This is a genomic window from Salibacterium sp. K-3 (assembly GCF_054052005.1).
Map to the genome: position 1 here is coordinate 1 of NZ_JBSVZE010000003.1, position 461,373 is coordinate 461,373.

At 47.6% G+C, this 461,373-nt stretch carries 424 protein-coding genes, 14 tRNA genes, 3 pseudogenes and 3 riboswitches (1 of these 444 only partly in view); of the genes and pseudogenes, 120 read left to right on the forward strand and 321 right to left on the reverse strand.

The features are described 5' to 3' along the window. Positions 1–160: 160 nt before the first annotated feature. The 13 genes from ACW9JV_RS15565 to ACW9JV_RS15625 form a co-directional block, all read right to left on the reverse strand. A tRNA-Ile gene (locus ACW9JV_RS15565) sits at positions 161–237 on the reverse strand. A 62-nt stretch (positions 238–299) separates the two neighbouring features. Then, a tRNA-Gly gene (locus ACW9JV_RS15570) sits at positions 300–373 on the reverse strand. A gap of 7 nt (positions 374–380) precedes the next feature. Further along, positions 381–457 (reverse strand) — tRNA-Pro (locus ACW9JV_RS15575). 114 nt (positions 458–571) lie between these two features. Further along, positions 572–648, reverse strand: a tRNA-Arg gene (locus tag ACW9JV_RS15580). A gap of 3 nt (positions 649–651) precedes the next feature. Further along, a tRNA-Leu gene (locus ACW9JV_RS15585) sits at positions 652–738 on the reverse strand. 16 nt (positions 739–754) lie between these two features. After that, positions 755–838, reverse strand: a tRNA-Leu gene (locus ACW9JV_RS15590). 6 nt (positions 839–844) lie between these two features. Further along, positions 845–919: transfer RNA gene (locus ACW9JV_RS15595), tRNA-Gln, on the reverse strand. Positions 920–942: 23 nt separating this feature from the next. Further along, positions 943–1,018, reverse strand: a tRNA-Asp gene (locus ACW9JV_RS15600). A 173-nt stretch (positions 1,019–1,191) separates the two neighbouring features. After that, positions 1,192–1,267 (reverse strand) — tRNA-Val (locus ACW9JV_RS15605). Between the two features lies 1 nt (position 1,268). Further along, positions 1,269–1,343 (reverse strand) — tRNA-Glu (locus tag ACW9JV_RS15610). An 8-nt stretch (positions 1,344–1,351) separates the two neighbouring features. After that, positions 1,352–1,442: transfer RNA gene (locus ACW9JV_RS15615), tRNA-Ser, on the reverse strand. A gap of 1 nt (position 1,443) precedes the next feature. After that, positions 1,444–1,518 (reverse strand) — tRNA-Asn (locus ACW9JV_RS15620). 150 nt (positions 1,519–1,668) lie between these two features. Then, on the reverse strand, positions 1,669–2,139 hold the full coding sequence (locus tag ACW9JV_RS15625) for a SprT family protein (RefSeq protein WP_457336101.1): 471 nt from the start codon (positions 2,137–2,139) through the stop codon (positions 1,669–1,671). Between the two features lie 100 nt (positions 2,140–2,239). On the opposite strand from ACW9JV_RS15625, the gene cmpA reads away from it, so the two are divergent. Then, entirely contained in the window at positions 2,240–2,377 is a 138-nt protein-coding gene (gene cmpA / locus ACW9JV_RS15630) for a cortex morphogenetic protein CmpA (RefSeq protein ID WP_457336103.1), read from the forward strand. 22 nt (positions 2,378–2,399) lie between these two features. On the opposite strand, the gene ACW9JV_RS15635 is transcribed toward cmpA, so the two are convergent. From ACW9JV_RS15635 to acpS, 14 genes are all read right to left on the reverse strand, one after another. Beyond that, positions 2,400–4,589 (reverse strand): Tex family protein, encoded by a 2,190-nt coding sequence (locus ACW9JV_RS15635; RefSeq protein WP_457336105.1) that lies wholly within the window; start codon positions 4,587–4,589, stop codon positions 2,400–2,402. A gap of 99 nt (positions 4,590–4,688) precedes the next feature. Beyond that, positions 4,689–5,291, reverse strand: a complete 603-nt coding sequence (locus ACW9JV_RS15640; protein WP_457336107.1) for a PP2C family serine/threonine-protein phosphatase — start codon at positions 5,289–5,291, stop codon at positions 4,689–4,691. After that, positions 5,291–6,094 carry an RNA polymerase sigma factor SigB gene (gene sigB, locus ACW9JV_RS15645; RefSeq protein ID WP_457336109.1) on the reverse strand — a complete coding sequence of 268 codons (804 nt, stop codon included), beginning with the start codon at positions 6,092–6,094 and terminating at the stop codon, positions 5,291–5,293. The genes ACW9JV_RS15640 and sigB overlap by 1 nt, the downstream gene beginning before the upstream one ends. Next, the gene (gene rsbW / locus ACW9JV_RS15650) at positions 6,051–6,542 is read right to left on the reverse strand and encodes an anti-sigma B factor RsbW (protein WP_457337215.1); all 492 of its coding nucleotides are present in this window, start codon (positions 6,540–6,542) and stop codon (positions 6,051–6,053) included. The genes sigB and rsbW overlap by 44 nt, the downstream gene beginning before the upstream one ends. Next, on the reverse strand, positions 6,542–6,868 hold the full coding sequence (locus tag ACW9JV_RS15655) for an STAS domain-containing protein (protein ID WP_457336111.1): 327 nt from the start codon (positions 6,866–6,868) through the stop codon (positions 6,542–6,544). Before ACW9JV_RS15655 ends, rsbW begins: the two co-directional genes overlap by 1 nt. A gap of 117 nt (positions 6,869–6,985) precedes the next feature. Beyond that, positions 6,986–7,999, reverse strand: coding sequence for a PP2C family protein-serine/threonine phosphatase (locus ACW9JV_RS15660; protein ID WP_457336113.1), 1,014 nt, complete (start codon positions 7,997–7,999; stop codon positions 6,986–6,988). A 19-nt stretch (positions 8,000–8,018) separates the two neighbouring features. Next, positions 8,019–8,432, reverse strand: a complete 414-nt coding sequence (locus ACW9JV_RS15665; RefSeq protein ID WP_457336115.1) for an anti-sigma regulatory factor — start codon at positions 8,430–8,432, stop codon at positions 8,019–8,021. A gap of 2 nt (positions 8,433–8,434) precedes the next feature. After that, positions 8,435–8,791, reverse strand: coding sequence for an STAS domain-containing protein (locus ACW9JV_RS15670; protein WP_457336117.1), 357 nt, complete (start codon positions 8,789–8,791; stop codon positions 8,435–8,437). Positions 8,792–8,836: 45 nt separating this feature from the next. After that, positions 8,837–9,658 (reverse strand): STAS domain-containing protein, encoded by an 822-nt coding sequence (locus ACW9JV_RS15675; RefSeq protein WP_457336119.1) that lies wholly within the window; start codon positions 9,656–9,658, stop codon positions 8,837–8,839. A gap of 269 nt (positions 9,659–9,927) precedes the next feature. Beyond that, on the reverse strand, positions 9,928–10,209 hold the full coding sequence (locus tag ACW9JV_RS15680) for a ribbon-helix-helix protein, CopG family (protein WP_457336121.1): 282 nt from the start codon (positions 10,207–10,209) through the stop codon (positions 9,928–9,930). Positions 10,210–10,324: 115 nt separating this feature from the next. Next, the gene (gene alr / locus ACW9JV_RS15685) at positions 10,325–11,470 is read right to left on the reverse strand and encodes an alanine racemase (protein ID WP_457336123.1); all 1,146 of its coding nucleotides are present in this window, start codon (positions 11,468–11,470) and stop codon (positions 10,325–10,327) included. A 187-nt stretch (positions 11,471–11,657) separates the two neighbouring features. Then, the gene (locus tag ACW9JV_RS15690; protein ID WP_457336125.1) at positions 11,658–12,707 is read right to left on the reverse strand and encodes a LolA family protein; all 1,050 of its coding nucleotides are present in this window, start codon (positions 12,705–12,707) and stop codon (positions 11,658–11,660) included. Positions 12,708–12,754: 47 nt separating this feature from the next. Next, positions 12,755–14,296: an NAD(P)H-hydrate dehydratase gene (locus tag ACW9JV_RS15695; protein ID WP_457336127.1), complete on the reverse strand. Its 1,542-nt coding sequence runs from the start codon at positions 14,294–14,296 to the stop codon at positions 12,755–12,757. A gap of 49 nt (positions 14,297–14,345) precedes the next feature. Continuing rightward, positions 14,346–14,714, reverse strand: a complete 369-nt coding sequence (gene acpS / locus ACW9JV_RS15700) for a holo-ACP synthase (RefSeq protein WP_457336129.1) — start codon at positions 14,712–14,714, stop codon at positions 14,346–14,348. Positions 14,715–14,813: 99 nt separating this feature from the next. Between acpS and ACW9JV_RS15705 the strand changes: the two genes are divergently transcribed. Then, positions 14,814–15,599 carry a rhomboid family intramembrane serine protease gene (locus ACW9JV_RS15705; protein ID WP_457336131.1) on the forward strand — a complete coding sequence of 262 codons (786 nt, stop codon included), beginning with the start codon at positions 14,814–14,816 and terminating at the stop codon, positions 15,597–15,599. Between the two features lie 369 nt (positions 15,600–15,968). Here ACW9JV_RS15705 and ACW9JV_RS15710 read toward each other — a convergent pair whose 3' ends face one another. After that, positions 15,969–17,261, reverse strand: coding sequence for a GerMN domain-containing protein (locus tag ACW9JV_RS15710; protein ID WP_457336133.1), 1,293 nt, complete (start codon positions 17,259–17,261; stop codon positions 15,969–15,971). Beyond that, a complete protein-coding gene (locus ACW9JV_RS15715) occupies positions 17,258–17,797 on the reverse strand; it encodes an RNA polymerase sigma factor SigX (RefSeq protein ID WP_457336135.1) in 540 nt (179 codons plus the stop codon). The genes ACW9JV_RS15710 and ACW9JV_RS15715 overlap by 4 nt, the downstream gene beginning before the upstream one ends. Positions 17,798–18,187: 390 nt before the next feature. Between ACW9JV_RS15715 and ACW9JV_RS15720 the strand changes: the two genes are divergently transcribed. Next, positions 18,188–18,877, forward strand: a complete 690-nt coding sequence (locus tag ACW9JV_RS15720) for a GerMN domain-containing protein (protein ID WP_457336137.1) — start codon at positions 18,188–18,190, stop codon at positions 18,875–18,877. A 152-nt stretch (positions 18,878–19,029) separates the two neighbouring features. Beyond that, positions 19,030–19,614 (forward strand): cell wall hydrolase, encoded by a 585-nt coding sequence (locus ACW9JV_RS15725; protein ID WP_457336139.1) that lies wholly within the window; start codon positions 19,030–19,032, stop codon positions 19,612–19,614. A gap of 36 nt (positions 19,615–19,650) precedes the next feature. Here the strand turns inward: ACW9JV_RS15725 and wrbA are convergent, their stop codons facing one another. Further along, positions 19,651–20,268, reverse strand: a complete 618-nt coding sequence (gene wrbA, locus ACW9JV_RS15730) for an NAD(P)H:quinone oxidoreductase (protein ID WP_457336141.1) — start codon at positions 20,266–20,268, stop codon at positions 19,651–19,653. A 130-nt stretch (positions 20,269–20,398) separates the two neighbouring features. Here wrbA and trhA point away from each other — a divergent pair, with 130 nt between their 5' ends. Beyond that, positions 20,399–21,046 (forward strand): PAQR family membrane homeostasis protein TrhA, encoded by a 648-nt coding sequence (gene trhA, locus ACW9JV_RS15735; RefSeq protein ID WP_457336143.1) that lies wholly within the window; start codon positions 20,399–20,401, stop codon positions 21,044–21,046. Between the two features lie 50 nt (positions 21,047–21,096). Here the strand turns inward: trhA and ACW9JV_RS15740 are convergent, their stop codons facing one another. Then, entirely contained in the window at positions 21,097–21,885 is a 789-nt protein-coding gene (locus ACW9JV_RS15740; protein WP_457336145.1) for a CAP domain-containing protein, read from the reverse strand. Between the two features lie 483 nt (positions 21,886–22,368). Next, a complete protein-coding gene (locus tag ACW9JV_RS15745) occupies positions 22,369–22,521 on the reverse strand; it encodes a hypothetical protein (RefSeq protein ID WP_457336147.1) in 153 nt (50 codons plus the stop codon). A 258-nt stretch (positions 22,522–22,779) separates the two neighbouring features. Here ACW9JV_RS15745 and ACW9JV_RS15750 point away from each other — a divergent pair, with 258 nt between their 5' ends. After that, the gene (locus ACW9JV_RS15750; protein ID WP_457336149.1) at positions 22,780–23,628 is read left to right on the forward strand and encodes an STAS domain-containing protein; all 849 of its coding nucleotides are present in this window, start codon (positions 22,780–22,782) and stop codon (positions 23,626–23,628) included. Between the two features lie 118 nt (positions 23,629–23,746). Further along, entirely contained in the window at positions 23,747–25,330 is a 1,584-nt protein-coding gene (locus ACW9JV_RS15755) for a peptide chain release factor 3 (protein WP_457336151.1), read from the forward strand. 214 nt (positions 25,331–25,544) lie between these two features. Here ACW9JV_RS15755 and ACW9JV_RS15760 read toward each other — a convergent pair whose 3' ends face one another. After that, positions 25,545–25,832: a hypothetical protein gene (locus tag ACW9JV_RS15760; RefSeq protein ID WP_457336153.1), complete on the reverse strand. Its 288-nt coding sequence runs from the start codon at positions 25,830–25,832 to the stop codon at positions 25,545–25,547. 53 nt (positions 25,833–25,885) lie between these two features. Continuing rightward, a complete protein-coding gene (locus tag ACW9JV_RS15765; RefSeq protein WP_457336155.1) occupies positions 25,886–27,148 on the reverse strand; it encodes an NCS2 family permease in 1,263 nt (420 codons plus the stop codon). A 44-nt stretch (positions 27,149–27,192) separates the two neighbouring features. Beyond that, a riboswitch (purine riboswitch) is annotated at positions 27,193–27,292 on the reverse strand. A gap of 139 nt (positions 27,293–27,431) precedes the next feature. Here ACW9JV_RS15765 and ACW9JV_RS15770 point away from each other — a divergent pair. From ACW9JV_RS15770 to ACW9JV_RS15780, 3 genes are all read left to right on the forward strand, one after another. Further along, positions 27,432–28,319 carry an HAD family hydrolase gene (locus ACW9JV_RS15770; RefSeq protein WP_457336157.1) on the forward strand — a complete coding sequence of 296 codons (888 nt, stop codon included), beginning with the start codon at positions 27,432–27,434 and terminating at the stop codon, positions 28,317–28,319. Between the two features lie 148 nt (positions 28,320–28,467). Next, positions 28,468–30,042: a Na+/H+ antiporter NhaC family protein gene (locus ACW9JV_RS15775; RefSeq protein WP_457336158.1), complete on the forward strand. Its 1,575-nt coding sequence runs from the start codon at positions 28,468–28,470 to the stop codon at positions 30,040–30,042. 107 nt (positions 30,043–30,149) lie between these two features. Beyond that, on the forward strand, positions 30,150–30,401 hold the full coding sequence (locus ACW9JV_RS15780) for a hypothetical protein (RefSeq protein ID WP_457336160.1): 252 nt from the start codon (positions 30,150–30,152) through the stop codon (positions 30,399–30,401). A 55-nt stretch (positions 30,402–30,456) separates the two neighbouring features. Here ACW9JV_RS15780 and ACW9JV_RS15785 read toward each other — a convergent pair whose 3' ends face one another. Continuing rightward, complete coding sequence (locus tag ACW9JV_RS15785) at positions 30,457–31,665, reverse strand: iron-containing alcohol dehydrogenase (protein WP_457336162.1); 1,209 nt, start codon at positions 31,663–31,665, stop codon at positions 30,457–30,459. A gap of 54 nt (positions 31,666–31,719) precedes the next feature. Continuing rightward, the gene (betB, locus tag ACW9JV_RS15790; RefSeq protein ID WP_457337217.1) at positions 31,720–33,177 is read right to left on the reverse strand and encodes a betaine-aldehyde dehydrogenase; all 1,458 of its coding nucleotides are present in this window, start codon (positions 33,175–33,177) and stop codon (positions 31,720–31,722) included. Between the two features lie 282 nt (positions 33,178–33,459). Between betB and cudC the strand changes: the two genes are divergently transcribed. Then, positions 33,460–34,026 (forward strand): choline uptake/conversion transcriptional regulator CudC, encoded by a 567-nt coding sequence (gene cudC, locus ACW9JV_RS15795; RefSeq protein ID WP_457336164.1) that lies wholly within the window; start codon positions 33,460–33,462, stop codon positions 34,024–34,026. A 44-nt stretch (positions 34,027–34,070) separates the two neighbouring features. Here cudC and ACW9JV_RS15800 read toward each other — a convergent pair whose 3' ends face one another. The 3 genes from ACW9JV_RS15800 to ACW9JV_RS15810 form a co-directional block, all read right to left on the reverse strand. Next, positions 34,071–34,490 (reverse strand): universal stress protein, encoded by a 420-nt coding sequence (locus ACW9JV_RS15800; RefSeq protein WP_457336166.1) that lies wholly within the window; start codon positions 34,488–34,490, stop codon positions 34,071–34,073. Between the two features lie 84 nt (positions 34,491–34,574). After that, positions 34,575–36,029: a SulP family inorganic anion transporter gene (locus ACW9JV_RS15805; RefSeq protein WP_457336168.1), complete on the reverse strand. Its 1,455-nt coding sequence runs from the start codon at positions 36,027–36,029 to the stop codon at positions 34,575–34,577. 207 nt (positions 36,030–36,236) lie between these two features. Then, complete coding sequence (locus ACW9JV_RS15810) at positions 36,237–36,857, reverse strand: HD domain-containing protein (protein WP_457336170.1); 621 nt, start codon at positions 36,855–36,857, stop codon at positions 36,237–36,239. 148 nt (positions 36,858–37,005) lie between these two features. On the opposite strand from ACW9JV_RS15810, the gene ACW9JV_RS15815 reads away from it, so the two are divergent. The 5 genes from ACW9JV_RS15815 (at position 37,006) to nirD (ending at position 45,795) form a co-directional block, all read left to right on the forward strand. Further along, positions 37,006–40,254: a DEAD/DEAH box helicase gene (locus ACW9JV_RS15815; RefSeq protein ID WP_457336172.1), complete on the forward strand. Its 3,249-nt coding sequence runs from the start codon at positions 37,006–37,008 to the stop codon at positions 40,252–40,254. 72 nt (positions 40,255–40,326) lie between these two features. Further along, entirely contained in the window at positions 40,327–41,637 is a 1,311-nt protein-coding gene (locus tag ACW9JV_RS15820; protein WP_457336174.1) for a hemolysin family protein, read from the forward strand. 185 nt (positions 41,638–41,822) lie between these two features. Continuing rightward, positions 41,823–42,989: a uroporphyrinogen-III C-methyltransferase gene (gene cobA, locus ACW9JV_RS15825; protein WP_457336176.1), complete on the forward strand. Its 1,167-nt coding sequence runs from the start codon at positions 41,823–41,825 to the stop codon at positions 42,987–42,989. Positions 42,990–43,022: 33 nt separating this feature from the next. Then, on the forward strand, positions 43,023–45,458 hold the full coding sequence (nirB, locus tag ACW9JV_RS15830) for a nitrite reductase large subunit NirB (RefSeq protein WP_457336178.1): 2,436 nt from the start codon (positions 43,023–43,025) through the stop codon (positions 45,456–45,458). A 16-nt stretch (positions 45,459–45,474) separates the two neighbouring features. Further along, complete coding sequence (nirD, locus tag ACW9JV_RS15835) at positions 45,475–45,795, forward strand: nitrite reductase small subunit NirD (RefSeq protein WP_457336180.1); 321 nt, start codon at positions 45,475–45,477, stop codon at positions 45,793–45,795. Between the two features lie 189 nt (positions 45,796–45,984). Here the strand turns inward: nirD and thiE are convergent, their stop codons facing one another. The 5 genes from thiE to coaW form a co-directional block, all read right to left on the reverse strand. Continuing rightward, entirely contained in the window at positions 45,985–46,617 is a 633-nt protein-coding gene (thiE, locus tag ACW9JV_RS15840) for a thiamine phosphate synthase (RefSeq protein WP_457336181.1), read from the reverse strand. Then, on the reverse strand, positions 46,610–47,440 hold the full coding sequence (thiM, locus tag ACW9JV_RS15845) for a hydroxyethylthiazole kinase (protein ID WP_457336183.1): 831 nt from the start codon (positions 47,438–47,440) through the stop codon (positions 46,610–46,612). The genes thiE and thiM overlap by 8 nt, the downstream gene beginning before the upstream one ends. A gap of 3 nt (positions 47,441–47,443) precedes the next feature. After that, complete coding sequence (gene thiD, locus ACW9JV_RS15850; protein WP_457336185.1) at positions 47,444–48,268, reverse strand: bifunctional hydroxymethylpyrimidine kinase/phosphomethylpyrimidine kinase; 825 nt, start codon at positions 48,266–48,268, stop codon at positions 47,444–47,446. A 74-nt stretch (positions 48,269–48,342) separates the two neighbouring features. Then, positions 48,343–48,452: riboswitch (TPP riboswitch) on the reverse strand. A 53-nt stretch (positions 48,453–48,505) separates the two neighbouring features. Continuing rightward, positions 48,506–48,964: a MarR family winged helix-turn-helix transcriptional regulator gene (locus ACW9JV_RS15855; RefSeq protein ID WP_457336187.1), complete on the reverse strand. Its 459-nt coding sequence runs from the start codon at positions 48,962–48,964 to the stop codon at positions 48,506–48,508. Positions 48,965–48,992: 28 nt separating this feature from the next. After that, on the reverse strand, positions 48,993–49,835 hold the full coding sequence (gene coaW, locus ACW9JV_RS15860) for a type II pantothenate kinase (protein ID WP_457336189.1): 843 nt from the start codon (positions 49,833–49,835) through the stop codon (positions 48,993–48,995). Positions 49,836–50,015: 180 nt separating this feature from the next. On the opposite strand from coaW, the gene cls reads away from it, so the two are divergent. Next, positions 50,016–51,464, forward strand: coding sequence for a cardiolipin synthase (cls, locus tag ACW9JV_RS15865; protein ID WP_457336191.1), 1,449 nt, complete (start codon positions 50,016–50,018; stop codon positions 51,462–51,464). Positions 51,465–51,526: 62 nt separating this feature from the next. Here the strand turns inward: cls and ACW9JV_RS15870 are convergent, their stop codons facing one another. The 13 genes from ACW9JV_RS15870 to ACW9JV_RS15930 all read right to left on the reverse strand — a co-directional run bounded on the left by ACW9JV_RS15870 (position 51,527) and on the right by ACW9JV_RS15930 (position 63,681). Further along, positions 51,527–52,672 (reverse strand): glycerate kinase, encoded by a 1,146-nt coding sequence (locus ACW9JV_RS15870; RefSeq protein WP_457336193.1) that lies wholly within the window; start codon positions 52,670–52,672, stop codon positions 51,527–51,529. Positions 52,673–52,702: 30 nt separating this feature from the next. Beyond that, positions 52,703–53,173 (reverse strand): hypothetical protein, encoded by a 471-nt coding sequence (locus ACW9JV_RS15875; RefSeq protein WP_457336195.1) that lies wholly within the window; start codon positions 53,171–53,173, stop codon positions 52,703–52,705. 173 nt (positions 53,174–53,346) lie between these two features. Continuing rightward, the gene (locus ACW9JV_RS15880) at positions 53,347–53,802 is read right to left on the reverse strand and encodes a GtrA family protein (protein WP_457336197.1); all 456 of its coding nucleotides are present in this window, start codon (positions 53,800–53,802) and stop codon (positions 53,347–53,349) included. Positions 53,803–53,843: 41 nt separating this feature from the next. Next, positions 53,844–54,986 (reverse strand): glycosyltransferase family 4 protein, encoded by a 1,143-nt coding sequence (locus ACW9JV_RS15885; protein WP_457336199.1) that lies wholly within the window; start codon positions 54,984–54,986, stop codon positions 53,844–53,846. 20 nt (positions 54,987–55,006) lie between these two features. Next, positions 55,007–56,155: an NAD-dependent epimerase/dehydratase family protein gene (locus tag ACW9JV_RS15890; RefSeq protein ID WP_457336201.1), complete on the reverse strand. Its 1,149-nt coding sequence runs from the start codon at positions 56,153–56,155 to the stop codon at positions 55,007–55,009. A gap of 292 nt (positions 56,156–56,447) precedes the next feature. Continuing rightward, entirely contained in the window at positions 56,448–57,461 is a 1,014-nt protein-coding gene (locus ACW9JV_RS15895) for a ThiF family adenylyltransferase (protein ID WP_457337219.1), read from the reverse strand. Beyond that, a complete protein-coding gene (locus tag ACW9JV_RS15900) occupies positions 57,461–58,228 on the reverse strand; it encodes a thiazole synthase (RefSeq protein WP_457336203.1) in 768 nt (255 codons plus the stop codon). The genes ACW9JV_RS15895 and ACW9JV_RS15900 overlap by 1 nt, the downstream gene beginning before the upstream one ends. Positions 58,229–58,232: 4 nt before the next feature. Then, positions 58,233–58,436: a sulfur carrier protein ThiS gene (gene thiS / locus ACW9JV_RS15905; protein WP_457336205.1), complete on the reverse strand. Its 204-nt coding sequence runs from the start codon at positions 58,434–58,436 to the stop codon at positions 58,233–58,235. Next, positions 58,420–59,568: a glycine oxidase ThiO gene (thiO, locus tag ACW9JV_RS15910; protein ID WP_457336207.1), complete on the reverse strand. Its 1,149-nt coding sequence runs from the start codon at positions 59,566–59,568 to the stop codon at positions 58,420–58,422. The genes thiS and thiO overlap by 17 nt, the downstream gene beginning before the upstream one ends. Then, positions 59,565–60,161 carry a thiamine phosphate synthase gene (locus ACW9JV_RS15915; RefSeq protein ID WP_457336209.1) on the reverse strand — a complete coding sequence of 199 codons (597 nt, stop codon included), beginning with the start codon at positions 60,159–60,161 and terminating at the stop codon, positions 59,565–59,567. Before ACW9JV_RS15915 ends, thiO begins: the two co-directional genes overlap by 4 nt. Before the next feature lie 85 nt (positions 60,162–60,246). Next, positions 60,247–60,355, reverse strand: a riboswitch (TPP riboswitch). Between the two features lie 92 nt (positions 60,356–60,447). Further along, positions 60,448–61,200, reverse strand: coding sequence for a FixH family protein (locus tag ACW9JV_RS15920; protein WP_457336211.1), 753 nt, complete (start codon positions 61,198–61,200; stop codon positions 60,448–60,450). 74 nt (positions 61,201–61,274) lie between these two features. Next, a complete protein-coding gene (locus ACW9JV_RS15925) occupies positions 61,275–62,174 on the reverse strand; it encodes an AEC family transporter (protein ID WP_457336213.1) in 900 nt (299 codons plus the stop codon). Positions 62,175–62,214: 40 nt separating this feature from the next. Continuing rightward, on the reverse strand, positions 62,215–63,681 hold the full coding sequence (locus tag ACW9JV_RS15930) for a potassium/proton antiporter (RefSeq protein ID WP_457336215.1): 1,467 nt from the start codon (positions 63,679–63,681) through the stop codon (positions 62,215–62,217). 86 nt (positions 63,682–63,767) lie between these two features. Between ACW9JV_RS15930 and moaC the strand changes: the two genes are divergently transcribed. Further along, positions 63,768–64,265 (forward strand): cyclic pyranopterin monophosphate synthase MoaC, encoded by a 498-nt coding sequence (moaC, locus tag ACW9JV_RS15935; RefSeq protein WP_457336217.1) that lies wholly within the window; start codon positions 63,768–63,770, stop codon positions 64,263–64,265. A gap of 44 nt (positions 64,266–64,309) precedes the next feature. Here moaC and ACW9JV_RS15940 read toward each other — a convergent pair whose 3' ends face one another. From ACW9JV_RS15940 to ACW9JV_RS15950, 3 genes are all read right to left on the reverse strand, one after another. Further along, complete coding sequence (locus ACW9JV_RS15940) at positions 64,310–64,642, reverse strand: DUF1516 family protein (protein WP_457336219.1); 333 nt, start codon at positions 64,640–64,642, stop codon at positions 64,310–64,312. Between the two features lie 93 nt (positions 64,643–64,735). Then, the gene (locus tag ACW9JV_RS15945; protein ID WP_457336222.1) at positions 64,736–65,050 is read right to left on the reverse strand and encodes a DMT family transporter; all 315 of its coding nucleotides are present in this window, start codon (positions 65,048–65,050) and stop codon (positions 64,736–64,738) included. After that, complete coding sequence (locus ACW9JV_RS15950; RefSeq protein WP_457336224.1) at positions 65,050–65,388, reverse strand: DMT family transporter; 339 nt, start codon at positions 65,386–65,388, stop codon at positions 65,050–65,052. Before ACW9JV_RS15950 ends, ACW9JV_RS15945 begins: the two co-directional genes overlap by 1 nt. 210 nt (positions 65,389–65,598) lie before the next feature. On the opposite strand from ACW9JV_RS15950, the gene ACW9JV_RS15955 reads away from it, so the two are divergent. Continuing rightward, on the forward strand, positions 65,599–66,111 hold the full coding sequence (locus ACW9JV_RS15955) for a DUF3231 family protein (RefSeq protein WP_457336226.1): 513 nt from the start codon (positions 65,599–65,601) through the stop codon (positions 66,109–66,111). Positions 66,112–66,295: 184 nt separating this feature from the next. Here the strand turns inward: ACW9JV_RS15955 and ACW9JV_RS15960 are convergent, their stop codons facing one another. The 3 genes and pseudogenes from ACW9JV_RS15960 to ACW9JV_RS15970 all read right to left on the reverse strand — a co-directional run bounded on the left by ACW9JV_RS15960 (position 66,296) and on the right by ACW9JV_RS15970 (position 67,538). Further along, complete coding sequence (locus ACW9JV_RS15960; RefSeq protein ID WP_457337265.1) at positions 66,296–66,859, reverse strand: hypothetical protein; 564 nt, start codon at positions 66,857–66,859, stop codon at positions 66,296–66,298. A gap of 21 nt (positions 66,860–66,880) precedes the next feature. Continuing rightward, a pseudogene (locus tag ACW9JV_RS15965) lies at positions 66,881–66,979 on the reverse strand (hypothetical protein); the annotation flags it as partial. Continuing rightward, positions 66,969–67,538, reverse strand: a complete 570-nt coding sequence (locus ACW9JV_RS15970; RefSeq protein WP_457336228.1) for an RNA polymerase sigma factor — start codon at positions 67,536–67,538, stop codon at positions 66,969–66,971. The gene ACW9JV_RS15970 and the pseudogene ACW9JV_RS15965, both read right to left, overlap by 11 nt. 144 nt (positions 67,539–67,682) lie before the next feature. On the opposite strand from ACW9JV_RS15970, the gene ACW9JV_RS15975 reads away from it, so the two are divergent. The 3 genes from ACW9JV_RS15975 to ACW9JV_RS15985 are packed head-to-tail and all read left to right on the forward strand — an operon-like array spanning position 67,683 to position 70,738. Then, the gene (locus ACW9JV_RS15975; protein ID WP_457336229.1) at positions 67,683–68,840 is read left to right on the forward strand and encodes a COG1470 family protein; all 1,158 of its coding nucleotides are present in this window, start codon (positions 67,683–67,685) and stop codon (positions 68,838–68,840) included. A 2-nt stretch (positions 68,841–68,842) separates the two neighbouring features. Next, complete coding sequence (locus ACW9JV_RS15980) at positions 68,843–69,784, forward strand: ABC transporter ATP-binding protein (protein WP_457336231.1); 942 nt, start codon at positions 68,843–68,845, stop codon at positions 69,782–69,784. After that, complete coding sequence (locus tag ACW9JV_RS15985; RefSeq protein ID WP_457336233.1) at positions 69,785–70,738, forward strand: ABC transporter permease; 954 nt, start codon at positions 69,785–69,787, stop codon at positions 70,736–70,738. It abuts the gene before it with no gap. A gap of 53 nt (positions 70,739–70,791) precedes the next feature. Here the strand turns inward: ACW9JV_RS15985 and ACW9JV_RS15990 are convergent, their stop codons facing one another. After that, positions 70,792–72,948, reverse strand: a complete 2,157-nt coding sequence (locus tag ACW9JV_RS15990) for a DNA topoisomerase 3 (protein WP_457336235.1) — start codon at positions 72,946–72,948, stop codon at positions 70,792–70,794. Positions 72,949–73,094: 146 nt separating this feature from the next. On the opposite strand from ACW9JV_RS15990, the gene ACW9JV_RS15995 reads away from it, so the two are divergent. Continuing rightward, complete coding sequence (locus ACW9JV_RS15995; protein WP_457336237.1) at positions 73,095–73,901, forward strand: 2OG-Fe dioxygenase family protein; 807 nt, start codon at positions 73,095–73,097, stop codon at positions 73,899–73,901. A 15-nt stretch (positions 73,902–73,916) separates the two neighbouring features. Here ACW9JV_RS15995 and ACW9JV_RS16000 read toward each other — a convergent pair whose 3' ends face one another. From ACW9JV_RS16000 to ACW9JV_RS16015, 4 genes are all read right to left on the reverse strand, one after another. Next, positions 73,917–74,159 carry a DUF2584 family protein gene (locus ACW9JV_RS16000; RefSeq protein WP_457336241.1) on the reverse strand — a complete coding sequence of 81 codons (243 nt, stop codon included), beginning with the start codon at positions 74,157–74,159 and terminating at the stop codon, positions 73,917–73,919. A 473-nt stretch (positions 74,160–74,632) separates the two neighbouring features. Continuing rightward, complete coding sequence (gene ltrA, locus ACW9JV_RS16005; protein WP_457336243.1) at positions 74,633–75,868, reverse strand: group II intron reverse transcriptase/maturase; 1,236 nt, start codon at positions 75,866–75,868, stop codon at positions 74,633–74,635. Between the two features lie 648 nt (positions 75,869–76,516). Further along, positions 76,517–77,155, reverse strand: coding sequence for an SDR family oxidoreductase (locus tag ACW9JV_RS16010; protein WP_457336245.1), 639 nt, complete (start codon positions 77,153–77,155; stop codon positions 76,517–76,519). Positions 77,156–77,213: 58 nt separating this feature from the next. Further along, complete coding sequence (locus ACW9JV_RS16015) at positions 77,214–78,146, reverse strand: DMT family transporter (RefSeq protein ID WP_457336247.1); 933 nt, start codon at positions 78,144–78,146, stop codon at positions 77,214–77,216. Between the two features lie 228 nt (positions 78,147–78,374). Between ACW9JV_RS16015 and ACW9JV_RS16020 the strand changes: the two genes are divergently transcribed. Next, a complete protein-coding gene (locus ACW9JV_RS16020; protein ID WP_457336250.1) occupies positions 78,375–79,757 on the forward strand; it encodes an MATE family efflux transporter in 1,383 nt (460 codons plus the stop codon). Here the strand turns inward: ACW9JV_RS16020 and ACW9JV_RS16025 are convergent. The 4 genes from ACW9JV_RS16025 to ACW9JV_RS16040 form a co-directional block, all read right to left on the reverse strand. Then, positions 79,684–81,348, reverse strand: a complete 1,665-nt coding sequence (locus ACW9JV_RS16025) for a YndJ family protein (RefSeq protein ID WP_457336252.1) — start codon at positions 81,346–81,348, stop codon at positions 79,684–79,686. The two genes, ACW9JV_RS16020 and ACW9JV_RS16025, sit on opposite strands and share 74 nt — an antisense overlap. After that, entirely contained in the window at positions 81,341–81,835 is a 495-nt protein-coding gene (locus ACW9JV_RS16030; protein WP_457336254.1) for a GNAT family N-acetyltransferase, read from the reverse strand. Before ACW9JV_RS16030 ends, ACW9JV_RS16025 begins: the two co-directional genes overlap by 8 nt. A 144-nt stretch (positions 81,836–81,979) precedes the next feature. After that, a complete protein-coding gene (locus ACW9JV_RS16035) occupies positions 81,980–84,061 on the reverse strand; it encodes a methyl-accepting chemotaxis protein (protein WP_457336256.1) in 2,082 nt (693 codons plus the stop codon). A gap of 203 nt (positions 84,062–84,264) precedes the next feature. After that, entirely contained in the window at positions 84,265–84,720 is a 456-nt protein-coding gene (locus ACW9JV_RS16040; RefSeq protein ID WP_457336258.1) for a hypothetical protein, read from the reverse strand. Positions 84,721–85,018: 298 nt separating this feature from the next. Here ACW9JV_RS16040 and ACW9JV_RS16045 point away from each other — a divergent pair, with 298 nt between their 5' ends. Both ACW9JV_RS16045 and ACW9JV_RS16050 read left to right on the forward strand, forming a co-directional pair. Next, positions 85,019–85,786, forward strand: a complete 768-nt coding sequence (locus ACW9JV_RS16045; protein ID WP_457336260.1) for a class I SAM-dependent methyltransferase — start codon at positions 85,019–85,021, stop codon at positions 85,784–85,786. Positions 85,787–86,335: 549 nt separating this feature from the next. Continuing rightward, positions 86,336–87,493 (forward strand): acyl-CoA dehydrogenase family protein, encoded by a 1,158-nt coding sequence (locus tag ACW9JV_RS16050; RefSeq protein ID WP_457336262.1) that lies wholly within the window; start codon positions 86,336–86,338, stop codon positions 87,491–87,493. 21 nt (positions 87,494–87,514) lie between these two features. Here ACW9JV_RS16050 and ACW9JV_RS16055 read toward each other — a convergent pair whose 3' ends face one another. Beyond that, positions 87,515–87,682, reverse strand: a complete 168-nt coding sequence (locus tag ACW9JV_RS16055) for a hypothetical protein (protein ID WP_457336264.1) — start codon at positions 87,680–87,682, stop codon at positions 87,515–87,517. Positions 87,683–87,874: 192 nt separating this feature from the next. Here ACW9JV_RS16055 and ACW9JV_RS16060 point away from each other — a divergent pair, with 192 nt between their 5' ends. Continuing rightward, positions 87,875–88,744 carry an SDR family oxidoreductase gene (locus ACW9JV_RS16060; RefSeq protein WP_457336266.1) on the forward strand — a complete coding sequence of 290 codons (870 nt, stop codon included), beginning with the start codon at positions 87,875–87,877 and terminating at the stop codon, positions 88,742–88,744. On the opposite strand, the gene ACW9JV_RS16065 is transcribed toward ACW9JV_RS16060, so the two are convergent. Continuing rightward, a complete protein-coding gene (locus tag ACW9JV_RS16065; protein WP_457336268.1) occupies positions 88,731–89,630 on the reverse strand; it encodes a DMT family transporter in 900 nt (299 codons plus the stop codon). The two genes, ACW9JV_RS16060 and ACW9JV_RS16065, sit on opposite strands and share 14 nt — an antisense overlap. A 149-nt stretch (positions 89,631–89,779) precedes the next feature. On the opposite strand from ACW9JV_RS16065, the gene ACW9JV_RS16070 reads away from it, so the two are divergent. The 4 genes from ACW9JV_RS16070 to ACW9JV_RS16085 all read left to right on the forward strand — a co-directional run bounded on the left by ACW9JV_RS16070 (position 89,780) and on the right by ACW9JV_RS16085 (position 93,263). After that, positions 89,780–91,087, forward strand: coding sequence for a protoglobin domain-containing protein (locus tag ACW9JV_RS16070; RefSeq protein ID WP_457336270.1), 1,308 nt, complete (start codon positions 89,780–89,782; stop codon positions 91,085–91,087). A 105-nt stretch (positions 91,088–91,192) separates the two neighbouring features. After that, positions 91,193–91,663, forward strand: coding sequence for a MarR family winged helix-turn-helix transcriptional regulator (locus ACW9JV_RS16075; protein WP_457336272.1), 471 nt, complete (start codon positions 91,193–91,195; stop codon positions 91,661–91,663). Positions 91,664–91,666: 3 nt separating this feature from the next. After that, positions 91,667–92,644 (forward strand): ring-cleaving dioxygenase, encoded by a 978-nt coding sequence (locus tag ACW9JV_RS16080; RefSeq protein ID WP_457336274.1) that lies wholly within the window; start codon positions 91,667–91,669, stop codon positions 92,642–92,644. 13 nt (positions 92,645–92,657) lie between these two features. Continuing rightward, on the forward strand, positions 92,658–93,263 hold the full coding sequence (locus ACW9JV_RS16085; protein ID WP_457336276.1) for an alpha/beta hydrolase: 606 nt from the start codon (positions 92,658–92,660) through the stop codon (positions 93,261–93,263). Positions 93,264–93,520: 257 nt separating this feature from the next. Here ACW9JV_RS16085 and ACW9JV_RS16090 read toward each other — a convergent pair whose 3' ends face one another. The 5 genes from ACW9JV_RS16090 to ACW9JV_RS16110 form a co-directional block, all read right to left on the reverse strand. Then, complete coding sequence (locus tag ACW9JV_RS16090; protein ID WP_457336278.1) at positions 93,521–94,987, reverse strand: hypothetical protein; 1,467 nt, start codon at positions 94,985–94,987, stop codon at positions 93,521–93,523. A gap of 17 nt (positions 94,988–95,004) precedes the next feature. Next, on the reverse strand, positions 95,005–95,220 hold the full coding sequence (locus tag ACW9JV_RS16095) for a hypothetical protein (RefSeq protein WP_457336280.1): 216 nt from the start codon (positions 95,218–95,220) through the stop codon (positions 95,005–95,007). Between the two features lie 29 nt (positions 95,221–95,249). After that, the gene (locus ACW9JV_RS16100) at positions 95,250–95,375 is read right to left on the reverse strand and encodes a hypothetical protein (protein ID WP_457336282.1); all 126 of its coding nucleotides are present in this window, start codon (positions 95,373–95,375) and stop codon (positions 95,250–95,252) included. Between the two features lie 18 nt (positions 95,376–95,393). Further along, positions 95,394–95,516 carry a hypothetical protein gene (locus tag ACW9JV_RS16105; protein WP_457336284.1) on the reverse strand — a complete coding sequence of 41 codons (123 nt, stop codon included), beginning with the start codon at positions 95,514–95,516 and terminating at the stop codon, positions 95,394–95,396. Between the two features lie 459 nt (positions 95,517–95,975). Next, positions 95,976–96,254, reverse strand: a complete 279-nt coding sequence (locus ACW9JV_RS16110) for a GNAT family N-acetyltransferase (RefSeq protein WP_457336286.1) — start codon at positions 96,252–96,254, stop codon at positions 95,976–95,978. A gap of 147 nt (positions 96,255–96,401) precedes the next feature. Between ACW9JV_RS16110 and ACW9JV_RS16115 the strand changes: the two genes are divergently transcribed. Beyond that, a complete protein-coding gene (locus ACW9JV_RS16115; RefSeq protein WP_457336288.1) occupies positions 96,402–97,046 on the forward strand; it encodes an ABC transporter ATP-binding protein in 645 nt (214 codons plus the stop codon). Further along, a complete protein-coding gene (locus tag ACW9JV_RS16120) occupies positions 97,036–97,818 on the forward strand; it encodes an ABC transporter permease (protein ID WP_457336290.1) in 783 nt (260 codons plus the stop codon). Before ACW9JV_RS16115 ends, ACW9JV_RS16120 begins: the two co-directional genes overlap by 11 nt. Here ACW9JV_RS16120 and ACW9JV_RS16125 read toward each other — a convergent pair. Beyond that, a complete protein-coding gene (locus tag ACW9JV_RS16125; RefSeq protein ID WP_457336292.1) occupies positions 97,815–98,894 on the reverse strand; it encodes an AbrB family transcriptional regulator in 1,080 nt (359 codons plus the stop codon). The two genes, ACW9JV_RS16120 and ACW9JV_RS16125, sit on opposite strands and share 4 nt — an antisense overlap. Before the next feature lie 222 nt (positions 98,895–99,116). Here ACW9JV_RS16125 and ACW9JV_RS16130 point away from each other — a divergent pair, with 222 nt between their 5' ends. The 4 genes from ACW9JV_RS16130 to ACW9JV_RS16145 all read left to right on the forward strand — a co-directional run bounded on the left by ACW9JV_RS16130 (position 99,117) and on the right by ACW9JV_RS16145 (position 103,454). Beyond that, complete coding sequence (locus ACW9JV_RS16130) at positions 99,117–99,947, forward strand: 6-phosphofructokinase (RefSeq protein ID WP_457336294.1); 831 nt, start codon at positions 99,117–99,119, stop codon at positions 99,945–99,947. A 35-nt stretch (positions 99,948–99,982) separates the two neighbouring features. Next, positions 99,983–101,989 carry a transketolase gene (gene tkt, locus ACW9JV_RS16135; protein ID WP_457336296.1) on the forward strand — a complete coding sequence of 669 codons (2,007 nt, stop codon included), beginning with the start codon at positions 99,983–99,985 and terminating at the stop codon, positions 101,987–101,989. A 105-nt stretch (positions 101,990–102,094) separates the two neighbouring features. Further along, positions 102,095–103,024 (forward strand): sugar-binding transcriptional regulator, encoded by a 930-nt coding sequence (locus ACW9JV_RS16140; protein ID WP_457336298.1) that lies wholly within the window; start codon positions 102,095–102,097, stop codon positions 103,022–103,024. Between the two features lie 139 nt (positions 103,025–103,163). Next, a complete protein-coding gene (locus tag ACW9JV_RS16145) occupies positions 103,164–103,454 on the forward strand; it encodes a hypothetical protein (RefSeq protein WP_457336300.1) in 291 nt (96 codons plus the stop codon). Positions 103,455–103,490: 36 nt separating this feature from the next. On the opposite strand, the gene qoxD is transcribed toward ACW9JV_RS16145, so the two are convergent. The 7 genes from qoxD to htpX form a co-directional block, all read right to left on the reverse strand. Next, entirely contained in the window at positions 103,491–103,847 is a 357-nt protein-coding gene (gene qoxD / locus ACW9JV_RS16150) for a cytochrome aa3 quinol oxidase subunit IV (protein WP_457336302.1), read from the reverse strand. Next, positions 103,848–104,456 (reverse strand): cytochrome aa3 quinol oxidase subunit III, encoded by a 609-nt coding sequence (qoxC, locus tag ACW9JV_RS16155; protein ID WP_457336304.1) that lies wholly within the window; start codon positions 104,454–104,456, stop codon positions 103,848–103,850. After that, positions 104,453–106,342 carry a cytochrome aa3 quinol oxidase subunit I gene (gene qoxB / locus ACW9JV_RS16160; RefSeq protein ID WP_457337221.1) on the reverse strand — a complete coding sequence of 630 codons (1,890 nt, stop codon included), beginning with the start codon at positions 106,340–106,342 and terminating at the stop codon, positions 104,453–104,455. Before qoxB ends, qoxC begins: the two co-directional genes overlap by 4 nt. Positions 106,343–106,432: 90 nt before the next feature. Then, positions 106,433–107,332 (reverse strand): cytochrome aa3 quinol oxidase subunit II, encoded by a 900-nt coding sequence (gene qoxA / locus ACW9JV_RS16165; protein ID WP_457337223.1) that lies wholly within the window; start codon positions 107,330–107,332, stop codon positions 106,433–106,435. Positions 107,333–108,112: 780 nt separating this feature from the next. Next, complete coding sequence (gene rarD / locus ACW9JV_RS16170; protein WP_457336306.1) at positions 108,113–109,033, reverse strand: EamA family transporter RarD; 921 nt, start codon at positions 109,031–109,033, stop codon at positions 108,113–108,115. A gap of 104 nt (positions 109,034–109,137) precedes the next feature. Next, positions 109,138–109,938 (reverse strand): DUF2935 domain-containing protein, encoded by an 801-nt coding sequence (locus tag ACW9JV_RS16175; protein ID WP_457336308.1) that lies wholly within the window; start codon positions 109,936–109,938, stop codon positions 109,138–109,140. Positions 109,939–110,077: 139 nt separating this feature from the next. Beyond that, on the reverse strand, positions 110,078–110,977 hold the full coding sequence (gene htpX, locus ACW9JV_RS16180) for a protease HtpX (RefSeq protein ID WP_457336310.1): 900 nt from the start codon (positions 110,975–110,977) through the stop codon (positions 110,078–110,080). Between the two features lie 188 nt (positions 110,978–111,165). Here htpX and ACW9JV_RS16185 point away from each other — a divergent pair, with 188 nt between their 5' ends. Both ACW9JV_RS16185 and ACW9JV_RS16190 read left to right on the forward strand, forming a co-directional pair. Further along, the gene (locus ACW9JV_RS16185) at positions 111,166–113,109 is read left to right on the forward strand and encodes an aconitate hydratase (protein WP_457336312.1); all 1,944 of its coding nucleotides are present in this window, start codon (positions 111,166–111,168) and stop codon (positions 113,107–113,109) included. A 33-nt stretch (positions 113,110–113,142) separates the two neighbouring features. Then, positions 113,143–113,319 (forward strand): hypothetical protein, encoded by a 177-nt coding sequence (locus ACW9JV_RS16190; RefSeq protein ID WP_457336314.1) that lies wholly within the window; start codon positions 113,143–113,145, stop codon positions 113,317–113,319. A 43-nt stretch (positions 113,320–113,362) separates the two neighbouring features. Here ACW9JV_RS16190 and ACW9JV_RS16195 read toward each other — a convergent pair whose 3' ends face one another. Both ACW9JV_RS16195 and ku read right to left on the reverse strand, forming a co-directional pair. Continuing rightward, positions 113,363–113,824 carry a flavin reductase family protein gene (locus tag ACW9JV_RS16195; protein ID WP_457336316.1) on the reverse strand — a complete coding sequence of 154 codons (462 nt, stop codon included), beginning with the start codon at positions 113,822–113,824 and terminating at the stop codon, positions 113,363–113,365. Between the two features lie 110 nt (positions 113,825–113,934). Next, positions 113,935–114,771 carry a non-homologous end joining protein Ku gene (gene ku / locus ACW9JV_RS16200; protein ID WP_457336318.1) on the reverse strand — a complete coding sequence of 279 codons (837 nt, stop codon included), beginning with the start codon at positions 114,769–114,771 and terminating at the stop codon, positions 113,935–113,937. 93 nt (positions 114,772–114,864) lie between these two features. Here ku and ligD point away from each other — a divergent pair, with 93 nt between their 5' ends. Then, on the forward strand, positions 114,865–116,682 hold the full coding sequence (gene ligD, locus ACW9JV_RS16205) for a DNA ligase D (protein ID WP_457336320.1): 1,818 nt from the start codon (positions 114,865–114,867) through the stop codon (positions 116,680–116,682). Positions 116,683–116,696: 14 nt separating this feature from the next. Next, positions 116,697–117,320, forward strand: a complete 624-nt coding sequence (locus ACW9JV_RS16210; protein WP_457336322.1) for a uracil-DNA glycosylase — start codon at positions 116,697–116,699, stop codon at positions 117,318–117,320. Between the two features lie 207 nt (positions 117,321–117,527). On the opposite strand, the gene ACW9JV_RS16215 is transcribed toward ACW9JV_RS16210, so the two are convergent. After that, the gene (locus ACW9JV_RS16215; protein WP_457336324.1) at positions 117,528–119,105 is read right to left on the reverse strand and encodes a flotillin family protein; all 1,578 of its coding nucleotides are present in this window, start codon (positions 119,103–119,105) and stop codon (positions 117,528–117,530) included. 156 nt (positions 119,106–119,261) lie between these two features. On the opposite strand from ACW9JV_RS16215, the gene ACW9JV_RS16220 reads away from it, so the two are divergent. Then, positions 119,262–120,143 (forward strand): Cof-type HAD-IIB family hydrolase, encoded by an 882-nt coding sequence (locus tag ACW9JV_RS16220; RefSeq protein WP_457336326.1) that lies wholly within the window; start codon positions 119,262–119,264, stop codon positions 120,141–120,143. 20 nt (positions 120,144–120,163) lie between these two features. Here ACW9JV_RS16220 and tlp read toward each other — a convergent pair whose 3' ends face one another. Next, a complete protein-coding gene (tlp, locus tag ACW9JV_RS16225; RefSeq protein WP_457336328.1) occupies positions 120,164–120,385 on the reverse strand; it encodes a small acid-soluble spore protein Tlp in 222 nt (73 codons plus the stop codon). Positions 120,386–120,559: 174 nt separating this feature from the next. Between tlp and ACW9JV_RS16230 the strand changes: the two genes are divergently transcribed. Continuing rightward, positions 120,560–121,996: an alanine/glycine:cation symporter family protein gene (locus tag ACW9JV_RS16230; protein WP_457337225.1), complete on the forward strand. Its 1,437-nt coding sequence runs from the start codon at positions 120,560–120,562 to the stop codon at positions 121,994–121,996. 207 nt (positions 121,997–122,203) lie between these two features. Beyond that, positions 122,204–123,874: an N-acetylmuramoyl-L-alanine amidase gene (locus ACW9JV_RS16235; protein WP_457336330.1), complete on the forward strand. Its 1,671-nt coding sequence runs from the start codon at positions 122,204–122,206 to the stop codon at positions 123,872–123,874. A gap of 23 nt (positions 123,875–123,897) precedes the next feature. Here ACW9JV_RS16235 and ACW9JV_RS16240 read toward each other — a convergent pair whose 3' ends face one another. Beyond that, entirely contained in the window at positions 123,898–124,959 is a 1,062-nt protein-coding gene (locus ACW9JV_RS16240; protein ID WP_457336332.1) for an FUSC family protein, read from the reverse strand. A 149-nt stretch (positions 124,960–125,108) separates the two neighbouring features. Here ACW9JV_RS16240 and ACW9JV_RS16245 point away from each other — a divergent pair, with 149 nt between their 5' ends. After that, positions 125,109–125,870, forward strand: a complete 762-nt coding sequence (locus ACW9JV_RS16245) for a YwaF family protein (RefSeq protein WP_457336334.1) — start codon at positions 125,109–125,111, stop codon at positions 125,868–125,870. On the opposite strand, the gene ACW9JV_RS16250 is transcribed toward ACW9JV_RS16245, so the two are convergent. The 14 genes from ACW9JV_RS16250 to ACW9JV_RS16315 all read right to left on the reverse strand — a co-directional run bounded on the left by ACW9JV_RS16250 (position 125,817) and on the right by ACW9JV_RS16315 (position 139,233). Then, positions 125,817–126,551: a sulfite exporter TauE/SafE family protein gene (locus tag ACW9JV_RS16250; RefSeq protein ID WP_457336336.1), complete on the reverse strand. Its 735-nt coding sequence runs from the start codon at positions 126,549–126,551 to the stop codon at positions 125,817–125,819. The two genes, ACW9JV_RS16245 and ACW9JV_RS16250, sit on opposite strands and share 54 nt — an antisense overlap. A 131-nt stretch (positions 126,552–126,682) precedes the next feature. Further along, positions 126,683–127,831, reverse strand: a complete 1,149-nt coding sequence (gene dgoD, locus ACW9JV_RS16255; protein WP_457336338.1) for a galactonate dehydratase — start codon at positions 127,829–127,831, stop codon at positions 126,683–126,685. 78 nt (positions 127,832–127,909) lie between these two features. Continuing rightward, a complete protein-coding gene (gene crcB / locus ACW9JV_RS16260) occupies positions 127,910–128,287 on the reverse strand; it encodes a fluoride efflux transporter CrcB (RefSeq protein ID WP_457336340.1) in 378 nt (125 codons plus the stop codon). Beyond that, the gene (locus ACW9JV_RS16265; protein WP_457336342.1) at positions 128,284–128,658 is read right to left on the reverse strand and encodes a fluoride efflux transporter FluC; all 375 of its coding nucleotides are present in this window, start codon (positions 128,656–128,658) and stop codon (positions 128,284–128,286) included. Before ACW9JV_RS16265 ends, crcB begins: the two co-directional genes overlap by 4 nt. Positions 128,659–128,712: 54 nt before the next feature. Continuing rightward, positions 128,713–128,907, reverse strand: a complete 195-nt coding sequence (locus tag ACW9JV_RS16270) for a DUF4083 family protein (protein ID WP_457336344.1) — start codon at positions 128,905–128,907, stop codon at positions 128,713–128,715. 75 nt (positions 128,908–128,982) lie between these two features. After that, positions 128,983–130,656: a ribulokinase gene (locus tag ACW9JV_RS16275; RefSeq protein WP_457336346.1), complete on the reverse strand. Its 1,674-nt coding sequence runs from the start codon at positions 130,654–130,656 to the stop codon at positions 128,983–128,985. A 162-nt stretch (positions 130,657–130,818) separates the two neighbouring features. Next, positions 130,819–131,820 (reverse strand): sugar phosphate isomerase/epimerase family protein, encoded by a 1,002-nt coding sequence (locus ACW9JV_RS16280; protein ID WP_457336348.1) that lies wholly within the window; start codon positions 131,818–131,820, stop codon positions 130,819–130,821. A 28-nt stretch (positions 131,821–131,848) separates the two neighbouring features. After that, positions 131,849–132,946: an autoinducer 2 ABC transporter substrate-binding protein gene (locus ACW9JV_RS16285; protein ID WP_457336350.1), complete on the reverse strand. Its 1,098-nt coding sequence runs from the start codon at positions 132,944–132,946 to the stop codon at positions 131,849–131,851. Between the two features lie 77 nt (positions 132,947–133,023). Beyond that, positions 133,024–133,992 (reverse strand): ABC transporter permease, encoded by a 969-nt coding sequence (locus tag ACW9JV_RS16290; protein WP_457336352.1) that lies wholly within the window; start codon positions 133,990–133,992, stop codon positions 133,024–133,026. Between the two features lies 1 nt (position 133,993). After that, complete coding sequence (locus tag ACW9JV_RS16295) at positions 133,994–134,983, reverse strand: ABC transporter permease (protein ID WP_457336355.1); 990 nt, start codon at positions 134,981–134,983, stop codon at positions 133,994–133,996. 2 nt (positions 134,984–134,985) lie between these two features. After that, positions 134,986–136,542, reverse strand: a complete 1,557-nt coding sequence (locus ACW9JV_RS16300; protein ID WP_457336357.1) for a sugar ABC transporter ATP-binding protein — start codon at positions 136,540–136,542, stop codon at positions 134,986–134,988. Next, positions 136,539–137,507: a ribokinase gene (rbsK, locus tag ACW9JV_RS16305; RefSeq protein WP_457336359.1), complete on the reverse strand. Its 969-nt coding sequence runs from the start codon at positions 137,505–137,507 to the stop codon at positions 136,539–136,541. The genes ACW9JV_RS16300 and rbsK overlap by 4 nt, the downstream gene beginning before the upstream one ends. A gap of 24 nt (positions 137,508–137,531) precedes the next feature. Further along, entirely contained in the window at positions 137,532–138,209 is a 678-nt protein-coding gene (rpe, locus tag ACW9JV_RS16310) for a ribulose-phosphate 3-epimerase (protein WP_457336362.1), read from the reverse strand. Between the two features lie 235 nt (positions 138,210–138,444). Continuing rightward, a complete protein-coding gene (locus ACW9JV_RS16315; RefSeq protein WP_457336364.1) occupies positions 138,445–139,233 on the reverse strand; it encodes a DeoR/GlpR family DNA-binding transcription regulator in 789 nt (262 codons plus the stop codon). Between the two features lie 294 nt (positions 139,234–139,527). On the opposite strand from ACW9JV_RS16315, the gene ACW9JV_RS16320 reads away from it, so the two are divergent. After that, a complete protein-coding gene (locus ACW9JV_RS16320; RefSeq protein WP_457336366.1) occupies positions 139,528–140,220 on the forward strand; it encodes an L-ribulose-5-phosphate 4-epimerase in 693 nt (230 codons plus the stop codon). 153 nt (positions 140,221–140,373) lie between these two features. Beyond that, positions 140,374–141,759, forward strand: coding sequence for an alkaline phosphatase (locus tag ACW9JV_RS16325; RefSeq protein ID WP_457336368.1), 1,386 nt, complete (start codon positions 140,374–140,376; stop codon positions 141,757–141,759). 72 nt (positions 141,760–141,831) lie between these two features. Here the strand turns inward: ACW9JV_RS16325 and araA (ACW9JV_RS16330) are convergent, their stop codons facing one another. Next, on the reverse strand, positions 141,832–143,325 hold the full coding sequence (gene araA / locus ACW9JV_RS16330) for an L-arabinose isomerase (protein WP_457336370.1): 1,494 nt from the start codon (positions 143,323–143,325) through the stop codon (positions 141,832–141,834). 246 nt (positions 143,326–143,571) lie between these two features. Between araA (ACW9JV_RS16330) and ACW9JV_RS16335 the strand changes: the two genes are divergently transcribed. Then, positions 143,572–144,945 carry a sugar porter family MFS transporter gene (locus ACW9JV_RS16335; RefSeq protein ID WP_457336372.1) on the forward strand — a complete coding sequence of 458 codons (1,374 nt, stop codon included), beginning with the start codon at positions 143,572–143,574 and terminating at the stop codon, positions 144,943–144,945. Between the two features lie 112 nt (positions 144,946–145,057). On the opposite strand, the gene mmsB is transcribed toward ACW9JV_RS16335, so the two are convergent. The 10 genes from mmsB to ACW9JV_RS16385 form a co-directional block, all read right to left on the reverse strand. Beyond that, positions 145,058–146,221 carry a multiple monosaccharide ABC transporter permease gene (gene mmsB, locus ACW9JV_RS16340; protein WP_457336374.1) on the reverse strand — a complete coding sequence of 388 codons (1,164 nt, stop codon included), beginning with the start codon at positions 146,219–146,221 and terminating at the stop codon, positions 145,058–145,060. Position 146,222: 1 nt separating this feature from the next. Next, on the reverse strand, positions 146,223–147,758 hold the full coding sequence (gene mmsA, locus ACW9JV_RS16345; protein ID WP_457336376.1) for a multiple monosaccharide ABC transporter ATP-binding protein: 1,536 nt from the start codon (positions 147,756–147,758) through the stop codon (positions 146,223–146,225). A 78-nt stretch (positions 147,759–147,836) separates the two neighbouring features. Further along, positions 147,837–148,913, reverse strand: a complete 1,077-nt coding sequence (chvE, locus tag ACW9JV_RS16350; protein WP_457336378.1) for a multiple monosaccharide ABC transporter substrate-binding protein — start codon at positions 148,911–148,913, stop codon at positions 147,837–147,839. Between the two features lie 105 nt (positions 148,914–149,018). Then, positions 149,019–150,515, reverse strand: coding sequence for an L-arabinose isomerase (araA, locus tag ACW9JV_RS16355; protein WP_457336380.1), 1,497 nt, complete (start codon positions 150,513–150,515; stop codon positions 149,019–149,021). 25 nt (positions 150,516–150,540) lie between these two features. After that, on the reverse strand, positions 150,541–152,058 hold the full coding sequence (gene arfA, locus ACW9JV_RS16360; RefSeq protein WP_457336382.1) for an arabinosylfuranosidase ArfA: 1,518 nt from the start codon (positions 152,056–152,058) through the stop codon (positions 150,541–150,543). A gap of 51 nt (positions 152,059–152,109) precedes the next feature. Continuing rightward, positions 152,110–153,069, reverse strand: coding sequence for a glycoside hydrolase family 43 protein (locus tag ACW9JV_RS16365; RefSeq protein WP_457336384.1), 960 nt, complete (start codon positions 153,067–153,069; stop codon positions 152,110–152,112). Between the two features lie 25 nt (positions 153,070–153,094). Beyond that, positions 153,095–153,739, reverse strand: a complete 645-nt coding sequence (locus ACW9JV_RS16370) for a YesL family protein (protein WP_457336386.1) — start codon at positions 153,737–153,739, stop codon at positions 153,095–153,097. Positions 153,740–153,760: 21 nt separating this feature from the next. Continuing rightward, positions 153,761–154,603: a carbohydrate ABC transporter permease gene (locus ACW9JV_RS16375; RefSeq protein WP_457337227.1), complete on the reverse strand. Its 843-nt coding sequence runs from the start codon at positions 154,601–154,603 to the stop codon at positions 153,761–153,763. 8 nt (positions 154,604–154,611) lie between these two features. After that, the gene (locus ACW9JV_RS16380) at positions 154,612–155,547 is read right to left on the reverse strand and encodes a carbohydrate ABC transporter permease (protein WP_457336388.1); all 936 of its coding nucleotides are present in this window, start codon (positions 155,545–155,547) and stop codon (positions 154,612–154,614) included. Between the two features lie 75 nt (positions 155,548–155,622). Continuing rightward, positions 155,623–156,969, reverse strand: coding sequence for an ABC transporter substrate-binding protein (locus ACW9JV_RS16385; RefSeq protein ID WP_457336390.1), 1,347 nt, complete (start codon positions 156,967–156,969; stop codon positions 155,623–155,625). A 266-nt stretch (positions 156,970–157,235) separates the two neighbouring features. Between ACW9JV_RS16385 and ACW9JV_RS16390 the strand changes: the two genes are divergently transcribed. After that, positions 157,236–158,339: a substrate-binding domain-containing protein gene (locus ACW9JV_RS16390; RefSeq protein ID WP_457336392.1), complete on the forward strand. Its 1,104-nt coding sequence runs from the start codon at positions 157,236–157,238 to the stop codon at positions 158,337–158,339. Positions 158,340–158,400: 61 nt separating this feature from the next. Here ACW9JV_RS16390 and ACW9JV_RS16395 read toward each other — a convergent pair whose 3' ends face one another. The 3 genes from ACW9JV_RS16395 to ACW9JV_RS16405 are packed head-to-tail and all read right to left on the reverse strand — an operon-like array spanning position 158,401 to position 160,617. After that, a complete protein-coding gene (locus ACW9JV_RS16395; protein WP_457336394.1) occupies positions 158,401–159,603 on the reverse strand; it encodes a sn-glycerol-1-phosphate dehydrogenase in 1,203 nt (400 codons plus the stop codon). 25 nt (positions 159,604–159,628) lie between these two features. Then, a complete protein-coding gene (locus ACW9JV_RS16400) occupies positions 159,629–160,159 on the reverse strand; it encodes a macro domain-containing protein (RefSeq protein ID WP_457336397.1) in 531 nt (176 codons plus the stop codon). Positions 160,160–160,161: 2 nt separating this feature from the next. Continuing rightward, a complete protein-coding gene (locus ACW9JV_RS16405; protein WP_457336398.1) occupies positions 160,162–160,617 on the reverse strand; it encodes a MarR family winged helix-turn-helix transcriptional regulator in 456 nt (151 codons plus the stop codon). Between the two features lie 112 nt (positions 160,618–160,729). Between ACW9JV_RS16405 and ACW9JV_RS16410 the strand changes: the two genes are divergently transcribed. Together ACW9JV_RS16410 and ACW9JV_RS16415 are read left to right on the forward strand one after the other, a co-directional pair. Continuing rightward, entirely contained in the window at positions 160,730–161,662 is a 933-nt protein-coding gene (locus tag ACW9JV_RS16410; protein WP_457336400.1) for an ATP-binding cassette domain-containing protein, read from the forward strand. Between the two features lie 16 nt (positions 161,663–161,678). Next, a complete protein-coding gene (locus tag ACW9JV_RS16415) occupies positions 161,679–162,503 on the forward strand; it encodes an ABC transporter permease (RefSeq protein WP_457336403.1) in 825 nt (274 codons plus the stop codon). Between the two features lie 14 nt (positions 162,504–162,517). Here the strand turns inward: ACW9JV_RS16415 and ACW9JV_RS16420 are convergent, their stop codons facing one another. Together ACW9JV_RS16420 and ACW9JV_RS16425 are read right to left on the reverse strand one after the other, a co-directional pair. Next, complete coding sequence (locus ACW9JV_RS16420) at positions 162,518–163,957, reverse strand: phospholipase D family protein (RefSeq protein ID WP_457336405.1); 1,440 nt, start codon at positions 163,955–163,957, stop codon at positions 162,518–162,520. A gap of 206 nt (positions 163,958–164,163) precedes the next feature. Next, positions 164,164–165,582, reverse strand: a complete 1,419-nt coding sequence (locus ACW9JV_RS16425) for an S-layer homology domain-containing protein (protein ID WP_457336407.1) — start codon at positions 165,580–165,582, stop codon at positions 164,164–164,166. A gap of 252 nt (positions 165,583–165,834) precedes the next feature. Here ACW9JV_RS16425 and ACW9JV_RS16430 point away from each other — a divergent pair. From ACW9JV_RS16430 to ACW9JV_RS16440, 3 genes are all read left to right on the forward strand, one after another. Continuing rightward, a tRNA-Arg gene (locus ACW9JV_RS16430) sits at positions 165,835–165,909 on the forward strand. A 452-nt stretch (positions 165,910–166,361) separates the two neighbouring features. Further along, positions 166,362–166,454 carry a YjcZ family sporulation protein gene (locus ACW9JV_RS16435; protein ID WP_457336409.1) on the forward strand — a complete coding sequence of 31 codons (93 nt, stop codon included), beginning with the start codon at positions 166,362–166,364 and terminating at the stop codon, positions 166,452–166,454. 242 nt (positions 166,455–166,696) lie between these two features. Then, positions 166,697–167,335, forward strand: coding sequence for a YczE/YyaS/YitT family protein (locus tag ACW9JV_RS16440; protein ID WP_457336411.1), 639 nt, complete (start codon positions 166,697–166,699; stop codon positions 167,333–167,335). Positions 167,336–167,606: 271 nt separating this feature from the next. On the opposite strand, the gene ACW9JV_RS16445 is transcribed toward ACW9JV_RS16440, so the two are convergent. From ACW9JV_RS16445 to ACW9JV_RS16465, 5 genes are read right to left on the reverse strand one after another with little or no spacing between them, the layout of a single operon-like run. Further along, on the reverse strand, positions 167,607–168,362 hold the full coding sequence (locus ACW9JV_RS16445; protein ID WP_457337229.1) for a DeoR/GlpR family DNA-binding transcription regulator: 756 nt from the start codon (positions 168,360–168,362) through the stop codon (positions 167,607–167,609). Positions 168,363–168,381: 19 nt separating this feature from the next. Then, entirely contained in the window at positions 168,382–169,872 is a 1,491-nt protein-coding gene (locus ACW9JV_RS16450) for a rhamnulokinase (protein ID WP_457336413.1), read from the reverse strand. Then, positions 169,869–171,092 carry an L-rhamnose isomerase gene (gene rhaI, locus ACW9JV_RS16455; RefSeq protein WP_457336415.1) on the reverse strand — a complete coding sequence of 408 codons (1,224 nt, stop codon included), beginning with the start codon at positions 171,090–171,092 and terminating at the stop codon, positions 169,869–169,871. Before rhaI ends, ACW9JV_RS16450 begins: the two co-directional genes overlap by 4 nt. A gap of 19 nt (positions 171,093–171,111) precedes the next feature. Continuing rightward, on the reverse strand, positions 171,112–171,489 hold the full coding sequence (locus ACW9JV_RS16460; protein WP_457336417.1) for a sensory rhodopsin transducer: 378 nt from the start codon (positions 171,487–171,489) through the stop codon (positions 171,112–171,114). Between the two features lie 12 nt (positions 171,490–171,501). After that, the gene (locus ACW9JV_RS16465) at positions 171,502–173,601 is read right to left on the reverse strand and encodes a bifunctional aldolase/short-chain dehydrogenase (protein ID WP_457337231.1); all 2,100 of its coding nucleotides are present in this window, start codon (positions 173,599–173,601) and stop codon (positions 171,502–171,504) included. 206 nt (positions 173,602–173,807) lie between these two features. On the opposite strand from ACW9JV_RS16465, the gene ACW9JV_RS16470 reads away from it, so the two are divergent. Together ACW9JV_RS16470 and ACW9JV_RS16475 are read left to right on the forward strand one after the other, a co-directional pair. Next, on the forward strand, positions 173,808–174,854 hold the full coding sequence (locus tag ACW9JV_RS16470; RefSeq protein ID WP_457336419.1) for a zinc-binding alcohol dehydrogenase family protein: 1,047 nt from the start codon (positions 173,808–173,810) through the stop codon (positions 174,852–174,854). Beyond that, a pseudogene (locus tag ACW9JV_RS16475) lies at positions 174,847–175,625 on the forward strand (SDR family oxidoreductase). The gene ACW9JV_RS16470 and the pseudogene ACW9JV_RS16475 overlap by 8 nt, the downstream one beginning before the upstream one ends. Positions 175,626–175,669: 44 nt before the next feature. On the opposite strand, the gene ACW9JV_RS16480 reads toward ACW9JV_RS16475, so the two are convergent. From ACW9JV_RS16480 to ACW9JV_RS16510, 7 genes are all read right to left on the reverse strand, one after another. Beyond that, complete coding sequence (locus ACW9JV_RS16480; protein WP_457336421.1) at positions 175,670–177,292, reverse strand: response regulator transcription factor; 1,623 nt, start codon at positions 177,290–177,292, stop codon at positions 175,670–175,672. Continuing rightward, a complete protein-coding gene (locus tag ACW9JV_RS16485) occupies positions 177,270–179,075 on the reverse strand; it encodes a sensor histidine kinase (RefSeq protein WP_457336423.1) in 1,806 nt (601 codons plus the stop codon). Before ACW9JV_RS16485 ends, ACW9JV_RS16480 begins: the two co-directional genes overlap by 23 nt. A gap of 31 nt (positions 179,076–179,106) precedes the next feature. Further along, positions 179,107–179,739: a YesL family protein gene (locus tag ACW9JV_RS16490; RefSeq protein WP_457336425.1), complete on the reverse strand. Its 633-nt coding sequence runs from the start codon at positions 179,737–179,739 to the stop codon at positions 179,107–179,109. An 18-nt stretch (positions 179,740–179,757) separates the two neighbouring features. After that, positions 179,758–180,600 carry a carbohydrate ABC transporter permease gene (locus tag ACW9JV_RS16495; RefSeq protein WP_457336427.1) on the reverse strand — a complete coding sequence of 281 codons (843 nt, stop codon included), beginning with the start codon at positions 180,598–180,600 and terminating at the stop codon, positions 179,758–179,760. An 18-nt stretch (positions 180,601–180,618) separates the two neighbouring features. Next, positions 180,619–181,557, reverse strand: coding sequence for a carbohydrate ABC transporter permease (locus ACW9JV_RS16500; protein ID WP_457336428.1), 939 nt, complete (start codon positions 181,555–181,557; stop codon positions 180,619–180,621). Between the two features lie 95 nt (positions 181,558–181,652). Further along, complete coding sequence (locus ACW9JV_RS16505; RefSeq protein ID WP_457336430.1) at positions 181,653–182,975, reverse strand: ABC transporter substrate-binding protein; 1,323 nt, start codon at positions 182,973–182,975, stop codon at positions 181,653–181,655. Positions 182,976–183,094: 119 nt separating this feature from the next. Beyond that, entirely contained in the window at positions 183,095–185,128 is a 2,034-nt protein-coding gene (locus ACW9JV_RS16510) for a beta-galactosidase (protein WP_457336432.1), read from the reverse strand. A 180-nt stretch (positions 185,129–185,308) separates the two neighbouring features. Between ACW9JV_RS16510 and ACW9JV_RS16515 the strand changes: the two genes are divergently transcribed. Next, positions 185,309–185,938, forward strand: a complete 630-nt coding sequence (locus tag ACW9JV_RS16515) for an SGNH/GDSL hydrolase family protein (protein WP_457336434.1) — start codon at positions 185,309–185,311, stop codon at positions 185,936–185,938. A 51-nt stretch (positions 185,939–185,989) separates the two neighbouring features. On the opposite strand, the gene ACW9JV_RS16520 is transcribed toward ACW9JV_RS16515, so the two are convergent. The 23 genes from ACW9JV_RS16520 to ACW9JV_RS16630 all read right to left on the reverse strand — a co-directional run bounded on the left by ACW9JV_RS16520 (position 185,990) and on the right by ACW9JV_RS16630 (position 210,816). Further along, a complete protein-coding gene (locus ACW9JV_RS16520; RefSeq protein ID WP_457336436.1) occupies positions 185,990–187,297 on the reverse strand; it encodes a TRAP transporter large permease in 1,308 nt (435 codons plus the stop codon). Next, complete coding sequence (locus ACW9JV_RS16525) at positions 187,294–187,776, reverse strand: TRAP transporter small permease (RefSeq protein ID WP_457336438.1); 483 nt, start codon at positions 187,774–187,776, stop codon at positions 187,294–187,296. Before ACW9JV_RS16525 ends, ACW9JV_RS16520 begins: the two co-directional genes overlap by 4 nt. Positions 187,777–187,800: 24 nt before the next feature. Continuing rightward, positions 187,801–188,841 (reverse strand): TRAP transporter substrate-binding protein, encoded by a 1,041-nt coding sequence (locus ACW9JV_RS16530; RefSeq protein ID WP_457336440.1) that lies wholly within the window; start codon positions 188,839–188,841, stop codon positions 187,801–187,803. A gap of 265 nt (positions 188,842–189,106) precedes the next feature. Continuing rightward, complete coding sequence (locus ACW9JV_RS16535; RefSeq protein ID WP_457336442.1) at positions 189,107–190,309, reverse strand: NAD(P)-dependent malic enzyme; 1,203 nt, start codon at positions 190,307–190,309, stop codon at positions 189,107–189,109. 220 nt (positions 190,310–190,529) lie between these two features. Continuing rightward, positions 190,530–191,351, reverse strand: a complete 822-nt coding sequence (locus ACW9JV_RS16540) for a sugar phosphate isomerase/epimerase family protein (protein WP_457336444.1) — start codon at positions 191,349–191,351, stop codon at positions 190,530–190,532. Then, the gene (locus tag ACW9JV_RS16545) at positions 191,348–192,532 is read right to left on the reverse strand and encodes a dihydrodipicolinate synthase family protein (protein WP_457336446.1); all 1,185 of its coding nucleotides are present in this window, start codon (positions 192,530–192,532) and stop codon (positions 191,348–191,350) included. Before ACW9JV_RS16545 ends, ACW9JV_RS16540 begins: the two co-directional genes overlap by 4 nt. A 15-nt stretch (positions 192,533–192,547) precedes the next feature. After that, positions 192,548–193,699, reverse strand: coding sequence for a Gfo/Idh/MocA family protein (locus ACW9JV_RS16550; protein ID WP_457336448.1), 1,152 nt, complete (start codon positions 193,697–193,699; stop codon positions 192,548–192,550). Positions 193,700–193,823: 124 nt separating this feature from the next. Beyond that, positions 193,824–194,654 carry an AraC family transcriptional regulator gene (locus ACW9JV_RS16555; protein ID WP_457336451.1) on the reverse strand — a complete coding sequence of 277 codons (831 nt, stop codon included), beginning with the start codon at positions 194,652–194,654 and terminating at the stop codon, positions 193,824–193,826. 170 nt (positions 194,655–194,824) lie between these two features. Beyond that, positions 194,825–195,751, reverse strand: a complete 927-nt coding sequence (locus tag ACW9JV_RS16560) for a glycine betaine ABC transporter substrate-binding protein (protein ID WP_457336453.1) — start codon at positions 195,749–195,751, stop codon at positions 194,825–194,827. Between the two features lie 25 nt (positions 195,752–195,776). Then, on the reverse strand, positions 195,777–196,604 hold the full coding sequence (locus tag ACW9JV_RS16565; RefSeq protein ID WP_457336455.1) for an ABC transporter permease: 828 nt from the start codon (positions 196,602–196,604) through the stop codon (positions 195,777–195,779). Continuing rightward, positions 196,601–197,794, reverse strand: a complete 1,194-nt coding sequence (locus ACW9JV_RS16570; RefSeq protein ID WP_457336458.1) for a quaternary amine ABC transporter ATP-binding protein — start codon at positions 197,792–197,794, stop codon at positions 196,601–196,603. The genes ACW9JV_RS16565 and ACW9JV_RS16570 overlap by 4 nt, the downstream gene beginning before the upstream one ends. Positions 197,795–197,821: 27 nt before the next feature. Further along, positions 197,822–198,295 (reverse strand): thioesterase family protein, encoded by a 474-nt coding sequence (locus tag ACW9JV_RS16575; protein ID WP_457336460.1) that lies wholly within the window; start codon positions 198,293–198,295, stop codon positions 197,822–197,824. Then, positions 198,288–199,283 carry a 3-hydroxyacyl-CoA dehydrogenase NAD-binding domain-containing protein gene (locus ACW9JV_RS16580; RefSeq protein ID WP_457337233.1) on the reverse strand — a complete coding sequence of 332 codons (996 nt, stop codon included), beginning with the start codon at positions 199,281–199,283 and terminating at the stop codon, positions 198,288–198,290. The genes ACW9JV_RS16575 and ACW9JV_RS16580 overlap by 8 nt, the downstream gene beginning before the upstream one ends. A 30-nt stretch (positions 199,284–199,313) precedes the next feature. Next, positions 199,314–200,192, reverse strand: coding sequence for a 3-keto-5-aminohexanoate cleavage protein (locus ACW9JV_RS16585; RefSeq protein ID WP_457336462.1), 879 nt, complete (start codon positions 200,190–200,192; stop codon positions 199,314–199,316). Next, on the reverse strand, positions 200,185–200,754 hold the full coding sequence (locus ACW9JV_RS16590) for a GbsR/MarR family transcriptional regulator (protein WP_457336464.1): 570 nt from the start codon (positions 200,752–200,754) through the stop codon (positions 200,185–200,187). The genes ACW9JV_RS16585 and ACW9JV_RS16590 overlap by 8 nt, the downstream gene beginning before the upstream one ends. A gap of 246 nt (positions 200,755–201,000) precedes the next feature. After that, positions 201,001–202,131: a mannitol-1-phosphate 5-dehydrogenase gene (locus ACW9JV_RS16595; protein WP_457336466.1), complete on the reverse strand. Its 1,131-nt coding sequence runs from the start codon at positions 202,129–202,131 to the stop codon at positions 201,001–201,003. After that, a complete protein-coding gene (locus tag ACW9JV_RS16600; RefSeq protein ID WP_457336468.1) occupies positions 202,132–202,566 on the reverse strand; it encodes a PTS sugar transporter subunit IIA in 435 nt (144 codons plus the stop codon). A gap of 21 nt (positions 202,567–202,587) precedes the next feature. Then, positions 202,588–204,705: a BglG family transcription antiterminator gene (locus ACW9JV_RS16605; protein ID WP_457336470.1), complete on the reverse strand. Its 2,118-nt coding sequence runs from the start codon at positions 204,703–204,705 to the stop codon at positions 202,588–202,590. 30 nt (positions 204,706–204,735) lie between these two features. Next, positions 204,736–206,178 carry a PTS mannitol transporter subunit IICB gene (locus tag ACW9JV_RS16610; protein ID WP_457336472.1) on the reverse strand — a complete coding sequence of 481 codons (1,443 nt, stop codon included), beginning with the start codon at positions 206,176–206,178 and terminating at the stop codon, positions 204,736–204,738. A 250-nt stretch (positions 206,179–206,428) separates the two neighbouring features. After that, positions 206,429–206,884: a PTS sugar transporter subunit IIA gene (locus ACW9JV_RS16615; RefSeq protein ID WP_457336474.1), complete on the reverse strand. Its 456-nt coding sequence runs from the start codon at positions 206,882–206,884 to the stop codon at positions 206,429–206,431. Further along, positions 206,881–208,302 (reverse strand): PTS fructose transporter subunit IIC, encoded by a 1,422-nt coding sequence (locus ACW9JV_RS16620; RefSeq protein WP_457336476.1) that lies wholly within the window; start codon positions 208,300–208,302, stop codon positions 206,881–206,883. Before ACW9JV_RS16620 ends, ACW9JV_RS16615 begins: the two co-directional genes overlap by 4 nt. Further along, positions 208,302–210,206, reverse strand: a complete 1,905-nt coding sequence (locus ACW9JV_RS16625; RefSeq protein WP_457336478.1) for a BglG family transcription antiterminator — start codon at positions 210,204–210,206, stop codon at positions 208,302–208,304. Before ACW9JV_RS16625 ends, ACW9JV_RS16620 begins: the two co-directional genes overlap by 1 nt. Before the next feature lie 103 nt (positions 210,207–210,309). Then, positions 210,310–210,816: an N-acetyltransferase family protein gene (locus ACW9JV_RS16630; protein WP_457336480.1), complete on the reverse strand. Its 507-nt coding sequence runs from the start codon at positions 210,814–210,816 to the stop codon at positions 210,310–210,312. Between the two features lie 138 nt (positions 210,817–210,954). Between ACW9JV_RS16630 and ACW9JV_RS16635 the strand changes: the two genes are divergently transcribed. After that, on the forward strand, positions 210,955–212,241 hold the full coding sequence (locus ACW9JV_RS16635; RefSeq protein ID WP_457336482.1) for a TolB family protein: 1,287 nt from the start codon (positions 210,955–210,957) through the stop codon (positions 212,239–212,241). 233 nt (positions 212,242–212,474) lie between these two features. Here the strand turns inward: ACW9JV_RS16635 and ACW9JV_RS16640 are convergent, their stop codons facing one another. The 10 genes from ACW9JV_RS16640 to ACW9JV_RS16685 form a co-directional block, all read right to left on the reverse strand. Then, the gene (locus tag ACW9JV_RS16640) at positions 212,475–213,185 is read right to left on the reverse strand and encodes a FadR/GntR family transcriptional regulator (protein ID WP_457336484.1); all 711 of its coding nucleotides are present in this window, start codon (positions 213,183–213,185) and stop codon (positions 212,475–212,477) included. 61 nt (positions 213,186–213,246) lie between these two features. Then, entirely contained in the window at positions 213,247–213,951 is a 705-nt protein-coding gene (locus ACW9JV_RS16645) for a LutC/YkgG family protein (RefSeq protein WP_457336486.1), read from the reverse strand. Next, positions 213,951–215,381, reverse strand: a complete 1,431-nt coding sequence (locus ACW9JV_RS16650) for a LutB/LldF family L-lactate oxidation iron-sulfur protein (RefSeq protein WP_457336488.1) — start codon at positions 215,379–215,381, stop codon at positions 213,951–213,953. The genes ACW9JV_RS16645 and ACW9JV_RS16650 overlap by 1 nt, the downstream gene beginning before the upstream one ends. Continuing rightward, positions 215,347–216,114: a (Fe-S)-binding protein gene (locus ACW9JV_RS16655; RefSeq protein ID WP_457336490.1), complete on the reverse strand. Its 768-nt coding sequence runs from the start codon at positions 216,112–216,114 to the stop codon at positions 215,347–215,349. Before ACW9JV_RS16655 ends, ACW9JV_RS16650 begins: the two co-directional genes overlap by 35 nt. 409 nt (positions 216,115–216,523) lie before the next feature. Then, positions 216,524–217,180 (reverse strand): NAD(P)-dependent oxidoreductase, encoded by a 657-nt coding sequence (locus ACW9JV_RS16660; RefSeq protein ID WP_457336492.1) that lies wholly within the window; start codon positions 217,178–217,180, stop codon positions 216,524–216,526. A gap of 310 nt (positions 217,181–217,490) precedes the next feature. Continuing rightward, positions 217,491–218,612: an oxidoreductase gene (locus ACW9JV_RS16665; protein WP_457336494.1), complete on the reverse strand. Its 1,122-nt coding sequence runs from the start codon at positions 218,610–218,612 to the stop codon at positions 217,491–217,493. A 37-nt stretch (positions 218,613–218,649) separates the two neighbouring features. Further along, positions 218,650–219,639 carry a zinc-binding dehydrogenase gene (locus ACW9JV_RS16670; RefSeq protein ID WP_457336496.1) on the reverse strand — a complete coding sequence of 330 codons (990 nt, stop codon included), beginning with the start codon at positions 219,637–219,639 and terminating at the stop codon, positions 218,650–218,652. A 68-nt stretch (positions 219,640–219,707) separates the two neighbouring features. Further along, positions 219,708–221,369 (reverse strand): glycerol-3-phosphate dehydrogenase/oxidase, encoded by a 1,662-nt coding sequence (locus ACW9JV_RS16675; protein WP_457336498.1) that lies wholly within the window; start codon positions 221,367–221,369, stop codon positions 219,708–219,710. Between the two features lie 164 nt (positions 221,370–221,533). Then, on the reverse strand, positions 221,534–223,024 hold the full coding sequence (gene glpK, locus ACW9JV_RS16680) for a glycerol kinase GlpK (protein WP_457336500.1): 1,491 nt from the start codon (positions 223,022–223,024) through the stop codon (positions 221,534–221,536). Between the two features lie 42 nt (positions 223,025–223,066). Further along, positions 223,067–223,927: an MIP/aquaporin family protein gene (locus tag ACW9JV_RS16685; RefSeq protein ID WP_457336502.1), complete on the reverse strand. Its 861-nt coding sequence runs from the start codon at positions 223,925–223,927 to the stop codon at positions 223,067–223,069. 310 nt (positions 223,928–224,237) lie between these two features. Here ACW9JV_RS16685 and lhgO point away from each other — a divergent pair, with 310 nt between their 5' ends. Further along, a complete protein-coding gene (lhgO, locus tag ACW9JV_RS16690; RefSeq protein WP_457336504.1) occupies positions 224,238–225,419 on the forward strand; it encodes an L-2-hydroxyglutarate oxidase in 1,182 nt (393 codons plus the stop codon). Here the strand turns inward: lhgO and ACW9JV_RS16695 are convergent. Beyond that, a complete protein-coding gene (locus ACW9JV_RS16695; protein ID WP_457336506.1) occupies positions 225,416–226,717 on the reverse strand; it encodes a (Fe-S)-binding protein in 1,302 nt (433 codons plus the stop codon). The two genes, lhgO and ACW9JV_RS16695, sit on opposite strands and share 4 nt — an antisense overlap. After that, a complete protein-coding gene (locus ACW9JV_RS16700) occupies positions 226,710–228,116 on the reverse strand; it encodes an FAD-binding oxidoreductase (protein ID WP_457336508.1) in 1,407 nt (468 codons plus the stop codon). The genes ACW9JV_RS16695 and ACW9JV_RS16700 overlap by 8 nt, the downstream gene beginning before the upstream one ends. A 194-nt stretch (positions 228,117–228,310) precedes the next feature. Here ACW9JV_RS16700 and trhO point away from each other — a divergent pair, with 194 nt between their 5' ends. Beyond that, positions 228,311–229,276, forward strand: coding sequence for an oxygen-dependent tRNA uridine(34) hydroxylase TrhO (gene trhO, locus ACW9JV_RS16705; RefSeq protein WP_457336510.1), 966 nt, complete (start codon positions 228,311–228,313; stop codon positions 229,274–229,276). A 208-nt stretch (positions 229,277–229,484) separates the two neighbouring features. On the opposite strand, the gene ACW9JV_RS16710 is transcribed toward trhO, so the two are convergent. The 5 genes from ACW9JV_RS16710 to ACW9JV_RS16730 form a co-directional block, all read right to left on the reverse strand. Continuing rightward, entirely contained in the window at positions 229,485–230,771 is a 1,287-nt protein-coding gene (locus ACW9JV_RS16710) for a TRAP transporter large permease (protein ID WP_457336512.1), read from the reverse strand. Beyond that, positions 230,768–231,295, reverse strand: coding sequence for a TRAP transporter small permease (locus ACW9JV_RS16715; RefSeq protein ID WP_457336514.1), 528 nt, complete (start codon positions 231,293–231,295; stop codon positions 230,768–230,770). Before ACW9JV_RS16715 ends, ACW9JV_RS16710 begins: the two co-directional genes overlap by 4 nt. Positions 231,296–231,364: 69 nt before the next feature. Beyond that, complete coding sequence (locus ACW9JV_RS16720; protein WP_457336516.1) at positions 231,365–232,510, reverse strand: TRAP transporter substrate-binding protein; 1,146 nt, start codon at positions 232,508–232,510, stop codon at positions 231,365–231,367. Positions 232,511–232,554: 44 nt separating this feature from the next. Continuing rightward, on the reverse strand, positions 232,555–234,177 hold the full coding sequence (locus ACW9JV_RS16725) for an arylsulfatase (protein WP_457336518.1): 1,623 nt from the start codon (positions 234,175–234,177) through the stop codon (positions 232,555–232,557). A gap of 163 nt (positions 234,178–234,340) precedes the next feature. Further along, on the reverse strand, positions 234,341–235,108 hold the full coding sequence (locus ACW9JV_RS16730; protein ID WP_457336520.1) for a GntR family transcriptional regulator: 768 nt from the start codon (positions 235,106–235,108) through the stop codon (positions 234,341–234,343). 153 nt (positions 235,109–235,261) lie between these two features. Between ACW9JV_RS16730 and ACW9JV_RS16735 the strand changes: the two genes are divergently transcribed. The 3 genes from ACW9JV_RS16735 to ACW9JV_RS16745 all read left to right on the forward strand — a co-directional run bounded on the left by ACW9JV_RS16735 (position 235,262) and on the right by ACW9JV_RS16745 (position 237,409). Beyond that, complete coding sequence (locus tag ACW9JV_RS16735; RefSeq protein WP_457336522.1) at positions 235,262–236,200, forward strand: formylglycine-generating enzyme family protein; 939 nt, start codon at positions 235,262–235,264, stop codon at positions 236,198–236,200. Between the two features lie 93 nt (positions 236,201–236,293). Beyond that, positions 236,294–236,704 carry an Rrf2 family transcriptional regulator gene (locus ACW9JV_RS16740; RefSeq protein WP_457336524.1) on the forward strand — a complete coding sequence of 137 codons (411 nt, stop codon included), beginning with the start codon at positions 236,294–236,296 and terminating at the stop codon, positions 236,702–236,704. A gap of 69 nt (positions 236,705–236,773) precedes the next feature. After that, positions 236,774–237,409, forward strand: coding sequence for an NAD(P)-dependent oxidoreductase (locus ACW9JV_RS16745; RefSeq protein ID WP_457336526.1), 636 nt, complete (start codon positions 236,774–236,776; stop codon positions 237,407–237,409). Positions 237,410–237,470: 61 nt separating this feature from the next. Here the strand turns inward: ACW9JV_RS16745 and ACW9JV_RS16750 are convergent, their stop codons facing one another. The 10 genes from ACW9JV_RS16750 to ACW9JV_RS16795 all read right to left on the reverse strand — a co-directional run bounded on the left by ACW9JV_RS16750 (position 237,471) and on the right by ACW9JV_RS16795 (position 246,429). Further along, entirely contained in the window at positions 237,471–239,072 is a 1,602-nt protein-coding gene (locus ACW9JV_RS16750; RefSeq protein WP_457336528.1) for a sodium:solute symporter family protein, read from the reverse strand. Between the two features lie 2 nt (positions 239,073–239,074). Beyond that, positions 239,075–239,188 carry a symporter small accessory protein gene (locus tag ACW9JV_RS16755; RefSeq protein ID WP_457336530.1) on the reverse strand — a complete coding sequence of 38 codons (114 nt, stop codon included), beginning with the start codon at positions 239,186–239,188 and terminating at the stop codon, positions 239,075–239,077. Positions 239,189–239,284: 96 nt separating this feature from the next. Beyond that, the gene (gene hpaI, locus ACW9JV_RS16760; RefSeq protein WP_457336532.1) at positions 239,285–240,205 is read right to left on the reverse strand and encodes a 2,4-dihydroxyhept-2-ene-1,7-dioic acid aldolase; all 921 of its coding nucleotides are present in this window, start codon (positions 240,203–240,205) and stop codon (positions 239,285–239,287) included. Between the two features lie 134 nt (positions 240,206–240,339). After that, on the reverse strand, positions 240,340–241,647 hold the full coding sequence (locus ACW9JV_RS16765) for a TRAP transporter large permease (RefSeq protein WP_457336534.1): 1,308 nt from the start codon (positions 241,645–241,647) through the stop codon (positions 240,340–240,342). After that, a complete protein-coding gene (locus ACW9JV_RS16770) occupies positions 241,637–242,203 on the reverse strand; it encodes a TRAP transporter small permease subunit (RefSeq protein WP_457336536.1) in 567 nt (188 codons plus the stop codon). Before ACW9JV_RS16770 ends, ACW9JV_RS16765 begins: the two co-directional genes overlap by 11 nt. After that, positions 242,196–243,332, reverse strand: coding sequence for a TRAP transporter substrate-binding protein (locus ACW9JV_RS16775; RefSeq protein ID WP_457336537.1), 1,137 nt, complete (start codon positions 243,330–243,332; stop codon positions 242,196–242,198). Before ACW9JV_RS16775 ends, ACW9JV_RS16770 begins: the two co-directional genes overlap by 8 nt. 29 nt (positions 243,333–243,361) lie before the next feature. After that, positions 243,362–243,664, reverse strand: a complete 303-nt coding sequence (locus tag ACW9JV_RS16780) for an EthD family reductase (RefSeq protein WP_457336539.1) — start codon at positions 243,662–243,664, stop codon at positions 243,362–243,364. Between the two features lie 17 nt (positions 243,665–243,681). Then, complete coding sequence (locus ACW9JV_RS16785; RefSeq protein WP_457336541.1) at positions 243,682–244,554, reverse strand: NAD(P)-dependent oxidoreductase; 873 nt, start codon at positions 244,552–244,554, stop codon at positions 243,682–243,684. Continuing rightward, the gene (locus tag ACW9JV_RS16790) at positions 244,551–244,940 is read right to left on the reverse strand and encodes a carboxymuconolactone decarboxylase family protein (RefSeq protein WP_457336543.1); all 390 of its coding nucleotides are present in this window, start codon (positions 244,938–244,940) and stop codon (positions 244,551–244,553) included. The genes ACW9JV_RS16785 and ACW9JV_RS16790 overlap by 4 nt, the downstream gene beginning before the upstream one ends. A 19-nt stretch (positions 244,941–244,959) precedes the next feature. Continuing rightward, positions 244,960–246,429: an aldehyde dehydrogenase family protein gene (locus tag ACW9JV_RS16795; RefSeq protein WP_457336546.1), complete on the reverse strand. Its 1,470-nt coding sequence runs from the start codon at positions 246,427–246,429 to the stop codon at positions 244,960–244,962. A gap of 343 nt (positions 246,430–246,772) precedes the next feature. On the opposite strand from ACW9JV_RS16795, the gene ACW9JV_RS16800 reads away from it, so the two are divergent. The 5 genes from ACW9JV_RS16800 to ACW9JV_RS16820 all read left to right on the forward strand — a co-directional run bounded on the left by ACW9JV_RS16800 (position 246,773) and on the right by ACW9JV_RS16820 (position 253,571). After that, a complete protein-coding gene (locus ACW9JV_RS16800; RefSeq protein ID WP_457336548.1) occupies positions 246,773–248,542 on the forward strand; it encodes a sigma-54-dependent Fis family transcriptional regulator in 1,770 nt (589 codons plus the stop codon). A 729-nt stretch (positions 248,543–249,271) separates the two neighbouring features. After that, on the forward strand, positions 249,272–250,216 hold the full coding sequence (locus tag ACW9JV_RS16805; protein ID WP_457336550.1) for a polyprenyl synthetase family protein: 945 nt from the start codon (positions 249,272–249,274) through the stop codon (positions 250,214–250,216). A 27-nt stretch (positions 250,217–250,243) separates the two neighbouring features. After that, positions 250,244–250,417, forward strand: a complete 174-nt coding sequence (gene comX, locus ACW9JV_RS16810) for a competence pheromone ComX (RefSeq protein WP_457336552.1) — start codon at positions 250,244–250,246, stop codon at positions 250,415–250,417. Positions 250,418–250,840: 423 nt separating this feature from the next. Next, on the forward strand, positions 250,841–252,895 hold the full coding sequence (locus tag ACW9JV_RS16815) for a sensor histidine kinase (RefSeq protein WP_457337235.1): 2,055 nt from the start codon (positions 250,841–250,843) through the stop codon (positions 252,893–252,895). Positions 252,896–252,908: 13 nt separating this feature from the next. Then, the gene (locus tag ACW9JV_RS16820; protein WP_457336554.1) at positions 252,909–253,571 is read left to right on the forward strand and encodes a response regulator; all 663 of its coding nucleotides are present in this window, start codon (positions 252,909–252,911) and stop codon (positions 253,569–253,571) included. Between the two features lie 65 nt (positions 253,572–253,636). Here ACW9JV_RS16820 and ACW9JV_RS16825 read toward each other — a convergent pair whose 3' ends face one another. Beyond that, positions 253,637–255,325, reverse strand: a complete 1,689-nt coding sequence (locus tag ACW9JV_RS16825; RefSeq protein WP_457336555.1) for a hypothetical protein — start codon at positions 255,323–255,325, stop codon at positions 253,637–253,639. Positions 255,326–255,693: 368 nt separating this feature from the next. On the opposite strand from ACW9JV_RS16825, the gene ACW9JV_RS16830 reads away from it, so the two are divergent. From ACW9JV_RS16830 to ACW9JV_RS16870, 9 genes are read left to right on the forward strand one after another with little or no spacing between them, the layout of a single operon-like run. After that, positions 255,694–257,838 (forward strand): hypothetical protein, encoded by a 2,145-nt coding sequence (locus tag ACW9JV_RS16830; protein ID WP_457336557.1) that lies wholly within the window; start codon positions 255,694–255,696, stop codon positions 257,836–257,838. A gap of 16 nt (positions 257,839–257,854) precedes the next feature. Continuing rightward, positions 257,855–259,021: a HEAT repeat domain-containing protein gene (locus tag ACW9JV_RS16835; RefSeq protein WP_457336559.1), complete on the forward strand. Its 1,167-nt coding sequence runs from the start codon at positions 257,855–257,857 to the stop codon at positions 259,019–259,021. 15 nt (positions 259,022–259,036) lie between these two features. After that, positions 259,037–260,467 (forward strand): glycosyltransferase family 2 protein, encoded by a 1,431-nt coding sequence (locus ACW9JV_RS16840; protein ID WP_457336561.1) that lies wholly within the window; start codon positions 259,037–259,039, stop codon positions 260,465–260,467. 21 nt (positions 260,468–260,488) lie between these two features. Next, the gene (locus ACW9JV_RS16845; RefSeq protein ID WP_457336563.1) at positions 260,489–261,307 is read left to right on the forward strand and encodes a response regulator transcription factor; all 819 of its coding nucleotides are present in this window, start codon (positions 260,489–260,491) and stop codon (positions 261,305–261,307) included. 46 nt (positions 261,308–261,353) lie between these two features. Beyond that, positions 261,354–262,712, forward strand: coding sequence for a nucleotide sugar dehydrogenase (locus ACW9JV_RS16850; protein ID WP_457336565.1), 1,359 nt, complete (start codon positions 261,354–261,356; stop codon positions 262,710–262,712). A gap of 29 nt (positions 262,713–262,741) precedes the next feature. Next, positions 262,742–264,574: a glutamine--fructose-6-phosphate transaminase (isomerizing) gene (glmS, locus tag ACW9JV_RS16855; RefSeq protein ID WP_457336567.1), complete on the forward strand. Its 1,833-nt coding sequence runs from the start codon at positions 262,742–262,744 to the stop codon at positions 264,572–264,574. A 12-nt stretch (positions 264,575–264,586) separates the two neighbouring features. After that, positions 264,587–264,769 carry a hypothetical protein gene (locus ACW9JV_RS16860; RefSeq protein ID WP_457336568.1) on the forward strand — a complete coding sequence of 61 codons (183 nt, stop codon included), beginning with the start codon at positions 264,587–264,589 and terminating at the stop codon, positions 264,767–264,769. 11 nt (positions 264,770–264,780) lie between these two features. After that, complete coding sequence (locus ACW9JV_RS16865) at positions 264,781–265,764, forward strand: sugar phosphate nucleotidyltransferase (protein ID WP_457336570.1); 984 nt, start codon at positions 264,781–264,783, stop codon at positions 265,762–265,764. Then, a complete protein-coding gene (locus tag ACW9JV_RS16870; RefSeq protein WP_457336572.1) occupies positions 265,742–266,680 on the forward strand; it encodes a hypothetical protein in 939 nt (312 codons plus the stop codon). The genes ACW9JV_RS16865 and ACW9JV_RS16870 overlap by 23 nt, the downstream gene beginning before the upstream one ends. A gap of 251 nt (positions 266,681–266,931) precedes the next feature. Here ACW9JV_RS16870 and ACW9JV_RS16875 read toward each other — a convergent pair whose 3' ends face one another. Continuing rightward, the gene (locus ACW9JV_RS16875; protein ID WP_457336574.1) at positions 266,932–267,714 is read right to left on the reverse strand and encodes a helix-turn-helix domain-containing protein; all 783 of its coding nucleotides are present in this window, start codon (positions 267,712–267,714) and stop codon (positions 266,932–266,934) included. A gap of 91 nt (positions 267,715–267,805) precedes the next feature. Here ACW9JV_RS16875 and ACW9JV_RS16880 point away from each other — a divergent pair, with 91 nt between their 5' ends. Together ACW9JV_RS16880 and ACW9JV_RS16885 are read left to right on the forward strand one after the other, a co-directional pair. After that, positions 267,806–269,740: a primary-amine oxidase gene (locus tag ACW9JV_RS16880; protein WP_457336576.1), complete on the forward strand. Its 1,935-nt coding sequence runs from the start codon at positions 267,806–267,808 to the stop codon at positions 269,738–269,740. A gap of 20 nt (positions 269,741–269,760) precedes the next feature. After that, on the forward strand, positions 269,761–270,222 hold the full coding sequence (locus tag ACW9JV_RS16885; RefSeq protein ID WP_457336578.1) for a hypothetical protein: 462 nt from the start codon (positions 269,761–269,763) through the stop codon (positions 270,220–270,222). A 37-nt stretch (positions 270,223–270,259) separates the two neighbouring features. Here the strand turns inward: ACW9JV_RS16885 and ACW9JV_RS16890 are convergent, their stop codons facing one another. The 8 genes from ACW9JV_RS16890 to ACW9JV_RS16925 form a co-directional block, all read right to left on the reverse strand. Continuing rightward, positions 270,260–271,987: a methyl-accepting chemotaxis protein gene (locus ACW9JV_RS16890; protein ID WP_457336580.1), complete on the reverse strand. Its 1,728-nt coding sequence runs from the start codon at positions 271,985–271,987 to the stop codon at positions 270,260–270,262. Positions 271,988–272,127: 140 nt separating this feature from the next. Further along, on the reverse strand, positions 272,128–272,925 hold the full coding sequence (locus tag ACW9JV_RS16895; protein ID WP_457336582.1) for a MoaF C-terminal domain-containing protein: 798 nt from the start codon (positions 272,923–272,925) through the stop codon (positions 272,128–272,130). Between the two features lie 39 nt (positions 272,926–272,964). Further along, positions 272,965–273,903, reverse strand: a complete 939-nt coding sequence (locus ACW9JV_RS16900; protein ID WP_457336584.1) for a DMT family transporter — start codon at positions 273,901–273,903, stop codon at positions 272,965–272,967. A 28-nt stretch (positions 273,904–273,931) separates the two neighbouring features. Then, entirely contained in the window at positions 273,932–274,270 is a 339-nt protein-coding gene (locus ACW9JV_RS16905; RefSeq protein WP_457336586.1) for a cupin domain-containing protein, read from the reverse strand. Between the two features lie 2 nt (positions 274,271–274,272). Further along, a complete protein-coding gene (locus ACW9JV_RS16910) occupies positions 274,273–275,592 on the reverse strand; it encodes a flavin monoamine oxidase family protein (protein WP_457336588.1) in 1,320 nt (439 codons plus the stop codon). Positions 275,593–275,792: 200 nt separating this feature from the next. Further along, positions 275,793–276,095 carry an EthD family reductase gene (locus ACW9JV_RS16915; protein ID WP_457336590.1) on the reverse strand — a complete coding sequence of 101 codons (303 nt, stop codon included), beginning with the start codon at positions 276,093–276,095 and terminating at the stop codon, positions 275,793–275,795. Between the two features lie 18 nt (positions 276,096–276,113). Continuing rightward, positions 276,114–277,385 carry a styrene monooxygenase/indole monooxygenase family protein gene (locus ACW9JV_RS16920; protein ID WP_457336592.1) on the reverse strand — a complete coding sequence of 424 codons (1,272 nt, stop codon included), beginning with the start codon at positions 277,383–277,385 and terminating at the stop codon, positions 276,114–276,116. Positions 277,386–277,508: 123 nt separating this feature from the next. Further along, positions 277,509–278,981 (reverse strand): aldehyde dehydrogenase family protein, encoded by a 1,473-nt coding sequence (locus ACW9JV_RS16925; protein WP_457336594.1) that lies wholly within the window; start codon positions 278,979–278,981, stop codon positions 277,509–277,511. Positions 278,982–279,217: 236 nt separating this feature from the next. On the opposite strand from ACW9JV_RS16925, the gene ACW9JV_RS16930 reads away from it, so the two are divergent. Further along, positions 279,218–280,984, forward strand: a complete 1,767-nt coding sequence (locus tag ACW9JV_RS16930) for a sigma-54-dependent Fis family transcriptional regulator (RefSeq protein WP_457336596.1) — start codon at positions 279,218–279,220, stop codon at positions 280,982–280,984. A 306-nt stretch (positions 280,985–281,290) separates the two neighbouring features. Here ACW9JV_RS16930 and hpaD (ACW9JV_RS16935) read toward each other — a convergent pair whose 3' ends face one another. The 3 genes from hpaD (ACW9JV_RS16935) to ACW9JV_RS16945 all read right to left on the reverse strand — a co-directional run bounded on the left by hpaD (ACW9JV_RS16935) (position 281,291) and on the right by ACW9JV_RS16945 (position 284,957). Next, positions 281,291–282,271 (reverse strand): 3,4-dihydroxyphenylacetate 2,3-dioxygenase, encoded by a 981-nt coding sequence (gene hpaD / locus ACW9JV_RS16935; RefSeq protein ID WP_457336598.1) that lies wholly within the window; start codon positions 282,269–282,271, stop codon positions 281,291–281,293. A gap of 21 nt (positions 282,272–282,292) precedes the next feature. Then, on the reverse strand, positions 282,293–283,801 hold the full coding sequence (gene hpaE, locus ACW9JV_RS16940) for a 5-carboxymethyl-2-hydroxymuconate semialdehyde dehydrogenase (protein WP_457336600.1): 1,509 nt from the start codon (positions 283,799–283,801) through the stop codon (positions 282,293–282,295). A gap of 127 nt (positions 283,802–283,928) precedes the next feature. After that, entirely contained in the window at positions 283,929–284,957 is a 1,029-nt protein-coding gene (locus tag ACW9JV_RS16945; RefSeq protein ID WP_457336602.1) for an NAD(P)/FAD-dependent oxidoreductase, read from the reverse strand. A gap of 87 nt (positions 284,958–285,044) precedes the next feature. Here ACW9JV_RS16945 and ACW9JV_RS16950 point away from each other — a divergent pair, with 87 nt between their 5' ends. After that, positions 285,045–285,941, forward strand: a complete 897-nt coding sequence (locus ACW9JV_RS16950; RefSeq protein ID WP_457336604.1) for an AraC family transcriptional regulator — start codon at positions 285,045–285,047, stop codon at positions 285,939–285,941. A gap of 8 nt (positions 285,942–285,949) precedes the next feature. Here ACW9JV_RS16950 and ACW9JV_RS16955 read toward each other — a convergent pair whose 3' ends face one another. Both ACW9JV_RS16955 and ACW9JV_RS16960 read right to left on the reverse strand, forming a co-directional pair. Next, on the reverse strand, positions 285,950–286,450 hold the full coding sequence (locus tag ACW9JV_RS16955) for a 3-phenylpropionate/cinnamic acid dioxygenase subunit beta (protein WP_457336606.1): 501 nt from the start codon (positions 286,448–286,450) through the stop codon (positions 285,950–285,952). Next, the gene (locus ACW9JV_RS16960) at positions 286,447–287,778 is read right to left on the reverse strand and encodes an aromatic ring-hydroxylating oxygenase subunit alpha (RefSeq protein WP_457336608.1); all 1,332 of its coding nucleotides are present in this window, start codon (positions 287,776–287,778) and stop codon (positions 286,447–286,449) included. The genes ACW9JV_RS16955 and ACW9JV_RS16960 overlap by 4 nt, the downstream gene beginning before the upstream one ends. A gap of 214 nt (positions 287,779–287,992) precedes the next feature. Between ACW9JV_RS16960 and ACW9JV_RS16965 the strand changes: the two genes are divergently transcribed. Continuing rightward, a complete protein-coding gene (locus ACW9JV_RS16965) occupies positions 287,993–289,177 on the forward strand; it encodes an MFS transporter (RefSeq protein ID WP_457336610.1) in 1,185 nt (394 codons plus the stop codon). A gap of 292 nt (positions 289,178–289,469) precedes the next feature. Here ACW9JV_RS16965 and ACW9JV_RS16970 read toward each other — a convergent pair whose 3' ends face one another. The 23 genes from ACW9JV_RS16970 to hpaE (ACW9JV_RS17080) all read right to left on the reverse strand — a co-directional run bounded on the left by ACW9JV_RS16970 (position 289,470) and on the right by hpaE (ACW9JV_RS17080) (position 319,555). Next, positions 289,470–291,443 carry a TRAP transporter permease gene (locus tag ACW9JV_RS16970; protein WP_457336612.1) on the reverse strand — a complete coding sequence of 658 codons (1,974 nt, stop codon included), beginning with the start codon at positions 291,441–291,443 and terminating at the stop codon, positions 289,470–289,472. Between the two features lie 71 nt (positions 291,444–291,514). After that, positions 291,515–292,654, reverse strand: a complete 1,140-nt coding sequence (locus tag ACW9JV_RS16975) for a TAXI family TRAP transporter solute-binding subunit (RefSeq protein WP_457336614.1) — start codon at positions 292,652–292,654, stop codon at positions 291,515–291,517. A 23-nt stretch (positions 292,655–292,677) separates the two neighbouring features. Further along, the gene (locus tag ACW9JV_RS16980) at positions 292,678–293,541 is read right to left on the reverse strand and encodes an MBL fold metallo-hydrolase (protein WP_457336616.1); all 864 of its coding nucleotides are present in this window, start codon (positions 293,539–293,541) and stop codon (positions 292,678–292,680) included. A 60-nt stretch (positions 293,542–293,601) separates the two neighbouring features. After that, positions 293,602–294,822, reverse strand: a complete 1,221-nt coding sequence (locus ACW9JV_RS16985; protein WP_457336618.1) for an ROK family transcriptional regulator — start codon at positions 294,820–294,822, stop codon at positions 293,602–293,604. Between the two features lie 235 nt (positions 294,823–295,057). Beyond that, positions 295,058–295,897 (reverse strand): MBL fold metallo-hydrolase, encoded by an 840-nt coding sequence (locus ACW9JV_RS16990; protein ID WP_457336620.1) that lies wholly within the window; start codon positions 295,895–295,897, stop codon positions 295,058–295,060. 15 nt (positions 295,898–295,912) lie between these two features. Beyond that, positions 295,913–297,214, reverse strand: a complete 1,302-nt coding sequence (locus tag ACW9JV_RS16995; RefSeq protein WP_457336622.1) for a flavin monoamine oxidase family protein — start codon at positions 297,212–297,214, stop codon at positions 295,913–295,915. 44 nt (positions 297,215–297,258) lie between these two features. After that, positions 297,259–298,347, reverse strand: a complete 1,089-nt coding sequence (locus ACW9JV_RS17000) for a TAXI family TRAP transporter solute-binding subunit (protein WP_457336624.1) — start codon at positions 298,345–298,347, stop codon at positions 297,259–297,261. 17 nt (positions 298,348–298,364) lie between these two features. Next, positions 298,365–300,329, reverse strand: coding sequence for a TRAP transporter permease (locus ACW9JV_RS17005; RefSeq protein ID WP_457336626.1), 1,965 nt, complete (start codon positions 300,327–300,329; stop codon positions 298,365–298,367). Positions 300,330–300,347: 18 nt separating this feature from the next. Further along, entirely contained in the window at positions 300,348–301,730 is a 1,383-nt protein-coding gene (locus tag ACW9JV_RS17010) for an aminotransferase family protein (RefSeq protein WP_457336628.1), read from the reverse strand. A gap of 2 nt (positions 301,731–301,732) precedes the next feature. Then, positions 301,733–303,205, reverse strand: a complete 1,473-nt coding sequence (locus ACW9JV_RS17015) for an NAD-dependent succinate-semialdehyde dehydrogenase (RefSeq protein WP_457336630.1) — start codon at positions 303,203–303,205, stop codon at positions 301,733–301,735. Positions 303,206–303,275: 70 nt separating this feature from the next. Next, positions 303,276–304,043 (reverse strand): SDR family NAD(P)-dependent oxidoreductase, encoded by a 768-nt coding sequence (locus ACW9JV_RS17020; protein ID WP_457336632.1) that lies wholly within the window; start codon positions 304,041–304,043, stop codon positions 303,276–303,278. A gap of 18 nt (positions 304,044–304,061) precedes the next feature. Continuing rightward, entirely contained in the window at positions 304,062–304,919 is an 858-nt protein-coding gene (locus ACW9JV_RS17025; RefSeq protein WP_457336634.1) for an SDR family oxidoreductase, read from the reverse strand. A gap of 19 nt (positions 304,920–304,938) precedes the next feature. After that, a complete protein-coding gene (locus ACW9JV_RS17030) occupies positions 304,939–306,297 on the reverse strand; it encodes an aspartate aminotransferase family protein (protein WP_457336636.1) in 1,359 nt (452 codons plus the stop codon). A gap of 39 nt (positions 306,298–306,336) precedes the next feature. Next, a complete protein-coding gene (locus ACW9JV_RS17035; protein WP_457336638.1) occupies positions 306,337–308,307 on the reverse strand; it encodes a TRAP transporter permease in 1,971 nt (656 codons plus the stop codon). Positions 308,308–308,378: 71 nt separating this feature from the next. Next, a complete protein-coding gene (locus ACW9JV_RS17040) occupies positions 308,379–309,452 on the reverse strand; it encodes a TAXI family TRAP transporter solute-binding subunit (RefSeq protein ID WP_457336640.1) in 1,074 nt (357 codons plus the stop codon). Positions 309,453–309,507: 55 nt separating this feature from the next. Next, positions 309,508–311,160 carry an amidohydrolase gene (locus ACW9JV_RS17045; protein ID WP_457336642.1) on the reverse strand — a complete coding sequence of 551 codons (1,653 nt, stop codon included), beginning with the start codon at positions 311,158–311,160 and terminating at the stop codon, positions 309,508–309,510. 178 nt (positions 311,161–311,338) lie between these two features. Beyond that, positions 311,339–312,556, reverse strand: a complete 1,218-nt coding sequence (locus tag ACW9JV_RS17050) for an ROK family transcriptional regulator (RefSeq protein ID WP_457336644.1) — start codon at positions 312,554–312,556, stop codon at positions 311,339–311,341. A 126-nt stretch (positions 312,557–312,682) separates the two neighbouring features. Continuing rightward, the gene (locus ACW9JV_RS17055; protein WP_457336646.1) at positions 312,683–313,558 is read right to left on the reverse strand and encodes an adenylyltransferase/cytidyltransferase family protein; all 876 of its coding nucleotides are present in this window, start codon (positions 313,556–313,558) and stop codon (positions 312,683–312,685) included. 15 nt (positions 313,559–313,573) lie between these two features. Then, the gene (locus ACW9JV_RS17060; RefSeq protein WP_457336648.1) at positions 313,574–314,050 is read right to left on the reverse strand and encodes a flavin reductase family protein; all 477 of its coding nucleotides are present in this window, start codon (positions 314,048–314,050) and stop codon (positions 313,574–313,576) included. Between the two features lie 12 nt (positions 314,051–314,062). Continuing rightward, positions 314,063–315,508, reverse strand: coding sequence for an aldehyde dehydrogenase family protein (locus tag ACW9JV_RS17065; protein WP_457336650.1), 1,446 nt, complete (start codon positions 315,506–315,508; stop codon positions 314,063–314,065). Between the two features lie 27 nt (positions 315,509–315,535). Then, positions 315,536–316,516, reverse strand: a complete 981-nt coding sequence (gene hpaD / locus ACW9JV_RS17070) for a 3,4-dihydroxyphenylacetate 2,3-dioxygenase (protein WP_457336652.1) — start codon at positions 316,514–316,516, stop codon at positions 315,536–315,538. Positions 316,517–316,529: 13 nt separating this feature from the next. Then, on the reverse strand, positions 316,530–318,005 hold the full coding sequence (hpaB, locus tag ACW9JV_RS17075) for a 4-hydroxyphenylacetate 3-monooxygenase, oxygenase component (protein WP_457336654.1): 1,476 nt from the start codon (positions 318,003–318,005) through the stop codon (positions 316,530–316,532). A 29-nt stretch (positions 318,006–318,034) separates the two neighbouring features. Continuing rightward, positions 318,035–319,555 (reverse strand): 5-carboxymethyl-2-hydroxymuconate semialdehyde dehydrogenase, encoded by a 1,521-nt coding sequence (gene hpaE, locus ACW9JV_RS17080; protein WP_457336656.1) that lies wholly within the window; start codon positions 319,553–319,555, stop codon positions 318,035–318,037. Positions 319,556–319,720: 165 nt separating this feature from the next. On the opposite strand from hpaE (ACW9JV_RS17080), the gene ACW9JV_RS17085 reads away from it, so the two are divergent. The 5 genes from ACW9JV_RS17085 to ACW9JV_RS17105 all read left to right on the forward strand — a co-directional run bounded on the left by ACW9JV_RS17085 (position 319,721) and on the right by ACW9JV_RS17105 (position 323,513). After that, entirely contained in the window at positions 319,721–320,641 is a 921-nt protein-coding gene (locus ACW9JV_RS17085; RefSeq protein WP_457336658.1) for a LysR family transcriptional regulator, read from the forward strand. A gap of 49 nt (positions 320,642–320,690) precedes the next feature. After that, positions 320,691–321,323 carry a GntR family transcriptional regulator gene (locus tag ACW9JV_RS17090; protein WP_457336660.1) on the forward strand — a complete coding sequence of 211 codons (633 nt, stop codon included), beginning with the start codon at positions 320,691–320,693 and terminating at the stop codon, positions 321,321–321,323. A gap of 284 nt (positions 321,324–321,607) precedes the next feature. Next, on the forward strand, positions 321,608–322,354 hold the full coding sequence (locus tag ACW9JV_RS17095; RefSeq protein ID WP_457336662.1) for a fumarylacetoacetate hydrolase family protein: 747 nt from the start codon (positions 321,608–321,610) through the stop codon (positions 322,352–322,354). A 17-nt stretch (positions 322,355–322,371) separates the two neighbouring features. Further along, positions 322,372–323,112 carry a fumarylacetoacetate hydrolase family protein gene (locus ACW9JV_RS17100; RefSeq protein ID WP_457336664.1) on the forward strand — a complete coding sequence of 247 codons (741 nt, stop codon included), beginning with the start codon at positions 322,372–322,374 and terminating at the stop codon, positions 323,110–323,112. A gap of 14 nt (positions 323,113–323,126) precedes the next feature. Continuing rightward, positions 323,127–323,513, forward strand: a complete 387-nt coding sequence (locus ACW9JV_RS17105; protein WP_457336666.1) for a 5-carboxymethyl-2-hydroxymuconate Delta-isomerase — start codon at positions 323,127–323,129, stop codon at positions 323,511–323,513. A gap of 93 nt (positions 323,514–323,606) precedes the next feature. Here ACW9JV_RS17105 and ACW9JV_RS17110 read toward each other — a convergent pair whose 3' ends face one another. Genes ACW9JV_RS17110 through ACW9JV_RS17120 form a run of 3 tightly spaced genes read right to left on the reverse strand, consistent with a single transcriptional unit; the run spans position 323,607 to position 326,183 of the window. Beyond that, a complete protein-coding gene (locus ACW9JV_RS17110; RefSeq protein WP_457336668.1) occupies positions 323,607–324,722 on the reverse strand; it encodes a cupin domain-containing protein in 1,116 nt (371 codons plus the stop codon). A gap of 15 nt (positions 324,723–324,737) precedes the next feature. After that, positions 324,738–325,232, reverse strand: coding sequence for a DinB family protein (locus tag ACW9JV_RS17115; RefSeq protein WP_457336670.1), 495 nt, complete (start codon positions 325,230–325,232; stop codon positions 324,738–324,740). 12 nt (positions 325,233–325,244) lie between these two features. After that, positions 325,245–326,183, reverse strand: a complete 939-nt coding sequence (locus tag ACW9JV_RS17120; protein ID WP_457336672.1) for a fumarylacetoacetate hydrolase family protein — start codon at positions 326,181–326,183, stop codon at positions 325,245–325,247. A 293-nt stretch (positions 326,184–326,476) separates the two neighbouring features. On the opposite strand from ACW9JV_RS17120, the gene ACW9JV_RS17125 reads away from it, so the two are divergent. Further along, a complete protein-coding gene (locus tag ACW9JV_RS17125; protein WP_457336674.1) occupies positions 326,477–327,259 on the forward strand; it encodes an IclR family transcriptional regulator in 783 nt (260 codons plus the stop codon). Continuing rightward, positions 327,256–328,041 carry an IclR family transcriptional regulator gene (locus ACW9JV_RS17130; protein WP_457336676.1) on the forward strand — a complete coding sequence of 262 codons (786 nt, stop codon included), beginning with the start codon at positions 327,256–327,258 and terminating at the stop codon, positions 328,039–328,041. The genes ACW9JV_RS17125 and ACW9JV_RS17130 overlap by 4 nt, the downstream gene beginning before the upstream one ends. 170 nt (positions 328,042–328,211) lie before the next feature. Here the strand turns inward: ACW9JV_RS17130 and ACW9JV_RS17135 are convergent, their stop codons facing one another. The 17 genes from ACW9JV_RS17135 to ACW9JV_RS17215 all read right to left on the reverse strand — a co-directional run bounded on the left by ACW9JV_RS17135 (position 328,212) and on the right by ACW9JV_RS17215 (position 347,298). Further along, entirely contained in the window at positions 328,212–328,787 is a 576-nt protein-coding gene (locus ACW9JV_RS17135; RefSeq protein WP_457336678.1) for a hypothetical protein, read from the reverse strand. Between the two features lie 26 nt (positions 328,788–328,813). Further along, positions 328,814–330,046 (reverse strand): FAD-dependent monooxygenase, encoded by a 1,233-nt coding sequence (locus ACW9JV_RS17140; RefSeq protein WP_457336680.1) that lies wholly within the window; start codon positions 330,044–330,046, stop codon positions 328,814–328,816. Between the two features lie 152 nt (positions 330,047–330,198). Beyond that, positions 330,199–330,597, reverse strand: a complete 399-nt coding sequence (locus ACW9JV_RS17145) for an acyl-CoA thioesterase (protein ID WP_457337237.1) — start codon at positions 330,595–330,597, stop codon at positions 330,199–330,201. Positions 330,598–330,602: 5 nt separating this feature from the next. Then, positions 330,603–331,466 (reverse strand): fumarylacetoacetate hydrolase family protein, encoded by an 864-nt coding sequence (locus tag ACW9JV_RS17150; RefSeq protein WP_457336682.1) that lies wholly within the window; start codon positions 331,464–331,466, stop codon positions 330,603–330,605. 37 nt (positions 331,467–331,503) lie between these two features. Then, positions 331,504–332,622, reverse strand: a complete 1,119-nt coding sequence (locus tag ACW9JV_RS17155) for a cupin domain-containing protein (protein ID WP_457336684.1) — start codon at positions 332,620–332,622, stop codon at positions 331,504–331,506. Between the two features lie 32 nt (positions 332,623–332,654). Beyond that, the gene (gene phnC, locus ACW9JV_RS17160; protein ID WP_457336687.1) at positions 332,655–333,431 is read right to left on the reverse strand and encodes a phosphonate ABC transporter ATP-binding protein; all 777 of its coding nucleotides are present in this window, start codon (positions 333,429–333,431) and stop codon (positions 332,655–332,657) included. A gap of 17 nt (positions 333,432–333,448) precedes the next feature. Then, the gene (locus tag ACW9JV_RS17165) at positions 333,449–334,264 is read right to left on the reverse strand and encodes a PhnE/PtxC family ABC transporter permease (protein ID WP_457336689.1); all 816 of its coding nucleotides are present in this window, start codon (positions 334,262–334,264) and stop codon (positions 333,449–333,451) included. Further along, complete coding sequence (phnE, locus tag ACW9JV_RS17170) at positions 334,265–335,056, reverse strand: phosphonate ABC transporter, permease protein PhnE (protein ID WP_457336691.1); 792 nt, start codon at positions 335,054–335,056, stop codon at positions 334,265–334,267. A 26-nt stretch (positions 335,057–335,082) separates the two neighbouring features. After that, positions 335,083–336,003: a phosphate/phosphite/phosphonate ABC transporter substrate-binding protein gene (locus ACW9JV_RS17175; RefSeq protein WP_457336693.1), complete on the reverse strand. Its 921-nt coding sequence runs from the start codon at positions 336,001–336,003 to the stop codon at positions 335,083–335,085. 56 nt (positions 336,004–336,059) lie between these two features. Continuing rightward, the gene (locus ACW9JV_RS17180; RefSeq protein ID WP_457336695.1) at positions 336,060–337,259 is read right to left on the reverse strand and encodes a cytochrome P450; all 1,200 of its coding nucleotides are present in this window, start codon (positions 337,257–337,259) and stop codon (positions 336,060–336,062) included. Continuing rightward, positions 337,252–338,973, reverse strand: coding sequence for an acyl-CoA dehydrogenase family protein (locus ACW9JV_RS17185; protein WP_457336697.1), 1,722 nt, complete (start codon positions 338,971–338,973; stop codon positions 337,252–337,254). The genes ACW9JV_RS17180 and ACW9JV_RS17185 overlap by 8 nt, the downstream gene beginning before the upstream one ends. Before the next feature lie 33 nt (positions 338,974–339,006). Further along, positions 339,007–340,377 (reverse strand): solute carrier family 23 protein, encoded by a 1,371-nt coding sequence (locus ACW9JV_RS17190; protein WP_457336699.1) that lies wholly within the window; start codon positions 340,375–340,377, stop codon positions 339,007–339,009. A gap of 82 nt (positions 340,378–340,459) precedes the next feature. Further along, positions 340,460–342,019 (reverse strand): class I adenylate-forming enzyme family protein, encoded by a 1,560-nt coding sequence (locus tag ACW9JV_RS17195; RefSeq protein WP_457336701.1) that lies wholly within the window; start codon positions 342,017–342,019, stop codon positions 340,460–340,462. Positions 342,020–342,108: 89 nt separating this feature from the next. Further along, entirely contained in the window at positions 342,109–343,293 is a 1,185-nt protein-coding gene (locus ACW9JV_RS17200) for an acetyl-CoA C-acetyltransferase (protein ID WP_457336703.1), read from the reverse strand. 17 nt (positions 343,294–343,310) lie between these two features. Continuing rightward, complete coding sequence (locus ACW9JV_RS17205) at positions 343,311–344,090, reverse strand: enoyl-CoA hydratase-related protein (RefSeq protein WP_457336705.1); 780 nt, start codon at positions 344,088–344,090, stop codon at positions 343,311–343,313. A 23-nt stretch (positions 344,091–344,113) separates the two neighbouring features. After that, complete coding sequence (locus ACW9JV_RS17210; RefSeq protein ID WP_457336707.1) at positions 344,114–344,971, reverse strand: 3-hydroxyacyl-CoA dehydrogenase family protein; 858 nt, start codon at positions 344,969–344,971, stop codon at positions 344,114–344,116. 137 nt (positions 344,972–345,108) lie between these two features. Further along, on the reverse strand, positions 345,109–347,298 hold the full coding sequence (locus ACW9JV_RS17215; protein ID WP_457336709.1) for a helix-turn-helix domain-containing protein: 2,190 nt from the start codon (positions 347,296–347,298) through the stop codon (positions 345,109–345,111). Between the two features lie 37 nt (positions 347,299–347,335). Here ACW9JV_RS17215 and ACW9JV_RS17220 point away from each other — a divergent pair, with 37 nt between their 5' ends. Together ACW9JV_RS17220 and ACW9JV_RS17225 are read left to right on the forward strand one after the other, a co-directional pair. Next, complete coding sequence (locus ACW9JV_RS17220; protein WP_457336711.1) at positions 347,336–347,773, forward strand: tripartite tricarboxylate transporter substrate-binding protein; 438 nt, start codon at positions 347,336–347,338, stop codon at positions 347,771–347,773. Positions 347,774–347,799: 26 nt separating this feature from the next. Then, entirely contained in the window at positions 347,800–347,967 is a 168-nt protein-coding gene (locus tag ACW9JV_RS17225; protein ID WP_457337239.1) for a substrate-binding domain-containing protein, read from the forward strand. A 379-nt stretch (positions 347,968–348,346) separates the two neighbouring features. Here the strand turns inward: ACW9JV_RS17225 and ACW9JV_RS17230 are convergent, their stop codons facing one another. The 8 genes from ACW9JV_RS17230 to nhaC (ACW9JV_RS17265) all read right to left on the reverse strand — a co-directional run bounded on the left by ACW9JV_RS17230 (position 348,347) and on the right by nhaC (ACW9JV_RS17265) (position 357,339). After that, complete coding sequence (locus tag ACW9JV_RS17230; protein ID WP_457336713.1) at positions 348,347–349,240, reverse strand: alpha/beta hydrolase family esterase; 894 nt, start codon at positions 349,238–349,240, stop codon at positions 348,347–348,349. A gap of 11 nt (positions 349,241–349,251) precedes the next feature. Beyond that, a complete protein-coding gene (locus ACW9JV_RS17235) occupies positions 349,252–350,373 on the reverse strand; it encodes a biotin/lipoyl-containing protein (RefSeq protein ID WP_457336715.1) in 1,122 nt (373 codons plus the stop codon). Between the two features lie 18 nt (positions 350,374–350,391). Then, positions 350,392–351,390, reverse strand: a complete 999-nt coding sequence (locus tag ACW9JV_RS17240; protein ID WP_457336717.1) for an alpha-ketoacid dehydrogenase subunit beta — start codon at positions 351,388–351,390, stop codon at positions 350,392–350,394. After that, entirely contained in the window at positions 351,390–352,454 is a 1,065-nt protein-coding gene (gene pdhA / locus ACW9JV_RS17245; RefSeq protein ID WP_457337241.1) for a pyruvate dehydrogenase (acetyl-transferring) E1 component subunit alpha, read from the reverse strand. The genes ACW9JV_RS17240 and pdhA overlap by 1 nt, the downstream gene beginning before the upstream one ends. Before the next feature lie 24 nt (positions 352,455–352,478). Beyond that, positions 352,479–352,997, reverse strand: a complete 519-nt coding sequence (locus ACW9JV_RS17250; RefSeq protein WP_457336719.1) for an N-acetyltransferase family protein — start codon at positions 352,995–352,997, stop codon at positions 352,479–352,481. 6 nt (positions 352,998–353,003) lie between these two features. Continuing rightward, positions 353,004–354,449, reverse strand: a complete 1,446-nt coding sequence (gene nhaC, locus ACW9JV_RS17255) for a Na+/H+ antiporter NhaC (protein WP_457336721.1) — start codon at positions 354,447–354,449, stop codon at positions 353,004–353,006. A 63-nt stretch (positions 354,450–354,512) separates the two neighbouring features. Then, entirely contained in the window at positions 354,513–355,610 is a 1,098-nt protein-coding gene (hisC, locus tag ACW9JV_RS17260; protein ID WP_457336723.1) for a histidinol-phosphate transaminase, read from the reverse strand. A gap of 304 nt (positions 355,611–355,914) precedes the next feature. Then, positions 355,915–357,339 carry a Na+/H+ antiporter NhaC gene (gene nhaC, locus ACW9JV_RS17265; protein WP_457336725.1) on the reverse strand — a complete coding sequence of 475 codons (1,425 nt, stop codon included), beginning with the start codon at positions 357,337–357,339 and terminating at the stop codon, positions 355,915–355,917. A 188-nt stretch (positions 357,340–357,527) separates the two neighbouring features. Between nhaC (ACW9JV_RS17265) and ACW9JV_RS17270 the strand changes: the two genes are divergently transcribed. Then, complete coding sequence (locus ACW9JV_RS17270; RefSeq protein WP_457336727.1) at positions 357,528–358,154, forward strand: LysE family translocator; 627 nt, start codon at positions 357,528–357,530, stop codon at positions 358,152–358,154. Positions 358,155–358,234: 80 nt separating this feature from the next. On the opposite strand, the gene ACW9JV_RS17275 is transcribed toward ACW9JV_RS17270, so the two are convergent. From ACW9JV_RS17275 to ACW9JV_RS17330, 12 genes are all read right to left on the reverse strand, one after another. Then, complete coding sequence (locus ACW9JV_RS17275) at positions 358,235–358,987, reverse strand: SIMPL domain-containing protein (protein WP_457336730.1); 753 nt, start codon at positions 358,985–358,987, stop codon at positions 358,235–358,237. Positions 358,988–359,099: 112 nt separating this feature from the next. Further along, positions 359,100–359,375, reverse strand: coding sequence for a gamma-glutamylcyclotransferase (locus ACW9JV_RS17280; RefSeq protein WP_457336732.1), 276 nt, complete (start codon positions 359,373–359,375; stop codon positions 359,100–359,102). Next, on the reverse strand, positions 359,359–359,547 hold the full coding sequence (locus ACW9JV_RS17285; RefSeq protein WP_457336734.1) for a gamma-glutamylcyclotransferase: 189 nt from the start codon (positions 359,545–359,547) through the stop codon (positions 359,359–359,361). The genes ACW9JV_RS17280 and ACW9JV_RS17285 overlap by 17 nt, the downstream gene beginning before the upstream one ends. A gap of 107 nt (positions 359,548–359,654) precedes the next feature. Continuing rightward, positions 359,655–361,124 (reverse strand): catalase, encoded by a 1,470-nt coding sequence (locus ACW9JV_RS17290; RefSeq protein ID WP_457336736.1) that lies wholly within the window; start codon positions 361,122–361,124, stop codon positions 359,655–359,657. Between the two features lie 346 nt (positions 361,125–361,470). Beyond that, positions 361,471–361,746, reverse strand: a complete 276-nt coding sequence (locus tag ACW9JV_RS17295) for an HU family DNA-binding protein (protein ID WP_457336738.1) — start codon at positions 361,744–361,746, stop codon at positions 361,471–361,473. A gap of 83 nt (positions 361,747–361,829) precedes the next feature. Continuing rightward, positions 361,830–362,654: an aldo/keto reductase gene (locus ACW9JV_RS17300; protein ID WP_457336740.1), complete on the reverse strand. Its 825-nt coding sequence runs from the start codon at positions 362,652–362,654 to the stop codon at positions 361,830–361,832. An 83-nt stretch (positions 362,655–362,737) separates the two neighbouring features. Continuing rightward, positions 362,738–363,730, reverse strand: a complete 993-nt coding sequence (locus ACW9JV_RS17305; RefSeq protein WP_457336742.1) for an alpha/beta hydrolase family protein — start codon at positions 363,728–363,730, stop codon at positions 362,738–362,740. 259 nt (positions 363,731–363,989) lie between these two features. After that, positions 363,990–364,511 (reverse strand): M15 family metallopeptidase, encoded by a 522-nt coding sequence (locus ACW9JV_RS17310; RefSeq protein ID WP_457336744.1) that lies wholly within the window; start codon positions 364,509–364,511, stop codon positions 363,990–363,992. Between the two features lie 78 nt (positions 364,512–364,589). Continuing rightward, a complete protein-coding gene (locus ACW9JV_RS17315; protein WP_457336746.1) occupies positions 364,590–365,282 on the reverse strand; it encodes a TetR/AcrR family transcriptional regulator in 693 nt (230 codons plus the stop codon). Between the two features lie 49 nt (positions 365,283–365,331). Beyond that, entirely contained in the window at positions 365,332–366,843 is a 1,512-nt protein-coding gene (locus ACW9JV_RS17320) for a BCCT family transporter (protein ID WP_457336748.1), read from the reverse strand. A 23-nt stretch (positions 366,844–366,866) separates the two neighbouring features. Next, the gene (locus ACW9JV_RS17325) at positions 366,867–368,024 is read right to left on the reverse strand and encodes a M24 family metallopeptidase (protein WP_457336750.1); all 1,158 of its coding nucleotides are present in this window, start codon (positions 368,022–368,024) and stop codon (positions 366,867–366,869) included. A 203-nt stretch (positions 368,025–368,227) separates the two neighbouring features. Then, the gene (locus ACW9JV_RS17330) at positions 368,228–370,312 is read right to left on the reverse strand and encodes an ATP-binding protein (protein WP_457336752.1); all 2,085 of its coding nucleotides are present in this window, start codon (positions 370,310–370,312) and stop codon (positions 368,228–368,230) included. A 287-nt stretch (positions 370,313–370,599) separates the two neighbouring features. Here ACW9JV_RS17330 and ACW9JV_RS17335 point away from each other — a divergent pair, with 287 nt between their 5' ends. After that, positions 370,600–373,128 carry a rhamnogalacturonan lyase gene (locus ACW9JV_RS17335; RefSeq protein ID WP_457336754.1) on the forward strand — a complete coding sequence of 843 codons (2,529 nt, stop codon included), beginning with the start codon at positions 370,600–370,602 and terminating at the stop codon, positions 373,126–373,128. A 48-nt stretch (positions 373,129–373,176) separates the two neighbouring features. Here ACW9JV_RS17335 and ACW9JV_RS17340 read toward each other — a convergent pair whose 3' ends face one another. The 10 genes from ACW9JV_RS17340 to ACW9JV_RS17385 form a co-directional block, all read right to left on the reverse strand. Further along, positions 373,177–374,673 (reverse strand): MDR family MFS transporter, encoded by a 1,497-nt coding sequence (locus ACW9JV_RS17340; RefSeq protein WP_457336756.1) that lies wholly within the window; start codon positions 374,671–374,673, stop codon positions 373,177–373,179. Beyond that, positions 374,654–375,547, reverse strand: coding sequence for a TetR/AcrR family transcriptional regulator (locus tag ACW9JV_RS17345; protein ID WP_457336758.1), 894 nt, complete (start codon positions 375,545–375,547; stop codon positions 374,654–374,656). Before ACW9JV_RS17345 ends, ACW9JV_RS17340 begins: the two co-directional genes overlap by 20 nt. Positions 375,548–375,691: 144 nt before the next feature. Next, positions 375,692–376,558: an SDR family oxidoreductase gene (locus ACW9JV_RS17350; RefSeq protein ID WP_457336760.1), complete on the reverse strand. Its 867-nt coding sequence runs from the start codon at positions 376,556–376,558 to the stop codon at positions 375,692–375,694. 514 nt (positions 376,559–377,072) lie between these two features. Next, positions 377,073–377,819 (reverse strand): SDR family oxidoreductase, encoded by a 747-nt coding sequence (locus tag ACW9JV_RS17355; protein ID WP_457336762.1) that lies wholly within the window; start codon positions 377,817–377,819, stop codon positions 377,073–377,075. Positions 377,820–377,905: 86 nt separating this feature from the next. Continuing rightward, a complete protein-coding gene (locus ACW9JV_RS17360; RefSeq protein ID WP_457336764.1) occupies positions 377,906–379,249 on the reverse strand; it encodes a GH1 family beta-glucosidase in 1,344 nt (447 codons plus the stop codon). A gap of 21 nt (positions 379,250–379,270) precedes the next feature. Beyond that, positions 379,271–380,284, reverse strand: a complete 1,014-nt coding sequence (locus tag ACW9JV_RS17365; RefSeq protein WP_457336766.1) for a LacI family DNA-binding transcriptional regulator — start codon at positions 380,282–380,284, stop codon at positions 379,271–379,273. A gap of 73 nt (positions 380,285–380,357) precedes the next feature. Then, positions 380,358–381,197: a carbohydrate ABC transporter permease gene (locus ACW9JV_RS17370; RefSeq protein ID WP_457336768.1), complete on the reverse strand. Its 840-nt coding sequence runs from the start codon at positions 381,195–381,197 to the stop codon at positions 380,358–380,360. Next, positions 381,194–382,135 carry a carbohydrate ABC transporter permease gene (locus ACW9JV_RS17375; protein WP_457336770.1) on the reverse strand — a complete coding sequence of 314 codons (942 nt, stop codon included), beginning with the start codon at positions 382,133–382,135 and terminating at the stop codon, positions 381,194–381,196. Before ACW9JV_RS17375 ends, ACW9JV_RS17370 begins: the two co-directional genes overlap by 4 nt. An 87-nt stretch (positions 382,136–382,222) precedes the next feature. Continuing rightward, positions 382,223–383,536, reverse strand: a complete 1,314-nt coding sequence (locus tag ACW9JV_RS17380; RefSeq protein ID WP_457336772.1) for an ABC transporter substrate-binding protein — start codon at positions 383,534–383,536, stop codon at positions 382,223–382,225. 274 nt (positions 383,537–383,810) lie between these two features. Further along, positions 383,811–385,361, reverse strand: coding sequence for a diguanylate cyclase domain-containing protein (locus ACW9JV_RS17385; protein ID WP_457336774.1), 1,551 nt, complete (start codon positions 385,359–385,361; stop codon positions 383,811–383,813). A gap of 161 nt (positions 385,362–385,522) precedes the next feature. On the opposite strand from ACW9JV_RS17385, the gene ACW9JV_RS17390 reads away from it, so the two are divergent. Further along, the gene (locus tag ACW9JV_RS17390) at positions 385,523–386,035 is read left to right on the forward strand and encodes a MogA/MoaB family molybdenum cofactor biosynthesis protein (RefSeq protein WP_457336776.1); all 513 of its coding nucleotides are present in this window, start codon (positions 385,523–385,525) and stop codon (positions 386,033–386,035) included. 181 nt (positions 386,036–386,216) lie between these two features. Here ACW9JV_RS17390 and ACW9JV_RS17395 read toward each other — a convergent pair whose 3' ends face one another. After that, complete coding sequence (locus ACW9JV_RS17395) at positions 386,217–386,366, reverse strand: hypothetical protein (RefSeq protein WP_457336778.1); 150 nt, start codon at positions 386,364–386,366, stop codon at positions 386,217–386,219. A 195-nt stretch (positions 386,367–386,561) separates the two neighbouring features. On the opposite strand from ACW9JV_RS17395, the gene ACW9JV_RS17400 reads away from it, so the two are divergent. From ACW9JV_RS17400 to ACW9JV_RS17415, 4 genes are all read left to right on the forward strand, one after another. After that, positions 386,562–386,993, forward strand: coding sequence for an alpha/beta hydrolase (locus tag ACW9JV_RS17400; RefSeq protein WP_457336780.1), 432 nt, complete (start codon positions 386,562–386,564; stop codon positions 386,991–386,993). 187 nt (positions 386,994–387,180) lie between these two features. Next, positions 387,181–389,289, forward strand: a complete 2,109-nt coding sequence (locus ACW9JV_RS17405; protein ID WP_457336782.1) for a BglG family transcription antiterminator — start codon at positions 387,181–387,183, stop codon at positions 389,287–389,289. A 1-nt stretch (position 389,290) separates the two neighbouring features. Continuing rightward, positions 389,291–389,557 carry a PTS sugar transporter subunit IIB gene (locus ACW9JV_RS17410; RefSeq protein WP_457336785.1) on the forward strand — a complete coding sequence of 89 codons (267 nt, stop codon included), beginning with the start codon at positions 389,291–389,293 and terminating at the stop codon, positions 389,555–389,557. A gap of 33 nt (positions 389,558–389,590) precedes the next feature. Continuing rightward, positions 389,591–390,949 carry a PTS ascorbate transporter subunit IIC gene (locus ACW9JV_RS17415; RefSeq protein WP_457336787.1) on the forward strand — a complete coding sequence of 453 codons (1,359 nt, stop codon included), beginning with the start codon at positions 389,591–389,593 and terminating at the stop codon, positions 390,947–390,949. 224 nt (positions 390,950–391,173) lie between these two features. On the opposite strand, the gene ACW9JV_RS17420 is transcribed toward ACW9JV_RS17415, so the two are convergent. The 27 genes from ACW9JV_RS17420 to ACW9JV_RS17550 all read right to left on the reverse strand — a co-directional run bounded on the left by ACW9JV_RS17420 (position 391,174) and on the right by ACW9JV_RS17550 (position 425,267). After that, positions 391,174–392,010: a 1,4-dihydroxy-6-naphthoate synthase gene (locus ACW9JV_RS17420; protein WP_457336789.1), complete on the reverse strand. Its 837-nt coding sequence runs from the start codon at positions 392,008–392,010 to the stop codon at positions 391,174–391,176. Position 392,011: 1 nt separating this feature from the next. Next, positions 392,012–392,659 carry a futalosine hydrolase gene (locus ACW9JV_RS17425; protein WP_457336791.1) on the reverse strand — a complete coding sequence of 216 codons (648 nt, stop codon included), beginning with the start codon at positions 392,657–392,659 and terminating at the stop codon, positions 392,012–392,014. Positions 392,660–392,826: 167 nt separating this feature from the next. Beyond that, entirely contained in the window at positions 392,827–394,008 is a 1,182-nt protein-coding gene (locus tag ACW9JV_RS17430) for a Gfo/Idh/MocA family protein (RefSeq protein ID WP_457336793.1), read from the reverse strand. A 16-nt stretch (positions 394,009–394,024) separates the two neighbouring features. Then, on the reverse strand, positions 394,025–395,098 hold the full coding sequence (locus ACW9JV_RS17435; protein ID WP_457336796.1) for a Gfo/Idh/MocA family protein: 1,074 nt from the start codon (positions 395,096–395,098) through the stop codon (positions 394,025–394,027). A 110-nt stretch (positions 395,099–395,208) separates the two neighbouring features. Continuing rightward, positions 395,209–396,762, reverse strand: coding sequence for a response regulator (locus ACW9JV_RS17440; RefSeq protein ID WP_457336798.1), 1,554 nt, complete (start codon positions 396,760–396,762; stop codon positions 395,209–395,211). After that, complete coding sequence (locus tag ACW9JV_RS17445; protein ID WP_457336800.1) at positions 396,755–398,542, reverse strand: cache domain-containing sensor histidine kinase; 1,788 nt, start codon at positions 398,540–398,542, stop codon at positions 396,755–396,757. Before ACW9JV_RS17445 ends, ACW9JV_RS17440 begins: the two co-directional genes overlap by 8 nt. A 21-nt stretch (positions 398,543–398,563) precedes the next feature. After that, positions 398,564–399,877, reverse strand: coding sequence for a multi antimicrobial extrusion protein MatE (locus tag ACW9JV_RS17450; protein ID WP_457336802.1), 1,314 nt, complete (start codon positions 399,875–399,877; stop codon positions 398,564–398,566). 15 nt (positions 399,878–399,892) lie between these two features. Beyond that, positions 399,893–400,867 carry a bile acid:sodium symporter family protein gene (locus ACW9JV_RS17455; RefSeq protein ID WP_457336804.1) on the reverse strand — a complete coding sequence of 325 codons (975 nt, stop codon included), beginning with the start codon at positions 400,865–400,867 and terminating at the stop codon, positions 399,893–399,895. A gap of 78 nt (positions 400,868–400,945) precedes the next feature. Beyond that, positions 400,946–401,593: a YesL family protein gene (locus tag ACW9JV_RS17460; RefSeq protein ID WP_457336806.1), complete on the reverse strand. Its 648-nt coding sequence runs from the start codon at positions 401,591–401,593 to the stop codon at positions 400,946–400,948. Between the two features lie 13 nt (positions 401,594–401,606). After that, positions 401,607–402,899 (reverse strand): Gfo/Idh/MocA family protein, encoded by a 1,293-nt coding sequence (locus tag ACW9JV_RS17465; protein ID WP_457336808.1) that lies wholly within the window; start codon positions 402,897–402,899, stop codon positions 401,607–401,609. A 40-nt stretch (positions 402,900–402,939) separates the two neighbouring features. Continuing rightward, positions 402,940–403,788 (reverse strand): carbohydrate ABC transporter permease, encoded by an 849-nt coding sequence (locus ACW9JV_RS17470; RefSeq protein ID WP_457336810.1) that lies wholly within the window; start codon positions 403,786–403,788, stop codon positions 402,940–402,942. 18 nt (positions 403,789–403,806) lie between these two features. Further along, complete coding sequence (locus ACW9JV_RS17475) at positions 403,807–404,658, reverse strand: carbohydrate ABC transporter permease (RefSeq protein ID WP_457337243.1); 852 nt, start codon at positions 404,656–404,658, stop codon at positions 403,807–403,809. A 181-nt stretch (positions 404,659–404,839) separates the two neighbouring features. Next, on the reverse strand, positions 404,840–406,210 hold the full coding sequence (locus tag ACW9JV_RS17480; RefSeq protein ID WP_457336812.1) for an ABC transporter substrate-binding protein: 1,371 nt from the start codon (positions 406,208–406,210) through the stop codon (positions 404,840–404,842). A gap of 411 nt (positions 406,211–406,621) precedes the next feature. Continuing rightward, complete coding sequence (locus tag ACW9JV_RS17485) at positions 406,622–407,899, reverse strand: mandelate racemase/muconate lactonizing enzyme family protein (RefSeq protein WP_457336813.1); 1,278 nt, start codon at positions 407,897–407,899, stop codon at positions 406,622–406,624. A gap of 128 nt (positions 407,900–408,027) precedes the next feature. Continuing rightward, a complete protein-coding gene (locus ACW9JV_RS17490; protein WP_457336815.1) occupies positions 408,028–412,122 on the reverse strand; it encodes a bacterial Ig-like domain-containing protein in 4,095 nt (1,364 codons plus the stop codon). Positions 412,123–412,476: 354 nt separating this feature from the next. Then, positions 412,477–414,315, reverse strand: coding sequence for an adenine deaminase (locus ACW9JV_RS17495; RefSeq protein ID WP_457336817.1), 1,839 nt, complete (start codon positions 414,313–414,315; stop codon positions 412,477–412,479). A gap of 84 nt (positions 414,316–414,399) precedes the next feature. After that, a complete protein-coding gene (locus ACW9JV_RS17500) occupies positions 414,400–416,109 on the reverse strand; it encodes a DUF6044 family protein (RefSeq protein ID WP_457337245.1) in 1,710 nt (569 codons plus the stop codon). Further along, entirely contained in the window at positions 416,109–417,236 is a 1,128-nt protein-coding gene (rffA, locus tag ACW9JV_RS17505; protein WP_457336819.1) for a dTDP-4-amino-4,6-dideoxygalactose transaminase, read from the reverse strand. Before rffA ends, ACW9JV_RS17500 begins: the two co-directional genes overlap by 1 nt. 18 nt (positions 417,237–417,254) lie before the next feature. Then, positions 417,255–417,620, reverse strand: a complete 366-nt coding sequence (locus ACW9JV_RS17510) for an EamA family transporter (protein ID WP_457336822.1) — start codon at positions 417,618–417,620, stop codon at positions 417,255–417,257. Positions 417,621–417,641: 21 nt separating this feature from the next. Next, positions 417,642–418,313 (reverse strand): GNAT family N-acetyltransferase, encoded by a 672-nt coding sequence (locus tag ACW9JV_RS17515; RefSeq protein WP_457336824.1) that lies wholly within the window; start codon positions 418,311–418,313, stop codon positions 417,642–417,644. 12 nt (positions 418,314–418,325) lie between these two features. Next, positions 418,326–419,312, reverse strand: coding sequence for a glycosyltransferase family 2 protein (locus ACW9JV_RS17520; protein ID WP_457336826.1), 987 nt, complete (start codon positions 419,310–419,312; stop codon positions 418,326–418,328). Next, positions 419,299–420,333: a dTDP-glucose 4,6-dehydratase gene (gene rfbB, locus ACW9JV_RS17525; RefSeq protein ID WP_457336828.1), complete on the reverse strand. Its 1,035-nt coding sequence runs from the start codon at positions 420,331–420,333 to the stop codon at positions 419,299–419,301. Before rfbB ends, ACW9JV_RS17520 begins: the two co-directional genes overlap by 14 nt. Further along, positions 420,333–421,259, reverse strand: coding sequence for a glucose-1-phosphate thymidylyltransferase RfbA (rfbA, locus tag ACW9JV_RS17530; protein WP_457336830.1), 927 nt, complete (start codon positions 421,257–421,259; stop codon positions 420,333–420,335). Before rfbA ends, rfbB begins: the two co-directional genes overlap by 1 nt. A 552-nt stretch (positions 421,260–421,811) precedes the next feature. Beyond that, entirely contained in the window at positions 421,812–422,699 is an 888-nt protein-coding gene (locus tag ACW9JV_RS17535; RefSeq protein ID WP_457336832.1) for an aldo/keto reductase, read from the reverse strand. Positions 422,700–422,766: 67 nt separating this feature from the next. Beyond that, positions 422,767–424,056, reverse strand: coding sequence for a S1C family serine protease (locus tag ACW9JV_RS17540; protein ID WP_457336834.1), 1,290 nt, complete (start codon positions 424,054–424,056; stop codon positions 422,767–422,769). 169 nt (positions 424,057–424,225) lie between these two features. After that, positions 424,226–425,059, reverse strand: coding sequence for an SDR family NAD(P)-dependent oxidoreductase (locus ACW9JV_RS17545; protein ID WP_457336836.1), 834 nt, complete (start codon positions 425,057–425,059; stop codon positions 424,226–424,228). Between the two features lie 25 nt (positions 425,060–425,084). Beyond that, positions 425,085–425,267: a hypothetical protein gene (locus tag ACW9JV_RS17550; RefSeq protein WP_457336838.1), complete on the reverse strand. Its 183-nt coding sequence runs from the start codon at positions 425,265–425,267 to the stop codon at positions 425,085–425,087. A gap of 78 nt (positions 425,268–425,345) precedes the next feature. Between ACW9JV_RS17550 and ACW9JV_RS17555 the strand changes: the two genes are divergently transcribed. Beyond that, positions 425,346–425,543 (forward strand): hypothetical protein, encoded by a 198-nt coding sequence (locus ACW9JV_RS17555; RefSeq protein WP_457336840.1) that lies wholly within the window; start codon positions 425,346–425,348, stop codon positions 425,541–425,543. Beyond that, the gene (locus ACW9JV_RS17560) at positions 425,506–425,715 is read left to right on the forward strand and encodes a hypothetical protein (RefSeq protein ID WP_457336842.1); all 210 of its coding nucleotides are present in this window, start codon (positions 425,506–425,508) and stop codon (positions 425,713–425,715) included. Before ACW9JV_RS17555 ends, ACW9JV_RS17560 begins: the two co-directional genes overlap by 38 nt. Here ACW9JV_RS17560 and ACW9JV_RS17565 read toward each other — a convergent pair whose 3' ends face one another. The 4 genes from ACW9JV_RS17565 to ACW9JV_RS17580 all read right to left on the reverse strand — a co-directional run bounded on the left by ACW9JV_RS17565 (position 425,716) and on the right by ACW9JV_RS17580 (position 430,531). After that, positions 425,716–426,297, reverse strand: a complete 582-nt coding sequence (locus tag ACW9JV_RS17565; RefSeq protein WP_457336843.1) for an LOG family protein — start codon at positions 426,295–426,297, stop codon at positions 425,716–425,718. Positions 426,298–426,479: 182 nt separating this feature from the next. Continuing rightward, positions 426,480–427,808, reverse strand: a complete 1,329-nt coding sequence (locus ACW9JV_RS17570) for a 6-phospho-beta-glucosidase (protein WP_457336845.1) — start codon at positions 427,806–427,808, stop codon at positions 426,480–426,482. A gap of 116 nt (positions 427,809–427,924) precedes the next feature. Further along, on the reverse strand, positions 427,925–429,748 hold the full coding sequence (locus tag ACW9JV_RS17575; protein WP_457336847.1) for an FtsX-like permease family protein: 1,824 nt from the start codon (positions 429,746–429,748) through the stop codon (positions 427,925–427,927). A 21-nt stretch (positions 429,749–429,769) separates the two neighbouring features. After that, positions 429,770–430,531 carry an ABC transporter ATP-binding protein gene (locus ACW9JV_RS17580; RefSeq protein WP_457336849.1) on the reverse strand — a complete coding sequence of 254 codons (762 nt, stop codon included), beginning with the start codon at positions 430,529–430,531 and terminating at the stop codon, positions 429,770–429,772. 142 nt (positions 430,532–430,673) lie between these two features. Between ACW9JV_RS17580 and ACW9JV_RS17585 the strand changes: the two genes are divergently transcribed. Together ACW9JV_RS17585 and ACW9JV_RS17590 are read left to right on the forward strand one after the other, a co-directional pair. Then, entirely contained in the window at positions 430,674–431,411 is a 738-nt protein-coding gene (locus tag ACW9JV_RS17585) for a MurR/RpiR family transcriptional regulator (protein ID WP_457336850.1), read from the forward strand. A gap of 158 nt (positions 431,412–431,569) precedes the next feature. After that, positions 431,570–432,862, forward strand: coding sequence for a glycosyl hydrolase family 18 protein (locus ACW9JV_RS17590; protein WP_457336852.1), 1,293 nt, complete (start codon positions 431,570–431,572; stop codon positions 432,860–432,862). A gap of 259 nt (positions 432,863–433,121) precedes the next feature. On the opposite strand, the gene ACW9JV_RS17595 is transcribed toward ACW9JV_RS17590, so the two are convergent. Next, positions 433,122–433,382, reverse strand: a complete 261-nt coding sequence (locus tag ACW9JV_RS17595; RefSeq protein WP_457336854.1) for a NifU N-terminal domain-containing protein — start codon at positions 433,380–433,382, stop codon at positions 433,122–433,124. 322 nt (positions 433,383–433,704) lie between these two features. Between ACW9JV_RS17595 and ACW9JV_RS17600 the strand changes: the two genes are divergently transcribed. From ACW9JV_RS17600 to ACW9JV_RS17610, 3 genes are all read left to right on the forward strand, one after another. Further along, positions 433,705–435,060 carry an MFS transporter gene (locus tag ACW9JV_RS17600; protein ID WP_457336856.1) on the forward strand — a complete coding sequence of 452 codons (1,356 nt, stop codon included), beginning with the start codon at positions 433,705–433,707 and terminating at the stop codon, positions 435,058–435,060. 101 nt (positions 435,061–435,161) lie between these two features. After that, on the forward strand, positions 435,162–436,118 hold the full coding sequence (gene uvsE, locus ACW9JV_RS17605; RefSeq protein WP_457336858.1) for a UV DNA damage repair endonuclease UvsE: 957 nt from the start codon (positions 435,162–435,164) through the stop codon (positions 436,116–436,118). Positions 436,119–437,530: 1,412 nt separating this feature from the next. Further along, positions 437,531–437,848, forward strand: a complete 318-nt coding sequence (locus ACW9JV_RS17610) for a hypothetical protein (RefSeq protein WP_457336860.1) — start codon at positions 437,531–437,533, stop codon at positions 437,846–437,848. Between the two features lie 57 nt (positions 437,849–437,905). Here ACW9JV_RS17610 and ACW9JV_RS17615 read toward each other — a convergent pair. From ACW9JV_RS17615 to ACW9JV_RS17630, 4 genes and pseudogenes are all read right to left on the reverse strand, one after another. Further along, a pseudogene (locus tag ACW9JV_RS17615) lies at positions 437,906–438,112 on the reverse strand (IS30 family transposase); the annotation flags it as partial. Positions 438,113–438,230: 118 nt separating this feature from the next. Beyond that, the gene (locus ACW9JV_RS17620; RefSeq protein WP_457336862.1) at positions 438,231–438,893 is read right to left on the reverse strand and encodes a hypothetical protein; all 663 of its coding nucleotides are present in this window, start codon (positions 438,891–438,893) and stop codon (positions 438,231–438,233) included. Between the two features lie 105 nt (positions 438,894–438,998). Continuing rightward, positions 438,999–439,072 (reverse strand) — tRNA-Cys (locus ACW9JV_RS17625). A 58-nt stretch (positions 439,073–439,130) separates the two neighbouring features. Further along, the gene (locus ACW9JV_RS17630; protein WP_457336864.1) at positions 439,131–439,382 is read right to left on the reverse strand and encodes a glutaredoxin family protein; all 252 of its coding nucleotides are present in this window, start codon (positions 439,380–439,382) and stop codon (positions 439,131–439,133) included. 191 nt (positions 439,383–439,573) lie between these two features. Here ACW9JV_RS17630 and ACW9JV_RS17635 point away from each other — a divergent pair, with 191 nt between their 5' ends. From ACW9JV_RS17635 to ACW9JV_RS17655, 5 genes are all read left to right on the forward strand, one after another. After that, positions 439,574–440,110, forward strand: coding sequence for a sigma factor-like helix-turn-helix DNA-binding protein (locus tag ACW9JV_RS17635; protein ID WP_457336866.1), 537 nt, complete (start codon positions 439,574–439,576; stop codon positions 440,108–440,110). Next, a complete protein-coding gene (locus ACW9JV_RS17640; protein WP_457336868.1) occupies positions 440,103–440,351 on the forward strand; it encodes a hypothetical protein in 249 nt (82 codons plus the stop codon). Before ACW9JV_RS17635 ends, ACW9JV_RS17640 begins: the two co-directional genes overlap by 8 nt. A 37-nt stretch (positions 440,352–440,388) precedes the next feature. Then, on the forward strand, positions 440,389–440,577 hold the full coding sequence (locus ACW9JV_RS17645; protein ID WP_457336870.1) for a hypothetical protein: 189 nt from the start codon (positions 440,389–440,391) through the stop codon (positions 440,575–440,577). Next, the gene (locus tag ACW9JV_RS17650) at positions 440,577–440,750 is read left to right on the forward strand and encodes a YvrJ family protein (protein WP_457337247.1); all 174 of its coding nucleotides are present in this window, start codon (positions 440,577–440,579) and stop codon (positions 440,748–440,750) included. The genes ACW9JV_RS17645 and ACW9JV_RS17650 overlap by 1 nt, the downstream gene beginning before the upstream one ends. 120 nt (positions 440,751–440,870) lie before the next feature. Further along, the gene (locus ACW9JV_RS17655) at positions 440,871–441,185 is read left to right on the forward strand and encodes a hypothetical protein (RefSeq protein WP_457336872.1); all 315 of its coding nucleotides are present in this window, start codon (positions 440,871–440,873) and stop codon (positions 441,183–441,185) included. A 13-nt stretch (positions 441,186–441,198) separates the two neighbouring features. Here the strand turns inward: ACW9JV_RS17655 and ACW9JV_RS17660 are convergent, their stop codons facing one another. After that, entirely contained in the window at positions 441,199–441,402 is a 204-nt protein-coding gene (locus tag ACW9JV_RS17660) for a hypothetical protein (RefSeq protein ID WP_457336874.1), read from the reverse strand. Between the two features lie 122 nt (positions 441,403–441,524). Here ACW9JV_RS17660 and ACW9JV_RS17665 point away from each other — a divergent pair, with 122 nt between their 5' ends. Both ACW9JV_RS17665 and ACW9JV_RS17670 read left to right on the forward strand, forming a co-directional pair. Then, a complete protein-coding gene (locus ACW9JV_RS17665) occupies positions 441,525–441,899 on the forward strand; it encodes a hypothetical protein (protein ID WP_457336876.1) in 375 nt (124 codons plus the stop codon). Positions 441,900–442,008: 109 nt separating this feature from the next. Continuing rightward, positions 442,009–443,268 (forward strand): L-lactate MFS transporter, encoded by a 1,260-nt coding sequence (locus tag ACW9JV_RS17670; RefSeq protein ID WP_457336878.1) that lies wholly within the window; start codon positions 442,009–442,011, stop codon positions 443,266–443,268. A 311-nt stretch (positions 443,269–443,579) separates the two neighbouring features. Here the strand turns inward: ACW9JV_RS17670 and ACW9JV_RS17675 are convergent, their stop codons facing one another. The 3 genes from ACW9JV_RS17675 to fdhF are packed head-to-tail and all read right to left on the reverse strand — an operon-like array spanning position 443,580 to position 447,280. Next, positions 443,580–443,816 (reverse strand): hypothetical protein, encoded by a 237-nt coding sequence (locus ACW9JV_RS17675; RefSeq protein WP_457336879.1) that lies wholly within the window; start codon positions 443,814–443,816, stop codon positions 443,580–443,582. A 4-nt stretch (positions 443,817–443,820) separates the two neighbouring features. Further along, entirely contained in the window at positions 443,821–444,315 is a 495-nt protein-coding gene (locus ACW9JV_RS17680; protein WP_457336881.1) for a DUF1641 domain-containing protein, read from the reverse strand. Then, a complete protein-coding gene (gene fdhF, locus ACW9JV_RS17685; protein WP_457336883.1) occupies positions 444,290–447,280 on the reverse strand; it encodes a formate dehydrogenase subunit alpha in 2,991 nt (996 codons plus the stop codon). Before fdhF ends, ACW9JV_RS17680 begins: the two co-directional genes overlap by 26 nt. 138 nt (positions 447,281–447,418) lie before the next feature. Here fdhF and ACW9JV_RS17690 point away from each other — a divergent pair, with 138 nt between their 5' ends. Beyond that, complete coding sequence (locus tag ACW9JV_RS17690) at positions 447,419–448,675, forward strand: cytochrome P450 (protein WP_457336885.1); 1,257 nt, start codon at positions 447,419–447,421, stop codon at positions 448,673–448,675. Between the two features lie 121 nt (positions 448,676–448,796). On the opposite strand, the gene ACW9JV_RS17695 is transcribed toward ACW9JV_RS17690, so the two are convergent. The 6 genes from ACW9JV_RS17695 to ACW9JV_RS17720 all read right to left on the reverse strand — a co-directional run bounded on the left by ACW9JV_RS17695 (position 448,797) and on the right by ACW9JV_RS17720 (position 453,867). Further along, positions 448,797–449,330 (reverse strand): hypothetical protein, encoded by a 534-nt coding sequence (locus ACW9JV_RS17695; protein WP_457336887.1) that lies wholly within the window; start codon positions 449,328–449,330, stop codon positions 448,797–448,799. Positions 449,331–449,449: 119 nt separating this feature from the next. After that, positions 449,450–450,124, reverse strand: a complete 675-nt coding sequence (locus ACW9JV_RS17700; protein ID WP_457336889.1) for an O-methyltransferase — start codon at positions 450,122–450,124, stop codon at positions 449,450–449,452. Between the two features lie 474 nt (positions 450,125–450,598). Next, positions 450,599–450,778, reverse strand: a complete 180-nt coding sequence (locus ACW9JV_RS17705) for a Mas-related G-protein coupled receptor member D (RefSeq protein ID WP_457336891.1) — start codon at positions 450,776–450,778, stop codon at positions 450,599–450,601. A gap of 135 nt (positions 450,779–450,913) precedes the next feature. Beyond that, entirely contained in the window at positions 450,914–452,251 is a 1,338-nt protein-coding gene (locus tag ACW9JV_RS17710; protein ID WP_457336893.1) for an ATP-binding protein, read from the reverse strand. Continuing rightward, a complete protein-coding gene (locus tag ACW9JV_RS17715; protein ID WP_457336895.1) occupies positions 452,248–452,922 on the reverse strand; it encodes a response regulator transcription factor in 675 nt (224 codons plus the stop codon). Before ACW9JV_RS17715 ends, ACW9JV_RS17710 begins: the two co-directional genes overlap by 4 nt. Positions 452,923–453,027: 105 nt before the next feature. Then, positions 453,028–453,867: an alpha/beta hydrolase family protein gene (locus ACW9JV_RS17720; RefSeq protein ID WP_457336897.1), complete on the reverse strand. Its 840-nt coding sequence runs from the start codon at positions 453,865–453,867 to the stop codon at positions 453,028–453,030. A gap of 86 nt (positions 453,868–453,953) precedes the next feature. Here ACW9JV_RS17720 and ACW9JV_RS17725 point away from each other — a divergent pair, with 86 nt between their 5' ends. Further along, the gene (locus ACW9JV_RS17725) at positions 453,954–454,130 is read left to right on the forward strand and encodes a hypothetical protein (RefSeq protein ID WP_457336899.1); all 177 of its coding nucleotides are present in this window, start codon (positions 453,954–453,956) and stop codon (positions 454,128–454,130) included. 235 nt (positions 454,131–454,365) lie between these two features. Here the strand turns inward: ACW9JV_RS17725 and gucD are convergent, their stop codons facing one another. After that, positions 454,366–455,814 carry an alpha-ketoglutaric semialdehyde dehydrogenase GucD gene (gene gucD, locus ACW9JV_RS17730; RefSeq protein ID WP_457336901.1) on the reverse strand — a complete coding sequence of 483 codons (1,449 nt, stop codon included), beginning with the start codon at positions 455,812–455,814 and terminating at the stop codon, positions 454,366–454,368. Between the two features lie 32 nt (positions 455,815–455,846). Further along, positions 455,847–456,725, reverse strand: a complete 879-nt coding sequence (locus ACW9JV_RS17735) for a fumarylacetoacetate hydrolase family protein (protein ID WP_457336903.1) — start codon at positions 456,723–456,725, stop codon at positions 455,847–455,849. Positions 456,726–456,875: 150 nt separating this feature from the next. Between ACW9JV_RS17735 and ACW9JV_RS17740 the strand changes: the two genes are divergently transcribed. From ACW9JV_RS17740 to ACW9JV_RS17765, 6 genes are all read left to right on the forward strand, one after another. Beyond that, complete coding sequence (locus ACW9JV_RS17740; RefSeq protein ID WP_457336905.1) at positions 456,876–457,268, forward strand: hypothetical protein; 393 nt, start codon at positions 456,876–456,878, stop codon at positions 457,266–457,268. A 381-nt stretch (positions 457,269–457,649) separates the two neighbouring features. After that, entirely contained in the window at positions 457,650–458,513 is an 864-nt protein-coding gene (locus ACW9JV_RS17745; protein ID WP_457336907.1) for an RNA polymerase sigma-70 factor, read from the forward strand. Between the two features lie 84 nt (positions 458,514–458,597). Continuing rightward, positions 458,598–459,062, forward strand: coding sequence for a carboxymuconolactone decarboxylase family protein (locus tag ACW9JV_RS17750; RefSeq protein ID WP_457336909.1), 465 nt, complete (start codon positions 458,598–458,600; stop codon positions 459,060–459,062). A 109-nt stretch (positions 459,063–459,171) separates the two neighbouring features. Further along, positions 459,172–459,930 carry an arylamine N-acetyltransferase family protein gene (locus tag ACW9JV_RS17755; RefSeq protein ID WP_457336911.1) on the forward strand — a complete coding sequence of 253 codons (759 nt, stop codon included), beginning with the start codon at positions 459,172–459,174 and terminating at the stop codon, positions 459,928–459,930. 127 nt (positions 459,931–460,057) lie between these two features. After that, complete coding sequence (locus ACW9JV_RS17760) at positions 460,058–460,996, forward strand: alpha/beta hydrolase (RefSeq protein ID WP_457336913.1); 939 nt, start codon at positions 460,058–460,060, stop codon at positions 460,994–460,996. Between the two features lie 320 nt (positions 460,997–461,316). Continuing rightward, positions 461,317–461,373, forward strand: partial view of a YjhG/YagF family D-xylonate dehydratase gene (locus ACW9JV_RS17765; RefSeq protein WP_457337249.1) — the 5' portion only. It continues 1,920 nt past the right edge of the window; 57 of the gene's 1,977 nt are visible here — the first part of the coding sequence; the start codon lies at positions 461,317–461,319; its stop codon lies beyond the right edge, outside the window.

Sequence of the window (461,373 nt, forward strand, 5' to 3'; positions counted from 1 at the left end):
TGCTTCTTATCTGTATGGTTCGTTGAACCATTTGAATTGACAGACGCTTGACTTTCATTCAATTTTCAAAGAGCAATGTGTATGCCGCCTTTCAAAGCGACAATTTCTATAGTACCAACTCATTTAATCAGAGTCAACACTTTTTTTAAATTCTTTTTAATGGTGGGCCTGAGTGGACTTGAACCACCGACCTCACGCTTATCAGGCGTGCGCTCTGACCAACTGAGCTACAGGCCCCGGTGATTTCTTCCGGGCATAAAAAAAGACATGTGTTTCTTTATTCAGTTGAAGAAATATAATGGAGCGGGTGATGGGAATCGAACCCACGACATCAGCTTGGAAGGCTGAGGTTTTACCACTAAACTACACCCGCAAAAAGGTGGTCGGGAAGACAGGATTCGAACCTGCGACCCCTTGGTCCCAAACCAAGTGCTCTGCCAAGCTGAGCTACTTCCCGTTCTTTGAAAGAATAAACTGCGAATCTCTTCGTCAACTGCGTTCGTGTCGTCGGGTCACGTACTGAGGTACGTTCCCTCCTTCACTTTTTCAAAACAGTTATGTTCAATAAAAATGGTGCGCCCGAGAGGAGTCGAACCCCTAACCTTCTGATCCGTAGTCAGACGCTCTATCCAATTGAGCTACGGGCGCATATGGTGCGGTCGAGAGGACTTGAACCTCCACGGGATTAACTCCCACTAGGCCCTCAACCTAGCGCGTCTGCCATTCCGCCACGACCGCGAAACTTTATGAAAAATGGTGCGGGCGGAGGGACTTGAACCCTCACGTCAAAGACACTAGATCCTAAATCTAGCGCGTCTGCCGATTCCGCCACACCCGCAAAAAATGGCTGGGGTAGCTGGATTCGAACCAGCGCATCACGGAATCAAAATCCGATGCCTTACCGCTTGGCTATACCCCATCATATGTTTTATGTTTTTTAAATGGCGGGCCTGACGGGAATCGAACCCGCGATCTCCTGCGTGACAGGCAGGCATGTTAACCGCTACACCACAGGCCCTTTTTTGAAAGAATAAACGGCGAATCTCTGCGTCAGCTACGTTCATGTCGTCAGGTCATGTACAGTCGTACATTCCCTCCTCCATTCTCTTGCTTCCCTGCCCTTCCTGTTTCTTCTTTCAAAAAGGCAAGGTGGACAATCTCTGCATCAGCTGCGTTTTGTATCGTTTAAAATGGTGGAGGGTGACGGGATCGAACCGCCGACCTCCTGCTTGTAAGGCAGATGCTCTCCCAGCTGAGCTAACCCTCCGTGGTGACCCGTACGGGATTCGAACCCGTGTTACCGCCGTGAAAGGGCGGTGTCTTAACCTCTTGACCAACGGGCCGTTTGAAATGGCGGAGAAGGAGGGATTTGAACCCTCGCGCCGCTTTCGCGACCTGCACCCTTAGCAGGGGTGTCCCTTCAGCCACTTGGGTACTTCTCCATGGCTCCACAGGCAGGATTCGAACCTGCGACCGATCGGTTAACAGCCGATAGCTCTACCACTGAGCTACTGTGGAATATGTGAAAAAGTGCTGTTTTCAGCGACAAAACTTATTGTATCGAATCCGCTATGTAATGTCAATGCGTTCTTTTTAATCGATTTTTTATCTCTTTTCACTGATATATGCCTTCTGTGCGAAGCGACTTTTATAATGTAACACAGGCTTTTAAAGCTGGTCAAGGGGAGCGTCTATTTTTTTTAACGTTCCACTGCACCTTCCGCATACGTATCTGGCTGTATTGACTCTCCGTTTTCTTTCAAAGGCAGTGCCGCAGGAGGAACACCTGTAATAATGTATGGTACGGGACTGGTTTTTCTGATCTGGCATCGTGCGGCAGTGCCTCGCACCTCCCACTTTTTCAAGCAGCACCTTAAAGTCTTTATCCTTGTGCCGGTATCCTCTTCCTTCAAGGTGAAGGTGGTAATGGCACAGTTCGTGTTTGATGATGGAGAGTAATTCGTCCTTTCCGAACCGCTCATAGTGTTTGGGATTTAATTCGATATGGTGGCTGTGGAGCATATAACGCCCGCCGGTTGTCCGCAGTCTGTTATTAAACACGGCACGATGCCGGAATGGTCTATGGAAAAACGTTTGGGAAATGTCCTCCGTCAGCTTCTGTAATTCGGATTCATCCATTTTCCTTCCTCCTTCTTGTCAACGTTGACAAACCCTTCCTCATATAATAAAAGACCAGCCACACTGCTCTTATTTTACGTGCCGGAGGAGGAGGTCCGCAATGCCTGCCTGGTTTATGAAACAAATGAAAAAAGCTTTTTTCGAAAAAAACCGATATGAGATCCGCATCTTAAATCAATGCTGGTTTGATTATCAATGGAAAAAGAAAAACACGGCGGGAGACGATACATCTTTCTAACCTTCCCCCGCCGTAATCTATTTTAAGATTCTGTCTGTCTTTCCGGCTGTATCATGGTGAGTGCGATCCGGCCTTTTTTCTGATCGACATCCTCCACCCAGACCGTCACTACGTCCCCGACGGAAACTTCTTCCATCGGGTGTTTTATGAATCGTGAAGCAAGTTTTGATACGTGGACCAGGCCGTCCTGCTTCACTCCAATGTCCACAAATGCCCCAAAATCTACGACATTCCGTACCGTTCCCTGCAGTTCCATGCCTTTAGCCAGATCTTCCATGCTCATGACACCTTTTTTCAGAATCGGCGCCGGTAGTTGATCCCGTGGATCCCGGTTGGGCCGTTTCAGGTCTTCCATTATATCGCGGAGTGTAGGAACCCCCGTTTCCAGACTTTCTGCCGTTTCATGAACATCCAGACTGTCGAGTTTTTCCTTGATGGCGGCGGATCCGGCCTGACCGGCATCTGCCTCTACCTGCTCCAGCAGCTTCCATGCGGTGCTGTAGCTTTCCGGGTGAATGGCAGTACGGTCCAGCGGTTCCGCTCCATCCGGAATGCGGAGGAAACCCGCTGCCTGTTCAAACGTTTTCGCCCCAAGCCGCGGAACACTCTGAAGTTCTTTCCGGTTGGAAAAGGATCCTTTTTCATCCCGCAGGCGGACGACATTATCAGCTACTGGCTTCGACAATCCGGAGACATACTGCAGCAGGCTGGACGAAGCACTGTTCACATCCACGCCGACTTGGTTGACCGTCGTTTCCACCACAAATTTAAGGGATTCCTGCAGTCTGCTTTGGGAAACATCGTGCTGGTATTGTCCAACGCCGACAGACTGCGGATCAATCTTTACCAGCTCGGCAAGCGGATCCTGCACCCGTCTTGCAATCGACATGGCACTGCGCTCTTCCACCTCCAGTTCCGGAAATTCCTCCCGGCCAAGCGGTGAAGCTGAGTACACACTGGCTCCGGCTTCACTGACAATCAGGTAGGACACATCGGCTTCCAGTTCCGGAATGACATCTGCTACAAACTGTTCCGTTTCCCGGGAAGCTGTCCCGTTTCCTACAACGATGATTTCAACCCCGTAGCGCTTGACCAGGTCCTGTACTTTCGCTTTGGCCTTCTGCACTTCATTTTTCGGAGGTACCGGATAGATGACACCCACTTCCATCATTTTTCCGGTCTCATTCACCACCGCAAGTTTGCAGCCGGTTCTGTATGCCGGATCCACTCCAAGAATGACTTTTCCTTTCACCGGAGGCTGCAGCAGCAGATTTTTCAGGTTTTCTGAAAAAATATGAATCGCCTGTTCTTCGGCTTTTTCAGTCAATTCTTTGCGGAGCTCCCGTTCGATCGCCGGAGCGATCAGACGCTTATATGCATCTTCATAGGCTTCTTTCAGATAAGGCACGGCAGGTGAGCCGAAACGCTGGATCACATGCTTTTCCAGAAAGGAAAGTACCGGCTCTTCTGCCATCTCGAGCGATACTTTCAGTACATCTTCTTTCTCCCCTCGGTTCATGGCAAGGACACGGTGGGAAGGGACATGGCGGACCGGCTCTTCATACTCGTAATACATTTCATAAATACCCTGGCTGTCTTCCGCCTTTGATTTCTTCGATGCGGTGATCCGCCCCTGACGTGACGTAAGGTCCCGGATTTTACTGCGTACTTCCGCCTGATCCGATACCCACTCAGCGATAATATCCCGTGCTCCCTGAAGCGCTTCGTCGGCGGACGGAACTTCCTGTTCTTCTGAAACAAAGCGGGAAGCCTCGGCTTCTATATCTCCTTCTCTGGGCTGTGAGTATATGTATTCCGCAAGAGGCTCAAGACCTTTCTCCTTCGCTTTGACCGCCCTGGTTCTTCGTTTCTGGCGGTAAGGGCGGTAAAGGTCCTCCACTTCCTGAAGTTTCACCGCAGCTTCGATGGACCTCTGCAGTTCTTCTGTTAATTTCCCCTGTTCCTGAATCAGCCGCAGCACTTCCTGTTTGCGGTCATTTAACTGCTTGCCGTACTGCCACGCTTCCTGAACATCACGGATCTGTATTTCATCGGCTCCGCCGCTCTGCTCTTTCCGGTAACGGGCAATAAACGGCACCGTATTGCCTTCTTCAAGAAGCTGGATAATGTGCTGTACTGCGTTCTTGTTGAGCTTTACATCTTTCGTTATATGATCCAGCAGCACCTGCTGCGTTTTCTCCGACATTGTCATCTTAAGGGGGCTCCTTTCCGTTCAGGCAATTCCTTTTCTTTCTGTATTATCATAACATGAAAGACAAATAAAAAAAGAGCCGCTCCAGGCGGGCTCTCTTCATGTAATAGTTCCTACGACTACGGTAATATCATCATTCTGCTTCTGAGCTTTCTCCGCAAAATACTGGATGGAGGTGCGCGGGCATCTTGAATGCTTCACATTCTCCTGATCCGATCTGGTGAATTTGATGCCGTCGGAATGCATGACAAAATGGCTTCCCTGCTTTATCGGATACCGTTGCAGCTGGAACTTAAAATTCCGTCCGGAAAGGTAGCCGAGAGCGGGAACCGGCCGTTTCATATCGCCGTCTTCAGAAAATAAATACGTTTCCACGTTGCCGATATTTCCGTACACGATTTCGCTGGCGTCAAAATCCACTTTCAAAATCGTGATCACCACCCCGCGCTCATGAAGAAGAGCCCGATTACACTGCTGAAGGACCGTTTCGATGTCCTCGTCATGATATGCCCTGATTATATCCATGGCAATGCTGGCGGACCGGTACGCCGGCTCTCCGCTTCCAAGGCCGTCGGCAAGGGCGCAGAGAAAGTATGATTCCGCCTCAATCGTCACATAATCGTCTCCGCAGCACCTTGAACCTTCTTTTTCCTGCTGAAACGCAGAGATTTCCACTTTTGCATGGGTTTTGTTTTCAATCATTACAGACACTCCGATGGTTCAACTCGTATTGAATCTCTCAGTTTCTGCAAGGCTCTGCGCTGCAGGCGGGATACATGCATCTGTGATATGCCCAGCTGTTCTCCTGTTTCCTTCTGACTCAAATTGTCAAAATAAGTACATTGGAGAATTTCTTTTTCCCGGTCGGTAAGTACCGAAAAAGCTTTTTCCAGAAGTAGATGCTGATCCGTCTTCTCATACCCTTCCTCGGTCGACCCGACAAGATCCAGAAGGGTGACCGCACTTCCTTCCTGATCCGCTTCAATCGAACGATCCACCGAAAGAGCCTGGTAACTTTTCCCCATCTCCATTGTTTCGAGCACTTCTTCTTCACTTACATCAAGATACCGGGCGATTTCCTCGACCTGCGGAGAGCGCTGCAGGTCACTCGTCAGCTCTTCCACCGCTTTCTTTATCCGCGGGCCGAGCTCTTTTATCCTCCGCGGAACATGGACACTCCACGTTTTGTCCCGGATAAAACGTTTGATTTCCCCTACAATGGTAGGCACCGCAAAAGATTCAAAACTGCGGTTGTAGGAATTATCAAAACGACGGAGTGCAGCGAGAAGCCCGATCATTCCCACCTGGTACAAGTCATCGTCATGATCCTGTCCGCGGGAAAACTTCCGCGCAAGGGACTGCACGAGCTGGTCAAAATGTTCTACGAGCCTGGTCTGAACCTCTTCGTCTGGGTCTTCCTGAAACTGCCGGATCCATTCGTATACCTCTTCATTATCCTTATCACTGTTGTTTTTGCGCGTCTGCTGCTGGGATTCCATTGACATTCTGTTCCCTCCCATCTCTTTGCAGGAACTTCGTCATTACAATGGCGACTCCTTTTTCTCCGTTGATTTCAACTCTGTCCATCAAGGAATCTATCAGAAAGAGCCCCAGACCTCCTTCCTTCATATCTTCGATCGGTTTGGCTGCATCGACGGGACCAAGCGCTTTTTTCATATCTTCAAAATCAAAACTCTGCCCGCGGTCGGCAACGACAATTTCTATTTTGTCCTGATAAATGTCACACATCATCCGGATAAAACCGTCTTCTTCGTACGCATGATCGACAACATTCGTGCAGGCTTCAGCCACCGCCACCTTCAGATCTTCGATGTCATCATAGGAATAGCCGGCGCGGCTGGCCACCCCTGATACGGTGAGCCTGGCAACTCCCACATACTCCGCCCGTGCCGGGATTTTCATTTCAATATGATCCAATACGTTTTTATCCATCACTGGGCTTCCTCCTCTTCTTCGATGTCCATGACCTCATCTAAACCAGTAATAGAAAACAACCGTTTCACCCGATCGTTCAATCCCGTTAACCTCAGCGTACTGCCGCAGCTGTTTGCTGACTTCAACGCCCCGATAAAGATGCCGAGCCCGGTACTGTCTATATAGTTTACATTTGTCAGATCGACCACCACTTCCACTCCCTCTTTTTCAGTCAGCGGAAGCAGCGCTTCACGAAGCTGCGAAGCCGTATAGGCATCAATTTCTCCTCCGACAAAAAGCACTGTTTCTTCATCCAGCTCTTCGGTATGGATATCAAGGTTCATAAAGGTACCTCCTATAATCAAACAACATGATGACATTTTTATATTTAAATACTTTGCAATAAACAGAGGGGGAATTCTGTGCACTCTAGCCCATGACTTTCCCCCGTCTATTTATATTTAAACCTGTCTTCTCAAAATGATCAGCGAAAAATCGTCACGCAGGCGGAATCCCTGTAGTTTTTCCAGCCGGTAAAACACATTGTTGACAATTTCCTGCGCGGAGAGATGACTGTATTCCCGGATAAGCCGGGTGAGTTCTTCTCTTTCGATAAATCCTTCGTCCGTCCGGCATTCGGTGACACCATCAGAGAGCAGCACGATGAAATCGCCCGGCTCCACTTTCTTATGGTATTCACGGAACTGGGTGTCTCTATTCACCCCTAGCACAAGCCCTTTAGCATAGAGTTCTTCAAACTGATCTGCTGCACAGTTGTAGAACAATCCCGGTTCATGCCCGGCGCCGGAATAATAAAAATGATGTACACGCGGATCATAAGATCCATACATCATCGTAATAAACATATTGGAAGCAACGTTCCGCTCCACTACTCTGTTAAGATTTTCCAGCAACGCACCCGGCTGAAGCCGCTGTTCCGGGAGACTGTCCATGCCGTACTTAATCATCGACATACAGAGTGCTGCCGGCACTCCTTTCCCGATAATATCGGCGATGGCCACCCCGATACAGTCATTGTCATCTTTGACAAAGTGGTAATAGTCCCCGCTCATTTTCGAAGCAGGTACGCTGATCACACCAATATCAAGGTCGTCCGCTTCAGGAATGTCATCCGGCAGAAACGTCTGCTGCATGTTAGCAGCAACATTGATTTCAGACTCCAGCTCTTTCTGCTTATCTCTCAGTATCTGATGTTCCCGGTACGCCATCCCGTATCCCATCATAATCTCAATTAAAAAATCGAACGAATCCCGGGCCCCCTGTGGAAGATCCGGGTAAAACTGTTCCAGGGCTTCAATATGGAGACTGACTACTTCTTCCGGGGAAATCTGGTTTTCCAGCACCTTTTTGCTGAACTGCTGTGCCTGGTACAATCCTACTTCATTTTTTTCCTGCAAATAAGTCCGCAATATATTCACATACTGTTCCTGCATAATACGATACGCGTCAGCCAAAACCTAATTCCCCCCTACGTTAACGAAGCCATTTCACCGCTGTAATCTCTGTTCCTTCCCCCGTAACAGAGTCAATGTCAAATTCATCCATCAGCCGCTTGACTCCCGGCAGTCCCGCACCCAGTCCGCCCGATGTGGTATAGCCGTCTTCCATGACCTCGCGGATACTTTTAATACCGGGTCCCTGGTCTTTTGCGACGATTTTAAGCCCACACTGCACTCCGTCGGCTTCTTTTACTTCGATGCCTTCAAGCACAATCTCGCCTTTTTCGGCATAAAGGTATATGTTCCGTGCGAGTTCCGAGATGGCAGTCGTAATTCTTGCCTGATCCACGCCCCCGAACCCCAGTTCTTTGGCTAAATTCCGCCCTGCCTGCCTGGCGGAAACAATGCCCCATTCGCTGTGTACTTCAACGTTGGATTGAACACTCATATTCATGCCTCCAATTCCTGTTGAAGTTTTTCCAGACCCTGCTCCAGATCCAGTGCCGTTGGAACTTCTTCAAGCATGATACCCATGTCGATCAGTGTAATCGCAACCCCAGGCTGAATACCTGTAAGCACTACTTTAGCTCCCATTAAGTTGGACATTTCCACAACATCGCCAAGCACTTTTGCAATAAAGGAATCAATCATCTCGACCGATGTCAGATCGATGACAACTCCTGCCGAACCTTCCTGATGAATTTTATTCAAAAGATCTTCCTGGAATTGAAGAGCGGTCTGGTCATCCAGGTCGACCTGGACGGAAATCAATAAGTATCTGTTCAGTTTTAAAATGGGTATGCGCAAAAACTTCAACCCCCGATCTACATCTCCTCGTATTTTATAAATCCATTACACATGCACAATCTGCCTGTTTGTCCGTTCCAGACCGGATTCAATACCTTTGCGGAGCGTGCTTTTCGTCGGGAATTTCCCAAGATCTATACCGAGATTGACAATCGTCTGGGCAATTTCCGGACGAATCCCCACAAGGATACATTCCGCTCCGACAAGCCGGACAGCTTCAGCTGCCTGAATAATGTGATGAGCCACCATCGTATCCACAACCGGCACTCCGGTAATATCGATTAACACCACCTGAGAGCGGTGTTCAATGATGCCCTCGAGCAGATTTTCCATGATCAGTTTTGACCGTTCCGTATCAATAGTCCCGATCAGCGGCATAACGCTGATGTGCTCAAAAACCGGAATTAATGGAGCAGATAATTCATTTAAAGCCAGTTTCTGCAGCTGCAGTGTATTTTCCCAGGAACCGGAATATTCATCTACGAGCTGGTTGATGATACCGTCCATCCAGTTTTCGATTTCGTGAAAGGTTTCAAAAACTTTCCGGGAAGGTATAGTGTCATTAGATGTTATTAATTCCAGCAGGACACGCCGGAACAACTGAAGTCCCTTCGTGAAATAACGCAGCGGCCAGCCGATGTGAATCAGGCGTTCCACAAAAGAACGCAGCCGCTCGCGGGCTTCTTCCTGCTCCAGTTCCAGCGTCTCCATGATCAGCCCGGCAAACTCATCATTGATTTGAGTGACCACCGTCTGAGCGGTATTACGTGAAAACTCTTCCTCCTGGATGTTTATCATTTCATTTTTCCATTGTTCTATCACTTCATGACGGTGGGTGAACAACATTTCAATGACAGATGGCTGCATAAACAAACTCCTCCACAATCCATTTCCACTGCAATTGACACACAGGACATCGGTATCTTTTTCAACACATACTTGTTTCTCTATTATTTCATGACTTGCGCCCGGGAGCAAACAAATCCTTCTATTTTTCGACGAAATATTTTCAACATCAAACAGAGTGACACCAGAAATAAAAAAAAGCTGTCCGCCCTCCGTCAGGCGAAACAGCTTTCTCTTTTTCTGATTAAAGAATAAAGAAATAATGCCGGGAAAAATGGATGTTCTCCACGTTATACCCCGCTTACAAGCCTGTTGTCCAGAGAATTCTCCGCTTCTTCTTCAGCAAGAAAGGATTCCGAGGCGATATGAAGATTGATGTTGGCCATTTCAAGATACCCCTGCTGCATCGATTCCCGATTTCTGCGTTTCCGGCGCTCCTTGAGATAAAATTCCGCAGCTTGATAGATAAAATCATGACGATTCATGTTGTCTTCCTCCACAATTCTATCCAGTTCGCGCAGCAGATACTCAGGGAGACTGACTTTGATTTGCTTCGTGCTACTCTGATGCACGCCACATACACCTCCAGCTTACGCCTTACTTCTCTTTTCAGCTAAATTTATGATAGCATTTCACTCTCCCGTTTGCAAAGGACTTTTAGCATCCGGGTTTTATCCCGAGACCGGATTATTCTCTTCCTGGATAACAGCGGGGCACCCGGCTGCTGATCATACAAGGAATTTCATACGTAATCGTTCCCAGTCGTTCCGCCGTCTCCAGTACACTGATGTGTTCGTCCTCCTGGTGTCCTATCAGCGTCACTTTCGTTCCGGCCGGCACGTATTCCGGAAGCCGGACCATCATTTGATCCATACAGATTCTTCCGACAATGGGCACCCGTTCTCCGTTGACAAGAACTTCTCCGCCTTCAGAAGAATGGTACCGGTACCAGCCGTCCGCATATCCGATTGGAACCGTAGCTATCCATTCGTCGGAACTTGTCGTATACGTCGCACCGTAACTGATGCTTTCCCCGGGACCGCATTGTTTCACCTGGACAATACGGCTGTGCAGAGAAAATGCTTCTTTCAGTGGAAACGGCAGTTCTTCCACGATTTCAGCCGAAGGTGTCAGGCCGTACATCGATATGCCAAAACGTACCATATTAAAACAATGGTCCGGAAAACGAAGGGTGGTGGCGCTGTTTCCGCAGTGAACATAAGGAAGAGGGCCGATGCCTGCATTCAGCAGCCCGAGAATTTGCAGAAAACGCCGGTACTGCGCTTCCCAGTACGCTGTATCCAATTCATCCGCCGTCGCAAAATGGGTGAACACCCCTTCTGCCTGGATACACGGGATTTCATTCAGCACCTTGATAAAAGACAAAATCTCCTCCTCGTCTTTCATGCCGATACGCCCCATGCCGGTATCTACTTTCATATGAATCTGCAGCGGCGGCAGATCGTATGACAGGCAGCCTTCTGCTTCTTTCAGCCAGTCATTCTGAAACGCGGTTAAGCGGATATGATGCTGCTGCGCCGTGCCGGCATCTTCCGGATTAATGCGTCCCAGAACAAGAATCGGAACATCGATTCCTGCTTCCCGCAGCTCCAGTGCTTCTTCCAGCAGGGCCACCCCCAGAAAACCGGCTCCTGCTTCGAGTGCGGCTTCTGCACTCTCCACCGCTCCATGCCCGTACCCGTCCGCTTTCACAACGGCCATAACATTCACCGGCTGCTGAAATAAACGTTTGGCTTTTCTCACATTATATTTTATATTCTCCAGGTTAATTTCCACCCACGTATCGCGGTAGGATGTTTTTTTAAATGCCATAGTGTGATCGTCCCTTGTTATGTGTCTTGCCTGTGACGTCTATTATGATTATTATAGCGATCTGCCAATCTGTCAATTCATCAAAACACACGGGACAAAATCAAGGGACTGACCTGATAAGGACAGCCCCTTTTCTATGCAGGTAGGATTATCGGGATGCCACCGGAAAATAGATGACCCATCTCTCTTATTTCACTTCCCCGGCGGGTTCTGTCATGGAACGCGCCACCGCCGCCATTTCTTCGCCGGTTAAGTGATTGGACGCAATCAGAAATTCCACCCCGCCGCTGCTCCAGGTGAGCGAGTCCTCCGTCCGGGCGCCTACAGCACCTTCGAGGTTTACCGGTTCCCCGTTCCCCATATCGATATCAGCGGTTACTGCTTCTGCTTCTGCGGGTGTTTCCACGATCGTGAAAGGTTTATCGCCGCCATAGGACAGCACGACTTTTTGGCCTTCTTCTGTCATCGTTTCTTCCGTGTCTTTCAGCTCTGCTCCCTGCGGCTCAAACGTTGGATAGATAACATCAAACGTTTCGTTACGGTTCTGTTCACTGCTCTCTTCTTCTTCGTTTTCAGCTGAAGCCGGAATTTCCATATTCGCCGCAGTCATATTCCGTTCCGTGTCAAAATCACTCTCTTCAAATTCTGTGCTTTCTTCAAACTCCGAAAACTCCACCGTAACGAGTTCTTTATAATCTGCATCATAAATTTTCACCGAGCGGGGAGCCAGGGATTTTGTATCCAGAGCGATCTCCTGATGATGCAGGTTTTTATTCTGATAATTCGTCTTCGTTTCAAATACATACGTGTCTTCATGGATGGCAAACGTTCGTTCCGCGTCCATCAGGATATCAGAAATCAACGATTCATATAGATAGACCTGGCTGTTGTTATTCGGCCAGTCGCTTTGAAAGCGGAAACTTTTGTTCAACGATGGAGTGAGCACAAACACGCCGTCATCGTTACGGATAATCATCTGATTCTGTTCTTCATTTTCATTCTGGAGATCCACTTTATAATACTTGTTCTGTTCATTCTGCATGTACCAGACGCCGACATCATACGTTCTCGGTTCATCTCCGGTTTCCAGTGTCATAGATGCCGTTCCCTTATACCCTTCCATATCCTGCAGCTTCTGATCAAGATCCTGTACCACCTCGTCCTGGGATTTTTCCCCGCAGGCGGCAAGCAGGACAATCAAGAGCAGCATGGTGCCTGCGTAAATGAATCTCTGCACGATAGCATGTCTCCTTTGTCTGTGGAGTAACGACAAAGGAGGGAACCTTACAACGAAGAAAGAATAGAGCGAAATGCAGATGGCAGATAGGAAATGATATCTGTCGATGCCATGGCATAGGAATCAAAATCATGTTCTACAGCAAGATCAGCCGCCAGCCCATGCAGATACACTGCGTTACTTACAGCAGGCTGCATGTCCTGTTGCTGCATCAACATGCCGAGGATTATTCCCGTGAGAATATCTCCGGTGCCTCCACGGGCCAGTGCTTCATTGCCCGTCGTATTGACAAACTGTCTGCCGTCCGGCATCGTAACGATCGTATGAGGACCTTTCAGGACAATACAGCTGTTGTAAAGGGCGGCTGTTTCTCTGGAAAGGCTGAACCGCCTCCGGCTCACTTCCTGCACGGAAACGCCGGCCAGACGGGCCATTTCTCCCGGGTGGGGTGTCAACACTACCGGGGAGCGCCGCTGCTGCAATGCATGAACAAGCTCCGGAAGAAAATACAGGGCATCCGCATCAAGCAGGAGCGGAACCTTCGTCTGTTCAACCAGCTGCTTTACTATTTTTCCGGCTCCGCTCCCACGTCCCATGCCGGGACCGGCGGCAGCGGTGTCAAAAGCATCCGGATCGAGGTCGTCCACCTGGATTTTCGGGGAAACATACCCATCTTCGTCCGGCAGCGGCAGCATCATCAATTCCGGAGGTGCTCCTGCCGGAATGGCGGCTGCAGAAGCAGGAAAAGCAGCTGTCAAAAGTCCGGCTCCGCTGTACAGACAAGCTTTCGAAGCCATCCGGAGCGCCCCCGGCATCGTCGTTGATCCGCCGAGGAGAAGTCCTTTTCCGTGGCTCCCCTTATGAGCGTCTGATTCCCGCTTTTCCAGTGTTTGGGCCGCATCCTGCCGGCGCCACAGCTGCTTTCTGCCTTCCTGCACATCCAACGCCAGGCCCGGCAGTCCAATATCGACGATCTCAACCGTTCCGTAAAAGCGGGCGGCCGGATGCAGATAGGCACTGATTTTTGGACACTGGAGCGTTATCGTGACATCCGCCTGTACGACTGGTTCCGGCACGGATTCTTCCCCGGACGGAACACCGCTTGGGATGTCGACAGCAGCCACCGTGGCTTCCGATTCTCTGAGCGCTTCGGCCGCCTCTTTAAATGGAGATCGTAATCCGCCTTTTACGCCGGTGCCGAGCATAGCATCCACAATCAGGTCGTATCCGCTTTGAATCCGGCTTATTTCCCCTTCGTTCCAGTATTTCCATTGAAACCCGGACCGTTCAAACACGTCCTTGTGGTAACAAGCGGCCCCCTGAAAAGCCTCGGCATCGGAGAGAAGCAGCGTCTCTATCTTCCACCCTCTTTCCTGCAGCACCCTTGCAATAACAAACCCGTCTCCGCCGTTATTTCCTTTGCCGATAAGGACAGCTGTTTTTCTTCCGGCGGACGCACTGTATTTCTTTTCAAGGGCGTGTGCCACAGCCCGTCCGGCATTTTCCATCAACAGCTCTTCTTTCATCCCCAAGTCCTGCATGGTATAACGATCCATCTCTCTCATTTCGTTTCCTGTAACCACCTGCATGTCAGGTCCCTCCCAACCGCACTTTATTTCTATGAGACGAACTTCCGCGTTATGCAAACAAGCCGTCTCTTCCTTCAAGAATGACCTGGGCGGCAGCATAGCCCGTGCTGTGCGTAATCGATACATGAACAATGTCGTCCAGCTCTGCCTTCAGACACGGCCTGCCCCGTTCATCCGGAAGTATTTCTATATCCTGAAAACTGAAGTGCTGTGAAATGCCGGTCCCGGCAGCTTTCACAAATGCTTCCTTCGCAGCAAAACGACCCGCCGTAAACTCAACTCTCCGCCAGCCTGCACAGCAATCGAGCCGCTCTCGTTCAGCCGGTGTGAGGATCCGCATTTCAAATCGTTTATTTTTTGCCATCAGCCGCTCGATCCGCGGCAGTTCCACAATATCCATCCCAATTCCCTGTATCATTCTTCCTCCTCCATCCTCAGACCGGCGGCATTCGCCCCGTTCCTCTCTCATATGCTAAAATAAAAAAACAGAGCTTTGTTCATAAAAAGGAGAGGCCGTATGTTCATCCGAAATGAAACCTTCTATTCTTTCCGTAAAAATTACCCCATCGTTACATGGTTGACAGTGATACATCTTGTACTGTTTCTTTGGATCAACCTTTCCATCCTGACCGGGGGATTGATCCCGTTCGGGAAATTCATCCTCCGGGCCGGTGCCGGTAATACAGGAGCCATTGAGTATTACGGAGAATACTGGCGGCTTCTCACCCCGATTTTTCTGCACCAGGGTGTCCAGCACGTAATGTTCAACTCGATTTCCCTGATTCTGTTCGGACCGGCTCTGGAAAAAATGCTCGGCACGGTCAAATTTCCCGCCGTCTATTTTACGGCCGGCATCCTTGCCAATGTCGGGACCTTCTATATGACTCTGAACAATCCTATGTATTCGCACATCGGAGCGTCGGGAGCCATCTTCGGTCTGTTTGGCGTCTACCTCTATATGGTATTGTACCGAAAAGATTTAATTGATGCCATGAACGCCCGGATTATCACTATCATTGTCATTCTCGGGGTTATCATGACTTTCTTGACTCCCAACATTAACATTCTCGGCCATCTGTTCGGCCTCATCGCCGGTGCCGCACTCGCCCCGCCGGCCCTGAAAAATGCCCGGCCGTTTCAAATGATGCAGGTCAGGCCCAGGGTGTTTCATGATAATGAAGTCAGCTTCAACCCCAACCGCTGGAACAAGCGTAGATTCTTCAATGGAAGAAAAGCAGGACGGTTTGTCGGATGGGCTTTCGTGATCCTCGTCATTATCGGCATCCTCAGCACCCTGTTTTAAGCATACAGAAAGGGGCTGAGACAAAACTCTAAAGCGAATGAAAAATTCCGAACGATTATGAAGCAAATCGTTTGGAATTTTTGTTTTACATTCTACATCGCTTCGTCTAAATACTTCGCTTTCCGCGGCAAACTTACGCCCGGATTCAGCCGGTAACCCCGGATGTTTGGCTGGTAAGGCCTTCTTGTCAGCTCTTCATCCGCTGCCGTTCAAACAGCAGGTTAGCAGGACGACGCACACTTCATCCCGGCAGCACCGCAGATAGACAAAAAATCCGAAGGACGGAACAGAATGCTTGAAGCACAGCACTCCATTCCATCGTTCGGATCATAAACGGACCTGCATTCTTTTGTCCCGCCCTCTTTCTGCCTATTCGATCAGATTCGGCGCGGCCGGAATATCCACAGGCTCTTCTACCGGATACCCGCCGCTTGTATCGGGGGATATTCCTTCGAATCTCACCTGTTCATACCCAAAGTCTGCTGCCGTAAACAGAATCGCCTCCATCATCCAGCGCAGGCTTCCATCTCCTTCAAGACCCGTCTCTTCAGAAAACACAATTTCAGCCATCCCGTTTTCTCCGCCTGCCGACTCAATGGAAACCTCTTCCGGTATGGACGGAGCAGCAGCGCTGTTCTCAGGGACGGATTTCATTTGTTCCAGCGTTTCGGCCAGTGTAAACAGTTTTCCGTCCTCTCCACTGTTTTCCAGGTCAGCAGCCTGCTGGCTGACGAGGAACTGATCATTCGTTTCACTCGTATACATATAATAGCCCCGGTTGTCCTCCTGCTCCCTGTAGTTCTCCGTCATGCCGTAACCGCCGAGGTCCACACCTGCTTCGCCGTCATTGGTTAAAAGCACCTGACTTTCTTCGGTATAGCGGAGCATTTCCTGCATGCTTTTCACCATCATATCACTCTGCGCACTACTCACCGGCGTTTCAGCATCTGAAAAATCAGCTTCAAGGAAGCTGTTCTCTCCCCCGTCGACCCAGTTGACTTCATGAAGCGGAGCATTGCCCAGTCCGAATTCCGCTGCATTCCATCCGCTTTCTTTTTCATCCATCAGTGCCGCTTTATTTTCGGAGGAAGCAGTGAATGTAACAGGAACCACAATAGAAGCATCTGGATCCTGTACAGCGATCGTGGCGACGGTTTCAGAAGCGCCGCGCTCTTCTTCCGGCAGTGCCGGAACGTAGTTGTTATAGGTTAAGGCTGTTTCTTCGGTGTTGACCTCCGGTTCCTTTTCCACCTCCGTCTCTTCTGTCTGCTCCCGCGATTGTGTGGATGCATCGCTGTCAGCATTACCGCCGGACCCGGATTCATCCCGGGAAGCTTCCCGGGATGCTTCCTCCTGGTCTTTCGAGCCTTCCATAACGTTCATGTCCGCCTCTTCTTCAGGCTGACTGCTGCTCTCCCCGGAGGAACCCGACTGATTGTTCATCGTTATCATATTGGGAATCAGCACCAAAAGAAGGATAAGCGCGGCTGCTGCAGAAAAGGCAGGCATCGCCCATTTTTTCACCGGTTTCTGTTTCGCGCGCTGCGGGTGCTTCACTATATGATGATAAATATCTTCTTTAGGCCGTTTATCTTTTACCTGTGGCAGCTGTTCCAGCGACTGTTTAATCCTTTCTTCCGAAGCACGGTCGTCTCTCTTCACTGTCCCGCCCTCCTTTCTGTCATCCGGTCTGTGCGGCCGAGCACATCCTGGAGTTTTTTTATAGCGCGGTGCTGGGTGGTTTTCACCTTGCTCTCCGACCAGCCCAGTACTTCCGCGGTTTCTTTTATGGAAAGAGAATCCATATAGCGAAGCACCAAAACCTGGCGCTGATCCGGCGTACAGTGCTCCATCCCGTCGAACACTTCGCGGGCATCTTCCCGGGCCGATACGACTTCTTCGGGAAGAGGCGCGGGGTCCCGCACTTCCTCTTTGGACAGCGGCCCCAGCACACCGAGCCATTTGCGTTTTTTGCGGTTCTGCTTTCGTATCCAGTCAATACCTACATGTCGGGCGATGGAATACAGCCATGTCTTTTCACTGCTCTTGCCTTCAAACGAATCGAAGGAATGGAACACTTTAATATAGACTTCCTGCACCAGTTCCTCCGCCGTTTCCTTATCCCGGACCATGTAGAATAAATATTGAAAGAGAGAGTGGTGATAGGTTTCATATAACCGTTCAAATTCCTCTTTCACGAGTAACACTCCCATATCTTTAGTCGTTCATTATATCTTCCGGGTTACAAAAAATATCATATTGTAACCGCTGCTGTTTTTGGTATGTCATCTTACAGGAGGACAAACGTCCAATAAATCACTGCGTATAACAGGATAAAAGCAAGAATCGCTCCTGCCACCTGTTTGTTTGATTTCCTGCGCACATTATCACCTGCCGTTCAAACGTAACACGCCTCATTATATCACGTTTTATTACAACGGTAGATTCCAAAACCATGAAAAAATATGGAACAGGAGGAAAGGCCTTTGACATTCTTTTCTACTTTTTCTACACTTTCTGTAACTGTTTCTTTGTACATAGCGACTATGAAGTAGACAGACATACAAAGAGAAAGGAATGGTGCATGCATGAACCGCCTGCTATTATTGTTTATTACCACTGCACTGACTTTGGGCGTTCTCGCGGCCTGCGGACAGGGCGGAGAGAACGGGCAGAGTGGAACGGAAGGTACTTCTGACGATACCGCACAGAGTGAAGAAGAAACGCAGGAGGATGATTCCGGCGGAAGCACTTCTGAAGAGACAACGGAAGAGAATGAAAATGAAGGGGATACAAATACAGAGGTAGAGCAGGAAGAGACGGTGGAAACCAGCGATTCTGAAGAGACAGTGACAGAAACGGTTACACTCTATTTTTCGGATGACCAGCTGCTTGAAAAATACACAGAAGAGCAGGAAGTAGAAGCATCAACCGAAGGTGAACTGCCGGCAGCCGCACTCCAGGCCTGGATTGACGGCCCTGAACACGAGGACCTCGTGTCGCATTTTCCGGAAGATACAGACGTTGAGGTACAGTCTGTGGAAGGTTCGGACGGCACAGCAGAAGTATCGTTCTCCAGCGCGTTTCTTGACCTCAGCGCCGGCTCCAGTGCCGAAATGGCGATCACTGAGCAGATTGCTTTAATCATGGAGCAGTTCGGCTATGATCAGACAAAAATACTAATTGAAGGGGAAGAAGAAGATTCCCTGTTCGGTCATATGGACGCCTCTGAACCTTTTTCGGCAGAGAACGCCGACGAATATGAACCCATTGAATAGAAAAACCGTGCCCCTTTCCCTGTTAGCAGGCGGAAAGGGGCTCTTTCTGTCTTGATCTGAAATTGGCTGTAATTCCCTGCTGCTTTGCTTTTCCTCCTCCTGATACACTGACGCTGTGTTTTTGATAACCATACACAGGAGGTACAGCATTCATGAAAAAACACATTACTGCCATCCTGGCTGCAGCCTGTATTTCACTGGGAGGTACAGCAGCTCAGGCAGCAGAAACCCATACAGTCAAAGAAGGGCAGACGCTTTGGGAGATTGCCATGAATCACGGCACTTCCGTCATTGATATTAAAGCGGCGAACGATAAATCATCCGGTCACGTCGACAGCGGAGAAACGCTCACCATTCCCTCCGGCGTAAGCGGCGCCGAGCAGGAATTGATGGCCCGCCTTGTCCATGCTGAGGCCAAAGGAGAATCCTACATCGGTAAAGTGGCGGTAGCGACAGTTGTTTTAAACCGGGTGGAGAGTTCTTCTTTTCCGGACAGCATCCGGGGCGTCATTTATGACGTCTCCGCCACCGGCTATCCGTCGTTTTCGCCTGTCGGAAACGGACAGATTCACCAGCCGGCCGGTGATGAATCAAGAAAGGCAGTCATGGAAGCCATTGCCTATCAGGGGCAGGGTGCCGGCTCTCTCTATTTCTACAATCCCGATACAGCCTCCAACCACTGGATTGCAACCAGAGAAACGACCACCGTCATCGGCAACCACGTTTTCGCTCGATAAAAAAAGTCCCGCCGGAGCTCCGGCGGGATTTCTTTATTATTTATTCAATTGTTCTGCCACATGGGCGACGCGTCCGCCTAACCGACGAGCCATTGTTAATTCCCTTTCTTCCGGCTGATTGGAGCCGTCAACCCCGGCCACCGTCGATGCTGCATACGGGGAACCCCCGATGCCGTCGGTTGTCAGCATTTCCTGGTTCTGTCCGTATGGCAGACCGACATAGATCAGTCCGAAATGAAGCAGCGGCACCAGCGTGGTAATAGCCGTTGTTTCCTGACCGCCGTGGATAGAGCCTGTGCTCGTAAAGACAGATGTTGCTTTGCCTTCCAGTTCACCGTTCATCCAGAGCGCACCGGCGGAATCCAGAAACTGTTTGATCTGAGCCGGCATGTTTCCGTAGCGGGTCGGCACACCCCAGATGATGCCGTCCGCCCATTTCAGGTCGTCATGGGAGGCCGTTGGAATATCTTTCTGTGCCTCCTGTGCCTGAGCATAAGCATCGTCGCCGGCCATGGCCTGGCGTACCTCTTCAAATTCCGGAACTTTTGCCAGCTTCACTTCCGCGCCGGCCTGTTCTGCTCCTTTTGCGATTTCCCGGGCCATCTGATAGACGTGGCCGTATGTGCTGTAATATGGTACAACAATCTTCGCCATTTCGTTTCACCTCTATTTGTATTGATTTCTTCCACCTCCCGTTTTCCCCATGTGTGCATTCGAGTAAACGTGCAGGGTATGATAGAATGTAGAAAGATAAAAACGAAGAAGGAAGGGGCGGTCCATCCGAATGACAGATGTCCACACGTTTTCACGCAAAGAAGAAATCGCCAATGCCGCCACTCACGCAGTCGGAATCGCCTTGAGTCTTGCCGCCACAACGATCCTTATCGTTTTTGCTGCACTCGAGGCTACCGCTTTTCATATCACCAGCGTTTCCATTTACGGAGCCACCATGGTTCTGCTGTACGTCTCGTCCACTCTTCTGCACAGCTTCCGGCAGGGCAGAACGAAAGATATCTTCGAAATATTTGACCATGCTTCCATCTATCTGTTTATAGCCGGTACCTACACCCCGTTTTTGTTTCATGTGCTCGAAGGCGCACTGAGCTGGACGCTGTTCGGCATCGTGTGGGGGCTTGCGCTGTCCGGGGCTGGATTTAAGGCTTTTTTTGTCAAAAAATTCATGGTGCTCTCCACCCTGCTTTATATAGTAATGGGCTGGATCATTATCGTTGCCTGGCAGCCGCTCACCGAAACACTCGCCCCTGGAGGAACTGCTTTTCTCGTAGCCGGCGGCCTGTTGTACACCGTCGGAACCATCTTTTACGTGTGGAGGCATTTTCCTTATCACCACGCCGTCTGGCATATATTTGTCCTCGGGGGCACGGTGCTCCACTTTTTTGCCGTCCTCCTCTACGTCCTGCCGCTTTCATAGACATATAAAAAAGGGGATGCCCGTCTTTTTAAGGCATCCCCTTTTATGATTTATTTTGTTACAAACATCTGCGTCCAGTAATGGCCGTGGCTGCCGCCTTCGGCATGGCCGACACCAATGTGGGTGAAGTCTTCGTTCATAATGTTTTCGCGGTGGCCTTCAGAATTCATCCAGCCTTCCACGACCTGTTCCGGTGTGCGTTGCCCGGCAGCGATATTTTCACCCGCGCCACGGTAATCAATACCGTAAGAGTCCATCATGTCAAACGGACTGCCGTAATTCGGACTGTTATGGGAGAAATACCCGGCATCCCGCATGTCCTCCGATTTATCGCGTGCCACATCCGACAGTTCACTGTATGGCTGAAGCGGCTCCAGTCCGGCTGCTTCTCTTTCCTGGTTGGTCAGCTCAATAACCTGCTGCTCGAATTCACTTTCTGTTTCCACATCAGCTGTATCCTGCTGTCCGGACGGCTCTTCCGAAGCACTTTCTTCCGAAGCGGCTTCATTGGACGGCTCATTAGCAGCGTTGTCTTCAGGGGCACTGCTGTTGTTCCCGCCGTTTGATTCACGTTCCTGCTGCGCCTCTTCAGGAGCTTCCTGTGTCTGTTCCTGCTCGTTTTCCTGTGTCTGTTTCTGCTCGCTATCCTGTGTCTCCTGCTGCGGCCAATCAAAACGGAACTGCCCGTTATTCTCCTTCACGAATTGTTCCAGGGATACGTTCAGCTCCTCGGATTGTTGTGACCATGTATCTCCCTTTTCCGCCGTTATGCAGTTTTGTGCCTGTGCAGCTGCCGGAAACATAAGTATGACAGCCGAAGCAATGATGATTTTTTTCATGTTGAACACCTCCATTTGTCATTATGCCATATCTCTCTTTCTGTGAAAGGGGGGCGGAACTTACTGGAAACCCGTGCACTGTATTTCCGAAAGCCTTTTGTCCTTCCCTGTTTCTATAAAGTGGATACATATATAAGCCTTTTGTCCTTTTCATTGCTTGCATCAAACGAAAGACTCTCCCATCTCCGGCATTATGCAGGGACGATATTCCTTCTATTTCTTATACAATCGTAAACTGGTGTAATTAAAATGATATTAAAAAAACGGAGATTGGAAAAAACACCCTGGCTCTGTCCTTTTCCCATACTTACGTTTTAGATGCCCTTTCGCCTCCTTCCATACGTATGAAGTAGAAAAGCGTAAAGGAGGGTGCGCCGAATGGATCTGTCTCTTGCAGGCCTTCGAACCAGAGCTGGATCTCGCAAACGCCCAAATGGTAAAAAAAAAGCGCCGCCGGGTTGGCGACGCGCTCTGTCGTGATTGTTATTCTTCCATGTTTTCTTCCGTAGCAGGTTCTTCTTCCGTCGCAGGCTCTTCTTCCATCTCCGGGTTTTCTCCGTCTGTTCCTCCGCAGGCTCCCAAAACACTTGCTGTCAATACACCGGTAAATAAAGCATACATCATTTTTCTGCTCATGTTAGAACCTCCCTTGTATTTATGCAGTGCAGGAACACCTCTTGCTCTCTCCTGCTTGCTTATAAGATACCACATTTTTCCCTCTCCTATATCAAAACAGATATCCTTTGATATTTTTATAGAGATGCACACGATTCTGCGTCATTTTTTTATGTTTCATTTTCTTAAAATAATGTTTTGGAATGAGAGAAAAAGGGTAATATTGATGCGGCATCGTTGTAAGCATACATAACTTTTGCAGAACAGGGGTTAGATAGAATGGAGAACCAGGAAGAAATATTCAAGAAAATCGGAGCGGACATCTCCGAGCATACCGAGGCATTAAAGCAGCAGATGCAGGCGCTGCAGCAGTCGGATGAACGGTTTGATTTCGCGCGGAACAATGAGTATTTTCTGACGCTGAACGAAGAACTGTTTCAGACGATGGGAGAAGGGATTATCGACGATCACCCCGACTCTCCCGCCCTGAAAGAAAACATCCGGTCCTGGGGGAAGAAAGCAGCGGATTACTGCCTGAAAAAAGAAATCACGCTCGGAACTGCTTTAACGCTTATTCCCCAGATCAGAGAAGTACTGACAACCACGATTGAACGAAAATGCGTGGAGTTTGAATTATCCCTGCATGATTCCTTTGTGATTTACAACTCGTTCGAATCACTGCTTGATAATGCTGCTCATGCGTTCAGCCATTCATTTGTTAATCATCACATCGAGGCGCTTGAACGGGCAAAACAGGAGATGCAGGAAATCTCTGTCCCGGTGGTTCCGATCACGCAGGGAACAGCTGTCCTGCCGCTTATCGGTGACATGGACGATGAACGCTCCGAATTTCTGCAGGAGCGGACACTGGAGCGTGCTACAGAACTGGAGCTGTCTTATCTTATTATCGATCTTTCCGGTATCAATACCATTAATACCTGGTTTGCCCAGCACCTAAACCATTTAATTGAAGCCCTTCAGCTTCTCGGTATTGATACGAGCATTTCCGGCATGCGTCCGGAACTTTCCCAGACCATTGTACAGCTTGGCATCAACTTCAAACAGGTGGCTAAATATTTAACACTCGAGCAGGCCCTCCAGCAGCATACCGCATACTCCAGCCTGTAATCCGGCGCTCCCTGTCCAGGACAGGGAGTGTTTTTCGTGTGCAGGAAAGCTGTTGTTTCGGTGCAGGGAATCATTTATGATGGAATGGTTGAAGGTACTACGTAGAAAGGATTATGCTATGAGCACATTACACGAGGAAATTACCTCCCGCAAAACGTTTGCGATCATTTCCCACCCGGACGCCGGTAAGACCACCCTAACCGAAAAACTGCTGTATTTCGGAGGCGCCATCCGGGAAGCCGGTTCCGTCAAGGGAAAGAAAAATACCAAGCAGGCAACCAGTGACTGGATGGAAATCGAAAGGCAGCGCGGCATTTCCGTCACCAGCTCTGTCATGGAATTTCAATATGAAGGCCATCACATTAACATTCTCGATACTCCGGGACACGAAGACTTCAGTGAAGATACGTACCGCACGCTGACGGCAGCCGACTCCGCCACCATGCTGATCGATGCCGCCAAAGGGGTCGAGGCCCAGACCGAGAAGCTTTTCAAAGTCTGCAGTATGCGGGGTATCCCGATTTTCACATTCATCAATAAAATGGACCGGGAAGTCCGCGATCCATTTGAATTAATGGAAGAGATGGAAGATATTCTCGGCATCCGTTCCTATCCGATGAACTGGCCGATCGGTATGGGCCAGAATTTTTACGGCATTTATGACCGCCATTCCAAAAAAGTAGAACTGTTTAATACGGAAAACCCTTCTCATGTGGAAGTGAAACAGACAACCGGTCCGGATGATCCGATCCTCGATGAGCTGATCGCTCCAACATTTCTCTCCCAGTTCCGTGAAGAGATGGAGCTGCTGGATGTGGCCGGAGATCCTTATGAGGAAGATAAAATACTGCGCGGCGAGCTTACGCCTGTCTTTTTCGGCAGTGCCGTCTCCAACTTCGGGGTGCAGAACTTTCTGGAGCATTTTCTCTATTTTGCCCCATCGCCGGTGGGAAGGGAAAGCGACCAGGGATTTGTCGAGCCGGTTCAGGAGAATTTCTCCGGATTTATTTTTAAAATTCAGGCGAACATGAACCCGAAGCACCGGGACCGTATTGCTTTTATGCGGATTACGTCCGGAAAGTACACCCAGGGCATGACGGTAAATCATGTGCGCCTGAACAAAACAATGCGGCTCGCCCAGCCGACCCAGTTTCTCGCACAGGACCGAAGTATCGTTCAGGAAGCCTACGCCGGGGACATCATCGGTTTGTTTGATCCAGGCACGTTCCGGATCGGCGATACCCTCGCGGAAAAAGGAAACTTTCAGTTTGCAGAAATGCCGCACTTTTCACCGGAACAATTCGCTGCCATATCTGTCAAAGACGCGATGAAGCATAAATCGTTCGAAAAAGGTATCCAGCAGTTGACGGAAGAAGGGGCGATTCAGCTGTTTCAGACGTACAACCGCTACCCGGAACAACAGATCATCGGCGTCGTCGGCGGGCTGCAGTTTGAAGTGCTTGAGCACCGGCTGAAAAACGAATATAATTCCGATATCCGGCTCGAACATCTTCCGCTTTCGATTGCACGCTGGATCAGCGGGGACGAAAAAGAACTCGAGACCTTCCGGAAAAAACAGCGGAACCTTGCCGTCGACCGGGACAACAAACTCGTGGCACTCTTCGAAAACGAATTCCAGATGAACATGGCTAAAGATAAATACCCGAACCTCGTCTTTCACGAAAACTCTTTTACAGACTAAAGCGAGGCTGGGAAAACGAAACCGTTTGTTCTAAAAGACGGAGTTTGGGAACATGATCCCGCTCCGTCTTTTCTTATGCAATGCTTTGGTAAGCGTCACAGGGACAGATCGGGGTTGGGGGTTCCAAGAAACAGAAGAAGCAGAAGAACGGCTGCTATCAGGCCTTGATTAATTGACAGTTCCTTATCCAATGCAGCTTCCTCCTTTCTTACGTTTAGAGACGGAGTCGGAGCGCTTCGAGGATGTCTTCCACGGTCATGTCGTCGTTTTCCTCGAGAAACGATGCCAGGGCTTCGGCCTTCGAGGAAGCCTTCTGCTTATATTCCCCTATTAATGTAACCAGTACTGCCGGCTCTCCTCTATACAGTTCCACGGAATTGACTCTCAAGCGGCCGCTCAACAGCAGAACAGCAGCGATTACATCCAGATGTTCTCCCTGCAGTAGATCAGACAGCGTATAGGGGGGCAGGGCGCTATGGCTGCACTCTTTTTTGTCTTTCACCGCATCCCCCCCTTTGCTGTCAGCCTATGCGGATGAAAAAAGACCGTGCGGACCTATAAACCCGCCAGCAGCACATAATTCAACAGAAAAAGGCTGGAAATCACATACATAATGGGCGACACGGCTTTTGGACGGCCCAGGGCGAGTTTTAGCAGCGGGTAAGCAATGAAACCAAACGCAATGCCATCCGCAATCGATGATGTAAGCGGGATCAGACCGATAATCAGATAGGCAGGAAACCATTCCGACATATCCTGAAATGTAATATGACGGATTTCCTGCACCATTAATCCGCCAACAATAATCAATACAGGCGCAATCGCTGCTTCCGGGATACTGGTGAACAATGGAGCAAACAACAGCGACAAGGCAAACAGCACTCCGACAATAACCGCTGTCACTCCGGTCCGTCCTCCTTCTGCTATGCCGGACGCACTTTCAACAGTCGGGATCGTCGGGGACGTTCCCATAAAACCAGCGGACAACGCCGAAACAGCGGAGGCCTGGTACGACCGTGAAAATTTCTGTTGGTCAGGCAGCATGCCCTGCAGAAGCCCCATGCTCTCAAACATAATGATAATCGTTAATGAAAAGACCGATACCCAGAAGGGAAGTTGGAGCGCACCGCCAAAATCCAGGGAATGCCAGACTGATTCGTACCCGGAAAACGAAAGAGAAGTGCCTGCACGCTCCCCTTCCATGCCAGCCATCCATCCAGCTGCTGCCGTAATTCCCATGCCGAGCAGAAAACTTCCCTTTACCCCGCGTACAAATAATGCCAGCGTCAGCAGCAGGCCGAAGATGGTCAGCAGGGAGCCCGGCGAAGAAAGCGTCCCGAGTGTCACAAACGTTTCTTCATCGGCAGCAATTAATCCGCCTTTCTGCAGGCCGATAAACGATAGAAAAATACCGATTCCGACCGTAATACCTATTTTCAGGGACTGCGGGACCGCCGCTGTCAATTTACCGGCAAGCGGTGTGAAAGCAGCGATAACAAACAGAAATCCTGCCGCGGCTGCCGCAGCCAGCCCCTCCTGCCATGTGAGACCAAACCCCTGCACGATCGTATACGTAAAAAAGGCGTTAATCCCCATTCCCGGCGTCAACACGATCGGGGCGTCCGCCCACAGGCCGATCAGTATACACCCCAGCACCGTCACCAGTACAGTACCGAGAAGGGCATAGGAATAAGGCATCCCGGTGTCTGCAAGAATCGCCGGATTCACCACCAGAATATAGGCAATCGTGAAAAAGGACGTGAGACCGGCTGTCAGTTCCTTTTTCCACGTTGTTCCCTGCCTCTCGAAAGAAAACATAGCTATCTCCCCCTCTAAAAAACATAAAAAAAGCTACAAGTCTCTTCAGTACCCAAGAGACTCGTAGCCGGAAATTTATCGGTTTCCTGTAGAAACCCCGGACCCTGTCGTCCGGGATATACGAGTAATCGTTCTGTTGTTCCCTGCTAGATTATAGCCGATCCTTTATTTTCCGTCAATGCCCGGAAACCGGAGGCAGTGAAGAGAAAATACGGGCTGGCTCTCTGCTGATATGGTAAAATGTGATTCGAACGATACGTTTTTAATGAGAAGGTGACCACGCATGAAAGTAATGGCAATTGATATGGACGGTACCCTGCTGCACAGTGACGGATATGTTTCCAGACGGAATGCAGATGCCCTCGAGCGCCTGCAGCAGGAGGGACATAAGCTCGTCATCGCCACCGGCCGGGGCATTTCGGACGTGAAACGCCTCCTCGGCGGTGCCGGCCTTATTCCCGACGGCATCGTATCGCTGAACGGTGGCTTTGTCACATGGCAGGATGAACCGGTGAAAGAAACCTATATGCATGCCGGAGACGCCGTCCGGCTTGCTGAATGGCTGAATCATCACCAGTACTATTATCACATAAATACGGCGGAAGGCATTTTCAGCCCTCCCCGGGCCCGCGAATTTTTTCTGCATGACCTCGATATCTATTCCCAGGATAAAGAAAAGGGAGAAGAAATCAAAGAAGCTGTACGCCGCCGTGCCGACGGTCACCGGAAACAGTATGAAATAAAGGAGCTGTCTTCTCCTTCCCTGATAACGGAACAACAGCTGACTGTCTATAAGTTTCTTATCCTGTCGATGCTGGAACCTAAACTCGAGCGTTGTGTGGAGTACTGGAACGGCACTCAAAACATTGCAATCACCTCTTCCGGAAGAGATAATCTCGAAATTATGCATCCGGAAACCGAAAAAGGAAAAGGACTGCTCCATCTCCTTTCATTTGCCGGTCTCGACAACGCTTCTACGTACGCCATCGGGGATAATTTTAACGACCTTTCCATGTTTCATGCCGCCTCCACGAGTATCGCCATGGAAAATGCAGAGGCCCATGTGAAAGAAGCTGCAGATGTTACAACAGCTTCCCACGATGATGACGGGGTGGCTCAGGCGGTGGAAACCTACATTCTTGATTCTTCCGTCTCCCGTTTCACCAGATGAATTCATGTCTTTATATTGCCCGACAGACACGATACTGGTATAATCTTCGTGATTCCTATGACACGTCATTCACATGAAAAACCGCCTGACTGGCGTGCTGCCAGCCAGGTTTTTTCTGTGTTCACAACTGCAGAAAGGAGCACACACCATGGAAGAAGCAACCGCATTGTCTTTACTTCCGCCCGGGCTGGCGCTCGCAATGATCATCGCCACCCGCAGAGTACTGCCTTCCCTGGGGGCGGGAATTGTTATCGGAGCCCTGCTGTTGAACGACTGGGCTATCCTTTCAACCATCTCTCATATCTGGGATACATTTACTGTCATTTTCGTCACCGACGGAGCTTTGAACGAATGGGAATTATTTATCATTCTTTTTCTGCTGCTTCTCGGCATGACGGCCTCACTGATCAGTTTTTCCGGAGGAAGCAGAGCGTTTGGAACGTGGGCGCTGCGTAAGATCAAAACTAGAATCGGAGCCCAGCTTGCCACTTTCGTATTCGGTATTCTGATTTTCATTGATGATTACTTCAACAGCCTGACTGTCGGGCAGGTGAGCCGTCCCGTGACGGACCGGCACCGGATATCCCGGGCTAAACTGGCTTACATCGTGGATTCGGCGGCTGCACCGATCTGTGTACTTGCTCCCTTATCCAGCTGGGGTGCCTACATCATTACACTGCTGGACGATATCACGGGAAGTTACAGCGCGGTGACAATAGGCGGATTTCAGGCCTTTCTCGCTATGCTGCCGATGAATTTCTATGCGCTGTCGGCGATTGTCTTCCTGTTTTTCGTTATCATATGGAAGCTGGACATCGGCCCCATGCGCAAGCATGAAGAAAGGGCACTGCTGCACCACGAACTGCTTGATCCATCCCGCACCGGTATTCCCGGACAGGCGGGATCCGCATTGGATGAACACCACGGCCGTGTCAGGGATCTTGTTTTCCCTATTGCTGCGTTGATTATCGGCACCGTGTTTTTCATGGTTTATTCCGGCATTCGTGCCGCAGACGAAGTCACCCCGCTAAGCGTCTTTGCCGCGACAGACGTATCTCTCTCCCTTGTGCTGGGCGGCAGTATTGGACTGGCCGTTTCTCTGCTTTTTACGTTCGGAAAACGTCCGGCCCCTGCAGCACTGGGCAGAACGATCTGGAACGGGATCCGCTCGATGCTGCCGGCTATTTATATTTTGATCCTGGCCTGGATGATTGTATCTATTATTGAAGAGCTCCAGACAGGGGAATACCTGGCCCGTCAACTGGACGGATCGATCCCGGCTGTTCTGCTGCCTGCGCTGCTGTTTTTAACAGCCGGTCTGGCCGCTTTTTCAACCGGTACTTCCTGGGGAACATTTACGCTTCTCCTTCCGATTGCCGGAGAAATTGCCTCAGTGATTGACATCACCATGCTGCTTCCGTTTCTGGCGGCTGTGATTGCCGGGGCCATTCTGGGCGATCACTGCTCTCCGATTTCGGACACGACCATCTTATCGTCGACAGGAGCCGGAAGCCATCACATCGACCATGTGATGACACAGCTGCCGTATGCGATGATAGCAGCTGCTGTGTCATTTATCGGGTTTCTCGTTCTGGGGCTCACCGGAAGTGTTACAGCCGGCCTTGCTGCCGTTCTCGCTATGCTTCTGCTAATGGCTCTCTATTTAAAAAACACGATCCGGACTCTGCATGATGACAAGGGAGCTTTATCCCAACCGGATTAATCCACCCGCTTCGTTGAACCATAAAACATGCTTCCTGTTTAAAGAAGAGCGGAAAAGGAAAAAAGAAAGATAAGACGTACGCTTGGAAAAAGGAAAGGGTGTTGGGAATGGAAGTACTTTTTATTATTATTGTCGTTATCATCGTCGCGGTGTATTTTTCCCCGTTTTTTCTCGAGAGCCTGCAGGCTTCGTTCCCTTATTTCAACTCGTTCATGCGAGTCCGGTATGCGATCATTTTCGGGGGTATCGGACTGCTTTACGGATTAACGGAGGGACAGATGGACATTCAGGATCTGTTTCTCGGTATGATTGCCGGCAGCTTTGTTGATTTTCAGCTTCGCAGCACACAGCGTTATTAGAACCAATAAAACCGCCCGTCTCCTTGAACTGGAGGCGGGCGGTTTTGTTTCGTTCTTATACCGTTTTCGGAACCTGGTTAAAACAGCGGCGGTAAATCCATTCGTAATCCGGTATGCTGAGATCGCGTGGATTCCCTTCCGTCTGCGGATCTTCCATGGCTGCCCGGGCAAGGCTCTCTGTCCATTCCGGATCAACGCCCTGTGATTTAAGGCTCGGAATGGCGAGATCCTCGACAAGGTCATACATCCAGTTCACGGCAGCTCTGGCTGCTTCTTCGGCAGTCATTCCGGAAGTATCGATGCCGAACGCCTGAGCCACGCGGGCAAAGCGTTCCGGCGTTCCTTTCCAGTTATATTCCATAACCGGTCCCATCATAGCCGCCACACATTGGCCGTGAGCCACTGGAATGAGTCCGCCGAGTGTCTGGCTCATGGCGTGTGCTGCTCCTGCTGATTCACTGCCATAGGCAAGTCCTGCAAGCATGGCACTTTGCGCCATCCCGTACCGGGCTTCCAGATCTGTGCCGTCAGCATAGGCACGCCGGATATATTTGGCCCCGTACTCCATGGCCAGCAGTGCAACGGCATCCGTTACAGGCTGGGCAACCTTCATCGTATAGCATTCCACAGCATGGGATATAGCGTCAATGCCCGTCATCGCAGTTACATGCGGAGGCATGGAAACGTGCAGTTCAGGATCAATGATCGTCAGGTGCGGTGCAATCAACGGACCGCCGGTGTTAAACTTTATCCTGCGCTCTTCATCCGTGATCACCGCCCACTGTGTTACTTCCGACCCGGTGCCGGCAGTTGTAGGAACCGTGACAAGCGGTGGAATACGGTGTTCAAGCGGCTTTTTTCCTTCTGCATCTTCATAGTCCGCCACGCCGCCTTCATGCGTCACTTCCACTCCAATGGCTTTCGCTGTATCCATAGGGCTTCCGCCGCCGAGAGCTACCAGACCATTACATCCTTCCTGGTCATACACGCCGGCGCCTTTTTCGATCACACGGATCGGAGGATTCGGTTCTATATCGCTGAAAACGACGACGTCCACGCCGGCTTTCTCCAGAATCTCTATAACTGGATCCGCCGCTCCTGCTTTATAAAGACCGGGACCCGCCACGAGAAGTACTTTATCGGGACCGAGGTTCTGCACTTCTTCCCCGATATGCTTAACAGCGCCGATTCCATGCTTCATAGCAGTCGGAATCTCAAAGGAGTGGTATCCAAGCATGTGCTCGACTTTCATATTAAGACTCATCATCATACCTCCCGCCGTTCATCAACATAGTGACGTAATTCCCGGTTCGTACTTTTATTTAAACCAATGGATTGGTTCCGGCTTTTTGTTGCGGAAAATGTGTTTCGTTTCCGTATACTCCTCAAGACCCGGTTTGCCCAGCTCCCGTCCGATGCCGGACTGCTTGAATCCGCCCCACGGCGCCTGGGCAAAGTACGGATGGAAATCGTTGATCCAGACCGTGCCGAGACGAAGGGCTGCTGCAACTTCTTCCGCCTTGGCGGCATCGGTTGTAAAGACAGCGCCTGCCAGGCCGTAAATGGTATCATTGGCTTTGGATACGGCGTCTTCCCGGCTGCTGAATTTCTCCACGGTAAGAACGGGACCAAATATTTCCTCCTGCACTATCGTCATATCCGAGGTGCAGTTGCTGAATACGGTCGGCAGATAGAAGAAGCCGTCCTGCAGCTCAGGATCGTCCGGACGTCTGCCGCCGGTTTCCAGTTTCGCGCCTTCTTTCTGCCCGATTTCCACATATTTTTCCACTTTGTCCCGGTGTTCTGCCGAAATGACCGGACCGGACTGGGTTGTCTCGTCAAACCCGTTTCCGAGCTTTATATTACCGGCACGTTTCACGAGTTCTTCAACAAATTCATCATGGATACTCTCTTCCACCAAGAGCCTTGCTCCTGCTGAACATACCTGGCCGGCATGGAAGAAAGCTGCATTTAAGGCCTGATCGACAGCCAGTTCAAAGTCAGCATCAGCAAACACAATGTTCGGATTTTTGCCGCCAAGCTCCAGCGCAATCTTCTTTACATTGACACTGGCAGACTGCATGATTTTCTTTCCGGTCACAATGCCGCCTGTGAAGGAAATCAAATCCACATCCGTATTCTCGGACAGTTCTGCCCCGACATCTGTTCCTTTTCCGAGGACAAGATTGGCAACGCCTTTCGGTGTACCGGCTTCTTCAATCAGTTCAAATACTTTCACTGTTGTTAGCGGAGTGATTTCACTCGGCTTCATGATAATCGTATTTCCTGCCGCCAGAGCTGGAGCGATCTTCCAGGCTGCCTGAAGAAGCGGATAGTTCCAGGGTGTAATCTGGCCGCAGACGCCGACCGGTTCATGAACGACTTTACTGTCCGAATCCGGAATCGGCGAAGCAATCACTTCGCCGCCGTCTTTATCGGCAAGACCGGCAAAATAGTGGAAGACACCGGCGATATCCTCCATATCGACACGACTTTCTTCGATTGTCTTGCCAGTATCAAGTGTTTCAAGCTCTGCAAGTTCTTCTTTATCGCGCAGGATAAAATCTGCGATTTTCTGTACGATGGCTCCTCTTTCAGCGGCAGGAGCGGCTGCCCACTCTCCTTTGTCAAAAGCGGTGCGTGCTGCCTGTACAGCTGCTTTCGCGTCCTCTCGGTTTCCTTCGGCAGCCTCGGCCGCCTTTTCCTGATTGTATGGATTGATAATGGTCCTGGTCTCTTTTGAAGCTGCTTCCACCCAAGAACCATCAATATACATTTTTTTCAGTTCCAAATCGGTCCCTCCTCACTGATGATGACGAAAATTTAATTTGTTTTAAAAAAATTTAACGTTTCGAATGTTATTAAGTTATCATCTTGTTTTTTTATTGTCAAACGGATCAGGGGAAAGTGACCGCTTTTCAGTTTCTATCCTTGATTATTATCCCATTTCTGATTTTGTTATTGAATTTTTTCTTTGATATCTTACCGATATACGTTAAGATATTAAAGTAAACAACAAATTTAATAAGTTTAACAGCCGATATAAAGGAGGATGGGTATGGGTCATTCTTCAGATCAGGAAGCTCGCGCGTCCCTCGATCATGCCAAAGAAATTGTGGTGGATTCCATCGCAGAAACGATGGATCTTTACGGCGTCACCCGCAGTGCCGGCACGTTGTACGGTACCATGTACCTTGAAGGGGACATGACACTTGATGAGATGCGCGAAAAGCTTGGAATGAGCAAACCGAGCATGAGCACCGGGGTTAAAAAACTGCAGGAATTCAATGTTGTAAAAAAGACCTTCCGAAAAGGGAAACGTAAACAGACATATGTACCTGAAAAAGATTTCTTTCAGTTTTTCTCCAATTTTTTCACCCAGAAATGGGAAAGAGAAGCCAAAGTCAACCTTCATTCCATTAAGGAAGCTCAGGATATAATGGAAGAGATTATGCAGGATGAGAACGTCTCCGACGCTTTGAAATCAGAAGCGGAAGAAACGTATCAGGTGATGGAAAATTCCAAAACGTACTATATGTGGCTGCATAAACTGGTTGAAACGATTGAGACCGGTGAAATATTTGATTTGATCCCGGTGGATAGAGATCCAAGCGAAGACAGATGATGAAAGAGAGAGCGTACCGGAATACGGAAGACGCTCTCTTTGTTTTATTTAATAATCAGCACCGGGCATTCCACACGCTTGGCGACTTTATGGCTGACGCTGCCGAGCACCATCGTCTGGAGCTGGTTCAGCCCTCTGCTGCCCAGAACGACACAATCATAATTGCCTTCATTGGCAAATTTAACAATGGAGGGCCCCGGCTCCCCGTGTTTTAAATGGATCGTATAAGGAACATTTTCCTCGTTCAATACATCTTCAACCGGAGTCAGTTTTTCTTTCCGTTTTGTCTGAATGACATCCGTGTTTCCGTAATGCAGGACATCCGCCTTCGATTTATCGCCGTCCACGACGTATACAATATCAATGTGCGGAGACTCCTCCCCTTTCACAAGCCCGATAGCATGCCGGACCGCGCGGAGGGAATGATCAGATCCGTCTGCGGCCAGTAAAATGTTTTGATACATGTTTCTTCCCTCTCTTTTCATCCTTTTCTATCATGTTACCTTCTATAACGTCCGAAAAAAAGTGCGCTTTCACAGCGCACTTCTTTAATGTCCGGAAGAAAGTCCGTCCAGCTTCTGCATCAGCCTGGAACTTTCCTGATTGACTCCGGTGAGCACCACCTGGGTCCCTTTCTGCCGGAACTTTGCCTTCACCTTTTCCAACGCCTGCACGGCGGAATCGTCCCATAAATGTGCGTGGGAGAAATCCAGTTCTACGGTTTCAGCCTGCTTTTCATAATCAAAACTGTTTGTAAAGTCCGTAACGGAAGCAAAAAACAGCTGTCCTTCCACCCGGAACAATCTGTGGGACACCGTGCTTTCGGATGCTTCTCTCACTTTCACCCGGGAAATCTTTGCGGCGAAAAAGATGGCACTTAATACTACTCCAACGGCCACTCCTTTGGAAAGATCGTGGGTCACGACGACCGTGCCAACGGTGGCAAGCATAACGGTCGAATCGCTTTTCGGGAGTTTTGGCAGCATCCGCAGCGAATTCCAGTCAAAGGTGCTGATCGAGACCATGATCATCACACCGGCTAATGCAGCGATCGGGATCTGCACGACAAGATCGCCGAGCACAAGGATGAGAAACATCAAAAACACTCCGGCAGTCAGGGATGAAAGACGGCCGCTGCCGCCGGATTTCATATTAATCACAGACTGCCCGATCATCGCACATCCTGCCATCCCTCCGAAAAATCCTGTTACTACATTGGCATATCCCTGCCCGCGCGATTCTTTATCTTTATCGCTTTCGGTATCTGTCATGTCATCCACAATGGAAGCCGTCAACAGCGATTCCAGTAGACCGACGACCGACAGAGCCAGCGCGTAAGGGAAAATAATCCGCAAGGTTTCAAAATTCAGCGGGATCTCCGGAATTAAAAAGACCGGAAGGGTCTCGGGAAGCGTCCCCATATCTCCTACGGTTTTCACGTTTACCCCGAGAGAAACGGCGAGAACCGTTACTGCAATAATAGCTATCAGTGTCGAAGGAACAACCTTTGAAATCTTTGGAAATAAATAAATAATGACAAGTGTTATACCGGCCAAGGCGTACATCATCCAGCCGGCCCCTTCAAAATGTTCAACCTGTGATAGAAAAATTAGAATGGCTAGCGCATTGACGAAGCCGACCATCACCGAGCGCGGTACAAATTTCATAAGGCGGGACAGCTTACTCCAGCCGAAGAAAATCTGGAGTATTCCTGTCAATATCGTTGCCGCAAGCAGATACTCCAGTCCGTATTCAGCCACCAGTGTCACCATCAAGAGCGCCATCGCTCCGGTTGCAGCTGATATCATCCCGGGACGGCCTCCGACGATCGCGATAACGACCGCAATGCTGAAGGAAGCATAAAGCCCCGTCATGGGATCGAGACCCGCCACGAGCGAAAAAGCGATCGCTTCCGGAATCAAGGCCAGGGCGACGACCATACCGGAAAGTACGTCCCCGCGGACGTTCCCGAACCACTCTTGTTTCCATTTTGTTAGATTCAAAATCTCCTGTCTCCTTTGTCATATATTGGGCAGTAACCCGTTATTCTGCTTTTGTCCTGTACAAAAGCCACCGTTGTGAATAAACGAATTCTACCATATACAAAGACAGGTCCCAATCTCCATGTAAGCGTTCATCATTGACATTTTTCTTCCGCAGGCCTCATATTTACGCCTTCATCCTCCCATTTTCATGGATTTTCATAAATATTATGCTTTTCCTTCCCATTCACTGTAGAACTGTTCCAGATAACTGATCATAAATTTCTGGCGTTTGGCGGCCATTTCTGCTGCTGTTCCGGTATTCATTAAAGACTTCAGCCGTAGCAGTTTATTGTAGAAATGACCGACAGCGGTGTGATGCTTTTCCGCCCCCGGCAGATCTGGACGGTGCAGCGTTTCTCCTATTTCTCCCGCGTAGGCGAAGGTTCTCGCAATACCTACCGCTCCGATGGCATCCAGACGGTCGGCGTCCTGGACAACCTGCCCTTCCATAGACTCCATCACGGCCTTCTCCCCGTTCCGGAATGACATCGTTTCGATGATACCGGCCACGAGGTCTGCGATCGTTTTGTCATCCACATGGGCCTGGAGCCACTGCTTCACCCGTTTAAGACCGGCTTCCTCCGATTCATTTAATTTCGCGTCCGCTATGTCATGCAGCCATGCTGCCAATTCACAGACAAACACATCTGCTCCTTCCTTCTCCGCAAGCAGAACAGCCTGGGAAACCACCCGCGAGGTATGCCAATAATCGTGTGCGGGTCCTGTCTGTTCAAAGAACGATGCGGCCTCCTGCTGGGCCTGTTCGAGAATCCACGATGTATCCATGTCATCACCTCCGCCTGTTTCCTTCTATTTTTAACGAGACAACACCGCTTGTAAAGATTTCTTTTCTCCTTCTCCTGCTCGGCCCTTTCCTCGCTATGAATATGTTATAATGATGGGTACTGTTTTTTTACGAGAAGGAGGAAGAAGGGTGCGTTTTTCGACGAAGACTACCATCCGGAAACTTGCCGGAACAACGATATACAACCGAGGGTTGGCCTATTGGAAGGACAACCGGGTGACACCCGTCAATGAAAATACGGCGGGGTCTTTCACGAAAATAAAAGCAGTTGTTGCCGGTACTTATAATTATACTGTCCATCTTCTGTTTCATGAAGACGGAGAACTTCAGGAATACGACTGCAGCTGTCCGGCTCATGACGAGGGCATGGACATATGTAAACATATTGCCGCTGTGCTTCTTTTTTATGCCGCACCGGAAGAGCCCGCTCCCAGATCTCCGGCACCAAAACAACAAAGAGCTCCCCAGCGGCCTGAAGAATCAGAAGAGGAAGCCACCGCTTCCCTGAAAAAGCTGTTCGTTGATTATTTTGCCGGACGGATGCAGTCTGTGGAATCGGTCGGCGAAGCCCTTCATACCGAATTCGTTCTCACCTTTCATAAAGACAGAATGTATCCGCAGGAACAGCATTTTTCAGTACAGATGAGGATAGGCACGGATAAGCTTTACGTCGTCAAAGATATAGAGGCCCTTCTGTCTGCCATGCGGCAGCGGTCCCTGCTTCCGTTCACAAAGAAATTTACATTTGATCCAACCTATCATTATTTTGAAGAAACAGACCTTACCGTCATACAGAAACTCCAGGAAATCATCCGCAACCAGAAGTGGGCCGACCGGCAGACCAGTTTCCTAAACGGTGAAACGTCCGGGCGCGCCGAGGTCGCTATTCCCCCGGTAGCCGCAGCCGGCATCATAGAAGCCCTGCTGGAATGCAGCAATGTTCTCATCCGCCCTTCCGTCGGTTCGCTGGTTCCGCTTACTGTAAAACAGCAGTGGCCGGGAACATTTCAGCTGCATCAGGATAAGGAGCATTATTATCTATCGTATTCATCGTTTGAACATCCGCCGCGCAAAGTCAGTCTGACTCCTTACTACATCTGGAACGACAGACTCTACGAAATGAAGGAAGAGAACGATCATCACACCGAGCTGTTATTTCATATGCTTATGGACACACCAGCCGGGAGGCTTCCCCTGGATCATCGTGAACTGGAACAGGTGTATGCTTCTGTTGCTTCCTCCCTGCAGGAGCAGAACCGGTTAACCGTGGATACGGACGTGGAAGAGGCGGTGGAAGCCCACCCCCTCCGGGCAAAAATTTATCTGGATGCCGACGATGGTGCGGTACATGCGGATCCGCTGTTCTGCTATGGCCCGCATTCGCTTCATGCGGTCACCGAAACAAGAGATGCCGATGCGGAATCATCTCTCTTGATCCGGGATTCCCAAAAAGAAGAAGAAATCCTGCAGGGCATAGAATCCGCCGGCTTTCATTGGAACGGTCAGACCTTAACGCTCGCCGAAGAGACGTCGATCTATCATTTTCTGACCAGTCTGCTGCCTGATCTCAAAGATAAGGCGGACATTTTCATGAGCCGTGAGGTAGAGAGAATGCTCATCCCTCCGGAACATTTTTCTGTCGATTCAGCTCTGGATGAATCGCTCGGATGGCTCGATATTTCGTTTCAGACCGACGATCTTAATGAAGAAGAACTGTATGAACTCATGCACGGACTAAAAGAAAAACGCACCTACCATAAAACAGCAGACGGAAGGTACGTGCCGCTCGATCATGAGCTGCTGCAGGGCGTAAAGGATTTTCTGGATGAAACCGGAACTTCCCCTGAAGACTGGAAAGATGGGACACTGCGGCTTCCCGCCTACCGGGCCTTTCAGGCAGATAAACATTTCAACACCGGAGGACACTGGCAGAAAAGCAGCAGCGTCGACAAACTGCTTCACGATATCCAGACGCCGGAACAATTCAAATATCCGTTTCCGGAAGGCATTCCGGCAGAAGCCCGGGACTACCAGATAAACGGATTCCAGTGGCTGAAAGCCTTATCCACCTATGGTTTCGGCGGGATTCTCGCCGACGATATGGGACTTGGCAAGACGCTTCAGACGTTGAGCTACATTCTTTCGGAACGTCGCGAACGTCCGGAAGCACCGCCTTTTCTTGTCGCGGCACCTTCCTCCCTCGTCTACAATTGGAAAAACGAAGCGTCGACGTTTACACCGGAGCTCACCGTGCGTCTCGTGGAAGGAAGTAAAGCTGCGCGCCGAAAACAGCTCTATGCAGCCGAAGAAGCCGACATACTGATTACGTCGTATCCGCTGCTGCGCCGCGATATTGATTTGTATGAGGAACGAATATGGCACGGGCTGATTCTCGACGAAGCGCAGGCGCTCAAGAATCATACCTCCAAAACGTTCCGTGCTGTGCGGCGGATCCGGACAGAAAAAGCCTTTGCTTTAAGCGGTACACCCATCGAGAACAAAATCGATGAGTTGTGGTCCCTGTTTGCCATTCTGATGCCCGGCCTGTTTCCGGATATCCAGACGTTTAAAAGCATGGAAATGGAAACGATACGGCAGCGTGTGTCTCCGTTTATCCTGAGACGTACCAAATCGGAGGTACTCACCGAACTTCCGGACAAAATAGAAACAACACTGCACTGTGAGCTGACAAAAACACAGCGGGAAACCTATGTGGCCTACCTGAACCGGATCAAGGAAGAAACAGCCGGACAGCTGCAGCAAGGCAGTTTTCAGGAGAACCGGATGAACATTCTGGCCAACCTGACAAGGCTGCGCCAGCTCTGCTGCCATCCCGGCATGTTTCTTGAAGAATACTACGGTGGTTCCGGTAAGCTGGAAGAATTAATGGATGTGATGGAAAATGCCCGTGAAAATGGCAGCCGGGTTCTCGTTTTTTCCCAGTTTACATCCATGCTGTCCTTCATCAGCAGCGCCTTTGACGAAAAAGGATACTCCTACTTTTATCTCGACGGTAAAACTCCGGGACAGAACCGGGTTCAGATGACAGAGGATTTCAATAACGGGGCCGGGGAAGCCTTTCTAATTTCGCTGAAGGCCGGTGGAACCGGGTTGAACCTCACGGGGGCGGACACAGTAATCCTGTTTGACCTGTGGTGGAACCCCGCTGTGGAAACCCAGGCCGCCGACCGTGCGCACCGGATCGGCCAGAAACAGGCCGTCCAGGTTATCAAACTGATTTCACAGGGTACCATCGAAGAAAAAATCCAGCAGCTGCAGGATAGGAAAAAAAAGTTGTTTGACCAGGTCATTCAGTCCGGTGAAACCAATTTGTCCTCGCTTTCCGAAGAGGATGTACGGGAGCTGCTGAATTTATAATATCTATTCAGTGAGTAAAAATCATAAAATGAGCCACGCTAGAAACAAGACGTTTACAGCGGAGGACGGCTCATGCTTTATATTAATATCATTCTGTTAATACTACTTATACTGCTTACCGCTTTTTTTGTCGCAACCGAGTTTGCCATTGTCAAAGCGCGCAGTTCCAGAATCGAAAACCTTAAAGCCGAAGGTATCTCAAGAGCTGAATCGGCAGAAAAAGTCATGGACGGACTGGATGAATACCTCTCCGCCTGCCAGCTCGGCATCACCATTACGGCACTGGGGCTTGGCTGGCTCGGGGAACCCACCGTTGAACGGATTCTGCATCCGCTTCTCGCGTATCTTCCCCTGCCTGAAGCAGCAGCGTCCATTATCAGTTTTGTTCTGGCTTTTATTCTTGTCACTTACCTTCACGTTGTCATGGGGGAACTCGCACCGAAAACGTTTGCCATTCAAAAAGCAGAAGCCATCGCATTAGCCTTTTCCAAGCCCATCATCTGGTTTTACAAAATCATGTATCCGTTTATCTGGCTGTTGAACGGATCCGCCCAGATGCTGACACGGCTGTTCGGAATCCGGCCGGCCTCTGAACACCAGACGGCTCATTCCGAAGAAGAGCTTCGCATTATTCTTTCAAAGAGCCTGGAAAAAGGGGAAATCAACAAATCCGAGTACGATTTTATGAACCGTATTTTTGCGTTTGATAACCGTTCTGCCGGGGACATCATGATTCCCCGCACGGAAATGGTGACTGTATCTCTCACGGATTCCGCCGATCACACGATGGAAATCATTTCGGGAGAACCTTATACCAGATATCCGGTGATTCGTGAGGATAAAGATGACATCGCCGGTTTGATCCATGCCAAAGAAGTGCTGGGAGCGTTCGCTTCCACACCCGGCAGACCTTTGGATCTTTCCGCCTACCTGCGTCCGATGGTACAGATGATTGAAACGACTCCCCTCACGGAATTGCTCGTACACATGCGCAGAGAAGAAACACACATGGCAGTGCTGCTTGATGAATACGGCGGTACCGCGGGTATCATTACGGTCGAAGATATTCTGGAAGAGATTGTCGGCGAAATGCGGGATGAACTCGACGACCATGAACAGGATTTTATTCAGCCGCTGAATGAACAGAATTCCCGCTTTTTAATGGACGGAAAGGTTCTTCTCGAGGAAGTGAACGAAAAACTGGGTCTTGATATTGAAGAAAAGCCGGTGGACACACTTGGAGGATGGCTTTTGTCCGTGAAACACAATATTAAGGAAGGGGAAGGCATCACCCATAACAACTGGACGTTTATCCCCAGAAAACTGACAGGCCGTCAGATTAAATCCATCGAAGCTGTGCAGAAAGAAAGCCCTTCTCCTTAAAGGGCTTCCTTTTTTTGTTCGAAGGTTTGACCCGGCAGAACACGTTCGTTTCTCTTATCAATGATTGAAAAAGTATGTTAGATTTCCTTTCGTTTTCCACCAAAATACCTCCCGGATACTATACACTCAAAATACATATTAAAAATGAAAAACCAAGTACGGAAGAGAAAGGGGGATCTCTGGATATGGAAGAATCGTATGGAACCATCCACATCGTCGGAGCGGGGCCCGGCTCCCCCGACCTGATCACTCTCCGCGGCGCAGAATGTCTGAGAATTGCCGACGTTGTTCTATATGACCGTCTTGCGCATCCCGCCCTTTTACTGCACGCTCCGGCGGATGCCAAGCTGATCTACTGCGGCAAAAAACCCTGTGACCATACATTAAGACAGGAAGATATCCAGCATGAAATGATCGTGCAGGCCCGGCGCGGAAAAAAGGTGGTGCGGTTGAAAGGTGGAGATCCCGGCATTTTCGGACGGCTGGCAGAGGAACTGGAAGAACTGAAACAGCGTCGTATCCCCTACGAAATAGTGCCCGGCATCACCGCCGGCAGTGCTGCTGCTTCATATGCCGGCGTTTCGCTCACCCACCGCCGGGAGGCACACGGCTACCGTGTCATGACCGGACATGGGCATGAGACGTCCGGCCAGGAAGACATGGACTGGGAAAACCTAGCCGCAACGACTGATACACTCATCTGGTATATGAGTGTGAAACGCCTCCCCATGATAGCAGATCAGCTGTTGGGACATGGAAAAGATCCCGCCACCCCTGTATTAATGGTAGAATGGGCAGCTCACAACCGTCAGCGCACAGTCAGCGGTTCGTTAGATACCATAGAAACTCTGGCAGACGAACAGAATATAACAAATCCTTCTATTATCCTTATCGGGAAAGCAGCCGGACAACACGGGGATCACCAATGGTTCCGTCCTTCAGAAACGGGAGGTATCCTCGCTTTTCCGCAGAACCGGCTTGAACAGCATGTGTTTGAACAGTTAAAAACAGAAGGGCAGGATGTATATATACACCCTCTCTTATCAGAAGATTCTCATTACTCCGAAAATACAGAGGAGATCATGAATCGGCTGCTTGAAGAAGGATTTATCCGCCATGCTGTTTTCCCTTCCTCCGAGGCAGGGCAACAGTTATATGAAACACTGCTGCAGAGGAAGAAAGAGCCGGAACATCTTCTCACTTTCTGGATGACTGTGGATCAAGCAGAACCCGGCATCCTCACTTCCCTCCTGCCTGTTTTACCGCTCGAAACCCCGGAAGAATGGCAGGGCCGCTTTCTTGCAGAGGAACATCAGCCGTCCACAGATACAATCAGTAAAGCCATGGTGTAGAAACCTTTTCATTTTACTCAAGGAGGAATATCTATGACAGCAGGCAGCAGAGAACAATTAGTCGTTATCGGAAACGGTATGGCCGGTGTACGAACGGTAGAGGAAATACTGAAAAAAGATCCGGAGCGCTATGACATCACCATCTTCGGAAAAGAACCACACCCCAACTACAACCGTATTTCATTATCCTCCGTGCTGCAGGGGGATACGGAATTGGATGATATTATTCTAAATACCTACGAATGGTACGAACAAAACAATATCGCCCTCTATACCGGGGATCCTGTCGCGGATATTGATACAGAGAAAAAGACCGTTACGAGCGAAAAGAACGTCACCCTTCCATACGACCGCCTGATTCTGGCCACCGGCTCCAATCCGTTTATGCTTCCGCTGCCGGGAGCCGACAAAGAAGGTGTCATTGCCTTCCGCGACATCGAAGACTGCGAAACCATGATTAACGCTTCATCGCAGTATAAGCGGGCTGCCGTTATCGGCGGAGGTCTTCTCGGCCTTGAAGCCGCCCGCGGACTACTCAATCTAAACATGGAAACGGACGTGATTCATCTCGAAGATTCTCTCATGGAACGGCAGCTGGACAGCACGGCCGGACAGATGCTCAGAGAAGAACTCGAACAGCAGGGCATGCGTTTTCATATGAAGAAGCAAACCGAACAGATTGTCGGCAGGGACCGGGTGGAAGGCCTGTATTTCAAAGACGGCACGAAATTATACGCCGATCTTGTCGTCATGGCTGTCGGCATTAAACCAAATGTTGCGCTCGCACAGAAGGCGGGAATTGAAACGAACCGTGCCGTTGTCGTCAATGACTACATGGAAGCAGATATCCCCAACGTGTATGCCGTCGGCGAATGTGCCGAACACAACGGCATCGCCTACGGGCTCGTCGCTCCGCTGTATGAACAGGCAAAAGTATTGGCCGACCGGCTCTGTGACGAGTCCTCCACAGCCGCTTATACTGGATCCCTTATGTATACACAGTTGAAAGTTTCCGGGGTGGATGTCTTTTCCGCCGGAGATTTCATGGACGGAGAGGACAAAAAAGCTGTACGGGTTCACGACGAATTCGAAGGCGTGTATAAAAAAGTAACCGTCCAGGACGATAAAGTCGTCGGATCCGTGCTTTTCGGGGATACCTCCGATTCGCCGCGGCTGCTGGATATGATGAAAAAGCAGGAGGACATCAGCGGCATGAGCAAAGCGGTACTGCTGCCGTCGGAAAACGCTGAAGCGTCAGAAAGTCCGGTTCTTTCCATGGCTCCAGAAGAAACGATCTGCGGTTGTAACGGAGTGTCCAAAGAAGCGATCGTCCAGGCCATAGAACAGGATGGTCTTACATCGGTGGAGGAAATCAAGAAGCACACGAACGCTTCCCGTTCCTGCGGCGGCTGTAAACCGCTCGTTTCCGATCTTCTTCAGGCAGTGCTCGGCGATGAAGTCACCGAAGCGCAGGTGGAACCGATGTGCGGATGCACGACCATGTCCCATGAGCAGGTGCAGGACGCGATCCGCACCCGGCAGCTCACTCATCCGCGCGAAGTCATGAATGTACTCGGCTGGGAACATGAAGAAGGCTGCACCAAATGCCGTCCGGCCATTAACTACTACCTCGGTGTCGTTCACCCCCAAACGTATGAAGACGATGACCGCTCCCGTTTCGTAAACGAACGGATGCACGCCAATATCCAAAATGACGGTACTTATTCCGTTGTTCCAAGAATGTACGGCGGCGTGACCAATTCGGATCAGCTCCGCACCATCGCCAACGTTGCCGATAAATATGACGTTCCGATGCTGAAACTAACGGGCGGCCAGCGCATTGATATGCTCGGTGTTAACAAAGAAGATCTGCCGGATATCTGGTCCGATCTTGATATGCCGTCCGGGCATGCCTACGGAAAAGCCATCCGTACCGTCAAAACATGCGTCGGCGAGGATTTCTGCCGGTTCGGCACTCAGGATTCCATCGGCATGGGTATTGCCATTGAGAAAAAATTCGAACGGCTCAACACCCCGCACAAAGTGAAGATGGCCGTTTCCGCCTGCCCGCGGAACTGTGCGGAGTCCGGCATTAAGGACATCGGTATCGTCGGGGTGGAAGGCGCATGGGAAATGTATGTCGGAGGAAACGGCGGAGTCGACCTCCGTGGCGGCGACATGCTTGTGAAAGTCGAGTCCGGTGACGAGCTTCTCGATATTATGAGTGCTTTCCTGCAGTACTACCGGGAAGACGCCCATTACCTGGAGCGTACCTCCCACTGGGTGGAACGCGTCGGCCTCGACCATATCCGTCAAACCATTATTGAGGATCCGGACACCCGGCAGTTCTATAAGGAACGCATGGATCACGCCCTTGAAAACAAGCCGGAAGATCCGTGGGCCAGCCTGACCCATAATGAAAACAAGCGGAAAGAACTATTCGAGCGTAAAGCTGTAGAACTTGTCTAAAAAAGGAGTGAAACACATGGATACTCTTCAGGGGAAGAAGCTTTATATTCTGGATTATGATGAACTCGAACCACATCTTGCGAAAGAAGTGATCGTTGGTGAACAGTCCATCGCCGTTTTTTTGACCGACGGGGAGGTTCACGCGGTGGAAAACAGCTGCCCCCACCGCGGCGGCCCTCTTTCCCAGGGCCTTGTGAGCGGCAGATACGTCTTCTGTCCGCTGCACGACTGGAAAATCGATGTAACCGACGGCGTCGTTCAAGGCGCTGATGAAGGCTGCGTCAAAACATTTGAAACCAGCGTGGAAGACGGTGCCGTTTATCTGCTGTACGAATAATTTCATATAAAAAAAAACTGTCCGCTATATCTGTTTAGTGGCCAGTTTTTTCGTTATGGAATGCTGTATTGACCAGTATCGGTGTTTTCTAGACATTTTCGAAGCCGTCATCAATCATTGTGGGTTCTACACGGAAATACCAGCCATTCCGCGGCTGAAGATGTCCGTAAATGGAATCGAAATGTCTTTTCAGCGCAGTGCCTCCCTCAGCGACTGCGCGGCCTGCCTGATATCCTCCGCGCGGCTGATAGCCGATATCACAGACACCCCGTCTGCCCCGGATGCCGTGACGGCTTTGGCATTTCCGGAATCAATACCGCCGATCCCGACCACCGGGACCGTGATTCCGGACTCGCGAAGTTGACGAACAGCCTCCGGTCCGATCGGAGCTTCGGCGTCTTCTTTTGTCGTTGTGCCAAACATCGGTCCGACGCCGAGGTAATCCGCACCTTCCTGTACCGCTTTTGCCGCCTCTTCTGTCGTTTTAGCGGAAACGCCGACTGTCATGGAGGATGGGCACTGCCTTTTAATGTCGCGAAGCGGTGTGTCTTCCTGTCCGGCATGAATGCCGTCCGCTTCCAACTCCAGCGCAAGCTCCACGTCATCATTGACGATAAACGGAATTCCGGCCTCCCGGCATATCAGCTGCAGACGCTGTGCCAGCTTTTTTCTTTCTCCGCCGGTGCGGGCTCCTGTTCCTTTTTCCCGGAACTGAAAGCAGGTAATACCGCCTTCCACTGCTTCCCGCAGCGCTTCTTCCGGATCTCTGTTCGTGTTGTTGCTTCCCATAATAAAATATAGAAGATACTGATCCCTATTCATGATCCTGTTTCACCTGTTTCACCTGTTTCATATGAAGACTCTGACGGAGATCAAGTTCCCCGACGTGATACAGCGCATTCAACAGTTCAATCTGGAAGGTCCCCGGACCTTGATTGGCCGCAAAGCCTTCCGCCCGTTCTGCTGCTGTGCCGTAAAACCCGAGAGCCGCCGCCGCTCCTTTGACGACGTCTTCCGATGCCGTTAAAAAGGAGGCCGCCACTGCACTGGCAAGGCAGCCGCTTCCGGTTATTCTTGCCATCATGGAATGTCCGTTGTAGATATGATACGTATCCCTGCCGTTGGATACCGCATCCACCGGCCCGGTGACGGCCGCCGGAAGGCCGAGGGTATCAGCTGCATATTCTGCAATGACAGCCGTATCCTTATTGGTGCCGGATACGTCTACTCCTTTCATCTCACTATCCAGTCCAGCGATGGCAGAAATCTCCCCAACGTTGCCGCGGAGCAGCGTCACATCCAGCTGCCGCAGCAGATCGCGGGCAGTGTTGGTCCGGTACGGCGTCGCTCCTGCTCCGACAGGATCCAGCACAACCGGAATGCCTTTTTGGGAAGCCGCTCTGCCGGCAGTATACATACTTTCCACCTGTTCCGGATGAAGGGTTCCGATATTCAGCACAAGGGCATCCGCTGCAGCCGCCATATCGGCTGCTTCGTCCGGGGCGTCCGCCATCACCGGGGATGCGCCGACAGCCAGCAGGCCGTTGGCGTTAAAACCAGCCACTACCTTGTTCGTAATATTGTAAATCAGTGGTTTTTGGTTTCTTACCTGGTCTAAAAAAGCTCCGACTTCTTTTGCTTTCATTTTTTACCTCCTTCCTTCGTGCAGCAGGTCCTCCCGGGAAAATCTCGATCCCCAGTGATTGACCGGACCGTTTCCTTTCCCGATACCGAGCGTTTGTGATACTGCATGGGTAATAAAGGTCTTACTGTTACGGATCGCCTCTTTCACTTCCTGCCCGCGGGCAAGATGAGCCGCGATCGCTGCAGAAAAGGTGCATCCGGTGCCATGGGTGTGATGTGTCTTTGTTCTGGGCACGCTTACGACATCCACTTCTCCATTGTAGTAGATAATATCCTCGGCATCTCCTGCCTTATGACCGCCTTTTATTACGGCTGCGGAGACCCCCATATCTTCGACAAGCATCTTTGCTGCTTTTTCAACATCTTCCCGGGTCTGAATGTCCATGCCGGTAAGCAGCCTGGCTTCATCCATATTCGGCGTGGCGACTGCAGCCAGTGGAAACAGTTTGTTTTTCATGATGGACGTGGATTCGTCCTCCATCAATGAATCTCCGCTGGTGGCCACCATCACAGGATCAATGACGAGGGGAATATCTGCGTTCTCCAGCAGCTTTGCCGTCTTTTCGATCATCTCCGGGGTGGCAATCATGCCTGTTTTAATAACGTCAGGCCTGATATCTTCAAGGACGGCCATAATCTGTTCTTCCAGTGCATCAATCGGCAGATGCCATACGTTCTGCACTCCTTCGGTATTCTGGGCGATGACTGACGTCACCACTGCCATGCCGTAGACTTTACACTCCTGAAATGTTTTCAGATCCGCATGAATACCAGCACCGCCGCTTGGATCAGTGCCGGCAATAGACAGGACACTCGGAATATCATTCATATTTTTTTCCTCCTTCAATAAGAAAAGCCGCTCTTCTTCAGGAAGAGCGGCTGCACATTCATCGTTTATCCATCTGTGCGTTCGCTCCACTTTCCTCCGATGGTACTAGCCATATCAGGTTCTGAGGGACCGATGCCCGAAAAAAGCATCATCTCAGCTGTGTTCAGCGCCCCTAGTGGATAGTTGTATCAATACGTCTTTATATATATCCTACTGGACAGGAATCAAACCTGTCAATCAGCTGCTGCTGTTCTTCTCTCCTTCTTTAATAATGGCTTCGAACTTCCTGAAGGTGCTGAGCATTTGTTTCAGCTCCTCCAGTTCAAGCTGAGTCAAATAATCCTGGACGATAGACGTTTCGAACATGTCAAATTCTTTTTTCAGCTGTTTCCCGGTTTCTCCGAGACTCATCGTTACTTCCCTGCGGTTGTTTTCATTGATGAAACGGATCAACAGATCTTCATTTTCGAGTTTATTTACGGATTGGGTGACCGCGCTTTTTGAAATACCGAGCCGCTCCGCCATTTCCCCAAGCGTCATCCCTTCGTGCCGGATAAACAATATCATCATGGATTCCTGGCGGGATGTGAGCTGCAGTTTACTCAGGATCGGCAGTTTCGGCTGCAGGTATTTCACTATATTTTCCAGTGAATCGATGGATTCCAAATAGATTCGTCTATATTCCTGTGTATTCATGATTGATTATCCCCTTTTCTCTTCCCCGTTACAGGACAGCATTGATCCGTCCGTTGTGCAGCAGCGCTCCGACCGCTCCGCTGTACTCTCCCTGCGGCAGGAAGTAAGGTTCTTTTCCCCGTAATTGTGTGTAGCCTTTTATTATCTCTTTTAGTGTATCATGGCCCGCGAATGTCGAACCAATATAAACAACAGCATTCGTATCCAGACGTTCCGCAGCCTGCACACTCATGGTCGTAATCGTTTCGCCGATCATTCTTACAATCGCTGCAATATAATCTTCGTTGGAAAATGTCGATTCTTTCATATTAGCTGTATTTCCAAAATTACTGGCAGTGAGTTCTCCGGGAATCGGTGGTGTCTCGTGGGAGTAAATGTCAGCCACGGTCATATTCAACGATGGTCCGTCCCCTTCCCGGCCCATTTTTAAAATGGTTTCAAAGTCATCTTCACCTGTAAGCAGATAAGACAGGCCGAGGAGGGTTCCGCCTCCCATACCGCTTCCTCCGATACGTTCATACCTTTCCCCGGAAACATAATGTATCGAAGTTCCTGTTCCAACGTTGGTTACAAGAAACCGGCTTCCGACAGCGGAGTCCAGACCCTGCTGTTCAAGCAGCCGGCGCACTCCTGCACAGGTCGCCTCAAATTCATTGACTTTGATAATCCGTTCCGGAAATGCTGCAGCCAGCACCCCCGCCTTCCCACCTGTTATATGTATTTCCGGCTCTGAAAAGCGGTTATGTATCCAATCAATGATCTCATCGATCTGGTCGGTTCTCATTTTCTTATATTGTATCCTGTCGTTTTTCGTATATACGATCTTCGCAAGTGTTCCGCCGGCATCAATACCTACATACTGCCTGTTCATCGGCTCTGCCTTCCCCTTTCTGTCTCTCCTCCCGTGACTTTACGATATCTTCGTATATTTTATACCAAAACCCTTGCCGAATGATAGAATATTTTATCCGATGGCGGTTCTTCCACAGACGAAGGGCGTTTTTTTTGTTATACTATGGAAATCAGTGCACACAGTTAGGCAGGGAAACTTATGGGTGTTTATTCCATTTTAATCAGTCTTGTATTTCTTCTGAATTTTATTTTTGCTGTTATCATTATCTTTCTGGAACGAAAAGATGCCACGTCAACGTGGGCCTGGCTGATGGTTCTCTTGTTCGTCCCGTTTCTTGGATTCATTCTTTATCTGGTATTCGGACAGAACATGAGCCGGAAACGGCTGTTTGACTGGGATGATATCAAAAAAATCGGGATCGAGGATTTGATTCAGGAACAAATTCAGTCGCTCCGGGAGCAGCGCTTTCACTTTTCCGATCCGGATGCCAGAGATTACAGAGACCTGATTTACATGCATCTTGTGAATAATGATGCCCTTTTGACAGAAAACAATAATGTCGACATTTTCACCGACGGCCGGGAAAAATTTGACCAGCTGATCGAGGATATTAACGATGCCGAGGATCATATTCATCTGCAGTACTACATTTTCCGGAATGATGAGCTCGGCACAAGGCTGCTGGAGGCGTTAACGAGAAAAGCGCGGGAAGGTATAAGGGTCCGCATCCTGTATGATGAAATGGGCTCCAGAAAGCTTCCGAAACACGCCTTTCACGCGTTGAAAAAGGCCGGCGGTGAAGTCGAAATCTTTTTCCCGCGGCGGATTCCTTTCATCAACCTGCGTCTGAATTACCGCAACCACCGGAAAGTGGTGGTGATCGACGGCAGGACCGGGTATCTCGGCGGTTTTAATGTCGGGGACGAATACCTGGGGCTGAATCCGAGATTCGGATATTGGCGCGATACCCACCTGCGCATGAGCGGGCAGGTCGTTAAAGCCCTTCAGACCCGTTTTATCCTGGACTGGAACCAGGCCACGCACCGGCATTACATCCATTATGAAGAACGGCTTTTTCCTGAACTGGAAGCCACCGGCGATATGGCCGCCCAGATTATTTCAAGCGGTCCCGACTCGGAATGGGAACAGATTAAAAACGGGTACATGAAAATGATTATGGCTGCCAAGGATTCCATTTACATTCAGACACCCTATTTCATTCCCGATCAGAGTTTGATGGATACGCTGCGGATCGCTGCCTTATCGGGAAAAGACGTGCGGATTATGATTCCGGATAAACCGGATCATCCCTTTGTCTATTGGGCGACCTATTCCCACGTCGGGGAGCTGTTAAAGGCAGGAGCAAAAGTATTTGTCTATGAGAATGGATTTATCCACGCCAAAACGATTGTCGTGGACGGAAAGGTCTGCTCGGTCGGTACGGCCAATATTGACGTAAGAAGCTTCCGCCTTAATTTCGAGGTGAATGCTTTCCTATACCACCGTCCAACCGCGCAGCGCATGGCCTTAACGTTTGAAACAGACATGACATACTGCCGCGAACTTACGCTGGAAGATTACAAAAAACGGTCCCTGTGGATCCGGTTCAAGGAATCCATCTCCCATTTATTGTCTCCGATCCTGTAGAAACAAAGAGCTGTCCCGCTCGTGAGGGACAGCTCTTTACTTATGGGCCGTGGTTATATCTTTCAGTCCGCCTGCCCTGCTTTCCAGACAGCGGCTGTATTTCTCGCCAGGTGCTCTATGTAGGTTTCGCCGTTCTTCATCGCGGCCTCCACGGTTCCAGGTCCGGGCATTAAACTGAATGCCGCGGTAATGCCGCGCGAAAAGACCGCTTCGTATCCTTCTCCCAGCTGTCCGCAGAATGCCAGCACCGGCACCTTTTTCACCGCCCGCGCCGCTTCTGCTACTCCCACCGGTGTCTTCCCAAATACTGTCTGATGATCCAGTTTCCCTTCCCCGGTGATAACCAGATCAGCATCCTGCATTCGTTCAGCAAAACGTGTTTCGTTCAGTACAATATCGATACCCGGTTCCAGCACCGCATTCATGAACGCCTTTAAGCCGGCTCCCATGCCGCCGGCCGCTCCGGCACCCGGCAGGCTTTCCACATGGATACCGAGCTGCGCTTCAATAATGGAGGCATAATGGGCCAGCGCCTTGTCCAATACATCGATCATTTCCCTGTCCGCACCTTTCTGCGGTCCGTATACTGCGCTGGCTCCGTTCGCGCCGGTCAATGGATTGGTAACATCACAGGCTGTCCGGATGTCTGTATGGGCAAGGCGGGAATCGAGTCCGGAAAGATCAATCCGGGAAAGATCCGACAAGGCAGCCCCGCCTTCAGAAAGGGCCCGGCCGGAGGCATCGAGCAGCTGTCCGCCCAGCGCCTGAAACATACCGGCGCCACCGTCGTTCGTGGCACTGCCGCCGATCCCCAGTATGATTTTTCCGACACCTTCATCAAGTGCTGCTTTTATCAGTTCTCCGGTTCCGTATGACGTCGCTGTCAGAGGATTCCGCTTCTCTTTTGGAACAAGGGCAATGCCTGAAGCTTCCGCCATTTCAATAACTGCCGTCTGTCCATCTCCAAGCACCGCAAATTCAGCCCGCACGGGATTTCCCGCCGGACCGGTTACGTCTTTTTCAATCATTTTTCCCTGCAGGGCATCAGCCATCGATCGTGTCGTTCCTTCTCCTCCATCAGCCATCGGAATCCGCTCTGTCTCGATCCGGTCTCCGTATACCTGTCTGATTCCTCTTTCCACTGCTTCGGCAGCCTGCATAGCTGTCATACTTTCTTTGAAAGAATCCGGTGCAATGACTACTTTCATACGTTTCGCTCCTGTCCTGGAATAATCATGCTATTTGTACAACTCATGCTGGTGACGCTGAAGCACTGTCTCAAACAGTAATTTTTTCTCCGGCAGGGGGAGCATGCATAATTCTTCTTTCAGATCTGTGTGCCGGACAAGGCCGATAATCGTTTGACAGTACCCGCAGTGACTGCTCTTGTGGATCATCGGATTTTCATCCGGATACCAATCCTGTCTGGAAGGAACATAATAACCGTGTATCGCCAGTTCCGTCCCATCGACCAGTTTAAGACGGACGTGCAGCAGACTTCCCTGCTTCCAGGTACCTTCTTCGGCAAAATCCCTGACAATCGACTCTGTTTCTATCTGCACCTGCGAATGCTTCACCTGCAGAAAGCCGGGCAGTTCCTCTTCCCGGAGCTCGCGCCACCCCGGTGACTCCTGGCCTGTTTCCTGTAAATACGCAATATGCTCCTGATACCTTGAAAGATATAAATGAACAGGCTCTCGATCTGTCATGTCATCCCCCTTTTTTCTTTGGCCATTAACCTTATAGGAATGGTAGTACTACATCCTTCGATAAAAATCGTTTTATCCCTTTTTTATTTTATTACAAATCACAGCAGAGTGTGAAATCCCGCGTTTTTTCATTAAAAAGGTCCGGCTCAGTGTCCGGACCCTGGCGATTCTTTTCATTTACGAAAAAACTTCTTGTCGGTGTCCTGGAATACAAAAAACTTAATCATAAAGAAACTGGCCGTGAAGGACAAAAACATGGCACAGCCTTTGGCGGCGTTATAGCGCAGCCATCTTGGAATACCGATCCATTCCAGCAGCTGATTTGCTCCCAGAAATACGATATTATTCACACCGAGACTGACAATACCCTGAAGAATAAACATCAGCCTCTGCCGCCGGCTGCCTTCAGCTGAGTTCCGGAACGTAATCATCACATTCCAGAAATAACTGTTGGCTACAGCAAGGGAATAGGCGATCGTATTAAAAAGAGCAAGCATTCCGTGTTCATCGGTTGGAAACAGGACAAGGAGCAGATTCAATGTCCCAATATCCACTCCTGCATTAGCCAGACCAATAACACTGAACTGCATGAACTGAAATGGTCCTTTTGTTAGTTCTTTCTTCGCCATGATATCCCTTCTATTTCCATGACTGGATCAGAGGGCGTCCGCTACGTCAGTTCCTCTTGTTTCCGGGCAGCCTCTTCCAATCCAACCGCTTCATAATATAATTCCAGCAGCTGGCTTGCGGCTTCCGACCAGCCCAGCTCGCCGATGTCTTTACGGGCGTTGGCTGCCAGCCGTTTCCGCAGGGTCTCATCTTCAAAACGACGGACGGTATCAACAAAATCACCGTCTTTCTCTGCATTATAGAGCAGACCGGTGCGTTCATCCTCTATCTGTTCACACGTCGGACCACTCCGTGCCGCCACGAGAGGAAGACCGGACGCCATCGCTTCCAGTATCACAAGACCAAGTGTCTCTGTCGTGGAAGGAAAGACAAAAACATCAGAAGAAGCATAAGCCTGTGCCAGTTCTTCTCCATGCATGAAACCGGTAAATACCGTCTTCGTGCCTTCAAAGTGCTTCTCCAGCGGTTCGCGGTGCGGACCGTCCCCGACAATGGCCAGAGAAAACTCATCCGATTCCTCCAGCACCGAGCGGAGCTTTTCGATTTCTTTTTCCGGCGCCAGCCGGCCCACATAAAGAAGCAGTTTATCCTCCGGCCTGCCGCCGGTCAACTTGTCCCGCATGCTGCTGCAGTAATTGCCGGGATGAAAGTTTTCCGTATCCACGCCCCGCTTCCATACATGTACGTTGTGAAATTCCCGGGATACCAGCTCATTCTGTACCGTCTGTGAGGTGCAGATGTTCAGGTCGGCCTGGTTATGCAGTTTGCGGAAATACCACCAGATAAGTCCCTTAAAAGGGGAAAGATGGTAATAATCCAGATACTGAGCCACATTGGTGTGATAGGATGCGACCAGCGGATAGCCGAGCTGGTGCGCATACTTCACCCCCGAGTATCCGAGAATCGCCGGGTTCACAACATGAACCACATCCGGATGATAGTCTGCCAGATATTCTTTAACGATACGATTAGGGAGGGCGAACTGTTTCGACCGGTAAAAAGGGAGCGTTCTCGCAGGAACTCCCTTAATCACCGCACCCTCAAACTCGTACACTCCAAGGTCAGGGGCAATAATCTGCACCTCATGACCCTGTTGATGGAGCCACCTGATACAGGCGGTCAGCCTGGTGACAATCCCATCTGTGGATGGTAAAAAAGTTTCCGTTACAATCGCGATCTTCAAGGAGGACACTCCCAGTTTCCTTATTTCCAGGATACACCCGGCAGCACATTTTCTTCGATGACCCGGTCTTTATGATGCATCACGGCTTTGAGAATGTCGCGGATGACTTCATCAGTCAACAGATGTGGTTCCAGGCCGAGATCTTTCAGTTTTGTGTTTTCCGCATGGAAATAATGGTCTTCAAGCTCCACTCTCGGGTTTTCGAGGTGTGCAATGTTGGTGTCGAAGCCTTCTTCCTGAGCGACTTTCTGTACCTTGTTCGCCAGGTCCAGAACGGAGAATTCTTCGGTAAACTGGTTAAATACCCGGAATTCCCCTTTATCCGCAGGATTTTCCGCTGCGATCTCGATGCAGCGCACTGTATCCTCGAGATTCAGGAAGCCTCGTGTCTGTCCGCCTTTTCCGTAAACCGTCAAGTCATGGCCGATGGTGGACTGAATGATGAACCGGTTCAATGCGGTGCCAAAAACTCCGTCATAATCCAGGCGGTTCGAAAGTACCGGATCCATCTTTGTTTCGTCTGTTTCCAGCCCATACACCACACCCTGGTTCAGATCGGTGGCACGGATGCCCCATATTTTGCACGTGAACATAATATTGTGGCTGTCATGCACCTTGGAAAGGTGATAGAAAGAGCCGGGCTGTTTCGGGTAAGGAAGCACATCTTTACGGCCTTTATGTTCCACTTCCAGATAGCCTTCCTCGATCGGGATATTCGGGGTGCCGTATTCTCCCATTGTACCCAGTTTAATAAGATGGCAATCCGGAACAACCTCCTTAATGCCGAAAAGCACATTCAGGTTGCCGACAACATTGTTCACCTGGGTGAACACAGCATGTTCACGGTCAATCATTGAATAAGGAGCGGAACGCTGCTCGGCAAAATGAACAAAGGCGTCCGGTTCTTCCGTAAGAAGCACCTGCTTCAGAAAGTCATAATGGTTCAGGTCGCCTTCGTATGTACGAATTTCCCTGCCGGTCAGTTCTTTCCATTTCTCCACACGTTCGGTCAGATCAGCAATCGGGGTAATCGAATTGGAATGAAGCTCGTCATCCCATTTTCTGCGGGCCATGTTATCAATGATTGAAACATCATGCCCCTGTCTGGATAAATAGAGGGCCGTAGGCCACCCGCAAAAACCGTCTCCTCCAGCTATGATAATATTCACGTCATAACCTCCACTCTCATCTTAATAGTCAATTGATATATGAAACGCCATATGAAATGGCAGATTCTTATACCTGCTGATGATACCAAAGAAAAGGTATCATGTTCCAGCCCTTTTCGCAAACGTTATCCGCCGTGCGGAAGTTCCTTTGACATTATAACATTTTCTTTCTCATTGTATGTGTCAAATTGAAATGAATATTTAATGAAATCAGTTTTTACAAAAATAAAATATTCTTTTACAGTTAAAAAACTTCCCCGCCGGAACGGGAAAGTCCTTCTTTTCTTCTGTATTAACCGCCGATATATTTCTGGTACAGCGTCCGGGCTCTGGCTTTGTCACTCTCGCCGTGAATGATCGTGCGTCCGTCCGCAAAAATAACGAAGCGTTTATCCTCCAGCTGCAGTACCAAAAGATGCGGATTCTCTTTTTGCACCCGGCTTTCATACCGATTCTTTAAATCGGGCAGGGATACATACTGCCGGGAGCCCGGGCGGACCTGGACGGCGTCCCGTCCGCAGAGAACTTCTGTCCTGGCACGGTTTTCATAGGCCAGAAACGGGTAATGAGCGCCCTCTCCACAGGAGGGGCAGTCTGGTTTTTTGAGCGAATCCACACGCAGCGCGGACCTTTCATTCGACCAGATATCAAACGACAACAGCGTCCCCCGCAGCTCATGCGGCTGCTCTGTTAAAAGCTTCATGGCCTCCGTCGTCTGGTGGGCACTGACCATCTGGACCGCGGGCGCTATGACACCGGTCGTGTCACAGGTTTCGCCGTCTAATGGGATATCTTCCATCAGACAATGCAGACACGGCGTCTCTCCCGGCAGGACGGTGTAGGTCAGCCCGTAGCTTCCCACACAAGCACCATATATCCAGGGAATCCCGTGTTTCTGGGAGAAATCATTCAACAGCATGCGGGTGTCGAAATTATCAAGCGCATCAATCATAACATCCACCGGCCCGATGGATTCCAGAAACGCTGGATCGGCTTCCCCGATGACAGCTTCGATCGTAATCTCCGAGTTCACCGCTTCCAGTCTTTCTTTCGCGGCTTCCGCCTTTGGCATCGGCAGGGCTGCGTCTGTTTCTGTATAAAGCTGCTGCCGGTTCAGATTGCTGTACTCCACATAATCCCGGTCGATGATCGTCAGACGTCCGGTTCCGGCACGTGCCAGTGTTTCTGCAGCTGCACTTCCAAGCGCCCCGGCGCCTACAATAAGCACATGTTTTTCTGCGAGCAGCTGCTGACCCTGCTTACCAATGCCTGAAAACATCGTCTGACGGGAATAGCGGTTTTCCATCACAGGCGGCTCAATCCCTCTGTCGGACTGCTTGCCTGCGCATAATATTTTTTATCTATCCGGCCGGCCTCATAACCAAGTCTGCCGGCTTCCAGGCCATACTTCATGGCTTCTGCCATCTTCACCGGGTTCTCTGCACCGGAGACCGCCGTATTTAACAGGATACCGTCTGCGCCGAGTTCCATCGCCTGGACCGCGTCTTTCGGACTGCCGATACCGGCATCCACAATGACAGGAACATCCGCCTGCTCTATAATATGGGACAAATTAAACGGATTGATAATGCCAAGGCCCGTGCCAATCGGAGAAGCACCCGGCATCACCGCATGCACCCCGAGGTCCTGAAGGCGTCTGGCCAGCACGACATCATCGGACATATACGCAAGAACTGTATACCCTTCTTCGAGCAGTGTTTCGGATGCTTTGATCGTTTCCACCGGATCCGGGAGCAGCGTTTTGTCACAGCCGATGACCTCCACCTTGATCATGTCGCACATATCAGCTGCGGCTGCAATATGAGCAATCCGGACTGCTTCTTCGGCTGTCTTCGCGCCTGCCGTGTTCGGAAGCAGACGAAATCCCTCCAGATCCATGCTTTCAAATGGATCGGGCTGGCTTGCATCAAATAAGTTCATTCTCCGGACCGCAAACGTCAACACTTCCGTTCCAGAAGCTTTCACCGCTTCTTTCTGTGTCTGGGCGTCCGCGTACTTGCCGGTCCCAAGAAACAACCGGGAGCTAAACGTATAACCGCCTATTTTCAACATGCTGTCATCCTCCTCCTACAAAATGGACAATCTCCAGTTTGTCTCCTTCTTCCACCGGTTCATTGTCATGTTCTTCTTTTTGGACGATGGTACCGTTGCGCTCCACGACTGTTTTTTTACCGCCAAGCTTCAGATGTTCCATCAAGCCGCTCACAGTGTTTCTTTCTTCGGGAATAGTGTGGTTGGTTCCATTAATAATCAGCTGCAACGATCTCTTCCTCCTTTCCACATACATGGCGCTGCGGCGAGAAAGCTGTCAGCCATTCCGTTTCCGCCGCGTCTCCTTCCAATACTTCCGCCATCCATTTTCCGGTTAAGGCGGATAACAATATACCGTTGCGGTAGTGACCCGCTGCCATCCATAATCCGTCAAACGCGGTCTGTCCGAGATAAGGTTTTCCATCCAGGGACTGCGGGCGTACTCCGCTCCAGGTTCGTTCCCAGGAAGCACGGCTGAGTCCGGGTACAAGACGGCAGGCTTTATGCAGAAGGGTCTGCACGGCTTCGGCACTTACCTCTTTTCCCATTTCCCCTTCACGCTCTGTGGCGCCGATAATAATCGAACCTCCGGGTTTGGGGACAATATAAAAATCCGAAGCGTGTACGGTTTTTTCGAGAATCGGTTCTCTCGAATGCAGCCCCACACACTCCCCTTTTACCGGAATGAGCGGAGGGAGCTGTCCGCCAAACGGAGGAATGAAGCGGGACCAGGCTCCGCCTGCCAGAACAATCTGATCGGCGTAGAAATACCCCTGCGGTGTTTCCACTCCTGTGACCCGGCTCCCGTCGAGGATGAAGCGCAGCACCGGCGTATACTCATAAAAATCAGCCCCTTCCCGGACAGCTGCCCCTGCATACGCTCTTGTCAGTTCCGGAGCTTTCACCTGCCCGTCGCCGTAGATATATAAAGCGCCGAAATGGCCTTCAGCAACACTTTTGTCCACGGCTTTCACCTGTTCCGGCTCCAGCCATTCCACCTGCTCGCCGGCCTGCTTCTGAAAATAATACATCTGTTCAAGTCTGCTTTTTTCCGCGGGTGTATCTGCCACTTTGAGCATCCCGTTACAGACATAGGAAACAGCGGTCCCTGACTTTTCTTCGAGCTCCGGGATCAGATCCGGAAACATATCCCGGCTCTGCCTGGCAAATTCGAAAAACGGGCTGTATTCTTTCATTTCAGACTGGGCACCAAGCATGCCGGCCGCTGCGCTGGAAGCTTCCGCCCCGGTTGTCGTTTTCTCCAGCACCGCCGTCCGTCTGTTCCGTGATGCGGTTTGATATGCAATGGAACTGCCGTTAATGCCCCCGCCGATCACAAGTACATCATACGTTTTTCTCATGCTATGCCTCCCTTGGGTAAAACAGCCCGAAAAGCCTCTGCCGCCGCTTTCGGATCATGTGCCTCATACACGCCGGACATAACCGCCGCACCGGTTGCGCCGTAGTCCAGACACCATCCCGCGTTATCCGGGGTGATGCCTCCAATCGCTATCACCGGGATCGAAACGGCTGCTGCTGTCTGTTTGAGGGCGTTCAGCCCTCTGCCCGGATCATTCGGCTTGCTGCCGGTCTCAAAAACATGACCGAAAAAAAGGTAATCCGCCCCTTCTCTTTCTTTTTGGACGGCTGCCTCTGCATCGTGAATCGAGGACCCTTTTTTTCCCGGAAAGGTTACGTGGTCCGGTATCGGTCTGGGTTCCGGCAGGTGAACGGCCGCCAGTTCCATTTCCTTCACCAGCTCCGGATGGTCGTTCAGAATAATACGTGTGCGCGGCACGCCTTCCTCTTCCAGTTTCTGGACAGCCAGGCGGATCTGCGCGGCATCCCATGTTTTTTCGCGGATATGAATATAGTCTGTCTCCCGGTAAATCCGGGTTGTGATATCCAACCACTGCCGAAACGGCTGCCGGCCTGTTGAAATAATATGGAGCATTCGTACGGAAAGCCCCTTTCTTTATGACAATAATAAACAGTAAAAAACCGCTTCCCTTATGAAGGAAAGCGGTGTTGGATTTCAGTGTCCCGACATCCCACTTTCCTCCGCTGGAATCATCCAGGTCAGGTTCCAAGGGTTTTAAAGGTTTACTTTAATCTCAGCCCTTCTCGAGGGCACCCCCAGTGGTGCTGCATTATTCGTTTTTTTAGAAACGTATTGGAATTTATATTCATCATAAGCGAACTTTCAGTCCGCTGTCAACCGGGTTTTTCGCTTCAGGACACTACTCCTCTGCTGTGATCGTAGTGTTTTCGTGCTCGTGGAGTCCTTCTTCATTTTCCGCATGAAGGGTCAGTGTATAATCACCAGCTGCTTCGAAAATGTGCGTACCTGTATAGACGCCGTCCCCGGTTTCTTCCGTCTCCAGCCATACGACAGAACCTTCTCCTTCCGATTCTATTTCGTATCTGACATCAGCACCTGTCAACGCCTCTCCTTCATGCTGTACGGCAAATGTCAGATCCGATGGTTCTCCCACTACAGCAGGTTCGGACTGATACGTTATATTGAACGGCTCACTGCCTTCTCCGGCAGCACTTTCATCCGATTCGCTGCTGTTCGTTTCCGGATTTCCCACCGTCACATCTGCGGTCGGCATATTGTGCATATCTCTTGCCGTAACGTGAGCGGTAACATGATATAGAGCCTCTTCCTCAAACGTATACGAAATGGAATAGCGGTTGTCTTCTCTATTTTCGGACAGAATTTCCTCACTGTCGGATTTGGATCCGTCTTTCCAGATTTCAAAACGAACTTCATCCGCATCGCTCACTGCTTCATTTCCCTGTGTGACGGAAGCTGCAAGCTCCACTTCTTCTCCGGGCTCCGGTTTTTCAGGCATGTCCGTTTCCACCTCGATCGCTGCCAGTTCTGTCTCTTCTCCTCCGGACGTATCTCCTTGATCCTGCGCCTGACCGCAGGCACTGAGCATGAGCACAAACAGCAGGAGAGCCGCAACGGTATATAAACCTTTCATCTCGTCCACCACCTTTTTATTCCATTATACATCAATTCAGCGGGACCTTTCTTCCTGCCTTCTTGACAATTTGTTTACACTCCGAACAGGGACAGCAAAACCCACAGGGACGGTACACTACACAGCGTTGTCACCAGTGTAATGCTTGATACCATATTTGGACTGGAATTAAACTGTACCGAAATCATCGCAATCGTGGCGGCGGTCGGCATCGCAGCCGAAACGATGAGAACCGCGCTCAGTGTCGGTCCGGTCTGCAGCACAAGAGTGAGCAGAAACGCCGCGGCCGGAGAAATAACGAGGCGGAGAGCCGTACCGATACCAACCAGTTTCCAGTCCAGAGCGGATACGGAAATCTTCGCCAGCTGCATGCCGAGCACAATCATGACGACAGGAATCGCGGCGTCAGCAAGCATATTCACGGCATCCATGTACGATTCTGTTATTTCCAATTGTACAGCCTGACACAGTACTCCGACAATGAGCGCATGAAAAACAGGCATCTTCAGCACGACCCGGAACGCATCCCCGGCTGACAGGCTGCTGCGGTTGGCTATGTAAACCCCGATAGTGCTCATGAACAAGGCCTGAATGACCATAAATATAATCGAATAGGAAAAAGCCGTATCACCAAAGGCGAAAAGAACGAGCGGAGCTCCGTAGTTTCCGGAATTCATAAATGTTGTTGCCAGTGTCATCCCGCTCGTTTTTTCGGTATCCCATTTCATGAACATAGCGAGCAGTTTATTAAGAAGCAGCATGACAATGAGAAACAAAATCGTGAATAAAACGATGCGGAATAAATCCGCATCTGGTTCCGTCGTATAAAAGGTGCGGAAAACAAGGGCAGGATTTAATATGTAAAGCGCTACAGCGGAGACAGATCCCACCTCCAGGATCTGCTTTCTCTGAAGCAGATAACCCGCCGCAAAAATCAGAATGATAGGCACAAGAACGTTCAGAAACACAGACATAACAATGACCACCTTTACTCTCCGGGAATCATCTCCTCTTTCAGACTTTCAGCATCTGACGGAGTTTCTTTTTTTCTTTTCTCGAAACAAGAATGTATAAAAAATCACCCTTCTGCACTTGTGTTTCTCCATATGGTGTGATCAGTTCATCGTCACGGACAATCGCACTTATGAGAACAGAATCCGGAAAATCAATATCCTGCAGTTTCTTCCCGACAATGGACGTTTTTTCATCGGTCTGAAATTCGATGATTTCCGCATTGGCCCGCCCGATCGATATTAATTCAAGGGAATGGGTCGGGGTTTCTTTTTTCGGACCGGAAAGCCCCAGTTTATTAGACATATAGGAAAGCGTGGAACCTTGAATCAAAGCAGATGTCAATACGATAAAAAATACTACATTAAAAATCATGGCGCCGTTTTCTACATCCGCGACAATCGCAAATGTCGCAAGGACGATCGGCACCGCTCCGCGCAGCCCCGCCCAGGAAAGGAAAAGTTTTTCTTTCCATTGATATTTCATCCCCATTAGTGACAGGAACGAAGCAGCCGGTCTCGCTGCAAAAATAAGAACCGCCGACAGCAGCAGGCCGCTGCCCATCACATTCGGGGACAGAATCTGTTCAGGGAAAGCCAGCAGACCGAGAATTATAAACATAAGGATCTGGGCCATCCATGCAAATCCTTCATTAAATCGGAAAATCGAATGCCGGTAGGTCAGTTCCGAGTTACCGATGACCAGCGCTGCAACATATACCGCAAGAAAACCGCTTGCCTGGGAAAGAGAGGCCACACTATAAATTAACAGGGCAAAGGAAAGTGCAAAGATAGGATAAAGACCGCTGGAATCAAGATTAATGCGGTTGATCGACGCCGAGGCAGCTTTTCCGAGAACAAGGCCGACGACAAGACCGATCCCCATCTGCCAGAAAAAAGACCCGATTAACAACCAGTAATTCGGCTGATCCACAATAATTAATTCAACAAAAAGAAGCGTCAAAAACACAGCCATCGGATCATTCGTGCCGGATTCCGCCTCCATCGTGGCTGCAATTTTTGTTTTTATGTTTCTTTCCTTCAACGAAGCAAACACCGCAGCAGCATCGGTTGAACCGACAATGGCACCAAGAAGAAGAGCCTCCAGCCATGTCAGATCAACGACATACCATGCCGCTGTGCCGACAATAAACGAGGTGATCAGCACCCCGAATGTAGCCAGGCTAAGGGAAGGGCCGATCACGGGTTTGATGACGGACCATTTTGTCTGAAGGCCGCCTTCAAACAGGATGATGACAAGCGCGATAACGCCCACCAGCCGGGCCTGTTCAGCATTATCAAAATAAATAATACCGAGGCCGTCACTTCCAATGAGCATCCCGACCAGAATAAACAGGATCAGCGAAGGCATCCCAAGCCTCGCAGAAAATTTCGTTACTGTTACGCCTACGATTAAAAGCAGCGCAGACAGCAGCACAAATGAATCAATATTGAAACCCCCGGCAAACATACGTGATCTCCTCTCCCACACCTGAACATGTTATTATAATGGTATCATATCTTTTCCAACCGTCTCACTTGAAAGGAGCTGCCGTAATGACCGAATTCACCCACCTCAATGAACAGGACCGTGCCAGAATGGTCGATGTTTCCGAAAAAGAGGAAAGTACAAGAACGGCCCGGGCACGCTCGGGCATCACGATTTCCAAAGAAGCCTATAGACAGATGGAAGAAGGAACCAACAAAAAGGGAAATGTGCTCGCGGTTGCGCAGGTTGCCGGTATCACAGGAGCAAAAAAAACATCCGACTGGATTCCGATGTGCCACCCGCTGCCGATCAAGGGCGCCGACATTTCTTTTGAATGGGAAAAAGCCGGCGGAGACACATACCATCTTCTTATTACCGCCGAAGTAAAAGTAAAGGGAAACACAGGGGTGGAAATGGAAGCTCTTACCGCAGCCTCCGCCGCAGCCCTTACAGTATATGATATGTGTAAATCGACCGGTAAAGACATGACGATCGGACCAACCTGGCTGCTCGAGAAAACCGGCGGAAAAAGCGGGGACTATCAAAGAGAACAGCACCGCACATGAAAAAGCCGGCGGAACAGGTAGTACCTGTTCCGCCGGCTTTTCGATTACCCGATCACACCATAACCGAGAAGTACAATAACAATCAAAAGGATAATCAAAAGACCCACAAGGCCTCCACGGGACTGTCCGCGTTTTTTTCCTGCCACCGTTACCTCCATGAGGGCAATGGCAATCAGAGCAAGTACTCCCTTTAACAGATAAAGAAGCGGGAAGCCGTAGGAAACCAGCATACCGATGCCTGAGAGCAGCATGATAACAGCAAACAGGCGCATAATCATCAGCGTCACTTTCTGTTTCGGTGCAAAGTAGCTGATGAGAAAGAAAATCACGAGCAGAAACCATGATCCTTCATGGGCTCCTTGCAGCATATTCATCATATAATGTCCGTCTCCTTTGTATGTAATACTCTATCCCTAATATATAGGACGAATCGTCACACCGCAAGCTTTACGGGTAATCTTCACCGATCGTTAAGAAATCAGTTTAAGACCGGCGGCTGCGGCAATAATAATTGCGATACAGCTGATCCGGAACGTGTCTTTGGGCTCGCCGTACCACATCATGCCGAGAACAGCTCCTCCTGCGGTACCGATCCCTGTCCACACCGCATAAGCGGTCCCCATCGGCAATGTCTGCATGGCGAGCGACAAAAGCATAAAGCTGATTCCGAAACTGCCGATCAGATACAGGAGCGCTGCCGCACTTTCATCACGGTGAAGCTTATTGATCATCGTAACACCCGTCATTTCGAAAATGCCGGCAGCTGCCAGATACACCCAGGCCATCAAGCATCCTCCGTTTCCGTATTATCTTCCGCTGTTTTCAACCCGATAATGCCGGCAAGCAGAATTCCGATCAAGAGCAGCTTAAGCGCGTCCACAGGTTCCTGGAAGAAAACCATGCCGCTCATCACTGTACCGGCTGTGCCAAGCCCGGCGAACACTGCATACGCTGTTCCCACGGGGAGCGTTTTCCCGGCAGCAATAAGAAGATGAAAGCTGATATACATACATACTGCTGTCAACACCCATTCTCCGGCCGTTCCTGCATATTTCAGCCCGATCACCCAGCCGATCTCAAAAACCGCTGCCGTTATAACGATCAGCCATTTCACGTTGTTCACCCCAAACTCCGTTTGTACCGTGTAGAGACTGCAGTATAATCCCTGTTTGTATTATAGACGCAGACCACTGCTTTGTCTAAAAATTGGATGCCTCCCTCCCTCATAAATTCTTTTCACTTCCGTATGCTAAAAAGGCCGGCCTGCTCTGTTCTTCAGCAGCAGTATCCGGTCAGAGAGTTGGAAAATTTAAAAGCATGGGGGCCATTCATCATGGGTATTTTAGGCGGACATCCACAGGACGAACCGATGCATTACGGGGAAATTTTCGGCGCATGGTCATATCTAAACGGTGTCAAAGGTATCATTTCGGGTTATGAAACCTGGATGAACCATACAGGCGACGCTGATTTATTCAAACTGCTGGAAAGCATCGTCGATCAGGCAAAAAGAGAAGAAACAGAAATCGAAGAGCTTTTAAAATCAAACGGGACCACTCTTCCACCGTCTCCGCCGGAGCGGGCTTACTCCGATATGGACAGCATCCCGGCGGGAGCACGGTTTAATGATGCGGAAATATCCGCTGCCGTTTCCAGAGATATCACCAGCGGCATGATGGCCTGCAGCCAAATGATCGGCCAGTCTCTCCGGGAAGATATCGCCATGTTGTTTGACCGGTATCATACCACCAAAGTCCAGACAGGAGCGAAACTGCTGCAGATGAATAAAGACAAAGGGTGGCTTGTCGTACCGCCGCTCCAGACAGAAGGACCGGTAACGGTTTAAGAACCAGGCTTGGCAAAACGAAACAACTTCAAAAGACGGAGCTCGGGTAAAAAGGCCCTGCTCCGTCTTCTCACGTCGTATAACTCTTGGTTACAATTGACCAAGGAGAGTCATTATTAAGAGGGCTGCTAATATCCTATACTGGTCACAGCTCCTTTGTATAATGTAAGCCGATGCGCCCTTTTTATCTCAAATCTCCATAATCAAGAAAATGGTCCAACGGAAAAATCTCCACGTCATTTTCGTCAATTGATTTCACCACCAGATATTCTGGTTCATCACTCACTTCCTTATGGCTGTAAACCTGACCACCTTGTTCTTTCGCGTTCATACTGCCGATTGAAATGACCTCGTTATTCTGGGTGTGAACTTGTGCTTCAGGGTTATCTTTATTTAAATTTTCCACAAAGACATAAACTTCTCCGCTTACATCATTCACCCAGACGTAACCTCGTGAACCTGTACCCACAGCAGAAGTTGACGTGTACAAATTTGTCCCCGGCTCATGGAGAAATGAAAGCGTGGAAGTTCCCGGAATACTATTTTCTTGTTCTGTATTCAATAACGGAGGCAGGGCGGTAGCAATACAGAGTATTGCTGCGGCAAGTACAGTACCACCACGTCGTTTTTTATCTGTTGATCCGCACTTGCGGCTGATTGTTTTCTGAAAAATGGTGTGTTTTACATTTTCAGATGGTTTCCTCCAATCTTTTTCCGAATCTTCCAGCAGATGGTTCCATTCCATCACGCATTGAGAGCAGTCCGGGCATGTTTGCAGGTGGTTTCGAACCTGTTTGTGGCTTGCTTCAGAGAGACCGCCCAACGCATAATCCACAAGTATCTGCTCTTGATAATGCTTACACGTCATACTTATCCTTATCCTTCCCTCTTGATCGTTCCTCAAACCATTGTTTCCGGAGACCACGCAATCCCTGGCGCACCCAGGATTTTACCGTTCCCAAAGGCTTGTTCAGCTTTTCGGAAAGCTGAGCGTGAGACTGGTCATAGAGGTAATTTCCGATAACCGCTTGTCTCTGTCGTTCCGGAAGCTTGGAGAGAAATGTTTTCGTCTTTTCCCATTCGATTCTGCGGAGGACATCCTCTTCCAGCTGTTCCTTTGATTCTATCTCTATTTCATCCTTGACTGTTTCCTCCTTTTTCCGAAGACGATCGAGACAGCGTGAACGGGTTTTTACTGCCACCCAGGCACGAACCGATCCACGTTGTCCATCATACTGACCAGGAGTCTGAAATATCTCAATAAAGACTTCTTGAACGACATCTTCTGCATCTTTTTCATTTTTTAATAATTTCAGCGCTATCGTATAAGCAATTGGTGAGTAGGTCTCATAAAAAAGAACAAATCGTTCTTCGGTTTTATCAGCCATTTTTAGAAATGCATCAGCCGTATCTGGATCATACCTCACTTTGAAACTCCTTTGTCTTTATATCTTTTATCTTTAAGTTTAATCAAAAAGCATAATCCATAGCAAAAAATTTTTTAATATCTTCATCCAATCAAACTTTTCCTGCGTATGAAGAACAGACAATGATGAAGGAGGTTGTTCTTTATGCTAAAAAAATTTGTCATGCTTATTTTCAGCATGGGCATCATTCTCTTCGCTTCCCACCCCCCCGCGGTTCAGGCTGTGAACGGATTTGAACTGTATAGTCCTTTTTCGGGTATTGCAGTTACACCCGGAGAAACTATCAACTATGATATGCAGGTCATGAACGACACCGGTGCCATCCAAACAGCAGATCTTTCTGTTCAGGGACTGCCGGAAGGATGGTCCTACACATTGACCGCGGGTGGATTTCAATTGAATGAGCTTACGGTTCAACCGGGCTCCCCGCAGTCTTTTGCACTCGAACTGGAAGTTCCGCTTGAGGTGGAAAAAGGTACGTATAACTTTGAAGTGCAGGCAGCCAATGCAGACGGCCCAAGTGACACGATTTCGCTTTCAGTAACAGTCCAGGAGGAAGGCGTATATCAGACAGAATTCTCCAGCGAACAGCCGAATTTAGAAGGAGATTCAGAAACAGAATTCACTTATCAAGCCAACCTCCGCAACCGCACGGCGGAAGAACAGGTCTATGCCATGGAAGCGTCAGCCCCGGAAGGATGGTCGGTACAGTATGAATCAAACGGAGAAAGTGTATCTTCCGTATCGGTGCCATCCAATCAGGAAAAAACAGTCACCGTAACTGCCACACCCCCGAATCAGATTGAAGCTGGAAATTATTCTTTTGATGTAACCGCCTCCGCCGGCGGAACTTCCGCCTCGCAGACATTTGAAGCCAGCATTACAGGGCAGTACGGCATGGAATTGTCAACGCCTTCCGGTCAACTCAATACGACACTGAATATCGGGGGAAGCCGGACCATCGACCTTGTCGTAAAAAATACCGGCACTATCCCTATCCAGGAGCAGACTTTATCTGCACAGGCGCCGCCAAATTGGGATATTTCGTTTGATCCTTCTTCCATCCCGGCCATTGAACCCGGCAGTCAGGCAACCGTTCAAGCTGAGATTAACGCAAGCGGCAACGCTATTGCGGGCGATTATGTATCCACAATAACTGCAGAAGGTGCTCAGGTCAGTGACAGTATCGATCTGCGTATGTCTGTACAGAAAACAGGAGTATGGGGATGGATCAGTGCAGCTATTATTGTCCTGACTGCAGCAGGCATCTACTTCATCATCCGCCGTTATGGGAGGAGATAATGATGAACCATTCGATTGTTCAAATCGAAGAGTTAAACAAAAGCTATGGTTCCACTACCGCTGTAAAGAATTTGAACTTAAATATTGAACGAGGAGAGATCTTCGGACTTCTTGGACCAAATGGCGCCGGAAAATCGACCACCATTCTATCCATGCTTGGTTTAACATCCATTGACTCCGGAACGATCAAAGTAGGCGGGTTCTATTCCCAGATAGAGCCGATACGTGTAAAAAGGATTACCGGCTATCTCCCGGATCAAGTTGGTTTCTATGAAGACATGACCGGAATCGAGAATCTACTTTTCACCGCCCGTCTGAATCACCTTTCAGAAAAACAGGCCCGGGACAATGCAGAATCACTGCTCCAACAAGTCTATTTGGACTATGCCAAAGATGCGAAAGTCAAAACCTATTCGAGAGGAATGAAACAGCGTCTGGGGCTTGCCGATATTTTAATGAAGGATCCGGATATTATTATCATGGACGAGCCAACTCTTGGCATTGACCCAAAAGGGGTACAGGAATTATTAGCGCTGATACGGAACCTCCGGGAGGAAAAACAGTTAACAGTCCTTTTGTCCTCCCATCACTTGGAACAGGTTCAATCCATCTGCGACCGGGTTGGACTGTTTATGAACGGATCCCTTTTTGCCTCTGGAACAATTGAAGAATTGAGTCATGAATTATTCGACCAGACAGATGTTTCATTTGATATCATTTTTGATCGTTCTCTTTCCTCAGAAGACCGCGAAAAACTGAAAGAACTTTCGGAAGGATACGTACAATTTGAAACGAATTCCCGCATTACGCTTCCCATTGAATTTGAACATGTTTTTCTGGAATGGGTTTCCCGACGCGCGCTCACTCTGCGGCAATTCAACAAACAAGGCTATGAACTTCAGGATATTTATGATCGGTATTTCACAGAAGAGAGGGGGAGCTGAATGAAAAACGTATTGCTGAAAGACAGAGAGGAATCAACATGGCAGCCTTTTATCGTTCTCGTAAAAAAAGAACTGGCCGATCACATCCGCAGCTTTCGTTTTATTGTTCTTTTTGCGCTCGTGTTTTTGATATGCGCGGGTTCTCTATACGTCGTCCTTTCCAATATTCGTGAGGCGGCTGCTGATTTGGATCCTGGTACAGCAACGTTGTTTTTGAAAATTTTTACGTTGTCAAGCGGAAACCTCCCGCCTTATTTTGCCCTGCTGGGGCTTATCGGTCCTCTTATCGGTATCACGCTTGGTTTTGATGCTATTAATGCAGAAATGAACAAGCGTACATTAAGTCGTATTCTGGCTCAACCAATTCCCAGAGATGCGGTTATCAATGCCAAGTTCTTTGCTGCTGTACTTGTTGTATCCATTATGTCCAGTATTCTCAGCCTGTTGATGATCGGCTTTGGCATCTGGTTTATAGGCATTCCTCCAAGCTTCGAAGAATTCCTGCGCATTTTGATTTTCACTGTGATTACCATTATCTACATTGCTTTCTGGATCAATGTATCCATCATCTTTTCAACCTTGTTCAGACAGCCGGCCACTTCTGCCTTGACATGTATCGCTATTTGGTTGTTCTTTTCCGTGTTTTACACGATCATTCTGCAGCTGTTCAGCGGATCAAACGCTGAAGGGAGTCCATCCGCATGGACATCTATATTCAGCCGGCTGTCACCAAACCAGATTTACAGCAACATCACGTCGGTGTTACTAACTCCGGAAATCCGTTCGACCGGACCGCTATCCATGAGCCAGGTTGCTGGTTCCATTCCGACACCATTGCCGCTGCAGCAAAGCTTGCTGGTTATCTGGCCACATCTGACAACGTTAATTGCCGGCACGTTTATCTGCTTCGGTATCGCTTATTTATTATTTGTACGGAAAGAAATCCGATCTTGACCCACAAGGGCCGCACCGCTATCCCCCCTGCGGAAAGCGGTCCTCATTTTCGGTTACTCCCCCTGGGACTGAAAAGAAAATTCCGTTTTTCCGTTGCTCCATACGAGCGCAGCATTAAATGGTCGTTTACCCTGAAAACCCTCAATGACCGGGGTTTTTCCTTTTTCACATAACGCCCGGATATGGGCTTTGGTAATGGTTTTTCCAAGAATGGTCCGGTTGAATGTCTGCCTGCAGCCATTGCTGTATTCCGTGCAGCCGTAAAAGGATTTCCGCAGGACAATGCTTCCTTTCCCGCAGGAAGGGCACGCTGCAATCGGCGCCACACTGCGGCGTTTCCCTGTTCCTTTTTTCGGCGCCGGCAGGCCGCTTTCGGGGATCTGCACGTTTTCCACTTCCTGCGCTGCCGTATCCACCAGTTTTTTTGTAAAAGCGGCCGTGTTATCGATAAATGTCTGTTTTTCTGCCTCTCCTTCTCCGATTTTACGCAGAAAGAGCTCCCATTTGGCGGTCATTTCCGGTTTGGACAATAATGAACCCTGCACCGCCTCGCAGAGAATCTCCCCTTTTTTGGTGACATGTACGACATTTTTCTGAACCTTGATATATTCCTGGCGGATCAATGTTTTAATAATACCACTGCGGGTGGCTTCCGTACCAAGCCCCTCTACTTCCTGCAGCGCGGCTTTTGCTTTTTCATCTTCTTCCACCAGCTTTCCGCACGTTTTCATCATATTGATCAGATTGCCTTCCGTGTAGGGTTTCGGCGGCTTTGTCATATCTTTTTCAATCTGCACGGATGCTTTGGCCTGCATTTCTTTTTCAACCGGCGGCAGTTCCGGAAGCTGCTGTTTGGAAGAGGTGCTCCCGCTGTCGAATAAGGTTTTCCAGCCCCGTTGTTTGTCCACTTTTCCCTTGCTGTAAAACAACAGACCTTTCACATCCGTCGTAACCACAGTCTCTTCGTACACATAATCCTGATGAAACATGGCGAGTACACTTTTTACGATTTCGGTATATATATTCTTCTGTTCTGTCGTCAACTTCTGCATGACGGCGTCTGTTGGAACTTTTTTGGTCGGAATGACAGCATGGTGCTCCTTTACCTTGCTATCATCGACAAAACGTTTTTTGGCACGCGGCTCTTCGGCGTGAAAATCGTCTCCGGTGATCTGCTGCCATGCCGAAATGTTCTGTTTGACATAGGCGTATTCGCTGTTCGTAATATGCTGAGTGTCGGTTCTCGGGTATGTGACAAGTTTCAGCGGTTCATCATACAGGCTCTGCACAATCTCGAGTGTTCGGGACGGACTGTATTTATACTTTTTATTTGCGAGTGTCTGCAGACTGGAGAGAGAATGAAGCATCGGTGGTTTGATCCGTTTTTCCTTTACATCGACCGCTTCAATGCTTCCTTTTTCTTCTGAACCGATGCTATGCGCGCTCAGCGTTTTTTCCGCTTCTTCCTGCGTTCCGTATGTTTTGTTCGTTTTTCCCTTATAGGACCCTGCTTTTGTTTCAAAGGAAGCCTTGATCTCATAATAAGGCTCCGGGACGAACTGTTCGATTTCCTTCTGGCGGTCGTAAATCAATTTCAAGGTCGGAGTCTGCACCCGTCCGACACTGAATACGTGGTTCAACCCTTTGTTTTTTAGCAGCAACGTGTAGAGCCGGCTGGCGTTCATGCCGACGACCCAGTCTGAAATCTGGCGCGCCTGCGCTTCCTGATACAACGGATGAAATACTTTTCCGTCCCGCAGGCGTTCAAACCCTTTTCTCACTTCCTCTTTTTCAAGGCTGTTAATCCAGAGCCGCTGCTGCGGTTTATCAGATACTCCGGCCTCCTGGATAATGCTCTGTGCGATATTTTCCCCTTCCCGGTCACAATCGGTGGCAACGACAATATAATCCGCCTGTTTCAGAAGGCGGCGCACAATCTGAAACTGCTTTTTCGTTTTCTGTGAAGGACGGAATTCAAACGTCTGCGGGAGCATCGGCAGATGATTCAGGCTCCAGCGTTTCCATGATGCTTCGTATTCCGCCGGGCTTTTCAGTTCGATCAGGTGGCCGATTCCCCAGGTCAGCACCGCTCCTTCCGGAAAAGCCGGACAGGCGGGAATGGTCATATACCCTTCTTTTTTCTGCCCTTTCGGGAACGCAGCGGCGTATGCTTTGGCCTGACTTGGTTTCTCTGCCAGAATCACCGGCATGGCAGACAGCTCCTTCCTCGTTGATATCGAATGTATGTTCTTTTCAGTATAGAGGATATCGTTCTTTTTTGAAATGCTTTCTCTTATCGCAGACAGAAAAAAATGATAGACTTTTATGGGAAACATGAGAGATGGAGGTCATACCTGTGAGTCAGTTAAAAAAAGCAGGGTACGAATATTACCATTTAAAAGATAAAATACATTATCCGGGGATCAATGAGGATCTCCTGGAACTGCAGCATGCGTTCGACAATCTGCCTGCGGATGAATACGCCCCTCATCTAAACCGGTACCGGCGTTACGCCAGAGCTCTTGTGATGCCCGGCACGCATGAGATAACGTGGCTTCCGGAAACCCATATCGACGGAAAGGCTTACTACGAATACTTTCAGGGAAGTTTTAATCCGGAATATACGGGCGAATACCGGCGCTTTCCTTCGCTGGAGCAGCGTTCGATGAAAAACAGGCTGCTGCAGGAAATGATCCGTTTTGATTTCAGGGAAACCTTCTGGATGCGGGAAGATGCATTGATGCCGTTTCATGCAGGTGTGCATTTTGTGAAGCTGAGAGTGGAAAAGCAAGGAGATGTGGCAGTGTCTTCCCCTAATACGCTGCATCAGGACGGCGAACCCTTTACGTTCGCCCATTTGATCCGGCGCAGCAATATTTCCGGAGCCATGAATGCCATATCATTTCCCCGGCACAAAGGGAAAATGCCTGAGGATGTTCCGGAACGTGATATCCAGGAGTCGTTTTACCTTGAGGAGCCGCTGGAGTCTTACAGTGTCTATGATCCGCTTGTCACCCATTTTGTCGGGGACGTGGAGAAAGGAACCGGAGACGGTCCCGGGGAACGCTCGGCGGTGCTGATCGATTTTCAGCCGACGGTAATAGCAGACCCCGATCAGCTGCGTAGCATGCAGGGCAGCACAGATGCCATGATTTACGTATAGAAAGGCGCGCACTGTTTAGTTCACCGAGGTCAGTGCCACCAGCTCATAATGCAGTGTCGTCCTGCCGGTCCCCCATTCCACTTTTGTAATGACCGCTGTGCCAAACGGCGGTCTCCCTTCTTCAGTCTGTATATCCACCGCCGTATCCAGCGGATAAAGGTGGTACCCATCTTTCACGAGACGAAAAGATCGTTCTCCCAACCGTTCAGAATGCTTGTGCGTAATGATTTCCCAGTTCATTTCAATGGAAAATCCCATAGCCGGTTTCCTCCCTTCCTGAATGTTTCATCTTACGTTATGATTCGACATTCCCGGAACAAATCCTTCTATAACAAAAAATATCCAAGTGCCGTTCGGCTGCGCCAAACAGGAGAGCAAACGGAAGATTCCAGAGTGTGAGATGGTACGAACCTGCAGATAAGGCTCGACGAGCAGTCCCTGCAGGCTGATGGTTACGAGTGGATGGACAACGGCACAGGCGAGCAGCTGAAATTCCGAGAAGCCACGGAAGGAGATGCAAATAGGAGACACTGGTAATGCCGGATGACCAGGCCATATAGATAGACTTCAATCGGATTCCATCCATTCACGCTGGCAAAAGAACGGAGCATAGACTGCACAGCGAAACGATGAAACTCCTGAAAATTGAGTAGGAGGGGGTGACTAACCCCCGTCCTCTCTCACCACCGAGCGTACGGGGCCGTACTCGGCGGTTTCATGAAAATCAAACGTTAAATCAACGATTTTAACCCCAGACGACGCCAATAGGCGTCGTTTAATGTATGGTGGAGGATTGGACTGCAGGCCACCCGCCAGTATCCTTTTCTGGTATTTCCCCATTCATAGGCTTTAGCGGGTGATACCCCCAGTCCACGCAATTTCCTCTTTCTCGTTCTCGGTGTTTTCCACTCTTTCCATTGGATCATACGGAGTCTCCGGCGTATCCATTCCATCATTCTTCGGAATGGCGTTGGCGTTTCTGCCAGAGCGAAGTAGTTCCTCCACCCGACAAGAAACTGGTTCAGTCTCTTTATACGGTCGTCCATGGAAATGCTCCAGCGTCGGGACGTAATCATTCGGATGCGGTCTTTGGCCCGTTCCAGTGATTGTCGATGAATCCGGATTTTCGAATTCCCTTTGGAAGAAGCGGTGAAGCTGAATCCCAGAAACTTTCGTTTCCAGGGTCGGTCCACCGCACTTTTCGTTTGGTTCACCTTCAACCTCATCGTTTTCTCCAGGAACCGGGTCATCTTCCGGAAAATGCGTTCCGCCGCTTTTCGGGAGCCGGCGTAAATCTGGCAGTCGTCGGCGTATCGCACGAAGCGTATGCCGCGTTTCTCCATTTCTTTGTCCCATTCATCCAATACAATGTTGGAGAGGAGGGGACTTAACGGACTTCCCTGCGGTGTTCCCATTCTATTTGATTGGACAACACCTTGATCCATCATACCGGCTTGTAGGTATTTCCGGATGATTCGGAGGATCCGTCCATCTTGGATCCGGTGGCTCAAGGTCCGCATCAGGCGGTCGTGGTTGACGGTATCAAAGAATTTCTCCAGGTCAATGTCAACCACCCATGTATATCCTTCGTTGATATACTGTTTCGCCTTTCGAACGGCATCATGAGCCCGCCGGCCCGGACGGAATCCGTAACTGTGTTCCGAGAACGCAGGGTCATAAATCGGTTGAAGATAAAGGTTTAAAGCCTGCTGGATCAGGCGATCCATGACCGTCGGGATACCCAGCTTCCGTTGCCCTCCGTCCGGTTTCGGGATTTTGACATGGCGGATTGGGGACGGTTGATAGGTTCCTGACAATAAAGCCTCGTGTATGTTGGTCCACTCTTCGGAGATCTGAGGTTTCAGTTCCGTCGTGTCCCTGCCATCCACGCCGGCTGTTCCTTTGTTTTGGATCACCTTGAGATAAGCTTGATTTAAGTTGTCACGATGTAAGACATCTTCCAACATAGGTTTCAAACCTCCACGTGGCTCTTTCCATCCTTTGTGTGGCCTTCTCCTCCACGCTCGCTGAGCCCTCCGGGAATTCCCCCTTCTTTCTCAGAAAGCTGCTATGTTCTGTGTCCTCGAAGAAGACGTACGCAGGGAAAAGAGCTCTCTTTTCATGATTCGGCCCTTCCCATATGTCCTAGTACCACATGGTACTATGGCCGAAGCTGACTTCTGATCGTTCAGCAGTTCCTCGTGAAACTGGTTACCGCAGGTGTACGGCGTTCCGATCAGACCTCCCCGGGTAAGCGCACAACCTTCCTCTCCATATACCCGCCTCATTTACTAACCTTCTCTTTGGTCGTTCGGGCTTCGGCCTGTTTCGCAGCCTCATCCAAGAAGATTAGCCTCCTATGAGATTCGTGTTCCTCGGGTCGGAGATTTGCCTTCGGCTTCCTTCAGATTCCACCTCGCGATGGACACCCTTGCCTTTAGCTAACGGCTACAACGACCTTCGCCGTTCGGGACTTCAACCCTATAGCTTGTGCGCATGCCGGGCACACAAAAAAGAGCACTCCGCTACCGCGCAGTACTCTTTCGTTCTAACTTCATGAACCGGTATATTTTTCGACATCATTTCCCGGGAAATATATAAAGGACGACCGGTTTTTAACACCCCTGCAAAGCATCCTTTATCGGCACGTTTCCTGAAGACAGCTCAAACGTCTTGTTCACAGCGTGTGCTTCTGTCAACACAGCAGCCATAACCCCGGCTGTATCCTCTCTGGAAACGCTCCGGCCTTCTCTGTTATCAAAACGTTCTTTTATTTCGACCAGCCCTGTGCCTGCTTCGGAGGTGAGAGAGCCTGTTCTTATGATCGTGTAATTCAGGCCGCTTCCCGCGAGATGGGCATCTGCCGTTCCTTTTGCTTCCAGATAATATTTGTCGGGACCAGATGGGTCATCCGCTCCAATACTGCTCAACATAATGAAGTGCCGGACCCCTTGGGCCCTGGATGCATCGATCAGCTTTTTGGCGCCGACCTGATCCACTGCAAGCGTCTTTTCAGGGCCGGTTTTGGAACCCGAGCCGGCGGCAAACAGAACGGCATCCATACCTTTCGGCGCTTTTGACACATTGTTTTCCAGATCCGCCGTTACAATGTGATCCGCTCCCAGTTCCCTCATCCTTCCTGCCTGATGATAATCACGAACCATGGCGTGGACTTCAAGCTCCGGATGTTCAGCAAGGATTCTGACCAGAAGCTGGCCTGTTTGCCCATGGGCGCCGGCGACCAAAACCTTCATCCCTGATCCCCTCCTCGTTTTTTCCTTCTATTACCCTCATTTTACCACACACCAAACCTTACATGGCATCTCCGTGGTGGTGAAAACGCGGCTTCTTTTTTCCAGGCCTGAATTTCCGCCCGGTGGAAAAGACCGAGAGAAGAATCGAGGAAAAAACAAGCAGGATACCTGCGCTCTGCCAGCCTGACAGCTGATCACCGAAAACAAGGATGCCTACGATAATCCCGACAATCGGTTCAATGGTCGCAAGGATGGCGGCATGACTCGATTCAATATATTTTAATCCGGCGGTATATAACACATACGCCAGAATCGTGGAAATCAGTACACTGCCGACGGCATACACCCAGACCATCGGTTCCGTGAAAGGGGCAAGGTTCTGTTCAATGCCGCTGACCGGCAGCAGAAACAGGCCCCCGCTCATCATCGAATAAGCTGTAATGGTAATCGAATGGTATTTGCGGCTTACAAATTTGCCGATGATGCTGTAGAGCGCACAAAAAAACCCGGAAGCCAGCCCAAACAAGACGACCGCATAGGTTATATTCATGGAACCGAGCGGAAAAAAACCGGCTACAAGACTGCATCCGGCTGTCGTGAGAAGTACGGCTCCGACTTTATTCGCTGTAATGGGTTCATGAAAGACAAATCGTGACATCAAGGCTACAAATACCGGGCTGGTGTAAAGCAGGACTACGGCCACAGATAAGGATGCCTGCTCCATCACCGTGAAATAACACCAGTTAAACAGGGCAATGCTGACCACCCCGAGCCCTATGAAATATGGGATATCCCGCAGGTGTATTTTCAGAAGATAAGGACGGATGACCCCGATCAGGACAAACATGATAACCATCGACAAGGTCATCCGTATGGTAACCACTTCAAGCGGGGAGAAGCCGAATGTATATAAATTCTGAACAAACAGCCCGGTCACTCCCCAGAAAGAAGCACCGAGTATCGTTATTCCATAGGCAGCAGCAGGTTTCATCCTATCACCTTCTTTGCACTCCAAATGATGTAAACAGGACATACGAACCTAAAGCATTCCTATCTTCTCACCTCTTCTGCAAAAATGCTATAGAAATTCAATACTATATTAAAAAAGTTTTGATGTTCTTTGACGTTTGCGATGCACAGGTTAGTCTCTTGCCAAAAATAGAGGAAATTGCTATCATTATCCATTACGTAACGTACCATAAATCCCGGAGGATTCCCTATGTACCATGCTGAAAAACTGCTCGGGAAAATAAAATTGTTCATGGTGATTTTATGGCCGATTCTCGTCACGGAATTAAGTTATTTCGGCATGAATCTCATCGATACCATCATGTCCGGGCAGGCCGGAACAAACGATCTTGCCGGCGTTTCGATCGGTTCGAGTTTATGGCTCCCCGTCTTCACCGGTGTGAATGGAGTTCTTCTTTCCATTACGCCCATGATCGGACAACTGCTTGGTAATAATGAACGCCGGAGCATCACCGACATTGTGACGCAGGGCTTTTATGTCGCCATTTTTTTCGGTCTTCTTATACTTGGAGGCGGATGGTTACTCCTGGACCCTGTCCTTTCGGTGATGTCACTGGATCCTGCCGTACACTACACGGCCAAACACTATCTCATTGGGTTGTCTTTTGGCATTATTCCGTTTTTTCTTTCGATGGTGGTACGTAACTTTTTTGACGCGCAGGGGTATCCACGTATAACCATGATGATTATGCTGACCGTTCTGCCTCTCAATTTTCTGTTTAACTACTGTTTCATATTCGGGAAATTCGGTGCTCCTGAAATGGGAGGAGTCGGGGCGGGGTATGCCACTGCTTTATCATACGGGTGCGTTCTGGTTTTGAGCGTTGTGATGACGTTCCGGGTGGACATGATGAAGCCGTACCGTATTTTTAAACAGTGGACGGCTCCTTCGTGGACAGCCTGGAAAAAACAGCTTCGTATCGGGATACCCCTTGGTCTTTCCCTGTTTTTTGAAGCGAGTATTTTTTCCGCCGTCACCCTCTTTATGGGTGCAATGTTTGATACCATTACCATTGCCGCCCATCAGGCAGCATTCAGTTTCACATCCATCATATTTATGATTCCGTTAAGCATGTCGCTTGCTTTAACCATTGTGACTGCATTTGAAATCGGAGCCCGCCGCCTGGAGCACGCGAAACAGTATACCCGGATCGGGGTTGGAGCGGCCGTATGCATTATTTTTGTTTCTTCCAGTTTCATCTACGTGTTCCGACAGGACATCGGCTGGATTTACACCAATAACCCTGAAGTGGCAGCACTTGCGGGACAGTTTCTCGTGTTTGCCATCTTTTATCAGTTTTCCGACGCCGCCCAGTCCACGCTGCAGGGCGTACTGCAGGGATATAAGGATGTAACTATCCCTTTTTTCACTTCCTTTGTTTCATACTGGCTGTTCGGACTGCCGGCCGGTTATGTGCTGGCGGCTCACACCGCACTCGGCCCTTTCGGCTGGTGGGTCGGTATTACAGTGGGATTAACGTCAGCGGCTGTCGGTTTTTTCATTCGTCTGCGGATCGTCCAGCGCCGTCACGCTGCGTCTCCGGCCTTTCAATCAACGGTAAATAATACCTGATTCTAAGAAAACGAAACCGGCCGATCGACATGGAATGATCGGCTTCCAGCATCTTATCCGTTATCTGCCGCATATAAAATACTTCCTTCAACGGAGTTTTCCAGGTCCACCTGCCTATCGTGATATAAATACCCTCATCCCCCCGGAGATCTGGTCGTTTGCAGCTTGTTAGAACAAGCGCGCCGTCTTCTCCATGCTCCGGCCGGAGAATACCAGTCATCACACCGGCCGGAAGGGGCAGGGCAATGTTGAAATACGTGACATCTTCTTTTGTATGATAAGAGTACACAGCTGTGAATACCGGACTGCCTGTATCCGCCAGGTTCCGCAACCAGACATGCGGAGCGGGGCGCCCGTCCTGCTGTTCATCAGTCTTGTACACCCTTCCTTTCATTTCTCTTTTTCCTGATGCAGGAATATTAATCTGTCTCATTTTATTGGTAAAAAAAGAAGAAACATTATAGAGGAGAGAAAAACGCCAATTTATGTATGCTTCCATATGGAACTGTCCCGTATTCGTGTGAAAACAGGACACAAGCGGAGAAAGCGTCTCCGGGTCAAACCTTTCTCTTTTATATACATCCCAGGAAGAAATCAGGCCCCCGGCTTCGTTCAACGGCAGATTCTGTACTATTTTTTCGGCAATATAAGCTTTCCCCCGCATTCTGCTGACAGGAAATGAATGATAAACCGCCCGGGGGCTGGGTGATAGGAGAGACCAGCCGATCAATGCAAGAATCGAGAAAGCAAACGCATTCCAGGCACCGTGCCACGGGATCATCCCTCCGATACCAATCACAAAAAAATCTGCCGCACGACCAGTACTGTAGAGAATCGACAATGTCATTGTCCAGATCAGCACGACAGAAGAAACGATAATGACCCCTTTGACAGAATACGGCATCGATAACGCCGCCTTTATACTCCATACCGCGAACCAGTAAAGGAATACCACATAAACAGCTACAAGGACCGCTTCAAGAGGGGGACCCTGATCAACTGCAGCCGCTGTCAAAATCGGGCCGGTCAGTATTCCTGCTGTCAACAACCGGTAGGAAGACCGCCGGCCGGGACTTCCTTTATGAAAATGGTGCCGCCCCAACAATCCTGTTAATACCGGAAGCAGAAATGCAGCATAGTGAAAATGAACCGCCGTCAAATTTACAATAACGTCAGAGTATGGAAGCAATGGAGCTGCTCCCGCTCTGGATAGAACAAACCAGGCTCCACCGACAGCAATATACATAAACCCGGCATCGACTGCGGTTTCCTCCAAAGGAGCCACCCCTCTCGCCATCAGCCTCCGCATACCATTCCAGGCAGTAAATCCAGTAAACAGAAACCATACAACGGAAAGCAGCATCGCACTTATTCCCGTTTCCAGCATCATGGAAAGAGCGCCGCTCCAGGCAGCAGCAAACCAATACAAACCTGTCCATCCGGGCAGAGCCACAGTTGATACAGTCAACACAGCGGGGACAATGACAAAGAACGCTGCTGCAAGGGCAGCTTGTATCAAGCCGGGCTGCACAATGGCCGTCCAGAACAGAAAACTGAAAACACCGGGAAGCAGCTTACTCCATCTATTCATGGGCAGACTGCTCCACCGGTATCTTCTTTTTCATCGCGATAACATCAAAAGCCGGCCAGTCCGGTCTTTCCACAGTATACGTGTCATAAATGTGGTATCCGAGCCGCTCATACCGCCTTACATTGTGAGGCGTTGAGGCCCGCACCTTACAGTACACCGTTTCTTTTTTTAGCTGCAATGCTTTGCTTTCCACCCACCGGATAAGCGCCGTTCCAATACCGCTTCCCCGCTCCTCCGGAGGAACCGACAATCGGAAAAAGTAGAGGGCCTCTTCTTCCTCTTTCACCCTGACCACACCAGCTGCTCTCGTTCCCACATAGCACAAGGCAGCTGTCTCCTCTTCGTTTGCTATCGACGCCTGAATGGAGGCGGTGGTTTCATTCATCGCCCCGGATGGAACAGCTTCGCTGCTGTATTCCGCGAACGCCCGCTGCATGACAACCTTGACGATTTCGGCTTCTGCTGGTGCCGCTTCTACTATCTTCATCGTTTTCTCCACCATTTCTTATGACAATCTATCATATCCATCCTATCATTCCGGACATGAATTTCAATCACAAACCATTGACATGTAAAAAAGAAGAACGGCAGCGGCGAGTATTGATGCCGCTGCCGTTCTCGAATACTGCCATTAATGGCTGTCGTGACTTTCCTCCGGCTGTTCTTTCTCCTGCTCCTGAATGTGGAATGCGCGTACTTTCTTGTCGGCTTCTTCACTCATTTCCTGAAGCTGCTCCGCGGTTTCGGCCACTCCCTGGAGCGCCTGTACCTGTTCATCGGTTGATGCGCTGATTTCTTCGCTCGCCGACGCGGTCTGTTGAATACTTGCGTTGATATTGTCCAGTCTTTCCGTGATGTTCTCTTTTTTCTCGTTCATGTTTGCCGCATCGCCGGATATGGCATTCATGGCCTCCGCCATTTCTCTTGCCACGCCCGTCAGCCGTTCAAAAATCTCTTTTGTTTCGAGCACGGCTTCCTTCTGGTTACTGTTGGAATCCTGCACATCTTTCATGGAAACGACAGCTTCCTGAGACTGTTGTTTCACGGAAGTGATCCGTTCCTGAATCTGGCTTGTCATATCTGTCGTCTGTTCCGACAATTTCCGGACTTCGCCGGCGACTACCGCAAACCCTTTACCGTGCTCCCCGGCTCTCGCGGCTTCAATGCTCGCATTCAGCGCCAGCAGGTTCGTCTGTTCGGAAATATCCTCAATGCTTGCGATCACCGATTCAATGCTCTGAACATGCTCCGACAGTTCCTGCACCGTTGAACCGGCTTTATCTGTCTGTTCAGCGGCAGACTCGGAAGCGTGCTGGAGGGTTTCCATCTGTTCGAGACCGTCCTTGTGGTCCGCTTCCTGCTTTTCGCTCAGTTCCCTGACTGATTCCACCCGCTTCGTAATATTTTCAATGGAAGACGCGAGTTCCCCGGAAGCCTGGTTCGTTTCTTCGGTCTGCTCGGACATCGTTGTAGCCGTTGCTGCTACATCCTGAATCGCTTTGTTAATATCCTGGCTGGAAGCTGTTGTTTCTTCCGAGGTGGCACTCATCTGCTCCGATGACTCTCTCAGCGTAAACACCGTATCCCGCATGGAAGTCAGCAGATCGTTCATGTCTTCGGTCATTTTGTTGAACTGCCGGCCGAGTACCCCTACTTCATCATTGGAATCAATCGATGTGTTCACGGTCAGGTCGCCTTCACTCACCCGTCCCATCTTTTCTTTCAATGTGTTCAGGTGACGGGTCAATCGTCCGGAAAACAGGAAGATGACGATAGATCCAAGCAGTGCCACCACCACGGTATAAATGACCAGCTGGGTCAACAGCTGATTGAGCGGTGCATACAGTTCCGTTTCCGGCACTGCAAGAGATAATGTCCACCCTGTTGTCGGGAGATTCTGCTGATAGACAAGGTGTTCTTCGCCATTGTAATCGAGCCTCTGAATCTCTTCCACCTCAGTGGAAAACGCTCCGCCGAACTCTTCTTCGTCACTGACACCCGCCGACATGACTTTGTCCCGGTTCGGATGAGCAATGTACTGCCCGTTTTCATCCGTTAAAAAAGCAAAACCGGAACCGTTCATGTCCGCCGAGCCGATATGATCCTGCAAGGTGGTCAAATCAATATCCGCGGTGACGACACCGGTTGTTTCCCCGGTATCATTCTGAAAAGGAACCGCAGTCGTCAGCATCGTAATGCCTGTTTCCCCATCCGTGTAGGGTGCCGTCCAGACAGCTTCTCCGTCGGAGTTCATCCCCGCTTTATACCATTCATAGCTTGGATAGTCGTAATCAGGTTCTTCATACATTTCGGTGTACACTGCTTCGTCCCCGTCTTTATATACATACGGCCCGAAATATTCTGTATCTTCATTGTAGGTGTACGGTTCAAACCAGACACCTGCCCCCAGCGTGTCTTCGTTGTTCCAGATCATATTTTCCAGGACGTCCGCCATTTCTTCTTTTTCCATAGACGTTCCCTGACTGTTCAACAGAGACGACAAATTATCTCCAATCCGCTGATGACCGACAAACCGTCTCTCTGTTGCTTCCGTCAATTCCGCACTGGTGGCGGTCATATTCTCTTCCAGCGCGTTTTCAAGGTCATCTTTAGCGGTAAAATAGGATACCGCTGAAACAGCTGCCCCAGATATCAGTACCAGCGGAATGAAGATCGCAAGCATCTTTTTCCGCAGCGTCATATTTCCTTTCATGCAAATACCCCCATCTGTTATTGATACATGAGTCCAAGTGATTACAAATGCCATTCTATCGAAAAACAAAAAATAAGAAAATAGTCATATTATAGGGACTGCAGCATGAGAGCGCTTCACCTGCTGTTTTAAACGTTAAAAATAAATTTAATTTTTTATGGTGAAAACCGGCGTACGGTAATCCTGTACGCCGGATGTAACACTTACATTTCTCCGTGATGCTCTTCTTTTATTTTAAACTGTCTTACCTGCTTGTCCGCAGATTCACTCATTTCCTGCAGCTGTTCTGCGGTTTCGGCTACTCCCTGCAGCGCCTGCACCTGTTCATCGGTCGATGCGCTGATTTCTTCACTGGCGGACGCCGCCTGTTCAATGCTCGCATTTATAGTATCCAGCTTGGCCGTGATATTGTCTTTTTTCTCATTCATGTTGCCAACGTCACTGAAAATCGCGCTCATGGCTTCCACCATTTCTTTGGCCGCCTCAGTCAGCCGTTCAAAAATCTCTTTTGTTTCGAGCACGGCTTCTAACGATTTGAATGATAATTTGGAATGCGGTTCAGGACATTTGTCAGATTCGGACGATTTTGTTGAAGTCAGATCCAGCGCCCGGCCGCTCGGAGGAACGGGAAAGAATATATACCAGTCAAACGTCTTCACTTATCCGCCGAATACCGCCATGTACCCGTCAAATGGAGGGTGATACCAGTCCAATCATTCATTATCGGTCAATGAAGTTGTTTTACCCGTCGAATAATGAAAATTATACGCCAATCATGCATCAATATCGGCCAACGTGGCAAAGCTTTTTCAAGCATACGATCCAGGTACTGATTCGTTTCCTCGATATGCTGTTTTTTCCTTTTCAAACTATGTTCTTCCCTAGTCTGCCATCAACACCTGCCAGCTGTTTTCTGATACAATGGAAGCCGTAAAAATATGTAAAGTGGTGAAATCCATGCTTGAAGATACAGGAGAACGAATTATTCCCAAAGAAATGAAGCCGGAAAACGGCCTGCTTCTCGAACACCTGGCACGCTACACGTTCGCCCTTCCCTATGTAAAAGGGCGGGTGCTTGATATCGCGGCTGGTACGGGCTACGGTGCACAGATGACTGCCAAGAAAAAGAAAAAAGAGATTCATGAAATCATAGGAGTGGATGTCGATCCGGAGACGATCCGCTACGCCAAACAACACTATTATCATCCGCTTCTTACCTTTCAGACCGCGGATGCGCTTGATCCGCATATCGGGGACGAACTCGGAACATTTGACACCATTCTATCGTTTGAAACGATCGAACATGTGCCGGATGATCAGACGTTTTTACACAACATCCTGAACCTGCTCCGCCCCGGCGGCACTCTGGTACTGTCAACGCCGTTCGGGCAGGGCCGCGGGAAGCCGAGCAGCTCCCCTTTTCATTACCATCAGATCACCGAAGCTGAATTCCGCGAACTGTTCCACAGGTTTCCTGCGACATCATTCTACTATCAGCGCGGCGTCACAATTGAGCCGAAGCGTGAAGGGCTTCACTACCCGCTCGGTGTGGCAGTCTGCCGAAATGTCGAAAATCAAGACCACGCTGACATTTTACAAGCTTTCGTTCAGCATAGTACCGATGGTCCTGAATACGTCATCAAATCCAGGGATAACGGCCTGCAGACCGTGGATCGGGACACTTTTTTGACAGCCGTCCATACATTAGAGACAAAGGGAACGTAATATCGGGATGCTTAAATATGTAAAATTTACCTTACGTACATGTGCGATCATTGCATTCTATGCGGCAGCGGGATATCTTTTCTATCAAATGCTGGAAAAAGGCTGGTACCCCAGCGGATTCATTAAAGAAATAGAGGAAGACAAAGGAGTCACCTTCCAGAGAGGGTGGTTCGATTCTCGTACGCTGTATATTCCGGAGAATGCCGCGGATGAGACGGGCCGTAAAGCTTTTGCAATGGATGACAGTATGTCTCGTTATAGAACTTATATAGTAGGAGCAGGATTGATGCTTCTCATCACGTTGAAAGCTCTATGGTATACCGTGAAACATATGTACGAGAGGGCTGTCATAGACCGGAATACGGAATTGTTGAAAGGCATTCTGGCCTTCGCTGTTACTCTCCGTTCTTGCCGTTCATCAGTATACAGAAATTAATCAGCAGTGGCATACAATCAAAGAGCTTGTTGAGGAAGAAAACACGGATACATGACGTGTTCTTCTGCTTTGGTATAGAATAAAATAGGATTTGCAGAAGGAGGGATAAAGTCATGGAATTATTCAAACAGTCCAGCATGAAGGAGCGGCTGAGTGTGCTCGAAAAGCACGTACAGCCTTTTAAGGAGAGAGCGGCCCGGCATGACGAAGAGGCTTCTTTCCCCGTGGAAAATATAGACACCCTGAAAAATATCGGATATACGGCTTTAACCGTCCCCGGGCGGTACGGAGGAAAAGAAATTTCCCTCCTGGAACTGGTGAAAGCGCAGGAAATCATCGGGAAAGCGGACGGATCGACGGCACTGTCCATCGGCTGGCATATGGGAATCGTCCAGAACCTTGGCGAACAGAAGAGCTGGCCGGAAGACGTGTATGCTTCCTTCTGCAGGGAAGTGCTCGAAGACGGAGCGCTCCTGAATAATACCGCAACCGAACCCGCCACAGGCAGTCCAACAAGAGGCGGAAAGCCGGAAACCACCGCAGTACACGAAAACGGGCAGTGGAAGATCAGCGGGCGGAAAACCTTTGCGACGATGGCACCGGTGCTTGATTACTTTGTCGTCAGCGCTACTCTCGAAAAGGATGAAAGCGTCGCAAACTTTCTGATTCCAGGAAACAGCTCCGGTCTGGCCGTTGAGGAAACGTGGGACTCCATTGCCATGCGCGGCACCGGCAGCCACGACCTCGTGCTTGATCAGGTGTCTGTGCCGCAGGGCAACCTTGTCACCTACTTAACACCCGGGGATAAGCCGGCAGCCGGCTGGCTGCTGCACATTCCGGCGTGCTATTCAGGTATTGCCGAAGCAGCGAAAGACTACGCCGTGTCCTTTGCCAAAGAATATTCGCCGAATAGTATCGACGGAACAATTTCGGATCTTCCAAACGTACGCTGGAAAATCGGGGAAATGGAGCTTCTTTCCAAACAGAACAGACACTTTCTTTACAGTGTGGCTTCCAAGTGGGATGAGGCCGGGTATGAAGAACGGCAGCTGATGAAACCGGAGCTTGGCGCTGTGAAATACAGTGTGGTGAACAACGCCGTTACCATCGTTGATACCGCCATGCGGATCGCCGGTGCCCGAAGTCTTTCACAGAAAAATCCGCTGCAACGGTATTACCGCGATGTCCGCGCCGGCCTGCACAACCCGCCGATGGATGATATGACCATCATGCAGCTTGCCTCCGAACTCATTAATGAAGAGGAAACCTGAGATCAACGGGTTTCCTCTTTTTCATAAAAGCTTCCAGATCATAATCACTGCAGCCAGGGCCAGTCCCTGAAACAGCGTAACGACAGCGTCTCTTGCAATGGAAGAGGAGCTCCAGAAAATATTCACAATACGTGCAATGATGAATCCACACACAAAGATAACAGCAGCTGCGGCCGCAAACGTAATCAAGGCTGTCCCTCCCCAGCTTATACTATGCATCATCCTGAGCCATATCCGTTACATTTACCTGGACATGTTTCAGCGTTATTTTCATAGCCATGCCTCCCTCACCCCATTTTATAGGAAAATCATTGATTTGTTTAGACGAGTTTGTGGAAGGATAAGGACAGGACGATATATTATGATCAAGGAGGAGTATCCATGACAGACCCTCGGTACCAGCAGACAAACAGGCAGCCTGCCCAGACCCAGCCGTCCCAGCCCGGTATAGAAGCCTCAATGAATCCTCTTCCCATCCAGCCGGGGGAATATCAAGGGGTCGGAAAGCTCTCCGGAAAAACCGCTCTTGTAACAGGTGGCGACAGCGGCATCGGCCGGGCCGTGTCGATGGTTTATGCGAAAGAAGGAGCGAACGTTGCTGTCGTCTATTATAATGAACACAGCGATGCAGAAGAAACAAAACAGCTCATAGAAGCCGAAGGAGTGCAGTGCCTGCTGATTCCAGGCGATATCAAAGATGAAGCGTTCTGCAAAGACATTGTTCAGCAGACAGTGAACACGTTCGGCACCCTTGATATTGTCGTGAACAACGCAGCGGTGCAATATGTTCGAAATGACATCTCCGAGATCACGACCGAGCAGCTGGAAGAAACATTCCAGACAAATTTTTTCTCTTATTTCCATGTTACCAAAGCCGCTATTCCTTTTATGAAAGAAGGCGGTTCCATTATCAGCACCACCTCCATTAACGCCTACCGCGGGCACCCGCAGCTGATCGATTATTCCGCGGCCAAAGGAGCCATTGTCTCTTTTACACGAAGTCTCGCCCAGCCCCTGGTGCAGAAAGGAATCCGTATCAACATGGTCGCCCCGGGCCCGGTCTGGACCCCTTTAATACCGTCCACGTTTCCAGCAGACCAGGTGGCACAGTTCGGCACGAACAGTCCGATGGGACGTCCCGGGCAGCCATCTGAACACGCCGGTATTTATGTGTTTCTTGCCTCTGAAGAATCTTCCTATATGACCGGTCAGGCCGTTCATATTAACGGCGGGGAATTTATTTCTTCGTGACGTAACGACTGGAAGAGAACACATTCGTCGTCAGAAAGACACCGGTAATCACAACAAGAGCACCGAGAACCTGTACCATCGTCACCGTTTCTCCCAAAAACAAAAAAGATCCTGCCATGACAAAGACCGGGAGGAGGTTCAGAAACACCGAAGCCTGGGAGGGACCGACCTCCTCCACCCCTTTATTCCAAAAGACGAGGGCAATCAGCGAGGGAAAAATCCCGAGATACAGCAGTCCCATCATGTGATCCGGCTGCCAGACAGCAGGGAAGCCGCCCAGGCTCCATTCAACAGCGGCGATCGGGAGCAGTGTAATATTGGCAATCGCGAGCATGACCACAAGACTGCCGTAGACAGGAAGTTTCATCATGTGGAATTTGACGAGAATCGAATAGGCCGTCCAGGCTGCCACCGCCGCAAGCATGATCACATCCCCCGTATTAAAGCCGAGGCTGCGGATCAGCTCCCAAGACCCTTCCGTAATGACCCAGACGGCGCCGCCAAGGGAGAGCACGACCCCCAGCCACTGCTTTTGATCCAGCCGTTCGTGTAAAAACACCATGCTGCATAGAATGGTGAAAACGGGGATCGACGCTTCCATAATCGCGACATTAGTCGAACTGGTGAACTGCAGGGAAGCATAAATAAAGGAATTAAAAAAAGCGACACCTGTCAGCGCCATCCCGAGAACAGCCTTCCATTCTTTCTGGAAGGTTTTTTTATACCGTTTCGCTTCTTTCCACCCGAGAGGCAGAATAACAAGAAACGCAATCGCCGTCCGGAAAAAAGCAATCGTGTATGGCGGAAGATCATTGATGGCCTTGCCTACGATTATGTTGCCGGAAAAAATCACAGCTGTAAGAAGTAATAATAGATAAGCTTTCATAAACCAGAACACCTTCCCTAAAAAACCTCTTCCATTGTACTCGATATTTTCTCTTTTCGTAAGAAAGCCGGTAAATATTTGAAACTTTGTGCCGAAATAATTAGTAACAGGTATATGTTAAATGCTTACATAAGGGGACGGTTAAAACGATGAAATTCGGACTTCCATTTTCAAAAAAAGAACAGGATGTGGCCGTTGCAACGGACATTCAGGGGTATAGTCTTGAGCTTGGGAATCATGAAGACCTGAAACGGCAGGCGGATTTAATTTCATTATCGGAACACGACCTTCGTACTATTAAATCACTGGAACCTCTCGTAAAGGAACACATCACAGATATCACCAATGAATTTTATGACGCGGTGACCGCTCAGCCCGGCCTTCTTTCCATTATAAAAGAACACAGCAGTGTCGAGCGGCTCAAACAGACGTTTAAGCAGCACATCAAGGAAATGTTCTCCGGACGTATCGACGAAGATTTTCTGGAAAAACGGAGGCGGATTGCCTATGCGCATGTGCAGGTTGGTCTGCAGACGAAGTGGTATATGGGGGCTTTCGAAAAACTGTACATGTCCCTGATGTACACATTGGAACAGCACCTCGATAACCGCGCCGACCTTTTTGAATCTGTCATGGCAGTCAGCAAGCTGATCAGCATGGAACAGCAGATCGTACTGGAGGAATATGAACAGGAACATGAACGCATCCGCGAAAAACACGCCGAATCTGAAAAAGAACTCGCGCGTCACGTGCGTTCCACTGCCGATGAACTGGCCGGGCTTTCCGGACGCACCAGTGAAGCGGTCAAACAGCTGAATGAACAGGCGGCCGGAACGATGGAGATGGCCAAAGAAGGAAGGGAACTGGCCGTACAGTCCCAGCAGCGCTCCGATGCCGGAAAAGAACAGCTGCAGTCGCTGCATACAGATATGAATGACGTCAGCAGCAGTGTCAGCAATATCTCCGAACACGTCGGGAAGTTAAATGATATATCATCCCAGATGAATGAAGTCATTGAACTCGTTGATAAAGTATCTGAACAGACCAATCTTCTCGCCCTGAATGCATCCATCGAAGCCACCCGCGCCGGTGAACACGGCAAAGGGTTCGCGGTGGTTGCAGGCGAAATCAGAAAACTTTCGTCCCAGACCAAATCATCGACATCCAGAATTGCCGAACTGATCGAAAACACGAAAGAACAGAGCGCAAAAGTGACCACCGCTGTCGACAGCATTGTTGAACTCGTGGACAGAGGGGCAGACAGCCTTACTAATACGGATGAACATTTCGACGAAATCCAGCAGGCCATGCATAAAACAAAAAATCAAAACGATAATATTGAAAAGGAACTGGAAAAATTATCGGCATCTGTCAAAGATATTGATGAAGCTTCGAGTGAAGCTGCCGACTCTTCCAGCCGCCTGAAAGAATCCACCACTCGTTTCACCAATGTTTAATAATACCGCGGATCATATGCTTGGATGCAGGCATATGATTTGCTTTTTTATCAGTTTAGATATAAACTGATAAGGGAAAACAGTAGAACAGAAGGGAGCATCATTATGGACAAGCGCAAACGCGTGACTTCCTCCCTTTTTTCCAGGAATGACGAGCGGCTCGGCCTGCTGCTCTGGTTCCGCCTGTCCCGTTTCTATAATCAAAGCCTCCGCCGTTCCAACGCCCACTTGAAAGAATGGGGCCTGACGGTGGCTCAGTTCGATGTTCTGGCACAGGTCGGCACGCATGAACCATTAACCCAGAATGAGCTGGCCGAAAAACTGTTTGTCACGAAAGGAAGTATCACCCAGCTGCTCGGACGGATGGAAGAACTCGGCTGGATCCGGCGCGAACAGGAATGGAGAAAAAAAGTACTGACGCTGACAAGTGCCGGATGGGAGATGTTTGACCAGATCGTCCCCCGTCAGGAGCAGTTTCAGGCTTCCCAGTTCCAGGCGCTGGACAAGGATGAACAAAAACAGCTGCTCGAGCTTCTCCGCAAGCTTCAGCATCATAACGAAAACATGGAGGGATAAAGAGTGCACCTCAAAGGCATTCACCACCTGTCAGCCATTACCGCTGACGCAAAAAGTAATCTTGACTTTTATACCAACGTTCTCGGCATGCGGCTTGTGAAAAAAACCGTCAATCAGGACGACACCTCGGTTTATCATTTATTCTACGGAGATGAGCGGGGAAATCCGGGCACCGAATTAACCTTTTTCGAAATCCCGATGGCCGCTCCGAACAAACCCGGCGCGAGCAGTATTTCTGCCACGTCCCTCCGCGTTCCGGACGATGAGGCCCTTCATTTCTGGAAGCGGCGCCTCGAAGAAAAAGGTGTGTCCCATGAAGAAATCAAGGACCGCGGCGGACGAAATACCATCGCATTTCATGATTTTGAAGGACAGCGGCTGATTTTTGTGTCCGATGAACACAATGACGGCGTGTCCGGCGGAACTCCGTGGGAACGCGCGCCGATCCCACAGGAGCACGGTATCACTGGACTAGGTCCGATCAAGTTGACCGTCCGCAGAGCCGAGCCGACCACTCACGTTTTGACCGAAGTGATGGGCTTCTCCCTCAAAAGCAGCTATCCTTCCCCGGAATCAGGAAATCCGGATATTGTCATTTATGAAACCGGAGAAGGCGGAAGCGGTGCCGAAATCCATATCGAAGAACGTCCCGATCTCCCGTTTGAACGGCAGGGCCGCGGCGGCGTCCATCACGTCGCATTCCGCGCCGCTGACATGGACGAACTGAATCAATGGATTGAGCATATAAGCAGTGTCGGTCTGCCGAACTCCGGCTTTGTAGAACGGTACTATTTCCGCTCCCTTTATTTTCGCGAGCCAAACGGCATCCTGTTTGAGATCGCCACCGACGGTCCCGGTTTTGACGGCGATGAAGACCTGGCACACCTCGGCGAATCTCTCGCGCTGCCGCCGTATCTCGAACCACAGCGCGATGAAATCGGAGCTAAATTAAACCCGCTCGATTATAAACCGGGCGTGTAAGGAGGATCCTGTCATGAAGCATATTTTCCGGGAAGGAAAACCAGATGCCCCGGTGCTGCTGCTTCTGCACGGCACCGGCGGTACAGAAGAAGACCTGCTTGAGGTTGCCAAATTGATCGATGACGACGCATCAGTGCTCAGCGTGCGCGGCAATGTTTCCGAAAACGGCATGCCCCGCTTTTTCCGCCGCCTCGCCGAAGGGGTGTTTGACGAAGAAGACCTGATCGACCGCACAAAAGAATTGCATGATTTCATCGACGAAAGTGCGGAGCAGTACGGGTTCGACCGAAGCAATGTCGTCGCCGTCGGGTATTCCAACGGCGCCAACATCGCCGCCAGCCTCATGTTCCATTATGAAGGGGCGCTGAAAGGCGCGCTTCTTCACCACCCGATGGTCCCGCGCAAAGGAGTCGAACTGCCTTCCCTGAACGGACAGCACGTTTTCATCGGAGCCGGCGCGAACGATCCGATCTGCCCGGCACAGGAAACAGAAGAACTCTCGCGCCTGCTCGAACAGGCAGGCGCCCACGTCCACATCCAGTGGGAACACAACGGCCACCAGCTGACCATCGAAGAAGTCCAGGGCGCCGCCGCTTATTACGAACAGCATTTGAAATAGAGAATGACGAAAGAGCTGCGTTATTGGTACGCAGCTCTTTTATTACCCGGTAGAAAACAGAAAGGTGCGGTGCACAGCCCCTATGATTACGTTTGGACCGCTTTCTTGCCCTGTAAACGTCGTTATGAAAGGTTCTTCGTTACGTTTTAGGGGGCTTCAGGTGTTATAAACTGTCTTATGAACAGTTTATGGTTACGTTTTTGCGGCCGTTTACGTCCTTTTCGGCCGCATGCATGGCAGTCGTGTCATGCAAGGTTTCATCCTGCCATCGAGCGGCCGTTGTTCTCGCACCATTTTTCCAGCGCTGCCACAGCGGCTTCCTTGTCTTCCGGTTTAAACTGCACCGTTAATGGACCATTGTCCCTTCGTATATCGATTTCCAGGGTCTGCTCATCTTTCCACGACAGCCCTCTCACCAAATGACTCCATACCTCAAGGGGGCCTACTTTGATCCACGATTCGTGAAATTCCACCTTGGTCCAGGATAACGAAGTACGGTCAGCTAAAACCCCGTACCCATACAACAAACCGGCGACAATCAAAAATATGGACAGGACCATCCAATTTCTTAAAAAAATGTGCATGATGCCTCCCATTATCGCAACCAGAACCGCGAACGTCTTAGAATCCGTCGCACTTCCCATATCTTTGACTTCAAAACGCGCAATCACCATGCTTTTATCTTTAAGAATCTCTTTCCACTGGAAAATCAGATGCAGGGTCGCCCACATCCAGTACTGTCTTAGAATAGGAATGAAGACTAACAGTTGTACTCCGATGGTAATTAAAACACCGATATTCCATGTTACTAAAAACAGTAAGGCTTCCAGAGGAATGATGGCATAAACCATCGCCTGATAGATCCTTTTCAAGACGGGATACGGTTTATATTTCCCCTTAAAAGAAATGGGAGGTTTCGGGTTATCGGGATCTATCCGGGTCTTTTCAAAATGCCATTCCAGCAGGTGGTTCCAGTCTCCATCAAAGTGATCGTTAAAGGAAGCAAGAGAAGATGCTGTAGTATATATATAATTTTTTTCCAGAAAAATAGTATAGGCATACTTTTGTTCAATGGAATTTTCCTTTTTTTCTAGTTGTATACCAAAGTTTTCAGCGGTTATTGAATCGATGGTAAATAGTTGTATAATCCAAGGCTGATATTCTGCTTGAAGTTCTTCCCACAGCTCTAAAATTTGACCAGCGTTGGGTTCGGACAAGTATCCTTCCGATTCTGTTCTCCGGACAACGTTTTTTAACTCATAAAGAAACGATAGACTGTCATGTTCGCGCATCGTCTTATTTCGAAACAGCGTTATATACTTCAGTATCTCTTCCGTATTATCTTCATGCCCCCTTTCTTTCAACTGCTCGGCGGTCCATCGAATCAACTGTTCCAGGGCGTCTGAATCCGGATGCAGCTGTTCCCGTTCTTCCAACAACGAAATTAAGCTGTTCGATAATGTTCTCGCCCACTCCCACGTCGTGTAGGCTTCATGAATCGACCTTGCCAAATCTTTATCCACCATCGCTCCCTCTTCATCCAGGACCATCCACTGCATAAAATGATCGTCTTCAGGAATTCCCACCTGACCTACGAGATAAAAATACCTGCTGTCCTTCTCGATGGGAAACGTCCGATAGATAGGGAACTCCGGCAGAGCATGAGGTTTGTAGGCTTTTTTCTGCGCTTTGGTCAGCTTTTTTGTCAGATGGACCTTTTTCATCGATTCCAGCCTCCAATTTATGGTTCTGTCATCCACGGTTCCAGCTTCTGCATAATCTCCTCTTCTTCCGCTTTTTCAAAGTCATAATACTCCATTAACGATGCAAGAGCATTACTCATCTGTTCGTTACTTTTTTCTATTTCTGCAGAATAATTTTCTTCCAGGTCCGTACTGAGATTATCATTGTACATGGCTTCATATTCCCCTTCTAATGGCTCATACGCCCGCCGCATCGCTTCAAAACCCTGTACAAAACTATTTCTTATTTCCTTGCATCTTCTGTCTGAATGTCCAATTCATTTAGTGTTGTTATTTGATTGTTCAAACCTTCCATCACCTGCGGATATTGATGTTCAATCTGTGCGGCATTCAAGGTCTGCACCGCCATAAAATCATCATATGTCTGCTAGAATTCTTCATTTAACGCCTGGCTTCTCACTTCTTCTGCGTCTTCGACAGCGTCACTCCCGCAGGCGGTCAACAGAAGTAGGAGTATCGTTGTTATTATCATACTGTATTTTTTTATCATCAGATTCACCGTTCCCGTCATTTTTGATATATCGGCCAATCTCTCTTATATTTTTATCACAATCTCTCGTAAACTAAAAAATTCTTACAATTCTTTTTTTAGGAAAGAAGTTTTAAACTTATTCAATATCAGTGGGTGATTTTATATTTACACTCCCTATGTATCGGTTATTAATACCTAGATCAAGATGTCGTGTAAATAAACATTTATTTACACACAATTTTTGTTTTTGCTGTATTTTGAGAAGTTTTGCGACTGATTTACAGGAAAGAGGACAGGTGGTCCGTTTTTTCCAAATCCTTCTTTTGAATTATTTTACTTTAATTTTTGTAAAACCAATTAAAAAAAGCTGTGCTTCAGCAGCACAACTTTCCCTTGTTTATTACCTGTATATTTTATAAGAAGCAGGACATACATCATGTTCTTTTCACACAGACAAAAAACCGCCGGACACTTAAGTCAGGCGGTTGCGAGGACGTCGCGGTAGGCGTCGTTCTTTTTCAATTGTTTCTCGGCATACGGGCATTCCGGAATGATTTGTTTGTTTTCTGCTCGCGCTTTATCAACAACGTTTGCGACCAGCTCTTTGGCAATGCCCTGCCCTCTTAATTCCTCGTCGACCCCTGTATGGTCGATGACGATATTACTGTCATTATCATGATAAAACGTGATTTCAGCGACATTCTCCCCGTCTTTTTCCATAAAGAATTTATTTTCCCCGATCTGAATATCACTCATCTCCGGCTCACCGCCTTTCTTCGTTTTAGAAGTCTATTCCCGCAGGCTGGTTTCCTTCAAACATCCACTCTTCTTCCTCGATCTTTCATATTGTATTGGTTAAAAATTGGCGATACTATAGAAAAGGCAGCGGGAAAAGGAGGAGTTATGTTTACATTTCAAGACGTGATCTACAAGGATATTCTTCACATAGACCATCTGGACATAAAAGAAGGCACTATTTCCGCGCTGCTCGGAGAAAGCGGCACGGGAAAGTCAACGTTGTTAAAACTGATGAACCACCTGCTTACGCCCGATGAGGGAAGTATCACGTACAGAGGCAGTCCGGTTCATGATTGGAACGCCGTACAGCTCCGGCGTGAAGCGGCGATGCTCTCACAGCAGCCTGTGCTTTTCGGCAGCACCGTCCGGGAAAACCTTGAAGCAGGCTGCCGCTTTGCCGGAAAACCGCTTCCCTCTGACGAAGAAATGAAACACGCCATCGAGCGCTATTACCTGGATAAAAAACTCGAAGAAGACGCTGAGAAATTGTCCGGCGGGGAGCAGCAACGGCTGGCGCTTGCCAGAATGACGCTGCTTGATCCGGCTGTTTACCTGCTCGATGAACCAACGTCGGCCCTGGATGAAGAACTCGAACACGACGTCATGGCCGCTTTCATTAAACAGGCCCGAAAGCAGGAAAAAACCGTCGTATTCGTGACACACTCCCGCGCCATAGCTGAGGAATCCGCTGACACGATCATTGATATCACGCCATTCTCTTTAAAAGGGAGGCAGGACCATGAACGATAACATTATCGATTTAACCATCTGGCAGCTGGCCGCCGCTTACGTCTTTATTCTTATATTACTTGTCATCGTGAAAATGAGAAAGATCCCACGGGATAAAGAAATTCTCGTGTCCACGCTGCGCATGACGATACAGCTGCTGCTTGTCGGCTATATTCTCATTTACTTATTTGAAAACCCGAATCCATTGTGGACGTCCCTTGTCGTACTGCTTATGATTACCTTCGCGGTCTGGAACATCTTCCGGCGTATCCGCGCCGGACTAAATAAAAAAATGAAACAGATCATCGCTGTTTCCATGGCCGCAGGGACCTTATCCAGCCTGATCTATTTCAACCTTATTGTGATTCAGTTTTCGCCGTGGTACGAACCACGCTATTTCATTCCTATTGCGGGTATGATTATCGGTAATTCCATGACCGGCGTAACGCTTGGCGTCCAGACCCTGACCGAAGGGATGAAAGACCAGCGCCACCGTGTGGAAAGCGCGTTAATGCTTGGAGCCACCCCAAAGGAAGCAAGCCGGAAAATTGTCAATCAATCGTTCGACAATGCCATTCTTCCGACGATTAATAATATGGTTGGAACCGGTATCGTATTTCTCCCCGGGATGATGACCGGTCAGATTCTCGCCGGGGTGAATCCGGTGACAGCCATCGAATATCAGATCGCGATTCTTCTCGGGGTCACCGGAGCGGTTTCCTTAACAGTTATTCTGTTTGTCCAGAACGGATACAAGGTGTTTTTTAATGAAAAAAGCCAGCTGAAGGACTAAGTTTCCCGGGGACTGGTCTGCTCATGCCGGACGAACCACCATTTGATTACCGGAAGGGCAAGGAACAGAATAAATAGAATCCGGAACAGCTGATAGCCGCTGATCATCGCAAGATCTGCGCCGACACCGCTTCCGGTTACGGTCATTTCCGCCAGACCTCCCGGAGCTGTACTCAAAAATGCGGTCGCCAGATTCATCTGCGTCACATTCGTAAGAAAATAGGACAGTCCAAGCGATGCCGACACCAGCACAAGACTGCATATCACGGTACAGACACCGATCCACTTTGAACGTTTAATCAACCCCGGATCCATCTGCAGGCCGAAATGAGTACCGAGAAGCAGCTGGGCGGTAATCGTCAGCAGCGAAGGGAGCGCCTCTGTTGCTCCAAACGCAATGTTCAGCAGCGCCACCATCATCAACGGACCTGTCAGAAATGGAACTGGAAATCCGGTTTTGTATAAAAGGTACCCGGCCGTCCCGCACAACAGGAGAGCGCCAAGATGCGGAAACGACATCCATGGCAGCAGCGCATTATAAGCGGGGGCGGCGCTTCCACCCGTCAATGCGACCTGGTGGACCACCAAAAACGGCACAGTAAAAATGACGGTAATAATCCGGATCATCTGCATAAACAGGACCTTTGTCGTATCGACCTGCTTCACTTCTTCACTGAGGGCGGCAACCTGGGACAAGCCACCGGGAATGCTTCCAAATACAACATCCGCCCAGGTCATTCCCATCTGTTTAAAGACAATACTTCCTATGAAAATACTTACCGCCATCGTCAGCAGCGTAGCAAGGACAATAAAATGCAGCTGCTGTCCGATTTGCAGAAGCGTACTTGTTGTGACGGATACGCCTATCATATAACCGATAAAGACCAGCCCGACGTTTCTCCCCAGTGCCGGCCAGCGCGGGGAGCGTCCGGTGAAGCCCCGCCATAAAATAAGCCCCGACATCGGACCGAGCATCCACGGCAGAGGCATGTTCAACAGCTGAAAGAGAAAGCCGGCAGCAAGCGCAGCAGCCATCGTTTCCCCATAAGGAAGCAGGGTACGGAGGATGTTTTTCATCTTCGATTCATCTCTTTTCTACCGTACGATTTGTTACTGTAAAGCTTAGCACACCCCCGGTTCGTCTATCAATTTCGGCAGACTGATCTTTTCAGCACGTCTCCATTCCACTTTCAGAATTTTTTCGCATGGTCAATTGTCAATTTCCTTTATATCCCGTATAATAAAGAAATGAAAAATTGTTCATAAATAAATGAAATTTATTTCAAAGTGGTGAGAGTTATGCAGGCTGCTGTTGTTAATATGAGTGCGCTGCCTCAATCTTTTTTACATTTTTTTGCCCGGCACCTGGAAACGGAAGCAGGCGGCTGGAATATGGTCATTCCCGGGCGCCGCCATCCGCAATGGCGTTCTTTTCATCCGGAAGAGTTTGCCCGGACCGCCCCGTTTTCAACGGACCCGGATACGTATCGAACCCTTGCCGAAACGCTTCAGGATGCGGAGATGACACTGCTGCTGACGGATCCTCTGCAGCAGGAACAGGAACTGGAACAGTTGTTATCTTCTATAACCAGCCCTGTATTCATTATGCCGGTCTCCATCCTTTATCCTTCGGTCCGGCATTCGGAAGCAGTCGGGTATGACACAGCATTGAATGAAATTGTTGATCAGGCCCTAAGTGTCGCGGATACGGCAGATTCAATGAAATACGGCACACCAAGGCTGTTTTTTCTGCAGCTGCCCGAAGGGGCTTCTCTGCATCTCGCTCAGGATACTGCTCTGTCGACCGGTGGTCTGGAAATCCATCAAACCGATGAATCATCTATTCAGCAGTTCTGCTTCAACCTGGAGAGCCATTTTCAGAACGGCCATACTTTTGCTCTTGCTGTGACGGAAGAAACAGTGGAACTTGAACACATCACGCGGGCCCTGCCGGATTCCTCCGGTTTAAACATCAATGTGGTAACCCTGGACAGTGCCCAGTGTCTCGGGCCGCATTTCACAGCAAAAGACCGTCTGTTAATGGTCCGGGCCGCCCGCAAGGCTAATGAATGGAAACAGTCTGCCCTGACGAGCGGCAGCCGGGTCGAATGGTTTCACGTTACGGCCTGAATCAGAATCGCATTACTTTTAAGGAGGACCTTCATTTGTCACATTTCACTGAAGAAGATAAGCTCGCTGTACAAACGATCCGCACCCTTTCCATGGACGCGGTGGAAAACGCCCAGTCCGGCCACCCGGGAATGCCGATGGGGGCAGCCCCGATGGCTTATACGCTCTGGAGCCGTTTTTTCAAGACAGATCCGTCCAACCCGGACTGGATCAACCGCGACCGCTTTGTGCTCTCCGCAGGCCACGGCTCCATGCTGCTGTACAGCCTGCTTCATTTAAGCGGCTATGATATCAGTATCGATGATCTGAAGCAGTTCCGGAGCTGGGGCAGCAAAACACCGGGACATCCGGAATCGGCCGACACACCAGGTGTGGATGCCACTACCGGACCGCTCGGCCAGGGAGTCGCGATGGCAGTCGGCATGGCCATGGCCGAACGAAAACTCGCGTCCTTATACAATGACGACAAAACAGAGCTGATCGACCATTATACGTATGCCATCTGCGGCGATGGGGATCTAATGGAAGGCGTCAGTGCCGAAGCTGCTTCTCTGGCAGGCCACCTGCAGCTTGGCAAAATGATCCTTCTTTATGATTCCAACGATATTTCTCTCGACGGCGACCTGAACCGCTCGTTTTCGGAGAATCCGGCCAAGCGCTTTGAAGCGTACGGATGGCACGTGCAGTACATTGAAGACGGAGAAGACATGGAAGCCGTCGAAAAAGCCATTAAAGAAGCTCAGGCGGTGACGGATAAACCTTCCTTTATTGAAGTCAAAACCGTGATCGGTTTCGGCGCGCCAAATAAGAGCGCAAACGCAGCCTCTCACGGCGCCCCGCTCGGAGAAGACGAAGTAAAACTGGCAAAAGAAGCTTACGGCTGGCCGTTTGAAGAACCGTTCTTCGTACCCGATCAAGTGTACACCCGCTTCCATGACATGGTGAAAAAGCCGGGACAGGCCCAGCATGAAAAATGGCAGTCCCTGCTGAAAGAGGTGGAAAAGGAGCAGCCGGATAAGGCCGCCCAGTTCAAACAGGCGTTGAACGGGGAGCTGCCGTCGGACTGGGATGCCTCCCTCCCTGTATATCAAGAAGGTGACAAAGCAAAAGCAACCCGGGCGGTATCCGGGGAGATGATTCAGGAACTCGCACGTTCCATCCCCGAATTTTTCGGCGGATCGGCGGATCTCGGCGGGTCCAATAAAACGCATATTAACGACACCAGCGACTTCGGTCCTCCAGATTATGACGGGAAAAACGTCTGGTTCGGTGTCCGCGAATTTGCCATGGCCGCGGCCTTGAACGGTATTGCTCTCCACGGCGGTTTAAAAGCATTCGCCGGTACGTTTTTCGTCTTTTCCGATTATCTCCGTCCGGCCATCCGCATGGCGTCCATCATGGAACTGCCGGTCAACTATGTATTCACGCATGACAGTATCGCTGTCGGAGAAGACGGACCGACACACGAACCGATCGAACAGCTCCCTTCGATGCGGGCCATCCCGGGCGTTTCCGTCATTCGTCCCGCTGACGGCAATGAAACACGGGCGGCATGGAAACAGGCCATGAAAGCAGAAGACCATCCAACCGCGCTCGTCTTAACAAGACAGAACCTTCCTGTCCTTCCGAATACGGCAGAACATGCCGATGAAGGCGTAAGACGAGGAGCCTACGTCGTCAGTGAAGCAAAACAGGAACCGCAGGCCCTGCTCCTTGCCAGCGGCTCGGAAGTTTCCCTCGCCGTCGAAGCACAGAAGCTGCTTGAAGAGGAAAACATCTCCGTCCGGGTTGTCAGTATGCCGAGCTGGGATCTGTTTGAACAGCAGGACAAATCGTACCGCCGCGACGTTATCCCGCCGCACATCAAGGCACGGCTTGCAGTCGAAATGGCTTCCCCGTTCGGATGGGAACGCTATACCGGAGAAGATGGGGATACTTTCGGCATCGAAACATTCGGCGCTTCCGCGGCAGGACCGGAAGTCGTCAAACAGTACGGATTCACCCCTGAGAATGTCGCTTCCAAATTAAAAGCACTGCTGTAACGCATTCATGATCCGGAAGAGGGCCTCTCTTCCGGATTTCTGTATATTTTTCATCCCGTTTTTATTAAAATGAAAGAGGCAGCCAGGTACGCAGGAGGAAAAAGAATGGATCAGTTTTCAAAAATGATTGATGCGGCACGTATGTATTATGAATATGACTACAGCCAGCAGGAGATTGCCAAACATCTTGACATGTCCCGCCCCACCGTATCCCGTATATTAAAAAAAGCAAAACAGGAAGGCATCGTGGAAGTAACCATCCATGACCCGTCCGAACAGATTGAACGTCAGGCTGCTGCTTTACGCAACCAATACGACTTAAAGGAAGTCATCGTTGTTCACGTCGATGAAAACGAACGAACCCTGAAAGAAAAACTCGGGGAAGCTGCAGCCGCCTTTCTCGACAACCACGTGGAAAACCACGACATTCTGGCGGCATCCTGGGGAACAACGCTCTACGAGACCGCCAGACGAATGCAGCCACGCCCCCTTCCCAACCTCGAGATTGTACAGCTGAACGGCGGCGCCAGCCATTCCGGCAGCCAGACCTATGCAACGGAGATCATTCATTTACTCGGCCGCGCATTTCAGACCGATAATTGGCTGCTTCCGCTTCCGGCTATCGTCGATCATGTATCGGTAAAACAGGCGATCGAAACGGACCGCCATATTCAACGTATTCTCCAGAAAGGAAAAGACGCTGAAAAAGCCCTCTTCAGTGTCGGTGCACCCACGATTGATTCTGTACTAATGCAGACGGATTATTTCACAGACGATGAACTGGAAAAACTGAATAACGAAGCCGCCGGAGAAATATGTTCCCGTTTTTTTGACGATTCCGGTCAGATCTGCCATGAAGAATTAAATGAACGCACCATCGGAATTGAACTTCACGAATTGAAAAAAAAGGAGCTCTCCATCCTTGTTGCCGGAGGCAGAATGAAACACCGGGCTGTCCGCGGGGCACTCTGCGGTGGTTACGCCAATATGCTGATTACAGACCAGCATACAGCAAGCCGCCTGCTTCAGGAATAACCTCCGGGGCGGCTTTGCTCCTCTCTCAAAAATTTAAATTTTTTTGACTTATTTATGTCTTTTATGTGAATGATTTGTTACAATAAGAGTAACAAATCATTGAAACCGTTTCCGTACCAATAGAGAGAGGTGTTTTCTCGTGGATATTTTAATGATCTTTATGCTGATTGCTACCATAGCTCCTCTATATTTTGCAAAACACAACAGATGGGTCCTTGCTTTTGTTCAGGGTGCCTTAATGCTCGGCATGTGGGACTATTTCCTGAGCCACTTCACATCCATCACCGTACTGAACGCACCGACGTCCATCATTGCGTTTTATGGCAGCCTGCTGCTGGCGGATGTCGCCGTTATTATGTTTCTCATCGCTTCCATTAAAGAGCTGCAGACAAAAGACTGGATCCCTACATTCCGTTCCAGTACCAGATAAAAAAAAGCTCCACAGCTTATCAGCTGTGGAACTTTTTTATTCCTCCTGCATTTCTTCGTGGTTCTCCATTTCCATATCTCCACCGCCGTCGTGATTGTGCGCGTAACCAAACGACATCGTCCAGACCGATCCCGCTATCACAACAGCAGCGATGAAAAACGCGTGCAGCATGTTACTGATCTGCCAACCCCCGCTGTCCGTTTCAGATATATGCATGAACATGAACAGCTGAATAAACGCCTGGATCACGGCCATTACCATAATGGAGATAATGATCCATGTTACCGGGAGGCCTGATCCAACAGCAGCCCATGCTGCGGCGAGAGTTAAGACAAGCGAGCCGAAAAAGCCTATGATGTGCGATTTAGGGAACTTTTCATTGTGTCCGCTCATTTATACCACCATCCCTATCAGATACACACTCGTGAAGATGAAGATCCACACCACATCAAGAAAGTGCCAGTATAGGCCGAGGACAAACATTTTCCGGGACGTAACCTGTGTGAGGCCGCGCTGCCGCAGCTGCACAATCAACAGCACCGCCCAGCAGATACCGAGCGTAACGTGGAGACCGTGGGTGCCGGTCAGTACGAAAAAGCTGGACCAGAATGCACTCGAGGGCAGCGTCGCCCCTTCGTGAATATAATGGACAAATTCATATATTTCAAAACCGAGAAATCCCAGACCGAGCAGCAGGGTAACCGCAAGCCAGGAAAGCAGCCCTTTCAGGGAACCCCGGCGCATTTCATGGATCGCAATACCGCAGGTGAAACTGCTCGTCAAAAGCAGGAAGGTCATGATGAGCACCATCGGCAGTTCGAACAATTCCGCCGGTGCCGGAGCGTCGGCGGTACGTCCGAACATAACGGCATAGGTCCCAAACAGCGTGGCAAACAGCGCAATTTCCGCTCCAAGAAAGATCCAGAATCCGAGTATCGTCATGCGGTCTTCATGGGAACGGTATTCCAGTGGTCCTGTCGTTAACTCTGAGTGGCCGCTCATTTTTCTCCCTCCCTTGCTTTTTCTTCTGTTTCCTTAATCTCTTCGACCGAAACATGGAAGCCATGATCGTAATCAAACGACCGTATCACCATGCAGGCGAGCACTCCGATTAAACCGGCGATGGCCATGATCATCCATTCCCATACCAGACCGAAGCCTGCTACAAACATAAAGGCTGTCATGACGAAAGGTACACCGGAGTCACTCGGCATATGAATCGGTTCGAGGTTTTTCTTATCGTAGGTCGTACCGCCTTCCTGCTTCATCTGCCAGAATGCTTCCGGGCTGGTAATCTCAGGAACGGTGGCAAAGTTGTAAAACGGTACCGGTGTGGTTGTCGCCCATTCCAGTGCACGTCCGTCCCAGGTGTCTCCTGTCGTTTCGCGCGGACTGTAACGGAAGCTGTAGTAAATGTTGTAGACAAATACGATAAAACCAATGGCCATCAACACGGCACCGACAGATGAAATGACATTCAGCGGCATCCATTCCGGCTCAATGGAATACGTCCGGCGCGGCATACCTGCGAATCCGAGGAAATACATCGGCAGAAAACAGACATTAAATCCAATGAGAAAGAGCCAGAAACTGATTTTACCGAGTTTTTCATTCATTTTATGCCCGAACATTTTCGGGTACCAGAACGTCAGGCCGGCGAAACAGCCGAATACCGTTCCGGCAATCAGCACATTGTGGAAGTGGGCGACAAGAAAGTACGTATTGTGATACTGATAGTCAGCCGCTGCCATGGCAAGCATGACACCGGTCACCCCGCCGAGCACAAAACACGGGATGAAGCCGAGCGACCATAACATCGGTGTATCAAACCGTATCTTCCCTTTATACATCGTGCCGAGCCAGTTGAAAATCTTCACACCCGTCGGCACCGATATCAGCATCGTTGTAATCGAAAAGAATGAGTTGACGCCGGCCCCGGCTCCCATCGTAAAGAAATGGTGCACCCAGACGAGAAAACTGAGTCCCGCGATAATAACCATGGAATATACCATCGCTTTATAGCCGAACAGCTGCTTCCGGGCAAAGGTCGAAATGACCTCTGAAAAGATACCGAAAGCCGGCAGAATGACGATATATACTTCCGGATGCCCCCAGAGCCAGAAAAGGTTTGCCCACATCATCGGCATACCGTCTCCGGTCAGGGTGAAAAACTGCGAGCCGAAAATACGGTCAATCGTCATCAGGCCTAAAGCGACGGTAAGAATCGGAAAAGCAAAGATGATGATAAATGACGTGATCAGCGTCGACCAGCTGAAAATCGGCATCCGCATCAATGTCATGCCAGGTGCCCGCATCTTCAGAATTGTTACAAAAAAGTTAATACCTGTCGCAAGCGTCCCAATTCCGGAAATCTGCAGCCCAAGCAGGTAATAGTTGATATTGGGACCTGGATTCAAATTCGGACCGGCGAGCGGGGCATAGTTTGTCCACCCCGCGTCCGGCGACCCTCCAATCACAAAAGACAAGTTGAAAAGCAGCGCCCCAAACGCAAACGACCAGAAACTGACAGCGTTCAGAAAAGGAAACGCAACGTCTCTCGCCCCAATCTGAAGTGGTATGACAAAGTTCATCAGTCCGATAAGAAACGGCATCGCCATGAAAATAATCATGATCGTACCATGGGTCGTAAATATCTCATTGTAATGCTGGGAGTTAAGAAAATCCAGACCGGGAATCGTGAGCTGTGTGCGCATCAGCATGGCGTCCACGCCGCCCCGGAACAACATCAATATCGCTGCAATAATATACATGATTCCGATTTTCTTATGGTCCACCGTTGTCAGCCATTCACGCCACAGGTAGCCCCACTTCTTAAAATAAGTCAGAACATACACGATGGCGATGGAAACCAGAACGATCGAAACCATTGCTCCATATATTAACGGGTCCCCCGTTACTAAAAATTCATTCAGCAGAAAATCTAACACGTTTTCTCACCCGCTTTCTCTGTGCCTCGATTATTCATCTGCAACATCTTCTCCTCCCTCAAGAGCCGGCAGGTCGTCAAATGCTTTTTCCGGATAACGTTCAATTAAATAATCACTGCCATCCATAGTGCCGTGATCGACGTATTGAAGATGGGTGGAAGAAAACTCCATTTCCTGCAGAAGACCAGGTGCCAACAGCTCATCGTATTCACTCTGTGTCAGTTCCGGTGCGCTCTGCTGTGTTTCTTCCACCCAGCTTTGAAACTCTTTTGTTGATTCCGCGTGTACGTCAAATGTCTGCTCTGCAAAGGCTGTACCTGTAAAGTTGGAGTTCCTGCCTTTATAGGTGCCTTCTTCGTCCGCCTGCAGATACAGCGTCGTTTCCATTCCGGCCATGTTGTATTTCTGGCCACCGAGAGCCGGTATCCACAATGAAGCCATCGAATCCGCCGACGACAGCTTAAATTCAATCGCCCGGTCCGTCGGAATATGGAGGTAATTCACCGTTTCAATATCCTGTTCCGGATAACTGAAAAACCATTTCCAGTCCGCGGAAGTTGCATGAATCACCAAAGGCTCTTTGTCACTGGAAGACTCCGGTGGTTCTTCAAGATCGTAGATCGTAATGACGGTTGGGATTGATAGAGCAGTCACAATAATAAGCGGGACCACTGTCCATATGATTTCGAGTTTGTTGTTGCCTTCCTGTTCCGGATCATAATCCTGATCGCCGCGCCCCGGACGCTCTCTAAATTTAACAAGCATGTAGGTTAAAGCGACCATGACCACCACTACAATGAATAACATCATAATGATAGAAAAGACGATCAGATTTTTCTGGCTTTCGCCGACAGGTCCTTTTGGATCAAGAACCGGCATCCCGGCACAGCCGCTGGTTATAACAAGGATGAAAGCAGATGCCAGCAGCATGCCGTATGTTTTCCATCTATTTTTCAAGGCGTTCCACTCCCTTCTAAAACATCGTAGGTATTTCTCACAACACGTTATTATCATGATAGCAAATGCTTGCCCTGCAGCGTCCTTACCCGTTTAGATGTCATATAAATCTCACGGGACTGTTTCAAATTCAACACAAATTAGTCATAAAACGTTCAATGATGCCGTTTTCAGCCTATTCGGGCTTTCAAACAGTGTTTTTCTCTCGAAAAAAGGAGGCTGGGACAAAACCTTTATAAAATAGAAAAATGCCGAACGATTTTTTAAAATCGTTCGGCATTTTTCGTTACTGAGATAAACCGCTGCGCCAAAATACTTCGCTTTCCGCGGGCACGGCTCGAAAAGAGGATGATCGGCTAAAATCGGCACGTCCTGTGCCAACGCCGACCTGACCCGCATCCTGCGGGCCTTCGGAAGAAAATCGCTTCCTGTGGAGTCCCCGAGACTCGTGCTGTTCTGAGCAGGAGTTGAAGCATTTTGGCTCCGCTGCCATGCGGCTTCTAAATAGACACAAAAGACGTTCGTGCTTTGTTTTATACATTTTTCTTTTGTCCCAAACTCTTTCCTGTGATAAAGAAAATATAACCGAAGCATAAGCGGGAGGCGGCGACGCCTGCGGGAAGAGTAGCAGCCGAAGATCCCATCAAACGGCGGTTTTGTCGTTTGATGTAGCTGAGGCGCTGCCCGCGGCAAGCGTCCGCCTGCAGCGGATGCCTCAGCATGTAACAGACTTTTGATACACCCCCTTAGAATCTATCCTGCTTTTTTCGCGGTGTGTTTTCGATTTTTTCTGGCTGTTTCTGCCCGGGACCAGGTGAATAGAATGAGTCCGGCCCATACGATGATAAAGGAAAGCAGCTGCTGGCGGCTGAATGGCTCCTGAAACAAAAAGACACCTAGAAGCAGCATAATCGTAGGAGCGCCGTACTGCAGAAATCCCATCATCGAAAAGGTGATCCGCTTTGCACCTGCTGCAAATAACAGCAGCGGAATGGCCGTAGCAGCTCCTGCGCCGATCAAAAGCAGTACATCAGAGGACGCGTAAGAGGCAAACATGTCTCCCCTATCTCTGAAAACCAGTAAAAAAAGCAGGGCAAACGGGGTCATCAGCATCGTTTCAATCGTCAGGCCGGCCCAGGCCCCTACCGGCGTGATTTTTTTAATAAGGCCGTAAAAACCGAAACTGAGTGCCAGCCCCATCGCCGCCCAGGGAACATAGCCATAATGCATCGTGAGAAGGATGACCCCGGCGGCAGCAAGCAGAAATGCTGTCCCTTCTGCTTTCGACAATTTCTCTTTTAAGAAGACGGCCGCCAGAATCACGTTGATCAGTGGATTAATATAGTAGCCAAGACTAGCTTCAATGACGCGGTCACTGTTAACGGCAAAAATGAAAATAAACCAGTTCACACTGATTAAAACGGCTGCTGCGGTGATAGCCATCCCTGTCTTCCGGGAGGAAAACGTATGCTTTATTTCCTTCCATACACCTTTGCTTTTCCCTGCAGCCAGCAGTACAACGCCCATGAAAAAAAGCGACCATATAATCCGGTGGGCAAGTACGTCCGCTGCCGGTACATTGCCGAGAAGCTTCCAGTATAAAGGAAGGAATCCCCATGAAAGATAGGCAGCCATTGCTGCCGCAACACCCCGTCCCTGTTGATATTCTCCCATCCTGAACCCTCAATTCTCTGTTTCTTTGTGATACCCTTTCAGTGTAATACAATCTTCTGCCGGGGTGCCACTAAAAAACCCGGCGTTCGCCGGGCGGGAAACATCTATATCTCTGAGCTTGTTTGAACCGGACTGCAGGAGGGAGCTTCGGTATGCGTCGACTCGGCAAGTTTCCATAAGTAATAGCATTCTTCTCTCGACATATGGTCGGCCATCAATGGAGTCAGAGTGCCGAGCATTTCTTTAGTAAGACCCATTTCTTCCAGTTCTCTGAGGAAGGTTCGGAAAATATCAAGTTCCAGTTTCACCTGGTCGTTCATTCTTCCAAGGGCCGGAAATGTATCTACATTGGCGCGCAGATAACCGGCCATCTCCACCGCTTTTAAATAAAAGTGATCAAAATCATCCGTGAACCGGCGGGATTTTTCTTTCAGCTGATGTTCGACTTTATCCAGGGAACCGGTGATTGCATCCGCATGGCCGGCTGCATCTACGAGCCAGACCAAATGATGGTGAAGGGGGTGACAGACCGGAGGGACTTTCTGTTCCCCGAGACAAGTTAGTATCCGCAAGTACTCTTCCACTTCGTTGACCATGTGATTGATGAATGTCGGCGTCAATCCGATTTTTATTCTGCCCGTCAGCTGGCGCTGGATGATCTGCAGTTTAAAGAACCGGATGTCTTTCGCCGCATCTTCCGCTTCCCTCGTAATACGGTCCATATCACCGGCTGACTGCAGATCTTCGAGCAGCTGATCAAACCGTTGAATAAATGCCCGGGCTGTTTCCACATACTCGGTTTCAGACGGGGCCAGCGTATCATGCAGAAAACGTGAATGATCTGCAAGCACCCTCAGCCAGAATGAATGTTCTTCTTCCGCCGCCGTTTCCCAGTTCTTTTTCAATGCCCTCTCTCCTTCTTCCTGGTTTCTCCCTTTTACTCTATGAAAAAGAGGGCTGTCCAAAGAACATATTCCCGAAACACGGTACCTCTGCCCATAAAAAAAAGCCGGCCTTCTCATGAAGAAGGCCTGGCAGGCAGAACTATTTTTCTTCCAGACGGCGGATCCGTTCATCCAGTGGCGGGTGGGAGGAAAAGAGGCTCGCCATCGTTGCTTTATTGTTGATTTTCAGTGTCTGCATCGATGTCTGGCTGTTGTCCACCATATCCGCTCGGGACTGCAGAGCCTGAAGCGCGCGTTTCATTTTGTCCTTCCCGGCAAGATCGGCCCCGCCTTTGTCCGCGTGAAATTCCCGGTAGCGTGAGTAAGCATTAACGACCAGGCTTCCGAGAATCGAAAACAGTATCTGAAAGACAATGATCGCCGCAAAATGAACAACCATCCGCAGCGCGTCATTTTGCACAAAACGGGAGACAATGGATGCGACAATCCGGGAGAGGAATACGACAAAGGTGTTCACCACTCCCTGAAGCAGTGTCATGGTTACCATGTCTCCGTTGGAAATATGGGCGGTTTCATGAGCGAGTACACCCTCCACCGCGTCGTCATCCATGGAGTTCAAAAGTCCGGTGGATACAGCTACCAGGGACCTTTTTTTGGTTGGACCGGTCGCAAATGCATTGACTTCGCCCGACTGGTAAATACCGACCTCCGGCATATGCATTAAACCGGCACTGCGGGAGAGACGGTGGACTTTTTCCACAAGATCCTTTTCCGCCCCGGTGGCAGTATCAGGATCAATGACCTGTACACCCATTAACTTTTTCGCAACAATACGGGAAATAGCCAGCGATATAAACGCACCGCCAAAGCCGATCACCGCACTGAAAATCAAAAGGGCTCCGTAATCGATCTGACCGGAAGCTGTTGCACTCATGCTCGGAAGGTTGATGCCGAACATTCCCAGAATGCTGAATACGATCGTAATCGTAGTAATGATGAGGATGTTGGTAATGATAAAAAGCAGAATCCGCTTACCCAAGTCTGTCTTCCTCCTTAATTGTTTATGCTGCAAAGCATTATACCATATGTTTCTGTTCCTTCATGTATTATACCATGTCTTCATTATTTTCGCTTATCAAAAGACAGTTCTGTTTAGATTTTCCTAATAAAAGGTATAGATAAACACGTGCGATTTATACTAAATACTATAAGGAGGTCCACATACTTATGGCTTATAACGCTGCGCAGAAATTAATAAATGAACATCTCCTATCCGGTGACATGACACCCGGCGAAGAAATATCGCTCGCTGTTGATCAAACATTAACCCAGGACGCCACCGGAACCATGGTGATGCTTGAACTCGAGGCCATGGAGATCGAACGGGCAAAAACGGAAGCGTCCGCCCAGTACGTTGACCACAACGTCATTCAGGAAGACAGCAAAAACCCGGATGACCACCTGTTTCTCGAGAGCGCGGCCAAACGTTTCGGTCTGCACTTCAGCCGCCCCGGCAACGGTGTCAGCCACCCGGTTCATATGCAGCGGCTCGCTGTACCCGGTAAAACACTTCTCGGCTCCGACAGCCACACCTGTGCCAACGGCTGTATGGGCATGCTTGCGATGGGCGCGGGCGGCATAGATGTCGCCATGGCCATCGCAGGCGAACCGTACTACGTCAAAATGCCGCAGATCTGGGGCGTGAAACTCACAGGCGAACTGCCGGACTGGGTCGGCGCCAAAGATATTATTCTGGAACTCCTGCGCCGCCACGACGTGAAAGGCGGGGTCGGTAAAATCATCGAGTATTACGGCCCGGGGCTGGACCAGTTAAGCGCCATGGACCGGCACGTCATCGCCAATATGGGAGCCGAACTCGGCGCAACCGCCACTGTTTTTCCTTCCGATGAAGAAGTCAAGCGTTTCCTGAAAACCCAGGGACGTGAGGAAGACTGGCGCGAACTGAAAGCCGACGAAGGTGCTTCTTATGATATAGACGAAGAAATTGATTTGTCGTCCCTGGAGCCGATGATCGCCAAACCATCCAGTCCTGGCAATGTCGTTCCTGTCACCGAGGTGGAAGGAGAATCCATTTACCAGTCTTATGTCGGCTCTTCTGCGAACCCGGGGTACAAGGACTTCGCCATGGCCGCCGAAGTCGTGAACGGAAAACAGATCGCAAGCGGCGTATCCTACGATATCAACCCGACGTCCCGGCAGATGCTTACCGATCTCGTCCAGAACGGACACATCGCAAGCCTTCTGACTTCCGGCGCCCGCCTGCATCAGGCCGGCTGTAACGGCTGTATCGGCATGGGACAGGCCCCTGCTTCCGGCAGAAACAGCCTCCGTACCACGCCCCGGAACTTCCCGGGGCGCTCCGGCACCAAAGAAGACAGTGTTTTCCTTTGCGGGCCGGAAGTGGCAGCTGCATCTGCCCTGTATGGCAAAATCACGGATCCACGGAAACTGGATATGGATTATCCCCGCATTACCGAACCAGATGAACCGACCGTTGATTTCCGTCTGCTGGAAGAACCGCTGCCGCTCGAAGAAGCGAAGAAAACCGATCTTCACAAGGGACCTAATATTGCCTCCATTCCATACATGGAGCCGCTTCCGGATGAGCTGAACGTTCCGGTGCTGCTGAAAGTCGGCGACAATTTCTCCACCGATGAAATTCTTGCCGGCGGGGCAAGGGTTCTTCCTTACCGGAGCAACCTGCCGGAGATCAGCAAGTTCGCGTTTGAAATTGTGAATGAAGATTATTACAACCGTTCCATGGACATCCGTGAAAAAACCGGTCACGCCATCGTCGGCGGCACCAACTACGGCCAGGGATCGAGCCGCGAACACGCCGCCCTTGCTCCTCGTTACCTCGGCCTGCGGGTGGTCATCGTCAAAGACTTTGCACGTATTCATTTGCAGAACCTGATCAACTTCGGCATCCTCCCGCTTACCTTCGCGGACGAGAGCGATTATAACGCGGTGGAAAAAGGTGATATTATCCAGTTAAGAGATATCCGCAATACCATCCGTCAAAGCAGTGAACTGACCGCTTCCCTTCAGGATAAAAATAAAGAAATCCGGCTCCGCCATGCATTAACCGACCGGCAGGTGGACATCATGTTAACAGGAGGACTTATCAACTGGGTGAAAGATAAGCAATAAGATAAGCCTTATACAGAAAGGGTGCGCCTAACGATGAACATCCACGAAAATGTTTGTTCAGCCTGCGACGGCACCGGCCTGTTGATGGACGATGAACAGTGGAAATATTCCTGCAGCGTCTGCGGCGGAGATGGTATTCTGAAAGCCGGAGAAAGTCCGGAACCGGACGGACCGTTTGACGTGGACGAAACAAACCGCACATTGGAATAAAAAAAGCTTCGCAGGAGCAGCAGTAGTCTCCTGTGAAGCTTTTTTAGTGAAATTCTCTATATTGTCCTTCAAAATAAAGCAATGGTGTTTCATCCTGTACCATCAGATTTTCCACTTTTCCAATAAACAGGGTATGGTCACCGGCTTCATGGCTGTCATACACGGTGCAGGCCAGATTGACCAGCGCTCCCTCAATAACCGGCTGGCCTTCGAAGCGGTCGAGCGGAACATCTATTTCTTCCTTCAGTTGTTTCGCGTAATACTGCGACAGTTCCTGTTGCTCTTCTGTTAAGATATTTACGGCAAATGCACCGTTCTGTTTAATAAGATCGTGAGTGTTCGCGTGTTGAGCCACCGATATCAATATAAGCTTCGGATCCATGGAGACGGACATAAAAGCGTTGGCTGTCATGCCATGCACACCGCCTTCGTCTGTTTCCGTCGTAATGACGGTAATACCTGTCGCAAACTTCCCCATCGCCGTTTTGAATAAGCGGTCATCCATCTATCGTTCCCCCTCTTTACTATCCCAGGTGCTTTCCACGTTACATGGAAACCTGTGATTATGCAATGCAGGAGGATTGTCTTCTGTTCTTTAAATAGAGGAGAAGACCATTACGTGGCTTTCTTTTTTGTATTCTTCTGTGATGTACTTTTCTTTTGCCCGGAGGCTTTCTTCTTTTTGTTTTTATCGACGGACGCCTGCAGTGCTTCCATTAAATCGGCCACATTATCCTGCGGCTGTTCCTGTGCCGGGGTGACACCCTCTTCTCCCTTTTCTTTGGACTTGATAAGCTGCAGCAGTTTCTGCCTATATTCATCCACATATTTTTCCGGTTCGAACGAAGCGGTCAATTGATCAATCAGCATTTTCGCCGTATCCAGCTCTTTGTCCGCGACATTGTCCTCTTCCGGCACGTTCGGAACATCAGCCGCATTTCTGATTTCATCCGGATAATGCAAGGTTTCCATCAATATGGTGTTATGGTAGATACGAAGAACGGCCAGCTGTTCTTTCGAGCGGATCATTATTTTGGCAATCCCTGCTTTTCCGGCATCCTGCAGGGCTTTCCGAAGCAGGGTATAAGCTTTTGATCCCCCTTCATCCGGACCGAGGTAATAACTCCGGTTAAAATAAATCGGATCAATGTCATCCATATTAATAAAGTCCAGAATTTCCACCGCTTTCTCACCGGTTTCTCCACGGACTTCCTCCAATTCTTCCTTCGTGACCACGACAAAGCTTCCGGTTGTCGTTTCATATCCTTTGACCAGATCTTCTGCTTCCACCTTTTCTTCACATACCGGACAAACTTTTTCATATTTGATCGGTGTTTTGCATTTCTCATGAAGATTGCGGAACGATACGTCTTTGTCTTCGGTAGCAGCATGCATTTTTATCGGAATGCTGACAAGCCCGAACTGAATACTCCCTTTCCACATCGTATGCATGGCACTGTCTCCTTTTTTCCTTATTGTGCATGGCAGGCGGGCATCTCATGCATACTAATGAAACCATCATGATGCCAAAATGGAGGAAGAGCAGTGAGACCGGCACGAACACAGGCAATACCAGAAGGAACCGAATGGAAATACGAATGTAAATATGACGGTTACAGAGCTTTTTTGACGTGGAAAAACGGCTCCGCTGATCTCACGAGCAGGAACGGTCATTCCCTGGCTTTTGCTTTCCCCGAAATTATCACGGCCGCCGTTTCTTTCTTTGCAGGTGCTCCCCCGTTTGTGCTGGACGGAGAACTTGTGGTGCTGGAGAACGAGGGCAAAGCGGATTTCTACCATCTTCAGAGCCGGAACCGCCGCCGCAGCGTTTCTAAAATCCAGCAGGACTCCGAAAGGCGCCCGGCGGCTTTTCTTGCGTTCGACTGCCTGCATGTCAGCGAAAGGGATATCACCTCTCTATCCTTGCAGGAACGAAAAGGTCGTCTCCGGCAGCTGCTTGATGAAGCACATCTTCCTTTGGCACCGGACCCCCATGCCGCCGGACGGATTCAAGGCATACCAGTATGGGACAGCCAAAACAAACTTAAGGACTGGTGCCGTTTATACCGAAGTGAAGGAATCGTCGCCAAACGAGCCGACGCTCCCTGGCGCCGGGGCCGGGCCACCGACTGGCTGAAATACAAAACGCCGTATAGGGGGACATGTTTTATCACGGCATGGGACCCGGCTAATGACTATTTTCACCTTGGTATTTTTCAGAATGGCAGCGTCCGTCCTGTCGGCAAATGCTCCCATGGCTTATCCGGCACGGAAAAAGAAGCTTTGATGGAAATTATAAGGAAAAACGGAATCTGGGATCCTTCCAGAAGCGTTTATTCTATGGACCCCTCGATTGTTCTTGAAGTCACTTACACGTCCGCAAAGCATGAAGAGCTGCGCGAACCCCGTGTGTCCCGGCTGCTGCTTCAGACACCTGCACAGGCATGCACGTGCGAGAGCTGGAAGGTGGAAGCGCTCCGCTTTCCGCAAGAGGCAGCTGTCACCCATCCTTCCAAGCCTTTATGGCCGGACGGGAAGGTGCAGAAGCTTGATTTTCTGGATTATGTACGAAAGGCAGCGCCATTTGTACTCCCGTTTCTCCAGGATCGTACTCTGACCGTTGTCCGCTTTCCGCACGGTGTCATGGAAGATGGATTTTTTCAAAAAGACTGCCCGGCTTATGCACCGGAATTCGTGGAAACGTTGAAACTTGACGAGAACCGTTTTATCATTTGTAATACATTAGAGACACTGCTGTGGCTCGCAAATCAGCTTGCCCTGGAATGGCACATTCCCTTTCAGCGGACATCAACAAGGTTTGTCGATGAAATCGTGTTCGATCTTGATCCGCCGGATTCTTCTTATTTTTCTCTTGCTGTAGAAGGGGCACTGCTTATTAAAGAGGTGCTTGATGCTTTCAATCTGGAATCCTTTGTGAAATTCTCCGGCCATAAAGGGCTTCAGATTTATATTCCTCTTCCTGCCGATACGTTCACATGGGAAGACACCGGGTTCTTCAACCGCTCCATCGGGGAGCTGTTGACCAAAAAACATGACGGGCTTTTCACTACCGAACGCCGGAAAAAGCGGCGCGGCGGCCGGGTCTATCTCGATATTCCACAGCACGCCCGCGGCAAAACCATTATTGCCCCCTATTCTCTGCGTGGAAAGGAAGAACCGCTGACGGCCTGTCCTTTATTCTGGGATGACCTCACCTCTGATATGGATCGTACAGCCTTCACGATGCAGCATACACTGTACCGGACTATCCATCAAGGCTGTCCGTTCCAGCACTGGAATGGGGAACGGAACCGGAAGCCGCTGCAGCACCTGCTTCACACCATGGACCATGTTTCCACGTAAAAGGAGGCGTTTTGATGGTGCCGGAAGAAATAATAAAACGCTGCAATCAGCGGATAGCAGACTTCTCCTGCGAAGGATTTCTTTACGGTCAGGGGCCTCCGAATCCAGTCCTGATGTTTGTCGGGGAAGCCCCCGGCGAAACAGAGATACATAACGGCAGGCCGTTCAGCGGCAGAGCCGGACAATATTTTGACCATTTTCTCGAACAGCTGCAGCTGACCCGCAGCGATGTGTACGTGACAAGCACTGTCCGGAGCCGCCCTTATAAATGGGGGCAGCCGAAAGGAAAGGAAAAACGGAAGTATAACCGAACGCCGAATCAGGGAGAAATCGCCGCCCATGCTCCAATTCTCGATGCAGAAATCGAATACGTGCAGCCTCCTTTGATTGTGCCGATGGGTCGGACGGCGTACTGGCGCCTCCTCGGTGATCCCCCGCAGATGGCAGCAGTAACCGGCCGCCTTTTCACTGCACCGATCCGGCGGCTGGAAGCCTGGGAAACGCGTTCATATGTGTTCACGGATAAGGAATACCGGCTGTTTCCGATTTATCACCCGGCTGCCGTCCTTTATAAACGAAGTCTTGAAACAGACATAACGCGGCACCTGGAAACGCTGAAGGAGCATCTGGACGGTTAAGAGACACCTCTGGATGGAAAGTGTCCACAAACCGATAGATAGTAGACACTTTTCATTCCATATCGCTGAATATGTCTATTATTCCGGGGTATTGGACAAATTCCGGCCTACGGCTGCCAAGGTGTCCAGTATCTTCATATAACAGACATCCGCGCGCACCTTTTATCCATAAAAAGGAACGGACCATTCCAGTCCGTTCCTTCTTTCCTATTCTTCTTTCTGTTCTTCTTCAGCCGGTGTCTCCGGTTTCGCGGTATCCTCTTTTGCGCCGGATGATGTTTCTTCAGAAAACGATTCCTCATTTACGGAAGCTGCGCTTTCTTCCTGGGTTCTCCCGTAAGCCTGGGCCGCCTGGGTCAGGGTTTCGGCTGCTTCCCCGCCGGCAAAGTTTTCAAGCAGTGCTTTCATGTCGATGCCGGTCGTTTCTTTTAACGTATCCTGCATGACCGCCATGTTGTTCGTGACGCTCCCGGCCAGATTGGATACGCCCTGCCCGCTTCCGGTATCAATCACTTTCACGCTGTCAATGTTATTAAGCGGCTCGGAGACGGCTTTGGCAAAGTCCGGCATCATCTTGATCATCATTTCCAGAATAGCAGCTTCGCCGTACTTGGACATCGCTTCGGCCATCTGTTCCTTGGCTTCCGCTTCGGCCGCCCCTTTTTCGCGGATAATCTGGGCTTCCGCCTCCCCGCGCTTGCGTTCCGTTTCTGCATGCGCTTCGGCTTCGGCAATCGTGCGGTACTTTTCCGCGTCTGCCTGCTGCTGGGACGCGTAGCGTTCGGCGTCGGCCTTTTTCTTGACTTCCCCTTCATACTGCCGTTCTTTCCGCTGGATTTCAATTTCTTCCAGTTCAGACTGCTTGGACAATTCGACCGCACGCACGTCCATTTCCTGTTCTTTCAGCTGGCGGTCGGTAATGCTTTTTTCCAGTGCATACGCCTGATCTGCCTGGGCCCGTGCTTTCTCATTTTCCTGTTTAAAGGATGCTTCCTGAATTTCGTTATTTTTACGGGCTTCGGCAATTTCCGTTTTATGCTGATATTCGGATTCTTCTGCTTCCTTGTCCATCTGCGCCTGGTGAATTCTCGTTTCCCGTTCGGAATTCGATTCGGCAATGTCCGCGTTTTTCTTCGCTTCTGCGATACGGGGACGCCCAAGTGCTTCAAGATAGCCGTTCTCATCGCGGATATCTTTTAAAGCAAAGGATGTAATCTCAAAGCCCATTTTCGCCAGGTCTTTTTCCGCCACATCCTGCAGCTGTTCATTGAATCGTTCCCGGCTCTGGTAAATTTCCTCCACCGTCAGCGAGGACAACGCCGAGCGCAGATGACCTTCCAGCACCTCGACAATTTCCTTATCGCGGTCTTCTTTCCCTTTCCCCAGAAATTGTTCGGCAAAGTTGGCAATCTGATCGAGTGAGCTCCCGATTTTCACCATCGCAACCGCATCCGCAACAACCGGAACGCCCTGCGACGTATACACTTCCGGGGTCTGCACCATAAGCTGGGATGTGGTGAGATCTACAGGTTCTGCGACCTGAAAGAGCGGCTTGATGAATACGCCGCCGCCCCGTACCACTTTCAGGCGCCGCCCGTTCGTTTCATCCGTGAACACATTTTCATCGCTCCCGAGCCTTTTCCCTGTAATAATGAGTGCTTCGTTGGATTTTGCCGTCTTGTAGCTCCGTTTAAACATTATGTAACCGATAATGGCTGCAATGAACAGAACAAACAGGGCGATCCCGGTAATAACCAGACCAACTACCCCTTGTAAAACTTCCATTATTATACACCTCCTGATAGCATTCTATAGCATTTTACGAATACGTACAAATGACGTTTCAAAAAATTTGTACGTATTTAACTTAAATTCACTTACAATGAATTGTATTATTACTTAGGTTGTCATAAAATAAACGATAGAAAGAAGGTGTTTGATATGAAATTAGCTGCCATTGATATGGATGGAACCTTGTTAAATCCAGAACAGAAAATATCGAAGGCCAACGTAAAGGCTATCAGGGATGCCGCGCAGCATGGGGTGAAAGTAGTTATTGCGACCGGCCGCGCCCACTTTGATGCCTGGACATTTCTGGAAGAGGCCGGGCTTACGCTGCCGGTTATTGCAGCAAACGGTGCTACATTTCACGATGAGAAGGGGGACCTCCAGCAATCGGTACCGATGCCGGAAGAAAAAGCCCATGCTATTCTCTCCTGGCTTGAAGACAACGACTACTATTATGAAGTGTTTACGAATCGTGCCATCTTCACCCCTCATCACGGGCGGGATCTATTATCCATTGAGCTCGACCGGCTGGAGTCGGCCAACCCTGCTGTGGACAGGAAAACCCTGGAACATGCTGCGGCCAGGCAGTTCAATCAGTCCGGTTACGCGTTTATTTCGTCGGCCTCCGACATCAGGCAGGAACATGTCGAAATCTATAACATTCTTGCCTTCTCTTTCCTGCAGGAAAAAAGAGACGAAGGGTGGGCCCGGTTTCAGGGAGAAGAGCAGCTTACGCTTGTTTCCTCCGGGGACCATAACTTTGAGCTGGAACATCATAACGCCTCGAAAGGACAGATGCTTCAGTATGCTGCGGGGAAAGAAGGAATTGCGCTGGAAGATACATTGGCCATCGGAGACAGTTTTAATGACCTGTCGATGATGAGAACGGCGGGATACAGTGCTGCCATGGGCAATGCCAGAAATGAAATCAAACAGCAGTGCACCATCACCGCTCCATCCAATGCCGAAGACGGTGTGGCAGCAATCATCACACAAATGCTTGAACAGCACGAAAAAAAGCGCGGCTCTCGTTAACGGCCGCGCCTCTTTTTTCGTTACCGGTTATCTTCGACTTCATCTTTGATTTCTTCTCGAAGCCCTTCAATGCTTTCTTCACGCCGTTCATTTTTTTCTTCAATCTGCTGTTTTTCTTCTTCGCTTAGTTCCTCGGCGTGTGCTTTTTCAAAGTCTCTTGCTTCATTTCGGTTCTGAAGCGTATGGCCGATCGTGTTTTCGATTCGTTCCGCATTATTGGAACGATCATCCGGCTTTGCCATTCCTGCATTCCTCCTTAACCTGAAATCAGGTTTAGTATGTCCATGAAAAGGAACATTATGACAAAGTTGTGTACTTTTTTCGAACTTTTTAGTAGAATGAGAACCGATATTTTACATAGACTTGAGAACAACATTAGGAAACAGGAGAGTGAGCTTATGTCCGAATGGCTGACCATGGATACATGGCTGGGCGACGTTGTCGATTTCAGCAACATGATTTTATGGACCTATATTCTTGTCGGATTGTTATTATTTTTAGGGCTGTTTTTTTCTATTAAAACACGGTTTGTACAGTTTACGATGATCAAAGAAATGGTGTCTCTCTTATTTAAAGGGACAGACCGATCTGATTTTAAAGCGAAAAAGGGAACAACCCCATTTCAAGCATTTACAATCAGTACAGCTGCACGTGTCGGTACCGGCAATCTTGCCGGGGTAGCACTTGCCATTACTGCCGGCGGCCCCGGCGCTGTCTTCTGGATGTGGATTATCGCTCTGTTCGGCGCGGCAACCGGATTTGTCGAAAGTACGCTCGCTCAGATGTATAAGGTGAAAGTAAAAGACGGATACCGGGGCGGCCCCGCCTATTACATGGAAAAAGCACTCGGTATGCGCTGGATGGGAGTGCTGTTTGCGATTCTGATAATGCTCTGTTTCGGTCTTATTTTTAACGGAGTACAGTCCAATACGATTTCCCAGGCTTTCACCGGGGCTTACAATGTACCAGGCTTGGCCGTCGGAGCAGCCATCGCTTTATTGATCGGCATTATTATTTACGGTGGAATCCGCCGGATTGCGGTTGTCACAGAATTTGTCGTCCCGTTTTTTGCAATCATTTACATCATTGTCTCTGTGATCATCATGGTCCTGAATATCAGCCAGCTTCCGGATGTTCTTACCATGATCCTATCGAATGCATTCGGTATTCGTGAAATCGTGGGAGGAGGTCTTGGGGCAGCCATTATGAACGGGGTGCAGCGTGGTCTTTTCTCCAACGAAGCTGGTATGGGGTCGGCACCGAACGCCGCTGCTACCGCCCATGTCAGCCACCCGGTGAAACAGGGGCTTGTGCAGACACTCGGCGTGTTCACCGATACGTTGATTATCTGCAGTTCCACCGCCTTTATTATTCTGCTCGCCGGGGCTCATACATCCGGTTCAGATGACGGAATTCAATTAACCCAGGCCGCCCTGGATTCTCATCTCGGAGGATGGGCCCAGTCGTTTGTAGCCGTTGCCATTTTCTTCTTTGCCTTCAGCTCTCTTCTTGGCAACTATTATTACGGCGCCAATAACATTGAGTTTATTTCCAGTAATCCTATTTACATTCAGATCTTTCGGATTGCCTTTTTACTCATGGTGCTGTTCGGTTCTATCAGTAAAGTGGACTTGATTTGGAATCTTGCGGATGTTTTCATGGGCTCTATGGCACTCGTCAACCTGATCGCTGTTGCCATGCTGACCAAAACAGCAGTCGCCGCTCTTGAAGATTATCAACGACAACGGCATCTGGGTCATGACCCTGTCTTTTACAAAGACAGCATTCCCGGGCTATCCAATCTGGACGCATGGGAGAAAAAGCCAAGCCAATCCAATAATAAGAATGAGTGAAGAGATCTTTCCTGATCTCTTCTTTTTTATTTTATTAGTATTTTCCCAATTTCGACGAATCTTTTTTTCATAGACTAGTCTAATTTTCCACACCATGGTATGCTGGTTTCAGGTTAAATAGTATGGAGAATCTTGCCTTTTATTAGCAGATGATCAAAGTGAGAGGAGGATCTTGTCATTTTTTATAAAAAACTTTCCTATCCATTAATGGCAGCAGCCCTGTCTATTTCTGCCGTCCCCGCTTTTTCTGCGGACCAGGCTGAAGCATCCGACCGCTATTCGGATGTAGACAGCGGGTACTGGGCCGAAGAGGAAATTGATTACTTGGCAGAACAGGGGGTTGCCGACGGTTATGCGTCCGGTGAGTTCCGGCCGGAACAGCCGCTAACGAGAGCCCAGGCATCCATTATGATGACAAATGCACTTGGAGAAAACGGGCTCAATACATCCTCACCCTCGTTTTCTGATGTGTCAACGTCTTTCTGGGCGTACGGCAGCATTGAACGTGCGGCGGCATTAGAGATTTTCCAGGGGAATAACGGGAGCTTTGATCCAAACGGGGACATCGAAAAAGCACAGGTCGCAGCCGTTGTGGCAAGAGCGTTTTTTGATCAGGCTCCTGAACCTGAAACAGAGAGCGGCTTTGATGACATAGACAGTGACTTCTGGGCCGAAGAGTACATAGCAACCCTTGTCGATCAGGACATTATGGAAGGAAACGGAGAGTTTAATCCAAACGATCCGGCAACACGCGCTGAATTCTCCGCCTATCTGGCAAGAGCGATGAAAGAAACGATTGAATCGAGCGGAAACACTTCCCCTGATGAAGATGACTTTTCCGAAGACAATATCATGTTTGAAGGAGAAGTGGAAGCCGATACCCCGTTAAATGTCAGGACAGGTCCCGGCACCGATCATCAAGCTGTCGCACAGCTGCAGAGCGGAGCCTCTGTCGATGTCTATGACCGGGAAGGGAACTGGCTGAAAATCGAAAACGAAGGCGAGTGGGCATATGTCCACGGGGCCTACGTAGAAACTTCTGATAACACAGACTCCGATGAAGACTCATCGCAGCCACCCGAAAAAGATTCGGGTAATGCCCCTTCTGAAGGAGTAGAAGGAGATATCGTGTCGGTGGCCAAAGTGACTGTCGATGACCTCAATGTCAGAACAGAAGGCAGTACCGACGGTGACGTCGTGACCAAACTGAACAGCGGGGATACCGTTGACGTGTACGAGCATACCGACGAGGACTGGGCTCTTGTGGATTACGGCAGCGGGGAAGGATATGTCCACCGTTACTATCTGCAGGAAAAAGAGCCCGGCGATGATGCACTTACAGACCGGACCATTGTCATCGATGCCGGACACGGCGACCATGACAACGGTGCTTCCGGCAACGGTCTGATAGAAAAAGATGTGAATCTGGATGTGGCACTCGAAGTAGAGGAACGTCTGGAAGACGCCGGCGTGGACGTGGTCATGACCCGCGACGATGATACATTTCTCGGATTAAACGAACGGGTCGATGTGGCGGAATCCGTCGATGCGGATGCCTTCATCAGCATCCATTCCAATGCTTACAAAAAATCGGCCGACGGAACGGAGGCCTTTTACAGCAACCACTACAAAGGATCAGAAAGCCGCGCTCTTGCAGAATCCATCCAGCAGGAACTGGCCAGTCAGACCGGCATGAGCGACCGCCGTGTCGGAGAAGCCGGATTTGTTGTTATTAAAAATACGACCATGCCCAGCAGTTTAATCGAACTCGGGTTTTTGACCAATCCGGATGACGCAGCAGAGATGAAACAGGACAGCTATCCCGATGAAGCAGCCGACGCCATTTTTGACGGCATTGACAACTATTACAACTGGTAGCAGAAAAAAAGCACGGTTCCTCGTTAGGAACCGTGCTTTTTCTGGTGGCGCTCATACAGTTGTTCCATATCTTCCAAACGGTCATGAAGGGATAAGATGACGTAGTATACGACGATTTCTTTGGAAAACTGATGATGGTACCGGTACGATATCATATCCGGATGAGTTTCCTGAATATGCCAGAAGTGATGATCCACATTGGAAATAAGATCATGATGTTCAGTCGGAATGGCATGTTCCGGATCCTGCAGTACCGAAATAATAGACTGAAAGGCTCTACCGCATAATTCTTTTTCTCCCTGATGGAACGTGTCATCGACTTCTTTCAGCATAAACAGGCTGTTAATGTGATAAACCATTCTCTCCAGTGCTTCCAGCCGGCGGTTTTCATATGTAAAAAAATCGATATATTTCGCACTGTACCGGTGGTACTTCCATTCTTCCCGCTGGTAATACACAAGATCCATGGCACGGTCGACATGTTTCTGAAGCTGTTGAAAACGCTGACGCGTGGATTTAGATGCAGGCCGGTCTTCACAAAGCTCCTGAGCCCGTTTCTCCAGTACCGCTGAAATTTCCCGAATAATTGTCGTATTCTTGTCGGCAATCAATTCCGAAAAGCGCGGATGCAGTATCGAAAAATTCACCAGCGCCGATACGATCAAACCGATGGTCGTGGTCCCCGCTCTTTCCACAAAAGAAAGAAAATAGGTCCCTTCCGTTCCTGGAATCATGGCAACCGCCGTTAACGTAGCCACCAGCGTTCCCACTTCCAGATGAAGCAGGTTGCAGGCATAAATTGTAAACACAGCCGCGATGGCATACGCAGCTGCATTATGACCGAAAATCGAAACGGAAGTCACCGCTAACGCCGCCCCGATCAGCGTAGCCGGAAACCGTTTGATCCCTTTTCGAATGGAAGCTGCAGCAGTCGGCTCCAGCGTCACTATAGCTGTAATAACAGCAAATGCGGACGGCAGTCCGGCCAGACTGCAGATCAGTGCTGCTACATATACCGCAATGCCCGTTTTGATTAATCTGGCTCCTAAAAATCGAAATCGTTTTTGGCGGAGTTTTTCCAACATAATCCATTGTCACTTCAATCGTTTTTTTTTCATCATAACATACTCAAACATGCTGTTCATGCCTGTTCTTTCACAGCTTTCGGTTTCCGGGGTCGTTTTCATAGACAAAGCGTAGTAAAATAGAAATACGATAATAAAGGAGTCATCGTATGTGGTGGTGGAAATTCAGTCATAACGGACCGTCCTTCACGTGGATGGGAACGGCCCATCTTATGGTCTTTCTCTTGCTTGCCGCTTTCTGTGCCTTTCTCATTATTGGACGAAAGCAGCTGCGGTATCCGATGGTTCAATCATACATAAAAGGCAGTTTTATTGCGTTATTTATTCTGGCGGAACTCTCCCTGCAGTTTTTTTTCATCAGTAACGGAGTCTGGGATGCCACGCATTCCCTTCCGCTTCACTTAAGTAGTTTTGTCTGGATGACAGCGGTTCTGACACTGGTCACTCCCCACCGCATATGGTTCGAGATGACATGTTTTGCAGGAGCGGGGAGTGCACTTCTGACCATTATTACTCCGGATCTTGCGAGTTACGGCTTTCCGCATTATCGATTTTTCCATTTCTTCCTTACTCACGGTCTTGTCATTGCTGTTGTCTGTTATATGCTTGCGGTGGAAAAAAGGAATCTTTACCCCTCTTCCATTTTCCGGACGTGGGGCGTGCTGAACCTGTATATGATTCTCGTGTGGATTGTTAACCTCATGACCGGCGGCAATTATATGTATATCATGGAAAAACCCGCCCAGACCACGCTGTTTGACTGGCTCGGGCCCTGGCCGTACTACCTGTTATCTCTTGAAATTGCAGCTCCCTTACTCTTTACGGTAATGTTTCTCGGCTTTAAAGGAGGGACGCATCTAGGCAAAAAGAATAAGGTTGAGAGCGGCCAAAGCAACAATCATGGCGGCTAATTTTCTTATATTCTCCTGGGACAACCGTTTGAACCAGTTCATACCGATTCTGGAACCAACAATGACACTGATTATCCCGATACTGAAATACAGAAGCAGGTTCCAATGTATATCCCCGCTGAAACCATGCATCACAAGAGTGAGGATGCCTGTTACTAAAAAGACGGCCTGGATGTTGGCTGTATACTCGTATTTATCCTTACAAACCATGAGAAAATAGAACACAAAAAAAGGACCGCCGACAACAAAAACTCCACCGATAAATCCGCCGATCAAGCCCATTCCCAACGGAAGTACAGGATGATCCCTGCGTTTATCCGTCTCCGGGTTTTTCTGGAACAAAATAAAAAAGACCATCGCGATTAACACAATCCCGAGCGCTTTTTTCATTTCATCCATTTCTCCGAAATGATGAAGAACAAAATAAGCACCGATTCTGCCGGCAATTGCCGCAATGAGCAGTAATGCCAGCCGCCGGAAATCCACGTGGTGATATACTTTCAGAAAGATCGTCAAACACGTAACCATGGCCAGCGCCATGACAAGCAGAGTGCTGTCTTTTACGGAAAACATAAACGGCAGAAAGCTCATCGCAAAAAGGCCGAATCCGAAACCGCTCACTCCCTGAATGAAACTTGCAATAAGTAATACAGCAATAATCACCATTATTTCAATAAACATATTTGTTCCAAACCCTTCTTCATTTCCGTATCATCATGCTGCCTTGTTCATTGTATCATTAACCTCAACGAAAATCCTGTTTTCCGAGCGAAAGAGAAACTTCCGCTGAGCCAAGCCCAGCGGAAGCTTTATTACCATTCTGCAATACTGCCGTCGGCATGGCGCCAGACGGGGTTCTTCCAGTTGTGGCCTTCGGCTGCACGCTCCCTTACATACGCTTCATCCACCTCAATACCAAGACCCGGTCCCTGCGGAATAGTCACATGACCGTTTTCATAATCAAAGACACTGCGGTCTTTGATATAGTCCAGCAGATCATTTTCTTTATTGTAATGAATACCAAGACTCTGCTCCTGGATAAAGGCATTATGTGCGGTCGCATCGACATGCAGGCAGGAAGCCAGTGCAATCGGGCCGAGCGGGCAGTGCGGAGCAATGGCCACATCATAAGCTTCGGCCATTGATGCAATTTTCTTCGTTTCCGTAATCCCGCCGGCGTGGGAAAGATCCGGCTGGATCACATCGACGTACCCGTTTTCGAGGAGCGGTTTAAAATCCCACCGGGAAAACATTCTCTCCCCTGTCGCAATCGGAATATGGGTATGGCCGGCTATGTCACGGAGGGCTTCATTATTTTCTGGCACGACCGGCTCCTCCAGAAACATGGGACGATAAGGTTCCAGTTCTTTTGCCAGCACTTTCGCCATCGGCTTATGTACTCTGCCGTGAAAATCAATGCCGATCCCGACACTTTTGCCGACAGCTGCCCGGACAGCTGCAACCCGTTCCGTAACGGCGTCGATTTTTTCATAGGAATCAATATACTGCAGTTCTTCTGTGCCGTTCATCTTGATCGCCGTAAACCCGGTATCCGCCGCCTCTTTTGCTGCCGCGCCTACATCGGAGGGACGGTCCCCGCCGATCCAGGAATAAACCCGGATCGTATCCCTGCAGGCACCTCCCAGCAGATCGTAAACCGGGGCGTTGTAGTATTTTCCTTTGATATCCCACAGCGCCTGGTCAATACCCGCAAGCGCACTCATCAATATCGGTCCGCCCCGGTAAAAGCCGGACCGGTACAGCATATTCCAATGATCTTCAATGCGGAGCGGATTTTTCTCTTCCATATACTCCATCAATTCCTCCACCGCCGCTTTCACCGTATGCGCACGTCCTTCTATGACCGGTTCTCCCCATCCGGTGATTCCCTCATTTGTTTCTATTTTCAGAAACAACCATCTTGGCGGCACCTGAAACAACTCATATCCTGTAATTTTCATATCTATCTCCCTTTCGTTCCGTAATGAGCCCCGTCCAACGACTGCACTAACACCGTCCACGTATCTTCTTCCTTCTGTTCATCCTCCTATCCACCATCCTAAAATGAAACAAAGAAAAGCCCCGGCAGTCGACACCCCTGTATAAGAGAAAAGAGCACGATATTTTCTCTGTTCCAGCAGCTGAAAAGCTTCCATACTGAACGTGGAAAATGTCGTAAACGCTCCGAAAAATCCAATTCCTGCAAACAAATACCACGGATCGGTGTATGCTCCCTCCAAAACTCCCTGATAGCGTAATCCAAAAAAAAGGCCGAGGCCGAGAGAGCCTATGATATTGACAAGCAGCATGCTGATAGGAAACGGAACCTGTTTCTGAAAACGCGTGAAATATTGTCCTAATAGATAACGGCAGACAGCGCCGAGTGCCCCACCCGCTGCTAAACAAAAAACTGTCATGGCCGCTCTCCTCCTGCTTTCTGCCCGGCTCTGAAACCAATCATGGCTGCCGTGATACCGAGAAACAGGGTGCCGGACACGTATGCTGCTGCAGGGATGATCATCTGCCCGTTCAGCAGTCCGACCGTGTCCGCAGCAAATGTGGAGAACGTCGTATAACCTCCGCACAAACCGACACCGAGTCCGGCTTTTACCCAGCCGCGGGGGGCCCGGACAACAAACCAGCCGGACAACAGCCCGAGAAGCAGACTCCCTGTTACGTTTTCAATCAAAGTCCCCGCCGGGAAATCCACCGGTATCTGTTGGTTGACTATATAACGCAGGCCGGTGCCGATGGCTCCACCCGCTCCTACTGCAAAGACATTTTTCATTCATCCCCACCATCATTTCACCGTATATTGATACGTCTATCATACTCTTTCTGCTTATTTCCGAAAACCATCATCTTGTTCAAGAAGAGAAATAATCCGATCCAGTTTTTGATTCATTTCTCTTGTTTCACTCTTTCTCTTTGAAACGACATTCACCAGTAAAAAAATAACGAGCACAATAATAGTAATCACAACCAAGAGCGTAATCAGTGAAAAAACAACATCTCCCCAATAAACAGCTTCCGGCATCCCTCATTCTCCTTTCAAAAAATATCCATTTTCATTTTATCATATAAAAAAAGAGAGGGCGTCCGCCTCTCTCTTCTACACGGTGGCAAATGCTCCGCTTTTCAGCTGTTTCAACCGTTTCATGACATCGTTGTCTCCGCGCCCGAAGTAATCGTGGAGACGTTCATATTCCTCATACAGCTCCTGGTACATCTCATGCCTTTTTGAATCCGGAAGAACCGGATCCGGCTTCAGACGCGCCATCTGATGTGCTGCCTCCTGAATGGTGTCATACCCGCCTTTTTTCGACCCGGCGGCCACTGATGCAAACATAGCGGAACCGACTGCCGGAAGTTCCGTGCTTTCTGCGATATAAATCGGCTTATTGGTGACATCGCTGTAAATCTGCATCAGCATTTTATTTTTGTAAGACAAACCACCGTTGGCATACAATGCATCAATCGGCACTCCCTGCCCGGTGAAACTTTTTACGATTTTATACGTTCCAAAAGCGGTCGCTTCAATTAATGCGCGGTACACATCTTCCGGCCTGGTGCTGAGCGTCATACCAAGAATCATGCCGGTTAAATCCGTGTCCACCAGGACGGAGCGGTTGCCGTTCATCCAGTCAAGCGCAACCAGTCCGGTTTCCCCCGGCTCCAGTTTCGATGCCTTTTCCTCGAGCAGTTCGTGAAGGGACTGTCCTTTCTCCCGTGCCTCCTGTTCATAATCTTTTGGAATGAAGTGTTCCACAAACCAGGAGAAAATGTCGCCAACTGCGGACTGTCCCGCTTCATAGCCGAAATAACCCGGGATGACTCCGTCTTCCACCACACCGCACATTCCTTCTACAGTATGTTCTTCTTTTCCGAGTAGAATATGGCAGATGGAAGTCCCCATCGACATGACCATTTTTCGTTCTTCGGTGACACCCATCGCCGGGACACTCACATGGGCGTCAACATTGCCGACAGCTACTGCTGTTCCTTCCGGAAGGCCCGTCACTTCTGCCATTTCCGGTGTCAGTTCTCCTGCTTTGGCCCCCTGCGGATGAATCTCTCCCCTAAGCTTCGTTTCATATAAGTCTTCCATCTTCGGCGACAATGCTTTTAACGTGTCCCGGTCAAGATACCCTTCCCGCTTATGCCAGATTGCTTTGTACCCGGCAGTACAGCTGTTTTTCCGGATAACACCGGTTAATTGGGAGGTCACCCAGTCCGCGGCTTCCAGAAACTGATCCGCTGTTTCATAAACCTCCGGGGATTCTTCCACAATCTGCATCACTTTAGCGATCATCCACTCAGAAGAAAGCTTACCGCCGTAGCGTGCGAGAATATCCGGACGTTTCTGTTCCAGAACGTCATTCAGCCGGTTCGCCTGCGGCTGGGCGGCATGATGCTTCCAGAGTTTCACCCAGCTGTGCGGGTTGTCCTTCCATTTCTCCTCCAGACATAACGGAACATTGTCAGCGCTTACAGGAAGCATCGTACAAGCCGTGAAGTCAATGGAAATACCTATAATATCCTCTTTTGAAACTCCGGACTGCTTTACTGCTTCAGGTACGGCTGTCTGGAGAACATGCATATAGTCCTGCGGGTGCTGCAGCGCCCAGTCCTCTCCCAGCTTAATCTGCTGCGGCAGTTCCTCATCCAGAACTCCATGCGGGTAATCCGATGCCGCTGCCGCCAGTTCTGCTCCGTCTTCCGTATCAACGACGACCGCGCGGCCGGATAATGTTCCAAAATCAATTCCAATCGTGTATTTACTCATTTCCGCTCCCTCCTGACTACACATTCACAATCATGTACGTACAACTATATAATATTTTAAATAATAATCGTAATAATAACAATATTAAACAATATTAATCTTTGGAAACCCCATGAAATGAAAAATTTTTCGTTCAAACTTGTACAAACAACTGCTTTTTCATTATCCTGTGATTAAATACTCCTCTCTTTCCCGAAAATACGATACACTCTGCTCCACGAGATATTTCAGCTTTTTTTGATTCGGTTTTGCATGCATGGCTGGATAGGGATCGCCTCCCGGCCCCAGCGGTTCCGGAGTGACAAACGCCTCTTTCTGATGAAAACGGATAAGATAGAGCGCCATAATGATGGTATCCATATCCATATGTCCATCGCCTAAAGCCCCGCGGTTACTGTCCGCCATATGAAGATTCACCAGATAATCTCCTGCCTCCAGAATCGCTTCCCCGATATGCGCTTCTTCTGACTGCATATGATAAGCATCTCCATTAATGTATTGAATGCCTTCACGATTGACTTTATTGATATAGTCTATCGCATCACGCACGGTATGAACGAAACTCACTTCCGCTGCCCGCACTGGTTCCACTGCTGCTTTCAAATCGTTCTCCTGAAACAAATCGGCTACGTAACGAATCGAATCTATGCTTCGTTCCAGTTCCATCTCATCATAAGCCTGCGGTCTTCCCACTGCACCCGGTACAACCAGTAAGTAGGAGCCCCCCACTTCCTTTGTGAACTCTATTTCGCGCTTTATATAATCAATAGCAGCCTGTCTTTTTCTAGGATCATTACTCGATAAATCATTTTCTGCCGAAAACATCCCGCAAACGCCGGAGACGCTCATATGATATTGTTCCAGTAATCGTTTGGTTTCCTGAACACCGTATCCGAGATCTTTACCATAATGATTTCCATGGATTTCGATGTATGGAATACCTGCTTCATGCAGCCGTTGAAAAGAGTCTTCCAATGACTCGAAGCCAAATCCCCAGTTGCTCCAGGAAAACTTAAGACGTTCGCTGAATGCTTCCGGTCTTTCTTTCAGCATATGGCGGAATTTATTTTTTATCTCATCATCTTTTTTCTCATAATGCTGTTTCACTGCAAACCAACCTCCCTTTATTTCATTCGTTACAAAAGCGGTCAAATCATATTTCATTTGACCGCTTTTCAATCATGATCTTTAACTAAAAATCAAACTCTGAGGCATTTTCTTTGGTGTAGTCCTGAGGCGGCCCCATAATAACGGTTTTTCCGTCATCCTTCACAGTGATTTCTCCTACATTTTCAATTTCCTGTCCGTCTTCCGGCATTTCACCTTCGGCGAGCATTTTCCCTAATGCCACAGTGAGATACCCAAGTTTTTCGGGATTCCACAGAACGGCTGTATCAAGGGACCCGTCCTCAAGGAAAGGTTCAGAATCCGTAGGAAGGGCGGAACCAACAACAGATACTTCATCCTGTAGACCCTGCTCCTGCACCGCCTGGGCTGCACCTAATGGAGCAGGTGTGGAAACCGCCAGGACGCCGTCTAATTCAGGATAAGATTTCAACAGATCAAGGGTCTTCTGATAAGCTACCTGCTGCTTTTCTTCTGTCGGGATTTTGTCCGAAACAATTTCAATATTCGGATAGTTCTCATCCAATTCTTTTTTGGCAGCCTCGATCCATAAGTTCAGGTTGGCAGCAGAAAGACCACCTGTCAGAATAGCAATTTTTCCATCCTCCGTTCCCATCGCTTCTACCAGCTTTTCTGCCATGTGACGTCCAAACTCCTCGTCATCCACCTGCTTTACGGATAAATCCACGAGTTCTTTGTCTGCCGGCGTATCCCAGTCCATGACGTTGATGCCTTCTTCTTTCGCTTTTTTCAGCACAGGCTCGACAGATGCCGGGTCATTTGGTGCCACCGCAATCGTATCCATTCCTTGGGAAATCAAATCTTCAATCACTTTCACCTGGGCCGCAGCGTCAGCCTCTGTAGGACCTGTATATTCAACATTTACGCCAAGATCCTCTCCTGCCTGCTCTGCACCGGCTTCAGAAGCGTTAAAATAAGGGATACCTACAAGTTTAGGTACGACAGCAACGCCTCCTTCTCCCGAACCAGATTCTTCGCTGCTTCCTTCTTCGCCTGAACTGCCGGATGTTTCTTCGCTTCCGGAATCCCCGCCTTCACCGGAGCTTCCTGAATCCCCGCTGCCGGCGCTTTCTTCCGATACACAACCTGCCAATAAAATGAGTCCAAAGATCACCACTGTCATGAATAACCACAACTTCTTCATGATTGATCCTCCCTTTTTCTTTTTATTTATTTATAAACCCTGGAATGCCAGGTTTATAAAACGAAAGTAACATGTAACTACGCTGCCTGCCCGGAAGAATGTTTCGCTTTCCGTCTGCTGAATTTATCAGAAAAGAAGTTCAGCGTAAGAACAATAATCAGTATCGCACCTATCACCACGTCCACCAATGATGAATGAACATCCATTAAATTGAGTCCGTTTCGGATAAACTGAAAGATCAGCACGGCATATATGGTTCCCATCACTTTCCCGTAGCCTCCGTGAATGTTGGTTCCGCCCAGAACGGCGGCCGCTACACTCTGCAGCAGATAGGAAGAACCAAGGTCCACTTTCACCGAATTGTAACGGGACGTCATAATAATGGCCGACACAGCCGCCAGCAGGCTGGCGTATAAATACACTTTCATTAATACCTTGCTGTTTTTTACTCCTGAAAACATCGTAGCTATATCATTACTGCCGTACATGTAAACCCTTCTGCCCCAGGTGGACTTATTCAACAGTACCCCGGTCAGAACCGTGAAGAATATGAAAATGAGAAGGGAGACAGGAATAATACCCATGTAGTACCCATTTCCAATGAGCCCATAGGCATCCGGGAATCCGGAAATGGCGTTTCCATTGGTGATGGCAAGGATAACTCCTTCAAATAGAACCATGGTTCCCAATGTGACAAGGATCGGCGGAACCCCGATTTTTGACACCACCGTACCGTTAAACACCCCGCATGCCAAAGCGAATAAGATGCCTACGATTATAGCCGGTAAGATTCCAAAGCCGTTGGTCATCATTAATGCGGCCCCGACACCGGAAAATGCGGCAATGTAGGTTATCGATAGATCAATTCCCCCTGTTATGATGACAACCATCATTCCGAGGGCTATCAACCCGAATTCCGGCAGCTGAAACATCATATTATTTAGATTACTGGAAGAGAGGAATCTTGGGGTGAACAAACTCATTCCGACAAATATCCCAAGGGCGATAAGGCCTAAAACGCTTTCCTTTGAAAGTTTGATATTCATGTTAAGAGGCCTCCTTGACGTCAATGTTTGACAGCTTTTCCTGGTTTCTTCTGTGATTGATTTCATCATAGGAAACAGCGATGACGATAATGGCACCGGTTACGACATTCTGCCAAAACGTATCGATTCTCGCTAATATCATGCCATTCTGCATAATGGCTAACAGCAGTACGCCGAGAAGTGTTCCCGGGATGGATCCTCTTCCGCCATGGATATTGGCACCGCCGAGAACGACTGCCGCAATAACAGTGAGTTCCAACCCCGCCAGGCCGTTAGGATCGATGGCACTGGTATAGGAAGTTTGTGCAATAGCAGCTATTCCTCCAAGAAATCCCATATAACTGAAAACAAACATCTTTACTTTTTCAAAGTTAATTCCGACACGCACGGATGATTGCGCATTCCCGCCGATAGCAAGCACCGATCTGCCTATCAACGTGTATTTCAGAATAAACCATGTACCTGCTGCAACCAGAGCAAACAAGTAAATCAATATCGGAATGCCGGCTATTTCAATATTTGAAAAAGCCATGAATGATTCAGGAAAATTAGTGCTGTTGATATAATTCCCATTGGTGATGTACAAAACCAATCCGGAAAAGATATTCAGGGTTCCAAGCGTTACAACAATGGCAGGTATTTTAATCTTCGAAACGAGCAGGCCGTTAAAGGCTCCCAAGAGCATCCCGATAAGTGGTGCTATCAAGAATATTAGGACGACGGAAATCCAGCTGTCCGGCAGATACTGAAACAAATACCCGATCGATACGGTTACAGCGGTAGTTAAAGCTGCCACGGATACATCGATGTCACTCGTAATAATGATTAACGTCATCCCGATAGCAAGTATTCCGATCACAGCGTTACCTTCCACAATATCCAGAAGGTTTTGGACGGTTAAAAACACTGGACTGACAAATGATAAAATGATGCTGATGATAACGACGATCGCTAAAACACTGAATTCTTTCTGCTTTAGTAAAAATTTCATTTTCAAACCTCCTGGTGAACATTTCCATCCGGTACTTCCTGGTTATCCGTGCCCTTCTCGTCTTCTGTATCCAGTGCGAGATTCATTATTTTTTCCTGATCAGCATGGATCGTCTCCATTTCACCGGCAATCCGGCCGCGGCTCATGACTAAAATTCTGTCGCTGACGGACAATACTTCAGGAAGTTCGGACGAAATCATAATAACCCCGATTCCTTCGTTCACCATTCTTCTAAGAAGCTTGTGAATTTCCGTTTTGGCTCCGATATCTATTCCATTGGTTGGTTCATCGATAATGAGAAGTTTAGGCTGAGCGGAAAGCCATTTACCGATGACCACTTTCTGCTGGTTGCCGCCAGAAAGTTTATCAGCCGGCAGTTCCGGCATAGAAGGCCGTACATCCAGAGATTTTATATATTGATTCGTAAGGTCTTTTTCGATATTGCGGTCTATCAATTTAAACTTGTTACGTAACGTGTCAATCACAGGAAGGGTCATGTTATTAATGACCGATTGACCAAGAACCAGTCCTTGTATCTGTCTTGCTTCCGGAACGTAAGCGATTCCATTTTTCACCGCATCTTCCGAAGAAGAAATCGTCAGTTCCTCCCCGTTGAGACGCAGCGTACCCTGATCCGCCTTATTCACACCAAAGATGGATTGGGCAAGTTCTGTCCGGCCTGAACCAACCAGTCCCGTTATGGCCAGAATTTCGCCTTCATGCAGGCTGAGATTAATATCTTTGAAATTTCCTTCTTTTGAAAAATCACTAATTTCAAACATTTTTCGGCCGAGGGCAGGTTTTTCCGTATTTTTCTCGTAAACCACTTCCCGGCCCACCATCAGTTTGATCAGTTCCTGTTCGTTTATGTTATTTGTTTCGTAAGTCCCTACATACTGACCGTCCCGCAGCACCGTCATTCGATCGGATACCCGGAAAAGTTCTTTTAACTTATGACTGATAAATATGACCGAAATTCCGCGCTCTTTTAATTTGTCGATGACGTTATAAAGTTTTTCGACTTCTCCTGAAGAAAGAGAGGATGTCGGTTCATCCATTACTATTAACTTTGAATCGAATGCAAGCGCCCTGGCTATCTCTATCATCTGCTGCTGGGCAATACTTAACAATTCCACTCTTGTATTAATATCCATATCCATGTTCAATTCATTCAGTGCTTTTTGGGCCAGGTCTTTCATTGATTTCCAGTTAATTTTCGTCCAGGGCTTTTTATTGCTGTCCTGCCCGATGTAAATGTTTTCTGCTACACTTAAGTTAGGAAATAAGCTGAGATCCTGATAAATAATGGAGATCCCTTTCAGCGTTGCATCCAGCGGCTGGTGAATATCAGCCTCTTCCCCTTCGAATAAATATGTCCCTCCTTCGTCGGCATCATGAATACCGGCCAGCACTTTAATTAATGTTGATTTCCCCGCTCCATTCTCCCCAATTAAAGCGTGGACCTCGCCTCTTTTTACTTTTAACTCGACATCATCAAGGGCCTTAACACCTGGGAACGTTTTGCTTATGTGCTCCATTTCCAGAATATATTCACTCATCCGGAAAAACCCCTTTCGAAGGTTTCTTGTTTATCCAACAGATATTCTTCTCCCAGCTGCGAGCAGAAATCCCAAACCTCTTCTTTGCTTGGAATACCCACCTGTGCCCCGACTTTGGTTACTTTCAGTGCTCCTACCACAGAGGCAAACCTAGCTGCTTTCACTAAATCAATTCCTTCTTCAATGCAGCAGGCGAGTGTACCGGCAAACGCATCTCCGGCTCCGACACTGTCCACCGGATCTACCGGTATGGAAGGAATGTGACACCATTCCCCGCTTTGATAAACAACGGCTCCCTGGTCTGCCATCTTTAAGATCGAGTTTTTCACACCCATATTTTCAAAGGTCCGTCCGGCCTGAATCGCCGTATCTACATTTACAACATCTATGCCAAGCATATGATATGTCTCCTGCCTGTTTGGCGTAATGATATCGGCATATTCCAGTGCTTTTACTGTAATGCCTTCTGCCGGAGCAGGATCGAGAATTGTGTAGATGTTTCTTTCTTTGGCCAGCTGCATAGACCGGATTACTGTTTCCTGGGGAACTTCCATCTGCACCAGCAGAACATTGGTATCGTCCATGTCTGTGAACGATTTTTCAACATCTTCAGGGAGTAAGTCTTCATTTGCTCCTTTCATGACAAACATCGTATTTTCCGACGTACTGTCAATCGCTACTATTGCCGTGCCGGTTGCATATTTATCTGATTTCTTTACAAACCTGCTGTCAACATCAGAGGCGTTCAGGGTTTTTATCAATTTTTCTCCATAATCATCATTTCCTACGGCTCCCATTAAACGTACATCTTTTTTAAATCTTGCTGCCGCAACAGCCTGATTAGCTCCCTTTCCACCGGGAAAATATTTTATTTCCTTTCCAAAAATGGTGTCTCCTCGTTTTGGATATTGATCCATAACGGCGACAATGTCATTGTTGATGCTTCCTACCACTGAAATAGTCATTCGGCTGCACCCTCCGTCCAGTAATTACTGTTCTACTTTAAGACTATCCGTGAACTGCCTTAAATTTAAGATTGATTGTTTTAATCCTTCGGGCTGCCCGAATAAACAGGAAGTCCCACAGACAAGCATATCTGCTCCTTTTCTAACAACTTCCGGAATAGTGTCGTAACTGATATTACCATCCACCTGCACTTCTATCTGAAGGTTATTACATTTTATAAAATCTTGAAGATTCTCTATTTTCTTTAATGTGGAAGGGATAAATGTCTGCCCTGCAAACCCGGGATTTACCGTCATAATTACAACATAGTCCACAATATCTCCCACAAATTCCAGACTGTTCAGTGAAGTAGAAGGGTTAAGTGCCAGCCCGGTGCGCACGCCAGTACTTTTCATATACTGAAGGGTACGGTGTAAGTGAGGGGAGGCTTCTTCATGAACAGAGATCATGTCACATCCACATTCCAAAAAAGTATCAATGTATCGTTCAGGATGATCAATCATTAAATGAGCATCGAATGGTAAACCGGTGTCTTTCCTGACACTTTTGATCATATCGGTTCCCATCGTGTAATTCGGTACAAAATGTCCATCCATAATATCAAAATGAAAAAAGTCCACATTTCCTTCATCAAGAATATTTACATCCTGGCGTAAAGCCCCTAAATCACTGCACATCAAGGAAGGTCCGATTTTAGCCAAAATACCTCCTCCTTAATTAAAGCGCTTTCAAATTTTTATTTGGATTAATATTAGCATCCTGTTTGAAAGAAGGCAACATATTTTTTGGTTTTTTCAAAATTTATTGTGTGAAAAAACCAACATTTATGTCTGCATATACACCACGACTTTCCTCCATGGCAGATGATTTTCGGCCTGTTTATTGGTCATACCACAAAAAAAACGCTGTGCAGACAGCGTTAAAAAGGAAGTGTATTTAGTTTTCGTCCCCCACAATAATGCTTATGCCGCTTTTGTTTACTTCCCGGATCGAATTCATGGATACTTTGTTATCCGTTATTAAGTAATTAATAATCGAAAGATCACAAAGGCGGAATAGTGACTTTTCCCCGAACTTGCTTGAATCGGCCAATAAAAATAAATTCTCGGAAATAGATATCAGCTGCTTTTTCACCAAAGCCTGATCCTCGTGCATTTCGCTGACCCCCCGCTGAATATCCACACCAAGGCAGGAAAAAAAGAACTTATCGACATGATAGTCCTCAATGACCCTCTCAGCAAAATTACCAACCAAAGACATCGAGGCTTTTGACAAGTAACCTCCTATCAATATCACCCTGATATGATCTTCTGTTGATAATTCCATAGTTACACCAATAGAGTTCGTGATAACAGTAATGCTCTTATCTTTCACATGTTTTACCATCATCAGGGCTGTTGTACTCGCATCTAACGCTATGATGTCCCCGTTTTCAACATATGAAGCCGCTTTTTGGGCTATTACCTGTTTTTCTGCTGTATTCTTAGATTGCCTATGTAATTGGGGAGTCTCCGTCCCTTGATCGACCTTTAAAGCACCGCCATGGATTTTGCGGAGCAGCTGATCTTTTTCCAGCTTTTCAAAATCCCTTCTAATGGTTTCTTCACTGACATGAAACGTGGAACTTAAGTCAGCAACGCGTACAGAGCCGTATTTATCAATCATTTTGACAATTTCTCTTTGGCGTTCGTTCAATTGCAAAGAGTTATTATTTGGTTTGACCACAAAACCACACCTTTTCCCCAACTTAAAGACAAATAAAAACCACAAAACTATGTTGTGAAATGTTGTTTTTGTTTTGGCACTTTTTCATATATAAACGCTTTCTCCTCCCTTTTAGTGTACTATATTCACCCCATTTATACCAATCCAGGGACATTGTTTTCTGTACTGTTTCATAAAAGATACCCCCTCTGCATTTCGAAAGAGGAATCAACATTAGAGGTTGACCCAGCGTCATTTTTACATTATGATTTTCATAACATGTACGTACAATTAAAAAACGGTGAGGTGAGTAAAATGCTGGAATCATTAAAACAGGAAGTGCTGGAAGCCAATCAGGGATTGGAGACGTATGATCTCGTTACATTTACGTGGGGGAATGTAAGCGGATTCGACCCCGAATCCAAAAATCTGGTTATTAAACCTTCCGGAGTACCGTACAAAGATCTGAAGCCGGCAGATATGGTCGTAGTTTCTCTTGATGGAGAAGTTGTGGAAGGAACATTGAAACCGTCTTCCGATACCCCGACCCACATCGAATTATATAAAGCATTTCCTGGTGTATGCGGGATTGTACATACTCATTCCGACTGGGGAACTGCATGGGCCCAGGCCGGAAAAGGGATACCATGCGCCGGCACCACGCAGGCGGACTATTTCAATGGGGAAATTCCCTGCACGCGCCGCCTGTCTAAAGAGGAAGTAGAAGAAGACTACGAGAAATATACAGGAACCGTGATCATTGAGGCGTTTGAACATATCAAACCCGTGGAAGTTCCCGGTGTTGTCGTTCACGGTCATGCGCCGTTTGCATGGGGATCCTCTCCGGAAAATGCTCTCCATAATGCCGTTGTACTGGAGAAAACGGCCAAAATGACTTTTTTATCCAGTCAACTCTCTGAAAACGGAAAGCCGGAGCTGCTGGATGACTATGTATTAAATAAGCATTATGAGAGAAAACACGGAAAGCACGCCTATTACGGACAATAAGGTAAATTGGACGGTACTGCTCTTCATGACAGTACCGTCTTTTTATAACAAAAACTTATGCTGCCTTAGCATTTCTTTAGAATTTCTACAAACTTCCTTTACATTCTTTTTTTACAATGAAAGAAAATCTATGTAGCAGAGGAGAGATGGTTCATGTTCAAAAAGATAGGTGCTGTTGCATTGGGGGCTGGTCTTGTAGCCGGCGGTCTCGGTGGAAACGTGCTGCAGGAACAGGCAGAAGCGAAACAGTTTGGATTTCCCGGTATGTGGAACCCCGGCTGGAATGAATCTTCACAGCAGGAAGAAGTAGAAAACATTATTTATATGATACCGGACGGCTTTAATGCAGACTATGCCACAAATTATCGATGGTATAAAGGGGAAGAGGCAGTCTGGGACGAACATCTCAAAGGAATGTTCAAAACAAAATCCAATAACTCCAGGGTGACCGACTCTGCTGCAGCTGGTACCGCTATGGCGACAGGACACAAAACAGACAATGGAATGGTCGGACTGAATGCTGAAGGCAATGAAGTGGAAACCATTCTGGAAGCTGTTGAAGAGGAAGGAAAATCCTCCGGTCTGGTCGCAACATCCAGAATCACTCATGCTACACCTGCCGTTTTCGCTTCTCACGTGGAATCCCGTGACAATCAAGCGGAAATCGCAAAACAGATGCTTGATAATGATGTAGACGTCATGCTCGGCGGTGGAAAAGAATACTTCCTTCCGGAATCTGAAGGAGGCCTGCAGGCTGAGGAAAATCTGCTGCAACAGGCGCAGGATGCCGGTTATCAGCATGTAGAGACAAGCGGTGAATTAATGGACGCGGACAACGTGAATGTCAATGAAGGGGAAAAACTGCTCGGTCTGTTCGCAGATGGAGCACTCAGCCCTGAACTGCAGCGCAGTAATACAGAAGAACCCAGCCTTTCAGACATGACTGGGAGTGCCATCGATACGCTGAGCCGGGACGAGGACGGCTTTTTCCTGATGGTGGAAGGCAGTCAGATCGACTGGGCCGGTCACGCCAATGACGCCGGATGGGCCATGAGTGACACAGAGGCTTTTGAACACGCCGTGGCAGAAGCCATTACATTTGCTGAAGAAGAAGGAAACACTCTCGTTGTTGTTGCAGGCGACCACGAAACCGGCGGTATGTCCGTAGGGACTGATGGAGAGTACAATGTACAGGCGGATAAGTTGAGAGACGTGGAGGCCACTGGTGATTTCATGGCCGGACAGTTGAACGAAGACCGCAGCAATGTCAGGGACGTCGTTGAACGTTACACTCCTTTTGAATGGACGAAAGAAAATGTAACGGCTGTACAGGAAGCCGACAATCCTGCTGCTGCCATCAACACCATTGTGAGCGATAAGGCTCTTGTAGGCTGGACAAGCTCGGGGCATACCGGTGTAGACATTCCGGTATATGCTTTCGGCCCTCAATCCGATTCCTTCAGCGGCCTTCTTGATAACACGGATCTACCCAAGATCATGGCCGATACGATGGATATCAACTTAGGCGGTAATCAATAAACAATTTTCATCAAAAGACGGAGCAGGATTGTCTTTCCTGGCTCCGTCTTTTTATATATGCTGTTCCGTTCTTTATTTTGACCAGTATGCTTCGTTCTGCCGGATTTCTTTTTGAATCTCTCTTGGTTTGGTTGTTTCATCGATAGTGATGCATTCAATACCGTTCATTTCCGCCCAGTCCTGCAGGTCTTCACTGGTCAGTTCATAAGACAGGCAGGTGTGATGGGCGCCCCCGGCAAGAATCCAAGATTCAGCTGCATCCTGCAGGTCCGGTTTCGGCTCCCAAAGTACACAGGCTACCGGCAGGTTCGGCATGTCTGCCTCTATTTCCACTGCTTCCACTTCATTCAGAATCATACGGAAACGGCCTCCCAGATCAATAAGACATGCGTTCACCGCTTTGCCTGTTTTACTGTTGAATACCAGCCGTGCGGGGTCTTCTTTTCCACCCATGGGTAACGGGTGTATCTGAATTTCCGGTTTTTCCTCATCTTTTTTGATGGTCGGGCACACCTCCAGCATGTGGGACCCGAGGATCTGCTCTTTTTCATCCTGAAGATGGTACGTATAGTCTTCCATGAACGCTGTATTTCTGTTATCCGTCATTATTTTCATGGCACGCACGAGTGCAGCTGTTTTCCAGTCCCCTTCCGCTCCGAAACCGTAACCTTTTTCCATCAGCCGCTGTACGGCCAGGCCGGGGAGCTGTTTCATCCCATGCAGGTCTTCGAAGTTCGTCGTGAATGCCGTGTAACCGCCTTCTTCAAGGAAGGCTTCCATACCGGCTTCTATACGGGCCTGTTCGCGGACAGCCTCCCATTTTTCTTTATCGTATCTTGTTTCTTCAGGTATCGCGTATGCCTGTTCATATTCGCCTGCAACCTGGTCGACTTCTTCTTCCTCCACATTGTCTATATATTCCACCAAATCGCCGATGCCGTGAGCCTGAACAACCCAGCCGAATACGGATTCGGCTTCAACTTTGTCACCTTCGGTTACAGCAACATTGCGCATGTTGTCCCCGAAACGTGCCACTTTAATATTCCGCCCGTCAGAAGAAGCCACAGCTGCTTTTGCCCAGCGGCCGATACGCTTCCGAACGTGAGGCTGCTGCCAGTGGCCGGCCACCACTTTCCGGGGCATATCGAGGCGTGCCGTCATGAAGCCGAATTCCCGGTCCCCGTGTGCCGACTGGTTCAGGTTCATGAAATCCATATCGATGTCATGCCACGGAATTTCCGCATTGTACTGCGTGTGTAGATGAAGAAGCGGCTTCTGCAGAGCTTTCAGACCGGCAATCCAGATCTTTGCCGGTGAAAAGGTGTGCATCCACGTAATGATCCCGGCGCAGCTGTCGTCACTGTTTGCCTGGCGGACAAGGGTCAGAATTTCATCGGAGGTGGTCACCACCTGCTTGAAGCGGATCGGTGTCGAGATCGCTTCATCCTCCTGAAGTCCGGCCGTGATATCTTCAGAATGGGCTTTCACGGTTTCAAGCGTTTCCGGTCCGTATAAATGCTGACTGCCTGTAACAAACCATATTTCATACTCTTTTGTTTCGATCATAAGATTCATTCCCCTTTCGACATTTAACTTGTACGTATAAGATAATATCATCTAAATGTCATCTTGTTAATAGAATTATTTTTATTATGCATTACAATGCGCTTTTAAACAGTTTTCACCCTATTTTTTAGATTTATCTTGTATGATTTAATGAACAAATTCACTTTTTAATTTGACACTAGTACGTACATGTAATATCTTATAGTTATCGTTTACATTACTTTTTATACAAGGGAGTTTTTCAACATGAGAAGCAGGCAGTCTTTATGGTACATCGTTTTAATTGCTTCTGCAGCTGGTATGGCCGGTTTTTTATACGGATTTGATACCGCTGTCATATCAGGAGCCATTACGTTTCTTCAGGACCTTTATGATCTAAGTCCGGCTATGGAAGGTATCATTATTTCCAGTGTTATGGTCGGAGGAGTGATCGGGGTTGGAATATCAGGGTTCTTGAGTGACCGCGTTGGCAGAAAAAAGATTTTGATGGTATCCGGTATCATTTTTGCGGTATCAGCTGGGTGGTCTGCTTTGGCCGGCGGCGTACTCTCCCTTATATTGGCAAGATTTCTGGGAGGACTCGGAATCGGGTTTGCTTCTGCGCTGTCCGTTACATACATTGCCGAATGTGCCCCTCCCAATATTCGTGGAAGACTGGGCTCGATGTATCAGTTATTTACCATCATCGGTATTTCCGCCACCTTTTATATTAACCTTGCTGTAGCAAACTCCGGAAGTTATCAGTGGGGACTGGAAACAGGATGGAGATGGATGCTTGGCTATGGTGTGATACCGGGTGTTTTATTCTTTCTGATTCTTATTTTCATACCGGAAAGCCCACGGTTTCTGGTTAAAAATGAGAGGACAAACGAAGCCCTGCAGACGCTGCAGCGTATAAACGGAAGTGAAACGGCTCAAAAAGAACTGAACTCCATACAGGCTTCAATCGACATGGAAACCAGCACCTCCATCCGTGAACTGCTTCGTCCCGGCCTTCGTAAAGCCATGCTGCTGGGTATCTTTTTGGCTTTGTTTAATCAAGTGATTGGCATGAATGCGGTAACATACTATGGTCCTACTATTTTCAACATGATGGGTTTTGAAAATAACACCGAATTTCTCGCTACAAGTTTAATTGGAACGGTGCAGCTTATCTTCACCATTGTCGCCATTTTCCTTATTGATAAAGCCGGACGGAAAAAGTTGATGGCTGTAGGTTCCAGCCTTATGGCGGTTTTCATGGTTCTAATCGGGATTGTTTTCTACTTCGATATTCAGGGAGTCTGGGGGCTTATTTCTATTATGGGATTCACCGCTGCCTTCTGTATTTCCATGGGGCCTATTCCGTGGATCATGATCCCGGAAATCTTCCCGAACTATTTACGCGCCAAAGCAGTAGGCATCGCCACTATGTTTTTATGGGGAGCAAACTTCGCTATCGGGCAATTTACCCCAATGCTCATTAACAACGCTGGCGGTGCGTTTACATTCTGGATGTTCGCTGTTATCTGTGCCATCTGCTACATTTTCGTCATGACCATCGTGCCGGAAACGAAAAACAAATCACTCGAAGAAATCGAAACGATCTGGAAGCCCGAAAAACGTTATATCAGTTACTAAACCAGCGCAGATACGAAAAAAAATATATAATATGTAAATTTTAATTAATGGAAAGGAACTGTTCAAAAAGCAGTTCCTTCCTTATATAATATGCTGCATTTATGAAGTTATTCTACGAACTTTTATTTTTACTTACAATGTCAAAAGCTACAGCCGCCAACAGTACCAGGCCTTTGATGGCCTGCTGCCAATCTGTCCCTATTCCCATTAGTGACATTCCATTATTTAAAATACCCATTACCAATGCTCCAATAACGGCTCCAAATACTGTTCCGACACCGCCTTTCATGGAAGCACCACCGATAAATGCTGCGGCAATAGCGTCCAGCTCAAACAAGTTACCTGCCGTAGGAGTTGCCGCATTTAACCTGGCAGAAAATACCAGGCCGCATAGTGCCGAAAAGATACCCATGTTGACAAATACCCAGAAGGTCATCTTCTTTGTTTTAACACCTGACAATCTAGCAGCCGGCTCATTTCCACCGAGTGAATAGATATGCCTTCCATATATCGTGTTATTCATCAGAAAAGTGTAACCGACGATTAGAGCAAGAAGAATCATTAAAATGTAGGGAATCCCTGCATACGATGCTAAAACGTAAGTAAGTGTAAGGAGGACAATGGTAAGCATTATTACTTTTGCTATAAATAAGGAAAAGGCACTTGACAGCACACCATATTTAATTTGATCTTTTCTCGTTTTCCATTCATAAGCAACATATATGATCGAAAATACAATACCAGCTATAATTGTAAGTACGTTTAATGGGTTATCCGGAGTAATATCAGGAATGAAACCTGTACTGATGGCCTTGAAACTTTCAGGATAGGAGGAAATGGTCTGGCCATCAAGAACCACTAATGTCAGCCCCCTGAACAACAGCATACCTGCTAATGTAACGATAAATGACGGAATACTTACATATGCTACCCAAAATCCCTGCCAGGCTCCGATAAGCGCACCAAATATCAAACATAAAAACACAGACAAAAGCACAGGCAGATCAAAGGATATCATCATGATAGCTGATAATGCTCCAATAAAAGCAGCGACAGAGCCTACGGATAGATCAATATTACCAGTAATGATAATAAGCATCATGCCTATAGCCAGTACAATGATATAACTATTCTGCATGATAATATTTGTCACATTTAACGGGGTCAGTAAAGTCCCGGAGGTTAAGATTTGAAACAGCAGCATAATCCCTATCAACGCAATAATCATGCCATATTTTCGGAAGTTATTGAAAAAAATAGTTCTCACAGATTCCATGTTAGTTCCCCCCATACTCAGACGTCATATATTCCATTAATATTTCCTGGTCAGCTTCGTTCTGATTCACCTCTCCAGAAATTCTTCCGTTACTAAGCGAATAAATCCGATCACAAACACCTAGTAATTCCGGAAGCTCAGACGAAATCATAATGATACTCTTGCCCATTTCCGCTAATTGATTAATAATTTTATAAATTTCATATTTTGCCCCAACATCAATTCCCCGAGTGGGTTCATCCAATATTAAAATGTCAGGCTCGGTGAACAACCATTTTCCCAAAACTACTTTTTGCTGATTTCCACCACTTAGGTTAATAACTGTTTGCTCTACACTGGAAGCTTTAATATTCATTTGGTTCTTCAAAGTAACTGCTGCATTATATTCTACATGTTCCTGTGTCACATTATTTTTCGAAATCTTCTTCAAATTAGCTAAAGTCAAATTGTGTTTCACATTATCATGTAATATTAGTCCATACTCTTTGCGGTTTTCTGATACATAGGCCAGATGATGTTTTATTGCTGCATTCACATCCCGTAAATGAACACTTTTTCCCTTTATATACATATCGCCTGATATTTTTTTACCGTAAGCTTTCCCGAACAGACTCATAGCAAGCTCTGTTCTTCCAGCCCCCATTAATCCAGCGATTCCTACTATTTCCCCCTTGTTCACATGCAGATTAATATCATCCAATATTTTTCTTTCTGATTGTTGAGGGTGGAAAACGTTCCAATTCTTTATTTCAAATGTTTTTTCTCCTATTGCTGATTTTCTTTCAGGAAAAATATTTGACAAATCTCTACCTACCATTAATTGAATGATTTTATTTTCTGTCACCTCGTTTTCAGTTAATGAAAGTGTTTCAATCGTTTGTCCATCTCTGAGAACTGTCAATTTGTCTGACACTTTTATGACTTCTTTTAGCTTATGAGATATTAATATACAAGTAATCCCTTGATTCTTAAACTCCAAAAGTAAGTTCAAAAGGTTTTCACTGTCTTCTTCATTGAGAGCAGCAGTCGGCTCATCTAATATTAAAAGTTTTACTTCTTTAGATATGGCTTTTGCAATTTCAACTAACTGCTGGCGGCCCACACCGATGTTTTTTATTTTTTCAACAGGAGATATATACAAACCTACTCTTTGTAATAATTCTCTGGTCTTTAAGATTGTTTTGTTCCAATGAATAATTCCTCGGCTGCACTGTTCATTTCCCAAAAAAATATTTTCAGCAACAGATAATTCTGGTATTAAGGCTAATTCCTGGTGGATAATAACAATTCCGTGACTTTCGCTGTCATTAATGTTTTTACATTCACTTCGTTCATTATTAAAATATATTTCTCCCGTATATGTTCCATAAGGATGGACTCCGCTTAAAACTTTCATTAATGTTGATTTGCCTGCCCCGTTTTCTCCAACAAGTGCATGTATTTCACCTTTATTTACCTTAATGTTTACGTCTTCTAAGGCTGTCACACCAGGAAATGTTTTTGTAATGTTATTCATTTCGAGGATTGTTTGTTCCATCAATCTATCCTCCTTTAAATCATTTAACTAACATAATGAGTTGGTACGAACCCAACTCATTATGCGTTTTAATAATAACTACATATCGAAGTCTTCTTCGGTATAGTAGCCGGATTCTATTAATACTTCTTCATAGTTGTCTTTATCCACCGGCACCGGCTCTAGAAGGTTAGAAGGAACTACTTTTTTTCCATTATCATACGTTTCCGTATCATTAACCTCTGCTTCTTCACCATTTAAAACAGCTTCCGTCATTTCTACTGCTTTATCCGCTAATGCTCTGGTATCTTTAAAGATTGTCATCGTCTGTTCTCCGTCTATAATAGATTGAACAGAAGAAGTATCAGCATCCTGACCTGTAATTAAGGGAAGCGGCTTTTCTTCTGTGCCGTAACCAACGGACTTTAAAGAAGAAATGACACCGAGACTGATACCATCAAATGGAGAATAGACAATGTCCACCTCGTCATCAGAATAATTAGAACTTAAAATATTATCCATTCTTTCTTGAGCGTCTGACCCACTCCATTGCGGAGTAGCTGCCTGATCAAAATTGGTTTGACCGCTTTTCACCACCAATTCACCGGACTCTATATACGGTTGTAGAACGGACATTGCTCCGTCCCAAAAAAAGTATGCATTATTATCATCCGGCGACCCCGCGAATAGTTCAATATTTAATGGTCCTTCTCCATCACTCAGTCCAGAGTTTTCTACGATGTATTCCCCTTGCAATACACCGACTTCAAAATTGTCAAATGTAGCGTAGTAACTGACATGTTCGTGGTTCATCAATAATCTGTCGTAAGAAATCACCGGGATATCAGAGTTCTCAGCCATATCCAATACGTTAGTTAAGGCTTCTCCATCTATGGGGGCAATAACAAGAGCATCCACCCCTTCTGTAATCATATTTTCAATTTGTGAAGCCTGGTCTTCTACCACATCCTCGCCGTACTGAAGATCTGTCTGATACCCTAGTTCTTCAAATTCAGCTACCATATTCTCTCCATCGTTCACCCAACGTTCAGATGATTGAGTCGGCATGGAAATTCCTATCGTTTCTCCGCCGCTTCCGCCCGTTTCCTCTCCACCACAAGCTCCCAGCAAACCTAATAACAATACGGAACTGAGTAAAACCAAAATGTTTCTCAAGTCATTTTCCCCCTTATAAATTGAAATTCCCCGAGAAATGTTTGCGCTTACATATCATTCAATATAAAACGTTAACTTTTCATCCCTCCCAATCTTTGATACTAATTAACTTTTCATCCAGTATGACTCATTCTGCCGTATTTCTTTCTGTACTTCCCTCGGCTTTGAATTCTCATCGATGACAATACATTCGACACCGTGCATCTCCGCCCAGTCCTGAAGATCTTCGCTTGTCAAAGCATAGGACAGGCAGGTATGATGTGCACCTCCTGCAAGAATCCAGGATTCCGCCGAATCCTGCAGATTTGGCTGCGGTTTCCAGAGTACCCTGGCAACTGGCAGGTGTGGCATTGCCTCGGGAACAGATTCTGCTTCCACTTCATTCAGGACTATCCGGAACCGGTCCCCCAAATCAATGAGGCATGCATTCACTGCACGGCCGGCGCGGCTGTTGAACACAAGCCGGGAAGGGTCTTCCCGATCTCCCATCGAAAGCGGATGAACCTGAACTTCAGGATTTTCTCCGGGCTGCTGAATGGTCGGGCAGACTTCCAGCATATGAGATCCTAAAATCCGTTCCCTGCCTTCTTCCAGGTGATACGTATAATCCTCCATGAAGGTGGTATTCCTTCCTTCTGCCATCACTTTCATGGCGCGGACAAGCGCGGCCGTTTTCCAGTCGCCTTCCCCGCCGAAACCGTAGCCTTTCTCCATCAGCCGCTGCACCGCAAGGCCGGGGAGCTGTTTCATCCCGTGCAGATCTTCAAAGTTCGTAGTGAACGCCGTATACCCGCCGTCCTCAAGAAAGGCTTCCATGCCGGCTTCAATGCGGGCCTGTTCCCGTATGGCTTCCCACTTTTCCTGATCATTCTGGATGTCTTCGGGTATGTGGTACTTATCCCTGTATTCATTTATAATACTTTCCACTTTTTCTTCTTCCACCTGCTCAATATAGTCGACCAGATCACCGATCCCGTGGGCCTGCACGATCCAGCCGAAGACAGCTTCCGCTTCAACTTTATCTCCTTCCGTTACGGCGACATTTCTCATATTGTCACCAAATCTTGCCACCTTAATATTCCGTCCTTCCGAAGCAGTGACTGCCGCTTTGGCCCAGCGTCCGACCCGTTCTCTTACTTCCGGACGCTGCCAGTGGCCTGCCACCACTTTCCGTGGAATATCCAGACGGGCTGTCATGAACCCGAATTCCCGGTCCCCGTGGGCCGACTGGTTCAGGTTCATAAAATCCATATCGATGTCATTCCACGGAATTTCCGCGTTGTACTGGGTATGCAGATGAAGCAGCGGTTTCTGAAGGGCTTTTAATCCTGCAATCCAGATTTTTGCCGGCGAAAAGGTGTGCATCCACGTGATAATTCCGGCGCAGCTGTCGTCGCTGTTTGCCTGGCGGACAAGGGTCAGGATTTCATCGGAGGTGGTTACCACCTGCTTGAAGCGGATCGGTGTCGAGATCGCTTCATCCGCCTGAAGTCCGGCCGTGATATCTTCAGAATGAGCTTTCACGATTTCAAGCGTTTCCGGTCCGTATAAATGCTGGCTGCCTGTCACAAACCATATCTCATATTCTTTTGTTTTGATCATCGTTTCTCCACTCCCCTTAGATGTATTACTTCTGTTTATGAAGGCGGATCATATTCCAGGACATTTTCGGCAGGATTCCCTGCAGATGCCCATCTTCCATGTAGGATTTTCCGTGATGATGCGGCTTGACCTGTTCCTGTCCGATAGTGTTCACCGCTTTGGGATCGTCATGTTCGAGCACCACATGTTCTGTCACTTCGAACCCTTCAAACGATCGGACATCGCAGTCCACTTTTAATGTATTTTCCAGGTGCCGGTTTGTCGCAAAGACAACCAGCTCTTCTTTCTCTTCGTTGTAAACAACAGACGTATCCAGGTACGGTACATCCGTGAAATCTTTGCTGTCATATTTCGGAGAGTCAACGACCGGCTTTAGTGCAGTGCCGCGGCCGTAGACCGACGTGTAGTAATAAGGATAGAAGATGGTCTGCTTCCATACTCTTCCGCCGTTATCTGTCATGATCGGCGCAATAACGTTGACAAGCTGTGCCATGCATGCCATTTTCACCCGGTCCGAGTGTTTCAGGAGAGTATGAAGCAGACTGCCGACGAGCACTGCATCTTCAAACGTGTACACATCCTCCAGCAGCGGTGGAGCCACCTGCCATGGTTCAACCTTCTGATCCGCGCCGGTCGAATGGAACCAGACATTCCATTCATCAAAACTCAGGTTGATTGTCTTTCTGCTTCGTTTCTTTGCCTTGATATAATCACACGTGGAGATGACTGTGTGGATGAAGTGATCCATTTCCAGGGAACGGGCCAGGAAGTTGGCCGTATCATTTTCATAGTTTGTGTAATATTGATGCAGGGAGACATAATCAGCATATTCATACGTATGTTCCAGGGTCGTTGCTTCCCACTGCGGGAATGTCGGCATGTCGGAACTGGAACTGCCGCAGCTGACGAGTTCAATATCGGGATCCACCAGTTTCATCGCCTTGGCGGTTTCGTAAGCGAGACGGCCGTATTCCTCTGCCGTTTTACCGCCCAGCTGCCACGGACCGTCCATTTCGTTGCCGAGGCACCATGTCTTAATATTATGCGGCTGTTCATAACCGTGTTTTCGGCGGAGATCACTATAGTAGGCCCCCCCCGGATGGTTGGTGTATTCGAGCAGGTTTCTCGCAGCATCAATTCCGCGTGTCCCGAGGTTCACCGCCATCATCACGTCTGTCCCTGCTTTTTTGGCCCAATCCACAAATTCATTGGTACCGACCTGGTTATTTTCAATCGAGCGCCAGGCAAGTTCCAGGCGGTTCGGACGTTCGTCTTTCGGCCCGACCCCGTCTTCCCAGTTATAGGCAGATACCATGTTCCCGCCCGGATAACGGACGATTGGCACCTGCAGTTCTTTCACCAGGTCCAGCACATCGCTTCGGAATCCATGTTCATCCGCTTCCGGATGGTCCGGTTCATAAATGCCTCCGTATACCGCACGTCCGAGATGCTCAATAAATGAACCATAGATTCTTGGATCAATCTCTGATACTTTAAAATCTTTGTCGACGACCATTTTTGCATGTGTCAGCTGTTCTGCCATATTACCCCTCTTTCTATTATTGATTTCCATCTTATACGTACAAATCATTTTTTAATAGTAAGGCCAGCCCTGATCATCCCACTGAAGATCACTGATCAGCAGTTTGGGCGTTCCATCGTCTTCTGTATCATAGGCATGGCGGGCAATAACTTCGTTTTCATATACAAACTGACCTCCCGGCCCCGCCCATCTGTCATTGCCGCTGTCGATCACCGTTCCGCCGCCTTCCATCATCGGAGTACCTTCTTTATCAACATACGGACCGGTAATATTCTCCGACCTGCCGACGACGATTTTGTACGTGCTGTCCACTCCCTGGCAGCAATAATCGATGGACGCAAAAAGATAATACCAGCCGTCCTTATAGGTGATCATCGGATTTTCAATGGACCTGTCATTTTCTTCGCGCTGCGCAATGTCGTGAACTTCACCCTCTGGTTTCATCGTGTCTTCATTTAAACGTGTCAGTTTCAAACCGCTCCAGTAAGAGCCGTAAGCAAGCCATGGCCTCCCCTGTTGATCCGTGCTCATATTGGGATCAATCGCGTTAAAGTTGTCCCCGCTCGTGGAGTTAACAACCATGCCCTCGTCTCTCCACTCCCCATTTTCGATCGAATCCGTCGAAACAAGACCGATGGCGGAAGTATTCTGTCCAAAACTTGAAATGGAATAATAGAGCCAGTACCGGCCGTTGTAGCTGCTGACATCCGGCGCCCAGACATCGTTATAATCCTGCTCCGGTACATAATCGGACCACCAGTCAAGCGGTTCATCAAAGACCGGGTCCTGCAGATTCCACTCCGTACCGTTTCCTGACGTAGTCAGCTGCAGACCCTCTCCGGTATAAAAGGTATACCAGGTCCCGTCCTCTTCGATTAACGTCGGATCATGCGCAATCGTATCGTCGTCCACATCCCAATGAGACGCTTCGACATTCATTTGATACATCACCGTTCCAACAAGCAGCACTGACAAAATGACAGCTGAAACAACCCATTTCCGTTTGTTCATGAGAACGCCCCTCTCCTCCGGATTTTTAACCCGAATATTTCATTTCCTCCTCTGCAGGTATCCGCGCATCCACCTTTTTCAATGACCACAGCATCAGCTTCATCACTGTAAAACTGACCAGGCTTCCGGAAAAAAACAGGGAAGCAGCCGGCAGTGCAGCACTGAAATAAACCATTCCGCCTAGAAGAAACAAAAAAACAATGGTCAAAGGAAGCCTGGCAAATCCTATGATAAGAGCATTTTTAAACAGACTGCCGATTGCTGCCTCATAGTGGACAAACAACGGAAAGATATTGACCACGACAAGCAGAAATAGAAAAACAAGAAAGTAAAAAGCTGCCGTGATTACGACGGAAAACGGGACATCCCACTGCATGAGCACCTCGTAATTCACATAAAGCAGTCCTGCCGTCCCCGTCAGCATCCAGCCGATTGCATTTGCTTTCCAGAAATCACATTTCACCTGGTACAAGTATGTTTTTATCAACGGAAATTCCGTTCCTTCCAGCACCCATTTCCTTGTAACCGCAAGCATCGCGGAGAGCGCTGGAAAGACACCGGCCGCAATCAGCCCGGCAAGGCTGGTCAGCAGCCATAAAAGGTTGAGTAATGCAAGCCGTGAGATCCAGCGGAATATGTCATCCAGCACCGTCACCGATTTCTCCAGCATAGATCCACCTCCCGGATAGGATTATCCTTTCACTCCACCGACGGTAAGGCCGGAAATGAAAAATTTCTGGAAGAACAAAAATAAGATAATAATCGGAATAATCGTCAGTACAGACCCGGAAAATAATAGCTCATAGTTGTTTCCATAAGGGGTCAACAGCGTTGCAAGGCCGATCGGCAGCGTAAACATGTCACTGGAACGAAGCACCAGAAGCGGCCATAAAAAGTTGTTCCAGCTCGTCAGTCCCTGCAGAATAGCCATCGCTGCAAACGAAGGACCCATAAGGGGTGCCATGATCCGGAAAAAGATCCCGTATTCCGTACACCCGTCAATTCTGGCCGACTCCATCAACTCTTTCGGCAGCCCCAGACAATACTGTCTGAAAAAGAAGACGGCAATCGGCGCAACAATCAGCGGGAGCATCACCGCGAGATAGGAATCAATCAGACTGAGTGAGATCATCAGCTTATAGAGCGGAAGCATCAGAATTTCAAAGGGAATCATGAGTATAAAAAGTACGAGCACAAAAAGAACATTCCTGCCTTTAAACTCATACATCGCAAGCGCATACCCGACCATCGAAGAAAAGAACAGGGATAATACAATTAACATCCCGCTGATTAACAGGCTGTTGATGTACCAGCGCCAATACTGCTGTCCGTTCTCTGAAAAAATGGATAAGTAGTTGCTGATCGTTAACTCCGCCGGGTCGAAAAGAAGCGAAAGTCCTTCCCTCATCAGTCCTGAAGCCGGACGCAGCGATGCAACAACCAGGGAGATAATCGGAAACAGGGCAATAATCGTGATAACGGCGAATATAATCGTTACGGCTATAGACATCCATTTCTCTTTTACAGCAGTCATTGCCTGCATCAATCCTCCTTAAATGCGCCGACAAATTTGAGTTGAAGTATACTGATAATAAAAATGATAATCATCAGTACAACACCGATAGCGGCGCCAAATCCCATATCATTCTGGGAAATGCCTTCCTGATAAATGTAACCGACCACCGTTAACCCGATATTACCGGGAGAGTTGTTCTGCCAAAAGACAAAGCTCTCTTCAAACATCCGGAAACCGTTGATGATGGTGATGGTGGAGACGAATATAACAACCGGCTTCAGGGAAGGCAGGGTAACTGAAAAGAACTTCTGCACAGCACTGGCACCGTCGATATCCGCTGCTTCATACAATTCCTCCGGTACATTCTGGAGTCCGGCGAGAAAGTAAAGAATATTCACGCCTATCCAGCGCCAGGAAGCAAGCATTACCATTAAAAACATTCCCGAGACCGAACCATACCTCCAGTCCACCGGCGAGATACCGAAAAACCCGAGAATTTCGTTCATGACGGCAGTTTCTGATTCCCCAAACATCATCCGGAATATAACCCCTGCTACGATGACAGACGTCAAAGCCGGCACAAACAAAGAGGCACGAAAAAAGTTACGAAATTTCAGCAATTTACTGTTAAGAAACACAGCCAGAATCACAGGCAGTGCGACCAGTATAACGACCGTAAAAAAGACATAAATACTGGTATTGATCAACGCCCGGTAAAAATCAGGATTAAACAACCGCTCATAATTTCGCAGGCCGATAAACTCCACCTGTCCCGGCAGTACCTGCTGGAAACTCATAATGAATGCCTGAATCATCGGATAGAGAAACAACAGCAGAAATGAAACAATAAATGGAGTAACAAATACATAAGGTGCTGCTTTTCTGGACGTAAGAAACTTCCACACTTTCGACGTTGGTTTCGTTTTTATATGTTCCGTAGAAGTAGAAGTCGATGGCTCCAATGTCCATATCCTCCTTTCCCTTTGCTTAATAGAAGGAGGGAAAAGGGGAAACCTTCCCCCCTGTTAAAGCTGCTGTTATTCCCTCATACCGCTCCTTACAGATTCTGCTCCTGCTTCGAGTGCTTCCTGCGGCGTTTGACTCTGCTGCCGTACCGCATTATTCAGAATGTTCGTGTTCAGTTCATTCGTCACATCCGATGTCGCCGGTGTAATATTCAATCCTTCCACCTCATCATTCAGTTCGATCAACATATCAAAGATGTCGTCATGGAAGTACTCATAATAGCGATTGCTTTCTCTCATTTCCTCACTATCCCAGACCGAATACATCGGTGGATCAAAGCCAAGTTCCGTCCAAAGGTCAATATTTCCTTCTTCCGTCAGCTTCGCTTCGGCCAGAAATTCTTTGGCCAGCTCCGGATTTTCTGTCTGATTGGTCACAACCGTACCGGTGCCTCCCATGCCGGATGTCCGGTTGCCGTCTTCCTCCCATCTTGGCAGAGGGCGGATCTGCATTTTACCTTCCAGATCCTCCATGTAATCAATGAACCGGCCCATATACCACATCGGCATTAATACCGAAGCAGCCCCGCCGTCATTCATATAGCCGTAATACTGTTCTTCGTGATGATCACCGCCTGGTGCAACCTCAGCGATTTCGTGTTCATAAATCAGGTCATTCATAAACTGAAGGGTTTCTACGTTTGTTTCGTTATCCAGGATGACTTCCCCATCTTCATTAAAATAGTCCGATCCCTGCTGGGCGATGAGTGGGTAAAACGTAAACTGGTCTGTTGTCTCCACCGTTGTCATCATCGCATCTGTATTTGCCGTAACCTGCTTACCTGCTTCAATGTAATCATCCCAGGTTTCAATAGAATCGATATCGACTCCGGCTTCGTTCATAATCTCTTCATTGTAATACATCACCGTGGCACCCACGTGATAAGGGAGACCGTAATAATTGCCATCTTTGGAATAGAGATTAAGCCTTCCGGTCACCATGTCATCAATCACTGGTTCCACCTGCTCGTTCATCGATTCAAACTGAACTTCCCCTTCCATAAAACTTCCAAAAAAACTGACTTCAATGTCCGCGATATCCGGCGCTCCTTCCCCGGATTGCAGCGCAAGCCGCAGATTGTTATTCATCTGGTCAATCGGAAACACTTCCGCCGTCAATTGAATCGGACGGTCGGGGTTTTCTTCATTCCAGCGTTTCACTGCCGGTTCATAAATGCCGATATGCTGCTCATTAAAGGTCCAGAACGTTAACTCCTCTGCCTCTTCACTGTCGGAGCCGATGACTTCGGTATCTTCCGCTTCACCGCCGCCGGCTTCCTGACCACCGTCTTCCCCATTGCCTCCGCAGGCTGATAAGAAAAGCCCCGGAACCAGTAGCAAACTCCATGCTTTTTTCAATAGTGTCCCCTCCTTTTTTTCGTTCACAAGCGCCTTCCTGTTCGTACAACAAAACCACAAATCAACAAATATATTAACTTGTACGTATAAGATATTTTTATTTAACCACATTTCCGGAATTATTGCAAACGCTTTCTAATAATTTTTAAAATTCTCCACTACAGGTTTGAAATCCAACCGCTATGGTTATTCTTTTACTATAAAATAAAGTTGTACGTTCAAGTACGGTGTAGTAAAATGAAGAAAGTCTTGCAGTGAGGTGTACTATGGCTCCTAAATACAAAAACGTGAAACAGTTTATTAAATCCAAAATTCTCGACGGCTCCTATCTTCCCCACCAAAAAATAAATTCCGAGTACGAACTGGTAAATCATTTTGACGTCAGCCGGCACACGATACGCCAGGCGATCGGGGAATTGGTGAGTGAAGGATGGCTGTACCGGGAGCACGGCGTCGGCACGTTCTGCGCCGACCGTTCCCGCTTCCTGCAGCAGCCAGCCAGAAAAAGCATTGCCATCATCACAACGTATATTTCCGATTACATCTTCCCCTATATTATCCAGGGGGCGGAAAGCCGTTTAAGTGCCGGGGGATACAACGTCATTTTGTTCAACACGAACAACGACCTTGAAAAAGAAAAATCAGCGCTGGAAAACATCTTAAGCCAGCATGTCGAAGGAATTATCGTTGAGCCGACCCGCAGCGCGTTTACCAACCCGAATATTAATTATTACCTGAACCTTGAGAACCAGCAGATTCCATTTGTAATGATTAACGCCTTTTATGAAGAACTTGAACCGCTTCATCTTATTATGAATGATGAAAAAGGTGGATATATGCAGACAGAACACCTTCTGGAACTGGGACACCGCAGCATTGCAGGGATTTTCAAAAACGATGATATTCAGGGTACAAGAAGAATGAAAGGGTTCTTGAAAGCCCATCGTGCTGCGCAGGCACCGGTCGATCCGAACCGGATTATCACGTATTCCACAACGGAGAAGTTCGAAAGGCCCGTGGAGCAGATAAGAAAACTGCTGGAACAGCCGGAACACCGTCCCACTGCCATTGTCTGCTACAACGACGAGCTCGTGATCCAGGTGTTGAATGTGATCCGTGAAAAAAATCTTTCCGTTCCGGAGGACATTTCGATCATTGGTTTTGATGATTCTCCTCTGACGGAAACGACGGAGATCAAGTTTGCCTCCATCAAACATCCAAAAATGAAAATGGGGGAAGATGCTGCCTCCTTAATAATGGACCGGATCGAATCCAACACCGAAAATACGGATGATTCCTGGGTCTATGAACCGGAATTGGTTCTGCGCCATTCCACCGCAGCCCCCTCCACCGGATCCCTTCTAACCTGAAAAAGAGCCCGCATAGTGGTACAGCACCACCGCGCGGGCTCTTTTTTATATTTCCAGGTGTTTAAAAGGGATAAGAGAGAGCGCTGCGACCGGACATATGCAGAAGTTTCAATCCGGTACAACGGTGGTCCCGTAAATGGTGTGCTTCATTCAGGCTTTCCTGCACCAGATCATGACTCAGCCCCAGTTCTTCAGGCACAGCCGGCCCGCCGATTTTTCCGATCAGTTCTCTCATTTCGCCGGACGACGGCATACGCTCTATCCCCTGCTTAATCACTTCCTGATTTTCTTCCCATCTGCGTTGATACACCGGGTCATCCACCTGAATCTGTTCCGGTCTGCTGAAAGAACGTTTATATAAATCGGAAATGACAGCGGTGGCCACACCGACTTTGGCTCCATGAAGCTTCTGTTTTCTACCCTCCTTCAGAAAGGCCAGTTCCCAATAATGAGAAAGGTGGTGTTCCGCTCCTGAAGCCGGCCGGGAATGATCAAGCGTCATCATGACAAGCCCTGATAATAGGAGGCTTTCCATCAATACCGCCAGCCCCTCATCCTTCCTCCCGGCAATCTGTTCCGCCTGGTCCCTGCATTGTAACCAGGCTTTCTGCATAACGTGCCGGGCCCATTCATTGTACGGCTCCCCCGCGATGAGATGCGAAATATCCCAATCAAACAGGGACGTTGCTTTCGCTGCCATATCACCGAATCCTGCCGCCGTCATTTCCCGGGGTGCCTGTCGAAGGACATTCATATCAGCGAATACAGCGAGCGGCGCAGCTGCCTGGATGGTTTTCTTTACCCCGTTCAGAATCAACGGGGCTCCTTTCGATGTAAAACCGTCAACCGATGGGGCGGTCGGAACCGAAATAAACGGAATTTTCATATTGGCGCTGACGAACCTCGTAAGATCATGAATCGTGCCGGAGCCGACCGCCAGCAGGCATTCCGTATCTTCCGGAATATGTACAAAAATGTGTATTAACGTTCTTTCATCGGCCGTGACCTGTCCATGCTCATTTTCCGGGGCAAGAACAGTCTCCAAAGCCGTATTTGCATAACCGAACAACTGCTCGATTTTATCCCCAGCAGCTTTTTTCGTGTTTGTATCTTCTATGATGACAACCTTTTGGAAGCCTTTCTCTCTCACGTAACCTGTAATATGAGCAAGACTGTTTTTTTCGACTTCCATGTGTTCCACGGGAAGCGGACAACCTTCATAACAGTTTTCGGAAAGATTCTGTAATTCTTGTTTCAGCATCATCGTGCTCTCCTTCCACACTCAATAATTAAAACAGGTGCTGCCAAGCCGTTTCGTACCTCTTCAAGTCCTGCTGACTGAATAAAACAAAGCGGACCGCCTGCACCGATTTCAGGTGCCGGCTCTGTTCATAAACCTCTTTGGCTGCAGCCGATGCCGCTGCTTCGACCGGATACCCGAACGATCCGGTGGAAATGGAGGGAAAAGCAATGCTCTGGATGTGATGTTCTTCCGCCCTGTGGAGTGCGTTTCGGTAGCAGGCACGGAGCAGCTCTTCTTCGGGCCTGTCCCTGCCATATACCGGACCGAGGCAATGAATGACATAATCATTCGGCAGGTTGAACGCTTCCGTTGTTACGGCCTCTCCCGGCTGAATAGGTGCCATTGGCGCCCCTGCTTCCGCCAGTTCAGGACCGGCCGCGCGGTGCAGCGCACCGGCAACTCCCCCTCCCATCATCAATTCCGCATTCGCTGCATTAACAACCGCCTCCATATCCTTCTGGCGGGCAATGTCTCCCTGTAAACATTCCACCACAATTCCATTAAGTTGTACGTGCATGTTTATCCCTCTTCCTGATCGAGCTTCACCAGAATGTCATGCATCTGCAACACAGACTCCTGCAGTTTTATCAGATCTTCTTCCCGAAGATGTTCGAGCCTTTTTTCCATTCCCTCCTCCAGTTTCACAGCAATCCTCTGCAGACAGCCGGCCCCTTCGCTGGTCAGGCTCATATACTTCACACGGCGGTCGGCCGAAGACGGCGTGCGGATAACAAATCCTGATTCCTCCAGTTTCTGCACAAGGGGAGTTAGATTGGATTTCTGGATACGGAGTTTTTTTCCGATCTCCGTGGATGTTAAATCGCCGCAATCTTCCAGCGCCTTTAATATAAAAAAGTCGGTAACGCTTAATTCGCTGTTCTGTTTCGTTTTGGAAGGCGGCAGCAGTTTTTTATTGATCATCGGAAACAAGGTCAAAAGATCTCTGGCTATTTCCTGTTTTTCTTCCTTGTTCATGATAATCCCTTCTTCATTTCAAAATTTGACAAGTATTTTCCTGCACTTGATAATACAGTTATAATAACATAACTATTTTAGCCGCGTAATCCGAAAAAAGGCAGGGGAAGACATGGAAACTATTATTGAAGTCGACCGGCTGAATAAACATTATAAAGATACCCACGCCGTGAAAAACGTCAGCTTCAACGTAGAGCAGGGAGAGATTTTCGGTTTCCTCGGACCGAACGGGGCAGGGAAAAGTACAACGATCAATATGATCTGCACGATGCTCGCCCCGACCGACGGAAATATTACGATCAACGGGTATGATGTCACAAGACAGCGCAGCAAAGTCAGGGAGAGCATCGGCATAATTTTTCAGGAAAATACTCTGGATGAAAAGTTGACCGCCGGGGAAAATCTGATGCTGCACTGCCGCTTTTACCGTGTACCGAAAGATAAGAGGGAGGCAAGAATCCAGGAAGTGCTGGACATTGTCGACCTCCCCGAAAGCCGGAAGAAAAAAGTGGAAACATTCTCTGGCGGGATGAAACGAAGGCTCGAAATTGCGCGGGGACTGCTCCATTATCCTAAAGTACTCTTTCTGGATGAACCAACTGTCGGACTTGATCCGCAAACACGCGCCCATATCTGGGAATATATTCTGCGGCTGAAACGAAAAGAAGGCATTACCATGTTTTTAACCACCCATTATCTGGATGAAGCCGAGATCAGTGACCGGATTGCGATTATGGATCACGGAGAGATTATTACGATAGACAGTCCGGGCGAGTTAAAAAAACAGGTGGGCGGCGATATTATTGAACTATCGGCCAAAGATAATGACCAGGCCGAGGCAGAACTGAAACAACACCTGCAGGACACAGAAATCATCAGACAGGACAGTCTCCTTCAAATAAAAACAGCCGACAGTGACCAGATTATCTCCGGGCTGTTGAAAAAACTGTCCGTTCCCGTCACGCATTTAAACATCCGCAAACCGACATTGAACGACGTCTTTTTGTCGTTCACCGGCCGTGATATCGAACATTCCGAAAACTGAAACGGGGGACACACACATGGAAGGTATATTTGCCATCTGGCAGCGGGATGTTATCAAGTTTCTCCGGGACCGGGCCCGTCTTTTCGGTTCTTTCAGCATGCCGATTTTGTTCCTGCTTATTTTCGGCGGCGGATTAAGCGGAACCATGGAAGGGTTAATCAGTGAAACGGTACCGGAAGAATCCGATTTTCAGTATGTTCAATTTGTATTTCCGGGCATTGTCGCCATGACCTTATTGATGACTTCCGTCTTTTCCTCCTTGTCCATTATTGAAGATCGTGATTTCGGCTACATGAAAGAGATACTTGTTTCCCCGGTATCAAGGGTGAACATCGCTGTCGGAAAAATGCTCGGCGCCTCCACCGTCGCCTGTATTCAAGGCATCATGATGTTTCTTTTGATTCCGCTGCTCGGGATCCGTTATCCCATTACCTCACTCATCCAGGTGATTCCGTTTATGTTTCTGCTCGCCTGCGCCCTCTCTTCCGTCGGTCTGCTTATAGCAAGCTTTCTGAAATCGACGCAGGGGTTTCAGCTCATCGTTCAGCTGCTCGTCATGCCGATGGTCTTTTTATCCGGCGCGCTGTTCCCGGTCAACAATATGCCCGGATGGATGGACATCATTGTGAAAGTCAACCCCGTTACCTACGGCGTGGATATTATGAAAAAGGTCATGATTGATACCGATTCCCTGTCGCCGGTGATCCGCGAAGCAATGGGACTGAACCTGACCGTATTCGGACGCAGCGTCACCGTGGCAGAAGAAGTGCTGTTCATGCTTGGTTTCACGGTTCTGCTTGTTCTGCTTGCAACGTTAAGCTTCCGCCGCTCCAATGCGTAACAGCAGGCATAAAGCTAAAAGCTGGAGAGACCGCTCCATTCCTGAAAGCGGTAGAACCAGTATGAAAGGGCCGATTCATCGGCGAATGTTTCGTATTCCGCAGTATAACGGCCCTTCTCATTGTTCCATACCCGTTGAAAATAGGCGTCCGTCTCCTCCATCACTTCCGTGTCTGACGCCGCACTTATTTTGACATTCGTTTCGAGATTAAAGTCCCCGATGTTTCGCTTCGTATAGTTGGCTGACCCGCCGATCACAACGTCTTCGCTCTCCTTTTCTACATAAACCATCTTCGTGTGAAACTGTTCCCCGTTGGTGTTGTACCATTTCACTTCAACGGCGCCATAGGATTCCCCCACCAGTTCTGCTGCGGCCGGGCGGTTGGGGATACCGTTTTTTTCGCGGCCGAAGGCATCTTTATTTGGATCCAGCACCAGGCGCACCCGTACCCCTCTCTCTGCTGCATCAAGCAGAGAACGGATGACCTCACGATCAGACAGATAGAACGCTCCCACCGTGATTTGATCCCCTTCTTCGGTTCCTGCTGTTTCATGAAGGATATGTTTCTCAATTTTCCCTTCTGTCAGCAGCTGTAGTTCGTATTCTCCACGATCGGGTGGATCCGAATCAATTTCCATCGAAGAAAACAATCCTTCCTCCGCACCTGCCATTTCTGCCACAGCTTCTTCGGTTTCCAGCATATCTTCAAGGACCCCGCCCCTCACTTCAAATCCGATATTGGAATGACGGGCACTGGCATCATGAGGATTGGCAGACGTCACCAACCCCCTCGTTTCGGTAATCACTGTTTTCCGGTGGTTCGCTTTGAAATTCAACAACTCCAGATAGGAGCGCAGTGTCACATCCGGAGCATCCGGGCTGAAAGCATTCGGCAGCCAGCCCTTCCCTTCGGTGCCGAACCACTGAACAAACGTACGATACACTCCGGAATACGCCGGATTTGAGTCCCTCAGCGGCTTGACATTGGTTTCAAAAACCGCAATTCCTTCCTCCTCCAGTGACGTAAGGATATCGGCGGAATAAGAACCGTAAAACGTATTAATCCGGTCGGTTATTACAACGATTTTCATGTCCGGGTTGTTCTGTTTCTTCTTGACCAGTGCCTCCGCCAGTCGTTCCGACAGATCCGGAAAGTTCATGGATTGATCATACTGGCCGTTAAACAAAAACATATCCAGAACGATAAAGTCTTCGGCTGTCTGAATCATATCAAAGACACGGTCAAAAACTCTCTGTTCCTTACGTTGTTCCCCGTTCTGCTGATACGTAAGATCATACAGAAATTCAACATCATCCGTACGGTGAACGTCTCCTTCCACAGAAGTATCCTCCGGCATCGGTTTATACACATGATAGACGGATATAAAAAACACTGCCAGTACGGCGATAAACACTCCTGTCACCACCGGCCGGCGGGCAGCTATCGTTTTCATGTCGTTCCCCTTCTCTCTTCGATCATCTGTCCTCATCATAACGGAAAAACCACAGGAAATAGAACCATTTTTTTCAATCCGTTCAAAAAGGACGGAGCCGGTAACGCGCATATACAGCATAAAAAATCCGAACGATGAACTGCATTCCACGTGAGAATGCGCTATCGTCCGGATTTTCAATCGTTCTTTACCCTTTTGTGTAAGAATCAGTCATCTCGATCATTGCGATCTTCTTCATCTTCGTCGTCCCTGTCATCTTCCTTATCCTCATCGTCTTCTTCTTCGTCCTCATCCGGTCCGCGTTCTGCCTCGTTTTCTTCTTCATGAGCAAACGTTGCTCCACCGGCAAAGGAGATCTTAATCTCCAGTTTCTCTATCGCTTCCGGCTGCTCCAGCGACTGCTTCACAGCATCGACAGCCTGTTCTGTCCCCATATCTGCCTGCAAGTCCCATTCTTCCAGATAGGACTCCATCACAGTAAGAGCTTCTTCTCCTTTTAGTTCACGCTCTCCGTCTTCCAGGTCCTCTTCGATTTTCGCGGAGGCCTCTCCGTCGAATTGTTCATATTTGATTTCCAGTTCATTATCACTGCTGTATTCCGCTTCCACTTTCACGGATAGTACATCATTGGATTCCACAGGTTCCTGTGAGGGCTCTTCCTCCGTACTTTCATCGGTGACTACAGCCGCATCTTCAATGGCGTTTTCCAGCACCTGCAGAGATAATACATCTCCCTCCTGAAGCTGATCCGGCGTGATATAACGTCCTTCATACTGCACCAGCAGTTCCTCATCATACGTGAACGTTTCTTCCGTTCCGTTTACAGTCAATGTCAGTACCTGCTCTTCTTCCTGGACTCCAGTAAATTCTCCGCGTACCTCTGCTGCCCCTTCTTCGTCGAGCCAGTTATCATAGGTACGGTCGAGGACCGTCGCCATCTGAGCACGGGTAATCGGCTTGTTCGGCTGGAACAGTCCCTCTTCGGTTCCGTTCACGATATCCTCTTCATCTGCCACGTTGGCATAACCGACAGCACCGGCCGGAATAGCTTCCGCGTCCTGAAAATCAGGTGTCTCTGTCATCGCATCCAGCGCTTCGTCTTCCAGCCCCAGAGCCCGGACAAGTGTAGCTGCCACCCAAATCCGTTTCGCCGGTTTATTCGCATCAAGGGTCGTTTCATTGGTGTCAAACAAGCCCTGTTCCAGCGCAACAAGGACATACCCTTTCGCCCATTCGTTTTTACCATCGCCAAAATACTGATCCGCATCCTCGAAAGCCACCTCTGTATCGGTATCTTTCTGCTGCGCCTCTTCTTCCAGGCCGAGCATCCGCACCGCTGTAATAATCGTCTGCATGCGGGTCACCGGTTCACCCGGCCGGAACGTTCCATCTTCATACCCCTGGAAGATGTCTTTTGCGTTCATACGCTCGAGAGACTCCGCGGCCCAGTAATCCTCGTCTGTGTCTGAAAAACCAGCCTCCTCCGGTATTCTCTCCTTTGCGTGATCAGGAATGTTCTCCATTGCGTGCTCTGGAATCTGTCCGGGATGATTGTTGGCCAGCGCCGCTCCCGGCAGACTGCATGCAAAAATAAAAGCCAGTGCTCCTCGTTTCATTGCTTTCATCTCATTGTGTCCTCCTCTGTCTTTCATCATTGTTTCTAGTTGTTGTATCGGTTTTGCAATAAAAGTATTTATAGGAGGAACGACTTAAATATCTTCTTACTTATGACAAAACAATCATATAGTCATCCCTTCATAGTAGATCAAAGTGGCACTATCCTGTTTTGCAGTTTGTTTGCAATTGAGCAACAGTCATGGATGTTCCACATTTTACAAATCTCACAACTACTGGTACAATAACGTTTGTGACGTTGAGCCCCAGTAGCTCAGGGGAAGAGCAACAGCCTCCTAAGCTGTAGGCCGCAGGTTCGAATCCTGCCTGGGGCGCCAATTTCAAAAACATTACCACCCTGATTGGGGCACATAAGATAAATCATGCAAAAGAGTCTGAGACGAAAGAATACGGTTCCGTTGATGATCCGAACGATGGAATGAAATGCTGCGCTTGAGCATTCTGTTCCGTCGTTCTTTTTTGTCTATCGGAATGCGAGTTCCGGGTTCTGGCAGTTCGGAACAGCAGTGGATGAGCACCAGACACAGAGTTTACCAGCCAAACGTCGACGGTTACCAGCCAAATCCCGCCATTAGCATGCCAAACAAGCAGGTTTACAAGCGGGGCCCGATGGTACAGAAAAACCCGGACGCTTCATTGAAGAATCGTCCGGGTATCATGGATATAAAGTTGATTTATGTCCCAAGCTCTTTCTATAAAGGCGGGTAAACATACACTTTCCTCCTTCCCGCCATATCCTGTAGGGAAAATGGTTAGAAGGAGGGAAACCATGTCTTTCTTTAAAAACGACAACAATTTTGCGTTAATCGTTGTGCTGTTTATTCTCCTCGTCATTGTCGGCTCTGCTTTTGTTAAGTACTAGACAGAACTTTCCCGAATATTTTTTCGGCGGGCGCATTTTTGGTGCGTCCGTTTTTTGTGCGGCTGCACTTAATTTTCCGACATTTTCAATACGTCTTCCTTCTCTTTCAACTCTCATTTATAATGATTTTACGTCAATAGTCACCATTTTAATCTATTATAATTAAATAACTCAATTAAACTTAATATATCTTATTATATGTATAACTATCTTCGAATAATTCGAGGAAGGGAGGCGTTTTTATGAAGATGTCCAGTGTGTATAAAGGCATGATTTATCTCATCGGTATCATCATAAATTTTCTTGGAGTGTCTTTGATTGTAAAATCCGGACTGGGAGCAGGGTTCTGGGCTGCCTTTTTCACGGGACTGTCGGAGCAGATAGGGTTCACGGTCGGAACATGGTACGGGCTGTTCCAGTTCCTTTTTATCTTTGTTAACGGATATCTTGTCTGTCGGAGACCGGAATTTCTGGCGTTCATTCCCCTTGTTCTGGAGACCATTGTCTTTGATTTCTGGCTCGAGGTTGTGTTCAGCAGCCTGAATCTGTCGGCCGCTCCGCTTTATCTCCAGCTGCTCGTATTTGCTTCGGGCATCTTCTGCGTGAGCCTCGGTGTCGCACTCTACATTCTTCCCGGTTTTCCGAGAGCACCGATTGATCAGTTGTTCCTGGCGTTCAGTGAACGATTCAACTGGAACATCCGGAGGTCCCAGACATTGATTGCGATTCTTGTTGCGGCAATCGCCTTTTTCGTCGGCGGTCCTGTCGGTATCGGCACCGTCATTGTCGCACTTTCCATCGGCACGTTTATACAGTTCTGGTACGAAAAACTGGCTGCAGTGTATCAGCAGTACGCCGGAAACGACATGATGAGTGCATAAAAAAAAGCTGCCCTGACGAACGGGCAGCTTTTTTCTTGAACTCCGGGGGAGACGGACATTCCATCCGTTATTTTTCCTATATCGTCAGTAAAACAGGTGGGCGCGGACATCTGATACGTTATTTCCTTGTTTTCGAGGTATTTCAGACGCGATTCAGCTGAGTAACGGAACCAGTGTCCGTCCACTCTCCATAATCCCTGGCATTCCGGGATTTAACGGAACAGATGTCCGAACCACCTGAAATACCACGCGACCTTCCCCGACATTCCATTCAAATCGTAAACACGTTCAGGTCTTTTTCCTGCAGCTGAAGACGGGTCTCTTCCTTCAGATCGTCTGTAATAAAGGTATCCACACTGTCCCAGTTTGCGATCCGGCTGAAAGACTGGACGTTTAACTTCGTGTGGTCCGCCAGTACGTAGACATCATCTCCGGCTTCTATCATTTTCTGTTTCACATGGGCCTGAAGTTCGCTGGAATCACTCAGTCCCTTTTCTGCATGAACCCCCTGGCAGGAAAGAAAAACTTTGTCTACATGATACATATTGATGCTGTATTCCGCCAGCGGGCCGACAAACGATAACGAACGGGGCGTCAAAATACCACCCGTGGAAATGACCTGAATATGCTGCTTTTCACTTAGTTCCGCCGATACTTTCATCGAATTGGTCAGCACAATGAGAGGAATATCTGGCAGGCCTTTCGCCATATACCAGGCGGTGGAACTGGCATCCAGAATGATACGGTCATTTTCTTCAATGAACTCCAGTGCTTTTCGGGCAATCCCGTTTTTCTCCTCTACATTGGTTACTTCCCGCTCAAAATACGGCGTTTCCGTTTTGTCATTTTTTATGGAGACCGCGCCGCCGTGGCTCCGCTTGATCTTCTTTTCCTTCTCCAGATGATCCAGATCACGGCGGATTGTCTCTTCTGTCACGCCGAACTGTTCACTCAATTCGGAAACGCGGACACTGCCTTTTTCATCTACCGTCTGCAGAATACGCTCATACCTCTCAGCCACTAACACTCTTTTCCCTACTTTCCGTCTAGACGGTGAGGTCTTCACCGTTATTTACTCCTATCGTATCACAAAAGTCGTGATAAGCACGAAGCCACGTCTGTTCTTCTTCCGGGAAATAATAGGCCATCTCCGTGCTTTTCAACGTAATCAGGCGGGCCTCGGCCAGGCTTTCCACTTTACCTGCCGCCATCAGCTGGATCATGACATTGCCGATGGCACTTCCTTCCACCGGTCCGGCCCAGACCGGCTTCCCAAGAGCGTTAGAGGTGAAGCGGCACAACATCTCATTCCGGATGCCGCCGCCAGTCATATGGAGCCCGTAAAACGGCGTGCCGGCAAGGTACTGCGTCCGCTCAAAGACATAGCGGTATTTCAGCGCAAGACTTTCCAGAACCCCTCTTGTTATTTCACCACGGGACTGCGGAACATACTGGCCGGTTTCGGTGCAGTACTGTTGAATCTCCTTCGGCATGTGGGACGGATTTAAAAAACGGAAGTCATCCGGATCGATGAAAAAGGAAAAGGACGAAGCATCCTCTGCTTCCTGCAGCAGCTGTTCGTGCCCGATTTTTTCATCATGTTCCCAGATCCGTCTGCACTCTTCGAGAATCCAGAGCCCCATAATATTTTTCAGGAGGCGGAATGTATTGTTCACACCGCCTTCGTTCGTAAAATTCCATTCAAACGCTTTTTCGTTAATGACAACCTCCCCGACTTCTGTGCCCATTAAGGACCAGGTGCCGCAGCTCACATAGGCAAAATCCTGATCCATTGCCGGTATGCCAGCTACCGCCGATGCCGTGTCATGTTCGCCTGCAGCAATGACCGGCACCGGCTCTATATCCAGTTCTTCGCACACTTCCGTACGCAGTTCTCCAATGATCGTTCCCGGTGTGACGACATCCTGAAAAATGTCCTTTTTCACACCGGCCGCCTCTGCCAGTTCACGGTCCCATTCCATCGTCTTCGGATTAAATAACTGGGTTGTGGTGGCATTGGTAAATTCCGTTTTCTTTTCACCGGTCAAAAAATAGCGGAGCAGATCCGGCATTAAAAGCAGATCGACCCCTTCGTTTAAGAGCGGGGACTCCGCCTGGTTCATCGCCTCCAGCTGGTAAATCGTATTAAAAGGGAGAAACTGAATGCCGGTTTTTTCAAAAATATCTTTTCTGCTTATTTTGGACTGCTGAAATTCCTCCATCACGCCGTCCGTGTAATGATCCCGGTAATGATACGGCGCCCGCAGCAGTTCCCCGTCTTTTCCCAGCAGGCCGAAATCCACCGCCCACGTGTCAATCGCGACAGCTTCCAGCGGCTCTCCGGATTGTTTGGCCTGCATAATACCCTGTTTGATTTCATGAAACAGCCGGTATACATCCCAGTGAAGCCGCTTTCCAATCTGCACAGGCGTGTTATCAAACCGGTGCACTTCCTTCATGTGCAGACGGTAGTCTTTGACGTCGGCCAGAATCGCACGCCCGCTTCCGGCACCGATATCAAAAGCTAATACACTCACCAGCCTGCACCGCCTTTACCGCGCTTAAGAATCTTCTCAGCATATCCGCTGTCCCGGTACGCTTTCATCGGCTCCGGTGCAGCTCCCATTTCTTCGCGGACAGCTTTCAGAAGCGGAGTGACATCAAACTCATACGCTTCCCTCACTACTTCTTCCGCCCACAGTACATCCTGCTTCTCCTGGGCTTCCCGAAGTTCTTCAAGGTTGACGAGACACGCTTTGGCATAAAGATTCTGTACATTCATGATCGAGCGGATCATGGCCGGAATTTTCGGCTCAACGTTGTGGCACTGATCAAGCATATAGGCGATATTGCCGGCTGTTTTCGCAGCTCCAGGATCTTCTTTATCTTCTTCTGCCGCTACAATCTGCTGCATAATGAGAAAAATCTCATGTGGATTGTGGGCCGCGACAATCAAGTCATCATCAGCATATTTGCGGCTGTTGAAGTGAAAACCGCCCAGCTTCTTCTCATCCAAGAGGTAAGCGACAATATGTTCGATATTGGCCGCCTGCGGGTGATGGCCGGTGTCGACAAGTACATCCGCTTTCGGACCAAGTTTATTCGCCATATTGAACGCCATGCCCCAGTCGGCAAGATCTGTATGATAGAAGGCGGGTTCAAAAAACTTGTACTCTATCAGCATACGCATGTCTTCGTCCAACTCGTTGTAAAGCGTCTGCAGCGATTCGTGCATCCAGTTCTTGCGTTTGCGGAAATCGGCCTGTCCCGGATAGTTGGTTCCGTCGGCAAACCAGAGACTGATTGCCTTGGAGTCCACTTCTCTGGCAATGTCTACACATTCAAGCAGGTGATCTGTTGCTTTTTTGCGGATGGAGGCGTCGGAGTTTGTAATACTGCCGAACTTGTAGTCATCATCCTGAAACACATTCGGGTTCACCGCGCCGATGGCTATGCCGTGATCTTCGGCATGGGATTTCAGCGCTTTATAATCATCCACTTTATCCCAGGGAATATGAATGGCAGCGGCTCCGCTGCTTCCGGTGAACTTGTGAACCTGGGCTGCATCTTCTATTTTTTCAAACGGGTCGCGGGGAATTCCTTCCTGTTCAAACACTTTAAAACGGGTTCCGGAATCACCGAAGCCCCAGGAAGGCGTTTCCACTTCCAGCTGTTTTATTTTGCTTTTCACTTTTGCAAGGTCAATGCCCCGCGCCTGTTGTTGTTCTTCAAACAAGGCATACTGTTTATCACTCATCGGTTACACAGCCTTTCTATTACGTATTCAACGGATAAGCCATCGTACTCATCAGCGCCAGTTCCGGCTGGGTGGAGTCGAGGCGGCTGTACTGCACAACAACCGGCAGATCGCTTTCCACCTCGATCGCATATGGAACATTCACCGGAACCTTACGGCCGTTCTTCTCCAGCGACGCGGTTCGGATATGGCTGGTTCGTTCTCCCTGTACCTGCACGTGCATATCTTTCAGCGGTTCCCGGTCTTCAAAGTAAGCGGTTATGCTGACATTCGCAGTTGTTTCCTGCATATTCAGTACACAGATGGATTCATGACTTGTCTGTTTGCCGCTGCTTTCAGGCGGGATGAACCCATCGGGAATGATCCAGTGGGTTCCGCCTTTGTTTTGTCCTGCCATGTGCTGGTCCTCCTATCTGGCAAACGCAGCCGGCACCCCGCCGTCCACGGTAACCATGGCACCGGTTGTTTTCAGTGATTTGGATGAAGCAAAAAACGCAACCGCTTCGGCGATATCTTCCGGATAAATGTTAACAAGCAGCGTCGTCCGTTTCCGGTAATGTTCGTCCAGTTCATCCGGGTGAATTCCGTAGGCGGCTGCGCGTTCATTTTTCCACTCCGATGTCCAGATGTTGGAACCCTGCAGTACCGCGTCCGGCAGCACCGTATTAACGCGGATGCCATGCTGTCCGCCTTCTGCTGCTATCGTGCGGGCCAGATGGGCTTCAAGCGCTTTGACCGAACTGTAGGCAGATGCATTTTTGCCGGCGTAGACGGAGTTTTTCGACCCGATAAAGACCATGCTGCCGCCTGTCCCCTGTTCTTTCATTTTTTTGAAAGCTTCTCTGGCGACAAGAAAGTAGCCGGTTCCGAGCACATTCATATTCAGGTTCCACTCATCCAGTGTTGTCTCTTCAAGCGGGCTCGATGTTGCCAGGCCGGCATTATTAACGATAATGTCAATGCCGCCGTAAGCCAGAATGGAAGCTTCATATGCTTTCTGCACGAGATCCTCTTTTGTTACATCCATTTTGACGGCAAGCGCCCTGCCGGCCCCGAATTCCTGATTGAATGCTTCTGCCTTTTCCTGCGCTCCTTCTTCGTTCAGGTCCGCCAGCACAACGTGAGCTCCCTGTTCCAGCATTTCTCTTGCCGACGCACTTCCGATGCCGCCGGCGCCTCCGGTAATGAAAGCCACTTCCCTGGAGAATTCCGCCTCCGGCGGCGCCAGTGATAACTTATACAACTCGAGCGGCCAGTATTCTATGTTATACGACTCGTTTTCATCGAGAGATACAAAGTTTCCAAGCGCCGTGCTGCCTTTCATCACTTCAATCGCGCGGTGGTACAGATCGCCGCTTACGTTCGCCATCTTCAGGTTCTTGCCGGTGTTGATCATGCCTATCCCCGGGATGAGGATAACCCGTGGAGCCGGTTCGAACATTTCATCGCCTTCGTTTTTGTTTCTCTCAAAATACTTTTTATATTCTTCCTTAAAAGTAGCAACACCGTCTTTCATTTTTTCTTTCAGAGCTTCGGTGTCTTCCGCGGAAGGATCCCACGGCACATAAAGCGGTACTCTTTTCGTGTGAACAAGGTGATCCGGGCAGGCCGCTCCCACCTGCGACAGGGATTCGGCGTTCCGGCTGTTTACAAATTCAAGAACATTATCATCATCAGAATAGGTCAGCAGCATTTTTTTGTCATCACTGACCGCTCCGCGCAGCAGGGGCAGAACCTCTGCCAGTACTTCCTCCCGTTTCTCCTTCGCCAGCGCTTCATACTGCTGTCCGCCGAAGTTTTCCTGCTGTTTCATTTTTCCGGACAGATACGCTTGGGCTTCCTGAATGACCTTGATCGTCTGATCGTAGCTTTCTTTCGAGGTCTCCCCCCATGTCACAAGACCGTGTTTTTCCATCAGGACAAGTTCAACATCCGGGTTGTTTTTCACTCCGTCGGCGATCATTTTGGATAATGTGAATCCAGGTCTTACGTAAGGCACCCAGACGAACCTGTTACCGAAAATTTCTTCGGCGATATTCTTTCCGTTATCGGCGCAGCAGATGCTGATAATCGCATCCGGGTGGGTATGATCCACATGGGTGAACGGCAGAAACGCATGAAGAAGGGTTTCAATAGATGAACGCGGATGCTTACTGTCCACCATGCAGTGCCCCAGGTATTCCACCATCTCTTCATCGCTCATCTCATCCCGTTCCATTAACGGGCGGATGTCGTCCATTCTAAGACTCGTAAAATGCCTGCCTCCCATCGTGGCAAGATCCGATCCGCTTCCTTTCACCCACATCACTTCCGTGTCACGGCCGCGGAAATCCTTCTCCGTCGTTTTCACAGATGTGTTGCCGCCCCCGAAATTGGCAACAGAGCGGTCCGATCCAAGCAGATTGGAGCGGTAAACCAGTTCTTCGAGCATCGTTGTCATGTTCGCTGCTTCTGTGTCATTCCATAGATTTTCAGTCATCTTAAACCTCCACTTTTCACATTGTGTGATTCCTTGGTTTCATCTTAACAAATTTGGTTTTATTTTTGAATATATTTATTTTATTTTTTGACAGCGATTACAATAAGAAAAAGGAGGAAGCATTTTTCTTATTCAAAAATTAACAAACATTTGAGCGGAAAAGAAGGAATGCGTTTACCGGAGAGAGAAACAGAAGAGAAACAGAAAAGTACAGATGCAAAAGAGGAGGAGTCGGAATGAAAGCAGTAGTATGCCGTGAACCCGGACAGATGGAATGGACAGAACAGAAAGAACCGGAATGCGGACCGGAAGACGTGCTGGTAGACATCAAAAGGATCGGGATCTGCGGCACCGACCTGCATGCCTACAGCGGAAGCCAACCCTTTTTTAAGTATCCCCGTATTCTCGGACACGAGCTGTCCGGCCGTGTCCTCGCTGCCGGGAAGGAAGTAACAGGAATCGCAGCCGGTGACCGTGTGGCAGTAATCCCTTACACATCCTGCGGCACCTGCCAGGCCTGCAGAAAAGGCAGAACCAATGCCTGTGAACATATCGAAGTGATCGGTGTGCACCGGGACGGCGGAATGACAGAGAAAATCACCGTACCCGCGTCGAATATCGTGAAAACAAATGCATTATCGTTCGAGGAAGCTGCCATTCTGGAACCGCTCAGCATCGGAGCGCATGCTGTGAAACGGGCGGCGGTCACGCCGGAGGATACGGTGCTCGTGATCGGAACCGGTCCTATCGGAATGGGTATTGCAGCCTTCGCCAAACAGAAGGGAAGCCGGGTCATCACGATGGATACGAACGAATTCAGACTTCAGTTCAGTAAAGAATGGGCAGGAGCCGATGACCAGCTCTGCCCCGGCCCGGACACGATCCGGAAGCTGCAGGAACGAAACAACGGGAATCTTCCCTCGATCGTCTTCGACGCCACCGGCAATCAGACGTCCATGATGAATGCCTTTGATTTTACCGCTCACGGCGGCCGCCTTATCTATGCAGGACTCGTCAAAGATTCCATTTCTTTCTTTGATCCTGATTTCCATAAGAAAGAATTGACCCTGCTCGGAAGCCGCAATGCAGATGCCGGAGATTTCGAGTTTGTCAAAACAGCCGTGACAGAAAAAGAGATTGATATCAGCCGTTTCATCACTCATTATATGTCGTTTGAGGACGTGATCGACACGTTCAAAAACGGGTTCGACCCTTCCGGGAACATGATCAAGGCTGTGGTCCGAGTGAATCCGGAAACAGAGGAGCTGGGTACGGATGCATAATCGGCAGATGCTGACCGGGAAAGCGGCACTCATTACCGGTGCGGGTTCCGGTATTGGAAAAGAAACCGCCTTATTAATGGCCGGTGAAGGGGCACGAATCGGAGTGCTGGATATTGACCGGAAGAAAGCAGAAGAAACAAAAAAAGCCGTCGAGTCCCTCGAAAGTAAGGCTGTTGTACTGGAAGCCGATCTGTCCTCAGCAGAAGAAATGAAGCATTCCATTACTGCAATGGAAACGTCGTTCGAACGGCTCGATATTGTCGTTGCAAACGGCGGTATCGCCGGCACCATGGCTCCGATTGAATCGATGGAAGTAAAAGAGTGGGACCAGACGATCGGGACGGATTTGAGAGGAACGTTCTTACCGTGAAGTATGCTGTTCCATTACTGAAAAAACAGGGAGGGGGCAGCGTGATCATCACCAGTTCCGTAAGCGGAAACCGTGTCTTTTCCCAGCCCGGCTTTGCTGCCTACAGTACCGCAAAAGCAGGGCAGTCCGCTTTCATGAAAATGGCAGCCGGAGAACTTGCGCCGTGGAACATCCGCGTCAATGCCATATGTCCGGGAGGCGTCCGGACCGGATTTAAGCAAAGCCTTCACCGTTCTCCCGACTTAACCGGGACAGAGAATGACCGAAACACAGGTGGAAAAACCTTTCCACCCGCGGCACCGGAACAGATAGCCGAGCTCATCTTATTTCTTGCCTCGGACGCTTCGTCTCATATTACCGGTTCAGACATCTACATCGACGGCGGCGTATCCCTCGCCTGACACGCAGAAAGAGGCCGAATCTGTTGAAACAGAGTCGTCCTCTATCATTGTTCGACGGTTCTTTTCTGAATTAATTCGGACGGAGTGTAGCCGGTATATTTTTTGAACAGGCTGGAAAAATAGGCCGGGTTGCCGTATCCGACTTTTTCAGCGATTTCATAAATCAGATAATGCCCTTCCTGGATCATATTATTTGCTTTCTCCATTCTGATGCGTGTCAGGTAATCCTTAAACGATTCCCCGGCAACTTTCTTGAAGATTTTCCCGAGATAGTTCCGCGAGATAAACAGTTCGTTCGATAAATCATGGAGGGTAATATTTTCATGGAGCCTTTCCTGAACAAAAGCTGTCATCTGCTCTACAAGCTGCCGGTGTTTCAGGTTTTCATCCCATTTCTGATGGTGACATATCCCGACAACGATTTCCTTTAGATCGCCTTCCACTCCTTCCCAGGAATTCCGTCGGCACAACATACCATAGATATCAAACTCCGGCGGAAACATATCGCGGATCCGGATGCCGATATCAAACAGCGCATACGTCATCATCGTCCACATTTCGATGCCGAGACGGACAGCTGAGGGTTTGTGAAATGGTTTGTCATACAGGTTTTCAAACAACGCATCAATCACGGCGCAGGCACCTCTTTCATCCGCATAACGAATCGCGCCTGAAAGTTGCTGGTTCCATTCCATAGAGTCCGTCAGCACCGTCAGCTCTCCGGCATGATCCGCCTCTTCTTCGTTTGACTCCGAAAGTAGAAGAGGTTCCGCGCTGTAAGGAAGATGTTCCAACGCTTCCTTTGTCGACATACCAATCTGTCTCCAGTCTGCGACCACCGAACCAAATGTAATCATAACGTCAAGGTGAAGGTAGAACCGAAGGCTTTCTTTCAGTTCATGTTTCAATGCCCGGCGTCTCTCCTCCTTAACGAGAGAACCTTTTGGCACATGTACGAATAATGCGGACTGGTGTGTATGACATTCAATAAACTGAAAATCCGAAAACCACGACCGGGCCGTTTCCTTCATGACATTACCGGCAGCAAAACGAAACAAATACCAGTCCTTCTGAAAAAGACGGGAATGTTCCAGCTGTTCCGTATATGTGAGAAGGAGAATAAAGTGGTCCTGATGCTCCCACTTATCCAACATAGGACGGACAGTTTCCGGCTCATCTTTCACCATGTTGGTTCCCGTAACGAGGGATTTCATCCATTCCTTTTCGATGACCGGTTCATACAATTGAACTTTTTTCCGGAGCTCCATAAATTCCAGCTGTTCCATCGTCCGTTCTTCCAGCTGATTCACGACTTTCTTCAACACCTCTTCAATCGTGGCCCTGGAAGCTGGTTTGGACAGGTAATCATCGATGTCAAGGCGCATCGCCTTCCGGGCGTATTCAAAATCACTGTACCCGCTCAATATGATGACACGCCCCTTAAAACCTTCATTCCTCAGTTCTTCCACCATATCCAGCCCATTTTTTACCGGCATGTACACATCCGTGATAACAAGGTCTGGGTTCACTTCTCGTATCCGTTCCAGTCCCTGTTCCCCGTTCTTCGCGGCACCGCTCCATTCACAATGCAGCGTCTCCCACGGAATAATCTTTTTCATTCCGCTGAGTACGCTTTCATCATCGTCAATGATTACGACCTTCCACATGTCCGCTTCTCTCCCTTTCCCTTTCAAGATAGTACTCATCGCTTTGTTCAAAAAAAGACGTATCCTGAATTTTTGGTATCGTAATGATGGCGGAGGCCCCGCCCTGTTCATTATTTTGAAGACGAACCCGGGCTTTTTCGCCAAAGTAGAGATACAGCCGTTCCTGCACATTTTTCATCCCGTATCCGCCTGCATTAATAGTGGATGTGGGAGACGTTTCCAAAAGTCCTGGACCGTTATCTTTTATTTCAAATACAAGGCTCTCGTGCGCTTCCGACACTGTCAGCTCAATGAAACCATACTCCATCTCAGGGAGTCCGTGGATCACGGCATTTTCCACAAATGGTTGTAATGTCAGCTTTGGAATGTAATAAGGCGCCGCCTCTACGTTTATCTTTATGTCATAGGAGAGAGCATCTTCCATTTTGATTTTCTGAAGCTCCAGGTAACTGTACACATAATCAAGCTCCTGCTGAACGGATATAATGCTGTCCCCTTTTGACAAGCCGATCCGAAGCATCCGGCCGAGAAGTTCCATCATTCTGCTCATATCGTCATCCCCGCGCTCAAGCGCTCTCCAGTTCAACTGGTCCAGTGTGTTATAAAGAAAATGGGGATTGATATTAGCCTGAAGAGCCCGTATCTCCGCCTTGCGCTGCCGTTTGTTTTTATTGATTAAAGACTGATACAGCATATCACTACGGTGCATCAACTGACGGTATCCCTGAAACAACTGTCCGAATTCATTTCGGTAATCATCCGGAAGCTCTGCCGGTATACTCTTCAATGGATATTGATTCAGGACTTTTGTTAAATACAAAATCGGATCCGTGAATCTTCTCGTCAGATATAACGTAGCAAAAAAAGCGGCAATAATGGAGACGGCTCCAATCAAGGCCAGCCATCCCGTAAGCTCGCGGCTCCCCTCCGTCAGTTCCTCCATCGGCGTCACTTCTATTAACGTCCAGTCCGCAGAAGGAACCGCCGCCGAGACGACCAGATGATCATTCCGGCGCGCGGCTGTGTCACTCAGACCGCTCTCTTCCTGAAACCGTAGAGCCGTTCTTTTGATGTATTCCCTCGTCGTTTCAGGTATCGACAGGGAAGTCGTACGGGATAAAATCGATGTCTCTCCGTCCATTAACAGCAGCCGGGAGCGGTCACTCCGCCGCTGCATCCATTCCTGAATATACGAGATGCTGATATTCAGCACTAATACCGCCTGCAGCTCTCCACGGGCTGAGTATACGTTCCGTCCGTAACTGATCACTTCTTCGTTATCAAAATTAAACGACAGCTGTACTTCCCTTTCCCCCAGCCAGGCTGAACTGGTATCCCGTAATTTTGTGCCCCAGTCGTCCTGCAGGTCCGGCAAGGGATGATAACGAACGGGGTGGGGACCGTTTACCGGCGGATTATTCATATAGATGGAAACAGAATGAAGCCCAGGCACACTATAGGTAATATTCGAGAAATCAAGATTCATGGAGGAACGTAGACGCCTTTGCTGGTAAGGATCACTTTCTCTGCCCTGGAGCAGATTCTGAAACGCATTCTGACGTGACATACCGATCGATGTTTCGTGATAATTCTTCAGTTCGCTGCTTAAATCCTCGCCCAGCAGCTTTAGTTTTTCTTCCTGATGGGCCATCGTGGTCGTAATGTTCTCCCTTGCCGATAACTGGTAGGTAACATACATGATAATAAGCAGCAGAACGGTGACAAACACGAAAAAACTTATGAAAAAGATATGGCGTATCTTGTGTTTTTTAAACAGTTTCATCGCGTCAGCTCCACTTCATCCACAGCCTGATTTACGCAGAGGCGGACGAAATACCCGTCTTCATAAATAGTTTCAGGCTCATGTACATCACCACAGCCGCCGGCAGGCTTGCCCCATAGAAAACCATCACGCCGGGAAGCATCATAAATAGAAGAAATATCAATCCAACCGACACCATCACCATAAACATGGCGGGAAAATTCGCCAGCCCAATGAGCAGCGAATAACGGATCGAATCTTTAATAGAAAGGTTAAGATGGGAACGGACCGGAAAAAGGAGCAGGGCGGTCAGCAAAAACAGGGAAGCCGTTCCAAATAGAACCAGCCTCGGCACAATAGATACACCCATGTCAGCCATCGACCAGCCGCTGATCATAAGCAGCGCCCCTCCCCAAAGCAGCAGAAATCCTACAATATTCGCCTGAAAAAATTCCTCTTGATACGTGTTCTTGAACTCCCTGAATATCAGGCGTGTCTCCTGATCTGCCAGTCCCCCCTTTAAAAAAGCGCCCCGAAGGACCGAGAAAGCGGCAGCTGTGGCAGGCGCCCAGCCGAAAAGACCGAGCCCCGCCGCTGTAAACAAGAGCCAGAACATATTGATCACGGCCAGGCGGGCCAGCCATTCGCAGATTGAAAAGGCGCCGTTTCCCAAACGTTGGATCATCGTTTTTCTCCTTTATCTTTATTTGATGCCTGTCGTCGAAATTCCTTCTACAAGATAACGCTGAAAAAACAAAAAGAGAATGAACTGCGGCAATAAAGATAAGGACGACATCGCCAGAAGCGGCCCCCATGACGTTCCCGCTTCCGCATCCATGAAATTTCTCAGACCGAGCGATACGGTTTGAATTTCAACGCTGTTCAGATAGATAAGCGGTGTTAAAAAATCATCCCAGGACCACATAAAGGCAAAGATCGCCACCGTAACAAGTGCCGGCTTCAACAACGGAAGAACAATTCTCCAGAACACACCGAACCGGGAACAGCCGTCAATGATCGCTGCTTCATCCAGTTCACGCGGTATGCCGCGGATAAACTGAATGAGCAGAAAAATGAAAAACGGAGTGCCTCCAAGAAAATGTGGAACAATCAATGGATAAAACGTGTTCACCCAGTTCAGCTGCTCGAATAGAAGGTACTGAGGAACAAGAATAATCTGAATGGGAAGCAGTACCGTCGAAATCAGGCAGGCAAACAAGATTTTACGAAACCGGAAACGAATCCGGGCAAAACCGTAAGCTACAATACTGCAGGAAAGCAGCGACCCGATCACGACACTGCTTGTAATAAAGAGCGAATTCCGGAAAAACACATCAAACCCCACTCCGCCGAAACCGTCCCATCCTTCCGGATAGTTCAACCAGTCCCAATCAAGCGGGATAAGAGATGCAGCATTAGAAAACACTTCTGTCTCGGGTTTCAGCGATGTGCCGAACATCCACAAAATGGGATACAGCATGAGAAAACTAAAAGCAGTAACAAATATATAATAAACCGTATCGGAAAGCGTTAACCGCCGGTTCATCTTTCTCCCCCTTCCTTCTTAATTATAATGGACCCATAAATTCGAAGATTTAAAGATCAACAGAGTGAAAGCCCCGATGATAACCAGTAAAATCCAGGCCATCGCAGAAGCATAACCCATATTCAAAAACTCAAACGCCACCTCATAAAGATAGACAGCATAGAACAGCGTGGAGTCCCTCGGTCCGCCGCCTGTAACGAGGAAGGCTTGGGTGAACGTCATAAAACCGTTAATCGTCTCCATCACTAAATTGAAAAAAATGATCGGTGTCAGCATCGGAATGGTTACTTTCATGAATTTGCGAATCATCCCTGCTCCGTCGACGCTGGCTGCTTCATATAAATCCTGCGGTATCTGGCGCAGTCCTGCCAGAAATATAATCATCGGCGCACCGAACTGCCACACGATTAAAATAACCAGAATGGACATCGCGGCTGTCGAGTTCCCGAAAAAGCTGATGCTGTTCAGACCCCAGGCTTCCAGAATCGTATTGACTGCCCCGTCCCGGCCGAACATCTGACGCCATACAACAGAGATTGCAACACTTCCACCTATGATGGACGGCACATAGTAAATGGTCGTAAACAATCCGGAACCTTTCCGCCCCGTATTAAACAAAAGAGCCAGAAACAGGGAAAAGGCGAGTTTCAGCGGGATCGCGATCACAACGAAGGTAAACGTCGCCTGCAGAGACTGAATAAACCTTGGATCATTCGTGAACAGTTCTACATAATTGGAAATGCCCGCCCATTCAGGCGCACTTAACATATCGTAGTCCGTAAAAGATAAAATGAAAGAATAAATCATGGGACCGATAATTAAGCCAAAAAAGCCGATCAACCAAGGGGAAATCATGGCATACCCCGTCCATGATTCCTTCCTGTTTCTTTTCTTCCTTTCTTTTTCTACAAATTCGGGAGTGATCTTCCCGTCTGCCAGTGCTTCATTGCTTTTCATAGTCACCTCTCCTATAGGGCTTCTTTATGAAGAAAAAGAGAAGGCAGACCCGCTGTTTTGAGCCCGCCTTAAGCTGAAACCATCCGTCTCGGAAGTTATTGATTTAAAATCTGTTCTGCTTCCTGAACAAAGCTGTCCACACCTTCTTCGATGGTCATCTCATCATATTTCACACTTTCAAGCATGCGGTCAAATGCCGCTCTGACTTCCGCTTCACCAGGCGGCGGAAGCGGTTCAGGATCACCGGCTCTCTCTTCGAGCACTTCGAGAAACTCAAATGTCTCCTGTACCGTTGGATCAACCTGCTCAGCCAGGTTCTCCCTCACGCCCGCGGCAATAGGGACTCCGCGTTCCGCGCGAAGAATTTCATTCGCCTCCTGATTGTTCGTAATAAAATTGATCAAGGTGGCAGCCGCTTCCTGTTTTGCTTCACTGACATTACTTGATATCATAAACGACATGCTCGGACGCACCCAGTTTCCTGATTTTTCTCCGTCAGCCGCGGTTGGCATAACATTCAGGCCCAGATCCGCCTCAGCGAGCGTCTGAACTCCAACCAGCCCGTTGCTGGCGGCACTTGCCATCGCTGCTTCTTCGTTGGCAACCATGGACTCCCCGCTCTCATTGACCTCCGCCGTTACATCATAAGGGGTCGCCATCCCCTCATCAATCCATGTCGTCACGGTCGTCAGATAGTTTTCCAGCACCTCCTTTTCAAAACCGACTCCGGTTCCGCCTTCGTTATAGAAGTGCTGGTCAAACTGCCGGACATAGTGGAAAAACGTTTCGTAATCCGCTTTCACAAAATCGTATCCCCAGAAATTCTCCCCTTCTTCTTCCAGTACACCGGACATTTCCTCTTCCAGCTCTTCATACGTGTAACCGGGTTCGAGTTGGATATCATATTCTTCAAACAAGTCCTGATTATAAATGGTGGCCAGACCGTTGGAACCGGCAGAAATCGCGTACGTGCTGCCGTCTACCACCAGCATATCCTGGTATACGTCGCTGACATCTTCCATATCAATGGTTCCTTCATCAATAAGACCGTTAAGATCAAGGGCGAGGTCACTGGAAATGTATTCTGTTAACTTGGAGTTATCCATCTGCACCAATGCAGGCAGGTTATCTCCGGCTGCCTGCGTCGTCAGCCGTTCCCAGTAACTGTCCCACCCGGTATACTCCGGTTCAACAGAAATATCAGGGTGTTCTTCTTCAAATAATTCAATCATTTCCTGCGTCAAGTCATGACGTTCATCATTGCCCCACCAGGAAAAACGAATGGTTGTCTGTCCTTCTCCACCCGACTCTCCGCCGTCTGTTCCGGCTTCACTGCTCTCCTCCGGTCCTCCTGGACTACAGCCGGCCGCGAGCAGAATCAAAAATGAAACAACAACCCACTTTTTCCATTTCTTCAAAAACAGACCCTCCCCTTTTTTTGTAAGTGCTTACATTACTATTGTAATCGGTTTAAGAGCATAAATATATATAACAAATGTTAACTATATTTTGAAAAGTAACACATTTTGTTTACTTTTTATTTTTGCTTTTGTTTTTGGTTCAGTGAACGCAGAACCAGAACATCTTCGGCCTGAACCGTTACTACATTTCCGGCTTCGATACCGGTCAACAGATCGACATAGGTCTGATTCCTGTCGAGCACAATGCGTGCAGGCTTCGGATTATGATTGACCATGATAAGGTGCTCTTCTTCTCGAGAACGGCGTGTGACTATTTCAACGTCAGAAGGAGCGGACGCAGGCGGCTGCACGTCTTTTTCCCGGGCCAGCTGGATCAAGAGGTCGTCGATGAATGCCTGCTCCGGCTGCGTACCTACATACACTGCTTTTCCTTTCCCGTATTGATTGACAGTGACAGCCGGTCTTTCCTGATACCAGTCCCCGGTAAAAGAGGCATAGGCTTCTGCTGTTTCCAGATGGATCACGTCGCTCCAGGTGGAGCAGACATAATGCTCCGTATTCCTCGCGATTTGGTTCGTTTCTGCATCAGCCATAGGGACAAACTCTTCTACGTACATCCCGAGAACATGCCGGAGAGGTTCCGGGTAATGGCCCGGATGAATACGGTCATTTTCATCCACAATCCCGCTGAAAAAGCTGACGATAAGCGTCCCGCCGTCTACCGTGTACTGTTCGAGATTCCTCTCTTCCCCGTCTTTTATCATATAGAGCATCGGCGCTGCCACCAGATCATAACCGGACAGATCATCGCCCGGACGGACAAAATCGACTGCGATATTGTTTTTATAAAACGTATGGTAATAGGCTTTCACCTGTTCGAGATAAGATAGCTTATTATGTGGTTTTCCTTCAAGCTCCACCGCCCACCAGTTCTCCCAGTCAAAGATAATGGCAGCTGCAGCCGGCACCTCTGTCCCGGTCAGCGAATCCAGTTTCTCCAGCTCCCGGCCGAGCTGCTGTACTTCCCGGTACACCCTGCTTTGTTCGTCACCGGAATGCGGCACCATCGCACCGTGGAATTTTTCAGCTCCTGCCCTGCTCTGCCTCCATTGAAAAAACATGATTCCATCGCTGCCCCGTGCGATGGCTCCATAGCTCCACAACCTCATCCGCCCTGGCTTTTTCGGCACATTAATATCCCGCCAGTTCACGTGGCTCGTCACCTGTTCCATCACGAAAAACGGCTGCCCGCTTTTCAGGCTCCGCATCAGATCATGCTGCATCGCATGCGCTTCCGGAGTGCCTTCACGGGGGTCCGGATAGGTATCCCACGTGACGACATCCAGCTCCGGAGCCCAGGAAAAATAGTCAAGCGGCTTGAATTCAAACATAAAATTCGTAAACACCGGAACGTCCGGCGTGATGTCACGGAGAATCGTTTTTTCCAGTTTGTAAAGCTCAAACAGGGAATCATTCATGAACCGTTTGTAATCCAATTGCTGACCGGGATTGGGAAACGTCGGTGTATTATTCAGAAAGGTAATTTCTTCAAACGAATTGTAGCGCTGACTCCAGAAATTTGTGCCCCACTTCTCATTTAACGTATCAATCGATTCATACCGCCGGCGCAGCCACTTGCGGAACGCCTGAAGAGAATTATCACTGAAGCACTCAGACACATGGCATCCGTATTCGTTATTGATATGCCACATTTTCAGGGCAGGGTGGTCTTTATAACGCTCGGCCAGCTTTGTGACCAGCTTCTTCACCGCTTGGCAGTAGACCGGGCTGTTCGGGGAGTAGTGCTGCCTGGAGCCGAAGGAATATGGAACTCCATGGTGATCCACAGCCAGGGTTTCAGGATATTTTTGCGAAAGCCAGGCCGGAGGGGAAGCGGTCGCTGTTGCCAGACATACTCCTACATGGTGTTCGTGCAGTATATCCAGTACTTTATCCAGCCATGTAAAATCAAACTCATCTTCTTCTCTTTCCAGCACCGCCCAGCTGAAAATCCCGACCGACACCAGGTTGACTCCGGCTTTTTTCATTAACTTTGCATCTTCATACCAGACCGCTTCCTCCCACTGTTCCGGGTTGTAATCGCCGCCATAAGCTATCGAAGGAAGAATGTTAGAAATCGCTTTCAACATTTCCACTCCTTTTCTTTTATAGGTGCCTTGAGATTCTTATAGTCTACCATGCTTTTGTATATGTTGGAATACCTTTATTTTTCTTCCATAATTTTTATGCATTTTAGAAAAAAGAGGTGTTCTCGTCTTGTTTGGCGAATCCGTAAGTGCGTATACCTTTATTCCACAGGAGGACATGTCATGAATTGGAACACGAAAGACCGCCTCGTTCTTATCGGGGATAGCATCACCGAAAACGGCAGATTGGAAGACCCGGAACAGATCGGAAACGGATATGTCAGGCTGATTCACGATTATCTTTTAACCCGGCATCCTTCTCTGCAGCTTGATATCCATAATAAAGGCATCGGAGGGAATCGGGTCACCGATCTCGCGGAGCGTTGGGAACAGGATGTTGTGGCTCTGCAGCCGGAGTGGCTCAGCATCTCCATCGGTATCAATGACGTGTGGAGACAGCTCGACCGGCCGGAGATCGAACAAATCTATCCGGAACGATTCGAAGAAACATACCATCAGTTGCTTCAACAGACGAAATCCCATACAAAAGCCAGCTTGATTCTGATGGAACCAACAATTATTGATGAAGATCCGTTGTCCGACGGAAACAGGCTGCTTCAGCCTTATGTCGAAGCGGCACGACGTCTGGCGGCAGAACACAATGCGCTTCTGGTTTCAACACACGATGCTTTTCTCCATTATTTGCACTCCGGGACCAAAACGGCATTGACGACAGATGGCGTGCATATGAATACAAAAGGCGATATGCTGATGGCATCCACCTGGCTTCAGCGTTTGTATGAATCCCGGTAAGGCTTAAAAAGCCGGTAATTGGAACACATCCTTTTACCGGCTTTTTCCTATTTACCCCAGCACGCCAAGCGCTTTTGGCAGCCATAGGCTGATTTCAGGAATGAAGGTAACGAGCAGCAGCGCAATAACGAGTGGAATATAGAAAATAACAAGCGGTTTTACAATTTTTTCAATACTCACTCCGCTGACGCTGCTGCCGATAAACAGCACCGTGCCGATCGGCGGTGTCGTCACCCCGATGGCCAGACCCATTGTCATAATCATACCGAAATGGACCGGATCCACACCGAGTTCCGTTGCCACCGGAAACAGGATCGGCGTGAACACGAGCAGCGCCGGCGCCACATCCATAAAGATCCCCACGAACAGCAGCAGAAACGCAATTATAAGTAAAATAACGTAATAGTTTTCAGAGATTCCAAGCAGAGCATTCGTCAAAGTCTGTGGAATCTGAGCATAAGTCATGATCCAGGACATAGCGGTGGAAGCACCGACCAGCAGCAGGATCATGCCGGAAAATGCGACCGTTTCTTTCATGATTTTTGGTATATCCGCCCATGCCAGTTCACGGTAGATCATACTTAATACAAGAGCGTACAATACAGCGACCGCTGCACCTTCTGTAGCGGTGAAAACACCAGCGGCGATCCCGCCGATAACCACCACGATCAGGAGTAGACTCGGGATGGCTTCCAAAACAATTTTCACCGCTTCACTCATGGACGTGCCGCCGCTCACCGGATAGTTGTTACGCTTGGCAATGATGTAGGCAACAATCAAGACGAGCAGCGCCATCAAAATTCCCGGCACATACCCCGCTATAAACAACGCTCCGATGGACGTGCCGCCGCTGAGAAGAGAGTAGATAATCGGAATGCCGCTTGGCGGAATAATCTGTCCGGTCGGTGCGGACGCGATATTCACAGCCGCTGCATACGCCGGATCATATCCTTCTTTTTTCTGCTGTGGGGCCATAATTTTTCCCATCGTCGCTGCCGATGCAATCGAAGACCCGGAGATCGAACCGAAAAGCATATTTCCGATCACATTCGTATGGGCAAGCGAACCGGACATTCTTCCGCCGACGAGCTTGGCCAGATTGATCAGCCGCTGGGCGATACCGCCGTTATTCATAATACTTCCTGCGAGCATGAAGAACACAAGTGCCACCAGCACAAAACTGTCGATACCGGTTATAATCTGCTGCGATGTGACAAGCAGGGAGGAATCCATCGGCAGCAGAAGCAGTCCGGCCGTAAAGGTCGCCACCGTGATACTGACTGATATCGGTACGCCTACAAACAGCAGAATAAAAAATACACCGAATAATGCAATCGTTGTCAAAATCGTCATGCTCATGTCTGCTCCTTCCCTTCCGCGCTGTTTCTACCCAATACATTGATTACCTGGTAAATCATAATAAAGATCCCTGAAATCGGAAGTATACTGTACACTGCTCCCATAGAGATCCCCATAATCGGAGAAACTTCACTTAATGTGGCACTGACGACGATACTTCCGCCGATCACCAATACGAACAGTGCAAATAGCAGCACAATGGCATCGATTGCCATCCTCAGACGCATATATGCTTTTCCTTCAAATTTTTCCCTGATAAAGTCGAGCGACAAATGTTCATCACTGCCGAATCCATACGCTGCCCCCAGCATCGCGATCCATATAAGGGAAAAGCGAGCCACTTCTTCTGTCACTACGCTTGGATTTCCAAGAACAAAACGGGTGAATACCTGCCACAGCGCAGCCAATGTCAAAAATACAAGCAGGATACTGGCTGCCGTTAATAAAAATGTGTCGAGAGCTTTCTTGGTTTTCTGCATCGTTACGTCTCCTCCTTCCAGTTTTTATTGGCTGCTTTCTTCTGCCAGACTTTCGAATTGATCCAGTATTTCCGCAATATCTTCGTTTTCACGACGCTCTTCAATTAATGGTTGTACCCGTTCCCGGAACGGTTCTTTATCAATATCTTCATAGAATGTTACATTCATCTCTTCACGTGCCTGTTCCTTGCTTTCCACCATCAGCTCATCCCACGTCTCATCATGGGAATCGGAGGATTTTTCGGCAGCGTCCTGAATCATCTGTTTTTCCTCTTCGGATAGACTGTTCCATGTTTTCGCGCTCATAATCAGAAAGTCCGGGATCCGCGTATGCTCGTCATAGGAAAAGGCCTTGGCCACTTCCCCGTGGTTTGCGTCCGTCAGGGCAATGTGACTGCTTTCTGCACCGTCAATGACACCTTGCTGCAGACCGGAATACACTTCCGAAGCAGGAAGCGGAGTAGGAGAAGCCCCAAGCAGATCCATTGTCCGGATCGATGTGGAGTTGTTCATAACCCTTATTTTCAGACCTTCCAGATCATCCGGATGCTGAATCGGAGTATCCTGCGTATAGAAACTCCGCTTTCCTGCACGGTAATGAGTAATCCCGCGCAGCCCTGTCGACTCAAGGTCCTTATACATTTGATCCACCGTGTCTGAATGCATGACATTGTTGAAATGCTGCTTATCTTCAAAAATATATGGAAGACTGAATACCGAAAACTGTTCAGAAAAACTTTCCAGCTTTCCGCCGTTCACTTTTGCCATATCAATAACTCCGGTCTTGAGGAGTTCCAGAAGAACGGTCTCCCCTCCAAGCGTCGCCTGCCCGTATGTCTCGATCTTCATCGACCCATTCGAACTATTTTCTACATCCTCTGCAAACTCCTGCAGACTTCCATAAACAGGACTCGCCTGGCCGTGAATGTGGGCAAGCGTAAGTGTTCTCTCCTCGTCAGCATTGTTATCGCTTCCATTTCTGTCCGAACCAGAAGATTCCGTGGCGCTCGAACAACCTGCACCTGTCAGCATGACCAGAACGCATAAGAGAACGATTTTTCTCATGTTGATTCCTCCATCCATAGATTTTCACAAGACAAACATGAAATCCCTTACAAACAATCTTGTATGTATTTGTTTGTTTTTAATTGTATCCGTTTTTATTTGATTATTCTTATTACTATCAGAAGTGTTTTATCATTTTCGGAAATATATCTGTTTTTAAGTGGGAAGCATATCATTCTGAAAGAATTTCAAAAATAAGAAAAAGAAGCCGGACATAAGAAAAGCCCTTCCATCTTATCATAGATGGAAAGGCTTGTAGGAATTGTTACATACGAAGGGGGTGTTTTTGTATTCCGGGAGTGGCTGCGCCGGTCTGCACGGCTTTTTCAGCGACTGCCCGGGATACAGCTTTAACGACTCTAGAATCCAGCGGACTTGGGATGACATAATCCGGATGAAGTTCGTTGTCATCCAGAAGGTCTGCGATGGCATAGGCTGCTGCCAGTTTCATATCTTCATTAATGTCGGATGCCCTGACATCCAGCGCACCGCGGAAAATGCCGGGAAAAGCGAGAACATTATTAATCTGGTTGCAAAAATCCGAACGGCCGGTTCCTATCACTTTCGCCCCTGCTGCTTTCGCCTGTTCCGGCAGTATTTCCGGCACAGGGTTTGCCATGGCAAATAGGACAGGATCCCTGTTCATGGAATGCACCATGCCGGGCGTAATGCTTTCCGCTGCGGAAACACCAATCGCCACATCCGCGCCGGCAATGACTTCCCCGAGTTGTCCAGTTTGTTGATCCGGGTTAGTCTTCACCGCCAGTTCGTCCTTCCGGGCATTCATCCGTTCCTTCCGTCCTTCGTATATGGCTCCTTTGGAGTCGCAGAGTATAAGGTTTTCCACGCCGAGCGAAAGTAGTAATTTCGTCACCGCAATACCCGCTGATCCTGCGCCATTTATAACGACTTTACATTCTTCGATCTTCTTTCCTGCCAGTTTCATCGCATTGACCAAGCCGGCGAGAGTGACGATAGCCGTCCCATGTTGATCATCATGAAAAACGGGAATATTCAGTTCTTCCTTTAACGTCTCTTCAATAAGAAAGCAATCCGGAGCAGCGATATCTTCCAGGTTAATACCACCGAATCCAGGCTCCAGCGCCTTTACTGCTTCAATAAATTCATCAGGGTCCTGCTTATTAATGCACATCGGGAAAGCATCAATACCCGCAAACTCTTTAAACAGTACCGCTTTTCCTTCCATGACGGGCATCGACGCTTCCGCCCCGATATTCCCGAGACCAAGAACCGCAGACCCGTTGCTTGCCACCGCCACCAGGTTGCCTTTGCTCGTATAGTCATACATCGTGTCTCTGTCTTTACTGATCTCTTTACACGGCTCAGCTACACCGGGGGAATAGGCAAGTCCGAGGTCTTCTTTTGATTCAAGCTTCACTTTGGAATGAACGGCGATTTTGCCTTTTGCTTCGCGGTGCATCTCAAGCGCCTGTTCTCTTTTTGACACCATTATCTCTCCTCGTATATTAAAAGCTTATATTCGTTTCTTCAAAAGTCTTATTCATGCTTTGCTGATGGACGGCCACCGTTCCCATACCCTTCGCTTTCCACCGCAGGTCTTTAATATCGGAATTTTCTGAACTAAAATAGTCAGAAAAGCACCTGCCTCATTCGTGCAGGCTGCTTTCACATTTTTCTATCTATACTCTCCACTCCATCTCACACGCTCAGCAATGTTCCACAAATCGCTCTTTCATCTGTTTCAGTGTTTCATCACCTGGTTGATTCCAGATGGCGTCGTTAATGATTTCCACCTCGATGGGACCATGGTATCCGGCTGCTTCCACCGCCTGGCGCATTCTTCTCAGTTCAATGACACCGTCTCCCATCATGCCTCTTGCCTTAAAGATATCCGGCAGCGGCACAATCCAGTCGGACACGTGAAATCCGAGGATGCTTCCTTTTGCCCTCGCAATCTCGTTGTACAACTGCGGATCCCACCAGACATGAAAGACATCGACGACTACGCCGACATCATCAGACTGCAGTCTTTCACTGATATCATTCGCCTGGCCGAGCGTGGAAATGACCGACCGGTCCGCCGCATACATCGGATGCAGCGGTTCGATACCGAGTTTCACACCGTGCTGTTTTGCAAACGGGATCAGTTCTTTAATCCCTTCTTCCACCCATTTTCGTGCGTCGTCAATATCCCGATCCGGCGCCGGACCGCAGACAAGGACAAGGACATCTGTCCCGAGTTCAGCAGCCTCTTCTATGGCGCGTTTATTATCTTCAATCCGCTCTCTTCTCTCTTCCGGTGTCGGAGCCGGAAACATGCCGCCCCGGCAGACACTGGATACCTGAAGTCCGGCATCGTTTATCAGTTTCCGGCTTTGAGCAAGGCCGATTTCATGAATTTTGTGGCGCCAGACAGAGATCCATGGTACATCCTGGCGGAGGCACCCCTCTACTGCTTCTTCCAGACTCCAGTGTTCGGTCGTGATCTGGTTCAGGCTGATCCGATTCAGGGAAGGGGCATCACTCATGACGTCTGCACCCCCTGTTTCACACCGGCCTGCTCAAGCACCAGACTCATCCGCTGCACTGCCATTTCCGGTTCCAACAGCAGTCCGGCTTCATCCGCCATCACAAATAGATCGGAAAGATGAACAATGGACCGGGAACCTTCCGCCCCGCCAATCATGCGGAAATGTGATTGATGACCGTTCAGATAAGCCATAAACACCACCCCGGTTTTGTAGGCAAATGTCGGTTTCTGGAAAATATGACGGGCAAGTGGAACTGTTTTGTCGAGAATCTCATGGTAGCGTTCCATATTGCCTTCATCAAGTGCCCGAAGTCCTGCCGAGGCTGCCGGTGCAATCGCGTCAAAGATACCGAGAAGCGCATCGCTGTAGCCGTTTTCGTCACCTTTAATCAGTTCCGGGTAATTGAAATCGTCTCCGGTATACAGCTTTACGCTTTCAGGAAGTCTGTTCCTGATATCGATTTCCCGCTGCTTATCAAGGAGGGATATTTTAATACCGTCGACTTTATCAACATTGTCCTGTATGACTTTCAAACATACTTCAGTTGCTTTGTCGAGGTCTTCATATCCCCAGTATCCTTTCAGAGCAGGGTCGAACATATCGCCGAGCCAGTGCAGAATAACCGGATGCGACACCTTACCGAGAATCTTGCCATACACCCGTTCATAATCTTCGGGACTCGTGGCGCAGGCGGCAAGGGCGCGGCTCGCCATCAGGATAATCTGGCCGCCTTCTCCTTCCACAAATTCACACTGCTCTTCATACGCTTTCTCCACATCAGCAAGCGTCACATCAGGCGCAGGAAGCAGCTGGTCCGTTCCGGTTCCGCAGGCGATTCTGCCGCCGACAGAGCGCGCTTCGGGAATGGAACGGCGTATTAATTCTTTCGCGCTCTCCCAGCTCAGACCCATACCGCGCTGCGCAGTATCCATGGCTTCGGCAACCCCGAAACCAAGCGACCACAGATAATGACGGTATTCCATCGTTGCTTTCCAGTCAATATGCGCGTTATGCAGCGGGTCGGCATCCACCAGCGGATCACAGACTACGTGGGCTGCGGAAAAAGCCGTCCGCTTTTCAAACGGCTTTCCCTTTTCAACTTCAAAAGCCGTCCCCTGCACCGGGGTATACGTATATAATTCTCCGTCTGCTTTCGGCAGTGTTAATGATTGAACCATGATGATGCCACCTCTCTACAGTTTAATTTCCGGTACGTCCACCCATTTGCGTTCTTCCCAGGATTTCAGGCCGAGATCAGAGAGCTGTGTTCCTTTCGCACCTTCCAGCAGATCCCATGGAAACGGCTCATCAGCATGTACGTGCTTCAGGAACTGTTCCCACTGCACCTTAAAGCCGTTGTCAAAGATTTGATTATCCGGCACTTCCTGCCACTGGTCTTCAAAGTCAAATGGGTTTTCGATATCCGGATTCCATACCGGCTTCGGTGTATTGACTCTGTGCTGGGTTTTGCATTCACGGAGTCCTGCCACTGCGCTTCCTTCGGTGCCATCCACCTGAATAGTAAGCAGGTCATCGCGGTTGACGCGTACCGCCCAGGAAGAGTTCGCCTGCACAATGACACCGTTGTCGAGTTCAAACGTGCCGTATGCCGCATCATCGGCGGTAGCTTTATAACGTTCTCCATTTTCATCAATACGCTCCGGAATATGCGTTGCCCCAAGGCAGGTGAGGGATTTAACGTTCCCGAATAAGTTATCGATCACATATCTCCAGTGGGCGAACATGTCCACGATAATGCCGCCGCCTTCTTCTTTTTTGTAGTTCCAGGACGGACGCTGGCCTTCCTGCCAGTCTCCTTCAAATACCCAGTAGCCGAATTCCATCCGGACGGAAAGCATTTCACCGAAAAACCCTGCATCAATGAGACGCTTAAGTTTCATGAGCCCCGGCAGAAACAGTTTGTCCTGCACGACCCCGTTTTTCACACCGGCATCCTCGGCCAGGCGGGCGAGTTCCACGGATTCCTCGAGCGACGTCGCTGTCGGCTTCTCGCAGTAGATATGCTTGCCGGCCGCGATCGCTTTTTTGATTCCTTCGGCCCGCCGTACGGTAGTCTGTGAGTCAAAATAGATTTGATTGTAAGAATCGGCAAGCGCCGCTTCCAGATCCGTGCTCCAGCGTTCAATATTATGATTTTCAGCCAGTACCTGCAGTTTTTTCTCGTTCCGGCCGACAAGAACCGGGTCCGGCATGAGATACTCACCGTCTCCGAGTGCCACGCCTCCCTGCTCCCGTATTGCTTTAATGGAACGGATCAGATGTTGATTGGTCCCCATCCGTCCTGTTACGCCGTTCATGATAATGCCTATTTTCTGTACAGCCACCTTAGAATCCCCTCTCTTTTTGTTCAATGTACTCTTATCTTATAAAAACGCATACAGAATGTCTTATTATTTAGGGAAGCATGATCTCAAAATCGGAACAAAAAAACGGGAGACAGGGAAGTACTTAATCTTCCCTGTCTCCCGGTTCCATGTGGGAGGTGCGGTATTGATTCGGAGGCACCCCGACGTATTTTTTAAACACTCTGTAAAACGTCGAAACCGATTCAAAGCCAACCTCAAAACAGATGGAGGCAATATCATTATCGGTCTCCAGCAGCATGTCCTTGACCAGCTCCAGCCGGACTTCCGTCAAGTACTGCATCGGCGTTTTCTCATAATGTTCCTTGAAAATGCTGTGCACGTAGCGCGTGCTCATTCCCATTTTCTTAGAAAGATCTTCCGAACCTGTAATCTCATAATAATGGGTGTTAATATAATTGCGGAGCCATTCCACCCGCAGCATGTTTGTATCCGCGACCTGGTTCGAATGATAAGAGCGCTTCATGACAAATAAAAGCTCCGCCAGAAAAATCTTCATCGCAAGCATCCGCAGATTGTCCCCGTGCGACTGCTCATACAACATTTTGCGGAGCAGCTGCCGCAGTTCACTGCTGTCAAAGAGACTCATCTTCAACACACTGGAGCTCTCAAATACGAGCGGCAGCAGTTCGGTCCGGACTTCGTCACTTAAAAAGGATTCATTGAATTCCAGCACGAGCACGGTCATTTTCGAGGAGGAAAGGATGGAATGCTTCGTATACGGGGCAATCAGTACCACATTGTCTGATTCCAGCGCGTGATCCGTTTGATTCAGCGTGCATCGTCCGGTACCGTCCAAAACGTAAAGAATTTGATGCGTCGCATGATGATGGGTCTGAACAAGATCTTTTTCCTTGTGCTTGCTCTCATACAGTTTCATTTCCTGTACCTGCTGTTCTCCTGCCTGCTTCGACATAGTACGACCTCCACATACCTTCCTTCGTACAACCTCGGGGTTTCTTCTATTATACTACAGTTCGTGAAGGTTTGAATACAAACTGCCGGGTCTCACTGCCCCTGAAGCGGATCCGGCAGCTAAAAAAGGCTGCCAGCGGTTATTCACCTGCAGGCAGCCTGAGAGATACTTTATTCACCTTTCATGGATTCTACTTTATCCTGATGATTATCTATCCATTCCTGGGCGACATCTTTCGGATCTTCGTTACCTTCTTCAATATCTACAATCATCTGTTCTACCTCTCCGATGTCAATACTCCAGTTGCTCAGGAATTCATAGGCTTCAGGTGCCTTATCCTGAAAATCAGCATTCGTAATGACTTTTACTTCTGACGTTTCGAAGAAATTATCCGGATCCTCCAGCACTTTCAGGTCATAGTTATTAAACATCGGATGTGGTCTCCAGCCGTAAAAGACAACCGGTTCTTCCTGCTGCATTTTACGGGATGCCTGTGCCATCATTCCGCCTTCACTGGAAGCTACAACTTCCAGATCCAGGTTATAGTTTTCCACCATTTCCCGCGATGTTTCGGTAGCTTCCGCCCCTTCTTCGATGGCATACATTTCGTTTTCGAATTGGCCTTCATTGCCTTTTAAATCTTCCAGGGAGTTAATGTCTTCCATGTACGTCGGTACAACCCAGCCGACTTCCGCTTCCGGATAGCTGACTGCTGTTTCATCCAGGCTGTCCCCATACTCTTCCATATACGTGTTGTGCATCGGGAACCAGCCGTCCATAAACACATCGAGCTCACCACTGGATAATCCGGTAAATACGCCGCCGACATCGGCCTGTGTCTGCTCTACCTCATACCCCATGTCTTCCAGGATAATCGTTGCAATTTCAGTCGGAGGGACCGTGCTTGTCCATGGAGTAACTCCTATTTCAATAACCTCATCTTTTGACGTCTCATTATTTGCAGATTCTTCACTCTGGGAAGCTTCTCCTGAAGCCTCTGAGGTATTTTCTCCATTGTTTCCTTCTTCCGATTCGCCGCAGGCGGCAAACACCATCATGCTTGCTGCTGCTATGAAACTAAGTCCAAACTTTCTCATATTTGTTTCTCTCCTTTTCATAGATTTAGAGTTTATCTCCAATGCCCTGGGTGATTCGGTCGATAATAATGGCCAATACGACGATGCCGAGCCCGCCGGTTAATCCAAGGCCGACGTTCACATTGGAAATACCGGACAGAACCGTCGATCCCAAGCCGGGAGCGCCGATCATCGACGCAATAACCGCCATGGATAACGCCAGCATGATTGTCTGGTTTATCCCTGCCATAATCGTCTGGAGCGACATAGGCAGTTCTACTTTCAACAACATCTGCCAGGATGTCGACCCAAAAGCTTTCGACGCTTCAGCAATGTCTGTCGGTACCTGGCGGATACCGAGGTTAGTCATACGGACAGAGGGGGGCGTCGCGAAAATAAAGGTTGCAATAACGGCCGGTACCCCGCCAAGCCCAAACAGCAATATCGCTGGAATCAAATACACAAAACTCGGAAGGGTCTGCATAAAGTCAAGGACAGGCCTGGTGATTCGATTCATAAAGTCACTTTTAGCCGCGAGTATGCCAAGCGGCACACCGAACAACACAGACAGAAAAGTTGCAACAATGATAATAGCAACTGTCATCATCGCCTCCGGCCATAATTCAACGGCTCCCAGATAGAGACAGCCTATTAAAGTAAACATTGCAATGCCTTTGCCGGTCAGCCATAAAGCTAATGCTATTAGAACGACAGTAATAAGTAATGGCGGAAGCCAAATCAAGAAATCGGTCAACCCTTCTACAACCGTCTCAATGCCGTCGCTCAATTTTCCAAAAAAGCCTCCAACGGTTGGCAGCAGCCAATCATTCACAAATGTATTGGTCCATTCTTCCAATGGAAGATAGAAGTTCATGCTGTGGTCTCCTCCTCTTTACCAAGTACCAGCCCGGACAGAATAGACACTCTGGATACAATTCCTTCTAGTTTTCCTTCCTTTAATACGGTAATCGGATATTTGGTGTCCACTGCACTTGCTATCAAGTCTTGTATCGGTGTTTCCGGGGTGGTTGTATGAAAATTGGAAACAAGTACCGTCTTCATATCAACACCTCTTTTGTAGGCTTCAATGGCATCATCAATGGTCAGCAGCCCCTGCAGATGTCTTTCCCGGTCCACCACAAAGATACTGGACACCCCTTCATCTTCCATTTTTCTGACTGCCACACGGGGGCCGTCTTTTTCAGACGCCAGAACCGTTGGATGTTTCATAATGTGGGAGGCTGTAAGTACTTTGGACCGGTCTACATCTTCAACAAAACGGGATACATAATCGTTTGCAGGAGATTCCAGAATCTCTTCTGCTGTTCCAATCTGTACAATGGCACCATCTTTCATGATGGCAATCCGATCTCCAAGTTTTAACGCTTCGTCTAAATCATGTGTAATAAATACAACAGTTTTGTTCCATTTGCTTTGCAGTTGCAGCAGTTCATCCTGCATTTCCTGACGAATAAGCGGATCCAATGCACTGAATGCTTCATCCATCAACAAAATGTCTGTTTCATTGGCAAGCGCCCTTGCCAGTCCTACTCTTTGCTGCATACCGCCGCTCAGCTGATCCGGGTAGCTCTTTTCGTATCCTTTGAGCCCAACATCTTCAATCGCCTGTAATGCTTTTTCTTCCCGTTCTGACTTGTCCATCCCCTGAATCTCAAGACCATAGGCCACATTAGCGAGAACCGTGCGGAAAGGAAACAAGCCAAACCGCTGAAAAACCATCCCAAGCTTTTTTCGTCTGGTTTCTATCAACTGTTCGTTCGTTGCCTGTGTAATATCCTCATCATCAATCCAGACTTGACCGAACGTTGGATCAATCAATCGATTAAGGAGCCGGATCAGGGTGGATTTTCCGCTTCCGGACAGGCCCATGATGACAAATATTTCTCCTTCCTCCACCGAAAAGGAAGCCTGATTAACACCTACCGTCATCCCTGTTTCCTGCAGTATTTCATCTTTTGTTTCACCTTGGTTTAAGAGCTCCATCCCTTTCTTGGGAGAAGGGCCGAAAATCTTGGTTAGTTCCTGAACATCGATTTTACTCATGAACATTCTCCTTTGAATGCCTGGATATTATTTCTGCTTGATCCCCATACGGCGCCCGGCTTTTTCCGGCACAGACAGCTGTATGTGGGAAGCGGCGGTATCCTTGACCGCATCATCTACATGCTGCGGAAATGCATCCGGCCGGCCGGTTTTTGTATTCATGCCCATTAACATCTGCTCACTTACTGCAACCTGTTCTTCCCTGCTGTTTTTCATGACAAAGAAAACATGGAGACGTTTGGCGTCATGATCAAGGAGCTGAAAGGTCACGGTCAGGCTTTCTCCTTCCACCGCTTCCTTCAGGTAACAGAGATGTGTTTCCAGCGTAAATATTGTGTAGTAAGACGCCCGGCGCTCGGCTTCATCAAGTCCGACAGCTTCCATCAACGCTTCGACGGCCCGGCTGAATACAACAGCGTACGCTGCATCATTCATGTGGCCGTTATAATCCACCCATTCAGAGCGGACTTTCTCGTTTAATAACGGATTTTTGTCATCCATCGTGACTAGGCTCCTTTTTCCTGTTGTTCATAATCGTCTGTGGTTCCGGCCAGTATTCTTCCACCAGATCAAGCAGCTTCACCAGAAATTCGTTCCGCTGCTGTTCGAGTTCCGCTACCGTTTGGGGACCGGCTCCTTTTTCGCTTCCTTCAATGACCTGTTCTTTTAATTCTTCGGTCAATTCCGGAGCTTCAAGCTTGGTCCACGGCAGTTTCAGAGCCGGGCCAAATTGATGAAGCATGTGGCGCATACCCTGATCGCCTCCGGCCAGGTGGAATGTCATAAAGGGCCCCATCTGCGCCCAGCGCAGGCCGGCACCGTAAATAATGGCTGCATCGACTTCTTCGGTCGTTGCAATGCCGTCATTTACAATGTGCAGCGCTTCCCGCCATAGTGCTTCCATTAAACGGTCCGCCACATGGCCTTCCACCTCTTTTTCAATGACGAGGGGTTTCATGCCGGCCTGTTTATAGATATCTTCTGCTTTATCAATGGTCTGATGCAGGGTGGACGTACCTCCTACCAGCTCCACTAACGGGAGAAGATAGACAGGGTGAAAAGGGTGGGCTACCATGACCCGTTCCGGACGGCGGCAGTCCTGCTGCAGGGTGGAAGGGGTGATGCCGGATGTACTGGAGGCGATGACCGCGTCAGGGTGAGCGTACGCATCGATGTCGGAAAGTACCTTTCGTTTAATGTCTTCTCGTTCCGGTACATTTTCCTGAATCAAATCGGCCTTTGCGACCGCTTCCTGGACTGTATTTGTGAAAGTCAGCTTGTCCAGGGAAGCACCTTCAGCCAACCCGCGCTGTTCCATATAAGGCCAGGCCTGCCTCACTCCTCTGCGCATCCGCGCTTCGGCATCTTCCGCCATATCTGTAGCTATCACATCGTACCCCGCTGCCAGAAACCGCGCGATCCATCCAACCCCGATCACACCGGTTCCAACAATGGCTACAGACGGCTGCTGTTGATTGGTTTCTCTCATCATGTCACTCCTTCTATCCATAAACGTCCATTATCTTTTTTTCAGCTTCAGGGTTTCTCTGGCTTCCTGCGGGGACATCACTTCGCCGCCAAGACTTTGAATAATATCCACCGCTTTATCCGTCAATTGTTCATTGGTTGCCAGGACGCCTTTTTTCAAATACAGATTATCTTCCAGGCCGACGCGGGCACTGCCGCCCTGAAGGACAGATTCCGCTACAATCGGCATCTGTTTGGCTCCAATGCCGAATGCCGCCCAGTGGCTGTTTTCCGGGATCCGGCTTTTCATGTAAGCGATCGTTTCTGCATCGGCCGCGGCTCCCCACGGTATCCCGAGACAGAACTGAAACAGCATCTCATCTTCAACAAGTCCTTCCTGATGAAGCTGATTGGCCATCCGGATCTGTCCGGTATCGAAACATTCCAGCTCAGGCTTTACGCCGCTTTCCTTAATCAGGGAGGCATGTTCACGGAGCCAGCTTCCCGGGTTCAGGTATACCTGATCGCCGAAATTAATGCTGCCGCAATCGAGTGTACAGATTTCAGGAAGCAGGTCGGCAACCGGTTCATGACGTTCTGCAGGAGTCTGAATATCGGTTCCTTCTCCACCTTTTGAAGGGTCTTCCTCACTCGGCACCCAGTCCCCGCCGCCTCCGGCTGTTATGTTAATGATGACATCTGTATCAGCTTCCCTGATTCTGGTCACCGCTTCTTTAAAAAGCTCCGGATCATGGCTCAACATTCCCGTTTCAGAATCGCGTACGTGAAGATGGACAACGGTGGCTCCGGCTTTTGCCGCTTTAATGGAGGATTCTGCAATTTCTTTTGGAGTAACGGGAACGTCCGGGTTTTTCTTGGTGGTTTCCCCCGCCCCGGTGACGGCACAGGAAAGGATCGGTTTTTTATTCATTCCGGGAAGTTCCTCCTTTTTCATTAGGATTCTTCGGCACATGCTCAAATACTTCGCCGCTTTCAAAAAACTGAATCAATCGGTGAATCCAGTCGTAGTATTCCATCCATTCGTATATCTCATGAAGAAGTTCGTTTACCTGCTCTTCTTCTTCTTCCGTCAATTCCTCAGCAGCCAGCACATGCTCCAGTCTGTTTTTTAACCGTTGTTCAAACTGTCTGCTTTTATTAATGGCCTGCCGCCAGTTAGAGGTGAACAAGGAAATAAAAGTCTGGTAGTAATCCTGTTCCACCTGATAATAATCTTTTCTTCCTCCCAGCTGGAACGTCCGTTCTGCAATATCCAGGTCAATCATTTCACGAACAACCTGGCTCATTCTTGTCTTACTCATCCCGGTTTCTTCCGACAGCTCATCCAGGGTCATGGGAGCCCTGTTCATATAAATAATCCCCAGCACTCTTCCTACCGTCGTAGATGTGCCGAACGAACGCATGTTATCTGCAATTTTTTCGATGATCTGCGTCTGGGCCTGATCCACTTCATGACGTACCTTATCGTCCATGACTGCCTCCTCCTCACTGAGTATGTCTGCACTGTAGCACACAATAGTCTTATCACAAACATTCACTTACATTAGCATAATGAAGAAATAAGAAGATATAAATAGATATTTCTATATGAATTTTATAAACAAAAAATTTATATAAATTTTGTACATTTTATAAACGTATAGGTTTATAATTAACATTATTTGGATAATTGACATTATAAAAAACCACCATCCCATGATGGAGATGGTGGTTTTTTCCTATAACGACAGGACTTTCTCGATCAGAGGGTGATCTTCGGCGAGTCCTGTATAAGCAGCCAAAGCCTGTTTTTTTCCATGCTTCTGTATCTCCTGCTGCAGTTCCACAGCTTCCGGATCCTGTGCGGGATCAAATTCCAGGCAGGCGGCGATGGTTGCTGCAAGAGCTTCCGGAGTTTCCCTCCGGTCCATCAGCTCGAGTGCCGGCCGCACCAGTCTGTCATTAGGCCCCAGTTTCCGAATCGGACCTCGTCCCACTCGTTCCACGGAGTCCGAAATATGGGGATTGCGGAAACGGTCAATGATCTTGGAACGGTACGTTTCCATTTCTGTAGAAGAAAAACCATGCTTCTGCTCAAGCAGAGTGCTCGTTTCCTGCAGTACCTTGTCCAGGCTGTCCGCGACTGCCTGGTCTTCCGCCGCTTCCTTGATCGTAGAGAGACCAGCAGCGAACCCATGATAGGCAAGCGCGGCATGACCGGTGTTTACGGTGAACAGTTTCCGCTCCATGTAAGGGGTCAGGTCTTCCACAAAGGTAACGGCAGGAATATCCGGGCGCCCGCCTTTCAAAGCAGGCGTTTCCACCGCCCATTCAAAAAATGGCTCCACCGTGACAGTCAGCTCATTTTCCGGCGGCTGTTCCGGCACAATACGGTCTACCGCAGCATTGGCGAAACCTACAGCTTCCGTCAGCTGTTTTTGCTCTTCCTCGATGAGATGATCGGAAATATAGGATTTTAACTGGTCTGTCGCTCCCGTCATATTTTCGCATGCAATAATATTGAGCGGACCGGCCTCAGCATGCAGACGTTTTTTCAGACCGGCAGCCAAATCCGCTGCGATATGCTTTAAAACATTCGGGCCTACGGCGGTGGTGATAAGATCCGCCTCCGCTATCCGATTCAGCAGTTCTTCCTGTTCCTGTGCACTGTGAACCGCATCGACATTCACTACATCAATGACCTGCTTCTGCTCTCCCGCCAGCTCCACCTGATACGTCTGCTGTTCCTTCAGTTTCTGAATCAACACATCGTTTATATCGGCAAAACAGAGCTCATAGCCTGCTTCCGACAGCAGCTGGCCGATAAATCCCCTTCCGATATTACCGGCACCGATCTGGAGGGCTTTCATTTACTTCACCTCATCAAACTGAGCCAGAAGTGATGCTTTATCAGGTGCCTGAAGCATTTTCGTAATGTTTTCTTCTTCAGAACAGATCAAAGCGATTTTCTGGAGTATTTCGAGATGCTCGTTTTCTTTTCCGGCGATGCCGATCAGAACTTTAACTGTATTGCCGCCAAAATCGACACCATCCGGTACCTGCACGACAGAAAGGCCGGATTCTTTAATGTGTGTTTTGGCTTCTTCGGTGCCGTGCGGGATCGCGACATAATTCCCCATGTACGTGGACGTCAGCTCTTCCCGCTCCAGCATCGCTTCAATATATGCTTCTTCCACATAGCCCTGGTCCACCAATATCCTGCCGGTTTCACGAATGGCTTCCTCTTTATCTTGAAATGCGGCGTTCATTTTGATGTTTTCTTCCTGAAGAATAGGTTTTGCCATCATGCTCCACTCCTATCGTAATTATAGTTTTTCTTTCAGCCACTGCCGGAATGCTTCGCCCATGTGTGTTTTAATCCGTGTTTCATCAGCAGACGCAAACATATCCAGTGTCTGTCCGCCTGCCACCAGTTGTTCACTGACAGCGCTCAACACTTCGTACGTCTCCGCGTTTCCTTCTTCCGGTGCCAGCAGAATCAATAAATGCTCCACGTCGGTTCCCGTCCCATCCATTGCTTTAAGCGGGATGGGATGGCTGAGGGGCTGTATATGAAAACACGGTGTTTTCACCGCATCGGTCCGGGCATGAAAAAGGGCAAGAGTCGACTGCGGTATCGCTGTGCCGCCCTGCTGATAACGGACCCAAAGCCCTTCAACAGCCGGCTCATGATCATACAACAATCCGTCCTCTTCCATCTCGACTCCGGCCTTTTTCAGCACCTCAAATGGATCGGTGTTATCAGATGCTGGAAGCACCCGGAAGGTTTCCAACACCTGTAATATGATGGTACTGTACACTCTGGCCTGCCGTAAATCCTGCGAAACACTTTCCAGACGTGCCTGCGCCGCTTCCGGATCCGGCATTTCCCGTGGGATGGACACTTGAGACGGCCTGTCATCCGGGAGCTGTCTGATAAACAGCTTTACTTTTTCCACGTCTTTTTTCGTTAAAAATGGATTCACCACAATATTAGGCAGACCGCTACTGTTAAGCTCCAATGTTGAAATAACAAGATCGTAGCTGCCTTCCCGGTGATCATCAAGATCCATCATCGAAATGTTTTTTAATTCCTCAATTTCCGGAATTTCTTTGCGGAGCCTTGTTACCAGCATCTTGGATGAGCCGATTCCGCTCGAACAGACGACAAGAGCATTCACTTTCCGGTAATCCTGGAGTTTTTCCAGGGCAGACCCGAAATGCAGGGTCAGATAGCCGACCTCGGATTCCGGAAGATTCACGTCCAGCGACTCACCTGCTGCTTCTTTTACGAGCAGAAACAAGTCTTCATAATCCGTTTTAATCTGTTCGAGGAGCGGATTATGAATCCGCATGTTCTCGCTGATACGGTACAGGGCAGGATCCAGATGGGCGACGAGTCCCTGATAGAGGGATATATCTTCTTTTAACGGCTGATTGGTTTTGTTCTGCATATAGTCCATTAACGCTTTGGCGTAGACCGCGGCCGATAAATGATCAAGATCCGGGAGATAATCCTGATCTTCCCTGATTTTCGCCCCCCGAAGATGCATCGTAATATAACCGATTTCTGCTTCCGGTATCGACAGCTGAAATACTTTTTCCAGCCTTTCAATCAGCTGCTCTGCCATTTCGTACTCTTTCGTATCCTGCAGGGTTTTCAGATAGGATTCATTGATTTCGATCTTTTCGCCCTGTGAAATACGCTCGATCGCCAGCGTCAAATGGACGACAAGGCCTATATAGGCACTGTCGGCGAAATGGTATGGAAGCTCCTCTCTCATATCAGCCAGAATTTTTTCCACTGTCAGCCATTTTTCCTGTTCCACCAGACCGAGGAGCCTGTCGGAAATCTCCCCGGAGTCGGGGAAACCATTTTTACTCTTAATATTTTCCCTCATGAGGCGAAATAAATCGTCTTCTTTAAAATTTTCCGCAATTAAGCTGCTCATCGCGGCCCGTTTTGCCGACTCCGAGCCATTGACGATGACACCGTATCCCCGTCTCCGCTCCAGAGAAAGATCCAGCGTATCAAACCACTCTTCCAGCCGGTCCAGATCATAACTGATCGTCGCGGCGGTCACTTTAAGCTCGCGAGCGAGTGTATTCAGTTTAACCGGGTCCATGCTCTCCAGCAGGCGGCAGAGGATGAGCGTACGTCTTTCTTCTGCCGTGTACTCCACTACTGAAGGCTGGAGCAGCGTCAGCTCCAGCTCTTGTTTATATTCAGCAGGTCCCTCAATCTTCACACCTTTTCCGGCTGATTTCACCAACTTCAGGCCGTGAAGGTCGAGTGTTTTGTCGAGTCCTTTTAAATCCCGGTGTACCGTTCTTGTACTGACCTGCAGCGCTTCTGCTGCATCAGCCACCGGAATATCTTTTTCCTGCTGCAGCAGATAACGCAGCAATTCCCGTTCGCGGACCGTCATATAGTCGATAGTCAAGGGCATTCCCCCTTTTAACTTATCTTATCACTACTCTTGATCCGACTTCCAGCGTTCCACGAGCTCATCGTATTTGTCGCTGCCAAGGAAGTTATCCACCGAAACATGCTCAGCATCGGGGCGTTTTTCCTCCGCCCGTTCGGTCAAGTCCTTATGCGTGATAATGACATCTGCATCGTCCGGAATCTGGTTAATCGCCGAGTTGGTCACTTGCATATCGAGACCGGCTTTTTTCACTTTGTCTTTCAGAACAGAAGCGCCCATCGCACTCGATCCCATGCCGGCATCGCAGGCGAATACAACTTTGTTCACATCATTTCCGGAAAGCTGATCCTGTTGTTCTGTTTCTCCCTTCAGGCCGGATGTGACACTGCTTTCTTTCCCTTTCATCTCTTCCATCTTGGACGCAGCCGAACCGAGATCTTCTTCTTCGTCTTTACTGATCCGCAGGATAATTGAGGCAATAATAAAGGACACAGCGGTTGCTATGATAATCCCCAACGCTACCCCGACATAGTTTCCAGGTGGTGTCATGGCGAAGTAGGCGATAATACTTCCCGGCGAAGGCACTGCACGCAGGCCGGCATCAAATAGTACGAATGTAAACACACCGCTCATTCCGCCGCCAATCACAGCAAGTAGCAGCTGCGGTTTCATCAGAATGTACGGGAAGTAGATTTCATGAATACCACCGACAAAATGAATCAGGGCTGCACCAGGTGCCGAGCTTTTTGACATGCCTTTTCCAAACACCCAGTAAGCAAGTAGTACGCCAAGTCCCGGACCCGGGTTGGTTTCCAGCATAAACAGAATGGACTGTCCGGTTTCACTTACTTCATTGGTTCCAAGAGGCGTCAAAATACCGTGGTTGATCGCATTGTTCAAAAACAGCACTTTCGCCGGTTCGATGAAGATACTGGCGAGCGGCAGCAGACCGGCATTCACAATCGCTTCCACACCGGATGCAAGAATGTTGTTGAATCCTGCTACAAATGGACCGATGGCGTAATAGCCAAGGATCGTCATTGCGCCGCCGATGATACCGGCGGAGAAGTTATTGACGAGCATTTCAAAGCCCTGGCGGATCTTTCCATCTACCGCGTCGTCAAATTTCTTGATCAGGTAACCGCCAAGCGGGCCTATAACCATAGCGCCGAGGAACATTGGAATGTCCGCACCAACAATGACACCCATCGTCGCAATCGCACCAACGACACCACCCCGGGTATCATGGATCATTTTACCCCCGGTGTAACCGATTAACAGTGGGAGCAGATAATTGATCATCGGACCGACAAGCGAAGCCAGATCCTCGTTCGGCGTCCAGCCGTCTGGAATAAACAGGGCGGTAATAATCCCCCAGGCGATAAACGCGCCGATATTCGGCATGATCATGCCGCTCAGATAGCTTCCAAACTTCTGAACTTTTGCCCTGAATCCACCTCCGGATTTTTGGTTTTCTTGTGCACTCACAGAAACCCCTCCTTTTAATAAATGTTGACATGATGACAAAGTATGATGACAGAATCTAAGATGGATAACTTATACCCTTATCTTAAAGCGTTCCCATCTCCGTCATCAATATGATGAAACATCGAATTAGGCAACATCTATGTTGACAACATTTAAGTGAGGAATTTCTTCATTGTCACAACGCCTTTCACCGGATAATATCTAATATGAGAAAAGGAGGATTGCCCGTATGGACAACCCTCCTTCTCTGTTAAATTTGTGCTACTACTTCCATAATCTGTTTTTTCGTCTCTGCCTGTTTTAAAGACTGACGAAATTCTTCATCCATCATTTTTCTGGATAACTGCTGTAAAATCTTTAAATGATCATCACCGGCGTTTTCTTCAGGAACGGCAATCATGAATATGACTTCCACCGGATTGCCGTCGATGCTCGCCCAATCCATTCCCCCGCGCGTTTTGCCTACGGCGATGGCCGCTTTTTGTACGCCTGTTGATTTAGCGTGGGGGATGGCAAATCCAAATCCGATGCCGGTGCTTCCTTCCTGTTCGCGTGACTGAATGTCTTGTAGAAACTGTCGCTTATCATGCAGAACGGCTTCTGGAAATAAGCCTGCCATTTCTGCCAAAGCACCATTCTTGTCTTCACTCTGTAATTCAACGGTGACGGTTTCTTCCTGTATCAGAGCATCTATTTCCATTTTCATGATCCCTCCACGATCGGCTTCTTCAGTATATTAGCCAGCAATGCAGTCACAACCGTACCTACAATGATGGCAATAAAGAACATGAGGACATTGTCAACAGCACCAAATACTGCGACGACAGGTCCGCCATGAGGCACATGGTCGGCAACGCCGCCCATCATAGCTATCGCACCAGCCGTCATACCACCGGCCATAATACTCGGAATAACCCGGAACGGATCGGCGGCCGCAAGCGGGATGGCCCCCTCTGTAATACCGACAAGTCCCATCGCAACAGCTGCTTTACCTGCTTCCTGTTCGTCGTTTTCGAATTTCTTTTTAAAGATGAGCGAAGCCAGTCCCATGCCAAGGGGCGGTGTGCAGATAGCTGCTGCAATAGCGCCCATCACTTCCGGCTGCCCCTGCGTAATCAGCCCGGCTCCGAATAAAAAGGCAACTTTATTGAAGGGGCCGCCCATATCAAAACTGATCATCGCCCCAAGCAGCAGCCCCAGCAGAATCCGGCTTCCGCCTTCCATTCCTTCCAGGCCGCTCGTCATCGCATCCATCAATCCGGCGATCGGTGCTCCAAGCACATGAATGAAAATGATACCGACGGCTAAAGAAGCCAAAATGGGAATAATTAATATGGGCATAATCGGCTGGATCATTTCCGGTACTTTTACTTCTTTAATCCATTTTGCAATATAGCCGGCAAGAAATCCGGCAAGAATACCGCCGATAAACCCGGCACCGGCTTCACTTCCGTAAAAACTTCCATCATTTGCGATAAAGCCCCCTATCATACCGGGAGCAAGACCAGGGCGGTCAGCAATACTCATTGCAATAAACCCGGCGAGAATCGGTACCATAAAGTTAAATGCCGTGCCCCCGAGCTGATTGATCGAATTCCAGAAAGAGCCTTCCGGAATAGCGAGACCGTCTTCGGTCGGCTGTCCTCCTAAACTGAGGGAAATCGCGATCAAAAGACCTCCGACAACCACAAAGGGAATCATATAGGAGACCCCGTTCATCAAATGCCGGTAGACAGGGTTCTGCTTCTTCTTTTTCTTTGCTTTCTCTTCATCTATTTTGTCTTTTGCCTTGTCCTGACCGGAACGTTCCGAATACGTCTCCACGTCCCCCGCCTCAAACTGAGCAAGCAGATCTTCCGCTCCCCGTATAGCATCAGATGACGTAGCTTCGAGCACCGGCTTTCCTTCAAAACGTGATTTATCCACTGTTTTGTCGGCTGCGATGACAACACCATCCGCGCCGGCGATATCCTCATCGGTCAGTTCATTTTCCGCCCCGATGGACCCTTGTGTTTCCACCTTTATATCAATGCCCTTCTCTTTAGCAGCCTTGTTTAAGTTTTCCGCTGCCATGTACGTATGGGCGATCCCGTTGGGGCAGGATGTGATGCCTACTAATTTCATCACGAAACCTCCTCATTTCTCTTTATCAATGTTTTGAATTCCTGATACGTTTCCGCCTGTTTCAGATCAGTGACCAATGCCTCCTGTCTGGACAGCTGAAAGAGTTCCTTGAACAGCGTTTCCGCTTCTCCAGGGGAGGCATAATCCACCGCGATAAAGAAGACTAGCGAGACGTCCTCTCCTCCCCAATCGACAGGATGTTTTAATATCGCTGCCGCGATGGCGGAATGAAGAATATCTTCTGTACGCCCGTGGGGGATGGAGATATCCGAAGAAATGGCTGTCGTCCCGAGGTTTTCCCTTTCCAACGCATGCTTTTTCATGGTTGGGGAGGCAAAGCCCCGCTCGATTAATGCATCAGCCAGATACCCTATAGCCTGTTCTTTCGTTTCAACCTTCATATCAGGAAAGAACAGGGGTGGTCTGCTGTATCTCACGATAACCGGCATTTCTTTTTCCGTATGATCCATCCAACGAATTAACGCCTGTTGATCTTCTTTTGAAAAGACTGGTGAGACCTGGAACACCCGGTCATCGTCGATGTCCACGGTGGACAATATTAAATCAGGCCGAAAACTATTTCTTTTCCGCTCCCATTCATTGACGGCTGAGACTTCCGTTTCCCGTATGCCGGGAAATAAATTATTGAATTTTTCCTTTATCAAGTAAGCCGTCCCCATTCCTGTCTCGCAGACAATAAGGACTTTGTGCACAGGTTCATTCATTCGGCGGTGCCTTTCAATCGCCGACTGCAGGTGTATCGCCAAAAAACCTATCTCATCTTCCGGAACTTTCTGGAGTAACGGTTCGTCCACGGTCTGCACCCAATGTTTCACCCAGTCAAATGAAGATTTATATTCTACCTTTGTTTCGTGAAGCATTGGATTTTCCACACGAAGATGATACCTCAGCCGGTGAAGGGTGGTTTGAAAATGAAGCACGAGTGCCCTTTTAAAATCATCATCATGCGCCATATCCGGCGAAAAATCAGAGGCAACCGCTGTAATGAATGTTTCCATCATATCTACGGCTTCGTCATCAAGAAGATTCCAGTGATCCATTGTTTCCTGCTCATTCATCCGCTCCCGCTTGCTTCCGAGCAGATGCAGAGCAAAATATTCCGCCTCCTGGGAAGGAATCCGGATTTGAAACACTTCCGAAAGCCTTTTGACAAACTCGCATGCCAGCTTGTATTCCGGATGGCGGTGAAGGGAGTACCGGTTCTTCCCCGTTTTTTCTTCAATGACATTCCCTAACCGGAGGCGCTGGATAAAAATCAACGTATGATACAACAGATTATTACGGGCCCGGTCGGTCAATGGAAATTGAAGACGCTGCTCCATCTTTTTAAATTCCTGGAATACAAGCTGAAAATCATACTCAAAATGAGGGGGATTCTCTTCAAAGGATAAATCCTTCATCGCCCGCCTCAACTGCCATTCATCGCCGTCCAGGCGGAAGCCTTTATGCTTTCTGCGTTCCAGCTTCAGGTTATACGTATTAAGCCAGTTTTCGAGTGTATCGAGAAGCTGCACAGCTTTGGACCGGCTCACATAGTATTGATCCATAATATCCTGAATCTGGATAAATGTCGTCTGTGATGCAAGGTGAAACAAGATGTCTTTCAACGTGTCATCGAGCTGCTCAGCATACGGATTCAACGCCATTTTAATAATCTGGGCTGTTTTTATGGAGGCCTGCAGCTGGAGGCCTTCACTCGGTTTTCTGATCAGTTCGGCATCCAGATTCAATTCTTCCAGCATCTCCGCAATTCTATCCGCATCGTTTCTAATCGTGCGGGAGGTCACCTGAAAATGTTCTCCCAGCCATCTGGATGTATGAAACTCCTGCCGGTTTAAAAGAAAAAACAATAATGCTGCCTGCCGTCGATTCAGTCGTTCCAATCTCTCACCTCCTCCCTGAAATCCCTTACACATTGATTGTATGATGAAAAATTGCCTAAAACATACGTAACTGCTTCCGCAATATGTGGAAAAATACTGCCTTTCAGCGCAAGAATAATGTCATGTAATCCTCATCATGGTAATTTCCGTTCCATTTCAACGCCCGTGGTTCGGTGCCAAACGTCTGAAACCCGAAAGACTCGTAAAATGCTTTTGCCTTTCTATTCGATGAAACGACCGCCAGCTGGAGCTGTTCGACCTCCCATATCCGTGCCTGATCCAGTAAAGCTTTCATAAGTTCTGTGCCTGCGCCCCTGCCGCGGAATGAACCCGTGACATACATCCCCTCGAGATCTGCTTTATGCTGCATTTTCTGCAAAGGTTTTTTCATAATCATCGCCGTTCCAATCAAAGCGCCATCCTCAAAGGCTCCCATCGTCACCGCGTGTCTCCACAACAGTCGTTCCTGAACCATTCCCATAAAATCACCATCTGCCGCTTCTTCCTGATGGGTGATGGCAAACGCTTCCGGGCAGACGCGCAGGGCCTCTTCCCGGAGGACAGCGCATTCTTCAGCATCTTCCACGGTCAACCGTCTTGTATGTATCATGAGATCCCCTCCTTCTGTCCTTGATCATTCTTCCGCCCCCCTCCATCCTTGTTCCTAAAAGTGTTACTTCAATTGTAATTATCGAAAATTCAGTGCTATGATGGAAGTCGGAATCTTATCAAAGGCAGGCGCTTGTATATGACATCAGCTGTTCTTATCCGAATGTTTACAGTACTTGCCGGTTTGCTACTGCTTTTTTCCATCACTCTGTCTTTTTCGTTTGACAGCGACCGGTTTTATTCAGGGATGGGAAGCGAAGCAGCTATCGCCCCGCAGGACAACGGTATTGTTTTCACCTATTATGTCAACGGCACCACGCATCTGTACCGCACCTCGATGGAAGGTGGAGAGGCCGAACGCCTCACGGAAACAGAAGGTATGGATGAAACCAGCCCGGCTTATTCGCCGGACGGTTCCGAACTGCTGTTTCTTGGCACATCCAATTCAGATGTTCAATCATTGTACACGGTGAAAAAGGGAGAAACAGAACCTGTACATATTCCGTTAGACCGGATGCACGTCGAGGATGCTGTTTATTCCCCCGACGGGACATCCATCTATGCCGCAGCTATATCGAGGGAGGACTGGATGTCTTCCAACACGGAAACAGCCGGCGGCTTTGATATTTATGAAATAAACCGGGACACTGGTACATTTTCCCACGTTACGGAACAGGACTATTATTTAATGAACAACGTTTCCATCTCTCCTTCCGGGGATTATCTCATGTTCACCACCAGCAGCGGAAATGAGGAAGAAGTGCAGACCGTTTCCCTGACGGAGAAAAACGGCATTCCTCCTGATTATCAACAATTTCCCGCTGGAATGTACGATGTCTCTCTTGCGCCGGATGGTGAACAAATGGCCTACAGTGCCGTTTCGAATACGGCGGAGAGCGGCAATTTCCAGTATGACCTCTTTTTGTTTAATCATAACAGCGGCCAGACGGAACGGTTAACGTCTGCAGCCACGAACATCACGTCACCGGTGTTCTATCACGAATCTAACAGAATCCTATACATCGAAGACATGAACTGGCCCGGGGATGTAACAGATAATAAGCTCCAATCGATGGATCTTTCCAGCAATGACGTCACAACCCTTGAGCCGGAAATCTCCGGCATACAGCATCATGTCCTTCTTGGCGCAGCGGCCGGCTTTTTCATGAACAATGGTACCACAGCGGCACTTGGTTTTCTCTTTGGACTATCCGCCATCTTACTGCTCCGCCGTAAACCGAAACTGGTCTATCTCCCCGCTGTTCTAAGCGCTCTCTTAAGCGCTGCGGCGTATATCATGAATGCACTCGATCCCTGGACGTATCAGTTTGTCATTCTTGCTGTCGGACCAGCCTCATCCGCCCTGCTGGTCCTTGCCGTTCTCTTCTGGCTCTCCGGAGCTGTTGCGCGGAAAATATGGTCGTAAACACGAAAAGGGTTCCGAAAAGCATCGGAACCCTCTTATATATAAACAGGCGGACATATGAGCCGCTATTTATCTTATTTCAGCGGTAAAGAAGGACATCCCGGACCTCCAGTACGTTATTTCCCCTTTTTCGCAGGGGAGCAGCATGTATTTCCGCAAATAACGGAACACATGGCCGCAGGCTTTCTCTGAATACGGTTTTAAAGAGCCTGGTCCAGACTTTTACTGCTGTTTCACGGCCGCTGAACCTGCAGGGTGGCTTCGACATGGGTGAGATGTTCCAGCATAGCACTTCTGGCAGCAGCGGCATCTCTCTGCTCAATAGCGGTCAAAATCTGCTCATGTTCTTCATACAGCCGATCCAGACTTCTTTTCTCAGAAAACAGCCAGACTCTGCGGCTTTCGAACATCGTTTTGCGGAGGGTATCCGAAAGCTGGTTCATCATGTCCATCATCAGCTGGTTTCCGGACGCTTCTGCGACCGCCATATGAAAAGCAACATCCGCCGCTTCGCCGACATTGTTCTCCACTGACGCTCTTCCCATGTCCACCAGCGCCTGTTTCATGTCCTCCAGCTGGCCCGGAAGATGTTTTACCGCAGCCAGTTCCGCCGCCCCGGTCTCCATAATTTTGCGTATTTCAAACAATTCCAGCATTTCTTTGTTGGAAATGATCCGCTCCGGTTTCATCGGATCCATGACACCGGAAAAATCATAATTGTTTACAAACGTGCCTTCACCCTGCTTGATCGTCACAATGCCTACGGCACGCAGAGCGCTGAGGGCCTCCCGGACTGCGGAGCGGCTGACCTGAAACTGTTCGGCCAGAATGACGACAGAATCCAGTTTATCTCCGGGCTGAAGATCGCCGTTTTTGATCATGTCTTCGATCTGTTCCCGGACAACTTCTGCTATTTTTTTCGTTTCAATCTGTTTATACGTCATGCAGCGCGTACTCCTTCATGGCAGGCTGGGCTTATTATAACACATGGCCGTCTCTGCGGCGTTACCGGTCGTCAATCAGGATATAGGTGGCTCGGACCGGCCCGTGCACCCCGACGACCAGACTCATTTCAATATCGGCGCTGTTGCTCGGACCGGATATGAAATTAATGCAGGATGGAACACGTTCTCCTGCTTCCGCCTGTTCATGAATGCGCCTCGTCACCTGGCTCATTCTCGGTACAATCGTACTGAATGGAATCAAGCCGATGTAATACGTCGGCAGCAGGCTGACCGACTGCCCTTTACCGCCGCCGTTCATCAGAACGACCGTGCCGGATTCGGCCAGGGTATAATCGGCAAAGGTGATGCCGACATCCGCCTGTTCGGTAATGCGGATATGGTCCGCCCCCGGCGTACTTCCCCACACATCCACGTCTTCACGTGACATGAAGGCTTCCAGACCAAACGAGGAAAAACGCGGGTCGTCCCACACCACCGCTTTGTCCGCTTCGTATCCTTTCATGACTTCATCGATCACCGCAGAAAGGTTGTCGATGCCGGTTTCTTTCACGTCCGTATGAATAGCTTGGCACTGTTCTTTCAGCACATCGACAAGTTCATCGGTGGAATAGCCGACCATCACATCCCACTGCGGTTCCGTCTGCCAGACCGGGCGTTCGACCCCGGAACGTCTCCGTTCGCGCCCGAGTTTACCGGCAATGTTATTTAAAAATGATTCCCGCTTATACATGGTACCTTTCGTCATCAGGATTCCTCCCCCTGCCTGCGTTTTTTGAACCAATCCCGGAAGCGTTCCTTTTCCGGCGCCGGGAAGCTTCGGATTTCGGTCCAGCCGCTCATCATGCCCGGTCCGTTTTCGATGTTTCCGTCTTTCGTGAGCGGAGACAGCATATAAGGCGCCGTTTTCGTGGCCATCTGGAACAGGCCGGGGGAGCTTGCCGCCAGCCCGAATCCTTTCATGGCATACGTTTCCCCAAGAGACGTCCTGTTTTCTTCCTCGGCGATGATCTTACGGTGTTCGATCAGATGCTCGTGCAGCGGTATTTTCACCGGACAGGCGTCCGTACAGGCGGCGCAGAGGCTGGAGGCATACGGCAGATCTTTATGGTCTTCATATCCTTCAAGCAGCGGCGTCAGTACCGCGCCGATCGGTCCCGGATAAATCGAACCGTACGAGTGGCCGCCCACGTGCCGGTACACCGGGCATACGTTGATACAGGCCGCACAGCGGATACAGTGCAGCGCGGACTGAAAAGCCGTGCCGAGAATGTTGGAACGACCGTTATCGAGAATCACGAGATGAAATTCTTCCGGTCCGTCGAGGTCTTCTTCTCCCCGGGGGCCGGTCAGCCCGGTTACATAGCTTGTCAGATTCTGTCCGACTGCGCTCCGGCAGAGCATCGTCACCATGACGTCCAGCTCTTCCCACGTCGGAACAATTCTCTCCATTCCCATGACAGAAATCTGGGTTTTCGGAACGGTTGTCGCGAGGCGGGCATTCCCTTCGTTGGTGACAAGAGAAACACTTCCGGATTCGGCGACAGCAAAATTACAGCCGGTGACGCCGATATCAGCTTCCAGAAATTCTTCACGCAGCTTCTCGCGCACAAACTGGGTCAGTTCTTCCGGCTGGGACGTGCTGTCGTAATCTTTCAGCCGCTCAAACGTCTCCCGAATCTGTTCCTTGTTTTTATGAAGAGCCGGGGCCACGATATGAGATGGAGGATCCTGGTCATCGATCTGCAGAATGTATTCACCTAGATCAGATTCCACGACATCCATGCCCATCTCTTCCAGCACTTCATTCATGCTCATTTCTTCGGTGACCATGGACTTCGATTTAACAATTTTTTTTGCTTCTTTTTCCGCTGCGATCTGCTTCACATACTCGTTCGCTTCTTCCGGCGTTTCGGCAAAATAAACATGGCCGCCGTTTCTCACTACGTTATCACTCAGCTGTTCCAGGTAAAAATCAAGGTTCTCCAGGGTATGGGAACGGATCTCTTCGGATAACGTCCGCCACTCTTCCCAGTTCCCGAGTGTTTCCTCGGCCTTCGATTTTTTTGAATACAGGCGTTCCTGCGCCGACCGGACCGTTTCTCTCATGTGAGCGTCGTCAATGCCGCTCTGGACCCTTTCATTAAACGACTGTTCCGGCGCTATCTTCATCGGCATGAGAAGTCTCTCCTTTCTCCCGGTGGTTCAGAATCTGCGCGATATGCATGACTTTTACCTGCTTGCCGCGGCGGTTCATCCGGCCGCCGATGTTCATCAGACAACCGCTGTCCGCGCCGATCAATACGTCTGCTTCGGTTTCATCAATATGATCGACCTTTTCATCGACCATCTGCTCGGAAATCGATGTCATTTTCACCGAAAACGTACCGCCGAAACCACAGCAGTCCCGGCTGTTCGGAAGATCCCGAAGATCCAGCCCCTTCACGTTCTGAAGAAGCTGAAACGGCGCTTCTTTTTCATCGAGCAGCCGCATCATGTGACAGGACGTGTGGTAGGTGGCGCTGGCATGAAATTCCGCGCCGGTATCAGTCACACCGAGCACCCGGTACAGAAACTGGGTCAGTTCATACGTTTTTCCCGACAGTTCTTCGGCGCGCTTTTTCCACTTCGGTTCGTCTTCCAGCAGACCCGGATACTCTTTCAGCATCCCCGCACAGGAGCCGGAAGGCGTGACAACAGCTTCTGCACCTTCAAACGTCTTGATCATATGCTTGGCCACTTTCTTCGTATCACTGTGATAGCCGCTGTTGAATGCCGGCTGGCCGCAGCATGTCTGGTTTTCCGGAAAATCGACTTCACAGCCGTTCCTTTCCAGCAGCTCCACCATGTCCTTGCCGACATCCGGGTAAAACAGGTCACCCAGACAGGTGATAAATAGAGATACGTTCATGTCGAGTCATGCCTCCGGTTCTTTTAAAAAGATATGGTCATCTGATGACTAATTACCATTACCCTATCAAACTTTGATACCGGTTACAATTGTTTTCTGAAAGAAAGCCTATAAAAAGGACTGCCCTTTCAGGACAGCCCCGGGATCTATTTACTGTACATTGTTATGCGGAAAACGTCTGTTGGCTTCTTTCTGAAGTTCACTGGCTTCTACAATAATGTCGCGGACGGTTTTTAAAAATTTCTTCATGATTCATCCCCGCTTTCTTTTTCAAATGCTGTTTTTATTATTGACGATACGGGAAACAATCTCAAAAACCAATGAAAGGCATGAAAACGAAAACATTGAAAATGAAAGCGTTCTTCATCTCCTTATATCTCTTTCATTCTTAAGATTTCTCTTTTTTTCGTTAGGATGTTTCATTACTGTCTCCCGCCTGGATAACCATCGGAGCTTGTCCGGTATAATGATCATCCGTCAGCTGCGAAAGAATGAAGTCGGCAAGATCTTCACGGGTCAGCGTTGTCCGGAATTCACCTTTGCCCGGAAATCCGGCTTTCACTTTCCCGGTACCCGGTTTGTTTGTGAGAAAAGGGACCCTGAGAATCGTCCAGTCCGTGTCAGAAGCACGAACCGCTTCGGCAGCCCGGCGGATATCTTCCGATTGTTCTTTCGTAAACGTCCGCTCTCCAGCCTGCATCAATTTATATTTCGCGTCGAACGCATCCCGCTCATCCGGCACAGCCGGCGTTGCTACATCAATGATACGCGGAACCCTGTGTTTTTCCATCGCTTTCACCATATCGGCTGCCGCATGGGCAACCGGCTGTCCGGGCACTCCCCGCCTCGGAGCAAGCAGACTGATGACAGCATCCTGATTCTGCACAGCTTTTTCTATTTTATCCTTTTCCATCAATTCTCCGTGAACCACCGTGAGCTTCTCCGGCCCCTGTTCCAGTTTCGAAGGGTCGCGCACATACACGGTGATCTCGTGACCTTCCGCCAATGCCTTTTGGACAAAAATCCGTCCCGTTCTTCCCGTTGCGCCAAAGACAAGCAGCTTCACGGTAATGCCCTCCTTTTACGCATACTTCTATGATAACTATACCCGAATAACGCCGGTTTCATTTAGAAGATTTGCATTTGTGTTATTCCACGTCCAGCTATTGGACAGACCTGGTCTGAAAATGTCTCCTAAGCAACGTTACTGAACGTTTTTCATGTGAAGAGATAAAATGTTGTCCACTTATTCTGTGATGTGGACATTTCAGACCCCGATCCTAATCGAAGTGGTTCCTATCCTCCGGTTCCAGACATTCCTCCGCTGCAAATGTCCATAAAAAACACGAGCCTGGTTAAGGCTCGTGCGCTGTTTCTTAAATATCTCCGGCAAGTTCCTGTTCGAGTTCTGCGTCTTTAATATAGGCTTTCGGGAGCATAATCGTTTCTTTGTCAAAGTCATCAAGCGAAAGACCCCGTTTAACACGGATCGGGGTATCCGGATTGGCGAGAGCCTGCCGGGCGACAGCCACAAAATCCGCCACATTATTTTCAATGAGAGCCGCGGCTTTATCAGGGTCGGACAGGCTGCCGCAGGCAATGACGGGCTTTCCGCTGAATTTCTGTGCTGCTTCGGTCATCGTCATTGTCTCTTCACCAAAGCCGGGCGTGGCGGCATCGTCATCGGAAATGTGGATATAGTCCACCTCCGAGGCACCAAGGGCGGTAAAGATGATTCGTGCATCTTCTTCGCCGCCCGACCAGCGGAACTGCGGGTTTGTCGCTTTCAGCTGGGAAATCCGGATACCGAGTATCATGTTCGATCCAACCGCCGCGCGGACGTCGTGGATCGTCTCGACCAGCATGCGAAGCCGGTTTTCGACCGAACCGCCGTATTCATCTTCACGGACATTAATGGATTCCGATAAAAACTGATCCAAAAGATAGCCGTTGGCACCGTGCAGTTCGATTCCGTCAAATCCGGCTTCACGGGCCAGAAGGGCGGACTGGACAAATCCCTGTTTGATGTCTTCGATCCCTTCTTTGGAAAGAGGCTCGGCTGTTGGAAAATCTCCTTCGCCTCCATATACGGATACTTTGCCGCCCGGCGCCTGAAACCGAGACGGAGCAACGGACATGTCTTTGTAATAGTTCCCCTGTGACTGGGCGCCGGCATGCATGAGCTGGGCGATCATTTTCGCGCCGTGGCTCTGCACATCGGAAACGATCGGCTTCCAGGCTTCTTTATGCTTTTGGGTGGCAAGACCACCCTGGTAGTCATATCCCTGGCTGTATGCGGTGTCGGGATAAACGCCTTCCGTAATAACGGCTGCGAAACCGCCGGCGGCAAAACGTTCATAATACCGGTGGACCCGGTCGTTCGGGGTGCCGTCTTCCTCGGAGCTCACCCTCGTCATAGGAGCGGTAATATACCGATTCTTCAAAATATGGTTGCTGATATGGCCCTGTTCAAACAATGTATCGTCAAAATCAGTCACACGTATCACCTGTCTTTCCTGGATTATCTGCTGCGGGTTAAGAGTGTATCACATGTGCAGTTATGTTTCCGGGGATCTGTTTATCCCTCATCCGCCGTAACGCATCCGGCACATCTTCCAGATTGATTTCTTCCTGCAGCATCGGTGTCAGCTCCCCAGATGAGGCGAGTTCACCGACTTCTTCTGCCATGTTCCCCAGATCGGTAATCTGCTCCTTGTCTTCTGAACGATACACAAAACCGAGCGCAACCTCATGAATGCTCGGAGCCAGTGTTTTCGGCGTATACGCCTGCAGGTCAGGCAGGTCCACCACACAAATGAGATCGGCATTGTACGCGAGATAATCAAACGCTTCGGATGCGGTCTGTGCTCCGACCATATCCATCACGATATCAACGCCACGGCCGTTCGTGTGTTCATGTACCTTTTCCACCACGTTTTCCGTGTGATAATCAATCGTTTCATGAGCACCCAAGGCTTTTACATCGTCATTATTTTTCGGGGAGCAGGTGGTGATGATATGCAGCCCGGACCTTGCGGCGAGCTGGATCGCAAAACCTCCAACCGCTCCGGCTCCGGCCTGAATCAGGATCGTCTGCCCGCTGTGCATCCGGATTTTCCGGTGCAGCGCCTGATAGGCGGTGAAAGCCGGGGTCGGCAGGGCGGCCGCTTCGGCAAAGCTCCATCCGGACGGAAGGGAACCCAGAACATTATGGGAGGCGGTCACATATTCGGCAAATCCTCCTTTATGGGCAAGGCTGGCATGAAAGTAAACCTTGTCCCCCGGCTTCCAGCCTGTCACGCGGCTTCCCGTCTTCTCCACTTCCCCGGCCACGTCGAGTCCGGAGATATGTGGATAGTTCCACTCGGGAAGTCCTCCGCCTTCGATCAATTTATAATCCACCGGATTGAGCCCGACGGCATGTACTTTTACCCTTACTTCTTCCGGGCCGGGTTCCGGTATTTCCACATCCATGAGCTCCAGGTTATCAACAGAACCTGTCTGACGTACGGCTAATGCTTTCATATCTATACCCTCCCTTATTTTCCATTGTGCTATACCTCACAGGAGAGTATTTGAAACAAACGGTTCCGTTATGCTTTCACCGGAGCAACAGCATCATACAATTCTTTTTCCAGATCCTTGCGCATCACCTCGGACTGCTCTCTGCTCCAATCCAATTCCTCCGCCATATACGTCTGAACGGCATCTTTCCAGTCATGCACCCACTGGATGTTAAAGTAGAGCGCCCCGGTACGGCGGGTGAAAAAGTCAAGCAGCGTTTCGGTCATTTCCTGCTCAAGCGCGTATTTCACCTGGGCGTAAACAAACGGCGTCAATCCAAAACGCTCCGCTTTTTCGGTATCAGCAGCTGCTTCAAATAATTGATCGACGTTCGAACCATACGTCCGGACGAGATAAGCCGCTTCCTGCTCTGTCAGTCCGAGCGACTGCCCTTCCCTCGTTTTTTCCTCCACGAAGGCAGGAAAGCCGGATCCGCCGCCGACTCTGCCGCCGGACAGCTTCCAGTATTTCGTCTGGCAGGACTGAAACGCTGTGTTATATTCTTCTTTAAAACGCGCCGCCACTTTATCGACAACGTGCTGTGCCATTTTCCGGTACCCGGTCAGTTTGCCGCCTGCAATGGACAAGATACCGGACTCGTGTTCCCAGATTTCATCTTTCCGGGAAATTTCCGAAGGATCCTTTCCTTCCTCTGCAATCAACGGGCGGAGACCGGCCCAGCTTGATTCTACATCGTCTTCGCTAACTGCAACATCTGGAAACATATCGTGAATGGCATGCAGCAGATAGCCCCGGTCGCTTTCTGTCATTTTCGGATTGGCGATATCTCCTTCATACACCGTATCCGTCGTACCTACATACGTTTTCCCTTCCCGTGGAATGGCAAATACCATGCGGCCGTCCGGTGTGTCGAAATACACAGCCTGCTTCAGTGGAAACACGGAATCATCAAAGACGAGATGAATACCTTTTGTAAGACGAAGGTGTTTCTGTTTTTTCGCATTGTCTTTCTCGCGCAGCTGATCGACCCACGGTCCGGCCGCGTTCACGATCTTCTTCGCTTTGACCGTGTAAATGTCTCCGTTCAGTTGATCTTCCACTTTCACCCCCGCTGCTCTTTCGCCGTCATAGACAAAGTCGAGGACTTTCGTATAATTTAAGAGAGACGCTCCATTGGCTGCGGCTTCTTTGGCTGTTTCGATGGTGAGCCTGGCATCGTCTGTCTTGTATTCCACATAGTAGCCACTTCCTCGCAGACCGTCCTGTTTGATCAGCGGTGCCCGGCGCAGCGTTTCTTCGCGGCTGAACATCTGCCGGCGTTCGCTCTTTTTCACCCCGGCCAGAAAATCGTAGACACGCAGGCCGATGGAAGTCGAGAACGGACCGAAGTTGCCGCCTTGATGAAACGGCAGCATCATCCACTCCGGCGTCGTCACATGAGGAGCATTCTGGTAGACGATTTCACGTTCCTTTCCGACTTCGGCCACCATTTTCACTTCAAATTGCTTCAGGTAGCGGAGACCGCCGTGCACGAGTTTCGTCGAGCGGCTGGACGTACCTGCGGCAAAATCCTGCATCTCCACAAGCGCCGTGTTCATCCCCCTTGTCGCTGCATCAAGTGCAATGCCGGATCCGGTAATGCCTCCTCCTATCACCAATACATCAAATACTGTTTCGCTCATGTGCTCTTTCCTGCTGTTCCGCTGTTTGCTTGAAAAAGATTCCATCATGTTGTCCCCCTTCGTATTTCATTCCGCCGCACAAGTTACCTGCTCAACGCCCTTTCCTCCAGCCCATCCATAACAGTAAAAAAACCGGAAAAGCCCTTTTCCAATTGCGAAAAAGGGTTCCCCGGTTTCTCATGATCTCCAACCATGTATTAACTTGTATGCACTTATTTAAAAGCCTGGGCTGCTTCGACTGCTTTTCTCCATCCATTATACAATGTTTCACGGCGGCTGTCATCCATTTCGGGGGCAAAGGTTTCATCGACTTTCCAGCGGCGGGCAATATCGTCCTTGCTGTTCCAGTAGCCGACAGCAAGCCCTGCGAGATAAGCGGCTCCGAGTGCCGTCGTTTCGTTCACTTCCGGACGCTCCACCGGAACATCCAGAATATCACTCTGAAACTGCATCAGAAAGTCGTTTTTCACCGCGCCGCCGTCTACCCGCAGCGTGCTTACATCGACGTCCGCGTCTTCGATCATCGCATTCAGCACGTCTTTCGTCTGATACGCAAGCGACTCCAGCGTGGCGCGGATAAAGTGTTCTTTTTCCGTGCCGCGGGTGAGCCCGAACACCGCACCGCGGACGTCCGAATCCCAATACGGGGTACCGAGTCCGACGAAGGCCGGAACGACATAGGCACCATCGGTGGAATCCACCCGCTCCGCATACGCCTGGGAGTCTGCGGCATCATTCAGCATCCGCAGGCCGTCCCGGAGCCACTGAATGGCAGATCCGGCGACAAAAATACTGCCTTCAAGCGCGTAATCCACTTTTCCGTCCAGGCCCCACGCGAGTGTCGTCAGCAGCCCGTGCTCGGATTGGATCGCTTCCTGTCCGGTATTCATCAGCATGAAACAGCCGGTACCATACGTGTTCTTCGCCATCCCTTTCTCAAAGCATGCCTGACCGAACAACGCGGACTGCTGGTCGCCGGCTGCCCCGGCAATCGGTACGCTTTCTCCGAAAAAGTGATAATCCACCGTGTGGGCATATACTTCCGAGGATGGACGCACTTCCGGCAGCATCGAAACCGGCACACCGAGGATGTCAAGCAGCTCCTCATCCCATTTCAAATCGTGAATATTATACATTAACGTCCGGGACGCGTTGGAGTAATCCGTTACGTGGGCTGCGCCGCCGGAGAGTTTCCAGATGAGCCAGGTGTCGATCGTTCCGAATAACAGCTCACCCCGCTCCGCTTTGTCGCGGGCGCCTTCGACCCGGTCAAGCATCCATTTTACTTTCGTTCCGGAAAAATACGGATCCAGCAGCAGCCCCGTTTTTTCCCGGAACGTCTCATTCAGGTTCCTGTCGCGGAGCTCCCGGCAGATATCCTCGGTCTGCCGCGACTGCCATACGACGGCGTTATAGATCGGCTTTCCGGTTTCTTTATCCCAGATCACCGTCGTCTCCCGCTGGTTGGTGATCCCGATGCCGGAGATCTGTTCCGGCTTGATATCGGTTTCGGTCAATGCCGTGGCAATAACAGCCAGCACACTTCCCCAGATTTCCGCTGCATCATGCTCGACCCAGCCCGGCTCCGGAAAGTACTGCGTAAATTCTTTCTGCGCGATTTTCACAATCTCTCCGTCCTGATTAAACAGAATGGCCCTTGAACTCGTTGTTCCCTGGTCCAACGCCAGCATATATTTTTCCATAACAACACACCTCTTTTTCATAGTTTCATTGTAAAATAGATATTACGATTCTTGCGACAGATAACTGTTGTTTTCCATTTTATCATAACGATTCATCTGCACATCTTTCTTATATTCCTGAGCATTTTTCACCTGGGCATAAATGAAAAGAACAGCAATCACCACAGAAAAGATCCAGAATAAAGGTGTCACGTTCCCCATAAACACGGCCTGATGAAAAACACCGCCGTAAATGCCCCCGATAATCGGCCCGACAACCGGAACCCAGGCATATTTCCAATCAGAAGATCCTTTACCCGGTATTGGTAACAGAAAGTGGGCGATCCGCGGACCCAGGTCCCGTGCAGGATTAATGGCATATCCGGTCGTACCGCCGAGCGACACCCCGATAGCCATAATCAGAAAACCTACGATCAGCGGGTTTAAGCCTTCCGTGAATTCATTCGCACCGATAAACGCCAGCCCCAGCACAAGAATGAACGTACCGATGATCTCACTGACCAGGTTGGCAGGATAATTCCGGACAGCCGGCTCAGTCGCAAATACGCCGAGCTTGGCGCCTTTGTCCTCTGTTTTGCGCCATTGGGCCAAATAATGAAAGAAGACGACACATGCTCCCAGTACCGCACCTATCATTTGTGCCAGAATATACATCGGCACATCCGACCAGGGAAACTCGCCTGAGGCAGCCAACCCAAAGGTCACCGCTGGATTAATGTGGGCACCGCTGAAATTCCCCACCGCGTAAACCCCCATAGCCACGGCCAGCCCCCATCCGACGGTAATCACGATCCATCCGGACCCTTCTGATTTTGAACCATTCAGCACGACACCGGCAACTACACCGCCGCCTAAAATAATGAGTATCATAGTCCCGATCAACTCTCCAAGAAATGGCGACATACTTGAACCCTCCTGATTGATAGAAATTGAGGTTAATATAGTACTGGGGAACAGACATCATTTGAGGCCTCAAACGAAAAAATTCACACCTCCGGCTCTCAGATACATACGTCTCCTTCGTATCTAAAAGGTGGTGTGAATCTCAATATCTCCATCACATTATTAACCTGTAAATACCTTACAACTTTTTGAAAACGTTGTCAACAATTTCATTTTTTTCTTCTTTCCTGCTGTGGAACCGCCATATTGACAGAATACAGGGAAAGCCATAAAGTTACTCTTAACAACCATCACCGGGAGAGATGAAACGATGTTTGACTACGTGATTATCGGAGGAGGCATTGTCGGCCTTGCAGCTGGTTATTCCCTGCAGAAAAAACAACCGGCTGCCTCCATTCTTATCCTCGAAAAAGAAGACGAATGGGCCGCGCACCAAACCGGACATAACAGCGGTGTTATCCATTCCGGCATTTATTACAGGCCGGGCAGTTATAAAGCTGCCTTTGCCGGAGCCGGAAACCGGTCCATGAAGGCGTTCTGTGACGAGCATTCCATCCCTTATGATGCCTGCGGCAAAGTTATTGTGGCTGCAGATGAAAAAGAACGCGCGCCGCTCGACCGTCTATACGAGCGCGGCAGGAAGAACGGAATTGAGGTCCGGAAACTTTCTGCCTCCGAACTGCAGAAAAGAGAGCCTCACGCACGCGGGGCAGCAGCCCTCTATGTCCCTTCCACCGGGATTGTCGATTTTAAACAGGTAAGCCGAACACTTGCCGCTCTTCTCGACGAGCGCAGGGCCGTCATGAAACGCGGAACAGAGGTTACCGCTCTGACAGAAACGCAGGATAAGGTCGTGGTGGAGACGGACCGCGGAACGTTTGAAGCCGGCATGCTCATCAACTGCGCCGGACTTCACAGCGACCGGATCGCCCGTATGGCCGGTTACGTGACCGATATGAAAATCGTACCGTTCCGCGGCGAGTATTACAAGCTGAAAGAACAGAGCCGCCATCTTATAAAGAACCTGATTTACCCCGTTCCAAATCCGGACTTCCCGTTCCTCGGCGTTCATTTCACACGGATGATGGACGGGGAAGTGGAGGCCGGTCCAAATGCCGTACTCGGCTTTCGGCGCGAAGGCTACCGGAAACGGGATTTCCACCCCCGCGACTTTTTTGAAGTGATGAGTTACGGGGGCTTCTGGAAACTGGCCGGGCAGTATAAAAAAGAGGGAACGAATGAAATGATCCGCTCCCTCCGTAAGAAAAAGTTCGTCGAAAGCATGCAGAAGCTGCTGCCCGATATTACAGCAGAGGACGTTGAAACAGCGCCGGCCGGCGTGCGGGCGCAGGCACTAAAAACAGACGGCAGCCTCATGGATGATTTTCATATCATCAAAGGCCGCCGCAGCCTGCACGTATGCAACGCACCATCCCCGGCAGCCACCGCTTCGCTTCAGATCGGAGAAGAAATCGCCTCCCGGATCCTCTAGGATCCGGGACGCGGCTCAGCTTCCATCAGCAGGTCGACCAGGTGAACCGCCTGCATCGTCTTCCCTTTTCCTTCCCGCTCCACTCCTACTTTCATCTGCAGCAGACAACCCGGATTGGTTGTTACAATTTCTTCGGGTTCCGTGTGCTTCACGTCCGCCATTTTCACATCCAGAATGTCCATCGAATCTTCATAGTTTACGATATTATAAATCCCGGCCGATCCGCAGCAGAAGTCCGGGTTGTTCATTTCTTTCAGCGTAAGCCCCGGTACTATGTCCATTAAGAGACGCGGCGGCTCCTTTACCTTCTGTACGTTCGACATATGACAGGACGGCTGATACGTGATTTTCTTCGGCACTTCCTTTGAAAACTCCAGATTGTCAAGTTCAACCAGTACCTCCGAGATATCTTTCACTTTTTGTTTGAAGGCAAGCGCCCGCTCGTGCCACTCCGTTCCTTCTTCAAACATATGATCATATTCAACCAATCTCGCGCCGCACCCGCCGGCGTTGTTCACGATATAATCGACATCTTCTTCTTCAAACGCCTGGATATTGGCCTTCGCCTGCTCTTTTGCCATATCGGTTTTGCCGGCGTGGGCATGAAGCGCCCCGCAGCACGTCTGATTTTCCGGAAGAACGACTTCAGCGCCGGAGAGGCGCATCAGCTCTACGGTGTTTTGGTTCGTACGGAAAAACACACTGTCCATCACACAGCCGGTGAAAAACGCGGCTTTGGCCGCCGGTTTTCCGTCCGGCTTTACCCGCCGGCTTCGTTCTTTTCGTTCTTTCGGGGAAGGCTGGGCCGGCAGCACGTTTTCAAAGGTTCCAAGATGCAGCGGAGCCACCGAGGTAAGCCGAAGCGTACGTGCTGCTTTCTGCAGCCCGGATGCCTGATACAGCCATGTGGCATTGCCAAGACGGTTCATCCATGACGCTGACGGAAAAAAAGAGCCGAACAGAAAATCTTCCGTTTTCTGCTGCCGCTTTGTTTTCGTTTCGTGTTTTTCCAATGTTTCTTTGGCCGCTTCCAACAGATCCCCGTACTGCACATCGGTCGGACAGACGGTCGTACAGGCCATGCAGCCGAGACATTTTTCAATCGGTTCTTTCAGATCATCGAGGGACGCCTTTCCTTCTGCTGCCATTTTAATCAGATTAATCCGCCCCCGCGGAGAATGGGTTTCCTTTTCCATCGTTTCATAGGTCGGACAGGCGGGCAGACAGTAGCCGCACTGTACACAATCGAAGGTCTTATCATAGGCGAGTGCTTCTTTCAGGGAAGATCCATTACTCATCACGCAGCACCAACCTTGTCTGTCCCTTTTCAGGGAAAATTTTGCCCGGATTGAGTATATTGTTCGGATCCCAGGCTTGTTTGATCCGTTTCATCATATCCACGCCGACCGGGCCGAGTTCCTGCTCCATAAAGGCGGATTTCATCGTGCCGATACCATGCTCTCCGGAGAGTGTACCGCCGAGGTCGATCGCGGCTTCAAAGATTTCGGCAACAGCCTGCTCGACCCGCTTCATCTCTTCCTGATCACGCTTGTCACACATTACATCCGGGTGGAGGTTGCCGTCCCCGGCATGGCCGAATACAACAAGATCCACATCATACTTTTCCTTAATGGCCTGGAGCCGTCCCATCATCGGGCCGATCCTGCTCCGCGGAACGGTCGCATCTTCTGCCACTTTGGTCGGCTTAATGGTCGCAATGGCCGGAGATACAAGCTTTCTGGCCTGCCATATTTCCGATGCTTCCTCCTGCGTGTCCGGAATCCTGGTATCGGTTGCGCCAAGCTCCTGCATGATGCGCTGCACCTGTTCTTTCTCGATCGATATCGCTTCCGGATGTCCGTCCAGCTCGATAATCAGAATCGCCGCCGCTTCCACCGGCAGTCCGATCGGATTGTAATCCTCTACCGCCTTGATGCATTCCTGATCGACAAATTCCATTTTCGACGGCAGAATCCCGGACGTAAGCGTTTTCGATATTGCTTCGCCTGCCACTTCCACATCGTCAAAAACAGCCATCAGCGTCTGCACTTCCGGAGGCTTCGGCACCAGTTTCACCGTGGCTTCGGTAATAACCCCAAGTGTACCCTCCGAACCGATAATCAGCTTTGTCAGATCGAAACCGGTCACATTTTTAATCGTCCGGCCACCGGTTTTCATCACCTCTCCTTCCGGCGTCACGACCTCAAGGCCGATCACATAATCTTTTGTCACGCCGTATTTTAACCCGCGCGGCCCTCCCGAATTCTCGGCCAGGTTGCCGCCAATCGTGCACACATGCGCGCTGCTCGGGTCCGGTGGATACATCAACCCGTGCGGCTCCACCGTTTTGTTTATGTCCGCCGTTAAAACGCTCGGTGAGACGACGGCAATCAAGTCATCGGCAACAACTTCTATTTTTTCCGGCCACTGCGACATATCGAGCACAATGCCGCCCCGTACCGGCAGCGGGCCTCCGCTCAGGCTGGTGGACTGTCCCCGCGGGGTAACAGCCACTCCATAGGTGTTCGCCGTTTTCATCACATGTACGGTCTCTTCTGTCGTTTTCACCTGCACCACCGCTTCCGGCAGGTACTCGCCGAAAGAAGCATCAAAACTATAGCTGAACCGGTCGGCCGTGTCGGTGAGGATCTGCTTCTCCGGAAGCCTCTTCCGCAGCTCTTCCAACCATTCCTGCATAACGGGCCCCTTCCTTCTGCTTTTCTTTTTATTATAATCCTTCCCGGCCGGACTGAAAATACGAAAGAGGAAGCTCCGGATGGAAAAAGGTTGCGAAAGGAAGGGATTTGTATTTACAATAGACTATTGTAAGAAACCCGTATAAGCCTATACGCGTTTATATCTTGCAAATATAAAACAAATAGGTGATGAAAATGGAAAATAATTATCAGGTTCTGCTTTACTACAAGTATGTTCCCATCGACGACCCGGAGACGTTCTCGATTGAACATCTTGACTACTGCAGGGAACTCGGTCTGCGCGGACGGATTCTCGTGGCCCATGAAGGATTGAATGGCACAGTGTCCGGTACGGTGGAACAGACCAATCAATATATGGAAGACCTTCGGAAAGATCCACGTTTTTCCGATATCGAATTTAAAATCGACGAGACGGACGGCCATGCCTTTAAAAAGATGCACGTCCGCCACCGCGACGAGATCGTCTCCTTCCGCTTGGAAGAAGACATCGACCCGAACGAACTCACCGGCAATTACCTGAGTCCGAAAGAGTTCTACGAAAAAATGCATCAGGAAAACACGATCATCATTGACGCCCGCAACGACTACGAATATGATCTCGGCCATTTCCGGGGCGCCATCCGCCCGGACATCAATGCTTTCCGCGAACTGCCGGAATGGATTGAAGAGCACAAAGAAGAGCTCGAAGGCAAAGAGATCCTCACGTACTGCACCGGCGGCATCCGCTGCGAGAAATTCTCCGGCTGGCTGAAAAACAAAGGCTTTGAGAACGTGAACCAGCTTCACGGCGGCATCGTGTCCTACGGCAAAGACGAAGACGTACAGGGAAAACTCTGGGACGGCCAGTGCTACGTTTTCGATGAACGGATCAGCGTGCCGATCAACCAGGAAGAACACGTCGTCGTCGGCCGCGACCACTTTGACGGCGAACCGTGCGAACGCTACGTCAACTGTGCCTCACCGGAGTGCAACGACCAGATTCTCTGCTCCGAGGAAAACGAGCACAAATACCTGCGCGGCTGCTCGCCTGAGTGCCGCGTCGATCCGGAGAACCGCTATATCGTGGAACATTCCATGAACCAGGACGAATGGGAAGAGCGGTTGAACGAGATTGGCGAAAGTCTGAAACAGCGCGTGTAGAAAAAACTGCCCTTGCGGGGGCAGTTTTTTGTATGATTGGCTGAAATACAGTCGGAAGGTCCCTGTTTACATGCCAAATAAGCAGGATTACAAACGGGCCGCCGTGACGGCGGCCCTCGACGGTACACAACAAACCTAGACGGTCCATCCATCGAAGGACCGTCCAGGTAACATGGATTTAAAAGAATGTTTGTGCCAGCCTCTCTGTTTAATATCCAAACATAGCAGGAAGCCACAGATATAATTTAGGGAAGTAGGTGACAAAGATTAACACGATCGCCATCGTAATAAGATAGGGAGTAGAAGCTTTAAATACTCGTTCTATCGGTATTTTAGCAATGCTGCTTGATACAAACAGGCACAAACCAACCGGCGGAGTAATCAAACCAATGGCAAGAGCCAGACATGTAACAATCCCAAAATGCTCCGGCTGAATGCCATAACTCGCAGCCAGCGGGGCAAAAATAGGCACAAGCATGATCATAGCCGCCGCCTGTTCGATAAAAAGCCCGACAAATAAATAGAGCAGCACCATCAACAATAGAAATACGTAGGGATTTTCCGTGAAGTTTTCAAACATAGAGCTGATCATATTCGGATAGTCTTCGACCGACAACCACCAGGTCGATACATTCCCTATAGAAACCATAATCATCACAATGGCTGTAATGACCACCGTCCTTACCATCGAAGTATAAACAGCGGAAAATGTCAGTTCCCTGGTTATGAAAAAACCAACAATAAGAGCATAGATAATACCTATGCACCCAGACTCTGTCGGAGTCATCACACCCCCTACAATACCCGCAACCATAATAAACGGTAAAATGGCCGCCACCAAAAACCAAAGCAGTATTTTAAAAATGTCTTTCCGTTTATACTTTTTTTCATCCCTGGCATAATCTTTTTTTCGTATGATGAAAAACGTCACCAAAATGAGCGATAGGCCCACCAGAATCCCAGGTACTATACCAGCTAGAAACAACGCGGCAACCGGTACATTCGAAGCGGCGAAAGCATAAATAAGCATTGGCAGACTCGGCGGAATGATCGGTCCGACGATGGAACTCACGGAAGTGATCGATGCGGTTAATTCAGGGTCGTTATATTCCTTCTTTGTCGCAGGAATCAGCATAGAACCAACCGCACTTGTGTCCGCTACCGCCGATCCGTTAACACCGCCAAATAACATGCTTACCAACACGTTAATATATAGCAGGCCGCCTTTTATCCTCCCCATCATTAATCTCGCAAAATCCAAAAGCCTCTTCAAGATCCCCGAACTTCCCATCAGCTCACCCGTTAAGATAAACAGAGGGATAGCCACAAGGGTGAAGGCATCCAGTCCTGTCCATAACCGCTGTGCCAGCAGTTCCAATGATCGTTCCGTCATGATAAAAGCAGCCACAGAGGATATTCCCAAAGAAAAAGCAATCGGCATACTTATCGCAATGAGCACCAGAAAGAGGAGAACGTATATAATCAATACACTCATAGCTGCATCTCCCCATTCTGTTCATGATGCTGTTCTTTCCACAATTTCAGAACAGTTGTAATATTCAGCTGAACAAGCATATAAAGAGCTCCCACCGGGACAGATAGATAAGGTATCATCATATTAATGCCGAAAACAAAAGGATTGTTTGAATCGATACCGCTTAATGCATATAAAAATCCGTAATATACAATAATAAGAAGAAAGACAGAAACAAGAGTGTTAATAAACAGGAGCAGCCTGGTTCTGTTTCCGCCGTTTAATTTCCTCAGAAGCATATCGACAACAATATGTTCACCATCTCTAATGGCTAGACCTGCTCCGAGAAAAGCCATCCACATCATTAAATACTTGGAAAGCCCATTGGCAAAATTTAAAGGACTGAAAACCACGAATCTCGTGAAAATAGAGGCGGAAATAGACAGAACAATAGCCCCCAGCAGTGTTACACATACTACTTTAACGGCAAGGGCCAGCACACGATCTGCTTTTTCCAGCCGTGCCACCATGGCTTGATTATTCAACAGGATCACCACCTTAAATGTTAGCGCGGCGGAAAAACGTTTCCGCCACGCTCTTTCTCTCCCTGCTACTTATTCAGAAATCTTATAGCCCCATCCGCCGTCTCCGACAGGACCCATTTCTTCCTGGATAAGGTCAAGTTTCTCCTGTGAAATGCCCGGTTTCCCGACAAATTCACCCCAAACCTCGTCTTTGGTCACCTGTTTTAGTTCTTCGTATTCCGCTTCATCCCAGGAGTATATTTCCACTCCGGCTTCTCTCATTTCATTAATATTTTCCGTAATATAATCCGCGACGAAATCAACATGCCATTCTTCCGCTTCCTCTATTGATTCATTCAATATTTTACGAACATCTTCCGGGAGCTCCTGCCACATCTCATCGTTTACCACTGTCACCAGAGAGTACCACTGAAAGTTCACATCAGCCATGTAATTGATGAGATCGCCTTCATGAAAATCTGCAGAATAAAAGCTCGCATAGGGCACCGTCAATCCATCGACCATTCCCAGCCTCACGGATTCCGGCGTTTCCGGCCAGTCTACTGTCTGCCCCTGGGCGCCCCATGCTTCCTGAGCTGCGATCTCAAGGGGAGATCTTGAAGCGCGGAACGTCATTCCTTCTAAATCCTCGATGGATTCCACTTTTTTATTAGATGTTCCGATTTCTCTCGGTCCTCCAATTTCCATCGTGGAAAACCATTTTAACTCGGTTTCCGATAAATCTTCATTCACCCGTTCCTGAACCACTTCACTATTCATTGCACTTAGTGCCTGCTGCCTGGATTCAAATAAAAACGGCAGATGAAAAATTTCAAAAGCATCGGTTATGGTAGCAAGGTTTGCAAAGGAGTCCGCCGCAAAATCCAGATTGCCGTTCTGAACAGCTTCAAAGGTTTCCACTCCTGAACCAAGCTGACCACCGTGGCTGATTTGGATTTCAATGTTCCCATCTGATTTTTCATGTACAATTTCAGCAAATTTGTTCAACCCATGACCGGTTACATCATCCTCCGGCAAAACGTTAGCCATCTCGAACGTGTACTCTGCTTCCTGATCCGCGCTTCCTTTCGATGTTTCTTCTGAAGAACCTTCATTACTTGAACCATCGTTCTCTTCCGAAGAAGAATCTTCTTCTGTTGTATCTAAACCACACGCCATGATCAATCCCGAGATCAGAAATACCACCATAAGAAATATTACCGACTTTCTTTTCATTACATCTTCCCCCTCTTGTTTTTCATGAGTTTATCTCCTATAAATTAAAGATCTTCTTTTTCCCAAAATGCTGCCGCACCGTTTTCTCTCATCAAATCCAGAATTTTTTCCCTTGGGACAACACGACACCGCTCTGCCCATTTTTCATATTCGGCACTCATTTCTTTTACTTTATCTGGATATTGATCTGCCAGATCATGCAACTCTGTGCGGTCCTGTTCCATATTATATAGTTCCCAGTCTCCAGGATAATCTCTAACCAGTTTCCACTTCCCTATGCGTACCGCAGCATTTCCCTCATGCTCCCAGCAAAGAGGTTTTACATCCCACCTGTCCTGAAGAAAAATTGGCATCATACTCTGTCCTTCAAGCGGCAGAATGGAGCGCCCTTTTCTGGTTTGCGGATAGTCGGCGCCGGTGATATCAACAATAGTGGCCATTACATCCGGTAAGTGCGCAGGGGTGTGCCGAAGAGTTCCTTTTTCTTCAATACCTTCCGGCCAATGAACAATAAATGGTGTCGATATTCCTCCTTCATGCACCCAGTGTTTATATAAACGGAACGGGGAGTTGGAGAGATTTGCCCAAGCCTGGCCGTAACTCTGATAGGTATTTTCAGGCCCCGGCATAATTTCAGGATCATTCCCGAACTTGACTTCCTCCCCGTCCCGGGTATATCTTTTAGCGATCTGCAACTGGTCCACCAGCTCTTCAGCTGTAACATGATCCGGTATATCCTCTGCGCAGGCCCCGTTGTCAGATAGAAAGATGATAACAGTGTTATCCAGCTGATTTGTTTCCTTTAATGAATCGATAATTCTGCCGATACCTTGATCCATTCTGTCAATTTGGGCGGCATACACTTCCATACAACGAAGCAGCCATTCCTTATTCTCCGCCTCTTTCCATTCCGGCTGGGTTGGATCCCGTTCTGAAAGATCCCAGGAAGAATCAATGAGACCAATGTCTTTCAAACGCTGCATCCGCTCTTCTCTCAGTCGGTCCCACCCTTTATCAAAGCGACCGTTGTATGTTTCGATATCTTCCTCGTGAGCATGAAGCGGCCAATGTGGAGCTGTATACGCCACATATTGGAAAAAAGGAGCACCCGGATTTTTTTCCGCATGGTCCCTGATATAATCCGCCGCCTGGTCACTGATTGCGTCGGTGTAAAAAAAGTCTTTATCTTCTTTTGGTTCATGTTCTATATTTTCGTTGCCCCGCGTTAATGTGTTTGGATCATAAAAGCTCCCGGCCCCGATAATGGTTCCGTAAAAATGGTCAAATCCACGCTGCAGCGGCCAGGCATCTGAAGGTTCGTTCAGACTGCTGGCAATATGCCACTTCCCACTCAAATACGTTTTATATCCATCATCTTTCAGGACCTCAGCAATCGTGACGCACTCGTCATTTAAATTTCCGGCATAGCCTTCCGGTCCGGTGTCATATGTTAATATTCCAATCCCCGTTTGATGCGGATGAAGCCCTGTCAAAAGGGACGCCCTCGACGGACTGCATCTCGCTGTGTTGTAAAACTGTGACATTCTCAAACCGTTTTCCGCCAATCCATCCAGATTGGGAGTGTTCACCTCTCCGCCGTAACAACCAATATCCGAATACCCCATATCATCGTTTAGAATCAAAAGCACATTTGGTTTATCTGTCATTGATGACTACCTCCTTTTATGATTGCCATTCAAGCTTTTCATGAAAAAATGAAAAAGCAGCACCTCCTCAAATAAAATTTGAATATTGGCAATATACAGAAAAAATATTATGGATGCGTTTTCAATAAAAAGCGGCTAAGAGGACCTTGATTGGCCCTCCTCGTTACCAAAAAGATACTTTTCTCGAGAGTTGCACCATATATTGAAAATATTCAGGCCGGTAAACCGCTCTCAAAAATTCAGCCGGCGTTTTATCTTCGGAGAAGGACAGCCTTTCAATATACAACAACGCTTGATTCTGCTGCACATTCAGACATTCCGCTTCATACTCATTGGCGTTAACGGCACTAATAGCCTGTCGTGCCTCCTTCAACGGCATTCCCAGTGTTTCTTCAAAAAAACGATACATCGCAATCGACGTTAAATCTTCTTGATCAAGTTTCCAGCCGATATCCGGCGGAAAAAAAGCGTGTTCTATGGCAATGGGGATATCATCGGCATAGCGGAGTCTTTTCAGCGCCCAAGCCGAAGGAAGATTCATGTCATTTTTCATTTGTTCGGTTAAATTTTCCGTCATTCCTTTTTCCAGGATTCTTGCATCCGGTTTGTATCCAGCTTCCCGGATCGTTTCTGTAAAGCCCATTAGACGACCTACCCAGTTTTCTGCCTGGTTTGTTTTCAAAAAGGTGCCGCGGCCTCTTTCTCTTATCAGCATCCCCTCTTTCACCAGGTTCTGCAGTGCGTTTCGCACCGTGACTCTGCTGACATTGAATCGCTCCGTCAACTCGGATTCGGTGGGCATTTTCCCATTTTCATCAATTAAATTTCCTTTGAGTGCTTCTTCCCGTATAATTTCTCTCACCTGAAGATGCAGAGGAATCCCGCTTTCAAAATCTACGGAACGTTGAGAAGAATCAGATGTTTTGTCCATTATTGGTTCCCTCCTGGTACATCCGGTAACTTGTAAAAGCATATTTGTATTATGATTTGTATTAATGTTATAATTTTTTATATTCAACTGTCAATATATTTTTTGTTTTTTTGTATGCGTTTCCATGAAGCCATTTTTTACGGAGGGATTCAAATGAACAACGAATTTTACACCCAAAGCCCATGCTGTTCCGCATCCCGTTCACCCAACGATGTCAAATCGGACAAGGACCCGGTAAAACAGGAAAACCTTCCAGTCAAAAAAGCGGACAGAGCAGATATGGTATACATTCCTGGTGGACGTTTTCTGATGGGAACCAATGATGAAGAAGGATTTCCAGCGGATGGAGAAGGCCCGGTGCATGAAGTATCCGTAGATTCTTTTTATATTGATCCGTTCGCCGTCACAAACGAAGATTTTGCACGGTTTGTAGAAGAGACGAGGTATACGACGGAAGCAGAAGAGTTCCGCTGGTCGTTTGTTTTTTACCAGTTTGTTAACCAAAAAAAAACGGAAGTGTTAAATGCCCGGCTTCCCGGCACACCCTGGTGGCTTCCGGTTAAAGATGCTTATTGGTTTTCACCGGAAGGCCAAGGGTCCGATATTTCCGATCGAATGAACCATCCTGTCATTCATGTCTCCTATAATGATGCCCTTGCTTACTGCAAGTGGGCGGGCAAACGACTTCCAAATGAGATCGAATGGGAATACGCAGCCCGCGGCGGATTAAACCAGAAAAAATACCCGTGGGGTGATGAGCTTCACCCGCACGGAGAATATTACTGTAATATATGGCAGGGCAGCTTCCCGACAAACAACGAAGGACTGGATGGATATATAGGAACAGCTCCTGTAGATGCTTTTTATCCGAATAGTTTTGGACTATATAACGTTTCCGGCAACGTATGGGAATGGTGCAGCAATATGTTCCACCAACGCCGGCAGCAGCAATTCGGGGAAGCCAGAGCTATTCGAGGGGGATCCTATTTATGTCACCATTCCTACTGTAATCGCTACCGAACAGCCGCGAGAAGTTCAAATACCCCGGACAGTTCAGCCGGCAATATGGGTTTCAGGTGTGTCACGGGTTGAACACCGTTCAAATGGATCATTTGACTCCGCCGTTTTCACCAATTATAATAAAATTATAAATGTAACTATTTTTGTTACAAGGCGGGATGCATCATGATTAACAGCCGGCTCAGTGTGGCCATTCATATCTTGTCCTTGCTGGCGTCTCACCCTCATGACCGGCTGACGTCCGAGTACATCGCTGGCAGCGTGCAGACCAATCCTGTGGTCATCCGCCGCCTCTCCAGCCTGCTCCGCAAAGCCGGACTGATCGAATCATCACCTGGCACGCCGGGAGCTGCTCTCTTCAAAGCACCGCAGGACATTACCCTTCTGGATGTATATGAAGCGGTATTTGCTGAGGAACAGCTTTTTTCCATCCATGACAGCCCGAATCCTGACTGTCCCGTCGGACAGAACATCCAACGGACCTTGAATGAAAGCTTTGAGCGGGCGGAGCAGGCGATGAAAGATGAACTTTGCCGGCAGACACTGGCAGAAACAATGGAACACCTTTATACCTGAAAAGGTGTTTTTTTACCCGTTCCCTGTAACAAATGCAGTTACATATTTTAATCCTGGGAGGAATAATTCATGAAGATCGGTATTATCGGAGCAACAGGCAAATCCGGAGATCTTATTTTAAAAGAAGCACAGCAGCGAGGCCACGACGTAACGGCCATTGTACGCAACCGTTCGAAGCTTACACATGATGTGCCGGTTATCGAAAAAGACCTGTTCAACCTGACACAGGAAGATCTGTCCGGCTTTGACGTTGTCGTTAACGCATTCGGCACAACGCCTGATCAGGGACAGCCCCATATCGACGCGGCCGATGTCCTCACCAAAGCGCTCCAGGGCACAAACACGCGCCTGTTCGTCGTAGGCGGCGCGGCGAGCCTGTACGTCGATGAAGACAAGACCACACAGGTCATCGATACGCCGGACTTCCCGGACGCGATCAAGCCAATGGCCGGCGGCATGGCCGAAGCCCTCTCCAGACTTCAGCATGCAGAAAATCTGAACTGGACGTTCCTCAGCCCGGCCGTGGAATTTGACTATGAAGGAGGACGCACCGGCACGTACCAGAAAGGCAAAGACCACCTGATTACCAATTCAGAAGGAAACAGTTATATCAGCTATGCCGACTATGCCATCGCTGTCCTCGATGAACTTGAAAACAAGGAGCATCTTAACGAACGGTATACGGTCATCGGCGAAAAACAATAAACATCTGCTGCCACAAAAAAACGGAACACTCGGTACTATGCCGTTTGTTCCGTTTTTTTAGTTATTGTACTTCCGCATTCTCGTTGAGCTGTGTATCACCGTAGTCTTTCCCTGCTGTTTTTTTAGACGATAGCAGACTAAATACGATAAACGTTAGTGCAGAAAGAGGAAACGCATAAAACAATGGATCAATGTGTGTCATTGGAAAAGGAAGCAGCGTCGTTTTTCCGAAAAGGGCTTCCGACAATCCGATAGCTGACGCCTCTTTCGCATGGAAAAACAAAAAGCCGCTCGTGCTCGCCAGAAATCCAACGACGATGCTTGCCTCTGCTCCGGCTTTAGATGCCTTTTTCCAGAACAGTCCTCCGGTCAGAGCCGGCAGGAAGACCGCGGCACAGATGCCGAACCAGAAAGCGGTCGCCTGTGCGATCACACCGCCCGGCAGCACGTAGGCAAGCGCAATCGCCGCTGCCATGCCGATCAATACCCCAAGACGGGACATGCTGATTTTGCCGTTGAACACGGAAGTGATGTTCAGCTTTTTAAGAATATCTTCACTCAAGGAACCGGCCTGAACATGAATGAGTGAACTGATTGTTGAAAGGGCCGCTGAAATAGCCGTTAATGTAAATAGATAAATAAACCAGTCCGGCATGATTTCATTAATCAGCGTGGGCATGACCAGATCGGTATTGCCGCCTGCTGCCTCTACTGCAAGAACACCCTGGAGATCATTGAAAATCACGTTACTGAGCGGACCAATCATGTAGGCGCCGCCAGCTAAAAAGAAAATCACAATGCCGCCGATAACAATGGAACGATATAACGAGCGGTCACTGCTCACCGTCATCGAGCGCATTGCCAGCTGAGGCTGAGCCAGCACCCCGATGCCGACCCCCATGATCAATGTACTCACCAGCGTCCACCACTGAGGTGATCCCAGTGCCGGCATGGAGGTCCATCCCTGATGCCCCTGCTCTGCCAGATTTGAAGGGACCATATCTTTCATGGAAGAAAGCGCATGGTGACCTGCAATGATGCCGCCTGCCTGTTGATAAGCGGCAAACAGCAGAATCCCTGCCATAACCACCATAATAACCGCTGCGACAGCATCGGTGTACATGACTGCTTTCAATCCGCCGCTCAATACATAAATCGCAACGATAAGAGCCAATATGAGCAGGCCGACGTTAAAGTTGATGCCCATTGTCTCCTGAATGAACCTTCCGCCGCCGATCAACACGATGCTTGTGTATGCCGGCATAAAGATAAATATCATGGCGCCGGCAAATATCGTGACAAATTTTGATTCATACATGCCGCCTAAAAGCGAAGGGAATGTATACACATTTAATAATTTAGCCCTCCTCCGTATCCGGGTTCCATACACCGCAAACGCAATGAACACCCCAATGAAAATATTCATCGCAGACAGCCACAACAGTCCAAACCCGAATATCGAAGAAGTGCCTCCAAATCCGATTAAGGAAGACGTACTCACAAACGTGGCTCCATATGAAAGTGCCATAATGATGGGATGAACGTTACCACCTGCAACCAGATAATCAGCCTCTGTCACCGTTTTCCGGTAACCATAATACGCCAGAAAACTCATGAGGGCCAGATACAGAATTAATATGGGAATAAAAATAGACAACTCCATATCTAGTCCTCCCCTCCCTTATTCCAATTCACCAGACCGTAAATAACACAGAAGACAGCTGATAATATCGTTGCAAGCCACCCTGACAATGCGGATATGCTCTCCATTCCAAACATAACCTTGCTCCTTTCCTGATGTTCTCTGTCATATGAAACGCTTTCAAAAGAAGGAAAAACTGCAGGAGAAATGGTCACTTCTCCTGCATGTACGGTTTATGCATATTGCGCCGTAATATTATACTGCTTTAACGTCTCATAGATTTCCTGCTGCAGGTCTTTCGAAGGAACATCCATCGGAAGGCGCAGCTCCGGTTCTATTTTACCCATCATGCCGAGCGCCGATTTAACCGGTGCCGGGTTCGTGTCTTTAAAGAGCACATCATTTAACGGCATCAGGTCATAATGAAGTTCCTGCGCCCGTTCCACGTCACCGTCAAACCAGGCATCATGCAATTCCGCCACTTTCGACGGGAGGACGTTTGCCGTAGCACTGATGGAGCCGGCGCCTCCGATCGCAAGCATCGGATAGCAGAGCAGCTCAATCCCCGAGAAGAGCAGGAAGTCTCTGCCGCAGTTGAGCAGCACCCGGTTCACATGCTCAAAGTCTTTGTTGGATTCTTTCACTCCGATGATATTCGGGCACGCATCATTCAGCCGCGCCAGGGTCGACACCTGCAGGTTCTGCGCCGTCCGCCCCGGGATGTTGTAAATAATAATAGGAATGTCCACAGAATCCGCGACCGTCTTAAAATGTTTGAAGAGCGCTTCCTGATTCGGTTTGTTGTAATACGGCACAATCACAAGGGCTGCATCCGCCCCCATGTCCTCCGCGCTTTTCGTCAGCCGCATCGTTTCGGCGTGGTTGGTTGACCCTGTACCAGGAGCAACAGGCACACGGCCGTCTGCTGTTTTGACCGCTGTCTCCATCACCTTTTCCCGTTCTTCCACTGTGAGAGAGCTCGGTTCTCCGGACGTGCCGGTGACCGAAATGGCATGGCTGCCGTTGTCTATCTGAAATTCAATCAGCTCCGCCAGTTTTTCGTAATCGACATCGTGATTTTTGGTAAACGGGGTGATGACCGGGGCCATCGAGCCACGCAGTCTGGACTTTACCTCTTCATAGTTCGTTGCCATAACGATACCTCCTGAATAAAATCGCTTTCATATTATTTATAGTTTTATTATATATATTTTCATATATGATTACAAGAAAAAATATTAAAATCTCCGAAGTAAATGAAATCGGAGATTTTCTTACATGGTGCCGTTCAAGAATTCATTAAATTGGGGAAGAATGTAACAATATCGGGGAATATAACAAGCAGAACCATAAATATCAGCATGGTAATAACCATCGGCATTACACCTTTAAATATTCGCTCGATAGGTGTATCTTTCAGAATACCGCTTATAATATATACGCTTAAACCCAACGGCGGGGTGAGAAGGCCGATATTCAAAGCCATCACAATAATGACACCGAACCATACACCGTCAAAACCAAGCTGTGTCACGATAGGATAGACAACTGGAAGAGTCAGCACCATGATAGCAATGCCTTCCATGAACATTCCCAGAAGAATATAAACAATGAGAATTAAAGAAAGAATAATGTAATCATTCAGCTCCAGTGATGCTACATTGGAAGCCAGCTGCATGGGTATTTTACTTAAAGCCAGAAACCTGCCGAATAACGTAGCGCCTATCAGTATAATAAATATCATCACCGATAAACGGATCGCTTCATCCAAGGATGCACGAAGTTTGGTGAAATTCAATTTGCCTGTAAGCAATGTTAAAAGAAATGTAGCCGCAGCTCCGACACTGCCAGCTTCTGTCGGGGTGAACACACCAAAATATATGCCGCCTATACTTATCACAAAAATGACTAGAAAAGGCCATATTTTATTAAGTGAATTCACTTTCGTTTTAAACGGAACTTTTTCCTCTTTTCGCGGCGCTTTATCCGGATTCAGGCGAACCTGTACATTAAGTGTAAGCATAAATAATAGGGCAAGCGCGATTCCAGGTACCAGTCCGGCAATCAACAATGGACCAATAGGTTCAGAAGTCAATGCTCCATACAATATTAAAATAACACTTGGAGGTATTAATATCCCAAGCGTTCCCCCGGCTGCAACGGCAGACGCAGAAAATGATGAATTGTAATGATATTTATCCATTTCAGGAATAGCAACCCGCCCCAATGTAGCCGTAGTAGCATTGGTAGACCCCGATATTGCAGCAAAAATAGAACTTGCACCGATTGCCGCCATAGCCAAACCACCGCGCAAATGTCCCATCCATTTATCCACCGCTTCAAATAAATCCCGGCCAAGCCCTGTGTTGGTCATAAACATTCCCATTAATACAAACAAGGGAATAACGCTCAGACTGTAATCATTGACAGTACTGAAAGTAGAGGTACTTAACTGCGAAACTGCGACATGCCATCCAGAAAGTTGGACAAGTCCCAGAAAACCAACGACAAACAAAGCAAGCCCTACTGGAAACTGAAGAAAAATCAACACCAATAACAAAAGTAGACCTAGTATGCCAATCATCTCAGGAGCCATTTTTGTGTACCACCTTAATAAGTGTTTGTAGAATCGACAGGACAAAAGGAAGAGTAAAGATAATAATCCCTATCCCCCCCATGATTTGAAAAATGTATATGGGCAGATCTAAATCAGCCGTTTGTTCATTACCTTGATAGGCTCGAACAGACGACTGAAATAATTGAATGCTGGTAAAGAGCAGCAGTGCAATAATTACCATGTTAAATACCAAATGAATGGTTTCCTGCAGTTTCCGTGGAAATCGTTTCACCAAAAAATCGATAGATATATGATCGCCTGCAATCTGCGTGGAACCTAAACTGAAAAATACAATGACAGCCAGAGCAAGTCCGGCCGTCTCATGAGCTCCCGCAATGGACGTATTAAAAAAGTACCGTCCTGTAACATCTCCTGCTATCAACAGCATCATAAATAAAAGAAGTACTTTGGATATGTCGTGAAAAAATGCATTGATATAATAAACAACAGTTTCCAGTTTATTTACTGCCTTTTCAAGAGGGGAATGGTCCTTAGATGCCGCAGCACCAAAGGACCCTCTTTTGTTATTACTCATCACTGCCCTCCTCTAAGCTGATTTCTTCCTGTTCCATCAACTCAACTGCTCTATCGTAGATTTCCTGTCCCGGTACACCGGCTTCTTTACGTCCGGAAATCCATTCATCAATGACACCGGTTCCTCCCTCCTCAAATTTCTTCAGTTCCTCGTCAGGAAGTGTGATAAATTCAATTCCGGCTTCTTCGGCTTCCTGTTTTGCCTGTTCAGACCGCCCGTCAAATGCAGCACCGGCTCTTTTGGTCATTGGTGCCTTTATCAGTTCTTCTTTGATTGCCTCTCTATCGTCTTCAGAAATACTGTTCCAGCTGTTCTCATTCATCGCCGTCCAGAACACACTGTTCGTAAAGTTACCATGCGTAACATAATCAATAACATCATACAGATCAAAATCCTTCAGTGCAGAGATTGGCAGAACCGTTCCATCAACCGTTCCTTTCTGCAAGGCTTCATAAGCTTCTGTCGCCGGCAGTGACACAGCGGTTGCTCCCCATGCTTCAATCATATCTGCGCCTTCCGGGTTGGGAGCTCTCAATTGAAGTCCTTTTACATCTTCATAACTTTCTACAGCAACATCGTTTGTCATAATGACGTACTCGTCCGTACCGTGAAACCACATTGGTTTCACACCTTCATATTCTTCCTGAATAGAAGGGAATTCCTGATATAATTTTTGCGCGACTTTACTGACATGTTCTGCTGACCCCTGTGCTACAAACGGTAAATTAATCACCGAATGTGTAGTAAACTGTCCCGGAGCATAACCGGCCGGAGCCCAGCTGGCATCCATAATTCCATCAACGGTGTTATTATACGTCTCTTCTTCCGACGACAAGGCCCCGCCTGGATACATTTCAAACGTTACGCGTCCTTCCGTTAAACTTTCTACATCTTCTGTGAACGGAACCATAGCTCCGGTATGCTGTACGTGCTGTGGAGAGCTCATGTGGCCGAATTGAAATTCCATTGATTCACCGGATGATTCGTCTGAACCGCTTTCAGATCCGCTGCCATTTGTTTCTTCAGACCCGGATTCCTCCGATTGCTCTCCACCGCCGCCACAGGCAGCTGCAACAACTGCGAACAATATAAACAATACCCCTGTAAATAACCTCTTTTTAAAATTCAATGATGATTCCCCCTTTTTTGACTAACAAGCTATTTTTTCACCTCATAATTAACCAATACAGCTCCACCGGTCGCATAATTGGATACATCGTCGGCCACTTTCTTTCCCGTGTCAGAGGCCAGTGCCTTTTCCATATCCGCCTTACTGTTAAAATCACCTTCCCACATACAGAAATATGGACTGGGTTCCTCCATTCCTTCTATATCGATTCCGTACCTCATATCTTTCAAATAAGGCAGGGTCTGAGCTAAAGGAAGGTGATGCTCTTCATAATACCGGCGGAAATGTTCCGGGTCGTCCGGATGTGGATACATAACCTTTAACCGATACATATCGATCCTCCTCTCCGTTATTCAGCAGAAACATTTTCGTTTAATAGATGTTTATATATTTCAGACACATCGGAGTCCGGGTGGGCATCTTCAAATTCTTCCCACATTGATAGCGCCGTCTGGAATATGTCCGAAGGTGTGTCTTCCCCAATACTTTCCCCGTACAATTTTAAATCTTTCAGCAGCAGGGAACTGGCAAAACCGGCGTCAAATGAACCGGGAATCACACTTTCCATAAACACGTGCTTACTCATAAAGCTGCTTCCTGTGGAGACATTAATGATTTCTATCATTTGTTTCATATCCAATCCGGCCTTCACTCCGGCTGCTGCCGCTTCACTTGTTGCTGCTAATATCGAGGAAGCAAGGTAATTATTAATTAATTTCATAGCCTGACCCTGACCGGCTTCATTTCCTATATGAAAAATGTTCGTGCTGAAAGCTGAAAGAACCGGTCGGATACCTTCTAAGCGTTTCTCTTCTGCTGCTGTCATGAGAGTCAGCGTTCCTGAAGCCGCCCCTCTCTGTCCTCCACTCACAGGGCTGTCTACATATGTTATCCCGGGCGGCTGCAGAATCCGGTAACATTCCTGGGCGGCAGGAACACCAATACTTGATAAATCGACAACATATTTTATCGAACTGTCGGCCAGAGCAGCCAGTTGGTTCGATACAGCCACAGAAGCTTCACCTTTTGGCAGACTCATTAACACAACTTCTGCTTCTGCCATCTGTTGGAGAGTTTCAGCAGCATGTGTTCCTTCCGGAGCCCTTTCTTTTGTTCCTGCAGCATCGTAAACAATCGTTTCGAAGTTGTCCTTTACAAGGCACTCTGCCATTGGAGCCCCCATCATTCCCAGACCAATAAAACCTACCTTGGATATACTCACTCTACATTCACCCCCTCTTCTTCAAATACTCTATTAGCTATCTTAAAAGCTTCCGCACCTGCTGGTATGCCTGCGTACACGGTGACTTGGAGCAGTGTCTCCTTAATTTCCTGAACGGTACAGCCATTACGAATAGCTCCACGAAGGTGCGTTTCATATTCATTAGGACGATTTAAACCTATAAGAAGACATAGATTGTTCAAGCTGCGCTGCTTCCATTCAAGCCCTTCTCTCCCCCATAATTCCCCGAAACAATACTCCAGTAAATAACGGTGAAATTCATCGTCAAACGAGTTCACATTGTTTAATACTGCATCCACCCGTTCATCTCCAAATAAACTGCGGAAATTCTTTTCTCCCTCGGCATACATGTTTTCTTCTGACATTTTTTCTTCCACCTTTCTCTTACAGTCCGTACCAATTCAAACCTTCGTCACTTAAATCCACCCAGACATGCTTTGTCTCTGTGTACATATCCAGAGCTTCCATACCGAGTTCCCGTCCAAAACCACTCTGTTTTGTTCCACCAAATGGAGCTGCGCTGTCCAGCATACTGAACGTATTGACATAGACTGTTCCGGCCTGTAACTTCTTTGCCATACGGTGAGCCCGTTTTACATCATTGGTCCACATGCCGGAGGCCAGACCGTAAATGGTATCATTCGCCTTATTGAGTACGTCTTCTTCATCTTCAAATCGAATAACGGAGATAACCGGACCGAATATTTCTTCCTGGGCAATGGTCATATTATTGGTAACGTTTTCAAAAATGGTCGGGGTATAATAATAGCCGTTTTCCCCTGACCGGCGTTCACCGCCTGCCGTGATCGATGCTCCCTGTTCCACACCGGAAGCAACATAGGACTCAATTTGTTCCAGCTGAGCCTGCGAGACCTGAGGCCCCATTTGAGTGGAACCATCGAGCGGGTCCCCAATCTTAATTTTCTGTACTTTTTCTCTGAATTTCTCCATGAACTCATCATATATACTGTTTTGTACAAATAAGCGGGATCCCGCGGCACAAACCTGTCCCTGGCCGAAATAAATGCCAAACATCGATCCATTTACCGCCTGCTCCAGATCAGCATCCTCAAATACAATGTTAGGAGATTTCCCTCCAAGCTCCAGACTTACTGGTTTTAGATTTTTACTGGCAGCCTGCATGATGACCCGTCCTGTATTCGTCGATCCCGTAAAGGCTATTTTGTCTACATCCGGATGAGAAGATAATGCCGCACCAGCGTGAGGACCATCTCCTGGTACAACGTTCAGCACACCATCCGGAAGACCGGCTTCCTGAAACAGACGTGCCAATTCAAGAATGCTGACAGGGGTTTGTTCCGGCGGCTTAACCACAATGGTGTTACCTGCCGTCAGTGCTGGTGCGATTTTCCACATCGAGATCATAATTGGATGATTCCATGGAACAATGGCACCAATTACACCTAGAGGCTCTTTCAACGTATAATTAAATCTATCATCCGGGGATGCAAGGGTATCACCCTGAATTTTATTGGCCAGCCCGGCATAAAATTCAAGCACATCAATCGCCGCCGGAACAGCAATGAACTTTGTCTCATTAATGGGAAGACCATTGTCTCTGGACTCCACTTCCGCTAAATAATCTACATTTTCCTTTAATTTCTGAGCTATACTGTAAAGCAGACGACCACGGTCTCCCGGTGCCATATCAGCCCACGGGCCGCTTTCATACGCTTTTCTGGCAGCGCTTACAGCATTGTCGACATCCTTTTCTTTTGCTTCGGCTACTGTCACGTATCCACTTCCCGTAGCTGGATTAATGGATGCTATTGTATCGTTTGAAACACTTTCTACCCATTGTCCTCCAATAAATAGTTGATAATCAGAACCCATATGGTATCTTCCTCCCTTATTGTTTTCACCCTTATGTTAATGCAAAGATTGTGCCAACTTCTCAGCACCGTCGATGACCTTGTTCAATAGGGCAGAAGGCAAAGAGAAAGTGTGTCATTGTGACACATAACTGTGATGTTATGACCCAGTTTTCAAATAACATTACAGAAAATAAGGTGAGTTATTAGAACAGAGGAACTGTTGAAAAAATTTGAACTAAAATCAACATAGTATGTATGATTTCAACACACTTTTTCAAATCATATATCATTTTATATTTTTCATTCAAGGATTTAATGGTATAATTTTTGCAAACGCTTTCTTTTGTGGGAGGTATTCATATATGGATGAACTTGCCATACCTAGAGATGAATTAATTAAACAGTCGTGGGATCGTTGTCTCGAGAGAAAACTTGAACCAGCAGCCTCCCCTACTGCTCAAAACCCTACCACTAATCAATTAAAACAATTAAAAGAAGAAAACGAATTACTACTGCAGTACTCTGCACCCGTTCTAAACGCACTTCTTCCTTTTTTAACTCATCATGATCATGTTGCTTCTTTATTGGACCGCAATGGGCATGTCGTATATACAACCGGCAGTACCTACCTGAAGGACCGAGAAGAATTAGCTGAATTAAAACAGAAAGGAAATTTTCAGGAAGGTATTAACTGGAATGAATATTATAAAGGTACCAATGCAGCAGGAATCGCTTTAAGAGAACAGTCTCCCATTGTCCTGTTTGGGGACGAACATTTCTATAAAGAAAATGCTGCATTGACCTGTGCAGCTACACCAATTATTTCGCCTGCCGGAGATCCTATTGGTGTTATTAATATTTACAGCCTTGCTTCTCTTTTTAACGATTCCGTCTTGACTGTAGGAACCCTGGCTGCTGAAAGCATCCAGCACAAACTCATGTTTCAGGACGTAACAAACGAGAAGATTCTTGCTTTTCGGGAACTGTATCAAGTCACGGATCACTATCATGATCCTATTATTTCGCTGGACCAGGATTCTTACATTATTCGTGCGAATGAATCTGCAAAACGTCTTCTTGGCAGAGACTGTGTGGGACGGCTGTATCACAATGAATACCCTGCAGAAATTATTAGTGACAAACGTAATAAATGGTGGAGCTCCTACTCTTTAAAATCTACCGCGTTGGAGAAAAACAAGCAGCCAGCTTCTACGTATACATTCGCCGATATTAAACGAAATTGTCCACATGTGGAAAAACAGATTAAACTCGCTTCAAAAGCGGCATCCACCGATCTTCCTTTAATCCTGCAGGGGGAAACCGGCACGGGCAAAGAGGTGTTTGCCCAGTCCATCCACTCCCACAGTGACAGAAAACACAAGCCGTTCATCACGGTAAATTGCGGCGCTATTCCTTCCCACCTGCTGGAAAGCGAGTTATTCGGATACGAAAAGGGAGCCTTTACCGGTGCGGATCCAAAAGGTAAAAAAGGTAAATTTGAAGCAGCGGATGGGGGCACTATTTTTCTTGATGAGATCGGGGAACTGCCGCTCCAGGCGCAAGTGGTCCTATTACGCGTGCTGCAGGAGCAGGAAATTACACCGCTGGGGTCCAATCATACCAAAACCATTGATGTACGGGTGATATCGGCAACCAACTGCGACCTGCAGGAACAGGTGGATTCAAAACAATTCCGTTCCGATTTGTACTACCGGCTGAAAGGTATAATCTTGAATCTTATACCGCTTCGGGAACGCACCGATATTTTGTATCTGGCGAATGCTTTTTTACATGATATCAATCCATTAAGTCAGCTTAGCTCCGCGGCGGGATATGCCGTGAACAGCTATGGATGGCCCGGCAATATCCGTGAATTAATCAGTGTCTTAAATCAAGGCAGTTTTCTGGCCGAAGAAGGGATCATTACCGAAGAAGATCTGCAGCTTCCGGCACGTCGAAACGTTAACCATACTTCCGGCTCTGCAAGAATGACCCTTGAAGAAGTGGAAAAAGAAACGATCCAGAAGACACTGGAACTCACAAACGGTAATATTAAACAGGCAGCAGAGCAGCTGAATATTACCAGGAAACGTTTATACCGTAAAATAGAGCATTATCAGTTAATCCGGTAAATGATAAACGCGGCGAGGAAACAGTGCCTTTATTCAGCTGAACTGGATAAACAATAATTGCATCTCTTAAAATGGAATCGAGTAAGGGGGTGACAAATTTTAAACGTTACCTACATTAAACATTTTCATATATGATTACAAGAATAAATATTATCTTCCTAACTAGCTTATTACCAGGAAAATGAAATTAATTTATTATACGCCTCCTGTTCTTTGACAACGAAAACTTCCCTTTTTAAAAAAAAAAGAACAAAAATTCATAAAAACTTCCCTTCATTTTTCTTCTTCTTTTTATGATAGAAACCATACTTATCTCTCATTTTTTGGAAACTATGCATATAATGTTTTACTACCTTTTCCGGAAATTATGTTCTTTACAATACCACCTTCCTCATTCACATAAAGAACTTAGTATTACAAGTGTTTAAAATTTAATTTACAATTTGATGAAAAGAAAGAAAAAATTTTCGGTCAGTCTTCCCCTATCATCCCTTTCATTTCATTGATAACTTTTCCGATATATCTTCTGCATTTATTATTTTTAAATATTACAAAAAGAAAATAAGCATGTAAATTTTCAATAATGAATCTTACGAACGAAAATACTTGAACACCCAAAGTTTTTTAACTATCTGCGCAATACTATCTTACCATTTTACACTTTGCCTAGTTGTGATAAGCTGAACCCGAATTATAAAATAACACATATTATTGAAAGGGAAGTGATTTATGGAAAAAGTTCCAGATTATTCATTTCATCAAACAAAAGATGTGATGCTTGAGATGGTGAATACGTACCTGAATGATCATGATCTCAAAGAAAATGCAGCCCAATTCATCTTCTATAAAATGAAAGAAGGATTTTTGTTCTCAGAACTAACCCAGCTGCATTATCACATCGACAAGTGTGAAAAGAGCTATGGCATGTTCCATGTATCTGCGGCAGTCGAGTTTTTAATGTTGGCTTTGGACATACTGGATGATCTGCAGGATCAAGATGACGATGAAAAACCGTGGTCTACTTTTCCATTTTCTACTTCCATGAATCTATCCACAGGTTTTTTAACATTAAGTATGCTTGTTTTAAAACAAGCTCCTTATGATGACAACTTGAAGTCTTTTGCCCTTCAGTACCTTTATCAACAAGTTTTACAGGCAGTAAAAGGGCAGCACCAGGATCTCGAACACCTCTATCACACAGAGGATGAGTTTTTACAGATGATTAAATACAAGTCTGGATCCCTCATGGCCTGCTCTACTCTCATCGGAGCCGTATTCTGCCAAACCAACCAGAATGAACTGGCTTTGATTCAGGAATATTCGGAAAATCTTGGAGTGACAGCACAATTAGCCAATGATTTGGACGGGCTCCTGCGTCTGGATACAAAAAATGATTTGCTGCAGAAACAATGGACGCTGCCTATCATGCTCCTTTCCAAAGAAAGCGGCGAACAAGCCCGGTGGATACAGGATTATTATGCAGGAAACGTGGATCAAGCGTTTATGGCAGAGAGGGAGGAATCCTTGTTCCATTGGATACATGACTCTCCAGTCATCCTGTATATGCGTGTGCTGAAGCGTGTCTATCAAAGAAAAGCTATTGATAAAATGAAGGAACTTCGGGTAAGTCAAGGTTGGAAAAACCGTATGCAAGAGTATATAGAACAAGTGTAAATCTACAGAACCTTAAGGAGGATTCTTATGTTAAAAAAAGTAGTGGAACAATTAGCAGAACAGCCTCACCTTTTGGAAAGGTTTAAAGAAGACAAACTGAATACAGCCGGCATGTCGCAGACAGAAAAAGCTGCTGTTGTCGATGTGTTAACAGATAAGGATTTCCAGGGAATAGACATTCAAAAAGCTTACTGGAAATAAATAATCTACGTTTAAGAAAAACTCGGCATACCGCCAACTGCGGCTGCCGATGTTTTTCTTTTATCCGTGTAAAAAAGCCAGAGTCCCTCTGGTTTTTTTTACTCGGATGAAAACTAAAAAAAGCAGCTATAGCTGGGGGAATGAAAAAATGCGTGATATGAAACGCTTCCGGTTGGTTTTTTTTTACTCATCAGTGCTCTCACCGCCTTTTATCTCATTTACATAACCATCAGTGAGACTTACGGAGGGCTGGACGTAAAGAAAAATAATGAGGGACAGTGGGAAGTTACGAACGTAACCCCAATTGGATGGGCCGCGCAGCGGAATATTCAGTCAGGAGACATTGTTCTGGAAGTGAACGGGGAGACTCCCTCTACTTTTTCTTCCGTTCAACAGTATGGAGTTATTAGCAGAGTGGAACAAATGACAGTTCTGCGCGACGGTAATCAACTCGAATATAAAGTGGAGAATCCACTTCATTTTAATACCTTCTTATACCACATGCTGCTGCCATTGGGTGTATTTTTAATACTATCAGGATTTTCCCTGTATATCTATTGGAAAAAACGCGGAGAACCCATAGCTGTATTTCTCATTGCTTTCCTGGCAGCAGTCGGATTTTGCTATTTAAGTGCAGGAGCTTCTGCAAGGCTGGATGCGTTTGCCCGTATTGTGAACAGCTTTTCTCTCATGATGATTCCTGTTTTATTTTTACACTTCCATTATCTATACTTTTTAAAGTACCACATCCAGCTGATCCAATGGAAAGTTGTTATAATCTTTTATGTTCTCAATATATGTATTGTTTTTCTAGATGGGCTGTCCAATTTTATATATATCGGTAACATATATGAGTGGATCCGGAACGGACAGCTGCTCCTGTTTTCGGCTGAGATATTGTTTGGATTTTGCCTCCTTGTTTACTCTTATTTAAAATTTCGTAAAACGATCCATAAAACGATATTTCAAAACACCATATTCAGTCTCATTGTTTCCTTTTTTCCATTTATCTTTCTGACGGCTCTTCCAGGCACCCTGTTTGATATAAAACTGCTGCCTGCATCGATTACAGCAGCTTTTCTCACAGTCCTGCCGGTATTCTTTCTGTATTTAGTGTTAACGAATAAAGTATTTGATATTGATTTTATCAACAGCCGGCTTCGTTATTATGCATTTAAATCCCTTATCCTGACAGGGATTGTGATTGGTCTGGCTATGTTTTTTACTAATTTAACTTACATTCAATGGGCCAGGCTCATTATTCTCACCTACGGGTCGTTTATCTTATTTTTCTACTTAGAAGATAAACTGAATATCCGAAGCCTCTTCAAACATCAACATAACTATGAAATCAGTCTGGATCGATTCTCCCATGATGTAGCAAAAATCTTAAAAAAGCACGAGTTAAACGATAGACTCATCCAAGAGATAAAAGAAGTTCTTCCGGTGCAGCATTCGTCTATTATCACATACTCCAAAAAAGAAGGGACAGCCCGCTTGTCCTCCGGGGAAGAGGAGTATCCGAAATACTTAATAGAGATGTATTTAAGACACAACCAATCCCTATTAACCATAGGCTCTCAATTTATAATGGAAGACGGCTTATGCTGCATTATTAGTGAGCAGCATCATGCCATTCAGCTTCTGTGGATCGAACAGAAAGTGAATCACACCCCGTTTAATCAGGATGAGCAGCATTGGATTAAAGTACTTGTGCACTATACTAGCATTGTTTATGAAAATTTCCAGATTCTCGAAGATGTCACAGAAGAATTGAATCAATCCCTTTATAACGATCAAACCATGCCTCCCTGGATGTTAAGGCTACTGTTCAGACTCTCTGAGAAAGAACGGGCCCGGCTTTCTTATGATTTACATGACTCTGCCTTGCAGGAACAGTTAATCTGGTATCGAAAAGTGGAGGAGCTGCTTGCTCAGGAACAGCTTACCGATTCGTTAAAAAAGCAGTTATCAGAACTGCAGCAAGGTCTGCTTGGCGTGGTTGAGCAGGTCCGTGAAACATGCACCTTACTGCGGCCTCCTTTTTTAAAGGAAACTGGTATTGCCGAAGCCCTTTCCCATCTGGTTGAACACTATCAGGCTCGTGAAAGTTTTGATATACAGTTTACCTCCTGTGATTTCAATTCCATTCTTGGAGATGAACAGGCTCTGGCTCTCTATCGAATTGTTCAGGAATTATTAAATAATGCAGCCAAGCATTCCAAAGCCCGGCGTGTCGATATTGAAGTGAGAAATGAAGGAGACCAGTTTATTATGACATACAGAGACGACGGCGTGGGACTGTCCTCGAAAGGAGAAGCCCAATCGACGAAAAAGATGGGGATGGCCGGCATCCGACAGCGTGTGAACAGCATTCATGGAACAATCGAAATTCTTTCCCCGGAAGGATCAGGGCTGGAAGTTGTTATTTTATTTCCATCTCAACAGGAATTCACACACTATTTTGAAGTAATGTAATGGAGGGACAACCATGATCAGCATTTTGTTAGTCGATGATCACCCGGCAGTCGGAGAAGGGTCAAAACTTATGATTGAGAAGGAAGAAGATATAAAGGTGACCATCGTTGACAGTCCGGGAAAGGCTATCGATATTATTCATCATGAAGACTTTTCCCTCATGCTGTTTGATTTACGCATGCAGGGAATGAATGGGATTGAGTTAACAAAACATGTTCGCGGGATGGATCGGGAGACCCCTGTTTTAATTTATACCGGTCACGAGGTAGGGCCCTATTTTAACACCCTGATAGAAGCTGGTATCTCTGGTTTCATCAGCAAAACATCGACCCGGGAAGAACTTATTCAAACCATTCGCTATGCCGTAGATGGAAAAGCCGTAGTGCCTGTTTCTCTGTTTCGGCAGTTACGAAAAATGGAGGTTCGGGTCGAAGAAACAGGATCATTCCCCATCGAAGAGGGACATGAGATCTCCCTCAATTCCAAAGAACAGGAGATTCTCACCGAAGTAGCAAAGGGAAAAAGTAACAAAGAAATTGCCAGTATTTTTTATAACAGCCCCCGCACCATTGAATATAATCTGACGGATATTTTTAAAAAACTTCAGGTCAAAACCAGAGCTGAAGCTGTATTGAAGTCCAAACAATGGGGAATTATCCCGGATGAAACAGAGTAATAACTATGGCGCCCGCAAAAAAACGGAGCTTGAAACGTAATCAAGCTCCGTTTTTTCGATGTTGTTTATTGGTTTTTCCAGTAGCGGTAGGCGTGAACGACATACCCCTGGTAAGAGGAATTGGAGTTTAACTCTTCATCGACGATGTTCAGCTGTTCCTCCATGAAATCTTCTCCCTCGTCATAAAAGGTAATATGAGGGTTCGTTTTATTTTGTTTCATTTCCACCGAAATAATAACATCTTTGTCGATGCTTTCTGCAAAATCCACTTCATTCTGAGACATATCCAAAATTCCTCCGGATCCTTTCGCTTTATCCCGAAACGCCATGACAGAGGTATGGTCCATTTTGTCGATCACCCATTCGTTAAAAGATGTATCAGGATGTCCCGGCGTTTCAGTATCATCAAACCACATGGCCAGATCCATGCTGGCTTCCAGATTGGATTCTCGTTTCGTTTCCTTCACAAATAACTCAATATTGTCCATCCATTGGGCTAGGATATCCTGCTGATTTTCTGCCCATGATGGTTCGGTATACGGCTCAATATCAAGATGAATCCCCGAAAACTTCTGTCCCTCCTCTACCGACTCGTTATACGTTTTTACATACTCCACGAGGTCCATCATCCGGGATTCTTCCTCTTTGAGGGCCCAGGAAGGATGGCCTCCCATGGCATGCACTTCAATACCCTCGGCATTAGCTTTTTCCACAAAATCTGAATAAGCATTGTGAGAGCGGGTAAGATCCAAACGTGTATACAGAAGATTGATATTTTTCTCCTTCGCAAATTCAATAATTCTGTCTTTTTCGTTGATCAGGGTCTCCGCTTCCCAGATGTAGGTCCCTCGATAGTTTTTGCTTTCTTCTGAAGGCGCAGTGGAATCGTCTTCCTTCCCCTTCAAATTGGAAAAACTATATATTGCCGTTCCTTTATAGGAATCATATGTCCCCAGGTGTTTATCCACAAGGTTGAGGTGCATATTCATGTCCGACAGACCTTCTTCAAAAAACGTCGTATGATCCTGTCCTGTATCGGCCATGGTTACTCCAATTAAGATTTGTTTATTAAGATTATCAGCTGCTTCAAATTCATTTTTCGTCAAACGAACAATGCCATTTGGACCTTCCAGAGTATCACGGTAGGCTAAAACCGTCGTGTGGTCGAATTGGCTGATCATCCACGTACTAAACGGCGTGTCCCGGTTCCCCGGCGTGCCCATTTCGTCCAGCCAAAAAGGAATGGAACTGCTTAACTCAAGCAGGGCATCTTCAGAAAATCCGCCTAAAACAGTGTTCAAATTATCCTTCCATTCCTTCAGGACGGTATTTTTATCTTCATACCATTCAGGCAGATACTGCGGCTGTATTTTCAAGTGTATGCCATGGAACCTCTCTCCTTCTGCCACCCGGTCATTGTAATTTTTTACTTTTTCTGTAAAATCTATTATCTGCTGCTGGTTTTCCGCCAGAGCCCAGGAAGGCTCTCCCCCTAAAGCATGAACCTCGATTTCCTTCTGATCTGCTTCACGAATAAGACTGGAATAAACATCTGAGGTCATTTCCTCGTCCATCTTTACATATAATACGTTGACGTCGTTTTCTTCCGCTTTTGCAAGAATTGATTCACTGTTTTCACTTATGTCCGTGTTCTCTACCCACATTGCCTTTTTGGAATCCTCGGAGTTAGAAAATCCTGTTAAAAATAAAAAGGCAGTGACAGTCAGCAGAAAAAATGACAATTGTTTCTTCATTTCCAATCCTCCCATTTTTCACTTCATTTCCCGGGTAATAACCGGTGTTTTTCAGGGGTTTCCGCAAAATTTCTGCGGATTTCTCGGCGCTGGTTTTCTCCGTCTTTCATCCGACTTTCAACCTCTTATCCCAAACATTCACAAAACGGATAACAAATGCTTCCTGTCTGAATATAAACCAGGGGTGCCGAAAGATAAATTCGCACCTCCGAAATACAGTTTTCGATGAAGAAGGAAACCCCTCATGTTAGCGTTAAAAACGTGGAGGACAAAGTACAACGCTATTTAATCATGCAAACCTTGAATGTTCAACTAGGAAATAGTTTTCTCTAACACAAAAATAGGTGCCGGGGGAGGTAATGAGAAGGATGAAACGGAACAGTACCGTTCTTCGATTGCTCCTTTTGCTTCTCGTTCTTGGGGGGTGTGAATCATCTGAAACCATGAAAGAGGCAGAAAGCAAACAAACGGACGATGGTTCTCAAATAAAATTCCGAACCAATGAAAATCAGCTTGAAATATACAAAGAAAACAGCTGGGAGCCTTTTTTTGTCAAAGGAGTGAATATGGGAGCTTCATTACCTGGACATTTTCCGGGAGAACTCTCCATAAAAAAAGAAGATTACCTTCGCTGGTTCGACAGAATTCAACAAATGGGGGCTAATACGATTCGTATTTACACTATTCACGAACCAGAATTTTACGAAGCATTAGTAGAGCATAATCAAAACCATTCGGACAACCCCCTCTATTTTATGCAGGGTATTTGGTCGCCGGTGAACAAACTCGCGGAAACAAAGGACGCAAAATCACCTGAAGCAACAAAGCAATTCAAAGAAGAAATATCCCGCGCAATCGATGCCATTAACGGAGATGCCGTCCTGCCGGCTGAAGATGGGAAAGCAAGCGGAGAGTACTCCGCAGATGCCAGCTCTTACCTGGCTGCCTGGCACCTTGGTACAGAGTGGAGTCCTGAAATCGTAGAAAATACAAATAAGCAGCACAGCAATACCGATTTCGACGGCAGGTTTTTTCAAACTTCTTCGGATGCTTCTGTTTTTGAAAGCTGGCTGGCTGAACTTATGAACTATACGGCAGAGAAGGAGAAAAAAGCAGGCTGGCAGCACCCGGTCACCTTTACTAACTGGATAACGACGGATCCACTTACTCATCCAAGCGAACCCCTGCCAATGGAGGATGCTGTAAGTGTTGATGCAACGAATATTAAAAAAAAGAGTGGAGAAGCTGGTTATTTTGCTTCTTTTCACGCTTATCCTTATTACCCGGACTTCTTAAGAATCACGGACAAGTATGATGATGTCAAAAATGAGGAGGGAGAAATTGATACATATAAGGGGTACCTGCAGGAGCTGAAAAACTATCACAAGGATATTCCGGTAATGATTACAGAGTTCGGGGTCCCTTCTTCCCGCGGAAACGCCCATCCGGGACCGCTTGGCCGGGATCAGGGAGGCCATACAGAAACAGAACAGGGAAAGCACAACGCCGATATGCTGCAGCATATTTACCAGGAAAATTATGCCGGGGCCATCATCTTTACATGGCAGGATGAATGGTTCAAAAACACCTGGAACACAATACCGTTTGAAAATCCAGGGAGGCGTCCTTACTGGTTCAATACCTTGTCAGCGGAAATGTCCTACGGGCTGCTGGGAATGTACCCAAGTAAACATGAGGAGCTTACCATAGATGGATCCACAAAAGATTGGGAGAAATTGGAGGGAAGTGAAGTTGAAAAACTTTCCACTCCTTTAACGGAGTTGATGGTAACCAAAGACGAAGGGTATATCTATGCAGCTGCCCGTCTTCCTGAATCCATCGATTTGTCAACAGACACCTTCTACCTCGGTGTTCATACTCTTGCCGGAGGAATGGAAAATCCAGAAGTTCTGCCGGGGGAACGTTTGGATGAAGGATTGGAGACCGTGGTTCGGTTAGGAGATGAAACCGACAGCGAGGTTCTAATCGCCCCAAGCTATGATTTTCATCAACGATTATACGGGAGCAAGGCCGGTGATGATCAGGAGGACAACATGAACTCCTGGCAGCTTGCCGTAAGTCATGAGCTGGAACTTCCTGAATCAAATGAAGTACTGCCCTTTGAAGAAGTATCAGCAGGCAGCATGGAACAAGCCTCTTCCTCCCAGAATTCCCGAGCTTCCTGGGACTATCAGGGGAAAGTCGTTGAAATGAAAATTCCGTGGGCGTTGCTTGGCTTCGCAGACCCCAGTACCAAGGAGGTGGTGAGTTACGGTTCTGTAAAAGAAGAATCGCAGCAAATGCCTGCAGAAAATAGTAATGGGATCCGCTTCGTTCCATGGATCGTTGATAACTCAGAGACGGTGCACGGATTCGACAATCAATCCTCCCCAATCTCCGTACAGAACTTCCCGCTTTATGACTGGAAGAACTGGCAGAAGGCGGACTATGACGAAGAGTTAAAGCAAAGCTACTATATCGTACAAGAAATCTTCAAGAATATCGAAGATTAAGGAGGGAGGGAAATCTTTGTTCATCAATTTACAAGCTGCTTATTGGATGATAGCCGTCTTAATCACTCTAATGATAATATTTATGGTTATTACGATAGCTATCAAAATGAGAAAGAAAATAAGCGTAAAAAAAGAAAAAGACTGTCTGGACAACTTCCACAGTTATCTTCATTATCTCCAGGTACAGTTGGATAATCAAGCCCTTTTAATGCCGCCTAAAAAGCCGCTGTCCTCTTTTGAAAAGAAGGTGCTGCAAAATACATTATTACCATGGGTCGATCGCTTGAAAGGAGTGCATAGGGAAAAACTTCTTACTTTATGTAAAGACATTGGATTAAATCATTACAACAAAAAGCGGCTGCAAAGCCCCTGGTCCATGGTTCGTCTTGATGCCGCGTACCACCTTGGGATACTTCGGGACCAAGAAGTGACATCTCAATTAATGTCGCTGTTATATCGCAGCCATTTTGATTCTTCCGTTTATATTATCGCACGCTCGATAGCCCAAACCTCAGTGAATCCGGATGATATAAAAAATCTCATGCTATATCTTGTAAACAATGGAAAACAGCACTCCCACCTAGTTGCAGATATCTCTAAAGAATCTTCGTTAGATTTAAGGCCGATATACACCCAGTTTCTTTATGAAGATAATCCAAAGTTAAATAAAATCGGGCTGATCGGGCTTCAGGACCATGTAGATCAAGAACTTCCGGAAATCGTTCATTCATCCTCCCAATCTGAGGATAAAGAAATAAGGAAGCTTGCCTTACAACTACGTATGTCCGCTATGGTTTTAACAGAAAAGGATGTTCAGTATTATCTGCAATTTCCGGATTGGGAGATTCGCCATCTGTTTGCCGATTGGATCGGTAATTCCGGCCTGATCCAATATACAGAATTATTAAAAGAGCGACTCCAGGACTCCAACTGGATTGTTTCCCGCACCACTGCGAAAAGCCTGGCTCAATTGGGAGAACACGGCTTTGAAATTCTCTGCGAAACAGCGGCCGGAGTGCACGGAGAACAAGGACGAGAAACGGCTGAGGAACATATAAAGGAAAAACTAAATCAAACCATCCATGATCTTTCACAAGTAGAAGATATTACAGAATATAACCAAAAAGTATTTATCTATCAAAAGTATTTTGGAAAAAGTCATGATTTGACTAAGGCTCTATAGAAAGAAGGAAAAACAGTGAGAGATTTACTTTTAATTTATGGGATGTTTGCCATTTATTATGTGATTACCATTAATACGATTTATTTTGGGATTATTATGTTTTCCTTCCGAAAAATATCCCGCATTATGAAGGAAACATTCTATTCCAAATATGATTTTCTTTCAGGCTCTAAACACATGCCGCCTATCTCGATTCTCGTACCGGCATTTAATGAAGAGCTGACTATTAAAGAAAACGTCCAATCTCTGCTGGCCCTGCACTATCCCGCACATGAAGTAATTGTCGTTAACGACGGGTCTGGAGATAACACAACCAAAGTATTAATTGATGAATTCCGCTTAAATTATTATAAACCAGCCCCGGTAGAGCAGAATACACTGGCTACTGCCGAGGTGAAAGGAGTCTATTATAATCCCGAGTTTCCAAATTTATATCTTATTGATAAAGAAAACGGCGGAAAAGCGGACTCCTTAAACGCGGGTATTAACTTCTCAAACTATCCGCTTGTTTCTTCTATTGATGCGGACTCGCTGCTGGAGAATGATGCACTGATTCGAATTGCGAGAAAATATATGGAGAACCCGGAGGAATACGTAGCTATCGGCGGAAATGTAAGGATTGCCAACGGGTGCAGAATTGCAAACGGTATGGTGCAGAAAGTCAGACTGCCAAAGAAATTATTACCCATGCTCCAAACGGTGGAATATTTGAAAGCTTTTCTGGGAGGGAGAATTGGATGGAGTGATATTAATGGATTAATCATCATATCCGGAGCTTTTGGCGTTTTCAGAAAAGACTACATTATCAAAGTTGGGGGTTATCGCGGTGGATATCCCGGTGAAGACATGAACATTATTATCAAACTGCACCGATACATGCTGGATCATAACCTTCCTTATCAAATCGACTTTTGCCCGGATGCCGTATGCTGGACGCAGGCACCTGACACTTTCAAAATCCTTGGTAGTCAGCGGAAACGCTGGGGCAGAGGCAATTTAAAAAACATGCTTGAATTAGGAACGCGTATGTTCATGCGTCCCAGATATAAAGTAATGGGCTGGCTCACCATCCCTTACAACATCATTTTTGAAACATTAAGCCCCTATTTTAGAATCACTGGTTTTCTAGCTCTTGTTGGCTATAGTTTGATAGATATGACTGGATGGAAGATCGTAGCCGTCTTCATGCTCATTAACGTACTGTATGGAACATTGCTTGGTATGGGTTCTCTTTTAATCGAGGAGCTGGCTTTCCGTAGGTTCCCGAGAATCAGAGATTATTTCAAAATGGTGTTCTATACGATTTTAATGTTCTTTGGATACCGCCAGCTTGGGATACTTTGGCGTTTTCTGGGTCACATTCAATTTTTCCGCAAGAACAATTCGTGGGGTACGATGACAAGAACAAGTTGGAATGAAGATGAGAAAAAAGAAGAAGCTGCATAACACAAAAGGAGGATTACCAAAATGCCTGACACGCACGTGAATTCCAGTATTATCAATTCATTCAATAATTTTCTTCACTACTACCAAGCAAGTAACTTACCATGCGGTCTCATTATTGCCCACGCATCCCTCGACCAGCAAGGGATTCATTCACTCAAAGCATATTTGGAAAAAGAAGAACCTTCTACTGCCTTCCAAGTAAATTATGACTCAGAGCATCATATTCTTGGGCTGCTTCTGGATGACTGCGACCTTGGGTACACCCACTTTTACGCATTACACGTAAAAGACTATCTAGAAGAAAAAGATCAATTAATGGGAGAAATGGTTGTAGGGAATTTTCCTGAAAATAGTGATCACGCAGAGCGGATGCTCTCGCGCATGGTGAATGAAATGATGATTAATCAGAGGAATCAGCAAGAAATCCGAGTGTTTGATAACGAAGTCATTCAGAATACGGAAAAGAAAACAGTATTGATTGTCGATCACGATAACAGCATCCTCCATCTTTTAACGAACTATTTACAGCGCAAAGGCTATATTGTGCATGCAGCAATGGATGGAAAAGATGGGCTGGAACAGTACCAGAAACTTCTTCCCGATCTAGTTATTACAGAAATCAACTTATCCGGTATCGGGGGATTTCAATTTATAAATCAGATTAAGACCATTGATAAACATACCAATGGCCATTCCGAAATCATGGTGCTAACCAATAAGCACCTGGAAGAGGATATTAAACGCACCTTTGAATACGGAGCAGCAGAATATATTACTAAACCATTTTCACTGATTGAACTGGAAGCGCGGATTAAACGCCTTGTGGAAGTGACTGAATAATGGGTATCGAATGACCAAAAAATTTATTGAAAACGGAGGAAGTTTGATGGGTTATTTTGAACAATTGAGTCAACGTATTAAAACGAAAAAAGCTCACATCGGTGTTATCGGCCTGGGATATGTCGGGCTGCCGCTGGCGATGGAAATGGTTAAAGCCGGTTTCCCTGTTTGCGGAATCGATTTAAGCGAAGACAAAATCAACTCTCTGCGGAACGGCAGCTCTTATATAAATGATATTTCTGATCAAGAGCTGCAGGATAGTTTAAAATCAAATTATTTCTATCCCACCACTAACTATGAAATGGTTAAGGAACTGGATACCCTCAGTATTTGCGTTCCGACGCCGCTTAGTGAAAATCAGGATCCGGACACCTCATTCATTTCGGGTGTCATTGAGAATATTAAACCCTATATCAAGAAGGGGATGCTGGTTACTCTGGAAAGCACGACATATCCAGGGACCACGGAAGAATTAATCCTGCAGGAATTTAAAAGAATGGGGTATGAAGCGGGAAGGGACATTTTCCTATGTTACTCCCCAGAACGGGTGGATCCCGGCAACATGTCTTATCAAACGCATAATATGCCTAAAGTGATGGGAGGCATGACAGAAAAGTGTAATACTGTCGGGAAGCTGCTTTACAGCCATTTTATTGAACAAGTCGTTCCCGTCTCCTCTCCAAAAGTTGCGGAGATGTCCAAGCTTTTGGAAAATACGTTCCGCAGTATCAACATCGCTTTTGTCAATGAAATTGCGATGATGAGTGAGCGGATGGATATTGACGTATGGGAAGTTATTGATGCAGCTGCGACAAAACCGTTCGGCTTCATGAAATTCCAGCCGGGGCCTGGGATTGGAGGCCACTGCATACCTTTGGATCCTATGTATCTATCCTGGAAAGCAAAAGGCTTCCGTTTCTACAGCAAGTTTATTGACCTTGCTCAGTCTATTAATAATAATATGCCGGAAGTTGTCGTCAACAAAACATCTCAAGCTCTGAACATATACGGAAAATCGATTAACAGTTCCAACATTCTTATATTAGGTATGGCATACAAACCAGATATCAGCGATCTACGGGAATCCCCCGGTCTTTACCTTTATGAACTCTACAAAGAACATGGCGCCGATGTGGATTATTATGATCCTCATGCCCACAGCTTTTTGGATCATGAGGAGAATGTGGTTCAATCGATTACCTACAGCAAAGAAAGATTGAAAAATTATGACTGCATGGTCCTGGTAACGAATCACAGCAATTTGGACTATGACGAACTGGCCCACCTCGGTGTACCGATTGTAGATACCCGGAATGCTTTCAAAGAATATGACCTACCCCATATTCACAAGCTGGGAACTGCATCAAAAGTGCACAAGAATCAACATGCGTCCCTTGCATTATAAATATAAACAAATAAAGGAGTGGAGTTAAAATGTGCGGAATCATTGGTTATATCGGAGAAAAAGATGTTCAGCAGGTGTTAACGGCAGGGCTTAGCAAACTAGAGTACCGCGGCTACGATTCTGCAGGCATTGCGGTCCATCACGGAGACGCTGTGCAGGTAAACAAAACCAAAGGAAGACTGGACGAGCTCCATCATCAGCTGGAACCATCCCCCTTTTCAGCCCGGATGGGGATCGGCCATACAAGATGGGCAACCCACGGTCCTCCTTCGGATCAAAATTCTCATCCTCATACGGATGCGGGTAATGAATTTGCAATTGTTCATAACGGTATAATCGAAAACTATTTAGAGATCAAGCGGGATCTTGCAGAAATAGGATATACCTTTTCTTCAGAAACAGATTCCGAAGTCATCTCCCACCTATTCCACTATTTATATGAAGGAAACATGACGGAAACTATTCAAAAGGTAGTTCAGCGGTTAAAAGGGGCTTATGCGTTAGGAATTGTCTCCAAACATGAGCCGGATCGCCTATATGCAGTACGGGAGGCCAGCCCGCTGATTATTGGAGCCGGAAAGGAAGAAGCGTTGATCAGCTCTGACATTCCTGCTGTATTGGAGCACACCCGAGACATTTATATATTAGAGGATGGAGAAATGGCTGTCCTGACGAAAAATGATATTACACTTCTGCAGACAAAAACGGGGCAGCCGTTGAACCGGGAAATTTTCAGAGTGGATTGGGACGTAGAGCAGGCCGAAAAGAATGGCTATGACCATTTTATGCTGAAAGAAATTCATGAGCAGCCGGAAGCATTGAAAAAAACGCTGGCAGGACGGATGAATCAGGAAACGAAGAGGGTTCAGTTTGACGAACTGCAGTGGAACCGGGAGCGCGTGGAACAATGGCATAAAATTACAATTGTTGCCTGCGGAACTGCCTATCATGCCGGTTTAATAGGAAAACATATCATGGAAGAACTAACCCGCACTCCGGTTGATGTAGAGGTGGCTTCCGAATTTCGTTACCGCCGGCCGATCGTTGATGAGAAGACCCTGGTGATTGTTATCAGTCAATCTGGAGAAACGGCGGATACGCTGGCAGCCCTTCGACAGAGCCAGCACCTTGGTGCCAATGTGCTCGCCATTACAAATGTGGTAGGAAGCTCTATTGCCCGGGAAGCCGATGAAGTAATATTGACCATGGCAGGCCCCGAAATTGCAGTTGCTTCAACCAAAGCATACACAACCCAGGTTCTCGTCTTCTACCTGCTCGGAATCTATCTTGCCGATATAAAACAAAAGATAACGGAAGACTACCGCATACAGCTGCTTGAAGCGGTCCTTGATATTCCAAATAAGATGGAAGAATTACTCGAATATTCCGAAGCGCTCCAGCGTTATAGTGAATCCATTAAAGATGCATCAAGCGTATTTTTTATTGGAAGAAGTCTGGATCATGCCGTTGTACTGGAAGGATCACTGAAACTCAAGGAAATTTCGTACATTCATTCCGAGGCTTATGCTGCCGGCGAGTTAAAGCACGGCACACTTGCTTTAATTGAAGAAGGAACCCCCATCATTGCTCTCATTACCCAGAAAGAAGTAAACGAAAAGATGCTGGGGAATATAAAGGAAGTAAAAGCACGCGGAGGGCATGTCCTTGGGGTGTCAATGAAAGAAAATATGGAAATGTTGGAATACGTGGACGAAGGGTGTTACATCCCTGACTCTTTATCCCTGGTAACTCCGTTATTGACGGTTATTCCGTTACAGTTAATTTCTTATTATACTTCACTGGCACTTGGCAACGATGTAGATAAACCTAGAAATCTTGCAAAAAGCGTGACGGTGGAATAGGAGGATCACCTGGTGATGAAGACACTAGAGCGACAGGACACAACTTGGAACGAAAAGGAATTAAAAGACCTGATGCTCCGCATTTTTCACAGGGTGGAAGATCAAACCGTTGAAACAGATGATCAGTTAATGACTGAGATCAGGAATGGATTAAAACCCCTCATCCATTCCTCCAACACCAACGACAGAGAATAGGAGGATCGCCGGTGACCCAGACATTTGCCGTTGTATTAGCGGCCGGCAAAGGAACACGAATGCAGTCAGAGCAGCCAAAGGTTCTTCATCACGTATGCGGCAAACCGATGGTGCAGCATGTTATTGATCAGCTTCAGAATATGTCTGTAGAACGAATTCTTACGGTGGTCGGTTATAAAGCCGAGATGATTAAACAAGAGCTGGGCTCTTCTTCGGAGTATGCCTATCAAGCAGAGCAGCTTGGTACGGCTCATGCTGTGAAAATGTGCCAGACTCAGCTGGAGAAGCAGCAAGGGTCCACCCTCATTCTTACCGGGGATACTCCCTTCATTACAGAAAAAACATTGAGGTACTGCCTGGACCATCACCACCGTACAAACGCAGCGGCTACTATTTTAACCATGACCCCGGACGATCCATCAGGATACGGGCGGATCGTTCGGAACAAACAAAAACAGGTGGAGCGGATTGTCGAGCATAAAGATGCAACAGAGGAACAATTACTGCTCCGTGAAGTCAACTCAGGTATTTTCTGTTTTGATAATACTCTGTTGTTTCAAGCTCTGGAGAAGGTATCCACGGATAACAAGCAACAGGAATATTACCTCCCGGATGTCATTGAAATCTTAAAACGCGAAGGAGAAATAATATCTGCTTTCCCGGCCGGGCAAACGGAAGAATGTTTCGGAATTAACGATAGAACGCAGCTTAATGAGGTGGCGGAAATCTGTCAAAAAAGAATTATTGATTTCCATCAACGCCGTGACGTGACAATCAGTGATCCATCCACTACTTTAATAGAGGCCGAAGTTACTATTGGTCCCCGTACTATCATTGAACCTCGTACGAGCTTACGAGGACGTACTCAAATCGGAGCAGATTGTAAAGTTGGACCTGACGTTGACCTGATAGACTATAAGGTTGCCGATCACACCCATATTCACCATTCTCCTGCAAACGATGATGATACACATGCAGAATCATATATCCACTGAGGAGCAGGGGAAAAAATTAATAAGATCTTTATTTGTGACAAAAAAAGGGATGATTTCCACCTGCCTCCTGGTGGCTGCCTTTGTATCCTTGGTGATTTTTATGGGACAGGAAGATCACGTGAAAGCAACGTGGATATGGGACCTTGAAGATCTGGAAGAAAACCAGGAAGAAACGGTTTCCTTTCTAAGCAATAAAGGAGTCAATTTAGTCTATCTGCATATCGACTTCGAGGAATTTAACACGGATAGGTTTGAATCCTTCATTAAGCTGGCGGCCAAAAAGAATATTGACGTATACGCGCTTGGCGGTGATCCTAACTGGGCGTTAACCAAAAATCAAAATAGCCTGGATACCTTTGTTTCTATTGTTAAAGACTATAATCATCAGGCAGCAGAAGAAGAAAAATTCCAGGGCGTCCATGTTGATATTGAGCCTTACCTGCTGCCCGAATGGAAATCCGACAGAGAAAATATAGTGACTCAGTGGATCAGTAACCTTCATTATTTAAAAAATAAGGTGAAAACAGATTCAGAACTCGCGATCAGCGGGGATGTGCCTTTCTGGATAAATAAGGTCAAAATACCAGGGAAAAATAAATATGTGGGAGATTGGATGCTCACTTCGCTGGATTCTATCACGGTGATGGCCTACCGGGATCAGACAGAAGGAAAAAACGGAATAAAAGGTATTGCTTCCCCTCTCGTGGAACAGGCAGCCAACCGGAGCAAATCGGTCGTTATTGCGGTAAATGTCATTGAAACAGACGAAGGCGGTCACACGACCTTCCACGACAATTCTTTAAGCTACATGAAACACGAGTTAAATCTGCTCGAACATCGTTTTTCCGGGCATCCGGGATATGGTGGAATTGCCGTTCACGATTATCATTACTGGAAGTCAAATCAAAACGGGTAAAAACCGACGCGCCAAAGGAGCTGTATCAAAAGTTCGTTACATGCTGAGGCATCCGCTGCAGGCGGACGCTTGCCGCAGGCGTCGCCGCCTTCCGCTTCTGCCTCGATTATATTTTCTTTATCACAGGAAAGGGGCTGTACCTTTTGATACAGTCCCTTTGGTTTTTTTCTAATTGTCCACGTAAAAATATCACGATTTCCATGAATACAGTCATTATAATATATATGATCATATATAATTATATCACTAACTCACTTCACCCTCTTAGAAAATTGTAATGGAGTCAGGTAGCCAAATTTTTTAAATTCATTGCTCATATGGGATTGGTCATAGTAACCATTTTCGAGAAGTACATCGTGAATGGAATATTTTTTTAACAACGCCAGGGAATGTTGAAAACGTACTACTTCAAAAAACAATTTAGGAGAGATCCCAAATTGCGCGGAGAACTTTTTTCGTATATATCTTTCCGAATAGCCGGTATCTTGAGAAAGTACTTGTATCGAAGCAGTTCCTTTTGTAGCATAAGCCATTTGCAGCGTCTGCCGAAGTATTGGATCCTGAGAATACGTTAACTGAGGCAGCAGCCACTGTTTCACCAAGTTTATCCTGTCCTGAAAGTCTTCTGTTTTCAACAGATTCTCTTCAACTTCAAAAGATGTAGAAGAAATATCCTGAAACTCATATACTTCATTCTCTATTTCCTTCACCGAAGCCTGCAGAAGGGTAAAGTGCAGCCCAAATGGAAGACGTATTCCGAAATAATCCGCCTCAGGGTGGAATATAATATCTTTTGTTTTAGATAAATGACCGTATACATAAGTCTTCAAAAATCTGGGATGACAATAAATAAGAATGTCAATACATCCATCCGGGACTGTTGCAAATGTTCTACTCGAGCATTCATTTACTTTAAATTGATAAAAAGAGATAGGAATACAATCTTCAAATAAATATTCCTCCTGCTCCCAAAAATATTTTACATCTGTTTCATGGCCTGGTTGAAAAGGCTTAAAAACCGTGTGTTGAACCATAAGCTGCCTCCTTTCTTTTGTTCCGTTTTTTCCTATATTCTGAATTTTACTTCTTTTAATATAATAAGCAAATTACATTTTTTAAGGAAAGGTGATTATCTTGGAAAAAACAACGGAAAAGACGTACCATCCTCTGGAACCTTTGACAGCTGAAGAAATAAATAAAGCCGGGCGGTTAATTAAAGTGTCAGGTGCTGTACCAGATAACTGTTTATTTGTAAGCGTTTCCCTATATGAACCTCCTAAAAAAGAAATATTAGACTATCCGACTGCATCCATTAAGCGGAAAGCATTTGTCATCCTGATTGACAGCGTCGAGGAAACAACGTATGAAGTAATTGTTTCAATTTCAGACGAAACCATCCTTTCTGTTGAAAATAAAGCGGATGTTCAGCCGGCCATCGTGCCGGATGAGTTTGAGCAGTGCGAAGAAACCGTCAAAAATCATCCGGAAATTATAGAATCTGTGAAAAAACGCGGCATTGATGACATGGAAAATGTGATGGTGGATCCCTGGTCCGCCGGCAACTTCGGTTATGAAGAAGAGGAAGGCAGACGAATTGCCCGTGCCATGTGCTGGCTGAAAAAAGATGAATATGACAACGGCTATGCCAGGCCTATCTCAGGACTGTATGCATTCGTTGATTTAAATAAAATGGAAGTCATGAGTGTGATAGATAAAGGACCGGTCAGCATTCCACCTCTTGACGGAAATTACGCAGCGGATCGGGTTCCCAACCAACGCACCGATATTAAACCCCTGGATATCATTCAGGAAGAAGGACCAAGCTTTCACATCGACGGTCATCATATCGACTGGCAGAAATGGAACATTCGTTTCGGCTTCACAGCAAGAGAAGGGCTGGTGCTTCACCAGGTTTCCTACACGGACCAGGGAGAAGAACGCCCTATTCTGTACCGGGCCTCCTTGTCAGAGATGGTTGTACCCTATGCAGATCCCGAAGATCCGGTCAGCCGCAACAACGCCTTTGATGCCGGCGAATACGGAATCGGAATGCTCGCAAACTCTCTGGAGCTGGGGTGTGACTGCCTAGGGGAAATCCGCTATTTCGACGGCGTCATCTCTAACAGTAAAGGGGAAGCAGCTGTCATTCCAAACGCGATCTGTCTTCATGAAGAGGACTATGGCATCCTCTGGAAACACACAGACTGGAGAACAGAGCATGTGGAAGTGAGACGTTCCAGAAGACTGGTGCTGTCGAGCATCTCCACTGTCGGAAATTATGAATACGGCTTCTTCTGGTATTTTTACCAGGATGGCAACATAGATTTTGAAGTGAAACTGACCGGAATTCTGCATACGCAGGCACTGGAACCTGGCGAAACGTCTCCATACGGGAACCTTGTTGCCCCGCAGCTTTACGCACCGCACCATCAACATTTTTTCAATGTCAGACTGGATATGATGATTGACGGAGTCCAGAATACGGTATCTGAAGTAAATACCGAACAGTGCCCGGCCGATGAAAATAATCCGTACAAAAATGCTTTTGTCCCGAAAACGACAAATTTTACGTCGGAACAGGAATCCATCCGTGACGTGAACACAGCTTCAGCGCGCTACTGGAAAGTGTCCAACCCGAATAAAACAAATATCGTCGGGGCTCCCGTCAGTTACAAACTATTCCCGGGGGAAAACTGTTACCCTTATGCCCATGAAGATTCAAGTATTATGCAGCGGGCCGGGTTTTTAAAACACCATATGCATGTCACTCCTTACAGAGAGGATGAAAGATATGCCTCCGGGGATTACCCTAACCAGCATCCGGGTGGAGCGGGACTTACCACCTGGATGGAACAGGACCGCTCCATTGAAAATGAAGATGTCGTAGTCTGGTACACCATGGGACATCACCATATTACCCGTCCGGAAGACTGGCCGGTGATGCCGGTTGCCTACATGGGCTTTTCCCTGAAACCAGTCGGCTTTTTTGACCAGAATCCGGCTATAGATGTTCCTCCATCCAAACCGAAACATCAGGCCGGCCACTGCCATTGTGATTAGACAGTGAGGAGGGATTTTACATGCTGCTGCATTTAGTGATCACTATTCTTCTGAATGTTACCGGGATTATTTTTATTTACAGCTATCACAAACAGTGGAAGGATCAAATGCTCCACACGCATATTCTGGTTATGGCTGTAACCGGCCTTTCCAGTCTCATTATGGGGATCATCTCCGGACTGATGCTGGATCAAATGGCGCTCGCTTCCGTCCTTGCTGTATTATACGGCGTGCTCTTTGGCATCCTCGCCGGTAAACCGTTCCATGTATTCGTGGCAATGAGCGGCGCAGCTGAAGGTGTCATGGGAGGTATCATGGGCGCCATGACCGGTGTCATGATCATGGCCGGACCCTCCACAACCATTTTGTTGTTTACGCTTTATAGTATTTTCGCATGTGCGCTGGGGGCTGCCGCCTATTTCAGCAAAATGGAAAAAGAAAAGGCAGCTGATTCCAAGGAACAGCAGGAAAAGCCGATATAATAACATCCCAGGCCGCCTTATAGAAGCGGCCTGACTTTTATTGCTTATGTTTCACAACATTATGTTTAATTTCTTCCGCGAAATCCGTTAATTCTTCACTCGTTCCTGCTATTTCTTCCATCGATTCTGTCAATCCTTTCATGTTTGCCGATAACTGCTGAGTGCCTGCAGCATTTTCCTCGGACACGGCTGAGATATTTTCAATGGCAGCTGCCACGTTTTCTTTGCCCTCTTTCATTTTTTTCTGCGAATCATTCAACTGGACAATTGTGTCTTGAGTACTTTGCAGCGCGTCGGCGATTCTTTGAACATGTTGTTCGGTCGATTGTACGCTTTCGGTCTGTCCCTTCATCGTTTCCAGAAGTTCTTCGTTGGTTTGAACGGCCTGTTCCGTTTTTCCTGTGAGGTCTTCCGTGATTTTTTCTATTTCTTCAGTAAACTGATTGGATTGATCGGCCAGTTTTCGCACTTCTTCTGCCACGACAGCGAACCCTTTCCCTGCTTCTCCGGCACGGGAAGCCTCAATTGCTGCATTCAGCGCAAGAAGGTTGGTTTGATTTGATATATTTTTAATCATCAAACTCGCCTCATTGATTTTTTCCGCCTTTTGATGGGTGGTGGATATCACCCGGCTGATATTCTCAGAAGCCTGCTTGTTTTTTTCATTGTTTCGAACCAATTCCTCGATCGCGTTCTGTATTTTATTTTTTATCTCCAGAACCTCATCTGCCGAATGATTCAACTCCTGGATACCGGCATGGTCTTTTTCGATGACATCACTTAATTCACCGATAATGGAGGCAGCTTCTTCCGTATTTTCTGCCAATACCGTCGCACTCCTCGAAATTTCATCAATCGTTTGATAACTGTCTTCGGCGGCCCGGGACGACTCCTGAAACCTGAAAGACAATTGATTCGATGATTCTTCCAGCTTTTCCGCCATCCCGGCCAACTGCTCCACCATTTCTCTTTTATTTTCCCCGCCTGCCTGGACAGCCTGTCCCAACTGTTTCGTTTCTCTGGAACCATTTCTTAACATATCAAACAGTTCCTCTTCCGTGCAGCTTTCATACTTACTTTTGTGCAGCAAATCTTTATAAATTGTTCTCGCTTCATTTAATTGAATATCGACGCCTGCCACCCCGACATACTTTCCGTTTTCCTGTATCGGATAGGCGACTGTCGTAATAAGAATATTCTCCCCACTGGAGTCATCCACAAATGGATCTATAATCGTCAGCTCCCCCCGGCTTTTCGGAAGTGTATAATACTCCACGTCTTCAAAGCCGTCGGCAAATACGACTTCTTTTTTGCCTCCCTGCTTAAAACAATACGGGGAAAAGCGGCCGGTGGAGGTGTGATGTCCCGTCCCGGCGTACTCACGGTCGCGTCCGTCAAAAGCATTGTGGTCCCAGACCGCCCACATCCCCAAAAAACCTTCATTTTGATCCAGCATGTCCTGGAGCCAGCTGATCACCTGGTCCCTGCTTTTTTTGGAGTCAGAAAGCTGTTCCACCCGTTTCACAAAATGCTTCACTTCATCAATTCCAGTCTCCATCAATTTATAATCACCTAGAAAGGTTTTCTTTAAGAGTTCTTTGGAAACAACCATTATCCTGGATGTCTGCACATGGATTTTAATTATCACTCCAACAAACAGAATCATTGCAATAATGGATAGAGCGATCCCGATACTTTGATCCCGATATAGGATTCCGGTGAGTCCAAACAGCAATGACAACAATGTAAGTACGATTGAGTACATTTCTCTTCCCCCCAGCTCTAACAGAAACAGCACCTACATCCGAAAGATAGTAGATGCTGTGCTTTTTTATAATTTATCTTTTCCTAAGATTTCTCTAATTTCTTTGTCTCCGAATACCTGCTTTTCGAAATGCTCCTGGATTAACGAATACTGGCATATGAACCAACCGGAAAATTAGAAATACGCCCTGTTTGGAACCCTTCATATCCGAAAATCTTGCCGTAAGAGCGGAGGGCGGATAAATCTTCGACTACCAAACCAACGGTAGGAATAACTTTTTCCAACCATACAAACAAATACAATTGGTCAGCTAGTTTGTAGTAGTAACACTGATCAGTATCCGCCAGCCCTTTCTCACTGCCTTCTAGACAGTGCCATGTAAACCTGTTCTCATTTAAATAGATGTGTTCATATTTGTCTTTGTGACTGTAATCGAATTCAATCGTTTCACCAATTAAATCTGTAGTTTGTTGATGTGTTGGAGTCTCGGAAGTGAAAGGTTTATCAATGGATAAATGTTCAAATGCTGCTTTTACCGATGTTAGAGATTCTCCTCTTTCTGCACGATGCAGCATAGGCACAGAGATATCTTCAGAATCAGGGAGCTCTGCCTTCAGTTTTGTAGCAATATTTTTGTCTAAATCCAGAATCAATGAAATGGAAAAAGTGTCCCCAAAAGAAACAATAAAATCAACAAGATACAGATTATTTCTTGGCATCACGGCTGTATATTGGCATACAAATGACTCTGCTTCACCATTATTAATTTCCGACCATTTCAAAGTTTCAATATCAACAAATATTACTTCATAATTTGTTTCTTCCTTGCTATATAAATGAAGTTTTTTCCCAACCAAATTTTCTGTTGGCTGCATAATATTTTCGCTGATCCCAACTGATAGTTCACCTACACTAATAAACTCCTGATTGCCGCTCATAATATCTCTCCTATCCTTACACGTTATTGAGTAAAGGCATTATTTATTTACTGCATTCTCATCCGATTGTGTCGGCGGCACTTCGTTTGATTGAGCATCTGTTTTTTCCTGAGATTCAGCTATAAATATAGAAGCTAAAACAAGAATTAACGCAATAATATCTACGATTCGTATTGCTTCCCCAAAAAATATGACGGCAGCAATGGTTGAGACGACGGGTATAGCTGCGGTAGCCATACCAGCTGTACTTGCATTGATCCGCGGTATCCCTAAAAATGTAAAGACATAAGCAAGTACCCAAGCCAGCATCGCGTAAAAAAAGATTCCCAGCCAGGCAGCGCCATCATTAAAAATCGTCACATCAATTGAACTAAACTCATAAATCGCCATTGGTAAAGTCTGGATTATTCCAAAGAAACACAAACCAGCTGCTAACGTTATCGGAGGCAATTTTACGGAGAACTTCTTGGCATAGATGAAGAATAAAGACATCGACACTACCGCTAACAACATAAACAGAATGCCAAGACCATTGGAACCACCCTCAATTTCAACACCTGCAACGTTCATGATTAAAACAGCAATGATAGCTAATAAAATGGCAAATCCTTTCTTCATATTCAAACGCTCACGTAATAAGAACAATGCAAGCACTGCTACAACAGCAGGTGTAATGCTGGTAATAATCCCTACAGCAACAGGACTTGCATAAGTTAAACCGTACAGTTGAAAAACAGTGTACAATGTCACAGTTAATAATGCTTGCATAAAAATTCCGAAGTAATTTTTCAAGCCCAGCTGGGTCCACTTCGTTTTTTCATAGATTGTTGCAATGGGAACCAATATTAAGGTTGCTACGATAATCGTTATACAAGTAAACAGCCAAACCGGGAAGGTTTCCATCATCACTCCGCCGAGCGGAACACCAAGTCCAATACATGACATCGATATAAGAAACAGTAATAATCCTCTATCCATAATAAAATACCTCCATTTTTTATTCAGATTAGGCAGTTGTTGTCACAAAAAACTTCATAAACGGTTCTATGGTTCTCCATGTCCCTTCAAAACCGTTTGAAAAGGAGTAAACATGGCCAGGTTTCATTGTAATCTCTTCCCCATCACCGGTCGTGAGTATCGCTTTCCCTTCCACGACGTGAAATGTCTCTGTGCCTTCCACTCCATACGGCATACCATCCGGATGCTCTTCCGGGGTATGCTTCCATAAACCAACCGTTGTATGGTCATCGGATTTTATAACTTTCACGTCTCCGATCTTGTTCCCCTGCACCATAAAATCTTCCCATTTACCTGTTTGAATGCTCTCGGTGAAATAATTTCCCAAGCTTATCCCTCTTTCGTTAAAGATTGACTATCTTTTAGATACGAATGTACTTTATTACTCACTTTGAATCCGCTTTCAATTGCGCCGTCCATAAAACCGGCCCACCCATCAGCATAATCAGAACCTGCTAAAAACAGCCCATCTTCAGGACGCTGTAATTCAGCTAAATATTCTGTCAGTTGATTACGCTGCTGCATCGGCCATGTTTCCCCTGCAAACTCATCACTGACCCAATCGTGTCCTTCACTTTCAATAATTTCTGCTTCGGGTATCCAATACCTTACCGCTTTTTCCACCTCTTCACGGTTTTCAGGATTCAGCCTGCCTGCGTCCGGACCAAATCCAAGTAATATAGCATCTTCTCCAGCTTGGTATTCATATTGAATATAATTCAAGGGATAGTCAGCCGGAGCAAACGCTACGAAAGGTTTTGACCAATTCCTTATTTTTGCCCACAATTTCACTCCGGAGCTGGTCTGGCCTTCCCCTCCCGCTTTTTGTTTTGGTTCGGATAATGATGGAGAAAATTCGATGCTGTTCAATATATTTAATGGAAGCGTGACAACGACGGATCCCGCTTTATACACCTCCTGATCTTTTGTAACAACACTGTACCCATCACTATTTTTTTCTACTTTCCCTACTGTTTTTCCGGTTACAATGTCTCCGGTAACATCACTTGCAATGCTGTTAATTAACGCTTTTGTACCGTGTTTCAACTTGAAGAAAGCACAGATTTCCAGACACAGCTCCCAATCGTTATTGGAAAGAGCGAGCCACCGCAGTGCCTGGGTATACCCTCCTTTATCTGGATAACCATTAAAATTCAGTGCCCACATGCTGTAAACGAGGTCGTGAACTCTTGGATTTAACTGTAGTTCATTAATCTTATCCGCGACCGTTAAGTGATCTATCTCTTTAATATTTTCACCGGACAGAGGCTCATACGGATTCGGGAAATAGTCCCGGCATTGTTCTGAGAAGTACTCCATCCCTTCGCCGATCAAAGCAAATAAGTCATCAGGTGTACCGGATTCCAATTTATTGTCTGCAATCCAGTATGCTTCTTCGGGAATCGGTGAATGCGTGGTCTCTAAACCATAACGGGTGATTTCAGCCCACACGTGAGGCTGAAACCAATGCACCCATGTCCCTCCCAGTTCCAGTTTTCTTCCCATTCTCTCTTCGTACCATGTGCGTCCTCCAAGACGGTCTCTGCCTTCCAGAATCAGAGTTTTATAACCTTCATTATTTAACTGCCTTGCTGTCGTTAGTCCTGCAAATCCACCGCCTACAATAATTACATCATAATGATTTGCCACAATGAATTCTCCTCTTTAAAGGGCCGTATTTAAAGGGCCGTACCAATTCAGACCATTTTCACTTAAATCCACCCATACATGTTTGGTCCCGGTCTTCTGTTACTGCGTGAGTGGGCTTATGACCGATCATTTACATCGTTTTGTGTATTGTTGCTTTCAAATGCCGGGTGAAGGGGGGATCACGTGAACCCCCTGTTTCATTACGTTACAATCTCATAATGAACCAATACAGCTCCGTTTGTTGTAAAGTTGAACACATCATCGGCAACCTTTTGACCTGTTTCAGACTGTAATGCTTTATCCATTTCTTCCTTATTGTTGAAATCACCTTCCCAGATGCAGAAATACGGGCTGGGCTCCTCCATCCCCTGAATGTCCATTCCATATCTCATATCTTGCAGATGCGGCAGCGTTCTTGCTAGTGGAATGTGCTGTTGTTGATAATATTGTCTAAAATATTCAGGGTCTTTAGGCGCCGGATACATTACTTTCAAGCGATACATAACCTCACCTCTTTTCCCTTATTTAGATACTCCGGACGGACGAACTTCCCCTGAATATGCTTTAAACTGGTTTAAATATTGTTTGGTTCTTTCCGGAGAAGCAAGAATGTCCCATTGTTTAATAGGATCGTTAAAATTATTGGTGAAATCGTTGGCAATCTCCTTATTGGAAGACATGGCTGTCATTAATTCCACTAAATGAGGTTCGGGCGTGGGTGATCCAATCATAAAATTCACCCAGTTTGAAACAGAGGATAAATATTCCCATCTTCTTAATGCTACTTTTTCACAGAAATGAATATCATAATTGATTTCCTCCAGGATGGTCTGACCTAATACCCAGGCTGAATAAGATGCCGCATTAGCTCCCTGTCCGACAATCGGATCCACAGTCATATGAGCGTCACCCACTGAAACAGCGTAGGTACCATTAGCAAGATGAACATAAGATTCCCTGATCTCGGGGGTCAAACTTCCCTGAATAATATCTTTGGTGTCTGTCAAACCAAAAGTATCACGGTCCACACGTTCATAAGTGGCTTTATGATGACGTTTAAGCTTTTCAAGCACCAGTTCTTCAAAAGAGGATTGGTCTTCATGCGGGCTTACCTTCGAGAGAGGATCTAAATCTCCTTCTGGTACGTTTTCAAATAACAAGGCAGTGACATGACCGCTAAAGGAATATACAGGTATTTCCAGAAGATCTCCATGTCCCGGTGATGTACTGATTGTCGTGCCCCGCGGATTCGGATACTCGACGCCGCTGTACAGGCCGGCACACAAATTTCTTTGCGGGCTGGTAAAAGGAGAATGCTCTGCCACCCTTGAAAACAAGTTTTTAAAGCTTCCCTTCCCTGCTGCAACAACAATTAAATCGTGAGCTGTCGACAATTGATCAATATCTTCCTCCTGTAAGTCGGCTATTTTTATCGTCCCCCCTCTATTTTCAAATTCTTTCATAAGAGCAGGCAGGTATAAACGATAGTCAACAGCACAGCTCGGAAAATTAAAATCTCCTCGAAAATGAAGCGGATCCTCCGCGTTAATATAGTGGTAGTGGGAACAGTAGCCGTATTCCGGGCCATCCCAGAAGTTAACTCCTAAATGGCGTTCTCTGTGTCTGGTATTATGATGATGGGCTACCGTATTCGGAAGCCTTCCTTCTCTCAACTCATCAGCCGTTTTATTTGTATAAATCGTCACAGAGACCCCGTTCATTTTTAAGAACAATCCTAAATGCAGCCCTGCAACGCCGGCCCCTACAATCCCGATATCAGCCTCTTTCTTCAATGTATTCCCTCCCAATTTAAGGTATCTAAAAAAAGCAGTATACCAAGTTTCTGTTAATAGGAAAGTTCAAATAAGTGAAGAATATCCTGTTTTTCGGGTTCCCGCGGACACCCTCCCTTTAGATTACAATCCGTACCAATTCAGACCATTTTCACTTAAATCCACCCACACATGTTTGGTCTCGGTGTACATGTCAATTGCCTGCATTCCCAGTTCCCGGCCGAAACCGCTCTGCTTGGTTCCCCCGAACGGAGCAGCACTGTCGAGCATGCTGAAAGTATTGACATAGACCGTACCTGCTTTCAGTTTCCTTGCCATCCGGTGTGCTCGTTTCACATTTGTCGTCCACATGCCGGAGGCGAGTCCGTAGATCGTATCGTTCGCTTTCTTCACCGCATCTTCTTCATCTTTGAAACGGATAACGGATATGACCGGGCCGAATATTTCTTCCTGAGCTATTGTCATGTCATTGGTAACGTTTTCAAAAATCGTCGGTGTGAAGTAATAGCCTCCTCCTGCGGTGGTCTGGCGTTCTCCGCCGACAGTCAACGTGGCTCCCTGCTTTACTCCGGAAGATACATAGGATTCAATGCGCTCCAGCTGCGCCTGGGAGATCTGGGGGCCCATCTGGGTAGAGGAATCAAGCGGGTCTCCGGTTTGTATTTTCTGTGCTTTTTCTCTGAATTTTTCCATGAACTCCTCGTAAATACTGTCCTGTACAAACAGACGCGATCCTGACGCGCATACCTGTCCCTGTCCAAAATAGATACCGAACATGGAGCCATTGACTGCCTGTTCAATCTCTGCATCTTCAAATACAATGTTCGGCGATTTGCCGCCAAGTTCCAGACTCACCGGCTTCAGGTTTTGACTGGCTGCCTGCATGATCACCCGGCCTGTGTTCGTGGATCCGGTAAACGCGATTTTATCAACGTCTGGATGGGAGGAAAGAGCATTTCCGGCATCCGGACCGTCTCCCGGCACTACATTCAGCACACCATCCGGAACCCCTGCTTCCTGAAACAATCTGGCAAGTTCGAGCAGGCTGACTGGTGTTTCCTCCGGCGGCTTTACAACAACCGTGTTACCTGCAGCAAGAGCCGGTGCAATCTTCCACATTGCCAGCATAATCGGAAAGTTCCACGGCACAACTGCACCGATGACCCCAAGCGGCTCTTTCAGCGTATAGTTAAATCGGTCATTGGGGGAGGACAGGGTGTCGCCCTGAATTTTATTTGCGAGGCCCGCATAAAATTCCAGCACATCAATGGCCGCAGGAATCGCAATCATCGTTGTATCATTAATCGGCAGTCCGTTGTCGCGGGATTCTACTTCTGCAAGATATTCTGCATTTTCCCATAATTTCTGCGCCACCTTATTAAGAAGACGTCCCCTGTCTCCCGGTGCCATATCCGCCCAGGCTCCGGCTTCAAATGCATTCCTGGCAGCACTCACCGCTTTGTTCACATCTTCCGCACCGGCTTTCGATACGGTCAAATAACTATCACCGGTAGCCGGGTTGATGGATTCTATGACTTCCCCTGAGGCACTGTTTTCCCATTTTCCGCCGATAAAAAGTTTATGATGCTCCGGCATAGTACTCCTCCTTTTTATTGGATGATTCATTTTATAATTAATGCAATTCTTATGCCAACTTTCATCCTCCGTCTTTTCCCTCTTTTTATCCACCTGCTCCAGGCAGACTGTTCGAAAATCGAACACGATTGTACGATTTTGATACATTATCTGAACATCATATATGATCTTCTATATTTAGACCCGTAAAGCATGATATACTATATGAAAAGGCTTTCTTATAGGAGGTGCTGTATGTGGATCATCTCGCTGTATCACGAGAAGACATAATCAAAAATTCCTGGGACCGGTGTCTGGAAAGGAATATGAACCGCCATGCATTATCCAGTCCCCAGCATCCAACCTCGAACGGCGTAAAAGAATTAAAAGAAGAAAATGAACTGCTCCTGCAACTGGCCTCCCCGGTGCTGCAGGACCTTGATCCATTTCTGAGTAATCATCAGCATGCCGGTACACTGCTTGACCGAAACGGGCGTGTTATTTATTCCGTCGGAGGCGGCGGCCTTGAGAACCGGGATGAATTATACCATCTCCGTATAAACGGAACTTTTCAGGAAGGGATCAGCTGGACGGAGCAGGAGAAAGGGGCAAATGCAGCGGGAATTGCGTTAAAAGAACAAAACCCCATCATTTTGTTCGGGGACGAACATTTTTATGAAGAGAATGCTCCATTAACGTGTGCGGCAAATCCAATCATTGCTCCAAGCGGTGAAGTGGCAGGAGTCATTAATATCTACAGTGTTTCCTCTGTTTTCCATGATTCATCTCTTACCATGGGAAAACTGGCGGCTGAATCGATACAGCACAAAATGATGTTTCAAAACGTGACAAACGAAAAAGTCCTTGCGCTCCGCGAACTTCAGCACCTTTCCGATCATTATCACGAACCGATTATTTCACTGGATCCGGACCATTACATTATCCGTGCCAACGAGTCCGCCAAACAATTACTGGGACGGGACTGTGTCGGCCGTTTTTACAAAGAAGAATACCCAATAGAAGTCATCAGTGACAAACGGAACAAGTGGTGGAGGTCGTACTCCGTTCAACCGGAAGCCGCCCGTGGAAATGCTGATCCATCCCTTTATACATTCAGTGATATAAAAAGAGACTGCCCACACGTAGAAAAACAGATAAAGCTTGCAGCCAAAGCCGCGGCTGCCGATCTTCCTATCATCCTGGAAGGAGAGACCGGGACCGGCAAAGAAGTGTTTGCCCAATCCATTCACTCCCACAGTGACCGGAGGCAGCAGCCGTTTATTACCGTGAACTGCGGCGCGATCCCTTCCCATCTGCTGGAAAGTGAGCTGTTCGGCTATGAAAAAGGAGCTTTTACCGGGGCGGATCCAAAAGGGAAAAAAGGAAAATTCGAAGCGGCACACAACGGTACTATCTTTCTCGATGAGGTCGGAGAACTGCCGCTGCAGGCACAGGTTGCTCTTTTGCGCGTCCTGCAGGAACAGGAAATCACCCCTCTTGGCTCCAATCACACCAAAAAAATAAATGTCCGGGTGGTTGCAGCAACCAACGCCGATCTGCAACATCTGGTGGACACTAAACAGTTCCGTTCGGATTTATATTACCGGCTGAAAGGGATTACGTTACACGTGATGCCCTTGAGGGAACGGACAGACTTAATCTACCTGGCGGAATCATTTCTGGAGGATATTGATCCATTAAGCAGACTGAGTTCATCTGCCCTGAATGCCGTAAGCTGCTACGACTGGCCCGGAAACATCCGCGAATTAATCAGCGTTTTGAACCAAGCCAGCTTTCTGGCCGAAGAAGGGATCATCACAGAAGAAGATCTGCAGCTCCCTATACACCAACAGGCGGATAACGACCCCGATTCGACGGCTGTGACGCTGGAAGAGGTGGAAAAAGAAGCCATACAGAGAACACTGGAATTCACAAATGGTAACATTAAACAGGCGGCAGAGCAGTTGAGTATAACAAGAAGCCGGCTGTACCGCAAAATAGAGCAGTACCAATTAACTCGATAAAAACGGAGCCTGGGAAAACCGCCCAGGCTCCATCGTTTTCTCATCGTTACGTTTTGACTGCTTGTGTGTCCATAAACGTCACTATGACGTGTTCTATGTTACGTTTGACCGGCCCTCAGCTGTCCAAAACGGTCTTATGAGCAGTTCATACTTACGTTTTTGAGCTCCCTCTTCCTCATTTTGTCCGTATGACGAGGAAAATCGGACGCCGGAAAGAGCTCCCTGTCTATTAAAAGAAGGCTGTCCCCTGAAACGAAATAGGGACAGCCGTTCCTTCCTCATCTTTTATAACAAAGCAGGTCAATGTTAAATCACAAAATTAGGTTTCCTCTTTTTCAAGGTCGGCTCCGCCAGCTCCTGTTTCTGTCCACTTTGGACGTCCAGCACCCGGGTGGCTTCTTCAAACCAGCTGTCCGGTGCTTCATGACCCCAGAACGTCTGACGCATGGGATCATTCAGATCCCAGCGGATCGGTTCAAAATCCGGATCGCTTGTCAGATAGTCGCCGTTATACAACTCGATACGATGACCGTCCGGGTCGCGCAGATAGAGAAAGAAGGCATTCGACAATCCGTGGCGTCCCGGTCCCCGTTCAATATTCGGAGCATAGCCTTTGGCGGCCAGGTAATCACAGCCGTCGATTAAACTCATCGGATCTTTCAGCCAAAAACCGATGTGGTGCAGGCGCGGTCCCGGGCCATTCATGAACGCCACATCATGCACGCTCGGCTTCCGGTGCAGCCATGCCGCCCATATCCGCTCTTCATCACCCGCGGTGTATTCCGAGCAGGCAAATCCGAGATCATTCACGTGATAGTAATAGGCTTTCTCCACATCCGAAACCATACAGTTGAAATGATCGATACGCTGCACTTTGGCTCCTTTATAGACGTCATAGCGTTGCAGCATGCGCTCGGCCGTCTCCATTTCGGCATAATATTCCACCGGCATGCCGGCCGGATCCATGACACGAATGGAACGGCCGAGAGCCTTCTGGGAACCGGCTTCCATATGCAGAACATCTTGTCCCTGTTCACGAAAAAAGCTCTCCAGACGATTCAGATCCTCATCCGTCCGAACCTTATAGCTGATAACTTCCAGCGCAGGCTCGGCTCTCTTTTTCAGCCAAAGGCTGTGATGGTTATGCTCCTCCAGCCCCCGCAGAAAAATGTTTTCTTTATCGGAATCGGTTTCAATAAAGCCCAGGGCGTCATAAAACGCCCTTGAGGCTTCCAGATCGGTGACATGCAGTACTGCACGGCCGCAGCGGATGATATCAAAATTCAAGATCAAATCTTCCTTTCTCTTTCATTTTCCAAATTGCGGAATATAGTGATCTCCGAGTGCAACGTGAATGATTTGGACTTCGGTATAGAATTCAAACGCATAGTGTCCGCCTTCACGGCCGATGCCGCTGTGTTTCGAACCTCCAAACGGAGTCCGCAGGTCACGCACATTCTGTGAATTTATCCACAGCATGCCGGAATCCACTGCCTGCGCCACCCGGTGGCCGCGCTGTATATCCTGCGTCCATACATACCCGGCCAGGCCGTAGCGGACATCGTTTGCAAGATCAATGACTTCCTCCTCCTCTTTGAACGTCATGACGGCAATAACAGGGCCGAATATCTCTTCCTGTACGACGGTCATATCGGTTCTGGCATTCAACAGTATCGTCGGCGGAATAAAGTTTCCTTTTTTCATATCTTCCGGAACGTTACCGCTGTAAACGTCACAACCCTCTTCTTTTGCTTTTTCCAGATAGCTTTTCACATTTTGATAGTGATTGGTGTGAATCAACGGACCAATTTGCGTATCTTCTTTCATGGGATCACCGACGACAATGTTCTGCACTCGTTCCTTCAGTCTCTCTACGAAAGATTCAGCGATGTTTTCATGGATATACAAGCGGGAGTTTGCTGTACACCTTTCCCCGTTAAAGGAGAAAATTCCCCAGGTACAGGCATCCAGTGCACGTTCTACGTCGGCATCGTCAAACACAATAATGGGCGATTTCCCGCCCAGCTCCATGGAAAACTGTTTCAAAGAATCTGCGCCGTTTTTCATGATTTCCGCACCGGTCGTCGTTTCACCGGTGAAGGAAATAAGCTCCACATCCGGGTGTTCCACCAGGGAGGCTCCGGCTTTCTCACCAAACCCATGGACAACATTAAAGACACCATCAGGCAGGTCCGCCTTATCAATAATTTCGGCAAGGCGGTTCGCGGTCAGCGGTGACCATTCCGCAGGTTTCAATACCACCGTATTTCCTGTTGCCAGAGCCGGCGCTATCTTCCAGGTTTCCAGCATAAATGGTGCGTTCCAGGGGGTAATCAGACCGGCAATGCCCACCGGCTTGTGAATCGTATAGTTTAGAAAGTCATCATCTACCTGATAGGCTTCACCGACGAGCCGGCTCGAAACCATCTCTGCATAAAAGCGGAAGTTGTTGGCTGCACGTGCTACCATTTTTTTCGTCTGGCTTACCGGAAGTCCGGTATCATAAGATTCAAGCGGAGCGATTTCATCAATGTGTTCATCGATTAAATCTGCAATGCGGTTAATGTAGGTGAGGCGTTCTTTAAGCTTTAGATCCCCCCACTCTCCTTTAAACGCTTTCCGGGCTGCTTTTACTGCTTTATCAATCTCTTCCTCACCGCCGGAAGCCACTGCGTTGATTTTTTCGTTCGTGAACGGGCTGTAATTATCAAATACCTCTTTTGTACCGGCATCGACAAACGTACCGTCAATGTAATGCTGAATATCTTTGACGTTCTTTTCGATGGAGGCTGTTTTCGTTTGTACCTGGTCTGTCATCGTTTCACTCCCCTATGAAGTATTCATTCATAATTTTATTATATATTTAATCATATATTATATCCACAATTTTGATTATTCCATTTCCTTTTATCGACTGCTTCTCCATACCCGGAGGAACGTAATATTATTTTGAAACGGCTGTTTCTTTGGCATCGGATTGATCCATAATGCTTGTGCTGTGAGCGGGCTGCAGTTTGGCGTCCGGCTCAATGTGAACTTTCGCACTGCTGACGGCCATCGGGGCTTCCCCGAACCCGGTTGCGATCAATTTCACTTTCCCGTCAAACGTTGTCACATCACCTGCTGCATATATGCCTTCTATACTGGTCTCCATCCGGCTGTTGACAACGATCGAATTTTTTTCAATATTCAGGCCCCAGTCGTTAATAGCGCCGAGTTTCGATACAAATCCGTAGTTTACGATAACCTCATCCACGTCTATTGTTTTTTCTTCCTCGGATTTTGCTTTCTGAAGTACCACCTGTTCGACATTTTCTTCGCCGACAAGTTTCAGAGGATTATAGGGAGTCTCGATATGAACAGAAGATTGCTGCAGGTTCTCCACACTGTGTTCATGGGCACGGAATGTATCTCTCCGATGGACAATCGTCACTTCTTTTGCAATCGGTTCAAGCATCAGGGACCAGTCCACCGCGGAGTCACCGCCGCCGAACACGACCACGCGCTTGCCGTCAAACTGATTCAGATCATGAATGAAATAATGAAGATTTTTGTTTTCATATTGTTCCGCCTCTTCAAGTTTCATCTTTTTCGGCTGAAAGGCTCCGTTCCCGGCTGTTATAATGATGGTTTTTGTATAATGCTTTTCTCCGGAAACAGCCTGAAGAAAGAATGTTCCGTCACTCTGTTTTTCCAATCTCTCTACCGATTGATCGAGGCAAACTTCGGGATTAAATTCTTCCATTTGTTCGGTTAAATGATCTACCAGTTCCTGCGCCCGGACTTTCGGGAAACCTGCTACATCATAAATATATTTTTCCGGATACAGTGCTGTTAACTGTCCTCCCAGGTGCGGCAGACTTTCAATGATCTTCACGGACAACCCTCTCATACCGGCATAAAAAGCTGTAAATAAACCTGCCGGTCCGCCTCCTATCACGACAACATCATATAATTTATCATCTTCGCTCATCTTATCCCTCTTTCTATTTCTATAACGGCGTTATTGACAGTGTAACCGGTTTATATCATTCTTTACCTAAGGGGGTGCTGTTTTGGTATGTCTTCCAACAGCTTTAATCATCCAGGATCCTTTCATGAACTTCATCAAACCTATTTCCGTATCTACCGTATTGATCAAAACATCCGGCCGCCGGAGTGGCGGATCGATAAAACAGACCGTCCCTATACCGTGTTTTGGTATGTGAACGATGGTGAAAAAACGGTAAAAATTAATGAGACAACTTATCACGTAACAAAGGGAGAGCTGGTTGTGTTCCCCTCCCAGGTTCCTTTTGAAATCCTGCCTTCCAGACAGAAAACACTGGATCATTTTGAGATTGCCCTTGAAAACCGGCTTGGTCCTTTTAATCTGATGTCTCTGTATCAATTTCCAATCATTACGGATTTATCGGAATCACCTGATAAAAACAAACTTCTCCGCTTATGGCAGCAGCTGCTGCAGGAATGGTCCCCGGAGAAGAGGAACCCTTTTTCCCCGGATAACGGTGAACTGCAGTTCGATTTAAATCAAACGATCCACCTGCTCTCCTTCAATTCACTGACGCTGAACTGGCTCGAAACGGTGCTCACACTGCTGCAGCCTCATGCCGAAGAACTGTTCCCAACGGTCGATACCCGTTTTCAACAGCTTTTTTATTTCATTAACAATCACCTGGATAAGAAATTAACGTTAAAAATATTGGCTGATCAAGTATACTTAAGCGAAAGTCACTTAAGTCTTCTATTCCGGCAGCATTTAAAGATGGCCCCGATGGAATACGTACGAACCGTGCGGATGCAAAAAGCCAGAGAACTGCTGCTGACGACAAATATGCCTTTAAAACAAATTGCTGAAACAATAGGGATTGATGATCAAAGCCAATTGAGCAGATCATTCCGGCAGACGGTTGGAGTAAGTCCTGCAGAATACCGGAGAAAAGGGGATTACATATAATTCCCTTTTCAAAAAAACATGGCCAGGTTTTTAACAGTCAGAACGGACTGATCCGGATAAATCGTGCGTGATACGACTTCCCACCGGTCCCCGCTTTTCCGGAGAACATCTTTTCTTTCTCCAAACAGCTCTTCGGTGTCCACTTCCGAATCACGGCTTCGTTTATACAAAAAACTGCTGTACACATGATACTCATTCTTATGATCACCCTGCTCTATCATTACATTCGTAATGTAGTGGCGCTGCCTTGTTGCCGGATTATCCACCCAGGCTGATTTTGTGAACAGCCTTTCCACACGCATGGTAAGATCGGGTTTTTTCTCATCAAGATAGGTCATGTTTTCATTTATATTAGACCCTTCTTTATTATCCACGGTCACTCTTAACGGCATGGCATACTGAATATCATCCGCCAGCAGTTCCAGCCACTCTTCATATCTTCGATGATCCAGCAGATAGGCTTCCCGGTAATAAAACTGTTCTATTTCATACTGCAGCTCGGCATTCATACATTCTCCTCCTCCATGTCCGCTGTAATCAGGCTGAGCCAATATTTATGCATGCTTCTGGCTATATGGTCTGTATAACAGGAAGGATAAGCTGTGCCGGGGCCCGGGAAGTTCTCATCAGGTTCCAGATGATCCAGCCCCATCAGGTAGTTAATGACATTGTTGTAATTCAGGTTGCGGTCCCTTGCCATTTTGCCCTGGCTTGCTTCCACGATTCGTGCCCAGTTTTCCGTATCATCCTGCTCCAGCGTCCCCGCGGCACCAAATGTGTTTAAAAACCCGTGATAGGACTTATCTTTAAACTCCTGTGGCAGTGCTTTGTCGATCATAAACCATACCAGAATCTCAATTTTATCCGGGCCGAGCGGTCTCCACACCCTGAAATTCAAATGATTGTGACCATTTCCTTCCGATCCGCTCTGTGTGCTGATAAACGAAAGATTGGGAAAGACACCGCCCACGAAGTTTGTTACTTTTGAAAAGACTTCCTGTTGATTCTCGGTTAAGTTTCTCTCAAACATCGGCCACATATCTTCCGGCATCCCTTGATATTTAAGGCGGGATTCCCCTGTTTCAGACGTAATGACATTAATACCATGTCCATTGTTTAACACAACCTGATGGCCGTAAGACGCATACATCGGATCTTTTGGCGTTAATTCCAGCTCGACAGCGGAGCGGTGGGTCGTCTGAACGTGATACGGATCGGCTGCGAAGTTTTCACTGGTCATTTTCCAGTTCGCCTTTGCCACCCATCGGTGCGGCGTTCCCCACACTTCCATTCCACCGTCGCTGCGGCCGAGCATAATATCAAAATACCATTTCATGTCACCGAGGTATTCTTCCAGCGGCATGGCGTCCGAATCAAGATTACCGAATATCATCCCCTGATAGCTTTCCACCCGCGGAATCGAACGCAGGCCCCAATCGCCCTTATCCATTTTTTCACCAAATACTTTGTTCCCCGCTACAACGCCGATCAAATCGCCATCCAGGCTGTACGTCCAGCCGTGATATGGACATGTATGCGCTTTCTTATTTCCGTAATCTTCTGTACACAATCTTGTGCCGCGGTGGGAACAGGAGTTCAAGAATACATTAATTTCTCCCTTTTTGTTCTTCATCATTAACACCGGGTCATCAGCCATCATCCGGGTAACATAATCGCCCGGATCCGGTACTTCGGACTCGTGACCGATAAACAACCACGTTTTTGCAAAAATCTTATCCTGTTCCAATTTATAAATTTCCGGGTCGGTCACCATCCACTGCGGAAAATGACCTTCTTTCAACTGTTCTTTCGCTTGTTTCAATTCCTCGGCGTTCATTGATGGTCACCTCTCTAAAATTTTTGACAGCGCCTTCATTTTTCACATTAATTTCTCTTTTCGAATAATTTTAACGATTAATTCTTATCGTACCATGAAGGATGATCGTAAAATATTGCATGACTCATTAGACATTTGACATATCTTATTGTTTTCATCATTAATTATATATAATATCATATATAATAATAGATGCAGAAAGGAGATCTCTGTCATGGCTGATACTGACCAAGTTTTCAGCAGCCCTGTTCCCTACTTTCTCATGACTTTTATATTTTTTGTATGTGGATTATTTGTCGTTTCCACGTTGTTTGTCACCATCCCTCTTCATCCTGTATTTATGAAGGAATTTGGTATTAATGCCGGGACAGCTGCCTGGACAACAAGCATCTCTTCATTTTGTTATGCTCTCGGTACGGTATGCTTTGCGCCGCTGTCCGACCGTCTGGGCCGCAGAAACACCATTGTATCCGGCCTTCTGATATTAATGCTTGTCACCCCTCTTATCGGGGTCATGCCGAACTCAGGAAGTACCATTGTCATGCGCGGAATTCAGGGCTTCATTGCTGCGTCTTTTGCTCCTACGGCGTTGACCTATATCTCGGAATGTTATCCTGAACATAAACGCGGTACCGCTCTTGGTTTTATCAGTGCCGGTTTTTTAATGGCCGGCATCGTCGGACAGATTTACAGCAGTGTCCTGATTGAATTCCTTCATTGGTCCTTTGTATTTTACTTGTTCGGGGCTTTTTATTTTATTCTTTGTGTCCTTTTTTTCTTTGTCATCCCAGGGGATAGGGTACATGCCGCTTCCAGTCGTTCCGTCATTCAAAAATTTACCGACGTTTTGACCAAACCCATCTTCCTTTACGGCTATGTTGTCACGATATTAATATTATTCAGTTTCACAGGCATGTACTCCACGCTCGAAGCATATCTGCAGGATACATATAACTATGATGACAGCCGGATTCTCTGGATTCGGGCAGCCGGCATCATCGGCATGCTGACAGCACCTTTTGGAGGCCGCCTTGTCTCCCGTTTTGGTATTTTTCTAATGATGCGGATTGGTCTGGCTCTCGCGGCCGCGGGACTTTTCTTTGTCGGTTTCTCGTCCTCCGTCGGCCTATTGGTTATATGGAGTATCTTTTTCACCACCGGTATTTCCATCACTGTACCCTCCGTGATCTCGTTTCTTGGTTCCTACGGAGGAGACCAAAAAGCCAATGCCATGTCGCTGTATTCTTTCTTCCTGTTTATCGGATCAACGTTTGGTCCGGTCACGGCTGTATATCTTTCAGAAACAGGCGGATACAGCTTTACGTTCGCAGTACTGGCTGTCATGGTCATATGCGGTTTTATCGTTACCTTCCTTCTTTCGAAAAAGACTGTGGTATAATTTGATGATCCATCTGTGGACGAGCCACCGGGCAAGGAGCTTACCATCCAAACGATGGCACTTACAAGCCGAATCCCGCCATTTACATGCCAAGTACAGCGCAATACAAGCCAAATGGTGCGTTACCGGCCAAATTAGACCTGTTACAAGCCAAACAGAGTGTTTTACATGCCAAATAAGCAGGTTTATAAGCGGGAGCGCCAAAAGATCATATAGCCTGAATGATACACAAAAAACCCGGACGATCCACCGAAGAATCGTCCGGGTTGATTTTTGTCTCAGTCTTTACCTTTTAAGACGGATGATCTGCGGCTCCCACGTAGATAGATGTACTTTCTTTTTTATCCGGTCTCCGCTTCATCTCCAGGGCAAAAAGCAGTATTCCCAGGAGCAGTCCGGCTGCTTTCAACATCCACAATACAGCGAACCCGTTATATACCGGGAATAACAATAACACGGCCGAAGCTGCAAAAAACAGGCGCATAACGGGGCCAAGCGGCCGAAACAGGTAACCGACGAAGCTGATGGACAACACGCCAAATCCGAGCATAACGGATCCAATCAACAGAAGAGCCTGAATACTGCCGCTGTTTTCCCCGACTCCAAACAGGAGATGAGGAGAGTAGACAAATAGAAATGGCACAGTTAACCCTACAAATCCAAAGGCCATTGCCGAAAACCCGATTTTATAAGGGTTATCTTTGGCAATGGTAGCCGCCGCAAAGCTGGCGACCGCAATCGGCGGGGTGAAACTGGACATATTGGCAAAATAAAAGACGAACAAATGGGCTGCCATTGGATACACACCAAGTTCCACCAAAGCCGGTGCAATCAGCGTAGCAACCAGGGCATAGGCGGCCACAGCCGGCATTCCCATGCCAAGAATAATACATACAGCCGCACTTGTTACCAAAAGCAGCAATAAATTCGATTCCCCAATTTGCGTAAGCATTAATGCCAAATTAAAACCTAGTCCGGTAATGCTCACGATGCCGGTAACCAGACCCGCTGCCGCTAAAATAATGCCGATATCTAGCAGACTTCTTCCTGCTCCGAGCAGCGCATTCAGCAGCCGGCTACCTATTCCCTTCCACATCGATCGTTGGATTAATAAAAACGGTACTGCAAGAGCTGCGGCATAGACCCCGCTTGTTGTAGGCGTATACCCGGCTCCAAAAAGGAAGTAAAGCAAAGATCCAAATATCGGAAGTATAATCCAGCCCGTTTTCAATGTTTTCATCAAATCGGGAAGCTGTGATTTTTCCAGACCCAGGAGCCCCTGCTTCGCCGCTCTCAAATCCACCTGTACGAATAGACATAGATAATACAGGAGCGCTGGTATAATACCTGCCACGACGACTTCGCCATAGGGAACTCCCAAATTCTCAGCAATAATAAACGCTGCAATTCCCATCACCGGTGGCATGATCATACCACCTGTGGAGGATACCGATTCAATGGCACCTGCCTGCCGCTGAGTGTATCCATTCCGTATCATTAACGGAATCGTCATGGTTCCCGTCAACATAACATTGGATACCGGGCCGCCGGAAATGCTTCCTACAAGACTGGAGCCGGCCACGGATGCTTTTGCCGGACCGCCGCGGTACCTTCCGAAAACGGCAAAAGCCAGATCGTTAAAAATGTCCCCACCGCCGAATTTCAAAAGTACCTGCCCGAATAATATAAACGCCAATGCCACTGTTGCTGCTATATTCAACATATACAGCAGACTGCTGGTGTCTAAATACAAATAGTTAAATAAATCGTCCAATGCGCCGCGTTCCCCCTGCAGTGCTCCCGGAAAAACAGAAGGGAAAAAGGCATACAGCAAAAACGCACCGACAACACACACCAGAGACCAGCCGAAGGTCCGGCGCAGCGCTTCAAGAATAAGCAGGATCGCCGCTATACTGATGACGACCCGGTCCGGTGTCACGTACCCGAAGTACGTGACAATCACAGGATAATACACCGCAATAAATAAGCCTGCTCCAAAACCCATAGCGGCTAGTATCCAGTCATACCATGGCACGTTTGATCCGCTTTTTTCTTTCGACGAAGGAACGCCGATGAAAATACCGGCCAGTACCAACCCAAGAAATAAACCGGAATATTGTTCCATAAATACAGAAAATCCAAGCATCTGATGAATGCCGAGTATATACAAAATACCGGAAACCGGAATAAGGAGCAGGCCGGTCTTCCAGATAACAGAAGAGAAACCCTGAAGCTGCCTGAATCGTTCGTTTTCCTGTTGCGCCATCTATTTCCCTCCTTCCGGGTGCACAGCGGAATCTCTCGTAAGAGATTCCGCCTGCTTACCGGGTTACTGTGTTATTCCATGCTGCTCAATAATTCTTCCTGATGTGCTGCTGCTTCTTCCGTCCATAGACCTTCCTCTTCAAAGTAGCGGACGACGCCTGGATGGTAAGGAATCGGGGGCTCCGGATCAAACATCTGCTCCGGGTTCCACGATTCAAGCCAAGTAAACTGGGAATGCAGGTCTTCATAGTTTTCAAAGAGAGCTTTCACCATGTTATACACCTGATCTTCCGACATCTCGGCATTCACTGCCAGACCAATTGGATAGGCGGCTAATGTTTTCTCCTCATTAAGGAACCCATCTGCGAATGTAACCGGATGAATGCCCGCGACACGGGACGCCATCTGTTCTACTGTTTCTTCAGGAAAGCTGTCTACTTCGTTCGGCGGGACATCCGCCCAATTTAATCCATCAATATCTTTGGTTGTGTCTACTTCCGTGAACGTGGATACTGTCGGTGTTCCTGTAAACACAGCGTCGACTCTTTCTTCCCGAAGGGCGTCCACACCGGAACCAACATCTGTCACCGGAACTGTTTCTACATCATCCCAGGACAGACCGGCTGTCTCCAGCTGCGCTGTCAGGATCTGCTGAATAATCTGATTACCGGAGTATTCCGCCGCTACACGTTTTCCTTCCAAATCAGATATACTCTGTATATCATCTGCTTCTCTTACGGTGAGCCCCGCTGTTGTTATATCATTACCCCGGACCAGCATTCGTACGTTTTTATTGGCTTTCGGGTACCCGTTTTCACCATTTACCGCCCATTCCATATCTGCGTAAGAAAGGATTCCCATATCCAGTTCACCGCTGTTCAATGCCGGCATCCACGCATTCGGCCCGGAATACGGTGTTACCGTGAGGCTTTCTTCTATATTTTCACTGACTACGCTCGAAATACCGGAAGCTGCACTATGATAAGCGATTCCAGGCTGATGAGCACCAAAATCGATAGACTCTCCATCAGAATTGTTACCGCTTCCATTTTCCATCGAATCCAGACCTGCTTCTTCTGAACTTGATTCGCCGCTGGAATTTCCGCCCCCTGAAGCGGATTCTCCGTCCCCGTCCTGTGGAGGACCACAGGCACTTAGTAACAATACGAAAAACATGACAGAAATGATCCAACAACCTTTTTTCCAGTCCATGGTGATACACCCCTTTTCTGAATTTAATTATTTACCGTAGAAACCGAGCATTCAATAACCATAAAGTCTTCTCCTACCAGTGTCCTGCCTTCAAATACTTCCGCTGCTTCGCTATAGGCAAGCTTTGTATCAATATCAGGAAGAAAATGAGTCATAACCAGCTGTTTCACTTCCGCCCGCTGTGCAATGTCCGCAGCCTGCGCCGGCGTGCAGTGTTCTTTCTTCAGATTTTCCCAAATTTCTTCTAATTCTGGATCTGATGGGTTTTTGTATATTTCATTTACCGCCATGCCCGCATCCTGAATAAGAATATCGGCCCCTTCTGCAAGTTTTACGATGTTTTCTGTGGGAGCTGTATCACCCGAGTGCACAATCGTCTGATTTTCTCCTTCAAAACGAAACGCAAAGGTCGGCACATTATGAACCATTTCTTCTACAAACACCTGGGCTGGAATCTCATCATCCATTAACTCTATTTCACCGGGATGATCAAATTCGATGATTTCTACATTTTCACGAACTCCTTTCGGGGACCTTCCCAGCGAAATACGATAATCAATATCTTTCTCAAACAGATCAAGCATCGTATCGTGAAAGTGTTTCATTCCTTTCGGACCGTAGATCGTCAGTTTTCTGCGCCCCCATCCCCATCCGCCGAGCAAAAATTGTCCATATCCAAGTAAATGATCGGAATGAAGATGGGTCATGAATAAATGATTTACGGACTGCGGCGGGATATCCGCTTTCATTAACTGAGCTGTTGTACCTTCCCCGCAGTCAATGAGCACCGGAAGATCTCCAAAATGAATAACCTGTGCCGGTCCGGACCTTTCTAGATCAGGCCTTGGACTGCCTGTTCCAAGCATGGTAACTTTCCAGTTCGACATATGATCTCCTCCAAAATATATTAAAAGATATATTATCCCAGTTATAAAAAACAATAAGGCTTAAGATAAAAAGTCATCAAATATCAGATTGCCTGCGCCTATCGCCGCTGCATTTTCGCCGAGTTTTCCCCTGCTGAATGAAACATCCAGATTGGGAAAAAGCCGTTTGAAACGGTTCTTTGCAACATCGATCGTCTGATCATAAAACCCTTCCAGCTGACGGTACATCCGGCCGCTCAAAATGATCTTTTCAGGATGAAGCATATTAATAACATTGGATAAACCAATCCCCGTTATATGTGCCATATCCGTAACAATTCCTTCTACAAGCGGGTCTTTTTGTTCGGCAGCGTAAACAATATCACGGAACGTAATATCAGACATATCCTCTTTTTGCTGCTGCAGTATGGATGAGTTCCCTTTTTTAAGGGCGGATTGTACATCTTCAACCAGAACAGGAATACGGGAATAGGCGTGCATACATCCGTAACTGCCGCATGTACATTTCCTGCCGTCAAAATTAATGACCATATGTCCCTGTCCAAAAGCTCCCGCTTTATCTCCTCCCCTGGAACGCAGCATCCGGCCGTCCATCATGATCCCGATCCGGATTCCGGCTCCTTTTGTGATGTGGACAATATTGCGCTCGTTCTTTGCATCACCATGCCGGTACTCCGCCATTAGTGCGGCGTTCTCCCCATGGTCCAACATAACCTCCACCGGAAAATGCTGCTGGATCTTTTCCTTCATTTTAACGTTTTCCCAGACCGGTGCCGGAAAATGAAGCGGTGCTTTAATAATACCTTCTTCTGTATCCAGGGGCCCGATGGCGCTTATGCCAATACCAAGAAGGTCAGAAGATGAAATATTCCAGGTTTCCAGCATCTGGCCGATGCATGCAATAAAATCGTCCATCAGGATATTTGGCGAGCTGGAATCATCCATAACAAACGTTTGTTCAGCCAGAATCCTTAAATCCAGATTGAGAAGCAGAACTTTAGAGAATGTCCTGGAGATATCAATACCGATGATGTACTGTACATCAGGATTTATTTTATACTTTTTCGGTTTCCTCCCCCCTTGAGACTGTGCTGCACCATTTTCAAGCAGCAGACCCCTCTCGATTAACTCATCAATCAACCTGGCACAGGTACTCAATTTTAATTCCGTCTTCTCCGCGGCCTCTGCTTTGGTGAGGCTGCCTTCATTCCTCACACATTTATAAACCGCTTTCAAATTTGCGTCTTTCTGAGTAGCGGAATGTAGCATTTCATGCAGCATAGCTAACCTCTTCATTTGATTGATTTTCGTTCATTATACATATTCTACTCAATTTAGTCAAAAGAATTTCAATAATGTCTTTTAATAAATGTATAATTAGCTTATTTAACTTTAATTACAATCATAATGAACAGAAGTGAACGATAAAAATAGGAAATACAGTCTTTTATCTGTCAAATTAGAAAGTTCCTGGCAAAGAAAAAGCAGGAAGACTTCGCTCCCTGCTCTACTCTGATCAAACCGTTATTTTCATCAAGTCCTCCCCTACCAGAACCTTTCCATTAAATACTTCTGCAGCTTCATTATATATCTCTGCTTCGTTTGTATTAGGCAGGAGATGAGTTAAGACTAAACATCCCACTTCTGCTTCTCGTGCAATATCACCTGCCTGTTCCGGTGTACAGTGCTCCTTTTTTAAAATATCCCAAATCTTTAACAAGTTTGAATCCGTTGTGTCCGCATTAAATACAGAAGTGGCAATAGCAGCATCCTGAATTAAAATATCGGCACCTTCGGCCAGCTTATAAATCGTATCAACCGGACACGTGTCTCCAGAAATGACAATGGCCTGTCCACCCTTTTGGAACCGGAACCCGAACGTTTTAACGTTGTGAACGACTGGTGTACAAGTAATATCCGCCGGAACAGTTGGGAGCGTAATATCACCACCGTCTTCCGGAAGTTCAATAATAGTAACATCAAGCAGCCCTTTACTCGAAATCCCCAGTACATTACAGCGGTAATGGATATCATCCTCAAACATATTAAGGACCTTTTCATGAAAGGATTTTAACCCTTTCGGACCGACAATGGTGAGCTCTTTCCTCCCCTGCGACCAGCCTCCCAGCAGGAAATGACTGTATCCAAAGACATGGTCGGAGTGCAGATGGGTGAAGAGTACTGTATTAATATCGGATGGATTTAAATCCACTTCCATCAGCTGCCTTGTTACATTCTCCCCGCAGTCAACGAGCACTGGTGTTTCCTCTACCATCACTACCTGTGCCGGACCTGATCTTTTTTTATTAGGCTTCGGGCTTCCCGTCCCTAATAATCTCACATAAAATGAACCCATCGTTAATTCTCCTTCTTAGTGTTTAAGATATCTCTTTATTTTATGACTTACCTCTATACCATCCTGAATGGCTCCATCCATAAAACCTGTCCATCCATTGGAATAATTGGAACCTGCCAAAAATATACCATGTTCTGGTTCTCTTAACTTTTGTTGTGACTTTGTAAGTTGATTCGTTTGCAGCATCGGCCAAGTCTCCTGGATAAAGGGGTCTTCCGTCCAATTATGCCCTGTGGATTCTTTTACTTTTATTTTGGGGAACCATTGCTGTAATGCTTGTTCTATTTCCTTCGTATTATCCGGGTCTAATAAGGTGCCGTCCGGTCCGAGCGCAACTACTATACTATCTCCGTCAACATCATATTCATATTTAGATTGAGTGAGCAATCGATCCCCCGGGGCAAACGCAATGTATGATTCCATCCTTCCTTCCACTTTCGCCCAAACTTTTATTCCTTTCGATGTCTGCCCCTCTTGTGCTACTTTCTGTTTTTCTTCCGACAAAGACGGAGTAAACGTAATATTTCTTAAAGCTTTAAAGGGCACCGTACATACAACGGCACGAGATTCTTGGATTTCACCATTTTCGGCTGTCACCTTTATTTTATTACCCAATGAGCTAATGTCAGACACAGGAGTGGAACACCTCATATCAACCGGAGCATCTTTCACCAGGGAGTCTATTAACGATTTCGTTCCTCCAACCATTTTGTATGTTCCTGTCATTTCTGCCAACGTTCTTACATCATGAGAAGAAAGGGCGTACCATCTTAACAGCTGAGTAAAGGCCCCTTTGCTTACTGGGCCGTTGAACATTGTAGAAAACCTGCCGTGCAGAAGATCGTATTCTTCTTTTGTTATATCAAGATTGTTTAACTTATCCAGTACACTTTGCTTATCTATCTCTTCTATTTTTGAAGAATAATGGGGGGCATAGGGTCTTGGAAATAATTCACGACTACTGCTGAACAGCTCTTCTAAGGCTGTTTTTGCTGTTACTGCCATTTTTTCCGGATCACCGGTCACCACACGATTCCCGGTAATCCAGTATGCTTTTTCCGGTTCAGGACTCGGAGTTATGCCTATATTGTATCTTGTTAATTCAGACCATATGTGGGGCTGGACCCAATGAACCCATCCAGCTCCCAGCTCAAGATTTGTTCCCAAACGTTCGGACGTCCAGGTTCGCCCTCCTAATCTGTCCTTTGCTTCCACCACCAGCGGAGTATACCCCATTTGATGCATTTCCCGAGCTGCGGTTAAACCAGTCAATCCCCCGCCAACTATTATTACATCGTACATTTTAATATCAGCCATACTAACCTCCGAGGTTCAATCAAACAAAGAATATGAACTTTTTATTAATCTGCCTGCTGCATTAATTCCTGATGGTGCTGCTCTGCTTCTTCTGTCCAAATGTCTTCTTCTTTAAAGTACCGAATGGCTCCTTTATGATATGGCACAGGAGGGTCCGGCCTAAACATGGATTCCGGATTCCAATATTCCAACCATTTAAACTGTGAGTGCAAAGCTTCATAGTTATCGAACAATGTTTTCACGATTTTATAACTTTGATCTCCTGACAAATGGGTGGAACTAACCAGTGTTGTTGGGTAGGATTGTATGATACGTTCTTCGTTTAATATTCCTCCATCGGCGAGGGTAAGTTCCATATTCGGATATGCCTCTGCGACACTCTCTTTATGCTCCTCTGCAACTTCTTCAAATTGATCAGGTGAATAATCACCGTAATTTAAACCACGGATACCTACGGCATTATCCGTTTCAAGAAAGAGACTGGCGTTAGGATCCCCCCCAAAAGCAGCATCAATTCTCCCTTCACGCAGCATATCCATTCCTGTAGGCACATCAGACACCGGGATCGTGTTCACATCCTCTTTTGTTAAACCGACCGAATTCAATTGCTCTTCCAGCAAGGACGAAATAGCTTCCTCATTACTGGAATAATCTCCAACCGTTTCCCCTTCCAAATCGCTTAAACTCTCAATATCTGAATCTTCCAATACGGTATATCCCACATTAGGTAATTGATTTCCCATTACAAGGGTTCTGAGATTTGAGAGCGGTTCTTCAACGGAACTATATTCTGCTTGATAAAACCAATTCACCGTTGAATCGGAATATCCTATATCCACTTCACCGTTATTCAGCATCGGCATCCAAGCATCTGGTGATGAAAATGTCCTTACACTGGTATCTAAACTGGAATGTTCAGAAATAACGGATGCAATACCAGTTCCTGCTGAATTAAATGCAATACCAGGAGGATAAGTTGCTAAAGAAATACTACTGCTCCCTCCCTCTCCTGATGAATCCGGGCTCTCTCCTTCTCCGTCAGACGAACCTTCAGACGATCCACATGCCGCTGTAATGAGTACTAAAACACAGAAAGCCAAAACCGTTAACAACAATCCTGATCTATGAAACATTAAACTAACCCCCTGATTTATAAATTTTCGTGCCCATATTTATCCGTTGGTACATCTTCCGTTTTTTTATTTCCTCCGAATACTTCTATTAAAATAACGCCTAGTGCTATCCCCCCTCCAACGGCATGAGTCACCCATGCATAACCATCGAACTGCAGGACGATCAAAACAGCCGAAGCCAACAGCAATCCACGATTCATAAATGACAGCGGTTTCAAAAGATAGCCACTGAAACTGATTCCAATAAGGAGGCATGATATGACAGGAAGAAGAAACGCAATCAATGTTTCAATCCATCCCGACCCAGTTTCTACTCCAAGCAAAATAGAGGGATTATACACAAATATGAACGGTAGAATGTAAGCCATCACTCCTAATTTCACTGCTGAAAATCCAATTTTATGGGGACTGGTCTGCGCAATGGGTGAAGCTGCGAAGCATGCTACCGCCATCGGTGGAGTGAAATTTGAAACGATCGAAAAATAAAATACGAATAGGTGAGCTGCTAAAGGCGCTACACCCAGTTCAACTAAAGAGGGCGCGACCATAACTGCTACAATCGCATAAGCAGCAATGCCGGGAAGTCCCATCCCCAAGATAATGCAGACAATGGCTGAAGCAGCCAGCAAGACAAACAGACCATACTGCCCTAACTGCGTTAAAGCAAAAACCAGGTTGAATCCTAAACCGGTAATACTCAGAATCCCGACCATAAAACCTGCTGCTGCTAAAATAACGCCGATTTCCAACAACATTTTTCCAGTGCTTTCAAACGCCTGAATAATTCTGGTGAACACATTTTTCCGGACATCCTTTTGCAGCATTAGTACAACAGCAGCTAACCCGGCTGCATACACTCCAGCTGTTGATGGTGGGTACCCGAGAAAAAACAGGAAATAAATTAAACAGGCAAACACAGGGATTAACATCCATCCTGTTTTCAACACTAAGGACCAGGAAGGAAGCATGGATTCCTCCATTTTGCCGGCATTGTTCTCTGCTGCTTTCAGATCCACCTGAGTAAAAATACAGATATAATACAGAAGTGCCGGAACGACAGCCGCTAATACGACTTCACTATAATGGACGCCTAAATTTTCGGCGATCATAAAAGCTACAATACCCATGATAGGCGGAGTCACCATGCCGCCTGTCGATGAAACGACTTCTACAGCGCCGGCCTGGGCTCTCGAATACCCATTCCGGGTCATCAAAGGAATGGTGATGTTTCCTGTCAGCACAACATTGGAAACGGGATCCCCGGTCACACTACCTACCATACTTGAACCAACAACGGAAACTTTAGCAGGTCCTCCCCTGAAACGTCCGAACAGTCTTAGTGCGATGTTATTTATGATGTCTCCGCCGTTAAACTTCAAAAGCGTCTGACCAAATAATATAAAAGCCAATGCTACCGTCGCAGCAAGATACAATAAATCAAGCATACTGCTTGTATCCAGGTACAAATAACTTAGTAATAAGCCCGGCGAAGTTTCCTGTCCCTGAAATATACCCGGCATATAAGGTGCGACAAGCGCATACGACATAAACACCAGAATAACAATAATCAGTGTCCAGCCCATTAATCGGCGCAACGCCTCCAATACTAAAAACACTGCCGATATACCAAGGAAAAAGCGCAGCGGCGTAACATCATTAAACGAATGCAATATGCTTTGATAATTCACTGCCACATACAGCCCTGTCATTCCTCCGACGCAGGCAAAAATCCAATCATACCAAGCTACTTTCTTTCTTGATGATTTTTTTGATCTGGGTACACCAATATAAAGAGCCGGAAGCATAAAGGCTAAAAACAGGCCGGCATACTGCTCCAGCATTACCGCTATGCCGAAGAAATCCTGTACGGAAAGGATAAATAGTATTCCTGTGACTGTTATTGCTATGACTAACGTTTTGAAAAGGACTGCTTCCGGTCCCCTTAAATCTCTATACCGCGCTGTTTCTTCGTTTTGCTCCATATACATCCCCCCCTTCTTTTAACGGTTTTTCTCGAACGCACTGACTGCCTCTGAAAATATGGTCATCACTTCTTCAATCTGTTTTTTTTCTGTCACTAACGGCGGTGCAAAACTTATAGTGTTAGCTCCTTTATAGACAACAGGTCTAACGATCAAGCCACGTCTGTTACACTCCTTGGCAACAAAAGGAGCCGCTTCATCCTCAGGATCAAATGGAGTACTGGAAGATGGATCTTTAAACAGGTCGAAACCTCCAAGGAGCCCCACTGATCGGATATTTGTAACATAAGGATGTTGTTTTTCCAGCTTTTTAAAGCCTTCTAATACCACGGCTTCCATTTCTTTCGTATGAGAAATAATCTTATCTTTTTCAAGAATTTCAATAGTTTTTAAAGCTGTTGCACAAGATGTTGCATGACCACTGTACGTGAACCCATGAAATAACACTCCATCTGAGAGATCGGACAGCTCATCACGAAAATCTTCTTTCATCACCACTGCCCCAAGGGGAATATACCCGCTTGTGATACCTTTGGCTACTGTCATCATATCTGGAATGACATCCCAGTTCTCCATACCGAATAATGTGCCTGTCCGCCCAAAACCACAGATAATTTCGTCCGAAATCATAAAGATGCCATGTTCATCACAAAGGTCCCGCAACGCCTGCAAATATCCGGGTGGAGGGACATTTACACCTCCAGCACCCTGGATAGGTTCCACTATAACAGCAGCAACCGTTTCTGCTCCTTCCCGTTCAATAACACCTCGGATCGAATGCTCATAGTCAGGGTGATTTTTATCCCCCTGTTCGCATTCCGTCAAAAACGGTTTCGCCTGCAGGAAGTCAGGGGCAGGGGCAGTAGCAAATTCACTGAATGTATCCATGCCGGTGGCCTGCGTCGCCCCCATTGTCACTCCGTGATATGCACGGTTGATGCTGATAACCTTCCTGCGTTCCGGATGTCCTTTCAGTTTCCAATAATAACGGATCAACTTAAATGCGGTCTCGTTGGACTCCGACCCACCAGATGTAAAGAAAGATACAGTTAAATCGCCAGGTGACACCTCTGCTATTTTTCGGGACAAACGAATAGCGGGTTCATTCGAATAATTATTAAAGGAAGAAACAAATGGTAGTGTTTCCATTTGTTCTTTTGCCGCTTCTGCTATATCTGAGCGACCGTAGCCCAGATTTACATTCCAGAGAGCAGATAGACCGTCAATGTACCGTTTTCCATCCACATCTGTCAGATAAATCCCCTTTCCTTCTGTAAATACATGGGCCGGTCCATTTTCCTGCTGGGCTCTTAATGGGGATGTCGGATGCAAAAAATGCTTTTTATCCCACTCCTTCAATTGATTTGCTTTATTCTGTTCTTCCAAGGCCTTTCCTTTCATTTTCAGCCCTCCCTGTTCTGATTAATGATCGTTGACACAAATTTGCTTTCCAAAAAGTCATCCAGGGTAGACGGCCCCCCTTCTCTACCGACGCCGCTTTCTTTCACGCCGCCGAATGCCCCTTCTACCTGCGCAAGAATAGTATCATTAACACCTACCATTCCATATTCCAACTCTTCTGAAAGACGGTGTGAACGGGATAAGTCATTGGTGAAAATATAGGCGGCCAATCCGTAATCCGTATTGTTCGCTTCTTCTACCGCTTCCATTTCGGTCTTGAATGAAAAAATCGGTGCAACAGGGCCGAATGTTTCTTCAGAGGCAATTTGCATGCGGTTCGTCACACCCTTCAGTACTGTCGGTTGATAATAAAAACCATCCTCAAAGCCTGGAGCAGTATTTTCCGCTCCTCCTGTAACAATTTCTGCACCTTTAGCAACAGCGTCCTGGACGTGACTGTTCGTTTTAATAAGGCTGTCTTTATTAATTAACGGTCCCACATCTGTTTCGGTGTTATGAACGTCGCCAATGTTCAGTTGATCTACAGCTAGTTTCAATTTCTGCGTGAATTCATCAATCACGGTATCCTGCACGTATATCCTGTTTACACAGATACAAGTCTGTCCGGTATTGTTGAATTTACTGCGTGTGATCTGCTGAACCGCTGCATCCATATCACAGTCATCAAAAACAATAACAGGAGCATGTCCGCCCAATTCCATTGAAATTCGTTTCACTTGTTCTCCAGCTTTCTGATACAGCATTTTCCCTACTTCTGTTGACCCGGTGAATGTCACTTTTCGAATCCGTTTATCTGCCAGCAGTGTATTTCCTATCGGTTCCGGATCTCCAATTACTAAATTTATAACTCCTGCCGGGAATCCAGCCTCTTCAGCCATTTCAAAAAACTTCACAGCAGAAAGCGGTGTCTCTTCCGCAGGTTTAAGTACGACAGTGCAGCCTGCTGCCAAAGCAGGTGATAACTTTCGTGCTATCATGCTGAATGGAAAATTCCATGGTGTGATCGCGGCTACCGGACCTACTGGTTCTTTATTAATCTGCAGGCGTTTCGAAGAATCCATCGCATGCACTGTCGTACCATAAGAACGGCGGGCTTCCTCAGCATTCCAGCGGATATATTCCGCTCCGTTGACCACTTCCATTAAAGCCTGTTTTTTCGGCTTCCCGCACTCTAATGTAATGACATCTGCAATTTCCTCTTTGTTGTTTAGCACGACGTCGTATAACTTCCATAATTTATTCGCCCGCTCCCTGGCGGTCTGGCGGGACCATCCCTTGAAACTGTCTGATGCAGCAGCTACTGCTGCTTCTGCTTCTTGTTTTCCGGCATTGGCTACTCTTCCTATACAGTTGTTCTCCGCCGGATTAATGACTTCTATCGCCGACTCGGCTGTATCACCCACCCAGGAACCGTTAATAAAATTTTTATAAAATGTTTGTTTAACCTGCTGCATATTTTTGTTCCTCCCATTAGATATTGTAATCCATATAATTTCATATACATTTTCATATATTTTCGTTCTATCAGTTCATATGATATCCGCCGTTAACATCCAACGAAGTGCCGTTAATGAAATTCGAAGCAGGGTCGGCTAAATACAATACGGCATTGGCTACGTCCTCTGGTGCCCCAAGCCGATTAACCGGTATCTGCTCCTGGTAGTCAGCAGTCTGATCCTGATTTTTCACATCGGACAACATCTCTGATTCGGTCAGACCCGGGCATACAGAATTAACGGTAATACCATATGATCCGAGCTCCACAGCCAGAGCTCTTGTCAGTCCAAGCACCCCTGATTTCGATGCAATATAGTCAGCGCCGCAGATTTCTGCCGGACGAATTTTGGCGGCCTGCGATGACATGTTAATAATCCTTCCCCATCTCTTTTGTTTCATCGCTGGGATCACTGCCCGGCTGGTTAAAAATTGACTTCTGAGATTAACAGCCATCACCTGTTCCCACTCTTCAAGTGTCATATCTTCGACTTCTGTTTTCTTTCCATTATGCCGGGGAGAGATCCCGGCGTTATTTACAAGTATATCGATTCCACCCGTCTCAGCTGTGACGTGCTGCATTAATTCGGCAACAAACTTTTCATCCGAAATGTCTCCTGAAACAGCCCGGACCTGACCTTCACCCTGTTTCATTTCTTCAGCAGCCCGGTTTACTTTATTCGAATTCACATCATTGAGAAATACAAAAGCCCCACGCTCCAGAAAACATGCTGCAATGTTTCTGCCAATTCCCTGGGCAGCTCCAGTGACCAATACTGTTTTATTGTGAAAAGACAAGCTGACTCCCCCTTTTACTCACCCAAACAGTCCGACTGATCGTTTCCATGATTCTGCCAATTCTTTTTCGCTCTTTGTGCGGGTTTCATTTAATTCTTCTTCTGCGTCAGCTCCTACCGGGTAATGTACTGGAAATACATGTTCTGACTCGGCTGCTTCAACAATCGCGTCTGCGACTATCTGCGGATCCGCCGCTTGTTTCACATTGCTTTCCGCCATTGATTTTACAGCATATTCCATATCTTTATAGGGCGATTCTGAAATGGCTTTCTGTTGTTTTACCATTTCTTCTTTCAACGCACGATTCTCGAATATTTTTGTTGCAAAGAAACCGGGTTCAATTTGACGCACTTTTATATTAAAGGGTTCTACTTCCAGAGCAAGGGCGTCACTCATAATACCCAGAGCATGTTTGGTCGCTGCATACCCCCAATTTATAGGTCTTCCCGGTATTCTTCCATCAATTGACGCCACATTAACAATGACCCCGGACTTCTGATTTCTCATCGTTGGAAGAACAGCCCTTGTGGTGCGCAGCGGTCCATAAAAATTTGTTTCAAACGCATAATTCAACAGGTTTAGATCGAGACACTCCACCGGACCTAAACATCCAACACCGGCATTGTTTACCAGGATATCGATCTTCTTTTCTTTTTGCAGTACTTTGGAGACAGCCTGATGGACGGAGGTTTCATCCGAGACATCCATAGACAGAACGGATACGGCAAGTTTCTCTGACTCTGCTTCTTCTACTAATTCCTGGGATTTTGTAACATTTCTCATCGTCGCATATACTTGATATCCCTTTCTGCCAAACGTCAAAGCACTGAGATATCCAAACCCGCTGCTACAGCCTGTAATAAGGACAACCTGCACAACATCACCACCTTTATAATCAAGCAAGCTCTAATAAACAATCCCGGAAGACACGGGTATGATGATCGACATCATCTTTCGTAGTATAGGGGCACATTAGAGCCATACTATGAAATGGAGTAATCAAGATTCCCCGGTTCAGATGAAATAGATGGAGATATGCTTCCAATTCTGCATCACGCATGTTTTTAGCTTCTCCTCCATTTCCGGGAGGAGTATCGTTGAACATGTATTCCACCCGTGCTCCGATTCTTGTTACGTGCCAGAGCAATGCTGTTTCGTTAATAACTTCCCGAACACCCTCTTCAAACCGCCGGGCCATCGCAATCATATGCGCATAGGTTTCTTCGGTCATCACTTGACTCAAGGTTTCTTTTACTGCGCGCTGAGTTAACACATTTCCAGCCAATGTACCGCCAAAGCCGCAATGGCTGATTGCATATCCATCTTTGTTTGTATACTGTTCCAGTACTTCCGCCATCTCTTCTGTCATGCCGTATACTGCAGCAGGTATCCCTCCCGCCACCGCTTTCCCCAGCACGAACAAATCCGGCTCCAATCCATATGCACCAGTGTAACCCCGGTGATCGGTCGATATCGTATGCGTCTCGTCAATGATCAGGAGAGTCCCAGTTTGTTTTGTGACATCCCGGAGTTTTTGGTGATACCCATCATCAGGGGGGACCATACCGACATTTGTCATTACAGGTTCAGCCAACACACACGCCACGTCCCTATCTTTTAACGCATGTTCCAGTGCATCGATATCATTAAATTCGATTACTTTTGTTGTGTTATTAAAGTCTACTGCATTTTGAGAGACCCTTGGCTGCGGTACCATGTTTCCTTCCTCATCAATGGAAACCTGTGTTTCGTCGAGCGAGCCATGGTATTTTCCATTAAACACCAGAACTTTATCTCTTTCTGTTTTAATTCTACTCAACCGGATGGCAAAACGGTTGGCATCTGTAGCAGACGTAGCCATCTGCCAGTAGGGAAGACCGAACCTCTGCTGAAGATCTTCACCTACCATCGCGGCGTCTTCGGAAGGAAACATAACTGTACTTCCATGTTCGACCTGTTCCTGTATGGCTTTCGAAATAATATCGTTGGCATGACCGAACATAGCGCCTGTATCCCCTAAACAAAAATCTACATATTGACGTTCATCGACGTCAGTCAGATGGGCTCCTTTTGCCGTTTTGTAATGAACAGGAAAAGGGGACGGCCAATTATCCATCCAGTGCATGGGCACCCCGCGCACCAATGAGTTCTTTCCTCGTTCATGATAATCGCGCGAAACAGGATGCTCTTTTTTAAAGCGATCTTCCTCCCTTTTCATCAATGAGGAAAGCCGTTGCTGATCTATCTCTTTCATTCCGGACAAATTCCCCTTCCATTGCATTTTTTATGAAATTCAAATAGAAGACTGGTCTGTTTCCAGAGGTCCTTCTGCGTAATGATTCTTCTGTTTTGATTTGAACTTATAGTTTGCAAGAAAAACAGCAGCTGCGATGCAAATGCCGACCAGGCCGGCTGCTGCATTCCAAAGCATATCTCCGATCGGTACAAACATCATGACCGAAGCCCCCGCAAGAATGCACCTCTGCATCATGGATAATGGATGAAACGCATACCCCACAAAACAGATCGAAAGAACAACGCTTCCAATAACAGCTAAGATGACTGATAACCCAATATCTACATAGGGCTGCGTCCATTCATAACTCAAGAGTAGAAGCGGGTCATAGACAAATAAAAATGGGACGATATAAGCCATAACTCCAAACGAAATCGCCTGCATGCCGATTTTATATGGATTTGCCCCCGCAATTGGTGATGCCGCAAAACATGCCAGAGCGATCGGAGGTGTTATATTGGACACAATCGCAAAGAAGAATACGAACAAGTGGGCGGCAATGGGAGTAACTCCTAATTCCACCAAAGACGGAGCCACCAGCACTGCTACAATGGAGTATGCTGCGATTCCGGGCATTCCCATACCCAATACAATACATACAGCCGCACTGGACAGAAGTAGAATGAAGAGGCCGTATTGCCCAACTTGTACTAATGCCTGAACCAGATTAAATCCAAGTCCTGTTGTTCTGATAATCCCTACAATTAAACCAGCAGCCGCCAGGATAACCCCAATTTCCAGGATCATTTGACCTGTATTCTGTAATGCTTTCATTAACCTTTGAGGTATATTCTGTCTTGCCTCCTTTTGAATCAGAAGCAGAAGAAAAGCCGCAAAAGCCGAATACACCGCTGCTATTTCCGGTGACCTTCCTTCAATAAATAAGAAGTGAACAAGTATTCCGAATATTGGAAGTATCAATGTTCCTTTGAAAAATACATCTTTCTTGGATGGAAGATCTACGGAAATGGTTCCCAGCCCTTTTTTTGCTGCGCGAAAATCAACTTGTACAAAGATGCACAGATAATATAGAAAGGCCGGAACAACTGCAGCCATAGCTACCTCCTGGTATGGAACACCTAGATTATCTGCTATAAGAAAAGCTACGATACCCATGAGGGGAGGCAGAATCACGCCTCCGGTGGAAGCAACGGATTCAATCGCCCCAGCCTCTTCTTTTGAATATCCATTTCTTTTCATCAAGGGGATCGTGATATTTCCTGTTAACATTACATTTGCCACCGGTCCTCCGGTTATACTCCCTACCAAACTGGATCCTACAACGGATGCTTTCGCAGCTCCTCCCCGGAATCTGCCGAACAATGTAAGAGCAAGATTGTTAAAGATTTCTCCACCTTTGAACTGAAGCAGAACCTGACCAAACAATATAAACGCAAGTCCCATTGTTGCAGCCAGCCGAAGCAGATCTAAAAAACTCGACGTGTCTAAATACAAATAATTCATTAATTGATCAAAAGAGGTTGCTTCTCCCTGAAAAGGTCCGGGCATCATCGGTGCTGTGAAGGCGTAGAGAAAAAAGACTCCCACTATAATAACAAGCGTCCAACCTAATAATCTTCGCAACGCCTCCAGAATTAACACAAACGCCAAAACACTCATAGTCAACCGACCGGCATCTATCATCGCAAACTTCATTAATATTTGAGGATAATAGATAAAGATGTACATCCCTACCGCTGCACCTGCCAGCGTGAGTAACCAGTCATACCATGGAACTTTGTGTTTAGCGGCTCTCCCGCCCGCCGGAACACCGATAAACACTCCTGCCAAAATTAATGCAAAAATCGCGCCCGCGTACTGTTCCCGATAAAAGTCCATACCGAAGTATCTGTACACAGAAAGCATAAACAGGACGCCCGTAATGGGAATGAGCATTAAAATACTTTTCCAGAGCATTGAAACAAAGCCATGAAGTTCCCGGTTTGTCGAGTATTCTCTTTGTTCCATTTCATCGTCCCTTTCAAAAGAATACTGTCTTTTCCAGTTGTTGCGTCATAATCACCATATTTGTTTGTTCATTACTGCTCCTCCAGCAATTGCTGCTGATGTTGTTCTGCTTCCTCAGTCCAAATATCATTTTCCTTAAAATATTTCACCGAACCCTCGTGGTAAGGAGCACCCGGGTTGGGATCGAACATTACATCATGGTTCCAATCCTCCAGCCAGCTTCCATATTGATGAAGCTTCTCGTAATTTTCCCACAACGTTTTCGTAATTTTATACACCGTGTCTTCCGATACATGAGAACCCGCCAGCAAGTCAATCGGATATCCATAGATCACTTTTTCCTCTTCAATTAATCCGCCTTGAAAAGCTACAGGTTTTAGTCCTGGATTCAATTCCTGCATTCTTTCCTTGAAATCCTGCGGAAAATCATCAATATTGTCAGGTGATACTCCCCCTAAATTCAATGCTTTTATGCCAACTGCTTCATCGACTTCCAGATTTGTCCCCTGAGTCGGCACCCCTACAAAAGCAGCATCCACTCTGCCATTGCGCAAAGCCTCCACTCCGGAAGGGGCATCTGCGACCTGTACAGTTTCTACATCCTCAAATGACAAACCCACACTAAGTAACGGAATTTCTGCAAGCCTGTCTGTTCCTGGATCACCGCCATAACCTGCCGCCACTTTTTTCCCTTCCAAGTCTTTCAGGCTGTCTATCCCTGAATCTTCCTGAACCGCCAACCCTGTCAAATTCGTGAAATTACCCGATACAACGGTTCGTACATTGTCAGTCTGCGGAATATCAAATTCTTCATATCCTGTATAAGCCCAACTGGCCAGCCCTCGTTGAGTGATACCAAAATCCACATCACCTTCATGCATCATTTGTTTCCATGTCATCAGGCCCGAATAAGGGTTCACTGTCGCATTTATTGGAGTTTCCTCCCCTATTAAACTGGCAATGCCGGATCCGGACACGTGAAAGGCTGTCCCTTCAGCAAGGGTTGCTATATCAATACTCGAATCACCACCTGAAGATCCTTCAGCATTCTCGTTACTACTGCTCTCTCCACAAGCCGATAACAACAGAAAAGATGCGATGAAGGGGACAGCAGCCAACCTGATTTTTTTATTTAAAAAATTCATGTTAAACCTCTTTTCTATAAATAATTTCACTTTAAAACATAATATCCTTAAATTGTCATTCTTTCTTTTCATTGATGTCGTAAACCACTTCTCCATCCAACAAGGTTTGACAAACACGAACATTGTGGATGTCTTCCGGCGGGATATGAAATAGATCTCTATCTATTACGATGAGGTCTGCCGCTTTGCCAATTTCTATAGATCCGGTCCTATGCTCCACATTTAATGTTTTAGCAGCATTTATCGTAAAAAGCTCCAGCGCCTCTTCTAAAGTAAGCCTTTCCGCCGCATTCAAGATTTCATCATGATCCATGAATGGATTTTTTCTAGTCACTAACGTTTCAAGCGCCATCCACGGATCAGGAGAAGCAACGGGCCAATCAGAACCTCGTACAACCAAAGCACCTGTCTGGTAAACACTTCTTACGGGAAATGTTCCGGCCACCCTTTCCTGTCCCAGTAAAGTCGCTTTTTGTTCTTGAAATGCCGTTGGATACCAGAACGTTGGAGAAAACTCTGCACACGCGCGCAACTGCCGAAAACGAGGAATATCTGATTCATCAACAAAGCCATTGTGAGCTATTTCATGGACCAGACCGCTGTTTCCATTAGCTGTACGGGCTTCCTCTATGGCATCCAGGCCAGCTCTCACCGCGGCATCACCTGTCGCATGCATCTTGACAGTCACTCCTGCCTGATCCAATGCGATAAGATCCTGTTTTAAAACTTCCGGGTCTACTAACAACATCTCTAAAGGATCATGGTTTTCTGCTTCTTCTCCTGGATAAGGTTCAAGGAAAGCAGCTGTTTTATAAGCCGGAACACCATCAAGAAACATTTTGGCATAATTGGTATCCAGGTTATCCCGTTCATAGTCCCACCGTCTGTATACCAAGTTCTTCTGCTCTTCGTATGGAATATTATTTCCGTAGTCACATTTCCACATTAAGTGGGTTCCTGTTCTCACATTCCACTTTTTATCATCCGTCAGTGCTGCATAAACTTCTAACAACTCTTCATCCACTGCTGGATCTTTGATGCCTGTAATGCCCTTTGAATTCAAGTAATCTGATACCCATACTCCCGCTTTATATAGTTCTTCTCTTTTTCTATACGGGAGAAATGGCTCAATTAAATTACATGCATTCTCAACAAGCAGCCCAGTTAGTTCCCCATTCTCATTCTTTGGTAAGTGACCTCCTTCCGGCTCTTGTGTCTTATTATCAATCCCTGCTCTTTCCAGCGCTTTACTGTTCACCCATGCATTGTGTGTGCTGAAGTCAAAGAATACCATCGGTCGTGTGGAATCAATGTTATCCAGCAATTCTTTGGAGAGTTGAGAATGAATCCCAAATGCCCAGTTTCCTCCAACAACCCACTCATTATCCGGATTTTGTTTCACATATATTGAAATCGCTTCCAAAATATCGTCGAGTTTTACCTCATCACCCTCCGGGAGATTACACTCAAATAGTTTTTTATATCCACCATGAAGTGCATGAATATGAGGATCCATAAAACCCGGCAGCACCATCTTCCCTTCTAAATTCACCACTTCTGTTGCAGCGCCGATTAACTTTTTTGCTTCAAATGTTCCTAATAATTCCAATTTTCCGTCTTTTATTGCTACAGCATCTGTGAACTTTTGCTCCTTTCCCCCGCAATAAAATTTTCCATTTATTAATACTTTATCTGCAGATACATTCACCAGAATATCCTCCCCCTTCATTACAATGATCTAAAGTTTTTAGAATTTATCTATTTATCTGAAATTATAATACTTTATATCAATTCAGTCAAAAGTTTTTTATAAATCAATATATATATCAATAAAAAAGCACTTATAAACAGGTTGTTCAAACCCTTGATTCCATTTTGGATGCTTCTTATGGAGACAACAAGTAGTCCAAAACGAGACTTCCGGCTCCGATTCCTGCTGCATTTTCACCAAGCTCCCCTTGGCTGAAAGCTACTTCCAGCTGAGGAAATAACTTTTTATACCGTTTTTCAGCATTTTCTATCACTGTTCGGTAATATAAATCTAAATATCTATACATTGGTCCGCTTAATATAATTTTATCCGGATGAAAAATGATAATAATATTTGCCAAGCCCGCCGCAGAATAATAGGCTGCATGTTTCACCGCTTCTTCACATAAATTATCACCTTTTTCTACAGCTTCCAATACTTCCGGGAATGTGACGTCTGACGCATTATCTGGTTTTAGAAGGGATGGGCGCCCTTCTTTCAAACGGTCCTGCACATCTTCCACTAACGCTGGAATCGTGGAGTAAGCATTCATACAGCCGTAATTGCCGCAGGCACATTTTTTCCCGTGTATATCCACCACCATATGCCCCTGGCCAAAAGCTCCGACTTTATCTCCTCCTGAAGAACGAAGAATTTCTTTATTCAGCATCAGGCCCAGCCGGATACCGACACCTTTGTTGATATACACCACACTTTTGTTTTCCTTCGCAGCACCGTGCCGTCGCTCTGCATCAAGAGCGGTATTTTCACCGTAATCCAGAACCACTTCTGTATTAAATTCTTTTTTTAGTATTTTCGTGATCTGCACATTTTCCCAGCCGGGCGCAGGAAAATGAAGTGGTTTCTTAATAAGCCCCTTTTCAATATCCAATGGACCGATGGCTCCAATCCCTATTCCCAGAATGGAATTAATGGACAATTCGCGTTTCTCCAGCAGAGTATGAATACAAGCAATAAACTTACCGATCATTATCTCAGGACTGCTGGTTTCATCCATATTAAATTTTTCTTCTTCCAGAATCTGCAGATCCAGCTGCATTAATAAAACTTTGGAAAACGTTCTGGATATATCTATTCCAATCAGGTAATTAACAGATGGTTCAATCGAATACTTTTTCGGTTTCCGTCCCCCGCTGGATTCTGCTTCCCCGCTTTCATATATCAACCACATTTCTATCAGTTCTTCAATCAATCGTGCGCAGGTACTAAGTTTCAACCCTGTCCGTTCGGCTATCTCAGCTCTTGTTAATTCGCTTTCGTTTCTAATGCAGTGATAGAGTACTCTCAGATTAAGACCTTTTTGTGTGGTAGTTGATAGTATATTTTTGAGCATAAAACATCCTTCTTTTTAAATTTTGTGAAAATATATTATAAAACTTTTTATCAATTTAGTCAAAAGAGGGTCGTTCTTTCCAATAATAAAGCCCCCATTGCATAAAGCAATGAGAGCTTTTACTAATTACATACTCAATTCCAGTTCATCAAACGGAAGCTGGGCGTGGAACGCATCCATGTCGTAATCGGCAATAAAGTTTTCCCATAACAGCTGCACCGGCGTGTCAACATTAAACGGCAGATCATAAAAGGTATGCAGGGTCAGTTCTCCCGGTTTGTCGCCGGACTTCACTTCACACATGCCTTTCGTAACCACCGTGCCGCTCTTAAGAGTGACCTCATAGGATCCCGGCGACGGAAGAAGATAGTCCGTGTCGATATAGAGACGGTACCGATGCTCTTCCCGGCGGAGAATCCCCTGTATTTCATAACGGCCGCCGAGATAGTTCGGAATATGCTCGACCCGCCCGGTCGTGATCAGCTGGCGGAGAAGGGTGGAGCTGACCTTCTGATGATGCTTCTCCAGTTTTTCCACCGTTGTCACCCCAAAACGGCCGTCTGCATCAAGATTCAGCTGCGCCATGTTGCCTTCGCCCTTGAACCCGTACGTGTAGTCAAAGCCGGCGACTGCATGGCGGCATTTCAGGCCGTACAGGTAATCATCGACAAAGTCTTTATGCGGCACTTTGGCCACGTTCATGTCGAACGCTGTGATGTAGAGAAGGTCGACCCCGAGCTTTTCAAACATTCGTTCCTTCACGGAGAGCGGCGTAATATAGCGGGTTATCTGATTTCCTTTTTTGATAACCGTACTTGGATGAGGAAAAAAGGTCATGACAGCGAGCTTCAGGTTTTTCTGATCTGCGATGGTTTTCGCTGTTTTGATGATTTCCTGATGGCCCAGGTGCACACCGTCAAAAAAGCCTAGTGCCATCACACACGGTTCGCTGTTATCCTGTATGGTTTTCTCTATTGGATGCTGCACATGAATGGTTCTCATGACGGTCCCTCCCGTTTACACTTCAGTGGCTGCTTTATCGCTGATGTCCTTATATTTCCCTTCATAAATCGTCAGCGGCTGGCTGTCCTGCAGCTGAAGATTCTTCACCGCGCCGACAAATAGAGTGTGGTCTCCGGCTAAATGCGTCTGATGCACATCGCAGGCCAGCGTCACCAGGGAGTCTTCGATGACCGGTAATCCTTCAAATCGTTCAAATTCCACTTCCCGGTCCTTCAGCTGTCCGGCAAATATCATGGATTTATCCTGCTGGCTTTCCGATAAAATATTAACAGCAAATTGGCCGGACTGTTTGATCAAATCAAGCATATTGGCTTTGTTGGCAACAGATATCAATACCAGTTTCGGGTCAATCGAAACAGACATAAAGGCGTTTGCTGTCATGCCATGGACCTGACCGTCGACTTCTGTCGTAATGACCGTTACCCCTGTGGCGAATTTCCCCATCGCTGCCTTAAACATACGATCATCCATGTTATCACCTCGTTAAAAATTATTGTTGATGACAGTCAGCTTGAGCTCTGTCATTTCGTCCACCGCGTACTTGATGCCTTCCCGGCCCGTTCCGCTCTCTTTCACACCGCCGTACGGCATATGATCGACGCGGAAGGTTGGAAAGTCATTAATCAATACACCGCCGACTTCAAGCTGTTCGGACGCTTTCATGGCTTTCTGGATGTCCCGTGTATAAATACCGGCCTGCAGCCCGTACCTGGAATCATTGACTTCCCCGATGGCTTCTTCCACCGATGACACGCTGTTGATCAGGACGATCGGCGCGAATACTTCTTCGCAGGATACTTTCTGATCGCTCGGCACCCCTGTCAAAACGGTCGGCAGAACGACGTTTCCTTCGCTTGTATTGCCCGTTTCCACATTGGCTCCGCTGTCCTGTGCTTCTTTGATCCAGGACAATGCACGGTCGGCATCATCCGGTGAAATCATCGCCGATACGTTCGTTCCTTCGTCCAGTGGGTCACCGGTTTTCAGTTTTTTCGTTTCTTCGGTGAATCTATCGACAAACGTCCGGAATATATTATCGTGAACATAAATCCGCTGCAAAGAGATGCAGACCTGCCCCTGGAACGCAAACGCTCCCTGTACGCAGCGCGGCACGATTTGATCGAGGTCCGTATTTTCATCCACGATGAGAGCCGAGTTGGAACCGAGTTCAAGCGTTGTTTTTTTCAGGCCTGCCCGGCCGCGGATCTGCTTTCCGACTTCCGGACTGCCGGTGAACGTAATCATACTGACCCGGTCATCTGTGACAAGCTTATCGCCGATCACGCGGCCGCTTCCGGTCATGACATTCAATGCTCCCGCAGGAAGCCCCGCTTCTTCCAGCAGTTGTGCCAGGAAGAATGCCGACAGCGGTGTCTGGGAGGCCGGCTTCAACACGATCGTGTTGCCGGTCGCAATCGCCGGGCCGACTTTATGGGCCACGAGATTCATTGGAAAGTTAAACGGAGTAATGGCACCGATCACGCCGAGCGGCTCATGTGTGGTATAACCAATTCGGTTTTCCCCGCCGGGAGCCGCGTCCATCGGGAGTGTTTCCCCGTACAGCCCGCTGGCTGCCTGGGAAGCAAACGTGTACGTCTGAATCGTCCGGGCCACTTCACCTCTCGCTGTCGCAATAGGTTTTGCGGCTTCGAGCGCAATCAGTTCCGCTGCCCGCTCCTTATTTTCTTCCAGCAGGCGGGCCAGATTGGAAAGAATCGTGCTGCGCTGGTGCGCAGGCATCTGCTTCATGGCAGGCTTTGCCTTTACTGCTGCCTGCACGGCAGCTTCCGCTTCGTCTTCGCCGGCTGACGGAATCTTTGTCAGTTCCTGCTGATCAAAAGGAGCGTATAACGACTTGTATTCTTTTGGTTCTTTCCATTCTCCATTCAAAAAGAGAGCTTGATAAGCAGGGATTTCATGTTTAAGCATTGTAATCCACCATATCCTTTCTTTCTATCAGGTTACAAAATTCGGCTTTCTTTTCTTCAAAAGTGGGTCCTGCAAATCCTGCTTGCTTCCTGAATGAATATCAAGGACTTCGGTTGCTTCTTCAAACCAGCTGTCCGGTGCTTCATGTCCCCAGAAGGTCTGGCGCATCGGGTCGTTCAGATCCCAGCGGATCGGTTTGAAGTCCGGATCGCTTGTCAGGTAGTCGCCGTTGTAGAGCTCAATGCGGTGCCCGTCAGGATCACGGAGGTAAAGGAAAAAGGCGTTCGACAAACCGTGGCGTCCCGGACCGCGCTCAATACTCGGGGCGAACCCTTTAGCGGCCAGGTAGTCGCAGCCGTCAATCAGGCTCATCGGATCTTTCAGCCAGAAACCGACATGGTGAAGCCGCGGCCCAGGTCCATTCATAAACGCCACATCATGGACGCTCGGCTTCCGGTGCAGCCACGCCGCCCAGATCCGTTCCTCTTCACCGGCCGTATACTCCGAGCAGGCAAAGCCAAGTTCATCGATATAATAATTGTGCGCTCCTTCAACATCCGGCACCATACAGTTAAAATGATCAATCCGCTGGACTTTGGCGCCTTTGTACACATCGTAGCGCTGGAGCATCCGCTCTGCGGTATCCATCTGGGCATAGTACTCTACCGGCAGGCCGCTTGGATCCATCACCCGGAGAGAACGTCCCAGTGCTTTCTGGGATCCGGCTTCCATCCAGATGACGTCCCGCTGCTGCGATTCAAAGAAGCGTGCCAAAGCATCCAGATCATCTTCCGAGCGAACTTTGTAGCTGATAACTTCAAGCGCCGGCTCGGCTTTCTTTTTCAGCCATAGACTGTGGTGATTGTGTTCCTCCAGCCCCCGGAAAAAAATATTTTCGCTATCGGAATCGGTTTCAATAAAGCCGAGCGCGTCATAAAACGCTCTCGACTTTTCCAGATCAGTGACGTGCAGGACCGCCCGCCCGCACCGGATAATATCAAAGTACATGATGATTCCCCCCTTAAATGTTGGAGAAGTCCGGTTTGGACGATTTCACGCTGTCCAAAAAGTCTTCCACGTATTGTTTGTACGGCTCTTTGTCATATTGTTCAAAATAGGACATGCCCATTTTGACTGGATCGCCGAAGAAGTAATATTCATAATGCATCTGCCGGCTGCCGAATGCACTCATTGTCATATCCCAGGCCAGACGGAACAGTTTCACTCTTTCATAACCTTCGAGATTCTTCGCCTGCAGGCCGCGGTTGACGAGGTGTCCGATTTCTTCGTTGTGGAAGTCTTCTTCCGTCGGAATACCCATCAAACCGGATGCGCCGAGAATACGGAGAATTTCCACAAGACGCGGATAAACTCTCGGATACCAGTTTCTTGCCGCGTTCAGCGCTTCAAAATCCGGTGTCATCGTTCCCCATTTATCAAGCGTTGCGTTTTGTTCGGCGCGGAACAGATGGGATTTCATCGTTTCGAGTACGAGCATGATTTCGGTTCCTTTATCCTGGACGTGCTGGAACTGGTCAATACCAATGGATTCCATCACCTTCAGCACGACACCGAGCAGGAATTCCGTTTTTACGACGTTTTTGGCTACAACCTGATGAGACATGTGCACCACCGCATTCGTTTCCATAAACGTGCGGTTACAGATCGAGGAGTTGCCGCATACAAAGACGTTTTCCCATGGAACAAAGACGTGGTCAAAGTAAACAATGGCGTCTCCTTCTTCAAAACGGCTGCTGAGCGGATGGTCCCATTCGCTTTTTCCATAGTCGAAGGATTCACGGCTGATGTATTTCAGGCCGGGCGTGTTGTTTTTCACGACAAATGCGAGGGAATACGGATCGTCGTGCTCTCCGGATTTTTTCACCGTCGACGGGAACACGAGAATTTCATCGGTAATACCGCCCTGGGTCGCAAGCAGCCGGGCGCCGTCTACAATAATGCCGTCGGAACGTTTTTCCACCAGATGCAGGGCCACGTTGGCGTCTTTCTGTTCATGCTGCGCTTTCTGCCGGTTCACCTGTGGATGAATCAGCGTGTGGGTGAGGCTGATGTCATTTTCTCTTGCATACTCATAGTAGTTTTTCGCGTTCTCGGCAAACATCGGATCATCTTCGGCGAACAGGTCGTTGGCAATACCCATCGCCATTACTTCAGCGTTCAGGTAATCCGGGGAACGGCCGAGCATGCCGCCGGATGTCCTGGCCCATTCCTGAATCGCTTCGCGGCGTTTCACGAGGTCATCGATCGTCTGCGGCTGGAAAAAGGTCATTCCCACCTTTTCGCCGGTGGTCGGCGACGTGTAAAGCATTTTCTCGGGTTTTTCGTATTGAAGGTCATACAGCCGGGCCATCGAATCAATCACGTTCTTAAAGCCCGGGTGCGTGGTTGGATCTTCGACGCGCTCTCCGTGGATATACACATTGTTGCCCGCCTGTCTGAGTCTTTCTTTGTATTCGGCTCCTGTTTTTGCTGGCATTGGTGTTTCCTCCTTTATACTGGAATCTATTATTTTCCGAACTGCGGAATGTGATGGTCGCCTAACGCGACGTGAATAATCTGGACTTCGGTGTAGAATTCAAACGCATAATGGCCGCCTTCCCGGCCGATGCCGCTGTGCTTTGACCCGCCGAATGGTGTGCGGAGGTCGCGGACGTTCTGGGAATTGACCCAGAGCATGCCGGAATCGACTTTCTGGGCGACACGGTGGCCGCGCTGGATATCTTTCGTCCAGACGTAACCGGCGAGGCCGTAGCGGACATCGTTCGCTTTTTCGATCACTTCTTCTTCATCTTTGAATGTCATCACGGCTATGACCGGACCGAACACTTCCTCCTGCACAACGCGCATACTGTTGTCGGCGTTCAAAAGTACAGTAGGTGCGATAAAGTTCCCGCTTTTCATCTCTTCTGGTACCGTGCCGCTGACGACTTCACAGCCTTCCTGTTCCGCCAGTTCAAGATATTGTTTCACATTTTCATAGTGGTTTGTATGAATGAGCGGTCCGACCTGGGTCTCGGTTTTCATCGGATCACCGACGATGATGTTGTGCACCCGTTCCTTCAGCCGTTCCTTGAATGACTCAGCGATGTTTTCATGAACGTACAGCCGCGAGTTGGCGGTACAGCGTTCTCCGTTGAAGGAGAAGATGCCCCATGTACAAGCGTCCAGCGCCCGTTCGACATCAGCGTCATCGAAAACAATGATTGGTGACTTGCCGCCAAGCTCCATCGAGAACTGCTTCAGCGAGTCGGCACCGTTCTTCATAATTTCCGCACCGGTGGTCGTTTCGCCGGTAAAGGAGATCAGCTCAACATCCGGGTGGGCAACGAGCGACGCACCTGCTGTTTCCCCGAAACCGTGCACGACGTTGAACACTCCGTCCGGCAGCTCCGCCTTATCAATGATTTCAGCAAGCCGGTTGGCTGTGAGCGGCGACCATTCCGCCGGCTTCAGCACGACTGTGTTACCGGTTGCAAGAGCGGGTGCAATCTTCCATGTTTCAAGCATAAACGGTGCGTTCCACGGCGTGATCAGGCCTGCAATGCCGACCGGTTTATGAATCGTGTAGTTGATGAAGTCATCGTCAACCTGATAAACCTCCCCAACCAGCCGGCTCGATACCATTTCCGCATAAAAACGGAAGTTCTGGGCGGCGCGGGCCACCATTTTTTTCGTCTGGCTGAGCGGAAGCCCGGTGTCGTAAGACTCAAGAGGTGCGATCTCATCAATATGCTCATCAATCAGATCCGCGATTTTGTAAATGTAGTTCAGCCGTTCTTTCAGTTTCAGGTTTCCCCATTCGCCCTTAAAGGCTTTCCGCGCAGCTTTTACGGCTTTTTCAATATCCGCTTCACCGCCGGAAGCCACACTGTTGATTTTTGTGTTCGTAAAAGGAGAAATATTGTCAAACGTTTCGTTGGACGCAGCACTTGCAAATGTGCCGTCGATATACAATGGAATATCAGAAATCGATTCAATTACCTGTTTTCCTGCTTCACTGACATCCTGGAGACGTGAATCAGCCATGATGAAGGATACCTCCTTGTTGTTAACGCTTTCAAATAACCTGCACCTTCAAGATAGCATGCCTTTGTATATATGAAAAATATTAATAATATTGATAATCCATACGTTATTCGTATATGATGGACTTACAGGAAAGCGTTATCATTTTAAAAGGGAGGGACAGGTATGGATATCAGACAGCTCCGTTACTTCTGTGCCGTGGCAGAAGAAGGGCAGGTCACCAGAGCGGCTGCACGCCTTCATATGGCACAACCGCCTCTCAGCCAGCAGCTGAAAAACATGGAAGAGGAACTGAACATTGACCTGTTTCAGAAAAACGGCCGCAACATCGAACTAACCGAAGCCGGAAAGATTCTCTATCATAAAGCGCTGAAGATTATGCATGATCTTGAAGATACGGTTACCGAGGTGCAGGAAATCGATGAAGGCATCCGCGGCACCCTGACGATCGGATCGAATAAGTCCTGCTTTTCTTTTCTGCCGGAACAGATGAATCAGATGCGCGAACGGCATCCCCACATCATTTTTAAACTCCGCGAAGGCGATACGTTCTATCTTGCCGAAAGCATCCGGAACCGCGAGATCGAGCTTGCTGTCGTCCGCCTGCCGGTCGATCCGGAAGAATTCCATATGCTGCCGCTGCCATCGGAACGCTATGTTCTCGTTCTTCCCGGAGAATGGAATACCTTTGCCGCACACCGCAAAAATGTGGATATGAAAGAAATCGGAGAGATGCCGCTGATGCTGCTGCACCGTATCAGCGGGGCCGGGCAGTTTGAGCTGATCGTCAACGAATGCCGGCGCCACGGCAATGAACCGAATGTCATCTGCGAATGTCCGGATGCCTCGATGCTGTTGTCGTTAACCGCTGCGGGACTCGGTGCTACCATTATTCCAAAATCCACCTTGTATGCTTTTTCTTATGAAAACATCCGGGTCATGAACATTAATGACTTTTCGGTCACGGCCGATCCTGCTATTATATGGAATAAGGACCGCTATTTAACGAAGGCGGCACAGCGTTTTATCGATTTGTTTGAATCGTCTTTCTACCCGGACGGAAAAGCAGGCGGACAGCACCTTTAGATTTGATATTATATATAAAAAAATATATAATAAAATTATGGAAAAAAAGATGAACAAGACCAAATATGCGTACACCGTTATAAAAGACAGAATTCTGGATGGCACCTATGCCCCCGGCCAGCGCATTATTCTCGACCAGATCGCCAAAGAGGTCGGATCGAGCCACATTCCAGTTCGGGAAGCAATCCGCCGGCTCGAAGCCGACAATCTGATTGAATACCGGCCGAACGCCGGAGCACTTGTGCTGTCGATCGACGAGAAAGTCTATAAGCAGACGCTTGAAATGCTTGCTGTGCTGGAGGGTTATGCGACCAAACTCAGCATCGGTCACATGAAAGACGAACATATCGAAGAAATTAAAGAGATCAATCGCAATATGAAAGAGTGCCTCCAGCAGTATGACTTAAACAGGTTCAGCGAACTGAACAAGTCGTTTCATTTTGCGATATATTCGCACTGTCCGAATCAGCTTCTCGTCGAAGACATCCGAGCGTCCTGGGAAAAGCTCGATACCGTCCGTACTGCCGGCTTTGCCTATTTTCCGATGCGCGCGCCGCATTCGGTGGAAGAGCATGATCAGCTGATCGATCTCATCGAAGATCCGCCGACAAAAGATGCCGTTGAAGCCTTTGCCCGGCAGCACAAACTCAACACACTGGATGCATACGAAAACAGAGCGTAAACATAGCAAGCATTAAAGTTAAAGAAGCATTCGCTGCAGGTGGACGCTTTCCGCGGGCATGGCCTCAGCCTCCTCAAACGAGCCTGACCGGCTCGTTCTGCGGTGTCTTCGCCTCATGCTCTTCCCGCAGGAGTCGCCGCCTTCCGCTTCTGCCCATTTCATTTCGGCAGGGATATGACTATATAGAAACTGTTCTTTATTTGAACTTTTAATCAAAATCATATATTATTAAATATATTATATAGTGAATGCGTTTTCGTATCACGAATAAAGGAGTGAAGACTATGGTAACTGCCAAGGGGATTTACAACGAGAAAATACATCCTGCAGCGCTGGACGTTCATCCCGAAACCAACGACGTCCGCGGCCTGCCGGACAAAAACGTGACATGGCGCGTTCCGGTGAACGGGACTGTGTACGGCGCAGCTTTGAATTATAAGGAAGAACTGGATGAACTGGGAGATGCTCTTCACGAAAAACCGTACAACAAACCGCCGGAAGCTCCAGTGCTTTACATCAAACCAGTGAACACACTGAACCCGCACCAGCATCCGGTGCCGATGCCCGAAGACGAAAACGAACTCCAGACGGGAGCATCTCTTGGCATTGTGATCGGAAAAACAGCCGTACAGGTAAATCCCGGAAACGCATGGGAGTATATTGACGGATTTACGGCTGCAAATGATATCAGCCTGCCATTCGAGAGTTTCCACCGTCCTCCCATCAAACAGAAAGCACGGGATAAATTCTGCCCGGTCGGACCTTGGATTGTTGATAAAGCTGATGTGCCGGATCCCGATCAGCTTACGATCGAAACGAAGGTGAACGGCGAAACAAAACAAAAAGCTTCCACTGCCGGATTGGTACGCTCCATTCCCCGGCTCTTAGCTGACGTCACGGAATTCATGACCCTGTATGAAGGAGATGTGCTGCTCACCGGCACACCGGCCCGCCCCCCGCGCGTGCAGAAAGGCGATAACGTCCAGGTTACCATTGAACAGATCGGCACACTCGAAAACACGATTCAATAAAGGAGGAGGCACAAATCATGAAACGAGCACGAGTCGCTGCAGGCGGCGTTCTTCACGATGCCGTCGAGGAAAACGGCAGCATCAAACTGGAAGATGGACGCCTTCTGAATGAAGAAGACGTAGAATGGCTGCCTCCGGTGCAGCCGCAGACTACCTTTGCCCTCGGCCTGAACTACGCCGACCACGCCAAAGAGCTTTCCTTTAAAGCTCCTGAGGAACCGCTTGTCTTTCTGAAAGGCCCGAACACATTTATCGGCCACCGCGGCGAAACAAAGCGCCCGCAGAAAGCGGAAAACATGCACTATGAGTGCGAACTGGGTGTCGTCATCGGCCGGACTGCCAAAAATGTAAAAAAAGAAAACGCCTACGACTATGTCGCCGGCTACACCATCGGTAACGATTACGCCATCCGCGATTATCTCGAAAACTATTACCGCCCAAACCTGCGCGTGAAAAACCGGGATACGTGCACCCCGCTCGGCCCCTGGTTTGTCGACCGCGACGATATTGGCGATCCGATGAATCTAACGCTGAAAACCTACATCAACGACCGTTTGACCCAGGAAGGGACGACAGCCGACATGATTTTCAAGATTCCGGATCTGATTGAATACTTGAGCAGCTTTATGACCCTGAATCCTAACGATGTCATTTTGACCGGCACACCGGAAGGGCTCGATCAGGTGCATGCCGGCGATACGGTCGTCACCGAAATCGAAGGAATCGGCGCCCTGACCAACTACATCCGCCACGCGTAAGGAGGAACCCACTCATGCCGCATTTCATCGTCGAATATACCGATAACCTGAAAGCAGACGGCGACATCCGCGCCCTTCTGAAAAAAATCAATGAGGTGCTGACCGCCCACCCCGACCTTTTTCCTGTCGGAGGGGTCCGGTCGCGCGCCATCGAGCTGAACGACTACGTCATCGCCGATGATACCGAAGACGATGCCTTCGTCCACGCCATGCTGAAAATCGGCGGCGGCCGGTCGAAGGAAGACAAGACGATGATTTCTGAGAAATTATTTGAAGTGATGGAGACGCATTTCTCCGATCTATTTGAGAAACGGTACCTGGCTCTCTCCCTCGAACTGCAGGAATTCGGCGAAGGCGGGACCTATAAGAAAAACAACATCCATCCACGGTATAAGAGATAATCCCCCTTCGTCTCCCGTGGGGTTATAACGATGCAGAACATGTATAGCAACTCAAGGCCCAGCTGCTCATTGCAAGCTGGGCCTTGAATGTTTTTATTCATCCGGCTGGAAGGTTTCTTTTATATTTTGTTTACCGTTATTGTCTTTATACTCTTCTTCCCGCTGCAGATTGAAATGCTCCATAATTGGTGTGTCATGCACGGAAAAGAGGTGAGCATTCTTTCCTCCCGTATTAACATGTTCATGCCAGCACCAACTTGGGACAATAAATAAGTCACCCTTTGCCCATTCAAATTTCACCCCATCAATAACAGTGCAGCCTTCTCCCTCATGCACAAAATAAATGGAAGAATTCGTATGACGGTGAGCATTGGAATGATATCCTTCCGGGAGCCGCTGGAGCCAGGCAGCGATATTGGCATTCGCAGGCTCTCCGTTCGACGGATTGATAAACTCTACCGCATGGCCGTCAAAAGAGTCCGGTTCAAACTCCATCATGCCGTCCAAAGCATCTTTTGTCTGCTCCCAAGTATATGCTCCAACCGGAGCTTTTTTCGGTTTCCGGTCGGCTTTCGGCCGTACAAGACCGCCCTGGTAATGCTTGCTTGAATAATTATCGGGGTAAACCGCAGGTTCCATACCTTCAGGGTGCCCCTCAAAAAAGGTGCCGCCGGTGGCATAAATGAACGGAATATCCAGCACATCCATCCAGAACATCGGTTCATCTCCATCATGTCCATGGCCGTGCCACATCCCCTGCGGGGTTACCACAAAGTCTCCTTCATTCATATACATGCGCTCGCCGTTAATAACAGAGTATGCACCTTCTCCATTTATGATAAAACGAAGAGCACTTTGGGTATGGCGGTGGGAAGGGGCTTGTTCCCCTGGCAGAATAAGCTGTACCGCTGCATAAATGTTTTGGGTGGCAGCTCCCCAGCCCCATGGTTCGCGGTCTTTAAGGCCTGGATTCTGCAAGTAGATGGCCCGGCGTTCCCCGCCTCTTTCCGGAGTGAAAATTTCTGTGGCTTCCATTAAATAATTACGGAGCGTTTCCCATTTCCATAAATACGGAACGGCAAGTGGTTTCGGCTCTTTGCTGACCAGCTCTGGAATTGCATTCCAGAGCGGTCCCAGACTTTTCTTTTCAATCTTCTTATTAAAATCTTTTACGACCTGACTCTCCATAAATGCATTCGTCTCCGCCATTATAATCCTCCTCCATTATTGGTTTCTGTCTTCATATTGAGAAACAATTCGATTAAACTGGTTTTGATGTGTATCCAAATGTTCCACCAGAAAATGCTCGACAAGAAATTCCATCGACTTCGTGCCGAATTTTGAAATGTTGTGCGGCTTTTCGATTTGCAAATCTTCCGCACTCATTCTTTCCAAACGGGATACCGTTGTTTTTTTCGTTTCTTCCATCCCTTTCAATACATCGCCGACATTTCTTTGATCAGCCGCATTCACTGCCTGTAGCCTGCCTTCATGTTTCACATTCCGGCCCCATGTTTCGTTCTTTCCATCCACAACGTTTACTAGTTGGTTGGTGAAATATAACGGAAACTCTTCCACGTGGCAAAGCAGTTCCATAATCGACCATTCTTCTTCCGAGGGCTTCCAACGGATTTGCTCCTCTTCCATAGAAGAAGCGTGTTCCGGAAAAAACTCCAGTTTTTCTTTTATAAGGTTGGCATAGGCCTTCCCATCCTTCATGACAATTCCTCCTTACACTTTCTTCACTTTGTTTTTCAGCACACCGACCCCACTGACTTCAATATCCACGACATCTCCGTCCTGTAAAAAGACTTGGGGATCACGAGCCGCTCCTACCCCTCCAGGTGTTCCTGTACAAATAACATCTCCCGGTTCCAGAGTCATGATTTCTGACAAGAAAGCTATCAGCCCGCTCACATTAAACACCAGACTCCCCGTATTTGAACGCTGTCTTTCTTCTCCGTTCACCCGCAGAGAGATGTCCAGGTTATCCGGATCTTTCACCTCATCCTTTGTTACCATCCAAGGGCCCATTGGAGCACTTCCATCCAGAGATTTTCCCTGCAGCCATTGAAGAGTTCTTTTTTGAAGATCCCGCGCGCTGATGTCATTTACGATCGTGTAACCTGCAACGTAATCAAGGGCATCTTTTTCTTTTACATTTTTTGCTTCCTTCCCTACCACAAAGGCGAATTCCGCTTCATAATCCAATTTTTCCGTGATTTCAGGATAAGGAATGTCATCTTCCGGCCCGATTACTGCGTTGGCGAACTTTGCAAAAACAACCGGATGAGTTGGTAGTTCACGGCCCATCTCCAGAATATGCTCCCGGTAATTATGGCCGACACAGATAATTTTGCTCGGGTTCGTTATCGGAGCCTCGACACGGACGTCGGAACGAGCAAATATCCATTCTTCTTTTTCAGATGCAGAGGCATTGGACTGAATATAATCAACGGCTTTTTTTGCAAATTCCAGGCTTTCCTCTCCACCTTGAAGCAGTTCAAGCGTATTGGATGGTACATAGGCTTCTGCCACCGATGCTGCTCGGGGATGTTTGTCATTTTTCAACATCGAAAGGCAGGCCCCGTGTAAATCAATCACCTTATCATCAGTTGTCAGACAGGCTGAACGAACTCGGCTTCCTTGACGATAATTAATTATTTTCATGTATACATCACCTCTTCGTAAAACTATCTTTTTCTTTCTATTCAGCAACGAATGTATGAGCTTTAATTTATAAAAAGAATTTCCTTTCTTTGCAAAAGTCCCAGCAAAACCCCCTTTTTTACAAAGGATCATTTCTGCATCTTTCATTATCATTGTATTGGAGGGCTTCCTTTTTCCTAAAGTTTGTTTTTCTTCTATACGGAACTTATCTTTAAAATTTCGCTTGCCTTATATCTTTTTTGTCCGCTATAATGTAAATCAATTCATGTACTGTTCAGGGGAGAGGACGAATCGTGACAGAGCTTTTTCATAAAAATAACTACACCTCTCTTGAAAACGCACTGCGCGCGTTAAAAAGTTTTTCAGAAGACAACCCTGAATTCGGCGTAAGTGAGCTGGCAGATAAATTAGGGATAGGAATCAGCACCACTCACCGTATATTAACGACGCTCGCTGAAGAAGACTTTGTCGTAAAAAATCCAGAGTCTAACAAATATACCCTTGGCCTGTCGATACTGCAGCTGACTAATACCGTGACGGAGCAATTGCATATTATTCGTGAATCCACCCCCATTCTTCATGAGTTGACAGAAAAAACTGGAGAAAGTTCACACATCGGCATATTGGACGGGGGCGCTGTTATTTATCTACAAAAAGTAGACGGCTTCTATCCTGTTAAACTTGAATCTCATCTTGGCAAGCGCAACCCAATTCACTGTACAAGTTCAGGCCAGGCCATTCTTTCTTTTTTAGAAGGAGATTTAACCGAATGGATCTCTCTGCCTTTATCAACCTTTACAACCCACACCATCACCGATCCTGAAGCCCTGCAAAACAAGCTGGATGAAATACGCCAAAAAGGATACGCCATATGTGATCAAGAGTTTGAATCCAACATCTATTCAATCGGCGCACCTGTTTACAGCAACAGAAAGAATGTCGCTGCATCGATCAATATTGCCGGACCTTCCCAGCGAATCAAGCCCTATGAAAAAGCCTTTTCAGAGCACGTTATAAAAGCCGGCCGGCAATTATCAACTATTATTCAAAAACGCCGGGGAGAGAAGAATCTATGAAGCCCTCCAATACGGATAAATACCAGCTTTCTTCCGTCCGTAATGCTATGAAAATTCTACAGCTGTTCAAAAGCTCCGTGAACAACGATCTCGGGGTCTCCGATATATCTAAAAAAACCGGTCTTCCCAAAAGTACAACCCATCGTCTTATCTCCTATTTAACACAGGAAGGTTTTCTTTCTAAAAATCCCAGAACAGGACAATACCGACTTGGGCTTTCCCTGCTCACCCTCGGTGGTGTTATTTCGGTCCATAAAGAAATTTATAAAGAAGCATTTCCCCTCGTAGAAGCACTCGTAAAAGAGATCAAAGAAACATGCCACATTTGTTTACTCGAAAATAAACAAGTTGTCTATTTTTACAAAGTGAATAGAGAAAATCCGGAAACCCTTGAAACGGAAATCGGGAGAAAAAACCCAATACACTGCACAAGTGAGGGACTGGTACTGCTTGCTTACCAGGATAAAGCTTTTATTGAAGACATTGTGCAGGACGATCTCAAACAATACACCGGCCGGACGATTACGAATCCGCACACCCTGAAAGATACCCTTGAAGTAATAAAACGGGAAGGATACGCCATCACCACAGAGCATTTTTATGAAGGTTACACCGGCATTGCTGTCCCGGTACGTGATTATTCTTCCAATGTCGTTTCTTCCCTCGCCATGGTCGGATCCTCAGACCGGCTTCAGAAAGCTGATTATCCTTACTATATCAAGCAGCTGAAAAAGGCAGCTTCCGATATATCGGAAGCGCTCGGTTTTTACGGGGACGTTTGAAAATCGTGGTTCATTCATATTCACTTAATTTATACTCAGCTTTTTCCCTGCAGAACCAACACGTCTTTTGGCTGTACTCACTTAAGTTAATAACGTGCGGAACAATTAACTGTTTTAACGAATCGAGAACATGGTCCTTACACGATAGCAGCATCACTACATACCCCCCATTATGAAAGATATATGGTATTACCGATTGGGCCAAGTGGGAGATGCCCGTCTTCCAATATGCAGACCGCGTAATGAAATGGATTTGCTTTTGTTCCATCCGGATCGTCCGCCAATTCCCACGCACAAGCCAGTACACTGATATACATCGCATGCCCTGCGAGAAAAGCAACCGTTTTTTCATCTTCAAACATGTGATAAGCTCCTGCAAAAGCTCCGTGATAAACGAGCTCCGGAACATGATAAACAAGCTCACCAAGCTCCGTTTCACGCTCAGCCGTCTCCACCTTTTCTTTTATCTCATCGGGAATATTTTTTAAACGCTCCCATAGAACACTATTTTCTAAAGAAAGACGACTGATCGTTTCCGGAACTTCTTCACGTGGAATCCACTTCATCTGATACGTGTCGGCACCGATCGCTTCCATAAAGTTTTTAAGGTGGTTATTTGTGTTGGGGTCTTCCTGTCCAACATGATGAAACCAATCAATATTTATTAACCGGTCCATCATGCGGGCCACATTTTCTCCGTTTTTTCCATACTTTCCGGCATCAGTTATTGCTGTTGCTGCAGCCATTTGCCTTTCCTCCTTTCTTTTTTTAATTAATACTTCGTTGTTAATTCAGGAGGACCGAATTTCGGCCCATACGGTCCTTCGTCGAGCCAGCGGCCAAGTTTGGGAGCAATCGAGGTAAGTGACGCAGCCACTTCCCGTTTCAGGTTCATTTCCGGTGCGTTTCCCTGCAGATGATGAAGCGCTGTCGTCGAACCATCTCTATTCCATTTTGCTGCAATTCTTCTTTCTATTGCCGCATCATTGATTGCTTTTTCCCGTTCTTCTGGCGATCCACTTTGCAACGCGCTGTTTATCCCGTTTGCCGCAATAATGGCATCCGGCACCCCGGAATTTAACCCTCTGGCACCAAAAGGAGCAAACAGATGCGCCGCTTCACCGGCAAGCAGAACTCTTCTATTTTCATCGGTGAATGAATCCGCTACGACCTGATGAAAACGATAGGAGGAGACCCACGTAATTCTTTCCGTGTATTTTGGATCCATTACTTGCGGGAGCCATTTTTTCACACCTTCTATGTCTGTAAAATCGTCCGGGTCATCCTCTTCAAGTAATTGCAGATCCACTCGCCAACCACCTTTAAATGGCACATGCATCACATTCCGTCCACCCATAGCCGGATGCTGATAATGAAAGATCCTTTCAAGCGGCAGAGGGTTTTCTTCATCTTCCTTAATATCCACCACGAGGAAAGTATCAGCGGTGCGGGGTCCTTCAAACTGGATGCCGGTTGACTTTCGGATCGCCGAACGTCCGCCATCCGCGCCGATCACATAATCAGCCTCCCATATCTCACCCGCTTCTGTGATCACTTGCACGCCTTCTTGGCTGGTCCGGCATTCCTTCACCGGAGTATCCCATACAAATTCAACTCCGGCTTCCACGCAGGCATTATATATATGATCTTCAATCTCATTTTGATGCAGCGCCGTAAATGGTGGAAGCTTTTCAGGGTCATTGGTATTCGTAATGCCATAATCTCTTTTATACACTTCTTTTCCTTTATATAACGTTCTTTTTACCGGCCAGACAATGCCATTTCTCGCCAGGGTGAAACCAAGGTCAGGAGCCGTTTTTTCAAGTAAATCCAGAGAAGCGTTATGGAGAAAAATGGCACGACTTCCCGGACTCGGAGCCCCGTAAGAATTGGCTTCCAGTACAACACAGGAAATCCCTTTTTGTCTTAATGCAAGCGCGGCGGTCAATCCAACCGGGCCGCCCCCGACAACAAAAACTGTTTGTTTGTTTTCAGAATTGCTCATCACAAATCATTCTCCCTTGTTATTAGATTAAGTAATACATGAAAACGTTATCTATTCTCATTATAAATGGACATTTGTGAATGGCTGCAGCTTGAAATTCTTCTATATGGCACACACGCTTAAAAAGCAGCCATCAATATGCTCCTATGTAGTTACACGGGGCCTTGCATCTTTTCCCGCATATAATCTGGAATGGGAACGGCAGTAGGAACCCCCGCTGCCGTTGAGGTCCAGGCCCGGCGCTCATACCCCTCAGCCGCAAGCTTATCTCCTTTAAAAAATTGATGTTCAATTTTGAACGTTTTAGAACGGACTTCTGTCACTGTAGAATACACACTTACACGGTCTTCGTGTACGAGTGGTATTTTGAATTGGCAAAAGGCTTCCAGCAGTGGCACTATAATATTTTCTTCCTGCTGCAGTTTAGTTACAGGACAACCAGCTGCTTCAAACCACTCATGAGCCGCTTCATCCATCCATCTATAAAAATTCGGATAAAACACGATAGCCGCTGGATCTGTATCTCCCCATCTTACTTTTATCTCGTACATGTTTTTCACACCGGATCATCCTTCCCGTCATATCCTTTCTTTACAGGTACCGTGAATTCTCCTACTTCCCCAACACGGATGTGGATTCGATCTCCTTCCACAATGGGCCCTACTCCTTCAGGTGTCCCCGTTGCAATAACATCCCCCGGATACAGCGTCATATTTTGAGAGGCCGCTTCAAAACATTTATAGCAGTCATATATCAAATGTTTCGTGCTTCCATCCTGCCGCAGTTCATCATTAACCCAAAGTTTTAAATCTACATTATTTGGGTCGTCCATTTCATCAGCCGTTACAATCCAGGGCCCTATCGGGGTAAACGTATCAAAGGATTTCCGCCACGTTCGTTCTTCATTGCCCCGAATCGAGATGTCCAGCAAAGCAAAATATCCGAATATATAATGTTTGGCATCTTCTGCCTTCACGTTCCGGGCTTTTTTCCCAACCACAAAGCCAAGCTCGGCTTCATGATCCGTCCGGCGCCCCTCTATTGGGAGCCGGATTGGATCATCCGGCCCTGAAATAGAAGACGGTGCTTTCAAAAAAAGTTTTAATTCTTCAATCGTTCGAGGAGCATTTTGAAATTGTTTGTTCATTTCTTCCTGATGTTTTTTGTAATTTACGGGAGCGGCCCATATTTTCCCCGGAGAAGGAACCGGGGCTCTCAACTGGACATCCTGAATGTCGTGAAATTCCCCGGTTTTTACTGCTGACTCCAGTTCCGTTTTCCTTCCATCAAAATGTTCCATTACATGAACCAGTGATTCAAACGGCCGGGACTGATCCCATGAGACGACGTTCGTTACATCAACTATTTTCTCATTCTCCACCACACCTAATTTATTTTCGTTAAAAATGGCTAACCTCATCTCATTTCCTCCTGCCTCATTCGTTGTTTTCTAAACGTCAAGGTGTTGTAGGATCAAACGTTTTTTCAATGGTCTGGTGACCGTTATTTTCGGTATACGTTTCCCCAAATTCCAGGTCCAGTTTTTCCATCACAGGTTTATCGTTGATGGAAAACAGATAAGCATCGTCGCTTCCTGTATTAACATGTTCGTGCCAGCTCCACGGAGGCAAAATAAAGAAATCTCCCCGTGACCATTCGAATTTCTGACCATCAATGACCGTATAACCTTCCCCTTCCAGCACATGATAAATCGCGCTGTGTACATGGCGGTGGGCCTTAGTATGTTGATCCGGAAGGATTTTCTGCATCATCGTTCCGATTCTGAAATCCGCCGGACCTCCTGTGGTTGGGTTAATATACTCAATGGCATAGGCATCATAGGCATCTTCATTATTGCTGGATTCACTTAACCGCTCCAACTCATACTCGGCGCGCTCCCATGTATAATTAAAAATAGGCGAAGGATAACCAGGCTTTCTTTCTTCTCCTAAAGGTGCAAACGCCCCACCGGATAATTTTTTAGTTGAATAATTCTCCGGTGGTTCTTCCGGATAAAACCCGTCTTCATACGGCTCAAAGAAGGAAGCCGCCAGGGTCCGTACCAGCCCCACGTCAAGGCCGTCCATCCAGAACATCGGCTCTGTGCCTTCATGTTTATGCTCATGCCACGTCCACGCAGGAGTTAATATCATATCCCCCCGCTGCATATAGGACCTCTCTCCGTTCACCGCCGTATAAGCGCCTTCTCCTTCTATGATGAAACGTACCGCGGTCTGGGAATGATGGTGGGACGGGGCCATTTCGCCGGGAAGCAGTAATTGTATGCCGGCATACAGCGTATGCGTCCCATACCCTACGAGCCCACGCTTCAATAAGCTCGGATTTTGTAAATAAACCACTCTTCGTTCCGCGTCTTTTCCCGGTTCAAGAATATCCCCGGCTTTTAACGCGTAGTCGCGGATCGATTCCCACTTCCATAAATACGGCTCCACATCGTGCACAGGTTCTTTGGTCACCATATGTCCGAGGTCGTGCCATAACGGTCCTAACAAATCGTTTTTCATGTTTTCATAGTATTGAGCAATTTCTTCTTGCGTATATTTATTCTGCCCCATGTTTTTTCCTCCTTATTTTTGAAAATGTCTTTTTAAGAATATGCTTTTTGCTCCATTTCTTCTTCTTTTCCTTCATAAATGTCATTGATAAGTGCCGAGGACAACTCACTCGTTTTTCCATCAAAAACAACTTCTCCACTTTTTATTCCGATAATTCTGGTAGCATACTGCTGAGCTATCTCCACCTGATGCAAATTGACTAGGCAGGCAATATTGAACTCTTTACAGTTTGTGTAAATAGAGTTCATTACAATATCGGATGATCTAGGGTCCAATGATGCAATAGGTTCGTCAGCTAATATAAGACTAGGATCTTGGGCCAAAGCACGGCAAACACCTACTCTTTGTTTTTGTCCTCCAGACAATTCGTCCGCTCGTTTATAAATTTCATTTTCCAACCCCAGTTTTTTTAACCAGGAAATCGCATCTTTTTTATCATCTTCTTTATACCTGTTAAATACTCCTGATAGGGAATTCATATAACCTAGTCTCCCATGAAGTACGTTTTCCATCACACTCGCTCGTTCTACCAAATTATAATGTTGAAAAATCATCCCAATGTTGGCCCGAATATGACGCAATGCTTTTTTATCAGATTTTTCTACATTTTCTCCTAAAAAAACAATATGACCCTCTGTTGAATCTACTAATCGATTTATGCACCTTAAAAGTGTAGATTTTCCAGCGCCACTGGGGCCAATAATTGCAATAAATTCACCTTGTTCAACCGTGATGTTAATTCCGTTTAAAGCTAATGTGCCATCATTATATCGTTTGATCAGTTTTTCAATTTCTAAGACTGCGCTCATTGTTTTACCCCCTTCTATTATTTATTCATTTGCAGCCGGAGCTGGTTCAACGTCATTTCCAATAAGAACATGGTCACAAAGACTAGAAATATCCCCAAAACTAAATCTGCAAAATTGTAATATTGAATATACTGCTCCAATAAATAACCGATACCACCGGCGCCTACCATACCAAGTATCACAGATTCATGAACATCCAATTCAAACCGAACACCCAGCGTTGCTATCAAACCTGTTAATAACGCAGGGATAATCCCTTTAAAAATGACATGCCACCAGGTTCCACCTACAGCTTGAATCGCTTCAATAATTTCACCCCCTTCTTCCTCAATTTGAGCAGAGAATGCTTTAACAAGAAAAGCAGTGGTTGGGAATAACAGACCGATAACACCCGCCATTGGGCCAAACCCTATACCTGCTACAGCAATTAAAACCCAGACTGGAGTAGGCACAGAGCGGATAACCATCATGGTATAACGAAAAAATACACCTACAAATTTATTGGGAGTTGTATTATTCGCTACTAAAAATGAAATGAAAAATGAAATACAAAAACTTAACAGCACGGCCAAAAAAGCAATAACCAGCGTAGTAAGCATCTGTGACAGCATTTGAGGGAAATTTTCAAACGAAATCGAGGTTAATTCTGATAATAGGACAGGTAAACGGTTAATTCCTTCCTGTATAGCTTGATAATTGATATCGATTAACAGAAGTGAAGCGACAAACAAGATACCAACTATAGAAAAAAAACGCCTTTGTTGTTTTTGAGTTGCTTTATGAGCAATAAGTATTTTTTTTGAAGCTGCCGGATCATCTTTATCATATTCCATTTAAATAAGACGCCTCCTTATTCTATTAGTGAAATATTCAACAAATAATATCATTATGATCATTATTGAAATAACCATTGATGTTTGCCCATACTGAAATAAATCCATCGTTTCTTTAATTAAAACTCCGATTCCACCTGCTCCTACAACTCCTAATATGGCAGAAGCCCTGATATTGATTTCAAACATGAACAGGGTCCATGAAAAAAAACTTGGAAGAAACTGCGGTATGACCGCATGTTTAATTTTATGAAAGTAAGTCGCGCCTGCAGCGTCCAGTGCTTCCAGAGAATCTGAATTAATTTCTTCAATAGATTCCGCGTATACACGAGCTAAAAAGGCACTGCCGAATAAGATAAGTCCCATTATACCCGGAAGGACTCCGACACCCAGAATGACTACGAGCAGAGAAGCCCATAAAAGGAAAGGTATGCTTCTAAAAAAAGTAACTATCCCTCTGGTTATGACTCGAACTAAAGGATGGGGAGTGGTTTTGTAAGACATCATAAAACCAAAAAACATGGCAATCACTGAAGAAATAGTTGTGGCAACGATTGATATATATAATGTGTCGATGACCGGACCCGTATAACTACCAATATCCGAAAAACTTGGAGGGAAAAAGTCAACAACTATAAACTTAATTATTTGAGGAATACTTTGAATTAATTCAATTAAACTAAATTCAATGTACCCTACGGCCAGTATTACGATAATCAAGAAGAAGACCAACGATAAATATCGCTTTGTCTTCTTATATTTTGATTCCATCTCATTCTTTGTTTCACTCATAGTCAGCACCTGTCTTTCCGTACTTCTTATTCACCCATTAACTCTTCGGGACTCATATTTAACCTTTCAGACATATTCCTATAGAAATCATAGTCACTATCGTCTACTTCCACAAATTCAGCTCCCTGCATGCCAAGAAGATTCTCCAAAAATTCAGGGTTATCATAATTGACCAAATATTCCTGTAATTCTTCTTTTACATCTTCTGGCATATCAGCACTTACAGAAAATGGAGGAGGTGGTGTCGTTTCTGACTGTGCAATAACTCGAAAAGAGTCCTCTTCAATTACTCCTCTTTCAACCAACGCTTCTGGAACTGGAGATGCTACTGCAGTGGCATCATATTGACCATTAACAGCTCCAATTAAAGCACTTTCATGATCTCCTACAAACTGTTCTTCTGCCAAGAAGTCATTTTCCAATTCCTCAACAGTCAAATCGGTTTCTTCAAGGATCATAGTTTTTGGAAGTAGATGTCCAGATGAAGAAGAAGCATCGACAAATCCAAATGTTTTCCCCTCTAAATCACTTAACTCTTCAATATCTGAATCGCTTGGAACAATGACACTTGATTGGACTCCGTCCTGTTCCTTAGCTCCAACAATTGCTTCAATCCCTGCACGTTCAACTCCCAGAACGTAAGCAAATGGCGGCATAATAACCATATCAGCCTGTTCATTTCCCATTGCTTCAATGGCAGCGTTATAACTGTTCGCCTGATAGGACTCCACCGGCACTCCAATTTTTTCTGAGATTCCATCTTCAAATTCCTGATTAGTTTGCTGGACTTCGTCAGCACCTTCAAGTGGCAAATAAGCCATGACCAGTTCATCAATTTCATTATTCTCTCCTCCGGAATCTGAACCAGAAGAAGATTCTTCATTTGAGTTCTCGCCACAAGCAGAAAGTAATAAAAATCCAATGAGTATTATACTTAAACGTTTCAATATTTATCTCCCCTTATTTCTTTCTATTTATAATCCATGACATAATTATTAACCTTTCATGACTGGACATGTAAAGGTACAGAAACAGCTCCCCATTCCGGCCATCTCGTCATCTCAATTTCACCATTCAGCTCTATATGAGTAGTTCTCCCAAGCAGCTCTTTTAATGTTATCTGAAGCATTCTTCTTGCCAAGGGCGCCCCAGGACATCGATGCGGCCCTAATCCAAATGCCACGTGATCCTGTATATTTTCACGATTCAGAATGAATTCATCTCCATTTGGAAATACTTCTTCATCTCTGTTGGCTGACGCAAATACCACGGCAATAGGATCATCTTTTTCAATATAACGTCCGGCAATTTCCACATCCTCTGTCGGCGTTCTCGCAAAACCCCGGTAAGGCGTGAAAAGGCGTAGATATTCCTCAATCGCAGCCGGAACAAGATCCAGATCTTCTCTTAATTCCTGCTGTAATGACGGGTTTCTTGACAAATGAACGGACATACTTCCGATAAACACCACGGGAGCAATCATCCCGACAACAATTAATTGTCTAATCGTTCCAAGTATCATGTTTTCCGGAAGTTTTTCACCGTTATAGGTTCTTTCTAAATAAGCACTGACAACATCATTCTCCGGATCCAACGGTTCTTCCTTACGTTTATCAATAATCGTTTGAGCTATTTCATAAAGCTCTAAGCTGTATTTTTGAATATTTTCTTTATCCATAATGTGCAGTGCTTTAACATATTGCTGCGTAACTTCGCGAATATTCATCGACAGTTCCATGCTCAAATTGAAAAATTCAGCGAAAACATAGCCTGGTAATATATGCGAAAATTCAGAACATATATCACCCCCTCCTTTTTTTATATAGGGATCCAATAATTCAACAACAATGTCTTGTATTTTGGGTTCCAGCTTATCCATTTTTTCTTTTTTGAAAAAAGGATCCAGGGTTCTCCTGTACGGAGAATGCTCTGGTGGATCTAAGTGCAGTGGGGGCCGTCTGCCTGTAGTGGAGACTTTTGGAACTACATTTTGGACAGAAGTTACGAAGGTCTGTGGTTTTTTCAGAATATTTGTAACTTCATTATATTTAAGGACAGCCCAAAATCCATCGTACGAATTACTATGGGCCACCGGGCATTTTCCTCGTAATTCAGAAAACATTTCGTGGGCACTTTCGAAATCCTCCGATATATCAGCTTGAAAATCATGAGTTGTTGATTCGCTGAAATTATCATTACACATATAATTTTCCTCCTTCGCAAACGAAGTTAATTTTTTCATCTGCAATTTTTCTTTTTCGATGCTTATATGATTCCCTGCCTGTTTCCATCTTGTCCATCAGTTTCCGCCCCTTTCTTTTCAACGCTGACCCTGTCTCTCCATCCAGTAGTATCAACCTGTGCACCGATTCAGCAGTTGTTTTGGCGGCAAAAACAGCTGCTGAATTTAAATAGTGCTCTACGCTATATTGGCTCGATTCTTGAAGAAGTAATTTTTCCGTTCGCAGCAATGTACTTTCTAAGGCATAACTGTCTATCGCAAAATCAGCAATGACTTTCAGCCATTCCTGTTCTTTGGATGGATCGTCATAAGCATTTTTGATTTCATCAACAAGAGCAGTAAGTATTTCATTTAAATGGTTCCATAAATCCCATTCTGACGCTAACTGGCCAGACAGCTTTCCCATTTCTTTTTTACTTACAAGCTTTATCTTTAATAAGTTATTTGCAATAACTAGTCGATTAATTTCATTCGTTCCTTCAAAAATTCGATTAATTCTAGTATCCCTATACATGGTTGCTATTTCACACGCTTCCATATAACCGTATCCTCCGTGCAGCTGTAAGGCTTCATCGACAATGTTATCCAGTTTTTCTGAAGCAAACACCTTATTAACAGACGCTTCTAACGCAAATTGTTTTAGTACGTCAGAAAAATGAATACCATGCTCTCGGCAATACTCCGCACCTTTTTCAAAATTACCTGCAGTACGGTACACCATGCTCTCCATGGCAAATATATCTACAGCCATATCTGCAATTTTTTGTTTGATCAAAGGGAATTCCGATAAAGACCTATTAAATTGCTTTCGTGATATGACATGATTCACAGCTAGATCCATGGCTTTTTTGGCCGATCCAAGACAGCTGGCGGAGATTTTATGTCTCCCAATATTTAATATATTGAGCGCAATCCGGTGACCTTGCCCTACCTCCCCAAGCCTATTATTCACCGGTACTTTCACATGGTTTAAATAGACAGAAGCGAGTGACGAACCTTTCAAGCCCATTTTCTGCTCTTCTATACCAACGCTGAGTCCTTGTGTATTTTTATCCACAATGAAGGCAGTGAATAGCTCACCATTCACTTTTGCATATAGAATAAAAAAATCGTTAAATGCTGCGTTGCCTATCCATTGTTTTTCACCATTAATAATGTAATACGTTTCATCTTCTGAGAGAGCCGCATGTGTTTTAATTCCCAGCGCGTCCGTTCCGGCATTTGGCTCCGTTAAGGCATAAGCTCCAATTTTATCTCCATTGACCACATCAGGCAGATAGTCTTGTTTTTGCTGCTCCGTACCGAAATATACGATCGGAAGCGACCCAATTCCTACCTGGCCTCCGAAAGGGACTGTAAAAAAACCGGATGCTCCCATCTGTTCCATAACAATGACCGAGCTGATTTTATCTAAAGAAGATCCTCCATATTTCACAGGTACATCTACCCCTAGAAGATTCACTTCCCCGGCTTTTTGCAGTAATTTCCTGACGTTATCAAAAGGGAGGTTTTCATCTTCCTGCAAGCCATTCATCACATCAGTCCGGACATAGGCCGAAGCTTTTTGTGCAAGAGCCTGATGAGCCACTGAAAAGTCTTCTACCGTAAAAACGTTTTGTAACTCTGGAAGTTCTTTACAAAAGGCATTACTCTTAAAATATGAAGTATCGTTCATGTCACCTCTTCCCTCCTTTCTCCATTATTTTTACTAACCGGCAGATTGCTCTTTTTCTTCTTCTTCCGACTCTTCTTTTTTAAATATATTACTGCGTTGAATAAGGAAATAAAGTACGACACCAGTGATGATTGCGTGAGCAGCACCATATACAGCTAGAACAATTGCCATAACTCCGGCCACACCCATTTCTGCTTCCGTGTTTAGCTGACGGATACCGATTGTTATACAAATATATCCTGTTAAAATGAGCGTGATCGAAAAGGCTATCGGTAAAAACGGTTGAAAGAAAGTAACAAGTGGCAGGATGAAAATAGCAAGAGCTAGTGAGATCAATAACGAATTAACGCCGGAAAATATGGAATCCATTGCTTTTCTTCCAAAAGTGTACCGCTCCGCGACTGATGCCGTTCCCGCGGTAAAAATTGGTCCAGCCATCCCGGGATGTGGAGCAAACAATCCATGCAGAAAGTTCCTAACAAACGTCAAAATATGAACCTGGTTCATGTCATAGGAAATGATCTCATCTTTTCTTATATGATTAGCACGATCAATAACCTTTTCTCCGACAACTATATCTCCATAAGCGATCACGTATGCCAAAACAGCTGTTGGAAAAGCAGCTAGAAATATATCAAAACCCGGAAATCCTACGCCAAATGGAGAAACCTCCATCATTGCGGCAAACGAGGGAACAGTAATCCCCCATTCAATTTCAGGTGTGCCATATTCCCCGACTGACCAGCCGACAATAATGGCCACGATGATAGCCGGCATGATACCGTAGCTTGCAATAAATTTAATTGCTTTGTTTCTGTTGTATAATTTCTTAAACGAGGTAGAAAACATAGTATACAAACAAAGCAGTCCACCCACTGTCAAGGCAATTGGTGTTTCTGCAAGACGCCCTCCTTCTTCGATTTCCGTCATAATAGCTGTTATACCGGCACCTATTAATATACCTGCCTTTAACGAGGTTGGCAGATTTAATACAAAGCTTCTTCCCAGCCCGGTTATCCCCAAAATCAAGAAAATGAGAGCAACACTTAGTTGAACGGCGATAACAGCCCTTATTGCCTCAGGACCAGGCTCAAACCCCCCCAGAAATACTGTTAATATTGGGATTAAAGGAGTTATGAAACCGGAGACAAAAGGTACTCCCATGGTCGAAGGCAGCAGCATTAATAATTGGGTCATAATTGTAATGGTTAGTGCTGCTTCATAAGACATACCTACAAGTCCGGTCATCAACTCCATTAAACTTAAGCCTATCGTAAAAATTACTAATCCCTGAATAAGCTCAGGTGTTTCCAACCGATAATGAACAAACGGTAGCCGAAGTTTATACTTTCCAATCGGCAAGTACGGCTGTTCCCCGCCGCCTTTTCTATTGAAAATAGACATTCTATTTTCTCCCCTCTATTTAAGAAATTGATTGCAATTGTTTTTTGACAGCGCTTTCAAAAAGGGACTTTATGGACCTTTTTTATCTTAAACCAGATTCATTTTTCGCTTGATTCGACACTTGTTCTTTTAGTTTAAGTTTTTGGATTTTCCCACTTGGTGTCATTGGTAATTGATCTGTGATAATAATTTCACTCGGCACTTTAAATTTAGCAATCTTTTCTTCTAGATATTTTTTTATATTTTCCGGGGTTTCAGTGGCTCCCTCCTTTAACACAACCACTGCATAAACAAGTTCTCCAAGCACCGCATCCGGCATCCCAATTACTGCTGCTTCCAATATATTGTTATGTTTTGTTAATAAAGCTTCAATTTCCTGTGGATAAATATTAAATCCTCCGCGTATGATCATTTCTTTCTGCCGACCAACAAATACAAGGTTTCCATCTGCATCAAGTTTTCCTAAATCACCGGTATAAAACCAGCCGTCTTCATCTATAACCTCTTCGGTTTTCTCGGGCAATTTGTAATATCCTTTCATCGTTGCAAAGCTATGGACAGCAATTTCTCCGACTTCGCCAGTGGAAAGTGGTTCTCTGTTATCATTTACGATACTTATCTTGGCACCTTCTATAGGTCTGCCTACCGTTTCCATTATTGTTTTCTCGGAATCGTTTTGACCGGTGATAGTTACGCTCCCTGTTTCTGTAATACCAAAAGACTGACATAAATTGATGCCCATTTTTTCTCTTATTTTTTTCACCTGATCCGGAGATATAGGTGCGGCTCCTACCATTCCAGTTCTCAGAGAAGATAGATCGTAATCATCAAAATCCTCTAATTCCAGTTCTTTTAAAAACATGGTCGGCACACCCTGATGAACCGTTACTTTTTCTTGTTCCACTAATTGAAGAACTTCTTTCGGCTTATATTTTTCTTGAAGTATCATTCTTGCGCCCATGGAAATTGTTGTCATTAAATTGCATATAATTCCGAATATATGAAAAAGTGGGGCAGGTATGATAAACACATCTTTCTCACTGCATTGCATTTCTTTTCCCACAGTAAAGGCGCATTGTACAATACCTTTATGAGTGATCATTACTCCTTTTGGCAATCCTGTTGTACCTGATGTGTATAAGATACAAAAAGGGTCATCAGTAATATCAATAGCAACGGAGGAAGCCCTTTTTCCCTTGTTCTTAATCAACTCTTCGTATGAGATGAATTTGGCGTCTTCAAATCGCACAGAAATTACATTTTCAACTAATTCTTGAGCAAGGGAAAATCCAGCATTATCATCAAAATCTTGTTTTAGAAATAATACTTTCGGTTCCGCATTGTTTAATATAAATTCGATTTCATGTGACTTATAGGCAGCGTTAAAAGGGACAACTGTTGCGCCGATTTTCGCAGTCGCGAAATATATAATAACGGTTTCATTCCAGTTCGGCAGACATACTGCGACTCTGTCTCCCTTTGTGACTCCAAGACTTTGAAGGCCGGCCGCCATTCTCTTCACATGATCTGACAATTGGTCATACGTAAGGCGTTCCCGCAAATCATACGTTGCTTCTTTATCTGGATATTTTCGCGTTGTTTCTTCCAGCAGACCTGCAGCATCCGGATAGTTTTCTGACAAATCAAACAACCTCCCTTTCCCTTAGGTAAAGCCGGACAGAATAGAAAGCCTTCTGCTTAACTGCCTTCCTTTCTTCACGGATGTTTCTATTACAATCTCTCCCAAATCGCCGCAATTCCCTGGCCTCCGCCAATACAAACGGCCGACACTCCGAATTTTTTGTTTCTCCGCTTAAGTTCATAAACAAGGGACAATGTAATTCTTGCTCCGCTTGCTCCTAAAGGATGCCCGAGTGCTATAGCTCCCCCATTGACATTACCTATTTCTGGATCAAAATCCAGTTCGCGTTGGCAGGCAAGGTACTGAGCCGCAAAAGCTTCATTGATTTCAACAAGATCCAGGTCCTTTATTGTCATATCAGCTTTTTGCAGCGCCTTCTGGATAGCAGGCACCGGTCCGATTCCCATAATCGTTGGGTCAACGCCGACAACAGCATAAGAGACAAGCCTCGCGGCAGGTTTTATATTATTACGCTTTGCATAATCGGATGTTGTCATAACGGTCATTGCCGCTCCATCATTGATACCACTGGCGTTACCTGGTGTGACCACCCCATTTTCACGGAATCTCGCAGGAAGTTTAGCCAGCTTCTCCAGTGAAGTTTCACGGGGATGTTCGTCTTTTACAATTTCTTCTTCGGATTTTTTCTTTTTTACCGAAACAGGTACAATTTCTTCATCAAATACTCCATTTTTCATAGACTGAAGAGCTAGATTTTGACTTCTTAACGCAAATTCATCAATTTCTTCGCGGGGGATTCTGTATTTTTCGGCCAGGTTTTCCGCAGTGGTTGCCATCGTGCAGTCTCCATAGGGATCGTACAATGCTTCCCATAAATAGTCTTCCATTGTTCCCTGACCCAGGGCAAAGCCCCAACGAGCTCCACGAATGACATGTGGAATCTGACTCATGTTTTCCGAACCGCCTGCGAGAGCAACTTCAGAATGCCCCAGCTGCATGGATTCAGCTGCCGTGACCATAGCCTGCAGTCCCGATCCGCACAGCCGATTAATCGTCAACCCAGTAGAATCCTGACGCAATCCTGCTTTTAATCCCACATGACGTCCCATTAAAATTGCATCCGGGCTGGATTGAATAACATTTCCGACAATCGTCTGGTCAATTTCCTCCGGATCCACCTTTGAACGTTCAACTGCACCTCTTGCCGCTACTGCACCCAATTCAATAGCAGACGTATCTTTAAAGCTTCCTCCAAACTCTCCGAAAGGAGTGCGCGCTCCATCAATCAGTACGATATCCTTGTTTTCGGGCATGTCTTATTCCTCCTTTTTTACCGCCCTATAAATTGAGGTTCTCTTTTCTCAGAAAATGCTTTCATCCCTTCTTCACGGTCTTCTGTGGTAAAAGCATTGCCAAAGCAAGTGTTCTCAATGGTCAAACCTGATTCCAAATCCACATTGCTTCCTGCATTTACAGCCGTTTTAACCATGTTCAGAGCAACCGGCGCTTTTTCAGTTAACTTATGTGCCCAGTCTTTAGCAGCCTGTAATACTTCTTCCGGCGGAACCACTTTGTTTACGAGTTGGAGCTCTTCAGCCCTGTCCGCTTTAAAGGTTTCTCCAAAATACAGTAATTCCTTCGCCGTACCCTGACCTACAAATTTCTGAAGACGCTGCGTTCCGCCTCCTCCAGGTATGATTCCCAATCCTGTTTCCGGGAAGCCAAATTTTGCTTTTTCAGAGCTGATTCTGAAATCACACACAAGCGCCAGTTCAAGCCCTCCCCCTAAAGCGAGACCATTAATTGCCGCAATAACCGGCTTGTTAACGTTTTCAATTTTTGTAAACACTGAACGGGATTTCTTGTTCATTTTGTTCACACCTACAAGGTCAAGAGATGCCATTTCGTTAATATCAGCACCTGCAACAAAAGTTTTTTCACCGCTCCCTGTCAGGATAATGACTCTTACATCTTCATTGTTCTCCAAATCATCGAACATTTGCCCCAATTCCTGAAAAACCTGCGTGTTTAATGGATTCACCGGCGGTCGGTTTATCGTAACAATAGCCGTTTGATTTTCTATCGTTAGTTCCAGGCATTCAAAATTCATCTAATACAACCTCCTGCTTTTTATTATTCGTCGTAATTATAAAATCCAGCTTTCGTTTTCTTTCCCAGTCGTCCTGCTCTTACAAGTTGTTTCAGCAGCAATGGTGGAGCAAAGTGCGGGTCATCAAACTCTTCTTTGAAATATTCCATAACATGGTAGCCGATATCAACGCCGGCGAAATCCTGCAGTGTAAACGGCCCCATCGGATAATTCAGCCCAAGCGTTACTGCCTTATCTACATCTTCCGGAGTTGCGACTCCTTCTTCCACCAGCTTTATTGCTTCGATGAACTGAGGAATCATGATTCGGTTCACGATAAAGCCGGGACTGTCTTTTTTTACTTCAATCGGCTCTTTGTTCAGCTGCTTGGAGAATTCCTGCAATTCTTCCACTGTTTCTTCTGTCGTTTCGTACCCCCGGACTACTTCTACTAGTTTCATAATCTGGGCCGGGTTGAAAAAGTGCATTCCTGCAACTCGATCCGGTCGATTTGTAGCACTTGCTATCGTTGTAATGGACATCGATGAAGTATTAGTGGCAATAATGACACCCTCCGGAAGAATATCATCCAATTCTTTAAATACATTCTTTTTAATTTCCAGATCCTCAATCACTGCTTCCACAACAACATCCGCTTTATTCAATTCCGATAGATCCGTGGTCGTTGTAATACGATCCAACGCAGCCGATTTTTGTTCTTCGGTCATCTTTCCTTTGGATACACTTTTATCCATAAATTTATTTATGTTTGCTAACCCTTTTTCTAAAAAACTGTCCTCGACATCTCTTAATATTACCTGGCATTCTGACATCGCAGCTAAATTGGCGATACCACCACCCATCGCTCCAGCGCCTACTACTCCTACTGTTTGAATGGTCATGTAAATCCTCCTTTTATGTAAATTAAGTATTTCATTGTCTGCAATGATTAAATATCTGAATTGTCTTTATTTTATATTCATCATTTAAGTAAATATATATATAAAATGTAGGAAAACAAATATTGTTTTCCTACATTTTATTGGTTATTTTGTTTTAGATCATATAACTTATAGGCCAAAAATAAATCAAACCGCTGCTCCGAGTCTCTCAAATCTACATGAAGAGTGGTTTCTATTTTCTCCAAACGGTATAATAACGAGCTTCGATGAATGTAAAGTGAGGATGCGGCATTTTTGATGTGGCCATTTTCATTTAAATACACACGCAGTGTATGAAACAAATCTGCATTTTTTGAATAGTTGAGCAGCGGTTCAAGCCTTTTTTCCATAAATAGGTTAGCCGCTGTTGTATCTTTTAAGTGATGAAGCAGGGTATACGAACCGAGGTTTTCAAAAAATGCAAGGCCATGCTCACTTCCCTGGTGATCGATAACATTCAATGCTTCCACAGCTTGCTGATAACACTGATAATACTGTTCAATATCGTTTGTTCTGCCACCGATACCCAGTCTGGCCCTGCTTTTTATTTTACCTGTGCCCAGCCATTTATTAATGCTTCCAATTAACCGACCCCAGTAATTTTCTGCATCATCCTTTTCTTTTTCCACGGGGGCAATGAGTATATAATCCTCCCCCTTATTCGCAAGAAGAATATCCGGTTCATACATAGAAATCCTTGTCTTCAGCTGATCCAACACCAATGATTTTTTGGCTTCTTTCTCAAGGATATTATCCTTTCTGGTCTCGGATTTATCTAAATAAATGGAAAGAACCGCAACACGATGCGTGTTGAATAAATCCCATTGAAATATATTGGCATACTGAATAATGCTTTGTTTATCATCGATATTCTCTACGAGTAATTTATCGACAAAACTGTCTTTCACTTGTTCTTTTGCATCAAGCACCAGTTTTTGTTTAATAAACTGTATGGCATAAATATTTCTTGCCATATCAATGGTCAGCCTGTCGAAATTGTCCAGCGGGCTTTCATCAAACTGGACTGCTAAATAACCAAGCAGATCAGCTCCTCCATTGACCGGCCAAATTGTAAATGTCCGATCTTGTTTATCTATTACGGGGAAACCTTCTTCCAGTGTAAGATCTTTGTGTATTTCATCGCCTGCCAGTTTGGTGATTTCTTCAAGTTCAAGGTCGTCGTCAATTTTATTATCATATGAAATCGGCCGCATAAAACGATCAAACAATATAACCGGTTTCGCGAATAATTTACTTAAAGCTGATGTTATCCCTTCAAAATTATCCTGGTCCACCGTTTCTTTGATCAACGTCTGCTGATAATCCAAGAGAGACTGCAGCCGCTGTTTATTATCTTTCTCACTATGATAGAGCCTCGCATTCTCCAGCATAGCTGCAACGTGATTGGCAAGCAGCTCTAGAATTTCGAGATCTCCATTGGAAAACACTCCGGAAGTTTTTCCTTCAATGTGGAGCACACCGATCGTTTTTAAATCTATCACCATCGGAACACTCATTTCATCGCCGCCGGGCTTCTCCACATAAGGAAAATACTCTTTCAATTCATAATTTTCTTCAATGTATATTTTCTTTGGTTTGTTGAAATCGCCGTAAGAAGGAGGCTGGAACGTGAAACAATTTTCTGTTTCATTGTACAGATAAATCCCCGCAAGGCTGGCTTCCGTACCTCTTCCTGCCCTGTCTACCAATCGGGCAACCAGGTTTTCCACCGATTCATTCAACGAAAGATTCCGGCTCACCCATTCCATCCCTACGATTTTTTTCCGCTCGTTCTCTTTTTGTTTAGCCATGGACAATGCAACCGCCGCATCCCGTCCGAATTCTTCAAAAATATGATCCATATCAAGAAGCCTTGTATATTTTATAAAGCCTATCGTGCAAAAACCATAATTATTGGACTCATCCTGGAGCGGAACCGTAAACCAAGTCTCTAAAGGAGCTTGTTGAAGAGAATGAAGAAATTTGCAACCTGGATCATTTTGCACATCATTAAAGGTTAAACTTTGCTGGAAGAGATTAGGATAGCACTCACTAATCCTTAAAGGAAAAATGGATTTTAACGTTTCAAAGCCTCCACTCCATACTTTAGGTACAAGATAATCTCCTTCTTTTAAAACAATCCCCACAAAATCACACTTCAACTTAGACTGAAAGGCATTCGTTAAATATTGAAGCGCTTCTTCTTCCGTATCAAATTTAACAAGCTGCCTTGCCGTCATTCGTAAATGCTGCTCCACCCCTTTAATCACTCTATCTCGTTCTGCCATTGTACTTTTCTCCTCTCGAAGAATATATAATCTATCTATGACGATTATCGTATCATATATCATTTTACTGATAACTTCCTCAAAATCCACAGGGAACGTTTCCGATAAATGTGGTGCGATATTAACAGAGGTAGCATCTAAATTAAATTTAAAATATGGTCTAGTTATTGAATTTTCAGCCGCAACATGTATAAGTGATATTTACGAAGATGTGCCAACATTGAAAGAAAAGGGCTATGACATCGTTAAAGAATCATACAATGGAATTATAGCACCTGAGGGTATATCTAAAGAAAAACAAGAAATATTACACGATGCATTTAAACAGGCTTTGGAGGACCCTAAGGTTCAAGAAATGCTTGAGTCCTCAAACCAAGATGTAAGCTACGGGGATGGAGAAGAGTTTCAAGAACAAATTGAACAAGATATGGAAGAAGATAAAGAAACATTACAAGACATGGGGTTAATTGAATAAATATTAAATGTGCCCATTCCTCTCTCATAACTCCTTCTTTATCGTCTGTTCATGCCGATCTTCCGGGTATCGGAAAAAAAGCAACGGAGACTCTGATGGACATGCTTGAAGATAATGAAGCAAAGAATGACAATATTATTTTCCCAATGAAGCATGTAGAACGAGAAACAACAACCGTGCCGAAAGAAACATGAAAAAATGGGAATACCGTTCTATAAAATAACCTGCCGGGCTTTTCCCGGCATAGCAAAAACGCTCCCGATCATCCTGAAGGAAAGTCGGGAGCGTTTTGTTTAGAGATGGCATTGGGTGAAAATTGACAGATACCCAGGCGCTCATTACCTTCGCAGCTTCCATTAGCAGTCCAAAGAGAAGGATTAGTATCCTCGGGACGACATCCTGCAGCTACTACGACGCGTAAACGAAGCCATAGTGGTTTCAAACATCCGCCAGAAGACACTAGTTGCCTGAGACATCGTGATAGTCTTCCCAAGAACAACCCTTGCGGACACTAAAGACTTCACTCGGAGAATTAGTTTCCTCATCTCTTTAACCCAATAAGGAAACGTACTTTTACCAGCTGGTCCCGGACATCGACTGCAGCATCTGCCAGATGGTTCGGCCTGCATCGAGCTGCTGACTGACGCGGCCAAACTCCGGGTGCTGTACTTTCGGTCCACCGGGCCACGTATGGCCTCCCCCTTTTATGATATAGAGTGCCGCCGCGGTCTGTTCGGTATCTGTTTCGTAAAGATGACGCTCCACCCGCGTCGGGTCATGCAGCGAGAGCGGGGAAAGCCGTTCTTCTTTCCGCTCCCACGAAGAAGCCGACTGGTAGGTCCACCATTCCGCTGTCGCACGGGCTCCAAGCAGTCCGGTAATGTCATAGTCCACTTCTCCTTTGGCATCTTCGGCGGCAAACGGGACGACTGGATCTTCGCGGCCCATGATAAACACGAGCGGAGGAAGACCGTTTGTTTCCATCCGCTGCAGTTGTTCCGGAAGCGGACCGGCGACAGCCCCAACGCCGGCAAACGTGCCCGGCAGTTCGATCGCAGCCCGGAGGCTGAAGCTGGCGCCGTTGGAAAATCCGGTCGCATAGATTTGATTGGGATCCACCGTATAGTGTTCCTGCCATCGTTTCAGGAGTTTTTCCGTAAAAAGAATATCCTCGATGCCCGCCTCAGATGCCATGCTCCCTTCACGGCCTTCATTCCATTGTCTTGATAAAGGCCGGCCCGGTCTTACTTCCACTGCCTCCGGAAAAAGAACGATAAACCCTTCCGCTTCCGCTGTTTCGGCAAAGCCTGTTAACCTGCTGTGATAGGCAGCGTCACTGCCGGCGCCGTGAAAACTGATCATCAGCGGCGCCGGTGTATCCGCCGTAACCGTTGAAGGAACATAATAACGGTATGTCCGCTCCGTGTCCTGTACCATAATTGTTTCTTGTGCCAGTGACTTTGTCATTGTCCCACCTCTCAAACCATTTCCGCGAGCATCAAGTCAGGATGTGCGATCAAGGCAGCTGTCTCGCGGAGGAGATTTCCCGCTTCCTGAGGCGGTACCTGACGCGTATCGATCGTCAAGGTAATCTCCATCATCTCACGTACAGATACTTCCCCGTTTTTCACCACTGCTTTTTCCGTGATCGGATGCAGGGCAGCCGTCGGAACTTTCGTGCAGCCCATCGGCACCGGCGTATCCTCTTCCGGATCCGTATTTGTCACCGCCAGCACCGGTGCGATGTCAGACGATGCCTGTTTGCGCCCCGCATCGATACGGGATAACGAAGCATCCTGCACATCTTCAAGCACCGGCACGGCAAAACCGCTGTCCGTCTCTGTCACCAGGCCGATATGGCATCCTTCCGCCTGCTTCAGGGAACTCTTCGACCAGGCTGTCTGCAGCGCTTTGATCACAAACGCCGTTACGGAGATATTCATGCCATGCCCCTGCAGCATCCTGCGGCGCTTTTGCATGTCCGTCACATCCACTTCCCGGCGGTAACTGACGGTTGGCAGGGTGAAAAAGCCGGTTGTATCAGAAAACGCAGCGGTATCCGGCATCATTTCTTCCTGCGGCTCTGCCGGCGCATCCTTAACGATACCATCGTTTCGGACAAAGGCAAAAATGTCTTCATCCAACACCCGGCCATTTTTACCGCTTCCTTCAATCTGCTCGATATCCACCTTCTGTTCCCGGGCGATCCGTCTCGTGTGCGGCGCCGCGATAACCCGTTTCTGCCGGGGCGGTGTCATGACAGCTGCCGCCGTTTCGGTTTTCGTTTTCGACGAGGCCGCCGGTGTGCCTTCAGATGGAACCGGCTGTTCTTCGGCCGGTGCATCCGTCGACGAGGGATCCTCCTGTCCGTCATCCAGCACAAGTATCGTGTTTCCGACTTCTACGACGTCACCAACCGCCGCTTTAAGCTCCCTGATCGTCCCTGCGCGCGGCGACGGAATTTCCGCACTCATTTTATCCGTCTGCACCTCCACGAGCGGTTGATCATTATTTACGATATCCCCCGTCTCGACAAAATAATGCAGCACTTCAGCTTCGTGCATTCCTTCGCCGATATCATGAAGTTTCACTTCAAACATCGTTCCACCTCCTTTCCGTTAAAACGCAACACTGCGTCTGATGGCACGTTTGATTTTTTCCGGGCTCGGAATGTATTCGTTCTCCAGAGAATACACCGGCACCGGCGTGTCAAATCCGCAGACACGTTCCACCGGTGAACGGAGGTACAAAAACGACGTATCATTAATAACAGCCATGACTTCACTGCTTACTCCACCGGTGGCAGGTGCCTCATGAACGATCAGTGCGCGCCCTGTTTTCTGCACGGAGGCCGCGATGGCTTCTTTATCCATCGGATACAGCGTGCGTAGATCGATCACGTCACAGCTGATGTTTTCTTCCTGCTCCACCTGTTCCACCGCTTTCATCGTCTCGATCGTCATGGCTCCCCAGGTGAATACAGAAATGTCTTCTCCTTCCCGGCGCACGGCTGCTTTGCCAAGCTTGACCGTATATTTTTCTTCCGGTACTTCCGTGCGGGAGGAGCGGTAGCACCGCATCGGCTCAAGAAAAATGACCGGGTCCGGATCTTCAATGGCAGAAATGAGAAGGCCTTTGGCATCATAGGCGTTGGAAGGAACCACCACTTTGACTCCCGGCATGTGCGTAAACAACGCTTCAACGCTGTCAGAGTGAATTTCCGGCGCGCGCACTCCTGCTCCAAACGGCGCCCGGATTACCATCGGTGCTGTATAGCGCCCCATCGAGCGCTGCCGGATACGGCTGACGTGCGTCATGATCTGGTTGAAAGCCGGATAAATAAAGCCGAGAAACTGCATTTCCGCCACCGGCCGGAACCCGTTCGCCGCCATGCCGACCGACGTCCCGACGATCCCGGACTCGGCCAGCGGGGTGTCAATGACCCGCTCTCCGCCAAACTGTTCATGAAGTCCTTCCGTGGCACGGAACACACCGCCGTTTACCCCGACGTCCTGCCCAAGCACGAGCACCTGGTCATCTTCTTCCAGTTTGGTCCGGAGCGCTTCATTAATCCCCTGGATCATGGTCAGATTTTTGGTTTCCACCGTTGTTGTCATCAGTCATTCCTCCCTTTCACCGCCAGATGTTCGTCAATCTGCTCCTGCACCGTCCATGTCGGTACATCATACACATGATCAAACAACTGACTAATATCGGCCTCCGGATAATTTTCCATTTCTTCCACTGCCTGCTCGATTTCCGCTGAGATCTCTTCCTCCAGCGAAGCCACCCAGTTATCATTCCAGGCGTCCTGATGTTTCAGATAACGTTCCAGGCGGAGCAGCGGATCCGTGATTTCCCGGCGCCGCTCACTTTCCGACTGATCCCGGTATTTGGTCGGATCATCTGCTGTCGTATGAGCGCCGTACCGCCACGTCACTGCCTCAAGAAGCGTCGGACCTCCACCGCTCCGTGCACGCTGCACCGCTTCTTTCACCGCCGTATAGACAGCGGTGATGTCGTTACCGTCGACACGTTCACACGGAATATCATAGCCAAGGCCTTTCTGAGCAATCGTCTTGGCGTGCATCTGCTTTTCCATCGGCACACTGATCGCAAAGCCGTTATTCTGATTGAAAAAAACAGCCGGCACCTGAAACACACTGGCAAAGTTCAATCCTTCATGAAAATCGCCTTCCGACGTGGCCCCGTCGCCAAAATAGACGAGCGAAACACGATCCGAGCCGCGTTTTTTCTCGGCCCAGGCCGCACCGGCGGCGTGCGGAAGCTGGGAAGCGATCGGAATCGCCGGCGGAAAAATATTCACCCCTTCCGGCGGCAGTCCGCCTTCCAGCCGTCCCCGCCAGTTCAGGAGGAGATTCCGCATCGAATGACCGAATGTGAGAGTCGCCGCATGGTCCCGGTATGTCGGAAACATCCAGTCCCCGTCTTCCAGTGCCGCCGCACTTCCGACCTGGGCCGCCTCCTGTCCTTCATACTGCACGTAGGTGCCTATCCGCCCCTGCCGCTGCAAGTTCACGCTTTTTTTATCAAGCATGCGTGCCCGCAGCATCAGGTAATAAAACCGCTTGATCTCTTCTATCGAAAAAGGCAGCGCCTCTCCTTCCATCACCTGTCCTTCTTCATTCAACATCTGACGCATCGGAAATTGATCCAGCATCATCTGCCGATCACCGTCCTTTCTTCATGTTCGCTCGATATCCGCGAGGTTCTGCAGCGTATAACCGTATGCCGCATCTTCCACACCGTATTGATTGATGACACGTTTTTCTTCCACCGGATCATATTTTTCGTAAAAATATCGGGCTTCGTTTTTCACGGCCAGCCAGACAATCATCGACGTAAAACCGTGTTCCTGCAGCCGGCCGGCCATCGATAAAAACAACTTCCGGCCCAGACCCGTCCCCTGCACTTCCGGAGCCAGGTAAATGGCATACAGTTCCCCGTCATATCCTGACATGGATGTGTCGCGGAGTGGTCCGCCGCTGACCACTCCGACGATCGTTCCGTATTCGGAGACGACGACATCCGTCATCACCTGCGTCTGCTGCAGCATGGATGACCACCACGTTGTCCATTCCGTTACATCCAGTTCTTTCAGTACGTTTTCCGGAAAAATCCCGTCATACGCCCGGCGCCATCCTTCGATATGAAGCTCCGCGATCATTCGGGCATCTTCGGGCTGTGCGCTTCGGATCGTCATGGCAGATCACAACGCTTCCGACCGGGACGAATTCTTTTCGGTTTCCTCTTCTTCTGTATCTACAATGCTTTCTGTATCCTCATCCAGCGGTGTGAGCGTCCAGCCGGTATACGCATAGATCAGCGTGATAAACGGCGTCACCAGACTGAGGAAGCAGAAGAAGATATATCCCATGCCGACATCCAGGGTCGTCATCACAAAGGCACCGATGACTCCCCACGGAATCAGCGGATGCAGAATGGAACCTGCGTCTTCCAGCGTCCGCGAAAGGTTTTTCGGATGAAGATTGGTGTTCCGGTAAGAGTCTTCCAGCATCTGTCCCGGGAGAATGATCGATAAATACTGCTCCCCGATCACAAAGTTCACGCCAAAGCAGGACACAACAGTGGAACTGATGACATTGCCTTTCTTGCGGAGGACGCTTTTCAGGCTGTCGATCAGCGCATGTGCAATACCGATGCCTCGGAACATGCCGCCAAACGCAAGGGCCACGATGATCAGCGATACACCGAAGAGCATACTTTCCAGACCGCCGAGCGACAGCAGGCTGTCAATCGACTCCACCCCGGTGTCAGCCGTATAACCGCCGTGGGCTGCGTTCATGATGTCACCGAAACTCGATCCCGGACTTGTATAAAACGTCGTCAGCACAGCCACAATCAACCCCATCGAAAGCGACGGCACCGGTTTCACCCGGCGCACCGCCAGGCCGATGATCAATAATGGCGAAAGCAGCGTAACCGGCGTAATCATAAATTCCGACTGCATCGTGCTGATCATTTCATCCACCTGGGACGTATCCGCTCCGCCCTGGCTGTTCGTAAAACCGATGACACCGAAAATAATCAGCGCAATGACAAGAGCCGGCACCGTCGTCCACAACATGTGGCGGATATGCTCAAACACATCGACTTTTGCCGTCGCCGCTGTCAAGTTCGTTGTATCCGAAAGCGGAGACAGTTTGTCGCCGAAAATCGCACCGGACACAATCGCACCAGCTGTCATCTCCGGGGATATACCCATGCCGTAGGCGACACCCATCAGTGACACACCAATCGTTCCCATCGCACTCAGCGAACTTCCTGTCATAATGGCCACCACCGCTGTAATGATGACAGCCGATACCAAGAAGAAGCTCGGCGACAGCACCTGCAGGCCGTAGAATGTAATCGTAGGCACCGTTCCGTTCAGTGCCCATACCCCGATCAGCACACCGATCAGACTGAGAATCAGAATGGCCGGGATGCCGTAGGAAATTCCCTTGACCATCGCCTTCTCCATGTCTTTCCACGAAAATTTGAGCATCAGCCCGTACACGGCAGTAATAATCGTCGCCAGTACAATCGGAATGTGCGGCGCCACGCCGTAATGCAGAATACTGACGCCGAGCACCGCAATGATCAGCAGCAGAACGACAAGGGACCCGGTTAACGTTGCTTTTTTCGTCTCCATTTTGTAACCCCCGTTTTTTAAAAATCTGTAAGCGCATTCAAAAACAATATCAAAAAAGATATATTATACGTTCGTCGCTTCGAGTGTTTTTTCCAGCGCGTGAATGAACTGCTCGTTTTCTTCCTCCGTACCAATCGTCACCCGCAGCATTGTTGGATACCCCATCACGTGACCCGGGCGGATAATGACTCCCTGCTTCAACAGGCTCTCGTGCACCGCTGCCGCATCCTGTTTCACATCCACCATAATAAAATTCGTGTGCGTTGGAAAAGAGGAAAGCCCCAGCCGCTTGAAGGCATCTTCCAGATAAATCCGGCCTTCTTTATTCTTTTCGAGCGTATGCTCCAGAAATTCGCTGTCTTCCAGGGCGGCAACCGCACCCGCCTGTGCCAGCCGGTTGACATTAAACGGTTCCTTCCCTTTCAGCAGTTCCTGAACGATCTCGGGCTGAGTGATGCCGTAACCGACCCGGACGGACGCCATGCCGTACACTTTCGAAAACGTGCGGAGAATAACCAGGTTTGGATATTGATCCAGGTACTCCAAGGACTCCAGATAATCATCGGAATGGACGTATTCATAGTACGCTTCATCCAGTACGACCAAAACATCCGACGGAATGCTTTCCAGGAAGCGGAGCAATTCCTGTTCGCCGACAATCGTGCCGGTCGGATTATTCGGATTGCAGACAAATACCATTTTTGTCCGTTCATTCAGCGCTGTTTTCATTCCTTCAAGATCGTGGGTCCCTTTCTCCATTGGAACGCTCACCGGCACCCCGCCTTCAATAAGCACGTTCGTCCGGTAACGCGGAAACGTGACTTCTGCCATCACCACTTCCTCTCCCGGATTTACATACGTCCGGGTGAGCATCCGGATAATTTCGTCGGATCCGTTTCCGAAAATGAACCGGTCGGACGGTACCTCCAGATGTTTACTCAGTGCATCCGCCAGTACCGGGGCGGTCACTTCCGGATAGAAATGAATATGTTTCATTTCCTCGACCATCGCGTCTCTTGCTTTCGGCGACGATCCGTAAGGGTTTTCATTTGATGCCATTTTAATGACCCGGGACAGCCCGAGTTCCCGCTGCAGCTCCTCCACCGGTTTCCCCGGCGAATACATGGCCACCTCTGCCATCTGTTCTCTCGGTTTCACCATTTCTGATAAAACCTCCTTCTGTGAAAAATAAATGAATGATACTGCCTGTAATGGTAGAGGGATTCCGCCGCCTTCACAAGAATGTCATTTAAAGCTGAGATGCTTTGAAGGAGTAAAGGAAAACCCGCACGTCAAGGGACGCTGTTACACATCCCTGCCAGCGCAGTGTTTTTGAAATCGCTTTCTTTCTAATCATATGAAAAACGTAGGCCTTCGATAGGAAATCCATATATAAAAACCAGATGGCAGTCACGAATATAAAAAAATCCGAACGGATCTTTTTCAATCCGCTCGGATTTTTGCCTCATAACGTTTTCTCTGTATCCCCGCCGGCATCCACTATGCTTTCGGTATCCTGATCAAGCGGTGTGAGGGCCCAGCCGGTGTAGGCGTAAAACAGGGTGATAAACGGCGTAACGAGGCTGGTGAAGGTAAAGAAGACATACCCCATGCCGACATCCAGCGTCGTCATCACAAACGCTCCAATTACACCCCACGGAATCAGCGGATGCAGCACCGAACCGGCGTCTTCAAGCGTCCGCGACAGATTTTTCGGATGAAGTCCGGCACTTCGGTAGGAATCCTCGAGCATTTGGCCCGGCAGAATGATGGATAAATACTGCTCCCCGATTACCGCGTTCACGCCGAAACTGGACACAACGGTCGAAGTGATGACGTTGCCTTTTTTACGGAGAATCTGTTTCAAGCTGTCGATCAGCGCGTGGGCGATGCCGATGCCGCGGAACAATCCCCCGAACCCAAGCGCCACGATGATCAGAGATATTCCGGATAACATACTCTGAAGACCACCGAGAGAGAGCAGACTGTCTATTGACTCTACTCCGGTGTCAGCGGTGTAGCCTTCATGAGCGGCCGTCATAATGTCACCAAGGCCCGCCCCCGGGGTGGTGTAAAACGTTGTCAGCACCGCGGCAACAAGACCGATCGCTAGCGATGGAACCGGCTTCACCCGACGTGCAGCCAGACCGATGATGAGAAGCGGGGACAAAAGCGTCACCGGCGTAATCATAAATTCAGACTGCATCGTGCGGGCCATTTCATCCACCTGGGATGTATCGGCGCCTCCCTGACTATTCGTAAATCCAATAAAAACGAAAATAATTAATCCAATAAGAAAAGCCGGAATCGACGTCCAGAGCATGTGGCGGATATGGGCAAACACATCCACTTTGGCCGTGGCCGCCGCAAGATTCGTCGTATCCGACAGCGGAGACAATTTGTCACCGAAGATGGCTCCGGACACAATCGCGCCCGCTGTCATTTCAGGCGAGATTCCCATACCATAGGCAACCCCCATCAGCGAAACACCAATCGTTCCCATCGCGCTCAAGGAACTCCCGGTCATCGTGGCCACCACCGCTGTAATAATAACGGCTGTCACTAGAAAGAAATCCGGCGAAAGCACCTGCAGCCCGTAGAACGTGATCGTCGGCACCGTGCCGTTCAAAGCCCATACCCCGATCAATATACCAATCAGACTTAAAATCAGAACAGCCGGTATCCCGTAGGAAATACCTTTTACCATGGACTGCTCCATGTCCTTCCAGCTGTACCGAAGCATCAGCCCATATACCGCCGTAATAATCGTCGCCAGTACAATCGGAATGTGCGGCAGGACTCCGTAATGCAGAATACTGACACCAAGTACGACGGTAATCAGAAGCAGCACAAGGAGAGAACCGGTTAACGTTGCCTGTTTTGTTTTCATGTCGTCGTTCCCCGTCTTTCTAAAAAATAATAATAGTTCAGCTCTGAGCTGAAATACTTTAAAGTAGTAAAGTTGAGCGCGCAGAACAGCCGCGATTTTTTCTCCTAACCTATGATACGATAAACAAAGGAATCAGAACAATGAAAGGAAGACATTTCATCCGCAGCATCGTACAAAGGGGAATGATCATGGATACTACTATTCTGTTTGCCTTTTTAGGAACCGCGGTTCTACTCACCCTGAGTCCCGGCCCCGACATCTTATTTGTCACCGCGCAAAGCATAGCACAGAACGCGAAAGCCGGCGTAGTGACGGCGTTAGGCCTCTGCACCGGCCTGCTTGTACATATTACGGCGGCGGCAGCCGGGATTTCTGCTGTCATCTATCAGTCCGCGTTCGCGTTTTCGATCGTGAAATACGCCGGCGCCCTGTACCTGTTTTACCTTGCCTGGAAAGCATTCCGCGACCGGGAGAGGCCCGGCCTCGACGTGCCGGAGCAGAGCGGCGCCTCCCACCGCAGCCTGTATAGAAAAGGAATCATCATGAACCTGCTTAACCCAAAAGTAGCGCTCTTTTTTCTCGCGCTTCTACCGCAGTTCATCCACACCGGCGCCGGTCCCGCTTCGCTGCAGGTCTCTGTTCTGGGAGGAATTTTTATTGCGCAGGCCTTTCTCGTGTTCGGCACGGTTAGTATGCTCGCCCATCAAGCCGGACGGCTGCTCACGAATCACCCCGGCGCCGCACGGAAAATGAATCTTGTGCAGGGCCTGTTGTTCACGATCATCGGGGTGCAGCTGGTGCTTGGAGAAAAATAAAACAGCCCCCGGTGCCATGCACCAAAGGCTGCTGTTATCCATGTGAAGGCAGCGGGAATTAATCCTCCTGCATGCCTTCGTCAATTCAACTCATACACCACATCAACACGCTGGGTGATTTCGACCTGGCCGGCTTCAATGGCAGTGCCGCCGCTGGAACTATCCTCAGCTGATTCCTGCTGCGTATAATTGCGGGCCGGGAGATCGATCTGGGTGCCGCTTTCTGAAATCTGCAGCACGGCGCCGCTCGATTTACCGGCGCCGGAAGCCATGGCTTCTGCTTTCGGTGCCGTATTTTCGACGGCCTGCTTCAGGGCCTGCTGTTCCGCTTCGGACTGATCTTCGAGGGTGAACCGGGTCTGCTGGATCTGGTTGGCGCCGGCTGCAGCGGCAGCGTCGAGCAGCTCGCCGACACGGTCGATGTTACCGTATTCGATCGAAAGAATATGGCGGGCGCGGAATTGATCTTCTCCGCCTTCCGGGGCACGGTCGGTGTGAACACCGAAGGAGGCGGTTTCAATGTTTTCCTCCGGAATGTCGAATTCGTTTAATGCTTCGCGCACAGCGTTCATGCGTTTACTCACCGTGCTCTGGGCGGCGTCGGCGGAAGTGTCGGTGGCTTCCACTCCGAGCCGGAGCTGGGCGAGATCAGGTTCGACACTGACATTTCCCTCTCCATTTACGACAAGTGTTCCTTCCTGCATTCCGGTTTGTGCTTCGGCCAGTTCCGAGTTGCCGCTGGACGCACCGCCGAAAGCTGCGGCGTACAAAAATCCTCCCGCCGTAAGCGCTGCCGTCACCCCCAGCGTCTGATATAACCGTTTTTTCCACATGATAGGATTCCTCCTTAAAAATGAATGCTTCGGTGTGTATCCTGCTGTTCCTTTTATGCTTCTACCCTTTATGTCGGCAGGATGACAAAAATGTTACGGAATTTTTCACATTTTAACAGGGAACGGTTTGTTTCCGGTTTATAATCCGGCCGGTTTTCTTTGTTTCTGCTGCAGCCAGGTGAGCCAAGTCCCCGCTCGTAATATGTTCCCCGAGCCCTGTCGGACGGTTCCAATAATACGTGTAAGCCTCGACTTCCTTCCCGCTTTCATCGATAACCGTCACCGTCTCACGGACATATTCGCTGTCTGCTTCATTTCCTTCCTCGTATCCTTCCAGCACATCCAGGGCGGCCAGCACCTCATCATACCGATCACGCCGTATGTACATGATTTCCCCCTGAATTACAGTACGACCTTCCTTCACCAGGCTCATGAGAGGCGGCATACAGCCGTCCTGTCATCACCGCACTCCGCTCCTCTTCTGTCAGTCCCTTTAAAATCCGTTCATAATTGTGAAGACCGGTGCGCAGCGTTCCGTAAACAAATACCGGAAGATTCATAGATATTTATGCCCCTTTCTTCATTCAGGATAAACAAAGCGGGCATCCGCCGGATGAGACGGATGCCCGTTTGCATCATGAGAATAAATCGAGAGTTTCAGAGATTCTTAGACTTCCTGTTCTTCCGGTACGTGCAGGCCTACGCCTTCTGCGACGCGGCGGCCGTAATCCGGATCCGCTTTGTAGAAGTGCTTGATCTGGCGGAGTTTGATTTCGTCTTTCTTGACCTGCTTCAAGTCTCCGACAATCGCATCTACCAGACGCTGCTTTTCATCTTCAGCCATAAGGCGGTAAAGATCGCCGGCCTGTGTATAGTGGTCTTCACTGTCATAATTGACGCTGTCAGCCTGGCCTTCAACTTCAAACGGATCGATTCTGCCGCGGTCGGTTTCGGTCGGGCCGTCGAAGCTGTTCGGCTCATAGTTCACAGAGCCTCCGCCGTTTCCGTCCGTTCTCATGAAGCCGTCACGCTGATAGTTGTCCGCGCCGCTTACTGGACGGTTGACCGGAATCTGTTCGTGGTTGGCTCCGACGCGGTAACGATGGGCATCAGAGTAAGCAAACAGGCGTCCCTGAAGCATTTTGTCCGGAGAAGCTTCGATTCCTGGTACAAAGTGACCCGGGGAGAATGCAGCCTGCTCTACTTCGGCGAAATAGTTTTCAGGGTTCTTGTTCAGCACCATCCGGCCTACTTCAATGCGTGGATACTCATCTTTCGGGACGGTCTTGGTTACATCAAAGATGTCCCACTTATGATGCTTGTAATCTTCATACGGAATGATCTGAACGTAAAGCTTCCAGGACGGGAAGTCGCCGTCTTCAATCGCATTGAAGAGATCTTCTGTATGGTAGTCCGGATTTTCACCGGCAATCTTGTCAAATGTCGCCTGATCCAGGGATTTCACGCCCTGTTCACTGATGAAGTGATATTTTACCCAGAATGCTTCGCCTTCCGCGTTCACCCATTTAAAGGTGTGGCTGCCGTAACCGTTCATGTGACGGTACGTTGCCGGAAGTCCACGGTCGCCGTGCAGATAAGTAACCTGATGGAGTGATTCAGGGGAAAGAGACCAGAAGTCCCATACCATGTTCGGATCCTTCAGGTGTGTTCTCGGATCACGCTTTTGCGTGTGGATGAAGTCCGGGAACTTGATCGCATCACGAATAAAGAAGATCGGTGTATTATTGCCGACAAGGTCATAGTTTCCTTCTTCTGTGTAGAACTTCACGGCGAAACCGCGCGGGTCACGTACCGTATCCGCCGAACCTGCTTCTCCTGCAACCGTGGAGAAACGGATGAACATCGGTGTGGTTTTGCCGGCTTCACTCAGGAAGTCCGCCTTTGTGTATTTGGAGATTTCGTCGTTGGTTACTTCAAAGTAGCCGTGTGCTCCGGCACCTTTTGCGTGAACAACACGTTCCGGAATACGTTCACGGTTAAAGTGGGCCAGTTTTTCCAGCAGATGGACGTCCTGAATGACAGTCGGTCCTCTGGATCCGGCTGTAACGGAATGCTGGTTGTCGCCGACCGGCATGCCTGAGCCTGTGGTAAGATTCTTACGGTTATCTTCGCTCATCCATGATCACCTCATTGTTATATTCTTCATAATATATAATAACACTTATTAAGGAAAAATCAATACTAAATTATAATAATTTTAATTAGTGTGCAGGAACGTCGAGTTCCTCTTTTCTGCCCGCTTCTTTTTTCCTATATTAATTATTTTACCAAATAAACAGGATACTGAAAAAAATGCTGCTTGATAAATAAACCGAAAAAAGGGGGATAATTTCTTCTCTCCTCGAAAAAAACAGCGGAAATTGTCATCAATTACAACTCAGAATTGAAAATGGAGTTTGCGTTTCCCCTATTTATTCCAGCAGATAAAAAAACTGCTCCCCCGAAGGGAAGCAGCTCTTCTTTTACTTGTTGACGGCTTCTTTCAGCCCTTTGCCCGGCTTGAACGCCGGCACTTTGCTTGCTGGTATTTTCATAGTTTCTCCTGTCTGCGGGTTACGTCCTTCACGCTCTGCCCGTTCACGGATTTCAAAGTTTCCAAAGCCGATCAACTGGACTTTATCACCGGATTTCAGCGAACTTTCGATCGCTTCCAGCGTGGCGTTCACCGCCGCTTCACTGTCCTTTTTGCTCAAATCCGCTTTCTCTGCAACATCATTAATAAGATCTGTTTTGTTCATTATGCTGCCTCCTTTTCTTCCTGCTACTATTATTCTTTCAAGATAAAATGGAAATATACCTTCTGACTGTACAAATTTTTTTATTATCTTTTATTCATTTCGCCCGGTACCGGTCCCTGACGATCGCCGCAGTCCAGTTTATTAATCTGCCCCATATCTCCTTCGCTGAGTTCAAAATCAAACACGTTGAAGTTTTCTTCGATCCGGGAAGGTGTCACGGACTTTGGAATAACAATAGACTGGTTCTGCAGATGCCAGCGGATGACAACCTGGGCCGGCGTTTTGCCGTGCTTTTCGGCAAGCTCCTGCACCACATTGTCTTCAAGGACTGCTTTGCCCTGCATGAGCGGGCTCCATGCTTCCACATAAATATCGTGGTCCCGGCAGAACTTTTTCATTTTTGTCTGGGCGAAGTAAGGGTGGCACTCCACCTGGTTGACGGCCGGCGGGATTTCACATTCATCCAACAGCCGCTTTAAGTGTTCCTCTTCAAAGTTGCAGACACCGATCGCTTTAATACGGCCGTCCTTGTAGAGCTTTTCCATTGCTTTATAAGTATCGACATAATTATCGTATGCCGGCGTCGGCCAGTGGATCAGATACAAGTCGAGATACTCAAGGCCGAGCTTCTCCATGCTGGTTTCAAACGCCTCCAGTGTCTTGTTGTAGCCCTGGTCTCCGTTCCAGACTTTTGTCGTAATGAACAGATCTTCGCGCGCGATACCGCTTTCTTTGATAGCCTCGCCAACGCCTTCCTCATTTTGATAGGCAGCAGCTGTATCAATTGAGCGGTAGCCTGTTTCAAGCGCCTTCTTCACTGCAGGTACCACTTCATCTGTGCCGACCTGCCAGACGCCGAAACCGAGCTGCGGCATCGTTACTCCGTTATTCAATGTTACATATTCCATGCTTCTTCCACCCTTTCCGTTATTTGACTTGCTTTAGAAAGTATAGCACACGATCAAAACAGATGCTTTATGCGCGCCTTCTATTACAATGAAAAGTGTTCTTTCAGCCATTCCCGGGCACGCGTTCCTTTCACCTCATGACCCCCGTCAAATGGGTCCCATTCCAATTGTCCGGATGCGTTCCTTTCTTTATACTTCTCTTTCAGCCTTCCGACCGCTTCCTCTGCCCCTTGAAAAGGAAATATCGGATCCTGACGCCCGGATTCAATGAATAAGGGACGTGGAGCAATCAGCCCGATATATGTCGGCAGTTCTCCTATTTTTAACAGGCCCGGTATGTAATTATCAAGGCAGTGGTCGAGCGGCCACAGGCTTTCTTTATAGGTGTTAACAAAACCGGAAAGAACCGCAGCCCGGATTCTTTCATCCAGTGCCGCAGTAAATGCCGCAATCAAACCTCCGCCGGAAAACCCCATGATGCCGATGCGGCTCTTTATCACATCGGAGAAAAAGGAAAGGTCATCGAGGAGCAGTCCTGCTTCCTTCACACGCAGGCCGGCCAGAGTTTTTCCGGCGGAAAGCAGCTGCACTGCCATTCTGTAACAGGAATTGGGACGGGCATGGATGATATCTTCCTTCAGCCTGCGGTCTCCGATGCCAACCATCTCCGGGGCAAATACCTTATAGCCCTCTGCGGCAAGTTCTGCCGCAAAATGACGATGAATGCCGTCCTCCCTTATTTCTTCTTCCCCCTTTTCAGTGAGCCCTGCGATTTCCCTGCTGCCGTACCCATGTCCGTGAAGGGCGAGCACGGCAGGGTGCCGGCGCGCTCCGTTTTTCGGCGTCAGTACATACACCGGTCCCGACCGTTCCTCCGTGTAGTGAAAAACATACCGCTCCCGCCGGTACGCCGGCAGTTCTGTACTTTCCATGAGCTCAGGCGGACAATCTGGCTTCTCTTCCTGGAAACTCCCCAGCATTGAAGATAGAACAGCTTTCGTTACAGGCGGCTTCTCCCTAAGGTTGACGGTTTCATGATAAACGTTCTGAAAATATTGGTCTGTTTTATAATCCATAGCATGTCTTTCGATACCGGCCGCCCATATTCCTGCTTCTCCATTTCTGCTATAAGCAGAAAAAAGAGCCAGGACAAAAGAATACGCTCCGTTCGCCCGTTACGGCAGCGGATGAGGAACGGACAAGGAAGGCTTACCAGCCAAACGCCGGCGGTTACCAGCCAATCCCGCCATTGCCGTCCATTTTTGTTCCAGCCTCTTTTTGCCTTTCCTCATAAAAAAACCTCTCTGCAGCATGTAATGTGCTGAAAGAGGCTTCTTATTTATTCTGCAGTTCCTGCACACTCACGCCGGGATCCCACTGTAAATGGGAGAAATCCTGAAACTGCTGCCAGTCTCCACCCCATTCAAAACCGATCAATTTTGCAATGTCCCCTGCTTCCTGCCAGTCCGATTCTCCGTTTCCATTGCCGTCATAGGCTGTATTCCAGGTAACCTGCCCATCCGGCTTTTGTATCGCAAAATCAACGGCCAGCCCGTAGTTGTGATAGGATTCACCACCCTCGGCATAGGTGACAATGCTCCCTTCTTCCGCCCGTCCCTGCGCATAAAGGTTGTCCTGTTCTGCTTCGGAACGGTACCCTTGCGTAATGACAACATCAATTCCCTGCTCAGCCGTCTGCTCCACAAATTCCTGCTTCATCTCTTCCACTTCGGGATGGAGGCTGGACCGGGCCGCCATCTCCTCGATGCGTTCTTCTCTGTCATGATGCCAGGCAGCAAATAGAATGATAGAAAAAATCCCCAGCAATGTCAGATCCCAACCTGAATTTAATGTCATCTTCCGTTCCTTTCTCTCGATGTTACCAGCTAAGATACGGGATGACACGACCCGTGTCAATCGGAAAAAATGCTGTGGTCAGAATGCTTCTGATATATATGATTTTGTGCCCGGTTCCATCGCCTGGAGTGTTACATGAACCACGTAGCTCATCGTCCGCTCTTCTGCTTCTTCGGTTGTGACATGCCGGCGGTTGTTCACTAATGTGGTCATCATCCCCCGCCAGATCATAAGGGTAACGTCAGCAATCATATCCACATTCTCTGATGAGAGAAGGCCTTCTTCCACGGCCCCCTGAAGATAGAGACTGCTTCTTTTTTCCAGATTATGTTCCATAATGAACGGTACAATTTCTTCAGGAATACCGACCAGTTCACTGCTGAACTGGTTATAGTATTCCTGAAGCAGTTCACTCGGCACGGCACCCAGATTATTAATAAATACCGCTGCAAACGTATGAGGATTGCGAAAGGAATGTTTTGTAAAACAGCGCCACGCATGAAGCCAGGTTTCCACCGTGTTATTCCCCTTTTTCATATAAAAGGGGAGCTCCTGCACATATCCCTGCATGAATTTCATCGATGCAAAAAATATCAAATGGGATAGTTCACCAAAATAGTTATAGGCCGTCGCACTTGTGAAGCCTGCCCGTTCCGCCACTTTCCGTATGGTGACCTGTTCCATTCCTTCTTCTTCTATAAGAGCTGCCGTTGCATCTATAAAATAGTGCCACATCCGGCTGCGTTGAATTTCTTTTCTCGTCCTGGTCATCATTTTCCCTCTTTCTGACTCCCTGTTCCTTCCATTATACCGAAAAGCTTTACTCTTTTACAGGCTTCTCCCGTTCCTTCAACCACTTAACCAACGAAGCAGCCAGCAGAATATACATGATTAATACAGGTACAGAAACAAGGACAGAAGAGGTCTGCACCACGTTCAGCCCGCCTACAATAGTGAGGGAAATCGCCAGGGCGGAAAGGACAATCCCCCATAACAGACGCTGCCAGCGCGCCGGTTCTTCGCCTTCCTGTAAATCGGTGGTGGCAATGCCTGCAATAATATAGGTGGCTGAATCCAGTGACGTAGCCAGAAAGATAAAACCGAGCACGGTAAAAAAGATCATGACAAACGTGGATAAGGGGAGTGATTTCAGTACTTCAACGATAACCTGCGGCTCGCTTTCCGCCAGTACGGAAGTTAATGCCCCATTGTCACCCAATTCAATATCTATCGCATATCCTCCAAATACGGCAAAGTATAAAAAGCTTCCAAGCGACCCCCACAAGAGAATGTTGGTAATCATCTCCCGGATGGTTCGTCCTTTGGAAATCCGTGCCACGAACAAGCCGATAAACGGAGCCGTCGCCGCGAACCACGCCCAGTAAAAAACGGTCCATGCCTGCGGAAATCCGCCCTGATTAATAGGATCGGTGTATAAACTCATCCGCATAAAGTTGTTCAGCATTAAACCAAGACTGTCCGTAAAATAGGTTAATATAAATAACGTCGGACCGGTAATGAGTACAAAAACAGCCAGAGCCAGCGCTATATAAATATTCCAGTCACTCAGTTTGCGGATACCCTTGTACAGACCCAGATAGGCACTCGCGCTGAAAATAATCGTCCAAATGATAATAATGGCAATACTGAGTGGAAGAGAAGGTTCAATGCCAAGCAGTTCCGCACTAACATGCGCCACCATCGGCACACCGAGTCCGAGCGACGTCGAAAGTCCGCCGATCATACTCCAGATAACCAGAATATCAATAACTTTACCGATCCATCCATCGGCGTATTTTCCGAGAATCCCCCGGCAGGCCGCGCTGATCTTCAGGGAAGGATCCTTCCGCACGAAAAAGGAGTACGCAATCACGACAGCCGGCAGCGCGTACAGCGCCCATGCGGATATCCCCCAGTGGAACAAACCGTAGGCCACCGCCCATTCGGCCGCTTTTGTACTTTCTGCTTCGATACCGAACGGTGGTCCAGTGTAATAATAAAGGGGTTCGACAATGGACCAGAACATAATACTGGTCCCCATGCTTGCACAAAACAACATGCCTCCCCAGCTGAATCTCGAAAACTCCGGGCGGTCTTCGGGTCCGCCCATCTTCACCTTGCCGAATCTGCCGAAAATAAGCCATAACAGCAGAATAAATAGTCCGATCGTCAGAAATTCAAATGCCCAGTCGAGGCGGAACGTTAAGTCTGTCAGAATATTGGTCAATACCGGGCCGGCACTTTCCTGAAAAATCACCAGGGTGAAAGTAAGCAGCACCGTGATGATGACGGCCGGCCAGAAAATGGAATGATCTATTTTGCTGTGTTTCATACTACCTCCCTCTTTGTAATTAATTATTCTTTAATCAGCATGTCTTCATACGAGCGTGGATAATGGGTAATGCTGCGGGAGCCGTCTTCTGTGACAATCACCGTATCCGAGTGGCGGAAACCGCCGACACCCGGCACATAGATTCCCGGCTCTATCGTGTATACCATTCCCTCTTTGAGAATCCGTTCATTATCAAACCGCAGGTAAGGTTCTTCATGTTCGGATAAACCAAGACCATGGCCGATACGGTGGTCAATATAATCTTCGTAACCAGCTTCTTTAATCACCTGATATGCAGCCAGGTCTACATCACACGCCCGGACGCCCGGTTTGACAGCTTTCATCCCTGCCTCCTGGGCATCAATGGCCAGCTTTAATAATTTCTTCTGTTCTTCGGTAGCTTTGTCTTTGAATAAAAAGGTCCGTTCATTTTCAGCCCGGTATCCATTTATCCATACCTGGCGGCTGTGGACGACAGGATCACCGCTTTCAAACGTCCGGGTGCTGGAATAAAGATGCGGCATCGCACTTCGTTTCACTCCGGAGCACGTCCAGTTTTCATATCCGACGACTACCTCCGGATATTTTTCCGACACAGCCTGGAGCAGAGCCTGATCCCCATACGAATCAAACTCCAGTTCACTCATGCCGGTACTTAAATGGGTAAAGGAAGCCTCCAGCGCTACATCCGATAATCTTCCTGCTTCATCGAGCCATTGTATTTCTTCTTCATCCTTTACACTGCGGAGTTCAATAATATCTCTGCCGATATCCACCACGTCATGTCCGCGGTCCAGAACCGCCTGATACACATAAGCCGGCAGAATCTCAAATTCAACTCCTATTTTTGTTTCAGACGGAAGTTCCTCCAGCAGGCGCATAAAGGGGTCAAGGAAAGATGTATCATTACTGCCTTTATTATATCTTTCATGGTACACATAAAACTGATTGGTATGGGCATTTTCCTCCGCGTGCAGATCTTCAAGCTCCGGTATAATATAGGTCGTTTTCTCCGGGTAAATCCAGTAAACAATGGGACGGGAATACGATATGGCCTTGAATCCACTGAAATAGTATTGATTGTCCGGATCCCATAATATAACGGTATTCACCTGTTTCTGTTCCATCCGCCGGCGCAGAGCATGCAGCCGATCTTTAACGTTTTCTGCCGGAATACTCATCATCTACCTCCATTAACTTGTTAATTTTATGAACATGTTCATATAAAAAACATGATAACAGTACAGTTGAAGAGCTTCAACTATTTTTCAGAAAATTTAGCGTATTTCAGCGATATAATGACATATTCCGCGTTATCGTATCTTTTTTGCTCCTTATTCCCTTATATCAATAGAAAAAAAGCGTGAAGTCCTCATATAAGACCTCACGATTTATCTTCTATATTACCATTGTCTAAAACAGGAAGCGTAAAATAAAACACACTCCCTTCTCCTTTCCGGCTGTCCACTCCCATTTCTCCACCGTGCGCGTGCACAATTTCCGCGGCAATGGCAAGTCCCAGTCCGACCCCTTCCTGACCTTGAATCTTATTTGTCTTTCCTTTAAAAAAACGTTTGAATACATTCGGGAGTTCATGCTGGTCAATCCCTGCTCCGTTATCCCTGACAGCTATGGTGACGAACGATTTCTCAAGCTCGCTGTCTTCCCGGAGTGCCAGAGAAATATCTCCCTTTGGCGGAGTGAATTTTTTTGCATTCAACAGCAGATTGGAGACCACCTGCTCCACCCGGACCGGGTCCATAAACACGAACACCGGCAGCTTTTCCGGGGAAAGGCCATCCTCCAGTGTGAACGAAATATCCTTTGTTTCTATTTCTTCCTTATACATGAAAAACAGCGTCTGGACATATTCCAGGATGTCTCTCTGTTCGAATTCATAAGTAATTCTGCCTGATTCCAGTTTAGCCAGCTCCCGCAAATCATCGATAATTTTCTGAAGAAATATCGTTTTATTATAGACGAGCTCCAGGTATTTCGGATTGTTTCTGTCAACGACGCCGTCCATCATTCCTTTAATATAGCCCTGGATCGATGTCAAAGGGGTTCCCAGTTCGTGGGAAATGTTGGACATCAGCTCCTGGCGGGCGTGATGCATGCGTTCCAGACTGTGATTGGCATCTTCGAGCTCCTGGTTGGTTTCAGAAAGTTTGCGGGTCCGCTGCTTCACCTGCTCTTCGAGGGTCTGATTCGTTCTTTCCAGCTGTCTCGACAGCTTCCTGGATTGATTCAGAGCTCGTGTGAAGCGGCTTGACAGAATAAAAGATTGGGCAAAAAGATAGAAAAACATTCCAATAGAAACGGTTTCTCCGGTATTGATGAGGTGATTGTAATGCAGGACATCATTTAGAACGAAAGCAAGCAGTATCAGCATGGCCGCCGTGTGCGCGCGTGCTCCCCGGCGTTTCCGGCGCAGCGCCGTCCCGAGGACGAAGATAAGGTATAGTAGCGCAAGGATGGAACCTGCCTGCAGCACGATCATGCCTTCTGTATAAATGTCAGCCGGCGTGACCAGGATAAACAGCGCCAGCAGCGAAAACAGAGTCAGGAATCCGTTGCGTATATAACGATTCATATCATGCCGGTACTGGGTATAAATAAACAGCAGAAAGCAGCTGATGGCGGCGCACGAGCTCCAATATTCCAGTTTCAGGGTCCATTCCCACGGTACACCTGAAAAAAACCGGAGGAACAGCACTTCACCGAGCAGCAGCGTGCGGGCGGCAACAGCCAGACAAACGCCCCCGAAATAGAGTGGAGCAAGGTCCTGCGGCCGCAGGATAAATATACCTAGATGATACAGTCCCATCACCAGAAGACTGACGACAAGAAATACTTCTCCAGCCACATTCTGGTCTCTCATCTGCTGGATCTCTTCCGCTTTTCCAATGTAGAAAGAGTCCCACCAACCTGATTTACGCTGGTAAAACTCTGATACGTGAAGAACGAGATCGATCGTATTCGACTGCGGCTGGAAGTAGGCGATCTGCGGGTGATGCTCCGGTTCCATCGCGGCCTGGTTCGTGCCGGGTTCTCCAATCCCGGCAACGACCTCTCCGTTGATCCATAACGTGTAGGCTGTCGCTATTTCCGGTATGTATAAGCCGGCAGTATCGTTTTGCATGTTTTCAGGAAGGTCTATTTCCAGATGGTACGTCCCGTATCCTTCATCCGGAAGCGGCCCGATTTCCGACTTTATATCAGACCAGGCCCCTGGTGTTTCCACGTATTGCGGCGTCAGCCCGGTTCCGGATAACGAAGCGGGACCGGCGAACTCCTGCCAGTAAAACGCCCACTCTCCGTCCAGCGTATACACCATGTCTTTTGTGCTGTCATCCGGCATAGACAATGTCCCGTCCACTGCCTCCGGGCTCTCTGTCTGCACTTGACTTCCGCAGCCTGCCGACCCTGCCGCCAAAAGGATGAACAGCATATAAATGATCCATCTCATCGCGCACCCGCCCCATATACGTAAAAAGAAGAATGATTCTCTTCCATACTATATGCAAAGTATATCATACAAACGACCTATGCAGTTTCCTTTAAGATTCCATTGGGCATTGGTTTACCGTCCTTCCCCTCTCCCGTTGTCCTGCAGGCAGAACCCTAGACTTGGGAACTTATTTTTTTCTATTATTGTTGATTTTCAATAGATAGTTAACATTTATATTCTTATTTTTTCTATTTATATGTTATACGATATATTTGTAAGCGTTTACTTTATAGAAAGGGGACAGGATGATGAAAAGGTCAGCCGTATTATTATCCGCTGCCATGATATGTTCCATGTCGGTACCACATGGGGCGGGAGCTGCTGCCGGCAGCTCGGACGAATCACAGCCTCAGGTACAGCTGGAGGAACTGGACCGCGGGCTGAAAGCTGTTTCCACCTCCGAAGGGGTCTTTTTAAGCTGGCGCCTTTCGGCTGGAGAAGTCAACGGACACTCCGACACCGGCCTGACCGGTGAAGATTTTTATGTATACCGTAACGGCAGACAGATTGCAGAAGTGAAGGACAGCACCAACTTTCTCGATGAAAATGGAGATGACGATGATGAGTACGCCGTACAGCCAACGGAAGGCAGAGAATTAAGCAAAAAGGTAACCCCATGGGACGACAACTACCATGAACTGCCGCTGAATAAACCCGAGGACGGCGTAACGCCCGCCGGCGAATCCTATACGTATCACGCCAATGATATGAGTGTCGGGGATGTTAACGGAGACGGACAGTATGAATACGTCGTGAAATGGGATCCGGATAATTCCAAAGATGTATCCCAGAACGGCTATACCGGAAACACCTATATCGATACGTATACCTATGAAGGAGAGCTGCTTTACCGGATTGACCTCGGCGTCAATATCCGCTCCGGCGCTCATTACACCCAATTTCTCGTCAGCGATTTTGACAATAACGGCAAAGCGGAACTCATGTTCAAAACCGCTCCCGGAACAAAAATCATAAAATATAATGAGAACGGGGAGAAGGCGTCAGAAGAATACATCACGATGCCCGAAGATGATAAACAGGACGGTTACAGTCATTCGGATGATTACCGGATGAGCAGTGAAGATTACTATCATCATATTGTCGACATGTTTATGGGCTGGCATGAACACGAAGAAGTGAAGAACGGCAGCTGGCCGGAAACACTCGAAGAAAGTTTCGGCATCAAGCCGCGTTACGAATATCCGTTATCCAGAGAAGACGCGGAAAGTCTTGCCGATTATTTCATGGATGAGTATGCCCCGGAGCGCAGCGAACGCAATAATCTTCGGGAACTGGAAGGCTTTATTATAGATGGACCGGAGTATCTCACGGTATTCGATGGGGAATCCGGTGATGAGCTGGAGACGATTGATTATAAACCGGCGCGGCATGATGATGGCTTGATGTGGGGAGATTACGCCATGAGCCGGATTGAGCCCGGGAACCGGGTCGACCGCTTCCTGGCAGGTACGGCCTATCTGGACGGCGAAAAACCATATGCCGTATTTGCCCGCGGCTATTACACAAGGTCAGCGCTTGTCTCCTACAGCTGGGACGGTGAATCACTGGAGGAACATTGGTACGTGGACAGCGGCTGGCCCCCGATGGACAATCCATTTAATGACAGTCCTCACGGTACACCTGGAACCAATGAAGAATTCAGCTCTCTCACAACGCAGGGAAATCATTCCTTCAGTACCGCGGATGTAGATGAAGATGGCAAACATGAAATCATATACGGATCGGCAACGATTGATCATGACGGTTCACTACTCTATAGTTCCTTTGAGACCCTTCCGGAAGAAAGCGCGGATTCCGGGGCAGAAGCACGGCTCGGTCACGGAGATGCCATGCATGTCGCTGATATTGATCCGGACCGCGAAGGTCTGGAGATTTTCACCGTTCATGAAGGCGGCGTTTCCGCTCCATACGGATTTTCACTGCGTGATGCAGAAACCGGAGAAGTTCTCTACGGTGAATATACCGGAGAAGATACAGGCCGCGGCATGATCGGCGATATCGATCCGGACCGTGAAGGACTGGAAACATGGGCGGAAGGCTTATGGACCGCGGACGGGGAACAGATCAGCGATCAAATGCCAGGCACCAACATGAACATTAAATGGTCCGCAGACCTTACAACCCAGATTATTGACGGAGCCATCGACGAAACACCGGTCATTAACGACTGGCAGGATGGCACGGTACTCACCGCAGAAGGAACAAGGACAAATAACTATACGAAAGGAAATCCGGGACTGGTCGCAGATGTATTCGGAGACTGGCGCGAAGAGATGCTCGTTCGGACAGAAGACAGCTCGGCCATCCGCATCTATATGAATACGGAAGTGACCGATCACAAGCTTTATACGCTCATGCATGACCCGCAGTACCGGACCGGCATTTCCTGGCAGAACTCCGGATATAACCAGCCGACTTATCCAAGTTTCTATTTCGCTTCAGACATGGACTGGGAAGACGTGACGGTGCCAGAGATGGAGTCGGAGGATCCACTCCAGCAGCTGCGAAACACCTTTGATACGTATACCGAAAACGGGGAAGTAACCGGCCCGCTCGAGCGGAAACTCAGTAACAGCCTGCGTCAGGCAGAACATCACGCCGGGAAAGGACACACGAAACAGGCCCGGCATTTCATGAACAAATTCACCTCTCAACTGTCGATGCCGGTCCATGAGAGACATATCACTCAGGAAGCAAGACAGGATCTGAAGCAGCATGCGCTCACTGTACAACAGAACTGGAAAAAAGAATAATTTAAAAACCTCTTGCCGGGAAGGGCAAGAGGTTTTTCATGCAGAAGATCAGCTGGATGCTGCATGTTCTTCATCCTGTTGATAGTTGGCTGCTTTCTCGTCTTTTCTCGAACGAAGCAGAAAGGATAACAGCAGCCCAATAAACGCAAGGATGGTACTTCCCATAAAAGCCCACTGGTAGCCGTTCAATTGCGCCATCTGCATCATTTCCGAGCCTGCTTCGCCTTCTGTCAGCCCGGATCCGGAAGCGTCCGCTCCGTACCGCGCCGCACCGAGACCTACCATCGTTACAAGCATGGCGGTACCCAGAGACGCAGAAATCTGCTGCATCGTGTTCATCATCGCCGAGCCGTGCGAATACCATTTTTCCGGCAGCTGGTTTAACGCAGAGGTCGCGACCGGCATCATCGCAAACGACAAACCAAACATACGGATCGCATAAATCGTGGATAAGTAGGCAAACGAAGTGTCCAACGTAATGTTGGTAAACAGGAATGTCGTCACCGTCACAATCGACAGACCAGTGATTGCCAGCCATTTTGCCCCGAACTTATCAAACAGATGACCTGTGATCGGTGACATGATACCAATCACTACAGCTCCTGGCAGCAGCATCAACCCGGATTCAAACGGCGTAAAACCGATGACATTCTGCATATACAGCGGCAGCAGCGTTTCCGCACCGATCATGGAAACCAGAACAGCCATTGTAATCACAATGGATATCGAAAAGATCGGAAACTGAAAAATTCGGAACTCCAGCATCGGCACATGCAGGCGGAGCTGCCGGCGTATAAAGAAGAAAAGCACCACAAGGCCGCCGAAGATGCTGACGAGCACTGACGGACCACTCCACCCGCTTTCGGCGACCGTACTGAATCCATACAGAATCCCTCCGAAACCAAAGGAAGACAGAATAATCGAAGGAACATCTATCTTCGGTTTCGTCAGCTCGGTTACGTTCTGAATGCAGAGATAAGCCAGCGTGATCGTCACGGCGACGATAGGAAGCACGGTATAAAACAACGCTCGCCATTCAAAATGTTCCAGCAGCCACCCTGACAACGTCGGCCCGATCGCGGGGGCAAACGAAATGACCACACCAGCAAGCCCCATCGCGAGACCGCGCCTCTCCAGGGGCACAATCGTGAGCAGCACCGTCATTAAAAGGGGCAGCATAATACCGGATCCCGCTGCCTGGATGATACGTGCAAGAACGAGTACGGAAAAGGACGGAGCCAGTGCGGCAACAAGTGTCCCCAGCCCGAATAACCCGATAGCGCTCAAAAACAGTCCCCGTGTCGTAAAGCGTTCAATCAGAAACGCCGACACCGGAATCATAATACCATTTGTTAACAGAAATACCGTTGTCAGCCACTGGACCGTGCTTTCTTCCAGGGCAAATACATCCATGATCGTAGGAAGAGCTGTCGCCAGCAGCGTTTCATTGATGATTCCCATAAATGCACCAGCCATGAGCGCCGCAATCATCAGCCCTTTCTGCAGCGGCGGCAGGTGCCAGGAATCATTCGTTAATGTATTCATAATCAGATACGTCTCCTTTCCATTCTTTCCAGTGGTGAATGACAGCCTCGGTTCTTGTTGATAAATAAGGGCGTTGATGCAGAGCCCCGAGGAGCGCCTCCATTAAAAATCCGCGCGGAAAATCATGTTCCAGTTCTTCCAGAGCCAGTTCAATGGTCTGCTTATCTTTTCGGATCTTCTCATCCGACAAGCGGCTGTTGACCTCCGCGAGTAGAAGCTGCAGCTGTTTTTTCATACCGTTCCTGCCCGTAAAGGCCGCCAGCGGCTCTTCTGTATCCGCGGGGAGTACAGGCTCCAGCCGCGACAACTGCTGTACAAGCGCATAGAGCGTCTCAAAAATAAACCGTGCCGTCGTCACCAGGGACAACGGCTGGTTGTGCCACATCATAAGCATTAAGTATTCTTTCAGCACGCCTTCCATGACAGCGGTCAGATCCCGGAGAAACGGTTCCGCTTCGCTGCCGAACGCTTCTTTCAGGGACTGCTGGTGCCAGCTTCTCAGTACCGTCTGAAACTCTTTGATTTTTTTGTTCACTTCACTGTTTTCCGTCGGCTTAAATTCGGTGAACAGAATCCGGAAAAACGAACGGTATTCGACGGACTTTTCCAGTTCCAGACGTATTTTTGATATCAGTTGTTCATGAGCTGGAATGTCCCTGTCGGAATGGTAGAACTCTGCTTCGTTAAGCAGGTTAATCTGATGATTTTCAAGGAGGGTCAGCATCATCCCTTCTTTAGAAGCAAAGTGCTTGTAAAACGCACCTTTTGAAATCCCGCAGGCCTCTGTAATCTGCTGTATTGAAGTGAAATGATATCCTTTTTCGGAAAACAGCTGAATCGCTGTATCCATGATTTCCTGCTTCTTATCACTCACCATCCTCCCTCCTTTTGACCAACCAGTCACAAAAAGTAATTATTGAGTCACAAAATACATCATAGACCTTTTCCCCCTCACCGTCAACGGATCTGCCTTCTTTCCTTTTGAATCAATCGTGTTTGTTTTCCTGCCGAATTGTCGTCAAACGTTTTCATCAAAATATGTTCCCCAATCAGGCTGTGTTCCGTTAATATCCGTGAAGCCATATTCCTTGGCCAAATCCCATGATCCTAATACATTTCCTGTTTTTTGGAACACATTCTTATCACTTGCCAGAGCAGCGATCCCTTTTCCAACATAAAAAGGAGATTCCGATGCAATAAAATGCGGTTCAACTTTGGCTCCTTCCTGCCAGTTTTCCTCTGTCACCCCGAAGTGCTGAAGCACCGCTTCAGATCGAAGAAATCCCGGTGTGACAGCGATAGAAGTAATATGATGCTTTTTTAGATCATGTGCCATGGCTTCTGCTAAATGAATCACTGATATTTTTGCAAGACTGTAAAAAAGATTCCCTCTATAGTAGTAATTGATGCCGTCTGTAATTTCTATAACCAGCCCTTGGCCACGTTTTACCATCAATGGTATACCATAGTGACTAGTGATGATATGGGAGTGGACAGCTTGTTCTTGCATTTTTAATCCGTCATGCAGACTATGTTCCCAGAAAGTTTGATCCCAATTGGTTAATGGGTCGCCTCCCCAAACATCATTGACAAGAATATCAAGTTGTCCGTTTTGTTCTTTTTTAATTTGTTCAAAAAGTACTTTAACATCACTTTCAACAGTATGGTCCACTTGAACGGGTATGCCTCTCCCCCCTTTTTGTGTGACCTGTTCAGCCGTGTCTTCAATGGTTTCAGGTCGACCCATCGGGGAAGGATTCCCCCTAACACTGCGACCGGTGACATACACAGTAGCACCGGCTTGGCCAAGCATAGCAGCAATGGCTCTCCCAGCTCCACGAGTAGCACCAGCTACGACCGCGACTTTGCCTTCCAACGGATTCATATGGCTTCCATCTCCTTTCCTTGCCTTCAGGAAGAGTATACAATGGAAACACGACATCTTCTGTCATAATAAATAATATTTACAAATTATATTCAGAAAAAGGAAGCAAACGTGACGTTTGACCAGATGCGGATCCCCCAAATGTCATCATGAACGGCTTTATGTTACGTTTATTTGTAAATTCACCATGAAAAAGGAACTTAAGGACAGGCGATGCGCAGGAGGGACAGACAACTCCGAACATGTTCTGCACAGCTTTTATTTGGCGGCTGGCGTATTCAGGACAACAACACTTGAAAAATGGGTAGCAAAGGAGAATAGGAGACACTTTGCAAGCTTCAGCTTGTTATATTGTTCAATAAATTATGGTTATAGACATTTTGACCTCCTTTTTTCTATCCTGTGTCTCGGAAATAATTATTATGGACATTCCAAGCCGATGAATGTCCATAAAAGAGAGCTTTCTTATGTAAAAAGCAGAAGGAGCTGCCTCCTGAGGACAGCTCCTTCTTATTTACCCCTGCTGGGATGTTGGACGTACCAGTATTTCGTTGATCGCTACTTCTTCCGGCTGTTCGATCGCATACCGGATGGTACTTGCGATATCTTTCGGCTGAATCGGGGTCATGTTCGAGTTTTCGAACCCTTTCAGCACGTCTTCATCGGTAATGGTTTCCGGAAGTTCCGTCTCCACCATCCCCGGTGAAATAATGGTGGTTCGGATATTACTCTCTGCAAGCGCTTCTTCTTGGCGCAGTCCTTCCGTGATGGTACGCACCGCGTGCTTCGTTCCGCTGTATACCGACATGCCGGGGCCGACCGTGTGACCGGCAACAGAAGAAATGTTAATAATATGTCCTGCTTTCTGCTCCCGCATTGTCGGAAGGACGGCTGCAACACCGTAAAGAACGCCTTTTATGTTGACGTCCACCATTTTATCCCATTCATCAACTTTCAGCTTATCCATAAAGGAAAGCGGCATCAATCCGGCGTTATTCACGAGTACATCGATCCTGCCGTACTGATCTAGAGCTGTCTGCGCAAGTTCCTGGAGCTGTTCCCGCGATGTAACGTCGGTTACTTTATATACGGCATCACCGCCGCTTTGCTTGATTTCTTCCGTTAATTCCTGGAGGCGTTCTTCCCGGCGGGCGGCAAGGACAAGCTTTGCGCCGTTGTCTGCCAGTTCTTTTGCTGTGCCTTCTCCGATACCACTCGAAGCACCGGTCATAAGGACGACTTTATCGTTCAGGTTGGACAAAATGGGTTCCTCCTTTATGATATCGTTCCCTTATTATTGTAGTAAAAAGCGTTCCTTATCCAAAAAGAAACGCTTCAACCATTTGTTCACAGCTCAAACCAGCGGTTGTGTACCACTTTCTGATACCAATAATAGCTTTCTTTTTCCGTCCGCACCTGCGTCCGGTAATTCACATGAACCAGTCCGAAACGCATCGTATAGCCTTCCGCCCATTCAAAGTTGTCCATAAGCGACCATACAATATATCCTTTCACATTCACCCCGGATTCGATACTGCGCTGTACTGCCGTTATATGTCTTTTCAAATAATCAATCCGTCCGGTATCCATCACCCGGCCGTTTTCTACTTCGTTATTGAAACAGGCCCCGTTCTCCGTAATGTAAATCGGCACCTGTCCGTACTTCTCTGTAATATGGGTCAACACGTTAAAGAAGCCTTCCGGATAAATGGGCCAGCCTATATCCGTCCGGTTATAGCCCATATCCACATCCTCGGAATCGAGCAGGCCGCTGTCTTTTTTATACCGTGCCACACTGCCATCGTAGTAATTAATCCCAAGAAAATCGACCGGCTCTTTAATCAGCTCAAAATCCCCGTCTTCTGTCCTTAATTCGGCTCCGTTTTCCGCGAACCAATCCACCATAAAGGAAGGGTAGCTTCCTTTAAAGACAGGATCCAGGAACCATTCTATCAGCCACCCCACTTCCCGGCGGCACGCTTCTTTATCTTCCGCATTTGTACTGAACGGCTCTTTCCATGTCGTATTCGGCGCAAAACCAATCTCTCCTTCCACACCGAGCTCCCGAAAACGGCGGACAGCTTTGCCGTGTGCCACCAAAAGATGATGGCTGATATCCACAGCCAGCTGCAGGTCCTGATTACCGGGGGCATGCACGCCGATATAATTGGACAAAAAGGAGATGCACCATGGTTCATTAATCGTAATCCATTTCTTTATTTTTCCGCGGAATTCCTGAAACATCAGCTCCGCATACTCCACAAAACATTCGATATTTTCCCGGTTTCCCCACCCGCCTTTGTCCTGCAGCGATTGGGGGAGATCCCAGTGGTACAACGTACAGACAGGTTCTATGCCTTTTTCGAGCAGCCCATCCACCAGCCTGTGGTAATAATCCAGTCCTTGGCGGTTCACCTTCCCCGTACCATCAGGAAGAATTCTCGGCCAGGAGACAGAGAAACGGTAAATATCCACGCCGAGACGGTCAAGAAGAGCAATATCTTCTTCCACGCGGTGGTAGCTGTCACATGCCGTATCGCCGTTGTCCCCGTTTTTCACGTTTCCCGGCGTATGGGAAAACGTGTCCCAGATCGAGGCTTTTCTTCCTCCTTCAAACGCAGCTCCTTCAATTTGATATGCGGCAGTAGCCGCCCCTAATTTAATATCGTCCGGCAGTTGGATGATCGTCATTTAAAATCTCCTTTGTCTGTATTATTGTGATTGGCAGGATTCCCTTACAATCAACTCCGGGTCAATAAAGAACGGCGGCATTTCTTTTTTACCGTCAATTAAATCATTCAGCATGTGGGCTCCCAGTTTCCCGAGCCTTTCTTTGTCCTGCCTGATCGTTGTGAGCTGCGGGGTGCTGTACCGGCAGGCTTCAATATCATCACAACCGATCAGGCATATATCATCCGGAACGCGCAGGCCGTGTTCCCGCACTGCTTTCATCGCGCCGAAGGCCATTAAATCAGAAGCGGCAAAAACGGCTCCCGGGCGTTCAGGTGCAGCCAGAATACGGCGCATAGCATCATAGCCGCTTTCTTCGAAATAATCTCCGTATTCCATCCATTCCGGCACAGTAGAAAGACTGAAATGATTCATCGCCTGTTCAAAACCCTGTTTCCTGATTTTTGCTACAGCGGACTCCGGAGGACCGCCAATATAGGCAATATCGCGGTAGGAATTGACATATAAATGTTCCACCACTCTGGCTGATAATTTCTCATTATCTGTAATCACATAACTTGACCGGGGTCCTTCGAGTTCAAAATCAACTCCGATACACGGGATGTCGCTTTGGACAAGCTCATATACGGCTTCTTCTATGTCATCCCCGGCTATAATAAGGCATCCATCCACCTGAAAATGGCGGCATCTGGCGAGATAGCTCCCGTTATCCTGTTTAAAATTCTCGTTGGAAAACATGACAATGTCATATCCCATTAAACCTACTGCTTTTTTAAAAGAAGAAACGACTTCATTAAAAAACGGATGCGTAAAATCTACATTTATTTTGCCTGCGTAAATAAGCCCGATTAAATTTGATTTTTTCGTCGCGAGAGATTTTGCCGAGAACGTCGGCTGATACCCGGTGTTTTCAATCACATCAAGTACTTTCTGCCGTGTTTTCTCCCCGACATTGTCATAGTTGTTGATAATCTTTGAGACTGTTCCAGGAGAAACTTCTGCCATTTTTGCGATATCTTTGATTGTTAAATTCATCTATTATCCCATCCGTTTACTTATAAAAATCTGGTAGCTGCTTCTCATATCCAGTATAACTGATTTATCGTCGTTACTTCACAGCTCCTTCCGCAATGCTTGATATGAACAGCCGGTTAAAAAGTAAAAACACAATGATCAACGGCACCGTGGACCAGAACACTCCGGACATCACCATTCCAAAATCAATATTGGTGGTGGAATTGAGCGACGCCAATGCTACCTGTATCGTGTAGGAGTCCGGGCTTCGAAGCACCGTAAACTGCCACAGAAACTCTCCCCATACCATCGTGAAAACAATGATGCCAAGCGTCGCAAAGGCGGGAAGAATAATCGGAAGCACCACTGAACGGTAAATTCTGAAATTGGAACAGCCGTCCAGTTTCGCGGCTTCAATCAATTCATCCGGGACCGATTGGTTAATATACTGTCTCATTAGAAAAATTCCCAATGGATTCAGAAAGAATATAATCATCGCACCAAACAGGGTATCAAGCAGCCCGAATTCTGAAATCAGAAAATACTGCGGTATTAACCCCAATTGCGGTGGAATAACCATGGTCAGCAGAATTGCAACAAAAAGTGCATTCCGCCCCGGAAAACGGAACTTGGAAAAAGCAAAACCGGCAAGGGAGCTGATAAACAGCACCGCGGCCGTTGCAGAGAGACACAGGATCAGTGTATTGAACATCGACTGAAAAAAAGGAATTTTGTCGATCATATTCTGAAAGTTTACGACTAATTTGTCTCCCGGCAGAAGTACCGGTGGAATCGCGTTATAGGCCGCACTGGGCCTGGTCGCCATGACAAACATCCAGTAAAACGGAAATAAGGCCAGCAGAGACGCCAGAATCATCAGCGTATAGACTGCTGCTTTTTTTATCGAAAATTTCTTCTCCCCCGCGTTATTCATGTCCTTTTCCTCCTTTTCCGGCCAATCCCGGAAGAAAGATACGTATTGATGCCGGCCATCACGATGATTAAAATCAACAGAATCACAGCCGTAGCTGAAGCTGTCCCGAACGATTGCAGATTAAAAGCATCTCTGTACAGATACATCACCACGGTCATGGCTTCATCCCTGGAAAAGGCATTGGACCCCAGAAATACTGTAGGCTCTGCGAAAAGCTGAAGGGCACCCACCGTGGAAAAAAACACGGTTAATATAATAAACGGCTTCAGCAAGGGTACGGTAATAAAACGGAGCTGCTGCGGTTTTGACGCACCGTCAATCGTTGCTGCTTCATACAGCTCATTCGGGATACTCTGAAGGCCTGCTAAATAAATAATCGTATTGTACCCGACCCATCTCCAGAAAACCATAAGGGAAATCGCGATCTTCGTCCCCCACTCCGATGTTTTCCAATTGACAGGATCCATTCCAAACAGACCAAGAACATAGTTTGCAAGCGCTGTCTCATTGCTGCTGAAAAACACACTGAAAATCAGGGCAACTGCTACCAGTGACGTGATATACGGCATAAATATGGTCACACGGAAGAAGTGTTTAAAGCGGAGCATTGCCAGATTAAGCAGAAAGGCTAAAATGATTCCGACAATAATCTGCGGCGCTGTCCCCATAACCCCAATAACAATCGTGTTATAAACCGATTTCCAGAACAATGGATCTGTTAAAACAATTTCAAAGTTATGGAGACCGGCAAAGGTCATCGGGCTGAATCCGTCCCAGCTCTGAAAAGCCAGATATAAGCTGAACAAGGCTGGATAAAGGCCAATGATGGCAAATATGATAAAAAAGGGAGAAATGTAGAGATAAGCACTGATTTTATCTTTCGTCTTTTCCGAGAGGCCGCGGGCGTTTCTCCTTGTTTTTTTATATGATGCACGCATGCACTCATCCCCTGCTTCCTGAAATATACTGCATTTGTCTGGAAGAATTTTTAGGATACGGCCGCTGCAGGCAGCCGCTTTATAATCCTATCTTTCGAGCAGTCCTTTAATACGGGTAACAGCGGCGTCCCATTCCTCTTCAGGGTCCGCTCCGTCCTGCACATTCTCCAGCGCCGTAAGAATTTCATTATTCACACTTACATAATCCGGGCCTTTGTAAACAGCCGGAATATCTTCTGCCGCTTTCGCAAAAACCTGAGCTGTGCTCTGCCCGCCGAAGTATTCATCCGTTGTTTCTTTAAATGCTTCTTTCTCATATGTTTCCGGAGTGGAAGGGAATAACCCTGCGTCACTTAAGAACGACTCCAGCTGATTATCAGGAGAAATCAACCATTCTGCGAACGCATAAGCTTCCTCTTTATTTTCCGTTTCACCCGGCATGCCGATATAGGAACCTCCCCAGTTTCCCGCGAATTCTTCAGGCAGCGTCACCACTCTCCATTTGCCTGCAGAGTCCGGGGCATTATCACTCATCCAGCCTTTTAACCAGGCAGCTCCCATCTCAACGGCAAACTCACTGTCGTTCACAGCGTTCGTCCACTCCGGGCTCCACATGGTATAATTACCGACAATCCCTGCATCGTTCATCTTTACTGCGAGGTTATAAGCATCCTTTACTTTATTGTCTTCGTTTTCAATCAATAGATTGCCGTCTTCGTCAAAATAACTCTGTTCCAGACCGTCCATTTTTGCCCGGTAGGCCATCTCCATGCTGTCCACCATCGGCTTCCCTGTGTTTTCTTTAATTTCCCGGCCGACTTCAATAAACTCCTCTTGTGATGTGATCATACTGGAAACTTCTTCGGGGTCCGTCGGAAGTCCGGCTTCTTCAAATACCTCGGTATTGTAATACATTCCTTTAGGACCTATATCCGTCGGCAGTCCGAAAAGAAAGTCTCCTTCCGCGTTTTCCCCTATTTCCCATTTCCAGTCCAAATACTGATCCTGAATATCACCGGCGCCCATGTCATACAGATTTGTAAATCGATTCTGCGCCTGTTTAAAACGATCAATCTGATCCACCTCCAGCATGGCAAGATCCGGTGCACCGTTTCCTGCTGACAATGCTGTGAACAGGGCATCATGGTGATCAGCATTTTCGGAGACTTTCACATTGATGGAAACCCCTGGATTTTCTTCCTCGTATTCTGCCGCCAGATCTTCATAATTGGTAGCCCCAAACACCCAGAAATCAAGTTCAACCTGCTCGGACCCATTGCCGCTGTCGCTCTTGCCGGAATCCTGCCCATTGTCGACCGATGATGCCTCGTCTTCACCGCCGCAAGCCGCAATCAGAGAAACTCCCGCAGCAGCAGCACAAGATAACCACCATTTTTTCATGTTTCTTCCCCCTTCATTTTAGTAAGAAAATCCCTGTTCCAGAGCACTTCACAAGATTTCCGAACCTTAAAGAAACCGGTTTCTTTAAACTCTAAAAAAATAGTCCGGAAATTCACCGGGAAGAGCTGTTCGCTTTATTTGAAAGCGAATACATTTTCATATTATAGAACTTTCTGTATGATTTTTCAAGGGAACATACAAAATAAATAAACCGGTTTCTTCGACACAAAAGACAGAGCCGCCCCAAAACAATGAGCAGCCCTATGTTCATCAATCAGGATTTTTCATGATAATTTTTATAACCGGACTTGCCTTCCCGTTTCGCTTCATACATCGCACGATCGGCCTCAATCAGAAGCTGTTCGCTCGTTCCGGGCGGTTCTCCGCTTTTTGTAATTCCAATGCTGCAGGAAAGCTCCAGATCTGCCGTTTCATACCTGTAAGGTTCCCGCATCTTTTCGATAAACTGCCGGGCGAACATTTCCGGCTGTTTCCCCCCTGGTGTTTCCGGCAGAATGACAGCGAACTCATCGCCGCCCAATCTAGCGGCTGAGGCTTTTTCCGGAAGCACAGAAGAAAGAATAGAGCCTGCGTGACAGATGACTTCATCTCCGACGTGATGGCCAAAGGTATCATTAATCTGTTTAAAATTATCGAGATCCATTAGAATCAGGGACAGATACTGTCCGCCTGCCAGCATGGACTCAAGCTTCTGCTGAAAATAACGCCGGTTGTACAGACCCGTCATACTGTCATGATAGGCGAGATATGTCACTTCCCGCTCATTGTTTTTGGCAGCGGTGATATCCTGAATCATGACATACTGCATTAACTTATTGTCCAGCTGGATAAACTGGGAGTCGAGCACGAGGTGGATTTCGCCGCCGGTCGTTTCCTGAAACAAAGACAATTCATAATTGCGCAGTCCCCGGCTTTCTTCTGTAGCCGAACGCCACCTCTCCCGGAATTCAAAAAACACTTCCCTGGGAAGGTATGTTTTCAATGATTCATGCAGCAGTTCTTGTTTTTCCCTCTGAAACAAATACTCTGCCTGTTTGTTTACATCTTTCAGCTGAAGGTATTCATTGATAAGTATAATCGCAATCGGCGACTCTTCAAATAAAATTTCATATCGTTTCTCAAAAGCCGGCAGAAAATCGTGCTTTCTGATGACAAGAATTAAGGCGGCAATCAAAAAGAGATCAGCATAAATGAACATCAGCGGCAGCTGCTGAAACCAATCCATCATACGGCTGATATATCCGAACAGAATGATCCATACAAAAAACAGTGTAAAACCGGCTTGAAGATAGTGGAGCGAGTAGTTTCCCTTCCTAGGTTTTTCCCGGTATTTTCGAAGAATGACAAAAATATAGCCGCTGTAACTGAGAAAAAAAGCACCAAACACATAGATGAGCGGCCCGAATTCAATATAGTGAACATATGTATAATGATAAACCGATTGAATCAACGCATGATCGAGCGGAAATAACGGAATTAACAATAGAAATGGAACGTAGATCCCCCACCGCTTCCACATGTCCATGAGGGAAAGAGAAGGGTTTGCCAGAATACGAAACCATTCTACCATGATACAGGTTTTCACCACATATAACGGAAATTCCACAAACACGATAATGTCCCGGACAGCATGATCCGGAACAACGCCTTTCAGGCAGTAGATAACGAATAACAGTGAAATGCTTAACAGAAGCAGTGATGTTGCTTTGTGAAATGGACTGTTCTTATTTTTCAGAAATGTTTCCACAGCAAAATAAAAAATGAGGCCGGCCAATAGAAAGTAAAGGATGACTAGTTCCGTCATTATAGTGAAGAGTCCTCCCTGCTAAATACGTACATATTCTTTTTTACAGTTTACCAACTATAGTACCAGATTCCTATCCTCTTTCACGGAAAAGATGCTTCCTTTTCTTTCCTGAAGGCATGTTATAATGATGGGAAGAACTTGTAAAAGGAGAGAATAGAGTGGCTGTAGAGGAACATAAAAAACGTGCACCGGAACAGGTAAGATGCATGGTTATAACCGTTTCGGATACGAGAACGGCGTCAGAGGATAAGAGCGGAAAGCAAATAGAGGAACTGCTCGAGGGAGAAGGACATGTGGTGAATGGACGGGAGATTATCACAGATGACTACCACCGCATCCAGTCGCTGCTTCACAAAGCCTGCCGGGATACTGCCGTGGACGCTGTTCTGATCAACGGGGGCACGGGGATGGCAAAACGGGACACTACCTGCGAAGCAGTACGGGATCGGCTTGATAAAGAAATGCCGGGTTTCGGAGAACTGTTCCGCTATCTAAGTTATACCGAAGATATAGGTACTGCAGCGATGTTAAGCCGCGCGGCTGCAGGCGTCTATCAGGATACCGCCGTTTTTTCCATGCCGGGTTCCTCCGGTGCTGTCCGCCTGGCCATGAACCGGCTGATTCTGCCGGAACTGGCCCACGTCGTCCGCGAAATCCGGAAAGATCTCTGAGTCTGAACAACGGATCTGGACTCTTGTGCACCAAAAATGTCTATAACATAAAGATAGTAGACAAGTTGTTTATCTCTCGGGTTGTTCCTGTCTCTTATTCTATCTTTCTGGACAGAATCCGCTGTCCCCGGTTATTTTTGTCCATAAACTCAGTTTTATGGACACTTTTGGCACAAAGACATTATGCCTTCGGCCAGGCGCGGCGTTCGGCATATTCCATACACATTTTACAGACCGGCACTTTCTTTCCGCTGGAAGGAGCAATATACCTGCGCGGCTTGTATCCGCGGATTTTTTTCTTACAGATGCCGCACGTTTTCCCGAATAACATAGGATCTTCTCCTTTCCTACCTTTTCTTTGATACCTATCATAGTATATTTGTCCACTATTTTTAACTATAACGCTCGCACCCTCTCTTATGACGTAAAGTAAATGTTACCTTCGTAATCAAATTGCAACATTTTATACCTAAGCCCCATTTTATATAGTAAAATGAAGACAGTTATGTTTTACGGGGGTTAGTTGATGTTATTCGTTCAAAAAACGCAAAAGCTTCATTTTATAAAAGGGTTGATTCTCGCGCTCTGCTTCAGCTTTTTTATACAGGCAGCACAGCAGGGAAATGCTGAACAGGCAGAAGAAAGCCCTCCGGCATTAGTTATACATAATATTCCATGGGGACCCCCATCTTTTCATCCGATACTGGAGTCCCGGCCTTCGCTTTCAGGGCAAAGCAGCGGATTGATCTTTTACATCTCTTCCTCCGGCGGGATTCACACAGCGGAAAATCCGGGAAAAAAGGATCCGCTTCCGTTCATTCACGTCATCTTTGAACAGCAGGAAATGTCTCTGGACGAGCAGACAATCTGGCTGCAGCACATTGTCCGGGTGCTCCGGGACGACTATCATATCCACCGCGTAAACCTGGCCGGAACCTCTCCGGGCAACACTCCATAATCGTAAAAGCCTGAAGGCATTTCTATAGCCTTCAGGCTTTTTTATATCAAATTGCAAATTTTCGCCGTACAAATATTAAACATCGAAACCCCTTACATTAATGAACAGATCGTTATAATATAAAAGCACGCCAAAGACAATGTTCAAAATTGCAAATTTCAAGTTTGCAGAAAAAGGAGGGCTGACGGTGGTACTGGATAAAAGAAGAATATCTCTGCTGCATTATCTCTATCATCAAAATAAGCATATAGAGATGGAACAACTCAAGAAACAGTTCGGGGTATCACAGCGGACGATCTATTATGATATCGATCAGATCAATGGCTGGCTCGAACAAGAGCAGCTGGATCCGGTTCAGAAACCTTACGGAAAAGGATTCTTTCTGACCAGGCAGACCGTGAACGCCCTTCCTGAAAAATTGACTCTCCAGAATGAGTGGGATTACCGGTTTTCTCCGGAAGAACGTATCCGGCTGACAACCCTGGTCTTATTAACACAACGAAAACCGGCTTCCCTGCAGGTTTTAAAAGACAATGTCCAGGTCAGCCGCGGGACCATTTTCCGCGACCTGCAAAAAATAAACGAAAATATGGAGTCACAGGGGTTAACCCTGGTTCATGAAAAGGCGGGCTATACCGTACAGGGAAAAGAAAAGGAAAAAAGACAAATGATCAGCGATACCATAAGTTCCCTGCTTGCCGAAAATAATAATGACCAAATGAAAAAGAAACTGAACAGCCTGCTCCAGCCTGCTTCCTATACCGAGGAAACAAACCTGCTTTCCATGATACAGGATGAAATTGCAGCAATGGAGGAATCATTGGATGTCTCTTTTACAGAAGATGTGTTTCAGCTTCTGGCCCTTCAGATAATGATTGCGATCCAGAGAAAATCCGATGACCTGTCCCTTGCCATGGATGAGGAAGAAAAAAAGATCCTGCATAACACCCATGCCTTTGCAGCAGCCCGGCAGTTAAACAATAACCTCCACCGGCACGGATATCATTATCTTCCCGAACAGGAGGTTTACCAGTTAACCATCCAGATACTCGGGTCCAGGGTTCATTACGATCCCAGAACCGGCTCAAACTTACAGGCGATGGAACAATTAAAGATGGTTATCAAAAAAATTGTAGATGATTTCCAGGTAACAGCCTGCATCATTTTTGAAGAAAGACAGCAGCTCGAAGATAACTTGTTTGTTCACTTGAAACCGACTTATTTCCGGCTGAAATACGACCTCCCTTTAAACCATCATTACTATAAAGATATTCAAGCTCACTATCCCGACATCTATGATTTGACAAGACGTTCTCTTTCGCACCTGGAATCTTTTGTCGGAAAGACCATCCCCAACGAGGAAATTGCCTACATTGCCATGCATTTCGGCGGGTGGCTGCGAAGGGAAAATCAGACGTCGGTAAAAAAATACCGCGGCATCGTTGTCTGTGAAAACGGGATAGCTGCTTCCGGAATGGTACGGGCACAGATAGAATCTCTTCTTCCGGAAATCATGATTACGGATACGCTGTCCATACGGGAATACAATAACCAGCCTGAGGAAGTGGATATTGTATTTTCCACGTCGTTTATTAAACAGAAGCAGACACCCATCATCTATCTGCCGACCATCTTGAATGATAAAGATAGAGAATCCGTCGTATACCGCACACAGAAGTTTCTCAAACCGGGTGTCTCCGGCTCTCATCATATCGAAAGTCTAATGAACCTCATTGATCATCATGCCGAGATTCAAGATAAAGAAACACTGCAGAAAAAACTTGAGGAGTTTTTATCTAGTAACCATTCAATCAAGAAGGAGACATACAAACCTATGTTAGATGAATTATTAACCAGGCAGACCATTCGGTTTGAGCAGGAGGCACGGGACTGGGAGCATGCAGTAAGACTTGCTTCAGCACCGCTGCTGGAGATGGGGGACATTCAGCAGGACTATGTAGAAGCGATGGTGCAGAATATCCGCGAACACGGTCCTTATGTTGTTATAGCTCCCAATATCGCACTGCCTCACGCCAGACCGGAAGAGGGGGTGGATAAACTCGGCATGAGCCTGCTCCATTTGCGAAAACCGGTTCCTTTTTCCGACCAGGAAAAGCATCAGGCCTTTCTGATTATTGTGCTAGCCGCCGTCGACAATGAAACGCATTTACAGGCATTATCGCAGCTGACGGAAATGCTTTCTGAGGCCGGTAATACAGAGCAGCTCCTACAGGCAGAGAAAGCGGACGACATACTGGAACTCGTACAGCAGTATTCACTACAAGGAGGAGAATAGTATGAAAAAGATTTTAGTAGTTTGTGGTAACGGGCTGGGAAGTTCAATGATGGTGGAAATGAATGTGAACAGTCTGCTCAAAGACATGAATGTGGAAGCCGATGTCTCCCATACCGATTTAACAACCGCAAAAACAGAACACGCCGACCTTTTTATCGGGTCGGAGGATATCCTCGGAACACTTGATGATGGCAGCCGAAATATTGCCCTTTTGAACAACCTGCTCGATAAAGAGGAGCTCCGTCGTGCACTGGAAGAGAAGCTGTAACTTTTGCCGTAAAAGTATAAAGGGGGATGCAATATGGTAGATTTATTAATGAATGACATACTGGGTACACCCGCAATTTTAGTAGGATTATTCGCTTTAATCGGTCTTCTCGTGCAGAGAAAGATGTTTTCCGATATCATATCCGGCTCCTTAAAAACCATCCTCGGCTTCGTTATTTTGGGTGCGGGCGCCGGAGTGATCCAGGATTCACTCGGTCAATTCAGCAGTATGTTCAATCATGCCTTTAACGTAGACGGCGTTATTCCGAACAATGAAGCGATTGTGGCCGTTGCTCAGGATTCATTTGGAACGGAAACAGCAATGATTATGTTGTTCGGCATGATCGTAAACATTATATTAGCCCGGGTAACACCTTTTAAATTTATCTTTTTAACTGGTCATCATATTATGTTTATGGCTTGTTTAATTGCCGTAATCCTGACAACAGCCGATATGTCCGGTATTCCTATGATATTACTCGGAGCTGTCATTCTTGGATCATTGATGGTTCTATTCCCGGCACTGCTGCAGCCTTATACACGGGAAATTACACAGTCTGATGATTTTGCCGTTGGCCATTTTGGCTCGATAGGTTATTTTACAGCAGGATTTATCGGAAAACGGGTAGGAAATAAATCCAATTCCACAGAGGAAATCAATGTACCGAAATCACTCGGATTTCTTCGCGATACATCTGTTTCCGTTTCGTTAACCATGGTGATTTTGTTCGTTGTGGTCGGAGGGTTTGCCGGAGGTTCTTTTATTGAAAACGAGTTGAGCGGAGGTCAGAATTTTCTGGTTTTTTCCTTCATGCAGGGTATCACTTTCGCTGCCGGCGTTTACATCATTCTCGCAGGTGTGCGCATGATTCTTGGCGAAATTGTGCCTGCCTTTAAAGGCATTGCCGATAAAATCGTACCTAACGCAAAACCAGCTCTGGACGCTCCCACTGTCTTTCCATTTGCCAACAATGCTGTCATTCTCGGCTTTATCGTCAGTTTCATTGCCGGCCTGATCAGCATGTTCCTGCTTCCGATTTTCAGTTTAGCTGTCATTGTTCCGGGTCTTGTGCCCCATTTCTTCACAGGAGCTGCTGCCGGGGTATTCGGCAACGCAACCGGCGGAAGGCTGGGAGCCATCACAGGCGCAGCAGCCAACGGGGTCATGATCAGTTTCCTGCCGGCCTTGCTGCTTCCTGTGCTTGGCACCCTCGGCTTTGAAAGTACAACCTTTGGTGATGCTGATTTCGGAGTCGTTGGAATTATCCTTGGGAATATAAGTAATATCATATCCTCGAACCTCTTATTTTCGATCATTGTCCTGCTGCTTCTTGCCATCTGCTTTGCTGTCGGATGGAAATCCTACAAAAATCAAGAGTCAGAAGCTTCTTGACTGCAGTAGAGGACACTATTCTGCTTCGCAGGCGCTGTAATGGTGCCTGAAACGGCTGTAGAGACCATTGCCATCAGCCTATGAAGAGCTGGAGGGTGTAAAACAGGATATAGAGGACAGTACCCAGGATATTTTCTTTCCTGCTGGTATCAACGTAACATTTTTCATCCATTCAGAATCCCCCGTCCCAACGAGCAGGACGGGGGATTCTATGGATAGCGTCATTATCTTGTCTGCAGTGCTTCTCCGGAAAAATCCGGGACGAGTCCTTCGTCGGCGGCGCGCTCCAGAAAGGAACGGACGGCAGCCCAGCCGTCCCGGCCGAGGTCTCTTGTGAACTCATTGACATAGAGATCGATATGCTGCTGCGCGACATCGGGGACCATTTCCTGGGAATGCTGCATTACGTATTCCCTTGAGTCCTCCGGATGTGCCCAGGCATGGTCAATCGATTCCCGGATCCACTGCTCCACTTTCTCGTAGTCAACGGAGCGGCGGGCGATAATCGCGCCGAGCGGAATCGGCAGACCGGTGTCGGCTTCCCACCATTCACCGAGATCCTGAAGCATGGAAAGACCGTAGGTATGATACGTAAAACGGGCTTCATGGATGACCAGTCCGGCATCTACTTCCCCGCGCTGAACGGCCGGCATGATGTCATCAAACGGCATGATACGGATGCTCCCAACTTCGCCATCGAGATTCTGTGCCGTCCAGAGACGGAAAAGCAGATAGGCGGTTGATCGGTCGCTCGGCACCGCTACGGTCCGTCCTTCCAGAAACCCCGGTTCTTTTTCGTCTTCTTTCGTTAAAACGAGCGGACCGCATCCTCTGCCAAGGGCTCCGCCGCACGACAACAGGCGGTAGTCATCAAGTACCCATGGGAGTGCCGCGTAGGAAATTTTCATGATTTCCGGCCCTTCCTTATTCGCTGCCCAGTAGTTGGTCCGATCGATATCCGCATACGTCACTTCCACCGGCGGTGCGTCGGGAATTTTTCCGTGAACAAGCGCGTGGAATGTAAATGTATCATTCGGACATGATGAAAATGCGATCTTCATTTTAAAAAACCTCCCGTAAAATTGGACTAAATTGTTCGAGCGCCGTCAGCGCTCCGGCAATATCCCAGTTTTCGCGGTCTCTTGGACCGACGGCATTAGATACAGCGCGGACTTCAAAAGCGGGGATGTTTTTTTTACGTGCAGCGGCTGCCACTCCGTATCCTTCCATCGCTTCCGCTTTTGCACCTGGAAAGCGGCTGAGAAGCGCTTGCGCCGTTGAATTGGTGCCGGTAGCGGTCATCGTTGTCAAAATACCACCGGTGCAGGCATTTATACCGGCATCCTCCGCTTTTTTTTGCAGCTGTTCCACTTTGTCACTCTCACAGATGTACCGGGATACACCAATGTCGAGATCTTCCATAGAAAGGTACCCAGTCTGTGATTCCGCCCCGGCTTCCGCTGCAATCATTTCATCTGCGATGATAATGGAACCGGTAACCTCAGAGGTATGAAACGCTCCGGCTATTCCTGTATTGATAACAGCCTTATAGCTTTCAGCAGTCAGCGCATACGCGGTACTGACTGCTGTTTCCACCATTCCGGCTCCGCCCACCTTCACTTCAAAGCGGGGGTCGTTTCCCAGTCCTTTATGTATGGCTTCCTTTTCTTTTTCCACCGCTGTGACAATCAGAATTTTTTTTTCTTCCACGATGTGAACTCCTTTGCTGCTGTTGGACTATCCTCTATCCTATCACGGAATTCTCCTGCCTGTCCTGCCGTATAAAAAGAGCGCAGGCTGAAGAGAACTTTTTCCCGGAGTCCTTCTGAAAAAACAGACGTAAAAATAGAAGACCCTCACATTCGTGAGAGCCTTCTTTACTTTTCCGGTATGGAAATGGTGTTTCCTGGTTTTGTCCATGCTGCCTCTTCTTTTTCACTTGGCAGCTGCCAGTCTGCGTAGCACTGTTTCAGCAATTCCTCCAGACCTTCCACATAGCGGAGCCGTGTTTCCGGATTATACTTCACCTTTTCTTCCGCAAAGAACAATGCTTCCGGAACGGATTCGTGCAGAGCCTGAATGGCATGAAGATGGCTCATGGCCGCTTCCGGACCGCACAGAGTTTCAGTTTTCTGCTGCTGGACCGCTTCCATACAATGGTGAAGCTTAACATTCCGCTCCTTCTCGGGATCACCATACTGCACCTGGGTTCCGTCGGAAAATGCAGCGGTAAGCTGTTCCCCTTTAACGTAGGTGAGCACGGCATGTTCAAACTCATACTGGTAGACCGGGCCGAGCTCTTCTGTGACCGCATGCGAAGCGAAAAAGTAAACCTCTGTACCGGCTTCCGTTCTGCCTTTCAGGGCGCACGTATCAAACGTCTCGATATCATTGGCCCGGTACAGCTCCGCTGTCAGTTCTTTTAACGGAGCACTCCGTTCCGGGCGGGAACCGAGAATATAAAACATGTTATGCAGAAAATGCGACGCTGCATTATTGGCAACACTGTCGAAAATCGGCGTCTTGTCGGACGCGTATTTTTTTCCGGCCCAGGACGCCCGTTCGTAGTAATTTTCAGTGCGGGGCCACAAGACGAGCGTTTTCATGCGGAGTGCCTTCCCGAACACACCCGCTGCCGCGTCCTGTTTTACTCTTTGAATGACGCTGCTGAAGGACCAGTCAAACCCGACGGCTACGAATCGGTTTTTTTCCCGCTTCAGCTCCATAATCTTTTCTGTGTCTTCCAGCGAAGGGGTCATCGGCTTTTCGCACAACACATTACTCCCATTCTCCAGGGCACAGATCGTCTGCGCGGTATGAAAATGAATCGGTGTGGATATAACCGCGAGATCCGCTTCAAGATTGTCATAAAAAGCTTCCATCGAAGAAAATACCGGAATGCCCGCTTCCTTAATTTGTGTATAATAATCGCTGTTCTCCGGAGATACATCCACCACTCCCCGTATCCGGTCAAACTTGGAATGCTCCCACAGTTCCTTCAGATAAGTATTACCGTAACCGCCGATGCCGACGAGCACGATCGAAACGGATTGTTCCATAAGCTCCTCCTCTTTCTTATTCCACCCGGACCGCCTTTTCCTGGGCGGTCAGACATAACTCCGCCGCCTTAAAGGCATGAGCCTGCGTCATCGCTCGTTCGGTATGTTCCAGACAATCAAGAATCAGATCATGATAGAAGGGACAGCCGACCTTTCCTCTGAGGGAATAATGCCGTTCCCCCTGCTGATTGACGAGAAACAGATGATCTCCTTCTTCTTCTTTTGTCACATTGAGATTTTTACGCAGTTCAATATATCCTTCCGTACCGAGAATAATCGTACGGCCGTCCCCCCAGGAACGAAGTCCGTCCGGCGTCAGCCAGTCGACCCGGAAGTAATTCCCCGCACCGTTATCGGCTGTGAGGGTGGCATCCCCGAAGTCTTCCAGTTCCGGATAGGCTTTGTTGGCGTAATTTGCAACCTTGCCTGCCTGCACCTCGGCATCACGCGCCCCTGCAAATGTCAGAAACTGTTCGATCTGATGGCTTCCGATATCACACAGAATCCCGCCGTACTGTTCTTTTTTGAAAAACCATTCCGGTCGGGACGGTGCATTCAGGCGGTGAGGTCCGGTGCCGATCACCTGCACCACCCTGCCGATGGCGCCTTTATCAATGATCTGCCCGGCAAAAACAGCGCTTTCCACGGCGACACGCTCACTGTAATTCACCGCCCATTTCAGACCGGTTTCTTCTGTTTTTCTTCTGGCCCGCTCCAGCTGCTCCATCGTTGTAAACGGGGCCTTGGCTGTAAAGAAGTGCTTCCCGGCGTCCTGCACCTCCAGTCCCAGATCTCCGCGTTCTGATGTGACCGGCGCTGCCGCTACAAGCTGCACGTCCTCATCCTCCAAAATCTCTTTTCTGGAGGAGGCAGCCCTCGCGTGCGGGAATTTTTCCTGAAACGCTTTCACTTTATCCGGATCCGGGTCATATACCCATTTCACTTCTGCGCCGGCTTCTTCAAGTTTTCTGCACATATTGTTAATATGACCGTGTTCCAGGCCCACCGCTGCTATCCGGAATTCCCCGGGGCCGACTGCCGGTTCCGGTTTCGGGGCGGGCTCAAAATCAAGCGTGTTGGAATTGTTCATACCCGATCTCTCCTTCTTTCCTGCGAAGGTTATACAGAGTTCATGTTACTTCCTGATTCTTTTCCTGTCTTATTAAAGAAGCAGTTGTTTCTCAATTTCGGAACCAATTTTCAGCCTTCGTTTTTATATTCAGAAGGGGTATGACCGGTATGTTTTTTGAACACCTGGCTGAAGTAACGGGGGTTGTTGCCGAATCCGACCTTCTCCGCGACCTCAAACATTTTTACTTCCCCGGTTTGATCGATCAAGGTTTTCGCCTTCTCCATCCGTTCTTTCATCAGGTAAGTGGAGAACTTCTCCCCTGTTTCTTTTTTAAATAATTTCCCGAGATAATCCGAGTTCATATAAAACACGTCGGAGGCAATTCCCGAGATGGAAAGGGACTCATCATCAAGATGCTGCTGTGCATAATTCATGACTTCCTGGACAAGGTGATTCTGGGTATTTCGTTGATTTGTGTAATTCGTTTCGGCGATGCTCATGGCTGTCTCTTTCATAAAGGACTCGATCTCCGGAAGCGAGGTGAAAGTATGAAAGACCGGAACACGATCAAACAACTGCTCCATGGAAGCGCTGTCGGTCTGTCGGATTAAAGACATGAACAATTCCAGGCAGTGGGAACGCACCACCTGCACATCGAACTTTGCCTTTTTCAGTGCGGTGAAAAAATAATCCAGATACTCCGACGCCTCTTCTTGATTACCGCTTCGTATCGCAACAAGGAGGGATTCATGGTCCATCGTCAACCCTTTAAATGCATGGTTTTCATCTCTAATGTCTTCCGAGGTTACAATACCTCCCCGTCCCAGATAAAAGCGGTGGGAGATACCTTCCAGAATTTCCTGATAAAGCAGATGCAGGTCGGTGATGCTTCCTGTGCTGCTGATGGAAGTCGTAAATGTACCCTGATGCAGGTTTTGCCATTCCTTTTTCACCGCTTTAATATGATCAATAAGCGTCCCTGTATCGCTTTCTTCCACAAGCAGTACGATTCGTTCGGAAATAATCGTGGACAGCAGGATGTCCTGGCAGCCGGATATCTCATTATTCAGCATTTCTTTGAGCATAAACAGATGTTCATATTCAAACTCATCATCAATAACAAAGCCGACAAGGCGGAAAGGCCCGGCCTGCGTATCCAGCCCGAACAACTCCTGATAGTAACTCCATTCCTTGATATCATATTTTTTATTGATGATAAATTCACGGAGAAACTGCTCTTTTGCTTTTGGGATCACCTTGTTCAAATGGCTTCGTATATTTTCAATAAATGCTTCTCTTTCCCGGGACTGCTCCAGCTCCTGTACGACTTCCTGCACCGCTTCTTCTATCTTCTGCTCGTTGCTCGGCTTCAACAGATAATGTTTCACACCGCATTTCATCGCTGTTTTTGCAAATTCAAATTCATCGTAGCCCGAAAGTACGATAAAACGGATGGACGGGAACGCGTCATAAGCTTTTTCAATCAGTTCAATACCGTTCAAACCCGGCATTTTTATATCGGTCAGGACAATATCCGGAGGATTATTCTGAATGATATCAAAAGCCATCTGCCCGTTGAATGCTTTCACCGGCGGACGGGTTCCGCATTTTTCCCAGTCCACCATGGCTGCGATGCCTTCCAGGATGGTGGCTTCGTCATCGACAACCATTATGTCATACATCCTGTTCCCCCCTCATATAAGGCAGCGTAATCGTGACAACCGTACCGCCTTCTCTGCCGCTTTCAATACTCACACCACCATCTTCGCCAAACATAAGATGAATCCTTTCGTTAATGTTATACAAACCGATTCCGGATCCTTTCGGTTTCACGATACCCTCATGAATCTGCTGAATCGTCCGGTCATCGATGCCTGGCCCATTGTCACGGACTGCGATTTTCAGGACATCCTTTTCCCGGACTATATCCACCGAGATGGTGCAAGGGTCCATCATTTCTTCCAGGCCGTGCTGGATGGCGTTCTCCACTATCGGCTGGATGGTGAGTTTGGGGATGCTTAACCCGCCGGTGTCGTCTTCCTGGTTCAGTTCAAACTGCAGACGCTCCCCGTAACGGAATTTCTGGATGGTTATATAGTTTTCTACTATCTCAAGCTCTTCGGAAATTTTAATTAACGGCTTCTTTTTGCTGATGATGTTTCTCATCATACTGCCCAACGCTTCCGCCATCGTGGAAATCTGTTCCTGGCGGTTCATTTTTGCCATCCAATGGATCGAATCCAGTGTGTTATACAGAAAATGAGGATTAATCTGGGACTGCAGTGCTTTATATTCCGTTTCCTTAATCACGAGCTGCTTTGTATAATTTTCTTTGATCAAGTCGTTAATTTTGTTCAGCATAATATGAAAGTTCCGCTGCAAATCCCCTATTTCATCACGGAGGTAAGACGGTTCCTCCTCTTCGATCTGTTCAAAGCTTCCCTGCTGGACCTTTTTCATCCGCCGGGTCAGCTCTTCAATCGGTCTTGAAATAGCTTTGGCCGACTGCCGGCTTATAAACAGTGTAATAAGCACCACAACCACCATGTAGCCTGCCATCAGTTGATAGATCAAGCTTTTCTGGCTGTCCACGTCTTCAAACGGAAGTGTATTATAATACGTCAAATCATAGTATCGGGAAGGTTCGTGCGTAACGAAAAAATCTTCTCCCTGCACATCTGTAATCGCATAGTCTTCCGTACCTGAAATAGTAAGAAACGTATCCACTGTACCTGGTGCAAACGTATCTGAATAAATGATTTCATTCTCTTTGGTTATTACGAAACTTTTATCAGACGTGATGTTCAGCGTACGGTTAATCATATCTTCCAGATCAATCATGGTAATCAGGTAACCGAGGTGATCAAGAGCCAGATTTTCCTGTTTCCTGATTTCTCTGGCGGAGACGAGCACCTCCTCATCCGGAAACCCCTCCCAGATGTTTCCTCCTCCCTCTTCTTCAATCCTTTCGGTCAATTCTTCCACATCCATTTCGATATCCGGGGAAAACCCAGCGTTCACAATGTTGCCTTCCCCGTCCACCGCCAGCATGGAGGAAATATAGGATTCCTGATTCACATATAAATTCAGCCGATTTAACAAATCCATCCTCAGGCGGTAAGACGTGTATCCGTTATTACTGCCTTTCAATTCTTCCATATAAAGCTGGATCGTAGGATTAGTTACGATCTGAAACGAATAATCTTCCACGTTTTTCAATTCATTATCCAGGACATTGGAAGCCAGGTGAAGATTACTCGCTGCTTCATCATAAATTTTATTTTCATAAATTTCGGATAATAAATAGAAAATGAAAAGTCCGATCACCCCAAACATCGCCATCAATAAAAAGGTGAGGGAAAACAGTTTGTTCCGGATTTTCGTAAATTGATTAAAAATATGGGTGGGATGAAGGATGTTCAGGAAAGCTTTCCACCGATAGAATCTTTGCTTGGCGTTCAACAGGCACCCCTCCAGTCTTCCTTACAATCCGCGGGACAATTTTTCTTTTCTGCTGCTGCTTTTTCCGCGGTAGACGAGGAATACAACGGTGATCAGGCCTGCCATTTCCCCGATGGAGGCTGCCACTGCGCCGTTTGTGCCGTTCCAGTGAGGGAAAACGTTTACAAGGAATCCCAGAACAATACAGACAACGATCAGATTGACTGTCTGGCTTACCATCATCCTCGGTGTTCTTCGTTCCAGCATAATGAAACCGTTAAAAAAATCCACCCACGGAAACACAATCACTTTTAATATAAAAAACTGCAGCACGAGCAGCGTCGGACCGGCAAGATCCGGATCGGCCCCCATCACAACGTTCATGAACCACTCCCCTGCCGGAGTAAATGTCACTACAAGAAGCAGCAGAGCCGGGATCACACTGAGAAACATCATAAATCTCCATACTTTGGAATGATCCCTTTGATAGAATTGTAGCACAATTTGATGCGTATACATAAAAAAACTCAGCATGAACTGGGAAATGGTAAAGCCAAGCGCAAACGAAGCGATACTGAGTTCCATATCCCGGCTTTGTGCCAGAAAAATATAGACGAGCGGCTGCAGCATCGTCTGAAACAGGAAATAAACCACCATAGGGAGATAAAACGGCATAATTTCTTTTTTATATAACGTTTCCCCGCTGTCCGGAGCATCTTTTAACATGCTGTGGCCCTTCCACACACTGATCGTGCATTCGATAAACATCCCCGTTAAAAAAATGGCAGCACCGGCCATGCTGGTAATGCTGTCGGCGGCAACAAACCACCAGGCCACCAGAAACATCCCGGCCACCCTGGTAATCACTCCGATGGTCAGCCATTTCGTCTGCAGCTGCCGGATGATGACCCCCTGGTAAATACCACGGATCCCGGAAAAAATAATGACAAACGTAATCACAAAAAACGTCAGTGAAATCGTCCTCACCATGTCTTCATCGGCATTGAACAGATAGATAAACATCCATCTCCCCAGCGGCGTGAAACTTATGATGAAGCTGACCGTCATCATAACACCCGTAACATAAAGGAAGACAACAAACAGTGGTTGAAACGTCTTTTTATCACGCACCAGTGCGGAACTCGTCTGCCTGAATACGATCATCGGTTTTTCTACAATCCCGAACATGGAAAAAGCAACGGCGTAACAGGCTACGATGAACGCGGCATTGTCTCCTCTGCTCAGCGTTCCGTTAATAATAATATGGGTGAGAGAAGTCAGACTCGAGGATATACCCAGCGGAATAAAAAAAGCGGCAAGTGTCTTATACGTCAAGTTGGAGTATTCATTCTTCACAAAGCATCCCTTCTTCTATGATTCTGCTTGTGCCCGAGCGATATGTTTCCCCTTCTTTTTTTCCGCCCCGCGGCGTACCACCCTGCCGGCGAAGGCAGCAAGAAACTGCTGAAAAATGATGGACAATACAACAGGAAGTGCAGCTGCCGGTGGAAAATAGGTGACGGCGATAGCCGCCCCGACACCGGTGTTGCGCATGCCGGTGTTATACATCAAACTGACTCCGGTCGCGTAATCCCACCCAAAGACTTTCGCTGACAGAAAACCGAGCACGTAAGCAGCACAGGCGATGAGAAAAACAAGCAGAAACAAAAAAATCAAACGCATCGAAATCGTTTGAAAATAAGGAGAAACGACTGCGCTGTTAATAAGGATAACGAATAGGACACCGATTTTGGAAAAAGGAGCGGCCGTCTTTCCCACTTTGTGCGCCTGCTTTTCATAAAACCGGTTGAATACCACTGCAGCTAAAGAGGGGATGACCACCATCCAAAGAAGTCCGATCATAATGCCGGGTACATCCATTGCAACCTGTGTTCCGACCAGAATGCTCAATATAGATGGAACAAGCAGCGGGGAAATCATCGTATTAATGATAACAACGGCCACAGTCAATCCGGTATTCCCACCGATAATATCGCTCCACATAATAGTGATCACACCTGTCGGGATAGAAAAAGCAAGGACGAGTCCCGTGATCAGAAGGATATCGTCAGGAAAAAATAAAAGCCCCGCCCCGTAAGCTCCGGCAGGGATTATCACCTGAAGCAGAATCATCGCCGTGATAACCGGAAAAGGGCGCAGAAACGCCTGTTTCATCTGCAGCAGATTCAGACGAAGACAGCTGGAAAAGCTGATAAAAGCAAAGATCCATTTGACCCATCCTGAAAACACCTGCATGCCGGACCATACCGTAATACCGAACAGTACAATAACAGGAATCAGAAACGGCAGAGCTTTCTCCAGGTATTTGTTCAGATTCTGAATCACAACATCCCTTCTCTCTGCAGTATTTGTAAAATGTCTTCCGCTCCGCCTTTGACCGTGTTTTCCATATGTGGCACACGGTCAGGCAGGTACGTTCTCATACCCTTCCGGTTCTTCAATCCGCATTTTCTTCAACGACTGGTAGACAAGCCACATATTAATCTGGGCAAGAAGGCTGACTCCGCAGATCGGAATAAACCCGGGGAATGAGATGAAAAAGTAATAAGCGGCCAAGAGTGAAATCACCATCAGGATAACATTCGCGATATTGATAAAACTGAGCGCGATCGAATACTTTATATACTGAAAGAATTTCATCTTATAATGTACATACGTCGGAAATATATAAAGCAGCATAAAGATAAACACGATACCTATAACCATCATCAATACATTCAGTCCTGTAAATACAGCCCCGTCAAAAGCGCGGAAGAAATTCAGGTTGAAATACCATACCAGTCCGAACCCGATTAACGACAAGCCCAGGGCATTGGCCTTAAGAAATTCTTTTCGGTAACTTTTCCAAAACGTACGGAAGACCGGTACTTCTTCTTCACCAAGACAGGTTCTGCGCGCCACGGCAAATAATGCTACAGTGCTCGGGGCAATGCCGAAAATGATGCCCCCAAGCAGCGTACAGGCCGTCCACATGACATTCAGATAGAAAAAATAGCATATCCAGCGGCAGGAGGAAATCACAAACGTAAACAATAGACCGCCTTTCTGCATGAAAATCTCTCCTTTAGTTTATCGTTCTCTCTGCTGATAAAAGTTCGTCAACCCTTACCGGCGTCCGCTCCTGCACCGACTTCCAGACCGCCTCCCCTGCTGCTACGGCAAGAGCGCCGTCTCTGCTCCCGGAAAGTACGGTATAGGGACGCTTCGGATCTTCTCCAAGAAAGATATCTTCCTGAAGGACAGGGTCACCGCCGCCATGGCCGCCTTCCCGTTTAACAACATGGATGGTTTCCCTGGAACCAAAGAGCGGAAAGTAATCAATGACCTGTTCCGGCGTCGGAAACGGAACCCGGGACGGGGCGTGGTATTCTGTGGTTTCAATTCTGCCTTCCGTGCCGTTTACTGCAAGCCGGTATCCTTCATACGGAAGAGAAAAGTTCACCGAGTAATTCAGCAGCGCCCCCTCACTATACTTCACAACGGCCGTGTACGTATCCTCAATCGCAATGTCTGAATCAAACACACATTTGTCCGGACGGTAATTCGTATAGCCTTCCCGCCGTTTCATGTCGGAATCAATATGATCGTCCTGCACCGAAGCGGTATTACTCCGCGTATTCCAGCGCATATAATAAGGACAGTCCAGCTGCACATCACAGGTGGAACAGTGTCTGCCATCCTCTTTCCGGGGATTATGGACACTTTCGCTGCCGTAATAATTCAGTGCTCCATAGGCAAAGACTTCCTCAGGCTGCTGATTGATCCACCAGTTTACCAGGTCAAAATGGTGTGAACTTTTATGGATCGACAACCCTCCGGAATGCTCGCGGTAGCGGTTCCAGCGCTGAAAATACGTGGAGCCGTGATACGTGTCAATATACCAGTTCAGATCAACCGATGTGACACGGCCGATTTTTCCTGCGTCGATCAATTCTTTGATTTTCATATGATAAGGATTATAGCGGTAATTGAAGGTGACGTTGACATGACCGCTGCTGTTTTCTTCGGCTTCCATGATACGCCGGCATTCATCCGCTGTTACTGCCATAGGCTTTTCTGAAATGACTTCCAGATTATGCTCGAGCCCCTTCACGATAAAGTCTACATGGGTATCATCCCGGCTTGTTACAATGACAGCATCCGGCCGGACTTCCTCCACCATCCGGTGAAATTCATCCGGACCGAACTCGGGAAGGCCTTTCGTTTCCGGATACTCTTCTTTACAGATTTCGAATCTTCTTGCATCCACATCGAGCATGCCCGCCAGTTGGCAGGTATCTGAAAATGTCTCCAGCATCGGCTTGATAAACATTCCCAGCGCCCTTTTGCTCATGCCGCAGACGACATAACGTTTCACATCGCACACCTCATTCTGCCTTTGGTATTGGTTACTGCCTTTATCCTTTCAGTCCGCTCGTGCTGATTCCATCCACAATGTAACGCTGGAAGAAAAAGAAGATAATCATGATTGGAAGCAGACTTAAGGTGGTCATCGCAAACAGGGCACCCCAGTTGGTGACCGCTTCCGGATCGGAGAAGAGCTTCAACGCGAGCGATACCGGATATTTTTCCGGGCTCTGCAGATAGATCAGCGGTGCCATGAAGTCATCCCAGCGCCAATAGAAAGAGAAAATCGTAGACGTCATCATAGCTGGAACAATCAATGGAACAATGATACGCAGAAAAATGGAAATCGTGTTACAACCGTCAATCCGGGCCGCCTGATCCAGCTCCTGCGGAATGGTCCGGATAAACTGAATCATAAGAAAGATAAAGAACGGATATCCGAAAAAGGTCGGCAGAATAAGCGGAAGATACGTATCGATCAACTCAAACCAGTTAAACATGATATACTGTGGGATCATAACCATTTCAAACGGCAGCATCATCGTCATAAGCATGAGGCCGAACCACATTTTCCGCCCGGTAAAGTTAATCCTCGCAAAACCGTAGGCTGCCACCGCCGAAAATATAATACTTCCGATCGTGGTAATCCCGACAATGATAAACGTGTTTTTGTAGAACGTCGTGAAAGAAATGCCGGCAAAGCCTCTCCACCCGTCGACATAGTTCGAGAATTCCCAGGCTGTTGGTATCAGGCTGTGGGCATCCACAAACACGTTGGAACTCTCTTTCAGGGAACTGGCCAGCATCCAAATGAGAGGATAGAGCATAACCAGCGTGAACAGTCCGAGCAGCGTATGCTGCATAATTTTTTTCAGCCGATTTTTTGTTTTGTATGTCATGCTTTATACCTCCCTGTATTACCCATCATAATGCACCCAGTGGTCGGAGCTTTTGAATATAATCGCTGTAAAGATACCAATGATCAAGAGCATCACCCAGGCCAGTGCCGAAGCATACCCCATATCAAAGAACTGGAATGCCTGACGGTACATGTAAAGGACATAAAGCAGGGTGCTGTTGATCGGCCCGCCTTCGGTGATAATGAAGGCCGGTGTGAACGCCATAAACCCGTGGATAACCTGCATAATGACATTAAACAGGATGACCGGTGTCAACATTGGTATCGTAATTTTGAAAAACTTCTGCAGCGGTCTCGCTCCGTCCACTTCTGCGGCCTCATAATAAATGCTCGGGATATTGCGAAGTCCTGCCAGAAAGATGATCATCGAGGAACCGAACTGCCACCCGTACAAAATGACCAGGGTCCATATCGCTGTATCTGGATCGCCGAGCCAGGAATGCCCCGAGAGCCCGATGCTTTCCAGAAAGGAGTTGATGGCGCCGTCGTTTCCAAACAGCTGTCTCCACATGATGGAAACCCCGATGCTTCCGCCCACAATGGAAGGCAGGTACAGAAGTGTTCGGTAGATACCCACCATTTCAACCACTCTGTTTAAGGCCAGGGCAATCAATAAAGCAAAAACGAGCCTGAATGGTACCGCTGTTCCCGCATAGAAAAACGTAACTCTCAACGCTTCCCAGAATACAGGATCGTTGGTGAACATTTCCTTGTAGTTAGCCAGCCCCGCCCACTGCGGCGTACCGACCAGATTGTAATCCGTAAAAGATAAATACAACGAATACGCCATCGGAAACAGCATAAATGCTACCGTTCCGAAGATGAAGGGACTTAGAAACAAGTACCCCATTTTATTATCTATATCTTTCACCGGCTTCTTTTTCTTTTTAGGGGAAGAAGACTCCGGCTGCGGGGTGTTGTTGTACTGGGTTTCTTCTGTCTGTGCCTGCTGCATCTATGCCACTCCTTTCACTCAATAAATGAAAAGGGTCCTGAACAACTTTTCGCGTACAGGACCTCTTTTCTTCATCCTATTGCTGTGACAATATGGATTCTGCTTCCTGTCTGAAGTGTTCAGCTCCTTCTTCCGGTGTCATTTCGCCGTACATGACCATTTCGTCTGCGTCCATCAGTGCCTGAAGCACTTCAGAAGCTGCCGGCGGGAAGTTGGTGTCAGGTGCCGAGCTGTTCTCTGCTACAGTCTCGAGGTAATCAAAAATCTTCTGTTCTGCGTCACTAAGTCCGTCTTCTTCCAGCGCTTCGCGGACGTCCGGGCTGATTGGTACACCTCGGTCGCCGCCGATAACTTCAAAGACTTCCTTCGTATTGGTAAAGTAGTTGATAAAATCAGCAGCCTGTTCTTTATGCTCCGAGTTTTCCCCGATCGACCACAGCATGGAAGGTTTCTGGAACATACCCTGATCGTTGTTCTCACCTGGGAGCATTACAATCTCAAGCGGATCGTCCGTTGTATTTGCCAGAGTCTGGAACTGGTTGGACCAGCTCTTGATGTGAACAGCTGTCTCACCACGGGTGATCAGTTCGTCCTCAAGACCCTGAATCTGATCGACGACACTGTAGTCCGGGCTCACGCCGCTGTCAATCTGCTGTTTCATCATCGAAAAGTAGTCAGCCAGCAGCTGGTCATCTTCATAACCAAGAGCTGTGCCGTCTTCGTTAAACAACGCTTTGCCGTTTTCACGCAGGTAGTACTCAAACCAGTTGTCCGGTTCGGTATAGCTTGCGCCGTAACCTCCGGTTGCTTCCGAGATACTCGCGGTGATGTCCATGTACTCATCCCATGTCCAGTCGTTGGAAGGCGTATCTACACCTGCCTCTTCAAACATGGCAGAGTTATAGGTGACCATCAGGGCGTTTGTTCCTGTCGGAATGCCGACCTGTGTGCCGTTTACCTGACCACTTTCAATAACGGTTTCATCGACACCTTCAAGGTCAATCGTTCCGTCTTCAATGAACGGCCCCAGGTCAGCGAGGAGTCCTTCGGCTGCATACTGGTTGACGTATTCTCCGAAGTTCTGCTGCATGATATCCGGCAGGTTTCCTCCGGATGCCTGTGCCGCCATTCTTTCAAAGTAACCGTCAAAACCGGAGAATTCTGTATTAATTGTTACGTTGGGATTCTCTTCTTCATACATTTGAATAATTTCTTCTGTCATGTCGTGTCTGCTTTGGGATCCCCACCAGGACATCCGCAGTTCAATTTCTCCGTCGGAACTTCCTTCATCTGAACTTCCGCTGTCTCCGCCGCTGTCCGCACTTTCTCCGGAATCACCGCCGCTGTCACTGCCGGCGTCCTGGCCTCCCCCGGTGCCGCCGCCTGCACATGCGGCAATAAAAAGAATCATAAGAGCAGCACACAACAATAACCATACTTTTTTCAAATGTTTCACTCTCCCCTTTTCATATTTGAAAGCGCTTTCTATTTATACATTTATCATACGGGATCTTTTCTCATTCCATAATAAAAAATTCAGACATTTATGTTTAAAAAACAGACTATTGTGGATTTAAACCTTAACGCCTTCCCATAAAGACATCTTCAACACGAAGATGTCTGGAAAACAGAAATAGAAACCATATTTTACGCCTGGGTTGTGAAAATGTCCAATAAACTTTTGTTACAATCACTTTGACTTCTTTTTTTCAATATTATGTCTGCTATTTCTATATTACAGACACGGCTGGGCAGGGAATGTCCATATTTCAGCCATGCAAGCCATGCACGCCGGACTCTATTACTTCCTATTAAAAAGATGAGCCTGATATCAGGCTCATCCGGCTAATATCAGCTTTTATTCCGCGATGGATTTCAGCAGCTGATACAGATTGGACTTGGCTTCAAAACCGATTCCAGGCACATCCGGCAAGGTGACATAACCGTTTTCCACCGGATGGTTATCCGCAAAGCCGCCGAACGGCTCAAACACACCAGGATACGATTCGTTGCCCCCAAGTCCGAGACCGGCCGCAATGTTTAAAGACATCTGATGGCCGCCATGGGGTATACAGTTCCGCGGGGACCACCCGTATTCTTCAAGCATGGCCAGAATTCTCCGGTATTCTACCAGTCCGTAGCTCAGTGCACAGTCAAATTGAAGGTAATCTTTTTCCGGACGCATCCCGCCGTAACGGATCAGGTTTCTCGCATCCTGCATCGAAAACAGGTTTTCCCCTGTAGCCATCGGAGGCGTGTAGTGTTTTCCAAGTTCCTTCTGGAGTTCAAAATCAAGAGGATCCCCCGCTTCTTCGTACCAGAACAGATGATACGGTTCCAGCGCTTCCGCGTATCGCAGCGCTGTGTCGAGATCAAAGCGGCCGTTGGCATCCACGGCTAGAGACTGCCCGTCCGGCACGACTTCCAGCACCGCTTCAATCCGGCGCAGGTCTTCTTCCAGAGAAGCTCCCCCAATTTTCATCTTCACGACCGAATAGCCGAAATCCAGATACTGTTTCATCTCATCCTGCAGGGCATCGTATCCTTTCCCCGGCTTGTAGTAGCCGCCGGCTGCATAAACAAATACGCTTTCATCCGCTTTCCCATCGCGGTACCTTTCTGCAAGCAGCTGGTAAAGCGGCTTCTCCTCTATTTTTGCCACGGCATCCCAGACCGCCATATCGATCGTTCCTACTGCCACCGAACGTTCGCCGTGCCCGCCCGGTTTTTCATCGGTCATAAGAATGTCCCAGATTTTATACGGATCCAGGTTTTCCCCCGTCTCATCCACTACACTATCCGAGGGGGCTTCGAGCAGTCGGGGGATGAATCGCTCGTGAAGCAGACCGCTGGGGGCGTATCTGCCATTGGAATTAAATCCATATCCGACGACTCTTTTCCCATCCCGCACGACATCCGTTACAACCGCAACCACGGAAGCGGTCATTTTGCTGAAATCAATGAACGCATTACGAATATCGGATTTAATCGGAACGGCCTGCTCTTTCACATCAATGATTTTCAATGCATCCGACTCCTTTTCCAGAATCTTTTCTTCTTCTTTTAAACATAACAGCCCGAAGCTTCTTTTGCCAGAACGATTATACAAATCGGTGGTTTTCATCCATGAAAGCATTTTTGCCTTCCACTTAATTGATATATCAAAATCATATCATGCTTATTGGAATATTCAATTATTTCTTTCCATTGCTGAAGTAAAAAAGCCGGATCGGCAGTGGTTTTTGCGATCCGGCCTTTTCTCTTCTATTTTTTTACCCTGATAACGGTGCTGCCCTCCCATTGTTCTCCGGAAGACAGTTCACCTCTGACCGTGACTTCTGTTTCCTTTCCTTCTTCCAGGACATCCGCCAGCTCCTGACGGTTGAACTGTACTTTGTAGCTGCGGCTGCTTCCTGGCTGCTTCACCGGTTCCACTTCACCATTGAGCCGGATCGAATCAAACTGTATTTCTTCAGCGTCATGTTCTTCCGGCAGTTCAATATGAACGGTGGCTACGCCGCCGCCTTTCACATTCAGGACAGGCGGGGTGAACCGAATGTCAGCTTCCACTGTATCCGTATCTCCGTTTTCGTCAGGCGCAATGAATTCCAGGAAGTCTCCCCGGATGATATTTCCTTCTTCATCACGCTCGTAAGGAATCTCCGGTTCAAGACTTGCAAAATTCTCATCCGACAGTTCCGTTCCGGAAGCATTGTCCGACACTTCCCCGTCATATAGATAGTTCGTATCCGACTCCAGATAGTCCGGATAGCTGTCTGCCGCTTCATAATCCTTCTGATAGGACACAAAGTGGTCCAGCTCAAATTCTTCTTCAATGTCATCATACGTTGAGAAATCAAGGTTTCCGCCCGCGTTATTAAATGAAATATTGTCCTCGGCAATAATCGCCGGGTTGCTGTTGCTCGTAAATCCGGCCGCGCCATTATGGAAGGCGATGCTGTCCCGGATCACATGCGGAACGTTTACTCCTTCCCCGCCGAGCTTAAAGCCGTTCTTATCCCCGGTTCCTTCGGTGCCGTCCGTTAAAAAGCCATTGTTGTAGGCGATGCTGTCTTCAATTGTTACGGGGCCGATCGCTCCCGTCCCGACTTTTGTGTACAGATCCCAGCCGTCATCGATATTGTTATGGGCGATCGTGCCGCGGAACACATTGCCTTCCCCGGATGTCAGTTTGGCCGCAAATCCGTCCGCGTTGTTTTCCGAGGGATCCCGGTTATCAAATGACGTGCTGTTCAGCACCAGATTATGGGACGGCCATTCAGATTTATCGTCTTCTTCCGGATCCGTCCGGCTGATCTGCATCCCTGTGTCACCGTGTTCATAAAACCGGCTGTTTTCTACAATGTTATGGTCGCCGCCTATGACAAAACCTTTCGTGTTGCCGGCGGAGCGGGCAAAGTCCAGGCCTTCCACGTGCCAGTAATTACCGCTCAGCTCCACGCCTTTGGACTGCTTGTCAAAATCAATGACCGGATCTGCGCCGGGAGCTGCTTTCAGCGCCTTCCGAGTACCTTCCGTACCGTCATGATACTGCTCGATCATCAGCATTTCATCCCGTACATACTCCCCGTCTGTAACAAGAATCGTCTGTCCGGGGCTGACAAAATCAACGGCCGTGTCGAGATCCACAGGATCCGATTCCGTTCCTTCACCAGAAGCATCAGCATCCGGAGCTACGTAAATATCTCCTTCGAACGTCCGATTGGTAACGGAAAAATTCGTTACGATCTCGTCATAGGATGTCAGCAACTGCGTATCATCCGGCAGAAACACAGAGGTGAAATTCGTATCCGTATTTTCCGGAAGTGTCGTTTCCATCACTTTCATTTCCCCGGCTGTCATTTCTTCCTGCTCCGCAATCGTTTCGAGTCCCTGCTTCAATGTGACGGTGCCGTCCACGTTTGATTGAAGTCTGACATTATACTGGTCGGTTTCCGACGTTTCCTCCAGTGATATGACTTCCACGTCCGGTTCCACCGGTTCAGCAGGCGGTTCTACTTTCGGAGGGTCCGTTGCTGCTGCACTGACTTTCATATCAATATTTTCGACTACAATATCCGCTTTCCGCGCGGTGTAAAATCCGACATACACTTTATCATCCTGGACATTCAGAATATCCGGCTCATAAAGAATTTCTTCTTCGCCGTTATTCAGTGTTCCGGTATACCCGCTGTTCGTCTTGGACAATGTCAGGTGATAATCTTCTTCCGGATGCGTATTGGATGGTCCCGGCTTTTCATTTTCAAGCATGATTTTCTGAATGCCTTCACTGCCGGCACCATCTGAAGACTCCACGCCGGTCCGTACAAACAGCTGCGTGCCGTTCTCCTCCATCGTGCCGCCGCTGAAGCCGCCGACTGCGGCTATGTTAGATGCAAACACGCTCGTGCTGCCATCTTCTCCGATCGCATCGCGCGCCATAATGCCGAACGATTCCTGACCGTCATGCGGATCTTTGGCGTAATCGTTCACCTGAATATCAGCCGATAGTTCAAAGTTGTCTTCTTCTTCATCAATGACCGTATAATAATAGGAAATCCCATCATGGTCGCCGGTAATCTTTCCTCCGCTCGGCCCCTCGGCTGTCAAAGCCACAGAAGCTCCGTCTTCCAGCACTTCCACTTCATTCGAATCATCGCCGGCAGACTGGCCGAAAATGATGGAGTGCCATTCCGGAACCGACGCTTCGCGTACCGTTACATCATAAGAAATGGATTCCAGGTTTTCCGGTACAATCGTTATCTCATACGTTCCGGGTGTGGAGTGATCAAATCCGGACTCTTCCACCGTGTACGTTCCTTCATTCAGGACTTCTTCATCGCCGTTGTCATAAAGCCTCGATACTTCCAGTCCTTCGGCTGAAAAAGACTCTCCGGTTTCAAAGGTTGTCTGTGGATAGGAAGTGATACCAAGTCCAGTCACTTTTTTTTCCTTTACATTCACGTCAAAGGAAGCCGTTTCTCCTTTATGAGTGACCGTTACCTGCCGTTCTCCCGGAGTCGATGTGTCCAGTTCCGAAGCCTCCAGGTCTTCCCGCATTAACCGGACATCGCTGCCGTCATCGTACTGGGCATAAACCGTCATACCATCCAGATCCAGTTGTTCCCCGAGAAAGTACGTTGTTTTTTCAGGAAGCTGCCGGATATCCAGACCGGTCAGCGCGGCATCCGATACGGTAATGTCAAAAGAGGTAGACACGTCCGACTGGTCTGCCGCTTCCACGGTGACTGATTTTGTTCCTGCATCTTCGAACGTATAATCTTCTCCCGCCTGTTCCCCATCGATCAGCAGGTTGTAATCTTCCGGCGTCAGTTCCACCGACTGATATCCATCGTTGTATTCCCCGGTTACAGTTAATCCTTCCGGATCAAAGGTATCTCCAAGGTAATAGGAGGTTTCTGCCGGGTGATACTTGATCTCCATTCCTGTCAGAGAAAGTTCCTCAATGGTAAGATCAAGTGTTTTCGTCACACCGTTATAACTTACAGCAATGGTATTTGTCCCAGCTTCGCTGCTGTCAAAATCGGACACGATGTAATCGTCAGCCGACAGTTCTTCTGTGGTACCGTCAGCCAGAACGGCAGTTACCTGCAGCCCTTCTGTGTTCAGTTCTTCCCCAACTAAATAGTCTTTCTGCATACTGCCGGCATCCAGTTTCAGTTCTGAAACGTCGCTGTCATTCACTTCCAATTGAAAATCACTGAAGTTGACAACTGCTTCCCGCGCTGCGTAGAAGCCGGCGGTCATCTCTCCTGAAAACATATCTTCTTCAGTCAGCGCCTGCGTGCTGCCGTTGGATTCGAGCAGGTACGTATCTCCTGATTTCTGAATCCGGAGGTCGAACGTTTCTCCCGGTGCAGGTGACTTATTATCAAAGGAGGCTAAATCTTCATAATCGTTGTCTCCTTTTTTATAGAATCCCTGCATTTCTCCTCCGAGTCCCCCGGCTGCCACATAGTTCGCGGTCTGTGTGCTCGTATCACCGTTTTCACCAGCTTCATCGCGGAGAATCACACCGAAGGAGACCTGACCGTCCCCGCTGTTATAGCTTTCCAGCGCAGCGGTTGCTTCGATCTTAAAGTTTGCTTCGGAGGGGAGCTGCTTGAAATAATACGACAATCCTTCCGAACCACTTTCTATTTTCCCACCTTCTGCCGTAATCGTCACCGATCCATCGTCTTCTATCACCGGATCGGGATTGGAAGTCTCCCCGGTATTGGATCCAAACGTGCTGAACATCCATTCACCGGTGTCTGTTTCATCCGCCAGGGCAGACAACGGCGAAAACGCAAGCAGCAGTGACATCGATAGTGCCGTCCCTTTTTTCACACCCTTCATGTTTCACCTCTCCTTTTTTCGTACGTAGTGAAGAACTCGCCCCTCCTTTTGGCAATATCATTAAAAAATTGTAAGCGCATTCATGATAATTGTCAATTTTGTGACAAGCCTTGATATTCCATAATCAGTAATTATTTAGAGCTTTGGTACTATGTGAAAGTGCCCGCCAGATGATCACGATGTTTACATATCAGATATAATATTTTAATTTTCCGACATTTTTAATAAGATGGAATCATTTTGCGAAGAAATGCCTGCGAACATTCTTTCATTCATAATTTCAACAAACGACTTTTACATAAAAAAAGCATGGAAAAGGAGACTTTCTCCCTCCTTCCCATGCTTTTCTCTGCTTCACCCTTCGTCCACGAGCAGCGGGACATGGTGAAATCCTTCGTCTGTATGCTGAACCAATCCGATATCAGAAAGCCGGAGTTCCGGTATGACGACAAGCGCCAATAGCGACAGGGTCATGAACGCATAGTTCATGGTACAGCCGGCTGCTGCTAGTGCGCTGCTGACAGCGCGTGACTGTTCCGCCACCTGCTCAAACGGCTCCGGCGACATAAGCCCGGCGACTGGAAGCGGCAGCGCAGTCGTGTTATTTTTGGTCACTACGGCTACCCCGCCCTGCATGTCGATCACTTTGTTGGCGGCCTCCGCCATTAAAGTCTCATCATTGCCGATGACAAGCAGGTTATGGGAATCATGTGCGGTCGTGGAAGCCATGGCGGCTGGAACGGTAAAACCTGCATTGGAAAGGAGCCCCGTTGCCTGTGTGCCTTTGCGGCCGTGGCGCTCGATCACCGAGACCCAGCATATATCCTCTTTCTCCGGAAGTTGTATTCTTCCTTCTTTTACTGGTACCCTCACGTGCTCTTCTTTCGTATCGACATGGTTTTCGCGGACCTGAATAGCTCTTGCTGTATAGGTGCCTTCCGGTTTTCCAGGCGGTGCCTCTACATGAAAACGTTCTGCTTTCATGTCCGGCTCCAGATGAACAGAATGGAGCGCTTCATCCGGCATGCTCCTGCTTTCCCAATCGACAACCATTTCCCCTTGTTCTGAGACAACGACACCGGCGGCAATCGTTGTATGGACATTCACGTCGGAAAGCGGCCCGTCCAACAGTAAAATGTCCGCATATCGGCCGGGGGAGAGCGATCCGAGATCCTGTGACAGCCCAAAGCGTTCGGCCGTGTTCAGCGTGGCCATCTGGAAAGCAGTGACCGGAGGAACACCCTGCTCGATGGCATGGCGGACAACAAAATCCATACTCCCTTCATCGACCAGGGATTCCGGACTGCGGTCATCGGTGACCAGCATAAGACGACGCGGGTCAATTCCCTGTTCGGTATAGGCTGTAATCGTGGGCACCACATCGTGCCATGCCGAACCGCGGCGGAGTTTGGCATACATGCCGAGACGTACACGATCGATGACTTCCCGGGCATTCGTCACTTCATGATCGCCGGAAATTCCGCTCGCGGCATACGCCGACATTCTCCAGTCCCCGCTCGGCCACGTATAATGACCGTCCGCCACCCGGCCTGCTTTCAGCGTTTCCTTGATCTCGCCGAGCATTTTCTCATCACTGAACACAACACCGGGGAAGTTCATCACTTCGCCAAGCGCAGCCATATCGCTTCCCCAGGTGAACGCTTCCGCCACCTCATCAGGCCCGAGTTCCGCCCCGCTCGTTTCAAACTCGCTGCTTGTTGAAGGGACACAGGAAGCCGCCTGCATGAAACCCGCCATCGGCGTTTCGCGAAGCTCATCGAGCATCAGGCGAAGTCCTTTCATGCCGAGCACGTTTGCAATCTCATGCGCGTCAAAAAAACCGCCGGTTGTACCCTTGGGGAGAACGGCACGGGCGAACTGTCCCGGCGTAATCTGGCTGCTTTCAATATGGCAGTGACCGTCGATCAGACCGGGAGTCGCGTACCGGCCGCCGGCGTCAATAACCCGGGTCCGCCGGCCGATCGTGTGTGAGGCGTTCTGCCCGACATAGGCAATCCGCTCTCCCTGGACGGCGATCGACATTCCCGGCTGAATCTCCCCGCTTATCACATTAACCAACTTCGCATTTTCAACCACCAGCGAGGCGGCCTCATCCCCGCGCGCTGTTTTCACAAGCGTTTCCATATCTTCTGCCAGTGTTCTTCTCGAATCGGCAAACGTCTTTGTATCCATCGTCTCAGCTCCTTTATCCTTTTTTTATTATACAAATGGTTACGGAAGCTGAACACCGATCCGTCATCCTTTTTTCCAAAAAAGTTACTCTGCGTGGTAGAGATGGATTTTCCAGGCTGCCGATTCGTTTTCAAACACTTTCTCCAGTTCCAGGTTGTTTTCTTCGGCATTTTGAATTTCCACCGCAGACAGGACATATTCGCCGCCCATTTTCTTGAATGCTTCCGTTCCGAAATCCAGGTTCTCAATCGTCTCCTGATTGTCTTTGGTAAACAGGTAATTCTTGCCCAGTTCATCAGAAAATACATAAGCACGGCCGCCCCATGTATTGTAATAATTATCGAGTGTATCGTTTTTCGCCAATTCTCCCTCGATAATGTTTTCAAACTGATGTTTATATTTGAGCGGATACATGGTCACATAAAAATCGAGCGTGTAGAAATTATTGTACTGAGCGACCGCCGGATGCATTCCGATGCTTACCACCCGGTAGTCCTCCGGGTCTTTACCGATATAATTCCGGATATCGGAAAACAGGTCCTCCGCGTAGAATTCCTCATAGGACGGATAATCGATACTTCTGTATTTGAATTCATGATGCCTGCTTGTCTCCCCTGCAATCTGACCGATTAACAGAAGGACAACGAGCACCATGCCGAATTTAATCCTGCGCTGGATCATCATGAGCGAGAGACCGAAGACGACATACCAGGTTACCACATTCAGAAGATGGAACCGTCCGAAGTTGAATTCATTAATCAAATCAACAGCGTCTTTCAGTACGCGCATGCCTTCCCAGTTCCAGATCGAAATCCAGAAGGAAAATACAACAATCAGAAGCAGCAGCCAGGGAATTGCTTTTTCCCCGGACGTTAACGGGGCCGGGGACCGCCTCAGTTTCAGCCGTCTGACGGCAAAAATCCCGGCAGTGAATAAAAGAGCAGACACCGCGGTGAAAAAGGCAAACGGATAATGGTACACATAAGAGTGAGAGTGCGCATGAAGCAGATTGTTGCCAAAAAAGTTAATAACAGTGTCCCAGTCCCGGTACCCCCTGTCAAATTCCACCCGGTGTGGAGTAAATCCTTTTCCGAGAAGCTCCCCGTACACGAGCCGGTACTGCTTGATTAAGTAAAGAGCTGTCATGAAGACAATGCCTGCGAAAAACTTCCAGTTCGGTTTTTTATATCGGATCGCATCGACGAGCCAGAAAACACCCATGATAGCCAGGAAAAAGATGAACGACACAATAAAACTGGAGTAAAACGGAACAATAGCTAGTATGAGCCAGTTTGTCCAGTGGTTTTTCCGCTTCCGTATATTCATGAACGCATAAAGCACAAGCGGAACGCCGGCAAAGCTCAATCCCCCGAACGGCCAGAACGCCGGAAGGGAAAACGCAAGCGCCGTTCCCACGCTGATAAAGGAACCGGCCTTCGTCTGCGGCAGGATGTGCTTTTTCAAAAGAAGAAGCATGCCGAAAAAGGCTGTGAAACGCATAAGAAATAAATTCACCGCGTAGGCCGGGAATGGGTCAAACAACGTAAAAAGCAGAGCGAACATGCTTAATTCAGCACCTAAGGCTTCCCGCGGCAGTCCGTTCATAATAGATGGAATTTCTTTGTCATTTGGTGCAAACAGCACATTGTTCTCCACTAACGTCTTATACCATATTAAATTGGAATCCAGGTTGTCATGAATCCGAAGATGAGCACCTTCCCCCAAAATCACGAGCGGAGAAAGATATGCCAGGATCAGGCCCACACTGATCAGGATCCATGTCCTTTCTCTCATCACTTGTAAAAACTCCTAACCTGTTCTGTGATTTCTTCTATCTGCTCCTGCTGCAGACCGTAGAACATGGGCAGGCGCAGCAATCGTTCGCTTTCTCTCGTCGTCCAGCGGTCCGTGCCGTGAAAACGGCTGAAACGCCGGCCGGCAGCAGATGAATGCAGCGGTACATAATGAAAAGCCGTGGCAATACCGGCTTCTTTCAACTCTTCCACCAGGGCCGTCCGCTCCTCGATACCCGCTGTTTTGATAAAAAACATGTGGGCGTTATGTTCACATGCTGCCGGGATCTTCGGCAGTTCGAGTAGGCCGTCTTCCTCCAGCGGACGCAACTCTTCGGCATACATTTCCCAGGAGGCAAGACGGTCGTTATTAATAGCTTCGGCATGCTGGAACTGGGCATATAAATAAGCCGCATTCAGCTCTGCCGGAAGATAGGAGGAACCGGCGTCCACCCACGAGTATTTATCCACCTGTCCGCGGAGAAACTTGGAACGGTTTGTACCTTTTTCCCGGATGATTTCAGCCTGCTCCTGTTTATCGGGTCTGTTCAGCAGCAGCGCACCGCCTTCTCCACTCGTGTAATTTTTCGTATCGTGAAAGCTGAAACAACCGTAATCGCCGATCGTTCCGAGCGCCCTTCCTTTATATGTACTCATCACACCCTGCGCGGCGTCTTCTATCACATGCAGATCATACCGCCGGGCAATATCCATTATCGTGTCCATCTCACAAGCTGTGCCGGCGTAATGCACCGGTACAATGGCTTTTGTTTTTTCTGTCACGGCCGTTTCGATTTTTGTTTCATCGATATTCATGGTATCCGGCCGGATATCGACAAAAACAATCCGCGCTCCCCGCAGCACAAAGGCATTGGCTGTAGAGACGAACGTATAGGAGGGCATAATGACTTCATCCCCCGGTTCGATTTCCACGAGCATTGCCGCCATTTCCAGCGCATGCGTGCAGGATGGCGTCAAGTAGGCTTTTGCCGTTTTAAAAGCATCCTCCAGCCACGTCTGGCAGGCTTGGGTGAACGGACCGTCCCCGGACAGTTTCCCGTTCTCGAGCGCCTCTTGTATATAATACGTTTCATCTCCAGTGACTGGGGGCGTATTAAACGGAATCATAGTCAGTCGTCCTTTCTGTTACGCGGATTGACTCATTACAACAATACCGGTTACAACAAGCAGCATTCCTACTACTTTGAATGACGTCACCGGTTCGTTGAACAAAAAAATCGACAGTATGAACACGAGCATAAACGACAGACTCATGAACGGGTACGCATAGCTGATATCAAACTTGGTCATCGCTGCCATCCAGCACATCGCTGCCAAAAAGGCAGAAAGAAAACCCGACAGCACAAGCGGGTCCAACAACAGTTTGAGCAAAAAAATAATTTTGTCCCATACCTCATCCGGGAGACTGCCGTATTTACCGATACGCCACTTCAGCATGAGCTGGCCGTATACCGTAAATATAACGGTGCCGAAAATGTACAAATACCCCATGCCTTAAAATCCTTTCCACCGTTATTCGTTCAATTTGTGATAGACATCAACCGCGTCTTTAAACTTAAAACCAAGCGATGCAGTCAGGTTTACCATCGCCAGGTTGGCCGCTGAGATAGAGGTTTTCACTTCTTCATAGCCCTCATCGAATAAACTCTGGACAGCTTTACTCCAGAAGTACTTCGACAGCCCGCGGCCCTGATATTTTGGCCAAAAGGCCTGAAGCAGGACCTGATTGCCGGAATACGCGAAAAATCCGGCCAGTTCGCCGTCATAGGCGAGGCCCCATACCCCGCCTTCATCATATAACTGACCGAGCCAGTTATCGTAGCGCTGGTCGGCACCGCTTCGGTCCAGCATGAAATCACGGTGGAACCTCCCGTGTTCATAGGCACCCTGTGAGATGGCAATAATATCTTCGCGGGGAACCTTTTTCATTAATGTTAATTTATCGTCTTGATACGTGGTGAACTGCTCTTTGGTACACGTGGGGATAAGAAGTGTATCCGTGTAGTAAAAGCCATGGGCATGCAGCAGGTGCTTGGAATCCAGCGGATCCACCTTAATGGTGAAATGACCCTTCAATGCCTCGCTTTTTTGAAGAGCTTCTTCCGAGTGTTCCAGCAGTTCATACGTTTCCATGCCCAGTGCCCGTTTGTCCCAGGGTGTTTCTCTCAGTATATTTTCTGTCACAGCCGCGTCCTCCTATTTCTGCTTGGATGCCGGCATCGGCACCGTTTTTTCTACATTTTTTTCATTAAATCCAACCGATTCCTGAACGATATAAAGAGGTCGGTTTTTGACTTCGTTAAACACTTTCCCCATATAAAGACCGAGAATACCGAGGTTCGCAAACAACAGGCCTCCTACAAAATAAATCGAGACCATGATACTGGTCCATCCCGGCACCGGCTCAAACATAAAGAAGTATTGGTACATCAAATATAAACCGTAAAGAAGTGCGCCGGTGGAAAGCAGAAATCCGAATTTAATCGATAACCGCAGCGGTTTGTTGGACTGCGATACGATGCCGTCAATGGCAAGATTCATCAGCTTGGATAAATTGTAGGACGATGTCCCGGAAATCCGCTGCTGGTGCTCCACATCAACGGTGGCTGTCTCAAATCCCATCCACTGGATAAATAGTGGAAAGTTCCGATTTTGTTCACGAAAATGCCGGTAATTTTCAATCACTTTCCGGGATGAGATGCTGAAATTGGCAATCGCAGGGTCGGATGTATTCTCTGTAAAGTAATCATACACTTTATAAAACAGCTTGGATTCCCACTTTTTCAGCAGGGTGTCCTCCCGTTCATGTCTGCGGGCGAAGACGACGTCATATCCTTCAACAGCTTTATCATAGAGTTTGCGGATCTCTTCCGGCTGGTCCTGAAGGTCGCAGTCCATCACAACCATCCAATCGCCGAGAGCTTCATCCAAGCCTGCGGTGATTGCGGTGTGCTGTCCGAAATTCTTGGCAAACTTAATGCCTTTCACCCGTTTGTCTCTGGATGCGAGCTGTTGAATGACACTCCATGACTGATCGGGACTGCAGTCTTCCACCATAATGATCTCATACTGCCACGTGATGGCATCGAGTGCTTCAGTCAGCCGGTTATACAGCTGCATGATGCAGTCTCCGCAGCCGTATACCGGTGTCACAACGGAAAGATGAGGATTATTCGTATTCATCAATATACCACTCCACCGTTTTTAATAGTCCGGATTCAAAATTTTCTTCGGGATGCCACCCGAGTTCTTCTTTTATTTTGCCGGCGTCCACGGCATACCTGCGGTCGTGGCCGGGCCGGTCCCTGACATAAGTGATCAATTCCGTGAAGCTGTTCAGTCCGGCCTGTTCCAGCTTTTCGGCTTTGCGCTCATCCAGCATGCTGCATATCGTTTCAGCGATATACAGGTTGGTTCGTTCGTTTTCACCGCCGATGTTATACGTTTCTCCCGGCTCCCCGTTCCAAAACGCAAGCTCCACTCCGCGGCAGTGGTCGGTGACATAAAGCCAGTCCCGAATATTCTGACCGTCCCCGTAAATCGGCACGGTTTCCAGCTGCAACGCTTTGCGGATGATTGTCGGGATCAATTTTTCATCGTGCTGGTTCGGGCCGTAATTGTTCGAACAGTTTGTGATCACCGTGTTCAGCCCGTACGTCCGGAAGTAGCTCTGCACGACCATATCCGAACCGGCCTTGCTGGCACTGTAGGGACTGCTGGGCGCGTATGGGGATATTTCGGAAAAAAGCCCCTCCGCCCCGAGGGTCCCGTATACTTCATCTGTGGAAATATGATGGAACCGCGCGGATTCATATCCGGGGCGGTATTGATGCGGTCCTTCCATCCAATACTTTTTGGCCGTATCGAGCAGGGTGAACGTTCCATGCACATTCGTGCGGATGAAGGCATCCGGGTCATCGATGGAGCGGTCGACGTGGGATTCCGCCGCAAAATGAATCACACCACAGATGTCATGACGTTCAAACAGCTCCTCCAGCATGGTACGATCGGTAATATCTCCTTCCACAAAATAGTGGTTGGGAAGCCGGTTTAACTGCATCACGCCTTCCGGATCCGCAGCATACGTTAGTTTATCAACATTCACTATCGTTATATCCGGATGGTTCCGGGCAAAATGAGATACAAAATGCTGTCCGATAAAGCCGGCCCCTCCGGTTACCATGATCGTTTGTTCCTGTGTCATTATTTCATCAATTCCGTTCGATGGGCTTCGTTCCGGTCATTCGTGCCGGCAGAAACCGGTGTTTTTTCGACCGTACGGAGCAGATATTTTTTATACTCGCTGTTTTTCATTTCGTAAATCTTCTTCAGCAGCGCATCCCGGTCCAGATAATTCATATAGAAGGCAATTTCCTCCAGACAGGCCACTTTGAAACCCTGCCTTTTTTCAACCGTTTCAATAAACTGGGACGCATCAAACAGAGATTCCGGCGTGCCGGTATCCAGCCACGCAAAACCGCGTCCGAGCAGTTCCACATTCAGCTTGCCCGCTTCGAGATACGCTTTATTGATATCGGTAATTTCGAGCTCGCCGCGGTCGGACGGGCGCGTCTGTTTCGCGAGATCGAGCACATCGTTGTCGTAGAAATAAAGTCCCGTCACAGCAAATTCGGACTTCGGCTGTTTCGGCTTTTCTTCAATTGATTTGACCCGCTGTTCTTCATCAAACTCCACAACACCGAATCGTTCCGGCTCACTAACCCGGTATCCGAATACGGTCGCACCTTCAGACCGGCCGGCCGCTTTCTGCAGCAGCGGCGTAAAACCCTGGCCGTAAAAGATGTTATCGCCGAGAATCAGGGCGACATGATCATTCCCGACAAAGGATTCGCCGATGGTGAAAGCCTGCGCCAGTCCGTCCGGCGACGTCTGCACCTCATAGGATAAGGAGATGCCGAATTGACTGCCGTCTCCGAGCAGCTCTTTATACCTCGGGGTGTCCTTCGGCGTGGAGATAATAAGGATATCGCGGATGCCGGAAAGCATCAGCACAGACAACGGATAATAAATCATCGGTTTATCGTACACCGGCAGCAGCTGCTTGGACATGCTTTTTGTCATCGGATAAAGCCTCGAACCGCTTCCTCCTGCCAGAATAATTCCTTTCATGATGTTTCAACCTCCTTGTTCCGGATCGTAATGGTCAGTGCATATCTATTTCCTTTCAACAGACATGAAAAACATCCACAGTTTCTTAGCACACACTCTGCTTTTTAGTTTCTGCAAAGGAGTGGACTTTCATGAATGAAACTTGTGAATCATGCTCAGTGACGGGCGTTTTCACTTCCGTGATTTCGGATTTTTTCTCTTCCCATCATGAAAAAACAATGTGTCAGCTGTGCGTCATCCCATTCTTTTTTACATTTTTTTAAAATCATCCACACATCCGGACGGAGCATCCAGCTCCGTCCTCTGCTCATACTTACGTTTGGGTCCTTCCTGTGAATAAAAACGTCGTTATGACCTGTTCTATGTTACGTTTGACCGGCACCCGGCCGTTCAAAACAGTCTTATAAACAGTTTATACTGACGTTTTTGATGTCCTTCCGCCGCTTTCCGTCCGTATTATGAAATGAAAAAACCAAAAAGAGGACGTCCCTGGATGCAAAAAAGATGCCCCGTTTCTCCAGGGGCACCTTCAGGCTTGGTACTAAATGATGTTTAAATAATGTCCAGCGGTTGTTTGCGATCCGGGGCGGGAAAAGCCTGGTTGAGTTTCTGAAGCTCTTCTGCGCTCAGCTGCACCGAGGCTGCTTCGGCATTGTCATACACGTGCTGTTCCTGGACCGCTTTGGGAATGGCAAGCACATCTCCTGCCTGAATGACCCAGGCAAGCAGGATCTGCATAGGGGATGCCTGATGATTGTCCGCTATGTCCGACAAGACCGGATGCTTCAGCATCTTCCGGCGCAGAGATCCTCCCTGTGCGAGCGGGCAGTACGCCATCGCCGGAATCCCGTGCGTGCGCTGCCATGGCAGAAGATCATACTCAATGCCTCTCGAACCCAGGTGGTACAGCACCTGGTTCGTCTGGCAGTGAGACGCGGCATCTGTTTCCCACAATTCTTTCATGTCTGATGTGTCTAAATTGGAAACGCCCCAGCGCAGTATTTTGCCGTCTTTTTTCAGCTGTTTCATGCCTTCCACGGTTTCCTCCAAAGGAACACGCCCGCGCCAGTGCAGCAGGTACAGATCCACATACTCCGTTCCCAGCCGCTTCAGGCTGTCGTCACAGGCTTGGATCAGTCTGCTTCCGCCCGCATTGGACGGCAGCGCCTTGGAGACGATAAAAGCTTCATCCCGGCGCCCCTGAACGGCTTCGTTTACGATTTTTTCTGCGCCGCCGCTCCCATACATCTCGGCTGTGTCGATGACCGTCATGCCAAGATCAAGACCAAGCTGCAGCGCACGGACTTCTTCCGCTTTCTTTGCGGGGTTTTCCCCCATATGCCAGGTTCCCTGCCCTACTGCCGGAAGTTCTGTTCCATCCGGGAGCTGTACCGTCCGCTCCCTTACCCCCTTCTGGATTTTCGATGCATCACGTTTCACAGCTATCCCGCCTTTCTTTCATGAGAAACAGGACTGTCTTTTATCATGTAGACAGTCCTGTTTTTGTTTATCCCATCTGTGTTCCGCTTTCACCGAGTGTCAGCTCTGTTGTCTGCTGCTCTCCATCGCGGTAGAACGTGATTTCCACCGTTTCGTCAATGGAGGCTTCATTGTAAAGGAAACTCCGCAGATCCTGACCGTTCGCTATTTCATTACCGTTGATCGAGGTAATGACATCATACTGCTTCAACCCGGCCGCTTCGGCAGCGGAACCCTGCTGGACACTGTTGATAAAGACGCCCTGCTCCACATCCTCAGGCAGATTCAGCGTTTCCTGCCAGTGATAGCTTGGAATCTGGGATAGTGACCCTATCGTCACGCCAAGCTGCGGGCGTTCTACTGTGCCGTTATCTTCCAGATCCTCAAGAATAGGAACGACCGTGTTGGACGGGATCGCAAAACCAATGCCTTCCACCTGTGTCTGTGCTATTTTCATCGAATTGATACCGATAACCTGTCCTTCAACGTTGACCAAAGCACCGCCGCTGTTCCCGGGGTTAATCGCTGCATCGGTCTGCAGGACATCTGATGTCCAGTCAGTCTGACCGTCCCCGTTCGTATCTACCGGAATGCTGCGGTCAACCGAGCTGATGATTCCTTTTGTCACCGTTCCATTCAGATTACCGAGCGGATTGCCGATCGCAATGGCAGGTTCACCGGTGGAAAGGGCATCAGAATCGCCGAATTCAGCCACTGTATTTACATTCTCAGCGCTGATCCGCAGCACTGCCAGATCCGTCAGTGCATCCGTTCCGACAACTTCGGCTTCCACGCGGTTTTCATCGGTCAACCCTACTTCGATCTGATCAGCACCTTCAATGACATGATTATTTGTTACGACAAAAGCCGAGTCTCCTTCGGTTTTATAGATCACGCCGGATCCGGCACCCTGCGTCTCTGTGCTTCCTTCCTGCATGAGTCCGCCCTGCTGGTTCCGGAAAATACCGACGACCGCATCGGAAACATTGTTGACCGCATCGGTTACTTCACTGGAAACATCTACACTCTGCACGGACATATCCGTCGTTTCCGGTTCGGAGGACGTTATGCTTTCTTCTGCGGCACTTGAATTATTCTCATTGGCTGCATCAGTGGAAGACATGTTATTTCCGTAGACGAAAGGCATCGCCGCGGCCACAATCAACGCACCGATCAACGCGCCGATAAACCCGGTAAAACCAGCCTTTCTACGGTCTTTTTTAAATCGTCTGTTTTCCTCTTCCAGCTGTTGATGCGTATCCGTCTGCTGTTCCTGTTCCTGATTTTCAGAATGGTTTTGGTTTTCAAAACGATCCATGATGATTCCCTCCCGTTTAGACATTAGTATGTGAAAAGTAGCAGATATCTTTATTTTCTATCTCATACATTATAGGACTTATGTGTCAGCCAAATGTCTATAGGAAAAAATTTTTGTTTCCTCCCTGTCGGGAATTGTCATTCCACGTCCCCATCCTTTTCAAACCAGTCTATCGCAGGATACGTCGGATAACCGCGCGTTCGAGAAGGCGGGAGGGAATCAACGGCTTTACGTAATAATAAAGAAAAGCAGACGCCCCTAAAGGATAGCGGAGTTTAGGCTTTCGCGCTGTGATGATTTTTTCCAGAACCGCTTCTGCCGCTTCCGGTCCGGCACTTTCAGAAGCTGCCCGGGAGGCTTCACTCTCCAGGTTCTGCACCAGCCTCCCGTATTCTTCATCCGCGTCCGCCCTGCCACGCAGTGCTTTCTCCCAGATTCCGGTCCGGTAACTCCCCGGTTCCATCAGCGATACGTAAACATGAAACGGCAGCATTTCATACCGCAGCGATTCACTGAATCCTTCAAGGGCGAATTTCCCGGCAGCATAGGCGCCCATGCCCGGGAGGCCGATACGGCCGCTGATACTGCTGATATTGATGATACGTCCGGACCGCTGTCTTCGAAAAAGAGGAAGAAGCGCTTTCGTCAGACGGACAGCGCCGAATACGTTCACATCAAACTGCTTCTGCCACTGCTCTTCGGTCAATCCTTCCACTACTCCACCCTGGCAGTATCCGGCATTGTTCAGTAATAGTTCCACAGGAAGGGAACTTTTTTCGAGATAGTCCTGAAGCCGTTCGATGTCATGAGGGTTTGTCACGTCCAGCTGCCATACATGAAGATGTTCCTGTCTGCCGAGCCGCTTTGCCTCCTGCACCAGAAACTCCCCTTTTGACGTATCCCGGACCCCGGCAATGACGTCATATCCTTTTTCGAGCAGCGTTCGCACAAACACTCTGCCAAAGCCGCCGCTGCTTCCTGTCACCACCGCATAGGCTCCCATAAACGTCTCCTTTCCGTTGTGCTCCTCACCGCTGGGAATTCTTGATGTACTGCTTGACGAAACGGATAAACCAGTACAGGAAAACCCACGGAACAATAATCAATGTTGCCCACATGACAACTGGAATAATAGTCGGCTGCCCCCGGAATGCCAGGATGAAAAGGAAAATAACGAAGACGATGGTGGTGCCGTATAGAGAATATTTCATGCTGCACCCCCGGTTTCACTTTCTTTTTTCAGCGTATTTATTATATAACATAAAATACCAATTATGATACCGGTCAAGATGACGAAGAAGATGTACACCGGTTCCGGCAGGGCTGTTCCGCCTTCCCGCTGCGCGGTCCGTATGGGAAAAAAAGTGGAACTTGCTGTCGAACAGGCCAAAAGAGCTGTCGATAGCAAAAACGGGCAGGAACAGGATGAAGACCCGGAAGACCGGTTTTTTGCTGATTTGTCAAGCAGTTTGGGGGACTTCGGATAAAACGGTCGTTCTCCAGGAAGGGGAAGAACAGTTCACGCTGGCCCATAACAGTCCAACGCAAAACGGCAGTGAGATCAGTGTGGCATATGAGATGACACCTTCGCTGAATGGAGGAACAGTGGAAGAAGAAATGCTCGAGGATACCGTAACAGTCCATGTTTCAGAAGAATAATCACGTTTCATCCTTTTCAATATACCGTTTCACTTCAGGGGCATGCCAGGTGCGGAACTTCTCGAGAAGGCGGGAAGGGTTCTCTTCCACAAAAGCCATCGAACGATACGTTTTATCAAGAAACTGCTGATCCGTCATGTGATCAAACAAGGCGGCAAGCGGGTCATAATAATGATGGGTATTCAGCAGACCGAACGGCTTTTTATGAAGGCCGAGCTGCCCCCATGTAAAGATTTCTACGAATTCTTCCAGCGTTCCGGGTCCGCCCGGAAGCGCAATAAATCCATCCGCCAGATCAGCCATTTTTGCTTTGCGTTCATGCATGGAGTCCACAACAATCAGTTCATTGAGGCCGGAATGAGCGATTTCTTTATCGGCGAGCATTTTGGGGATAACCCCGGTTACCCTGCCGCCTTCGTCCAGCACAGCATCTGCCAGCACCCCCATCAACCCGACGGAAGCTCCTCCATACACAAGTTCAATTCCTCTCTGTGCAAGATCTTTTCCAAGCGCAGAGGCCCCTTCTTCATATACTTCTGAAGCTCCTTTGCTCGATCCACAGAACACAGCAATTCGTTCCATGTCAAAAACACTCCTCTCTTCTTTATTATTATATCGTATCGTACAGGCCTCTGTATTATGTCTTATTTTCTCCTGCTGTTTCACTGTATCAAATGATTTCCCCGGCAGCCACTATCAAGGGAAGCTGCTGCAAAAAAAGAGAAGCCGTTCCTGCTGATGGCAGGGCGGCTTCTTTTTTTCTGCTATATTTCTGCTTTCTGATAAAACTGCGGCAGCCATTCTCTATGGGCTTCCATCATATCATCGACGATTTGTTTTGCAACGGTATCCGACGGCGTAAGTGGATTGATCGCCAGTGCAAGGACAGCCTTGTCGTAGTCTCCGGTTACCGCGGCTTCGGCGGCAATCCGTTCAAACGATTTAATCTGCTGGACAAGACCCTGCACCTGTACAGGAAGCTCTCCCACATTCAACGGCTTCGGCCCTTCTTTTGTAATCACGCAGCTCACTTCCACAGCCGATTCGTCCGGAATACCGGCTACCGCTCCATTATTCACCGTGTTCACCGGCTGGATATCCCCGCGGTCGGTATAAATGGATGTAATCAGACGCACAGCGGCATCGGAATAATACGCTCCCCCGCGTTCTTCGAGCTGAGGCGGCTTCACCGACAGATCCGGCTCCTTATAAAGGTCGAACAGTTCCTCTTCCAGCCGCTGCACGACTTCTGCCCGGGTTCCTTCTTCTTCAGCGCTTTTCACATTTTTATCCACCATGTCTCTCGATTTGTAGTAATACATGTGATACGGACACGTCAGTACCTGCAGAGAACGCAGAAACTCCGGCTCCCATCCCATTCCTTCCACATTTTTTACCACGCTGCTGTTTTCAGGCCGGCTTAATAAATCAATCACCTGATCTTTCACACTTCTGCCGTCGACGTAGACATCCAGCCCGTATACCATATGGTTAAGACCGGCGAAAGCAATCCGCACCCTGGAATGATCGACATCGAGAAGTTCTGCGATTCCCATTTCCATGCTGATCGGCACATTGCAGAGACCAACCACTTTTGTAAGGGATGAATACCGCAGAACGGCTTCGGTAACCATTCCCGCCGGATTTGTGAAGTTTATCAGCCAGGCATCCGGGCAGAGTTCCTCCATGTCCCGGCATATATCCAGAATCACCGGAATCGTGCGGAGTCCTTTAAACAACCCTCCGGGCCCGTTCGTTTCCTGTCCGAGCACTCCGTATTTCATGGGAATCCGTTCATCTTTGGCGCGCGCATCGAGCAGGCCGACACGAAACTGTGTCGTCACAAAATCCGCATCCCGCAGCGCTTCGGTTCTATCCAGTGTTAAATGGACGTCAATTGGCAGACCCGCTTTCTCAATCATCCGTTTCGCAAGGCTGCCGACGATCTCCAGTTTTTCTTTTCCTTCTTCCACATCGACGAGCCACAATTCACGTACCGGCAGCTCTTCATAATGGTTTATAAATCCTTCCACCAGCTCCGGGGTATAGCTTGATCCCCCGCCGATCGTTGCAATTTTTATTCCATTCTTCATGACGTGTCACCTCCACTATTATTGAATCACGGAGGCGTCACACAGCATAGATGAATGCCATATCCTGTGCTGTATTACGCAGATTGTGATTTGTTTTACACAAATAACAGTCTGGTTTATCTAATTTCCGGAAGAACCATTCCCTGATACATCTTTACCGTCAGAACATAATACAGGAAATACAGCACTGCAAACACAAGTATCGAAACCCAGATCCGGTAATACGGCTCCAGCAGAATGAAAGAAAACATATTCATCCCGATAAGCACATGCGTCAGCCCAAGAAGAGCCGGAATCAAAAAGATGAAAAACAGTTCACCCGCCACGGAGCGTTTCAACAGGGTGCGTGAAACACCGATATTATGCAGCATCCGGTACCTGGGAATATCAGCGGCCGCCCCGGACAACACTTTAAACATCAAGCAGCTTGCCATCATGGCCAAAAACGCCGCACCTAGAAAAAAGCCCATAAATACAGTGCCGGTGGCAATCGTCTCGTAACTTTCAAACATCGCGTATTTACTCCGGACAACCACTTCATCTGCCGTCTCCATCTTTTGCTCATGGATCCGGTCGAGCACTGCCCACTCGTCCAGGTAATTCATAAAGTCATCTGATTTTCCAGCAAATACGGTCTCTTCTTCTGCATCGATGTCTTCGTATAACGCTTGAGATACAACGAGCGGCTGTTTCGTGAAATCATAGGCAATTGTATTCCGCAGAATCTGCCGCCATTCCGGAGCAAGACCGCCGGCTTCCTCTTTTACTTCATCCAGTGACGTTCTATCTTCCGGAAGTTCAGCCTTCACGGTTTTCACCTGATTGGCAGAAGTCTGATTTTTCGGGGGATAACTTTTCAAATCCTCTTTCAGATAAAAATGATAACCATTCTGCTGCTTATACCGATACGTTAGGGTATCGGTAAACGTAATGTCTTCCAGAATTTCGTTTTCTTCTGTGTTGGCATTATGTACAATGCTGTCATAGAATCCGGCCTGTTCGGCAGTGACCGAGGCGTTGTTTTTAAAAGCAAGCCCTCCCGAGATCGCGCCTGCGCCGAGAGCAATAAACATAGCTGCAGTGGCAAGAAATTTCTTCAGATGATGAACCCGGAACGTCAACTGCGACATTGTAAACGCCCGTATTCCTTTTTCCTGCCACCCCTGCTTCTTTTTCATTGCTTTCAGAAGAACCGGAAGCATAGAGGAGAATAATAGATACGTTCCAGCCGTTGTGAAAATGGCAGCGGTAAAAATCCCAATTTCCCGGAGCTGTTCCATAAAAAGGAGGGAGAGCCATCCGGCTGCTAAAGTGATCATACCCGCCGCCGTCATTATGACGGTATTCTTCGGACGCGCCGGTATCCGGTCAGATGTTGTATCTGCATGAACAAGGTCCAGCACCTGAACCTTTGAAAGTTTGATATGATTCCATATGGCTGTCACCAGGAACAATAGAAGAAAAAACAACAACGTAACAATAAGCGACGGAATATAAAACGAGTGATACCCTTCCAGGCTGGCTTGCAGCTGTCCCATCACCGCTCTTGCTGTTCCTTCCGCCAGCATGATGCCGGCTGTGAGGCCGATCACAAGCGCGATTCCGCCGATCATCAGGTTCTCCATAAACATGAGCCGTTTCAGATGTGCTTTATTGGCACCCAACAGAAGAAACATTCCATATTCGCGCTGTCGCAGGGAGAGCAGGAATGTGTTGGTATACAAAATATAGAAAAACGTCATCGCAGCCAGCAGAAACGAACCGACATGAAATACAAGCTGCATCGAACGAATCATAGCATTGTCACTGGTGAAATCCCTGTTCAAGGCAAGCGTCTGAAACATATAAAAAATGGCAATGGACATCACCAACCCTGCCAGCAGAACGACATAGTCCTTCCATCTCGTTTTCATTCCATTCCACGCTAATTTAGCCAGCATCTTATTTTCTCCCTCCTTTTCCTACAGTTTTTTCTTACCGGATTCTGCTTGTTCATCAAGTATTCTTTTGAAAAATGTTTCTCTCGATCCGGTTTTCTGCATCTCTTTATACAGCCTTCCGTCCTCCAGAAACAAAATGCGTTTACAGTAACTGGCGCTGAACGCATCATGGGTTACCATCATTATTGTGACACCGTAGCTCTCGTTTAATTGCTGAAGCGTTTCAAGGAGACTTGCGGCATTGCCGGAATCCAGTGCTCCGGTCGGCTCGTCGGCGAGAATCATACTCGGATGATGAACCAGAGCCCTTGCCGCTGCGGTACGCTGCTTCTGACCTCCTGAAATCATAGCTGGATACTTTGGAAAGATGTCCTCGATGCCGACCATTTCTGCTGCCCGGTAGACATTCTCCTGCACGTTTCTGCCTTTTTTGTTCTGCAGAAACAGCGGTAGTGCAATATTTTCATACACCGTCATATTTTCCAGCAGATTAAAATCCTGAAAGATAAACCCAAGCCGGCGGGCTCGAAAATCGGCGAGCTCCTTTTCCTTCATCTCTGTCACATCCGTCCCGGCAATCGAGATCTGTCCTCCTGATATCCGATCCAGCGCAGCAATCGTCTGAAGAAGCGTTGTTTTTCCGGAACCGGAAGCTCCCATAATACCGGCAAACTCTCCTTCCTGTATGGAAAAAGAAACATCTTCCAGGGCCTGATACGGCGCTTCTCCCTTCCTGCCGTAAACTTTGTGCACACGGTTTGCTTCCACTACAGATCCTGTCATTGGTATCCTCCTATTTTGTATTATATGTATTATTTTATATGATACAGATTGATTCGTAAAGCTTTCTCTTGTTTTATTTACGTAACGATATGTTACTTAAATGTGTTATGATACGTGTACAGAAACAAGAAGGGGGCCAGGCATGTTTACCAATGAAGAAATTGCTTCTTTCAATGAACTGGAAATGTCGGTGTATCAATATATCACCAAAAATATGGAAAAAGCCGCCTATATGCGTATAAGGGAATTGGCAGACGCTGTCCACGTTTCCACAACCACCATTCTGCGCTTCTGCAGAAAATGCGGATGTGATGGTTTCTCGGAATTTAAAGTGAAACTGAAAATGCATCTGGAACACCGGGAGACAACGGTGGTGAAAAGTTCCAGGCACGCCGTCGGCGAATTTTTTGAACGAACCCTGGCCGGAAACCTGGATGACAAAATTCTTGAAGCGGCGGAAATGATCCGCCACGCTGAGCATGTGATGTTTATCGGGATCGGCAGTTCCGGTATCCTTGCCGAATACGGCGCCCGCTATTTTTCCAGCCTTGGCACCTTTTCGATGTATATCAAAGACCCCTATTATCCAATACACACCCGCATGCTGAGAAGCAGTGTCACGATCGCTCTGTCCGTGTCCGGAGAAAATCGTTACACCACCACCCATATCCATCAGTTAAAAGAAAAGGGCAGCACCACCATCAGCATTACCAATACCAAATATTCCACCATCGCCTCGGCTGCCGATCTCACGATTCCCTACTACGTAACCGAAGAGACTTATCAGGGAGCCAATATCACGACCCAGATCCCGGTTGTCTATATTCTGGAGACGATAGCCCGCGAAGTGTATAATAAAAATCACGGGCAGGAGCTTTAGCCAGTGGCAATAGCCCGGACAAGTAGAGGCGGTGTATAAGCTGCCCGACCATACTTAAAATCAGGCCCGCTTCGGCATATCCAGCCGGAGCGGGTTATTTTTTGCTGTCTGTTGAATAGGATGAAGAGAGAATAAGCTTGCGAAAGGGGGTTCGTTCTATGCAGATTCATGTCGTCCGTCCGGGGGAATCGTTATGGGGCATCAGCCGGATGTATAATGTGGCGTTTGAGACGGTACAAGAAGCCAACCAGCTGCCGGAAGCTTCCCGCCTCGTTGTCGGGCAGACACTCGTTATTCCCTTTGAAGGGCGGCTGCACTGGGTCATGCCCGGCGAAAGTGTATGGGAGATCAGTCAGCGGTACGGCGTTCCTTTTGACTATATTCTTCGCCTCAATAACCTTCCGTTGTCTGCGGTGCTTCCAATCGGTTTTCCCCTCTACATTGACAGGCCGGATCCCGTGAAGCCGGCTGTCGATATCGGAGCGTACCTGGACCCTGGCATTACAGGAGAGGAATCAACCGCTGTCGTTAATGAAATCGGGGAGTATCTCACCTACCTGCAGCTTTTCAGCTATCACTTGAACCGGGACGGCACCCTGACTTCTCTGGATGATGATCAATCCATTATTAATACCGCCTATGACAACAATGTTGTTCCGTTAATGGTGATCACTAACATTGAAGACGGGGAATTCAGCACGGAATTGGCTTCCGCCGTGCTGCAGGATGAACAGAGGCGGAACCGGCTCCTTGATGAATCCATTGCCATCATGCAGGAAAAAGGATTTCTCGGGATTGATTTTGACCTTGAATACGTTGGCGCACAGAATCGGGAGGCTTATAACGAATTGATGCGGGAAGCCCGGCTGCGGCTGGACGAATACGGATACCTGCTTTCGAGCGCGCTTGCTCCGCAGGTGGAAGCAGGCATGACCGGTGATTTGTACGAAGGACATGATTATGCGGTGCATGGAGAACTCGCCGACTTTGTATTTCTGATGACATACGAATGGGGATACACCAGAAGTCCTCCGCAGGCCGTCGCACCGGTCGATCAGGTGCGACGTGTGATTGAATACGCGTTAACCCTTATGCCGGCTGACAAAATCATGCTCGGTATGCCGCTGTACGGCTATGATTGGGCACTTCCGTTTGTAGAAGGCGAGACCCGGGCCGACCCGCTCGATCATCAGCAGGCGGTCGCGTTGGCCCTTCAATATAATGCCGCCATCGAATTTGACGAAACCGCCCAGTCCCCGTACTTTACTTACTACGATGAGGAAGGCGTGGAACATGAAGTCTGGTTTGAAGATGCTCGTACCGTACAGGCAAAGTTTAATATGATTAAAGAATACGGGCTCCGGGGCATGTTCTACTGGGTGCTCGGCTGGGAGTTCCCGCAGAACTGGCTGTTGATCGAGGAAAATTTCACCGTGAATAAGCGGGTGTGAGAATCGCAGCTGCGGATGCTGCCGATCATGGACAATTGGGGACAGAAAGTGGCTCTAAAATATGGATTACAGCCATTTTCATGTTTCCGGTTCAGCTTTTTGACTATAATCTTTTTTTAACAGACACTTCCGGAATCTTCCTGTCGGAAGTGTCTGTTATCTTTATATACTGGACACTTTCCTCCGGCGGGCGGCCCTTCTGCAATAAAAAATACCCCGGCTGCTGCGCGTCAGGCAGCCCGGGGCATGATTCTCTCTTTTATTCCGCTTCGGCAAAAACCTGCTCCACTTTCGGAATCAGCTCATCCCAATCGGCATCCATCGTTTTATTCACCGTTACAAAGTCGTTAACGCCAAAAATATTATCGACACCGTCGAGCTGCAGCAGCTCTTTCGCCACAGGATGATCGGTGTCATCCCCCTTCTTCAGCGAGGTGCTTTTCTCAAAAAGATTCCGGTCCGCGGTGAATTTCATCGCATTCGGATTCGGTGTTGGTTCCGCCTGTACGTTAATAGCCATAGTAGTCTCCTTTCGATTACACGCTTAAAATCATGATAATCTTTTTCTTATAATAACACTTTTTATAATGAATATTAAATGAGAATTATCGTTTTCTCTCGTCCTGATTTCAAGCACACGGGATTCCGGCTATGCGTTTAAAATACTCGCGGATTTCAGTATGCCTGCCTCCCGCCTGCTCAATGACCAAACATCCTCCTTTGTTTGCTTGATACATTCCATTTCCATGTCCTCATAAGCTGAAACCGTCGTCTGACTGCGGTACCTCCTCTATACATATGATAGAATAGGTTCACTTCCATATAAATCAGGTGGTCTTCTCATGACTAATACAATAAAAAGGCCCTGGCTTCTTGTTGTTACCATCGGCCTGGGGACGCTCTTAAATCCATTAAACTCTTCCATGATTTCCGTGGCATTGACCCGGCTCCAGGACGAATTTTCACTTACCTTTGCTGCCGCTTCCTGGCTTGTCTCCATTTTTTATTTAACGAGCGCCGCCGCACAGCCGGTGATGGGAAAGCTCGGAGACATGTTCGGGCCGAAACGGTTATTTTTAAGCGGGTTAAGTGTTTCCGCCCTGGCTTCGCTCCTTGCTGTTTTTTCACCGAATCTGATATTTCTGCTTCTATGCCGTGCCCTCCAGGCCCTGGGGAGTTCCACCCTGTACCCCAGTGCGATGTCGATGATCCGGGGACATGTGACAGAAGGGCAAGGGAAAGCACTCGCAGGACTGTCTCTGTTTGCGACAACGTCTGCGGCATTCGGACCCTCCATCGGAGGATTTCTGATCTCATGGTGGGACTGGCACGCGATCTTTTTGATTAACTTCCCTTTTATTATTGTCTCTTTCACCTTATCGCTGTTTATTCTGCCGGATACCGGAGGCGGGCGCCTGTATTTCCGCCGTATCGATTTTTCAGGCATCGGACTTTTCGTTGTGTCCATCGTTACGCTCATCCTCGGCCTGCTTTCGCTTGAAAACGACGCCGACTGGTTTATGTTTGTCATCAGTGCCGCCGCCTCGATTGCCTTTTATCTGTACGAAAAAACAAAGCAGGAGCCTTTTATTGATGTTGTCCATCTAAAGAAAAATTATAATATCACGCTGATCTATGCGCAGTTCATCAGCATCAGCCTTGTCTATTATACGTATTTCTTCGGGCTTCCTGCCTACATGCAGCAGGTCCGTGGATTTGACGAACAAAAGACGGGACTCGTTATGCTCTCGCTCGCCGGAATGGGAATTATGATTGCCCCGCTTACCGGAAAACTCGTCGACCGTTTCGGTGCCAAGGTTCCTCTCCTGCTGGGGGCAGGTGCACTTACGACGGGAACAGCCCTGATGCTGACGTTCAACAATGAATCTCCGCTCGGATGGCTGATTGCGATTATGATTGTACTCGGCATGAGCAGCGGCTTTAACAACATCTCCATGCAGCGGGCGCTGTTTGAACAGGTCCGCGCCGAAGATACCGGCTCCGCTTCCGGTCTTCTCCAGACAAGCCGCTATCTCGGCGCCATTCTGTCTTCGAGCGTTCTCGGCATCTTTTTCACCGGGGCTATGACGATCGGTCAGCTCCATCATGTCGCAATGGTTTCCCTTTTCTTCTGTGCGGTGGTGGCCGGTCTCTCGATAAGACTCCCGGGGAGAAAACGAAACAGCTCTTCCTACTGATTTTTCTATAAATGAATACCGGTTTTTTTCATCCCTCTTCAGGGTACGATACCAGTATTGTAAAAAACCAGTCAGAATACCTTCTGTAAAGGAGCCGGACCATGATTCTTCGATTTGGTTATGTATCTCACGCGCTCTCCCTTTGGAACGCTTCACCCGCTGGAACGATGACGTATAAAAACTGGGCCTCCCTTGAGGAGCCGGACCGAACCGAAAAGCTGCAGCGCATCACCCGCAGCAACCTGGAGAACACGATCAGGGCGCTGCATTTCAATATTGCACACCGTATTCCGCTGTACCGGTTTTCTTCCTCTCTAGTGCCGCTGGCGACCCATCCCGAGGTGGAATGGGATTACATTTCACCGTTTCAGGATCTATATGAAGAAATCGGCCGACTGGTAAAAAAACATAAGCTCCGCACCAGTTTTCACCCTGGTCAGTTCACCCTTTTCACAAGTGATAAAGCACATGTCACCACCAATGCCGTGACGGATATGACCTATCACTGCCGGCTGCTGGAGGCCATGGGACTTGCTGAACAAGCATACATCAATATTCATGTCGGAGGCGCATACGGCGATAAGAAGAGCGCTATCGAGCGTTTCCATAAAAATGTTGAGAAACTCCCTTCCGCTGTAAAAGACCGGATGACGCTGGAAAACGATGATAAAACCTACACCGCCACAGAAGTACTTGATATCTGTGAAAAACAGAACATCCCGTTTATGTTTGATTATCATCATTATCAGGCCAACAAAACGACAGAAGAATCCCTGGACGAGATCCTCCCCCGCTTCTTTGCATCGTGGGAGAACCGATCCTTTCCCCCGAAAGTCCATGTTTCCTCTCCAAGATCGGATGAGGAATTCCGAAGCCACGCGGATTTCGTGGACCCTTCCTTTATTCATCCATTTCTACAGTCCCTGAAACGGTGCAACCGGGATGTAGACATCATGATCGAGGCGAAGAAAAAAGACCAGGCCATGCTGCAGCTGGTTGATGATTTAACGGCTGTCCACGGCGTCAAGCGGATCGATGAGGGGATTCTGGAATGGTAACTTCCGCTTTTACTCCCCTCTTCTCCACTCTTCCTGCAGCATGCTGTAGACGATGATATTAAGATACGTGCCATTTACCCGTTCCGCTCCCCGGAGGCGCCCTTCCTGATTAATACCAGGTCCAAACGTGATCTCTCTCGGAAAGAATTAGCCGGTGTCATTGATAAAGAACATCACGGCATCTATGCTTATCCTCATCAATCAGAAGCCGAGCGCGAAGAAACCCACCGGCTTGTTCGAAACTATAAAGAGCAAAAGAAAAAAGCAAAGCAATAGTCCTGATAACCCCAATATCGGTGCGCCTTAAAAGGCGTATCGGTTTTTTTTATAAAACCAGAACCGCCCCATGTCTTTCCAAAAACCAGAAACAGACCAGGGAGGTTTACCCGTGAACAAACCAGATGTCGCCAGGCACTTGAATGACAGAGAATATCACATACTGCTGACCACCTACCAAAAACACAACGCATCGATAGGTTTGAAAAACGCCGGAAATATAACTTCTCGAACATCGTGAAAATCGAAAGTCATCCTGAACAAAACTGTCTCCATGTTCACTACAAAGACGGCGAGTGGTGGCATTACACACCCCAGGGGACCTGGTATTAGTCTTATCATGCTGGACCGTTGCTAAACGCTTATATGCCTACCCTCATCAACCAAAAGAAGATCGCGAAAAAACCCGCCGACTTGTTCGAAACTATAAAACGCGAAAGAAGAAAGCAAAAATTCACTTAAATAAAAAAGCGGCTCTTCCCTGTTAATTGTGTAAAAATAACAAATGTTTGGTTAGTGTTTTGCAAAATGTAGGGGGTTTACTATAATACATGTGTATGCTGATTAGAATCAAAAATGGTTTTTACTTATTACCTATTGGATTTTGATTATCATTAGATTAGCTTCCTATTATTACGCTTTTATTGAATATGGTTTTGGGGTTACTGTAATGATAACGTTTGCTAGTGGTCTAGGAGCTATTCTCATTGCAAATGCTATTAAAAATCGCTTTTTAATCATACTGGGTGTTTTTCTGTTCGTAAGTTCATTTATTTTTATAGGAATTATAACTTTGATAGAAATAATTTAACGGCGTGTTAAAGAACTTGGAAGATACATTCCCAGGACCTACTATACATTAGCGTTACCGTATCTCGAGCAACTGTAGTTTTTTTTTCGTATCATCTCCAAGTAGAGATGATGCAAAGTACGAATTCCTCTCCGTTTCCGTTTTCATAACCTTTATTAGAGATATAAGAGATTCTGTATTTTTCATAAAACAAGAGCGCATGTTTCGCGCACTACATCCAAAAAATACCAGTGGAGATATAAGTGCTACCTATATCACCTGTGTTTGCCACACAAAAATGTGAGATCTGTGTTACACATCATTAGTTCTTGGAGGAATATATGATATGATGTTTGGTAAAGATTTATTTAGTTTATTGTTCAGGTTTTACAAAGTCGTCTCGTTTATTTTATTACTATTAAATATTATTTTTTTAAGTTCCCCTTTCAAAATAGAAATTTTTGACTCAGAATTCATACCTATGTATGGTGGTTATATTTTGGGGCTTATTTTTGGCATATTGGGAATTTTAAAGAAAGAAAACGCTAAGTACATTTTAGCGGTAGGAAAAATAGGTTTATACGGCAACCTGATAATGGTCATATTATTTTTCCCCCCTTTTTTTTACTACTGGGGTACAGCTGTTGAGTCTTTGTTTAATTAATCTACCCTTGAATGACAATAATTAATGCAACACCCCCTGAAATTCCATTATTTACCATTATATAATACTGGTCGATTTACGTTCATACCGGTCATTGGGAGATTGATACCCCCAGGATTTTGTGGGGAAGGGTGTTGCACCAGTTCTTCGCCTAAGCAATGCTTGTATCATCCAGGTCATCGATGGTCTTTCCTTTTGGTATAAACCATCGGATTAACCCGTTGTATGACGTTCAATCGCGTCTCTTTCGTTAGAATTATAAGGAGAGGGAGATGACAGTTACCCCCAAAAGTTAGTTTTCGCTACAACTTTTGGGGGTAACAACTTGGAGAGATATTTTCTAGAATTTCAATAAATGAATTGTTTTTAACCCATTTTTATATTAACAGTTAATGTCATACTGTTCGAGAAAATAATTAGTAATGAGGATAGCCCATTCACTACCTTGGTAATAGTATGGTGCAAGGCATTGAAGAATATCTTCATCACAACCACAGTCGAAATAACCTTCTTCTGCATAACAGTTATCATGTTCCATACAACAAGTATCAACCTCACTGATTGGAGCTTCTGGACCGCTGCAACCTGGCCCACACCAGTTGCCATAAAGACATGGAACAGCTGAAATAGTAACCTTTCCATCTTGACTTTGGTTTGCAATACTCACATTATCTGCTGAATTTTTTTGAATTTCATCATATTGTTCTTTTGCGTATTGTTGATTATACACCTTTGTTAATTCCCCATTTTCAATTTCATAAGCTTCAATAAAAACATTAGTATCCTTTTGGTAAATGTTTTTTACAAAACTATGATTTCCTCTATCTGATTTGACAAAGTATAAATCAAAATTTTGATCCAAATTCATTTTTAACATTTCAATGGAATAATGTCCCTTATTGATTTCGGAAGTTTCAATAGATTTATTGTTTAGTTTAAGCTGCTTTTCTTGAGAAATTAATTGTAGTAGAAGTTTAAACTCAACATTTTGATTCGCTTGTTTAGTTAACTGCGTCTTTTCTTGACCTGTTAAAATATTTTTCATACTTTACTTTCACCCCTAATTTTTCATATAGAATATTTACAATATTATTATTTTTATAATTATTAGTCTCTCTCTATTTCATGGACCTTCTCCTTCCCCGTTTTTTGGAGGCGATGCCCGGATTCGAACCGGGGTTCAAGGTTTTGCAGACCTCCGCCTTGCCTCTTGGCTACATCGCCCTGTTCTTTCAAGGTTCACCCGGTAAAGAAAGAACAGGGCGGAAAATAACAACCCTCGTTAAAAAAGAATGAGGTTTTCTAATTGTTCACGTTGAAATCCTTGAATCTTCTCCTGGTTTCCATTTTGATCTGTCACGATCGTATAAGGTGTTCCTCGGCCACCCAGGTCGATGAATTCTTCTTTGTTCTTTTCCAGGGACACATCTTTCTTCTCAAACTCAATGTTGTTTTGATTCATCCATTCCAGCTGCCGGTGACAATGAATACACGTCTCCTGAATGTAAACCGTCACTTCTTTATTTCCACTCATTTCCTACCTCCTTTCATCGTTTCTATTTAGCAAAGAAGAAAGAACAAACCAAAATACAACCAGAAAAATAAATTTTAAGGGTTGTTATTGAAATAATCTTTTTGTCTTTACTTCATAGATTGCTATTTGAAAAATTTAGGTAATTGTGGTAATTTGCTTTAGAACACACGTTCGCTAAAAGGAGAGATTCTATGAAAATCTATTGTTCTTATCGTTCAAAACTTCCTTTTGAATCTCACTGGACAGCATTTATTAAGAAAGAGGAGTACGAGCATCTATTTCGGGAGTATATTCTTCATCCTACAACGTTTAAAAAAGCCCTCTTACAGTCAAAATTTTATCAATTCGTGCAGGAACAAAGACTTGTTGCTTATATGTCAAAATCGATTCATTACACGGCTGTTAACTTTGATAAAAAAACACGTCTTTTTTCTGAAAGAAACCAGGTATGGTTGGATCAACCTATGGAAGAGGGCGGCACACCTAAAGACTTGCTTTCTTCAGATGAAGAAAGCAATGGTTTATCACTAGAGAACCACTTATCTTCTAAAAATCTTTATAAAGCCTGGATAACTTTGACGCCGAAACAACAAGATGTCTTATCGTTATCATTTGTTTACGGCTATACGGACGGAGAAATTGGCCAACTATTTGAACAGTCTCAACAGTCTATCTCCAGGATCAAAAAAAGAGCATTTGTTCAGTTAAGGAGGTATTATGATGAGTGATATTAAATCTATAACAACGATGGTTGAGAATATTCAGAATTACGAACCTGAGCAAAGTGCAAGCGATATGGCATTAATGATCCAGCGTTTTGAACCTAAAATCAAAAAAGCCATCCTTCAAACCAACCCAGAAGAACGGCCGGACTTGGAACAGGAACTAAAAATTAAAGTCATTATACTTGCTCTGCAATATAAATGGGCGGAAATCCCTGATATATCAAACTATCTGCGTACGGAATAATAGAATCCGGAGCACAATACGTGAGGAGTGTGATTATTTGAATCAAGAAGTGTTTGACTGTCTGTGCGGTTGTCGATGTTTAAGTTCTACGATTTCGACTATGTTGAAGAATGACCAATTAACCACAGAAGAAAAAGCACTGCTTTATGATACGCTATTACATGTACAACGAGCAGCGAATACGATTCAAGATTTTTGCACAACTCATCATGGAGACGATGAATGATGGACTATCTTGAGATCGTAAATAGAGTAGGCTTTCCCATTGCTGTTACAGTATATGTGTTATTTCGATTGGAACGAAAAATTAATATGCTTATTTGTGTCATTCATGAAGAAACCCGAAATACAACGAATCATTGTGAAATGCACGTTTATGGGAAACAAAAACGCAAATAAAATATTCAAGTGAAAATCCTAAACCGATCGGCTTTTCTAAAGCTGTCGGTTCTTTTTTTTATACAACCAGACCTGCCCCGGGCCTCTCAAAAACCAGAAACAGAATAAGGAGGTTTAATCGTGACTGCAATGATGCCCCGTCGCTACGCTCCGGGGCCGGTACATAGCATAAAGACGATACTAAAACGACGTAAAACAAAAAAGGAGCGTGCAGGCATGCAGCGTACAGTCCCCGCACCAGGAACAAAACCGAATGTAGACGCCGCCGACATCAGCCGTTTGATTCAAAAAGAAAGACAGGAAGCAAAAGAAAAAGTGCAGCAGCTTACCGATGCCGAAGAAAACAGCGAAGCTCTGACCTACTGGCAGGGGCGCGTCGACACCGCAGAAAACATTTCCCAGCGCATCAGATTGGAGCGATACAACCGCAGCTGATGCATCGCTATGATCAAAAAAACATCTCGCATGGCTGCATCGCCGACCCGATAAAAGCTTTCGTGTCGGCAGGCTTTGTCGTATCCTCCACCCAGGGCAGCCATGTTTTCAGCTCTCCGGCACCGGCATACTCACGGGTAAGAGAAAATAGTGCCTCTGTATCCTGCATATCGAGCATTTTCAACGTTGTGCATTCATCCATCTGATACAAAAACATCCACTGACCCTCTTCCGTTTTTTATTTTTACGATCATACCACAGCGGACTGGTTTCTTACACCGGCTCCGGTACATATGTTACATTTAATAAACACAGGACGTGGAAGGTTGTGACAAAGCAATGAATGATATGGCAAGAGAAGTGATTGTCCGCGATGTTGTTGGCGAAATCTACGATGCATTTCCTGACTTGGTGGAAGATCTCGAAGACAGCGAAGGTGAACTGGAAAGGCTGAAACAGGAAAACATCTCCCATCTTGATCATCTGGAAACGACATACGAAATGGATAATATTGATTTTTTCCTGGATTACACGGATTGGCTTGATAATGTACTGACAAACAGAAATACAGATCGTTACATGATTATCGATAATTTTGAACGGCTTCAGCGCATCATTCCAGGCAATGTGGAAGAGGAAGAAGAAGGAGCCTACGTGATGTACCTGGAATCAGCCATTGACCTGTTAAAAGCACGCCAGGAAGGAAGTGGATGAGTTGTGAGACAGCCGGAGCATCAAACCGGCTGTCTCACCATGCATTAGAAATAATTGTTCATGGTTCTCTTCTTTTTCGTCCATACTAACCAAAAAAGGAGAGATACGATTGACACAGAAAAACAGGTGGCTGATCGCCCTGTCCGCGATCGCCATCCATTTATCGATTGGTTCCATCTATGCTTACAGCGTGTACCAGAACCCACTGAACAATGCCCTCGGCTGGGAAAAAACGGATGTGTCGCTGGCGTTCACCATTGCTATTTTCATTCTCGGTCTTTCCGCAGCGTTTTTCGGAAAGTTTGTGGAAAAAAGGGGGCCAAGCATCTCCGCACTCATTGCCGCGGTATTGTTCGGCATCGGTACGGCCGGTGCGGGCCTCGGGGTCTATATGGAAAGTTACCTTACGTTTTTAGCGTTTTTCGGTGTTATCGGCGGATTAGGGCTCGGTTTCGGCTACATTGCCCCCGTCTCCACACTCGTCAAATGGTTCCCGGACCGCCGCGGCCTTGCTACAGGAATGGCGGTGATGGGATTTGGAGCCGGCGCCCTGATTACAAGTCCGGTTGCAAACCAGCTCATGAATACGCTGAGCATCCCGGCCACCTTTTATATTCTCGGAAGCGCCTATTTTCTTCTCATGCTGTGCGGCGGGCTTTACATCGCAAAGCCCCCTGAAGGGTGGACGCCGGACGGGGCAGCTGCTGAAGAGGAAGATAAAGGAGAAGACGATCTGGCCTCGCTGAAAGCCAATGATGCCGTAAAAACCCTCCGTTTCTGGCTGCTGTGGGGGATGATGTTTATCAATATTTCCGCCGGCATTATGCTGTTGTCGGTGGCCGCTCCCATGACCCAGGAAATCACCGGGGCTACCGCTGCGACGGCGGCTACTATCGTTGGTATCATGGGACTGTTTAACGGAGGCGGGAGGATTGTATGGGCCTCTGCTTCTGATTATACCGGGCGCGCAAACACGTTTCTGCTGTTTTTCATTATCCAGACAGCCGCCTTTTTTCTGCTTCCCTATATAAGCAGTGTGCTCCTGTTTTCGATTCTTCTATATCTCATTGTGTCCTGCTATGGGGGAGGATTTGCCTGTCTTCCTGCTTTTATCGGTGACCTTTTTGGAACAAAACAGCTCGGAGCGATTCACGGATACCTGTTAACATCGTGGTCGATCGCAGGTGTTGTCGGACCTATGATTGTATCCACTGTATATGAATGGACCGGGACGTACTCGACAACGTTTTTCGTTTTTATCGGCTTTCTGTTGTCCGCCCTCGTTCTTTCCTTCATCATGAAGTGGAACATTTCCAAAGTGCGGGAGGAAAAACAGGAGCCCGCCAATCCGGAACCGTCCCCGCAGTGAGCTCTTACATCAGAAAGAGACTGGGACAAAAGGGAATAACATTGGTGAAAACCGAACATTTAAAAATCCAGGTTAAGAAGCGCTCCTATAGCGTAGTCAAAACACGTAGACTCCTATGGGAACAGCACGAGTCTCGATACCCCGCAGGAAGGGTTTTTCTTCCGAGGAGGATCGAGCAGTGCCCACGGAAAGCGAAGTGTTTTGACGAAGCGGTGCGTAATGCAAAACAAAAATTCCGAACGATTTCCTTAAGGAAATCGTTCGGAATTTTTCATTCATTTTAGAGTTTTGTCTCAGACTCTTTCTTGATTTTACCTTGTTTCATGATCAGAAGGGCTGCGGTATCCTTTTACCTCCAAACCGCTGTCCCGGACGGCCTGTTCCACATCTATCCAGGACCCGGCATCTTCATCAAGTGACACCAGTACCTCTCCCTGCGCCGGGTGAATGTCTGCTTTTCTCACCCCCCACACGTCATACAGTGTTTCAGCCAGACGTGCTTTATCGTCATCTGATATAGCCGCAATCGATATCGTTCGTGTGACCATCCTCTCACCTCGATTCCTCTTTGCGTTCCATTCCCTCTCCAAACCCATGCAGAAAAGCCCCCATCGCAGAAAGGGCCGTCATCACGTGCGGGTCCCGCATCATTTTCAGCAGTCCCCATACGCCGACCGGTTCCCCCTTTTCTGTTTCCTTCGAGAGATGGTCCAGTCCCTGCACGGTACCTTCCATGATTTGTTCGATATCTTTTGGATCCAGCTTTTCGATGAACGCAATGGCATGGAATCCATTTTTGATCAAGTGATGCATACCGGGCTCATTGACTTTATCGATGCTGATCGATCCGATCTCCTCCCGCATCCGCAGCAGCCCTTTTGCCATATCAAGGACACCGGCCTGCTGCAGTTCCTCTATAATGTCGAGAGTGGTCCGGATCGACTCCTGATTGTCCGCTATCTGATCGAGCATATCCTGATGAATCTGTTTTTTGCGTTCTTCTTCTGTTTTTTCCTGAACGTTAATTTGCGTGATCGCTTTCGCCATCGATGATACCCTCCTTCTCCACCACTTCCGGAACCGAAGTGAAATCGTCGCGTTTCCATTTTTCTTCTACCTCTACCCCCATCTGGGGCTGAGGATTCCCGAAACGGAAATTAACCGACGGAAGCGGGGATTCCCCATCGGCTTCCAATACCACCATTTTCACCTGCATCTCTTTGTAATTCGGGGTATGGGTATCTTTATCGTGATAGCTGCTCGTCAGTTTGTTGACCGCTTTGATTTCTTCCACCGTATTCATCGGCAGATACAACTCTCTGCCCTGCACACGATCCGTGACAAGTACCCTCACTTTCACTTTGCCGTAAGGGGATTCCAGCCGCACAAGCGCACCGGTTTGTATGCCCCGATCTTTGGCAAGTTCATGAGAAACCTCCAGCCACGGATTCGGCGCTTTATGCTTAATCCCTTCTGCCTTGTTGGTCATGTTGCCTTCATGAAACTGTTCGAGAATCCGGCCGTTGTTCAAATGAAGATCATACTCTTCTCCTGCTTCATACGGTTCGCTCCATTCCACCGGATGCAGTCTGGCCTTACCGTCCGGAAACCCAAAGGAATCTTTATACAGCAGCGGATAATCTTTGCCGTCCTGATCCACCGGCCAGACGAGGCTTTCCCAGTCTTCCAGCCTTTCATAACTCACACCGGCAAAAACGGGAGCAAGCGAAGCTGCTTCGTCCATGATATCCGCAGGGCTGTCATAGGTCCATGACGCGCCGCACACCTCCGCCAGATCCTGAAATATCTGCCAGTCCGGCCTGCTGCTGCCGAGCGGTTCCATCACTTTGTGAAAACGTTGAATCCTACGCTCGGTGTTTGTGAATGTCCCTTCCTTTTCCAGACTCGGTGCCGCCGGCAGAACCACATCTGCATATTGGGCTGTTTTTGAGAAAAAGATATCCTGCACGACGAAAAACTCCAGCTTCTCAAAGGCGTCATGCACATAATTAATATTGGAGTCGACCAACCCCATTTCTTCGCCAAAAAGGTACATGCCTTTGACGTCGCTGTCATAGATGGCCTCCACGATTTCATGGTTATTCAGCCCCGGAGTTTCCGGCAGTTTGGTCCCCCATGCTTTTTCATAACGGCTGCGGATGTCCTCGCTCTCTACGCTTTCATAACCGGGGAAGAAATTCGGCATTGTACCGAAATCACTCGCTCCCTGCACGTTATTATGGCCGCGCAGCGGATAAGCCCCCGTTCCTGTTTTACCGAAATTCCCTGTTACCAGCAGCAGATTCGCAATCGCGGTGCTCGTATCCGTGCCCCCGATGTGCTGGGTCACGCCCATCGCCCACAGGATGCAGGTGCCACTGGAGCTGTGAATCATTTCCGCAAGCTGAATAAGACACTCCTGGGAAATACCGGTTATCTGCTCCGCGTACTCCAGCGTGAAGTCCTTCAGCGATGCTTTATATTCATCAACATCATTCACCCGTTCCTGTAAAAATGTTTCGTCTTCCCATCCCTCGTCGATGATATATTTGGTAACCGCTGATAACCAGACAAGGTCCGTTCCCGGCTCCGGATGGAGATGAACATCGGCCCGGTCCGCCAGTTCATTTTTGCGCAGATCCGCCACCACTAATTTCTGATCGTCCAGCTTATGGGCCCGCTTGATCCGGGTGGCAAGGACAGGGTGGGATTCGGCTGGATTGGCTCCGACAACAATAACCAGCTCCGCTTTCTCAATATCTTTGATCGTTCCGGAATCGCCGCCGATTCCAACCGTACGCATCAGTCCGGCCGAAGCGGGGGTCTGGCAGTACCTGGAACAGTTATCGACGTTGTTGGTCTGAAAAACCGACCGTGCCAGCTTCTGAAACAGGAAATTTTCCTCGTTCGAGCATTTCGAGGAGGAAATAAAACCAAGTGCATCGGATCCTTCTTTTTCTTTGATGGATAAAAAGGTGTCCGCGATCAGCGACAGCGCTTCCTCCCACGTGGCTTCCTCAAAGGATTCTCCTTTTCGTATCAGCGGAGTTGTCAGTCTTTCGTCACTGTTCACAAAATCCCAGCCGAATTTTCCCTTCACGCAGGTGGAAATACCATTCGCCGGGGCATCCGGCTGCGGCTGGATTTTCAGAATGTCCCGGTCTTTCGTCCAGACCTCAAAACTGCACCCCACCCCACAGTAGGTGCAAACCGTTTTCGTCCGGTCTATCCGGTCTTTACGCATCGACGCTTCCACGTTGGAAATCGTGAAAATCCCCTGATAGCCCGGCTCCACCTCTTTTGTCACATCGATCATCGGCTCCAGTACGTTTTGTGGTATGTTCGTCATATAGCCCGCTTCGCCGAGCATTGATTTTTCCATCAACGCATTGCACGGGCAGACCGTGACGCAGTGCCCGCACGACACGCACGATGATTCATCAATCGGCACATCGTTATCCCAGATCACCCTGGGTTCCTGACGTTCCCAGTCAATCGTCAGTACCTCGCTCACCTGCAGATCCTGGCAGGCTTCCACACACAGCCCGCATAGAATGCATTGATCCGGTTCATATCGATAATTGGGGTGGGAATTGTCCGGAGGATACGGCTTCGGGGTAAAGTCATATTTCTGATGGTCCACCTGTAAGTATTCCGCTGTATTGTGTATTTCACAGTTGCCATTGTTATTATCGCACACCGTACAGTACAGTTCGTGGTTCTTGAGAATCTGCGACATCCCTTCCAGCTGCGCCGCCTTTGCTTTCTCCGATTCAGACTTCACTTTCATACCGGACGCCGCTTCGGTTGTACAGGACCGCTGCAATTCTCCGTCCACTTCGACATAACACGTATCACATGTCTGAATAACACCAACACCGAGATCCGGCTGGCCCGAACAGATTCCAGGCATATACAAACCACTGTCCCGGCACGCTTCAAATATCGTCTTCCCGGATCCTGCTGTTATTTCTCCTCCATTAAAATGAAAGGTCACCTGTTCTTCTTTCATATCCACCACCTATAACTATTGACATCTACTATAGTTATGCACAGATGGAAGTGTTTGTATAACTATGTACAGAAGATTAAAAATTACCGTTAGGTGGTATCCTTTTTTATAGAATAATAAAGAAAAGAGGGTGTCTGAATGACCCATAACCGTATTCCGAAAGAACCTGGAATAGACCATACAATTAACTTGTTGGCGGAAGGATTTCACTTCATCTCAAACCGGCGTGAACAATTTCAGTCAAACATCTTTCAGACACGGATAATGGGACAGAAAGCCATCTGCCTGAGCGGAAAAGAGGCGGCAGGCGTGTTTTATGACAACAACTTCTTTCAGCGGAAGGAAGCCGCGCCGAAGCGGGTGAAGAAAACATTATTCGGACAGAACGGCGTACAAGGCATGGATGGTGAGGATCATAAACACAGAAAAAGGATGTTTCTGTCCCTTATGACACCGGACCGGCTGCAGGAACTGGATGACATAGCTCTCGCTCATTGGAAAAGAAAAGCTAAGGCATGGGAAGGCATGGCTGCCATCGTCCTGTTTGATGAAGCAGAGGAAATCATGTGCCGGGCAGCCTGCGAGTGGACAGGTGTTCCACTGCCGGAAAACGAAGTAAAACAGCGCACAAGGGAATTCAGTGAAATGATCGATGCATTCGGTGGTATAGGAACCCGCTATAAACGCGGTAAAAAAGCGAGGAAAAGTTGTGAGAAGTGGGTACAGCAGATTATAAAAGAGATACGTTCCGGGAAGCTGACACCACCGGCTTATACGGCAGCTTATGTTATCGCGATGCACACGGAACGAAATGGCAGGAAATTGGATACCTCTACTGCCGCGGTCGAACTGATCAATGTGCTGCGGCCGATTGTTGCCATCGGGCGCTTCATCATGTTTGGAGCCCTGGCTCTTCACGAATATCCGGCCGTCGAAGAAAAACTGCGCAGCACGGGCAATGAGGAGTACACCCGGATGTTTGTCCAGGAACTCCGGCGTTATTACCCATTCGCCCCATTTACCGGCGCCGTCGTGCGCAAAGATTTTCTCTGGAATGAATGCCGCTTAAAAAAAGGAACGCTTGTTATCATGGATATTTACGGAACGAATCACCACCCGGAGCTCTGGGAAGAGCCTGAAGTGTTTCGTCCGGAACGGTTCCGGGGCTGGGAAGGACATCCATTTTCTTTTATCCCGCAGGGCGGCGGCGATCATTATACCGGCCACCGCTGTGCAGGAGAGTGGATTACGGTCATGCTTATGAAGACAAGCATGGAGTTCTTAACCAAGCGCTTGACATACGATGTACCGCCGCAGGATGTGAGTTATGATATGGCAAGAATACCGACGCTTCCAAAAAGCCGTTTCGTCATTAAAAATGTCAAGGTTCTTTAATCAACGATATCTTCAGTGACCATCAGCACCGTGTCTCTCCTTTTGGTTCATCTAAACCAAAAAGGGGAGATGACATAGCTGACTATTCTCTAACATGCGGGATATAAGAAGGGGCATACATTCAGCGGGCCTTTGCTTTTATATTCTTTTCTTCTTCCACACTCCCTGCATTTTTCTTGTCGGTGACGCTGATATATGTGGTGACAATAATACAAGCTAACAGTGTAGAATGAAAAAGCACATGGAGGGTATTAGGCACAATCCCGTTAATAACGGGTAGAAAGGAATGGGTATTACCAAACATATTATCGTATCTCTCCATCCTTTGTTCTGCCCCATACCCCGAGAAATATGGAATCCACCAATCTATTAAAGCTCCACTGAAAATAAAACTTTGGTGAATAATCAACCATAGTTTAACCAAGAGAGGGTAATGTTTTCCGATGAAAAACAAAGCCATTCCCATTAATAGTAATATTTGCCCTGCCCCAACGAGCGTAACAGTAATTATTTCTCCTGTAGAACGATCCGCAGAAATGGCCTGAACATCATTTAATGCCCCTAAAGGAACCAGGTCTTGTGTTATCATAAATAAAAATATAAAACTCAATCCGGTGATCAACAGCTTCTCCGATTTACGTACGTTTCTTTTCATTATATCCCTCACAGCAGCTTCCTGTTTCATAAAAATGGGGGTGCTCAAGTCTTACCTTTGACCAACCAGGTGCCGACGCTGCCTAACAGCCGCTTTTTCATCGAAAACTTCAACGTTCTTTAACCACGAATGTCTTCGGTAACGACCATAACGGCCATGCCGTCATGTCCCTTTTCGCCGACGGTCTGGAAAGCGGTCGCGTTCACACGAGGATCTTCTGCTGCCAGCTCAAAAAAGCGCCGTATGCCGGTATTGCCGGCACTTTCCCGCTTCGCATCCGCTACTGCGCCGCGGCGGACGACGTTATCGCAGACGATCACCGTGCCTTTCCGGGATAAGCGGAGCGCCCACTCGAAATACGACGGCGTGTTCTCCTTATCCGCATCGATGAAAATAAAATCAAACGTGTCGTTCTCAAGCTCCGGCAGTGTATCCAGTGCTGGTCCCTCCCTCAGTTCAATCAGGTGGTCGAACCCGGCTCGTTGAAAATGGGCGCGGGCGGTGGCGGCATGATGGGCATCCGCCTCCAGAGTAACCAGTCTTCCGTCCGCCGAGAGCGCACCAGCCATCCACAACGTGCTATAGCCGCCCAGCGTGCCGATTTCAAGAATGTTTTCCGCTCCACACATCTGGGCATAGAGCTGCAGCAGTTTTCCCTGGTTCGGGGCAACTTCAATGGAAGGCAGTCCCTCCTCTGCACTTCGCCGTCGGACCGCTTCCATTTCTGCATCTCCAATGCCTAGTGCTTCCGTCAGATAGCGGTCAATGGCTTTCCACTCTTCCCGTGATGACATGATACACGTGCCCCTTCCTGTTCATAACATAAAAACACCCTGTATTTCTTCGATCAGCCAGCTGCAATCTCCTTCCACCTGGTATAGCAAAAATGAACGGACCGGCACGCCAAATTTACAAAATATGATTAATTCACCATTTATCTTATGGAATGTATAATAGTAAAAGAATCTATAGTAAGAAATGGAGTGTTTAAATGAAAGGGAAACATGTTTACCTTTTCTTTTATTGGTTCATCCTCATATGCGGGGCGGCTTCCTATTATTACGCTTTTATTGATTACGGTTTTATGGTTACCGTCATGATAACGTTCGTTAGTGGTCTGAGCGCTGTGCTCATTGCCAATGCAATACATAATCGTTTTTTAATGATCCCAGGTGTATTTATGATTTTGAGTCCACTTCTTTTTGTGGGGATAACAGCATTAATAGAAATTAGTTGATAACAACATGCATGTCAGAGAACGATCCCTCTCAGACAAACTGAAAAGAGAGATAGATCGCATACATGACAACATAAACAACAAATAATCCTGTTAACCATTTCGCACACCGGCGTATTCCAGTCATACCATCGTTTAAGATACTACCGATAAACAGTACCAGCGCACTGCCCAATGAAATCATTGCAATGATAAAAACGATTTGTTCCATGTTTTTTTACACTCTCCCTTCGATTTACTGCCATTGTAGCTGGCGAAGGTTAAATCGAAGGAGTACGTGAGGTTAAAATCAGGTTAAAAATGACTGCCGGCTCATGTAAAAAACTGACTTCCTAATGAAAGAAAGTCAGTTCTCTTTCGGGAAAATGGTGATTGTAGTACCACTGCTGCCGGTGGATACTCTTTTTTCGAGCTCCATCTGCTCCAGCATCATGTCGACAATAGATAAACCGATGCCGGCGCCGCTTTTCCCGGAGGGGTTGTGCATTCCTTTTCCCCGGTCCTGGATTTTCAGCATCGATGTTTCTTTTTCCGTCCTTACGGAGACATATTTTCCTTCCGCCGCATGACGCAGGACATTCTGGAGGAGGTTATCCAAAATTCTTCGAAACCATATTTCATCCACATTCCAGTGAATAGGCTCCTGTAACTCTACATCCATCTCGAAATCCTGCTCTTCAAGGACTGGATACCACGCGATCAAAGAAGAGCGGACGAGTGCTGCGATATCCTTCCACTGCCTGTTCATCGGCAGTTTTCCCTCACTTAATACTGTGAACGAGGAAAGGTTATCGATCAGTTCCGAAAGAAAAACGATCTTTTCATTGATAACGTGCACCGATTCTGCCATATCTTCCTTTAAGTCATACTGATTCAGTTTGTGTACATGGCCGTTCATGATAGACAGCGGTGTCCGTAAATCATGCGATAAGCTCGAAATGAGACGCTTCCGAATCAGCGCTTCCTGTTTTTCTTTCTCATGGCTTTCGTTTAACTGTTCGACCATTTGGTTAAACGAATGTTCCAACTGCCCTATTTCGTCCTCTTTTTCTATTTTCATTCTGGACGGGATAAGCTGGTTTTCATTGATTTCCATTTTTTCCTGCATTCTTACCAGGCGTTTTCTCGTTCGATTAAAAAACAGCCAGGAAATATAAATAAACAAAAACCAGAAAGACCCTATGGCAATGAACCAAATTGTAGAATATTGATACTGCCCCACTCCAATATTCGTTTCTAAATAGGAAGAAGGAACCTGCAAAAACGCATAACCGCTGTCCTCTGCTCCCTCCAAATAGGCCGAAGTCGTGAAGTACTCTCCGCCACTGTCCTCCTCCATATACTGAATAAGGCTGGATACATTCCACTCCCCGCTCCCATTCTCCGAGGGGTCGTTTGACATCAGTAATTGGCCGTTATCCTCCACCCAAAAGATAACCGAATCCGGATAATTTTCCATATTACGTAATGATGATGTGACGTCCTGCGTAGTCCCTCCTTCCAGAGCATCGACCTCCCGGGCCCATGTTTCCTCTATTTCTTCCGGATCATAATATTCTTCCGGTGAAAAATCAGCCAGCTGCATAATGACAAGATAGTACACAAAATTAACACCTAAAAACGAGACGGGAAAGATTAAAACAGCCAACAGAATGATCAGTATGTATTTCGTTGATAACTTCACCGTCTCACCCTGTATCCCAACCCGCGGATCGTTTCAATAATTTCAGGGTTCTGTGGATCTTTTTCGAGTTTCTGCCGCAAATAGCGGATATGAACGGTTAACGTTTTATCCCCTTCGATGTATGGTTCCTGCCATACATTCGAATAAATCTGTTCTTTCGTTAAAATGTGATTCGCGTTTTTCAGGAGGTAGTGAAAGATTTTAAATTGTTTCTCCGTCAGGATGATTTCTCTTCCCGTCTCTGTATTGACAATGTGATGAGCGCTTAAATCAATGCTCAGGTGCTGTAGTGTCAGGGTATCCAACGTGACTTTGTCATACCGCTTCAACAGAATATCAATGCGCACCAGCAATTCTTCCGGATGGAACGGTTTCGTCAGATAATCATCAGCAAATCGAAAACCGGTCAACTTATCTTCAATAGTGGTCCGGGCGGTTAAACAAAGAATCGGAAGACTGCTGTATTGTCCGCGTATCCGCTTCCCTAACGTGAAGCCGTCCAGACCCGGAAGCATAATATCCAGCAGTAAAAGGTCCGTTTTATGCAGGTGAGCATCGAGCTGCTGCCCTGACCGTAACCACGTGCATTCATACCCTTTGTCATGAAGATCTTGTATGACCAAATCGGCTATTTCCTTGTCATCTTCCACATATAAAATATGATTTCCCACCAGTGCCTCCCCCTTCTGTCGAAATGCTATTCTTCTTCCTTTTAACACAAATCGGAAATAATTGGAATAGGTCTTCCCGCCATTATTTTAAGGGGGAGGCGGATTCTACCTTAAATGATGATTCAAGACGTCTCTCGTTTTCTCCATCGCCTGTTCAAGTTCGCGCGGGACATGCTCCATAGGGTGGGCGGCATTGAAGGTATGGGTACCGCCTTCGATGATAGTGAGGGAATGTTCGGATGCGGCATCGCGCATTTTTTCAGCGCCTTCCTGCAGCCAGCTGCCGTCAGCATCTCCCTGAATGATATGCAGGGATGCGTGCATCTCGTTTATTCTGCGCGGAATGTCAAACTGTTCTCTGTTCGCTTCGATATCCTCCAGCAGGTTGGCTTTGATCGGCATATCCTGGCTGGTACGTTTATTCGCAATGTACCCGACACCTTTTTCACGGATTTCCTGTTTCAGTTCCTCCCCGAGAAAATCCACATCAGCGACACCGTTCCAGGTGACGACTGCTTTGACTTCCGGGTGTCCGGAAGCAAAAATAATGCTCGTCGCACCGCCCCGGCTGTGCCCGACAATGCCTGTGCGGTCCGTATCGAACATATCCGAATACGGAAGGTCCCCGTCTTTTGCTGCCTGAAGCAGCGCTTCCAGATCTTTCAGCTCCCGCGTATACGTATTTACCGCGAATTTGTCGAGTTCATCAAAATCTTCCTGATCCACGCCATTGCAGGAAAAGTTGAAACGTACGGCGTAATATCCGTTTGCTGCCAGCTCTTCTGCCATATAGGGGAAAAAGTTCCAATCCTTATGGCCCTTAAACCCGTGACAGATCATAACCACCGGCTGTTTCGTCCGTTCTGCCGGGGCATGCACATTCCCTCGGATAAACAAATCACGGCCAAGGTCTATCGTAAACGGCTGCTGCTTGGTTGCTGCCATTTTCGCATCTCCTCCTTTCTTGTATCGTATCACATATTTTTTTCACCTTCTGCCTACCCTAAGGGAAAAAGAAAGGAAGATGCCGCATGAGGCCTCCAAGAAAAACACCGCAGGACAGCGCAGACTTTCCGACCCCGCAGGAACAGGTCGCGGATCCTTTTACTGAAGGAACGGAAGATGGGGAGATCGAAGAAGAGCACGGAAATGACCTCCCGCTTGAAGAAGAGATTGTGGAAACCGATGAAGACGGAAATCGATTATAAAAAGGGCACCCGGCAGGATGCATTGCATCTGTCGGTTTTCAATCTGTTTGTCCCGGCAAATGTCCAGTAAATGACGGTTATAGCCATTTTGCAGATGTCTGCCGGTGAAACTGTCTATTATATCTTGATTAAAGACACTTTGCCTGCATGTCTTCTTCATTGTGTCTCCTTTTAAATGATAAAGGACATTCCCAATAAGAGAATGTCCATAAAACGAAAGAGACGATGCTTCTTTCTACCCTTTCACAAACACCGTTTTAACAGCGGTGAAGAATTCTTTAGCGGCTTCACCCTGCTCGCGGGAATGAGAGCTCGATTTCTTCATGCCGCCGAACGGCGCCTGCAGCTCAACACCGGCGCTTTCTGCGTTTACACGCACAAGACCGGCTTCGATGTCGTCCATAAAATCAAGCATGTTCTGGATGTTGGTCGTAAAAATCGAGGCACTGAGACCAAACTCTACATCATTGGCAAGGTCGATCGCTTCTTCCATCGAATCCACTTTCATCAACGCCAGCACCGGTCCGAAAATTTCTTCCTGCGCGATCGTCATATCGGTCGTCACTCCGTCAAAGACCGTAGGTTCCACGAAAAAGCCTTTATCAAGACCGTTCTCTTGCAGGCGGTTCCCCCCGTGAATGAGATCAGCTCCTTCCGCTTTGCCTTTTTCAATATAGGAAAGTACGTTATCGAGCTGGCCTTCACTAGAGCACGGTCCCATCCAGGTTCCCTGCTCCATGCCGTCGCCGACGGTAATCTTTTTCACTTTTTCGATCAGGATATTTTTAAATTCTTCATAGACGTCTGCTTCCACAATTACCCGGCTGGTGGCCGTGCATTTCTGCCCGGTGGATTTCAGACCGCCGCTGATGGTGGCCTCCGCTGCCAGCTCCAGATCGGCATCTTTCCCGACAATAACAGGGTTTTTCCCGCCCATTTCGAGCTGGTATTTCGCGCCGCGGGCAAGCGCACTCTGGCCGACCTGTTTACCGATTGTGTCCGAACCGGTGAACGTAATCCCGGCTACATCCGGGTGCTCCGCAAGACCCTGGCCGATCACCGATCCGGATCCAGGTACAAAGTTCAGGACACCGTCAGGAAATCCTGCTTCCGCGAGACATTCCACCACTTTCGCTGCTGTCACTGCCGCTTCACTTGCCGGCTTCAGAACTACCGTGTTGCCATAGATGAGCGCCGGAGCCGTTTTCCATACCGGAATCGCCACCGGGAAGTTCCACGGGGTGATGACGCCGACCACCCCGAGCGGGGCACGGGTGGTAAACATCAGGGCGTCTTTATCCGTGGAAGGAATCACATCGCCGACTTCGCGCATCCCTTCACCTGCGTAATACCGCAGAATCGCTACGCCGCGCATCGTTTCCCCTTTTGCCTCCGGAAACGTTTTCCCCATTTCTTTCGTCATCGTCTCTGCTACTTCAGCCGCACGGGCTTCAAGCGCGTCCGCCGCTTTGTAGAGATAATTGCCGCGGGCGGGGGCGCCGATCTTTTTCCATGCTGTTTTTGCCTTATCGGCTGCGGCAACAGCTGCATCCAGATCTTCTTTGGCTGATTTCTGTACCTTTCCTACCGTTTCTTCTGCATCTGCCGGATTCATACTTGCGATCGTCTCCTGTGACGTTGATGCTTTCCATTCTCCGTTAATGAAATTTTTAAAAGTTGTCATATGATATCCTTCCTTTCTAATGGATAAAGCTCTTATAATGCTTCCACCGGATTTCGGAGTACACCGATTCCGGGAATTTCAATTTCGATCACGTCTTTGTCTTTCAGGGTAAATTCATTCGGCGGCACCACGCATGTGCCTGTCAAGAGGACGGTGCCATCAAACATGTCGTTGTCCTTCTTTAAGTAATCGACCAGTTCTTCGAGCTTCCGCTTCAACTGATTCACACCGGCTTCTCCTTCAAACACTTTCTCCGGCCCGCGGTAAATCCGGCAGATGATCTGAAACGCATAAGGATCGGCAGCCGTTTCGGCCAGCCGGATCGACGGCCCGATCGAACAGGATCTTTTCCACACTTTTGCCTGCGGCAGATATAACGGGTTCTCTCCTTCAATATCCCGGGAACTCAGATCATTTCCGACCGTGAAGCCTAGAATCTCCGCCTGATCGTTCAACACCAGCCCCAGTTCCGGCTCCGGTATCTGCCAGTCCGAGTCCGAGCGGAGATACATCGTCTGATCCGGTGCTGCCACCCTCCGGCCGGATGATTTGAAAAATAATTCAGGCCGCGGTGCGTCATATACTTTATCATAAAAGGTCTCCGCACTCGGCTTTCCATCCGATGCTTCGTAATTTCTCGCTTCCCGGCTTTTCTGGTAAGTAACCCCTGCCGCCCACACCTCTGATATCTCGAGCGGTACGCCCAGATCAAGAGAGTCCACGTTCTCTGCAAGCGGGACAGTGTCTGCTGTCATTTCCTTTATTAAATCAGGCAGCTTCCGCCCTTCAGCGGCCGCCTTTTCTACCAGTTCAATCCATGTTTCCGCTCCTAGATCGTAAACAGTCTGGTCTTCCATCACCGCCGCCATCATAGTCTCATTCTTGTTTACCTTTCTCTTCACAATGTTCACCCGGTTCCCCCTTAATTATTTTATAATATAAAACTTTGTTTTGTTTAATGGTGATTTTATTTTTAGTTTTATATTATAAAACCATGTTTTATATAATTGACAAAAAATAAAAACCCTTTTATGATTAACTTACATTTTATATGATAACGGTTGCAAAATCAACCTGTTCCTTTTTCACGTATGCGTCAAGTTTTCTCGGTGGGTCTGAAAGACGGCGGTTTCCAGCCCTCGACATATGTACACCGGGAATCTCCTACCGCGCTCCGCTTGTTGGCCTCGCTGGATACCGGTTTTCTGGCGAAAACAGGCCATCCCGTGGTGCTGGGCACCAAACGAACGCAAATGAACCCCCCTCTCCGGTTAGTGGAGTTTTCCGATGACGAAGGTCGTTTCTACCGTGTGGTAACCAATCGTTGGGATCTTGAGGCAGAAGTGATTGCTGAATTATACAAATGCCGTTGGCTGAGAGAGCTGTTTTTAGATCCCTCTCACATTTTTGCTTTTCCTTCCAAAAAAGGTGATGGAAAATTAATATATAAATAGGTATATAAAGATAAATAGCGTATCGTATCTTTTCTATTGCTCTTTGGCCATGTTAACTATTTTGCAACGCTAGTGACATTTGTTCCGCTTATCCGGGCTCTAAAGCGCTTCTTTTACTCTGAAAAAAAAAAAAGGGGAAAAGCAGAACAAATGTCCGCCCGCTCCAGTAATAGCGAAACAGAACCCTCACCCATCTCCATAACTGGTTTTATGCCCTGAAATAAAATCTCAATCGGTGCAATCGGTGGCCATTTTCCCTCGGTACCCATTGAGATTTCACCCTATTACTTCAGCCTAATTTGTTTTATAAAAAAACAATATTATTATACTATGAATCTGTCGGCACCCATTTTGCTTAATTTCAAGGGGGAGGTTAACCCAGTGGTAGAATTGGAATCAATGTATAAAACATATCAGCAGCATGTTTTTTCGACTGCCTACCGAATGCTTGGTTCCATAACGGAGGCGGAGGATATTGTTCAAGATGTATTTCTTCATATGCATCACTTTGATAAGGATAATATTCATGATTTAAAGGCTTACCTTACTAGAATGACAGCTAACCGCTGCCTTAATTATTTAAAATCTGCAAAAAAACGACGGGAGGTATACCCGGGACCGTGGCTGCCTGAGCCGCAGATTATGCAGGCGGAACAACCGTTGGAAAAGATTCTGACGGAAGAAACGGTCTCCTATGCCTTTCTCGTTTTGTTGGAACAATTGGCTCCTGTAGAAAGAATGGTGTTCGTTCTGCGGGAAGTTCTCCACTATAACTACACCGAAACGGCGGAGATATTGAATAAATCGAAAGTGAACTGCCGGAAAATTTACAGTCGCGCGAAACGAAAACTGCAAAGCGAATCCGTTTATCCGGAACATATCGAAGAAACAGAGCAGCTTGCCCAAACTTTTATGAAGGCAGCGGCAACGGGAGATTTTGATGATTTTATTGATATGCTGGGTGATGATATTGTTCTTTATTCCGATGGCGGCGGTAAGGCTCGCTCGGCCATTTATCCGATTATATCCAAACAGCGGGTGGCTGCTTTTCTCCGGGGTATATCAGCCAAAGGTAGTTTCATAGGAGAATTCCACTCCATTATTATCAATGGCCAAAGAGGAATCCTGCAGGTACAAGAAGGCCGTCCTGTTAAAGTAATCTGCTTTAAATTGGATCAACAACAGAAAAACATTCAGAACCTCTATATAATAGTAAATCCTGATAAGCTGCCTTCTTTTTATTAAAGAAAAATTCGATCAGCTGTCACAAATTCACTCTCTGTTTTGTCTTTATTGAGGAACGCCTATTATATGAAGGAGGAGTTATGCGTGGAACCACGGATAAACTATGCAAAGACAAACCCGGAGATTTTCAAGGTCATGAGACAGGTCGAGGAATACAAAAAAACCACTGAATTTGATAAGAAGTTGATCGAATTGATAAAAATACGCGCTTCTCAGATCAATGGATGCGCCTATTGCCTCGATATGCACACCAAAGATGCAAGAGCCATCGGTGAGACTGAACAAAGAATTTACTGCTTGAATGCCTGGCGGGAATCCCCTTTCTACAGCGAACCGGAAAAAGCAGTGTTAGCGTTAACGGAAGCCGTCACGTTCATATCAGAAGACGGGGTGCCGGATAATCTCTATGAGCAGTTGCTTCAGCATTACAATGAAAAACAATATATGGATCTTGTATTCCTTATTATAACGATCAACAGCTGGAATCGATTGGCTATTTCCAACAACAACGTACCAGGTGATTATCAACCGCAGACAGCAGAAAAATAAAAAAGGCGTCCCCTTCAACCTGCCAGCAGGGGGCACATTAAAGGTTCTCATCGAGGGACTTAGTCCAATGATACCCACTATTATTTATTCAAGATTGGGGGAAGTAAAAGTGAATCAATTTATTGAGGATATGTTCAAACGAATTCAATATCAAGGGAATAATCATGTCCAATTTGAAGATATACCCCGGATCATGTTTCAGTTCGCAAAGAATGTACCTTTTGAAAATATCGATGTTATAACGAATGAGGGCATTGAAGTTAATGTTGACAATGTAACGAAAAAAATCATCGATCAACAGCGGGGCGGACTTTGCTATGAACTGAATCCAATGTTTTATTATTTCTTACAGGAACTAGGTTTTGATGTTCAAATGGTTCCTGCAACGGTATCAGGAAACGACCCTGGGCTCATTGAAACACACGTTGCCATTGTGTTAACGAAAAATCGTCAAAAGTATGTAGTAGACGTTGGTTTTGGTGCCCATCACGCATTACAGCCTATTCCTTTCACCGGTGAAATTATAATCTCTTTAACAGGTGAATACCGAGTTAAAAATGAGACGACTGATGTCGGTGACTACACTCTTGAAAAGTACCGTGGTGATAAATTGGAAGCGAGCTACTCCTTTTTTTTAAAGCCGGCGGATGAGACGCAATTAAACCGTATGAGGGAGGTAGTAACGGAGCACCCTTACTCCCCTTTTAATAAGTCTATGTTGTTAACAAAAATAACGGATGACGGCCATACAACGTTAACAGAAAAAACGTATACAACGGTGAAGAATGGAACGAAAAATAAACAGGATATCGATTTAAGTAGTTTCAGACAATTAAGTGATAGCCAGTTTGGGATCATTGTGAAGTAAATGTTGATCTAATCCATTCATTGATCCGGTGTTAAGCGTTCAGTCTTTTGGACATCTGAACACTATTAAATAATGAAAAGAGACATTAGAAAAATAAAAGACACAATGAAAAGGGGGATGAAATAGTATGCTTGATCCACAAGTAAAAAAGCTGCTTGAACAAATAGAAGCTTCCGGCGCTCCACGAATGGAAACCCTGTCACCGGAGCAGGCACGAATCGCATTTCAGGATATGAACCAGACGGTTGAAAAGCAGGAGCCGGTAGGTGAAGTCAAAAACCGGACTGTTCCAGGACCTAATGGCAATATCCCCATTAGAGTGTACATTCCTGAAAATACAGGGCCGTTTCCTGGACTTATTTTCTTCCATGGCGGGGGCTGGGTGACTGGAGATTTGGATACTCATGACAACATGTGCCGCGCCTTCACAAATTTGGCGGAGTGCGTTGTTATATCGGTTGACTACCGCCTTGCCCCGGAACATAAATTTCCCACTGCAGTAGAGGATTGCTACAAAACCGCACAGTGGGTATATGAACATCCTTCTGAATTCAATGTTTCCCCATCTCATTTAGCTGTAGGCGGAGACAGTGCCGGTGGAAATCTGGCCGCAGTCGTATCGTGTCTGGCGAAAAAACGAGGAACCCTTAAACTTGTTTGTCAAATGCTTCTTTATCCGGCGACTGACTTTTCCTTTGATACCATCTCCTACCGTGAAAACGCGGAAGGGTACGGCCTTACAAAAGACAATATGAAATATTTTCGTTACCACTATTTAAGAACACTTGAAGATAGCAAGGATCCTTTGGCGTCTCCGAATCTTATCCGAGAACTTAAAAACCTCCCGCCTGCAGTAATTATTACTGCAGAATATGATCCGCTCCGGGATGAGGGAGAAGCCTATGCTAATCAACTAAAAGATGCCGGCGTTCCGGTTATTCTTCAAAGATATGATGGTATGATTCACGGATTCATTGGCATGGCCGAGCAGTTAGACCAAGGACAAAAGGCCTTGGAACAGGCTGCAAATTTATTGCGTTCAGCATTTAATGACCAGTTCGTGTAATTTAACCCGAGTCAGAGGGGAAAAACTCTCTTACACCATACGTGCGAACCCGTATACGAAAGTGACTCTTCCATGTTTTCAGGTAAAAGGAACCACTTTTTCTATTGTTTCTCGGACGGTATGTGTAAAATAGTTGTTCTCGGTAGTGATGAAAGCTGATCGGTGGCAAAGAAAAAGAGAAGATCCTCTATCATCCAAGTATGCCTGGGAAGCAAATACAAAGTGAAAAGAGACCTTCTCATGAAAACCATTATACCAGACTTTTATCGTATATTGAAAGACACAAGCAGCGGGATTGATAAAGGGAGGATATATGAGTGATGTATGATTCACTTGAGAAGTTCATGATGCCCGGAAGAGAAAATATATACGAGGTG

Bases quoted from the DNA above. Each gene is read 5' to 3' on its own strand.
- ACW9JV_RS15625 (WP_457336101.1), bottom strand. From the start codon at position 2,139: ATGGATGAATCCGAATTACAGAAGCTGACGGAGGACATTTCCCAAACG.
- cmpA (WP_457336103.1), top strand. From the start codon at position 2,240: ATGCCTGCCTGGTTTATGAAACAAATGAAAAAAGCTTTTTTCGAAAAA.
- ACW9JV_RS15635 (WP_457336105.1), bottom strand. From the start codon at position 4,589: ATGACAATGTCGGAGAAAACGCAGCAGGTGCTGCTGGATCATATAACG.
- ACW9JV_RS15640 (WP_457336107.1), bottom strand. From the start codon at position 5,291: ATGATTGAAAACAAAACCCATGCAAAAGTGGAAATCTCTGCGTTTCAG.
- sigB (WP_457336109.1), bottom strand. From the start codon at position 6,094: ATGTCAATGGAATCCCAGCAGCAGACGCGCAAAAACAACAGTGATAAG.
- rsbW (WP_457337215.1), bottom strand. From the start codon at position 6,542: ATGGATAAAAACGTATTGGATCATATTGAAATGAAAATCCCGGCACGG.
- ACW9JV_RS15655 (WP_457336111.1), bottom strand. From the start codon at position 6,868: ATGAACCTTGATATCCATACCGAAGAGCTGGATGAAGAAACAGTGCTT.
- ACW9JV_RS15665 (WP_457336115.1), bottom strand. From the start codon at position 8,432: ATGAGTGTTCAATCCAACGTTGAAGTACACAGCGAATGGGGCATTGTT.
- ACW9JV_RS15675 (WP_457336119.1), bottom strand. From the start codon at position 9,658: ATGCAGCCATCTGTCATTGAAATGTTGTTCACCCACCGTCATGAAGTG.
- alr (WP_457336123.1), bottom strand. From the start codon at position 11,470: ATGGCATTTAAAAAAACATCCTACCGCGATACGTGGGTGGAAATTAAC.
- ACW9JV_RS15695 (WP_457336127.1), bottom strand. From the start codon at position 14,296: ATGCAGGTGGTTACAGGAAACGAAATGAGAGAGATGGATCGTTATACC.
- acpS (WP_457336129.1), bottom strand. From the start codon at position 14,714: ATGATACAGGGAATTGGGATGGATATTGTGGAACTGCCGCGGATCGAG.
- ACW9JV_RS15705 (WP_457336131.1), top strand. From the start codon at position 14,814: ATGTTCATCCGAAATGAAACCTTCTATTCTTTCCGTAAAAATTACCCC.
- ACW9JV_RS15720 (WP_457336137.1), top strand. From the start codon at position 18,188: ATGAACCGCCTGCTATTATTGTTTATTACCACTGCACTGACTTTGGGC.
- ACW9JV_RS15725 (WP_457336139.1), top strand. From the start codon at position 19,030: ATGAAAAAACACATTACTGCCATCCTGGCTGCAGCCTGTATTTCACTG.
- wrbA (WP_457336141.1), bottom strand. From the start codon at position 20,268: ATGGCGAAGATTGTTGTACCATATTACAGCACATACGGCCACGTCTAT.
- trhA (WP_457336143.1), top strand. From the start codon at position 20,399: ATGACAGATGTCCACACGTTTTCACGCAAAGAAGAAATCGCCAATGCC.
- ACW9JV_RS15740 (WP_457336145.1), bottom strand. From the start codon at position 21,885: ATGAAAAAAATCATCATTGCTTCGGCTGTCATACTTATGTTTCCGGCA.
- ACW9JV_RS15745 (WP_457336147.1), bottom strand. From the start codon at position 22,521: ATGAGCAGAAAAATGATGTATGCTTTATTTACCGGTGTATTGACAGCA.
- ACW9JV_RS15750 (WP_457336149.1), top strand. From the start codon at position 22,780: ATGGAGAACCAGGAAGAAATATTCAAGAAAATCGGAGCGGACATCTCC.
- ACW9JV_RS15755 (WP_457336151.1), top strand. From the start codon at position 23,747: ATGAGCACATTACACGAGGAAATTACCTCCCGCAAAACGTTTGCGATC.
- ACW9JV_RS15765 (WP_457336155.1), bottom strand. From the start codon at position 27,148: ATGTTTTCTTTCGAGAGGCAGGGAACAACGTGGAAAAAGGAACTGACA.
- ACW9JV_RS15770 (WP_457336157.1), top strand. From the start codon at position 27,432: ATGAAAGTAATGGCAATTGATATGGACGGTACCCTGCTGCACAGTGAC.
- ACW9JV_RS15775 (WP_457336158.1), top strand. From the start codon at position 28,468: ATGGAAGAAGCAACCGCATTGTCTTTACTTCCGCCCGGGCTGGCGCTC.
- ACW9JV_RS15780 (WP_457336160.1), top strand. From the start codon at position 30,150: ATGGAAGTACTTTTTATTATTATTGTCGTTATCATCGTCGCGGTGTAT.
- ACW9JV_RS15785 (WP_457336162.1), bottom strand. From the start codon at position 31,665: ATGAGTCTTAATATGAAAGTCGAGCACATGCTTGGATACCACTCCTTT.
- betB (WP_457337217.1), bottom strand. From the start codon at position 33,177: ATGTATATTGATGGTTCTTGGGTGGAAGCAGCTTCAAAAGAGACCAGG.
- cudC (WP_457336164.1), top strand. From the start codon at position 33,460: ATGGGTCATTCTTCAGATCAGGAAGCTCGCGCGTCCCTCGATCATGCC.
- ACW9JV_RS15800 (WP_457336166.1), bottom strand. From the start codon at position 34,490: ATGTATCAAAACATTTTACTGGCCGCAGACGGATCTGATCATTCCCTC.
- ACW9JV_RS15810 (WP_457336170.1), bottom strand. From the start codon at position 36,857: ATGGATACATCGTGGATTCTCGAACAGGCCCAGCAGGAGGCCGCATCG.
- ACW9JV_RS15820 (WP_457336174.1), top strand. From the start codon at position 40,327: ATGCTTTATATTAATATCATTCTGTTAATACTACTTATACTGCTTACC.
- cobA (WP_457336176.1), top strand. From the start codon at position 41,823: ATGGAAGAATCGTATGGAACCATCCACATCGTCGGAGCGGGGCCCGGC.
- nirB (WP_457336178.1), top strand. From the start codon at position 43,023: ATGACAGCAGGCAGCAGAGAACAATTAGTCGTTATCGGAAACGGTATG.
- nirD (WP_457336180.1), top strand. From the start codon at position 45,475: ATGGATACTCTTCAGGGGAAGAAGCTTTATATTCTGGATTATGATGAA.
- thiE (WP_457336181.1), bottom strand. From the start codon at position 46,617: ATGAATAGGGATCAGTATCTTCTATATTTTATTATGGGAAGCAACAAC.
- thiM (WP_457336183.1), bottom strand. From the start codon at position 47,440: ATGAAAGCAAAAGAAGTCGGAGCTTTTTTAGACCAGGTAAGAAACCAA.
- thiD (WP_457336185.1), bottom strand. From the start codon at position 48,268: ATGAATGATATTCCGAGTGTCCTGTCTATTGCCGGCACTGATCCAAGC.
- ACW9JV_RS15855 (WP_457336187.1), bottom strand. From the start codon at position 48,964: ATGAATACACAGGAATATAGACGAATCTATTTGGAATCCATCGATTCA.
- coaW (WP_457336189.1), bottom strand. From the start codon at position 49,835: ATGAACAGGCAGTATGTAGGTATTGATGCCGGCGGAACACTTGCGAAG.
- cls (WP_457336191.1), top strand. From the start codon at position 50,016: ATGGGTGTTTATTCCATTTTAATCAGTCTTGTATTTCTTCTGAATTTT.
- ACW9JV_RS15870 (WP_457336193.1), bottom strand. From the start codon at position 52,672: ATGAAAGTAGTCATTGCACCGGATTCTTTCAAAGAAAGTATGACAGCT.
- ACW9JV_RS15875 (WP_457336195.1), bottom strand. From the start codon at position 53,173: ATGACAGATCGAGAGCCTGTTCATTTATATCTTTCAAGGTATCAGGAG.
- ACW9JV_RS15880 (WP_457336197.1), bottom strand. From the start codon at position 53,802: ATGGCGAAGAAAGAACTAACAAAAGGACCATTTCAGTTCATGCAGTTC.
- ACW9JV_RS15895 (WP_457337219.1), bottom strand. From the start codon at position 57,461: ATGGAAAACCGCTATTCCCGTCAGACGATGTTTTCAGGCATTGGTAAG.
- ACW9JV_RS15900 (WP_457336203.1), bottom strand. From the start codon at position 58,228: ATGTTGAAAATAGGCGGTTATACGTTTAGCTCCCGGTTGTTTCTTGGG.
- thiO (WP_457336207.1), bottom strand. From the start codon at position 59,568: ATGAGAAAAACGTATGATGTACTTGTGATCGGCGGGGGCATTAACGGC.
- ACW9JV_RS15915 (WP_457336209.1), bottom strand. From the start codon at position 60,161: ATGCTCCATATTATTTCAACAGGCCGGCAGCCGTTTCGGCAGTGGTTG.
- ACW9JV_RS15920 (WP_457336211.1), bottom strand. From the start codon at position 61,200: ATGAAAGGTTTATATACCGTTGCGGCTCTCCTGCTGTTTGTGCTCATG.
- ACW9JV_RS15925 (WP_457336213.1), bottom strand. From the start codon at position 62,174: ATGTCTGTGTTTCTGAACGTTCTTGTGCCTATCATTCTGATTTTTGCG.
- ACW9JV_RS15930 (WP_457336215.1), bottom strand. From the start codon at position 63,681: ATGTTTGCCGGGGGTTTCAATATTGATTCATTTGTGCTGCTGTCTGCG.
- moaC (WP_457336217.1), top strand. From the start codon at position 63,768: ATGACCGAATTCACCCACCTCAATGAACAGGACCGTGCCAGAATGGTC.
- ACW9JV_RS15940 (WP_457336219.1), bottom strand. From the start codon at position 64,642: ATGATGAATATGCTGCAAGGAGCCCATGAAGGATCATGGTTTCTGCTC.
- ACW9JV_RS15945 (WP_457336222.1), bottom strand. From the start codon at position 65,050: ATGGCCTGGGTGTATCTGGCAGCTGCCGGCATTTTCGAAATGACGGGT.
- ACW9JV_RS15955 (WP_457336226.1), top strand. From the start codon at position 65,599: ATGGGTATTTTAGGCGGACATCCACAGGACGAACCGATGCATTACGGG.
- ACW9JV_RS15975 (WP_457336229.1), top strand. From the start codon at position 67,683: ATGCTAAAAAAATTTGTCATGCTTATTTTCAGCATGGGCATCATTCTC.
- ACW9JV_RS15980 (WP_457336231.1), top strand. From the start codon at position 68,843: ATGAACCATTCGATTGTTCAAATCGAAGAGTTAAACAAAAGCTATGGT.
- ACW9JV_RS15985 (WP_457336233.1), top strand. From the start codon at position 69,785: ATGAAAAACGTATTGCTGAAAGACAGAGAGGAATCAACATGGCAGCCT.
- ACW9JV_RS15990 (WP_457336235.1), bottom strand. From the start codon at position 72,948: ATGCCGGTGATTCTGGCAGAGAAACCAAGTCAGGCCAAAGCATACGCC.
- ACW9JV_RS16000 (WP_457336241.1), bottom strand. From the start codon at position 74,159: ATGGGATTTTCCATTGAAATGAACTGGGAAATCATTACGCACAAGCAT.
- ltrA (WP_457336243.1), bottom strand. From the start codon at position 75,868: ATGTTGGAAGATGTCTTACATCGTGACAACTTAAATCAAGCTTATCTC.
- ACW9JV_RS16010 (WP_457336245.1), bottom strand. From the start codon at position 77,155: ATGAAGGTTTTGGTCGCCGGCGCCCATGGGCAAACAGGCCAGCTTCTG.
- ACW9JV_RS16015 (WP_457336247.1), bottom strand. From the start codon at position 78,146: ATGAAACCTGCTGCTGCCTATGGAATAACGATACTCGGTGCTTCTTTC.
- ACW9JV_RS16020 (WP_457336250.1), top strand. From the start codon at position 78,375: ATGTACCATGCTGAAAAACTGCTCGGGAAAATAAAATTGTTCATGGTG.
- ACW9JV_RS16025 (WP_457336252.1), bottom strand. From the start codon at position 81,348: ATGAATAGATGGAGTAAGCTGCTTCCCGGTGTTTTCAGTTTTCTGTTC.
- ACW9JV_RS16030 (WP_457336254.1), bottom strand. From the start codon at position 81,835: ATGAAGATAGTAGAAGCGGCACCAGCAGAAGCCGAAATCGTCAAGGTT.
- ACW9JV_RS16035 (WP_457336256.1), bottom strand. From the start codon at position 84,061: ATGAAAGGAAATATGACGCTGCGGAAAAAGATGCTTGCGATCTTCATT.
- ACW9JV_RS16045 (WP_457336260.1), top strand. From the start codon at position 85,019: ATGCTTGAAGATACAGGAGAACGAATTATTCCCAAAGAAATGAAGCCG.
- ACW9JV_RS16050 (WP_457336262.1), top strand. From the start codon at position 86,336: ATGGAATTATTCAAACAGTCCAGCATGAAGGAGCGGCTGAGTGTGCTC.
- ACW9JV_RS16060 (WP_457336266.1), top strand. From the start codon at position 87,875: ATGACAGACCCTCGGTACCAGCAGACAAACAGGCAGCCTGCCCAGACC.
- ACW9JV_RS16065 (WP_457336268.1), bottom strand. From the start codon at position 89,630: ATGAAAGCTTATCTATTATTACTTCTTACAGCTGTGATTTTTTCCGGC.
- ACW9JV_RS16070 (WP_457336270.1), top strand. From the start codon at position 89,780: ATGAAATTCGGACTTCCATTTTCAAAAAAAGAACAGGATGTGGCCGTT.
- ACW9JV_RS16075 (WP_457336272.1), top strand. From the start codon at position 91,193: ATGGACAAGCGCAAACGCGTGACTTCCTCCCTTTTTTCCAGGAATGAC.
- ACW9JV_RS16085 (WP_457336276.1), top strand. From the start codon at position 92,658: ATGAAGCATATTTTCCGGGAAGGAAAACCAGATGCCCCGGTGCTGCTG.
- ACW9JV_RS16090 (WP_457336278.1), bottom strand. From the start codon at position 94,987: ATGAAAAAGGTCCATCTGACAAAAAAGCTGACCAAAGCGCAGAAAAAA.
- ACW9JV_RS16095 (WP_457336280.1), bottom strand. From the start codon at position 95,220: ATGCGGCGGGCGTATGAGCCATTAGAAGGGGAATATGAAGCCATGTAC.
- ACW9JV_RS16100 (WP_457336282.1), bottom strand. From the start codon at position 95,375: ATGGCGGTGCAGACCTTGAATGCCGCACAGATTGAACATCAATATCCG.
- ACW9JV_RS16105 (WP_457336284.1), bottom strand. From the start codon at position 95,516: ATGATAAAAAAATACAGTATGATAATAACAACGATACTCCTACTTCTG.
- ACW9JV_RS16110 (WP_457336286.1), bottom strand. From the start codon at position 96,254: ATGAGTGATATTCAGATCGGGGAAAATAAATTCTTTATGGAAAAAGAC.
- ACW9JV_RS16115 (WP_457336288.1), top strand. From the start codon at position 96,402: ATGTTTACATTTCAAGACGTGATCTACAAGGATATTCTTCACATAGAC.
- ACW9JV_RS16120 (WP_457336290.1), top strand. From the start codon at position 97,036: ATGAACGATAACATTATCGATTTAACCATCTGGCAGCTGGCCGCCGCT.
- ACW9JV_RS16125 (WP_457336292.1), bottom strand. From the start codon at position 98,894: ATGAAAAACATCCTCCGTACCCTGCTTCCTTATGGGGAAACGATGGCT.
- ACW9JV_RS16130 (WP_457336294.1), top strand. From the start codon at position 99,117: ATGCAGGCTGCTGTTGTTAATATGAGTGCGCTGCCTCAATCTTTTTTA.
- ACW9JV_RS16140 (WP_457336298.1), top strand. From the start codon at position 102,095: ATGGATCAGTTTTCAAAAATGATTGATGCGGCACGTATGTATTATGAA.
- qoxD (WP_457336302.1), bottom strand. From the start codon at position 103,847: ATGAGCGGACACAATGAAAAGTTCCCTAAATCGCACATCATAGGCTTT.
- qoxC (WP_457336304.1), bottom strand. From the start codon at position 104,456: ATGAGCGGCCACTCAGAGTTAACGACAGGACCACTGGAATACCGTTCC.
- qoxB (WP_457337221.1), bottom strand. From the start codon at position 106,342: ATGGTTTCGATCGTTCTGGTTTCCATCGCCATCGTGTATGTTCTGACT.
- qoxA (WP_457337223.1), bottom strand. From the start codon at position 107,332: ATGCTGCTGGCATCTGCTTTCATCCTTGTTATAACCAGCGGCTGTGCC.
- rarD (WP_457336306.1), bottom strand. From the start codon at position 109,033: ATGGGAGAATATCAACAGGGACGGGGTGTTGCGGCAGCAATGGCTGCC.
- ACW9JV_RS16185 (WP_457336312.1), top strand. From the start codon at position 111,166: ATGGCTTATAACGCTGCGCAGAAATTAATAAATGAACATCTCCTATCC.
- ACW9JV_RS16190 (WP_457336314.1), top strand. From the start codon at position 113,143: ATGAACATCCACGAAAATGTTTGTTCAGCCTGCGACGGCACCGGCCTG.
- ACW9JV_RS16195 (WP_457336316.1), bottom strand. From the start codon at position 113,824: ATGGATGACCGCTTATTCAAAACGGCGATGGGGAAGTTTGCGACAGGT.
- ku (WP_457336318.1), bottom strand. From the start codon at position 114,771: ATGCATACGATGTGGAAAGGGAGTATTCAGTTCGGGCTTGTCAGCATT.
- ACW9JV_RS16210 (WP_457336322.1), top strand. From the start codon at position 116,697: ATGGTGCCGGAAGAAATAATAAAACGCTGCAATCAGCGGATAGCAGAC.
- ACW9JV_RS16215 (WP_457336324.1), bottom strand. From the start codon at position 119,105: ATGGAAGTTTTACAAGGGGTAGTTGGTCTGGTTATTACCGGGATCGCC.
- ACW9JV_RS16220 (WP_457336326.1), top strand. From the start codon at position 119,262: ATGAAATTAGCTGCCATTGATATGGATGGAACCTTGTTAAATCCAGAA.
- tlp (WP_457336328.1), bottom strand. From the start codon at position 120,385: ATGGCAAAGCCGGATGATCGTTCCAATAATGCGGAACGAATCGAAAAC.
- ACW9JV_RS16230 (WP_457337225.1), top strand. From the start codon at position 120,560: ATGGATACATGGCTGGGCGACGTTGTCGATTTCAGCAACATGATTTTA.
- ACW9JV_RS16235 (WP_457336330.1), top strand. From the start codon at position 122,204: ATGGCAGCAGCCCTGTCTATTTCTGCCGTCCCCGCTTTTTCTGCGGAC.
- ACW9JV_RS16240 (WP_457336332.1), bottom strand. From the start codon at position 124,959: ATGTTGGAAAAACTCCGCCAAAAACGATTTCGATTTTTAGGAGCCAGA.
- ACW9JV_RS16245 (WP_457336334.1), top strand. From the start codon at position 125,109: ATGTGGTGGTGGAAATTCAGTCATAACGGACCGTCCTTCACGTGGATG.
- ACW9JV_RS16250 (WP_457336336.1), bottom strand. From the start codon at position 126,551: ATGTTTATTGAAATAATGGTGATTATTGCTGTATTACTTATTGCAAGT.
- dgoD (WP_457336338.1), bottom strand. From the start codon at position 127,831: ATGAAAATTACAGGATATGAGTTGTTTCAGGTGCCGCCAAGATGGTTG.
- crcB (WP_457336340.1), bottom strand. From the start codon at position 128,287: ATGACAGTTTTTTGTTTAGCAGCGGGTGGGGCACTCGGCGCTGTCTGC.
- ACW9JV_RS16265 (WP_457336342.1), bottom strand. From the start codon at position 128,658: ATGAAAAATGTCTTTGCAGTAGGAGCGGGTGGAGCCATCGGCACCGGC.
- ACW9JV_RS16270 (WP_457336344.1), bottom strand. From the start codon at position 128,907: ATGCCGGAAGCTGTTTATTGGGGAGATGTTGTTTTTTCACTGATTACG.
- ACW9JV_RS16275 (WP_457336346.1), bottom strand. From the start codon at position 130,656: ATGAGTAAATACACGATTGGAATTGATTTTGGAACATTATCCGGCCGC.
- ACW9JV_RS16280 (WP_457336348.1), bottom strand. From the start codon at position 131,820: ATGAAATATGATTTGACCGCTTTTGTAACGAATGAAATAAAGGGAGGT.
- ACW9JV_RS16285 (WP_457336350.1), bottom strand. From the start codon at position 132,946: ATGAAGAAGTTGTGGTTATTCATGACAGTGGTGATCTTTGGACTCATT.
- ACW9JV_RS16290 (WP_457336352.1), bottom strand. From the start codon at position 133,992: ATGAATATCAAACTTTCAAAGGAAAGCGTTTTAGGCCTTATCGCCCTT.
- ACW9JV_RS16295 (WP_457336355.1), bottom strand. From the start codon at position 134,983: ATGAAATTTTTACTAAAGCAGAAAGAATTCAGTGTTTTAGCGATCGTC.
- ACW9JV_RS16300 (WP_457336357.1), bottom strand. From the start codon at position 136,542: ATGAGTGAATATATTCTGGAAATGGAGCACATAAGCAAAACGTTCCCA.
- rbsK (WP_457336359.1), bottom strand. From the start codon at position 137,507: ATGACTATTTCAGTGGTAGGAAGCATCAACAATGACATTGTCGCCGTT.
- ACW9JV_RS16320 (WP_457336366.1), top strand. From the start codon at position 139,528: ATGCTGGAATCATTAAAACAGGAAGTGCTGGAAGCCAATCAGGGATTG.
- ACW9JV_RS16325 (WP_457336368.1), top strand. From the start codon at position 140,374: ATGTTCAAAAAGATAGGTGCTGTTGCATTGGGGGCTGGTCTTGTAGCC.
- araA (WP_457336370.1), bottom strand. From the start codon at position 143,325: ATGATCGAAACAAAAGAGTATGAAATATGGTTTGTTACAGGCAGTCAG.
- ACW9JV_RS16335 (WP_457336372.1), top strand. From the start codon at position 143,572: ATGAGAAGCAGGCAGTCTTTATGGTACATCGTTTTAATTGCTTCTGCA.
- mmsB (WP_457336374.1), bottom strand. From the start codon at position 146,221: ATGGAATCTGTGAGAACTATTTTTTTCAATAACTTCCGAAAATATGGC.
- mmsA (WP_457336376.1), bottom strand. From the start codon at position 147,758: ATGGAACAAACAATCCTCGAAATGAATAACATTACAAAAACATTTCCT.
- araA (WP_457336380.1), bottom strand. From the start codon at position 150,515: ATGATCAAAACAAAAGAATATGAGATATGGTTTGTGACAGGCAGCCAG.
- arfA (WP_457336382.1), bottom strand. From the start codon at position 152,058: ATGGCAGAACAGCTGACACATGCAAAAATGGTCGTCGACAAAGATTTT.
- ACW9JV_RS16365 (WP_457336384.1), bottom strand. From the start codon at position 153,069: ATGAACAAACGGAAATGGGTTGTTTCAGCTGTCATTTTGTCAGTGCTG.
- ACW9JV_RS16370 (WP_457336386.1), bottom strand. From the start codon at position 153,739: ATGCTGGAGAAATCGGTGACGGTGCTGGATGACATATTCCGCTGGATC.
- ACW9JV_RS16375 (WP_457337227.1), bottom strand. From the start codon at position 154,603: ATGACTGCTGTAAAAGAGAAATGGATGTCTATAGCCGTAACGATTATA.
- ACW9JV_RS16390 (WP_457336392.1), top strand. From the start codon at position 157,236: ATGGCTCCTAAATACAAAAACGTGAAACAGTTTATTAAATCCAAAATT.
- ACW9JV_RS16395 (WP_457336394.1), bottom strand. From the start codon at position 159,603: ATGATGCTGAAACAAGAATTACAGAATCTTTCCGAAAACTGTTATGAA.
- ACW9JV_RS16400 (WP_457336397.1), bottom strand. From the start codon at position 160,159: ATGCACGTACAACTTAATGGAATTGTGGTGGAATGTTTACAGGGAGAC.
- ACW9JV_RS16405 (WP_457336398.1), bottom strand. From the start codon at position 160,617: ATGAACAAGGAAGAAAAACAGGAAATAGCCAGAGATCTTTTGACCTTG.
- ACW9JV_RS16410 (WP_457336400.1), top strand. From the start codon at position 160,730: ATGGAAACTATTATTGAAGTCGACCGGCTGAATAAACATTATAAAGAT.
- ACW9JV_RS16415 (WP_457336403.1), top strand. From the start codon at position 161,679: ATGGAAGGTATATTTGCCATCTGGCAGCGGGATGTTATCAAGTTTCTC.
- ACW9JV_RS16420 (WP_457336405.1), bottom strand. From the start codon at position 163,957: ATGAAAACGATAGCTGCCCGCCGGCCGGTGGTGACAGGAGTGTTTATC.
- ACW9JV_RS16425 (WP_457336407.1), bottom strand. From the start codon at position 165,582: ATGAAAGCAATGAAACGAGGAGCACTGGCTTTTATTTTTGCATGCAGT.
- ACW9JV_RS16435 (WP_457336409.1), top strand. From the start codon at position 166,362: ATGTCTTTCTTTAAAAACGACAACAATTTTGCGTTAATCGTTGTGCTG.
- ACW9JV_RS16440 (WP_457336411.1), top strand. From the start codon at position 166,697: ATGAAGATGTCCAGTGTGTATAAAGGCATGATTTATCTCATCGGTATC.
- rhaI (WP_457336415.1), bottom strand. From the start codon at position 171,092: ATGAGTGATAAACAGTATGCCTTGTTTGAAGAACAACAACAGGCGCGG.
- ACW9JV_RS16460 (WP_457336417.1), bottom strand. From the start codon at position 171,489: ATGGCAGGACAAAACAAAGGCGGAACCCACTGGATCATTCCCGATGGG.
- ACW9JV_RS16470 (WP_457336419.1), top strand. From the start codon at position 173,808: ATGAAAGCAGTAGTATGCCGTGAACCCGGACAGATGGAATGGACAGAA.
- ACW9JV_RS16480 (WP_457336421.1), bottom strand. From the start codon at position 177,292: ATGTGGAAGGTCGTAATCATTGACGATGATGAAAGCGTACTCAGCGGA.
- ACW9JV_RS16485 (WP_457336423.1), bottom strand. From the start codon at position 179,075: ATGAAACTGTTTAAAAAACACAAGATACGCCATATCTTTTTCATAAGT.
- ACW9JV_RS16490 (WP_457336425.1), bottom strand. From the start codon at position 179,739: ATGATCCAACGTTTGGGAAACGGCGCCTTTTCAATCTGCGAATGGCTG.
- ACW9JV_RS16495 (WP_457336427.1), bottom strand. From the start codon at position 180,600: ATGAACCGGCGGTTAACGCTTTCCGATACGGTTTATTATATATTTGTT.
- ACW9JV_RS16500 (WP_457336428.1), bottom strand. From the start codon at position 181,557: ATGAAAAGCAATGAAGCACTGGCAGACGGGAAGATCACTCCCGAATTT.
- ACW9JV_RS16510 (WP_457336432.1), bottom strand. From the start codon at position 185,128: ATGTTGAAAGCGATTTCTAACATTCTTCCTTCGATAGCTTATGGCGGC.
- ACW9JV_RS16515 (WP_457336434.1), top strand. From the start codon at position 185,309: ATGAATTGGAACACGAAAGACCGCCTCGTTCTTATCGGGGATAGCATC.
- ACW9JV_RS16520 (WP_457336436.1), bottom strand. From the start codon at position 187,297: ATGAGCATGACGATTTTGACAACGATTGCATTATTCGGTGTATTTTTT.
- ACW9JV_RS16525 (WP_457336438.1), bottom strand. From the start codon at position 187,776: ATGCAGAAAACCAAGAAAGCTCTCGACACATTTTTATTAACGGCAGCC.
- ACW9JV_RS16530 (WP_457336440.1), bottom strand. From the start codon at position 188,841: ATGAGAAAAATCGTTCTCTTATGCGTTCTGGTCATGCTGACAGGTGCA.
- ACW9JV_RS16540 (WP_457336444.1), bottom strand. From the start codon at position 191,351: ATGAGTGATGCCCCTTCCCTGAATCGGATCAGCCTGAACCAGATCACG.
- ACW9JV_RS16545 (WP_457336446.1), bottom strand. From the start codon at position 192,532: ATGGTTCAATCATTAACACTGCCGAAAGCAGACGGAGAATTATATACG.
- ACW9JV_RS16555 (WP_457336451.1), bottom strand. From the start codon at position 194,654: ATGTCGAAGCAGGCAGGAGAACAGCAGGTACAGGAAATGAAACTGTAT.
- ACW9JV_RS16560 (WP_457336453.1), bottom strand. From the start codon at position 195,751: ATGAGAAAGTTTGGACTTAGTTTCATAGCAGCAGCAAGCATGATGGTG.
- ACW9JV_RS16565 (WP_457336455.1), bottom strand. From the start codon at position 196,604: ATGAACTTCTATCTTCCATTGGAAGAATGGACCAATACATTTGTGAAT.
- ACW9JV_RS16570 (WP_457336458.1), bottom strand. From the start codon at position 197,794: ATGAGTAAAATCGATGTTCAGGAACTAACCAAGATTTTCGGCCCTTCT.
- ACW9JV_RS16575 (WP_457336460.1), bottom strand. From the start codon at position 198,295: ATGGATGACAAAAATCCGTTATTAAACGAGAAAGTCCGCTCTGAATGG.
- ACW9JV_RS16580 (WP_457337233.1), bottom strand. From the start codon at position 199,283: ATGAGAGAAACCAATCAACAGCAGCCGTCTGTAGCCATTGTTGGAACC.
- ACW9JV_RS16585 (WP_457336462.1), bottom strand. From the start codon at position 200,192: ATGAATAAAAAACCGATCCTTTCCTGTGCCGTCACCGGGGCGGGGGAA.
- ACW9JV_RS16590 (WP_457336464.1), bottom strand. From the start codon at position 200,754: ATGGACGATAAGGTACGTCATGAAGTGGATCAGGCCCAGACGCAGATC.
- ACW9JV_RS16595 (WP_457336466.1), bottom strand. From the start codon at position 202,131: ATGAAAGCCCTCCAGATCGGTGCCGGTAATATCGGAAGGGGATTTATC.
- ACW9JV_RS16600 (WP_457336468.1), bottom strand. From the start codon at position 202,566: ATGGCAAAACCTATTCTTCAGGAAGAAAACATCAAAATGAACGCCGCA.
- ACW9JV_RS16615 (WP_457336474.1), bottom strand. From the start codon at position 206,884: ATGAAAATGGAAATAGATGCTCTGATACAGGAAGAAACCGTCACCGTT.
- ACW9JV_RS16620 (WP_457336476.1), bottom strand. From the start codon at position 208,302: ATGAAATTAGTAGGCATCACATCCTGCCCCAACGGGATCGCCCATACG.
- ACW9JV_RS16630 (WP_457336480.1), bottom strand. From the start codon at position 210,816: ATGATACATACAAGACGGTTGACCGTGGAAGATGCTGAAGAATGCGCT.
- ACW9JV_RS16635 (WP_457336482.1), top strand. From the start codon at position 210,955: ATGACATCAGCTGTTCTTATCCGAATGTTTACAGTACTTGCCGGTTTG.
- ACW9JV_RS16640 (WP_457336484.1), bottom strand. From the start codon at position 213,185: ATGACGTATAAACAGATTGAAACGAAAAAAATAGCAGAAGTTGTCCGG.
- ACW9JV_RS16645 (WP_457336486.1), bottom strand. From the start codon at position 213,951: ATGACGAAAGGTACCATGTATAAGCGGGAATCATTTTTAAATAACATT.
- ACW9JV_RS16650 (WP_457336488.1), bottom strand. From the start codon at position 215,381: ATGCCGATGAAGATAGCGCCGGAACAGTCGTTTAATGAAAGGGTCCAG.
- ACW9JV_RS16655 (WP_457336490.1), bottom strand. From the start codon at position 216,114: ATGAACGTATCTCTATTTATCACCTGTCTGGGTGACCTGTTTTACCCG.
- ACW9JV_RS16670 (WP_457336496.1), bottom strand. From the start codon at position 219,639: ATGAAAGCATTAGCCGTACGTCAGACAGGTTCTGTTGATAACCTGGAG.
- ACW9JV_RS16675 (WP_457336498.1), bottom strand. From the start codon at position 221,369: ATGATGGAATCTTTTTCAAGCAAACAGCGGAACAGCAGGAAAGAGCAC.
- glpK (WP_457336500.1), bottom strand. From the start codon at position 223,024: ATGGAAAAATATATGCTGGCGTTGGACCAGGGAACAACGAGTTCAAGG.
- ACW9JV_RS16685 (WP_457336502.1), bottom strand. From the start codon at position 223,927: ATGTCGCCATTTCTTGGAGAGTTGATCGGGACTATGATACTCATTATT.
- lhgO (WP_457336504.1), top strand. From the start codon at position 224,238: ATGTTTGACTACGTGATTATCGGAGGAGGCATTGTCGGCCTTGCAGCT.
- ACW9JV_RS16695 (WP_457336506.1), bottom strand. From the start codon at position 226,717: ATGAGTAATGGATCTTCCCTGAAAGAAGCACTCGCCTATGATAAGACC.
- ACW9JV_RS16700 (WP_457336508.1), bottom strand. From the start codon at position 228,116: ATGCAGGAATGGTTGGAAGAGCTGCGGAAGAGGCTTCCGGAGAAGCAG.
- trhO (WP_457336510.1), top strand. From the start codon at position 228,311: ATGGAAAATAATTATCAGGTTCTGCTTTACTACAAGTATGTTCCCATC.
- ACW9JV_RS16710 (WP_457336512.1), bottom strand. From the start codon at position 230,771: ATGAGTGTATTGATTATATACGTTCTCCTCTTTCTGGTGCTCATTGCG.
- ACW9JV_RS16720 (WP_457336516.1), bottom strand. From the start codon at position 232,510: ATGAAAAGAAAGTCGGTAATATTTCTTATGGTGGTATTTCTGATCTCG.
- ACW9JV_RS16725 (WP_457336518.1), bottom strand. From the start codon at position 234,177: ATGACAGATAAACCAAATGTGCTTTTGATTCTAAACGATGATATGGGG.
- ACW9JV_RS16730 (WP_457336520.1), bottom strand. From the start codon at position 235,108: ATGGACAAAACATCTGATTCTTCTCAACGTTCCGTAGATTTTGAAAGC.
- ACW9JV_RS16735 (WP_457336522.1), top strand. From the start codon at position 235,262: ATGAACAACGAATTTTACACCCAAAGCCCATGCTGTTCCGCATCCCGT.
- ACW9JV_RS16740 (WP_457336524.1), top strand. From the start codon at position 236,294: ATGATTAACAGCCGGCTCAGTGTGGCCATTCATATCTTGTCCTTGCTG.
- ACW9JV_RS16745 (WP_457336526.1), top strand. From the start codon at position 236,774: ATGAAGATCGGTATTATCGGAGCAACAGGCAAATCCGGAGATCTTATT.
- ACW9JV_RS16750 (WP_457336528.1), bottom strand. From the start codon at position 239,072: ATGGAGTTGTCTATTTTTATTCCCATATTAATTCTGTATCTGGCCCTC.
- ACW9JV_RS16755 (WP_457336530.1), bottom strand. From the start codon at position 239,188: ATGTTTGGAATGGAGAGCATATCCGCATTGTCAGGGTGGCTTGCAACG.
- hpaI (WP_457336532.1), bottom strand. From the start codon at position 240,205: ATGGCAACGAACTATGAAGAGGTAAAGTCCAGACTGCGTGGCTCGATG.
- ACW9JV_RS16765 (WP_457336534.1), bottom strand. From the start codon at position 241,647: ATGGCTCCTGAGATGATTGGCATACTAGGTCTACTTTTGTTATTGGTG.
- ACW9JV_RS16770 (WP_457336536.1), bottom strand. From the start codon at position 242,203: ATGAGTAATAACAAAAGAGGGTCCTTTGGTGCTGCGGCATCTAAGGAC.
- ACW9JV_RS16780 (WP_457336539.1), bottom strand. From the start codon at position 243,664: ATGTATCGGTTAAAGGTTATGTATCCACATCCGGACGACCCGGAACAT.
- ACW9JV_RS16790 (WP_457336543.1), bottom strand. From the start codon at position 244,940: ATGTCAGAAGAAAACATGTATGCCGAGGGAGAAAAGAATTTCCGCAGT.
- ACW9JV_RS16795 (WP_457336546.1), bottom strand. From the start codon at position 246,429: ATGGGTTCTGATTATCAACTATTTATTGGAGGACAATGGGTAGAAAGT.
- ACW9JV_RS16800 (WP_457336548.1), top strand. From the start codon at position 246,773: ATGGATGAACTTGCCATACCTAGAGATGAATTAATTAAACAGTCGTGG.
- ACW9JV_RS16805 (WP_457336550.1), top strand. From the start codon at position 249,272: ATGGAAAAAGTTCCAGATTATTCATTTCATCAAACAAAAGATGTGATG.
- comX (WP_457336552.1), top strand. From the start codon at position 250,244: ATGTTAAAAAAAGTAGTGGAACAATTAGCAGAACAGCCTCACCTTTTG.
- ACW9JV_RS16815 (WP_457337235.1), top strand. From the start codon at position 250,841: ATGACAGTTCTGCGCGACGGTAATCAACTCGAATATAAAGTGGAGAAT.
- ACW9JV_RS16820 (WP_457336554.1), top strand. From the start codon at position 252,909: ATGATCAGCATTTTGTTAGTCGATGATCACCCGGCAGTCGGAGAAGGG.
- ACW9JV_RS16825 (WP_457336555.1), bottom strand. From the start codon at position 255,325: ATGAAGAAACAATTGTCATTTTTTCTGCTGACTGTCACTGCCTTTTTA.
- ACW9JV_RS16830 (WP_457336557.1), top strand. From the start codon at position 255,694: ATGAAACGGAACAGTACCGTTCTTCGATTGCTCCTTTTGCTTCTCGTT.
- ACW9JV_RS16845 (WP_457336563.1), top strand. From the start codon at position 260,489: ATGCCTGACACGCACGTGAATTCCAGTATTATCAATTCATTCAATAAT.
- ACW9JV_RS16850 (WP_457336565.1), top strand. From the start codon at position 261,354: ATGGGTTATTTTGAACAATTGAGTCAACGTATTAAAACGAAAAAAGCT.
- glmS (WP_457336567.1), top strand. From the start codon at position 262,742: ATGTGCGGAATCATTGGTTATATCGGAGAAAAAGATGTTCAGCAGGTG.
- ACW9JV_RS16870 (WP_457336572.1), top strand. From the start codon at position 265,742: ATGCAGAATCATATATCCACTGAGGAGCAGGGGAAAAAATTAATAAGA.
- ACW9JV_RS16875 (WP_457336574.1), bottom strand. From the start codon at position 267,714: ATGGTTCAACACACGGTTTTTAAGCCTTTTCAACCAGGCCATGAAACA.
- ACW9JV_RS16885 (WP_457336578.1), top strand. From the start codon at position 269,761: ATGCTGCTGCATTTAGTGATCACTATTCTTCTGAATGTTACCGGGATT.
- ACW9JV_RS16890 (WP_457336580.1), bottom strand. From the start codon at position 271,987: ATGTACTCAATCGTACTTACATTGTTGTCATTGCTGTTTGGACTCACC.
- ACW9JV_RS16895 (WP_457336582.1), bottom strand. From the start codon at position 272,925: ATGAGCGGCAATCAGGAGTTTATTAGTGTAGGTGAACTATCAGTTGGG.
- ACW9JV_RS16900 (WP_457336584.1), bottom strand. From the start codon at position 273,903: ATGGATAGAGGATTATTACTGTTTCTTATATCGATGTCATGTATTGGA.
- ACW9JV_RS16915 (WP_457336590.1), bottom strand. From the start codon at position 276,095: ATGTATCGCTTGAAAGTAATGTATCCGGCGCCTAAAGACCCTGAATAT.
- ACW9JV_RS16925 (WP_457336594.1), bottom strand. From the start codon at position 278,981: ATGCCGGAGCATCATAAACTTTTTATCGGCGGAAAATGGGAAAACAGT.
- hpaE (WP_457336600.1), bottom strand. From the start codon at position 283,801: ATGACAGACCAGGTACAAACGAAAACAGCCTCCATCGAAAAGAACGTC.
- ACW9JV_RS16945 (WP_457336602.1), bottom strand. From the start codon at position 284,957: ATGAGCGAAGATGATAAATTATATGATGTTGTCGTGATAGGAGGCGGA.
- ACW9JV_RS16950 (WP_457336604.1), top strand. From the start codon at position 285,045: ATGTCTTCCAACAGCTTTAATCATCCAGGATCCTTTCATGAACTTCAT.
- ACW9JV_RS16955 (WP_457336606.1), bottom strand. From the start codon at position 286,450: ATGAATGCCGAGCTGCAGTATGAAATAGAACAGTTTTATTACCGGGAA.
- ACW9JV_RS16960 (WP_457336608.1), bottom strand. From the start codon at position 287,778: ATGAACGCCGAGGAATTGAAACAAGCGAAAGAACAGTTGAAAGAAGGT.
- ACW9JV_RS16965 (WP_457336610.1), top strand. From the start codon at position 287,993: ATGGCTGATACTGACCAAGTTTTCAGCAGCCCTGTTCCCTACTTTCTC.
- ACW9JV_RS16970 (WP_457336612.1), bottom strand. From the start codon at position 291,443: ATGGCGCAACAGGAAAACGAACGATTCAGGCAGCTTCAGGGTTTCTCT.
- ACW9JV_RS16975 (WP_457336614.1), bottom strand. From the start codon at position 292,654: ATGGACTGGAAAAAAGGTTGTTGGATCATTTCTGTCATGTTTTTCGTA.
- ACW9JV_RS16980 (WP_457336616.1), bottom strand. From the start codon at position 293,541: ATGTCGAACTGGAAAGTTACCATGCTTGGAACAGGCAGTCCAAGGCCT.
- ACW9JV_RS16985 (WP_457336618.1), bottom strand. From the start codon at position 294,822: ATGCTGCATGAAATGCTACATTCCGCTACTCAGAAAGACGCAAATTTG.
- ACW9JV_RS16990 (WP_457336620.1), bottom strand. From the start codon at position 295,897: ATGGGTTCATTTTATGTGAGATTATTAGGGACGGGAAGCCCGAAGCCT.
- ACW9JV_RS16995 (WP_457336622.1), bottom strand. From the start codon at position 297,214: ATGGCTGATATTAAAATGTACGATGTAATAATAGTTGGCGGGGGATTG.
- ACW9JV_RS17000 (WP_457336624.1), bottom strand. From the start codon at position 298,347: ATGTTTCATAGATCAGGATTGTTGTTAACGGTTTTGGCTTTCTGTGTT.
- ACW9JV_RS17005 (WP_457336626.1), bottom strand. From the start codon at position 300,329: ATGGAGCAAAACGAAGAAACAGCGCGGTATAGAGATTTAAGGGGACCG.
- ACW9JV_RS17010 (WP_457336628.1), bottom strand. From the start codon at position 301,730: ATGAAAGGAAAGGCCTTGGAAGAACAGAATAAAGCAAATCAATTGAAG.
- ACW9JV_RS17015 (WP_457336630.1), bottom strand. From the start codon at position 303,205: ATGCAGCAGGTTAAACAAACATTTTATAAAAATTTTATTAACGGTTCC.
- ACW9JV_RS17030 (WP_457336636.1), bottom strand. From the start codon at position 306,297: ATGAAAGAGATAGATCAGCAACGGCTTTCCTCATTGATGAAAAGGGAG.
- ACW9JV_RS17035 (WP_457336638.1), bottom strand. From the start codon at position 308,307: ATGGAACAAAGAGAATACTCGACAAACCGGGAACTTCATGGCTTTGTT.
- ACW9JV_RS17040 (WP_457336640.1), bottom strand. From the start codon at position 309,452: ATGAATTTTTTAAATAAAAAAATCAGGTTGGCTGCTGTCCCCTTCATC.
- ACW9JV_RS17050 (WP_457336644.1), bottom strand. From the start codon at position 312,556: ATGCTCAAAAATATACTATCAACTACCACACAAAAAGGTCTTAATCTG.
- ACW9JV_RS17055 (WP_457336646.1), bottom strand. From the start codon at position 313,558: ATGAGAACCATTCATGTGCAGCATCCAATAGAGAAAACCATACAGGAT.
- ACW9JV_RS17060 (WP_457336648.1), bottom strand. From the start codon at position 314,050: ATGGATGATCGTATGTTTAAGGCAGCGATGGGGAAATTCGCCACAGGG.
- ACW9JV_RS17065 (WP_457336650.1), bottom strand. From the start codon at position 315,508: ATGCTTAAACATGAAATCCCTGCTTATCAAGCTCTCTTTTTGAATGGA.
- hpaD (WP_457336652.1), bottom strand. From the start codon at position 316,516: ATGTACTTTGATATTATCCGGTGCGGGCGGGCGGTCCTGCACGTCACT.
- hpaB (WP_457336654.1), bottom strand. From the start codon at position 318,005: ATGCCAGCAAAAACAGGAGCCGAATACAAAGAAAGACTCAGACAGGCG.
- hpaE (WP_457336656.1), bottom strand. From the start codon at position 319,555: ATGGCTGATTCACGTCTCCAGGATGTCAGTGAAGCAGGAAAACAGGTA.
- ACW9JV_RS17085 (WP_457336658.1), top strand. From the start codon at position 319,721: ATGGATATCAGACAGCTCCGTTACTTCTGTGCCGTGGCAGAAGAAGGG.
- ACW9JV_RS17090 (WP_457336660.1), top strand. From the start codon at position 320,691: ATGAACAAGACCAAATATGCGTACACCGTTATAAAAGACAGAATTCTG.
- ACW9JV_RS17095 (WP_457336662.1), top strand. From the start codon at position 321,608: ATGGTAACTGCCAAGGGGATTTACAACGAGAAAATACATCCTGCAGCG.
- ACW9JV_RS17100 (WP_457336664.1), top strand. From the start codon at position 322,372: ATGAAACGAGCACGAGTCGCTGCAGGCGGCGTTCTTCACGATGCCGTC.
- ACW9JV_RS17105 (WP_457336666.1), top strand. From the start codon at position 323,127: ATGCCGCATTTCATCGTCGAATATACCGATAACCTGAAAGCAGACGGC.
- ACW9JV_RS17110 (WP_457336668.1), bottom strand. From the start codon at position 324,722: ATGGCGGAGACGAATGCATTTATGGAGAGTCAGGTCGTAAAAGATTTT.
- ACW9JV_RS17115 (WP_457336670.1), bottom strand. From the start codon at position 325,232: ATGAAGGATGGGAAGGCCTATGCCAACCTTATAAAAGAAAAACTGGAG.
- ACW9JV_RS17120 (WP_457336672.1), bottom strand. From the start codon at position 326,183: ATGAAAATAATTAATTATCGTCAAGGAAGCCGAGTTCGTTCAGCCTGT.
- ACW9JV_RS17130 (WP_457336676.1), top strand. From the start codon at position 327,256: ATGAAGCCCTCCAATACGGATAAATACCAGCTTTCTTCCGTCCGTAAT.
- ACW9JV_RS17135 (WP_457336678.1), bottom strand. From the start codon at position 328,787: ATGGCTGCAGCAACAGCAATAACTGATGCCGGAAAGTATGGAAAAAAC.
- ACW9JV_RS17140 (WP_457336680.1), bottom strand. From the start codon at position 330,046: ATGAGCAATTCTGAAAACAAACAAACAGTTTTTGTTGTCGGGGGCGGC.
- ACW9JV_RS17145 (WP_457337237.1), bottom strand. From the start codon at position 330,597: ATGTACGAGATAAAAGTAAGATGGGGAGATACAGATCCAGCGGCTATC.
- ACW9JV_RS17150 (WP_457336682.1), bottom strand. From the start codon at position 331,466: ATGAGGTTAGCCATTTTTAACGAAAATAAATTAGGTGTGGTGGAGAAT.
- ACW9JV_RS17155 (WP_457336684.1), bottom strand. From the start codon at position 332,622: ATGGGGCAGAATAAATATACGCAAGAAGAAATTGCTCAATACTATGAA.
- phnC (WP_457336687.1), bottom strand. From the start codon at position 333,431: ATGAGCGCAGTCTTAGAAATTGAAAAACTGATCAAACGATATAATGAT.
- ACW9JV_RS17165 (WP_457336689.1), bottom strand. From the start codon at position 334,264: ATGGAATATGATAAAGATGATCCGGCAGCTTCAAAAAAAATACTTATT.
- phnE (WP_457336691.1), bottom strand. From the start codon at position 335,056: ATGAGTGAAACAAAGAATGAGATGGAATCAAAATATAAGAAGACAAAG.
- ACW9JV_RS17180 (WP_457336695.1), bottom strand. From the start codon at position 337,259: ATGTGTAATGATAATTTCAGCGAATCAACAACTCATGATTTTCAAGCT.
- ACW9JV_RS17185 (WP_457336697.1), bottom strand. From the start codon at position 338,973: ATGAACGATACTTCATATTTTAAGAGTAATGCCTTTTGTAAAGAACTT.
- ACW9JV_RS17190 (WP_457336699.1), bottom strand. From the start codon at position 340,377: ATGTCTATTTTCAATAGAAAAGGCGGCGGGGAACAGCCGTACTTGCCG.
- ACW9JV_RS17200 (WP_457336703.1), bottom strand. From the start codon at position 343,293: ATGCCCGAAAACAAGGATATCGTACTGATTGATGGAGCGCGCACTCCT.
- ACW9JV_RS17205 (WP_457336705.1), bottom strand. From the start codon at position 344,090: ATGAATTTTGAATGCCTGGAACTAACGATAGAAAATCAAACGGCTATT.
- ACW9JV_RS17210 (WP_457336707.1), bottom strand. From the start codon at position 344,971: ATGACCATTCAAACAGTAGGAGTAGTAGGCGCTGGAGCGATGGGTGGT.
- ACW9JV_RS17215 (WP_457336709.1), bottom strand. From the start codon at position 347,298: ATGGCAGAACGAGATAGAGTGATTAAAGGGGTGGAGCAGCATTTACGA.
- ACW9JV_RS17220 (WP_457336711.1), top strand. From the start codon at position 347,336: ATGACGATTATCGTATCATATATCATTTTACTGATAACTTCCTCAAAA.
- ACW9JV_RS17230 (WP_457336713.1), bottom strand. From the start codon at position 349,240: ATGACAAAGTCACTGGCACAAGAAACAATTATGGTACAGGACACGGAG.
- ACW9JV_RS17235 (WP_457336715.1), bottom strand. From the start codon at position 350,373: ATGTTTGAAGTGAAACTTCATGATATCGGCGAAGGAATGCACGAAGCT.
- ACW9JV_RS17240 (WP_457336717.1), bottom strand. From the start codon at position 351,390: ATGACAACAACGGTGGAAACCAAAAATCTGACCATGATCCAGGGGATT.
- pdhA (WP_457337241.1), bottom strand. From the start codon at position 352,454: ATGCTGGATCAATTTCCGATGCGTCAGATGTTGAATGAAGAAGGACAG.
- ACW9JV_RS17250 (WP_457336719.1), bottom strand. From the start codon at position 352,997: ATGACGATCCGAAGCGCACAGCCCGAAGATGCCCGAATGATCGCGGAG.
- nhaC (WP_457336721.1), bottom strand. From the start codon at position 354,449: ATGGAGACGAAAAAAGCAACGTTAACCGGGTCCCTTGTCGTTCTGCTG.
- hisC (WP_457336723.1), bottom strand. From the start codon at position 355,610: ATGGTGAAACCGAGAGAACAGATGGCAGAGGTGGCCATGTATTCGCCG.
- nhaC (WP_457336725.1), bottom strand. From the start codon at position 357,339: ATGAAAACAAAACAGGCAACGTTAACCGGTTCTCTCCTTGTGCTGCTT.
- ACW9JV_RS17270 (WP_457336727.1), top strand. From the start codon at position 357,528: ATGGATACTACTATTCTGTTTGCCTTTTTAGGAACCGCGGTTCTACTC.
- ACW9JV_RS17275 (WP_457336730.1), bottom strand. From the start codon at position 358,987: ATGTGGAAAAAACGGTTATATCAGACGCTGGGGGTGACGGCAGCGCTT.
- ACW9JV_RS17280 (WP_457336732.1), bottom strand. From the start codon at position 359,375: ATGTACATACGGCGTGATCGGTATGATGAGGTGCTGGCCGCCCTGGAT.
- ACW9JV_RS17285 (WP_457336734.1), bottom strand. From the start codon at position 359,547: ATGAATCTTCCGGTATTTGTTTACGGAACGCTGCGCACCGGTCTTCAC.
- ACW9JV_RS17290 (WP_457336736.1), bottom strand. From the start codon at position 361,124: ATGAGCGAAGATAACCGTAAGAATCTTACCACAGGCTCAGGCATGCCG.
- ACW9JV_RS17295 (WP_457336738.1), bottom strand. From the start codon at position 361,746: ATGAACAAAACAGATCTTATTAATGATGTTGCAGAGAAAGCGGATTTG.
- ACW9JV_RS17300 (WP_457336740.1), bottom strand. From the start codon at position 362,654: ATGGAATATGTAACATTGAATAACGGAGTAACGATGCCGCAGCTCGGT.
- ACW9JV_RS17305 (WP_457336742.1), bottom strand. From the start codon at position 363,730: ATGGATTATAAAACAGACCAATATTTTCAGAACGTTTATCATGAAACC.
- ACW9JV_RS17310 (WP_457336744.1), bottom strand. From the start codon at position 364,511: ATGACATTAAATTCAGGTTGGGATCTGACATTGCTGGGGATTTTTTCT.
- ACW9JV_RS17315 (WP_457336746.1), bottom strand. From the start codon at position 365,282: ATGACCAGGACGAGAAAAGAAATTCAACGCAGCCGGATGTGGCACTAT.
- ACW9JV_RS17320 (WP_457336748.1), bottom strand. From the start codon at position 366,843: ATGAAACACAGCAAAATAGATCATTCCATTTTCTGGCCGGCCGTCATC.
- ACW9JV_RS17325 (WP_457336750.1), bottom strand. From the start codon at position 368,024: ATGAGTATTCCGGCAGAAAACGTTAAAGATCGGCTGCATGCTCTGCGC.
- ACW9JV_RS17330 (WP_457336752.1), bottom strand. From the start codon at position 370,312: ATGAGATGGATCATTTATATGCTGTTCATCCTTTTGGCGGCAGGGTCG.
- ACW9JV_RS17335 (WP_457336754.1), top strand. From the start codon at position 370,600: ATGATGAAAAGGTCAGCCGTATTATTATCCGCTGCCATGATATGTTCC.
- ACW9JV_RS17340 (WP_457336756.1), bottom strand. From the start codon at position 374,673: ATGAATACATTAACGAATGATTCCTGGCACCTGCCGCCGCTGCAGAAA.
- ACW9JV_RS17350 (WP_457336760.1), bottom strand. From the start codon at position 376,558: ATGAATCCGTTGGAAGGCAAAGTCGCGGTCGTAGCTGGTGCTACTCGT.
- ACW9JV_RS17360 (WP_457336764.1), bottom strand. From the start codon at position 379,249: ATGACGATCATCCAACTGCCGGACGATATTAAATTAGGGGCGGCTACT.
- ACW9JV_RS17365 (WP_457336766.1), bottom strand. From the start codon at position 380,284: ATGAATTTAACAATCAAAGATATCGCAAAAATGGCAGAAGTTTCTCCT.
- ACW9JV_RS17370 (WP_457336768.1), bottom strand. From the start codon at position 381,197: ATGAATAACGCGGGGGAGAAGAAATTTTCGATAAAAAAAGCAGCAGTC.
- ACW9JV_RS17375 (WP_457336770.1), bottom strand. From the start codon at position 382,135: ATGCGTGCATCATATAAAAAAACAAGGAGAAACGCCCGCGGCCTCTCG.
- ACW9JV_RS17380 (WP_457336772.1), bottom strand. From the start codon at position 383,536: ATGAAAAAATGGTGGTTATCTTGTGCTGCTGCTGCGGGAGTTTCTCTG.
- ACW9JV_RS17385 (WP_457336774.1), bottom strand. From the start codon at position 385,361: ATGACGGAACTAGTCATCCTTTACTTTCTATTGGCCGGCCTCATTTTT.
- ACW9JV_RS17395 (WP_457336778.1), bottom strand. From the start codon at position 386,366: ATGTTATTCGGGAAAACGTGCGGCATCTGTAAGAAAAAAATCCGCGGA.
- ACW9JV_RS17400 (WP_457336780.1), top strand. From the start codon at position 386,562: ATGTTATTCGTTCAAAAAACGCAAAAGCTTCATTTTATAAAAGGGTTG.
- ACW9JV_RS17410 (WP_457336785.1), top strand. From the start codon at position 389,291: ATGAAAAAGATTTTAGTAGTTTGTGGTAACGGGCTGGGAAGTTCAATG.
- ACW9JV_RS17415 (WP_457336787.1), top strand. From the start codon at position 389,591: ATGGTAGATTTATTAATGAATGACATACTGGGTACACCCGCAATTTTA.
- ACW9JV_RS17420 (WP_457336789.1), bottom strand. From the start codon at position 392,010: ATGAAGATCGCATTTTCATCATGTCCGAATGATACATTTACATTCCAC.
- ACW9JV_RS17430 (WP_457336793.1), bottom strand. From the start codon at position 394,008: ATGGAACAATCCGTTTCGATCGTGCTCGTCGGCATCGGCGGTTACGGT.
- ACW9JV_RS17435 (WP_457336796.1), bottom strand. From the start codon at position 395,098: ATGAACAATTCCAACACGCTTGATTTTGAGCCCGCCCCGAAACCGGAA.
- ACW9JV_RS17440 (WP_457336798.1), bottom strand. From the start codon at position 396,762: ATGTATGACATAATGGTTGTCGATGACGAAGCCACCATCCTGGAAGGC.
- ACW9JV_RS17460 (WP_457336806.1), bottom strand. From the start codon at position 401,593: ATGCAGAAAGGCGGTCTATTGTTTACGTTTGTGATTTCCTCCTGCCGC.
- ACW9JV_RS17470 (WP_457336810.1), bottom strand. From the start codon at position 403,788: ATGACATACAAAACAAAAAATCGGCTGAAAAAAATTATGCAGCATACG.
- ACW9JV_RS17475 (WP_457337243.1), bottom strand. From the start codon at position 404,658: ATGGGGTACTTGTTTCTAAGTCCCTTCATCTTCGGAACGGTAGCATTT.
- ACW9JV_RS17485 (WP_457336813.1), bottom strand. From the start codon at position 407,899: ATGCTTTCATGGATGAAAACCACCGATTTGTATAATCGTTCTGGCAAA.
- ACW9JV_RS17490 (WP_457336815.1), bottom strand. From the start codon at position 412,122: ATGAAGGGTGTGAAAAAAGGGACGGCACTATCGATGTCACTGCTGCTT.
- ACW9JV_RS17495 (WP_457336817.1), bottom strand. From the start codon at position 414,315: ATGGATACAAAGACGTTTGCCGATTCGAGAAGAACACTGGCAGAAGAT.
- ACW9JV_RS17500 (WP_457337245.1), bottom strand. From the start codon at position 416,109: ATGAGAGAAAGGACATGGATCCTGATCAGTGTGGGCCTGATCCTGGCA.
- rffA (WP_457336819.1), bottom strand. From the start codon at position 417,236: ATGATTCCGTTTAATACGCCCCCAGTCACTGGAGATGAAACGTATTAT.
- ACW9JV_RS17510 (WP_457336822.1), bottom strand. From the start codon at position 417,620: ATGGGGTATTTGTACATTTTCGGCACCGTTATATTTACGGTATACGGC.
- ACW9JV_RS17520 (WP_457336826.1), bottom strand. From the start codon at position 419,312: ATGAATACGAATAATCCTCATCTTTCCGTTGTGACACCGGTATACGGC.
- rfbB (WP_457336828.1), bottom strand. From the start codon at position 420,333: ATGACACAGGAACAAACGATCATGGTAACCGGAGGGGCCGGCTTTATC.
- rfbA (WP_457336830.1), bottom strand. From the start codon at position 421,259: ATGAAAGGAATTATTCTGGCAGGAGGAAGCGGTTCGAGGCTTTATCCG.
- ACW9JV_RS17540 (WP_457336834.1), bottom strand. From the start codon at position 424,056: ATGGATCGTTTTGAAAACCAAAACCATTCTGAAAATCAGGAACAGGAA.
- ACW9JV_RS17545 (WP_457336836.1), bottom strand. From the start codon at position 425,059: ATGGGAGCCTATGCGGTGGTGACAGGAAGCAGCGGCGGCTTTGGCAGA.
- ACW9JV_RS17550 (WP_457336838.1), bottom strand. From the start codon at position 425,267: ATGAAATATTCTCTATACGGCACCACCATCGTCTTCGTTATTTTCCTT.
- ACW9JV_RS17555 (WP_457336840.1), top strand. From the start codon at position 425,346: ATGACGAAGAAGATGTACACCGGTTCCGGCAGGGCTGTTCCGCCTTCC.
- ACW9JV_RS17565 (WP_457336843.1), bottom strand. From the start codon at position 426,297: ATGGAACGAATTGCTGTGTTCTGTGGATCGAGCAAAGGAGCTTCAGAA.
- ACW9JV_RS17570 (WP_457336845.1), bottom strand. From the start codon at position 427,808: ATGAAGAATGGAATAAAAATTGCAACGATCGGCGGGGGATCAAGCTAT.
- ACW9JV_RS17575 (WP_457336847.1), bottom strand. From the start codon at position 429,748: ATGCTGGCTAAATTAGCGTGGAATGGAATGAAAACGAGATGGAAGGAC.
- ACW9JV_RS17580 (WP_457336849.1), bottom strand. From the start codon at position 430,531: ATGACAGGATCTGTAGTGGAAGCAAACCGTGTGCACAAAGTTTACGGC.
- ACW9JV_RS17585 (WP_457336850.1), top strand. From the start codon at position 430,674: ATGTTTACCAATGAAGAAATTGCTTCTTTCAATGAACTGGAAATGTCG.
- ACW9JV_RS17590 (WP_457336852.1), top strand. From the start codon at position 431,570: ATGCAGATTCATGTCGTCCGTCCGGGGGAATCGTTATGGGGCATCAGC.
- ACW9JV_RS17595 (WP_457336854.1), bottom strand. From the start codon at position 433,382: ATGGCTATTAACGTACAGGCGGAACCAACACCGAATCCGAATGCGATG.
- ACW9JV_RS17600 (WP_457336856.1), top strand. From the start codon at position 433,705: ATGACTAATACAATAAAAAGGCCCTGGCTTCTTGTTGTTACCATCGGC.
- uvsE (WP_457336858.1), top strand. From the start codon at position 435,162: ATGATTCTTCGATTTGGTTATGTATCTCACGCGCTCTCCCTTTGGAAC.
- ACW9JV_RS17610 (WP_457336860.1), top strand. From the start codon at position 437,531: ATGATGTTTGGTAAAGATTTATTTAGTTTATTGTTCAGGTTTTACAAA.
- ACW9JV_RS17620 (WP_457336862.1), bottom strand. From the start codon at position 438,893: ATGAAAAATATTTTAACAGGTCAAGAAAAGACGCAGTTAACTAAACAA.
- ACW9JV_RS17630 (WP_457336864.1), bottom strand. From the start codon at position 439,382: ATGAGTGGAAATAAAGAAGTGACGGTTTACATTCAGGAGACGTGTATT.
- ACW9JV_RS17635 (WP_457336866.1), top strand. From the start codon at position 439,574: ATGAAAATCTATTGTTCTTATCGTTCAAAACTTCCTTTTGAATCTCAC.
- ACW9JV_RS17640 (WP_457336868.1), top strand. From the start codon at position 440,103: ATGAGTGATATTAAATCTATAACAACGATGGTTGAGAATATTCAGAAT.
- ACW9JV_RS17650 (WP_457337247.1), top strand. From the start codon at position 440,577: ATGGACTATCTTGAGATCGTAAATAGAGTAGGCTTTCCCATTGCTGTT.
- ACW9JV_RS17660 (WP_457336874.1), bottom strand. From the start codon at position 441,402: ATGTTTTTGTATCAGATGGATGAATGCACAACGTTGAAAATGCTCGAT.
- ACW9JV_RS17665 (WP_457336876.1), top strand. From the start codon at position 441,525: ATGAATGATATGGCAAGAGAAGTGATTGTCCGCGATGTTGTTGGCGAA.
- ACW9JV_RS17675 (WP_457336879.1), bottom strand. From the start codon at position 443,816: ATGGTCACACGAACGATATCGATTGCGGCTATATCAGATGACGATAAA.
- ACW9JV_RS17680 (WP_457336881.1), bottom strand. From the start codon at position 444,315: ATGGCGAAAGCGATCACGCAAATTAACGTTCAGGAAAAAACAGAAGAA.
- fdhF (WP_457336883.1), bottom strand. From the start codon at position 447,280: ATGAAAGAAGAACAGGTGACCTTTCATTTTAATGGAGGAGAAATAACA.
- ACW9JV_RS17690 (WP_457336885.1), top strand. From the start codon at position 447,419: ATGACCCATAACCGTATTCCGAAAGAACCTGGAATAGACCATACAATT.
- ACW9JV_RS17695 (WP_457336887.1), bottom strand. From the start codon at position 449,330: ATGAAAAGAAACGTACGTAAATCGGAGAAGCTGTTGATCACCGGATTG.
- ACW9JV_RS17700 (WP_457336889.1), bottom strand. From the start codon at position 450,124: ATGTCATCACGGGAAGAGTGGAAAGCCATTGACCGCTATCTGACGGAA.
- ACW9JV_RS17705 (WP_457336891.1), bottom strand. From the start codon at position 450,778: ATGGAACAAATCGTTTTTATCATTGCAATGATTTCATTGGGCAGTGCG.
- ACW9JV_RS17720 (WP_457336897.1), bottom strand. From the start codon at position 453,867: ATGGCAGCAACCAAGCAGCAGCCGTTTACGATAGACCTTGGCCGTGAT.
- ACW9JV_RS17725 (WP_457336899.1), top strand. From the start codon at position 453,954: ATGAGGCCTCCAAGAAAAACACCGCAGGACAGCGCAGACTTTCCGACC.
- gucD (WP_457336901.1), bottom strand. From the start codon at position 455,814: ATGACAACTTTTAAAAATTTCATTAACGGAGAATGGAAAGCATCAACG.
- ACW9JV_RS17760 (WP_457336913.1), top strand. From the start codon at position 460,058: ATGCTTGATCCACAAGTAAAAAAGCTGCTTGAACAAATAGAAGCTTCC.